This is a genomic window from Pseudomonas sp. gcc21, from assembly GCF_012844345.1.
Lineage (GTDB): Bacteria > Pseudomonadota > Gammaproteobacteria > Pseudomonadales > Pseudomonadaceae > Halopseudomonas.
The window spans coordinates 1949259-2410631 of the sequence record NZ_CP051625.1 but is presented as its reverse complement, the minus strand read 5'-3'; the positions used below and the strand labels follow the sequence as shown (position 1 = coordinate 2410631).

Sequence of the window (461373 nt, the reverse complement as noted above, 5' to 3'; positions counted from 1 at the left end):
AGTTTCTGCTGGAATGCATGACCCACCCCGGCTTTGCTGAACTGGACGAGGAGCTTAAGCAGGCGGTAGCGGACTTCTTGCGAGAGGAGCACAAGTATCGCAAGGAGCGTGAATATCTGAGCGACTTCCGCGGTTCGCCGACCCGGGTATGGAATCGCATGAGTCTGTATCACCGGCTGCTTGAGTATCCGGTGCTGCTGCGCTCCAAGGTCACCGAGCTCGGAGCCGGCACCCGCAAGTTGGTCAAGGCAGCGTCGACCATGTTGATCATGTCGCTGTTCACCTACTTCCTGTTCAATGCGCGGGACGCCAGCGAAAAGCTCTCGCTGACGCTGCTGCTGGGGATCGCACTGGTTTACGCCATCCGCGATCTGTTGCGTGACGATATGATCACCGGGATAACCCGGTGGCTACGCAAGGGCAAGCCACGCTGGAAAATCCGCCTGTTCATGCCCTACACGCGAAAACTATTGGCTCTGCAGAGAGTCTGGCTGGACTACCGCAGGTTGCCTGAATTGCCGCGTCAGATACTCGATCACACCGGAAATTGGGCATCAAACGATGAGCGGCAGATCATCTGTTACCGCTCGGAGCTCAATCTGGACAAGGATGCCCTCGAGCAGGACGAGATTCAGGAGCGGTTGAGCCTGGACTGCGAACAGCTTTGCGAAATGATCCAGACCAGCAAGCACCGCCTGTTTGTGCCCGCTAGCGAGGCAGAACCCTTCGGCTCGATCGAGGCGCATCCGATCGAAAAGCAGCTCGACTACAACCTTCTGGTGGTGCACAGCGAGGCGGGGCAGCCTTTCTCTCAGGCACAACGTTGGCGGTTGCGGCTGGGGCCGAGCGGGATTGTGAAATGCGAAAGTAAGAAGATTAACTGGCCGACGCCCGAGGAGCAGTTTGCCGCGCCCTGGTACCGGCGTTTAGGCAGCGTGTTTCATCGAAAGGATGCGCGGGATTAATTCGCACCGGTCATTGGCAGGGCTATGGGGAACAACGGAGTAGCATGCAGAATCGAGAAAGCTCGCAGGGTGGGCTTTCCAGCGGCGTTCCTGACGAAGATCGGGGAATGTTCGGGAATTGCTATGTGGTGGGCCCAGTAGGACTTGAACCTACGACCAATCGATTATGAGTCGACTGCTCTGACCAACTGAGCTATAGGCCCACTGATAGTGCAACAGCCGGGGAATTATACGGATTGATGTGGCGGGTGGCTATAGCCTGGAGGCATGACTGTTAAATAGCTGTTCCACAACGGAAAACGCCCGGCAAGCCGGGCGTTTTCGTTTACTGCTGTTGCTTACTCGTCGAGGAAGCTGCGCAGATGATCGCTGCGCGTCGGATGACGCAGCTTGCGCAGTGCCTTGGCTTCGATCTGCCGGATCCGCTCGCGGGTGACGTCGAACTGCTTGCCGACTTCTTCCAGCGTGTGATCGGTATTCATATCGATACCGAAGCGCATGCGCAGAACCTTGGCTTCCCGTGCGGTCAGTCCGGAGAGGACGTCGCGGGTCGCTTCCTTCAGGCTCTCGACAGTCGCCGAGTCGATCGGTGATTCCATGGCACCGTCTTCGATGAAGTCGCCCAGATGGGAGTCTTCATCATCGCCGATGGGTGTTTCCATGGAGATCGGCTCTTTGGCGATCTTCAGTACCTTGCGGATCTTGTCCTCAGGCATTTCCATCCGTTCGCCCAGCTCTTCAGGGGTCGGTTCGCGACCCATTTCCTGAAGCATCTGCCGCGAGATGCGGTTCAGCTTGTTGATGGTTTCGATCATGTGCACCGGAATACGGATGGTGCGCGCCTGGTCTGCGATAGACCGGGTGATCGCCTGACGGATCCACCAGGTGGCATAAGTCGAGAACTTGTAACCGCGACGGTATTCGAACTTGTCCACCGCCTTCATCAAACCGATGTTGCCTTCCTGGATCAGGTCGAGGAACTGCAGGCCACGGTTGGTATATTTCTTGGCGATCGAGATAACCAGACGCAGGTTGGCCTCGACCATTTCCTTCTTGGCACGACGGGCGCGGGCTTCACCGATCGACATGCGACGGTTGATGTCCTTCACCTCGGACAGCTTCAGCTCGACTTCTTCTTCCAGCGCAGCGAGTTTCTTCTGCGTACGGATAACGTCAGGCTTGACCGCTTCGAGGGCTTCGGCATAACGCGGGCTGTCCGCCAGCAGGCTGTCGACCCACTGTTCGTTGGTCTCGTTGCCGGGGAAGCTGCGCAGGAAATCTGCACGGGGCATACGCGCATCACGCACGCAAAGCTGCATGATGGCGCGTTCCTGGGCGCGGATCTGATCCTGGGTGCCGCGGACGCGTCGAACCAGTGCTTCGTACTGCTTCGGTACCAGCTTGATCGGCATGAACAGGACGGCAAGGGCTTCCAGCTCTTCGGTTGCTTCCGGGCTGCCACGACCGTGCTTTTTCAGCGCCTTCTTGACCTTGGCCAGCTGGTCGCCGACTGCAGTGAAGCGTTGACGGGCGACTTCCGGATCCGGGCCGCCATCGCCTTCTTCTTCAGTGGTGTCGTCGTCTTCGCTTTCTTCGTCGTCGTCAGACTTGTCGTCGGTCTTGGCCTTGGCTGCCGGTGCGGGCGCTTCGACGGCACCCGTCGCGGACATGCCATCGTCGTCCGGATCGATATAGCCGTTGAAGATGTCGGTCAGACGTCCGCCTTCCTCGACTACGCGATGATAGTCGGCAAGAATGCTGTCGACAGTGCCAGGGAACATCGAAATGGCCGCCATGACTTCGCGGATACCTTCCTCGATGCGCTTGGCAATTTCGATTTCGCCTTCGCGGGTCAGCAGTTCCACCGTCCCCATTTCACGCATGTACATGCGCACCGGGTCGGTAGTTCGGCCTATATCGCTCTCGACAGCGGCCAGCGCAGCGGCGGCCTCTTCGGCGGCGGCTTCGTCGGCGTCATTATCTGCCAGGAGCAGGGCATCGGCATCGGGTGCAGCCTCGAAAACCGTGATCCCCATGTCGTTGATCATGCGAATAATGTCTTCAACCTGCTCCGGATCGGCGATATCCTCCGGTAGGTGGTCGTTGACTTCCGCATAGGTCAAATAACCCTGCTCGCGACCGCGGGCGATGAGTTCTTTGAGACGGGATTGCTGTTGCGCTTTTCCGGACATAACAACCCTTGGATGCCTTGGTGTGCAAAAAAGTAAGCTGCGGATTATACCTTTATTTCAGTCCTCAACGCCACTTGACCACCTGTTTACTTGGCGGTAGACGACGTTTTGTGACTATTTAGAAGGTCTCGTAGCTGCTGTTTTTCCTCGGGTGTGAGCGGCGAAACCGCCGATTTGTCGAGGAGCTTCTGAATCTGGCGATCGGTTTGTCGTGCCAGCAAGTTATTAATGGTGTCAAAAAACTGTTGTTCAAGGTTCACGCTGGGAATATTTAACAACCATTCCTTTTCCGCGAGCTGATTCAGCTCATCTCCCATTGCGGTCCCGTGCCAGCGGGCCAGCAATTGAATTGTAGTCAGCGTTGGATTCTTTTGCAGGGCATCCACCAATGCCACAAGCAAAACAGCTTCATCCTCGTCCTCATTTGCGAACTGGCTGGCCTGATTCACCAGGCCCGCGAGATGCGGATGATGCAATAGCGTTCGCGCTGCGTTTAGCAGCGGATTCTCAACACCCTTTGACTTGGTCGCTGGCGCTGAGCGCTTGCGATAGCTGCCGCGTGGTGATGAATCAGGTATCGGCTGGTCTGCCCATGAGCTTGAGGGCGGCGGCTCGGATTCCTGATGTTCGGCGACCGGTGGCGCTGAAGGCAGCGTGTCCAGATCCATACCGGTTCTGGCTTCCAGGGATTGCCTGAGCAGTCGCCGGAGCAATGTTCCCGGTACCTGCTCGATCAGCGGCAAGGCCAGGCTTGCAAGGTGTGCCTTGCCTTCAAGACTGTCCGGGTTGGCCTGTTCTGCCAGGTGACGGAATAAATAGTCCGTCAAGGTTACCGATTGCTGCGCCATGCGCGCACGGAAGCCGTCCTGGCCTTCGTTGCGTACCAGACTATCCGGATCCTGGCCTTCCGGCAGGAACATGAAACGCACGTGCCGGCCGTCTTCAAGCACCGGCAGGCAGCAGGTCAGGGCGCGCCACGCCGCCTGGCGTCCGGCATTATCACCGTCAAAGCAGAACACCACGCTGTGCACGATGCGGAACAATCGCTTGAGGTGCTCCTCGCTGGTCGCGGTGCCGAGTGTCGCTACAGCATTGGATATTCCATGCTGGGCCAGGGCGATGACGTCCATGTAGCCTTCGACTACCAGAATGTCATCGAGCTGACGGTTCTGCCGGCGGGCCTCATACAGTCCGTATAGTTCGCGACCCTTGTGAAACACCGGCGTTTCAGGCGAGTTCAGGTACTTGGGTTTGTCGTCACCTAGGACCCGGCCGCCGAAACCGATTACCCGTCCGCGGCTGTCGCGAATAGGATAAGTGATGCGATCGCGGAAACGGTCGTAGCGTTTGCCGTTCTCGTTTTCAACGACCAGCCCGGCTTCCATCAGCGCCTTTTCTTCGGTGCTGTCAGTGGCCAGATGCCCCATCAGGTTATTCCAGCCGGGCGGGGCAAAGCCGATGTCGTACAGTTTGGCGATCTGCCCTGACAGCCCGCGCTGCTTTAGATAGGTGACTGCGCGCTGGCGTTGCGAATGCTGGCGCAGCTGCTGCCGGTAAAAAGCTGCGGCCTGATCAAGCAAGGCATAAAGCGGGCTGTCCTGGCGCGGCGCTCGGGGCTCTCGCTGACGTCCGTTGCGCTCTTCGCGCGGTACGTCGACACCCAGATTACGAGCCAGCTCTTCAACCGCCTGGGGAAAGTCCAGGCGTTCGAAGTCCATGATGAAACTGACCGCATTGCCGCCGGCGCCACATCCGAAGCAGTAATAGAACTGCTTGTCTGGGCTTACGCTGAATGAGGGTGATTTTTCATTATGGAACGGGCAGAGCGCTGAATAATTCTTGCCGGTCTTCTTCAGCTTCAGGCGTGAGCCGACGACCTCGACGATATCGGACCGTCCAAGCAAATCGTCTATGAAGCCTTGAGGGATCAACCCGGCCATTCAAGCTTGCCTTGCGAGATTCTGAGTGGCTGCGCTCCGGTCGACGGGGTGGTTAACCGGAGGCAAGACACTATAGCAGGGAACGCAAAAATCCAGCCAACTCCATAGTCTGGATGGCCGGACATGCGTGCTCAGCTTCTAGTGTCAGCCTGTCGAATGATTCGCCTGCCGGCGTACATTCGTTGGGCCTGGGGTCAGGCCCGACAGGTCAAGCGGCTAAACTCAGTACAGACGCTCGCGACGGCGGTGTTCGCGTTGCAACTTCTTGGCGTGACGCTTGACGGCAGCTGCGGCTTTGCGCTTGCGTTCAGTAGTAGGCTTCTCATAGAACTCGCGGCGGCGGACTTCAGCCAGGACGCCAGCTTTTTCGCAGGAGCGCTTGAAACGACGCAGGGCCACGTCGAAGGGTTCGTTCTCTTTTACTTTGACGGCAGGCATTTCGTACCTTTCTAAGAAACTGTGCTGTGAGTGTCATTACAACGCTGTTGGCGGTTGCCTTCAGCGAATGCATTTCAAGGGGACCGGATGTTACCGCCTTCGTTGGGGAAAAGCAAAGGGTGATTGGTGTGTTTCGCATAGGTCGGCCCCTCGGCAATTGGTAAAAACCTGTAGGGTCGCGGGAAGCTTGTATTGTATCGTCAGCCTGTACCAAAATGAGACAGCCGCTGTGTAGGGAAATCATTCAGCGGATCGAACGCAGTTATTGCTAACAATGGAGTGTTCCCATGCGTGTGGGTCTGATTGTCGATTCGGCTTGCGAGCTGCCGTATTCTTTTATCAAGGAAAACAACATCTTCATTCTTCCGGTCACGGTCAAAGTAGACGGTCATACGTTCGTCGATGACCATGATCCGCTGACCACCCGGCGCTTTTATGATAGCGGCGCCATGCAATTGGGTCATCAGGCTACGACCGAAGCCTATACCGTCGACCAGATTTACAATCTGTTCATGGATGAAATCGTCAATCAGTACGACTTCGCCTTCCTCGAAACCATTGCCGAAGACCGCAGCGAGATCTATCAGAACGCTATCGGGGCTATGCACCGGATCATTGCCAGCTACCGTCCCCATCGTCAGGCGGCGGGGCTCAGCGGTAAATTTTCGATGCGCGTAGTGAACAGCAAAACGTTCTTTTCCGGCCAGGGGCTGCTCGCAGCGCATACCGTCCACCTGATCAACCAGGGGACTGGCAAGAATCAGCTGCGCGAGCAGGTCAGCGACTTCACCCAACATATCTATGGCTGCGCCATTCCGCGCGATCTGGAGTACATCCGCCGGCGCGGTCGGCCGCGCGGAGACAAGAGCGTGTCTGCGATCCAGGCGTTTTTGGCCAAACATCTCAAGATCACCCCTTTGCTTTGGGGAGCGGGTTCAGGCGAAGGAGGCGGGGCGGTATTTCGGGGCCGCAGCTTCGAGGCGGCGGTCGAGCGCATGATCGACTACGCCTGTGCACGCATACGGCGCGGGCTCTTGTCTCCCTATGTGGTTTTCAGTGCCGGAATGGAAGAGCATGAAATGTACGAGTTGCCAGGCTTCGACCGGCTGCTCCAGACATGCAAGGAGCATGGCGTCACGCTGCTGGCGTCACCCGCGAACATCACCAGTAACATCTATGTCGGTCCGGGTGGTGCGGGGCTGGCACTCGCTGCCGAGCCACATCGCTTCCAGGATATGCGCTGAGCGAGTCAAGGCTGTTGGGCTGGAAAGACTGGTCTGGGGCGGGCGCGGCGATTATCATGCGCGCCTGATTCTCCTCTGGCTGGGTTGTCTATGCGTGTCCTGGGTATCGAAACCTCCTGCGATGAAACCGGCATTGCGCTGTATGACAGTGAGCGCGGGCTGCTGGCTGACGCTCTGTTCAGCCAGATAGATCTGCACCGCGTATACGGTGGGGTTGTACCGGAACTGGCGTCACGCGACCACGTGAAGCGGCTGGTTCCGCTCATGCGTGAAGTGTTCGAGCGTGCCGGCGTTGCTCATGGCGATGTCGATGGTGTGGCGTACACTGCGGGACCGGGACTGGTCGGTGCTCTGTTGGTGGGCGGCGCCTGCGCCCGCGCGCTGGCCTTCGCCTGGCAAGTGCCCGCTCTGGGCGTGCATCATATGGAAGGCCATCTGCTGGCTCCCATGCTGGAAGACCATCCCCCTGCGTTTCCCTTTGTTGCTCTGCTGGTATCGGGCGGTCATACGCAGCTGGTTCGGGTCGACGGGATTGGCCAGTACCAGTTGTTGGGTGAATCGCTGGATGACGCAGCGGGCGAGGCTTTCGACAAGACTGCCAAGCTCATGGGTTTGCCATACCCCGGCGGGCCGGAGATCGCCCGCATGGCTCAGGCAGGGCAGGCCGGACGCTTCGTGTTTCCCCGCCCGATGACCGATCGGCCGGGTCTGGATTTCAGCTTCAGTGGGCTTAAAACCGCGACCTTGAACGCCTGGCAGAGCAGCGTACGTGAGGGCGATGATTCCGAGCAGACGCGCTGCGATATTGCCCTTGCCTTCGAGCAGGCCGTGGTCGATACCTTGACGATCAAGTGCCGACGCGCGCTGAAAAGCACCGGGTTGAAGCGTCTGGTGATTGCCGGCGGGGTCAGCGCCAATCGCCATCTGCGCGATTCGCTGCAGCACATGGCAGCCGGGCTCAAGGGAGAGCTGTTCTATGCCCGCCCGGCGTTCTGTACGGATAACGGCGCAATGATCGCCTATGCTGGATGGCAGCGCTTGAAGGCAGGGCAGTCTGACCAAGGCGGTATCGAGGCGCGGGCACGGTGGCCGATGGATCAACTGCCACCACTCAACGCTTGAAACGGTTCTCTGTTCCGTTGAGCAATCGGCCAATATTGAGCCGATGACGCAGCAATATCAGACCAACCATCAGACTGACCGGGCCGAGTAATTCCGGGGCATGCCAGGCAAGCCAGGGTAGCATGCCTATGCTGGCGACCAACGAGGCGAGAGATGCCATGCGTTCTACGCTGAAGGTTATCAGCCATAAAGTAGCGGCCAGTAGCGCGGCGGGCCATGAAAGCATGAGCATCACGCCTGCGGCAGCGGCGACGCCTTTGCCGCCGCGAAAGTGATGGTAGATGGGGAGAACGTGGCCGGTAACGGCTGCCAGTCCGACCAGCCCCTGGGCAAACAGCCCGAGCTCCGAGCGAGCTGCCAGCCATACGGCAAAAGCGCCCTTGCCGATATCGCAGATCAGGGTGGCAAAGGCCAGTGGACGGTTTCCCAGGCGCAACATGTTGCTCGCGCCGGGATTGCCTGACCCGATATCACGCGGATCAGGCAGATGGCCCAGCCGGCTGAACAGCACGGCGAAGGACACCGAGCCGAGCAAGTAGGCGGCGACAAGTAGCAGTGGCAGTTCGACGGACATGGCGCTGAGTCATGACGAAAACCAGATTGTAGTCGATAGCGGAGTGATCAGTGGACCAGATATTCATCAACGGCCTGGCCGTGGACGCGGTGATTGGCGTATACGACTGGGAACGCGATATACGTCAACGCCTGATCATTGATCTGGACATTGGCTGGGATATCGCGGCGGCGGCCGCCAATGATGATCTTGACGCCACGCTGAACTACGCCGAGGTAAGCCAGCGTATTACCGACTATGTCTCGACCAGCAGTTTCGGCTTGGTCGAAACGCTCGCGGAACGGTTGGCCAGCTTGATCATGCAGGAGTTCTCGGTCCCCTGGTTGCGCCTGCGCATCAATAAACCGGGCGCTGTGCCGGCGGCAGCTGGCGGCGTGGGTGTGTTGATCGAGCGCGGAACCCGAGCATAATGACCACCGTTCTATTAGGCATCGGCAGCAACCATGATCGCGAACGGCATCTCGCGCGCGGTCTGGATGCGCTTGAGCAGTTGCTGGGGCGACTTGAGCTGTCGCCTGTGTTTGAGAGCGAATCAGTGGGGATGCTGGGACGGCGTTTCTACAATATGGTGGTCGGCACCCAGACGCACCTGCCGCTCGCCGATCTGCAGGCCGCGCTGAAGGCCATTGAAGCCGCTTGTGGTCGCAGGGAAACCAAGGCACCGGGTCGCGTTACACTGGATATCGATATTCTGGTGTATGGCACTCTGACCGGCGTGCATGACGGCATTCTGTTGCCTCGGCGCGAAACTGCGCGTAACGCCTTTGTGTTGTGGCCGCTGGCTTTGCTCGCACCCGATTCGGTCCTGCCCGGGACCGCTCAGCGTTACGCCGAATTATGGGCCGGCTGGCAAGGCGATCAATCGCTCTGGCCAGTACACTTTGAATGGCACGGCCGCGCATTGACTCCGGATGAGTTGATCGAGGCGCACCGGCCTTCCCGTGCGCTTTAAGACTTAGCCTTCGAGCTGTTTATGAATGCCTGCTGGTAGGCAGCCAGTGCCCGGCTGCGCTCGCGTTCCAGTGCTGCGCCCAGTTCGGCTCCCTGTAATCCCTTTTCAAGTAGTGGTTGAATGCTCACCTGGCGCGCGGTGTCGGCTGCTTCATGAAGGTATTCAGCCTGTGGGTAAACCGGCATATCGGGACTGGTCAATGCCGCGGCATCTGCCTCGCCAACCGATAAAAGCTGTTCGAAACGCTCTGGTCTGCGGTAGATATCCACGGACTTGAACAGCTGCGCCAGGGCTTCAGGCGCCAGTGCGGGTCCGTTATGAACTGATGAAAGATGATCGGATGCCAGCAGGGCCAGCTCCTGACAGTCCCGGGGGGCCTTGCAGCGCTGGTTTATCCTTTGGATCAGTGCATGCGCGCTGCTTTCTGCGGGTGAGTCTCGCCCTGCATCAAGCAGCAAACAGGCCCAGCGGCCAGCCAGAGGCATGTCCATTCGGGCTGCGACGCGTAGCCGGTTCAGAAGCCGGCTTCCAAGATTGCCGTGGGATTCTGACAGAGAGCTGTCGAACAGCCGGTTGAGCTCCGGGAATAGCGCTTCTAGCGCGTCGCACTCATACAGAACCTGAACGAACACCTCGGGGGAGGGTTCCATCAGGGCGCGGCTGATCTCTTTCCAGCTGCGCTCGGCGGTCAGGGCTTCGAGCTCGCCGGAAGTCGCCAGCTGTCGCATCAGCTCGCGGGTTTCCTCGGCTACGGTAAACCCCAGGCCCGCGTAGCGTGCAGCGAACCGCGCCACGCGCAGAACGCGCAGAGGATCCTCGGCGAATGCTGGTGAAACGTGACGCAGAAGGCGTGCTTCAAGGTCCTGCTGTCCGCCGTAGGGGTCAATCAGTGTTCCGTCTTCAGCCTGGGCCATGGCGTTGACCGTCAGATCGCGACGGACGAGGTCTTCTTCGATGGTGACGTCAGGGCTGGTATGGAAGGTGAAGCCGCCATATCCGCGGCCGCTCTTGCGCTCGGTTCGGGCAAGCGCATATTCCTCACCGGAGCCAGGCTCGAGGAAGACCGGGAAGTCCTGCCCGACCGGTCGAAAGCCAGCTTCCTGCATCATTTCGGGTGTGGCGCCCACCACAACCCAGTCGCGCTCGGTCACGGGCCGGCCGAGCAATTGGTCACGCACGGCGCCGCCGACCAGATATTTGGTGAAGTGTTTTTTCATGCGCCGACTCTAAGGCATTTTTTGCGGCCAGACCATGCGAACGCTGCCTGTTGGGGTCGAGCGTAGCGCTTGCGCGATTGCCGTCGAGCCCGCGCTCGACAGCCCCAGGGCAAACGCCTGGGGGTGTAGCGCGCCTGCGCTACGCCAAGGGCGAGTTCACCGCCGCTGCGCTCAGATCGGTGGAATGTTCATATCGAATCGAGGAATCCGCTCCTCTTCCCGGGAAGGGCGTGGAGGAATATGTGCCTCGCCAACCACGGTATCGCCATCCAGACTTTGCAGATGGATATCGAAACCCCACAGCCGGTGCAGATGGCGCAGCATTTCATCGGTGGTCTCGCCGAGCGGTTTGCCCTCGTGGCGCTGATGACGAAGGCTCAGTGAGCGGTCCCCGCGCCGGTCTACTTCCCAGACCTGAATATTGGGTTCGCGGTTGCCCAGATTGTATTGCGCCGCGAGATACTCGCGCACCAGCCGATAACCCTGATCGTCATGGATCGCGGCGATTTCCAGGTAATCGCGCTTGTCGTCGTCAACCACCGCAAACAGCTTGAGGTCGCGGATCACCTTCGGCGACAGGAACTGCAGTATGAAGCTCTCGTCCTTGAAGGTGCGCATGGCGAACTTGATGGTTTCCAGCCAGTCGCTGCCCGCAATGTCAGGGAACCAGCGGCGGTCTTCTTCGGTCGGGTTCTCGCAGATGCGGCGGATGTCCTGCATCATGGCAAAGCCCAGGGTGTAGGGGTTGATGCCGCTGTACCAGTTGCTGTCGAAGGGCGGCTGGTAGATGACGCTGGTATGCGATTGCAGGAACTCCATCATGAAGCCATCGGTTACCTTGCCTTCGTCGTACATATGATTGAGCAAGGTGTAGTGCCAGAAGGTGGCCCAGCCTTCATTCATTACCTGGGTCTGGCGCTGGGGGTAAAAGTACTGCGCGATCTTGCGCACGATGCGAATGACTTCACGCTGCCAGGGCTCAAGCAAGGGCGCATTCTTTTCGATGAAATACAACAGGTTTTCCTGGGGCTCGCTGGGGTAGCGGGGCTCCTCGTGCTGCTCGCTGGCGTGGTTCGGACTGACCGGAATGGTTCGCCACAGGTCATTGACCTGCCGCTGCATATGTTCTTCGCGCTCTATCTGGCGACGCCGCTCTTCCTCGGCGGAGATCGGATAGGGCCGCTTGTAACGGTCTACTCCGTAGTTCATCAGGGCGTGGCAGGAATCGAGCAGATCCTCCACCGCATCGATGCCGTGACGCTCCTCGCAGCGGGAAATGTACTGCTTGGCAAAGACCAGATAATCGACGATCGCGCTGGCGTCGGTCCAGGTCTTGAACAGGTAGTTGCCCTTGAAGAAGGAATTATGGCCGTAGCACGCGTGGGCGATGACCAGCGCCTGCATGGTCATGGTGTTTTCTTCCATCAGATAGGCGATACAGGGATCCGAGTTGATCACGATCTCGTAGGCCAGGCCCATCTGCCCGCGGGTGTAGTTTTTCTCGGTATGCAGGAAGTGCTTGCCGTAGGACCAATGGTGATAGCCCAGCGGCATGCCTACCGAGGCGTAGGCATCCATCATCTGCTCGGCGGTAATGACCTCGATCTGATTCGGGTAGGTATCCAGACCGTATACGTCATGGGCGATACGGCCAATCTCTCGATCGTACTCCCGGATCAGGTCGAAGGTCCACTCCGAGCCGGTTGAAATAGGTTGCCGGTTCATGAGGCCATCCTCTTCTGAAACAGATTACGAAATACCGGATAGATATCGCCGGCACCGACAATCTGTTGCTGGGCGAAGCTTTCCGAGAACTTCGCAGCGACCCGCTCATATTCGTACCACAACGCCTGGTGCTCGCGGGGAGTAATTTCGACGTAGCAGTAATACTGCATCGCCGGCATGATCTCGTTAATCAGCAGATCGCGGCAGATGGGAGAGTCGTCGTTCCAGTTGTCGCCGTCGGAGGCCTGGGCGCAATAGATGTTCCATTCATTCGGCGAGTAGCGCTCCTGCACAATCTGCTGCATCAGCCGAAGTGCGCTGGAGACGATGGTGCCGCCGGTTTCCCGGGAGTAGAAAAACTCTTCCTCGTCGACTTCCTTGGCGCTGGTGTGGTGACGAATGAACACCACTTCGATGCGCTCGTAGTTTCGCTGCAGGAACAGGTACAGCAGGATATAGAACCGCTTGGCCAGGTCCTTGGTGGCCTGGGTCATGGAGCCGGAGACGTCCATCAGGCAGAACATCACGGCCTTGGAACTGGGATGCGGTACCTTGGTGATCAGGTTGTAGCGCAGATCGAAGGTATCGAGAAATGGTATGCGCGCTACCCGACGACGCAGCGCCTGAATTTCCTCCTCCAGCGCCTTGATATCGTCGAGATTGTCCGGCTGGGTGAGGCGCAACTGTTCAAGTTCGCGCACTGCCAGGCGTAGCCGGGAACGGCTGCCGCCGCTTAGCGCGATGCGTCTGGCATGGGCCGCCCGCATTGAGCGCACAATGTTGATACGTGACGGGTTCCCTTGTTGGGTGATGCCGGCGCGTACGGTTTTGAAGGTGTCAGTTCCAGCCAGATGGCGCTTGATCAGGTTGGGCAGCGCCAGATCTTCGAACATGAAATCGAGGAATTCTTCCTGGGTGATCTGGAATACGAAGTCGTCTTCGCCCTCACCGCTATTGCTGGCCTGGGAGCCGCCTCCACCGCCGCCACCCTGTGGACGTGCGATCTGGTCGCCAGAGGTGAATTCCCGGTTGCCCGGGTGAACGCGGGTCTGGCGTCCGCCCTGGCCATGATGAAAAATGGGTTCGTCGATATCACGGCCGGGAATACTGATCTGCTCGCCGTGCTCCATATCGGTGATTGAGCGCCGGCCCACCGCCTGTTCAACTGCTTTCTTGATGTGCGCCTTGTAGCGGCGCAGAAAACGTTGACGGTTTACCGTGCTCTTGTTCTTGCCATTCAAGCGTCGGTCGATCACATAGCTCATTCAAGCCCCTCCGGGGGAGGGTCAGCTTCAAGCTGCAAGCGACATACTTGAAGCTGACCGTGCTGCTTCGGTGTTGCCTACGGTCATGCAGACTGCTCGTCGCTTGCAGCTGCAGCCTGTCTCAGGCTATTGCGCTTTGCGCACTCGCAGATACCATTCCGACAACAGTCGAACCTGCTTCTCTGTATAGCCGCGCTCTACCATGCGCGTTACAAAGTCGCTGTGCTTCTTCTGATCCTCCGTCGATGCCTTGGCGTTGAAGCTGATGACAGGCAGCAGGTCTTCGGTGTTGGAGAACATCTTCTTCTCGATAACCACCCGCAGTTTTTCATAGGACAGCCACGACGGGTTCTTGCCGTTGTTGTGCGCCCGGGCTCGCAGCACGAAGTTGACGATCTCGTTTCTGAAATCCTTCGGGTTGCTGATGCCTGCGGGTTTCTCGATCTTCTCCAGTTCTTCGTTCAGGGCAGCGCGGTTGAGAATCTCGCCGGTGTCCGGATCGCGGTATTCCTGATCCTGGATCCAGAAATCGGCGTACATGACGTAGCGATCGAAGATGTTCTGTCCGTATTCGCTGTAGGACTCCAGATAAGCCGTCTGAATTTCCTTGCCGATGAAGTCCACATAGCGCGGTGCCAGGTATTCCTTCAGGAAGCGCAGATAACGCTCGCTGACTTCGTTGGGGAACTGCTCCTGTTCGATCTGCTGTTCAAGCACATATAACAAGTGAACCGGGTTTGCCGCAATTTCACTATGGTCGTAGTTGAACACCCGAGACAGAATCTTGAAGGCAAACCGGGTCGACAGACCGTTCATGCCTTCATCCACGCCCGCTGCATCGCGGTATTCCTGGATCGATTTGGCCTTGGGGTCGGTATCCTTCAGGTTCTCGCCATCGTAGATGCGCATCTTCGAATAGATATTCGAGTTCTCGGGTTCCTTCAGGCGCGACAGTACGGTGAATTGCGCCAGCATGCGTAACGTGTCGGGCGCGCAATGTGCTGTGTCCAGCGAGCTGTTCGCGAGCAGCTTCTGATAGATCTGGATCTCATCACTCACGCGCAGGCAATACGGGACCTTGACGATAAAGATCCGATCGATGAAGGCCTCGTTGTTCTTGTTGTTGCGGAAGGAGTGCCATTCCGATTCGTTGGAGTGCGCCAGCAGCACCCCGTTGAAGGGTATCGCGCCCATGCCCTCGGTGCTGTTGTAGTTACCCTCCTGGGTCGCAGTCAGCAAGGGGTGCAGGACCTTGATGGGCGCCTTGAACATTTCGACGAATTCCATCAGGCCCTGGTTCGCCCGGCACAGCGCGCCGGAGTAGCTGTAGGCGTCCGGATCATTCTGCGGAAATTCTTCCAGCTTGCGGATATCCACCTTGCCCACCAGCGACGAGATATCCTGGTTGTTCTCATCACCGGGTTCGGTTTTCGCCACGGCGACCTGCTGCAGAACCGAGGGGTACAGCTTGACGACTCGGAACTGACTGATATCGCCGTTGAACTCGTGCAGGCGCTTCACTGCCCAGGGCGACATGATGCTGTTGATATAGCGCCGCGGTATGCCGTAGTCCTCCTCCAGAATCGCGCCGTCTTCTTCAGCGCTGAACAGACCGAGCGGCGATTCGAACACCGGCGAATCCTTGATCGCGTAGAAGGGAACCTGCTGGATCAGGGCCTTGAGTTTTTCGGCGAGTGAAGACTTGCCGCCGCCCACCGGGCCCAGCAAGTAAAGGATCTGTTTCCGTTCTTCCAGACCCTGCGCTGCGTGTTTGAAGAACGACACGATATGTTCGATGGCGTCTTCCATACCATGAAAGTCAGCGAAGGCGGGGTAGCGCTTGATCATCTTGTTGGAGAATATTCGCGACAATCGAGGGTCAAGCGAGGTGTCGACAAGCTCAGGTTCGCCTATCGCCATCAGTAGTCGTTCTGCCGCCGAGGCGTACGCCGTGGGATCCGTTTTGCATAGATCGAGGTATTCCTGCAGGGAATATTCTTCCTGCCGGGTAGTCTCGTATCGGTTCTGAAAGTGGCTGAATATGCTCATGGCGCGACCTCGCTGTTGCCTGGATAAGGTCTGTGGCTTCCGGGCAGCTGTCCGCCTGACGCTGTACAGGGCGACGGCATTTCTATACGCATGAATCCCCCCATACCACTTCAAAACGGACATTGGGGATGCTGCAGAATCCGGGTGCCGCGGAGCAGGCTCCGGATCCGGCAGCTCCCTTTTTATCGGAAGCCGGCAGACCGGCCTTCACTTAATAAATTCGCCTTGATTTCAGGATAGTTGCTTTATGGAAGAGTGGCAGGGCAGAAATGAAAAAAAGTTTGAGGCGGGAGTTTTTTGCGGATCAGTCGTCGTCGCGCTCGTACTGCTCGGGGTGATGCCGATGCCACAGCTCAAAGCCTCCGTCGAGGCTATACACCTCAGCGAAGCCGGCGCTGGCCAGGTACGCCGCAGCGGACTGGCTGGAGTTGCCGTGGTAGCAGCAGACCACCAACGGCTTGCTGTGGTCCGTGGCCGCGAGGTACTGCGGCAGATTGGTATTGTCCAGGCGGGTGGCTGAGGGAATATGCCCACTGGCAAAGGATTGCTCGTCGCGGATATCCACCACGTTAGCGCCCCGTTCCAGCAGCCTGGCTGCATCATCCGGACCTATGCGTTTGAAATCAGTCATGTTCTTCTCCGCAGTCACATTCGTGGCGTTCGCCTGTGTTCAGATTCATCAGGGTCATGCTGTTACCCCACACACACCCGCTGTCCAGCCCGTGGATGCCGGTAACATTCACCTTGCCCTCCAGCGCCGCCCAATGTCCAAAGATCAAACGAATATGCGGATCGGGACGTGGGAAGCTGAACCAGGGAGCGAAGCCGGTGGGTGCGCTGCCAATGGCTTCCTTGGATTTGAGCTCCAGGGTACCGTCTGCTTTGCAAAAGCGCATGCGCGTCAGATAGTTGGTGATTACGCGCAAGCGGTCGACGCCTTGCAGATCTGCTGACCAGCGTGCCGGGGTATTGCCGTACATCTGATCCAGGTAGTCCGGCAGTAGCGTGTCGGAGCGCAGCACAGCCTGAACCTCGGCGGCGCGCTCGAGGGTCTCGGCTACTGTCCAGATGGGCGGAATCCCGGCGTGGGTCATCGCGTAATTCAGCGAGTCGTCATAGTAGGCGAGCGGGCGCTGTCGCAGGTTGCCGAGCAGAGTGGCGCGGTCGGCGGCCTTGAGTATCGGCAGAAGCGTGTCGGATTTGCGCAAGCGGCTTGCGTCGCGCGCTGCAGCCAACAGGTGCAGATCATGATTGCCCAGCACCGCAATGCAGGCGTTCCCCAGACCATCCAGAAAACGCAAGGTGTCCAGAGATTGCGGGCCACGGTTGACCAGATCGCCAACCGACCAGAGCGCGTCACGCGACGGATTGAAATCCACTCGTTCGAGGAGACATTTGAGTTGCTTCAGACAACCCTGGATGTCTCCGACTGCGTAGGTAGTCATGCCGAAGCCTTACGTCAATTCAAAGCGTTGGGTTGTGCCAGGCGAAATAGCGGAATCTCGGCGCGGAATTCGTGCTGGTCTTCAGCGCGCATGCCATAACTCCCCTGCATGGTGCCAACCGGGGTCGGTAACAGGCAACCGCTGCTGTACGTATGGCTTGCGCCAGGCTCGAGTACCGGCTGCTCGCCGACTACGCCTGGTCCTTCGACTTCCTGAACCTTGCCGTTACCGTCTGTGATGATCCATTTCCGGTCGATCAGCTGCGCTGTGACGGCGCCTTCGTTACGAATATTGACAGTGTAGGCGAAGGCATAGCGGCTGGCGCTGGGATCGGATTGTTCGCGCAGGTAGCGGGTTTCCACCTTGACGGTGATGGAGTGGGTGGGTGACGCGTTCATGTCAGGTCCTTTTGCTGGCGTGCCAGACGATTGGCCAGCCTGACAAATCCGGCCAGGTCGACCTGCTCGGGTCGGGTTGTCGGATCCAGCCCTTCTTCAGCAATGCTGTCGGCGTCCAGCAGCGGTTTCAGTGTGTTGCGCAGCGTTTTGCGTCGCTGGTTGAAGGCTTCGCGCACCACCAGTTCGAGCAGCTTGGGGTCATCCGCCGGGTGGGGGAGCTGCGCGTGGGGCGTGAGCCGGACGATGGCAGAATCCACCTTGGGCGCGGGGCTGAACGCACCGGGACCCACATCGAACAGGTGCTCGACCTGGCAATGATACTGCACCATGATCCCGAGACGCCCGTAGTGGTTCATGCCGGCACCGGCAGCCAGCCGCTGTACCACTTCCTTCTGCAGCATGAAATGCATATCGGCAATGCAGTCTGACTGACTCAGCAAATGAAACATCAGCGGTGTGGAGATGTTGTAGGGCAGGTTACCGACCACCCGCAGCTTTTCGTTTTCTGTTGTCAGCTGGCTGAAATCGAACTTCAGCGCGTCGCCTTTATGCAGCTGGAACAATGGCTGGTGGCCGAATCGGGCCTGAAGGATCGGATGCAGGTCGTGGTCCAGCTCAACCACATCGAGCCGAGCCCCACTGTCCAGAAGACCTTCCGTCAGTGCGCCCTGGCCCGGGCCGATTTCAACCAGATGCTGACCAGCGCGCGGGGCAATAGCACGCTGAATGCGGTTGATTACGCCCGGATCGTGCAGGAAATTCTGACCAAAGCGCTTGCGCGCCCGGTGTGGTGCGAACTGGCTCATGCTTATCCTCTGGCTTCGATCATGCTGATGGCAGTGTCCAGCGCTACGTGCAGGCTGCCGGGGTCGGCGCGACCTGTACCGGCCAGATCAAGCGCCGTGCCGTGGTCCACCGAGGTGCGGATGATCGGCAGGCCCAGGGTGATATTCACTGCCTGGCCGAATCCCTTGTGCTTGAGCACGGGTAACCCCTGGTCGTGGAACATCGACAGTACGGCATCAGCATGGTCGAGATATTTCGGTGTGAATAGCGTGTCGGCGGGCAACGGGCCCTCGAGCTGGATACCGTCGCGGCGCAGCACTTCAAGCGCAGGAATGATCACGTCGAGTTCTTCCCGGCCTAGATGGCCCCCTTCGCCTGCATGCGGATTGAGCCCGCATACCAGTATCCGTGGCCTGGCGATACCAAACTTGTTGCGCAGATCCGCATCGAGTATGCGGATGACGCGCTCGAGCAGAGGGCCTGTTATCGCATCGGCTACCGCGCGCAGCGGCAGATGGGTGGTCGCTAGCGCGACGCGCAGCCCAGGGCAGGCCAGCATCATGACGACCTGCTCGGTGCCGGTCAGCTGCGCGAAGAACTCGGTATGCCCGGAAAACGCGACGCCAGCTTCATTGATGACGCCCTTGTGCACGGGTGCGGTGACGACCGCGGCAAAGCGACCATCGAGACACCCCTCGCCAGCCTGGCGCAGCGTCTCAAGCACGTGAGCACCGTTGGCCTTGTCCAGTACTCCCGGATGACAGGGAGCACTAAGCGGAACTGACAGCACGCTCAGCTCGCCGGCTGCCTGGGGGCGGGCTGGCTGCGTCGGGTCAAAGGCACTCAGAGTTACCTTCATACCCAGCTGTTGCGCACGTTCTTCCAGCAGTCGGGCATCGGCTATCACCACGCGCTGGTGTGCGCAAGGCTGTGCAGCCAGCATCAGGCATAGATCGGGACCGATGCCGGCTGGTTCACCGGCAGTGATTGCAATGGCGCTAACCGGCACTAGATCTTGATCTCAATGTAGGCTTCGTCGCGAATCTCGAGGAGCCAGGTCTGCAGCTCTTCCTCGAACTTGCGGTTGCGCAGCATGTTTGCAGCCTGTTGCTTTCGCATGTCCTGGGTCATGTCAACGCTGCGCTTGTCGAGCACTTCCAGAATGTGCCAGCCGAACTGGCTCTCGAACGGCCGGGAGACCTGGTTAACCGGCGTGCGGGCCATGACTTCGCCGAATTCCGGCACCATGGCATCGGCTGTCACCCAGTTCAGTGAACCGCCATTGAGTGCTGAGCCGGGGTCTTCCGAGAAGGAACGGGCCAGATTGGCAAAGGATTCGCCGGCCTGGACGCGCTCGTACAAACGCTGAGCCAGTTGCGCGGCCTCGCTTTCAGTACGGATTTCGCTTGGTTTGATCAGGATATGGCGGACGTTGTATTCATCCACCAGCTGGCCTTCACCACCGCGTTGCTCGAGCAGTTTCAGGATATGAAAGCCGCTGGGCGAGCGCAGTGGCTGAGTAATCTCGCCAATGTCCAGCTGGCCGATTGCCTGGGCAAAGGGGCGCGGTAGTTGTGCAGCCTTGCGCCAGCCAAGTTCACCGCCTTCCAACGCGGTATCGCCACCTGAACGGCTGACCGCCAGCGTGGTGAAATCGGCCCCGGCGCGCAATTCGTTATACAGCTCGGTGGCCAGTTCAGCCTTTTCCCGGACTTCCGATTCGCTGGCGGATTCGGATACCGGCAATACGATCATCGCCAAGCGATAGTCCGCCGAGGTCTGGTACTGACCCACTTCGGAGCTCAGGAAGTTGCGCACTTCCTGATCGGAAACCTGGATGCGTTCGGCAACCCGGCGCTGGCGCACCCGGTTGATGATCATCTCGCGCCGGATCTGTTCGCGTGCCTGCTGATAACTGATGCCGTCACGCTCCAGTGCGGCGCGAAACTGCTCCAGGGAAACGCCGTTGCGCTGGGCAAGTTGCTGCATAGTCTGGTTCAGGCTGGCGTCGTCGATTCGGATACCGGCGCGATCACCCATTTGTAGCTGGATGCTTTCGAGAATCAGTCGGTCCAGTACCTGACGCCTCAGCGCGTCTTCAGGCGGCAGCTGCGCATCGCGCTCGTTGAGTTGCTGACGTACCGCACCCATCCGCTCTTCTACCTGGCTGAGCATGACGACATCGTTGTCCACGATGGCCGCTACCCGATCCAGCGGCACTACCTGTGCCGCTGCGCTCGAGCTGAAAAACAAACCGGCACACAGGCCGATTACTGCTGTGTATAGCTTAAAAGGCATTATTTTCACGCTCTCTGTAACCTGGGATTCCTTCCGAGAGAAGGGTTTCTACACGGTTGCCGGTGACACTGCCAAGCCCCTTGAGGACCACTTGCAGGAAGATACCGCGATTGGGTTCGTCGTCGGCGAGCGATTCATACTCGTCGTAATCGACCCAGTAGCGGTTGACGATGCGGAGTTTCCAGCAGCAGCTGTCGTATTCCAGACCGCCCATGGCTTCCAGGGTTCGGTCTTCGACAAAATCGTGCTGCCAGCGGCCAATAACGCTCCATTGTTGACTGAGCGGCCACATGAAAGAAAGGTCAGACTGGTCGATCTTGTTATTCAGGTCGTTTCGATAGGCGCCGGTGCGGGTATCGAAGGTGTTCAGCTCATTACGGAAACGGTAACCGACATTGATCGCCTTGCGTGGCTCGGGCTGATAATTGATCCGCACATCACCGGCGTTGCTGTCGCTGTCGTCCGGGTCCCACAGCAGGTTGCTGCTGAGGCGCCAGTCATCATGCATCTGGTACATGAATTCGGCCGCGTAGGCGGAATTGGAACTGCGGTCACGTGGGTCGAGTTCACCGGTTACGTCGGTCAACTGCACCCGGCGATCATTCAGGTAGAAGATCTGGCCCAGGCTGCCACGCATGCGCTCACGTCCAGCATCGTCAAGGAAACGGCTGGTGGCGCCCAGCGTGACCTGATTGGCGTCGCCAGTGCGGTCACGACCGCTGAAGCGGTCATCGCGATATAGCGAGTTGTAGCTGAAGGTGGTTTCGTTGGTATCGAACAGCGGCTGATCGCTCTGTTCCCTATACGGCGCGTAAACGTAAAAGGCGCGCGGCTCCAGGGTCTGGCGCATGTCGTTGCCGAACCAGCTGGTGTCGCGGTCAAAATACAGGCCGGTATCCAGGCTGCTGACCGGAACGGTAGTGGACGGTGTCCGATCGGCGTTGGCGTAATCGAAGCCGTCGCCCGCACGCTCGTCGAATTCCAGATCGTAGTGGGTCGACTCCAGCCGCGTCTTGGGAATAATGAAGCCCCAGCTGTTGCGTAACGGGTAGCTCAGCGCCGGGCTCACGTTGACGCGATGGCCGTTGGCCCGTTGTAAGCCACTCAGACCCACGTCGGGTTGGCCGATGGCGAAACCGTTTTCGTCACTGACTGTGCCGGTACGCAAATCACGATCAAAATGACTGTACTGAGCGCTGTAGTCCAGTCTCAGGCCGGTTTCACCCAGCCAGTTGCCGCCGTCCAGCTGCAGCTGGGGCAAACGTTCATAAGGGGTTACGGCGGTGACGGTGGACAGCTCATAGCCGTGAACCAGGGCCTGCAGGCGCCATGTGTCACCGGCGTAATTCATCGAGGCGCGCTGGTTCACATAATCATCAGGGCGCGACTCCAGTGCCGAGGACAGATCATGGAAGTAGTAGGGGTCGCTCATATCCGCCGTATCGATCCGGGCGGACAATCTGTCGGTCAGCGACTGGGCATGCAGCAGGTGATACATCCAGCGCTGTTCGCCGAACTCCTTGTCATCCAGGAACGCCGCGTTGAGCTGGCTCTGGCTCACTCGACTCATATGGCGAACCTCGCCCTCGATCAACGCGCCGCGTTTTGACATCAAGCGGGGGTACAGGGTTGCGTCGTAATTCGGGGCCAGGTTGAAGTAATAGGGAATGGTGATTTCGTTGCCGCTGTCGGTGCTACTCGCATAGCTGGGCGCGAGCAGACCGGTCTTGCGGCGGTCATCCAGCGGAAAATTGAAGTAGGGCGTATAGAACACCGGCACATCCTTGACATGCAGCCGCACATGCTTGGCCTCGCCCCAGCCCTCTTCACGATCCAGCTCTATATCCTTGGCGTGCAGCGACCAGGTATTTTCGCCTGGCTCGCACGTAGTGTAGGTGCCATTGGTCATGACGATGACGGCGTCGTCCCGGCGCATTACCTTGTCCCCGGTGCCTCTGGCTGCGGCATCATGAACGACATACTTCACGCGGTTGACGCGCGTCTCGCCCGTATCGACGCGCATCTGTGCTTCGTCGCCGATCATCAATACGCCCTGGTCGCGTAGCCGTACGTTGCCTTCCAGGCGAACCAGATCCTCGGCACGGTCGTAGGTGGCCTCGTTGGACTGTGCCTGCAACCGACCCTGACGCAATACGACGTCGCCTTGCAGAACGCCGATCTGGCTGCTTTGTTCGAAACGGCTCGAATCAGCGGTCGCATGAATCGGCAAGTCCGAGAAAGGGGTTTCATCGTCCCGTCCGGCACGTTCCGGCTCGATATAAGCGCCGCCACAATACGGCGCGATCGCGGCTAGCTGAGCGGCATTAAGTTGCTCACGCGGTACCCAGTCCAGTTCGCTGAAAGGCGTGGGTTGCGGTGGCGGCGGAATGGTTCGGGCTGCGCCCTGCGGTGCAAAGGTCTCGTCGACAGGTCGGGTATCTGCTTTGGCCGGTCTTGGAGGCTCGCTCCGGGCGGGGCGTGGGGGTAGTGTCGCTGGCGTGCTCAGAGGACTGCAATTCCATCCCGAACCGTCAGTGCTGGCGCGACATTCCACTTGATCGTTGGCCAGACTCGTCATGGGCTGGGCCAACAGCAATCCGCTTGCCAGCATCATGGGAAATGAAGAACGAAACGGAGGTATGCGGTAGGCCATTGTAATTATTCCGGGCTTCCAGTCGGTGCGAGCTCGCTCTGCTTGTGCGAGAAGAATGCAACATGCATGCTGCGTTTGCGTAAAGAGATCGTGGATAATAAAGCATTGTGCGGCGCCAGAGCCAGCGCCGTCCGCTCGGGATGGGAATGATGGATTCAAGACAGACGATACTGCATGAATGGTTACCTTCAGCGCTGGAAACAGCCTACCGCGAACAGGGCTGGGGCACTGTTCCGGTAGGCGAAATCACGACCGCGAGCGCCGACGCCAGTTTCCGCCGCTACTTCAGGTGGCGTGATGGCGCGCGTAGCCTGGTGATCATGGATGCGCCTCCGGAGCGGGAGAACTCGACGCCCTTCGTCGAGGTGGCAGGCCTGTTGGCCGAGGCTGGCGTACGCGTACCCTTTATATATGTAGCGGATCTTCAGCAGGGATTCCTGCTTATGGAGGATCTGGGCAGCCACACCTTCCTTGAAAGCATTCAGGCCGGGATCAGTGATGCCGAGCGTCAGCGTCTGTTCAGCGCGGCAATAACAGTGTTGGTCCGCTGGCAAGCGACCAGCCGTCCCGGCGTGCTGCCGGAGTATGACGAGGCGGTACTGAGCCGCGAGCTGGCGCTGTTTCCGGATTGGTACGTCGGCAAGCATATCGGGCGTGCAATGACTGCAGAGGAGTCCGCGGACTGGAATGAAGTCTGCGCTGTTCTGCTTGGCAGCATCCTTAATGAAGCCCGGGTATTTGTGCATCGCGACTACATGCCGCGCAATCTGATGACCGCGGCCGGCGAGCCAGGTGTGCTGGATTTTCAGGACGCGCTCTATGGCCCGGTGAGTTACGACGCGACGAGCCTGTTTGCCGATGCATTCTTCAGCTGGTCGCCCGACGAGCGCGAGGCCTGGCTAGGTGAATACTGGCAACAGGCAAAGGCGGCCGGGGTCCCGGTTCCTGACGACCTGGCGGTATTCCTTGACCAGGCGCGACTCATGGGCGCGCAGCGGCACCTCAAGGTACTGGGCATTTTTGCACGCATTCGCTATCGCGACGGCAAGGCCCGCTATCTTGAAGATGCGCCGCGTTTTGTTCGATATCTGCGTGAGGCCTGCGCCCAGGATGCCCGCCTGGCGCCTTTGGCCCGGTTACTGGACAGTCTGGGACTGCATGCATGAAGGCAATGATTCTGGCCGCCGGGAAAGGCGAGCGGATGCGTCCGCTGACCCTGACGACCCCCAAGCCTCTACTGCCTGTTGCGGGTAAACCCTTGATTCAGTGGCACATTGAAGCGCTGGCCGAAGCCGGAATGCCCCGTCTGGTAATCAATCATGCCTGGCTGGGCGAACAGCTGGAACGACGCTTCGGCAACGGCGATGACTTCGGCGTGCAGATCAGCTGGTCAGCCGAAGGCGAGCCGCTGGAAACCGCAGGCGGTATTCTCCGGGCGTTACCCTTGCTGGGTGAGGCACCGTTCCTGCTGGTAAACGGCGATATCTTCACCGATTTTGACTTCTCCGGCATGCGTTGTGACCGCGATAGCCTGGCGCATCTGGTGCTGGTGGATAACCCGGCGCACAAGGATCAGGGCGACTTTGTTCTGGTTGATGGGCAGATTCGCAATCCGCAGCCCGGCGAAGCCGCGCTGACCTACAGCGGCATAGCGGTACTGCATCCGGCATTGTTTGATGGCCTCAAACCCGGCGCAGCGGCGCTGGCACTGCTACTGCGGCGAGCGGCAGATCAGGGGCGGGTGACCGGACAGCACTTCTCCGGCGTGTGGATCGATGTCGGCACGCCGGAAAGGCTGGCTGAAGCCGACCGGCAGGCACAGGCGCGCTGACCATGCTGTGGCCGGTAACGGTAGCGGGAACATTCCTCGGTGGACTGGCAGGTGGCGCGCCGGGCTGCATTCTTGGCGCGGTGCTGGGGCATGCTCTGGATCGTCATCTTGCCTTGCAAAGCTGGGGCGAGTTACCGCAGCGTCTGAGCCGAGCGGCGGGCCGCCAGCATACCTTCGAGGAGGTGTTGTTCCTCAGTCTGGGCAGGCTCGCGAAGGCGGAAGGTCAGGTCCAGCCTGCCCATCTGCAGCTCGCGCGGGAGATCATGTCGCAGTTTCGCTTGTCCGATGCAGGGCGCGTCCAGGCGATGAAGGCATTCAATCGAGGCAAGGATCCGCGGATCAAGGTGGAGCGGATGATAGGGCGCCTGTGTGAGGTCGAGCCGGCCCGTGCCGCTGATTTGATGGATTGCTGCTGGCGAATGGCGCTCGTCAACGGTTCGCTCGGGGCTGCCTCTGCCGCATTGCTGGACGACTGGGCGCAGCGGGCAGGGCTTAGCCGGCCAGAACAGCAGCGGATGCATCAACGCCACCGGGCCCGCAGTGGTAATGGCAACACAAGGCGCGCGCCGGTCTCTACCCAACACTTGTTAAGCGAGGCGGCAAACGTGCTCGGAGTTGATGCGGCCGCCCGACCTGAAGCAATCAAGCGCGCCTACCGCCGGCTGATCAGCAAACATCACCCTGACAAGCTCACCGGTGCCAGCCAGCAGGAACTGGCCACTGCTGGTGAACGCATACATGCCATTCAGCAAGCCTACGAAAGGCTTAAGCGGCACCGCGGTTTTCGATGAGTGTGACGCTGGCAACCGCAGCAAATGAGAACTGAGCCTGATCCTTGCGGTAAACTATGGCAGTCCCGAATTTACCGCTGAGGTCCTGTCATGCCCGATTACGCGATCGCCCCCTCCATTCTGTCTGCCGATTTCGCCCGCCTGGGCGAGGAAGTCGATCGCGTACTGGCCGACGGGGCGGATATCGTCCACTTCGATGTGATGGACAACCATTACGTACCCAATCTGACCATAGGCCCGATGGTGTGCAGCGCACTGCGCAAATACGGCATAACCGCGCCCATCGATGTGCATCTGATGGTCAAGCCGGTCGACCGCATCATCGGCGATTTTCTCGAAGCCGGTGCCAGCTATATCACCTTTCATCCGGAAGCCAGCGAACACATCGATCGCTCATTGCAACTGATCAAGGAAGGCGGTGCCAAGGCGGGACTGGTATTCAACCCGGCCACGCCTCTGGATAGCCTCAAGTACGTCATGGACAAGGTCGACATGGTGCTGCTGATGAGCGTCAACCCCGGCTTCGGTGGGCAGAAGTTCATTCCTGGCACGCTCGACAAGCTGCGTGAAGCACGTGCGCTGATCGATGCCAGCGGGCGCGAGATCCGTCTGGAAATTGATGGTGGCGTGAATGAAGGGAACATCCGTGAGATCGCCGAAGCCGGTGCAGACACCTTTGTTGCCGGGTCGGCCATCTTCAACAAGCCGGATTACAAGGCTGTGATCGACCAGATGCGCGCCGAGCTGGCCAAGGTCCAGCGCTGAGCATGTCAGCGCTGCGCGAACTCTTCGATGGCAACTTGCCGCGCCTGGTGATGTTCGACCTGGACGGTACGCTGGTCGATTCCGTGCTAGATCTGGCTGCTGCGGTAAACCATATGCTTGGCCAGCTCGGCCGGGCGCCCGCCGGTATCGAGCAGGTCGGCGATTGGGTGGGTAATGGTGCGCCAGTACTGGTGCGTCGGGCGCTGGCGCGGTCGGTGGAGCATGTGGGCGTAGACGATGAAGAGGCCGAGGCGGCACTGCAGATATTCCTTCAGGCCTACGGGGGTGCGCATGCGCTTACAACGGTGTATCCCGGCGTCGCAGAATATCTCGACTGGCTGCAACAGCAGGGCGTAAAAATGGCGGTGGTCACCAACAAGCCACAGCGCTTCGTTGCGCCCTTGCTGGAAGAGATGGGCATTGCGCGGTTCTTCGAGTGGTTGATAGGGGGTGACACCCTGCCGGTCAAAAAGCCTGACCCGACCGCGCTGCTTCACGTCATGCAACTGGCGCGGGTGAAGCCGGAGCACAGCCTGTTCATTGGTGACTCACGCAACGATGTATTGGCGGCACGCGCCGCCGGTGTGCGAATGGTAGCGGTGCCCTATGGGTATAACCACGGGCGCCCCATAGCCGAGGAAAACCCCGATCTGCTGGTTGATTCGCTCGACGCGCTCATATAGCCTAACGGCTTCCAACCTGTACTTCATGGATCAGCCGTGTTTGTCAGCAACCGCATACTGATGAGAATGATGAAGGCGCTCGCCCGCTGGCGTTGGCGTACCTGAAATTGTTCCGCCTGCGTATCACGCGGGCACCGGTTTGTGTCTGACAATTACCCCGCCCTGTGAGGCTGATCATGACCCGCGAAGAATTTCTCCACCTGGCCGGCCAGGATTACAACCGCATACCCGTTGTGCGTGATGTACTGGCTGACCTGGATACCCCGCTTTCAACCTATCTCAAACTTGCCGATGGCCTGTATTCCTATCTGTTGGAATCGGTGCAGGGCGGTGAGAAGTGGGGCCGCTATTCAATCATCGGCTTGCCTGCCCGGACCGTTCTGCGGGTGACCGGTCACCTGTGCCAGGTGCTGGTGGACGGCGTCGAGACCGAGCGCCATGAGTGCGCCGACCCGCTGGCCTTCGTCGAAGCATTCAAAGCGCGCTATCGGGTCGCCGACGTTCCGGGCCTGCCGCGTTTCAATGGCGGGCTGGTCGGTTATTTCGCTTACGACTGTGTGCGCTACGTCGAACCGCGCCTGGCGCATTGCCCGAATCCCGATCCCCTGCAGACGCCGGACATTCTGCTGATGGTGTCCGAAGAAATAGTGGTGTTCGACAATCTGGCCGGCAAACTCCACGCTATCGTCGTGGCCGACCCGGCTCGCCCCGAGGCCTATGAAGAAGCCTGTGCCCGGCTGGAGATCTTGCTCGGCAAGCTGCGCCAGCCGGTAGCGCAGCGCCGGAATCTGAACCTCGACGTACCACTGGATCGCGAGCTGGACTACCGCGCCACCTTTACCAAGGACGACTATCAGCAGGCGGTGGATCGGGTGAAGGAATACATTCTTGCAGGCGATTGCATGCAGGTCGTGCCATCCCAGCGCATGAGCATCAACTTCAAGGCAGAGCCCATCGATCTGTACCGCGCGTTGCGCAGTCAGAACCCGACGCCTTACATGTACTTTTTCAACTTTGACGACTTCCATGTAGTTGGCAGCTCGCCCGAAGTGCTGGTGCGCGTGGAAGACGGTGAAGTCACAGTCCGTCCGATTGCCGGCACCCGGCCACGCGGCGCCACTGAAGAGGCCGATCTGGCGCTGGAGCAGGATCTGCTCTCGGATGACAAGGAGCTCGCCGAGCACCTGATGCTGATCGACCTGGGGCGAAACGATGTAGGCCGTGTGTCGCAGATCGGCAAGGTACAGCTCACCGAGAAAATGGTGATCGAGCGTTACTCCAACGTCATGCATATCGTGTCGAACGTGCGCGGCCAGTTGCTGCCCGAACTCACCGCGATGGATGCGTTGCGCGCCATTTTGCCCGCAGGCACCCTGTCCGGCGCGCCGAAGATTCGCGCAATGGAGATCATTGACGAGCTGGAGCCGGTCAAGCGCGGCGTGTATGGCGGCGCAGTGGGCTACTGGGCGTGGAACGGCAATATGGATACCGCCATTGCTATCCGCACAGCAGTCATCAAGAACGGCGAACTGCATGTGCAGGCCGGGGGCGGTATCGTTGCCGATTCGGTTCCCGAGCTGGAATGGGAAGAAACCATCAACAAGCGCCGCGCCATGTTCAGGGCTGTCGCCCTGGCTGAACAGTCCGCCGAGTGAGGATCAAGACATGCTGCTGATGATCGACAACTACGATTCGTTTACCTACAACGTGGTGCAGTACCTCGGCGAGCTCGGCGCGCAGGTTACTGTTATCCGTAACGATGAGATGACCGTGGAAGCAATCGAAGCGCTCAAGCCCGAGCGCATCGTTGTATCGCCCGGCCCCTGCACGCCGAACGAGGCGGGCGTATCGGTACCGGTACTCAAGCATTTTGCCGGCAAGTTGCCGATCCTGGGCATCTGTCTGGGGCACCAGAGCATCGGCCAGGCGTTCGGCGGCGAAGTCATTCGCGCGCGTCAGGTCATGCACGGTAAGACCAGTCCGGTTTATCACGAAAAGACAGGCGTGTTTGCCGGCCTGGAGAACCCATTGACCGTGACCCGCTATCATTCTCTGGTGGTTAGTCGCGAGCAGCTGCCGGACTGTCTGGAAATTACCGCCTGGACCCAGCATGAAGACGGTTCCATGGACGAGATCATGGGGCTGCGTCACCGCGACTATATGATTGAAGGTGTTCAGTTCCATCCCGAATCGATTCTGACCAACCAGGGCCACGAGCTGCTGGACAACTTCCTCAAACAACAGGGCGGCTTGAGAAACTGACGAGACCCGGCAGATTCTTGGACTGATTGCACACAAGGAGCACCCCATGGACATCAAGGCAGCACTGGCCCGCGTGGTCGACCATATCGATCTGAGCACCGAGGAAATGCAGGCTGTGATGCGCCAGATCATGACCGGGCAGTGCACTGATGCGCAGGTTGGCGGGTTTCTGGTCGCCCTGCGCATGAAAAGCGAAAGCATTGACGAAATCACCGGTGCCGCCATGGTCATGCGGGAGCTGGCCTCCAGCGTTGATATAGCGGGCGAGCGGTTGGTAGACACCTGCGGTACCGGCGGCGACGGAGCGAATATCTTCAACGTGTCCACTGCGGCCGCCTTCGTGGTCGCAGCCGCCGGCGGCAAGGTCGCCAAGCACGGCAACCGTGCGGTGTCTGGCAAAAGCGGCAGCGCCGACCTGCTTGAGGCGGCGGGCGTGAATCTGGATCTGACGCCCCAGCAGGTCGCCCGCTGTGTCGATAGCGTGGGTGTCGGTTTCATGTTCGCGCCGGCACATCACGGTGCAATGAAACACGCAGTAGGGCCGCGCCGCGAACTGGGGCTGCGTACCCTGTTCAATATCCTCGGCCCCATGACTAACCCGGCAAGCGTCCAGCATCAGGTGCTCGGGGTATTCAGCGCCAAATTATGCCGGCCGATGGCTGAAGTGCTCAAACGTCTCGGCAGTAAACATGTGCTGGTCGTGTCGGCCAGGGACGGGCTGGACGAGCTGAGCCTGGCATCGGCCACCCATATCGCCGAGTTGCGTAACGGCGAGATCACCGAATATGACGTAACGCCCGAGGATCTGGGTATCAATAGCCGCAGTCTGATCGGACTGAATGTCGACGGCCCCGAGGCTTCCCTTACATTGATCCGTGATGCACTGGGCAAGCGCCAGACCGAGGCGGGTGAGCGGGCAGCGGATATGATCATTCTGAACGCCGGCGCGGCGCTCTATGCAGCCGATCACGCGTCCACCCTGCAGGAAGGGGTAGAGCTCGCATCGGATGCCCTGTACAGCGGTATGGCGCGGGAGAAACTGGCGGAGCTGGTCGCCTTCACCGAGGTGTTCAGAGAGGAGGCCGCCCAATGAGCCTGCCGACCATTTTGCAGAACATCGTCGCGCGCAAGCATGAGGAAGTAAAAGAACGGCGCGCGCAGACGCCACTCAGCGAGCTGGAACGTTTGAGCGCCGCTGCCGATGCGCCGCGGGGCTTTGCAGATGCGCTTCGTCGTCGCGCGGCTGAGCGTCAGCCGGCAATCATTGCAGAGATCAAGAAGGCCTCTCCGAGCAAAGGTGTCATCCGCGAAAACTTCGTACCGGCAGAGATCGCGTCCAGCTATGAGCAGGGCGGGGCGGCTTGCTTGTCAGTGCTCACTGATATCGACTTTTTCCAGGGGCATGACGATTATCTGCGCCAGGCACGCGCGGCCTGTAGTCTGCCGGTAATCCGCAAGGACTTCATGGTCGACCCTTATCAGGTCGTTGAAGCCCGGGCGATAGGCGCTGATTGCATCCTGTTGATCGTCGCTTCCCTTGAGGACGGCCAGATGGCCGAGCTCGCCAGCGTAGCGGCCGAGCATGGGCTGGATGTACTGGTTGAGGTGCATGATGCCGCCGAACTGGATCGTGCGCTGAAAATTGATTCGCCGCTGATCGGTATCAACAACCGCAACCTGCACACCTTTGATGTCAGCCTGGAAACCACGCTGGACCTCCTTCCGCAGGTGCCGACTGATCGCATGCTCATCACGGAAAGCGGCATCCTCAACCGCGCGGATGTTGAAGTCATGCTCGCCCACGATATTTACGGCTTCCTGATCGGCGAAGCCTTCATGCGCGCTGAGGATCCGGGGACCGAACTCAAGCGGCTGTTCTTCTAGCGGTCAGTCCCGCGTATCGCCGGTCCGACCTGGCGATACGTCATCGGATTCTTCGATAATTCCTACTTACATATTGCGCTTTGACTCCCGACGATTCGATGTGAGAATCCTTTTCATCTCAACGGACGGATCTCTTCATGCGCCTCAAGAATACCGCCAGCCGATACGGTGCGATTGCGATCGCGCTTCACTGGATAGTTGCCCTGAGTGTTATCGGACTGGCCATTCTGGGTTTATGGATGGTCGATCTGACTTACTACAGCCCCTACTACCGCAGCGCGCCGTTCTGGCACAAGAGTATTGGAATCAGCCTGGCGGCTCTGATAGTCGTGCGGCTAGGCTGGCGATTGATGAATCCCCGTCCTGCGCACATACCCGACCACAAACCCTGGGAAAAACGTCTGGCTGCGTTAGTGCATGCATTGCTCTATATCCTGCTGGCGGTCATTGTGATCAGCGGGTTTCTTATCTCCACCGCCAAGGGTCAGGGCGTCAGCGTGTTTGGCTGGTTCGAGATACCTGCAGTGCTGACGGGCTTGCCCGCACAGGCTGACCGTGCCGGCGCGGTACATTATTGGGTGGCAATCAGCGTACTGGTGCTCGCTGGACTGCACGCCCTGGGCGCGCTGAAACATCATTTCATCGATCGGGACGACACGCTGCGCCGCATGCTCGGGATGCAGTCACGTACGCCACGACAAAATCAATGAACGACAGGAGATCCAAATGAAAAAGACTTTTGCAGGCATTGCGTTGGGCGGTCTGCTCGCCTTGTCCGGTTCGCTTCATGCTGCCGATTACGTTATCGATAAGGAAGGCCAGCACGCCTTCATCAACTTCAAGACCGGGCACCTCGGCTTCAGCATGCTCCATGGGCGGTTCAATGATTTTGATGGGACCTTCACCTGGGATCAGGAAAAGCCAGAAGCCAGCAAAGTGAACGTCACCATTGATACCGCCAGTGTCGACACCAACCACGCGGAACGTGACAAGCATCTGCGCAGTGATGATTTCCTGGACACCAGCAAGCATCCGCAGGCGACCTTTGTGTCCACCAATGTCGAGATGACTGGCGATGACACCGCCAAGATCACCGGTGACCTGACCCTGAACGGCGTGACCAAACCGGTCGTGCTGGATGCCCGGTTCATTGGTGAAGGGGAGGATCCATGGGGCGGTTACCGCGCAGGTTTCGAAGGAACCACCACTATCAAGATAAAGGACTTTGACATTTCCATGGACCTCGGCCCGGCGGCGGCTGAAGTAGAGCTGGAAATGAGCATCGAAGGCATCCGTCAGTAAACGACTGATCCCATAAAACGGCGAGCCATCAGCTCGCCGTTTTTGTTTCTGGAACTATCCGTTGCCAACCCGATGAAGCCAAGCGAAACGAATGCTGATAGGATGCAAACAAGAATTGATCGCGTTTAGGGTTTCGGATCCCAAAACCCCAGACGCCGGCCGCAAGGGCCAGATCTGCTCGTCAACCTATACAGGATGCTCTCATGTCGTTTCGTCAAAGCCGTATTTCCACCGGTCTTTCCCGTTGTCTCCTGGTAACAGCCATGATGTGGGGCGTTTCCATCCCGGCATTGGCTGCGGACGACATCAAGGTAACGCACAGCAGTGGCGAAACGCAGGTAGCCACCAATCCGCAGAATGTGGTGGTGCTGGATTGGTCGACACTGGATACGCTGGCGCAGCTTGGCGTGCAGGTGAATGGGATTCCATCGTCAAACCCGCCGGAAATGCTCAAGCAGTACCGTGAAGGTGACTTCGTCAGAGCGGGCACACTCTTCGAGCCGGATTTCGAAGCGCTGAAAAATGCCAAGCCTGATCTGATCATTCTCGGGCGCCGAGCCCAGGGAAAGTTCGACGAAGTATCGAAGTTCGGTACCACCATCGACCTTACGCCGGATCCGAATGACCTGCTCGGCAGCATCGAGCGCAACACCCTGTTGCTGGGCGAGATCTTCGGCAAGCAGGACAAGGCCGCCGAACTGACGGCGAAACTGAAAACATCCGTTGCTGAGCTGAGAAAGCTCACCGCCAACCGCGGCGATGGATTGTTGGTGCTGACCACAGGCGGCCGCATGGCAGCATTCGGGCCGGGCACCCGCTTTGGTCTGATTCATGATGTGTTCGGTGTCGAGGAAGCCGTAAAAGACCTGAAGATTGGTCGTCACGGCCAGTCAGTTTCCTTTGAATTCCTGCTTGAGGCCGACCCGGATTGGTTGTTTGTGATGGACCGTGACGCAGCAATCGGCCGCGAAGGCACCGCCGCTGCAGAGATGATGGACAACGAGCTGGTCGAAGCCACTACGGCTGGCAGCAAGGATCAGATTGTCTACCTCGACCCGGCCAGCTGGTATCTGCTGGATAACAGTGGGATCGGTGTGATGCAGGACAGCGTCGACGAGCTGATCAAGGTATTCTCCGCAACTCGCTAAGGCGTCCGGTGATGTTGCTGCGCCGGGTCAGGCTTCGTCTGCTGAGCCGTGCGCCGCAGTTATTCTGAGGTCCCCGCGTTTTCTCCAGGCAGGAAGCATGACCCACAACCTCTCTTTTGCCACCACAGGGTCGCCTTCACGGGCGACCCTGTGGCTGGTTCTACTGCTCGTGCTGGTCGTTGTACTCGGGCTGTGCAGTCTGAATGTCGGCGCCAGCCGCATGAATCTGCTCAATGTCTTCGGCGCCGATCCGGATGACCGTGTCTCCAAGCTCCTGTTTGTAAGCCGCCTGCCGCGCACGCTTGCGCTGATCCTTGCTGGTGCAGCATTGGCTGTGGCGGGCGCGATTTTGCAGATGATGGCGCGCAACCGCTTGCTCGATACTTCCACCACCGGCCCGATGGAAGCGGCAGCCCTGGGTATGCTGGTGCTGGCCATTCTGCTGCCGGAGGGCCTGCCACTCTGGGCGCGCTTTCTGGTAGTGAGCAGCTTTGCCGCGGGCGGGATTCTGCTGTTTCTGGGTGTGCTGAAACGCATGCCGCTGCGCTCGGCACTGATCGTCCCGCTGGTCGGATTGGTTATCGCTGCAGTGGTCCATACCGGTAGTAGTCTGCTGGCGCACCATTTTGATCTGGCCCAATCGTTGCGCGCCTGGGGCAGCGGAGATTTCTCCGCGGTGTTGCGCGGGCGTTACGAACTGCTATGGATTGCCGCTGCATTGACCATCGCGGCGATGCTGTTGGCGGACCGATTTACCGTGATCGGCATGGGCCGTGATTTTGCCACCAATGTCGGCGTCAATTACACGCGCCTGCTTGCCGCGGGTGTACTGCTGGTATCGCTGATAGTCGGCAGCGTCGTGGTCACCGCAGGCGTCATACCTTTCATTGGCCTGGTAGCGCCGAACCTGGTGCGACTGATTACCGGAGACAATCTGCGGCGGGCCATTCCATTGATCGCCTTGATGGGCGCGGCCGTGTTGCTGAGTGCAGATCTGCTGGGGCGTCTGTTGATTCATCCCTATGAAGTTCCGTCATCGAACATTCTGTCGATCGCCGGCTGCCTGATATTTCTCGTCATTCTGCTGCACGGGAGGTCCCGGTGGGCATAGGACAACAGCGGGATCCTGCTGCGCTTCGCCTGGCGATACTGGCGGGTCTTACCCTGCTGTGTGTGGTGGGCTTCATGACACTGAACGTGCAGAGCGACTGGGCTTTCATTGTCGAATACCGAGGTAGCCGACTGGCGGCCATGCTGCTCGCCGCCTGCGCTATTGGCGTCTCCACCGTGCTGTTCCAGACCATCACTCACAGCCGCCTGCTGACACCGTCGCTGATGGGGTTCGATGTGCTGTACGTGCTGGTGCAGACGCTGGGTATGCTGCTGCTCGGCGGTGAACTGGCACAATGGTCACCCTCGCTGCGCTTCGCCGTGCAGGTGTTGATCATGGTGGCGTTGGCTTTGGTGCTGTTTCGGCTGCTGTTTTCCGGATCGGTGCGCAGTCTGCACCTGATGATCCTGCTCGGTATGCTCGCCGGCATGCTGTTTCGCGAATTATCCGAGTTGGGCGGTCGGGTTCTGGATCCCAGCGAGTTCGGTATCAGTCAGGGCATCGCCCAGGCCAGTTTCGGTCGCATGAATACGGAGTTGCTGGCCGTCGCCGCCGCGGTGCTTGTGCTGGCGTGCCTGTTACTGATGCGCTGGCGTCGCACACTGGATGTGCTGGCGCTGGGGCGGGATATCGCAATCAATCTGGGCATCGCCTTCGAACGCGTCGTACTGGGCGTGATGGCGGTGGTCGCCATACTGGTCTCTGTCGCCACCGTACTGGTCGGGCCGACGCTGTTCTTCGGCTTGCTGATAGCCAATCTGGCCTACTGGTTTACCGGCTCGCAACGCCACCGCTGGACGCTTCCGGCAAGCGTGATGGCCGGTGTGATCTGTCTGGTCGGCGGCCAGTTGCTGCTGGAACATGTTTTTGCCTCAACCTTGCCGCTGGCCTTGGTCATTGAACTGGCCGGCGGGTTGCTGTTCATAGCGCTGCTGATGCGCGGAGTCAGACAATGATCGAAACCCATGCAGTATCCAAACGGTATGGCGACACGCTGGTGGTCGACAACGTTTCTCTGAGTATTCCCCGGGGCGGCTTCACGTCCATCATCGGTCCCAACGGTGCGGGCAAATCGACGCTGCTATCGATGATCAGCCGCCTGACGCCGATGTCGTCCGGCAGCGTCATGGTCGACGGTATGGATGTAACCCGCACGCCCGGAAGCGTGCTGGCACAGAGGCTATCGATCCTGCGTCAGGATAACCAGACGTCTCTACGGCTGACCGTACGCGATCTGGTAGCCTTCGGCCGCTTCCCGCATTCGGGCGGGCGCCTGACCGCCGAGGATCATCGCCATGTCGACGAGGCCATGGCGTATCTGCGGCTGGATGACTACCGCGACCGGCCCATCGACGAGTTATCCGGCGGGCAGCGACAGCGTGCCTATGTCGCGATGGTCATGTGTCAGGACACCGAATACGTGCTGCTCGACGAGCCCCTGAATAACATCGACATGCGCTTCGCCGTGGACATGATGCAGCTGTTGCGCCGGGCTGCGGACGAGAAGGGCAAGACGGTCGTGGTCGTGCTCCACGACATCAACTTTGCCTCCTGCTATTCCGACCACATCATCGCGATGCAGCACGGCAAACCGGCGTATCAGGGGACGCCACAGGACATCATTCGCGATGAGGTATTGCGCGATCTGTATGAAATGGACATCAGCGTGCATGAGGTGGATGGGCAGCGGATCTGTGTTTATTTCCGGATGGGGTGATTCAGCCTGAACTAAACCCAGGACGTGCTGCGGACGCCATCGCGGCGGGTCGCCCCTCCCACAGATTACCAACGCGCCTCTGGTCTCACCTTGTGGGAGGGCGATCGGGACGCCGAACCGTCGTCGCGATTAGGAGAGGATTTCAAGCGGCGGGTCGCCCCTGCCACAAATAATCCAATGCGGCCCAAAATAAATTGTGGGAGGCGCGACCCGCGGCGAAAACAGTTTCCAGACGAGTGGGAGTCACAGGCTAAACGACTGTCTCACCCAGCGCCGCTCGCCCATACGCCTGCGCTTCAGCAATCACCCAATCCCGAAAGGCCAGCAAGGTCGCTGATTCGGCCTTGCGCTCTGGAATCACCAGATAGTAGCCCTTGTCGCTTTCGAAACTGTGGGGGTTGGCGATTACCAGGCGTCGGGTTTCCAGTTCGTTGCGAATCAGGAACGGCGGTATCAGCGCGACGCCCATGCCCAGCATGGCCGCTTGGGCGAGCATGGAGAACAATTCCAGACGGGTGCCGTTGAGGTCGTGTTCGACGCGCATGTCCTGCGAGGCAAACCACTGCCGCCAGGCGTAGGGGCGGGTGCTTTGTTGCAGCAACGGCATGCTCGCCAGGTCATTCGGGCTCAATTCGGCGCGATCGCCAAGCAACGCCGGACTGCACACAGGGACCGGATGCTCCTTCATCAAAAAGTGCGCTTCAGTACCTGACCAGTCACCGTCACCGAAATAGATGGAGGCATCGAATTCGGTATCAGCGAACAGAAAAGGCCGTGTGCGGTTGGTGAAGTTGACCGTCACCTGTGGGTTTGCCTGTATGAACTGACCAAGACGTGGCAGTAACCATTGGGTGCCGAAGGTGGGTACCAACGCCAGTTCCAGCGTAGCCGTGCCCTGATTGCCCATCACCGAAAGGGTGTCACGTTCCACTGCATCCAGGCGGCTGGCCACGCGCCGGCTGTAGGTCTGTCCGGCCTCGGTTAGTTTTACGCCACGCCGGGTCCGACGGAACAGTTGTACGTCCAGAAACGCTTCGAGGTTGGCAATCTGACGACACACGGCGCTCTGCGTAAGCGCGAGCTCTTCGGCGGCCTTGGTGAAGCTTTCGTGGCGGGCCGAGGACTCGAAACAAATCAACGCCTGGGTCGGTGGAATCTTGCGGCGCATCAGGCCTCCAATGTACAGCGGCGAGCTCCGGCCAGAGATGGGTTGAATGCTTCGGAATGCACTTTGATGAACATCAGACGGTCAGCTACCACCACGGCCTGAGGGTTCGGTCAGGTTCGGAGTTCCAAAATAGCACAGATTGCTGAGAAAAACGCGGTTGCTACCCACCGGGACCGCCCCTACCATTCAATGCAAACCGAGGCCCCGCCTCAGTATTTCCAAATACAACGACATACGGAGTTCCCATGGCCCATTCCAAAGCAAGTTTCAACTGGAGCGATCCCCTGTTGCTGGACCAGCAGCTGACCGAAGAAGAGCGCATGGTGCGCGATTCTGCCGCCCAGTACTGCCAGCAGAAGCTGATGCCACGGGTCCTTGAGTCGTTCCGTCATGAGCAGACTGATGCTGCTATCTTCCGTGAAATGGGCGAGCTGGGTCTGCTTGGTGCGACCATCCCCGAGCAGTACGGCGGAAGCGGTCTGAACTATGTCTGCTACGGTCTGATCGCCCGTGAAGTCGAGCGCGTTGATTCCGGTTACCGCTCCATGATGAGCGTCCAGTCCTCGCTGGTGATGGTCCCGATCAACGAGTTCGGTACCGAAGAGCAGAAGCAGAAGTATCTGCCCAAGCTGGCCAGCGGCGAGTTCATCGGTTGTTTTGGTCTGACCGAGCCGAACCACGGTTCTGATCCGGGTTCCATGGTGACTCGCGCGCGCAAGGTAGACGGCGGTTATCGCCTGACCGGTGCGAAGATGTGGATCACCAACAGCCCGATCGCAGACGTGTTCGTTGTCTGGGCCAAGACTGAAGATGACGTGATCCGCGGCTTCATCCTGGAAAAAGGCTGGGAAGGTCTGAGCGCTCCGGCAATCAAGGGCAAGGTGGGTCTGCGTACCTCCATTACTGGCGAGATCGTGATGGAAGACGTGTTCGTACCTGAAGAGAACCTGATGCCTGGCGTAACCGGCCTGCGTGGTCCGTTCACCTGTCTGAACTCTGCACGTTACGGTATCGCCTGGGGCGCACTGGGCGCGGCTGAGTTCTGCTGGCACACCGCTCGTCAGTACACACTCGACCGCATGCAGTTCGGTCGTCCGCTGGCGCAAACCCAGTTGGTACAGAAGAAGCTGGCCGACATGCAGACCGAGATCACCATGGCGCTGCAGGGCTGTCTGCGTCTTGGCCGCATGAAGGATGAAGGCACTGCCGCCGTTGAGATCACCTCGATCATGAAGCGTAACTCCTGTGGCAAGTCCCTGGACATCGCCCGTGTCGCCCGCGACATGCTGGGTGGTAACGGTATTTCCGACGAGTTCGGTGTGATCCGCCACGTGGTCAACCTTGAGGTGGTTAACACCTACGAAGGTACCCACGATGTGCACGCGCTGATCCTGGGTCGCGCACAGACCGGCTTGCAGGCATTCTTCTAAGACTGTCCGGCAAACCAAAACGGGGCTGAAGGTTGATCCTTCAGCCCCGTTCGTTTTTCTGAACCGGGGTTGTGTTGCGCTTCCTGTCAGGGAATCAGCAACACGGGACGGTGACTTGCCCTGGCCACCGCTTCAGCTGTACTGCCGACCAGTAACTCGGTAATGGGCGTGTTCCCGCGCTTGCCGATGATCAGTAGCGCCACATGTTCCTGTTCGGCGAATGACACCAGTTTTTCTGCGGGGGCCCCCATGATTCGCCGGGATTGCACCTTGGGGTAGGTCTCGGCGAAGTATTTCAGTACCGGTTGCACCCGCTCTTCGTCATGATCGTCATCCTCATCGGCTTTTATCCAGACGACAAAGCCATGATCGATCCTGCTCAGCATCTTCTCGAAGCTGCGCTGAGCGTTACGCGAGGAGTCAGAACCGTCGGTCGCCAGCATTAGCGGTGAGTCAGCCACGGCCTGTTCCGCATCGGCAGGAATGACGACTACCGGTACAGTGCTTACGCGGGTCAGATTCAGCACCACATTGCCAAACAGCGCGGCGCGCCCTGCCGAGTGGTTACGGTTCAGTGCGATGATCCCGTCAGCATTGAGCTTGCGCGCGGCTGCCGCCAGTTCCGCAGCAGGGAAGCCATGGCGGACGACATGATCCACCTGCACATCAAGCTCGCTTCGGAGGCGCTTTTCGATTTTCTCCAGATGGTGGGCAATCGCTGCGTCATTGTCTTCCAGTCGCTTGCGATTATGCGTTTCGACTACGTGGGTCAGGCTCAGTCGCTCGACACCGAGCAGTTTGATGATGCCTGGGAGGTGATCGAATATCTTGTCCCATTTCTCCGAGTAATCGACGCTCAGAACGCAGTGCTTAAGCATGGTGTCTCCTTGCGAATCTTGACGGCCTCTTTGCAAATCTGACCCTGCGCCGGCAGCTTAATTCCTCATTTGTCTGGCCCGGACGCGAGCGCGGCGTCAGTCAGGCTCGCTCATTTTCATTCTGTCGTATTGCCCGGTGTAGCGAGTGCGCCGCAATCTTCTGCTACCCATTTCGATACTTCCGTATGCTCAATCCGCACAGGCTCATCGTCTTTGGATGTGGCGGCGTGATTACTCTTGCCCGAGAAGGAGGAGCGCATCTCACGGCTGCTGATCATTTCCAGATCACCACGCATGTCACCGACAAAGCCATGATCGCCTGAGCAGGTACCATGGAAGGCAAGGCGCGACTCTCCGTCCTGTTCGATCTGCAGATCACAGCCGCTCATGCTTTGCTGTGCTTCAGCCAGCAGCGCCTGCGGATTGATCATCAGGGCGGCATCTTCAGCGGTTATGCAGTCGGTGGTGGTGCGCAGGTCTTCTTCTGATTCCAGCGTGGCTTCCATCTGGGCGCGCTGTTCGGGAGGCAGTTGTTCCAGCACGGCTTCCTGCTGTTTGCGGATATCAGCCTGAGCGTCCCTGCCGTTGACCAGCGTAGTTGCGTGACTGCGCCAGAGCCCAGGCTCGGGTTGCGGAATAATGGTTTGAGCTTGCGACATAGCGGCTACCGCTGACAGGCAAGCGCCGATTAGAAGCCGCTGGGGATGATTCATCGACATGTCCTCTGAATAATTGGCTTCGCCAACTATAGATAGAGGGGACAGGGCGGGCAAAAAAGGCGGACAAATCTGCGAACAGACCGACGGTACATTGAGCGCACACAGCAAAAGGCCCGGCATTGCCGGGCCTCGATTTTGCCTTGTCGCTTAACGGCTGAACAGCGCTGGTTTTTCGCGCTGCGGCCGGTTAGAGCGGGGAGCTGTCTCGCGTGGTGCAGCGGCGCTCGGCGGAACGGCGCGGTTACCGTAGGCTTGCAGGCGTCGTTCTTCTGCTACTGCGTCACGGGGTTCGCTGATTCCCGGGCGCGCAGCACGCGGAGCGCTGTTAGAGCGACCACCGCTACGGGGTTTGTCCGAACGCGGCTTGTCAGCGCGTGGCTTATCGCTGTGCCGCGGGCTGCGCGAAGGCTTCTGGGCACCATTCGCTGCCGGACGACCACGACCGCCGCCTGGTGCGCCACGGGGGCGTTCCGGACGATCACTGTTGAGTTCGGCCTGCGCCGGTGGCTCGAAGCCCTGCAGATCGCCCTCGTCGATACGCTGACGGGTCATCCGCTCGATTGCCTTGAGCAGCTTCTCTTCGTCGGGGCTGACCAGGGAAACGGCGCCACCGCTGCGACCGGCACGACCGGTACGACCGATACGGTGCACGTAATCTTCCGACACGTTGGGCAGTTCGAAGTTGATAACGTGTGGCAGCTGGTCGATGTCCAGACCACGCGCGGCGATATCGGTCGCAACCAGAATCCGCAGCTTGTTTGCCTTGAAGTCCGCCAGGGCCTTGGTGCGCGCGCTCTGGCTCTTGTTGCCGTGAATCGCGGCGGCGGGCAGACCGTTCTTGTCCAGATACTCAGCCAGGCGGTTGGCGCCGTGCTTGGTTCGGGTGAACACCAGCACCTGCTCCCACGCGCCCTGAGTAATCAGGTGCGCGACCAGTGCACGTTTGTGGCCCGCGGCGACGCGGTAGACGCTCTGCTGAATACGCTCAACCGTGGTGTTGGGCGGCGTGACTTCGATACGCGCCGGAGTGTTCAGCAGCTTGTTGGCCAGATCGGTGATGTCCTTGGAGAACGTCGCCGAAAACAGTAGCGTCTGGCGGGCAGACGGCAGCTTGGCGATGACTTTCTTCACGTCGTGGACGAAACCCATGTCGAGCATGCGGTCTGCTTCGTCGAGTACAAGGATCTCAACCTTGGACAGATCGACAGCGCGCTGGCCGACCAGATCGAGCAGACGGCCGGGGCAGGCGACAAGCACGTCGAGGCCCGGGGCGATGGCTTTCATCTGCGGGTTTGCGCCCACGCCGCCGAAGACACAGGCGGACTTCATGGGAAGCTCGCCGCCGTAGGTCAGAAAGCTCTGGTGAACCTGCGCCGCGAGTTCACGGGTCGGGGTCAATACCAATACGCGTACCTGCTTGGGCGCACGGCGATAATTGCTGTCGGCCTGGCCGAGGGGAAACAGTTTTTCCAGGACGGGCAGGGCGAAGCCTGCGGTCTTGCCGGTGCCGGTCTGGGCGGCAACCATCAGGTCGCGGCCTTGAAGCACTGCCGGGATGGCTTGTAACTGGACGGGGGTAGGCGTGGTGTAACCGGTGGCCGCTACGGCGCGCACGAGCACGTCGGAAAGACCGAGAGAAGCAAAGGACATTCAGATAACCCTGTGATGGCCGTTTGCGGAGCGAATTGTCCGTGCGGCCGGTGATGAAGGAGCGCGAGTATAACAGACTCGCGCAGGATGCGTTGAGGCACATGCCCGATCAGGCAGATGGTGAAGCCAACGGACGTACAAAATTGAGACCGGCTCCGAATAAATCGGAACCGGTATCGGGGCTCAAATCAGCTGCGTTTCAAATTGCGCCAAACAGCCAGGCTCGGTTCGGCCTGGTTAAGCGTATAGAAGTGCAGCCCGGGCGCGCCGCCGTCGAGCAGGCGTTCACACATGTGCGTAATCACCTCCGTACCGAATGCAGCGATGCTGGCGCTGTCGTCACCGTAAGCTTCCAGCTGCTTGCGTATCCAGCGCGGAATTTCAGCACCGCAGGCGTCGGAAAAGCGCGCCAGTTTGGTGTAGTTGGTGATCGGCATAATGCCCGGAATGATCGGGATATCCACGCCAGCCTTGCGTACGCGCTCAACGAAGTAGAAATAGCAGTCGGCGTTGAAGAAGTACTGCGTGATGGCGCTGTCCGCACCGGCCCTGGCCTTGCGGATGAAGTTCTCCAGGTCGGCCTCGAAGTGCTTCGCCTGCGGATGAGCTTCAGGATAGGCCGCCACCTCGATGGTGAAATGATTACCTGTTTCCTGGCGAATGAACTCCACCAGTTCGTTGGCGTAGCGCAGTTCGCCGGAGGCCCGGCCCATACCGGACGGCAGGTCGCCGCGCAGCGCCACGATGCGCTTGATGCCTGCTTCACGGTACTGGTTGAGCAGGCTGCGCAGGTCTTCCTTGGAGTCGCCGACGCAGGACAAGTGCGGTGCGGTCGGAATTTTCACTTCCTGATCCAGCTGCAACACGGTATTGACCGTGCGATCCCGCGTCGAGCCACCGGCACCATAAGTCACCGAAAAGAACTCGGGTTTCTCTGCTGCCATGACGTGAGCCGCGGCGATAAGCTTTTCATGACCGGCGTCGGTCTTGGTCGGAAAGAATTCGAAGCTCACTGGAGCTCCGTTAATTAACTGAGACATCTGTTCCTGCTCTCCTTTGCTTGGCAGCGTTGCCAGCGGCAAGCAGAGCCGGCATCACGCTCGGTTTGCTTGCCGCTTCAGGCTTGCCGCTAGACGCTGTTTTAATAACGGTAGGAGTCCGGCTTGAACGGTCCTTCCTGGTTCACGCCAATGTAGTCGGCCTGTTCCGGTGTCAGCTGCGTGATGACGCCGCCGAAGCCCTTGACCATCTCCAGTGCCACTTCTTCATCCAGCTTCTTCGGCAGGACCATGACGGTAACGTTCTTGGACTTCTCGACGACTGGCAGGTCGGCAAATTTCTCGTTGAACAGGTGGATCTGGGCCAGTACCTGGTTGGCGAAGGAGCCATCCATGATGCGGCTGGGGTGCCCGGTAGCGTTGCCCAGGTTAACCAGGCGGCCCTCGGCGAGCAGGATCAGGTAGTCATCGTTCGCAGCATCGATAGCGTTGCCGGTGCGGTGAATCTTGTGAACCTGCGGCTTGACCTCTTCCCAGCCCCAGTTCTTGCGCATGAAGGCGGTGTCGATTTCATTATCGAAGTGACCAATGTTACATACCACTGCACGCTTTTTAAGCGCTTTCAGCATGGCAGCGTCGCACACGTTGGCATTGCCTGTAGTGGTCACGATCAGATCGATCTTGCCCAGCAGGTCAGCGTTAACGCAGGTGTCGGTGCCTTCGTTGAGGCCGTTCTTGTAGGGGGAAACGACTTCATAGCCGTCCATACATGCCTGCATGGCACAGATCGGGTCGACTTCGCTGACCTTGACGATCATGCCTTCCTGGCGCAGCGATGCGGCAGAACCCTTGCCCACGTCGCCGTAACCGATGACCAGTGCCTGCTTTCCTGACAGCAGGTGATCGGTGGCGCGCTTGATTGCATCGTTCAGGCTGTGACGGCAACCGTACTTGTTGTCGTTCTTGCTCTTGGTGACGGAATCGTTGACGTTGATCGCCGGGATCTTCAGCGTGCCTTTCCTGAGCATGTCCTGCAGACGGTGCACGCCGGTGGTGGTTTCTTCGGTCACACCGTGTACTTTTTCCAGCACCTGCGGATATTTGTCGTGGAGCAGCTGGGTCAGATCACCGCCGTCGTCCAGCACCATGTTCGCGTCCCATGGCTTGCCGTCCTTGAGGATGGTCTGCTCCAGACACCATTCGTATTCTTCTTCGGTCTCGCCTTTCCAGGCGAAAACCGGAATGCTGGCGGCGGCGATGGCGGCAGCGGCCTGATCCTGCGTGGAGAAAATGTTGCAGGAAGACCAGCGTACTTCGGCGCCCAGCGCTGTGAGCGTCTCGATCAGCACGGCAGTCTGGATAGTCATGTGAATGCAGCCCAGAATCTTTGCGCCCTTGAGAGGCTGCTCGCCGGCATATTTGCGACGCAGCGCCAGCAGTGCGGGCATTTCGGATTCGGCGATGATGATCTCGCGGCGGCCCCAGTCGGCGAGGCTGATATCGGCCACTTTATAGTCGTTGAATTCTTTATCGTTCATTACTGCACTCATGCGTTTACTCCATTCGTGTTCAGCGAATGGGCGCGGTTGTCATTCGAGACACACTCCGAGCCTGACGGCCATCTGACCGCTGCAGCGCCCCTCGGAGGGTCGATAAGGTTGGCCTGGACACCTGTTGCAACAGCGTCGGCTTGGCCTGAATGGCGGGAGCGGTGATACTTGCGCCCGTCATGTAAAAGTCGGAATAAAACGATGCCTGCTGTTCCAATCTTCAAGTTATTCGTACCTGTTGCGCTGTCCCTTGCGCTCATCGGCTGCGCCGAAGAAGTCGATCCTGATTCACCCGAGGGCAAGCGCCAGGCCCTGTTCAAGCAGATGCTCCACCACAGCGAGCCCATGGGCGGCATGTTCAGCGACCGCCTGCCCTATGATGCAGAAGTCTTTGCTGAGCATGCGCGCCAGCTTGATGCCATCGCGGACGCGCCCTGGGAGCACTTCCCTGAACCAGGCGATTCAACCCAGCCGACCGATGCCCTGCCGGAAATCTGGTCCGAACCGCTGGCCTTTTCTCTGCGGGTCGAAGACTTCCAGAACGCCAGCGCCATGCTTGTGGCGGCCGTTGAAGAGGGCGCAGAGGATCCGGAAAAAGTCCGGGACCCGCTGCGCGCCGTACAGCAATCCTGCAAAGCCTGTCACGATGATTTCCGCCGTTAGGCGCTGACCTCGGCGTGCTGCGTTTCGCAGCGCGCCAGTTCCTGTCCTAGAGTCCCGCTTCCGCTTTCAAGGTGTCCGCCAGATCTGTCTTCTCCCAGGGGAAGGCAGTGAAGGTGTCGCCCTTGACTGTCATTTCAAAAGGTGTCCGACCGAAGTGCCCGTAAGCCGCGGTAGCGCGATACATCGGGTGCAACAGGTCCAGCATGCGGGTAATCGCATAGGGGCGCAGATCGAAATGCGCACGGACCAGCTGGATGATCTTGTCGTCGCTGATCTTGCCGGTACCGAAGGTGTTGATCGAGACAGACGTCGGTTGTGCCACGCCGATGGCGTAGGACACCTGAATTTCGCAACGCTCGGCCAGGCCGGCGGCGACGATGTTCTTCGCGACATAGCGGCCGGCGTACGCGGCGCTGCGGTCGACCTTGGACGGATCCTTGCCGGAAAACGCGCCGCCACCGTGGCGAGCCATGCCGCCGTAAGTGTCAACGATGATCTTGCGGCCGGTCAGACCACAATCACCTACCGGGCCGCCAATCACGAACTTGCCGGTCGGGTTGATGTGGTATTGGGTGTCCGCGTGCAGCAGCTCCGCTGGAATCACGTGCTTGACGATGGTTTCCATCACCGCTTCGCGCAGGTCAGCCTGTTCGATTTCGGGATTGTGCTGGGTGGACAGGACGATCGCGTCAATACCCACGACCTTGCCGTTGTCATAGCGGCAGGTGACCTGGGATTTCGCATCGGGGCGCAGCCAGTTCAGCGTGCCGTTCTTACGCACCTCTGCCTGGCGCTCGACCAGACGGTGAGCAAAGGTCACCGGTGCAGGCATCAGCACGTCGGTCTCGTTGCTGGCGTAGCCGAACATCAGACCCTGATCGCCGGCACCCTGGTCTTCAGGCTTCTGGCGGTCGACGCCCTGTGCAATATCGGGTGACTGCTTGCCGATGATATTGATGACACCGCAGGTCTCCGCGTCATAACCGACCTCGGAGGAGGTGTAGCCCACGTCCTTGATCACGCTGCGGACCAGGTCTTCCAGGTCAACCCAGGCGCTGGTGGTGATTTCACCGCCGACGATCGCCACACCGGTCTTGACCATGGTTTCGCACGCCACCCGCGCGTATTTGTCTTCGCTGATGATGGCGTCCAGCACAGCGTCGGAGATCTGATCAGCCAGTTTGTCCGGATGGCCTTCCGAGACGGATTCAGAAGTGAAAATCGAGTAGTCGCTCATGGCGCAGTCCTTGGGTTGACGTTACTGTTCGAAGAATGGGGTTTGGCAAATTGCTGCACCTGAAGCTGGAAGCCGTTGCGCAGACCAATGTACAGATTGGCCCCCGGCTCCAGCCCGGCGTCGGCAGCCCAGCGGTTGAGGTCTTCCTGATCGAAGCCGAACCACAGGTCGCCACAGGTTTCACGCACCCAGCTCTGGTCGTGTCTGCATAGCTCAGTCAATACGAGGCTGCCGCCGGGCTTGAGCAGCGCCGCGAAGCATCGCAGCGCATCGGCTGGCGCAGGCAGGTGGTGCAGAACCATATTGCTGACCAGACAATCAGCCGGCGGCAGTGCTTGGGGTTCCAGCACATCGGCGAGCAGACATTCGACATTATCCAGTCCCGCTTCGGCGCATTGCTGGCGGGCCCGATCGAGCATGGCCGGGGCATTGTCGAGCCCCAGCACGCGTTCGAAGCGGCTCGACAGATCAGGCAGGAAACCACCTTCACCCGGACCCACCTCAATCGCGAGCGCACGGGCTGGCAAATTCAGACTGTCGATCAGGCTGAGCAGAGGTTCGCGATACATACCGAAATGCGCAATCAGGTCCTGCTGCGCCGGGGTGCCGTCAGCAAAGCGGGCGAAGAACTGGCGCGATACTTCAGCGCGTTGTCTGTGTACCGCTGCGATGGCCGCGTCCAGCTGGTTATCCAGCGGCAGTGCGTCGAGCCCGCAGAGAAGCTGCTCATGCACGGCGCGCCACAAGCTGTCTGCCGCGGGCAGGCTGCGTCGGTAGAAGATCGAATTGCCTTCGCGTCGGGTGCTGACCAATCCCGCGCCCGCCAGTACCTTCAGATGATGACTCATGCCGGACTGGCGCATATCGAAAATCTGCGCCAGCTCCAGAACGCCAAACGAGTCGTTGCGCAAAACCCGCAGGATATCCAGGCGCAACACATCGCCGGTTGCCTTGCAAAAGGCGGCCAGGGATTCGGTCGGGCTGTCGGGCGCAGCGAGGCGGGCAATCTGATTCATGGGGCGCAGTGTAGTTGCGCATCGAGGAGACTGCAATTGCTATATCAAAACTTTTTGATATAGGTGTGCGGCGGTGCGCGCGTCGGGCACCGCCGCTGTTTTCGGGGTTTTCGTTGCCGCCACGCGCGGTTTGCGCGAAAATGCGCGGCTCAATTACTGGTCGTGCCGTGCGGCCATCTCTTCGTTATGCAAGCCACAGGAGTTTTCCATGCCCAGCCGTCGTGAACGAGCCAATGCCATTCGTGCCCTCAGCATGGATGCTGTGCAGAAAGCCAACAGCGGCCACCCTGGTGCCCCGATGGGCATGGCGGACATAGCCGAAGTGCTATGGCGCGACTACATGAAACACAATCCGGCCAATCCGGGCTGGGCCGACCGCGACCGCTTCGTGCTGTCCAATGGTCACGGTTCCATGTTGATCTACTCACTGCTGCATCTGACGGGCTATGACCTGTCTATTGATGACCTGAAAGACTTCCGCCAGCTGCATAGCAAGACACCTGGCCACCCGGAGTACGGCTACACCCCCGGCGTTGAGACCACCACCGGCCCGCTGGGGCAAGGGCTGGCCAACGCAGTAGGTTTCGCTCTCGCAGAGAAAATCATGGCAGCGCAGTTCAACCAGCCCGGCCATGCGATTGTTGATCACAATACCTACGTGTTCATGGGCGACGGCTGCCTGATGGAAGGCATCTCCCATGAAGTCTGCTCTCTGGCCGGCACACTCGGACTGAACAAGCTGATCGGTTTCTATGACGATAATGGCATCTCGATCGACGGTGAGGTCCACGGCTGGTTCACCGACGATACACCCAAGCGTTTTGAATCCTACGGTTGGCAGGTCATCCGCAATGTCGACGGCCATGACGCCGAAGAGATTCGCACCGCAATCGAGACGGCGCGCAAGGGCGACAAGCCCACTCTGATCTGCTGCAAAACTATTATCGGCTTTGGCTCACCGAACAAGCAGGGCAAGGAGTCCTCCCATGGCGCTGCGCTGGGTGATGACGAAATCGCGTTGACCCGTGAGAAGCTTGGCTGGAAACATGGGCCCTTCGAAGTGCCCGAAGATATCTACGCAGAGTGGAACGCCCGGGAAGCCGGCGCCAAGGCCGAAGCCGAGTGGGATCAGCGTTTTGCTGCCTACCAGGCGCAATTCCCTGAGCTGGCTGCTGAGTTCGTGCGGCGCATGGCTGGCGAGCTGCCGGCTGATTTCGAGCAGAACGCGTCGGCATTCATCCGCGACGTAGCGACCAAGGGCGAGAACATCGCCAGCCGCAAGGCCAGTCAGAACTGCCTGAACGCTTTTGGTCCGCTGTTGCCTGAACTGCTGGGTGGCTCGGCGGATCTCGCGGGTTCCAATCTCACGCTCTGGAAAGGCGCCAAGCCAGTCGTGAAGGAAGACGCTTCCGGCAACTACATGTACTACGGGGTGCGTGAATTCGGCATGAGCGCGATCATGAACGGCGTCGCTCTGCACGGTGGCCTGGTGCCCTATGGCGCAACCTTCCTGATGTTCATGGAATATGCCCGCAACGCGGTGCGGATGTCCGCGCTGATGAAGACCCGCGTCATATATGTATTCACCCACGACTCCATCGGTCTGGGCGAAGACGGTCCGACGCACCAGCCGGTCGAGCAGCTGACCAGCTTGCGCACCACGCCGAATCTGGATACCTGGCGTCCGGCTGATACAGTCGAATCGGCGGTCGCCTGGAAGTCCGCTGTCCAGCGTAAGGATGGTCCGAGCGCGTTGATTTTCTCGCGTCAGAATCTGCCTTACCACATCCGCGACAACGAGACCGAATCGTCCATCGCCCGCGGTGGCTATATCCTCAAGGGCTGCGAAGGCGAGCCTGAGCTGATCCTGATCGCCACCGGCTCTGAAGTTGGTCTGGCAATGCAGGCGCATGAAGAACTCACCCGCCGCGGTCACAAGATCCGCGTGGTCTCCATGCCCTGTACCAGCGTATTCGATCAGCAGGATGCCGAGTACAAGCAGAAGGTGCTGCCGTTGGAAGTGGGAGCCCGGATTGCCATCGAAGCCGGACATGGCGACTTCTGGTACAAGTACGTGGGTCTGGATGGTCGCGTGATCGGCATCAATACCTTCGGTGAGTCCGCCCCCGCGGCCGCACTGTTCGAGGAGTTCGGCTTCACCGTGGAGAACATTCTGCTGGCGGCCGACGAGCTGCTGGAAGACTGAGCGGGAATGTCCGCTTCTTCGCCTTATCGCATAGCCATCAATGGTTATGGCCGTATTGGTCGCTGCGTTCTGCGTGCATTGCACGAGCGTGGCGACAGCGGCATGCAGATCGTTGCGCTGAACGATCTGGCCGATCAGGCCAGCATCGAATATCTGACGCGTTTCGATTCAACCCATGGCCGGTTCCCCGGCGAGGTGCGCGTCGAAGGGGATTGCCTGCATATCAATGGGCACTGCGCGAAGGTGCTCAGCGCCGCGCGCCCGGAGGATATCGACTGGGCGGCTCTGAACATCGATCTGCTGGTGGAATGTTCAGGTCAGTACACCGAGCGGGCGGATGCCGAGCGCTTTCTGCGCGCAGGCGCACCGCGGGTATTGTTCTCGCAGCCAATGGCGAACGCGGAAGCGGTGGACGCCACGCTGGTCTATGGCGTCAATCATCATCAGTTGAATGGCGACATGCGTCTGGTGTCCAACGCCTCCTGCACCACCAATTGCAGCGTGCCCGTGCTCAAACTGCTCAACGAGCAGGTCGGTCTCGAGTTCGGTTCCATCACTACCATCCACTCCGCCATGAATGATCAGCCGGTCATTGATGCCTATCACCATAATGATCTTCGCCGCACGCGGTCTGCCTTTCAGTCGATGATTCCGGTATCCACCGGCCTGGCGCGGGGTATAGAGCGGCTTTTGCCGGAGCTCACCGGACGCGTGCAAGCCAAGGCTATTCGCGTACCGACCCTTAACGTGTCGGCGCTGGATATGACGCTGCAGATGTCCCGTGATACCAGCACCGACGAGATAAACAGCCTGCTGCGCGGCGCTGCGGCCGGTTCGCTCAAAGGGTTGCTGGATTACACCGAATTTCCGCACGCCAGCTGTGATTTCAACCATGATCCGCACTCGGCGGTTGTCGATGGTAGCCAGACGCGGGTATCGGGTCCGCGCATGGTCAATTTGCTGGTCTGGTTTGATAACGAGTGGGGATTTGCCAATCGGATGCTGGATACCGCCGGCCATTGGCTCGGTAAGGTTGATGCGCCTGCACAGGTCAGGGGAACTTGAGAGGGCTTTGACGGTCCGGATACAGCGACCCGCATAAAGCTGTTTTCACACCCAATCAAGATGCCCATTCAGGGATTGCGGTTTCTCATTTATTCAACAAGGAGCACACATGAGCGTTTTGACCATGAGCGAGCTGGACCTTAAGGACCAGCGTGTATTGATCCGTGAAGACCTCAACGTACCGGTCAAGGATGGTGTTATCAAGAGCGATGCGCGTATCCAGGCAGCTTTGCCGACTATCCGGCTGGCGCTGGAAAAAGGCGCAGCGGTCATGGTCTGCTCACACCTCGGCCGCCCTGAAGAGGGTGTGTTCAGCGAAGAGAACAGTCTGGCGCCCGTCGCTGAATACCTGAGCAAGGCATTGGGCCGTGAGGTCCCGCTGGTGCGTGATTATCTGGCCGGCTGCCAGGTTGAGCCCGGTAATGTAGTGTTGCTGGAAAACGTTCGCTTCAACAAGGGCGAGAAGAAGAACGACGATGAGCTGGCACAGGCGTATGCCGCGCTGTGTGACGTATTCGTGATGGATGCCTTTGGCACCGCTCACCGCGCGCAGGGCTCAACCCATGGCGTAGCCAAGTTCGCTCCGGTGATCTGCGCCGGTCCGCTGTTGTCTGCCGAGCTGGAGGCGTTGGCAAAGGCGCTCCTGGAGCCGGCCCGCCCCATGGTAGCCATCGTTGCTGGCTCCAAGGTATCCACCAAACTCGACGTGCTTACTGCGCTTTCCGACAAGTGTGATCAGCTGATCGTGGGTGGCGGTATTGCCAACACCTTCCTGGCTGCCGCGGGATTCCCGGTAGGCAAATCCCTGTACGAAGCGGATCTGGTTGATACCGCCAAGGCGATTGCTGCCAAGGTGAGCGTGCCATTGCCTGTGGATGTAGTGGTTGCCAAGGCATTTGCTGAAGATGCCGAGGCCGCTATCAAAGCGGTTGAGGACGTGGCCGAGGATGACATGATCCTGGATATCGGTCCAAAGACCGCTGCCCAGTTTGCCGAGCTGCTCAAGTCATCAGGCACTATCTTGTGGAACGGTCCGGTGGGCGTGTTCGAGTTCGATCAGTTTGGCGAAGGCACCCGCGTTCTCGCCAAGGCTATTGCAGAAAGCCCGGCGTTTTCCATTGCCGGCGGCGGTGACACCCTGGCTGCGATCGACAAGTACGATGTAGCCAAACAGATTTCCTATATCTCCACCGGTGGCGGCGCTTTCCTGGAGTTTGTCGAAGGCAAGACCCTGCCTGCTGTGGAAATCCTCGAACAGCGCAAGGCCACGGTCTGATCAATCAGCCGTGCGGCAATGGAGGCGTGCTGCCTTCGTCTTCAGTTGGGCGCAGGCTCGGCAATGCCTGCGGCAACCTTTGCGCCAGTAACTTGCAGCCTGCTGCCCTCTGCGGCAGGCTAGCTACCAGAATTCTGAATATTACTTACCGGAGATAACAGATGGCTCTTATCAGCATGCGTCAGCTGCTCGACCACGCCGCGGAATACGGCTACGGCGTGCCAGCATTCAACGTCAACAACCTGGAACAGATGCGCGCGATCCTGGAAGCGGCAAGCAAGACCGATTCCCCGGTCATCGTTCAGGCGTCGGCCGGTGCGCGTAAATATGCCGGTGCGCCCTTCCTGCGCCACCTGATCCTTGCCGCAATCGAGGAGTTTCCGCATATCCCTGTGTGTATGCACCAGGATCACGGCACCAGCCCGGCCGTTTGCCAGCGCTCGATCCAGCTTGGCTTCTCCTCTGTGATGATGGACGGCTCGTTGGGCGAAGATGGTAAGACGCCTACCGATTACGAATACAACGTCAACGTCACGCGCCACACAGTGGATATGGCCCATTCCTGTGGTGTGTCCGTCGAAGGCGAGCTGGGTTGCCTGGGCAGCCTGGAAACCGGGCAGGCCGGCGAAGAAGACGGCATTGGCGCCGAGGGCATCCTTGATCACGCGCAAATGCTCACCGATCCGGAAGAGGCTGCCGATTTCGTCAACAAGACTCATGTGGATGCGCTGGCTATCGCCATCGGCACCAGCCACGGTGCCTACAAGTTCACCCGCCCGCCGACAGGCGATATTCTGGCGATCGACCGCATCAAGGCGATTCATGCGCGCATTCCCAACACGCACTTGGTAATGCACGGGTCGTCTTCGGTCCCGCAGGAGTGGTTGCAGATCATCAACGAGCATGGCGGCAATATCTCCGAGACTTACGGTGTGCCGGTTGAAGAGATCGTTGAAGGCATCCGTTACGGCGTGCGCAAAGTGAACATTGATACCGATTTGCGTCTGGCATCTACCGGTGCGGTCCGCCGCTTCCTGGCGGAGAACCCCAGCGAGTTTGATCCGCGCAAATATCTGGCGAAGACAGTCGAAGCGATGCGCGATATCTGTATCGATCGCTACGAGGCGTTCGGTACGGCCGGTAATGCATCGAAAATCAAGCCGATCTCGCTGGACGACATGCATCAGCGCTACCTCAGCGGTGAGCTGGATCCGAAGATCAACTAACGCCCTGTAAGGGGGCGCTCCGCTGCCCCCGACACGCTGTGGAGATTGCCATGGATCAGATTGATGACGACAGTCTCGATAACGACGACGATGAAGCTATCGCACGTGCAGGGCTGCGCGAAGCAATCGAGAACCAGCTCGCAGATAACAAGCCCGAAGCGGCTCAGGCGACCTTGAACAAGCTGATGCTGGTTGGCTACAGCCGCGAAGACAGCATTGATCTGATGGCCCATGTGCTGGCGTTTCAGATCGGTGAAATGTTCAACGAAGATAAACCTTTTGATAACGAGGCCTATGAACAGGCCTTGCGGAATCTGCCGGATCTGCCCTGAAGGGTAGGTGCCGTCTGGCGGCGATCTTGCCTGCAGGGACGGCATGACGGTTATAGACAGGAAGGAATGCATGTCACTGATTTCGGTATTGCGGGTCATTCTGTTTTTTATTCTGGCGGTCGTGGTAGCCGTAGTGCTGGCTACCCTTGTGCAGACGCAGTTCAATCTTTATGAATTGCAGAAACTGGGTACGGACATCCTGCCCGCCGATCGTATCGACTCAACCCTCAAGGATTTGGCTAACTTTACGCCTCTGATGGCGGTGATCGTGCTGGCGACGTTTGTCTGCGCTTTGCCTGTGGCCGAAGGTGTGGCTCGCATCCTCAAACCATGGCGCCTGGTGGTGTATTTCCTTGCCGGCGCGGTCGGCCTCTGGGTCGCCTTCCAGGCGGTCAACTGGTACGCACCGCCTCCTGTATTTATTGCAGCAAACCGCGAATTGCCCGGCACGCTCTCCATGATGGCAGCGGTCGGTGTCGGCAGTGCCCTGTTCGGCCGATTGGTGCGCCCGCGCACGCGGCGGGGCCTGCGGGTACTAGGCTAGTGGGAAGATTTCACGGAGAGCGATGCGATGATCAATAAGCACAAGTATCTGCTAGCGGCTGTTGCCGTGGCTGCTTCACTTGGCGCTCACGCTGAGGAATATCAGGTTGAGATTGTTGCACGCAATCTCGAACATCCCTGGTCACTGGCGTTTCTGCCGGATGGCCGCATGCTGGTCACAGAGCGGGCGGGTCGGCTGCGAGTGATCGAGGCTGATGGTTCGCTGCGTGAGGAGCCGGTGGCCGGTGTCCCCGAGGTTTTTGTGCAGAGTCAGGCAGGGTTGTTCGAAGTTGCCCTGGATCCGGAATATGCATCCAACGGGCGATTATTCCTCAGCTATGCCTGCGGCACCGAAGCGGCCAACAACACCTGCCTTGCGAGTGCGACGTTGCAGGACAATAGCCTGGTCGAGGTAAACGAAATCTTTCGCGCCCAGCCGGCCAAGCGCGGGGGCGCACACTACGGCGGCCGTCTCGCCTTCTTGCCTGATAACACTCTGGTGCTGGGACTTGGCGATGCGTTCATCCATCGCGAAGAAGCGCAGAACCCGGCCAATCATCTCGGCTCGACCGTACGTATTAACCGCGATGGGACGGTGCCTGGAAACAACCCCTTCGTGGACGACCCCAACGCTGCGCCAGAGTTGTATACCTTGGGTAATCGCAACGTGCAGGGCATGGTGTACGACACGGCCAACCAGAGGTTGATCAGCCATGAGCATGGTGCCAAGGGTGGTGACGAGATAAACGTACTGCAGCCGGGCAAGAATTACGGCTGGCCGAAGATAACCTACGGTGTTGATTACAGCGGTGCCGTGATCAGCCCCCATACTGAAGGGGAAGGGTTGGAGCAACCGCTACTTCACTGGACTCCGTCCATCGCGCCGGCGGGGATGTCCTTGTATAACGGCGAAATGTTTCCGGAGTGGAACGGGAGCCTGTTAATTTCCGCGCTCGCCGCCAGGCAGGTGCGCCGGGTTGTGCTGAATGGTACCGAGGAGGTGGCTCAGGAACCCCTGTTCATGGAGCTAAACGAGCGTATGCGGGATGTCCAAACAGCACCGGACGGTTCCATTTACCTGCTGACAGATGATCCGGAAGGCAAGGTTCTGCGGATCTTTCGCGATTAACAACGTCAGGGTGCAGCGGCCTCGCAGCACCCTGTTTCCTTACTGTGCCGAGCGTTTTGCTAGCGGAGTCACTGAAGCCTTCAGGGTCAGTTGTCCTGGGTGGGCTTTGATCTGAGCTAGCTCAGCGGTTTGTTCGATCAGCTGGTCTCGCAAGGCCGCCTCGTTTTGCTGCAGCTCTCCAACCAATGCGCGCATCGCGCTCAACGCGGATATCGTAGAGCTCTGGTTCCGCATGTTCTGATGTTTGAGCCGCATGCAAAGCCAACCAAGAATCACAGCGAGTAACAAAAGCCCCACGCTGATCAGCAGAAACGGGTTGCCCAGCTGCATGAATTCAGCCGGCGAAGGATCAGCTATGGAGTCGGCGTTGGCAGCTGCCGGCAGGCAGGGCAGGATCAGTGCAAAAGATATCCAGCTAAGCGGTTTGTTGTTCTCCATAGCGATCCCCTATTCTTCCTTGGCTTGTACTACTTGAGCTGTGCCTTGAACTATATGGGCATTGTGATATCAGTTCAACCGCTGAAAGTCGCCAGATCCTGCAGCCCAAGTGCTTGAACCTGGGGCGGCGCGCCTGCGCTACGCCAGCGTTTCAACGCGACCAGAACCAAGGCGCGCTGATCAATCGCGCGTTGAGTTGTGGTCCCAAGTCAGCTTCCGCGAGGCGACAGGGCTGCGCTGACACGCTGCGAGTACGTCCCTGCAAGCTCGGCGATGACATCCATTTCATCGAACGGTCATCGCAACCCTGTCGTCTCGCTCCGCAGGTTAGATTTGAGTCGCCGGACAGAACCCCCACAATTGATTTCAATCTCTGCGTCATGCCGATGCCGGATCAAGCCTGCCGACTGTCAGGGTGGAGCAGGTGTCGAAAACAGGGATGTTTTCGTCAAGCCCCCAGGGATGGGTTAACGGCGTCCTGCGTAATCCTGGCAGGCGGTGGGCGACTGGCTGGGACCGGCCAGCACGATCGCAGCGGTCAAATCCCCCCTAACCCCCCTTTTGACCAAGGGGGGAATCAGTCTGTGTTCGCTGATGGGGCTGGTGCTCATTCGGGGTTTCTGCGCGCGTATTTATTCAAGCAAATCGCAGCGGATAGTCCTGGCAACACGCTCTAACCCACTAACACCCACGTAACTGCTAGGCTCAATGCGTCACGCATGCTTGTTTAGGAGTTACGAATGAAGGCGATACAGTTGAAAGCCCCCGGTGGTCTTGATCGGTTACAGCTGGTTGAGCTCGATGATCCTGGCCAACCGAGTCGGGGAGAGATTCGCGTGCGGATCCATGCCAGTTCTTTGAATTTTCATGATTATCTTGTGGTAGCAGGCAAGATTCCGAACGATGACAACCGTATTCCCATGGCTGACGCGGCTGGCGTAGTCGAGGCAGTCGGGGAGGGCGTTGAGGAATTCAAAGCCGGGGATAAGGTGATCTCGTGTTTCTTTCCATGGTGGCAGGAAGGCGGGCCGGTTGATGGGTTTTCCAGAGGCGTGCCAGGCGATGGAATGGATGGTTACGCAAGGGAGGTCGCGGTCACACCCGCTAGCTGGTTTACGCCTGCGCCGGAGGGGTACAGCCACAGCGAAGCCGCAACGTTGCCTACCGCAGGACTGACTGCATGGCGGGCGCTAGTGGTTGATGGTGGCATCAAGGCCGGCGACACCGTACTGGTAATGGGTACCGGCGGCGTTTCAATCTGCGCGTTGCAGATGGCTAGAGCGATGGGTGCGCAGGTCGTTGCTACGTCTTCGTCCGAGGAAAAGATGCAGCGGCTCAAAACGATGGGTGCCAGCCACGTGCTCAATTACAGGACCGAGAAAAACTGGGGTGAGCAGGTTCGGGAAATAACTGGCGGACGCGGTGCGGACATCATCGTCGAGATAGGCGGCCCGGGCTCGCTGCCCCAGTCGATCAAGGCCGTACGTGTGGGTGGCCACATTGCGCTTATCGGCGTGTTGACCGGTATGGCCGGTGACGTGCCAACCGCCGAAATGATGTACCGCCAGGCACGCATTCAGGGAATTACTGTTGGCAGCCGGCGTCACCAGCTGGACATGGTCCGCGCGCTAGACGCCATCGAAATACGGCCGGTAATTGATCGTAGCTTTGCGCTGGGTGAAATCGCCGATGCATTCCGTCATCAGGAAAGCGGTAAGCATTTCGGCAAGATCTGCCTCGAGTTCTAAGCAGTGCAGAGCGGTCAGCAAGGCCCGTGAGTAACGTTTCAAAGCGGCCAGATGACCAGCAGCATCGGTACGCTGATTAATACAACCAGGATTTCCAGCGGCAGCCCCAACCGCCAATAGTCTCCGAAACGGAACCCGCCGGGACCCAGGATCAGCGTATTGTTCTGATGCCCTATCGGAGTGATAAAGGCGCAAGATGCGCCAATGGCTACGGCCATCAGCATACTGTCGGGATTTACTTGCAGCTGCTGGGCGATGCTTAGAGAAATCGGGCACATCAATGCTGCGGTCGCGGCATTATTCATGAAATCAGACAGCGTCATGGATATGATCAGTATCAGTGTCAACGCCGCGATAGGGTTGTCCTGTGCGAGATACTCAAGGATGTTCTTGGCCAGCAGATCAGCCGCGCCGGTCGCAGCCATAGCACCAGCCAGCGGAAACAGCGCTCCCAGTAATACGATGATGGGCCAGTCAACGGCGTCGTAGATGCGCTTCAACGGAACCACTTTGGTCAGCATGTAACCGAGTACGCCGGCGGCAAAGGCGATCTCGGCGGACAGGATCCCAAACGCTGCAAGTAGTACAGAGCACATCATGAGAGCGACAGCGGTATATGCCTTGCGGGTGTCGGGGATGAGGATTTCCCGCTGGGCCAGGGGAATGCAGTGGTGCTCGGTGGCGAAGGTGCGCACCGACTCAGGAACGCCCTGCATCAGTAGTACATCGCCTGCCTCCAGCATGGTCGAGCGTAGGCGACGGATCGAGCGGTGGCCCTTCCGCGAAATGGCCAGCAGATTGATGCTGTACCGGCTGCGGATCTGCATGTCGGACGCACTGTGCCCGATCAGAGGTGAGCCGGGATGGATTACCAACTCCCGTAGTACGATCTCATCTGCATGGTGGCGCGGCTTGCTCTCCTCCTCATTCTCCTCCGGCTCGCTCGTCTCTGTGTCGGGATCGTCAGATTTGGCCTGGCTGTGCGCTGTCACCTCCGGCTCGGGCGGAGGTTTGGATTCGGAGGAGGCCTCCATGGCCTGCTCGTCGGGCTCTTCTTCCGGTGCATCCTTGTCCGTGGGTACTGCTTCTTCGAGTTTGAGCCCGAGCCGGGTCAGCGTGGCACCCAGTTCTTCCGGTTCCGCTTCGATGACCAGGATATCCCCGGCCCTGAGCATGCGACCGGGGTAGGGCGCGGTGACGCGGTAATCGTCGCGTACCAGGCCGACGATCTGCGCGTCAAACTCATCCAGACGGGCTTCGATGTCGCGGATGGTGCGCCCGACCGCTTTGGCATCGGCGCTTATCTTTACCTCGGTGAGGTAGGTGCCGGTATCGAAACCTTGTTCGCTGGCTTGAGTGCGAGCAGGGACCAGCCACCGTGCAGCCAGAACGGAAAATATCACCCCACAAAGTGCCACTGTGACGCCAACGGGCGCGAAGTCGAACATGGCGAAGCTGCTATTGCCGGTAGACTCGCGAAACCCGGCAACAATCAGGTTGGGGGGCGTCCCGATCAGCGTGGTCATGCCGCCAAGAATGGTCCCGAAAGCCAGGGGCATGAGGATCTTGCCGGGTGGTATGTTTTGCCGGGCCGCCAACTGAATGGCGATTGGCATAGTCAACGCCATCGCCCCGACATTGTTCATGAAAGCGGAAAGCAGAGCGCCAAGCAGGACAAGGGCACCTTGGCTGACAAGCGGATTTCCCCGTTTAGGCAGAATTCGCTGCGCCATGGCCTCAACCGCGCCGGTGCTTTGCAAGCCATAGCTGAGCACCAGCACCGCCGCGACCGTGATCACAGCCGGATTGCCGAAGCCACTGAAGGCGCCTGCACTGGGTGTCAGCCCAGTAATAACGCATGCCAACAGTGCTGCCAGAGCGACGACGTCGTGTCGCCAGCGTCCCCAGATGAACAGGCAAATAGTGATGCCGAGGATCGCGAAAATCAGCGCCTGATTTGTGGTCACTTATGTCTTCCAGTTGAATTGAGAGTGATCAGAACAGCCGCACCTTGAACCGGCGTCCCTTGATTTTGCCTTCTTCCAGGCGCTCTAGTGCTGTTTTGGCCAGGTCCCAGCGGATGGCTACCAGCGCCTGAAAATCACTGATACTGATTTTGCCGATGGCGTCAGCGGGTAGACCGGCTTCGCCAGTCAGCGCCCCGAGAAGATCCCCCGGGCGCAGCTTATCTTTCCGGCCGCCAGCAACGGCTACCGTGCGCATCGGCGGCAGCAACGGGCGATCCAGTCGTTCCGGGAGCTTGTCCAGTGAATGCCAGGCCAGCGGTTCACTTGCGGTCTTCTCAATGGAGCGGGCACGGCCTTGTTCTGCCGGGGCCACCAGGCTAAGGGCCAGTCCGGACTGACCGGCACGGCCGCTACGGCCGATGCGGTGGGTATGCACTGCCGGATCGGGGGACAACTCGACATTGATGACTGCCGCCACACCTTCAATATCGATACCTCGCGCGGCAACATCCGTCGCAACCAGCACGCTGCAGCTTTGATTGGCGAACAGGGCCAGCACTTGATCCCGCTCACGCTGTTCCATATCGCCGTGCAGAGCCTGGGCACTGACGCCATTGGAAGACAGTATCTGCTGCAACGCTTGGCATTGCTGACGGGTGTGGCAGAAAGCAATGCACGGCTGTGGACGCTCCTGCGCAAGCAGACGTAGCACCGCCTGCAGGCGATCCTCCGGCTGGACTTCGTAGAAGCGTTGGACGATCGGGTTGACCGGACTGGCATCTTCGATGGTGACGGTTGCAGGGTCCCGCATGAAGCGCCCGGCGAGCGCTTCTATTCCTGGCGGGTAGGTTGCAGAAAACAGCAATGTCTGTCGGCGCTGCGGCGTTTTGCTGATGATCTCACTGATCGGTTCGAGAAAGCCCATATCCAGCATGCGGTCGGCTTCATCGAGCACCAGGCAGTTAAGATCCTTCAGGGCCAGTGTGCCACGGTCCAGGTGGTCCTTGATTCGACCCGGTGTGCCTACTATCACATGCGCACCCTGCTCAAGCGACGCGGCCTGCGGGCCGAACGGTGTCCCACCGCACAGGGTGATGATCTTGATGTTGGGCAAGCCGCGCGCTAGCGTGCGCAGCGCAGTAGCAGTCTGGCCTGCCAGCTCACGCGTCGGAGCCAGAACCAGCGCCTGGCAACCAAAGAATGCGGGATTCAGGGGCGTCAGCAGACCGATTCCGAAGGCCGCGGTCTTGCCGCTACCGGTTCGTGATCGTGCAATGAGATCACTGCCGGACAAGATAATCGGCAAAGCCTGTTGCTGAACGGGTGTCATGTGCTCGTAGCCTAGATGGTCGAGCGTCGCGAGCAGGGCAGGGGGAAGAGACAGCGTGGAAAAGGAACTGGAATTCACGGAACAATGACCTGCTGGAAAAGGCAGGTCAGTGTAGCAGACCCCGATGTGGCACACCGAACGAGCTTAGGAAGCCTTTCGATGACTATCGCGCTCGGCCAAGTTGCGTTGATATCCCGCACAGAGGCTATTTCACCAGCTAAACGGGTACGCCAGCCTGGAGCGCGGGTTTTCGGATTTCGCCTTGCCTGACCTTCGCTCGCCAGGTTTCTCAGGGGCTCCTTAGCGCCGAATACGCGACTTACGAAAGCCGCCATGCGTGGGGAAGGAGCCGGTATCGCCAACCAGCCAGAATCGCGTAGCCCGGTAGAACGCTTGCATCGCTGAAACATGATAACCGCGGGCTTTCTGGTAGGCCCATTTCCAACCGTGTCGTGAACTGTCCATAGTAATGTCGCTCTATCAAGGTTAAACCGTCGTTCCATTGACAGTAGTGGTTGCTGAAAGTTTCCATGGATGGCATTTTTGACGCAATAGCGAATGGCCGGTACGTACTCGCGGTGCGAGACATATCTCAATTTTTGATTTTAGTGGTGGACTGTTGTCTTGTTGCGCCCGTCTTCCTTGGAGCGATACAGGGCTTTGTCGGCGCGTTCGATCAACTGGGTATGATTCTCCAGGTCGGGTTCGATACAGGCGACGCCGAGGCTTACGGTAAAGGAGAGCAAGGTGCCCTCGTGGGCGACGCGCAGGCGTTCGATTCCCTGGCGAAGCCGCTCGGCAAACTGGGCAGCACCGTCCAGGCTTGTATCCGGTAGGAGTACCACAAACTCTTCACCGCCATAGCGGCCTGCAAAATCGGTTTCCCGGGCCAGCTCGTGGGTGACCCGGGCGACTTCACGGATAACCTCATCACCGAGCTGGTGGCCATAGGTATCATTGACCGCCTTGAAGTGGTCGATATCAAACATCACCAGACTGACCGGCGATTGGTAGCGCAAATGACGAGCAAACTCGTGCTCCAGGCATTGTTCCCAGTGGCGGCGATTGAGCAGCCCGGTCAGGCCATCGCGCAATGCCAGTTCCTGCAGCTGATTATTGGCCGACTCGAGCTGGCGTTTGTTGACCGCAACATTGGTTACGTCATAGATGATCAGACAGACATGGTCGATCTCGCTGCTGGGGCTACGCAACGGCAGAATGGTCACGTTCTGATACATCTCATCAGCGAGTCCGGTGATCGGTTGGTAACTCTTGAACCGGAACAGGTTGGGCCGTTGTTCCCAGATGGTGAAGGCTCTGGTGCCCAGCATGACGGCTGTTTCCACCTTTCGCATGAACCATTCCTGCTCAATTTCCGCAAACAGGCCGAACAGCGATTGGTGTGAAACGTTCTCCGCGCTCATCCCGGAGTGGTTTTCCATAAAGCTGTTCCACACCTCGATACGGTACTGGCGATCCAGCACTACCACCCCAACATCGATGCTCTGAACGATATCCAGCAGCCAGTGGAGTTCGTCTATATCAAACTGAGCGGGCATTGGCTCGTCCTTGTTCTGAGGGTTACCCATCTATCAGAAAATCCAGCTGTTTCTGAAGGCGCGGAACCGAGTCTTCGGTGAACAGCAGCATCAGATCGAAATGGATATCCAGATCCTCGAGGCCGTAGCTTATTTCCACCGCGAGGGTGCGTTTCCAACGACGCTGATTGATGCGGATGAGCTCCTCGATCGGGCAGTGCTGGCCGAGCACCAGAGGATGGCCTTGGGACAGATTGATGAGGAGCTGTTCGGAAAGGCCGTTTAGACAGGCGCCAATGATAATGCTCGCCAGGTCCAGCAGCATTTCCAGTTTGGCGCTCTCGTCGAGGTGTGTTCTAAGCAGACTGGCGACGCTGTCGATTTCCGCGTCATGGAATATGAGCAGCGCCTCGCCAGCTACGCCTCCGCCGATATAGCCCTGGCAAATGGCAGTAAGACGTTCGCCTCGCTGGGCATCGGCGAGCGCCATGTGCAGCTCGCCGACCTCGAGGATATTGACGTTCGGGATGGGTAGCTTGATGAAGACGCCAAGCACGCGGCCAAGAAGCTCGGCGGCGCGGCCCATTGCCACGTTGGCAACCTCACGAAACGCATCGCGAAAAGGAACGCTAGGCAGGCCGGCCGAATATTTGGGTGACGATTGCCTGGCCGAACACACCGGAATAGTAATATCCAGCATGCTCAGGGCTGCGCTCAATTGGAGCGGATCGGCAGGCTTCTTGATGAACGCTTTTGCACCCAGTGCCTTGGCCCGGCGTATCGCTTCAGCCTGCACGTCACCGGACACCACGATCACGTGGCATTGCAAACCTTCTTGCTGAAGCTGAGCCAGTACGCCGAAACCGTCCAGTTCCGGCATCGTCAGATCCAGCAGAACAATGACTCCGAGTCCGCTGCGAATCGCGGCCAGCCCTTCGAGGCCGTTTGCCGCCTGGGTGATTTGAAACAGGCTATCAGCCGGAAGTGCGCGGATCAGCTGTTTGCGCGCCATAGCGGAGTCGTCGCAGACGAGCAGCGGCAGAGGAGGGCTGCTCACGCGGATCCTGAGAGAAGGTAGGGCTGGGATCTGTGCATTGTTTCATCCATGAGTAGTGCGTGAAGTCAGATGGCCACCATGACTGGTCCATATACTAGCAACCGAAGCACCATAACGCAGCAGTGCATTGCGCTAGTTTTATCTCAGCCATGACGAGAGTGAAACAACCCAAACGCCTCCTCAGACCAATGGCGAAACGACCGTTCCTGACAAGTGCGGGTTGCGGGACGGGCGGGGGCTGGGTACGGTAGTTTGAGACCAACGACAGGGCGCTACAGCTAGTAGGTGAGAGCCAAAGCCTTGTTTGGCTCGTAGACTATGTGAAGACCGCTACAGAGGGGCTGGGTCAGCTATGCTCACCCGAACAGGGTATTGCTGCTGAAGCCCAGGATTACTACTGTGCCCGCTGACCTTCATACGGCCCGACAGGTGTCCAGAGGCAGAATAACAATGAACCGGCTTGACCTGTCCATCGCGAAAAACCCGTTTGATGATGCGTCGTCAGTTGCATCCGCTGGACCCTTGGCATGCAGAATCATGCTGGCAGCGTTGTCCGGTGCACTGCTGTGCATCCCCTGGTTGATACCCCATCTGTACTGGACTGCCTGGCTTGGCTGGGTACCTTTGCTGTTCGCACTGGACGGTACGCGGCTGCCGACGGCGACACTGCTCGGCTGGGTCGCAGGCGCAGTATGCTTCGCCGGCGCCAGTAACTGGATGGTTGAGTTTGCTATCAATCTGAAGGGGCTTTCGTTCCCGCTCAGTCTCGGCCTGGCGGCTATCTTCTGGTTGTACGCAGGGTTGTCGGTGGGCCTCGCCTGTCTGCTTTACCGGTGGCTTGCGCGTGCGCTTCCCGGGTTTGAAGTACTCACCTTCACCTTCAGTATCCTCGCGGTAATGGCATTCTATCCGCTGCTGTTCGAAGCGCGATTTGCCGAGGCGCAAACGCAGTTCCTGCCCGCACTGCAGGGCGTTGACCTGGTCGGTGCGCAGGGAATGGATGCGATCATGCTCATGGTCAGCGCTCTGGTGTTCCATGTACTGCGGCGCGGTCTGGTTCGCAGCGCAGCAAATCGGGCAATCAATATAGGTGCAGCCGTATTGGTGTTTGCCTGGTTCATTTACGGATTCGTCAGTTTGCAGGCATGGGACGAGCGTACTGCCGAATGGGAAACGCGCCGAGTGGGACTGGTGCAGCCCAATGACGCTGTCACGTTGGACCTGCCCAAGCCCGCTCCCGGTTTCAGTCTTGAGTCGCCTGAAGAAATGCAGGCTACCGAGCGGCTGATCAAAGGCGGTGCTACCTGGGTTGCCTGGCCTGAAGCGCGCTATAAAGGCTATTTCGAGAATTACAGCGTTCGGTACGGTTATGCTCAGCGATTAAGCGAGTCCGGTGTTCCGCTGGTTTTCCATGACGTTGAGAATCGCTGGGTAGACGGTGAAAGGCAGAGCTTCAACTCGGTGGCCTTCCTTGGGCAGGACGGCGAGTTGGCTGATACCTACCGCAAGGTTCAACGTATGCCGTTCGGCGAATACTTGCCGGCGTTTTTTTCTCTTCCCGGCCTGAAAACCATAACCAACCTATTTCTGGGCGAGTTCCTTCGTGAGCTCTCTGCCGGGGACAGGCATGCCTATTTCAACATGGGGGGCATGGAGGTAGTGCCGAAAGTATGTTTTGAAACGGCATTTCCTGAATTTGTCGCTGATTCGGTAGGGGCTGAGGGACAGGGCAAGGTGTTGCTTTTTCTTTCACAGGACAACTGGTTCGGCGAGACGACCCAACCGTTCCAGCACCGCGCCATGTCGATCGTTCGCGGAGTGGAAAACCGGGTTCCGATGATCCATCTCATCAACAACGGGCCCTCGGTGGTATCCAGCCCAAACGGTCGTGTCATTGCGGGCTCCCGCGCATTTTCCCGGGCAGAAATGCTGGTCGATATTCCCTTCTCGACCGAGTCCGGAGGTAGCTTTTACAGCCGTCATCCGCATTTCTTTGGCACTCTGGTGTACGTCGCGCTCGGGTTGCTGGTTATCGCAGTGCTGGTGGTCCGGCGCCGAGGTCACACCGCGAGACCGGCGCTGTAGCCGGAAGACCAGGCCCACTGAAAATTGAATCCACCCAGGTGTCCCGTTACGTCCAGCACCTCACCGATAAAAAACAGCCCAGGCTGCTGTTTGGCTTCCATTGTTTTTGAACTGATCGCGTCGGTATCTACCCCGCCAAGGGTTACCTCGGCTGTGCGATAGCCTTCGCTTGCGGAAGGTTTGAGACACCAGCCGTTGAGCTGTTCTCCTATGCGAATCAGTTGTTTGTCGCTGATTTCAGCCAGTGCGGTATCGTCGTGTTCGGGCCACCACTTCTGCTGCAACTCCGCGATCAAACCCTTTGCCAGATGCTGCCCGAGGACTGTGCGCAGGCGGCTTTTACCGCTGGATTGCTTCGATTGCACGAGCCACTGCGGTGCATTGATGCCAGGCAGCAGGTCAATCGAGATGTCATCACCCGGGTACCAGTAGTTGGAAATCTGCAGTACCGCAGGACCGCTGATGCCGCGGTGGGTGAAGAGCATGTTCTCGGTGAATGAATGGCCGTTACAGCGGATAGTGACCTCAACAGCCAGACCGGAGAGGCGCTCGCAGAGCTGCTTCATCGCGTCACTGAACATCAGCGGCACCAGTCCTGCACGGCGTTCGGTCAGAGGAAGATCAAACTGTCGGGCGATCTCATAACCCAGTCCACTGCCGCCGAGTGTGGGGATCGACAGTGCGCCGGTCGCTACAACCAGTGATTCGCAGGCCAGCGTGCGGACGGTGTCAGCCTGCTGCAGACCAAGGCGATAGCGCGATGTGCCGGTGTTGATAGCTTCGATCCGGTTGATTTCGCAGTGCGTCCGGATTTGCACGCCGGCCCACTCGCATTCAGCGACTAGCATAGCGACGATTTCTTTTGCTGAATCCTTGCAGAACAGCTGGCTGTGTTTGCGTTCTTCGTAACTGATGCCATGGCGCTCGACCAGCTCGATGAAGTCCCACTGGGTATAACGCCTGAGCGCTGACTTGCAGAAATGCGGGTTGGCAGAAATGAAATTGTCTGCTTCGACCAGCTGGTTGGTGAAGTTGCAGCGGCCGCCGCCGGACATGAGGATCTTCTTGCCTATCTTGTTGGCTCGCTCGAGAACCAGCACGCGGCGTCCGCGCTGTGCAGCGGTGAAGGCACAGAGCAGTCCGGATGCTCCGGCACCGAGAATGATTACGTCAAAATGCTCGCTTTTGGCCGACACGGGTGAATCCGTCAGAACAGGGCGCAGCAGTGTACCAAACCGGCGCAGCGGGTAGGTGACTGCTAATCGAGGAGGGCAGGTCGGGCGACCCTGACCCGGTTGTTGGTATCGCGGCTCTCGCGGATCAAGGCATCGTCCCCGATACCCGCTGAAGATTTCGCGAGGCGGTCGTACAGCACTACGTTGACTGTGGCGGCGAGATTCATGCATCCGACAGTCGGAACATATACGACGTGATCAGCCCGGTCGATCAATACCTGGCTGAGACTGCCGTCTTCTGGCCCAAACACATAAAGCGCGTGCTCGGGATGGCTGAATGCAGGCAGTGCGGTAGCGCCTTCGACCAGTTCCACGCACACCACGCTGGTGCCCGCCGGCAGATCGTCAAGTACGTCGTTCACGCTGATCAAAGGAATGCGTTGGCTGACGCCCTGGGTATCGGTATGGAAACGTGCCGCCCTTGCATAGCGCATGCCGGTGTAACGGACAGAAGCCACGCGGTAACAACCCGCAGCGCGCATCACGGCTCCGACGTTGGTCGGGCTTTTCGGGTCGATCAGGCCAATGCTGGCGCAAGGTGGGGGCATGTGGAATCGACTATGCTTGGCAATGTAAGGTTTTGCCCGTTAGGGGTATAGTGCGGGCTGGATTCTACCATGGGAATATGATGAAACTCCTTGTTCGCAACCTTGCGCGTAACACCACCGAAGCGGAACTGCGCAATCTGTTTGAGGCACACGGCATCGTAACGGCCTGTGACCTCGTACTTGACCAGCAAACCGGCAAGTCGAAGGGCTTTGGCTTTGTTGAAATGCCCCACCCGTCAGATGCCAAGGCTGCCATCAAGCGATTGAACGGCACGGATGTAGCGGGGAGCCGTATCCGCGTGAAGCTGGATGAATCAACCAGTGCCTGACCAGACCGGTAACGATCCGCTGCACGGTGTAACGCTGAAGCAGGTGCTGACCTCGCTGGTTGATACCTACGGTTGGGAAGAGTTGGGAAACCGCATCCCGATCCGTTGTTTCCAGGTTGATCCCAGCCTGAACTCTAGCCTCAAATTCCTGCGGATGACCCCTTGGGCCCGCCAGAAAGTAGAAGCGTTGTATCTGGCCTCCCAGCGCTGAAGCGTCCCGCTCGGGAAATAACAACGCCGTTATTCCACCTGCTCCGGAATAACGGCTGAATATATATTCATTTCATCTAAACCCCTCTAGAACGGGCGTTTGATCGTCGCGATCTGTTAACTGCGTCACGTTCACTGGTTTCCCCGTTCCGCCACAATGCCTGTCCTATAACAAGATGGTGGGCCTTACATTGAACACCTTTGACAGACCTTTGCAGGTGCTGGATTGCCGGTGGTTATTGGCGCTTTACGCGGTCGTTCCTGTTTCGCTTGCCCTGGTGCTGATAGATAGCCTCGTTCTGGACGGTCGCCTGCTGCGCCAGCATATTCCGGTTGACCCGATGCAGTGGCCGTTCTGGACAGTGATATTCGGGCTGCCGCATATCGTAGCCAGCCTTCTGACAATGGCTGACTCGGAATATATCTCGCATTACAGGCGTAGCCTGTTACTGCCCTTCATGGGGTTTGCAGGGCTGACCAGCCTGGCGATATTCGGGCCGCAGCCGCTGGGCGAGCAATCGATGTTCATCTTTCTGGCGTTCTACACCATTTATCATGTGCTCGCGCAGCAGCTCGGCCTGACGCTGATGATGATGGGTGTGCCACCGTCCGGTGTATTCAAGACCTGGAAATGGTTGTCGATTCTGTGTGGCTTCGTTATTTATGTAACTGTCTACTCAGCCAGTCTGCTCGGCTATGAACTCTTTGCTGGCGTCAGCGCTTTCGAATTCCTGATGGCAATAGCTGGCCTGATGTGCGCAGCTGTGATCGTGCTGGCGTTCAGGTTAACCAGGACTTCGCGTAATCGGATTGGCGTCTGGTATCTGTGGAGTAATGTCGCCATGCTGACTTCCGTATTGCTGATTCATGAGATCGGCTACACGCTGTTTGTAATTCTTATTCCGCGTGTCATCCATGACATCACGGCGTTCATGATCTACATCACCCACGACACCAATCGTAACCGGGCTGCGCCTGTGAACCTGGTCTATCGCCTGACACACTTCAGCAAGCTGCCGCCCATCATCGTGCTGCCCGCCGCTTCAATTGCAATTGCCTACGTATTGACCAGCCTGCAGGATGATTATCGGCTGGCGGTCGTATTTGCTCTGACTATCACGCTGGTGCACTACTACTTCGAAGGGTTCATCTGGCGGGGCGGCAATCCGCACCGCCAGCATATTGAATTCAGGCGTTGATCAATCCAGCGCTGATTTCAGGGCAGGGCGATCCGGCGTGACATCGGTAACCAACGCCTGCACAAAGGATTGTGCTTCAAGCGAATAGTCCCACCGCTCAACCGTGCAGCGGTGCCGACCGGCCGCGTATTCATGCTGGATCAGGTTGACCGAATTGGGCACCTGGCCGCGCGTACGGCTGGACATTGCAGTACCGGCCTGCACAGTCCAGGCCTTGCGGCCTGTTTCGCCCGCTTGACCATAGACCGGCCACACGTACGGAAGATGTATGTGCCCCCCAAGCAACAGGTCCATACCCGCATCGACCCAGGCCGGAATCGCCCGTTCCCGGCCGATCAACAAATTGGCTGTGTCCGATTCTGCGACCGCGCGTACCGGGTGATGCTGCATGACGATACGTAGCTGATCGGGCTTAGCCTGACGCAGCCGCTCGATGACTCGTGCCGTCTGCGAAGCGGACACTTCGCCATCCTTGTGGCGGGATGCGCGGGTGGTGTTGACCCCAAGAATCAGTACATCCGAGTTGGCAAACTCGGGCTCCAGCTGCTTCCCGAATGCGCGCTGGAAATTACCATACGGGTTGATGAAACGCGCGAACAGATTGAACAGCGGGATGTCGTGGTTACCCGGAACGGCGAGTACCGGACATGTGATCTTGTCCAGAAAGCGCTGAGCGGCGTCGAACTGATGACGGCGCGCCCGCTGGGTAATATCGCCGCTCAGTAGCAATACATCGGGCGCACAGGTGTCGATGAACCGATGCAGGGCATCCACTACATGGAGCTGCTCGGTGCCGAAATGCGGATCCGATAGTTGAAGAACGCGGGTCATGGGGTCGCCTCCACGGTCACACGCGGCACCAGTAGCGGAAGCTTATCGTTTGCGACCCGAAACGTCAGTGGTGCAACCATTCGAGTGATTTCACCATCCAGAGCCACTTTTACTTTGCGGCGACCGCGGCCGGGTCGTACCACCATGGAGTCGAATGCAAAGGAAATGACATTTTCCGCGTCGCCCAGTCGGCTTGCCAGGCCGCGTACTAACAGCCAGTAAAGTGACAGAGTGCCCACCGGTCGGGAGCTCATCAGCACGAGCCTGTTGTGTTCTGAAGCCTCTGCTTCCTCGATTCCAATATGTTCCATCTGGAGTCGGTTGTTGCCCACAACAATGGTCGGCGTGCGCAGTGAATGGATAGCGCCTTCGTATTCGAGCTGAACATCAAGTTGTCGGTGCGCATGCGCCAGAGTGGCCAGAGCCGACCAGAGTGCAACCAGGCGGCTGCGGCCATAGCGTCGTTTATAACGCTCGCGGTCCTGCAGCAACCTAGGATACAGCCCCAGGCTCGCATTGATCAGAAACAACTGGTCATTGAGCATCCCAACACTGACCGGGCGCACCCGGGCATCCAGTAGGCACTGCACTGCCGCCTCGGTATCCTGGGGAATGCCATGGCAGCGTCCGAAATAGTTGAATGTCCCCTGCGGGAGGATGCCGAACGGGACGCCAGAGCCCAGCACCACTCGGGCAACCGCATTGAGCGTACCGTCGCCACCAATCGCTACCACTATTCCGTCGTGTTCTCGCGCCTTTGCCAGCGCCTTCTGCGCAGCAGGGCCGAGCTGCGATCCGCTGCTTACTGGTATGAGCTCGTAGCGGCGGCCGGCCGCGGACAGCAGCGCCTCGACGGTTTCACGTATCTGGTCGGCATTGCCCTTGCCTGAGCGGCTGTTCATTACCATGAAAAACGGCTCCTGCCCCGTCAGGGTTGGGCAGGGCGAGGGGCGGATGGGTACGGTGCGCAGGGCTGGGTCGGTCATGCCGATGAGCATAGACCATCTGGCGAAACGACACGGAGATTTTGCCCAGCCAGCACAGACAAAAAGCCGACACGAGGTCGGCTTTCATGCGATGAAACAACGCGTCAGGGCAAGGTGAACAGCACCTTGACCGCGTCAGTCACCGCAGCGCTATCGACGTAGCCGATGGCGTTCGGATCCGCAGCTACCTTGGCGACCACTGCAGCGTCACCCGCTACGCTGGCGGGTGGCTGGCCTTTGCCGGTGAAAATCAGGCCAGACCAGTAGGATTTGAGCTGCGACTCGTTCTTGCTGGTCACCGTGGTGTAGAAGTTTTCCTTCACCGGGTTCCAGCCTTCCTGATCGATGCCGGTCAGCGACTTGTCCTTGCCGAGGAAGATGTTCGCCACTTCCGCCTGCGAGGGATTTTTGGCCGCAGCGGGATGAGCGATAACCGCCACGCCTGCCTGGGCTGAGATTGCGGATACAGCCAAAGCGATGGCCGCCATGGAGCGTGCAAAAATTTTCATTAGACTGCTCCTTAGAATACGAAGTCGAGGCCGATGCTGACGATGTCACCATCGAAGGTGCGGGCAGTGCCAGTAAACAGGCCGGTGAGATATTCTTCTCCAGACTGGATAAATACGCCGCGTCCGCCATCAGAGGTGTCAACGCGCTTGTATTCACCTTTCAGCGTAACGGTGGGGGCCAGGCTGTAGTTCAACCCATAGGTCCAGGAGGATTGCCGACCGGCTCCAGCTTCGTCGAGCTGCGCATAAGTGACGTGCCCGAGAACATCACCGAGCCGGCGCCCGCTCATTACATAGAATGCGTTCTTGGTTGGTGTTAAGCCCTCGACTACTAGCCTTGTCGCCTCGCTCGCGGCCAGCCAGGTGCCGTTGTCATACTGATAGCCAGCGGAGCTGAATTTGCCTTTAACATCGTTGGCGATATCGGCCATTCTATAAATTGCAAGTTCCGGCATTGTCATGTTCAACCCGGCTTCGCTGTAGGCCACCCGGAAAATGCCGTAATTGAACGTCTCCAGCGTGATATTTGCGCCAGCGACCTTTTTGTAGTCCATGTCATACATCTGGTCGTAGGCGAAAAAGTCGCGATTCTCCGCTTGTCCGCCATAGGCTTGCACGCTCACCGAGCCGTAGCTGACCGGAATCGAATAGGTGAAATCGACACCTTCGTAATTGGATATCTGCACCTGATGGTAGATCTCGTCGGGTAGTCGCAACCACGGATAAGTGATTCCGACATCCAGCGTTTCGGAGTACATGTACACCGGGTTGCGCAGGCGACCCGCGCGAAGCGTCAGGCGGTCGGAGCCCTGAAACGAAAGGTAGGCCCATTCCAGATTGGCCTTCCAGGTATCCTGCTCGGCTTTCAGTGTGACCTGTGTGGTGAGATTGAGCCGGTCGGTTAGGCCGTATTGAAACTGCCCGCCGAGCTTGGATAGCTCGTCTCCGCGCCATGAGTCGTTGGTTTGGCCCTGAATACCATAGCTGCGGCCTTCATCCTCACCGCCCAGGTGAGTAAACCCCAGTGTGCCGAAGCCATTCAAGCGGTATTCGCCCTGACTCAGCGCGAAAGCGGGTGACGCGGCGAGGCAGGCTACTGCCAGACCGAGCGCATGTAATCTAAACATTCAGTGTGCTCCTTGAAGCAAATCAGATTTTGAATTGGGCGGTCGCCGCCCGGAGTTCGTCTCCGGTGCTGACGAGCTGCTCGCCCAGTCGGGCCGTGGCATTGGCCCCTTGTGCGGTTGCTTTGGCGTCCTGCTGCAACACTTGCGTTTCTTGTTGGATGGAGCTCGACAGGCCGGTTTGCTCGTGCGTATAGCGGGCAATATCGGCATTCAGCTCGTTGATCTGGTTGACTGCGGTCGCGATGGTAGCGAGCAGTTGCGTTGCTTCTGTGGAACGCTCAATGCTGTCACGGGATTTCTCGCTATTGGCGGTCATCACGTTCAGTACGTTGTTGGCGCTGTTCTGAAGGCGTTGGATGATCTGTTGGATCTCGGCGGTCGAGGTGGCAGTTTTTTGCGCCAGATTGCGCACTTCATCAGCGACAACAGCGAAGCCGCGGCCTTGCTCGCCTGCGCGTGCAGCTTCGATCGCCGCATTCAGAGCGAGCAAGTTGGTCTGTTCGGCAATATTGCGGATAACGGTCAGGACTGAGCCGACCGCCTGGGTTTCTTCCTCCAGCTCAGCCATGGACTTCACCGCGCCGGTGACGCTGGTTCCCAGATCGTTGATGCTTTCTGAAAGCGTATTGATGCGGTCACGGGCTGTAGCGGTTTGACGCGTTGCAGACCCAGCCTGCTCGGATGCCTGTCGAGAACGTCGGGCAACTTCCTGGATGTGGTCGTTCATATTCAGGATGTCGCGGGAGATCGAATCGGTGTGCTGTTGCTGGGATCTGGCGTTCTCTTCCGAGTTTTGTGTTAGCCGATACAGCTCCTTCGATACGTCGCTTAACGGACTGGCGGCTTCGACGATTTTGCGAATCGTGCCTTGTAGTGTGTCGAGGAAGTTGTTGAAAAGGTTGATCATTTCGCCGATTTCATCGTTCGAATCAACATTCACGCGACGCGTCAGATCGCCTTCGCCGCGGGCAATGGCTTTCAGTGAGCCGATTACGCCATGCACGTTGATCATGATGCTGCGGGTAACTGCCCAGGCACCGAAAGCGACCAGCAGCACCAGTACCAGGGACAACGCCATTCCAAGCCGTATAGTGGTGCTGTTGTCTTCACGGGTGACCGAAAGCGTCCGCTGAAAGCCGGAGTACGCTGCCTCGCGAAACCCGTCGCCGAGTTCCTGCGCGGTTGAAAGATCCTTGGCCATCCGGTCCAGGCTGGGCCGCAATTCATCAAAGGAGGCTGTACCGGTGATCAGCGCGCTGGAGGCTTGTGATGCGTTTGTCGCGTAGCGATTGATGGCTTCGGCCCACGCTGTCAGGTCGCGAGCCAGTGAGGGCTCGCCAACCACCAGCTTGGCGATGCGGCTGCGATGGTTTTCGATTTCGCCAATTATCTGGCTCGCGTCGTTCAGCGCGGATAGCTCCCCGGCAGTGACTGCATTGTTATAGATGCCAGGCAACCTTGAAAACTGAAACAGGATCGCATCGGCGGTCTCCAGCGTGGGGTAGCTGACTCTTTCAAGCGCATCCAGCCGGGAATCAATTACAGTCAGCTGCAGGGAGCTATACACGACGTAAGCGATCAGGCCCGCAAGCGCGATCGCGGGAGCGATTGCCAGCTTGTACGTGAGGGAAAAATTCTTGAGCATTTGACTTCCGGTGTCCGCAGCGCGTGCGGATGTTAACAAATGAAGAATGATGCTTAAATGCCACTAGTCGGTTAATTGGCGACTTGAACTTGGCGATGTATGCAGTGGGGTATCGGCGGTCCAGAGCGGCGCATGAGACCGTCCGTCAGGAATGAAAAAGCCGGCACGAGGCCGGCTTTTTCAACAGCTAGGGCAGCTGATCAGGGCAAGGTGAACAGCACCTTGACCGCATCCGTTACCGCAGCGCTATCGACGTAGCCGATGGCGTTCGGATCCGCAGCCACCTTGGCGACCACTGCAGCGTCACCCGCTACGCTGGCGGGTGGCTGACCCTTGCCGGTAAAAATCAGACCGGACCAGTAGGATTTGAGCTGCGACTCGTTCTTGCTGGTCACTGTGGTGTAGAAGTTTTCCTTCACCGGGTTCCAGCCTTCCTGATCGATGCCGGTCAGCGATTTGTCCTTGCCGAGGAAGATATTTGCGACCTGCGCCTGATTGGGTGCGCTTGGCGCGCCCGGATTGACGATCACGGCAACGCCCGCCTGGGCGAAGCCCGCGAGACCCAACAACGTCAGTGCGATGAAGCGATTGAACAGTTTCATTTATCTGCTCCTCAGAAGACGAAGTCGATGCCGACGCTGATGATGTCAGCGTCGAAGTTGCGGCTGGGCGTACCGGCCTGTCCACCCAATAGTTCATACATCGCGTTATCCACGGTCTCCTGGGCTGACTTCACAAATACGCCCTGGTATTCGCCGGACGTTGAGACTCGCTTGTACTCGCTCTTGAGGATGACGTTAGGGCGCAGGCTGTAGTTCAAGCCCGCGGTCCAGGAGCGTTGCCGTCCGTCGCCCTCATCCAGTTGCGCATACGTCAGGTGGGGGAGAAAGTCGCCGAACCGACGACCCGCCATCAGATAAAAGGCGTCTTTTTCCTCCAGGTCTCCGCCTGGATCAAGGTTGGTGACTTCGTTGCTGGTCAGCCATGTCCCGTTGTCATACTGGTAGCCAATCGACAGGAACTTGGCTTTCTGAGCGTCCATTACGTGCGAAACGGCGCTCGGCCCGAAGGGTGTGGCTATAGGTATCGCAATCTTGGCTGTAACGTCGGACTGTTCATATCCAACGCGCAGGGTGCCGTAGTTATTCGTCTCAAGCGTAATCGCGCCGGCCCTAGTATCGTCTGCATCAAGTTCATACACATCGCCCATGATGAAGTTGCGACGGTTTTTCGACTGGCCCGCTGCCACCTGAACGGCGAGCGAGCCATAGCTCAAGGGCAGCGTATATATCGCATCAATCCCTTCGTAGGTCGGGCTCTGGATCTGGAAGTACACTTCATCCGGCAGGCGTAGCCAGGGATAGCTGAACCCCACGTCCAGCGTGTCGGAATACATGTACACCGGCGAACGCATGCGGCCGGCACGCAGAACAAGGCGATCGGTGGTCTGGTGAGATAGGTACAGCCATTCGAGCTTGGCCTTCCACGAATCCTGTTCAGCCTTGGCGATCCCCTGCGCGGTAATAGCCAGTTTGTCGGTTACACCGTAACGGAACTGGGCGCCGAGCTTTGATAGCTCATCACCTCTCCAGGAATCGGTGGTCTGGCCCTGTTTTCCATAGGTGCGACCATCGTCCTCACCGCCCATATAACTGACGCCGAGTGTCCCAAATGCATTGAGTCGGTGCTCGCCCTGTTCCAGCGCAACTGCTGGAGTGGCGGCCAGACACATGGCCGCCAGACCGATGACGCGTGATTTATTCATTTCAGGTAGTGCTCCTTGCGGTGTTATCAAACGCGGAACTGTGCGGTAGCCCCGCGCAGGTTGTCTTCCGTGGAAATCAGCTGTTCGCCGAGGCGTGCAGTGGCTTCCGCTCCTTTCGCCGTGGCCTGCGCATCATGCTGCAGGACCTGGGTTTCTTTCTGGATAGAGCTCGAGAGGCCGGTCTGCTCGTGCGTATAGCGGGCAATGCCGGCGTTCAGCTCGTTGATTTGGTTGACTGCGGTGGCGATAGTCGCCAATAGCTGGGTCGCCTCTGCGGAGCGCTCGATGCTGTCGCGGGATTTCTCGCTGTTGGCAGTCATTACATGGAGCACGGTATTGGCGCTGTTTTGCAGGCGCTGAATGATCTGCTGGATCTCGGCGGTCGATGTCGCGGTTTTTTGTGCCAGGTTGCGTACCTCATCAGCCACCACAGCAAAACCGCGACCCTGCTCGCCCGCCCGAGCAGCTTCGATCGCTGCGTTCAGTGCCAGCAGGTTGGTCTGTTCGGCGATGCTGCGGATCACCGTCAGTACCGAGCCGACAGCCTGGGTTTCTTCCTCCAGCTCAGCCATGGACTGCACGGCACTGGTGACGCTGGTGCCCAGGTCATTGATGCTTTCAGATAATGTCTCGATGCGTTCGCGAGCGGTGGTAGTCTGCTGGGTAGCAGACTCAGCCTGCTCGGATGCCTGCTGCGAGCGGCGCGCCACTTCCTGAATGTTATCGTTCATGTTCAGGATGTCGCGCGTAATGGAATCCGTGTGGCGCTGTTGGGATTTGGCGTTTTCCTCGGAGCCCTGGGTGACCCGATACAGCTCCTTGGATACCTGGCCCAGCGGGGAGGCTGCGTCGACAATCTGACGAATGGTGGACTGCAAGGTGTCGAGAAAATCGTTGAACAGTTTGATCATCAGGCCGATTTCATCGTGAGACTCCACATTGACCCGGCGAGTCAGGTCGCCTTCACCGCGGGCGATGGCCTTCAGCGAGCTGATCACGCCATGCACGTTGCCCATAATGCTGCGGGTGACGGCCCAGGCACCGAGTGCAACCAGGAGCACCAATACGAGCGACAAAATAATACCGAACCGAATGGTCGCGGCGTTCTCTTCACGGGTGCTGGCAAGCGTCTGGAGAAAATCAGCGTAGGCATTCGCGCGGAAATCAGCGCCAAGCTGCGTGGCCTGGGTCAGGTCATTGGCCATACGGTCGAGGCTGGGACGCAAGTCATCGAAGGAAGCGGAGCCGCGAATGAGTGCGCTCGAAGCCTGGGAGGCGTTGGACGCGTAACGGTTGATCGAGTCGCGCCATGCATCCAACTCGCGTTTGCGTTGAGCCTCACCGGCGACTAGCTGGCCGAGTTGTTTTTGGTGCTGTTGAATGTCCGACAACACCTGGTTGGCTTCTTCAATCGCCGACAATTCACCTGCGGTTACGGCACTGTTGAAAATGCCGGGCAACCTGGAAAACTGGAACAGCACGGCGTCCGCGCGTTCGAGTACCGGATAGCTGTTGGTCTCCAGCGCAACCAGACGGGAATCGACCGTGGTGAGTTGTACAGAGGTATAACCGACATATGCCACCAGGCCGAGCAGAGCAAGAGCTGGCACCAGGGCGAGTTTGTAAACGAGCGAGAGATTCTTGAGCATATGACTTCCATTGTCTGCTGCGCTGAATGTAACAAAGCGTTCGTGATATTGGAACGCCACTATCAAAATAAGTGATAGGGCGTTGAAGATCACCTTGAGAGGTTATCGGCGGGGTGCTGGGAAAGATGAGCATATAGCCAGAGGATGCTGGAGTAGTGTTCCGTCACATCACCGGAGCTGGCTATCCTTGCTGCCACGACGGTTGTATCCACCATGACGCTGGTTTTCTTTATCCTGAGCGGCCTGGCAGGCTATGCACAGGCGCACACCGGGTAGCGCTTTGCGCCGGGCTTCGGGGATGGGTTCATCGCATTCTTCGCAATGCGTCAGGCTTTCGCCACGAGGCAATTTACTACGGGCTCGCTGTACCGCTTCATCCACGGTATCGTCGATCTGATCCTGAACTGCGCCGTCCTGTGCCCAACCGGTAGCCATGGGACCTCCAATTGAAAATGCACGCGACCCGACGCCGCGCTCATTCCTCAAGTATGGAATCAATCGGCAGATAGGCAAATCCAGCCACATCAGACCAATCGATTCGGGCACAGCGCGAGCCTTCCAGGACGGGCATTGCCCTGTACCAACCGGTCTTAGCTGCCCACCTCGGCGTTATACAGCTGCTCGTAATACTCGCGGGCCATCCGGTTGGAGTCGAACGCGGGGACCACATCACGCATCCCTTGCTTGGCGATTTCGAGCCATCCCTGCGGGTTGTCGTAATACCGGGCAATGATGTCGTGCTCGAGGATGCGCATCAGATGCTGATAGTCGGCTTCGTCCTGTTCATGTTCGGGCAGCGACGGGTCGGCAACAGGAATGATGAAGCTGTTTTCTCCGTGACGGGCAAACTCTGGAATCCAGCCATCTTTTATCGAGAAGTTTACTGCGCCGTTCATTGCTGCAGTCATACCGCTCGTTCCGGATGCTTCGCGCGGGCGACGCGGGGTATTCAGCCAGACGTCTGCGCCCTGCTTGAGTAGCCGGGACAGCTCTATCTCATAACCGGTCAATACTGCGATTTTCGCTGCTTTATAAGAAAACCGCACCAGCCTGTCGAACATCTCGATAGCGCCGTTATCGGTAGGGAAGGGCTTGCCAGCCCAGATCACCTGCACGGGTCTGTCGCTTCGCTCGATCAGCTGGGTGAAACGGTAAATGTCACGGACCAGAAGATCGGCGCGCTTATAGGCGGCGAAGCGGCGAGCCCAGACCACTGTCAGCGTATCGCGATCAAAGAGCTTACCGGTCTGGTCAGCCACCACCTTGAACAGCTCGTCTTTCATCTGTTTCTTGCGTTCAACCAGACGCGCGTCATCGCCTTCATCCAGCGCCGCGCGCAACGTGCGGTCCTGCCAGAACGTCATGTTCTGGGCATTGGTGATCGCCTTGATCTGGCAGATATTCGGGTTGCTGCCCCACATTTCGTTCGAGACAACACCATGCAAGTGCGAGACGGCGTTGGCCACACGCGAAACACGCAACGCAGCGAGGGTGTGGCTGAACATGTGGCCATCCAGGCCGGTCATGCGGACGACTGTTTCGTGGGACAGGCCGTTGAAATAGCCCATGTCACGCAGGAATGCCGTCTCGTGTTCCTGATTGCCTGCCAGTTCCGGCGTGTGGGTGGTCAGCACGACGCGATTGCGCACCTCGTCGAGATCGCCGAATTGCTCCATCAATTGAAAAGCCATTGGCATCGCATGGGCTTCGTTCATGTGATAAAGATCGGCTCCGCCCAGCGCCTCGACCAGCTTGGCCCCGCCGATACCGAGCACGATGCTTTGTGCTACCCGCGCAGCGTGTTCCCCATCGTAGAGCCGGTGGGTGATGGTCTGCGCGAGGTAGTCATTTTCCGGAATGTCAGTGGTCAGCAGGTAAATCGGCGCGGTGTTGAATATCTCTGGCGCCAGATACAAGGCCTTTACGTAAACTGGGTGGCTGTTGACCGTCACCTTGACGGTGATGCCACTGTCCCGCAGGAAGGGGTAGTACTTGCGCTGCAGCTGCACGCGCAGTGTCTGGTCCTCGTTGCGTTCCTGATCGTAATAACCGAACTTCCATAACATCCCGATACCGATCAGGTTCTGTTTGAGCTCATAGGCGCTGCGCATGTGTGAGCCCGCCAGAAACCCCAGACCGCCCGAATAGATTTTCAGCGGCTGGGCGATCGCAAACTCCATGGAGAAATACGCGACCCGCTTGTTGTACCGCGGGTCGATAGGATAGGGATGACGCCATTGATCATAAGTATTCATGGTCGAATCCAGTTCTCGTCAAATAGGGGCAAGCAGAGGTCGCAGTCGGTTATGGGTGAGTCCATTTGCCCTTGCCGTACTGCTGGAAGGCGGGATGTCTTTAAGTGTCAGGCATGCAAGCAACTTCGGCAAGGCCAAGGCCGCACCGCCTGTCGATCCGTGGACATCAGTCGCCGCGCGGTGGTTGCCGAGGCGTATAGGCAGCGGCGTGTTTTGGAAGCTCATCGTCGATATCCCACCAGCCGGCTTTGGAGGCGACATAAAAGTGCACAGCGGGGCGCGTATCCAGAGGTTCGTCCAATAACCCGGCACGTATCCGAATGGTCCCAGGATCTGCATCGCGCTGGCTGAACAGTGGCGAGCCGCAACGGCTGCAAAAGACCCGTTGCTTGCCGGGTGACGACTCGTATGAGGCCATGAGGTGCGCGCCGCTGACGACATTTACCGCAGAGCGTTGTACCGGGATATTGGTTGCGAAGGGCCCGCCCTGTGCTTTACGACACTGCGAGCAATGGCACACCTGGATCGGTTCCAGCTGGCCTTCGATCTGAATGGTTACCTCGCCACATAGACAGCTGCCTGTTGTCATGAGTACTCCTTGGTCTGCTCTGGGCCCGAGCGCAAAGGCTGCACACTCGGGAATCTTTTGTTCCGGGAATCGTCCACTGCATAACACCAGAAGGAGAAAAGATAATGAAAGCGCGTGACGAAAAGCGAGACCCGGACCGCACCACCGACCAGATCGCCGTGGACGAAGACATCGATGAGGTATCTGTTCCCGAAGATGAACCCATGGGGCCGATCGGCAAGGTGCCTACCGAAGACGAAGCCATAGACCGCGCGGCAGAGGCCGGTTTGACCGAGGCTTCGCAGCCGGGCGAAGGCCCGACCATGGACGACGCGACGCCGGAAACCCTGCTGCCGGATGACGGCTCGCGCTCGCCATTGGAAGCGGGGGACGGCGAGGTGCCTGCCGACCAGGATTTTTCTGTGGTGGACGAAGAGGATATTGGTGCGGGCGACGGGCTGGATGAAGCGGAACTTGGGAGAGTCAAGCCGCTGGACGGCAAACCCTGGGACGGGGAAGAAAAGTAAGTTTGTATTACGAATGAGCAACAGCTGACCCGGCGCACGCGGTGAGTGCGCGGCGTCGGGTACTCTGCAGGTTGGCGATCTCATGAACGAAAGCCTGTTACGTCCCGCGAAGACGGTTCATCTGGCTGCCACGGGTTCCGCTGCGGCTGCCCATCGCTGACATCTGGCATGCTCGTCCAGGTCGCCCCAGGCCTGTTCGATAGGGGCCTCAATGCGTTGTAACAGTTCCTGCGCTTTGCGCTTGTCCTCAGCCGAGCAGGAAATCCGCGCAAAGTTGTTTATGTTCCACTGATCCGGATAGCGCTCGAGGACGTCGTCGATACCTTCCTTCATGACCGCCCAGTTGATGCGCGAGTCCTTGATAAGCCTGTCATCGAACTGTATTTGCGCCGCATGCCAGTACAGTCGCGCATACAAGCCGCTGCCTTCGCTATCCCGGGTGCGTTGCATGGCATCCATGGCGAATTGTTCGATGGCATCCGCGCTGCCGTTCCATTTCGGTGAGTAGTAATCAACCGCGGCGTAATAGATCGGGTAGTAATCAGGGTAGCGAGACAGCGCCTCGTCGAGCATGTCCTCGAATCGCTCGTCCGGCCAGTACTGGCTCTTGGCGACAACTGCCATGGTCACATACCACTGAGGATCACGCGCTGCGATCTGTTTTGACTGCTCCAGCGCCAGGCGGGCGCGCTCGATATGTTCATTGAACGGTTGCCAGTCTTCTTCCTTGACCGACTCTGTCGGACCCGTACCACGATAGCTCCACGCCTGATGAATCAGCATGCTGGCCCGCGCCAGGTGGGCGGTGGGTGATCTCGGGTATTGCTTCAGCCAATCACCGATATAGTCATCCAGATAGGCCCAGTACGCAGGGTCACGAATGGACGGATCGAACATCGAGCGTATGCCTGCGTCCAGCGCACTGAGTTTCCACACCCCGCTGGGTGAGCGCTCCCGGTTCGTACGATATTGCTCGGCAAGCGCTTCAAGATGGGCAAAATCGGCGTTCTGCAAGTCGCGCGTCACGCTGTCATAGATCGCTCTGCGTTCACCCAGCTCGTCTGACAGGGCTGTCACCGGTGCGAGCAAACTGCTGCAGGCGAGGCAAAGGTAGCAAAGCTGCTTATTGATGGCATTCATGAATCCCTCCGGTTCTGACAGATCAGCTTCCGTACTCCGAACGAGCGGAGCCGTCCCGACATTCAATGCAGGCGACGCGATATGGCGACCTCGGTCAGGACTGGCAAGGGTCTGTTGCTGTTCGTCGCGGCGGCGATGAAGCGTACGACAGACCTGGACACTACCGTTGCGCGCTGAATCGGTGCGGATCAGGGCGATCCGCAGCTTGTTGGAATTCGAACGATCCAGGCGGGGCCAATGTGCGGCAACTGCAATGGTGCGCCATCGTGCAGGATGTACCAACCCCACCAGGTGGACCTGTTTCACAGACTTGGAACTTAGGGGATTCCAAAGAGCGAGGCTTAACCCGAGCGTGCAGTCACCGTTACGGATTCGCCTGGCTGCAATACGCACTGGCCGCGAGCATGGAATACCCGTAGGGGCTCGGAGTTGCTGTCCCGAGAGAGCAGATCAACCTGATCGTCATGTAGCGCGACTCGCAATCGCAGGCCCTGGTAGCAAAAATCCAGACTCACCCGGTCGAGGTCAACCGGCACGGAGGGAAGCAGGTGCAGACCGTCCGGCTGTGGTTGAACCCCCAGATAATGCCGCTGCAGCACATCCAGTGAACCAGCCATGGCGCCAAGGTGAACGCCTTCAAGCGTGCCGCGGTTGGGATCATTGGTCAGATCGACGTTCAATGCCTGCATGAAATATTCCCAGGACTCTTCGGGGCGGTGATATGCCAGTGCGCCGGCACAGACTACCTTGGACAGGCTGGATTCATGGGTTATGTGTCGCAGTTGATCCTCCAGAGTACGTTGCAATACAGCCTCGTCCGCGGCATATCCGAGACGCTTCAGCAGCGCCTTCAGAACGGGCGGTGAAAACAGATACAGCAGCATAAGGGTGTCGGCCTGCTTGCTTATCTGATAGCGCTCAGGGGTATCCCCCCGCCCTTCGAGCATCCAGTCCAGACGGGGATGGTTGCCGCTCAGCCACTCTTCGGGCGGCGTGCACAGCTGTTCGAAACCTTCGAACGGGCTTAGCGCGCCCTGGTCCGTGAAATGTAAATACAAGCGCCGGCTGACATCTTCCCAGTGCGCCAGTTCGTCCGCGCCCAGGTCGGTACGCTGGCGTAGTGCGTCGGCCTGCTCGGCCGGCAGGATGTCGAGCAGTTGTAGCCCACACGTCAGGGTCCACACCGCCATGAGATTGGTGTAGCTGTTGTTATCCAGCCCGGGTTCGGCGCTGTCGGGATAGCGATTGTGGTACTCATCGGGGCCGACGACGCCACGGATGCAGAAGCGTCCCCGGCTCTCGTCATAAAGTGCGCGGTTGGCCCAGAAGCGCGCTATCTCCACAATCATCTCGCCGCCGAAACCGGCCAGCATCGGCATATCTCCCGTTGCCAGATAGAGCGTCCACACATCGTAGGCCACCGCGGCGCCGATATGACGCTGCAGGAAGGTGTAGTCCGGCACCCAGTGACCTGATGGTGGATAGCACTGAAAGGGCGGCGTTTCATCCTCACCACTGCGAGCGCTTCGCCAGGGATACATGGCGCCTTGCAGGCCCAGGCGGCGCGCACGTTTGCGGGCTGTATCCAGCCGCCGATAGCGGTAGTCCAGCAACTCCAGCCCAAGCTCCGGGAAATGCGTAGAGATGAAGGGGAAGGCAAAGATCTCGTCCCAGAATACCTGGCCGTAATAGCCTTCATGCCAGCCGCGTGGCGGACAGCCGAGATCACGACCGATCGAGTGCGGCGATACCGTTTGCGCCAGATGATAGGCGTGCAGGCGCAGCGTCAGTTGCGTGCCGGCCTGGGCTGCACGCAGCGGCATGCGCGCCCACAAGCGCCGCCAGGCCTTACGGTGATGCTGCAGCAACAGGTCGAACGGCTCTGCTGGAAGCGCGTCGATAACGAGGTTGCGCGCGCTGCGGGAATCGCCAGGCAAATCGTCATCGACGCGTACCACAACCCGCTTTTCTATCGTGAGCTGCCGAGCGCCGGACAGCTCGATGCTGGCGTGTTGAACCAGCCGCCCCTCGCGCTCGTCGTTGTGCCAGGCAAGCGGCTTGTCACTGCACGTTTTCACCGCCATGGCCAGATGGCGGTCGGGTGTGCACAAGGATGCACTGACGGCAGCAAGTCCGGGTGAATCGCATTGGTATATGACATCGCGCAGCCGCGAACCCTCATAGGCCCGATTACGCGCGATCAGACTATTAGTAACAGCGCCGTCGAGCGTGGCGCGAAGATGCAAGCGCTGCAGAGCCTCCGGTAGCGTCAGTTCCCAGCGCAGCAGTGCCAGTTCCGGCGATGCCATGCTCAGCAGGCGCGTCTCGCGCAGCCGCACGGTTTGACCCTGCAGCTCAAAGCAGATGTCCCGCTGCGCCAGGCCGTTGCGCACATCCAGGCTTTGCCGATACGCGCGCACCTGGTTCGCATCCGCTCCAAACCAGCATTCGCCATCAAGGCTGATGCTCAGACCGAATGGATCAGGCAGATTGACCAGAGCGCCCAGGGTCACTTGTTCGCCGTTGACCTCGCGTGGGGCTTCGTCATACCAGCCTGCGCGATAGAATCCGGCATAGCGCGTCTGCTGCCAGTCATGCGGGGGCAGCAGGGCAGCCGCTTCAGGGGCACTGCTGCGACAGGACAGCAAGCCATTGCCCAGGGCCAGCAAGGCTTCACGGCGGAGCTCATCTTCAGGATCGTAGTGATCGAACTCAACACGCCAGCCGGCGCGAAACACGTCAGACATGCAATACCCTCGCTTCTTGCAGCAGCCTGGCGGCCATCCGGGTGACTTCTTCCCGGCCTGCATAGGCCGGTTGTGATCCGTAATCGGTGACCGCCAGGTTGGCCGAAGCCACGCCCCAGGCAGCTGCGTCCAGCGGGGGTATTCCTTCCAGCAGTGCAATAGAAAACACGCCAGTGAAAGCATCCCCTGCGCCGGTGGAATCAACCGGGTCGATCTTGCCTGGCGGTATGTGGGTCAGCTCGCGGTCGGTTGCCAGAACACAGCCTCCATCGCCCAGTTTGATACACACCAGCTCGACGCCTTCGTCGCGAAATTCCCGGGCGGCGCTGGCGGCGTCGTTGACCGAACTGAGCTCGCGCCCGACCAGACCGCTGGCTTCGCTGATGTTGGGGGTAATGGCGCGCAGCCGGTGAAGTATTGCTGGCTCCACGCGGTCGACAAAGGAAGGATCGAGGATTACAGGGATATCAGAGGCAGCGGCTGTCTGTATGGCGCGCCGCACCACCCAGGCAGGAATTTCGCAATCGACTACCAGGCACGCAGGCTTGTCGGCGTCCCGTATAGCTGTTTCAACCTTCGCTGCCGCCGACTCATCCCAGCAGTCGTTGGCATTGGAGGCGAGGACAATATGCTTTTTGGCATCCGGCGGAACCATGATCATCGACACGCCGGTAGGCTGCCCGGTCACCAAATTCACGCCGTCCAGATCAACCCCTACTGCCGCCAGCGATCCCAGCGCCTGCTGCGCCAGGTCGTCATCCCCGACGCATCCGAGCAGTCGGCTGGTGTGCCCGAAGCGCGTGGCGAGGAATGCAGTGTTGGCGGCTTTCCCGCCCGACAAGCGGCAGAAATCGTGTGCCGGGAGCATGTCATTGCTGCCGATGGCGGCGTTCACGCGCACCTGGAAGTCAGCGTTGATGCTGCCCAGTGAAAGCATTGTGCGGGGTTTCATGTGGGAGTCCTTCGATCAACAAGACTTACCCATGCTGACCGATGCAATGGCAGCGGGTTCAGCCTCGCGGGGTGTCAATCAGAACAGTCGCCATCTGCCAGACTCAGAATTGGCTCATTCGTTTTCGGCCGAAAGGGCCAAACCATGCTTCGATTCAGGACGGTTCGCTCGCGCGCTTCGCTTGCCTGGCTCCTGGTTCGTTTCAGTCCGCCGCAGGGCGGGGCGGGTAAGGATGCGTAAGCTGGCCCGTATTACCGGGCCAGCCAGGCCTCCGCCTCAGCCGTCTCGTTCAGCGCGAAGGCTTTCAGGTTCAGGCCCGGAATCAAGGCACCTTCGACCGTACTCATCTTGCGCACCCAGGTCTGTCCGGCGATGACTGCCATCCGGTCAAACTGTTTGATAAGGCGAAAAAGTTGTGGCAACCGGGACATCTCCACCGCCATTGCGCCCAGCGTCGGAAGTTCGAACTCACCCACTTTCACCAGCATCGCCCCGTCGGTGATGCCGTTAGCCTGCTGAATCATGTCGTCGAGGGCAGCCTTCATGGATGCACTGTCGAGTTTACCGCTGAATACGACATCCAGCCGGTGGTCGTTGACTCGGGTTGTCTGGAACATGGCCGCTCCTTCTAATGCTGCCGTTGAGAGTCGTAGGCGCCCTGGCGCGCGATTAACTGCTGCATTGAGTCTAGTCGATAACCGCAGTTTGAAAAAAAAGTTCCATTTTCTTTGTTGCGAGAGGTTATTCAGGGAAACTCCTGATAGTTGTGCCGGTCGAACGCGATGCAGGGCAAGAGCTCTAGCACGATGTTTCGCGCAAAAGACAAGAACTGGAACGCGCCGTTCCGTAGAACAAAAAATGAGTACTGCGTTCAACTAAACGGTGGTAGTCGTGCACTACTAGGGAATGTCGGAAAGCTCGAGAACGGGAATGAATCTCACTTTTCAGACGATGATAAGGAATGGTTATGACAGAGTTCGCGCCTGTCGATGCTCAGGTGGTTTCGCGCCTGGCGTCTGATATCGAATCAAATGGATATGCTGTTCTTGAAAACTTCTTCGCACCGGAGCAGCTGGAGCTGGCGCGACAATATATAACGTCCGAGACGAACAAGCATAATCAAGAGTATTTCTCGATCCACGGGATCGAGGCGATGGAAGGCAGCCTTATGGCAAGTCTGGGTGCGTCCACCACGTTCCGGAAATTTCTCGCTGATATGTACGAGCAGGTCACCGGCTCCCAGCCCCCAGCTGCCGAGCGTATCTTTCCTGTGATCCGTTGCCTGCAGGGCAAGAGCGGTCTGAAGGAATCCCATTTCTATCATTTCGATGCGACCGCTGTAACAGCGCTTGCGCCGGTGTTCATCCCGACCGAGGGCAAACACTGCGGCGACCTGATCATGTTCCCCAACCTGCGCCCGGTGCGCTCGAATGCCGTGGTGAACATCATCGAGAAAGCGATAATGCATAACACCCTGAGCCAGAAGTTGACGGCCTTCGCGGTGAAGCGCGGTCTGCTCAAGCCAATCACCATCAAGCTGGTCCCTGGCAACCTCTATCTGTTCTGGGGCTATCGCAGCCTGCATTCGAACGATCAGTGCGAACCCGAGAACCTGAGGGCGACCGGCCTGTACCATTTCGGTAATCCGCACCGCGAGAGTTCGCTGGCACGGATCTTTCTCGGCAAGAACAAGCGCAAGGCCAAGCTCGATCATGACGGGCTGCGCCCGCAAGCCTGAGGGTGGACCGCTCCGGTATCAGTCCGTTGCCGGAGTGGGCCGTACCAGAATCTCGTTTACGTCGACATGCGCGGGCTGCGACAGTGCATAGAGTACCGCCCGACCGATATCTTCCGGCAACAGAGCATTGCCTGGCGGCTGGTCAAAGAATGGCGTATCCACCATCCCCGGTTCGATCAGCGTGACGCGGATGCCGCTGCCTCGGATTTCCTCGCGCAAGCCGTAGCCGATCGCTGTAACGGCCCATTTGGTTGCGCTGTACATCGAGCCCGGAATGGTTGCGCGTCCGGCCGCTGAACTGGTCAGCAGCATATGCCCGCGGCTCTGACGCAGGGCGGGCAGACAGCATTGCACAGTCAGGCCGACACCATAGATATTGGTCAGGATCATGTCCTTCCATACCTCCGGGTCGGCCTTGCTGAAACCGCCTGGCTCACCGCCGCGTCCGGCATTGGCAAACACCGCATCCAGCTGACCAAAAGTATCCAGTGTGGCCTGCACCATGCGCTGCTGGTCATCCAGTTGCTGCACATCGCAAGCCACGGTCAGCACCCGTTCCGGCCCGCCCAGCTCGTTTTGCAATGCCTCCAGCTTGTCTTTTGAACGGGCCGCCAGCACCAGCCGATAACCTTTGGCAGCCGCTTCGCGGGCGGTCGCCTCACCTATGCCGGACGAGCCTCCGGTGATCAACAGAACCGGGTCGGTCATGACGCTACCTCCTGAGTGACAGATGATAAAAACTCAGTCTAGCCAATACCGGGGAGGGCGCTTTGGGTCAGGTCTGCTGGGTGGTTTGTGTTGGTTCCGGTTCGGTGCGGGCCTGGAGCACTCTGTCGGCATCGTCGCGCAGCAGTGCGGCCAGATTGCACGCCAGGTCGAGACGTCGCACGATCCAGGGCGACAGGTCGTAACCGAAGGGATCTGTCTGCGGCAGCTCAGTCGGCCAGGTTGTTATTGACGGAGCAGTGGCGGGTGACTGCGGCTCGCGAGCGGTCAACAGGCTTTCGATGATGGCTGACGCACGCTGAAGTGGCTCGCGCGTGGGTTCCTGATCCAGATTGCGCCGCCGCATCAGCATGGTCTTGACCACGGCCAGCTGCGCCAGCAGGTTGTGGCCATGGATCAGCAGGCTTTCCAGCGCTTCAAGTGGAGGTCTGACTGCCCTGGGCTCCGACAGGGAGCGGCGCGTAGCCTGCACCAGCGCCGAGAGACTGTCATAGGCTTCGCGGCGGGCGAGACGCCACTCCAGTTCAGGCTCGTCATCCACCGCCTGCAATTGTCCGAGGCTCAGGGTTGAGCGGGCATGCCGCGCCTGAGCTGCCATGGTACGGGCCACCAACGCAGGTATCTGGTTGCGCTCCCAGGAGGGCAATACGTAGCTGAACGCCCAGGCGATGCCGGTGCCAATCAGCGTGTCGGCCAGGCGTTCGAACACATTGAACGCTGTCGTCATGCCGCCGCTGAGCAGATGCGCCTGAACCAGGCTCAATACCGTGGCAGATACCGCAGTGATCAGATAACGTTTTATTGCAAAGGAGTGCGAAATGGCCTGAGCGATAGGAACGATGACTAGCAGCAACAGGGCTGGCGCCTGGGTCGAGAGGATCGCTGCGGCGAGTACGCAGCCCAGCGCGGTGCCGGCTACCCGACTGTTTCGCCTCTCAAGCGTATGCGCAAGGCTGCCGCGCAATACCACGACCACCGCCAGCAGTATCCAGTAATCGTGCGTAGCCCAGGGCAGCGCCAGTGCAATCAGATAGGCAGTGCCCACCGCCAGGGCGGCTCGAATGGCATGGCGTAGCGGCGGCGCGTCCCAGTGCCAGAGCATGGTGAAGGGTTTCCACGACCACGAGGTCGGGCTGACAAAAAGTTGCCAGGCGGTACGTACGACGGTCAGATCAGGCGCCGTTTCGCCACGCGCCAGGCCGTTCAGGTGTAGCACCTCATCGTTGATATTGCCGATACGGTTGCCGATCGCCCGCGACATCGCGGTCGCCGGAGGCATAGGGCCGGGTGCCATGTCTTCTTCCAGTTCGCCTCCGACCCTGGCTAATTGCGGGCGTTGATCCACAAACCGTCGCGGTTGGCGTCCGGTCAGTAGCGCGTCGGCAACGGCCTCCACTGCTTGCGCCTGTTTCATCAACAGCTCGCGGAGTTGATGAAACACCGGGGCATGGCCGGGCACTGACCGTAGCGTGTCCAGATCCAGTTCGCTGGCGAGGATGTGGTCGCGTATCTCCAGCGAACACAGCAGCATCGCCGCAATCTGTTGGCGGCGCGGCGTGCGGGGTGATTCGAGAATAAGGTCCCGCGCCGCCTGTAGCTGATCAGCCAGCGCAGCCTGTTGCTGCATCAGCTGACCGGGCAGTACGGGTAGAGGGTTCAGCGCATCGGCCGGTACGAAGCGCCGGGCCTGGGTGTGCATCATGGCGCTGAGTGATAGCAGCGCCTCGGCGAGGATCTGCGCGCGATATCGGCTGTTAAGGGCGATGTTGGCCAGCGTCGAATAAGTGATATAGCTGGCCGCACCCAGGGCGAAATACAGGCAGGTCGGCAGCAGCCCGACGCTTTGCGGGTGTGTCGCCACAGCCATCGAGAAGATCATCGAGAACATGATCGAAATGACCAGGGGCAGCCCGCGCTTACCCCAGGCCCCCGCCAGGAACGCGCAGAAGGTCGCGGGCACCAGCAGCAGACCAAGCCACAATGGATCATCCTGCAACGCCTGCATACTGGCGAACAGCGGTAGACCAATCAAAGCGGTGGGTAGAAGAGTCAGGAACTTGCCCCGGCGGGGCGCGGCGTGGTCGGTTGGAATACATACGATCGCCCCGACTGCAGCGACGGAGCCCGCATAAGGACCAATCAGCAGATAAGCGCTTCCGGCAACCAGCATCAGGCCGAAGCCGGCGGAAACGCCAGTCAGTACGTAGGAGCTCAGGAGGGTGCGCAGAATAGCCCTTGAAATTTCCCGGACGGGTGCGATGCGGAGCACGGGTTCGCCTTGTAATGCTGGGTAATGGTGTTCAGTGTAGACGACCGATCGGGCGCTCGGTCGCACGGTGCCGGGACGCCTGAAGCATCTGGCAAGCGAGCCGGGCGGGCCGTCAGGGTGCGCTCAGACAGAGCCTGGCCATCTCGCGCTGAAGATCAGTCTTCCTCGGGTTTCTGCCGACTCTTGGCAGTGTAATCGTTCTCTGCGAATACCTCGGCGAGTATCGCCTGCTCGATGAAACTGCGCTCGCCGGACCGCGCCGGGATACGCACTATCAGATGCAATTCACTCGCGGTAGGAAGTTGTATCGACACGCGTGGGTCAACCGTAGGAACGTCGAGGCCACGGTGCTCGGTCAACCGCTTCATGTGTCGGCGCGCCTTGTCCAGATAGGGCTGACAATGTTTGTCTGCACAGGCACGCAGAGCCTGCTGAGCGTCGCGCCAGTTGTCCTCCCGCTTGAAGGGCACGGTGAACACGTGAATGACGAAATCGTGGGTGTAACTTTCATTGATGACCGGCTCGGAGACGAACAGCGCATTGGGGATGACGGTCATCCGACCGGTTCGCTGGTGCGTGAGGCGTCCCGGCCCTACCTCCAGTATGGTGGTGGCCAGCAGGTTCTGATCGATGACGTCACCGCGGAAATCCTTGATCTGAATTCGGTCGCCAATCTGAAAGGAGCGTGCACCGGATTTCAGCAATGAGCCGGTAAAACACAGGATGAGCTCCTTGGTCGCCACCACGAAGGCCACCGCGATCGCGACGATGGACAGCGCCAGGGTGCGTAGCTCCTCGCCCCAGATCATTACCAATCCCACCAGAAGCAATAGAATCAGGGCGTTGCGGGATTGCACTATCCATTTTCGGCGCAGCTCCGGCGCAGGGACGGCGCGGCGGATGAACCGGGCCGATATGGCGCGCAGAACCAGCGTTGTCACGATCAGGATGCCACTGCTGATCAGCAGGCTGAGAAAACTGTCGGAAACCCTGATACTGGTCAGGTACAGGCCAATCTGCTCGATCATTCAATCTATCTTCGACAAGGTGGGCGGGTGCGGAACCGGGAGAATATCAAATTGCATCAAGCGAGGGGCCAATCAGCGCTTCGAGCTGGGGATATACGCCGGGGCACGCGACGAGATAGGGATTGCCCTCAAGCAGACCCTCGCCCCTGAAAAAGTCGTTGCGCAGACCTCCCGCCTCGCGCACCAGCACCAGACCAGCCAGGCAGTCCCAGCTCTTCAGACGTGTTTCGTAGTACCCGATCAGGCGGCCTGCGGCCACGTAAGCCGTCATCAGCGCGCCTGAGCCATTGCGGTAGAACACACCGCCCTGTTCCAGCAGGCCGGCAAGAAACGGCAGGAAATGTTCCTTGCCTTGCTGATAGAAGGTCCCGACGCCCATCAGCCCTTCGCGCACGTGGCCGGCATCGCTTACCTGCAAGAGAGTATCGTTCACGTAAGCGCCCCGGCCCAGACAGCCATGGAAGAGTTCGTCGTGATTCGGATCGGCGATCGCGCCCAGATAGGGTTCGCCATCGATCATCAGCCCGACCGATACGCACCAGGTATGCAGGCCGTTGAAGAAGCAGGCTGTGCCGTCGATCGGGTCGATCACCCATACGCAGCGGGCATTGAGCGCGGCGGAGCCGCTTTCCTCACCGAGAAAACCGTCCTCGGGATAGGCTGCCTTCAATTCTGCGCGGATGAAATCCTCCAGTTCACGGTCCGCCACGCTGACGACGTTCTGCCTGTCACCTTCTTTGGTATCGATGACCAGGCTGCCTCGTCGTACGTAGTAATCAGCGCCCCGTTGTGCTGCTTGCTGTGCCAGCCGACGCGCGAGGGCATAACGCCCGTCGATATCGAGGCCGCTGGTGTCAGGGGTGGGCAGGGTCGGGTGCATGGCGTGCGTTCCTGAAGCGAATGGAGACGACAAGGGTACTGAAAAACGCCGGCAAATATAACGGAGCGATGGACGATGGTTCGCTGCTTCAGGACGGGTCTGTTGCCGGCGAGTTCTTTCGGGTCCCACGCAGATTCATCAGGAACAGGCCGAACTGTAAAACAATCAGCGCATACGCCTGGGCGTGCCAGCCCCAGGCGATCCATAGCGCGTTACTCAGGATGAAGCACAGAAAGCCCCAGTTGCGCTTTTTGCGGGATTGTGAACCGACCAGGTAAGCCGCGACCAGCGTCGCGAACATGGCTGGCCACTGCAGAGCGTCGATAAATGCATTGATATCCATGGGGAGTCTGACCGGGCGGCAAGCGAGACGTTCCGGTCTGCGCTGCTAACCCCGTGGTGGTTGTTCCTCCGCCTGGTCGTTATTGTCCCGGTGTTCCTCCTTTTTTGCCTGGAGCTTTTTCTTCTCGGTCTTTGGGCCCGTGAGACTGAGTACCTTCCAGTCTTCTTCGGGGCGCAGTGCGCTGTGCTCCGTCATGACTTCTATGCGGCCCTTGGGCGAGATGGCAAACAGCGGAATGATGTCGCTGTGTGCATTGAGCAGGTCCTCGTAGCCGAACGCGGCGGTCAGTCGCGTTTCACGAATCTGCCAATCCTTGCTCAGCAAGCTGGCGAATTTGCTGTAGCTCATGTCCTCGGTGAACAGGGTGTGGCCGCGTTGTTTCGAACCCAGCTGGTGCTTCTCAGCCGTGTCGGTTTGCGAGGCGGCCAGCAGGGTATAGATGTTCCGGTCACCAAATTCCGTGCGGTACCGCATGCCGGCCACCACGTTCATCGCCGGGTCGGGGGAGAGTGCCAGCAGCTTGCCAACACCCACCAGATCCAGATGATGGTCCGCATAGCTGGAGACTGGATTACCGAAAAATGTAGGCAGTCCGGCCATGCGCGCCTCGCGAATATGTTCCCACTGCGAACCGGTAAGCATGACGCGAAACCCCTGTTCTTGCAGGGCCGCGCCAACTGCCCGGGCGACCGGATTGGCACCGACGATCAGAAACCCGCTCGGCGCTGGCTCCGCAACTTTAAGCAGCCTGGCAAGCCCGCGGGAGGTCGCGCTTTGCAGCACCACCGTGCCAATAATGACCACGAATGTCAGCGGTACCAGAATCTCTGCAGCCTCGTGCCCGGCTTCCTCCAGCCTGATGGCGAACAAAGCCGATACCGCCGCGGCAACGATGCCGCGCGGGGCAATCCAGGACAATAACGTCTTCTCACGCCAGTTCAGGGTGGAGCCAATCGAAGACAGCCAGACCGATGCCGGGCGGGCAACAAACTGCATGACCAGCAACAGGATAATTGCCGCCCAGCCCAGCGAGGTGATGTCGTCAAGCGTCAGTCTCGCGGCCAGCAGGATAAACAGGCCGGAAATCAGTACGACACTGAGATTTTCCTTGAAGTGCAGGATGTCATCGATATGCACATCCTTCTTGTTGGCCAGCCACATACCCATGAGCGTAACGGCGAGCAGCCCGGATTCGTGCGCGAAGGTATCCGATACGCTGAACACTGTGGTGACTAGCGCCAGTGTGGCGAGGTTCTTGAGATAATCGGGTACCCAGCCGCGTTGCAGAACCCAGCCCATGAACCAGCCGCCGAGCAGACCCAGTACGGTGCCGATTGCGATGGTCTGAAGAAAGGTGAAAAACCCGTGCGCAAGGCCGGATGCCTGACTTTGCGCCACAATAAACTCGTAAACCACTACCACCAGCAGAGCGCCGATCGGATCGATCAGGATCCCTTCCCAGCGCAGGATATTGGAGATATTGGCGTTGGGACGTACCGTTCGCAGCATCGGTACTATCACCGTGGGGCCAGTAACCACAGTCAGCGCGCCGAACAACACGCTCAGTTCCCAGCCAAGATCGAACAGAAAATGCACGGCCACGGCCACAATCGCCCAGGTCACACCGGCACCGACCACCAATAGGCGGCGCACCACCATCCGCTGCGTTCTTATTTCGTTCAGATCAAGCGTGAGGCTGCCCTCGAACAGGATGACCGCCACCGCCAGGCTGATCAGCGGAAACAGCAGATCGCCGAGCAATTCGTCGGGCGAGACCAGTGAGGCGAAGGGGCCCAGCACGATACCTGCGGCGAGCAGGAACAGGATGGCCGGCAGTTTGACGCGCCAGGCAAACCACTGGCAGGCGAAAGCGATCAGAGCGATAAGCGCGAAGGACAGGGTCGCGTTTGTCAAAGGGTAATCCTTGCTGTTGATGGTTTGATGCTGCCCTTACGCGGGCCGATGCTTTGATAGACCTGTCGAATGCCGATGTACTCCACAGTTTTTCTCTCGGATGGTCAGTTCATCGGCGCGGCCAGGCCACGCGGCGGCTGCCAGAGCTGTCTGGATCAGTAAAACCAGCCGGTTCTGAATGAAACGCCCACGACTAGGAACAACACACTGATGACAGTGACCGGAATGATATGCCAGGCCATGGACACCAGTTTTTCTTCGGTGAGGTGGGGGATGACCCGCAGTCGCGCATCGAGTGCGAAAGCGGCTGTGGTTGCGAGCAACAGCAACTTGATGCCGACCAGCCGGCCGGCGACATCGGCCGGGTCGATCCAGCGTGCGGGATCCGGCACCAGCCGGTAAGCCAGCATCAGCCCGGTGACGATCTGGACGACCAGGGCGGGCAGGCCGATTCGCTCATACGCCGACTCGAAGCGCATCAACTCGGCGGGGCTTCGTTCGCGCAGGACTCTCGGGAGTATCGTGCACGCCAGAATCAGGTGCCCGCCGGTCCAGACTGTTGCGCCGAGAATATGCAGAAGTATCAGAATGCCGTACATATCATCAGAATCCGGGTTGGGAGTGTTTGGGGTGCATAGCCTACATTATCCGCCGCCGGTCGGCCTTGATCTGACCCGGACGTAATCGGGCTGTATCGGCAGCTCGTCGGGCAAGTGGTCTGTTTCAAGGGTTCCAGCTAGTGATATCGATATCCTGATCTAGAGTGGGGGTAGGGAACATACCCTGGTGCAGTCCTCATAGAAGATATCGGATGTCTTGATCATGACGGCCAACAATAACAACATCCAGAGCATCGCCCCGAAAGCGCACGCCTCTGCACGGCTGGTTGTCCTGTCCTCTGGCGCGCTGTTCGGCAATACCATCAGGCACTATCTGCAGGGCGAGGGATACTGCACGCTGATTCATCAACCAGAGCAGCTCCGGCGGTTTCGCTGCGATCTGGTGTTGCTGGATGCCCATGGTTATTCCCGCGACCAGTGCATGACAGTCTTCTCACTGCTGGGTGCGACGCCCCTTGCACTCATCAATACGCACGAACCGTTAGCCAGAGCGCTGTTGCAGCTTCATCCGCACATTCGGGGCGTGTTTTATCCCGGCAGTCACCGCGACAACCTCCTCAAGGGCACCCAGGCGATCCTCAATGGGGGTGACTGGCTGCCCCGTGGTCTGATGCAGCAACTGGTGGATTGCTATCGGAGGATGAATCACTCATCAGCGGCAATCGCTTTGCTCAGCGCGCGCGAGATCGAGGTTCTGGCGCTTGCCGGTCGCGGGCTATCCAATGCCGATATCGCCGACCAGGTCAATCTCAGCGTCCATACGATCAAAAGCCATATTCATCATGCATTGCAAAAACTCGATGCTACCAATCGCGCTCAGGGCGCAGCGCTGGTGCTGGGGCATATCGAAGGCAGCTCGCGATGAAAGTGCTGGGGCTGGTACTGGCTCTGTGTTGCGCCGTGTCTGCGCAGGCCGATGAGGCGGAATTGAGTGGGTTCATCATCGACCACACCATTTCGCGAACCGGCCAGGAGTTCTACCGCTACTTTTCCGAGCGCATCACTGATATTGGCGATCCTGATTTCAACCTGGTGATAAAGGAGCGTCCGTCCGCCCGCTGGGGTGTGCTGATCTGGGTAGAGCAGGACGGGACATTGCTGTACCGGCAGTTCATGCAACCGAGCCTGTCGGACGTACGCGACACTGCTTACGCCGCAGCCGATTTTGTCGTGGATTCAATCAACCGCAGAAAGATCGAAGCCATGTTTACCGATCCTATCGATCTCGCCGAGGACGAACTATGAAGAGCGCACATTCTCTCGTCAGCCTGTCGCTGGCATGCACGTTGGGCATTGCTGTTGCTACCGGGGCAAGCGCAACAGAGCTGGTTTACACGCCAGTCAATCCGTCATTCGGTGGCAGCCCGTTGAACGGCGCCTGGTTGCTCGGCAACGCCCAGGCGCAGAACGATTACAAGGATCCGGATGCGCTGGACCGGTCGTCGCTGGGTGGTGGCTCGGCACTCGATCGTTTTACCAATCAACTGGAAGGGCGGTTGCTGTCCCAGTTGCTGGCAGACGTTAACGACGGCAATGCCGGTTCGCTGACCACGGATGATTTCATCGTCAACATCATCAACGACTCCGGCAACCTGAACATTCACATTACCGATCTGCTCACCGGTGAAGTCTCCGAAATCGAAGTGAACGGCTACGGCGCAAACTGACCTCGGGAGCACCACAGGGATGAAAAACCTACTGTCTTTATGCGTGATCCTGGCTTTGCTGCAGGGCTGTTCTTTGCGAGAATCCATGCCTGCCGAACCGCAGGAGCCCACCCTGACCCCGCGCGCCTCGACCTATCAGGATCTGCTGGATCTACCCAAACCGCGCGGCCGGCTGGTGGCTGCAGTCTACGGTTTTCGTGATCAGACCGGTCAGTACAAACCCAACCCGGCCAGCTCATTCTCCACGGCTGTGACGCAGGGCGCGGCCAGCATGCTGGTTGATGCGATGCAGGCCAGCGGTTGGTTTGTTGTGCTGGAACGCGAGGGCCTGCAGAACGTTCTCAATGAACGCAAGATCATCCGCGCGTCCCAGGCTCAGCCGGACGTGCCGGCCAATATTGCCACCGGACTGCCTTCTTTGCTCGCGGCCAATCTGCTCATGGAAGGCGCGATCGTTGCCTACGAGACCAACGTGCGCAGCGGCGGTCTCGGGGCGCGCTATCTGGGCATCGGGGTATCGCAGGAATATCGGGTTGACCAGGTCACGGTCAATCTTCGGGCAGTGGATGTACGCAGCGGCCAGGTGTTGTCGAACGTGATGACCACCAAGACCATCTACTCGGTGGGTCGCAGCGCGAACGTGTACAAGTTCATTGAATTCAAGGAGTTACTTGAGGCTGAGGCGGGGTATACGACCAACGAGCCAGCGCAGCTGTGCGTGCTTTCGGCGATTGAAGCGGCGGTCGCCCATCTGATCAATCAGGGCATTGAACGCCGGCTATGGCAGACGGCTGTTGCTGACCGTGGGGCGGTTCCGGCAAATGCAGGCGTGGCAGGAAATTGAGGTTGTATGACGGAAAATTCAACCGTTCGATGGATGTGCGATGCAGCCAGCCGGCGCAGGATGGCTGCTCACACCTTGTCTTGGGCATGGCGATGACTTCAATGAAGCGGATTATTGCTCTGGTCCTTTCGCTGTCAGCCAGTGTTGGCACCGCTGGCGTCGTGCTTGCCGATCCGAGCCAGGGTTCACCTGATCTGGCGCCGGCCGAACTCACGTTGGGCCCAGCACCCACCCGGCTTGTTGGCGCAGCCGACCTGGCCGCAGCGCAGAACCGTATCGCAGCTATTCAACAGAATGGGGAAGGGCTGACCGCTCACATCCAGCAGGACGGCGCAGCACTTGAAGCGCGTATTCTGCAAACCGGCTTCGATCACATAGCGACCATCACCCAGCAAGGCTCGAATAGCGACGCGCTGATCATTCAATCCGGTTCACGCAATCAGGCCGACATTACCCAGTTTGGCGCGGCTAACCTTGCGCTGATTGAACAGGCCGGTTCGGACAAGCGCAGCAGTATTGTCCAGCACGGCCAGAGCACCACCGTTCTGGTGCATCAGTACTGAAGCATTCCGTTCGCGCGTTCATTGGATACTTTTGGAGAGTCGTATGGACAAGTTCAGACACCTCATTGCCGCCGCGCTGACGCTGGCTGTCATGCAAGCCCATGCGCAGGATAATCAGGCAATCATTGAGCAGAATGGAGAGGAGCACCAAGCCACTGTTACCCAGAGTGGCAGCGGTAACTATGGTGAGATATCCCAGGTGGGTGGTTGGCTTAATACCGCGACCATTGAACAAACGGGGGACCAGAACCGTGCAATAACGGACCAGGGAGAATGGGGGAACGTTGCCGAAACAATTCAAGAGGGTAACGGCAACGAAGCCATCATTGATCATGGCGGAGGTTTCACTGCTTCAGTCAGCCAGATTGGTGATCTGAATCAGGCTTTCGTTACCCAAAATTATCGCGGCAGTGAGGTTGAGATAGTCCAGCTCGGGGACCAGCATCTCGCGGATATTTATCAGGATGGTTTAGGTCACTACGCCCTGACCCAGCAAGAGGGTGTAAATAATAGCGTCACAATCGAGCAGGGCGAATATTATGCTGACAGTCGGGCAATGGTGGACCAGTCCGGTAACGATCATGTCGCTGCGGTATATCAGCCCACCGGTGGCTACAACGAGGCCGGCATTTATCAGACAGGGTCCATGCACACCGCCGAAATAACTCAGCAGGCGGGAGACCTTCTGTCCGGCGATCACGTCGCGGTGATCCAGCAAGACGGCACCGGCCATGTCGCGCAGGTTTCGCAGAGAGATCCGTGGTTCAGTGGAGGCAACACTGCAAATATCTTTCAGCTTGGTGATGAGCACAGCGCCACCATCACGCAGGAAGGCGAACTCGTGACCACGATAATCAATCAACAGGGATCGCTCAATACGGCCTCAAGCTACCAGTCAGGGCAATCGAACATGGCGTTGATCGGCCAGAACGGGGACCGAAATCTGGCGGAGGTAACTCAAACCGGCTGGGGAGCCGAAGCTACGATCACCCAGGCCGGATCCGATCACCAGGCATTTATAACCCAGAGCATGTCGGGAGGGTTGGCAACCATTACACAGCTCGGCGCTGCCAATCTCGCAACCATTACCCAGCAGTAATTCGCGGAGCCACGTACGGTCGAGAAAAGCTGTTGAAATGGGATGTTTGGTTCAGACGGCCACAATACTCGATAGCCAACAGTGGGGCATTGGCAGCCCCGGCGCATGTAACGCGGCCATTGAATTGGCCGAGATACCGGAACGGCAGGCGACTGCGAAAGTCCCGGCATCTCACCTAGCGTCAGGAGAAATATATGAACGTGTTCAGGCTTGTTCTGGCATCTGCGCTCACGCTGGCTGTCGCCCAAACCCATGCTCAGGATAATCAGGCCCTCATCTACCAGGAAGGTGAAGAGCATGAGGCGATTATCAACCAGAGTGGCACCGCTAATTACGCCGACGTAAAACAACTGCAAGGCTGGAATGACACCGCATCGATTAATCAGGTCGGTGACCAGAACAGGGCAGCTGCGGTTCAGAATGGCGTAGATAACTTCATGGAGAGCCTCCAGACCGGCTCGGCAAACGTAGCCAGCGTCTTGCAGAGTGGCAGCTTGTTTACCGCCTCCATCGGTCAGGAAGGTCATGCAAACGAGGCAGCAATCTCCCAGGGTTTCTTGAATAACAAGGCTCAGGTAGTTCAGCTGGGAGATCAGCAGTTTGCCGAGGTTCGTCAGGAAGGCAGTACCCACGATGCCTTTACCCGACAGCAAGGTGTCGGCAACAGCGTAGTCGTTGAGCAGGGCGGTTATTACGGAGGCAAATGGGCTTTTGTAGAGCAATCAGGCACTGATCACGAGGCCGCGGTGTATCAACCCAGCGGCGGCGACAACAGCGCGACCATCTATCAGTACGGCTCACTGCACAGCGCTGAGATCACCCAGACGCTGGGAGAATTTCTGATGGGCGAAAACGACGCCTTTATCCAGCAGGAGGAGGGCACTGGTAGCACCGGGCGTATAGAGCAGGATTACTCCAAGAACATTGGCGGCATCATCCAGTTCGGAGACGAACATTTCGCATCGATCACCCAGAGTGGAGAATCCCAGACCGTATTGATCTCGCAGGACGGATGGCTGAATGACGGCCTGAGCTCGCAGATGGGCGACGCCAATGACGTTCTGATCGAGCAGAACGGCGAGCGGAACCTCGCGCAAGTCTCTCAGGCTGGTTCGCAGCTGGAAGCGGTTATCAACCAGACCGGAGCAGATCATCAGGCCTTTATAACTCAAGGGTTAGCAGGTAATCAGGCGATCATCACTCAGCTGGGTATGGCCAATCTGGCCACAATCAGTCAGCCGTAAAGCAGGCGACGCTGTTCAGGTACACAGCCGAAGCGAATTTTTAAGGTAATGCCAAATCAGGTTGAAACGTACTCGGGAGAATCTCATGTACAAGCTATCAGGCGCTATCGCTGCCGGACTTATGCTCGCTATTTCTCAGGTGTATGCCCAGGACAATCAAGCGACTATCTATCAGGACGGTGTCAATCACAACGGCACAATTACGCAGGATGGCGATGCCAACGAAGCAGACCTTCAGCAACGCGGGCTCATGGACGCTATCGGAACGATTAGCCAGACCGGCGCTCAGAATTTCGCTGCTATCGATATGACCGGGTACAGTACTGCCGAGACCGTTCAGGAGGGCAGGGGTAACCAGGCGTCGATCAGGCATGAGGGTGACCTGTTCAATAGCACCGTTACCCAGGTGGGCGATCTGAATACTGCGAACGTTGTGCAGAGTTATCGGACCAGCACCGTTGAGGTGGCCCAGACAGGTGAAGGTCACTTCGCTGATATTTACCAGGTGGGCAGGGCTCACTATGCATCTACCCGACAGGAGGGGACGAACAACAGCGTCACTATCGATCAGGGCGAATACTACGTTGGCAAGTGGGCTCTGGTGGACCAGTCGGGCAATGACCATGTCGCTGCGGTATATCAGTCCAGCGGCGGAGATAACCGCGCCACCGTCATGCAGGTTGGCTCATTGCACAGTGCAGAGGTTCACCAGGAAATCTACGGCACACTGGATGGTAACAATGTCGCTATGGTCAGTCAGGCTGGGGTTGATCACACCGCCTGGGTAATGCAGCAACGTGCCAACAATACGGCTGAAATTGATCAGCTGGGCGAGGGGCACAACCTGAGCATTACGCAGCGTGGCGAATTCAACAGCTCGGCAATGACTCAGCAGGGCGCGTTTAATACAGCGGTCAGTTCGCAGATCGGCGACGACAACAGCGTGGTCATAGGCCAGAACGGTGAACGGAATCTCGCTGAAATCTCCCAGACAGGTGCGGGCCTCGAAGCGACTATCAGCCAGTCCGGAATGGACCATCAGGCCTTCATAACCCAAGGACTGTCCGGCGGTCAGGCGACCATCACACAGCTGGGCGCCGCTAATCTGGCAACCATCATGCAGTAGACCGGGCAAGCCGACCTTTTTGGGCTGCGTTCAGGCCTGCTCCGGCGTGATTGGAGGTTAAAGCCTCGTTACGTGGTAGTCGTATGCGCGGTTAGCCAGCCCCGGACATATAACGCGGTCATCCGGTATGGCCAGAGCAGTACCCACTGGCGTAGTGCTAAAGCAGTAGCTGTTGCAGGTTACTCATATCGTCAGGAGAGCTCATGTGTAAATTCAGACTCATTATTGGTGCGGCGCTGACGCTGGCCGTAGCGAACGCTTATGCGCAGGATAATCAGGCGTACATTTTTCAACTGGGCGAGGAGCTGGAGGCTCAGATCACGCAGACCGGAAGTGCTCACTATGCGGAAATCAGGCAAAGCGGATTTTGGGACCAACAAGTCCTGCGTAACGTTGCTTCTATTGATCAGACTGGTGAGTTGAACAGGTCGACAGTGCACCAGCTTGGTTCTGAGCACACCGCGCAAACAATTCAGGACGGTCGCGGAAATGACGCGCTCATTACTGGCGGAGCGTACGGTCAGAGCGGAGGTTTGGCGACCATCACGCAGTCTGGTGATGCGAACCAGGCTTTTGTTGACTCAGGAAGGGAGTCAAGTGAGGTATCCGTTCATCAGGTTGGAGCTCAACATCTTGCCCGTATTTCCCAGAGTTCCGCCAACGCAGGAGTCGTTACGAGACAGGAAGGCATCAGCAATAGCGTGAGTGTGAACCAGAGTGTGGATGAAGGAGGGGCCGGTTGGGTGACTGTGGCGCAGCTCGGAGATGGACACCTGGCAGACGTGATCCAATATAGCTACAGCCAGGGTGCCGTCGTCGATTTCTTACAGGTCGGGTCAGGGCATCATGCAGAAATTCTCCAGTCGGTGTTTTACGAAGCAGAGAGGGGGCTTGCCGTGCTCAGTCAGGATGGCACCGATCATTCAGCGGGTATCACCCAGGAGGGTGGTAACGACGCATTCGTCACTCAGTATGGAGACGGTCATCTAGCCATGGCGGGCCAGCGCGGTGAGTACAACACCATGACTATCAGGCAGAGCGGGTCGACGAACGTGGCCTGGAGCATTCAGGACGCAGATTGGGAGGTGGCGCAGTACAATAGCTCGCTGATCGAGCAGGACGGTGATTTGAACAGAGCCGACCTCACCCAGAGAAGAGCCTCGTACGCCGACGCCGCTATCTACCAGACCGGGTCTAACCATGAAGCGGTGATCATGCAGAGATCACAGGGCAGCCAGGCCATTGTCACCCAACTTGGCGCGTTCAATCTGGCGACCATCAATCAATAATTCATTTGACGCTCTGCTTCGAACAGGGAATTGAAGCGGAGCGTTCGAGCGGCTCGATATCTTCCCGGGCAGCTCTCCCTCCAGCACGTCCGCATGATCATCCTGCTGTTTCAAAAAACCTTCGCAACTGCCACCATGTTTCCACGTGGTTACTAGCCTTCCGGAGCAACTCATGAACACATTACACATCGATATTGTCTCGGATATCGCCTGTCCCTGGTGCGCCATCGGCTATGCACGGCTGGAGCGCGCGATGGCTGGTCTCGAAGGCGAACTGGCGTTCACTGTCGAATGGCATGCTTTTGAACTGAACCCGGATGCTTCCGGTGAAGGCGAGCCGATATTGCAGGCGCTGAGCCGCAAATACGGGCGCAGCGAGAGCGAAATGGAAGCCGCCCAGGCGAACATGGTCAGTATTGCCACCGAGCTGGGGCTGAATTTCGAGAAGATGCAACAGCGCCGCACAGCCAATACCTTCGATGCGCATCGGCTGGTCAAATGGGCCGGTGAGCAGGGCCTGCAAACGCAGATGAAACAGGCATTTTTTGACGCGTATTTCGGTCAAGCCGAGAACGTAAGCGATCGGGATGTTCTGCTGCGCTGCGTGGAGTCTGTTGGTTTGGATAGCGATGCCGCGCAACGGGTGCTCGAGTCGGACCAGTATGCCGAAGCGGTACGTGAGGATGAGGAGCGCTACAGGCAGGCCGGCGTTACAGGTGTACCGGCCTTCATCATCAACGGGCAGTACATGATTGCCGGTGCGCAGGAGCCTGAGACATTGATCACCGCGTTTCGTGAGATTGCATCCGGCAAGCCCAATGTTTGAACTGCAGCCGATCGATCCCGAAGCCTACCGGCGGGAAACGCGCCGTAGCACGCTGACCGTGGCGGTGCTGTTTGCGGTAATCGCCATGGCAACCGCGACGGTATCCGTCGCTCTTTTCGGAGAACCCGGCGGGAACAACTTCATGTGGAATCTTGCGGGTGTGCTTGTTGGACTGTTCATCAGCAGCGTGGTTGTTCGCGGGTTGCTCTGGGATAAGCCGTTCATGGCCTCCGCGCGCTACGGCTGGCAGCTCAAACGCAGCCTGATGCGCGTTACCAATGTGATGCATCAGGTTGAGGCCGGGGTGGCAGCCGACAACCCGGAGGCGATGAAGCTATTGCGTTTCTATCATCAGGGACTGACACAGATGCACGAGCTTGATGGGAATACCAGCGCACTGGCAGAGCTTCGCAGCGAGAAAGAGGCGCATCGCCAGCGCCTCGAAGCACTGGGTATCGTGGATGACCAGCCCCGCCTTGATCCACGTTGGCTGGATGCAATCCAGGGCTACGGCAAGAAGAGCAAATAGGAAATGCGCCCCGTTATGCGGGGCGCCTGGATCTTTACTGAAGGTAATCCCTGAACTGCACAGACACCGAGCGCACCTGACTCGATGGCCAGTTAGGTACGTTGATGCGCTGGACAGCCCCATCGCCGCCCCGTGGCGTCAGCTCAATGGCAATCACGTCATAAGGCGGAGAAGCGGCGGGAATAAACAGATCCACGCTGGTGATAAAGGGAACCGCCGCGAGTGTCGGGTCGGGTATCCCGGGTTCGCTCTGCTGGTCGGCGCCCCGGTCATGCAGAAACAGACTGCTGAGTCGGTCCAGAAGTGGAGCCGTTTCGGCAGTTATCACGTTCGTTCCGTTCACTGTAAGCACATCGTTACCCTCTCCCTGATCGCCCCATAATTCCTTGTCGCGACCGATATTCAGGTTCGTATGCGCTGCACTGCGCGACAGAAGCGCGCCAACCCCGCTTCCCGGCTGAGAGGTATTCAGGCGCACGAAATAGCTGTCCTGCGAGAATCCTTCCCGATAGAAATAGTGGTCGGCATTTTCCACCTCCCGAATCAGGCCGAACTCGTAGGTGGCGTGCTTTTCCCCGCGGATCGGACCCCATGTACCGCTGCTGTCAATCGCGTGCTCATAAACCGGGGTGTCTGCCAGGCGTACGCCGGTTTCCGGATCGACTTCGAATACTCTCAGGGTGGCACCTTCAGCGCCGATGTTTTGCGGAAATATGTTTGCCCGGCCCGCGATCCATACCGCATCGCCCTCTGCTTCAGGGATCTGGTTGGTCGCCGGTTCGCGACCGTTGAAAAAACGGTACATGTGCGAGAAGGAGTCAGCGGAAGTCGCCACTTCTATATGACCGACCGGAGCGTCCGGCTCGGGGTAAATGTTCTCTGCGCCAGTAATCTCCTGTGTCACGTATTGGCCCCACAGCGCCAGCGTCGGGACCTGGCCAGGCGGTGCTTCGGCAGCACGCCCGTCGATGTTCACGTAGTGCGCAACCTTGGCAGCGTGCTGAGGCGACGCAAGATAGAGGGCGCTAACGCCCGTGCCCAGCGAGTGGCCCATCAGGTCGATCTGCTCGGCGCCGGTGGTGCGCAGCAGCTCATCGATCAGAGCGTTAAGCCTGGCGTGGCGCTCCACTACGACGGCCGGCTCAGCGATCCCGGCTGGGTTACTGGTGTCATACTCGAATACAGCCAGATGCGAACGGGGATAACCGTTTGCCATGAAGCGTTGCGCCTGCGATTCGAACTGCGATGCAGAACCGGCGCCGCCGTGGATGAACACCACGGGCCGCAGCGAGGTGTCGACGGGTTTGCCGGCCTGTTTATCGAGCGAATCCTGCAGGTGTGTCCAGGCTTCAAGGGAGGTACGCAGCTCGCGTTGGCCCGCCTGGGCATTCTCCGCGAACACCGCTTCAGCATTCAGTGCCGTCAACAGCCCTTCGGGCCCGGTCATGGCCGCCTCGAAGCTTTCCGTGTCTGCCCAGTCGATCATGGAACCCAAGGTGTTGTTGGCTTCCATGGCGGAAGTTATTTCCGGCGTAATACCGATGCCATTGGCCAGGTCTCCATCCGCATCCAGCGATTGCAGAAAGCGCGATATGTTCAGTACCGCCGGATCACCAGTGTGCTCGGCATCCGCGACAACAGTTTGCGGCGTGACAATCGATTGCCCGGCGGCCGAGCCGAGTTCGATCCCCGCCACCGAGAAAGTGACCGTTTCGCCTTCCTTGTATCTGAACACACCCGCTCCGTCAGTGGTGCCGTTCTGGCTAGGCGTTTCATACCGGATGCCCGCCACCGGGCTGTCGAGAAAAACACCTTCGGATACGTCTTCGGAACCAGGGTCCGGATCAGGATGGTGATCATCGTCCGAGCCAGAACCTGAACTGCATCCGATCAAAGACAGAGAAAAAACAAGTGATAGTGCTGCGCAGCGGACACCCGTGCGCGGGCCATGAGCCTTCATGCCACATCCTCTTTTTGTTGTTGGAAGTGATGTCTGCGCCGGCATTCAGTGATCGACACACAAAAGACAATCGATCAAAGCATAGGACACTTTTTATATCTGTTCCGTGAAGCGGGCTTTAGGCGATCTCCATCGTTCGATGGATGCAGGGGCCGCGCAGGACGTGGAGGATGGGGCGGGAAGCGAACGATTCGCTCAATCAAGCCATCAAAACAGGAGGTAAGGAGATGATCCTTCACCACTTGAATCAGACACGGGTAATGTTCGCCCTGGCAATGGTTGCCGTTTCAGTACAAGCCGATGATTTCAATCAGGCACAAATACATCAGGACGGAGAACAACAGCACGCCAGCGTCTGGCAAACCGGCGCAGGCAACCGTTCGACCACGACCCAGACCGACAGCGTGCTGACCGAGGCTTTTACACGGCAGGACGGCAGCTATAACGAAGCCGATATCACCCAGCGCGGGATAGCGCTCAGCACCACAGTGGATCAGGTTGGACAGCTGAATCAGGTCGACATCTGGCAGTATGAGTCAGCCAGCGATAGCTCGTTGACTGTTTCCCAGGCCGGTAACGAGCATCGTGCGCTCGTTACCCAGATGCACGTTGGACAGACTGCGCTGATCGACCAGGCAGGCAACGGGCATTATGTCGATATGAGCCAGTTTGGCGAAGGGAACGAGGCTACCGTGATCCAGTCAGGCGAAGGTCACAATGCTTTGGTCAGACAGACGGGCATCCAGGAATTTTCGACTGTGTATTCCTATTACGGGTACGTTCGGCTCGAGCAGAGCGGTATCCACCAGGGCGCTTCGCTCAATCTGGGGGGCTGGCGCAATCACATACAGCTGGATCAGAGTGGGCAGGGCAACCACGCCACCCTGCACCAGCATGGCTCGGATCTGATGATTGACGCAGTGCAGCAGGGCCAGGGCAATGAGCTGGAAATGTACGGTTCAAGCTCGGGCAATGACATAACCATCGATCAGAACGGCACCGGCAACTGGATCCAGACATCTCATCCCGGCAGCTTCGAAGGCCATGAAGCCAGTTTGTCAGTCAGCCAGACCGGCGACTCCAACTGGGCGCAGGTCACTCAGGATTCAGCGATGGCTCAGGCCGATGTCGTTCAGTCCGGCTCAGGTAACTTCGCCAGAATCGAGCAGTATTGACTCGGGGCGCCGGTCCAGCTCTGCGCTGACCGGCGCCGCTTAACCAGAACCCGAAAACGGCGGACCACGTTGCCGCGCTTGATGGTCTGCCACTGCAATTGCCGAAACTCTTTTCCGACTTCGCCTGTACGCCGCTGGCCTATCCCCGGTTTGTCGTTAAACTCTATGTAGATGGCGCCTTAGAGCGGTTGCGCCAGGTGTAGAACCTTTAGCGACCGCTGGATGCCGAAACACTTCAACCATCCACTTGATGGTATCGGGAGGCATTAGTGAGCCAGTTCAGCAGCCCCAAATTCGATAACAGCTACGTGCGGTTGCCGGAACGTTTTTATACACGCCAGGCGCCTGAGCCGGTCAAGGCACCGCAACTCATACGCGTCAACGAAGCGTTGGCAGGCCAGCTAGGTATCTCCGCAGACTGGCTGAATTCACCTGAAGGTCTGCAAGTGCTGGCAGGCAATCAGCTGGCGCCGGGCTCGGAACCGATCGCCACCGTGTATGCCGCCCACCAGTTTGGCGGGTGGAATCCCCGATTGGGGGACGGGCGTGCAGTTTTACTGGGCGAAGTGATCGATAAAAAAGGCGGCCGCTTCGACATTCAGCTCAAGGGTTCGGGACGTACGCCTTATTCGCGTGGAGGGGACGGGCGTTCGCCGCTCGGGCCGGTGCTGCGCGAGTACATCGTCAGCGAGGCGATGGCGGCCCTTGGCGTGGCCACTTCACGCAGCCTGGCTGCGGTCACCACCGGTGAAAAGGTTCACCGTGAACGCAGCCTGCCAGGTGCGATATTGACGCGCGTAACCTCGAGCCACATTCGCATCGGCACCTTCCAGTATTTTGCCAGCCGGGACGATCAGGAGGCTGTGCACATACTCGCTGATCATGTGATCAAGCGGCATTACCCTGCCGCAGCCAAGGCCGAGCGCCCTTACGTGGCGCTGTTGCAGGCGGTGATTGCGCGTCAGGCTAACCTGGTAGCTGACTGGCAGCAGCTGGGCTTTATCCACGGTGTGATGAATACGGACAACATGCTGGTCTCAGGCGACACCGTTGACTACGGCCCCTGCGCCTTCATGGATAGCTACCACCCGGACAAGGTGTTCAGTTCCATCGATCAGCACGGCCGCTACGCGTATTCCAATCAGCCCGGAATTGCCCAATGGAATCTCGCCTGGCTCGCGCGCGCTCTGCTGCCATTGCTTGACGAGGATGAAGACGCTGCGGTGCAGGCCGGGCAGCAGGCGATTGACGCTTATGAAAAGCAATATCTGGACGCTTACAACGAACTCATGCGGCGCAAGATCGGGCTGGCACGCACCAATGACAAGAGCATAAACCTGGTGACAGAGCTCTTGCAGGCCATGCACGCGGCGGGTACCGATTACACGCTGACTTTCCGCCGGCTGGCCGAGCTGGCCGGGCCGACGCCGGGGCCTGATCAGGCCAGTATTGCCGGTATTTTCGAACTGCCTGACACGCTGCAGCCATGGCTGGAGAAATGGCGCGCCCAGCTTGAGACGGAGGCGGCTCCAGCGGCTGAACGGCAGCAGCAGATGCTGGCCTTGAACCCCGTGTTCATTCCCCGCAACCATCTGGTCGAGGAGGTCATCCGCGCGGCTACGGACAAGGACGACTTCGAGCCGTTTCACCAGTTGGTCGAGCGGCTTGCGAGCCCCTGCCGCTATGATGAAAAGGACGCCCGCTACGCTATGCCGCCGCGGCCTGAACAGGTGGTTGCGCGTACCTTCTGCGGAACCTGATCGACAAGGAAAGAGTGAATGCTCAAGCCAGCAGGTGGACAGCTGAAGGCCAGGCTGTTCCAGATCATCTTTGAGTCCGATTCGCGTCTGGCCAAGGGATTTGATATCGCTCTGGCCGGGCTGATACTGATCAGCGTCGCGGTGGTACTGCTGGACAGCGTCGCGTCCGTTCATGAGCGGTTCGGCGTGTTGTTCTATCGGCTGGAATGGGTAGTAACCGTCCTCTTCACTATTGAACTGGCCTTACGTATCTATTGCCTGGAGAAACCCTGGCTGTATCTGCGAAGTTTCTACGGCGTGATAGATATGCTGGCAGTACTGCCCACCTGGTTGGCGCTTATCGCACCCGGCGCGCAGACGTTGGTGGTTATCCGTTTGCTGCGCACCCTGCGATTGTTCCGGGTGCTGGAAATGATGTCGCTGGTCGGGCAGGGGCGGTTACTGCTGGACGCACTGGCGCGTAGCCGCGGACAGATAATGCTGTTTCTATTCTCGGTGTTGATGTTGGTAACGATATTTTCGTCGTTGCTGTATCTGATCGAACCGCCTGAAGCCGGGTTCACCAGCATTCCCAGGGCGATCTATTGGGGTGTGGTGACGCTCACCACTGTCGGTTATGGGGATATCGCGCCGGTTACGCCCCTCGGGCAGTTCATTTCAATGATGATCATGCTGACAGGGTATTCGATCATTGCGCTGCCGATCGGCGTGTTTTCCGTGGAGGTAATCAACGCGTTGCGTCAGGAGCGCTATTCGGACGAGGCGTGCCCAGGCTGCGGTCGCAGCGAGCACGAGCGCAATGCGCGCTACTGCAAATACTGCGGCACCTGGCTGAATGAAGAGACCCCGGACCCTAACAGATCCTAGCGAGCCGGGACAGGCAGCTCGACAATACGGGCGGAAACCTCCTCGCCGTCGATCGTCAACTCGGCTATGGCGATGGGCAGTTTGAACCGGCGACGCCCCGCACTGCCGGGATTGACGTACAGCACGCCGTCACGTTCGGTTATCGATGGCTTATGCGAGTGGCCCGAGATAACCACCCGTGCGCCCATGTCGGCATGGTCGATGGCCAGTTCCGCCAGATCATGGATAACAAATATCCCTGTCTCTCCCAGCGTGATATGCGCCGTTTCAGGCAAGCGCTGTCCCCATTCGCTGCGGTCGTTGTTGCCGCGCACGACGGTTACCGGCGCCAGGGCTTGCAGCGACTCGATGATGCTCTCATCCATGATATCGCCGGCATGGATGATATGGTCGCTTCCCCTGAGGAAGGCAACGGCTTCGTCGCGCAGCAGATTATGCGTATCGGCTATCAGTCCGACTCTCAGCATAGGGTGGTCGGACAGGTGCGGCGGAGCCGATGCCCGCCTGCAGCTGTCACGGTACTCAGCTCTGGAGGACGGATTCGCAGCGTCTGGATGCTTCGATCAACCGCTGGCGTGTGCCTTGATCGATCGCGTCCTGGCTGCCCATCTCTTCGAGCTCACTGGTGCTGAACTCGCTGCTGACTTCGCCGGCCGCACATTCGCAGAACGCCTTGGCTTTTGCTGCGCTATGTTCTGCCTGAGCGCCCTCGACGCATTCAGCAACGAAGGGGGCTTTGGCGCCCTCAGGCCATTCGGCGCTCGCGGGCAGGGCGACGGCCAACGGAAACAACAAGGCAATCAGGTGACGGTACTTCATGCGGTACTCCTGTTCGTACGGTGTCAGGCAGGAATGCCTGGTTCTTCATCTGAGGCGGACAAGCGGAGCGAGTTCCCCCAGCCGACAGCCATACTCGCGCCGAAGCTGTCATCATGGCGGCGGTTCTTCAGGAGAGAGGTCGATGGACAACAACGTATCATCCGAAAATACCCGTGGCGTGGCCTTCGGGGTGGCAGCCTATGCCATGTGGGGCTGCTTTCCGTTGTTCTTCGCTCTGTTCGAGGGCGTCCCCGCCTATGAGGTGTTGGTGCATCGGATTCTCTGGTCCTGCGTCTTTCTGATCCTGGTGATCAGTCTGCTGCAGCGTTGGCAGCCGGTCACGGCGGCGCTGGCCAGGCCACGGAGCCTGGGGCGGGTGGCAATCTGTGCAGTACTGATTGCGATCAACTGGGGTTTATACATCTACGCGGTGGAAACCAACCATGTGTTGCAGGCCAGCCTGGGATATTTCCTCACGCCGTTGATCAACGTTGCGCTGGGTGTACTGATACTTCGCGAGCGCATGGCGCGTCTGCAGGTGGCTTCGGTGGTATTGGCCGGGCTCGGTATCATGATTCAGGTGGTGATGCTCGCGAGCGTGCCCTGGATCAGCCTGATTCTGGCAGTATCCTTTGGCTGCTACGGGCTGGTGCGCAAACAGGTTGCCCTGGACGGGCTGTCCGGCCTGTTCGTAGAGACGCTTATTCTGCTGCCGATTGCCTTGCTGGCGCTTGGCTGGTTGACGGCGTCCGGGGTGTCCAACTTCCTGGTGGAAGGCAACACCCTGTTGTTGATCGCTTGCGGAGCAGTGACCGCGGTGCCCTTGCTGGCCTTCGCCGGTGCAGCGCGACGCTTGCGTCTGTCCACTGTGGGCTTTCTGATGTACCTGAATCCGACCCTGCAATTCCTCATCGCGCTGTACATATTCAAAGAGCCGCTGGAGCAGGTTCAGCTGATCAGCTTCATCACGATATGGATCGCACTTGTGTTGTATTCGTGGTCCGCCTGGTGCGAGAGTCGAGCCATCGAACAACACGGCTGAGCTGACATGCAAAGACCTATCACCGGTTATCACCTCGACGAAGAGAACCATTGGGTGGCGGAGCTTTCGTGTGGCCATTTCCAGCATGTCAGGCATAACCCACCCTGGCAGGAGCGCTTCTGGGTGACCACCGAAGCGGGCCGTATCAGTCGATTGGGCTTTCTGCTCAACTGCAAAAAGTGCGAAGTGGGCGCGCCTCCTGACGGTGCGGCCTGATCTCTACTTGGAGGCGCGCTCCGAGGTCGACCTGGTTCCCCTCCGCGATCCGATTTTCGATATGGCGGTTTCGCAGCTTTTTAATGGCACTTTCTTTCCTTTTGAGAATCGGAGGCATAGACATTGTGGAACGAAGTGTTCCACTAGTCAGGTAGTTTGCGATGACATGCCTCGCACCTGAAACACCATCGTTTGATTGATGAAAAGCGACGCCCGTCGGAGCAGGATCGGCTGGTGTCGTCCTTACAAATCGTTGTGGCCAGCAGTCTGGTTCGGGACCACGAACGAACCCGCAACCGAAACACACGTGACTGGAAAATAAAGCTCAGATGACCATTACTCCGCCTTAGAGACCCGCTGGAAATATTGAAATCGCTTCCGTCACCGGCACTGGCCGGTCGGCGCAATTCAATGTTGGGGGTTTTTAGTGCATTTTCGCGGAGATATTAATGGCCTTCGAGCCGTAGCAGTCATTGCAGTGATGCTTTTCCACTTTGGCATAGTGGGTGGGCAGGGCGGCTTCGTCGGCGTAGACGTATTCTTTGTTATATCCGGCTACCTCATGACCGGGATCATCGTCTCCCGGATGGAAAGCAGCCGATTCTCCGTGTGGGAGTTTTATAAGGAACGGGCCAAACGAATCGTTCCGGCGCTGGCATTTCTGTGTCTGTTTCTCGTCATTATTGGCTGGGCGCTATTGCTTCCCTCGGCCTATGAACAACTCGGTAAGCACGTCCTTGGAAGTTTGGGCTTTGTTTCCAATCTGATGTACTGGAAGGAATCGGGGTACTTCGAGCAAGCCTCGCACGACAACTGGTTGCTGCATACCTGGTCGCTCTCGGTCGAGTGGCAGTTCTATCTGATCTATCCGATTGTTATCGTCGCGTTGCGCGAGATGCTGTCGCTGCGCCTCACCCGCTGGGTGCTGATATTGCTGGCGTTGGGCTCTTTTGCCTTGTCGGCATACGCCTCGTCTCGCTGGCCGACCTCGTCCTTCTTTCTGCTTCCTACCCGCATGTGGGAGATGCTGGCGGGTGGGCTGGTGTATCTGTTCCCGCTTGGCTTTGCGCAACGCAGTAGCCGCTTGCTGGAGCTTTCAGGCATATTGCTGATTGGTGCATCGGTGCTGATTTTTACCCCTGCGACCGTCTGGCCGGGCTGGTTGGCGGCTATCCCGGTGATGGGTACGGTGTTGGTTATCTATTCTGCCCGTTATGAGTCAGCGATAACCGGGAACGCTGTCTCGCAGTTCGTGGGGCGGATTTCCTACTCCGTATATCTGTGGCATTGGCCCATTGCTGTCTGGATATATTACTTTGCGCTTGAGGGCGATCCGTTCTGGATCGTTGCGGGCGTGGCCGCCTCGGTGCTGACCGGCTGGCTGTCGTATCGCTACATAGAAAACAGGGCGCGGCGTAAAACTGATTCGCCGGGATTATGGCAGCCTGGAATGGGCGCGGCCGCGGCAGTCATCCTGGCGGCTTCCCTGGCCACCGTGACCCTCGCTGCGCAGGGCTATCCATCCCGAATCAACGATGAATTTCGTGAAGCCACGGCAGAGCTGATTCTGCCGCGCCGATCCAATCGGTGGTGTTTCCACAATGTCGAAACAAGCGGGTCCGGGGAGGTCAATCCAGTCGGTCAGGAGGGACTTGAATGCCTACTCGGTGCTGCGGATGGCCAGTTGCGGGCATTGTTGTTCGGCGACTCCTTTGCCGGACACTACGGCCCCTTCTGGGACGATCTGGGCAAGGAACACGCGATATCGATCAACTCGGTCTCAACCAACTGGTGCTACCCAAGCCTCGCGAGGGACTTTACCGGGGATATGACCGGCCTGAGTTACCGGCAATGTCTGATCAACAGGGAGTACCTGGAAGCTCAAGCCGATAGCTATGACCTGATTATCCTGGCGGGTCAGTGGGGCGCTGTGCAGGAGCACAACCATATGCGCAACGTAGTCAAGGCGATCGATTATCTCGCTGAACGCACCGGGATGGTGGTGGTGATGGCTTCGCCGACTACGTTCGATGTCAGCGTAGCGGACATGTATAAACGCAGCCTGCGGTTCGGTGGTGAATTTGATATCACCCGGTTCCGCAAGACGCGGGATGTGCCTGCCAGAGAGGCTAACAGCCTGCTTGCGGACTATGCCAGCCGGCATGCGAATGTCATGTTCATCGACCGGCATTCGATGTTTCACGTAAAGGGTGTTCGCTCTGACGTGACCGCCGAGAACGTGCCATTCGGGCTTGATCCGTCCGGTCATATCAGCTTGTACGGTTCGCGAATGGCCGCTAAAGCGTTCAGGGAAACCGCCGTCTATCAAGCCTTTCTCCAGAGCATCCAGGCTCTTCCCGGTGGGGACGTTCAGTGAGCGCTCGCGCCAGAGGCCTGCGCGCAACGCAGGACGTGGCCGTTAAAGTATTTCCCGAGTGACATCCAGCACCCGGCCATCCACGGTACGCTGAAGCTTGTCCTCGATTTCACTGCAGATGGACTCGACCTTTTTGGCAGAGGTCGCTGCGACTACAAACGACCATTCGCTGGAATCCAGCCGGTCCAGGTCTGCGCTTTCGCAGACGGCGATTGCCGGGTTGCGGCCAAAGCGTTCGTGTAGCCCGCCCATGCGCTGGCGCTTTTCCTTGAGAGAACCGCAGCCGGGCAGCGATATCCTGAAAGTCAGTACGCCTATATTCATGGAGTGCTCCTGTTCAGCTGAGGCGAATCGGTAGAGCCCTCGCGCCAGTCTTCGGCAACCTGGCTGCCGCGCGCCTCATTGACGGGCAGCACAGTGAAGATAGCCACACCAAACAGCGCCATGCAGAACAGGATGGCATCGGCCAGGCCGAACGCCCACTGCACCAGCCCCAGCCCTAGAATGCCGAACACCGCTGCGAGTTTTGAAGCCGTGCCCCACAGGCCAAAGAATTCGGCGGATTTACCCAGCGGCGTCAGCACGCCTACTAATGCCCGACCCGCTGATTGCGAGGCGCCGAGACTGGTCCCGGCGAGCGCGCCGGCAAACAGGAACACATGCTGGGGCTCCCACGTTACCCCCAACCACGCCCGCAGCAGACCGGTCAGGTGGGGGGTCTGCCAGATCGCCAGAATCGCCACCAGCCACAGTAGCAGCGTCAGAATATAGGTCAGGCGCGCGCCGAGCCGACTCTGCAAGGCGCCGAAGGCAAAGGCGCCCAGTGCGGCGGTAATCTGCACGGTGATAAACATGAACGCACGAATCTCCTCGCTCCAGCCGATCACCTGCGCGCCATAGATGAACGAGAAGGCGATGATGATGTAGATGCCGGCCATCGAGAAGAAGATGGAGATCAGCAGTGAGCGCAAATCCCTGAACTGGTGTATCTCCCGGAAGGTAATGGCCACGCGTTGTATGCCCACACTGACCAGTGACTGGCCGGCCGGCGTCGCGCGTTTATCCCCGCGCTCTTTCAACCAGATGAAAGTGGGGATCGCTGCCACCAGAAAGAAACCGGCGGCAAAAGGGCCTACCCAGCGAATAGTCTCGTAATTTTCAGCCGACACATCGCCCAGGAAAAACAGCGTAAACGCGGTGGCCACCAGGCCGCCGATATATCCGACGCCCCATCCCAGCCCGGAAATCCAGCCCAGCGCCTGGCGTGGACCGAGATCCGGCAAAAAGCTGGCGACGAAGCCTTCTCCCATCGAATAAGCGAAGTTGGACAGGATAATCAGCAGCATGGCCGGCAGGATCCAGCCCGGTTCGACGAAGTACAGCAGTGCAGTGGTCAGCACTGTCAGCAGATAGCTGCCGAACAGAAAGCGTTTGCGGCTGTGCGAATAATCCATGATCGCACCGCATACCGGGTTGGCCACCACAACCATCAGATAGCTGACCGCCAACGCCAGGCTCCAGAGCAGATTACCCATCCGGTAATCCGGCGCATCACCGACGATGATCCGCGTGAACAGGTCGCCGAAAATCACCGTGATGATCAGCAGCGTATAGCCCTGATTGGCGAAATCGAACATAGCCCAGCCGAATATTTCCCGCTTGGGCGCAAGTTCGGTGCGGTTCATGGACACTCCTGGCAAGCAGTTCAGACAAATGGAGTCGCCACATTACCACTCCCCCATGACGCTGCGAATGCACATCGCCATTGGTCGGCAGCGGCGGAATGTGGATAATGCCCGTCACATTTCCTCGCTTGTCCAGCGGACCGGCAAGGATTTCTGCCACGCACTAAGCACGGATGTAGCAAGATGTCTTATAACAAAGCGCGTTTTATCTTGATGGGAATGTTGGCTTCGGCACCTGCCATGGCGGCACAGACTGATGCTGAAGGTTTCGTAGAGGGCAGTACGCTGGATCTGTTCCTGCGCAACGGCTATATCAGCCGCGATTACAAGCAGGGCAATCAGGACAAGGCTGAATGGGGGCAGGGCGCTGTCGCCTCGTTCAGTTCGGGCTTCACCAAGGGTACAGTCGGCTTCGGTGTAGACGCCTTTGGCATGTACGGCGTGCGGTTGGATAGCGGCAATGGTCGCGCGGGTCACCCCGGCATCGACTTCTTCATGGTCGACGATAACGGCGATATCGAGCACGACGTTGCCCATGCCGGCGCTGCGCTCAAGGCGCGTGTTTCCAATACCGTTATCAGCTACGGCGATCAGCGCCCGACATTGCCCGTTCTGAGCCATGACAACTCGCGCCTGTTACCGGAAACCTTCACCGGTACCCTGATCACCTCAGCGGAAATCGAAGGGCTGGTTCTGCATGCCGGGCGCTTTACTGCCGAGTCGCGCAAGAGCGATGAAGGCCGCGACAGCGCAGCGCTGAAGGCTATTGATGTACTCGGCGGTCGCTACCAGTTCAACGAGAATATCAGCGCCTCCCTGTATGCATCCGATGTCGAGGACGTGCTCAAGCGTCAGTACATCAACCTGAACTATGTCCGCCCGCTGGACAATGGCGACTCGCTGACGCTGGATTTCGGTGGCTACCGGACAAATCAGGAGAAGGAGTTCGATCCCACAGAAGGCAAGAACCGCATCTGGAGCCTTGCTGCTACCTACGAAACCGGCCCGCATGATTTTACCCTTGCGTACCAGCGTAGCAGCGGCGATGTCGGCTACAATTATGGGTATTACCAGAATCTCGGTGGCGTGGGTGACGGTGGCACGACTATCTGGCTGGCGAATTCATACTGGTCTGATTTCAACAATGAAGACGAGCGTTCCTGGCAAGTCGCATACGGTCTGGACTTTGCCGAGTACGGTGTTCCGGGTCTGAGCTACAAGGTGGCCTATGTGCGCGGTACCGATATCAATCTGGATGCGGCGGGACGTGGTACTGAGCGTGAGTTCTTCAACCAGTTCCAGTACGTCGTGCAAAGCGGGGCGGCCAAGGACCTGAGTGTGCGCCTGCGCAGTTCGGCGCTGCGAGTATCCAGCAACGCTCAGAACGCAATCAGCGAAGGCAACGAAGTTCGCGTCTTTGTCGATTTCCCGCTGGATATTCTCTGACGTAAGCAGTTCGACGGCTCGCAACGAGCCGTCGACTCATCCCGCCTTTTCTCAGCGACGCTCCCAGACCTCGACATGGTTGCGGCGATCGACGCTATAACCACGCTCACCCGGCAACGCTTTGTCCAGTCCGAAGCGTTGCAGATAAGCCTGCACCTTGCTGCGGTCCGCGTCGCTGGCCCGCTCCAGTACCCGATCCGCTCTGCGCAGTATGTACATCGAGTAGGGCGCAACGCCTGAGGTGATCGGCGCGCCGCGGAAGGTGGTTTCAACCTGTCCCACATGGCGCTGGTGCGCCTTGCTCGCAACGGGCTGGCCGTCTTCCGGCTGAAGCTTTTCTATCAACGCATCCATGCACTCGAACTTGGCGGTCAACTCAGGGAAGATTTCCTCGGCGACATGCTTGAGCAGCGGCTCCAGGGTGGACGGGATAGCATCCTCGGCAATGAATTCACTGCCGTAACCGGGGAAATCCGGCGTATCCAGGCCGGGCGCGGTCATGCGCTCTACCCAGCGGAATACGTTGGGTGAACGGCGCTTCATCAGATCCGACGGCACGGGGTCGCGGCCCAGGTGCGCGAACATCGGACCAATAAGCCCGTAATCCGCCACGCTTGGGCGGCCACCGAACAGGTAGGGATGTTGCGCAAAATGGGCTTCGAGAATATCCAGCAGACCTTCAAAGGAGCGCTCAATCAAGGGAACGGTTTCGGCATTGATACCCAGCGCGGGCAGATAGGATTGCATCCGCGCCATGATTGCTTCGGCCCGCGTGGCATCGCTGCCGGTAGCGAACGCGTGGCGCAGGAAGGATTCCTGTTGTTCGAGGTAGGACCAGCGATAATGCATGGCATGGCGCAGCATGGCCTGATAGCCGTAGTACTGCAGTATGACCGCCAGCACTGACTGTAACGGGCCTTCCGGATAGGCCGGGTAGGGCACGCCCTGGCGCTCGAAGTGATCAATGATGTCCAGGCTGTCCTGGATGATCTCACCGTCCGGTGTCTCCAACACGGGGATGATACTACGCTTGATCGTCGGTAAGATTCTGTCGACGAAATCCGCATGAGCGGGTGGCAGTTCAAGATAGGCGATGCCCTGCGTGCGCAGGTAGCTGCGGGCTATACCGGTATAAAGTGAGTGGGGAAGGCCGTAAAGCACGTTGGCAGCGGGACTGACGGGCATCGATGTCTCCTTGTGAGGTGGGATGGCGCTTCGGCGATTGTGCCAGCTTTGCCGGGCATGGCCTGTAGCCGGGAGCAAACTGGGGTCAGAATGTGAACGGCGTCACATTGTGTCCGCCAGCTTCAGGCCGACGATTCCTGTCAGTATGAGGGCGAGGCTGACAAGCCGCCCGAGCGACATGGGCTCAGCGAAGAGAAACACGCCGAGCAGAGCAGAGCCAATCACACCGATTCCGACCCACACGGCATAGGCGGTGCCCAGCGGCAGGGTTTTCATGGCGACTGACAGCAAACCGAAACTGACAATCATGGCGAGCAGGGTACCGATACTCGGCCACAGCCGGGTGAACCCCTCGGTGTATTTCAATCCCACCGCCCATACAACTTCCAGCAGACCTGCCAGCAGAAGAAGAATCCAGTTCATCGTTTTACCAAACGAACATCGGGGTCGTCCCCAACTCATGGTCGCTGCAACGGGGTCGTCCCCGCTGCAGACTGGTTTGAAAGAATGGTATCAGAACGAGCGGAGGGTCTCTCGGGCCGTCGGGGAAGCCTTCAGCAAACCATGCTCGTCAGAACATGGGTAGCTGAGGTGTGCCTGCTTCTGCTTTAAGTAGCTTTTCCTCGAGCGCTTCGCGCAGAAGCATGGCGATAGGTGCGGCGAGGGCGCGGCGGAGAAAATCGGCATCCTGAGTTTTGCTATGCCAGTAACGGAAAAGGTCTTCCACGGCGGGAGAGGCATCATCCGCAGCGGTCACGTGAAACAGATCACCGGGGCTTATCGTGCCGGGTCGCAGTACACGAGCGTAGGCACCACAGCGCGCCGCGCGGACGAATTGTTTTATGAAAGCCGGATCGCCCACGCGTGCGGCCAATACTGCGCACGGGGTTCTGGGTGCGGTTATTTGCATTATCAACTCCCCGGCCCGCAGGATGTCGCCTACGCGAACCCTCGGCCACCAGTGAGTGATCGTCAGATTCTCGCCGAAAAAGCCCGGCTCCAGGTCGCGCTGTAACTGCTGTTTCCACCAGTCAATGTCGTCCTGGCTGTAGAGATAAACAGCCTGATCGGGTCCGCCGTGAAAGCGTCTGTTGACGATGTTGTCCCCCGGCAATCCATTCTCGTCGATCCGCTGCGGGCCCTGCATGGGCTGTTTGAACAACCCGGTTTGTTTCACTTTTCCGCCTACCTGCAGGCTGCGTAGTTTGCCCACATTAAGGGAGAGAACGCGTGGAGAATAGGGCATGACGAAACCTGATAGTCGGGGAAGTTGAGGCAGCAATTCTATGACGAAGGGTACCGGCTGTAACCAGGTCGGGCATGTGTGGGTACGTGCTCAGCTTAGGATGACGTCCCTGTCATCAGAGTACTCAGCGCAGCACGGGGTTGCCTGACATCAGGATGTCTTCAACCGCCCCGGGCGAAACGGCTCACTGACTAGTCCCCTTTGTGCTCTCCGCATCGAGTTTGTCCTGGGTGCGGGTATCAAAATCGCTGGCATCATGGCGCTCCGGAAGCTGCTCCTCAGGATTGCCCCAGGTGCGGTTCACCATTCGGCCACGTTGCACAGCGGGCCTCTCATCAATAGCCCTGGCCCAGCGCTGCACATGGACGTAAGAATCCGCTTCGAGAAATTCTGCTGCTTCATACACCCGGTTCATGACCAGTGCGCCGTACCACGGCCAGATCGCCATATCAGCGATGCTGTATTCATCCCCGGCGATATACTGCCGCTCCGCCAGCTGGCGATCGAGCACGTCCAGCTGCCGCTTCACTTCCATGGTGTAGCGATTGATCGGGTACTCGTATTTCTCTGGCGCATAGGCGTAAAAATGACCAAAGCCACCGCCCAGCAACGGGCCGGCGCCCATCTGCCAGAACAGCCACGACAGGCATTCCGTCCGCCTGGCCACATCCTCTGGGATGAAGGCGCCGAATTTCTCCGCCAGGTACAGCAGGATCGACCCCGATTCAAACACACGAGTCGGCGGGTTGGTGCTGTTGTCCAGCATGGCCGGAATCTTCGAGTTGGGATTGATGCTGACAAACCCGCTGCTGAACTGGTCGCCTTCGGTGATTCTGATCAGGTGCGCGTCATACTCGGCCCCTTCGTGCCCTGCAGCCAATAGCTCCTCGAGAAGGATCGTTACCTTCATCCCGTTTGGCGTGGCGAGCGAATACAACTGTAGCGGGTGCTTGCCGACGGGAAGTTCCTGATCATGCGTTGGTCCGGCAGTCGGGCGATTGATGTTGGCGAATTTGCCGCCATTCTCCGCATCCCATTTCCAGACCTTGGGCGGTGTGTAGGTTGCGTCTGTCATATGTATGCCTTCTTTTCAGGGTTTGAGAATTGGACCCGGGGTGGGGCCAAGGATATCCAAGCCGGCGACGGAGTGGCCATTGCTACGGCAGCAGAACCTTTGTTTTTCCCCCGTTCCGATGCGCGCAACGCTGCGTGCAAGCGCAAATGATAGTTGGTAGCAAATGAGAATGATTATAATCCGTCTGGACCGGGCCAGCCGGCGATCGGGTTTTTGGCTGGTACTCCCGTTGTGACTACGACGATGACATTCTCAAGGAGCTCTTTTCAAATATGGCTAAATTCAATCGACACCGGCTGGCCTGCAGTGTTGCCGTGGCAGCTACCATGGGGTCGCTGGCGCACGCGCAGGAGGCCATCGAGTTGCAGCCCACCACGGTCGTAAGCGCCGCAGGGTATGAGCAGAACATTGCACATGCGCCCGCGAGTATCTCCGTGATTACCCGGGAGCAGCTGGAAAAGCAGTCCTATACCGATGTCGTTGATGCCATGAAGAATATTCCCGGCGTATATGTCACGGGTGGTGGCAATATGCAGGACGTCAGCATCCGTGGTATGTCCTCCTCTTATACGATGTATCTGGTCGACGGCCGCCCTGTTTCTTCCGGCCGTTCGGTCAATACCAATGGTAGTGATGGCGGCAAGCAGATCGGTTTGCCGCCACTGTCGATGATCGAGCGTATAGAAGTGGTGCGCGGTCCGATGTCGTCACTGTATGGCTCCGAGGCGATGGGTGGCGTGATCAACATCATCACCCGCAAAGGGGGCGATGCCTGGGCCGGTACGGTATCGACCGAATACACGCTTTCACGTAACGATCTTAGTGAAGACGCCTGGCTGGGCAACTTTTATGCAGGGGGTGCGCTGGTACCCGGCCTGTTGGGCGCCAAGATTCATGGCTCACAGTCGGTAACAGAGGAGAGCCGATTTGTGGGGCTGGATGACAGCGCAGCGAGCACGCCCGACGGCAAACGCCGTCAGGCAGGTATCGAGCTTTACCTGACGCCGGATGAACAGAACCGTTTCTCCGCCAGTTACCAGGCTGCGCGGCTGGACGAGACGCACCACCCGGGCAAGAGCATCGCAGCGGACGCGACGGAAAACACCACTGAGTTCGACAAGGACATCTACGTGCTTGCCCACGATGGGATCTACGGAAACCTGCGCACCAATACCTATCTTCAGCACGATGTTTCCGAACGCGTGCAGGACGCTACCAAGAAGGAAGAAGTCAGCACCTTCAACACTCAGGCGAACTATTTTCTTGGCTCGCATGTGCTGACCTTTGGCGCCCAGTACAAGTACGAAGATTTTGTCGATGAATCCAACGGGCTGCTGACCTCTGGCGTGCCCGGTGCAGTCAAGAGTGTGGATCGCTGGCTCGCAGCGTTGTTTGCGGAAGTCGAATGGGGCGTAACTGACGATCTGGCGCTGACAACCGGCCTGCGATACAACGACGACGAGCTGTTTGGCGGCTATCTGTCGCCACGGGTTTACGCGGTGTATCAATCAACTCCCAACCTGACGCTGAAAGGCGGCGTGTCCACCGGTTATAAGCAACCGGGGCTTGCCGATGCGACCGAAGGGTTCGGTCGCGGCACAGGCGGCGGCGGATCGCCCGCGCCTCACCCGCGCGCGCTGATCATTGGTAATCCCGAGTTGGACCCGGAACGCAGCACAAGCTATGAGGTGGGTTTCAATTACGACAATGTCGAGCTGGGCTTCAACACCAGCCTCATGGTCTTTCACACTCAGTACAAGGACAAGATTGCCGAAGACCGTTTATGCGCAACGGATAGTGACGGCTCGAGCGATAACCGCGACAACGTCGCGGCCTGGTCCTGCGGTTTCGCCGGCACCGACTATTACTTTCTGAGCACGCGTACCAACGTCGATGAAGCTGTTATGCAAGGGGTGGAAGTGACCCTGGACTATGCGCTGCGTCCATCGCTCTGGTTGAGCGGCAGCTATACCTACACCGAGTCCGAGCAAAAAACCGGTGAGTTCAAGGGCGATCCGCTGAACAAGCAGCCCGAGCATATGGCAAATGTGTTGCTGGACTGGACTGTCACGCCAAAACTGAACGCCTGGTTGCAGGGGAACTATCGTAGCGAGACGTCAGACTACCTGAGCCGTACCAGCATGTCAGACGGCACGCCGGGATACGGCTTCGTCGATGCCGGTGTAGTGTACAAGGCGACGGATAGCCTGGACGTCAAGGCTGGCCTGTACAACATCGCCAACAAAGAGGTCACCAGCGAGGAGTATGGCGCCGTGCTGGATGGGCGTCGTCTGGTTGTGGGCTTGACCATGGACTTCTGATCATGCTCTAGGCGAAGTGGCGGCTCGGAACATTCGAGCCGCTTGTCGAACCCAGGCAGCAGGTGCTCGCCTCAAGCAAACAGGTTTTTGCCCCGGAAAATCCTTCTCAGCTATCGCGTTAATCCTCTCAATACACGAGCTCCGCTAAGCCATCGACGCGTGTCCACTTGGCAATTTCACAATCGCCCGTACCCCACCTGTTAAATCTGTGAAGGCGTCCCGCTGCAAACGGCATCTTTTCCGGATAATCCAGCGAATGAATATTCAGCTTCCGGCTATATGCATGGAGTTGTTCATTGTCGTTGCCTTGTTGTCGGCTCCAAACAAATAAAGGGTTGAACATATGAAACCGATTTATCCGGTGCTGGCAGTAGGCGCCATATTTCTCGGGACTGCTGTCTGGATGTCGCAATCGGGCGAGGCGCCGCTGGATGGCAAGGTCCCCGAACAGGCTTCTATTTCTACTGACGCAACGTCCGGAATCGATGCGGGACCTTCAGCGCAGCAGCCTTCTGAGCACGTAGAACAGCAGGCTGCGCAAGCAACCAGTGAAACAGCTTCGGTAGACAGCGCTGTAACAGACGCAGATCTGTTGCAGGAGCAGCAGTTGATCGAATTGAACCCGGATTACCCGACCATGGCGATGCGGTTGCATGAAATGACCGCACGTCGCGATGGACAGGCCTTCGACCCGGCCAAGGTGCGGGATGCGCTTGCAGCTTCAGCCGCCTGGGAGCCCAGCGACGACGCAGGCGCAGGGCTGGATCTCACCGAAGAGGAACGCAACGACGGTCGCGAATTCATCGAATTCAAGCGAATGAAGCTTGAAACACTGGTCGCTGGGGACACGCTCGAACTGCCCGTCAGCCAGAGCGGCCAGACCTACCAGGCAGAGATAACCCAGGCCGTTGCCAACAGTGACGGCAGCGTCACCTGGCACGGGAAACTGGTTGATGAGTTGGGCGCCGTGACCGACGAATCCGGCTCGGCGTACGACGTTACCTTTACTTCCGGCCAACGGATGGCCTCAGGCGGCATGTTCACGCCAGAAGGCCATTTCGTCATAGAAGCGGTAGGCGAACAGGGCTGGATTGCCAACGCATCCACGCTATTCAAGTTCGATGAGAACGAGCCGGATTACGTCATTCCGGATGATCTCTGAAACCTCCCTTCTCAACTCACGCTGGAAACCAACACCCATGATCAATCGTCTCGGGCATTACCTCAAATTTGGCGCTACCGCTCTGGTCGTCAGTGGCGCAACCCTCACCGCTCACGCAGCACAAATCGATCTCCTCGTGTTGTATGACGACGCCAGCGCATCCCGGATGCAGGGCGAGCCGGCAGTGGTTCTGAAATCCTGGCAGGATCAGATCAACACCATGTATCGCAACAGTCAGGTTGATCTGCAGCTGCGTATCGTCGGCGTGGAGCGCAATGATTTTGCTTCCAGCGATATGACCCAGGCATTGATGACAGTGGCGCGGTCTGCCTCGGTCGCGCAGATTCGCGACCGTGTCGGCGCGGACTTTGTTACCCAGCTTCATCAGTCCGGCAACTGTGGTGTTGGCTATTTATCCGTTCATCCCAACTACGCTTTCAACGTACTGGGTGCCGGCTGCGGCCCGGCCGCACTGGCTCATGAGCTGGGCCATAATATGGGCCTGAATCACTCGAGAGCGCAGGGTGATACCAGTGGGACGGAATATCGTTACGGTCTCGGTCACGGCGTAAACGGCGCCTTCGGCACGCTGATGACCTACGAATGGTATTACCGGGCCGCCAAGATGTCAGTGTTTTCCAATCCACGTATTCAATGCCGTGGTTACCCCTGTGGTGTAGAAGAAGGCGCGCAGGGCGAGGCTGATGCAGCCAAGGCAATCAACAACGTGAAGACTCGCGTGGCAGATTTCCGTCCTACCAAGGTAGGCGGTCCCGGGCCGAACCCTGGCCCGACAGAGCCGGAAGAGCCTACCAATCCAAACGAGCCGACGGAGCCTACCGATCCAGAGGGCACCGTGCAGAATGGTAATTATCTGATCAAAGTCGCCGCCACTGGTCGCTGCCTGAACGTCAACAATTCCCGCTGGGGTATGAGCGATGTGGTGCAGTGGTCATGCACCCAGGCCCCCAACCAGCAATGGACACTGACGAGTCAGGCCGATGAGTTCGTCAAGCTGGCCAGTACAGGCACGCAGGGCTGTTTGAATGTAGTGGCAAGTAGCCGCCGCGCGGGGGCGAATGTCATTGCTTACAGATGTTCCGAGCGTGAAAGCCAGCAATGGCAGCTCAAGCAAGTTGAAGAGGGCAAGTTTCAGGTGACCGCGCGGCACAGTGGCTTGTGCCTGGATGCCGGCAGCAATGCCAACGGCAGCAGCTTGACTCAGGCAACCTGTAACGGTTCTGACAGTCAGCGGTTCCACTTCAGCAAGATGTAACCCTCAGGCAGACTAGAGCCTCACCATTGGTGGGGCTTTTTTTTGCGTTTTTTTCGCCTAGCAGATTACTATCCCCCGGGCGCAGCCAGCGCGGCAGACGCTGCGCGATCGAAGCGGGATTTACATCCAGGGCTTCTTCATCAATGGCTCGTTAAGGTTCAGTTAAGCAGGGCCTCTTATTCTGTGAACGTCAAAACCAACCACAGGAACTGAACCCATGAAAACACTGACTACTCTGCTCGTTGCCGCTTCTCTGACCCTCGGCGCAAACCTGGCGCTGGCCAAGGATATCGGACCTGATCAAGCGTTGAAACTGCGCGATGCAGGCACCATCCAATCCTTTGAGAAGCTCAATGAGGCAGCACTGGCCAAGCACCCTGGTGCCCAGATCGAGGAGACTGAACTGGATGAAGAAAACGGCCGGTACTTCTATGATGTGGAATTGCGCGATGAAAAAGGTGTGCAATGGGATCTCGAACTCGATGCCAAGACCGGCGAAGTGTTGAAGGACCATCAGGACGACTAATGCGGCTTACTACGCTTTCAATGCTCCCTTTGGCCATGTTGCTTGCCGCCACGCCAGCGGCAAGCCGTGACCTGGATCAGGATGAAGCTTTGCAGTTGCGCCGTGAGGGCGCGATCCTGTCGCTAGAGAGCATCTTGCAGCGCGTTTCGGAGTCCTATCCGGACGCGCGCTTGCTTGAAGCGGAGCTGGAAGAGGATGACGGCGTGTATACCTATGACATCGAACTGATTACGGTCGATGGCGTGGCACGCGAGCTGGAGATCAACGCCCGGGACGGGCGCGTGCTTCAGGATGAAAAAGACTGATGCGGCTGTTATTGGTCGAAGATAACGTGCCGCTGGCCGATGAACTGGTGGCCAGTCTCAGTCGCCAGGGCTATGCCACGGACTGGCTGGCCGACGGCCGTGACGCCGATTATCAGGGCAGCAGCGAACCATACGACCTCATCATTCTCGACCTCGGCTTGCCTGGCAAACCGGGGCTTGAGGTGTTGCGCGACTGGCGCGCGCGTGGTTTGGCAACGCCGGTGTTGATCCTCACCGCGCGGGGTTCATGGGCCGAGCGAATCGATGGCTTGAAGGCTGGCGCGGATGATTATCTGACCAAACCCTTTCATCCCGAAGAGCTGCTGTTACGCATTCAGGGGTTGTTACGGCGAGCACATGGCCTGGCCAATCAGGCTGTTTTACGAGCCGGCGGGCTGGAGCTTGATGAATCGCGCCAGCTGTGCCGCAAGCAGGACCAGGAGATCGAATTGACTGCTGGTGAATTTCGGCTGCTGCGCTACTTCATGCTGCATCCAGGACAACTGCTATCGAAATCGCAGTTGGCTGATCATCTATATGATGGCGAAACCGAGCGCGACTCTAACGTCATCGAAGTGCACATCAACCGCCTGCGCGGCAAGCTTGGGCGTGAGTTATTCGAAACCCGCCGCGGCCAGGGTTACCGGTTTGGCGGCGCCTCTTGAGATCGATACAGCGCAGTCTGAGCCTTGGACTGGTAGCGGTTCTGGTCATTCTGAGTTTGCTGTTGCTGCAAACCAGTCTCTGGTTATTCGAGGCCGGGCTGCGCCGTACCCTGGCGGCTGACCTGCGCGACGAAACCGAGGGGCTGTTGATAGCGCTGATACCAGACGGGGAGGGCGTGCGGCTCGATGCTCAGCGAATCAATCCGCGTTACCAGCGTGCTTTTTCCGGCCATTACTTTCGGATTGATGTGGCTGATCGCACCTGGCGATCACGCTCGTTGTGGGATGCCGATCCCAGCTGGCCAAGCAGTGGCGGACTCAGTGACGAACTTATCGACGGCCCGCAGAATCAGCGATTGATGGCGTATCGCGCGGAATTTCAACGTGACGGCAGGATCATCCATATCAACGTGGCGCAGGATTACACCCCGGTCCTCGACAGCTTTGCCCAGGTGCGGCTGGGCGGCTTTGGTCTGGTGTTGCTGTTTCTGCTGATTCTGGTGCTGCTCCAGCGTTATGCGGTGAAGGCTGCGCTGTGGCCGCTTGAGCAGGCGCGTCAGCAGGTCGCTCAATTGCAGCAGGGCCAGCGACAACAGCTGGAAGTGAGAGCAGCGGTTGAGCTGCAACCGCTGATTGAGCAGATCAACCATTTGCTGTCGCACACTGACAATACCCTGAAGCGATCGCGTCATGCGCTGGGCAACCTCGGCCACGCACTGAAGACGCCCCTTGCGGTGTTAAGCAGCCTGATTCAGCGGGAGGAGCTGTCCGCCCACCCGGCATTACGCAGAAACCTGGAGGAACAACTCAGCCAGATTCAGCATAGGGTTGGTCGTGAGCTGACCCGTGCGCGTCTGGCTGGGGAGGTATTACCCGGCGCGCATTTCGATTGCGCGGCCGAGCTGCCGCCACTGTTGGAAACGTTGCGCATGATTCACCCGCGTGATATCTCGCTGCGCTGGACGGCACCCCCGGCATGTCGTCTGCCCTGGGACCGAGAGGACATGCTGGAGTTACTCGGCAACCTGCTGGATAACGCCTGCAAATGGGCGCGCTCGGCGGTCACGCTGACAATCGTAGAGGAGGCTGACGGTTACCGGATGCTGATCGAAGATGATGGCCCCGGGATCGAACTTGCCGAGCGTGCACGGGTACTGGAGCGGGGAACCCGGTTGGACCAGCACGTCGATGGACAGGGCCTGGGGTTGGGGATCGTGCGCGACATTCTGGCCGCCTGGCATGGCGAACTGTCACTCGGCACTAGCGCACTGGGCGGACTGTCGGTTGATATCCGGCTGCCACGGAGTCAGCCGTTGCTGGGATGAACGGGCGCCAGGCATCTGGAGGACGTATAAAAAATCCCGGCGCAAGGCCGGGATTTTTTGTACTGCGGGAAGCTGATCAGCAGCCGTACTTCGCCTTGAACTCGCGGCGACGACGGTGCAGGACCGGCTCGGTGTAGCCGTTCGGCTGCTTGGTACCCTCGATGCACAGCTCGACGGCCGCCTGGAAGGCAACACTGTCGTCGAAGTCGGGGGCCATCGGCTTATATGCGGGGTCGTTGGCGTTCTGACGATCAACGACGGCAGCCATACGCTTCATGGTTTCCAACACCTGTTCTTCGGTGCAGACGCCATGACGCAGCCAGTTGGCGATATGCTGGCTGGAGATACGCAGAGTAGCGCGGTCTTCCATCAGGCCTACATCGTTGATGTCCGGCACCTTGGAGCAACCGACACCCTGATCGATCCAGCGAACAACGTAACCGAGGATACCCTGGGCGTTGTTGTCCAGTTCCTGCTGAATGTCTTCAGCTGACCAATTGGTATCGGTAGCCAGGGGCAGGGTGAGGATGTCATCGATGGAGGCTGGCGTGCGGCTGGCCAATTCGGCCTGACGCTCGGCGACATTGACCTTGTGGTAGTGCAGAGCATGCAAGGTCGCTGCAGTGGGAGAAGGAACCCATGCGGTATTCGCGCCTGCCATCGGGTGCCCGATCTTCTGTTCGAGCATGGCAGCCATCAGGTCAGGCATGGCCCACATGCCCTTGCCGATCTGTGCACGGCCCTTCAAACCTGTAGCCAGACCGATATCGACGTTGTTGTTCTCGTACGCACCGATCCACTTGGCGGCCTTCATCTCGCCCTTGCGAACCATCGCACCCGCTTCCATGGAAGTGTGAATTTCATCACCGGTGCGGTCGAGGAAACCGGTATTGATGAAGGCAACGCGCTCGCTGGCCGCCTTGATACAGGCTTTCAGGTTCAGCGAGGTGCGACGCTCCTCGTCCATGATGCCGACTTTCAGGGAGTTGCGCTTGAGACCAAGCAGGTCTTCGACGCGGCTGAACAGTTCGGTGGCGAAAGCCACTTCTTCCGGGCCGTGCATTTTCGGTTTAACGATATAGACCGAGCCGGTGCGGGTGTTACGGCGAGAGGTATTGCCGTTGAGGTTGTGGATGGCGATCAGGCTGGTGATCGCGGCGTCCATGATGCCCTCGGGTACTTCATTTCCATCCTTGTCGAGGATGGCATCGTTGGTCATCAGGTGGCCGACGTTACGTACGAACAGCAGGGAGCGGCCGTGCAGCGTCAGGCTTGAGCCGTCGGCAGCGGTGTATTCGCGGTCCGGATTCATGGTGCGGGTAAAGGAGCTGCCGCCCTTGGCCACGTTTTCGGCCAGATCACCTTTCATCAGGCCAAGCCAGTTACGGTAGACCAGAGTCTTGTCTTCCGCATCCACGGCGGCGATCGAGTCTTCGCAGTCCATGATGGTGGTGAGTGCTGCTTCCAGCAGTACGTCCTTCACGCCGGCTGCGTCAGTCTGGCCGACGTTGCTGGTAGGATCGATCTGAATCTCGAAATGCAGACCGTTGTGCTTGCACAGCACCCCTTTGGGGGATTCAGCGTCACCCTGGAAGCCGACAAACTGGGCTGCATCCTTGAGACCGGTCTGACTGCCGTTCTTGAGTTTTACGACCAGCTGACCGTCCTGGACCTGATATTCAATGGCGTCGACGTGGGAACCTTCGGCCAGCGGGGCTGCCTCATCGAGGAACGCGCGGGCGTAGGCAATCACCTTGTTGCCGCGGATTTCGTTGTAACCGGGGCCCTTGGTGGCGCCGTCTTCTTCGGAAATCGCATCGGTACCGTACAGCGCATCGTACAGTGAACCCCAGCGGGCATTCGCCGCGTTCAGAGCGAAGCGGGCGTTGGTAACGGGTACGACCAGCTGCGGGCCAGCCAGGCGGGCAATTTCTTCGTCGACGTTTTCAGTCGTGGCGCTGAAATCTTCAGGTTCAGGTAACAGATAACCGATTTCCTGCAGGAACGCCTTGTAGGCGACCGGGTCGTGCGCTTGACCGGCGCGCTGGTTGTGCCAGGCATCGATCTGGTTCTGGAAATCATCGCGTTTGGCGAGTAGGGCCTTATTGATTGGCGCCAGGTCTGTGATCAGCTTCTCAACCCCAGACCAGAAAGCGTCGGCATCGACACCGGTACCGGGGATGGCCTGCTGATTGACGAAGTCGTGGAGTATTTTGGCAACCTGTAAGCTGCCGACTTGGACGCGTTCAGTCATGGAAAACCCTCACTCTGCAGACAACCTGCGCGAACGCGCAGGACGTGGAATTTGGAGAGGCAGCATGTTACACGATGACAGGTTGCAAATCATGCCCGGCACGTGGAATTCTAAAGCGCTAGCCACAGAGCCCAGGCGTATAATGACGGAATGTTAATGGATCAGGCTTTTCTGGATTTGCTGATTGAGGGCCTGCCGGAGCTCGAGCCGGGACGACCTTCGGATGCGGCTGCGCTGAAATACGCCAATTACTACGGCATTGATTTCAGCCGGCATGTCGAGCAACACCTCGGAAAGGTGCACGCCGATGGGTTTGATCTCGCCGTGCAGTTGTGGCGGCCGTCACAGCCAAAGGGCACGCTGGTCATCCTGCACGGTTACTACGACCATATGGGGCTGTACCGGCACCTGATTCGCTGGGCGCTAGGGCACAAGCTGGCGGTGCTCGCCTTCGACCTGCCGGGTCACGGTCTGTCCAGTGGCGACAGGGCAAGCATTGATTGTTTCCTGCGCTATCAGAAGGCTCTGGATGGCGTGCTGCAAAGTGCAGCGGACTGGAATCTTCCCGGTCCCTGGCATTTTCTCGGGCAAAGCACCGGCGGCGCCATACTGATTGACCGGCTGCTGCACGGCGAGATGCCGACCGAGACGGGGGAAAGTATCCTGATGGCACCCCTGGTCCGGCCTCGCCAGTGGGGCATGTCACAGATGAGTCTGAAATTGCTCGGCGGCTTCATCCAGCAATTGGGTAGACGCTTTACCGACAACTCCAACGATCCTGATTTTCTGGCCTTCATCCGCGAGCGTGATCCGCTTCAGGCGCAGATTCTGCCCGTTGCCTGGGTGCAGGCGCTGGAGAAATGGATTCCCCGCATTGAATCGGCCTCGCCTGCTGCACACCGGCCACTCATCATTCAGGGCCAGGCGGACGGGACTGTCGACTGGCAGCACAATATCAAGGTGCTGCAGGAGAAATTTGATACCCCCGAGCTGCTTTACCTGCCCAAGGCGCGTCATCATCTGGCCAACGAGGGTAAGGCGCTGCGCAAGGAGTATCTGGACTGGTTGAGCGATAAGCTGGGTTATTGAAGAGTCCTTCGCCCACCTTGCTCGGCGTCACTGCTCAAGGGTTCAGTGCATCGCGGACGGCCAGCTCGACCGCCGCATAAAACAGTTTGCCGTGTTCCGATTCGCTCCATTTGATCAGACCCGCCAGCTCGTCATCGCTGAGGTCGCGGTAGACGTGAGCCAGCGTTGCCGGTAGGTTCGGCTGCATCTGGTTGCGCAGATCGTCGCGCCTGCCGGTGACCACGGATTCAGGGATTTGCATCAGCCCGCCCAGAAAGCTGTTGGCGCTGGCGGCTGCGAGACTGGCTAGCGATAGCGAGACCTCCACACCAATATCCAATGCCGGCAGGAGCTCGCTCAGTCGATCGATATGTGCGCGTCGCTCCGGGCTCAGCGCGGGTTCGGGAAAGCCGCGCTGCATGGCAACGATAGAAGCGGGTGAGGTGGCGCGGGTCTCGGCGTTTACTACCTTGCGACCTAGGGCACTGTCGTAGAAGGCAAGCGCCTGGCGCTGATCTTCCTCCTGGAGTGTCAGCGCAAGCCGCGCCAGCGCACGATCATGCATATCCTTCGGGGCGAAACGCAGGTTGCTCTGGTTGACGAGTGATTCATGAATGCGCGCTGGGAGCTGCTTCGCATACCGCTGTTGCGCGGCTTTCAGGGCAAACTGGAAATGTTCCTGGTGTTGGTTCATTCCGGACGCCTGATAGAGCGCGGCGGTTGATCCCGGCGCAGCCTGTGCAGCAAAGCTGTGAAGTACCAGTGTGGTCAGAAGGGTCAGTATCAGAGTGTGCAGTGCAGTCAGGCGCATTGATGCCTCAATAGTCAGAATCGCGAGGAGTAGTGTCCGCTGGCCCGGCTAACTTGTCGAGCTTCACGACGGCTGACGTTGCGTTAAAACGATTAGAAAACATCAACAGATTATGACGTTCAGGCTACAATCAATCCGGTCCCGCTCCGGGATTCTGTCAGCCGGCCGGCTGGTCTGCGGCCTCTTTTGAGTAACACATGAATGCCAGAGTTCCCTCTAGCCGTACCCACCTGCTTTGAGCAAGTGGCCGATGATCTGGCCGCTAAAGGCTGGTCAGTTCAACACGATGTGTTTTCCGAGGAATTGGTCGCCGCACTGGGGCAGGCGTGCCGCCAGATGTGGCACAACGATGCCCTGACACCGGCGGGCATCGGCCAGGGGTCAGATCTGGCGGTAGTGCCTGAAATACGCGGCGATTACACACGTTGGCTGGATGAATGCTCGCCGCGCGCTTGCCAGAGCGAATATCTGCAGATACTTGAACAGCTGCGTGAAACGCTCAATCGCTCGTTGTTCCTGGGTCTGGACAGTTTCGAAACGCATTTTGCGCTCTATCCGCCCGGCGCCGGTTATAGCAAACACCTGGATCGCTTCCAGAACAACCCGCTGCGTATGGTTTCTGTGGTGGCTTATCTTAACCAGAACTGGCAGCCGGGCGACGGTGGTGAGCTACGTCTGCATCTCAAAGAGGGGCTGGTTGATGTAGTCCCGACCGGCGGTACGCTGGTGGTGTTTCTGAGTGATCGCATTCTGCATGAGGTCCTTGAGGCACACAAAGAGCGGGCCAGTCTGGTTGGCTGGTTTCGGCGTCGGCCACTCAATCCGTTGTTGCGCTAGGCCAGATGGAAAAGCTCCTCGTCAGCAGTTGTCTGCTCGGTCAGCCGGTACGCTATGACGGCAGCGCCGGAGGCCCTTTTGGTCTGTTGCAGCGTTGGCAAGCCGAGGGCCGCATCATACCGATCTGTCCGGAGGTCGCTGGCGGATTACCGACCCCACGTCCCCCGGCTGAGATCCCCGGCGGACAGGGTGCAGCCGTGCTGACAGGCCAATTGAAAGTCAGAACGCTGGACGGGGATGACGTGAGCCCCGAGTTTTTACGTGGAGCGCATATCGCGCTGCAGCTGGTGAAACAGCACGGAATCCGGTTTGCCCTACTGAAGGCGCGTAGCCCTTCATGTGGCAATCTCGAGAATTATGACGGTACCTTTAGCGGGACCAAAGTGGCGGGCGAAGGGGTAACGGCGGCGGCGTTGAAGCAAGCGGGCGTTCAGGTATTCAACGAGGACGAGCTGGACAAGCTGGCGCGGCTGATGGACGGATCAAACGGCTGATCAGCCGGTACGACGCCAGGCCGGCTGATGTTTCGGCGCGGCCGCGCCGAAACATCAATGAAGCAGGTTTTATCAGAACAATACGCGGCTGCGAATGGTTCCTTTGACCTGCTGGATCTTCTCCAGCGCCAGATCTGAATAGGCCGCATCAACGTCGATCACGACATAACCAACCTTCTCGTTGGTCTGCAGGAACTGGCCGCAGATGTTGATGCCGTTCTCGGCAAATACCTGGTTGATCTCGCTCATTACGCCGGGCACGTTCTTGTGAATGTGCAACAAGCGATGCATGCCGGGATGCGATGGCAGAGCCACTTCAGGGAAGTTGACCGAGGTGATGGAGGTACCGTTGTCGCTGTAGCGCACCAGCTTCTCGGCTACTTCCAGGCCAATGTTGGCCTGCGCTTCCATGGTTGAACCGCCGATATGTGGTGTCAGCAAACAGTTGTCGAATTCACGCAGCGGTGAGATGAATTCGTCATTGTTGGAGCGCGGCTCGACCGGGAATACGTCGATCGCGGCGCCGTTGAGATGCTTGTCAGCCAGCGCAGCAGCCAGCGCGTCTATCTCAACCACTGTGCCGCGCGCGGCGTTGATCAGGATGCCGCCTTTTTTCATCGCACGGATTTCCTTCTCGCCGATCATCCATTTGGTGGCAGCGGTTTCCGGCACATGCAGGGTCACGATGTCTGCCTCACCAAGCAGATCGGTCAGCGAGGCGATCTGGGTTGCATTACCCAGAGGGAGCTTGGTGACCACGTCATAGAACATAACCTTCATGCCCAGACTTTCAGCCAGGACGGACAGCTGCGTACCAATGGAGCCGTAGCCGACGATGCCGAGCTTCTTGCCGCGAATTTCAAAGGAGTTGTTCGCGCTCTTTAACCAGCCACCACGGTGTGCGGCAGCGTTCTTTTCCGGAATGCCGCGCAGCAGCAAGATGGCTTCGGCGAGAACCAGTTCGGCCACTGAACGGGTATTGGAATAGGGCGCATTGAATACGGCAATGCCGCGCTCACGGGCTGCTTCAAGGTCAACCTGGTTGGTGCCGATGCAAAAGCAGCCGACAGCAATCAACTTGTTGGCGTGATTGAACACATCTTCAGTCAGCTGGGTGCGCGAACGGATGCCAACAAAGTGCGCATCAGAAATCGCTTCCTTGAGCTGCTCATCAGGCAGCGAGCCAGTGTGATAGTCGATGTTGGTGTAACCGGCTGCCTTGAGCGTGTCGACGGCAGTCTGGTGCACACCCTCGAGGAGCAGAAACTTGATCTTGCTTTTGTCCAGCGAGGTGATGGCCATGATGTCAATTTTCCCGTAGTACTGATGAAATGAGCCGGGAGCGCTTTGCGGCTCAGTGGCCGACAGAAGTGTCCTGTGTTGGAAGCCGCGTATGCTAGCATAATCTCCCTTTTTTGATGCCTGTCGCTGCGTGAAATCTATTCCTGCGCAGCATGAATTTCGTTTGAGAGCAGCCATGACCCCTGAAGCCGTGATCGAAACCCTGAAGACCCTGGTCGAGCCTGACAAGGTGCGCGTTGATGCCGAATCCCTGAATAACTGGGGCAAGGACTGGACCAAGCATTTCGAGCCAGCGCCGCTGGCGATTGTGTTTCCCAGAACGATCGACCAGGTGCAGGCGCTGGTGCGTTTTGCCAATGAGCAGAAGCTGGCGCTGGTGCCATCGGGTGGCCGCACCGGGCTGTCTGCGGCTGCGGTAGCGGCCAACGGCGAGATCGTGGTGTCCTTCGATTACATGAGCCAGATCCTCGAATTCAACGAGTTCGATCGGTCTGTGGTGTGCCAGCCGGGCGTGGTTACCGCGCAGCTTCAGCAGTTCGCTGAAGGCAAGGGCCTGTATTATCCGGTTGATTTCGCCTCGGCCGGATCAAGCCAGATCGGCGGCAACATCGGCACCAATGCCGGCGGTATCAAGGTGATCCGCTACGGCATGACGCGCAACTGGGTGGCCGGCCTCAAGGTCGTGACCGGTACCGGCGAGCTGTTGGAACTGAACAAGGACTTGATCAAGAACGCCACGGGTTACGACCTGCGGCAGTTGTTTATCGGGGCCGAAGGCACGCTGGGCTTCGTGGTCGAGGCGACCATGCGCCTGGAGCGCGCGCCGCGCAATCTGACGGCAATGGTGCTGGGTACGCCGGATTTCGATTCGATCATGCCGGTTCTGCATGCCTTTCAGGGCAAACTGGATCTGACCGCGTTCGAGTTTTTCTCCGACAAGGCCATGGCCAAGGTGCTGGGGCGCGGTGATGTGCCGGCGCCCTTTGATACTGAATGCCCTTTTTACGCCCTGCTTGAGTTCGAGGCGATCAGCGAAGACATTGCCACCCAGGCGTTGGAAACCTTCGAGCATTGCGTTGAGCAGGGCTGGGTGCTGGATGGCGTGATGAGCCAGAGCGAGCAGCAGCTGCAGAATCTGTGGAAACTGCGCGAGTTCATTTCCGAAACCATCGCCCACTGGACGCCGTACAAGAATGATATCTCGGTCACTGTTGGGCAAGTGCCTGCCTTTTTGCATGACATCGACAGCATTGTTGGCGAGCACTACCCTGACTTCGAGATCGTCTGGTTCGGTCACATCGGTGACGGCAACCTGCATCTGAACATTCTCAAGCCAGAAGAGTTGTCCAAGGATGAATTTTTCGCTCGCTGCGCTACAGTCAATAAATGGGTTTTCGAGATCGTGCAGAAGTACAACGGCTCGATCTCAGCCGAGCACGGTGTTGGCATGACCAAGCGCGATTATCTGACCTACAGTCGCAGTGAGGCAGAGATTGCGGTGATGAAATCGATCAAGGCGGTATTCGATCCTAACGGCATCATGAATCCAGGCAAGATATTTGCCGTCTGATCCGTCCCGTTTACGGCCTGCCAGCTGCAGGCCGGTATTTTCAGGAATTTCCAATGTCCTATCAGCACTGCTATCTCGACGGAACGCCACTTGACCTGCCGGTAGGCAAGGTGGTGTGCGTCGGTCGCAACTATGCCGAACACGCCCGTGAGCTGAACAACCCGGTCCCGACCGAGCCCCTGCTCTTCATCAAGCCGGCTACTGCCATCGTGCCGTTGGCTAACGATGTCGTTCTTTCTCCGCGGCGTGGGCCAGTCCATTACGAGACCGAAATAGCGCTACTGATCGGCGAAACCCTTAGCGGCGAGGTGACCGAAAGCCAGGCTGAAGCGGCCATCTGCGGCATAGGCCTGGCGCTGGATCTGACTCTGCGCGAGCTGCAGGACCAGCTCAAGGCCAAGTCCCATCCCTGGGAGCGCGCCAAGGCGTTTGACGGGGCCTGTCCGTTGTCCGGCTTCGTTGCTCCTGCGAAGCTGATCCTGACTGACATTCCGCTACAGTTGAAAATCAACGGAGACGTACGGCAGCAGGGCAGCAGCGCCGAGATGATCACCCCGATAGTCACTTTGTTGCGGCAGATCGCCGATGTCTTCACCCTGCAACCCGGCGACGTGGTTATCACGGGCACTCCGGCGGGCGTCGGCGTTCTCAAGCCGGGCGATCGACTGGAGCTGTCGATTCCGGGCGTGCTTGAGCAATCGACTCAGGTAGTCGATTCCCACGACTGAAGCTTTCGGGTCCCGCGTTGCCCGCCTGGCGGATGTCACGCCCTTGTCATCTGTTAATGGTTGTATGGCCGTTTTCCCTGGAGGCTTCGCATTGAAGCGCTTTCTCATCGTCCTGGTTCTGGCAGTTGTCGCTGCGCTTGTCTATTTCCGAATCAACGAACTCGATGTGCTTCTCTGGCAGTCCTGGAAACTCAACCGCCAGCCATTGCCCGAGCGTGCACTGGACCTCGGCCGTTATCGCGTCGATATTGAAGCGGTACCCATTCCCGAGCTGGAAGATGATCTGTCAGCCCTGACCTATAACCACGAAAGCGGCACGCTGTTCGGCGTGCTCAACGGCAGGCCATGGCTGGTTGAGATCAGCCTTGAAGGCGAACTGCTGCGCCAGGTGATAGTGCACGGTGTTGATGACATGGAAGGGTTGGCGCATATCAGTGGCAATCGATTCGTGCTTGCCGAAGAGCGTGAGCACAGATTGATCATCGTCGACCTTCCACCTGATGCCACTGAAATCAATGTCGAAGGCATGCGCAGTCTGACTATCGGCCTGGATCAGGATGGCAATGTGGGTTTCGAGGGTCTGACATGGGACCATATCAAGGGTGAGCTGCTGGTGGTGAAGGAGCGTGACCCGTTGCGCTTGTTGACCGTTCAGGGGTTCGTTGATGCGCTGGAGTCGGGCAGTGTTTCCATTACCGAAATCAAGCGCTCGGATTCTGATCAATTATTCATGGCAGACCTCTCCGCCCTTAGCCTGGATGAAGACAGCGGTCATTTGTTGCTGTTGAGTGACGAGTCGCATATGGCGGTGGAGTACGATCGGGACCGTCAGGCCGTCAGCGTATTGGGCCTGTGGTGGGGTATGAGCGGGCTAAGCGCCACGGTGCCGCAGGCAGAGGGTATTGCTATAGATGCGCAGAAGCGCATCTATATTGTCAGCGAGCCGAATCTTTTCTACCGCTTCGTCCGGGAAGACTGACGGGGCAGGGCTGCGGGGTTGTCAGTCTTTCGTCAGCGTTCTGACGCCTTCGCGGGTGCCCAGCAACAGGACATCGGCAGGGCGCGCGGCAAACAGGCCATTGCACACCACCCCCACGATCGCGTTGAGCTTTTCCTCGAGTCCCCGGGGGTCGACGATCTGCATGTTATGCACGTCGAGTATGACGTTGCCGTTATCGGTGGTTACGCCTTCACGGTAAACCGGATCACCGCCCAGTCTGACGATTTCCCGCGCAACGTGGCTCCGCGCCATGGGGATGACCTCCACAGGTAACGGAAATTCGCCCAGCGTGCTAACCAGCTTGCTTTCGTCGGCAATGCAGACAAAGGTGCGGGCGACGGCGGCAACAATTTTTTCGCGGGTCAATGCTGCGCCGCCGCCTTTGATCAGCTCGAGATGTTTGTTGGCTTCGTCAGCGCCGTCCACGTAGTAATCCAGATTGGCCACATGGTTCAGGTCGTATACCTCGATGCCGTGGCTTTTAAGGCGCTCGGCAGTTGCTTCCGAGCTTGCGACGGCCCCGTCGAAGTAGCTTTTGTGTTTGGCCAGGGCGTCAATGAAATAGTTTGCGGTGGAGCCGGTGCCGACACCGATGACGCTCTTGTCTTCCAGGTTGGGCCTCAGCAAATCCACCGCTGCCTGGGCGACCGCCTGTTTGAGTTCGTCCTGCGTCATACCCTGTTCTCCGAAATCAGCGAATAGGCTGCCGATTATACGGACTCCTGATTGTCGTGGTGTAGCTCCCAGGGCTTCTTTCGCTCTTATCGGGCACGCCGGCTGCACGCCGCTTGCGACCAGCCCTTGTCAGCCCCTAAACTGCCCGATTCCATTTCAACCCTACAAGCTGAAGGTCAATGCTGGAATCCTACGTCAAGAAGATCCTCTGCTCGCGCGTCTACGATGTGGCCGTCGAGACACCTATTCATGCCGCGCCTTTTCTCTCCGAGCGGCTGGGCAACACAGTGTTGCTCAAGCGCGAGGATTTACAGCCGGTTTTTTCCTTCAAGATTCGTGGCGCCTACAACAAGCTTGCACAGCTGACCGATGAACAGCGCGCCTGCGGCGTAGTGACCGCGTCGGCGGGTAATCATGCGCAGGGCCTGGCCCTGGCGGCGCGTCAAATGGGCGTAAAAGCGACCATTGTGATGCCGCGTACTACCCCTGAAATCAAGGTAAAAGCCGTGCGTGCCCGCGGCGCGCGAGTCGTGCTGCACGGGGATGCCTTCGATGAAGCGCTGGCGTATTCGCAGAAGCTGGTCGCTGAAAAGGGGCTGGTGTACATCCATCCGTACGACGATCCTGACACCATTGCCGGCCAGGGCACTGTTGCGATGGAAATCCTGCGTCAGCACCACGGTGATCTGGACGCCATCTTCGTTCCGGTGGGGGGTGGCGGGTTGATCGCCGGCATCGCCGCCTATGTGAAATACCTGCGTCCGGACATCAAGGTGATTGGTGTTGAGCCTGATGAGTCGAATTGCCTGCAAGCCGCGCTTGAGGCGGGCGAGCGGGTGACGCTGAGTCAGGTTGGGCTGTTTGCAGACGGTGTGGCGGTCGCACAGATTGGTGAACACACCTTCGAAGTGTGCCGGCGCTATGTTGACGAGGTCATCACGGTTTCGACCGACGAGATGTGTGCGGCGATAAAGGATATCTACGACGACACACGTTCGATCTGCGAGCCCGCTGGGTGCCTGGGCGTTGCGGGTATCAAGAAGTACGTCGAGCGCGAAGGCTGCACGGGCAAGGTGATGATCGCCATCGATTCCGGTGCCAACGTCAACTTCGACAGGTTACGTCACGTCGCTGAGCGCGCTGAGATCGGTGAGAAGCGGGAAGCGCTGCTGGCGGTGACCATTCCAGAGAAGCCGGGCAGCTTCAAGGCGTTCTGTCAGGCGATCGGCAAGCGCGCTATCACCGAGTTCAATTACCGTTTCCATACGAATGCCGAGGCGCATATCTTCGTCGGTGTGCAGACGCATCCGGAGCATGACCCGCGCGATGCTCTGGTTGCGCGTCTGCAGGAAGACTTTCCCGTACTGGATCTGACTGATAATGAGCTGGCCAAGCTGCATATCCGTCATATGGTCGGCGGGCATGCGGACAAGGTTACCGATGAGGTAGTGTACCGATTCGAATTTCCGGAGCGTCCGGGCGCCTTGTTCAACTTTCTCAACAAGCTGGGCGGCCGCTGGAATATCTCGATGTTCCACTACCGCAACCATGGCGCTGCCTATGGACGCGTGGTGGTAGGCCTGCAGGTGCCGGTGGCTGATCGAGGCAAGGTGCCCGAGGCGCTGGATTCCATCGGCTACGCCTATTGGGACGAAACCGACAATCCGGCGTACAGCTTGTATCTGGGTTGAGGTGCCAGGGCACGGCGTAGCGCAGGTGCGCTACACCCCCAGGCCGCACTGCGCGCTGCCGGGGTTTCCTGGGGTTGGCGTGCGCCTGCGCGCCGACGGGTTTGGTGTTGCTACAGACTTTGGCGTAGCGCAGGCGCACTACACCCCCAGGCGGCACCGCGCGCCGACACGGCGATTCTTCTTGGGTTGAGCAGCGCGATTTAACCTGCCCTGGCCGCGTCTACCAATATCTCCCACTGCTCAGCCGTAACCGGCATCACAGACAGACGGCTTGCGCGTTGCAGTAGAGGTAGTCCTTCAAGTCCGGCTAAAGTCTTGATTTTTTCCAGGCTCAATAACTGCGTAAAGCCTTCCCGGTAACGCACGTCGACGGCCTTCCAAGGCAGTTTCTCCTCGGTAGCTTTGGGGTCGTGGTACGGGTTGCTGGGATCGAGTGCTGCGCGGTCCGGGTAGGGCTCGCTAACGACCTCGCCGATACCTGCCAGACCAGGCGGCTTGCAGCTTGAGTGGTAAAACAGGAACAGGTCGCCGGGCTGCATCTGTGCAATGTGATTGCGCGCCTGGTAGTTGCGCACGCCGTCCCAGGGTGCACGGTCCGCATTTCTCAGGTCGTCGATGGAGAAAGCGTCCGGCTCCGACTTCATCAGCCAATAGTGCATATTTTTTGACGCCAATTTGACATTAGTAAAAAAACACCTTAAATAAGCTGCTGCGCGCGAGTGTGAACGCCTCGCCGCAGGTGCGCGTACAGGTTCGGCGCGTCAGGGATAACAACAACAAGGAGAGTGGTATGCGTCGCAAGCCCGATTGGCTCTGGATCATTGTCATCGTGTTCGGTCTGGGCGTGGTTACAACGGGCTACACGCAGGGCTTCGTTGAGCATACATCCAGGCATGAAGTCATTCGGATGACGCCCTGAACAGCAGAACCTCCTGGTCGCTGACGATACCATCGAGCGGGATATCCCACGAAGCGATCGGCAGCGCTTCCACCTTCTGGCAGTGGTGAGCCAGCCCGAGTAAGCGCGGGCCGGACCATTCAGGGCGCCACGTCCGGTAGGCGAACGTGCGGTCATAGAAACCTCCGCCCATTCCCAGTCTGTTGCCCTGCTCGTCGAATCCCACCAATGGCATCAATACCAGGTCCAGACGCCATGGGCGGGCCTGCAGCCCGCGCTTCACTATCGGTTCGTGGATGCCGAAGCGATTCTTGACCCAGCGCTGGCGCTTCACAATTCTCTGGAAATGCATCCGATCCATTGGCCAGCCAGTGATAACGGGCAGGTAGCATTGTTTGCCGAGGCGTCGGGCATGGGCCATCAGCAGAGCAGGATCGATTTCCCCGTCGTTGGCCAGATAGAAGGCGATGTGCTGGCTGCGAATGAACAGCGGATGTTGAGCAAGCTGGCGGAACAGTTGTTGGCTGGCTTTGCGTTGCTGTGCGGGGGAGAGTTTGCGGCGGGTCTGACGCAAACGGCGACGCAGCGCGCTGCGTGATTCACCGTTCATGGATTGGGTCCCCAGAATGCCGCTGCCGGGTTAGCCCTTGAACCCGACAGTTCAAGGTGGTGGACACGGCGCTGTCGAAGGCTTTCCGTCATGCGGACATGCACACTGACAGCAACGCGTGGCCTCCTTTTACAGGAGTATCGGCTCAGGGACATCTCCGGCTGGCAAACACCCCAGGGATGTCTCGGACTATACACAAGTAACTCCGGAATTTCATACCGTTGATCAGTTCTGGTGGCGGGCGAGGGCCTGATCCAGACGGGCAACGAGGTCAGTAATCTGGCGCTGCTGATCTTCAAATGCGGCGTTCTTGTGGGTCGTACCGGTGAGCATTTCATGGCTGATGTTCAGGGCAGCCATGACCGCAATCCGGTCGACGCCGATGACCTTGCCGCTGTTGCGGATATCGCGCATTTTGGTGTCCAGGTGGCGGGCGGCCAGTTCCAGATTGTTGCGCTCTTCAGGCGGGCAACTTATGCGGTATTCCTTGTCTAGGATGTGCAAAATGACCGTTAGGGGTTCGCTCATGAATCATGCTCCAGGGATTTGAGACGCAATATCATGGCTTCGACCTTGTGACGCGCCAGATCGTTCTTTTCGATCAGCTGCATCCGTTCCTCGCGCCAGTTGCGCTCCTGTGAAAGCAGGTGCTGGTTTTGCTGCTGGAGCCGTTCGCAGACCGCGATCAACTGTGCAACCTTGTCTGTCAGGGTATCGATATCGGGTTCGTCCATTTGCGCCATTCTGCCATCCCGGTTTCGCCAACTATAGAAGGGGCCCGCAGGCGGGTCAAACTGACCGCCGTCGCGATATCAGGGTGCGCGAAAAGCCGTTCGCTGCTGCGCTGCGGCCGCTACTACGTCACCAGACTGGACCCTTTACCTCTTGCGCAGTAGATTACCCTAAGTCAGGTCGGCAGATGACTAATATCCGCTGCCGCTGTGCAAATCTTCCAGTCTTCTGTTTCCCGCGAGGCCCCTTCCTTATGGCTTTGATGCCAGACGTATTCGATTACGACCGCTATGCCCAGTTATTCAGTGACCACGGTGCTGCCGGTAACCCCTCCGAGTTGCATGGCCACCTGATCGGTCGCCTCTCTGCCGGCAGCCGGCTCGATCATGGCGCCTGGCTGAGTGTCGCCACAGAGGTCATTGACGGGACCTCCGCGCCGGGGGAGGCGGGCAAAGTCCTGTTGCTGCAGCTGCATGACGCCAGTCTGGCTCAGCTGTCTGGCAGTGGCTTTGACCTGACCTTGCTGATTCCCGACGACAGCGCGACCATTGATCACCGCACCCGGGCGCTTGGCCAGTGGTGCGAGGGCTTTCTGGGCGGTTTTGGTCTGGTTGAACGCACTCAGGAGCTGAGCGAGGAAGTGGACAGCGTTCTAAAGGACTTCGCGGCTATTGCGCAGGTGCAGACCGACCTTGAAGAGTCCGAAGCCAACGAAGTGGATTTCATGGAAGTCATGGAATACGTGCGCATGGCGGTACTGATGGTCTTCAGTGAATGCCAGCCCGAAGAGCCCCAGGATCAGCCGCCCGCATCCCTGCATTGATAGAGGTACCTATGCGAATCAGCAAATCGGAATATGCCCGCCGCCGCAAGGCATTGATGGAACAGATGGAGCCGAACAGCATTGCCGTGCTGCCGGCAGCCCAGGTGTATATCCGTAACCGTGACGTCGAGCATAACTACCGGCAGGACAGCGATTTTCAGTATCTCACCGGCTTTCCTGAGCCGGAGGCGGTAGCAGTACTCATTCCGGGCCGCGAGCATGGCGAGTATGTGCTGTTCTGCCGGGAGAAGGACAAGGAACGCGAGCTATGGGATGGCTACCGTGCCGGTCAGGAAGACGCGATCAGCGAATATGGCGCTGATGATGCGTTCCCGATCAGCGACGTCGACGACATTCTGCCGGGGCTGATTGAAGGGCGTGAGCGTGTCTATTACGCCATGGGCGCCAATCAGGAATTCGACCTGAGGCTGACCAACTGGATCAAGACCATTCGCAGCAAGGCCCGCCTGGGCGCCCAGCCGCCGAATGAATTCGTCGCGCTTGATCACCTGCTGCACGACATGCGCCTGTACAAGAGCGCGGCCGAGATCAAGGTCATGCAGGCCGCGGCAGATATTTCCGCCCAGGCCCATACGCGTGCCATGCAGAGCTGCGAACCGGGCCAGTATGAATACCAGCTTGAGGCGGAGCTGCAGCATTGTTTCATGCGCAACGGCAGTCGTTCGCCGGCGTATGCGTCAATTGTGGCGGCGGGGCGTAACGCTTGCATTCTGCATTACACCGAAAATACCAGCCAGATCCGCGACGGCGATCTGGTGCTTATCGATGCAGGCTGCGAGCTGGACTGTTACGCCAGCGATATTACCCGCACGTTTCCCGCCAACGGGCGGTTCTCCCCGGAGCAGCGCGCTGTCTACGACATCGTGCTGGCCGCGCAGGCCGCTGCGATTGAAGTGATAGCGCCCGGCAGGCACTGGAACGAGTCGCACGAAGCGACGGTTCGGGTAATCACCGAGGGCTTGCGTGATCTGGGTCTGCTGCAGGGCGAGGTGGATGAACTGATTACCAGCGAAGCCTACCGTCCGTTCTATATGCACCGCGCCGGCCATTGGTTGGGCATGGATGTGCATGACGTCGGCGACTATCGTATCGGCGGTGAGTGGCGCGTTCTTGAACCCGGTATGGTCATGACCGTCGAGCCAGGCATCTATATCGCGCCGGACAACACCAACGTGCCGAAGAAGTGGCGCGGTATAGGTGTGCGGATTGAGGACGATGTCGTGGTCACGCGGGCGGGCTGCGATGTGCTTTCAGCCAGCGTGCCGAAGGATGCCGATGCAATCGAGGCGTTGATGGCCGAGGCGCGTGAAACCAGCGGAGCCGCTGCGTGAGCAAGACCATCAGTATCGTCGGTGGCGGAATGGTCGGTGCCAGCCTGGCGCTGGCACTGCAGGACTGCGCGCGCAAGGCGGGCTGGACGATACGCCTGATCGAGGCGCACCCGCCGAACCGTGAAGGCTTCACTCAACCCAGTTACGACGCCCGCTCTACTGCGCTGTCACAGGGCAGCCGGAAGATTTACGAACGCCTGGGTATCTGGTCGACGCTGGCGCAGCGCGTCGAACCGATCCGCCAGATTCATGTATCGGATCGTGGCAATCCCGGGTCCGCGCGTATCAATGCAGCGCAGGAGCGGGTGCCTGCGCTGGGGTACGTGGTCGAAAACGCCTGGCTGGGCGAGGTACTGATCGGCGCACTGGATCACGATGTGGTGGAGTGGATCGCTCCGGGTCGGGTTGTTCGGGCCATTCCCGCACCCGACGGTTACGGCATCGAAGTGGACTCTCCGACCGGCGAACAGACTCTGCACACTGATTTGCTGGTGATCGCTGATGGCGGGCGTTCGAGTCTGCTTTCGCAGCTTGGAGTGCACCGTGAGGTTTCGCCGTACGGTCAGGTCGCGCTGGTCACCAACGTTACCAGTGCCGAAGGGCATGACGGAGTGGCCTACGAGCGCTTCACCGATTCCGGCCCGCTTGCGCTGTTGCCCATGTCTGAAAGCCGAAGCGCACTGGTATGGACGCTGCCGGAGGATCAGTCGGCCGAGGTTGCATCGTTGCCCGACGACGCCTTTCTGCAGCGTCTGCAGCTCGCTTTCGGTTATCACATGGGCGCACTGGTGAAGGTGGGCGAGCGCAACTGTTATCCGCTCAGTCTGATTGAAGCGGAAGAGCAGGTGCGATCGCATCTGGTGATCCTGGGCAACGCCGCGCACAGCCTGCATCCGATTGCCGGCCAGGGTTTCAATCTGTCGCTGCGCGATACGCTGGCTTTGGCCAACACGTTGATCCGCGCCCAGCAAGAGCGGAAGTCACCGGGCGAGCTTTCCGTGTTGATGCGCTATCTCGAGCGTCAGCGCAGCGATCAGTTGATGACAGTGGCTTTCAGTGACCGCCTGACGCGGCTATTCAGCAACAGGCAGCCGCTACTCGCCGCCGGGCGTAATCTGGGCCTGCTCGGGCTGGATATTCTGCCGCCCGCCAAGCGCCTGTTTGCTCGCCAGGCAATGGGGCTTTGATTCAGCCCGTGATTTCAGCTTTACCACCGGGAGGCGCACATGGCGCAGTTTGATCTGATTATCGTGGGTGCCGGCATGGTTGGCGCCACGCTTGCACGCGCCGTGGCCGACACAGAGCTGAAGGTGGCCCTGGTCGACGCGATGCTGCTTGATGCGCCGGTTCCCTTCCAGCTCACTGCCTCCGGGTACGATCCGCGAGTGAGCGCGCTGAGTGCGGCGTCCGAGCATATCCTTACCAATCTGGGCGTGTGGCAGCGAATACCCGCGTCGGCACGCTGCGCCTATCAGCATATGCATGTGTGGGACGCAGAGGGCACCGGCGAGGTCGGTTTTGATGCGGCGTCGCTTAGTGAGGTGCGGCTCGGCCATATCGTCGAGAACTATCGTATCCAGCAGGCGTTACTCGACAGTCTCGCTGAAACCGAGGTGGCCCTGTACGGCGGTCAGCGCGTGGACGGCCTGGTTCAGGAAGATGACGGCTGGCGCCTGATGCTAGCCAGCGGCGAGCGGCTGTCAGCGTCGTTAGTTGTAGCGGCCGACGGCGCGCGGTCCCAGGTGCGTGAGCTGTATGGATTTGACATGCGCGAATGGGATTATCTGCATGACGCCATCGTGACCACGGTGTGCACCGAAAAACCCCACGATGATACAGCCTGGCAGCGTTTTCTGCCGAGCGGGCCGCTGGCGTTGCTGCCCCTCCCGGATCGTGATGGCGAACACTATTGCTCGATAGTCTGGTCGCTCAAGCCGGCGTTGGCCGCCGACATGATGGGGCTGGATGATGAGGCTTTCAGGCGCGAGCTGGGGGATGCTTTCGAAGGGCGGCTTGGCGAGATTCTGGCGGTTGATCCCAGACGCCGGATTCCCCTGCGCCAGCGTCACGCCAAACGCTATGCCGTTACCGGGCTGGTGCTGATTGGTGACGCGGCACACAGTATTCATCCGCTGGCGGGGCAGGGCGTCAATCTGGGCCTGCTGGACGCCGCCGAGCTCTTTGATGTACTGGTTGCCGCGCTGGAAAGAGGCGAGGACATCGCTTCGCTGCAGGTATTGCAGCGCTACGAACGCAGGCGCATGGGGGCCAATCTCGCCATGATGGCCGCGATGGAAGGCTTCGAGCGTCTGTTTGATGCGGATGCCTTGCCATTGCGCTGGATCCGCAACACCGGGATGCGGCTGCTTGATGGGCAGGAGCTGATCAAGGGTGGGATCATCCGGCGCGCCATGGGATTGAGCGGCGAATTGCCCGCTTTGGCGCAGGATCCACAGTTGCGCGAACAGCGTTGAGTTGTTTATTGCGGCCGTTAACGGAAATCATTATCATCTAGCCTCTGATTCCTAACGAGAGGCTCTCTCATGTCTGCCAAAGGTTCCATTGTTGCCGCAAGTCTCGCGCTGACCGCTTTCACCGGCCTGGCTCAAGCCAAGGAGCTGGTTGTCTACTCCTCCCGCCAAGAGCATTTGATTGAGCCGGCATTCGAGCTGTACACCAAGAACACGGGTGTCGACATCAAGTTCATCACCGATCGCGAAGGCCCGTTGATGGCGCGTTTGCGCGCGGAAGGTGCGAACACGCCGGCAGACATTTTCATGACCGTGGACGCGGGTAATCTGTGGCAGGCCGAGCAGCAAGGTCTGTTTCAGCCGATGGAATCCGAGCTGATCGAAAAGAATATCCCTTCACAATACCGCGCCGAAAGCGGGCAGTGGACGGGTCTTTCGCTGCGCGCCCGTACCATCGCCTATTCAACTGAACGGGTTGATCCGAAGGAGCTGAGCACCTACGAGGCGCTGGCGGATGACAGCTGGAAAGGCCGCATGTGTCTGCGCACTTCCAAGAAGGTATATAACCAGTCACTGGTTGCCACCATGCTTGAGTCGATCGGCGCTGAAAAAACCAGTGACGTCATCAAGGGGTGGGTGGCGAACCTGGCCGCTCCGGTGTTCTCCGACGATACCGCGCTGCTCAAGGCGATCGACGCGGGCCAGTGTGATGTCGGCATCGTCAACAGCTATTACTTCGGCCGCCTGAGCAAGGCAGAACCGGACGTTAAAGTCGCGCTGTTCTGGCCGAACCAGGATGACCGCGGTGTTCACGTGAACATTTCCGGCGCTGGTGTAACCAAGCACGCGGATCAGCCTGAAGAAGCGGTCAAGCTCATTGAATGGCTGACAACCGAAGAAGCGCAACGCGTATTCGTCGATATCAACATGGAGTTTCCTGCCAACGATTCGATCGAGCCGTCCAAGGAAGTAGCCGCCTGGGGTGAGTTCAAGGCGGACAACATCAATGTTGAGGTCGCGGGCCGTCGCCAGCCTGAAGCCATCATGCTGATGGATCGCCTCGGCTGGAACTGATCCGGAGAACCTGAAGCAGGTTTTTGCCGATATACTGCACGCCCGGTCAATTGACCGGGCGTTTTTGTTTCGCACATCTCCTGGAGTGGCTGTGCCCCATCGTTCGCTTACCAATATGCCCCGTTGGCGTCTGATCGCCTATGCTTCCGCCGCACTGGTCATGATGCCCTTGCTGGTTCTGGTGCTCAGCTGGCAGTCGGTTGATCCGGCAATCTGGGGCCACTTGTTGCAGACCCAGATGTTGCGTCTGATCACCAATACGCTGGTGTTGGTGCTGGGAGTCGGTATTGGCGTCGTCGTGCTGGGGGTGAGCCTCGCCTGGCTGACCAGTCTCTGTGATTTTCCCGGCAGGCGCCTGTTCGATTGGGCGCTTATGCTGCCGTTCGCCATTCCAGCTTATGTGCTGGCCTTCGTGAGCGTGGGGTTGTTCGATTTTTCAGGACCCTTCCAGAGCCTGCTGCGGGATTGGTTCGGTAATGATTTCCGCTTGTTCTTCTCCATACGTTCCACCACTGGCGTGGTGCTGGTTCTTACGCTGGTGTTTTACCCCTACGTGTACATGCTCGCGCGTGGCGCCTTTCTGGCGCAGGGCAAAGGGCTTATGGAGGCTTCGCGTATCCTCGGGCATACGCCGTGGCAAGGATTCTGGCGGGTCGCCATCCCCATGGCGCGGCCGGCGATCGGCGCGGGCGCAGCGCTGGCAATCATGGAGACCCTGGCGGATTTTGGCGCTGTGTCGGTGTTCAACTATGACACCTTCACCACGGCAATCTACAAGACCTGGTATGGCTTCTTCAGTCTGCAGTCAGCCACTCAGCTGGCGAGCCTGTTGTTGCTCTTTGTGTTCATGGCGTTGTTTCTCGAACGTCGGGCGCAGGGCAGCAGGCGCTTTCCCGGCGTCGACCGGCCAAGGCAGGGCGCGCTGTATCACCTCACGGGGTATCGAGCCTGGCTGGCGACCGGTTTTTGTCTGGTGGTGCTGGCGCTGGCATTCGTGATTCCGGTTGGCCAACTCATTTACTGGCTGGTGAATAGCGGCATTCATGATCTGAACAGCCGCTATTGGGGTGTGATTCGCAATACCTTGATGCTGGGGGCAATGGCGGCGGCGATGACCGTCACGCTGGCCACGCTGGTTGTGCTGGCCAGGCGCTTGCAACCGATACGAAGGGTGCGCAGTGCTGTCGCGTTGGCTAATCTCGGCTATGCATTGCCGGGCTCGGTATTGGCTGTCGGGATCATGTTTGCGTTCAGTTTTCTTGATAACAAGCTGGTCATTCCGGTCAGTCGTGCGCTGGGAGTGGAGAATCCATCCCAGCTGCTGCTCGGTAGCGTGTTTGCTCTACTGCTGGCCTACCTGATTCGCTTCATGGCCGTTGCGCATGGTCCGCTGGATACCTCGCTGGCGCGGATTCGTCCGTCGCTGCCGGAGGCGGCACAGAGCCTGGGGCAGACCGGTTGGGCGGTATTCTGGCGTGTCTATCTGCCGCTCCTTCTGCCTGGCGCTTTGAGTGCAGCGCTGCTGGTATTCGTTGATGTGCTCAAGGAAATGCCCGCTACGCTGCTGATGCGGCCGTTCGGCTGGGATACGCTGGCGGTACGGATCTATGGCCTCACCGCTGAAGGAGACTGGCAGCGCGCCTCGCTTCCGGCGCTTACACTTGTCCTGGCCGGCTTGTTGCCGGTGATCGTGCTGATACGTCGGTCCGGTCGTCGATAAACGGGTCTCCGCCACGCTGTTGACCGGCGGTGCCGGTCAAGGGCTGCACAGGATGCCCGATTGTGGCTACAATCGCCCCCACTGAACCACCCTTGATTTAAGGAAGACTGAATGGGCTCGCGCACTCCCCTGTATGATCAGCATGTCGCCGCCGGTGCCAAGATGGTCGACTTTGGTGGCTGGGATATGCCGTTGCACTATGGCTCCCAGATCGAAGAACACCATTACGTCCGCCGCGACGTGGGTATGTTCGATGTCTCGCACATGACCGTGGTTGATGTGACCGGGACCGAGGCCAAGGGCTACCTTCAGTATCTTCTGGCCAATGATGTCGGTCGCTTGTCGTTGGCGGGCAAGGCGCTTTATACCGCCATGCTGAACGAGCAGGGCGGCGTCATTGATGACCTGATTGTCTACCTCATGCAGGACGGCTATCGCCTGGTCGTCAACGCAGCAACACGCGAGAAAGACCTTGCCTGGATGCACAGCCAGGCCGAGGAATTTGCGGTCACTCTGAGCGAGCGTTCAGATCTGGCCATGCTTGCCGTCCAGGGCCCGCGGGCCCGTGAAGTGGCAGCCAGCGTGGTCAGCGACACCCGCGGCGCACTGATCAACGACATCAAACCCTTTCAGGGGCTGGTTGACGGCGACTGGTTTATCGCCCGCACCGGTTACACCGGCGAAGACGGCCTCGAGATCGTATTGCCCGCAGAGCAGATTGCCGAGTTATGGGACGCCCTGATAGCCGCGGGCAGCAAACCCTGCGGTCTGGGCGCGCGTGACACGCTGCGTCTGGAGGCCGGGCTCAATCTCTATGGCTCCGATATGGACGAGAGCGTGTCACCGCTGGCCGCCAACATGGCCTGGACGGTTGCCTGGGAACCTGCCGAGCGCGAGTTTATCGGCCGTGAAGCGCTGGAAGCTCAGCGCGACGCCGGCGATTTGCCAAAGCTGGTTGGTCTGGTGTTATCCGAGCGTGCCGTGTTGCGTAGCCATCAGAAGGTGATTGTGGATGGCATTGGTGAAGGTGAGATTACCAGTGGCAGCTTCTCCCCTACGCTGGGCGTGTCGATTGCTCTGGCTCGCGTGCCGCGTGCCACCGGCGAGCATGCGAAGGTCGAAATCCGTGGCAAGCAGCTTGCTGTACGGGTGATCAAGCCGGGCTTCGTACGTAACGGCAAGCCATTATTCGAATAAGTTTCACTTCTCTTGAGGACAGTCCGATGAGCAATATCCCTGCCGAACTGCGTTACGCTGCAAGCCACGAATGGTCCCGCCTGGAAGAAGACGGCACCATTACAGTCGGTATTACCGATCATGCTCAGGATCTGCTGGGTGATGTGGTCTTTGTCGAACTGCCTGAAGTTGGCCGCACGGTGACCGCTGGCGAAGAGTGCGCAGTGGTTGAATCAGTAAAGGCTGCGTCGGACATCTACGCGCCTGTCAGCGGCGAAATCATCGCTTTCAACGAAGCGCTCGGCGACACACCGGAACTGGTCAATAGCGAGCCATACGCTGGCGCCTGGTTCTTCAAGATCAAGCCGACCGATGCCAGTGAACTGGATAAATTGATGGACGCTGAGGCGTACGGCGCTTCTATCTGAAGAATGTGATGCGGCCAGACCGGTAACGGGCACCACGAGGAGGTTCCGCTTATCGGCTGGCTGCGTTGGGTAGCGCGTCCGCTAGCGGGCCTGATTGACTGGCAGGCCGCTCAGCAAGATTTCAGTCTTCAGCAGATCCAACTCGGCGACGCGCTCCAGATGCTTGAGCGATGTTACCGGTGAAAGCGCAGGCCCTCTGCTACCCATCCCGTTTCCCGTGCGTAGCCCCACCTGATGCACGACCGTTTCCTATCTTCAACAGGTAACCCCATGAGCAATGCACTAAGCCTTACCGATCTGGAACAGACAGACGACTTCATCCGCCGTCATATTGGCCCCGATGCGGCTGAACAGCAGGCGATGTTGGAGACGCTGGGCGTCGCGTCACTGGACGAGCTGATTAGCCAGACGGTACCTGGAAGCATCTTGCGGAAAGAGCCGTTGGATATGGCTGGGCCGCGTAGCGAGGCCGAAGTGCTGACCTACCTGAAAGGCGTGGCCAGCCGCAACGAGGTGTTCACCTCGTGCATCGGGATGGGATATCACGGGACGCTGCTGCCCAATGTGATCCTGCGCAACGTGCTGGAAAATCCCGGCTGGTACACAGCCTACACACCCTATCAGCCAGAGATCGCGCAGGGACGACTGGAAGCGCTGCTGAACTTCCAGCAGCTGACGATAGATCTGACCGGTATGGAGCTGGCCAGTGCCTCCCTGCTGGATGAGGCCACCGCCGCGGCCGAAGCCATGGCGCTGGCCAAGCGGGTTGCCAAGAACAAAAGCAACCTGTTCTTCGTTGATCATGACTGTCACCCGCAGGTCATCTCGGTGGTGCGTACGCGTGCGGAAGCGTTCGGCTTTGACCTGGCAGTGGATGATGTCGCCAATCTTGACCAGTACGAAGTGTTCGGTGCGCTGTTCCAGTACCCCAATACCTGGGGCGAGATCAATGACCTTAAGCCGCTGATTGATGCCGTGCACGCCCAGAAGGCGCTTGCCTGCGTTTCAGCGGACCTGCTCAGTCTGGTATTGCTGACGCCTCCCGGCGAGCTCGGGGCTGACGTGGTATTCGGCTCCGCCCAGCGTTTCGGCGTGCCCATGGGATATGGCGGACCGCACGCAGCGTTCTTTGCCACGCGTGACAGCTTCAAGCGCGCAATGCCGGGCCGGATTATCGGCGTATCGGTCGATACTCGCGGCAACCGGGCGCTGCGTATGGCACTACAGACACGCGAGCAGCACATCCGCCGCGAGAAGGCCAACTCCAATATCTGTACAGCACAGGTATTACTGGCCAATATCGCCAGCTTTTATGCGGTGTACCACGGTCCTCAAGGGCTCAAAACCATCGCCGAACGGGTTCAGCGCCTCACTGGCATTCTTGCGGCCGGTCTGGAAGCCAAAGGCATCCAACGCGCCAATAGGTGTTTCTTCGACACCCTGACGCTCAAGGTTCCGGGTAAGGCCAGGGAAATTGTCGAGCGTGCTCGCCAGGCACGGATCAATCTGCGCATGATCGACGCCGATTCGCTGGGCGTCAGCCTGGACGAGTCCAGCACACGGCAGACGGTGGAAAATCTGCTGGCGGTCTTCGTCAGCGACGGCAAGGCTATCGATATCGCCGCGCTGGATGCCCAGGTTATCGGCAGCGATATGGGCATTCCGGCGGGTTTGCGCAGGCAGTCTGCGTTTCTTACCCATCCGGTGTTCAACAGCTACCATTCCGAAACGGAAATGCTGCGCTACATCAAGTCGCTGGAGAACAAGGATCTGGCGCTGAATCATTCAATGATCCCGCTGGGTTCATGCACCATGAAGCTCAACGCCACGGCCGAGATGATCCCCATCACCTGGCCCGAGTTTGCCCAGTTGCATCCCTTCGCACCGCTTGCGCAAGCCGAAGGTTATCGTGTGATGATCGACGAGCTGGAGGAAATGCTGCGCGCCATCACCGGTTTCGATGCAATCAGCATGCAGCCGAACTCCGGTGCGCAGGGTGAATACGCGGGCCTGCTGGCGATCCGCAAGTTCCATGAAGCCAAGGGCGAGGGGCACCGCAATATCTGCCTGATTCCCACATCCGCACACGGTACCAACCCCGCCTCGGCCATGATGGCCAGCATGCGCGTGGTACTGGTCGCCTGCGATGATCAGGGCAACGTCAATATCGAAGACCTGCGGCAGAAGGCTGCGGACAACGCAGAGAATCTGTCCTGCCTGATGATTACCTATCCGTCGACGCATGGCGTGTACGAAGAAGGCATCGGCGAGATTTGCCGGATCATCCATGAGCATGGCGGTCAGGTGTACATGGACGGCGCCAACCTGAACGCCCAGGTTGGTCTGACGCGTCCAGCCGATATCGGTGCGGACGTGTCGCACATGAACCTGCACAAGACATTCTGCATTCCCCACGGCGGCGGCGGACCGGGCATGGGGCCCATTGGCGTCAAGGCGCATCTGGCACCCTATGTGGCGAATCATCCCGTTGTCCCGCTGGAAGGTCCCGATCCGAGCAACGGTGCAGTCAGTGCCGCGCCCTGGGGCAGCGCGAGCATACTGCCGATCAGCTGGACCTATATTGCTTTGATGGGCGCACAGGGTTTGCGCAGCGCAACCCAGACGGCGATTCTCAACGCCAACTATCTGGCCAAGCGCCTGGGCGAAGCCTATCCGGTGCTTTATAGCGGCCGTAACGGACGCGTTGCGCATGAATGCATCATCGATATTCGACCGCTCAAGGCGGCTTCCGGCATTACCGAGGAAGATGTGGCCAAGCGTTTGATGGATTTTGGTTTTCACGCGCCGACCATGTCCTTCCCGGTCGCCGGCACGCTGATGATCGAGCCGACCGAAAGCGAGTCCAAAGCCGAGCTGGATCGCTTTATCGACGCGATGCTGACTATCCGCAGCGAAATCAGCCGCGTCGAGAAAGGTGAATGGAGCGCCGAGGATAATCCCCTGCATAATGCACCCCACACCCTGGCGGATATCACCGGCAAATGGGAGCGCAGTTACTCCACCGAGCAGGCAGTGTTCCCGCGACCCTGGGTCGCTGCCAACAAGTTCTGGCCAAGCGTCAACCGTATCGACAACGTGTATGGGGACCGCAACCTGTTCTGCGCCTGTCCGCCGATCGAAGCCTACGAAGACTGACGCAGCATCGCTCGGAGCGCTGGCCTGCGAACGGCGAGCGCCTGGTCGAAAACAGAACCGGCGCTAACCAGGGCCTGACGTAAAACGGGGCCTTGCGCGCCCCCGGGCGCAAGCCTGTATCTCAACCGCAACCACTGCGGCCATCGTCTGGCATGGTATTGTGGTGCCTGTTTTCTCCACGCATGTATCGAGTTCAGCACATATGATCGAAACGCCGCCGGATACCACCCCGACCGAATTCGAAGGCGTATACGCCGCCCTGGCTGAGGGTAAGCGCAAGCGATTGCGCCGGCTGTTGCGTGACATTGCTGCAGACCGCATAGCGAGCTTGCTGGAAGCGTTGCCCGCAGAAGACCGTCTGAGTGTCTGGCAGCAGATACCTGAAGCACGTGAAGCCGAGGTTCTCGGATACCTTGATCCCCGGCAGGCGTTGGAGCTCCAGCGCGATGCGGATACCGAGGTTCTGGAAGAGCTGCTGCGTCAGGACAGGATCGAGCCCATGCAGGTCGGTCGGCTGCGCGAAGCGCTCGAGGCGGGCAAGTTCAAGCGCGTCATCCGGGTATTTCGTGACATTCACCCGGCCGAGGCGGCAGGGCTGCTTGAGGCGCTGCCGCCGCCAGAGCGAAGCACTGTCTGGGAATTGCTCGACAGCGAACGTGCTGGGCGCATTCTGGTTCAGCTGCACGATGAAGTCCGCGCCAAGCTGGCCCTGGAGATGGGTGAGGATGAGCTGATTGCAGCGGTGCGCAAGCTCGATCTGGATGATCTGGTCGATCTGATCCAGGCGTTGCCGCCCGGGCGCGGCCGGCGCCTGCTGTTGTCCATGGACGAGCGCAAGCGCAAGCAGCTGGCGTCGATGCTGTCCTATCCGGAGGAATCGGCCGGTGGTCTGATGAATATCGACCATATCGCCGTGCGTGCTGACGTCAAGATCAGCTCCATCCAGCGCTATTTGCGTCTGCTTGAAGATCTGCCGGATCACACCGACAAACTCATGGTGGTCGATCGCAACAATCATTATCTCGGTGTACTGCGCCTGAGCCGTCTGGTAACCAGCGCTCCCGATGCGCAGGTGCAGGAAGTCATGGACGAGGATTTCGAAGCGCTTAACGTGCAGATGTCGAGTCAGGAGGTTGCTCGCAAGTTCGAGGACCTGGACATGCTCTCGGTGGCAGTTGTAGATGAGCATGGCGCGCTGCTCGGCCGCATTACGGTGGACGATGTGATGGACATCATCCGCGAGCATTCAGAGCGGGCCTTGATGAACATGGCGGGCTTGAACGATGAGGCGGACATGTTCGCGCCCGTGCTCACCAGTATGCGGCGGCGATCGGTATGGCTGGCTGTCAATCTGGTGGCTGCGTTCCTTGCTGCTTCGGTGATCGGGCGGTTCCAGGGCACGATCGAGCAGATAGTGGCCCTGGCGGTGCTGATGCCCATTGTTGCGAGCATGGGCGGTATCGCAGGTAGCCAGACGCTGACCCTGGTTATTCGTGGGTTGGCGCTTGGTCAGATCGAAGTGGGCAACGTCAAGGTGCTGCTCGGCAAGGAAATAGGCATCGGCTTGCTCAACGGCATCATATGGGCCGTTGTGGTGGCGGGGCTGGCGTATTTCTGGTTCGGTAGCATCCAGATCGGCGCTATTATCGGTGCGGCCATTATGTTGAACCTGTTGTGTGCAGCGGTGGCAGGGCTGTCGATTCCGCTGATCCTGCGTCGCTTCGGCATTGACCCGGCCCTCGCCGGGGGCGTGATGCTCATGACGGTGACCGATGTAGTGGGTTTCTTTGCCTTTCTTGGCCTCGCGACGCTGTTGCTTCTTTAACTGGTCGCTGGTTCGATCATGCGTCGGGCCTCCTGTAAGATCCGCAGATCTTTAATCGGAGGCGCTCATGTCTGACTTTCCCGCGTTGAACGATGATCTGCTGCTGCAGCCCGATACCGGGCGGCTCGGCGCACCCCTGTCGAGCGGCTCCTCGCCGCGCATTCTGCTGTTGTACGGCTCCAACCGCGAGCGCTCATTCAGTCGTCTGCTGGTGCTTGAAGCCGAGCGTCTGTTGCAGCGCCTCGGCGCCGAAACCCGGGTGTTCGATCCCGCCGGATTGCCCTTGCCGGACGACGCGCCTGAAGACCACCCCAAGGTGAAAGAGCTGCGCGAGCTGATGCAGTGGTCCGAGGGACAGGTCTGGTGCTCACCCGAACGGCACGGCGCGATGACGGCCGTATTCAAGGCCCAGATCGACTGGGTGCCGCTGGCCCTTGGCGCGGTGCGGCCAACGCAGGGCAAAACCCTGGCTGTCATGCAGGTCAGTGGTGGGTCTCAATCCTTCAACGCGGTCAACCAGATGCGCGTGCTCGGGCGCTGGATGCGCATGGTCGTCATCCCCAACCAATCCTCGGTGCCCAAGGCCTTTCTCGAGTTTGACGAGGCCGGGCGCATGATGCCGTCCGCCTATTATGACCGGGTGGTAGACGTAATGGAGGAGCTGATGAAGTTCACCCTGTTGCTGCGTGACAAGAGCGACTACCTGGTCGATCGCTATTCCGAGCGCAAGGAGTCGGCCGAAGAACTTTCCCGACGGGTAAATCAGCGCGAAATCTAGGAACGTCCATACTTGCCCAATACCTGCTTGCTGGCGGGCCGAATGCTATTTATCAGGGGGCAAGTATGACCATCAAGCTAGGCATAAACGGTTTCGGCCGTATCGGCAAACTGGCGGTTCGTGTTGCATGGGACTGGCCTGATGTTGAGTTCGTGCAGATCAACGATCCGTCCGGTGACGCTGCGACCCACGCTCATCTACTCAATTTTGATTCCATACATGGCCGCTGGCAGCATGAAGCCACAGCGCAGGACGCGGCTCTGGCTATCGGTGGCAGGGAAGTAAGGCTGACGGCCAACCGTGCGATTGCAGACACCGACTGGTCCGGCTGCGATGTGGTGATCGAATCCAGCGGTGTGAACAAGAAGATGTCAGCGTTACAGGGCTACCTGGATCAGGGCGTCAAGCGCGTCGTCGTCAGCGCGCCGGTGAAGGATGAAGGCGCTCTGAACATCGTCCTGGGGGTAAATGAGCACCTGTTCGATCCCGCGCAGCATCGTGTTGTGAGTGCAGCGTCCTGCACCACCAATTGCCTGGCGCCGGTGGTCAAGGTACTGCATGAACAGCTGGGTATACGCCACGGCTCGATCACCACCATTCACGGGCCGACCAATAGCCAGGGTGTGCTCGACAAGCCGCACAAGGACATACGCCGGGCGCGTGCGGCCGGCTTGAGCCTGATACCGACGAGTACCGGGTCGGCGGCGGCCATCGCTGAGATATTTCCCGAGCTGAAGGGCAAGCTTAACGGTCAGGCCGTACGTGTTCCTATCGCCAACGCTTCGCTTACCGACTGTGTGTTCGAGATGGAAAGGCCAACCACCGCCGAGCAGGTGAATGCCTGGTTCAAGGAGGCTGCCACGGGTGCCTTGCAGGGGATTCTCGGTTATGAAGAGCGCCCGCTGGTCTCCATTGACTACCGGACCGATCCGCGCTCCTCGATAGTCGATGCGCTGTCGACCATGGTGATCAACGGCACCCAGGTGAAAGTCTATGCCTGGTACGACAACGAGTGGGGCTACGCCAACCGCACCATGGAGCTGGCACGGTTGGTCGGCAGCGCGGTTTAGCTGGCCTGGTGCTGCCTGGCCAAGGGTGAGGGCAGGATGCTCATGCCGCGGGCTGGCTCGTAGTCGCTGGGTTCGATCGTTGCAGCCGATAGGCGCTGGCCAGCCCGATCATTGCGACCAGCATGCCAGCCAGTCCGATCATGGGCAGTGAGAACGTCTGGGTGACCTGCGCGCCGAGCGCTGCGCCAGCGCCCTGGCCCAGAAACATCATCGAGCCGTTGAGCGCCATCACCACCTGCCTGGCCTCAGGCGCGGCATCCATCAGCTGCGCCTGAACCAGCGGGCTCAGAGTGAACAGCGCGCACGAGCCCAACAACACTGCCGATCCCATGCCGAGCCAGCTGAACAGACCGAGGCCGGTCAGCCACAGCATCGAGCAGAAATAGAGCAGCTGGGTCAGCGCGATAATTACGAAGATGAACGTGAGTAACTGGCCGGCGCGATCCGGCGATGCGAATCGGCCAGCTATGCTGATGCCGAGTATCGCCCCGACGCCCACCAGCATTTGTGACAGGGCCACCTTGTCGGTGCTGCCGATGATCGTCTGCATCACTGGTGCGATATAGGGAATCACACAGAAGGTTGCGCTGAACGCGGTCAGTGTCATCAACAGCAGCCGGCGAACCGAGGGCTGCCAGCCCTTTAGCAGTAGCGCCCAACCGGTGTGATCCTGGCTGACGATGCGCGGCAGGGTCAACCGGATGGCTACCGCAGACGTAAAGCATAGCGCCGCTGCGAGCAGGAAGGTCGAGCGCCAGCCAAAGTGTCCGCCAATGAGACTTCCGGCTGGCATGCCGAACAGAAACGCGATGACCATGCCGCCCATGACTGTCGCTAACGCGGAAGCGCGCCTCTCCGGCGGAAACAGGCTGGCCACGACTGCCGGCACCACGGGAATGACCAGAGTAGCCGCCAGCCCGGCAAGGATACGCAGGCCGATCAATTGGCTGAAGGTTCCAGCCAGCGAGGCGAGCAGGTTGATGCACCCAAGTACGGTCAAAGCCGTCCAGAGGAGGCGTCGTCGCTCCAGCTGGCCGGTTCGCAGGGCGATGAAGGGGGCGGTGATGGCATAGGTCAAGGCGTAGGCTGCGGCCAGATAACCGCCAGTAGCCGCACTGATGCCGAAATCAGCCGCCAGTTCTATCAGCAACCCGGCGAACACGAAAGTCTGGGTGCCTATAGCACAGGTGGCTGTAGTGAGTGCGAGAAGATTACGGTTCAATACGGTTGCCTCAACATTGGAAGCCAACATCAATCGAGCTTCGAGAATACTGCAAGGCTCCAGCACCCGGCGCATGTGGCGAGGTATTCAGCCCATCTATCCAGGCAACCGGCAAAGCTGTGCACTGCTCGGCGAATAACCGGATAAGTCGGAACTTTCTCGACAGCGCCACTTCGAAATGTTTCATTGCCGGTCCGGCACGTTATTGTTCAAGGAGACATCCATGACCTGCTCATCGCCTTCCATGGTTGTTACCGGCAGATGGGTCCCTGCATTCTTCATCAGCCTGGTGTTATCACTTTATCTGTTGGTCCCGGGCTCCGCGCAGGCGGAGGAAGCGGCAATGCGCGGCAAGGTCGCGGTCATTACCGGCTCAAGTCATGGACTGGGACGTGAACTCGCGCTGCTTGGAGCCAAGGAAGGTATGCGTCTGGTGCTGGTCGACATGCGCCCGGCGCCGTCCGAGCAGCTGGCCGAGCAGATTCGTTCCCAGGGTGGCGAAGCCGTGGTAGTGGACGTCGACCTGGCAGATCCGGAACAGCGCCCCCGGGTGATCGAGGCGGCGATGGAGCATTACGGACGCATAGACTATCTGTTCAATAATGCCGGCTATTCCTATCTCGCGACGCTTGAGCAAATGGACATCGGTCAGGCCAAGCACATGTTTGAAGTCAATTATTGGGCGTACGCAGACCTCACCCAGCGGGTGATTCCGATCATGCGCGAGCAGGGCGGCGGGACCATTCTCAATGTGTCTTCGATCCTGGGCATGCGCGCTGCGCCCTCAGGGCTTGGTCACTACTCGGGCAGCAAACACGCCATTCACGGACTGTTCCAGAGCGTTGCAGTGGAACTCAAGGAAGACAACATCAAGGTGTTTGTCGCCGCGCCCGGCGGCATGCGTACCCGGATCAGCGAGCATTCGGTCGGGCCGCTGGTGTCGAAGGAAGATCGCGCCGCGGATTGGGAAGACCCGGCTATCCCGGCCCGCGATATCTTCGAGATGATCAAGGGCGACGACGTCATCTTCAACCCCGGCTACATTGGCCGATAACGGGATCGCCTGGCCATCGCGTTGCGCCTGGCAGCTCTGCATGTGGCACTTACATGGCATTCGGCAGTCTGAGGGTGACCAAGACCAACAGAAAAAGGGGGACACATGTCCAACGAAGGCTACCACGAGCCCATAGCAGAGCTGACCGACAAGACACGCGATATGCATCGTGCGCTGGTATCGCTGATGGAAGAACTCGAAGCCGTCGACTGGTACAACCAGCGAATGGACGCCTGCAAGGACGACGAGCTCCGCGGGTTACTGGAACACAACCGGGATGAGGAGAAGGAGCACGCGGCGATGGTGCTCGAATGGATCCGTCGGCGGGATCCCGCGTTTGATGAGCAGCTGCGCAAGTACCTGTTCAAGAGTGACGCCTCGCTCGAGCACGATTGAGCAGGCGCCGGCCCGGTACTCAGAGGTCGGTCAGCTCGACCATCAGATCATCCGCCAGATTTTCGAGGTCGTTGCGCAGTGCTGCCAGGTCTGTCTGGGGATACACGCCCAAACGGGCCTCGGCCTTGAACAGCACGTCTGCACTCATGGGGGCAGGCGTGCACTCGGTGATCAGTTCCTCGACATTGACGCCATGGCGCGCCAGTACGCCCGACACTTCATGGACGATCCCTGGTCGGTCGTTACCCACCAGATTCAATTTCAAACCTTGCTGTTCGGGCTGCTCAGCCTGTCCGCTGATAGCCACCTGAACATTGATGCCCAGACTGGTCAGGCCTTCCAGGTCGATGCGCAGGGGTTCAACCTTGTCCTCGGCAATATCCACCAGCAGAATCCCGGCGAACTGACCGGCCATGCGCGACATGCGGCTCTCCAGCCAGTTGCCTCCGTGCTGGTTGATGGTCTGCGCGACGCTTTCCACCAGACCGGGTTTGTCGGCGGATATAACTGTCAGTACGAGTGGCGTGTTCATGGTCGGGCTCCTATTGAGGTACATATTGTAGGTAGCGGTTGGGCGTTGGGCACCCCGGTGCCGGGCCGGCCAGCGTGTGCTCAGCATAATCGCACCGGCCGGGATATTCGAGACGCTGGATGCTGGCTTGTTCCTTCAGATTGCCTGGAGCGCTGGCAACAGCCTCGCACACATCTCCGGACAATTGCAGGCCTGCCATCTGTATAATGCGGCCCCGACAGAATGTTCTGCCGATCCATCACCCAGGAGTCCGCAATGAATCTCCCCAATCTGCGTCTGAAATCCAACAGTGATCGCCGTATAAAAGGCGGACACCTCTGGGTGTTCAGTAATGAGGTAGATACAGCCCAGACTCCGCTCACGGTGCTCGAGTCGGGGCAGGAAGTTCGGATTGAAACCAGCACGGGCAAGTTCCTGGGCCTGGCTACCGTCAGCCCGAATAATCTGATCTGTGCCCGCCTGCACAGCCGTGACGCCAGCGCGCCGCTGGAAAAGTCCTTGCTGGTGCATCGGCTCAAGATCGCGCTGAGCCTGCGTGAAAAACTCTTCGACAAGCCGTTCTATCGTCTGGTGTATGGCGACTCTGACCTTTTGCCTGGTCTGGTTGTTGACCGGTTCGCCGACTATCTCGTGGTGCAGATTGCTACGCCAGGCATGGAGCGGGTGCGCGAAGCCATCATTGAGGCGTTGGTTCAGGTGTTCAAACCGGCCGGTATCCTGTTCAAGAACGACGGCGCTGCACGCGCTGCCGAAGGCCTGCCATCAGTGGTCGAGGCAGTGCACGGCGAGGTGCCGGAGCGAGTGGCGCTGGAGGAGAATGGCGTTCAATTCGAAGCGCCGGTCTGGACCGGGCAGAAAACTGGTTGGTTCTATGATCACCGTATGAATCGCGCTCGTTTGCAGCCCTATGTTGCCGGTAAGCGCGTGCTGGATCTGTACAGTTATATCGGGGGTTGGGGCGTGCAGGCAGCTGCGTTTGGTGCCAGCGAAGTCATGTGCGTTGACAGTTCGGCACCGGCGCTGGATCTGGTCGAGCACAACGCTTCGCTGAATGGCGTGGCGGACAGGATGGCCGTGGTTGAAGGTGACGTTATGGACGCGCTGCGTGAGCTGAAATCAGGCGGTGAAAAATTCGACGTAGTGATTGCTGATCCGCCGGCCTTCATCAAGAAGCGCAAGGATATCCGTAATGGCGAAGCGGCTTATCGCCGGTTGAACGAGCAGGCCATGCGCCTGCTGAACAAGGACGGTATTCTGGTTTCGGCATCCTGCTCCATGCATCTCGCCGAAGACCGGCTGCGTGACACCTTGCTCGCCGGTAGCCGCCATCTGGATCGGCATTTGATCATCGCTGAGCGCGGCTTTCAGGGGCCGGACCATCCACTGCATCCGGCCATTCCTGAAACGGGCTACATCAAGGCGTTTTTCTGCCGGGTTCTACCGGTCTGATTTAGCGCTAAAGGAGGGTGCCGGGTTTTTTGTGGGACGGGCGCCCCCGCCGCGATGGCATCCGCAGGACGCCCTGTTTGGTTCAGACATTAAAACAACTGGCCTGACGGCCAGATCGCCGTGAGGTCACGTCTCCCACAAAATAGTCTCGTGCTGCGCTTGACCTACTGCGGGAGAGGCGATCGGAACGCCGAACCGCCGCCGCGATGGCGTCGGCTTTGGCTTCCTGCGTCGCTCTAACTCCTGCATTCATGCAATCGTCCGCAGGACGCTCTAGGTTTCCGACAATAACAACGCTCAGTCACGCAGACTGATTATCTCCCAGCCCTTGTCCTCAGCATGCGCCCGCAGTTTCTCGTCCGGATCAACCGCCACGGGGCGATCCACCATGCTCAGCAGCGGCAGGTCGTTATACGAGTCGCTGTAAAAGCACGCCCCGTCCAGGCTCTGATCATTTTCACCCAACCAGCGCTCCAGACGGGTCACTTTGCCTTCGCGGAAACAGGGTATATCGGTGGTTTTGCCGGTGTAACGTCCGTCGACGCGCTCGCATTCGGTGGCTAGCAGTATGTCGATGCCGAGCCTGGCAGCGATCGGGCCGGTGACGAAGCGGTTAGTGGCCGTGATGATCATCAGCGTATCGCCCGCCTGACGATGCTGCTCGATCAGCTCGATGGCCTTCGGCAACATGATCGGATCAATCACTTCCTTCATGAACTGTTGGTGCCAGGTGTCCAGCTGCTCCTCGGGGTGTTCTGCGAGCATCTGCAGGCAGAAATTCAGATACACCTCTATATCCAGCCGTCCGGCAAGGTAATCATTGAAGAACTGATCGTTGCGCTCCTGATACACAGCGGCATCAACAATGTTCTGAGCGACAACGAACTGACCCCAGGCGTGATCGCTGTCTCCACCGAGCAGCGTGTTGTCGAGGTCGAAAATGGCCAGTGGCACGGGGCACTCCTGTAAGGTTGGGATGAAGGCCACAAGGATAATCCAGGTGCACGGCAAATGCTTGAGCTGCAGACCATTTATGCAATTGCTGCGCTGCGCGTCTTTGTGGAACAATGCGGTGACACCCGATAAAGGATCAAGGCTGTGATTGACCCCGATGGTTTCCGTCCAAACGTAGGCATTATCCTGACCAATGGGTTGGGCCAGGTGCTATGGGCGCGGAGAATCGGTCAGGACGCGTGGCAGTTTCCCCAGGGCGGGATTCAGCGTAACGAGAGTCCGGAACAGGCCCTTTATCGTGAGCTGCACGAGGAGGTCGGGCTGATGCCCGAGGATGTTGAAATCCTTGCCTGTACCCGCGGTTGGCTGCGCTACCGCTTGCCACAGCGGCTCATTCGCAATCATTCCCAGCCCATATGCGTTGGTCAGAAACAGAAATGGTTCCTGTTGCGGCTCAAGACCGACGAGGCGCGCGTGTGCATGACAAAGACGCCCAAGCCTGAATTCGACGGTTGGCGCTGGGTCAGCTACTGGTATCCGTTAGGTCAGGTAGTGGCCTTCAAGCGGGATGTCTACCGCCGCGCCATGAAAGAACTGGCGCCGCGCTTGCCGACTGGTGAGCTTACGGAATGTTGAGCATGCTGACCACGCTGCGGCGAATCGTTCAGGAGGTCAACTCGGCAAAAGACTTGTCGACAGCCCTGAACATCATCGTTGCGCAGGTCCGCGAAACCATGGGCACTGAAGTGTGCTCGGTCTACCTATTCGAGCCGGGTTCCGGACGATACGTCCTGATGGCTACCAAAGGCCTCAATCAGGACGCTGTGGGGCGGGTCAGTCTGGCCAGCAATGAAGGTCTGGTTGGTCACGTGGGTAACCGCGAAGAACCGGTCAACCTCGAAGACGCCGCCGCCCATCCCAAATACCGCTATTTTGCCGAAACCGGCGAAGAACGTTTTGCCTCCTTTCTGGGTGTCCCCATTCTGCATCACCGCCGGGTGATGGGTGTGCTGGTGGTGCAACAGAAGGAGCGCCGCCAGTTTGACGAGAGTGAAGAATCCTTCCTGGTCACCATGAGCGCCCAGCTCGCAGGGGTGATTGCCCATGCTGAAGCGACCGGTTCGATCCGTGGTCTCGGGTGGGGTGGCGAAGCCGTTCAGGATACTCGTTTCGTCGCGGTACCCGGCGCGCCCGGCGTGGCCATCGGTCAGGCTGTGGTGGTGTTGCCGCCGGCCGATCTCGGTTCGGTTCCGGACAAGCCCGTTGCCGATCTGGATGCAGAGCTGGCATTGCTGCAGCGCGCCCTCGAGGCGGTGCGCCAGGATATGCAGACGTTATCACGCAGATTGTCGTCACAATTGCGTCCTGAAGAGCTGGCGCTGTTCGACGTATATCAGATGATGCTCGACGACTCCGCTTTGGGTAGCGAAATCTCTGCCGGCATTCGCAGCGGTCAATGGGCTCAGGGCGCGCTGCGCGATGTGGTGAACGCGCACGTCAATCGCTTCGAGATGATGGACGATCCCTACCTGCGCGAGCGCGCTTCGGACGTCAAGGATCTGGGGCGGCGAATTCTTGCATACCTGCAGGAAGCGGGTAAGCGGGAATTGGTTTTTCCCGAGAACACCATTCTGGTCAGTGAAGAACTGTCTCCGGTCATGCTCGGCGAGGTGCCGAAGGAAAAACTGGTCGGCCTGGTCTCCGTACTCGGCTCGGGTAGCTCGCACGTTGCGATCCTTGCGCGTGCCATGGGCATACCCACGGTGATGGGCGCAGTAGACCTGCCCTATACGCGGGTTGACGGCATGGAGCTGATCGTCGACGGCAACCATGGTGAGGTCTATTCCAATCCGTCCCCGGAGCTGCGTCGCCATTACTACGATCTGGTGCGTGAAGAACGGGAGTTGATACAGGGTCTCGAGAAGCTCAACGAGGCGCCCTGCGTCACCCTCGACGGGCATCGCATGCCATTGTGGGTGAATACCGGTCTGCTCGCCGATGTGGCCAGGTCGCTTGATCGCGGCGCGGAAGGGGTAGGGTTGTATCGCACTGAAGTGCCCTTCATGATTCAGGATCGCTTCCCCAGCGAGAAAGAGCAGCAGGCCACCTATCGCGGGCAGCTGGAAGCCTTTCACCCGTTGCCCGTGACCATGCGCAGCCTGGACATTGGCGGCGACAAGGCGCTGACGTATTTTCCGATCAAGGAAGACAATCCCTTCCTTGGCTGGCGCGGTATCCGGGTGACGCTCGACCATCCCGAAATCTTCCTGGTTCAGACGCGCGCCATGCTCAAGGCCAGCGAAGGGTTGAATAACCTGCGCATCATGTTGCCGATGATCAGCAGCGTGTATGAGGTTGAGGAAGCGCTACACCTGATTCATCGCGCCTACAGCGAAGTCTGCGATGAAGGGGTCAAGGTGCATATGCCCCCAGTCGGCGTAATGATCGAAGTACCCGCAGCGGTATATCAGGCGCGTGAACTGGTACAGATGGTCGACTTCCTGTCGGTGGGCACCAATGACCTGACGCAATATCTGTTGGCGGTGGATCGCAATAATCCGCGGGTCGCCGATCTGTACCATTCGCTGCATCCCGCTGTGCTGCAGGCGCTGGTCAAGATTGCATCAGCCTGTCGCATCGCCGGCAAGCCAATGAGTGTGTGCGGCGAGATGGCGGGTGATCCGGCTGCGGCGGTTTTGTTGATGGCGATGGGCTGCGATGTGCTGTCGATGAATGCCACCAATCTGCCCAAGGTCAAGTGGTTGCTGCGCCAGATCCGCCTCAGTGACGCCAAGGCGTTACTCGACGAGGTTATCGAACTGGATAACCCCTATCTGGTTCAGAGCACTCTGCACCTGGCGCTACGTAACATGGGTTTGGGCAAGGTACTCACCCAGACACGCTGAGCCGGTTTGCGTCACCATGTCCAGGTTGACTCGCCAAGCCTGGCGCCCATAGGCCCGAACCGCCGTTCCCTGAATTCAATCCCACCGTCCTGATTGATACGCAAGAGTGTGCTGGCACGGGTGCCGTAGGTGTCGCCGATAATAAACGCGGCAGACAGGGCGCGCTCCCAGTCAGGGTCGATACCGGTGTGGGGCAGTTGGTCGTCGGGATATCGCTGGCTGTCTGCCAAGAGCGCTAGCAGTTGTTCGGCATCTGCGTTGGCAGGAGTGCTGGCGAGTCGCGAGCGTAGGGCTTCGAGCTTCGGCCAGGCTGAATCGAGCGAATCATTGGATAAGCCGTAAACGCCCGGTTGCAACGAAGTGGAACGGCGTTCGCGGCTGTTGATGTGCCAGAGCTGGTCACGGTCGCCGACCAGTAAATTGAACCCGGCGTAGTCATCCAGATGCTCTTTTATCCGGGCGAGAAACGCCTCGGGCGGCTGATCGCAAGCAAGGTAGCGGCTCACCAGTTCGCCGCGTGATCGCGGCCCCTGACGCGCGCCCGGGGCACGGATATTGGTAAGCGCAGCAAAACGTCCTGAGCGGGTAACCCCCATCCAGGTTCCGCCGGCTTCGAGGTCCTTGCCGGCGAGCAGATCTGGTTGCCCTTCATCATCCCAAAAGCTGGCGGCGCGGGCGGGGCGGGCATGGAATTCGTCACGGTTGGCTAGCATTACTAACGGCTGCCCGGCGGTTTGCCAGGCAAAAGCAATCAGGCACATAGATCATCTCCAATGGTCCCCGGAGTGTAGCGCGGCTAACGCGGGGAGGGGAAACGCGGTGGTTTTCAAGTACACTAACCGGCTTGTGAGCGGTGCCCGGCGGCGCGGCTTTTTTGAAGATCAGGAGCGGTAAACCTTGGAATTTCTGATTTATCTCATTCTGGGCGGCTTTGCCGGCACGCTGGCGGGATTGTTTGGTGTCGGTGGCGGCATGATCATCGTGCCGGTTCTGGTCTACAGTTTTACCGTCCAGGGCTTTTCACCCGAGGTGCTTACTCACATGGCGGTCGGTACGTCCCTGGCGACTATCGCTTTCACCTCGATCAATGCCATTCGTGCTCATCACCTGAAGGGCGCGGTGCGCTGGCCCTTGTTCGTCTGGATGGCGGTGGGAATCGTATTCGGTACGATTCTGGGCGCTTTTACCGCTGCGCTGCTTGAAGGCCCCCTGCTGCAGAAAATCATCGGTGTGTTCGCCATTACGATCGCCATTCAGATGATTTTTGATATCAAGCCGAAGGCGGGTATGGATGTGCCTGGCAAGCCTGGTCTGACTGCGGCTGGCGGTGTGATTGGTTGGGCCTCGGCAATCTTTGGTATTGGCGGTGGTTCGCTGACGGTGCCTTTTCTGGTCTGGCGCAGCGTGCCTATGCAACAGGCCGTAGCTACGTCATCTGCCTGCGGACTACCCATTGCTGTGGCCGGCGCTATCAGTTTCATATGGACTGGCTGGAGCGCCGAGCCACTGCCCGACTGGTCGGTGGGATTCGTGTATTTGCCGGCGTTGGTAGGGATCGCCGCGACCAGCATGCTGTTCGCCGGCTTCGGTGCCCGGCTCGCCCATAAGCTGTCCCAGCGGTTGCTGAAGCGCCTGTTCGCGCTGCTGCTGGTGTGTGTCGGCATCAATTTTTTAATCTAGGGATATCCAATGCTGACTTACCCGCAAATCGATCCGGTCGCTCTATCTATCGGTCCGTTACAGATCCATTGGTATGGCCTGATGTATCTGGTCGGTATCGGTGGAGCCTGGTGGCTGGCTGGCCGCCGCCTCGACAGCTTTGCCCCTGACTGGTCGCGTGAGAAGCTTTCCGATCTGGTGTTCTGGGTTGCGCTGGGAGTAATTGCCGGCGGCCGGCTGGGCTATATCCTGTTCTACGATCTGGCTGCCTATATCCAGGATCCGACACTCATGGTGCAGATCTGGAAGGGAGGCATGTCGTTCCACGGTGGTCTGATAGGCGTACTGCTGGCGGTCTGGTGGTTCGGCCGGCGCAATAACAAGCGCTTCTTCGAGCTGATGGATTTCATCGCACCGCTGGTGCCCATCGGGCTCGGAGCAGGGCGCATCGGCAACTTCATCAACGCCGAGCTCTGGGGCAGAGCCTCCGACGTACCCTGGGCAATGGTATTCCCGACCGACCCGCTGCAACTGGCGCGGCATCCGTCGCAGCTGTATCAGTTTGCGCTGGAAGGGGTGGCGCTGTTCGCCATCCTGTGGATCTATTCGCGCAAACCCCGTCCGACCATGGCGGTGAGCGGACTCTTTGGCGTTTGCTATGGCGCGTTCCGCTTCATCGTGGAATTCTTCCGTGAGCCGGACGCGCATCTGGGTTATCTCGCCTTCGGCTGGCTGACCATGGGGCAGCTGTTATGTATTCCAATGATCGTTATCGGCGCAGCAATGATGTGGTGGGCCTACAGCAAAGGGGATGTGAAGCATGAAACAGTATCTTGACCTGATGCGCCTGGTCCGCGAGCAGGGGACCTTCAAGAGCGACCGTACCGGGACCGGCACCTACAGTGTGTTCGGCCATCAGATGCGCTTTGATCTGGCTGAAGGTTTTCCGCTGGTCACCACCAAGAAGTGCCATCTGAAGTCCATCATCCACGAGCTGCTGTGGTTTCTGCAGGGCGACACCAACATCGCCTACCTGAAGCAAAACGGCGTCTCCATCTGGGATGACTGGGCTGATGAAAACGGCGACCTGGGCCCGGTGTATGGATATCAGTGGCGTTCCTGGCCATCCCCGAACGGCGGCTCGATTGATCAGATCAGCAAGCTGCTGGAGATGATCCGCAGCAACCCCGATTCGCGGCGTTTGATTGTTTCAGCCTGGAACCCGGCGCTGGTCGACGATATGGCGCTTCCGCCCTGTCACGCGCTGTTCCAATTCTATGTGGCTGACGGCAAGCTGAGTTGCCAGCTGTACCAGCGCTCGGCGGATATCTTCCTTGGCGTGCCTTTCAATATCGCCAGCTACGCCTTGCTGACGCTGATGATTGCCCAGGTATGCCAGCTTGAGCCGGGTGAGTTCATCTGGACCGGCGGCGATTGCCACCTGTATGCCAACCATATCGAACAGACTGATCTGCAACTGACCCGCGATCCCTTCCCGCTTCCGCGGATGGTCCTGAATCCTGAGGTCACCGATCTGTTCGCCTTCAAGTTTGAAGACTTCAGTCTGCAGAACTACGAAGCGCATCCGCATATCAAGGCGCCGGTGGCCGTATGACAGGCAGCGTGCGCGTTGCCATGATCGCGGCAATGGGACTGAACCGGGTGATCGGACGCGACAATCAGCTGCCCTGGCATCTGCCGGAAGATCTCAAGTATTTCCGCAGCATGACCTGGGGCAAGCCGATCGTCATGGGCCGCAAAACCTTCGATTCCCTGGGGCGGGCTCTGCCGGGCCGCACCAATATCGTCGTTACGGCCCAGCCGGACCTGGAATTACCGGGAGCCAAGGTTGTGGGCTCACTGGATGAAGCTCTGACTGCGGCCAACAATCAGGCTGAGCTCGACGGCGTTGATGAAATCATGATCATTGGCGGCGCGAACATCTACCAGCAGATGCTCGGCCAGACCGATCGCATCTACCTGACCTTGGTTGAAGCAGAGCCTGCCGGGGATGCGTGGTTTCCTGAGCTGCCTGAAGGGCAATGGAAGCTGGTCGAAGAGAGAGCCGTAGCGGCGGGGGAGGATTATCCGGCGCACCGTTATCAGGTGCTGGATTGGGTCTGAAGCAGATTCGAGAAGTATCCAGGGCGGTTACCCGCCCCGGAATAGGCCGAAGCATTCTAAAAACGTAGCGAGCGAAGGCCAGGCAAGGCGGAATCGAGCGAAAGAGCGCACCGGGCTGGCGTACCAGTTTACGAGTGTAAATGAGCATCTTGAACGAGATTCCAACGCAGCATGGCCGAGCGCAGTAGTTTTTAACTATTCCTCCAGCATTGCCTTGTTGCGCACCGCACCTTTGTCAGCACTGGTAGCCAGCAACGCATAGGCTTTCAGCGCTGTGCTGACCTTGCGCGGGCGGATCTCGACCGGCTTCCAGCCTTTCTTGTCCTGTTCAGCGCGGCGCTGCGCCAGCTCCTCATCGCTGATCAGCAGGTTGATGCTGCGGTTCGGGATGTCGATAAGGATCTTGTCACCATTTTGCACCAGGCCAATCGCGCCGCCGGCAGCAGCTTCCGGAGAAGCGTGGCCGATGGACAGGCCAGAGGTGCCGCCGGAGAAGCGTCCGTCGGTCAGCAGTGCACAGTCCGCGCCCAAGCCCTTGGATTTCAGATAGCTGGTCGGGTAGAGCATTTCCTGCATGCCGGGGCCGCCCTTGGGGCCTTCGTAACGAATGATGACCACGTCGCGCGGCTTAACTTCATCGGCAAGAATGCCTTTGACTGCCGAATCCTGGCTCTCGTAGATGCGTGCGTTGCCTTCGAACACGTGGATGGATTCGTCCACACCAGCAGTTTTGACCACACAGCCATCCACTGCGATGTTGCCGTACAGCACGGCCAGGCCGCCTTCGCTGGAGTAAGCGTGCTCGACGCTGCGGATACAGCCATTGGCACGGTCGTCATCCAGTGAGTCCCAGCGGGTCGACTGGCTGAACGCAGTTTGTGTGGGGATGCCTGCGGGGCCGGCGCGGAAGAAGGTGAGAACTTCTTCATCGTCGGTCTGGGTGATATCCCACTTGGCGATAGCCTCTTCCATACTTGGGCTGTGCACAGTAGTGGCGTCGGTGTGCAGCAGTCCGCCACGAGCCAGTGAACCCAGAATGCTGAAGATGCCACCGGCACGGTGCACGTCTTCCATGTGATATTTCTGAATGTTCGGCGCAACCTTGCACAGCTGCGGCACACGGCGTGAGAGCGCGTCGATCGCACGCAGATCGAAATCGATTTCGGCTTCCTGAGCGGCGGCAAGCAGGTGAAGGATGGTATTGGTGGAACCGCCCATGGCGATATCCAGCGTCATGGCATTCTCGAACGCACGCACGTTGGCGATGTTGCGCGGCAGTACGCTGTCGTCACCTTCGGCGTAATAACGGCGACACAGATCGACAATGGTGCGACCCGCCTGCAGGAACAACTGTTCGCGGTCGCTGTGCGTTGCCAGCAGCGAACCGTTGCCGGGCAGAGCGAGGCCGAGGGCTTCGGTCAGGCAGTTCATGGAGTTGGCGGTGAACATGCCGGAGCAGGAGCCGCAGGTCGGGCAGGCGCTGCGCTCGTATTCGGCGACTTTTTCATCGCTGGCACTATCGTCCGCAGCAATCACCATGGCATCGACCAGATCCAGACCGTGGCTGGCGAGCTTGGTCTTGCCGGCTTCCATCGGGCCGCCGGAAACAAATACAACCGGGATGTTCAGGCGCAGCGCGGCCATCAGCATGCCGGGGGTGATCTTGTCGCAGTTGGAGATGCAGACAATGGCGTCAGCACAGTGCGCATTGACCATATACTCCACCGAATCGGCGATGATCTCGCGCGATGGCAGCGAATAAAGCATGCCGTCATGGCCCATGGCGATACCGTCGTCCACTGCGATGGTATTGAATTCCTTCGCCACGCCGCCGGCCCGCTCGATTTCCCGTGCCACCAGTTGGCCCATGTCCTTCAGGTGCACGTGTCCCGGCACAAACTGGGTGAAGGAGTTGGCGACGGCGATAATGGGTTTCTTGAAATCCTCATCCTTCATGCCAGTCGCGCGCCACAGTGCGCGGGCACCGGCCATGTTACGGCCAAAGGTGGATGTTTTCGAGCGGTAATCAGGCATGACGGTTATCTCGTTGTGCGTTGCGAAGCGATGGGCAAGCATACCAAATCGGCCGCGTGCGGGCAGCAGCGGCGCGTCTGGCGGTTGGTGAAGTAGAGAACGGCGCGCTTAGATCGCCTTCTCGAACACCTTGGAATTGCGCTGATAGTTGTACAAGGACGCGCGCTTGGCAGGCAGACGTTCGACGCTGCTGGGGATAAACCCGCGCTCGCGGAACCAGTGGGCGGTGCGCGTCGTGAGTACAAACAAGGTGTCGAGCTTGAGCGCACGCGCCTGTGACTCGATATGTTCCAGCAGCTGATCGCCCCGTCCGCCGTGACGGTAATTGGGGTCAATCGCCACGCAGGCAAGCTCGGCTGCGCTGGAATCCTCGAGTGGATACAGCGCCGCGCAGCCGATGATCATGCCGTCGCGTTCAATCAACGTGAACTGGCTTATCTCGGTCTCAAGCACCTCACGGGAGCGCCGCACCAGAATCCCGGCTTCCTCGAGCGGGCGGAGCAATTCCAGCAAGCCGGCCACGTCTTCCACCGTTGCGGTCCGGATCTGCTCGAAATTCTCCTGGGTGACCAGGGTGCCGCCGCCGTCGCGAGTGAACAACTCGGTCAGCAGCGCGCCGTCTTCGGCAAAACTGATGATGTGGCTACGACGCAGGCCGTTATTGCAGGCTTTGCACGCAGCTGTCAGCAAGGAACCGGGCAGGCTGTTGCCAAGTGTATTGAGCATGGGCATGGCGCGGGTAGGTTTCAGCTCACGCAGCAGCGTTCCTTCTGCATCTAGGATCCCTGCATCCGGTCCGAACAGAATCAGTTTGTCCGCATCCAAAGCGCTGGCCGCACTGGTGGCGACGTCTTCACAGGCCAGATTGAACACTTCGCCCGTGGGCGAATAACCGATGGGTGACAGCAGCACGATCGAGTTCTCGTCCAGGTGTGCGCTGATGGCCTTGCGGTCGATGCGCCGCACTTCGCCGGTATGGTGAAAGTCGACGCCGTCGACAACACCTATGGGCTTGGCCGTTACGAAATTACCGCTGACTACCCGCAGGCGCGAACCCTGACCTGAAGCCGTGCACAACCGGGCTTCGATCGCAATGCGCAGGCTGCCGACAGCGTCCATGACGCAGGCCAGCGTGTCGCTGTCGGTGATGCGCAGATCCCGGTGGTAGCGTGAGTCGATGCCGCGCGCAGCCTGCCGCTCTTCAATCTGTGGACGCGAACCGTGCACCAGCACCAGCCGCACGCCCAGGCTGTTGAGCAGCATGATGTCATGCATGATGTTGGTAAAGTTCGGGTGCGCGAGGGCTTCGCCCGGCAGCAGCATGACGAAGACGCGGTCCCGATGGGTATTGATATAGGGCGTCGAATGGCGGAACCAGTTGACGTAATCGTGCATGCGGAGATCTTCCGTGCAAAAGCAGCAGTTTAGGGACATTCCGCGATGCGCTTCAAGGGCTGTGTGCTGCCCTGGGTCCCTTGCCGTTTTATCGCCGCCGCGACGCAGCTCCTTTGGTGCAGTTCAGGCTCCGGTCGCGCGAGGCTATGCCAAACGGATGTAACAAGGGCAAGATAGTCTCAACAGAGCCATTGAAGAGAGGTCAACGTGAGCCAGAATCCCGCCCCGATTGTTGTTAACTCGGCTGAAGAAGCAGTCGATCGCCTGGCGACGCTGTATGAACAAGCTACCTCTGCCCTGAGTCAGGCACTCAAACATTACCTGAAGGACCGTACGCTACCGAGCGAGCCGCAGAGCCAGCTGTTTCGGTATCCTGAGCTGCGCCTGACCTATGATGCCCAAGGCGAAGCCGCCACCAGCGTCCGTGCGTACGCGAAGGTGCAGGTGCCCGGTACGTACAGCGTGACGGTCACCCATCCGCGTGCTTTCAGAAAGTATCTGCTGGAGCAGTTAGGTCCCTTGATGCGGGACTACACCGTCAAGGTTGAGGTTGGCGTCAGCGACCAGAATATCCCTTACCCCTACGTGGTGGATCAGGGCAATGAACTCGCCGGGTCGGGCGTTACCGCGCGTGAGCTGGCGCGGTATTTCCCCAGTACTGACCTGTCGGCTGTCAGCGACAGCAACGCCGATGGACTGCACGACTGGGAAAATACCGATCAGCTGCCGTTGGCATTGTTCGATGCATCGCGGGTGGATTTTTCCTTGCGGCGACTGGTGCACTACACCGGCAGTGACTGGAAACATGTTCAGCCGTGGATCCTGCTGACCAACTATCACCGGTACGTCGACCAGTTTATTCGCCACGGTCTGGACATGCTCGCCAGCGATTCACGGTTTTTGCGCCTGGTCATGCCGGGCAACGTGGTGATAGAGCGCGGTATGGATGAAGGGGAAGTAGCTGCGCTGGTGGAAGGGGTCGTGTGGCACCGTTACCAGATGCCGGCCTACCACCTGATCGCCGGTGACGGGCATGGCATTACCCTGGTGAACATCGGTGTGGGCCCGTCCAATGCCAAGAACATTACCGATCACCTGGCAGTCCTGCGGCCGCATTGCTGGCTGATGATCGGCCACTGCGGCGGCTTGCGTCAGTCGCAGAATATCGGTGATTACGTGCTGGCCCATGCCTATATGCGCCGCGATGGTATCCTCGATCGTGTTCTGCCACCGCACATCCCGCTGCCTGCGCTCGCAGAAATCCAGATGGCGCTGCAGGAAGCTGCCGCGCAGATCACCGGTGACCGGGGCGATGATCTGAAACGCCGCCTGCGCACCGGCACGGTGCTCACCTATGACGACCGGAACTGGGAGCTGCGCTGGGCTCAGGAGCGCCCGTTGATCAACCAGGCGCGGGCCATCGCGGTGGATATGGAAAGCGGCACCATCGCCGCCCAGGGTTATCGTCTGCGTGTGCCCTATGGGACCTTGTTATGCGTATCGGATAAACCGTTACATAGCGAGATCAAGCTGCCGGGTGCAGCGGGAGCCTTCTATGAGCGAGCAGTCACTCAGCATCTGCATATCGGTATTGCAGCGCTGGATCTACTGCGCAACCAGCTCAACTCACTGCACTCGCGGAAATTGCGCAGCTTTGATGAGCCGCCGTTCAGGTGAGGCTACGTGCCCATGCAGGCTCCAGCGTTAGCTGAACCTCAGAGCGTCTTGCAGACGCTATCGCGGCGGGTCGCCCCTCCCACTTAGGACAGTGTGTACTCAGAGCTCTTCAGTGGGAGGCGTCGGGCCGGGGGGCGCCTCCCACAAGATAGTTTCGTGTTGCACTTGACCAACTGTGGGAGGGGCGACCCGCCGCGATCGGCGGCCGCAGGACGCCCCAGGGTTTAATTGACACATCATCAGCCGCTGAGACAAAACCGCTCTATCAGCTGACGCAATATCTTCACGGTCGGGTCGATCCTATCCATTGCGAGAAATTCGTCCGGTTGGTGCGCCTGGTCGATATCTCCGGGGCCGAGGATGAGCGTTTGCATACCGAGCTGGTTGAGGTATGGCCCTTCTGTCGCGAAAGCGACGCTGCCGGCGCTGTATCCGGTGAGCTGTTCACAGGCCTGAACCAGCGGAGCGTTAGCGGCGGTGTCCAGCGGGGGTACGCCTGGGAACAATGGCAAATAGTCGATACTGATCTGCTGCTCGGCTGCGATGATCTTCAGGCGAGCATGTATCTCGGCACGCAACGCATCGGGATCCATGCCGGGCAGGGGGCGGATGTCGAATTCCAGTGCACAGGTACCGCAGATCCGGTTCGGGTTGTCTCCGCCGTGGATGCAGCCGAGATTCATGGTAGGCACCGGCACGCTGAACAGCGGATTCTGCCAGCGGCGTTGCCAGTCGGTCCTCAACGAAATCAGTTCGCCAATGACACTGTGCATGGCCTCCAGGGCATTGCGACCGAGTGACGGATCAGACGAGTGGCCAGCCTGACCGCTAATCTCCACGCGCTCCATGAGGATGCCTTTGTGTACCCGGATCGGCTTCAGGCCAGTGGGTTCCCCAATCACTGCATGGCGAGCATGGTGCAGGCTGCTGGCAACCAACGCCCGGGCGCCGGTCATTGAACTCTCCTCATCAGCTGTCGCCAGTATGATCAGCGGCTGGTGAAACGAGCGGTCCCGATAGTCTTTCACCGCTTCGATGATAAGCGGGAAAAAGCCCTTCATATCGCAGCTGCCCAGCCCGTACCAGCGGCCATCAGCTTCGGTCAGGGCGAAGGGATCATATTTCCAGCGTTCCGGGTTGCATGGCACGGTGTCCGTATGGCCGGCCAATACCAGGCCGCCTGGGCCGCTGCCGAGTATGGCCACCAGATTGGCCTTGCCAGGCTGGCCTTCTATAGCCTGTATATTGCACGAGAAGCCCAGCTCTTCCAGCCAACTTGCCAGAAGGTTGATCACCTCCATGTTGGACTGGTCATGCTCCGGCTGGGTGCAGCTTATGGACGGGGCTTTGAGCAGCGCTTCGAATTGCGCCCTGAGAGAGGGTAGGCCCATGTTTGGCTCCTGGCGTGTGGTGTCGTTACGTCGCGGGTGCGTCGTCCAGTCAACGTCCTGGGGTGGGACGGCGAACATATGATGCGCGAGAAACGACAACACACCCTGGTGACGTAAGCTGAATGGTCAGGTTACGTCACCAGGCGCGGCGAGTCAGCCGAATATGCCAGTAAGAATGAAGAAGAACAGGATCGACAGCGCGGCGCCAGCGGGCAGGGTTACCAGCCAGGAACTGAAGATACGGCCGATAACGTGCAGATTCAGCGCGCCGATACCCCGCGCCATACCTACACCAAGAACTGCGCCGACCAGCGTGTGGGTGGTGGACACCGGCAAGCCAATGGTGGAAGCACCAACTACCGTAGCGGCAGTCGCCAGCTCTGCAGCGAAGCCGCGACTTGGCGTCAGTTCCGTGATGTGCTTGCCGATGGTCGCGATGACACGGTACCCGTAGGTAGCCAGACCCACCACGATACCCGCCGCACCCAGCAGCAGAATCCAGCCGGGCACCAGAGTGGTTTCGCCCATCTCGCCGCCGCTCTGCAGTACGCCGACAATCGCAGCGAGGGGGCCGACCGCATTGGCCACGTCATTCGAGCCGTGGGCAAAGGCCATGGAACAGGCGGTAAAGATCATCAGCACCGCGAAAACCTTCTCAACGCTGGCGAAATAGAAGGTCTTGTCGGCTTCAGGGTCGATCTGGATGCGGGACAGCAGAATCAGACCCAGGCCAGTGATCAGCAGCCCGATCAGGGTGGCCAGGCCGAGCGCCTGCCAGCCGGAGATATCCAGACCGACGTGCTTGAGTCCCTTGGTCACCGTCATCAGGGTAACCAGGAAGCCGACCGCAAACATATAGAAGGGGACGTAGCGCTTGGCGTTGAGGAAGGGTTCTTCGGTGTTCAGGATCAGCTTGTGCACGCTGAGGAAGATACTGAAAGCGATCACGCCGGACAGCAGTGGCGAAATGACCCAGCTTGAAACAATGGGGACAACGCCTCCCCAGTTTACGGCATCAACCGAGACGCCCACCGCGCCGAAGCCAATCACCGCGCCGATAATCGAGTGGGTGGTTGAAACCGGCCAACCCCGGGTCGACGCGATGAACAGCCATGAACCTGCAGCGAGGAGTGCGGCCAGCATGCCGAATACCATCTGTTCGGGGCTGATCATGCTGGAATCGAGGATGCCGCTTCTTACCGTCTGGGTAACTTCTCCACCCGCCAGATAGGCGCCGAGAAATTCGAATACGATGGCGATCATGATCGCCTGCTTGATAGTCAGCGCGCGGGAGCCAACTGACGTTCCCATGGCGTTGGCGACATCGTTGGCGCCGACGCCCCATGCCATGAAGAAACCGAAAAGGCAGGCAAGGATCAGCAGCACGGTGCCGTATTCTGCGATGAGGGTCATAATCAAATGCTCTGTTGGTATGCGTGTAAGGGCTGGCCTTCAGCGGAAGCTGCCGTTTCGTTGTGCAGAAACGGCAACGTCCCTAGCGGGCCATCAATAATTCCAGGCGGTTTCCAACACGTTGTGCCCGGTCTGCCACGTCACCAATCCATTCGATGATCTTGTACAGAAACATTACGTCCACTGGAGGAAGATCCTTTTCCAGCTGATACAGCTCTGCGCGCAACTTGATCTGCAAGTTGTCGGTTTCGTGCTCGATACGGTCGAGTTCATCAATCAGCTTTTCAACCAGCGTTACTTCGCGGCCGGAGAAGCCTGTTTCCAGCAATTCGTCGAGCTCGTTCATGGCTCGCAAAGCCTGCGCTGCTGCGTCTACTGAACGACCGACAAAAGTCTTGAAACCGGCTTGCAACGGCCCTGGAATGGTCATCTTGCGGCCCAGCATGAGGCCGGCGATATCCTTGGCGCGGTTGGCTACTTTGTCCTGTACACTCAGCAGTTCCAGCAGGTCCGAACGCGGCACGGGCAGAAACAGACTCTTGGGCAGGTGCACGCGGACATCTTTTTTCAGCTTGTCTGCGGCGCGCTCCAGCTCAGCGATTTCCTGCTGAATACGTTCGGCTTCGGTCCAGTTATCGGCGATAACGGCATCGATGAAGTCGTTCAGCTTCGCTGCGCACTCATGAGCCTTGGCAATATGCAGTTGCATGGGGCCGATAGGCGAGCGACCGAACAGGCTTAGAAAAGGATTGTTGGGCATGAAGGCTCCAAGGCTTTTTAAGGCCGCAAATTATAGATGTTGATCCCCGCCACGTCACCCAAACGGTATTAACGTCGCGTCCGGCGAAACTATACAGAGAATTACAATGGTCAAAGAGACAGAAATCAAACTCCGTGTAACGCCCAAAACACTGGCGGCACTGCGCGAACACCCGCTGTTGGCCGAGCGGTTATCCGGCGAATGGCATTCCGGTCTCCTGCATAACCAATACTATGACACCGCTACGCGGGATCTTGTCGCAGCCAGGGTTGCGCTGCGGCTGCGGCGCGATGGTGATCAATATATACAGACCCTGAAAAGCCGTGGTCAGAGCGTTGCCGGCTTGTCTGAACGCAACGAGTGGGACTGGCCGCTGAGCCAGGATCATCTGGATCTCTCGTTGCTGGATGACAGTTGCTGGCCCCAGGCGCTGGCCGATCTCGATCTGAGCCAGCTGCAGCCGTTGTTCACCACTGATTTCCAGCGCACACGAGCGATTATCAAGTGGGAACGCGAAGGCGAGCCGGTTGAAGTGGAAGTGGCGCTGGACGAAGGCAGGGTCATCGCCGGCGAGCATGAAGAGCCGATCTGTGAACTCGAACTGGAGGTGCGCCAGGGGCCGGCCGTCGCCGTGCTTGAACTGGCGGCACGCCTCGCCGCCGACCTGCCGTTGATGCCCTGTGATATCAGCAAGGCGGAACGCGGTTATCGGCTGTTCGATCCGGCCAGTTATGCACTCAAGCCCGCCTTTGTTCAATGGAGTGCCGAGTCCACGGTGGACGAGGTCATTGCCGGCGCTGGCTGGCAGTTGCTGGGCCACACCCAGCGCCTGGCCGAACAGTATCGCCACACCGGGCAATGGAAACTGTTCCGCGATCTGACAACCCATCTCGGTGTGTTGCGCGCCTATTTTGGCGTGTTCGATCTGGCCCTGCCGCGCTCCGCCGGGCAGTCCTTTGTGCAGCCGCTTGATCAGCTGATCGGCGCGTTTCGTCCGCTGGCGCTGGCAGGCTGGGCCGATGACGAAGAGAGCCAGGCAGCGCGCGACAAAGCGCCTGCATTGTTTGACGAGGTGATTCAGGACCGCGCCTGGGGTGAGTTGTTCATATCGCTGGCGTTGTGGCTGCACCAATCCGGCTGGAGACAGGCACGCCCGCCACGGGGCGACAAGATCGGCGCGCTGGCAGTGCCGCGCTGGTTGCTTGCCGCGGTGGCCAAGGAGATACAGAGTCTGGTCGTGCCCCACCACAATGAACCGGATTCGGCGGTCAGCGAATGGATGGACCAACAGCCGCGGCTGGGCCGCTTGTATTTCCTGCTGTCCGGTTTCCGTCAGTTGCTGGATGTACCCGAAGCTGATCGTCTGTTCGGCGAGCTGAACAAGTTGCAGGCTTTGCTTGAGCAGTATCCGCTGGTTGATGCGGAACAGCGACCGGCCCTGCTGGCGGCGCTGCGCAATCAGGGTCAACGTCTACGGCGGCTGGATGCCTGGAGAGTGCTCAATAACTAAGAGCCGAAGCCGGAAAGGGAGAAAGGGATGCTGCATCTGAAGGAGCTGGTTACCGTGGAAAGCGACCGCTTGCTGGATCTGACCGACCTGCTCAAGGCGCTGGTGGGGCAGGGCCGAATGGACCTCGATACGGCCGAGCAGGTGAGCACGCTGCGCCGTGCGGCGGTCGGCGAGACGCAAGCGCTGCATCCGCTGGAATTCATTGCCACACAGAATCTGGACGATCTCTCCCGGCCGGGCAAGACACTTGATCTGGAGAGCCTCAGCCGCTGGCTTGCGGCCGAGGCGGGCCAGCCGTTCTATCGCATCGACCCGTTGAAGATCAACGTTGCCGAGGTCACGCCGCTGATGTCGTTCGCCTTTGCGCAGAGGCACAGGATCCTCGCGGTTGAAGTCAACGAACGCCAGGTCACCATTGCCAGCGCCCAGCCATGGGTAACCAGCTGGGAAGCCAATCTTAACCATGTGCTGAAGCGGGAAATCCTGCGCGTGGTCGCCAGTCCGGCGGACATCCAACGTTATTCACTCGAGTTTTACCGGCTGGCACGCTCGGTCAGCGGGGCCAACAACAGCGAGCAGAAGAACACCAGCATCGGCAATTTCGAACAGCTGCTGAATCTTGGCAACATGAGTCAGGAGCCGGACGCCAACGATGCCCACGTAGTCAATATCGTCGACTGGCTGTTTCAATACGCCTTCGAGCAGCGCGCCAGTGATATCCACATTGAGCCACGCCGTGAAACCGGTAGCGTCAGGTTGCGTATCGACGGTGTGCTGCATACGGTTTACAGCTTCCCGCTGCAGGTGGCGGTGGCGGTGGTCAGCCGGCTGAAAACACTCGGTCGGATGAACGTCGCCGAGAAGCGCAAGCCGCAGGACGGCCGGGTAAAGACCAAATCGCCGCAGGGTAACGAGGTGGAGTTGCGGCTTTCTACCCTGCCAACCGCCTTTGGCGAAAAGATGGTGATGCGGATTTTCGATCCGGACGTGCTGCTGCGTAGCTTCGATCAGCTGGGGTTTTCCGGCGAGGACAAACGCCGTTGGCAGCACATGGTTGGCCAACCCAATGGCATCGTGCTGGTGACCGGCCCAACCGGCTCCGGCAAGACAACAACGCTGTACACCACCCTGAAGAAGCTGGCGACCCCGGAAGTAAACGTCTGCACGGTGGAAGATCCGATCGAGATGGTCGAGGAAAGCTTCAACCAGATGCAGGTCCAGCACAACATCGATCTCAATTTCGCCAGCGCGGTGCGCGCCCTGATGCGCCAGGATCCGGACATCATCATGATCGGCGAGATTCGGGACCTGGAAACCGCTGAAATGGCGATCCAGGCAGCGCTGACAGGTCACCTGGTGTTATCCACCCTGCATACCAACGATGCCCCCAGCTCGGTCAGCCGCTTGATTGAACTCGGCGTGCCGGCTTATCTGATCAAGGCAACGGTGCTGGGGGTCATGGCCCAGCGTCTGGTGCGCACCCTGTGTCCGCACTGCAAGGTTCACACGCAGGTGGATGAAGCTGCCTGGCGCGAACTGACCCGTCCGTGGAATGCGCCGCTGCCGGCTAATGCCCATGGCCCTGTAGGTTGCCCGGAGTGTCGGGAAACCGGCTATCGAGGCCGTGCCGGCGTGTATGAACTGATGCCATTGAGTGACAGCCTCAAGCCGCTGGTGCAGTCGGATATCGATCTCCACGCGTTGCGTCGCCAGGCCTACAAGGAAGGCATGCACAGCCTGCGACTCTCAGGTGCGCAGAAAGTCGGCGCCGGGTTGACGACAATCGAGGAAGTGCTTCGCGTGACGCCTACCAGCCAGCAGAGCTGAACGATGAGCGCTGGCAATCTGCGGAGTCATCGCGGACGGCTTGCCAGCCTCGCTTGCGGCCGCCCCTTATCCATCCCTAGAATGCCGGCGTTTGCCGCTAACGAGTTCGTATCATGAATTACCGCCACAGTTACCACGCCGGCAATCACGCTGACATCTTCAAGCACGCCGTACTGTTGCGCATGGCGACGCTGATGCAGCGCAAGGACACGCCGTATTGCTACCTCGACAGTCATGCCGGCACGGCAATGTATGATCTGGAAGGGGAGGCGGCCGGCAAAACCGGCGAATACCGTGACGGTATTGCCCGTCTGTGGGACAGGGATGACCTGCCGGCTATGTTTGCCGCACTGCGCAGCGCTGTCGCCGCGCACAACCCGGATGCGGCCCTGCGCTATTACCCTGGTTCACCCCAGCTGATCGCCGACTCGCTGCGCGAGCAGGACCGCATGATTCTCAGCGAACTGCATCCTGAAGACGCGGCCACTTTGCGCGAGCACTTCAGTCATGACGCGCGCATCGCGGTGCACCAGCGCGATGGGTACGAACTGGCCAAAGCCTTTCTGCCGGTCGCCGAAAAACGCGCCCTGTGGTTACTGGATCCGCCCTTTGAAAAGGAAAACGAGCTGGCGCGCTGTCTGGTGTCGATGCAAACCGCGATACAGCGCATGCGGCAGACCGTCATTGCGCTCTGGTATCCGATCAAGGACCAGCGTCTGTTACGCGACTTCTACCGCCAGGTGGCTGACTCCGGGCTGCCCAAGGTGCTACGCGTGGAGCTGAATGTGCGTCCGGCTGATAACCAGCTCGGACTGAACGGTTCGGGCCTGATGTTAGTAAACCCACCCTGGCCGCTGTGGGAGGAGCTGGACACCGCCTTGCCATGGCTGGCGAAGGTCCTGGCGCAATCCGGCGATGGCGAATGTCGGATGGATTGGCTGGTGGGTGAACCCTAAGCCCGCGCCCGGACTGGCGCGGGCTTAGCCGGTCAGTCTTCCAGCTTGAACGTCAAGCCGGCATGCTCGGTCAGCCGTTTGATGAGCCGCTCGCCCATGGCTGGGGCAGTGGTCCAGATACCCCCGGCAGTATCGGTTGCATCGCGTACCAGACAGACCGCGCTCTCGGCGATCATGCGTGATGTCGAGCCGTATCCCGGGTCTCGCTTGCCGGAAACGCTGGCTTTGATGGTTTTGCCGTCATCCGACTCACCGATGAACAGGATGTCGTAATAGCCGTTCTCTCGCTCCTGCGCAGTCGGTCCTTCACCCGGCTTCGGAGCCTCGTCGCTGGAAAGCGAACGGTCCGACGCCACCGCCTCGGCAATGGCTTTGCCCTGCTCGCCGGGGCCGGTCAATAGCATCTCGTCATAGACAAAATGCTCGCCGTAGGCGTGGCCAAGCAGCGAGTTGGAGCGATGAACATTACGCGTATTGATCGCTGCCATGATGAAGGGCGCAGCCCAGCTATCCAGGCTCGCATCATACTCAGGCTTACTCGCCGGCGGTTGCTCGGGCCCGGTGAAGCCCGGCGCAAGCGCAAAGTGATTGCTGAGCAGCTGATATATCTCCGGATTGGCCTTGGCCGCCGCCATGGTTGCTTTAAGGCTGGCTGCGGTTCCTCCGGAGAAGGTGCCTTTCATTTTTCTGACCCGGCCCTTGACCCTCGATACTGGCCCACCGAACCGCTCGTTCGCGGCCTGTTGCAGGTAGTACACTCCCAGATCGAAAGGGATCGAATCAAAACCGCAGGAGAACACGATGCGTGCACCGCTGGCCTTGGCCGCGTCGGCATGTGCGTCGATCATCTGGCGCATCCACGCGGGTTCGCCGCACAGGTCTACATAATCGGTCCCGCTCTCAGCGCACGCGGCCACCAGTTCCGAGCCATACAGCTGATAAGGTCCGACGGTGGTCAGCACCACGCGCGTTCGCTCGACCATCGCGTAAAGGCTGGCCGGATCACTGGCATCAGCGACGACCAGAGGCGTCTCAGCAGGAGCGCCGATCTCGTCGCGCACCGCTGCCAGTTTTTCCGCATTACGACCCGCCATCGCCCAGCGTAACGTCTTGTCATCGGCATATTCCCGCGCCAGGTATTCGGCTACCAGGCGGCCTGTATAGCCCGTCGCTCCATAAACAACTATGTCGAATTCCGGTGTTTTTCGCATTTCCGGCTACCCTGTCAGATACGGTTGATGTCGGCAGCTGTCTGCCGTGTCGAGCCATCAGTCTGGCACAGACTGGTATCCCATGGCGCGCCTGCTGTGCAGTGCCGTTGCGTCCTTGGTGCTTCACGGCGGGGCAACGGCGGGGGCTCAAGCGCAACTCATTTGTCTGATCGGGGGAACATTGGCGAGCCGGGGGTGGTCAAGAACTCTGTGAAACATCACTTAGCTGATTCGATTTAGGAGCATGCACATGGTAGCTGCGAATTTGGATAAAGCCGCTGAATCGGTAAAGAAAGCCGTGAACAGCGAAGAAAGTTCGAAGGAAATCGATTCTGGTAAGGACGCGGTCATGGCCGCTTTCGACAAACTGATGGAGGCCAAATCGCATTTCCTGCACGCGGCGGAAACGTCTGGCCTGGACCTCAAGAACGGAGCATCGAGCCAATTTATGAAAGGCAGAGAACAAGCACAAGCGCAGATCCAGCAGTACACCGGCCAAGCCACTAGCTTTATCCGGGAAAAGCCACTTACCTCACTCGGCATCGCCTTTGCTGCCGGTTTCGTTGTCTCCAAGCTTTGCACTAAATCGAAATGAGTGAGATCCCGGATCAGTCCAGGCCGGGCGAAGGTGAGACGGCGACAGGTGAGGCGGATCTGCAGACGGAACTGAAAGCACTGGCTGAATGGGCCAAGCATGCTGCCCTGACCGGTAAGGATCTGGGTAAGCTGGCTTTCACGGAAATCCGCCTGACCATGTCCGAGAGCGGGAGAATTGCAGTTCTCGCTCTGGCCATGTTGCCCCTCGCACTGCTGGCCTGGATAGGTGTATCGGTCCTGCTCGGTTGGTGGGCTTACGTGCCTAGCGAGTCGGTAACTCTGGGGTTGGTGGCGTTCCTTGCAGTGCAGATCATTCCGATGCTGATTATGCTGATGATGATCAAGAGCTCCAGCAAGAATCTCGGGTTGAAGACGACCAAGCAGCATATCCACGCGTTCAGACAAGGAATCAAAGATGGCGCGCAAAGACCTGATCAATGAGGTCAAGCAAATCAACGAGCAGCTCAAACTCGAAAGGGGATTGCTGAAGCTCGAAGGGATGCAGCGAATGGCGTTTCTCAGACGCCAGTCACCGCTCTGGATTCTTGGCGGCGGGTTGGCAGTCGGATTGTTAGCGGGCTTGTCCAGCGGTGCCGGGCGTAAGAGCCTGTTGGCGTTCAGCATTGAAGGTTTGCGATTGTGGCGCATCGCGACAATGTGGATGCCCTCATCCTCGTCAGCGCTGGAAGGCGATGCATGACCGACGAGAACGGCAGGGAGCCGTTCGCTGACCATCGCGCACCAGCCCCTATTGATCCCGAAGCCCAGCTAGACCCTATAGCAATCCCAGTGTCCCAGCCCGCAACGGTTTCCCCGACCGTCTGGCTGCTGGGACTTGCTGCTGTCTACACGCTTTATTTCGCCAAGACGCTGCTGATGCCCATAGTGGTAGCGATGCTGTTTTCGCTATTGCTGGGCCCGTTGGTTACCGGACTCAAACGCATTTACGTTCCGCGGACGGTGTCTGCGGTCGTTATCATGGCGGTGCTGCTTGGCCCCTTCACCCTGCTTGTCATGCAGCTGACCGAGCCAGCCCAGAAATGGGCAAAGCAGTTGCCTGATCTGTCTGAACAGCTCACCGAGCGGCTGGATGAATTCACCGAAAGCCTGCAATCCGAACGCAGGCGCGCTCCGGCTGCGCCTGCACCTCAGCCAGCGCAGGTCGAAGAGGAGGAGGAACGGGGTTTCCGGCTGTTCGGCTGGTTTCGTGGAGACAAGGAAGAGGAGCCCGAGCCGGAGCCGCCACCCGTGGTGGTCGAGCCGCCGTTGAAAGAGGAAGACCAGGTCAGCGCGCGCATACGGCAGGGTGGAATGGAAGCGGTGATTTCCGTGTTGAGTGCGACCCCGCTGGTACTTGCCCAGCTGGTGACCAGCGTGATTCTGATCCTGTTTCTGCTGATCTTCGGGCCCAACCTGTTCGCCGCCTTCGTTGACGTTTTCCCGCATGCTCGTGATAAGCGCATGACCATCATGCTGGTGCGTGAGATCCAGCGCGAGCTGTCGCGCTACATCCTGACAGTCAGCATCATCAATACCTGCCTGGGCCTGGTGACGGGCGGCGCCTTGTGGCTGTATGGCGTTGAGGACGCGATGCTCTGGGGCGCGCTCGTAGCATTGGCCAACTTCGCGCCCTACGTGGGTCCGATCCTGGCGATGATCATTCTGGCGATCGCCGGGCTGGTGCAGTACGGGCCAGAGCTGGCAGCGCTGATGCCGGTGTTGATCTTCTTCTGCATCAATCTGGTCGAGGCGCAGTTTGTGACGCCGATCATGCTCGGCCGCAATATGCGACTCAACCCGCTGGTGGTGATGGTCTGGCTGATTCTTTGGGGCTGGATGTGGGGCGCGGTGGGCGTGCTATTGGCAGTCCCCCTGCTGGTATGCCTGAAGCTCGCCGCCGCACGTATGAATATCCTGCCGGACTGGGTGCGGGTGATCGAAACCCGGGCTTGATCAACCCGGCGCGGCAAGCGCGCCTCAGGCTGGCTCCGGGGCGCGGCTGACCAGAGCCAGCGCCGAGATAATCAGCAGACCTCCCAGCAGCATGCGAATGGTCGGCTCCTCACCGAACAGATACCAGGCAAACAGAATCCCGTAGACGGGCTCGAGCGCGAAGAACAGGGACGCAACACGTGCCTTGAGTACTGTCAGGCTGGCGACGAACAATCCGTGCGCCAGCCCTGTGCAGAACAGCCCGAGCAGCGCCAGCCATAGCCAGTCAAGCGCATCGACCTGGACCAAGGCAACGCCGCTGAAGGGTAGCAGGCAGGCAAATATCACGATGTTTTGCCAGAAAGCCACCTGCACAGCATGCAGATGGCCGCTGGTCAGACGATTGCCAACGGATACCGCTGCGAAGCAGAAACCCGACAGGATCGCCCATAGCAGACCGGTCGTGGCGCCGTGGCTAAGGTTAAAAGCCGGGGCGACCAAGACCAGGCCAATACAGATCAGGCCGACCTTGAGCAGGTCGCGGGGGCTGGGCTGTTCGCGCCAGAAAATCATTTCGAGAATGACCACGAAGGCTGGAAAGCTGGCGAACCCCAGGGTGCCGATGCCCACGCCGGCAATCTTCACCGCATGGAAAAAGGTCAGCCAGTGCACGCCGAGAAAAAAGCCGCACATCGCCAGTTGCAGGAATCGCTGCCGTGTTACGCCACGCAGGATCGGGCGAGTAAATAGACGGGCAAACAAGAACAAGGCTGCCACCGCAAACAGCGCACGGCCGAGTACGATCACCACCGGGCCGGCCTGGATCAGCTTGCCGAATATCCCGGTCAAGCCGAACATCAACGCAGCCACATGCATGCTCAACAGGGCGCGGCTATGGGTCATCGGCATCATGCGAAGAATGCGCTTGGGAGGACAGCCTCACTCATCATCGTTTGTTGGAAAGCGATAGCTTTCGCTGCCGTCTGATCGTCGAATGATTCGACCGCCGCGCAGATCCCGATAAACCGAGGCGCGCATGATCATCATCGAGGTCACCGGCGCGGTTAGCAGCAGGAAGGCCGAAATCAGCAGTTCATGCAGTACCGGCCGTGTTTCCAGACCGCTGAAATAGAGCATGGAAGCAAGCAGGAAGCAGCCGGTACCGAGCGTGATAGTGATGGCAGGGCCGTGAATACGCTGATAGAAACTGGGCAGTCGCAACAGGCCAAGGGCACCGATCAGAATGATCAGGCTGCCCAGCAGCAGTAGCAGCGCGAAGGGAATGGCCAGCCAGAGCGGGAGATCGACATGAACGACGCTCATTCGATGATCTCCCCCCGGGTGAGAAACTTGGCCAGCGCAATCGAGGAAACAAAACCGGTCAACGCGATCAGCAGCGCCATCTCGAAATAGACGTCATTGGCAAAGCGAATGCCCATCACCAGCGCCAGGATCATGCCGCACATCCACAGCGTATCCAGCGCCAGCACACGGTCCTGGGCGCTTGGACCGAGCAACAGTCGGATGGCGCAGAACAGCATGGCCAGCATGGTACAGCCCTGGGCAAAGAGAATGGTCAGGGTCAGCAATGTCGTCATGGATCACCCTGTTCGAAGATTTCGATGAGTGGTTGTTCGTAGCGGGTCTTGATCATATCCACCCACCAGCTGGCATCGTGCAGGTCGAATACATGCAGCGCCAGGTCGTTGCTGTCCGGCATGATCTCCACCCAGACGGTCCCCGGGGTCGAATTGATGATGCATGACAGAACCGCCAGCCCGTATGGATCGCGCAGATCCAGCGGAATGCGGATGAATTGTGAATTCAGGCGCTCGTGCCGAGTGAACAGAATGATTCGGCTGACGTTGAAACTCGAACGGATGATTTCCTTCAACGACCAGCCGGCCAGCCGCAGCATCACCATCGGCTTTTTCACCACAACGGTGAATGGCCGCAGCGGGCGCGACAGGATGGGCGCGGCAATAGCCAATAGCACGCCAATCAGCAGCTGCCCCGGGGAGATGCTCTGGTTCAGCAGCAACCACATGATCAACAATGCCGCCGAGAGAATCGGCGACGGCAGCCAGCGACTCATTCGCTGCCCTCCGAATTGACGACACCGGGCACCGTTGGCGCGGAGAGCACCCGCTGCGTGTAATCGGCAGGGTAATGCAGGCCGATCGAAACGCGGTCCAGATAGCTACGCAGCGGTCCGGCCTGAACGGTGAGCAGGATACAGAGAAACAGCAGGCCACCCACTGCGCCAGCCTCGGTCACTTGCAAGCGTGGCGGGGTGGATTCGGTTGCCCAGAAGGTACGTACGCCATAGCGCATCAGCGAAATGATCGCCGCCAGCCCGGAAACAATGATCAGCGCCATCAGCAGCCAGGCCGCCAGATTACCGGTGTCTGCAGTCAGCGCGGACAGACCGTAGGGGTTGAGCATGGCATGGAACAGGCTGAACTTGGCGATAAAGCCGGACAGCGGTGGCAGGCCCGCTATGATCAGCGCGCAGGCAAAGAATGACAGACCGAGAAACGCCATCGCCGCCGGTATAGGGACACCAGCCGAGTCGGCTTCCTCGGGCGCATCGCCTATGGCAAAGGCTTCCATGGTCAGGGCCAGCATGGCGGCGCTGGGTTTGCGGATACGGTCGATCAGTTCGATGAGCATGACCAGCGCCGCGACCGCCAGTGTCGAACTGAGCAGGTAGAACAATGCAGCGCTGATCACGTTGGGCTGGCCGTAGCCGATCGCGGCAAGCAGGGTGCCGGAGGATATGATCGCGCTGTAGCCTGCCATGCGGCCCAGTTCCTGGCTCGCCAGTAGTCCGATGCTGCCAAATGCGATGGTTACCACGCCGATAGCCAGCAGGGCGTTGGCCCCCAGCGCACTGGCTACGCCCGCATGATCGGCAAAGACCAGAAGCCATAACCTGAGCAGAACATAGACGCCGACCTTAGTCATCAGCACCAGCAGGGCAGCAACGGGGGGTGACGCCGCCGAGTAGGTGGTCGGCAGCCAGAATCCCAGCGGCCATACCGCGCTTTTGGTAAGGAAGGCCACGGCGAGAATGGCTGCGCCGGTCTCCAGTAATAATCTGTCAGTTGGCGTCAGCCCGGTAAGCTGCGTCGCCAGGTCAGCCATGTTCAATGTGCCGGCCGCAGCGTAGATCAGCGCCACGCCGATCAGAAAGAACAGGGAAGATACCAGGTTGATCACGATGTACTGCATGCCTGCGCGCACCCGTGCGGCATTGAAGCCGTGCAGCACCAGGCCGTAGGACGCGGCCAGCATGATCTCGAAGAACACGAAGAGGTTGAACAGGTCCCCGGTCAGGAAGGCACCGTTGATACCCATGAGCAGGAACTGGAACAACGAATGAAAATGTACGCCCGTGCGGCTCCAGCGGGCATAGGCATAGAGCAGTGAGGCCAGCGCTATGATCGCCGTCAACAGCAGCATCATCGCGGCCAGACGGTCGGCCATCAGCGCGATACCGAAGGGCGTAGCCCAGTTGGCCGCAAGGTAAACGCCGATGTCTCGCGGCCAGTGCTCGGTGTCAGTCAGATAGACCAGCGCCACCGCGTTGGCCAGCAGCGCCAGGCAGCTGATCAGGTTGATGGAGAACTTCAGCTGATGGCGGCGCTGGTTGATGATAACCAGCGCGGCAGCAGCCAAGAGCGGTATGAGTATGGGCGTCAGCAACAGCTGGTCCAGCCAGTGGCTGCTCATACGTCCGGCTCCCGGCCTTCGACATGGTCCGTACCGGTCATGCCGCGTGACGCCAGCAATACCACCAGATACAAGGCGGTCGTAGCGAAGCCGATAACGATGGCCGTGAGCACCAGTGCCTGGGGCACGGGATCGGCATAGAGCGCGGGATCAATTGGGCCTTCTTCCAAAGTGAGCGGAGGAAGGTTGATCGATAACCGGCCCATGATGAAGATGAACAGGTTCACCGCGTAGCTCAGCAGCAGCAACCCGGTTATGACCTGAAAGGTGCGCGGGCGCAGGATCAGCCAGACACCCGAACCGAACAGTACGCCGATGGCGATGGCGATGACGACTTCCATCAGAGGATCTCCTTGCTGGCCGGCGCGGCTGGCACCGACGCTCCGACAGGTACCCGGTGGCTGCGCACCGACTGGTGGGCAAGGGCGATAAGGATCAGCATGGTGCTGCCCACAACTACGCAAAAAACGCCCAGGTCGAAGAGAAATGCACTGGGTACGTGCACCTCGCCAAATACCGGCAGGACAAGGTGCGCCGTGTGGCTGGTCAGGAAGGGGTAACCGAGCAGCCAGGCGCCCAGGCCCGTAGCTGCGGTGATGGCGAGCCCGCTAGCAATCCAGCGGTGTGGCTGCAGACGCAGGTTGGCTTCGACCCAGGCGGTGCCAGCCAGCATGTACTGGATGATAATGGCGACGGAAAGGATCAGCCCCGCGACGAAGCCGCCACCCGGCAGGTTATGCCCGCGCATGAAGAAGTAGGCGGCCACCACGCCGAAGATGGGCAGTAACAGCCGCAGGTATACGCTTGGCACCATCAGATAGCCGCTGTTGGCCTGTTGCGCCGGGGTCTGGCGGGTCGCAGGATCGATACTGTTGGCCTGCTGCGCCGGGATCGGAATACTTTCGGGCGCGGGACGGAATCGACGCAGTAGTGCATAGACGGTGAGTGCCACGATACTCAGTACGGCCAGCTCACCGAAAGTATCGAAGCCGCGGAAATCGACCAGCAGCACGTTCACTACATTGCTGCCGCCGCCTTCGCTGAGTGCGCGCTCAAGGAAGAAATCGCCTATTTTGCTGCCAGTCGGATGCAACAACACCAGATAGCTGAGCGCAGCCATACCCGTGCCGGCGACCACCGCCAGGATAAAATCCCGGGTGCGTCTGGCGCGTGCCAGCCGGTTGACCCGGGCTTCGGTTTCGCGGTTCAGAATACGCGGCGGCAGCCAGCGCAAGCCCAGCAGGATCAGCACGGTTGTGACGGTCTCGACCATCAACTGGGTCAGCGCCAGATCAGGGGCGGACAGCCACAGGAAGGTGATGCTGACCACTATGCCCGTACCGCCGATCAGCATCAGTGCAGCCAGACGATGATATTTAGCCTGCCAGGCCGCGGCGAGTGCGCAGGCACAGCCCACAGTCCACAAGGCAGCGAAGGGCAGGTTGAGCGTCTCGGGTGGTCTCAGAATCCAGCCATGCGGCACTACCCAACTGACGATCAGCGTTACCGATACGCCGGCCAGTATCATCAGAAGAAGCTGCGGCTGTAATCGACGGGTGCCGAGCAGCTTCTCGAGTCGCGCCGCGAGGGCCATCAGTTCGAGCATGGTGCTTTCATAGGCCTGCTTGCCGTTGAAGCGGTGCAGAAATGGCACGCGGTCACGCTGGGTCAGGCCAAAGCGGGACCGCAGCAGCGCGTAGAGCAGCACGCCGCCGACCAGCGCGATCAGGCTCATCAGCAACGGCCTATTCAGGCCATGCCAGACGGCCAGGCTGTACGTGGGCGTGCGCACGCCCAGGACCGCTTCGACAGCGTTATGCAGCAGCGGCCCGATGGTTAATGCAGGCATGACGCCGACGATCAGACAGGACAACACCAGCAATTCGACAGGAACGCGCATCCAGCGTGGCGGTTCATGGGGCGTACTGGGCAGATCGGTGGCGGTTTGGCCGAAGAATACGTAGATGAAACGCAACGAGTAGGCGACACCAAAGATGCCCATGGCGATGGCAACCAGCGACATCCACCAGTTGTTATCCGAACCCACCTGAATTGCTTCGGCGAAGAACATTTCCTTGGAAATGAAACCGTTGAGCAAGGGCACCCCGGCCATGGCTGCGCTGGCGACGATGGCCAGCGTGGCGGTATGCGGCATGGGACGGTAAAGCCCGCGTAACCGGCGCATGTCGCGGGTGCCGCATTCATGGTCGATGATGCCGACCGCCATGAAAAGCGATGCCTTGAAGGTGGCGTGGTTAACGGTGTGGAAGATCGCCGCGACCATCGCCAACGGCGTGCCGATACCCAGCAGGGCGGTGATAAGACCCAGATGACTGATCGTTGAATACGCCAGTAATCCTTTGAGGTCATGCTGGAAAATGGCGATGAAAGCGCCGATCAGCCTGGTGCAGATGCCGGCACCGCCAATGACCCATTCCCACTCCGGCGTGCCCGCCAGGACCGGCCAGAGCCGCATCAGCAGAAAGATGCCGGCCTTGACCATGGTTGCCGAATGCAGAAAGGCCGAAACAGGGGTGGGCGCTGCCATGGCGTGCGGCAGCCAGAAATGAAAGGGAAACTGCGCGCTCTTGGTCAGTGCGCCGAGGGCGATCAATACCAGCGTGGTCAGATACAGCGGATGGTTGCGGATGGTGTTACCGGAGGCGAGTACCACGTCGAGATTGTAGCTGCCGACAATATGTCCGAGCACCAGCACCCCGGCAAGCAGGCACAGGCCGCCGGTTGCGGTAACCGTGAAGGCCATGCGCGCGCCGCGCCGGGCATCGGCCCGGTGGTGCCAGTAACCGATCAGCAGGAACGAAATCAGGCTGGTCAGCTCCCAGAACATGACCAGCTGGATCAGGTTTCCGGACAGCACAATGCCGAGCATCGCGCCCATGAAAGCCAGCAGGAACGCGAAGAAGCGCGGAACAGGGTCCTTTGGCGACATGTAGTAGCGCGCATACAGCACTACCAGCAGGAATATGCCGAGTATCAGCAAGCTGAACAGCCAGGCCAGCCCGTCCATGCGCAGGATGAAATTGAGATCCTGCCCGGGTAACCATTCAGCGGTGAAGCGCACCACCTCGCCATTACCAATAGCCGGCAACAGCGACAGAGTGATGCCGAACCCGATGAGGCCTACCAGGCCAGCCAGCCACGCCTCGCTATTGCGTGCGTTAGCGGGTAGAAATGCCGCGACGACACTGCCAAGGAAGGGTGCGAGGATGAGGATCAGTAACAGCATGGCTACTCAGGAAGAAAGGTTCAGTGCCGTATCTGGCAATCGGCAACATGCCGGGCCTTGCATAGTGCGCGAGCGGTGCGCTGGCCGTATGGCCACATCAGGCGATCGAAATTACCATTTCACCCGGAAAATGCGCAACGTGTTGATCTTCCGGGTATTCCTGAAGCCATGCGAAATGACCGGTCAGGTTACGAGCGAGGCGGCATGCACACACCCGTTCCGCCAATACCGCAGTACCCGCCCGGATTTTTATCAAGATATTGCTGGTGGTAGCTTTCGGCGTAGTAAAAGCGCTGAGCCGGGACAATCTCGGTGGTGATGTCGGGACGGCCAGCTGCGGCCAATGCCTGGGAGAACAGTTCGCGACTGGCTTCGGCAGCTTCGCGCTGAGCCTCGTCAGTCAGATAGATGCCTGAGCGGTACTGCGTGCCTGCATCATTGCCCTGGCGCATACCCTGGGTCGGATCATGCCCTTCCCAGAACACCTTGAGCAAATCATCGAGGCTGACCCGTTGCGGGTCAAACACCACCAGTACTACCTCGTTGTGTCCGGTCATGCCGGAACACACCTCTTCGTACGTCGGGTTGGGCGTCACGCCGCCGGCATAGCCTGCCGCCGTGGTGAACACGCCGTCCATCTTCCAGAACAGCCGCTCGACACCCCAGAAACAACCCATGCCGAAAATGATCTGCTGCATGCCTTCAGGGAAGGGCGGCTTGATCGGCGTACCAAGAACGGTATGCGTCTCGCTCGTCGGGATGGGTGTATCGCGGCCGGGTAGTGCTTCCTCGGCAGTGGGTAAGCGCATTTTATGTTCGGGAATGCTGCGGAAGAACATGGGCAGGCTCCTGCTGAGGATTGAACAAGGACGATCGCGACATGATCACGCCGGACCGGGGCAGTGTCCAGCGCAAAGCGCCGGACCTGGAGATCAGCCTAACACCTGAGCCAGTAGCTCGGCGGGTGCATTGCCCATGGCTACGAAATGACCGTTAAGCAAGGACGCCTGCGTCGGGTAGGCAAAGCGCTGGCCATCCAGCCCAATCACTTGCCCGCCGGCACCTTCGACCACCGCTTGTGCAGCCGCGGTGTCCCACTGGCTGGTAGGTGCCAGGCGCGGATACAGATCGGCCTGACCTTCGGCAACCAGACAGAATTTCAGGGAGCTGCCGATGCTGACCTGCTCTATCTGCTGCAGCGTTTTGATGCGCGCCAGCATGGCTTCCTGTTCCGGGCTCGAATGGCGACGGCTGGCGACCACCACGAGTGGCGTGGCGGCGGGCCGGCAATGGATGGGTTCGGCGGGTTCGTTGCCTAGCTGGCGCCACGCGCCAAGGTCTCGTCCGCCCCAGTAGAGCGTGTTGCGTGCCGGCGCGCCAACGATGCCGAGCACGACCTGGCCGTTTTCGATCAGGGCAATGTTGATGGTGAATTCGTCAGTGCCGGCGATGAATTCCTTGGTTCCGTCCAGCGGATCAACCAGCCAGAAGCGCTGCCAGCCCATTCGCTCGGCCAAAGGTACGTCGGCGTCTTCTTCAGACAGCACGGGAATGTCGGGGGTCAGCGCATGTAGGCCGGCGACTATCATATGGTGCGCAGCCAGATCGGCGGCAGTCACCGGCGAGTCATCCGGTTTGTCAGTCACTTCAGGATTGTGCCGCCACCATTCGAGCGTGCGATCGCCAGCCCGACGGGTGAGAGCGCAGAGTTCGTCAAGACGTGTCGGGAGGTTCATCGTTTCAGCTCGCCGCGCTGTTCAAGCAGATCGCGGACCAGATACAACCCGGCCAGCGCGCGGCCTTCGCTGAAGTTTTCCATTGCCGTCAGCTCCGATAGAGCATAGAGGTCGACCCAGTCGACCCGTATCGGCTCGGGTTCGTCGCCGGGCAGGCGTTTCTCATAGAGATCGCGCGCCAGCACTACGGCAATCTGCTGGCTCATGTAGCCTGGAGACAGCGAAAGGTGAGTAAGCAGCTCGAGGCGCTCGGCGCCGAAGCCGGCTTCCTCCATGAGCTCGCGATTGGCCGCATCGAGAACGTCTTCGCCCGGCTCGACCAGTCCTTTCGGTACCGATAGCTGGTAGCTGTCGAGGCCGCCGCAGTATTCCTCGATCAGCAGCGCGGTGCGGTCGTCTTTCAATGCAATGATCATTACCGCACCGTAGCCCTGTCCCTTGTTGATCAGGCGCTCATAGGTGCGTTCCGCGCCGTTACTGAAGCGCAGCTGGACCTGCTCCACGGTAAACAGCCGGCTCTTGGCAACGATCCGGGCGTCGAGTGTCTCGGGCTTCTGCAGCATGGGTGCTCCGTGGTGGACTGATCAAGGCTTGGGTATCATAGCGGCACATGCCGCAAAGCCCAACCGCCGATGCTTAACTGGAACGAGATCGATACCGTCCTGCTGGATATGGATGGAACCCTGCTGGACCTGCACTTTGACAACCACTTCTGGGTGGAATATCTGCCGCGTCGCTATGCCGAACATCACGGTCAGCCGGTGGAGTGGGGCAAGGCAGAAATTTACCCACTGATGGCCGAGAAACAAGGCCAGCTCGATTGGTATTGCCTGGATTTCTGGACGCGTGAACTGGGCGTGCCAATCGTCGAGCTCAAGCGGGAGATAGCGCATCTGATCCGTTTGCGTACGGATGCCGAACACTTCCTCAAGACGCTGCAAAAGAATGGTCGGCAGGTGATACTCATCACCAATGCGCACCGCGATTCGCTGTCGTTGAAGATGGAGCGTGTCGAGCTGATGACCTATTTCCAGCGGTTGATCAGTTCCCACGATTTCGGCTACCCCAAGGAGGCTCAAGCTTTCTGGCACGCCTTGCAGGACGAAGTGCCCTTCGATCCGCAACGCACCCTTTTCATCGATGACAGCCTGAATATACTGCGTTCGGCCCGCGAATACGGTGTGGCGCAGCTGCTCGCGGTGCGCCAGCCGGACAGCCGCGGGGCGTTGCGTGATACCGAAGAATTCGACGCTGTCGATGACTATTCGGCCCTCACCGAGGCGCTTGAACCCCGCAGACCCTAGGGGAACAGGGTTTCACTGCATGGGTCAAAACCTCACCTGTTCCGAGTGAGGTTCCCATGCACCATGAGACAGGCAGTACACCTTCACCGAATCGTTCGCTGCTGTACGCGTTGCCCATTGGCGTAGGCGTGATGGCTGCGGTAGACGAAATCATCTTCCACCAGATCCTGCAGTGGCATCACTTCTATGATCTGGCTACTCCGACTATAGGCATCATCACCGACGGATTGCTGCACGCCGCCGAGCTGATCGCCATGGTGGCGGGGCTGTTTCTGATCGTCGGACTGGCGCGGCGGGGTGGGTTGTTTAAGCGCTGGGCCTGGGCTGGTTTCTTTCTGGGCGCGGGCGGCTTTCAGCTATTCGATGGCATTGTCAGCCACAAGGTGCTGCGTATCCACCAGATCCGCTACAGCGTGGACCCCTTGATGTACGACATCGTCTGGAATGCGGTCGGGTTGATACTGCTCGCCGTAGGTTTCTGGTTCTATCGGCAGGCAAGCCGCCAGCAGAACGCCGGCCGGCCGACAGGTTATTGAACGTGTTTGCCTGGTTCGCTTCGGGCTTGGTCATCATCGCCGGCCTTGCCTACCTGGGCGCTGCGATGTGGCAGTGGCGAGCAGGGCACATTTGGAGCCTGTGGCGTGTTGCCGCCTGGCTGGCCGGATGTATGTTGTTGGTTCAGGCGTTGACGCCGGGCGCCATGCTCCTGGCGCACCATGATTTTCGCTGGCATATGGCGCAGCATCTGGTGATCGGGATGCTAGCGCCGCTGGCATTGGTGTTAGCGGCCCCGGTTACGCTATTGCTGCGCTCATTGCCGGTCAAGGCTGCGCGAATGCTGACGGCTCTGATGCGTAGCGGCTATGTCAGATTCGTTTCACACCCATTGATTGCGCTGCTTCTGAACGTCGGTGCGATGTGGTTGCTGTACCTCACGCCGCTTTATCTGGCTTCCCTCGAATCAGCCTGGCTGCATGCATTGGTACACGTCCATTTTCTATTGGCAGGGTATCTGTTTTGCTGGTCAGTGCTCGCCGGGCCGGACCAGGCCGCGCATAGCGCAAGCTTCAGGTGCCGGATCGCCGCGCTGTTTCTTTCTATCGCGGCGCATTCGGTGCTGGCCAAGCTGATGTACGGTTATCTATGGCCACGCAACGTGCCGCACGACCCGGACCAGATCAGGGCGGCGGCGCAGTTGATGTACTACGGAGGTGATTTTGCCGAGGTGCTATTGCTTGTCGCCTTGTTCACCATGACCTTCAGCAAGCACGGCAGCGCGCAGCAGTTGGATGCGCGGGCTAATGCCTAGATCAGCCCTTGCCCTTGGTGCGGGTCTGATTAGGCCGGCCGTTTTTCTCGATATATTCAATGATCAGACCGGCGACGTCCTTGCCGGTGGTGGCTTCGATGCCCTCCAGCCCGGGGGAGGAGTTCACTTCCATGACAACCGGGCCGTGATTTGAACGGAGAATATCCACACCCGCCACATTCAAGCCCATCACCTTGGCCGCACGCACGGCAGTCATGCGTTCTTCAGGTGTGATCTTGATCAGGCTGGCGCTGCCGCCGCGATGCAGGTTGGAGCGAAACTCGCCGGGCTTGGCCTGACGCTTCATCGAAGCGATCACCTTGTCACCCACGACCAGGCAACGAATGTCCGCGCCACCGGCCTCGCGAATATATTCCTGCACCATGATATTGGCCTTGAGCCCCATGAAGGCTTCCAGTACGGACTCGGCAGCCTGCTCGGTTTCGCACATGACCACACCGATTCCCTGGGTGCCTTCCAGCAGCTTGATGACCAGCGGCGCGCCGCCCACCATGCTGATGAGGTCGGGAATATCATCAGGAGAATGCGCGAAACCGGTCACCGGCAGGCCCACGCCCTTGCGCGCCAATAGCTGCAGGGATCGCAGCTTATCCCGTGAGCGGCTGATCGCTACGGACTCATTGAGCGGAAACACCCCCATCATTTCAAACTGCCGCAGCACCGCCGCACCGTAGAAGGTGATCGATGCACCGATGCGTGGAATGATCGCGTCAAAGGGTTCGAGCTCCTCACCCTTGTAGTGGATCGAAGGCTTGTGGCTGGTGATGTTCATATACGCGCGCAGCGTATCAATTACCCTGACCTCATGGCCGCGCTCGCGACCAGCCTCGACCAGGCGACGGGTGGAATACAGGTTGGGGTTGCGCGAGAGTACCGCGATTTTCATGTTTGTCAGTTCAGCCTTCAGATAATTTGGATGTTTGGGGTTTGTCCTGTACGAAGCGTACCCCTGGGTTGATGACCAGTTGACCGTCAAGCATCGCCCGACAACCGATCAGCACCCGATAACGCATTTCCTTGCGGCAAGTCAGGGTGAATTCCACTAACCAGGTCCTGTCGCCCAATACCATGGGTGTGCGAATGACGCAGCGCTCCTGCATATGACCGTTGGAACTCTTGATTCGTTTGGTATCGATCAGAGGTGCTTCGCAGGCCTGCTTGCGTGGCTTGTGCAGACTGCCGGCATGCGCATTGAAGCGTACCCAGGGCTGGCCGTCGCGCTCGAAGCGCTCGATGTCACTGGCGTGCAATGCCGAGGTTTTTGCGCCGCTGTCGACCTTGGCGATCAACTGATTGATGCCCAGCTCCGGCAGGCCGATCCATTCACGTAGACCTATAACGGTGAGGTGATCAAAGGTTTTCAATCGCGCTACCTCGTTTTACGGCCCGGATGGGGCGCATCATGGGGCAACTCAGGCATTACCACAAGACTGTTAAACTGACGTCTATCTAAATTTTTCGACAGCTGCAATCGAGGTCTGAAGGCATGCAGGACACTGACAAGGTTCGTCTGGATAAATGGCTTTGGGCCGCCCGTTTCTTCAAGACGCGCGCACTGGCCAAAGCGGCAATTGAAGGCGGCAAGGTGCAGGCCCAGGGCGAACGCTGCAAGCCCAGTAAAGAGCCGCGCGTTGGCGACATCTATCAAGTGCGCCAGGGTTTCGATACCCGCACCGTGGTGGTGCGTCAGTTAAGCGGGCAGCGGCGCGGTGCACCCGAGGCGCAACTGTTATATGAAGAAACGCCGGAGAGTATCGAGAAACGCGAAACAGCAGCAGCGCAGCGCAAAGCGATGGGCGCGGGTGGTCTGATCAGCGAGCATCGCCCGACCAAGAAACAGCGCCGTCAGATCCATAACTTTCGCGACGAGCGCAATGCATCCGCAGACGACTGATTGGTATACTTCGCTGTTTTGAAAGGGCCGAAAATCATGCAGCTTCAGGACGTTTCCCAGCGTTTCATATTTGAGCAGGCGGACGTGCGCGGCGAGCTGGTATCGCTAGACCAGAGCTATCGCGAGATTCTCGCGAAACATTCCTACCCGGAATCCGTCAAATCCTTACTCGGCGAGCTGCTGGCCGCTGCGGTATTGCTGTCAAGTACCCTGAAATTTGAAGGGCTGCTGGTGCTTCAGGCGCGGTCTTCCGGCCCGCTCTCGACGCTGATGGTCGAGTGTTCGAGCAATCAGGAAGTGCGCGGCATTGCCCGGTATGCTGACTCGCTGGAAGGCGAACAGCTGGCCGAACTGATGCCGGAAGGCATTCTGGCCATCACTATCGACCCGGATAACGGCCAACGCTACCAGGGCGTGGTATCGCTGCAAGGCACTACGCTGGCCGAAGCGCTGAACGGCTACTTTGAAAGCTCCGAGCAACTGGCGACCCGGTTTCGTCTGCTGGCCGACGGGCGTATCGCCCGCGGCTTCATGCTCCAGGCATTGCCAGTCGACCGACAGACCGATCCGGATGAGCGTCGCGAGACCTGGACGCACCTGAACGTACTGGCAGATACCCTGAAGCCGGAAGAGCTGATGGCGCTGGATAACCAGACGCTGCTGCATCGTTTGTATCATCAGGAAGAGGTGCGTCTTTTTGACGCACTCCCAGTGGTTTTCAAATGCAGCTGTTCAGCGGAACGATCCGGCAAAGCGCTTGTCAGTTTGGGTCGTGAGGACGCATTGGCATTGCTTGAGGAGCGGGGCGGGGAGGTCACTGTGGATTGCCAGTTCTGCAATACCCGGTACCGCTACGACCGCCAGGCGCTCGACGCTTTGTTCGAGGCAGCCGAAGAGCATGCAAAGGGTCTTCACTGAAGCATGATCGGTCCCGATGATGTTAAACGCATCGCGTTATGGATGTTGTCTATACATTGTCAGGACCAAATGGCGCGCGGATGTCTTTTTTTTGGCATAATGGCGCGCCTGCGCGGTGGGCCAGCGCAAAAAACCACTGGGAAACATTGGAAACCATCGAGCACCGGTCAGGCAGGGCGAAGCGCTAAGCTTCAACGCATCATGACCGAGCATAGTAGTTTTTCAGCGGTTCCCTAGCATTAATTAACCAGATATCCCCCACGTGCTGAGACCGGTCCTATCGGTCTTCATGGAGATTTCGGTCAAAGCCGAAGAGGACGACGTTAGATGACGCAAGCTACCAACACTGTTTATACCGACCTGAGCATCGCCCACCTGATTGAACTGGCGATCCAGCGCAACGAGGGGCATCTGGCTGACAACGGCTCGCTGGTAGTCGAGACCGGCGCTCGCACCGGCCGTTCACCGATGGATCGATTCATTGTTGACGAGCCAAGCACCAGCAGCGCTATCGCCTGGGGCCCGATCAACCGTCCGTTCCCTGCCGACAAGTTCGATCCGCTGTGGGATCGCGTCGCTGGCTATCTGGCGGAGCGTACCAGCTTCGTTTCGCACGTACATGTTGGTTCCGATCCGGAACACTACTTGCCGGTTGTCATGACCACCGAGACCGCTTGGCACAACGTTTTTGGTCGCACACTGTTCATTAACGCGCCGCGCCACAATCCATCCGACAAGCCGGAATGGCAGATCATGAATGCTCCGCATTTTGTCTGTGATCCCGAGCGTGACGGTACCAACAGCGATGGTTGCGTCATCATCAACTTTGCTCAGCGCAAGGTCCTGCTGGCCGGGATGCAATACGCCGGCGAGATGAAGAAGGCGATGTTCTCCGTGCAGAACTTCCTGTTGCCGGCCAAGGATGTGCTGCCCATGCATTGCGCTGCCAACGTTGGCGACGATGGCGACACCACGCTGTTCTTCGGCTTGTCCGGTACCGGGAAGACCACCCTGTCCGCCGACGAGTCGCGCAACCTGATCGGTGACGATGAGCATGGTTGGGCCGAAGGCAGCGTGTTCAATATCGAAGGCGGCTGCTATGCCAAGTGTATTGACCTGTCACAAAAGAACGAGCCGGTTATCTGGAATGCCATCAAGTTCGGCTCTATCGTCGAGAACGTTGTTATCGATCCGGAAACCCGCGTCGCTGATTACAGCGATGTTAGCCTGACTCAGAACACCCGCGCTGCCTATCCGCTGGAGCACGTCGAGAAGCGTGTGATCGAGAACCGCGCTGGTGAGCCGAATGCGATCATCTTCCTGACCTGTGACCTGACCGGCGTGTTGCCACCGGTTTCGATCCTGAATAACGAGCAGGCGGCCTACCACTTCCTGTCCGGTTACACCGCGCTGGTCGGTTCCACTGAAATGGGTTCGGGTAGCGGCATCAAATCTACCTTCTCCACCTGCTTCGGCGCGCCGTTCTTCCCGCGTCCTGCCGGCGAGTACGCTGAGCTGCTGATCAAGCGCATCAATGCCTTTGGTAGCAAGGTCTATCTGGTCAACACCGGCTGGACCGGCGGCCCCTACGGCGAAGGTCAGCGTTTCAGCATCCCGACCACCCGGGCCATCATCGCTGCCGTGCAGTCCGGCGCTCTGATCGGCACCGAGACCGAGCACGTGCCGGTTATCAATCTGGATGTGCCGAAGTCGGTTCCGGGCGTGGACAGCAAGCTTCTGAACCCGCGCAACACCTGGGCCGATCCGGCCAAGTATGATGCGGCTGCTCAGGAACTGGCGAAACTGTTCATCGAGAACTTCAAGAAGTTCGAGGTCTCGCAAGAGATCGTTCAGGCCGGTCCGCAGCTGTAATCCAGGCTTGACAATGCGGTAAACAGAACCCGCCTATCGGCGGGTTCTGTGTTTCGAAGGGCGCTCTGCAGATAAGGCATCAAAAGCTTCAAATAAAGGGTTGACACCCCCGCGCTGACCGGTAAAATGGCGCGCCTCAGCAGGGGATATGTGACGCAAGTCATTGCTTCTACTGAGGGTTTGAAGAAGTAAAGTTGTACAGGTAATTCCGCGATAGCTCAGTTGGTAGAGCAAATGACTGTTAATCATTGGGTCCCAGGTTCGAGTCCTGGTCGCGGAGCCATCTGGCAATATATCGGGGTATAGCGCAGTCTGGTAGCGCGCCTGCTTTGGGAGCAGGATGTCGGGAGTTCGAATCCCCCTACCCCGACCATTTTTTTGAGCATGGGTCGTTAGCTCAGTTGGTAGAGCAGTTGGCTTTTAACCAATTGGTCGTAGGTTCGAATCCTACACGACCCACCACTCATCTCTTCCGCAATGCCCAGTATCGTTCTGATACGCCTTTGTTCTTGTTTCAGATTCTTCTCTCTACGGTTCACTCACTCCGAACAGCTTTCCACCGGCCGTGCTTGCCTGATGGTTTTTGCTGTGTCTATGGTAGGGCTCGTTCAAGCCTGACCGGGACCATCCAATGACCTATACGCTGACGCCTGTCCGCGCCGCCGAGCTGATCTGCATGACGCTAGGGCATGTGCAGCGGGAATACCCGCATTCAGAAGGGGTGCGGCTCAATTCCGACGCTGACCTCGCCGCGCCTCGCTGTAATCATCCGGTGTTTTTTGGCAGCTATGATTGGCACTCCTGTGTACACAGCTATTGGCTGTTGGCGCGGTTGCTGGCCAGCTTTCCTCATCTCGACGAAGCACCCCGGGTGGTTGCGCTGTTTGATCAGCAGCTCACCGCGGAGAACATCGAGCGAGAGCTTGACTGGTTTCGTGCGCCGGGCAGGGGAGGGTTTGAACGGCCCTACGGCTGGGCCTGGCTGCTACGCCTACATGAGGCTCTGCTGCAGCTCCGCCATCCTCGTGCTGAGCTCTGGGCGCGAACCCTTCAGCCCCTGGCAGATCATCTGTCCGACAGCTTTATCAATTATCTGCCCAAGCTTGGTTTCCCGGTGCGCACCGGCACGCACAGCAATACCGCCTTTGCTTTGGTGTTCGCCCATGACTACGCGCTGCGAACGAACAACGGCGCCTTGCACGACGCCGTGACGCGCCGTGCTGAAGCCTTTTATCTGAACGATGCGCAGTATCACGGTTGGGAGCCAGGTGGCGAAGACTTCCTCTCGCCGGGTTGGCAGGAAGCATTGTTAATGCAGAAAGTGCTCGGTCGCGGGGATTTTCTGGAGTGGTTTGGCGGATTTCTGCCGGAGCTGGCAGAGGGTAGCCCCGCAGCCCTGTTCCGGCCGGTTGAGCCGGCGGACCGTACCGATGGTCGCCTTGCGCATCTCGACGGGCTCAATCTGAGCCGCGCCTGGTGCTTGCGGGAGCTTGGTTTGGGGCTGGATGAGTTTGACTCGCGCCGGGCGGTGCTGATGTCGAATGCAGAACGCCATCTGCAGGCGGGCAGCACCCACCTGCGAGACGACTACATGGGCGAGCACTGGCTTGCCAGCTTTCTGCTGTTGGCGCTCGGCTACTAGGCTCTATTGCATGAATTCATGCTGCCGCGTTGCCACGGCAACATTTCCCAGCCGTCTCAGTGCAGCTTGAGCCGGGGCTCGGTGCTGCGTCCAATGCGATCGCTGAGCATCAGCATCATGGTCCGGGGCAGCCCGTAGAGCGCCATCTGGTGCATACGGTATAGCGAAACATAAAACATCCGCGCCAGTTTGCCCTCGAGCATGACGCTGCCCGTGAGATTGCCCATCAGATTGCCCACCGCACTGAAGGTCGACAAGGAGATAAGCGAGCCGTAATCGCGGTAGGTGTATTCATCCAGGGGCTTGCCATCTAGCAGGCGGCGGAAATTCTTCGCCAGCAGGGTTGCTTGCTGGTGCGCTGCCTGTGCGCGCGGGGGCACGAATTTGCCTTCCTCCCCGGTCGGGCAGGAGGCGCAATCGCCGAATGCAAAAATACGCGGGTCGTCCGGTATCTGCAGCGTACGGGTGACTGAGAGCTGATTGATTCGATTGGTTTCCAGTCCCAGCTCGGTGAGAAACTTCGGCGCCCGGATCCCCGCCGCCCAGACCTTGAGGGAAGCCGGAATGGTCTCGCCGTTTTCCAGCAGCAAACTGTCGGCCCTGACCTCTTTTACCGGCGAACCGGTATGCAGTTTGACGCCGAGCTCTCGGAGGGTCTGGGTTACCGGTGTGCTGATACGCTCAGGCAATGCGGGCAGCACGCGAGGTCCGGCTTCGACCAGGTTGATGTTGAGATCTTCCGGCCGGATGCGGTCCAGTCCATAGGCCTGAAGCATCCGGGCAGCGTGATGCAGCTCAGCAGCCAGCTCGACCCCGGTTGCGCCCGCGCCGATGATCGCCACGTTGATCTGCTCCGAGGGGGCATCGTTCTGGCTCGCCTGGGCCTTCATATACTGGTTGAGCAGCAACCGATGAAAGCGTTCGGCCTGCAAACGCGTATCCAGAAACAGACAATGCTCCGCAGCGCCCTGGGTGTTGAAATCGTTGGTGGTGCTGCCGACGGAAATTACCAGATAGTCATAATCCAGGCGGCGTTCCGGGATCAGCTCATCGCCATGCTCATCCTCGAGCGGCGCGAGGATAACCTGGCGCTGCTCACGGTCGAGACCGGACATGCAGCCAAGCTGGAACTCAAAATGATTCCACTTGGCCTGGGCGACGTAGTTGAGCTCGTCTTCCGTCGAGTTCAAGGATCCGGCGGCCACTTCATGGAGTAACGGCTTCCAGATATGGGTCATATTGGCATCGGCCAGGGTGACCCGGGCTCGCTTGCGTTTCCCCAGGGTGCGGCCGAGACGGGTGGCCAGTTCAAGGCCCCCGGCGCCGCCTCCTATGATCACTATTCGAGGAGGAGCGGTGTGTAGTTCTGATTGCGACATGGACGAGACTCTTGCAATTAAGGAATCGTTCGTCAGTCGTCATGTCCTTAGATGTGGACAAGCGCTGCCAGGAAGCGCGCGATCAAGCCGAGGCCGATTACCGAGCCGACTATTACGGCCAGCAGTAACCAGACTCTGAAGGGCTTGCGTTTTACCTGGTGAATCGGGGAGGCAAGGTATTCATCGACCCGTTTCTGGTCTTCAGGATATAAGCGGCTTGGCATGGCATGACCTTTTTGTGGTGTGCGCAATTCGATGTTGCGCGCTCAGGCTTGACTGACTATGCCCGCATTCTATTATGCGGGTGCGAAGAATGCATCTTGCATGGTTTGAACATGCTCCGGTTCACGTTTGCCTGTCCAGTCGGCCCATCGAGCTGCCACCGTTAGCGCAACGCTGTCGCGACAGCGCCGTCGCGTTGTTTCCGAACGCTTCACCGAAGGGGTACCTATGCTCGCAGCAAGCCTGCTTACGGGTTTTCAATCAATCGTCAGTTTGCTCATCTTTGGCGGTGTGCTGCTTTGGGGGCTCGCCCGCGCTCCCTGGGTTGAGCTGGCTGCTGATGCGCGCCGTCAGCATTTGCTCTACGGCAGCGTGTTCCTGTTGTGTGTGCTGTGGTTGATGCGCCGCGAGTTTGATAGCGGGCTGACCTTTCATTTCATCGGCATGACGGCCGTTACGCTGCTGCTGGACTGGCCGCTGGCGATCGTTGCCGGCACGCTGGCACAGGTAGCCATGGTTCTCCTCGGCATGGATGACGCAGCAGCCTTCGGCGCCAATGGGCTAGTACGTATTCTCGGTCCGGTCGCGGTGACGATACTCATCAGTCAGGCGCTTGAGCGTACTCAGCCCACCAATCTGTTCCTGTATATATTCGTCAGTGGGTTTTTCGCCGCCAGCTTTGCCGCGGTGGCGGCCGTATTGTTGGGTATGGGCATGCTGGGCTGGTCCGGCGCGCTGTCGCCCCCAGACACACTCGTTGAGTTTCTGGGCTACATGCTGCTGGTGATGTTTCCGGAGGCGTTCATCAACGGGATGATTATTTCGGGCCTGGTGGTGTTCTGCCCCGAGTGGGTGGAAACCTTCAACGCAGACCGTTATTTCCAGGAGCCTCACGATAAACCTTGAGCCGGATCAATGGTTGAAGGCCGCTGATGTGGTGCAATCGATTCCCGTCAAGACGTTTGAGAGGACCGCGCATGTCTGTCTACACACTGGCTAGAAATATCATGCAAGACGCGAGCGAACAGGCCAGAACGGCCGGATATAGCGAGCAGGATCTGGCGCGAGCGCTGATGAGCGAAGTGATCGCCGTGTATAAGCGTGAGCGCAGCGATCAGGACATCGCACATGAGTTGAATTTCCTCGCCGAGAATCTCGACGAGGATGCTGAATACGCCTTCATGAGACCCTGAGTTAGCGCAGCAACACTTCGATGGTGCCGTCAGCGCTGACTGTGACGTCCGCCTGACCGCTCTCCACGGACGGAGCTGACATTTCCTGGTCTGCTGCCATCGCCATGGTCCGGGCACGGTACAAGCCCGGGGGCTGCGACATCTGCGAATTCAGGTTCAGATGCACCACCTTGTAACCGCTGCCACCCAGGCCACGGGTCGCCAGATCAGCGCGTGCCTTGAATGCCTCGATGGCTTCCTGCATCAATTCGTCTTCGGTAGCGCGGCGGGTTACCGGTGACAGACTGAACTGCATGCTGCCAAGGTTCAGGTTTTCCATCAGTTTGCCGGTCAGATCAGTGAGTACCGCGAAGTCGCTGCCCTCCAGCACAATTTCACCGCGCTCGCGCCAGGCAACGATGTTTTCACGTTCCTTGTCGTATACCGGCTGGCTGCTGCGGTTGCCACTGGAGACCTTGACGCCTCGCGTCTGTTTGGCGATATCCAGGCCGCGGTTCAGGCGTGTGGTGATGTTTTCGGCAAGCATCGACGGATCCTTGTCCTGCTCTTCGGCGAAAAAGGTCACACGCAGGGTATCGTGGCTGACTGACTGCTGCACTTCAGCGCGCAGGGCAACCTGGTTGTAACGTTGTTCGTATTGGTCGGCCAGGGCAGGTGCCGAGGCGCAGGCAAGCCCAAGCAGGACGGCAGCGAAAAGTGGGTGGGACATGGTGTTCTCCTTGAAAGTGCGGTGCTGACATTGCTCAACCAAGCGGGTTCGCTAAGCGAGCGAAAAGGGTATCCTGCCGATGTTAAAGCTATATGGAAGCCAGCGCCTATCAAACTTTGCCCGGGCATCGGGGAAAGACCACCAGCTGAGCCCAACACTGGAGCACTAGACACCATGCAGCGGTTTTTCGTGAGTCCCAATACGCTTGCGCTGTCTCCGACTCGCCAGAACCTCTGGCGTCTGATTCTGATTCGATTGCTGGTCTGGGTTGCGCAGTCCCTGTCTGTCCTGGGCGCCTATCTGAGCGGCTGGTTTCCTCTGCCCTGGCTGCCGCTGTTGATGACGCTGGGTATATCGGCGCTGGTCTCTGTGCTTACGGTATTGCGGCTGAGTCGCGGCTGGCCGGTGACCGAGCCGGAGTATGGCCTGCAGCTGCTGTTCGATATGCTGGTGCACAGTGTGCTGCTGTACTATTCAGGCGGCCCCACCAACCCCTTCGTTTCCTATTATCTGGTTCCTCTGACTATCGCCGCCGCGACCTTGCCCTGGTTCTATACCGTGGTGCTGGCCTGCGTGGCGATTACCGCCTATAGCGTGCTGCTTGTCTGGTACAAACCGCTGGATGCGTTCGAGCTGCCGGTCGTCAGCTATATGATCAATCTGCATGTGATAGGGATGTGGCTCAACTTCGCCATGAGCGCAGCGTTGATCAGTTTCTTTGTGGTGCGCATGGCAGCCGCGCTGCGTCAGCACGCTGACCGCCTGGCTGAGCGCCGCGAACAGGGGCTTAGGGATGCACAGCTGCTGGGTATCGCCAGTGTGGCAGCCGGGGCGGCACATGAGCTTTCGACCCCGTTGTCGACCATGAGCGTGCTGCTCAAGGACATGCGCGCCGACTACGCCGCTGATCCGCAAATGCAGGAGGACCTGACATTGCTGCAGCAGCAGGTCGCCCAGTGCAAGGAAAGCCTGCAGCACATGGTGCGTACTGCGGAGGACGATCGGCTCAAGCCGCGCCGACGGGAGCGTGCGGATGCCTGGTTGAATACGGTGCTTGCACGCTGGCATCTGATGCGCCCCGAGGCAAGCTGGCAATGGAAGCCATTGCCGGGGGGCGAGGTACCCTGGATTCAGACCGGTCCGGAACTCGGCCAGGCCCTGCTCAATTTGCTGAACAATGCTGCTGATGCCTGTCCTGACAATATTCAGGTCGAACTGATCTGGGACGCAGACTGGCTTCGGTTGCGCATACGCGATTACGGGCCCGGGGTGCCGCTGCACATAGCGGAACAGTTGGGTACGGCCTTTCTGACAACCAAGGGCAAGAAAGGCTTCGGGCTGGGTCTGTTTCTGAGTCAGGCCGCGGTTGAGCGCCTTGGCGGCAGCGTTAGGCTTTATAATCAGGACGGAGGCGGCACCCTCACCGAGGTGACTCTGCCAACCGCAACGGAGGTGGACCTATGACTGACGAGACTACCGAAGAGCAGCCACTGCTGTTGCTCGTTGATGACGACCCGACTTTTACCCGGGTGCTCGCCCGGGCGCTGGAACGCAGGGGATTGCGCGTTGAGACAGCAGGCGGGGCAGAGGAAGCCATGCAGCTGGCGAAAAAGGAACGCCCCGATTTCGCTGTTCTGGATCTCAAAATGGAAGGCGAGTCGGGTCTGGTGTTGATGCCGCGTCTGCTCGAGCTATACCCCGATCTGAAGGTGGTGATACTCACCGGATATTCAAGCATCGCTACCGCAGTGGAAGCAATCAAGCGTGGGGCCTGCAACTATCTGTGCAAGCCAGCCGATGCTGATGACGTCCTGACCGCCTTGCTGTCTGATCAGGCCGACCCGGATACTCTGGTGCCTGACCATCCAATGTCCGTCGATCGCTTGCAGTGGGAGCACATCCAGCGCGTGCTGGCGGAACACGAGGGCAATATTTCCGCTACCGCTCGAGCCCTTGGCATGCACCGGCGGACCTTGCAGCGCAAGTTGCAAAAACGCCCGGTACGTCGCTGACGCCCGGGCGCTTGTTGGTCGGTTGCTGCCGTTGCAGCAACCGCTGAGCTCTTCTTAACTGTTCTGACGAATCCCGCAGATGATCCACGGCTGGTTCTCACCGGCCGCTCGTTCCAGACGCCAGCTCTCATCGAACCAGGTGCCCTGATCTTCAGGCGTGTCGCGGTCCAGACCGGTAAAGCCGACCGTAGCGATCGCGCGTCCGTCGATTTCATCAATACCTTCAAGGCGAACCTGCAGCTGCTCGACAAAACCGTTCTGCGTTGGCGGATTATCGTTGCGGGTAGCCAGCAGTTCCTGAAGTAACGGCGCATCAACGTATTCAGCCATGCCTTCTACATCATTGTCGCGCCAGTGGCGCTGCAAGGTGAAGAAGTGTTCCTCGGCGCCGCGCAGGAAGCGTTCGCTGTCAAACCAGGCAGGAGTGTGTACCGGTGCTGTGCTTGATGCTACCGAAGCAGGCGCCGTCGGTGCGGGGCGCAGCGGTTCAACCGGAGACTCCCGGAAGTGGCCGCCACCGGCCGGTTGCGGCTGTGGTTGACTGGCCTGGCGCCGCGCAAACAGCTTGAACAACATGAAGGCGATCAGACCGACAATAAGGATGTCCAGCAGCTGAATGCCCTGGAAACCGTCACCGAAGAACATCGAGGCGAGCAAGCCGCCCGCGGCGATACCGGCCAGCGGACCCAGCCAGCGACTGGCGCCGGACGCAGCGCCGGGCTGCTGTTGGTTACGCGGCGCGGCCTTTTGTTCCTGTGACTGTTGCTGCTGGCGCTGAGCCGGTTGGCTCTTGTGCGCCGGGGCTGAACCAAAGGCTTTGCCACCGCCAAACCGGCGAGCTTCGGCATCCGGAACGGTCAATCCGACCATGAGGAAGACAGTAAAGAAAGGTATCAACCAGCGCATGTGTGTTACTCCCATTTGATCAGCGGAAATAGTGCCAAACACTATTGGTCACTGACCAGCTTTAATGTGTATCGTTGTGTCAATCTCACATGATACGGGAGCCTCTGGAACGCGTTGTAAGTGACTGGGCAAAATGCAGCCTGCTGCTCCGGTAAAGCCGTCACGCGCAGTCTTTTTGCCGGGAAGAATCTGTCAGGGGCAGTCGCTATCCAGGGCTTCAGGCGAGGGCAGCATGTTTACAAGAATGCATTCGGAAAACGTTCAGGCACTGCATCTATTTGCTGATCAGGCGAGCGGCCTCGAGGCCGTTATCGCCATTCACAGCACACGACTGGGGCCGGCGCTGGGTGGCTGTCGGTACCAGCCCTATGCCGCTATCGATTCCGCCGTGGCGGATGCAGTTCGTCTGGCTCGCGGTATGAGCTACAAAGCTGCCCTGGCCGGGCTGGAGCAGGGCGGGGGCAAGGCGGTGATCATTCGCAAGCCGCACGTGGACAATCGTGCCGCGCTCTTCGAGGCCTTTGGGCGCTGCATCGAATCCCTGCGGGGCGGTTACATCACAGCGGTGGATAGCGGCACCAGCAACGAGGATATGGACTGTATTGCGCGTGAAACCCGCTTCGTAACCAGCACTACCCAGGCCGGTGACCCTGCGCCCCATACTGCGCTTGGCGTGCTCGCTGGTATCCGGTCAGCCGCGCGGGAACGTTTGGGTCAGTCTTCTCTGAACGGTGTGCGAGTCATGGTGCAGGGGCTGGGCAATGTCGGTTATGCCCTCGCGCAATTGCTGGTTGCTGAAGGGGTGGAAGTGCTCGCCGCCGATATCGACCCGGGCAAGGTACGTTTGGCCGTTGATGAGCTGGGCGTATTCCCGGTCGCCCTGGATGCCGTGTATGAATCACCCTGCGATGTTTTCTCACCCTGTGGCCTGGGCGGTGTTCTCAACGCTGACGCCATAGGGCAGCTGCGCTGCGCCGCCGTGGCAGGTTCGGCCAATAACCAGCTGGTCGATGCCGATGCTGCAGACCTGCTGGATGCTCGCGGCATACTCTATGCGCCGGATTACGTTATCAACGCTGGTGGGTTGCTGTACGTAGCGCTGACCTACAAGGGCGAGCCGGCAAGCAATATAGCCGGACGCATCGACAACATCGGCAGCCGGCTGGATAGCATTTTCGGGCAGAGCGTGGCCGAAGGGCGATCCCCGGCGACCATTGCTGACCGCCAGGCGGAAGAAATCCTTTATTCCTAGTGCGGCGTGCTCGGGAGGGGCACGTTGGTCGCAGTCAAAGTGCAATGCTGCCGGTGCGAAATACGAACCGGCTTGCAGCGGGACACCAGCGGGCCCCGTTCTAGCCCTTGTTCAGTCTGAAACGCTTACGCAGCTGCGCGTCGAGTATCGATGTTGGCAGCCAGCGCTTCAGGCTCACCATCTTTCGACTGTTGGCACCGATCAGTGCTTCTTCGGGGCGTAGCGGATTCTTGATGTAGTCCATCAGCTCAACAGCAAAGTCACGGGCCGGTGTGGAGTCGCCTTTCTGCGAAGCCATGGCGCGAGCCTGAACGCCTTTTTCCCAGGGTTTGAACCAGGAATTGTCATCGATAGTGATAGCGGCAGTCGCGTTGTTGCCGAAGTCCGATGCAATGGAACCCGGTTTGACTGTCAGCACCTGTATACCGAAGGGTGTCAGCTCAAGACGCAGTGCGTCGGACAGGGCATGCAGCGCAGCCTTCGAGGCGCAGTACACGCCGGAGAAAGGCGTGGTGGTGACGCCGGAAACACTGCCGATATTCACAATCAGACCTTCGCTTGCCCGGAGCAGGTCGGCCGTAGCGCGGACCAGTTGAAGCGGCGCAAACACATTGGTGTCGAATTGCTTGAGAAGCGTCTCGCGGTCAGCGTCCAGCACCGGCCCCATGGCACCGTAACCGGCGTTATTGACCAGAACATCCAGCCGGCCGGCTTCTTTATGCAGGCGTTCGGCACAGGCAGCGAGCTGTTCGGCATTGTTGACATCCAGCTCTACCGCGACCGCGCCCCGTTCGACCAGCGCGGACAGGCTGTCCGGTTTGCGCGCGGTGGCCCAGACCTGGTAGCCCTCGTCGAGCATTACCTGCGCCAGAGCCTGGCCAATGCCGGATGAGCAACCGGTGATCAATGCTACGGGTTTGTTCATGCTGCGATCCTGATTGTTGTTTGTTATTGAAATTCGGCGTGGACGTTGTCCGTGCGATAGTCCAGGTCAGGCGCCCGATAACCGGTACGTAGACGCGGCACTCGGTAACAGCCTGTCCAGTCACCGTCGGCCGGAATTAACTGCTCAACGCGGTAAGTAGCGGCGGTGGTGCTGGTATCTACCAGATTGGTGTTGTATCCAGGCTGTGCGGCCTGCAGCCGCCAGCTGAGACGGGTGATGGTGCGCGCGCTGTTGTTGCTGATATCGACGCGCAGGGGTTTACCGAATTCGCAGGCGTCTGGCGAATACGTCACGCTGATATCCAGTTGGTCCACCCGACGACTATCCAGCCATTGCATGGTCGCAACGATCGCACCGAGCAGCAGCGCCAGGGCAACGATCACCAGGCTCGCGGGGACCATGGGCCGCGGAAAGCGTACCAGCAGGATCAACCAGGCCAGTAGCAGGACAATGCCCAATGCCATGTACAGCTCCTTGTGTTGGATGGTTGGTCAGTCGTGCAAATGACTCTAACAGACCTGGGGCTCTGTGGATGACCAGCCGAATAATTCACAACTGTTATCGAGGCAGGCCTGAGCCAGATCTTCGGTTGCTTCGCCGCGCAGTTTGGCTAGCTGGCGACAGATTTCCGGTAGGAACTCTGGGCTGTTGCGCTGGTATGCCTGGAAGCTGGGAGCCATGTCCGGCGCATCCGTTTCCAGCACCAGACTCGATATCGGTAGCTCAGCAAGGGTTCGACGCAGGCGTTTGGCTTGGGGCCAGGTCGCTGCGCCACCGAGACCGAGCTTGAATCCCAGTTTGATATATTCTCTGGCTTCTTCGCGACTCCCCGCAAAGGCATGCACGATGCCTGTTCGTTTCAGACGAAAGCGTTTGAGCGTGGCAATCATCGGTGCGTGAGCGCGGCGGACATGCAGTAGGGCAGGCAGATCAAAGTCACTGGCGAGCTGCAGCTGCGCCTCGAGCAGTATCTGCTGCCGCTCACGGTCCAGATCAGGAAGGAAATAATCGAGACCGATTTCGCCTACCGCGCAGCACTGCGGGTGACCAACAAGGGCAGCGAGGCGCTGCTGAAGCGCATCGATATCCTCGTCACGATGTTCCTCGAGAAAGATCGGGTGCAGGCCGAAGGCGCCATACAGTGCACGATCCGACAGCACCAGTTGCCAGAGTCGATCCCAGTTTGATCGGGTAATACCCATGATCAGAATGCGCTCGACTCCGACGGACTTCGCATTCCGTATAACTTTCTCGCGATCCGCGTCAAAATCCGGACAGTCAATGTGAGTGTGGGTATCGATATAACGCATAATTGACATATTCAGAGAGTAGGTTGCTAAATAGCATGGCACATTTCGCCAAGGGTTATGACCTGGCGGGCCAGCTGCTCGCTTTCGGTGCGGCATCAGGCTGATGCCACGTTTCAGTGCGCTGTGCGAATAAAACGGTTAATCAGCTAACCCACAAACCTAGATAATTCAAATGCATAGAGCGATGGTTCGCTTTTTGCTTGGGCGGTTATGTCCCGATTGGGTAGTCCCGCCCAGAGTGTGGTCCATGGAATGGACGCTGCCGCATGTTTGATTTATCGGACCGGAATTCTCGCTAGGCAACAGTGGCCAGGAGACGGTTTTCTGTCAGTAGCAGATCGCAAACGGAGTGTGATAGGCATGATCTTCAAAGCAAATCGGGTACGTTCAAGGGACGGCATCTTGCTGGCGTTAATCTGTCTGATGACGATAGCCTACGGCATGCAAGCGCGTCATGAGCTACCTGCACGGGGAAACGTAACGACTTCCTCGAACTTGCGCTTGTGCTATGAAAGACCCCAGTTGGCTCACAATGATGCGCAGCAGGTCTCAACGTCCGGGCATTCCGATTCGGTCCGTCGATGCGGCGAGTTGGCCCGGTTCCAAGCCTTTGACAGCAAAACGCCGGCTGTCGCCGTGACCCAGGCGCAACGCATCCCCGAGAGTGATTGCCTGGCAGGTCGTCGGTCGAACAGGGGTAGCGTGCGCCAATCAGCCTTTACGCGTGCGAGTTGTGAGAACGCGCTGAGCGGCGCGCTAACGCAGCAGGCAGAACGGTACTGGTTTTGATAAAGGTTTGGTTGAAGCGATAGAGCGACCCGTTTTGCCGGGCCGCTCGATAACATCAGATCAATGGGTTTCCCGCGTTGCGCGGAAACGTATATCTGGCCACCGCTCTTCGGTCAGGTTCAGGTTGACGCGGGTGGGCGCCAGATAAGTAAGATGCCCGCCGCCGTCGATGGCCAGATTCTCCATGGCCTTGTTCCGAAATTCCTCGAGTTTCTTCTTGTCGTCTGATTCGATCCAGCGCGCTGACCAGACGTTGATCGGCTCGTAGATGCATTCCACCTTGTATTCTTCCTTGAGACGGCTGGCGACCACGTCGAACTGCAGAATCCCCACAGCGCCCAGGATGATGTCGTTGCTGCGCTCGGGGAAGAACACCTGCGTTGCACCTTCCTCGGCCAGCTCCTGCAGGCCCTGGCGCAACTGTTTGGACTTGAGCGGGTCCTTCAGGCGAACGCGGCGGAACAGCTCTGGCGCGAAGTGCGGAATGCCGGTGAAACCGATCTTCTCGCCCTGGGTAAAGGTGTCGCCGATCTGAATGGTGCCATGATTGTGCAGCCCGATGATGTCTCCTGCCCAGGCTTCGTCCAGATGTTCGCGCTCTGAGGCGAAGAAGGTCAGCGCATCGGCCATGCGCATATCCTTGCCGGTACGCACGTGGTGCATTTTCATGCCCTTGTCGTAGCGCCCGGAGCAGATACGCATGAAGGCAATACGGTCGCGGTGTTTGGGATCCATGTTTGCCTGGATCTTGAATACGAAGCCGGTGAATGTCTCTTCGGCCGGTTCCACGGTCCGTTCGTGAGCGGGGCGGGGTAAGGGTGCCGGTGCCCAGCGGACGATGGCATCAAGCACTTGCTCTACGCCGAAGTTACCCAGAGCGGTGCCGAAGAAAACCGGGGTCATCTCGCCGCGCAGGAAAGCTTCATGATCGAATTCGTGACAAGCGCCTTGGACCAGCTCCAGCTCGTCGACAAAATCGTCATACAGATCACCAAGGTGTGAACGGGCCTCATCCGAGTCGAGCTTGTGGATGATGCGCGCCTCGGTGCGCTCATGGCCGTGGCCAGGCTCGTAAACAATGATGTGATCCTGAGCCAGGTTGTACACACCCTTGAATTCCCGATAGCAACCGATCGGCCAGGTGATGGGCGCAGCCTTGATGTTCAGTACCGATTCGATTTCATCCAGTAGCTCGATGGGGTCGCGGATATCACGGTCCATCTTGTTGATGAAGCTGACGATGGGTGTATCCCGAAGGCGGCAGACATCCATCAGTGCAATAGTGCGCGGCTCAACGCCTTTACCGCCGTCCAGCACCATTAATGCCGAATCCACAGCCGTAAGTGTGCGATAGGTGTCTTCGGAGAAGTCTTCGTGACCGGGGGTATCCAGTAGATTGACCATGCAATCGCGGTAGGGGAACTGCATCACCGACGTCGTAACAGAAATGCCCCGCTGTTTCTCCATCGCCATCCAGTCGGACGTGGCGTGACGATCAGATTTGCGCGCCTTGACCGTACCCGCCACGCTAATCGCCTGGCCCATCAGCAGCAGTCGTTCGGTAATGGTGGTTTTACCCGCATCCGGGTGCGAAATGATCGCAAAGGTGCGGCGTTTACCGACCTCGCGCTGTGTAGCGGTGTTTGTCATCTGTTAAATCTTCTGGTGTGCGGGCGATAGGGCCAACCAAGTGGAAATCTGAAAATGGGGTTGGGTACGCGCAGGGGATAACCTGGCCGGCATTTTCGTTGATTTCGCGTCATGACTCAATGCATGGCTGCACCCGGCCCGATACGTACCGAAAAGATCCGCTGATTTTGCAGGAACGCGGGCCTCGGCGTGACGGCAGCCGCAGGACGCCTGGGGTTTCGGTTATAAGAACTAAAAGGACTGGCCTGGCGGCCAGGTCGCCGTAGCGGTTCGGCGCTCCGATCACGTTGCCCACAATGGATTGCGGTGGCGTGCTAAGCGTCGATTTCGTTGGCGGCAGGCGGCGCCAGTACTAGCTGATCGAGCATTACATGCCGGCCGAAGTGAAACCCCTGGGCATAGTCCACGCCGATAGAGGACACCGCTTCCAGTATTGCGGCATCGGCTACGTATTCGGCGATGACCTTTTTGCCAAGGAAGTGGCCCATCTCGGTGATCGAGCGCACGAGCGCAAAATCGACCGGGTCGTCGGCGATATTGATGACAAAGGAGCCGTCGATCTTGATGAAATCTACAGGCAGGCGTTTCAGGTACGAGAATGACGATTGTCCCACGCCAAAGTCATCCAGGGAGAACCGGCAACCAATACCGCGCATTTCGGTGATGAAGTCCGAAGCGTCTTCCAGGTTGGCTATGGCGGTGGTTTCGGTGATCTCGAAGATCAACTTGTCCCGCGGGACGGGATAACGGATCAAGGCGTCAAACAGGAAGTCAGTGAAGGTCTCGTCATTCAGCGAGTGGCCGGAGAGGTTGATCGAGAAACCGCCTATGTACTCCAGCCCAGGGAGGTGCTCGGTCATCCAGCCAAATACGGCTTCTATTACCCAGCGATCAACTGCTGCCATTCGGTTGAATTCCTCGGCAGCAGTGATGAATTCGCCCGGTGGTAGATGATTGCCTGCATCATCAACAACGGTCAGCAGGATCTCGTAGTGCGGTAACACGGAACTGTGAATCGGGCTTATCGCCTGACAGCGGATTTTCAACGAGTTTTCATCAAGGGCGCGGTTGATTCGGGTGACCCAGTTCATCACCTCGTCGCGCTCCTCAAGTCGAGCGTCGCCTGGATGGACCACTTGGATCTTCCGGCGGCCGGCCTTTTTGCTCATCTCGGCGGCGACCTCAACGGTTCTCAGCAATTCCATAACCCGGTCGTTGGTATGGTCGAAACCGAGCAACGCCATCGCAGTATTGATCACAAAGCTATGACCGCCTTCCTCGAAACGGGTGCCTTCGATTTCGGCCTTGATCGCTGAAGCCAGCTGAAAGCCTTCGACCTCCGCATCGAGTGGCACCACAACGCCGAATTCCGCCGCGCCGATTCGGCCGACGATGGCGTCGTCCCCAGCCAGATTCTCCAGGCTCCGGGCAAGTTCTTGCAGCAGACGGTCACCCGCTTCGTAGCCGCAGGTGTTGTTGACCAGCTTGAACTGGAGAATGTCGATAAAGATAAGGGTGTGGCGTTGCCGGCGTTCCTTGGCATTGGCCACACTCTGCGCGATACATTGAGAAAATTCCCGGCGGGTACACAGGCCGGTAAGCTGGTCGTGAGACGCCTCAAACGCCAGTTTCTCGTAAATCTTCTGGACCAGCGTATCCAGACCCTGCTCAACGGCAGGCAGCGCGGCATGCTCTAGCGCAGTAAGTGAGCGATGCCGTAGCTTGTGAGCCATCTCCTGCAGCGATAGCTCAGAGACTTTCTTGCCCTGTTGGCTGGCCAGGATGAACTGGCTGAAATCATCTGCCACCCAGGCAAGCTGGTACAGTACAGGAGATTGCGGCGGTGCCAGACATTCCAGCCACTGCCCCTTGCGCAGCCCCTTGGCGCGCTTTATCCAGCGCTGGGCAGTCGCATCGTTGTCGCTCGGCTCCTCGACAGGTTCGATTGTGCTGCGATACACCGCGGAGGGGAATTCATTGCCGTTCAGTAAGCTCTCGATATTGTCGAGCAACTGCTCGTGTCGGCCTTCGGCATCGTGAACTTTGGCCAGACCCTTGCCGATCAGCCTGAGCAGCGCATCGATGCGGATCAGATTGCCGGACGCTTCCTGGGAATCAGGAAGCGTCCGGGCGACCAGCTGATCGACAATCGCCAGCGTCAGGTCCCAGGAACGGCTGTCATCGCCCTGTCTGAACAGGCACAGCATCATCAGGCCTTTCCAGCCATGTTCGAGTAGCTCAAACACCGGAGCGGGGACCGGACGGGACCCGAATCGACGCACAAGCTCGCGATCAATCAACTGTTGGGCTTTGCGAATTCGTTGCTGACCATCAGCCGCTTCCGCAAGACGGCGCAGGTTACGTTCGACGAGTCGCTTTTCCTTGGCGACGAGCTGGTCAAGGATAAGCAGCGAGCGGGTGAAGCCTTCATCATCACTGCTTTCGAGAATCGTGGTGATCGCGTTGATTACCGCCGCCTTGTTGTACGCGGCGTGTGTGCTGCTCTGATCTGACAACAGGGCTATATGGTTGACCGCCTGGCGCGCCGGATGGAAGTCGGCGGTGAACAGGCTCTGATCCTTGAGCATCACCCGCAGGACGGGTACTTCCAGTTTGCGTACCTCATCGCGCAGATCATCCGCGACCTGGTCACTCTGCACGATGTTGTCGAACAGGTTTTCGATCATGTCTGCGGAGTCTTCTTCAAACTCCGACAGTTGCACCCCCGGGTCGCTGGCCTCGAGCAGTTGCTTGAGTGCGCCAGGTTTAGACAGATCGGCGTGCTGTGCGAGCAGCTGTTGCTGCATCTGCTGCAGAGCTGAAAGCGTTGCGCGACTCGGGAGGGGGGGCTCGGATGGCTCCTCGGGCAGCGTCAGACGCCCGGCTGTGCCGCTGTTCAGGCGCTTGTGGGCGGACCACAGGCGCGTGGCGGTATTGAAAGCGCTCGGTGTCGCTTTTGCGCTGCCAGGTGTTGTGTTCGCGGATTCGGCCTGCGCGGGCGTCTGCGCTTTTTCAGTGGACGGGGCCGGGGACGTGATATCTGCCGGGGCCGGTGGGGGTTGCTGATGCCTGCTCGCATCGTTGGCCTTGCGCTCGCGTATGGCCTGTTCAGTCAGATACTGCTCAACATCGATATCAGGAAGTACCCCAGCCTCGATGAACAGCTGGTTCAGACCGCGGTAGAGCGGGGCCAGATTACTCAGCAGCACATCGTAAAGTACCTTGAAGGCAACAACCTGAACCTTGCCGGTGAGACGCCAATCGCGTGTGACTTCGGCAAAGCCGTAACACAGCGCACTGGGCGAATAGGGATTATAGCAATGCGACCCGTCAGGTGAGCCGAATGCAGCGTCCAGCCGCAGCTGCAGCTCCAGCAATTGTTCCCGCAGGATAATTTCGGCCTTGGAGATGGCCTTGCGAATGACCAGCCAATCCTCGAATTCGTTCTTCTCGACCAGCGACAACCCGGCGCGCTCATTGCGTGGTTTTCGAGCTTGCCATGCCTCAATGAACCGGCCGTCAGCCGCTTCGGCTGCGTCTGCGCTGATCTTTGCCGACAGGTCGGGCACAAGATGCATCTGCTGCGTGCGGATGATGCCAAGCGTATCGAAGAAAGGTTGCTGAGCCGTCTGGCTGCGTTGTCGGTCGGCTTCGGTAATCAGCGCGTCTTTGAGAGCGCCGGTGAATTCGGGAAAAGAGCGGTTGAAAAAGGCAGTGACGTGATGGTTGGTCTTTTTGATCAGCTGCGCCTTGCTGAGCGGATCAAGCGCCTGCTGCCTCGGCGCGATGATATTCATGACCGGCGCGGATTGCTCAACGGCAAACAGCCTTGCTGCGCGCTGAATATTGAGGACGAAGCGCGGGTCCGGCTGTACCAGCTGCAAGCCGATGCCCTGGCGGCTGACGTGGGCCACGCTCACGTCCACAGTAATGTTCTTGCCGTCCAGCTGATAGACGACCGTGGCGCGCTTGTTGACCTTCAAGGATTCACGCAGGCGGCCCAGTTGACCGGCGCCAGTCAGTATCACCAACATGCCACCCTGGCTGAAATCGCTGATCACACAATCAAATTCGCCCTGGTCGCTGAGCACAAGCGTGCCAGCAATCGAAGCTGATTGACGGGTGAATTTACGTTTTTCCGCCGTCACGATTTCCCCGGTTGGCTGTCCTGTTCCTGCACGATCCATTCTAGTGCATAGAGATCGGGTGCATAGGTACGATAATTCAGCGGTCCGGCCAAAGCCAGCCGTATGCAGTTTTCCTGTGAATAAGGCCTCGGCGCTTTACGCTAGGCTATCGGCGGATCATACGCTAACTGCCTCGGGCGCTAAATGATCGTAACCGGAACCGCTCCGCCAATAGCCTATTGCTCGGGGCGCTTGTTCAACGAAAGCGGCATGACGTGGCGCGACCGCCGGTTCGCTCGCTGGGGAATGCAGGGCGAATACCATGGTCTACCCTGAATAGCGATCCAATGGCCGGGGATAGCGCGTTTGCCCGGCTCTGGCCGGAGCGAGACGATCCGCAGGGAGATTTTCGGGACGGGTATTGACCCCGTGTTCGCAAGGTTCTATGGTTCGCCGCGAACGTTGAGGCTGGCACGATCCATACGGCTCAAGTACTGACGACGAGACAGCAAGACCGCGGTTTGCGGGCTTATTGCTTTCGGCGCACGCCTTGGGAAGTAGGCGAACCAAAGTGGGGATACTGATCAGACGTTCGCACCCCCGGGTTGTGTGTTGGCTACGCGTTCAGAGCCGCTTCCGTCGGAAGGCGCCGCTCTCGTTTTACCGAGAGTCAGGCCGTCTGTCTGCCCTGCATCTGATCATCCATGTCCTCACCCGCCCCGAAACTGAATTCGTAGCTTTGGAGCCATGCCATGTCCATCAAACTTGAAGACTACTTCGACAAAGAAACCTTTGACCGCATAAAGCAACGTGCCGACCAGCACGAAACGCCGTTCCTGGTTGTTGACCTGAAAACCATCGATCGCGCCTATGACGAACTGGTCGAGGGCTTTCCTTTCGGCAAGATCTACTACGCGGTCAAGGCCAACCCGTCGAACGAAGTGCTGGATCTGCTGAAGAATAAGGGTTCCAACTTCGATATCGCCTCCATCTACGAGCTGGAGAAGGTGATGGCGCTGGGCGTCAAGCCGGAGCAGATCAGCTTTGGCAACACCATCAAGAAGTCCCGGCATATCCGCGCTTTCTATGAAAAGGGCGTACGCCTCTATGCCACCGACTCCGAAGCTGACCTGCGCAACATCGCCAAGGCTGCGCCGGGCTCCAAGGTCTATGTTCGCATTCTGACAGAGGGCTCGACCACCGCCGACTGGCCGCTTTCACGCAAGTTTGGCTGTCAGACCGACATGGCCATGGACCTGCTGGTGCTGGCCCGCGAGCTGGGTTTGGAGCCCTATGGTATTTCCTTCCATGTAGGCTCTCAGCAGCGCGATATTGGTGCCTGGGATGCTGCCATTGGCAAGGTGAAGGTGATCTTCGAACGTCTGAAGGAAGAGGACGGCATCGTTCTGAAGATGATCAACATGGGGGGTGGATTCCCGGCCAATTACATCACCAAGACCAATACGCTTCAGGTCTACGCCGAAGAAATCACCCGGTTCCTGCACGAGGACTTCGGCGACGAACTGCCCGAAATCATTCTCGAGCCGGGCCGCTCGTTGATTGCCAATGCGGGTATTCTGGTCAGCGAAGTGGTGCTGGTGTCGCGCAAGTCGCACACCGCGCTGGAACGCTGGGTGTACACCGATGTGGGCAAGTTCTCCGGCTTGATCGAAACCATGGACGAGTCAATCAAGTTCCCGATCTGGACGGATAAGAAGGGCGAACTGGAAGAGGCGGTGATTGCCGGCCCAACCTGCGACAGTGCGGACATCATGTACGAGAACTACAAGTACGGCCTGCCGCTGAACCTCGCCATTGGCGACCGCATGTACTGGCTGTCTACCGGTGCTTACACCACCAGCTATAGCGCCATCGAGTTCAACGGCTTCCCGCCGCTGGAAGCGTTTTACGTTTGAAAGCAGCGACAAGCGGCGAGCTTAAAGCTGCAAGCTGACCGAGTTGACTTGAACAAAAAAGCCCGCACTGACGCAGTGCGGGCTTTTTTCATAATCGCTTGCCGCTTAAAGCTTCCAGCTGCCGTCAGGCGAACTTCTGAATATTCGCCATCAGCTCCCGTAGCGCTTCGATGTTGTCCTTCGGATGAACCGCATTCTCGAAGCTGCACAGCTGCTCGAAATTGGCTGCGACATCTTCCGGGCTGTAACCCTCGTCCGGATTGAAGCCGATACCCAGTGAACGCTCCCAACGCACCTTGCCCATCCAGCCGCCGCCGACTTCGAACAGGCTTCCGGTTTCCTTGCACGCTTCCGAGCACAGATAGGCCACCAACGGGCTGACCAGTTCAGGCTTGAGTTTCTCGAACGCGCCGGGCGGGAACAGGCCTTCGGTCATGCGCGTGCCGCCAGTCGGAGCGATGGCGTTAACAAAGATGTTGTTCTTGCGGCCTTCGATAGCCAGTGTGCGGGTCAGGCCGTACAGGCCCAGCTTGGCCATGCCGTAGTTGGCCTGACCGAAGTTGCCGTAGATGCCGGACGTGGACGCAGTGAAAATGATCCGCCCGAAGTTGCTGTCCTTCATATATGGCCAGGCCGCGTGGGTGACCTTGTACGCACCCTCGACGTGAACCCTGTAGACCAGATCCCAGTCGGCGTCGGTCATCTTGGCAAAGCTCTTGTCGCGCAGGATGCCAGCGTTATTCACCACCACGTCGACACGACCGAAATTATCCATCGCACACTGCACGATCTTGTCGCCATCGATTACGTTGTCCGGATTCGCTACCGCAGTGCCGCCCGCTGCCTTGATCTCTTCAACTACCTTCAACGCCGCTTCGCTGTTGGCGCCTTCGCCCTGGGTACTGCCACCCAGATCATTGACCACCACTTTGGCGCCATGCCTGGCAAACAGCAGCGCGTGGGCACGACCAATACCGCCGCCTGCGCCAGTTACGATGACGACCTTGTCGTCAAAACGGATATCGCTCATGAAAATGCTCCTATCTAAACGGGCGTTGGAAAAAGGATTGCCAGTGTTAAACACTTGTTTCAATTCGCCAAGGGGCAGGGGGAACGTGAATAGCCAGGCATAAGCCGCCAAATATGGTCGGCCATGGGCATTGTGCCGGATGTCCCGCCTAGCCGCTGCAATACGCGAATCTATCGGAAGCGCATCACAAAACGCAGGTTGCGCGAAAACTTACATCTGAAAACCAATCCAATACTACTGCCGCCTATGCCGCGCACCAGAGCGGCCGCGCCTGTCTGCGTCTATAAGCTAACGGTCCGAGACAATAAGAATGAAACGACTATTACTGTCAGTACTTGCTGGTTGCCTGCTGGTGTTCGCGGGCCTCGCCGCATGGGTCCATGCGGGGCCGCCTTCCGAAGTGTCCGTCATGTACCTTGGTGTTGAGCGCAGGCTGGCCGAGCTTGAGGCAAGCACAGTCGATATTCCCGACTACCGGGTGGCCTACCTTGAAGGCGGCACGGGAGCGCCTTTGCTACTGATACACGGTATGGGCGCCAACAAGGACGAATGGAACAGGGTTGCTGCCCACCTGACGCCGGAACATCGAGTCATCGCCATAGACCTGCCGGGGTTTGGTGACAGTGACAAGCCTGCCAATGGCCGGTATTCCACCCCTGATCAGGTACGCTACCTCAACGACTTCATCGAGGGCCTGGGGCTGGAAAAGGTCCATCTGGGCGGTAGCTCCATGGGCGGTCGCATTGCTGCTGCCTATGCGGCGCAGTACCCCGACAGGGTTGAAAGCCTATGGTTGCTGACGCCGTCGGGCGTGGCGAGTGCCCAGCCCAGCGAAGTGATAAAGCGCCTGCAGCGCGGCGAGCAGTTGCCACTGGTGGTAAGCAGTCGCGAAGAGCTGGACGAATCACTCAAGCTGACCACAGAACAATCGCCTTACTATCCCGATCCGGTTAAAGATTCCTTTGCGCAAAGCGCCGCCGAAAACTACGAGCTTCACAGCCGGATCATGGCAGAACTCAATCAGGAGGCGGCAACGCAGCCGCTCGAACGCATCGTCGATGAATTGTCAGTTCCCACCCGCATCGTATGGGGCGAGAAGGACAAGCTATTCCATCCTTCATCCGCCGAAGTACTGCGCGAGCTTATCGAAAACAGTTCTGTATTTCTTATCCCCGACACAGGCCACCTGCCGATGATGGAAGCGCCGGCCGAAGTGGCTGACGATTACCGGCAGTTTCGGGCTTCGCTTGGGGAACGTTCTTAGCGAGCGACGTAAAGAAAGGTGCTGGTGCACAGGGGCTTGGGCAGGAAGACATCAGGCCAGGTGAGAGCGATATTCAATTTTCGTGATAGCGACCTGGGCGCGGAACAGTCCAGCGCTTTTCTGAGCGTAGCCGAAACCGCTTGAGCTGCCGCTGCATACGTTACGCCGGTATCACCCTGGGAATGCACCACCATAATGGGTGACTGATCAAAGCCTACGCGTGCCGCACAATGTCCGCCGAATGACCCTCCCTGCACAGCAGGCAGGTGTGATTACCCCATCGCGCTGTAGTTGGCTTCTGCCATGCGCTTCCCTGCCAGAACAAGAGGAAGCCCCATGCACTCCCTGTCTTTGCTCTCCCGTCGCCTGCTTGGTTGCAGTCTGATTATCTGCCTGCCCCACGCCTATGCCTTCAACCCGGCTCCCGATCCGGGGCCTGGTCCTGCCCCTGACCCTGATCCGGCACCGGAGGTCCAGGCCTGCCTGAGCGCGCCCATAGGCTTCGCTGCGCAAGGCGGCGGTACCACCGGCGGTGCCGGTGGCTCGGTTGTTACCGTTCGCAATGGGCGTGAACTGTCCAGCGCGCTTGATGAGCACGCAGCGGCCTGGCAAAAAAACAGGAATCACCGCACTGTGATCCGCATCGATGGCACCATCAATGCGGGTAACTCATCCGTGACGCGGTTCGATATCAAGGACACCGCCAACCTGTCGCTGATTGGCACGGGTCGCGGGGTCCTGGACGGTCGCGGTATTCTTATTCGCGGGTCCAGCAATATCATCGTCCGCAACCTGACCATCCGCTATGTGCGCGACGGCAGCGGCGATGGTATCGATATCGACGGTACCCGGCCGGTACGTAATGTCTGGATCGATCACAACACATTCCATAACCGGCTGGATGTGGACAAGGATTATTACGACGGGCTGGTAGATGGCAAGCTGGATGTCAGCAATATTACCCTCAGCTACAACGTATTCCGCGACAGCCATAAAACATCGCTGTGGGGCCACACCGACAATGACAATGGCAACACCGACCGCCGCGTTACGTTTGCCTTCAACCAGTTCAGCAATACTGCCTCGCGCACACCTCTGTTGCGTTTTGGCCAGACCCATATCTATAACAACTATTTCAATAAGGTTAGCGATTCAGGTATCAACACGCGCATGGGCAACCGGGTGCGTATCGAGAACAACGTGTTCGAGAACAGCAAGAACCCGATTGTCTCCTGCTTCAGTAGAGAGCTCGGTTTTTGGGATGCACGCGATAATCAGCTGAATAATGTTTCGTGGTACAACTCCTCGGATTGCGCTGTGGCCGGCTCCGGCAATACGGCAACGATCAGCTATAACCCGCCGTACAACACTACGTTGCTCCCCTCCTCAGAAGTGAAGGCGCATGTGCAATCCAATGCCGGGGCGGGGCGTTGCGCGCTGTGAACCCGACTTCAACTCAAGTCGCCGGGTCTGCTTGTGCAAATTGTTGACGTCCAGCTTTGGTAGGCGCGACGTGGCGCTGCAGTTGTCGTCAACGGCCAGCAGCGCCAGGCGAATCTGCTCCCGTTGGCCGGCCTCGACGCTGATGCGCAGTGGTTGGACATCTGCGGCGCCGGACGTTGCCGGCGCTGCAGAGCCACCCGTGCTGGTGCTACTCAGAAACTTTCATCCGCGCCCGGTTTGTGCAGGGATTTCTAACAAGCCGCAGCGCACCAATGCTGAAGCTCCCTGACAAATGGTTGAGTGAAATCAATTGGGGTCAGATGAGAATGGCACAGGCCACCTGCCCATGATGGAAGCGCCGGCCGAAGTGGCTGACGATTACGGGCAGTTTCGGGCTTCGCTTGGGGAGGATTCTTAGCGCGGCAACAGAATGGCCGACTATGACGCTGCAACGCGGCTTGGACAGTAAGGTCGTCATCCATCAAGCAAAGGATTGCTCGCTCAATCCCGCCTCCAAGGCACGGACAGCCTGCATTTCTCTGCAAATTACTGTTACGTTATACTTCCGTTGTCACCGGAGAGGATAGGGCGGTAGCGTGCTGAATAAACCTCAGTCCAGCGAAGTTTGGAGATGCCGTCCATGCCGCCACCTGTTCGTTTCCGCATAGCTAGAGGTTCTGAAAAACTCAAGTCAGGCGGATACGAGGTGGGCCGGCCAATGGTAGTAGGTCATTGTTTATAATGGAGAAAAAGATTTAGGGTTCGTTGCGAATATTTGGGGTGAATTATTGGTTGTGGATTAATACTGTATGCGGTCTCATCACTGTTAAGGTTCACCGCAAGATGGTGCTAAAACCTCGAAGCCACTCATTACCTTAAGAGAGCCCGATCAAATTAATATGAAGAAAATAATTTGCATTTCCCTACTCGCTGCATGCATAGCATTGGCATCCTGTGCACGCCACCCACTTGTCACCGCTACAGTACTGGAAGCCCCTTCATCAACTGAAGTAGAAACGGCCAGTATGGGTGAAACCGTTTACAATCATTACACTTGTCCATGCAGTGAAGTTTATATAGCAAATAAATCAATAGCTATTGACGGGCTGCCAAGCATAATGGCCGGATCTTTGTGGGTAGCAAAACATAGAAATGCTGAGACAGGTGAAAAATATCTTATTAGCGAGAGTTACCATAACCAACTGGCTGTAATTTTAAAAAACGAAACAATAGCTCCTTCACGTGCCATAGCTCAATTCGGTGGAATGAAAAAATATAGAATATGGCCGTTACAGTCAAACTCCGATTCAAAGGCCATTACATTTAAAGAATACCTGCCTAGCCAAAACTGGTGGCGCTTACAATATATCGGTCTGGATAAAGACGACAAAAATATACTTCGTTTTACTATTGAGACAAGAATTCAGAGCGAGATAGTTGGGCAAATTGAATACACCCACAATCTCAAGAATGGTGATGAGTTTGTTGTAAAAGGGGTGCGATTCAAAGTTTTACAAGCGCGAAACGATAGCACTTTAACTTATCAGGTGCTACAGCCCTAGCCATAGGTTTAAGCCGTTCGCTCCGATCAATGGAGGGCTAGAGCTCTCTCAGCTCCGTGAACAAAGCTGAGTTGGTTGATTCGCAGCTGGCGGCCGCGCTAACTAGCGCCCCTATTCTTCCTTGGCGGCGTATTTGTCTTTCATCAGATAAGCATAGGCAGTATTAAAGGCAACCTCCTGATAGACCTTGAGGTCAGTATCGGCGTAGTCAATCTGTATCGGGTTGCGCTTCAATGATTCCTTGATATCGGTCGTGGACATGATTATCACGTCCAGCTCGCTGATGAGTTCGATGGCCGCTTCCAGCTTGAAGCCGACCGCACCGCCAGCAAATTTGCCCTTCATCGGTCGCTGCCGGACAACCACCCGGTCCACTTGATAATCCTGCATCAGCTTGGCAAAGGTCTGCTGAAAATAGCGCAGCTCGCGCGTGCTGTTGATGTCCGTCAACGTTAGCCGCCGGGAGCGAAAATCGGGCAGCTCAAAAATTTCGTCTGTCAATGACAACAAGCATACGTTTACATCATTGCTGCTGATTTCAACACCACACACTTTCATAAGGCACCCGGCTTGGCTAGATCCGCGCATTGTAGCGCAAAATTCCTGCGCGATACGGCTGTTGCAGCCAAATTGACTCTCGACGCCACGTGACGGCGCTGCGAGCCTTGCTGCGGTCCTTGAGCGCTAGTTCTTTACTGTCTAAGATGGTCAGCTTTATTCCAGCTCAGGATCACCGCATGAACGATACTAAATCGCTACCTCCGTTGCCGGATAGGCTGTCGAGTAATCCCCGTAGTCCGCATTATGTGGAAGCAATCTTCCAACATGACATTGGTATTCTGTTGAACGGAAAAGAGCGTACCAATGTCGAGGAATATTGCATCAGCGAAGGCTGGATAAAAATCCCTTCTCCTAAAGGATTGGACCGTCGCGGCCAGCCACTACTGATCACGTTAAAAGGCACGGTTGAAGCCTTTTATAGCTGAACCAAATGTACAGCGTTAGACTGAACTTCGGTATGAAAACTATAAGTGACGTCAACAATAATAATTTTCAAGCCGCTTACGCTATGCATTGATTTAAATAGGTGGCGCCGTGATGGATATACTGGCAATGGCCGGTATCGACGAGAGCGAAAAGTGGCCCGGGCACCTTTACCATGACCATCGAATACAGAATCAACGCCCCCCTATCCACAGACCAATTTATTGATCTGCTGATACGGTCCACGCTGGGAGAGCGACGGCCTGTCCAGGATCGTCAGTGCATGGAGGGCATGATTGCAAACAGCAACTTGATCGTCAGTGCCTGGGAGGGAGAAACGCTCGTAGGCATTGCTCGGTCGCTAACTGATTTCCATTATGCCTGCTACCTGTCTGATCTTGCTGTTTGTCAGTCTTATCAGAGTAGGGGAGTGGGGCGGCAATTGCAGATCATCACGCAGTCTCAGCTTGGTCCGCGGTGTAAGCTCATTCTGATCGCGGCTCCTGCTGCAGACACCTATTACGAGTACATCGGCTTTACCAAAAATTCGCGCTGCTGGGTGTTGGAGCGCGGTACATCGATCCGTGGCCAATCAGCGCATTGAAGGAGAGTTTTCAGTGACTTGCGTTCAAGGGCGCCGTCGCAAAGCCCGGCGTGATCTTCTCAAGGAGTGAGTATGAAGTATCTGATAATGCTGCCGTTACTTGTCCTGGTCGGGTGTGCAGCCGCTCCAGAAGCTCCCGTTCCGGAGGCTGTGTTTTCAGATCCGCCCCATTTGTGGTCAGGTCAGAAGATGATTGACCACTCCCCTGAAGTCTGTGCGCGCAAAGGTGTCGAGATTCTGGAGTCGCTGCTGTTTGTCGGCGTGGTAAAGAACGGCAGTTATGTCTATGGCACGCTATTGACTAATCGTGCTGCGATAAAGTGCATCGCCAATGGGCCAACCACCTTCGTCTATGCTGCCGTGGCTGGGCCGGATGTAAAGCAGGTGGAACGGCTACGTAACGAGATTGTCTGGCGGCTGTGATTTTTGCTCGTGGTGAGACGAATAATTGGTTGCCTGGTTTGGAGGCGAATATTCACCAGCCAAGCATCCGTCTGTGATAATTCTTGGCGTTTGTCCCAACCTCTATGCCGAGAGAGCCGTAATGAACGCAGATGTGGCACGCTCATTAACACCAGCGCCGGCGCGAAAGCCAGGTCCATTGACTCCGAAAGCACTGGATCGCGAGCTTCCCGGCATTTTGGACGGTATCTCACTTATTGCCGGCGGTGCGAATGTCATCCTGCAGTTGGCGCGGCCCGGGGTAGGCTATGGCGTACTGGAAAGCCGTGTAGAGAGCGGCCAGATATTCCGGCGTCCTCTCAAGCGAACGCGCACGACACTGACTTACCTCGCCGTAGCCCTGGCCGGCACGGACCGAGAAAAACAGGCCTACCGGCGAGCGATTGATGAAGTGCATGCGCAGGTGTATTCGACGGCGCGCTCACCCGTGCAATACAGCGCTTTTGATCATGACCTGCAGTTATGGGTGACGGCTTGCCTTTACTGGGGGTTCGCTGACACCTGGCGTCAGTTGCGCGGCGAGCCCGATCCGGTCTCCGCGAGCGTCTTCTATCAGCGTGCCGCTGCATTGGGGACCACGCTCCAGGTTTCACCAGAGCGTTGGCCGACTGACCTTGCAGCTTTTCAGAGCTATTGGCAGCGAGAGCTCGCGCGCCTTCAAATTGATCCTCCTGTACGCGCCTATCTGACCGACATCGCTGAGCTGAAATTTCTGCCGCGGATAGTCAGCTTCACCCTGGGGCCGCTGAATCGTTTCATCACTGCAGGCTTTCTACCGCCGCAGGTGCGTGAGCAAATGCACTTTGTTTGGGGAGCTAAACAGCAGAGAAAGTTCGGGCGACTCATAGCCGCTTGTGCTTTGGTGAACCGTCGCCTGCCCAGGATAATTCGCCAGCTGCCCTTCCTTGTTGTGTTGTGGGATTTCCGCCGACGCTTGCGTCGCGGGGTTCCGTTGGTATGACACTCGGCGCTATCAGACGGGCTTGTCATGGGGCGTGCTCGTTTTGGAATCAAGGGGGCGTTTGAACAGGGCCAGGGCCGCGCGCGCAACGAACCGGTAATCCGGCCAGGTGGGCATAAATCCCGCTGCTATAATCAATTAACAATTTAGGCAGCCAGGTTGCGAGAATGTTATGGCGGAGGTGAATGATGACCCCAAGTCTTATTCGAACCGAAGAACAAATCCAGCAGCCTTCTTTCGTGGGTTTTTGCGCGAGCCGAGCCAGGTAGGCTCGGTTATACCCAGCTCACGATTCCTGGAACAGCGAATCGTGGATGCATCCAGCCTTGCTACGGCCAAAAGAGTGGTTGAGCTTGGGCCCGGCACCGGCGGTACGACGCGGACCTTTCTCCGGCACCTTGCTCAGGATGCGCAGCTGCTTTCTATCGAGCTGAGCCCGTACTTCCATGAGCTCCTTGGCGAGATTGCGGACCCGCGCTTCACGAATCACCTGGGCAAAGCCGAGGATCTGGCCGCGATTCTGGCAATGCACGGTATGGAACAACCAGACGTGGTTATCTCCGGCATTCCTTTTTCGAAGATTCCCAAGGCTATTGGTACTCGCGTAGCGCGGGCGGTGAGAGATAGCCTGGCTGATAACGGGCGTTTCATTGCGTATCAGTTCCGCCGGGATGTAGCCTGGATTACAGACCCGATCATGGGCGAGCCCGCCAGTTGTTCCCTGGAGCTGCTGAATATTCCGCCGATGCGGGTCTACAGCTGGTTCAAGACTGCACGTGGCTGAGTCGATAACGACAACGGATGTCCAGGGCGTTCGGCACGCCATAAGACCGCATGATTGGTCTTTCAGGAGGCTTCCCTGAACGTCGGGATCTATATCTACGATAACGCTGAGGTTCTGGACTTCTCCGGCCCCTTTGAGGTGTTCTCAACGGCCACCCGGTGTTCCGGAATCGCGGACCTGTTCCAGGTGTTTCTACTGGCGGAGGAAACGAAGCCTGTCATCGCCCGCGGTGGGTTTAGCGTCAACCCGCACCATGCGCTGCACCGGCATCCTGAACTCGATGTGCTGATTGTGGTCGGGGGCGTGCATGGCGAACAACTGACCAAGCCCGCCGTGCTCCAGTGGGTCGCAGAGCAGGCGGCTCACGCACACATTGTCGCTTCTGTATGCACCGGCGCTTTCATTCTCGCCGAGGCTGGATTGCTGTCAGGCCTGGACGTCACCACCCACTGGGAGGACGTTGCCGAACTCGCTGGGAGATATCCTGCCCTCAAGGTTGTAGACGCAAGGCGCTGGGTCGATACGGGCAAATATGTGACGTCCGGTGGTATCAGTGCGGGCATCGATATGAGCCTGCATCTGGTATCCAGGCTGGGCGGTATGTCACTGGCCGAACAGACCGCCCGGCAAATGGCGTTTGATTGGCGAAGGGGGTGATTGGCGCTGCGTTTCCTTCCAGTGGGCTTGCCAGGAGCCCGGGGCACAGCTGACACGATTGTTGCTGAGCCGCTGCTTTAGCCCGTTACAGGTCGGAGGACCGGGCTGGGCAACGCGGCGACCATGGCGCTGCCTGTGTCGCCCGTTACAGGTCGCTTCACCTGTCAAACCCTTGATGCATATCAACCTCTTATCTCCCTCTAAAGAGTAAGGTTAATCCGTCGATAACTATCATGTTGGCACTAGTCCGTGCATGCCCGGTTGGGCGTCCGGTTCCCATGTGAATCATCGCCGGAGTTGATCATGTTCAAGGCGTTTCGCAATCTTGGCTTTCGCTGGAAGTTGACCCTTCCGTTAGGTGTGTTGGTGGCGTTGTTTTGCACGCTGGGAATTGTGTCGTTCATGGCGGTGAACGATCTCTCCGGACGTCTGCAATTGTTTTCATCTGAGTTGCTTCCGCAGGCTACCACTCTGCTTGAAGCAGACCGTGACATGTATCAGGCGCTGGTGGCCGAGCGGACGATGGTGCAACTTGCCGGCAATGGCAGCCAGCCTGATTTGCGGATCGAGCACCGCGACAACATGCAACAGACCTTCGATCGCGTTAAGGGTTTTGCCAGTACGACCGGGTCGTCACAGGCAAAAGCGTTAGCAGACACGTTTTTCCACACCTTCGATGTCTGGAGGCGTAGTAGTGATGAGGTTGTTTCCCTGGCGCTCAGTGGGTCCTATGTGGACAACGAGCGGGCACATGAGCTGAGCTACGGCACCTCGTATGAGCACTTCAGTGCTGCTCGTGCGCTCATCGACCAGATGAGCCAGGAGGTCGATGCGCAGTCTGCGGCAGAGGTCACTGCAGCCGAAGCGGCCGTTGTACGCGACACTGGCATCTTCACATCAGTCGCTTTGGGTGGGCTTGTGGTGTGCGCGCTGCTCATTACTTTCCTGCCGGGCCTCATTCTCAAACCGTTGTTGGCAATCCTCGCGCGTATCCGCGATATCGCCGGCGGGGAGGGTGACCTGACCAAGCGGGTCGAAGTCACCTCTACAGATGAGATTGGTCAACTGGGCAAGAGCGTAAACCTGTTTCTCGAACAGCTGCAGTCCCTGATCCAACAAGTAAGCGATTCCACCATGCAAGTCGCATCGGCTTCCCAGCAAATGAGTACTATCGCGGTGACTCAGCAACAAATGGTGGGCGAGCAGTACATGGCAATCGATCAGGTCAGCACAGCCGCTACCGAGATGAGCGCCGCGATTCACGAAGTGTCCGGCAATGCCCAGAATACGGCGGAGGCTGCTCGTCAGGCTGAGGAGCAAGGTCGTGTTGCGTCGGATCTGGTCGGACAGACCATGAATGCTTTGCGTAACCTCGCTAACGATGTCTCAGAAGCGGCCGGGGTGATAAATCGCCTTGAGCAGGACAGCGACAGCATTGGAGGTGTATTGAGCGTTATTCAGGCAATCGCCGAGCAGACCAATCTGCTGGCCTTGAATGCTGCGATCGAGGCAGCGCGAGCTGGCGAGCAGGGACGGGGGTTTGCGGTGGTGGCCGATGAAGTGCGCGCATTGGCCGGTCGGACACAGGCATCAACTCAGGACATTCGCAGGATGATAGAAAGTCTGCAATCCGGCAGTGCTCAGGCAGTGAGCGTAATGCAGCGTAGTTCCGCAATCGCGGCCGAAAGTGTTGAGCAGGCTGCCGGTGCAGAGCGTGCCCTTGAGGATACGGCCCAATCAGTGCTGCGTATCAGCGACATGGCAGCGCAGATTGCCGCAGCCTGCGAAGAACAAAGCCAGACCACCGAGGAAATTGCCCGCAATATCAATGGCATCCGAGATGCGTCGAACCAGGCCGCCCAGAACGCCGAAGAAAGCCGCGGCGCGAGCGATTCTCTGGCGCGTCAGGCAGCGCGATTGCAGCAACAGGTAGAACGCTTCAGAATCTGAGCCGCTGGTAGGTGAACGGTTCTTATGGCTCGCTTCCAGGATTACTCCCGTCGATCTGTCTTTTCGCGAACCAGTAGTGGCGGCCGGTGGCGCTAGCGGCCACCCCATAGGCGCAATGGTCTGTACTGTCATAGCGCAACGTCGAGGCTACGGCTATTCATCGACAGCGAAGGCGTCCACTGGCTTGTCGAAGGAAATGAACAGAACGCAATTTTCTTCTGACTGGCAGGTTGCCGTGTGGGCGTGCTCCGGTGGGCCATATGCGTAGGTGCCGGACTCCATCACTACGGGTTGCTGATGATCGTATTCCACCATCATTCTGCCGGACAGCAGAACCATGCGTTCGGCCGACGTATGCCAATGATGGGGTGCGGTGGTGCCGCTACGCAGACGGAAGAGCACATCAGTGTTCTCCTTTTCGGGATCGCCCTGCAGTACGGCGAGGGCACACGAGTCCGGCATAAAGGCGGGACAGGGGCTCCATTCAATATCACCGCTTGCATAATCCCGGGTGAATGCCTGCTCGTTTCCGGCTACAGACCAGCTGCTTGCCACGAGCAATGCACTGTAGAGTACTGTCCGGGCCAATAGCCTGCCTGTATTACTGTCGGTTCTTTGCGGTGATGGTTTCATGGTGTCCTACCTCTTTATTATTAGACCCCCATATTGGTCGAATGATTTCGCAAAGAAACTGGGAGATTCTCCGACGCAAGCCGCATCAGCGGCTAAAAAAGCGATGACAGCCGCATAGGCCAGGCACGAACGCTTCGGAATCTTCTGATGCACCGGAGGAAACGAAAGGAGAAGAACCGCTATGGAGTTGCTGATTTATCTGCTACTGGACGCGCTGGTCGGTGGGTTGTTCCTATGGCTTGCAGCCAGAATCACCTCAGTCGATCTGTCCTTCCGCGAGACGGTGATGGCGGCGGGTGCTGCAGCGCTAGCATCCTTGGTCCCGGGCATCGGCTGGGTGCTGTCTCTGGTTGTCCTGTTTGTTCTGCTTAAGAAATTCAGCCAGGCGGATATCTGGCCAGACATTCTCTTGATGGTCATCATCAGCAGGTTGGTCGCGTTTGTGACCTTGCTAGCGCTTTTTGGATTGTGAGCCTGACGGCCACCGGATCTCAGTCGCGCAAAGACCATGAGGGAGACTGAATGGCTGGGCAGACCAGCCATTCAGTCCGTACGGCATTACACCAGTTCGATCGCCACCGCAGTCGCTTCGCCGCCACCGATGCATAGCGAGGCAACACCGCGCTTGCCGCCGGTTTTCTGCAGTGCGTTGATCAGCGTAACGATCAGGCGCGAGCCGGTTGAACCGACCGGGTGACCCTGGGCACAGGCGCCGCCATAAATGTTGACCTTGGCGTGATCGAGATTGTGTTCACGCATCGCCAGCATGGTGACCATGGCGAAGGCTTCGTTGATCTCAAACAGGTCAACATCATCCTTGGTCCAGCCAGTCTTGTTGAACAGGTTGCTCATGGCGCCGATCGGGGCCAGGGTGAACTCGCTCGGATCCTGACTCTGGGTCGCATGGCCGACAACGCGGGCCAGAGGCTTCAGGCCACGGCGTTCGGCTTCGGCGGCAGTCATCATGACCAGCGCGCTGGCGCCGTCGGAAATCGAGCTGGCATTGGCGGCCGTGACCGTACCGTCCTTGCTGAACGCGGGGCGCAGGCTCGGGATTTTCTCGATGTTGGCGTTGTGTGGTTGCTCGTCGTCTTTGACAACCACGTCGCCCTTGCGGGTCTTGACGGTGACCGGAACGATTTCGCTGTCCAGCGAACCGTTCTCGATCGCCGCTTTGGCACGCTTGAGCGATTCAATAGCATAGGCGTCCATGTCTTCGCGGCTCAGGCCGTTCTTGTCAGCGGTTTCCTGAGCGAATGAGCCCATCAGCCGACCGGTGCGGGCATCTTCCAGGCCATCGAAGAACATGTGGTCCTTGATCTCGCCGTGCCCCATGCGCAGCCCGCTGCGGGCTTTCTCGATGATGTAGGGCGCGTTGGACATGCTTTCCATGCCGCCGACAACCATGACCTCGTTGGTGCCAGCCTTGAGCGCGTCGTGGGCGAGCATCACGGCCTTCATGCCGGAGCCGCAGAGTTTATTGATGGTGGTGCAGCCGGTGGAGGCGGGCAGGCCGGCATTCAGACTTGCCTGACGAGCCGGGCCCTGTTTCAGGCCGGCGGGCAACACGCAGCCCATGATGACTTCCTGTACGTCCGCCGGCTGGATACCCGCACGTGCAACCGCCTCACGAATGGTCAATGCGCCGAGATCAACTGCCGAGACGCTGGACAGACTGCCCTGGAAACCGCCCATGGGTGTACGGACGCCACTGACAATAACAATGCTGTTATCAGACATGCTCTACTCCTGAAGTGAGACCGACTCGGTTATTCAGCCGGGAACGGGCAGCGATTATACGCGTTTTTCGCAGGTTCATACTTTGGAACGATAGGTAACCCGCTTCGTCGTTGGCTATAGTCGGACTCCGGTAAACGGTTATATTTGCCTGAACCTAACAATCTAAAAGAAAAAGCAGGTCACTCCATGTTGAACACTCGTGTCATCAAGCCAACCGATAATGCCCATTCCACACCTCTGCTGATCAAGAATCTGCTGCTGTCGGGCCGTCGATATGAACGTAGCCAGGAAATTGTCTACCGGGACATCAGCCGGTATGACTACGCCACCTTCAACGAACGAATCTGCCGTCTGGCCAGCGCTCTGACCAGCGCAGGCGTCAAGCCGGGCGATACCGTGGCGGTAATGGATTGGGACAGTCACCGTTATCTCGAATGCATGTTCGCCGTACCCATGATCGGTGCGGTCCTGCACACAGTGAATATCCGCCTCTCGCCCGAGCAGATTCTGTACACCATGAATCACGCCGAAGACATCTTCGTGCTGGTGAACAGTGATTTTCTGCCTATTTACCAGGCCATTGAAGGCGGCCTTACAACGGTAGAGAAGACCATTCTGCTGACCGACGGCGATACCAGGACCGCCGAAATGGCCGGCTTCGTAGGTGAGTACGAAGAGCTGTTGGCTGCCGCAGAGCCGACCTACGAGTTTGCTGACTTTGATGAAAACTCCGTCGCCACGACCTTCTATACGACGGGCACCACAGGTAATCCCAAGGGCGTTTATTTCACGCACCGCCAACTGGTTCTGCACACTCTGACCCAGGCGGGCACCATGGGCGGGCTCGACAGCGTGCGTCTGTTCGGCAACCGCGACGTGTATATGCCCATCACGCCGATGTTCCACGTACATGCCTGGGGTATTCCGTATACCGCCACCTTGCTCGGCGTGAAACAGGTCTATCCCGGTCGCTACGAGCCTGATCTGCTATGCCAGTTGATCAAGAATGAGAAAGTTACCTTCTCCCATTGCGTGCCGACCATTTTGCAGATGGTGCTGAATGCCGAGTGCGCCAGGGACATGCGCTTCGATGGTATGAAGGTCATCATCGGCGGCAGTGCGTTGAACCATGGCTTGTACCAGGCAGCGACTGCCAAAGGCATGACGCTGTCAGCAGCTTATGGCATGTCCGAAACCTGTCCGCTCATTTCAGCAGGCTATATCAACCTGGAACTGGAAGCCGGAACGCAGGAAGAACGCGAAACCTTCCGCTGTAAAGCTGGCGTACCGGTGCCTCTGGTGGACGCGCGCCTCATGGACAGCGAGGGCAATTTCCTGCCACTCGATGGCAAAACCCAGGGCGAGCTGGTTCTGCGCGCGCCGTGGCTGACGCAGGGTTACTTCCGCGAGCCGGAAAAGAGTGCCGAGCTGTGGCAGCACGGGTGGATGCACACGGGGGATGTTGCAACCATCGATGAAATGGGCTTTATCGAAATCCGCGACCGCATCAAGGATGTGATCAAGACCGGTGGTGAGTGGATTTCCTCACTTGAGCTTGAAGACCTCATCAGCCTGAGTCCTGCGGTGAAGGAGGTGGCTGTAGTAGGGGTACCGGATCCGCAGTGGGACGAGCGACCTTTTGCATTGATTGTGGCTGCCGAGGGCCAAGAGATGAACGCCCGCGTGCTGCGCGATCATCTGAAGACCTATGTTGATGAAGGACGCATCAACAAGTGGGCGGTGCCATCACAGATCGCAACTGTTACCGAAATACCCAAAACCAGCGTAGGCAAGCTCGACAAAAAACGTATCCGCGTTGAAATCGCCGAATGGCAGGAAAGCCAGGCGCCGTTCCTCTCTACCATCTGAGCCCCGTACGGCGGGCCGCACAATGATGTCGGCCCGCTGCTACTCCCGTCTGCAGGCTTGCGTGGATCGCCTGGCAATCATGTTATGAGACAGCCTGTCAATCTGTACCAAATTCATACTTTGGATTGATCCCCGGTCTCGGCGACTTGTTTATAGTTCGCCGCTGTATCCGTTTCGTGCTGCGCGTTTGTTGCGCGCCGACTGTGCCATCGTCAACACCTCAGGGCCTCCCTGACTCCGCTAGCAGAGAATTCATGATGAAACCTACGCTTCTCAAGACCGCTGCCCTGGCTGTTGCCATTGCCGCGGGCAGTGTCCATGCAGCCACCGAGCAACAGATCGCTGAACTGGGCAAGAGCCTGACACCGATTGGTGCGGAGAAGGCCGGTAACGCGGCCGGCACCATTCCCGAGTGGAATGGCGGTTTGGCAACTGATGCCGGTGAGCTGAAGGACGGCTTCCTGACCAACCCCTACGCCGGTGATCAGCCGCAGTTCGTCATCACGGCTGACAACTACGAGCAATACGCCGAGCAACTGGCACCGGGTCAGATAGCCATGTTCAAGCGCTATCCGGAAACCTATCGCATGCCGGTTTACGAGACCCAGCGTAGCGTCGGCTTGTCGGATGAGATCTATCAGGCCGCCCGGCACAATGCTGCCAATTCGCAGCTGGTCAAGGATGGCAATGCGGTTACCGGCTACAAGCTGGCGCATGCTTTCCCGATTCCGTCCAATGGCCTGGAAGTCATCTGGAACCACATCACCCGCCTGCGCGGCCATTCCTTTGAGCGTGTTGTTACCCAGGCGACCCCTCAGGTCAACGGTTCTTTCGGTATCGTCCGTTTTGTTGAGCAATACGCACTACCCGAAGCGTTGAGCGATTACGACGCCGAGAGCATGGGCAACATCCTTTATTACTTCAAACAGCAGGTCACCGATCCGAGCCGTCTGGCCGGTAACGTATTGCTGGTGCACGAGACCGTCGATCAGGTCGAGACGCCGCGTATGGCGTGGATCTACAACGCCGGCCAGCGCCGTGTACGTCGTGCGCCGCAGGTGTCCTATGACGGTCCGGGTACCGCTGCCGACGGCATGCGCACCTCGGACAATCTGGATATGTTCAACGGCGCCCCCGATCGTTACGACTGGGAGCTGGTAGGCAAGCGTGAGCTGTTCATCCCATACAACAGCTTCAACCTGGGCTCGCCCGAGCACAAATACGACGACATCATCCAGGCCGGCCACATCAATCAGGACCTGACCCGCTACGAGCTGCATCGGGTATGGGAAGTGGTTGCGACCGTGAAGTCTGATCAACGCCACATCTATGCCAAGCGTCACGTTTTCATCGACGAGGACTCCTGGCAGGCTGCGCACATCGATCACTACGATTCCCGCGGTACCCTGTGGCGCGTAGCGGAAGCCCACGCTCTGCATCGCTACAAGGATCAGGTGCCTGGATACGCTCTCGAGTCGCTTTATGACCTGGTAGCCGGCCGCTATCTGGTAATGGGCATGAACAACGAAGAAAGCCGCGATTACGATTACAGCTATCGCGCCACCTCACGGGAATTCACCCCGACAGCGCTGCGCCAGTCCGGCGTACGCTGATCCGCTCTGACCTGGCGGCTGATTGAGGCTGCCAGGTTTTTTCCTTTGCGCCGGTTCCCGGTAGCGATACAAACCGCATGACCCGACGACCGTGCAACCGATACACTTGTTGCCATGGTTTCGACGATTCCCCTGCACCCCGGCAAGATCTACCGGCCTCCGTTACCAGCCGACCACTTGCCTCGCCCCGAGCTTATTGCGTTACTCAATCAGGCCGCTTCGCGTCGCCTGGTGATGATCTGTGCCCCAGCCGGCTTCGGCAAGAGCACGCTGGCGATTGAGTTATGTGAGAGCCTGGCAGCCTCGCGTCGCTCGGTCTGGATCTCCCTCGATCAACACGACGCTCTGGCAGGCCAGCTGCTTCGCAGTCTGATAGCCGGGCTACGCACCCTCCATCCTCAACTGGGCGAGCCTGAACTGGCCTTGTTGGAGGAAAGTCACAGTGAGCAACCGCTGGCACTGGAACAGCTGACTCTGTCGGTGCTGGACACCTTGAATCAGCTCCATCCCGCCGAGCAGTCTGTCCTGCTGGTGCTGGACGATTATCATCTCGCCCAGAACCCCCGGTGCGACCGGCTTTGCGCGTTGCTGTTAGAGCGTTTACCCGCGTCGTTTCAGCTGTTGCTGACCAGCCGGCAGCGGCCGGACTGGCACTTGGCACGTCTGCGTATCGCCGGCAAGTTGCTCGAAATCGGTGAGGCGCAGCTGCGTCTGAACGAAGATGCAGCCACAGCTTTCCTGAGCCGTGCGGGCCTGGTGACGAATGATTCGGAATGGTCCCGGCAGATGGTCGAGCGAAACGAGGGCTGGATCGCCGGCCTGCGCCTGGCGACGGTCGCCGCGGAACAGGCCACTGCTGCCGGATATGCCCGTAACCTGCCAGTGATGCCCGGGCCGCTGATTGGAGAATATCTGCTCGAGGAGGTTCTTCAATCGCTACCGCTGCGGGTAAGGCATTTTCTGTTGGCGATTGCCTGGTTGGACCGGTTCTCGGCGCCACTGTGTGACCGTGTCAGGGAGGCTAGCGATAGCCACGAGATCATCGAATACCTGTTACAGCACAAGGTCTTCCTGGTGCCACTGGATCAGACGGGCGACTGGCACCGGTTCCATCATCTTTTCTCGGAGTTTCTGCTCGACCAGGTCGTCAGGACTGACCTGCAGCAGCGGCAGCTGGTGCATGCACGCGCGTGCCAGTGGTTCAAGGAACAAGGCCGGATAAGTGAAGCCGTCGAGCACGCGTTAGCCGCTGAAATGCCGGAACAGGCAGCGGGTCTGGTCCACTCGCTGCCCCTCGATCGACTGCTGGCGGCGCAGCCGGTGGCCATGCTTCTGCGCTGGAAAGCCGAATTGCCAGCAGCATTGCAGGGCAGTTCGGCGCAGCTGGTTCTGGTCCATGCCTGGACACTGGCACTCGCATGTCAGCTGGAGGATGCACAGGACATGCTGAGCCGCTTGCAACGTTTCATGCCGCAGCCGAACGCCGTCAACCAGACGACGCTGATAGGGCAGGCACTTGTTTTGAAAAGCTACCTGGCACGCGCGTCAGGACAGATTTCCGAGGCTATCGAACTGGCCAACCAGGGGCTGACATGCCTCGCGGGTCTGGATGCGGGAAGTCGGCTTATGGCGATGCTAACCCTGGCGGAAAGCGAGTTAAGCCAGCACCGGATGGAACAGGCCCGAAGCTGGGCCAGAAGCGCCATTGAACTGGCTCAGCGAATGGGCGATCCGCTATTCGAGGCCCAGGTGGCGCTATTGCGCGCACGGCTGTTGCAGGCGCGCGGCAAGGTGGAGCGGGCCAGACAGGTAATAACAGCGCAGCGCACCGACCTCGCCAAACGCCCCTTGCGCCCGGATGAGTCGTCAATCCACGGCCGACTTTTGCTGTATGAAGCCTATCTGCTCAGCCTGCAGGGCGAGCGCGACGCCGCCGGTGAATTGCTGCGTGAGGGAATATCCGAGGCGCGGCGACACCGGGATATTTTTGTATTGGTGGGCTTTTGCCTGCAGGCGGTGCTGCAAGCGCAGGTCGACAGAGCAGTAACCGACGCCTTCGAAACGTTGGGCGAGGCTGAGCGGCTGATGCACCAGTGGGATGTCCCGCCGGTTTATTATCTGGGCTGGATTACCGCCATCAAGTGCGACTTGTGGATCAGTACGGGGCGTCAGGAGCTGGCAGAACAGTGGTTGCCGCGCTTGCACCAGACCTATTGCGCCGACGCGTCGGCTGCGCCACCGCCAGTATTTCACGCTCTGCCGGTTCTGGTAGGACTGGTACAGGCGCGCCTGTACTGGGTTCAGCAAAAGCCGGCGGCCTGTGAAGCGCAACTGCAAACTTTGCTGGTCGAAGCGCGTCGAGATGGCGAGTGTCTGCAGGAGCTGAACGTTCTGGTCTATCTGGCATGGCTGCAGTTCGAGAGCGGCAGTGCAGGGCAGGCCGAGCATACCTTGCGTCGGGCGCTGGCTCTGGCAAAAGATGACCAGCTGACAGGCTGTTTTTCCCCGTTGGTGCGTGGCGCGCCGTCCGGGCTTGTGGAGGCGTTGCGCCGAGCGCACGACTCAGCGCTGCGTGAGGCATTGTGCGCCCAGCTTCCCGTCACAGAGGCCGCCGCGGACGTGTCGGTTTCCGTTGCGATGAAAGAACCCCTCAGCGCCAGAGAGCTGGAAGTGCTGCGCTGCATCGCGCAGGGCTATTCCAACCAGCAAATCAGTGAAACTTTGTTTATTTCGCTGCATACGGTCAAAAGCCACGCCCGCCGCATTAACAGTAAGCTGGGCGTGGCGCGACGTACCCAGGCAGTGGCACAGGCGAAAACGATCGGGCTGTTGGCCTGAAATCCCCGAACCGCTGAGATCTGCGCGCGTGGTTAAAAGGCATTTCATGTATGCTTTTTATTCCATTTGATTGTGCGGAGCTGCGAGCCATGCCAAGCCTGAATCGCCAGATCATTATCGCTGCCTGTCTGGGTGTACTCATTGGCTGGTTGCTGAGCGGCGTGCCTGATGACGCAGGTATAAGGGAAGGCGTGTTATACGCCAGCACGCTGGCCGGCAGCGTGTTTATCGGTCTGCTGAAAATGATTCTGGTGCCGTTGATCTTCACCTCGATCGTGGTCGGGGTCGCCAGTCTCAGGGCGCATCATCAGGTGCATCGAGTCTGGGTCACTACACTGGTGTATTTCGTCTCGACCCTGGCATTGGCAATGCTCGTGGCATTGGTCGCGGCGAATATCTTCAAGCCGGGTGCGGGGCTATCGTTATCGCTATTCGCCGAGGCGATGGAGAACTTCGAAGCACGGCAGTTGACCATCTCAGAATTCTTCCTGCACTTCTTCACCAACCTGTTTCAGAATCCGTTCACCGCGTTCTCCAACGGTAGCATTCTCGCTGTGGTGGTGTTCGCGCTGTTTCTGGGCATCGCCCTGGTATCGGGTGGGGAGCGCTACGCGAACATCCTGCAGGTAATGGAAGAGTTTCTGGATCTGATGCTGCGCATCGTCGGCTGGATTATGCGGCTGGCGCCAATCGGAATCATGGCGTTGCTGATTCGCCTAGTGGCGGAGCAGGATGTTTCGCTACTGGTTACCATGCTCGGCTTTATCGTGCTGGTATTCGCCACAACCCTTTTTCACGGTGCGGTGGTTTTGCCGGCGATTCTCTACGCAGTGGCACGCAGGTCACCACTGTGGCTCTGGCGCGGGGCGCGTGAAGCGCTCATTACCGCCTTCGCCACCAGTTCAAGCGCCGCAGCGTTACCTATTTCCATGCGTTGCGCGGAGCATAATCTGGATGTACGGCAGAGCGTTGCCGGCTTCGTGTTGCCGCTCGGCGCAACCATGAATATGGACGGTACCGCCCTCTATGAGGCGGCGGCTGCGCTTTTTGTAGCCAACCTGGTCGGCATAGAGCTGAGCTTTGCGCAACAGATGGTAGTGTTCTTCACCGCCATGATCGCATCGACCGGAGCGCCGGGTATTCCCAGCGCAGGTATGGTGACCATGGTGATGGTGTTGCAGGCGGTGGGACTGCCAGCCGAAGCAATCGCCATCCTGCTGCCGATTGATCGCTTGCTGGATACCGTGCGCACGGCTGTGAACGTCGAGGGCGATATTGTAGGCAGTGTAGTCGTGCAGACTGTGACGGATCGGGCTGAGGCGCGGGTAACGGGTTGAGCTTTGAAAGCGAAACCCTGAATCCCCCCTAACCCCCCTTTTTCAAAGTGGGGGACTGGTATTGCAAACCGGCTAGATAGTCGTCAACTGATAGCGATTTATGTCGATGATAATGCCAGCCGCTGCTCGGACTGATCCCTGGAGAACAAAGTAGCCGCTACTCGGACCAGTCCCCCACTTTGAAAAAGGGGGGTTAGGGGGGATTCGCTTTTATGGTGATGATTTCAACCGCGAAGCTCAAGCCTCTGCTCAAGCTCAACAAATATCACATTCAAGACATCCTCCAGTTCAACCAGCACCTGGCGATTATCAAAGCGAATAACCTTCAAGCCCAACGCCTCAAGCTGCGCAGTACGGTGCCGATCCCTCACTACTTCGGCAGGCTCGAAATGCTGATCACCATCCAGCTCGACAACCAGCTTCGCCGCCGCGCAATAGAAATCGACGATATACCCAGTCAGCGGTTTCTGCCGGTAGAACTGTACGCCCAGCACCTGCTTACGACGCAGCCTTGTCCAGAGCAATTGCTCGGCATCGGTCATGCTACGGCGCAGCGCTCGCGCTCGTGATTTGAGTTCTTTCTTGTATGGCAGCATTGGTTCGTCCCTGACGTCGACAGAGAAACCCTAGCGTTATCGCCTGCCCCCAATCCAGCCACAGATACCAAAGCTGTGAAATGCGTGTTGAATCCCATAGCCGTTGCGGCCATCCTTGCTGGCTTGTGTAATTGTCATAGGACCCGCTCATGCAAGCCCCCAGCACCGCCCTGATTCGCGAAACCTTTCCCGTCGGCCCGTTGCAGTGCAACTGCACCATCATCGGCGACCCGGTAACCGGTAAAGCGATTGTGGTTGATCCCGGCGGCAATCATCAGACGATCCTTGATCGCCTGGAGGCGTTGGGGCTGAAGGTGGTCAGCATCATTCATACCCACGCGCACCTGGACCATTTTCTCGCATCGGGCGAGATGAAGAAGGCCACCGGCGCGACCTTGCATCTGCACAAGGAAGACCAGTTCCTCTGGGATAACCTCGAGATGCAATGCAACATGTTCGGCATACCTTATACGCCCGTCCCGGCGCCGGACCAGTGGCTCCAGGATGACGAGGAGCTCGCCTGTGGCTGCGGGGTGGCGATGCATACGCCGGGGCATACGCCTGGTTCGATGAGCTTCTGGTTTCCCGGGGATAAACTGCTGATTGCCGGCGACACGCTGTTCCGTGGCGGGATTGGCCGTACCGATTTGTGGGGTGGCGATTCGAAAGCCATCGAGCAATCCATACGCAGCCGCTTGTATACTCTCGATGAGGAAGCCGTCGTGGTAACCGGTCATGGCCCGGATACGCGGATCGGCGATGAAATGCGGGCTAATCCATTCGTTCGCGCATAATGACGCAGCGGTTTTACTCGTTCTTTACGTTATGCATACACTGCAGCAGTTTTAGCGATGTATTCTCCTGCATAACTCGTGTCACTACGTTCAAGGAAACATTATGAAGATTAAAGGTTTGATGGTTGCCGGTCTGTGTTCAGTGGTACTGGCGGGCTGTACCTCCAACCCTTATACGGGTGAGCGCCAGGCGGGCAAATCCTCGATCTATGGTCTCGGCGGCGCGGCTGCTGGCGCTGTTATCGGGGCTGCGACATCCAGCAAGAAGGATCGCGGCAAGGGCGCGCTGATCGGGGCAACGGTCGGCGGCGCAGCGGGCGCGGGCTATGGTTATTACGTAGACCAGCAGGAAGCTCGCTTGCGTCAGGAGCTGCAGGGTTCGGGCGTTCAAGTGATCCGTGAGGGCAACAACCTGCAGTTGGTCATGCCGGGTAACATCACTTTCGCCAGCAGCTCTTCGGATATTTCCAGCAGCTTCTACCCGACGCTGAATGCACTGGTACGGGTGTTCAAGGAATTTGACCGCAACGGTATCGATATCGTTGGCCATACCGACAGCACCGGCTCGATGGATCTGAACATGCGTCTGTCACGTGAGCGCGCCACCAGCGTTGCGTCCTACCTGACAGGCCAGGGCATTGCCGGTCCGCGCATCAGCAGCAGCGGCGTTGGCCCGAGCCAGCCGATCGCGAGCAACGACAGCCAGTCAGGTCGTGCTCAGAACCGCCGCGTTGAAATCAACCTACGTCCGCTTTAATCCGCTAGGCCGGGTTGACCTTAATGGTCGATCCGGCACGCTTGATCCCTTCTGAGCGCTAGCGTTCTGCGCCGGGGTATTCCCGGTGCAGCTTATCGAGTAGCGCATCCTTGTCCTGCCACAATCCGTTGATCCATCCCTGGAAATGTTCCCGGAACTGCTGGTCGTTCTGATAATCCTGACCGAGAAACTCCGCAGGGATCGGCCGTAGCTCGCAGCGCATGACGACCTTGCGAATCCGACCACTGAGCAGATCCCAGAAAGTCGGGCTGCCGTCAGGGTAGTGAATGGTGATGTCCACCAGCGACCGCAATTGCTGGCCCATCGCATCCAGCACGAATGCCACGCCGCCGGATTTCGGGCGAAGCAGGTGACGGTAGGGCGAGTTCTGCTGGGCATGCTTGGCAGGGGTCAGGCGCGTGCCTTCGAGGAAGTTGAACACGGCCACCGGCGTCGTCTTGAATTTTTCACAGGCGCGGCGCGTGGTGGCGACGTCCTGGCCGGCTTTTTCCGGATACTTGTCCAGATAGGCTTTGGTGTAGCGCTTCATGAACGGAAAATCCAGCGCCCACCAGCAGATGCCTATGACCGGTACCCAGATCAGCTCCTGTTTGAGGAAGAACTTGAGCATGGGCATGCGCCGGTTCAGGTTGTGTTGCAGCACGAGAATGTCGACCCAGCTCTGGTGGTTGCTGGTCACCAGATACCAGCCGTCGTAATCCAGCTGATCGAGGCCGCTGTTATCCCATTCGATACTGCCAGTCAGGCGCATCCAGCCGCTATTGCACAGAATCCAGAATTCGGCGATGCGGATCAGGATGCGCGTGCACAGCGTTTGCAGGGGCTTGTAGGGCAACAATTTGATCAGGGCCAGGGGGAACAACACGCTGAAGCACAGCAGGGTGTTGATGATCAGCAGGAGGGTGGCAATGATGCCGCGTAGAGGCGCGGGCAAAAATTTCAGCATTCTGGTTGCTCAATAAATGACCCGGCGTCGGGCGCCGGGTTTTGGTCCGTTTTCATTTATTGCAGCCGTATTAAAACAGCTGCAGATCCTGGGTTACGTATTGTTCTCGGCCTGGATAGCGGTAAGGGCGATGGTGAAGACGATGTCGTCCACCAGAGCCCCGCGGGACAGATCGTTGACCGGCTTGCGCAGGCCCTGCAGCATCGGGCCAACGCTGATGACGTTGGCGCTGCGCTGTACAGCCTTATACGTAGTGTTACCAGTATTCAGATCCGGGAAGATGAATACAGTGGCCTTGCCGGCCACCGGGCTATCCGGGGCTTTTTGCAGGCCGACGCTGGCGATGGCCGCGGCATCATATTGCAGAGGGCCATCGATCAGCAAACCGGGCTCCCGCTCACGGGCGATCGCTGTGGCCTCGCGAACCTTCTCCACATCAAGCCCGGTTCCGGATTCACCGGTCGAGTAGCTGATCATCGCAACGCGTGCCGGGATGCCGAAGGCTTCAGCCGACCGGGCGCTCTGGATAGCAATTTCCGCCAGCTCGGTTGCATTAGGATCGGGATTCACCGCGCAGTCGCCATAGACCAGCACTTGCTCGGGCAACAGCATGAAGAATACCGAGGACACCAGGTTGTAACCGGGGGCCGTCTTGATCAGCTGGAACGCGGGGCGAATCGTGTTGGCGGTGGTATGGATGGCACCCGATACCAGACCATCGACTTCGTCCAATGCGAGCATCATAGTGCCCAGCACCACATTATCTTCAAGTTGCTGCAGTGCCATGGGTGCGTTCAGCCCACGTCCCTGGCGTAGCTCGACCATGGGCTCGACATACCGCTCGCGGATGACATCCGGGTCGAGGATCTGCAGCCCCTCAGGCAGCGTGATGTGCTGGGCGCGGGCAACCGCCTCAACGGCCTCGGGTTTGGCCAGCAGAATGCACTGCGCGATTCCGCGGCGTTGACAGATGGCAGCAGCCTGGACGGTGCGGGGTTCGTCGCCCTCCGGCAGCACGATGCGCTTGCCTGCCTGCTGCGCCCGGCGCACCAGCTCATAACGAAATGCCGGCGGCGACATGCGTATTTCGCGCGGCGTTCCGCAGCGTTGCTGCAACCAGGCCTGATCGATATGCGAGGCGGCAAAATCGGTGACCATCTCGGCGCGCTCCAGGTCATCGACGGGTATTTCACGGTTCATGCGATCCAGCAGGGACGCGGTGGCAAAGCTGCCGGTCGGAACCGTGATGATCGGCAGACCATTATCCAGCGCTGGCTGACACAGTTGCATGACGCGCGGATCAGGGGTGATATCGCCCGTGAGCAGCAGTCCGGCCAGCGGTGTGCCGGACAGGGACGCCAGGCTGCTGGCAATGATGATGTCATCACGGTCGCCGGGAACCACCAGCAAGGTGCCTGGCCGGAACAGATCGATAGTGTTGGGCACGGTCCGGGCGCAGAGGATGATGTTCATGACCCGGCGGGTCTGCATGTCGCCAGGGTGCAGGGTGCCGGCACGGAGCAACGCAGCCACATCAGCGGTGCGTGGCGCATTGAGCTCATCCTTCCACGGGATACAGCCGATCAGGCGAAAGTCGCCGGTATCCAGCGCGCTGGACTGCTTTTTCAGTGCCTGCGAGAAATCCTTTAGCGTGCGCTTCAGTTCGGTCCGGTCGGCGGGAATATCATCCCCCGCGTCCAGGCCCTGCACCTTGTTGACGATGACGCCGATAACCTTCGGGTCCTGGGGGCCGCCGAAGGTGTGGGCATGTAACTCGATGCGGTTTGCCAGATTGGCCATGTTGTCGTCGTCGGGCGCGGAGACGAGGATCACGTCCGCATCCAGGCTTTTTGCCAGATGATTATTGATGCGCGCGGCATAACTGGCCTGGCGGGTTGGGACCATGCCTTCCACTACCACGACGTCTGCATCGATTGCCGCCTGCTGGTAGCGGCTGATGATATCTTCCAGGACGCCGTTCAGGTCACCGCCAGCCAGACGATGTTCTACGTCCTGCAGTTCAAGTGAGGCCGGCGGCTTCAGGCCCAGCGTACGGGAAATGAGCTCACTCGAACGTTCCGGGCCTTCGTCGCCCGGGTGCGGCTGGGCGATCGGCTTGAGAAAGTGCACACGCAAACCTGTGCGTTCAAGGGCGCGGATCAGACCAAGGCTTATGGAGGTGAGGCCTACGCCGAAGCCTGTAGGCGCTATAAAGAAAGTATGCATGGTGTTCCTGTTTCAATGGGTGGGTGCGGAATCCAGCAGGGAAAGGCTTTCCTCTCCGATCTGACGTTCTTCGTCAGTGGGTATCACCAGAATAGCCGGTGAGTTCGGCGTCTGAATGGTGCCGGCCTGGCCGCGCGCTAGGCTGTCGTTGCGCTGCGTATCGATCCGCAGGCCGAAAATGCCAAGGTGGCTGACAGTAAGCTCACGCACCAGAGCCGAGTTTTCGCCGATGCCCCCGGTAAATACCAAACCGTCCAGACGCGGCAGCGCGACGGCCAGCCCGGCCAGCGAGCGGGCCAGTCGATAGCAGAACACGTCAATCGCCAGTTCAGCGCCGGCATGCCCGTCGGCGCGCGCATCCACCAGCTGGCGCATGTCGTTGGACAGCCCGGAGAGACCGAGCAGGCCGCTTTCTCTGTTCAGCAGTTTTTCGATCCGGGGAAAATCCCAACCCAGGGTGCGCATCAGATGGAAATGCAGGTTAGGGTCGACATCGCCACTGCGAGTGCCCATTACCAGCCCCTCCAGTGGCGTCAGTCCCATGCTGGTATCCAGACTATTGCCATCCAGTACGGCGCAGGATGAGCAGCCGTTGCCGAGGTGCGCGGTCAGCCAGGCGCCTTCGCCGGGCTGACGTCCGGTTAACAGGCTCGCCTGATTGGTCACATAATGATGACTGGTCCCATGAAAGCCGTAGCGCCGCACACTGTGCCGGGTATAAAGCTCTTCCGGGAGGGCGTAACGGTAGGCGTGCGGCGGCATGCTCTGGTGAAACGCCGTGTCGAAAACGACAATATGTGGTGTCTCGGTGAACACCTTCATTGCCGCTTCGATACCCATGAGATTAGCCGGGTTATGCAGCGGGGCGAGCGGAGCACTGTCGCGGATGGCGCTGATCACCTTCTCGTCAACAACCTGCGCGCTGGTGAAATGTTCACCTCCATGAACGACGCGGTGGCCCACCGCGCTCAACGGTTGGTCGGCATACTCGTCGATCAGCGGCAAGAGGCTGGCCATTGCTGTGCTGTGTTCTCCATCGGCCAGGTTGATCTTCTGTTTATTGTCGCCGGCCTGCCAATTCAAGGTGGCGTTATCCGAATAGAGCCTTTCAGCCAGACCACTTAACAGGGGTTTATCGATACCCTCGCGGCGCAGGGCAAACTTGATGGAGGAGCTACCGCAATTGATCACCAGAACCAGCCGACTAGACATGTACATTCCGTTTCGCTGAGAAGTGTACGACCGATATTAGCGGGTTTTGGCCGGGCGTTGGGCATCTGCGGCCACTCGTCCCATGTGTCGGTCAAATCGTGCGTTTCGAGCTCAAGATGCGTAGACTAGCGGGCTTATTGAAAACGACAGGGGCCGAATTATGCAGATTGCTGCCAAAAAAGCTGTATCGATTGACTACACTTTGACCAACGACGCAGGTGAAGTTCTCGATTCATCCGCTGGCGGTACTCCGCTGGTTTACCTGCACGGCGCGGGTAACATTATCCCTGGTCTTGAGCAGGCGCTCGAAGGCAAGCAGGAAGGCGACCAGGTTAACGTTACCGTTGAGCCGGAAAATGCATACGGTGAGTTCAGCCCGGAGCTGGTTGCAGTCCTCGGCCGTAACATGTTCGAAGGTGTGGATGAGCTGGAAGTCGGTATGCAGTTCCATGCGTCCGGTCCTGACGGCGGGATGCAGATCGTCACTATCACCGGTGTCGAAGGCGATGAAGTCACTGTAGACGGTAACCACCCTCTGGCAGGCCAGCGCCTGACCTTCGACGTCAAGGTTGTCGGCATTCGCGACGCCAGCGATGAAGAAATGGAACATGGCCACGTGCACGGCGAAGGTGGCGTGGAGCACTAAGCTCAAGCTGCCATTGTCCTCCAGGACCGCACATTGAAGCCTCCGTATAACGGGGGCTTTTTTGTGGATGGCCGTTTGTGCTTGTGAGGTTTCGCGATAGCACGCTATCAATTCGAGTGATTAAGCAGCGCAGTGCTATCAGAGGGAAATGACCGGTCGTATAGTGGCGCCCATGAACAGTATTCAGGATAAACGCGCACGGATTCTCGAAGCTGGCACCACCGTCATGCTGCGCAAGGGCTATAGCGGCACGGGTGTGCAGGAAATTACCCAGGGCGCCGGCGTGCCCAAGGGCTCTTTCTATCACTACTTCGAAAGCAAGGAAGATTTTGCGGTCCAGGCTCTGCATTTCTACTATTTGCCGCGGCTGGAGCGCTTTGCCCGTGCGCTGGAGGAAAGCGCCGTCTCCCCGCGGGAGCGTATTCTGCGCTTCTATCGCGATCTGGTAGGGCACTTTGCCAACCAGAGCGAGCCCTCCAGCCAATGTTTTATCGGCAGCCTGTGCCATGAGATGGCTGACCAGAGCCAGCCTATCGGGTGTGCCGCCAGTGCTGTGTTCAAGCGATCCAGCGAGCTGCTGGCAGGCTGTCTGGAAAAAGCGCGAGACGCCGGCGAGCTGGCTGCCGATCAGGATCCGGCTGCTCTGGCAGGATTCATCGGGGCGGCCTGGGAGGGCGCACTGCTGCGCATGAAGCTGGATCGCCAGGTAGCGCCGCTGCGCGCCTTTATCGATCAGCTGGAAAGACTGCTGCGCCCCTGATAGCTATTAAATAGACACGAGACGACCGGTCATACGCGTCGCGTATTTCCACACTTCGATAATCGCCAGGAGTAACCAATGGCTGCTGATATTCAACCTTTGTTTCAACCGTTCACCATGGGGCCCTTGACGCTGAAAAACCGTATCGTCATGCCTCCGATGACTCGCAATTTTTCACCGGGCGGTATGCCGACTGACGCGGTTGCCGATTACTACCGACGTCGTGCCGAAGCTGGCGTGGGGCTGATCATCACTGAGGGCACCACGGTTAATCATCCGGCAGCGTCTGGCGCTGGCGATATCCCTTGGTTTCACGGCGAGGCGCTGGCCGGCTGGAAGAAGGTGGTCGAGGCTGTGCATGCTGCCGGCGGCAAGATCGCTCCGCAGCTATGGCATCTGGGTAACGCGCGCCGGTTGGGCAGTGAGCCTAATCCGACCGTGCCAGCCTATGGCCCGATGGAAAAGATAAGCAAAGGCGTCAAAGTCGTTCACGGCATGACCAAGGAAGACATCCAGGATGTAGTGAGCGCTTTTGCCCAGGCTGCTCGCGATGCCAAGGAGCTCGGGTTCGATGCCATCGAGCTGCATGGCGCCCACGGGTATCTGATTGATCAATTCTTCTGGGAAGGTAGCAACCAGCGCACTGACGAGTACGGCGGAAGCATGGAAAACCGTGGTCGTTTCGCGGTGGAGATTGTCAGCGCAGTGCGTGAAGCGGTAGGGCCGGATTACCCGATTATCTTCCGTTTCTCGCAGTGGAAACAGCAAGACTACACAGCGCGGCTGGCGCCTACCCCTGAGTTGCTGGAGGCCTTCCTCACGCCGCTGGTTGAGGCGGGCGTGGATATCTTCCATTGTTCGCAGCGTCGTTTCTGGGAGCCCGAGTTCGAAGGCTCCGATCTGAACCTCGCAGGCTGGACCCGGAAAATAACCGGCAAGCCATGCATCACCGTCGGCAGCATCGGGCTGGACGGCGAGTTCATTCAGTTCATGGTGGACACGGACAAGGTGGTGCAAACCGCCAATATCGACGGCTTGCTTGAGCGTCTGGGTAATGACGAGTTCGATCTGGTTGCGGTGGGCAGGGCGCTGATCGTCGATCCCCAATGGGCTGCCAAGGTGCAGGAAGGACGGTTCGACGAGATTCTTCCGTTTAGCCGTGAAGCGCTGAACAGGCTGGTCTGATCCGGAGAAGCCGGTGCCCGCACGAAGCGGGGCACCGGCATTCATATCACGGCAGCCCGTTCATGGGCCGTTCGCGTACCCATAGCAGCGTCGATCCCGCCACAGCCGTTGGCATCACCAGCAGGTTGATCAGCGGAATCAGCATGCCGAAGTACACTGGCAAACCAAAGCCAAGCGACAGCGCTCTGCGGCCCTTCATCCAGCGCAGCATATCGATGAAGCTGACTTTGTCGTTGTCCGCCTGATAATCCACGTATTGCACCGCCATCATCCACACGCCGAACGTCAGCAACAAAGGCGACGCGATGAGATTCACCACCGGAACCAGCGTCAGCAATAGCAAAGCTATCAGGCGTGGCAGGTAGTAACCGATCTTGCGCAGTTCGCGCCCGATGCTACGCGGGACCGTCATCAGAATATCGGCGTAGCTTGTGGGCGGACTGACCAGGCCGCGTTCCTGCTCGGCGACCTTCTCCGCGAGAAATCCGTAAAAGGGCGAGGCGATCAGGTTGGCGACCAGACTGAAACTGAAAAACAGAACCAGTAGAACCACCAAAGCAAAGAGCGGCCAGAGTAGCCACTCGACGAAGCTGAGCCACTCCGGCAGCGTGGGTACGAGCCGGTCCATCCAGATATTGAACTGCCTGATGCCCCAGCTGATCACAGCGATGAAGAGCGCCAGATTCAGCAATAGGGGAATCACGATAAAACGTCGCAACCCCGGCTGACGTATGGTTCGCCAGCCTTCCTTGAAGTATTCGGGGCCCCGTAGCGGCGCCGGTGTGTTGGCCATGGGTGGCTTTCCTTGAACAAGTGAGCGGTTACGTCAATGTACGAACCAGCTTATAGGCGTAAACTATCCGCTTCATTGAGGCTATGAAATATCCCACATGCCTGTCGGTAAACTAGGATGTGTCGATCCGTTTTCCGCCGAGGCGCACAAGGAGTTTGCATCATGAGTGTTTTGGTCAATCGTCCCGCTCCGGATTTTATCGCACCGGCTGTACTGGCTGATGGCGCGATCGTTGAGGACTTCGATTCTGCCTCATTGCGCGGCAAATATGCGGTGGTGTTCTTCTGGCCGCTGGATTTTACCTTCGTATGTCCTTCGGAGATCATCGCGCACAACAACCGCATCGACAAATTCCGCGCACTAGATGTCGAGGTGATTGGCGTGTCGGTTGATTCGCAGTACACCCATTACGCCTGGCGCAATACGCCAGTCGAGAAGGGCGGTATCGGGCCTGTAGAGTTCACCATGGTCGCGGACGTAAAGCACGAGATCACCCGTGCCTATGGTATCGAGCACGACGACGGCGTTGCGCTGCGCGCTTCATTCCTGATTGACCGTAACGGCATCGTGCAGCACCAGGTGGTGAACAATCTGGCGCTCGGCCGCGAAGTGGATGAAATGATCCGGGTCATCGAGGCGCTGCAGTTCACCGAAGAGCATGGTGAGGTGTGCCCGGCCGGCTGGCGTAAAGGCCAAAAGGGCATGAAGGCCGACGCAGAAGGTGTTGCGTCTTATCTTGCAGAGAACGCCAGCCAGCTTTGAGTTTTGCGGGCGGTCAGCTGGGCTTACTCCTTCGCCAGGCTACCGCTCCTTTTAAATTTCGCACACCGCAGCTGCGGTGCTTAGGAGGCATTGATGTCTGAAGTTCGTCACTCCCGACTGATTATTCTGGGCTCCGGTCCGGCCGGTTACAGTGCGGCGGTCTACGCTGCACGGGCCAATCTCAAACCCTTGCTGATCACTGGTATGCAAATGGGTGGTCAGCTGACTACCACCACCGAGGTCGATAACTGGCCGGGTGATGTGGAGGGTCTGCAGGGGCCGGATCTGATGGAGCGGATGCGCAAGCACGCAGAGCGGTTCGAGACCGAAATCCAGTTCGACCATATCAATAAGGTCGATCTGTCGAATCGTCCGTTTACCCTATGGGGTGATAGCGGTGCTTACACCTGCGACGCGCTGATCATTGCGACAGGCGCCTCTGCTCGCTATTTGGGGCTGCCATCTGAAGAGGCCTTCATGGGCAAGGGTGTTTCGGCCTGCGCCACCTGTGATGGCTTTTTCTATCGCAACCAGAATGTGGCGGTTATCGGCGGTGGTAACACCGCGGTGGAAGAGGCGCTGTACCTGGCCAACATCGCGAAGAAGGTCACCGTTGTGCATCGTCGCGAGATCTTCCGGGCCGAAAAGATTCTGGTCGATAAGCTGCTGGCCCGCGTAGCCGAAGGCAAGATCGAGCTGCGCCTGAACGCAACCCTGGATGAAGTGCTGGGCGATCAAAGCGGCGTAACCGGCATGCGCATTGCGCATAACGAAGGCGGCACTGAGGACATCGCCCTGAGCGGTGTTTTCATCGCCATCGGTCACACACCGAATACCGGCCTGTTCGAAGGTCAGCTGGACATGAAAGACGGCTACCTGAAGATCAAGAGCGGCACGGAAGGCAACGCCACCGCAACCAACATTCCGGGCGTGTTCGCCGCGGGCGACGTAGCCGATCACGTATACCGTCAGGCGATCACCTCAGCCGGTGCCGGGTGTATGGCTGCGCTGGACGCTGAGAAGTTTCTCGACGAGCAATAAGAGGCAGAAGCAGGACGCTTTATCTCTGGCTTCTACCCCTGTGCGGCGGATCATGCTGAATCCATCAATGATCTGCCGCGTCCCTTCAGCATGGCGTCTTTAACAAGGGCTGCCGGACGCAGAAAGGCTGTTCATGCGTGCCTGGCGGCGGCGGAAGTCGCTGGGGCTGTAGCCCGTCCAGCGGCGAAAGGCCCGGGTGAAACTACTTGGATCCTGAAAGCCCAGCTCGTAGGCAATACGCGTTAGCGAACTGGCTGAATCGGCAAGCAGTCTCAGCGCAGCATCCCGGCGTACCTCGTCGAGCAAGCGTTCATAGCTGGTGCCATGCTGACCCAGCAAGCGGCGCAAATGGCGGGTGCTGATACCCATCGGCTCTGCGATGTATTCTTCTCCTAATACCCCCCGGCTCATGCCCTGATGAATCGCATGCCGGACTTTCTCCACTATGTCATTGATCGGCCCACGGGCCAGCACGCCGTGCAACACGCCGGTCATACCGTGCAGCAGGCCTGGGCTGGATTCGGGAATGCTCAGATCGAGCCACTGACGGGGAATTTTCACCCACCAGGTATCGGCAGCAACACATTCCACCGACCAGGGAAGTTCGGGAGGAGCGCCGTTCAGCCCTGAAACGCCGATCAGGATCTCTGGCGATTCGATACCTCCGCGCCGCGCGCAGCGTAACAACAATCGCCCCATGACGTTGACCAGAGCGGCCATGTGCTGAGGATGCGGGCGCCCCCGGGGGTGCAACATGAGTCGGGCATCGTCGCCGGTAACCCGCAGTTCCAACGCAGCCTGCGTGCTCACAAGAGGGAAGAAGCGCACGAGATTGTTTACCGCTGCACTCATGTTCAGACTCGCGGAAACGGTCAGGCCGATCATCTGCAGTGACAATGGCAGGTCCCCTTCAGCGCAATGCGAGCTGAGACCCAGCCAGTCGTCCCCACTGAGCGACTGGGCTTCCTGCCACAGCAGGTTGCTGGTCGTCTGATCCATGATTTCCCGCCCGTCCAGCCGGCGAATCAGCCGCTCGGCCAGTGGTGAATCCTGGAACCTCAGCCCCCGGGCAGACAGACTTTGAGTGATTACCCGGCTCCAACCAGACCACTCCCGGGGCGTCTCCGACATTTCAGTCAGTTTGAAATTTCGCATGGTGTTCATTTCCTGACGGCGCCGTACAACGCTTCCCGGCTGTTTTTAATCAGAGTACTCTGTGTTACAGAGTTTTGAAACAGCGATACAGACCCTGCGTGTGGTCGGTGTCCGGACATGCCCTTAATTAGTGTCCCAATGAGCCGGGATCATGAATCGACTCCTATGCACACTAGCCTGCACCTGCCGGGTGCAGGACTCGCTAGTCATCAATGGAGCAGATACATGAGAACAAAAATACCGGCGTGGGCGGCACGCAGCTTGCCGATCGCCATTGCCCTGGCTGCAACCAGTGGCCATATTCAGGCCGTTAGCTGGCAATTCGGGGAACTGGACGCACAGATTGATTCCCAGATGTCCCTGGGTGCCAGCTGGTCCATGAGTAATCCGGACAGACGTTTCATCCATACCGACACGATGGTCGATGGTCGCCCCATGAATGGCCAGGCCACTGCTGGCACATCCGATGACGGTCGCCTGAACTTCAAGCGCAACGATGTGTTCTCGCAGATCTTCAAGGGCACCCATGATCTGGAATTGCGCTATGGCAACTCGGGTGGCTTCTTCCGCGGTATGTACTGGTATGACTTCGAGACCAAGGATGGCAGCCAGCACTTCTATGATATCGATGACTCGGGACGGCATCCCCTGCAGAAGGGCTCGGGTGTAACCCTGCTCGATGCCTTCGTTTATCACAATTATGCACTTGGCAATCTGCCGGGCAATATCCGCCTGGGGCGTCAGGTGGTCAGTTGGGGGGAAGGCTTGTTCGTGGGCAACTCGGTCAACGCCATCAACCCGCTGGACGTGGCCGCCTTCCGCCGACCGGGCTCGGAGGTCAAGGAAGCTCTGATCCCGGTGGAAATGCTCTACCTGTCGCAATCATTGAATGACAGCCTGACGGTGGAAGCTTTCTATCAACTTAAGTGGGCACCGACGATAACGGATAACTGCGGCACCTTCTTTGGTTCCGACCCCATCGCCAGGGGATGTCATGATCGGCTGATCGTCGCGGGCATGGACCGTCCCCAGGGCGAGGTATTACCCATCCCCGGTAACGTCTACATCGCCCGCGCGCGCAAGGACGATGAGGCCAGGGATGAAGGCCAGTTCGGCGTAGCGCTACGCTGGTTTGCTCCCGAACTGAATGACACCGAGTTCGGCCTGTATGCCATGAACTATCACATGCGCACGCCCAGCTTCTCGGGTGTGGCGGGCAACTTCCTGGCGACGTCCGATCCGGCTGAACTGGTGCCGGGTCTGGATGGTACTGTCGGGGCAGGCGGGTACTTTCTGGAGTACCCAGAGGACGTACGTCTATATGGCGTGAGTTTTCAGACCAATATCGCCGGCATGCCGGTATCCGGTGAATTCAGCTACCGACCCAACCTGCCGATGCAGATCGCTGGGAGCGACGTCAGCCGCACCATTCTGCAACTGGGCGTAGACAATACCCATCGTGGTTTGGTTGGTCTGCCCACCGGCAGCTACATCCGTGGTTATGAGCGCAAGGAGTTTTTCCAGGCCCAATTGTCTGCCGTCAAAACCATTGACCGGATACTGGGCGCCAGCCGTCTGGCGCTTGCTGGCGAAGTGGCCTACAACCATATCGGCGGTTTGGGCAGTAGTAATGGCGAGACCAAGTTCGGACGCGATTCGCTGTTCGGCCAGAGCCCCTTCGCTGATGGCACCTGTTCGTCTTTGGGCAGTTCGCCCAAAGCGGCCAGCTGGTGCGAAAACGACGGTTACATGACGAGCAATTCCTGGGGTTATCGGCTACGCGCCGGGCTTGAATACAGCAACGTGATTGCTGGCATCAACCTCAGTCCGAACCTGGCCTTCGCGCATGACGTCGAGGGCTATAGCCCCAATTTCACCGAGAACGCCAAATCAGTAAGCGTTGGCCTGAACGCTGATTACGCGAACAAGTACAACGCCAGCCTCAGCTACACCAATTTCTTTGATGGGAAGTACAACACGCTGGTTGACCGCGACTTCGCGTCCCTCAGCTTCAGTGTCAGTTTCTAATCCGGCGTAGGAGATACAAATGCATATGCAAAGAATAATAATCGGCGCCTGCGGCGTGACATTGAGCCTGGTAGCAAGCGCTGTGAGCGCACAGAACCTGTCCCAATCAGAGATCGATCAGCTGGGTGCGAGCCTGACGCCCATTGGTGCCGAGAAAGCGGGTAACGCAGCGGGCACCATACCCGAATGGACTGGCGGCCTGCCGACCAATGCAGGGCAGAGCCTTGAGGATCATTTCCTGGGAAATCCGTTCAAGGATGAGGCTCCTGAGTTTGTTATAACCGCTCAGAATTACCAGGAATATCGGGACAATCTGACACCAGGTCAGGTTGCCCTGTTCGAGCGTTATCCGGATACCTTCCGGATGCCGGTATATCAGACCCGTCGAACCGTGGGCTTTCCGCAAGGGGTCTATGACCAAGTCAAACGTACCGCCGGGCAGGCCAGACTGGTGAATGGCGGTGACGGCGTAGAGAACGTGGAACCGGGCGCATCATTCATCTTCCCGATACCCAAATCGGGCGCGGAGGTTGTGTGGAATCACATGACCCGTCATCGGCTCAACGTGCACCGCTGGTATATGCAGGCGATGCCGCAAACAAACGGCTCCTACACGCTGATCAAGATGGAAGAGGAGGTCGGTTATCCGAATCTGATGCCAGACGTGGATACGGCAAACATGCCGAACAACCTGCTGTTCTTCAAACAACGCGTGAACGCGCCTGCCCGGCTCGCCGGCAACGTGCTGCTGGTACATGACACGCTGGACCAGTTGAAGGAGCCGCGCATGGCCTGGGTGTATAACTCGGGGCAACGCCGGGTGCGACGGGCACCGCAGGTTGCCTACGATGGCCCGGGCACCGCCTCCGACGGGATGCGTACCTCCGACAACTTCTCCATGTATAACGGTGCGCCGGATCGTTACAAGTGGAAGCTCATCGGCAAGAAGGAGATTTTTCTTCCGTATAACGCCGGCAAGCTATCCGAACCGGGCTTGAAATATGCTGATGTGTTGAAAGCAGGTCACGTGAATCCGGAACACACGCGGTTCGAGTTGCACCGGGTGTGGGAAGTGCAGGGCGATGTGAAGCAGGGGCAGCGCCATATCTATTCCCGCCGTAATTTCTTTGTCGATGAAGACTCATGGCAGATCGGCCTGGCTGACCATTACGACGGTCGCGGCACTCTGTGGCGAGTCGGGGAGGGGCATATCGGCTTCAACTACAAACACCAGATCCCGGGATACGCATTGGAGACGTTATATGACCTGTTGGCGGGGCGCTACATCGCGCTGGGCATGTACACCGAGGAGGTGTCAGCACCGCAATATGGCGGTACGCCCCCAAGCTATAACCAGTTCACTCCGGCTGCGTTGAGGGCTGCGGGGGTGCGTTGAGGCAAGAGCAGGAAAATGTGGCTCCGAGGGTTGGGGTGTCTGCAAGGGCACCCCTTTTTTGTTGTAGCTCTGATCAATAGGCTACAGCTGCACGGGTACACTATCGGGACCGGCGTCATGACGCCAACGACAATTTATTGTTCGACAGGGCACGATATCTGGTGATCTGCAATCGGTTGATATGCAGCTTCTTTGAGGAACAAGCTGGCTACCGGCGCAATGCCGCGGAGGATTGAAGCCGGGTCGATGTTCAACAATACGGGTGCTTCGCCGGCCAGGGTAAGGGTCCATTCCTGTCCCTGCCAGACCCAGATTGTGCCCTCTGACTTCAACGGGTCGGGCAAACGAACATCGAAAACCGAAAGAGCGGGGCGGTCAGTGTGGCCGGCCAGCTTGAAAAGCGCTTCGTACAGTGTCCAAGCCTGATAAAAGGCGAGCTGCAGACTGCCAGCTTCATGAATGGTCTTTCGTACATGGGGCTCGGGAAGGCTTTCGATCAGGCCTTCAAGGCGGAGGGCGTGCCGGGGAGTGAAGCATTCGAGATCGATTCCCCATGGGCCGTCGGACAACCCGGCGATCACCATTCCCCGCTTATGCGTGATGCCTGCGAACCAGCCAGAGGGAAGACAGGGATGAGTCGGTGGGCCGCTACCGCGTGGGCTCCAGTCGGCTTCAGGGCAGATGTAGCCTTGAGCCGCCGCCAACTGGCTGAGCAGTCGGCGCGCCTCGCGGGAGCATGCCGCTCCACCGCTGGCAGCAGGCAACTCGGAGACTGCGAGTAATACCTGCTGCCTGGCCATACTATTTGGCGAGGGTAACCACGTCACCGCGCAGTGCGACGCCCGCCATGATAGCGCCGGCGTGGCATTCATACTCGGTACGCGATTTCATGGGCTGCTGTTTGTAAAAGCTTTCAATATTGACCACCGCATTCCCGCCTTCGGCTTTTACGCGATCCTGCAGGGCGATAAGCGCGGACAGCATGACCCATTGGCAGGCTTGCTGATCGGATTTGCCGAAGGCATTGGTCTTCTTGTTGGTCACGAAGTTACCGTGACGTTTGAGCACTTTGCCGTGCGGGGCGTCGGCAAAGACGAACTTGACCGAAGGGTCGAGCTTGGCCTTGGCATCGGCACTCGCCATCAGATCCTGGACAGACAGCATGTGGGTGGTGTCCCGGGCTTCGGCAACGCCAGCAAACATGAGACCGGAGAGCACGAATGCCAGTGGCATGATTCCTTTACGCATGGTTTTTCCTTGTGGTTGTAATAATCAGTTCCAACGTTCCAATACCAGTGACGTATTGATGCCGCCAAAGGCAAAGTTGTTGCTTATGACATATTGGCAATCGATTTTCCTGGATTGGCCTGTGATGTAGTCCAGTTGGGCGCAGGCCGGATCGACTTCATCCAGATTGGCGCAGGCGTGAAACCGGCCATCGCGCGCCATCTCGATCGCTGCCCAGGCTTCCAGCGCCCCGCAGGCGCCCAGCGTATGACCGGTGAAGCTCTTCATCGCACTGATGGGCGTCTTGTCCCCGAACACAGCATGGGTGGCGTGGCTTTCGGCGATGTCGCCCAGATTGGTCGCAGTGCCGTGGGCACTGATATATCCGATCTGGTCTCCAGGGACCTGCGCGTCAGCCAAAGCCATGCGGATCGCCTGCTCCATCATCAATGAATCCGGTTGTGTGACATGACGGCCGTCGCTGTTGGTGCCAAAACCAAGCACTTCGGCATAAATGTGAGCGCCGCGTGCGAGGGCATGTTCGAGGTCTTCGAGTATAAGGGTCCCAGCGCCTTCGCCGACGACGAGCCCGTCACGTTTCGCATCGAACGGCCGCGGCGACGTATGGGGCGCATCATTGCGTGTGCTGGTCGCGAACAGCGTATCGAATACCGCTGCTTCTGACGCAGACAGTTCCTCACACCCGCCGGCGACCATGGCTTTCTGACGTCCGAAGCGGATGGCTTCATACGCGTAGCCGATCCCTTGACTGCCTGAGGTGCAGGCGCTGGAGGTGGTATGAATCCGCCCGCGAATACCGAAGTACACACCGATATTCACCGCAGCGGTATGCGCCATCATGCGGATGTAGGAGTTGGCGTTGAGCCCGTCAGTGGACTTGTTGAGCAGCATGTTGCCGAAGTCCGCTACCGCGTCTGGCTCACCTGCGGAGGAGCCGTAGGAGATACCCAGATCGCCACTGGTAAGTAATGGGTCGTCGATCAGGCCCGCGTCGGTCAGGGCGAGCTCGGTGGCCCGTGTGGCCATCTGGGCACCACGGCCCATGCTACGCAGCACGCGGCGATTATAGTGTCGGGGCAGTACGAAGTTTTCGACCGGCGCGCCCAGGCGTGTGTTGAGCCCTTCGTATTCATCCCAGTCCGGCATGTGTCGCACACCGGTTTCCATGCGTTCGAGCCTGTCGCGGATGCTCGCCCAGTCATGACCTATTGGCGAAAAGCCGGCCATGCCGGTGATAACAACGCGACGGCCCAGACCATCCTTACGTTGAGCTGATTCCATCAGCACATTCCTCCGTTTACTGCAAAGACCTGCCGCGTGATATATCCCGCATCCTTGGAGCACAGGAACGCCACGGTCGCAGCCACTTCTTCACTGGTGCCGATCCGCTGCATCGGGATCGCCTGCAGCGCGGCTTCGAGCACGTGCTCGTCGACCATCTCGGTGTCGATCAGGCCCGGGGCCACGCAATTGACGGTGATCTTGCGCTTTGCCAGCTCTACGGCCAGGGCCTTGGCCGCGCCGATCAGTCCAGCCTTGGCAGCACTGTAGTTGACCTGACCCCGGTTGCCCATCAGACCCGATACCGATGACATGATGACGATACGACCCGGTTTGCGTCGCCGGATCATGGGCATCGAAAGCGGTTTCAGTACGTTGTAGAAACCGTCCAGGTTGGTGTGAATCACGCTGTCCCAGTTGTCATCGGTCAGCGCCGGAAAGGCGGCGTCGGCTGTGATGCCGGCGTTGCACACCACGCCGTAATAGGCGCCGTGCGTTTCGACATCCGTCTCCAGCGCGAGCCGGGCTGCCTCGCGGTCGGCGACATCGAACTGAAGTATGCGGGCACTGCGGCCGAGTGCTTCGATTTCACTGGCAACTGCCTGCGCAGCGTCGGCCCGGTTTCGGCAGTGCAGCACGATATCGAAACCGTCCCGTGCCAGGCGAAGTGCAATAGCGCGGCCGATGCCACGGCTCGAGCCGGTTACCAGTACGGTATCGGTCATGGTGATTCTCCGTTTTGCATGGCAGCCAGCGCCTCATCCGAGTCGGGCTGAAAGACGTTGAGCGTGGCTGTAGCAATGATCTGATTATGGATATCCAGTAACTGGCCACGGAAAGCGCCCAGCCCGTTCTCGGCGCGAAAATCCAGAAATACCTCAACGGTAACCGGTTCGTCGAAGGCAAAGGATGAAACTGAAGAATGATAACGCCGCGTGCCTAGAAGGAATCCGACCGCGGGTTGTGCGCCGCCGGTTACCCGCTGAACGCCTGCCCACGCGGCAACCGCCTGGGCGAGCCATTCCAGGCCTACCCAGCCCGGTATGCCTGTGTCGCTGGCAAACAGATCATCGGGATCAGGTATTACCTCGGCACGCAGGTGCTCGTCACCGACATCCAGCAATCGGTCGAGCAGACACATGCGCCGCTGATGTGGCACGAAGGGCGCAATATCGCAGGGTAGCGTCAGGTGACTACGGCTGGTTTCAAGCATCCTGGCGCTCCAGTAACAGGGCGACATTATTGCCGCCAAAGGCGAATGAATTGCTCAGCGCGCGGGTGCCCTGGAAGTCTACAGCCTCAGCGTATCCAAGAGGCGGCAGGTCGGGGTCGGTATTTCCATCGCTGACGTGCGGTGGCAGGCGCCCGGTGTTCAGTGCAAGCCAGCAGAACGCGGCTTCCAACGCGCCGCAGGCGCCGAGGGTGTGTCCGGTAAGGGCTTTGGTCGAACTGCACGGAAGCTGTGAGCCGAATACTTGATTAACGGCCAGGGCTTCCATGCTGTCGTTCTGGCGGGTGGCGGTACCGTGCAGGTTCACATAATGCAGATCTGACGCCTCGTAACCGCTCATCTGCAACGCTGCCTGCATCGCGGCAATGGCGCCCGCGCCTTCAGGGTGCGGGGCAGAAATATGGTGGGCGTCGCTGCTTTCACCATAACCGACCAGCTGGGTTCCACCGGGCTCACGGGTCACCAGAAACAGGGCCGCAGCCTCACCGAGATTGATACCGCCGCGGTTGCTTGAGAAAGGCTGGCAGCACTCATCGCTCAGGGCTTCCAGAGAACCGAAACCGTTCACCGTCAGGCCGCAGAGGCTATCGGCTCCTCCCGCAATCACGGCATCACACAGCCCCGCGGCGAGCATGCGATAGGCACTGGTCAGCGCTAATGCGCTTGAAGTGCACGCTGTCGACAGGGTGTGAGACGGACCATCCAGTTTCAGTTGTTCGGAAATGAAGTCCGAGGGTGCGCCGATCTCCTGCCGCTGATAGTGAAAATCCTCGGGCCACTCGCCGTCTTCACTGGCCGCCAATGCCAGTTCGGTCTCGCCGATCCCCGATGTGCTGGTGCCCAGGACGACGCCTATACAGGCGTCCGGCTTGCGGGCGCGGAACGCGTCGATCTCCGGCTGAAGCTGTTCGAGGACCGCTGCCAATAACTGGTTATTGCGCGAGCGATGTCTAGCCGGCCAGGCACTGCTATCTGGCAGTGCGACATTGACTGTGCCCAACGGCACCGGGCGGCCAGGTGTGAAACGGTCGCTGACTGACAACCCACGGAGTCCTGAGAACAGCGCAGCCGAGATCGTCTGCAGATCGTCGCCCAATGAGCAGACCAGAGCCGGGCGTGACAGCCGACAGGGTGGTGAAACATTCATGGGATGGGGCATAACGACTTTTCCTGGGTGGCGTCCGGCTCGAGGGGCGCGCGATACAGCCGGTATCCGGCCTGCACGTCGTCGACGATATGGCAGTTGTCACCGTCGCTTACGGTCGCCATCAACTGCTTCCTGTAATAAATTCTATGGCCGCCTTCGTGCTGCTGTACAGCCCAGTGTGAACCCGCAAATGCCTGTTCAAGCTCATCCGCTGGCCACAGGCTCCAGGCGATTCGCTCCGCCAGCCATTGTGCGGAAAATGGCGGTTCGAATGCTGCTCCCGGCAAAAAGCGAGCACCGGCGCTGTCCTGCTCCAATATCAGCAGACGCTGGCCCTGTGGGCTGAGTAACGCCAGCCGCAGAGAAGTCTGATTATGGCGAATCAGCGCGAGCAACTCGCGCCATTCGCCGTTGTGCTCGAATACCAGACGCTGGGCCTGTGGTGCCCTCGCCGGTAGCGTCGCAAGGTCCGGAATAGGCGCCGGGCGGGGCGAGATGGCGCAGCCGCCAAGCCAAACGCAGAACAGCAGCCCGGCCAGACCACCCCGAACCAATTCAAGCATCCGGTTCACTGAGTGACCAGCTCATCGCTGACCGAGTCGGTCGAACACGCTTCTGCCAGGCTATTCAACCGACGGCGGCTGGCTGATACGAAGGGGTTGCTTTGATCCCAGGCGTAACCGGCGAGCACAGAGCTGATCATCGAACGAATGCGCGGCGACTGGTGCTGATTGAAGATGATCTTCGGCAGGCGACCGTCATACCAGGCTTCGACGAACTCCCGGAAGGTCGCTACACCACGGCGCAGCGGCTGCTCGAACTCCATATCCCAGTCAATGGTTTCGCCCGCCAGCTGACGCTTGACCAGCGGGGCTGCGCGCACAGCTGAATCCAGTGCCACTGTTACGCCCGATGAGAACACCGGATCAAGAAATTCACCAGCGTTGCCGAGCAGAGCAAATCCCGGCCCATGCAAGCGCTTCACATCCGCGGAGTAACCTTCCAGCCGGTTGGTGTCGCGCACCTGAGTGGCGTTTCGCAGATACTCAGCCAGCGTCGGTTCCTGATTCAGGAAATGCCAGAGGCGCGTGGTATCGTCATCACCGGCTGCCTGCAACGTTTCCCTGTCACCGACTACGCCGACGGAGGAACGTCCATCACTGAAGGGGATCAGCCAGTACCAGACACCGGGGTGCGTAGGGTGTACGCCGATGAGGATCTTTTCACGGTCATGCTCTGGATGGTCAATGTGATCCTCGATATGCATGAACAGCGCGCAACGTGATTCAAGTGTGGAGGCCTTGGACAGATTGGCCAGGCGTGACAGCACTCGGCCATAACCACTCGCATCAAGGATGAAGCGCGCGCGCAGGATGCGGCGCTCGCCGTCCTTGGTGCGCAAGGTCAGGCTCGGGCGATCGGCATCAGGAGTGAAGTCCTCCACCAGGGTCTCGTACTGAACCTGGGCGCCGGCGTCGCGTGCGCCTTCGATGAGTCGATGGTCAAAGTCTGCACGGGGTACCTGCCAGGTCGTCCCCGGGCCCTCGCTGAACTTGTCGCGAAAATCGATGGCGGTGTTGATACCGCGCCAGGTAAATGCAGCGCCATTCTTGATTTGAAATCCGCCAGCCAGCGCTGCATCGAGCAGGCCGCAGGTTTCGAGGTGGACCATGCACTGCGGCAACAGGCTTTCGCCGATTGAAAATCGCGGGAACTGGGTGCGCTCGATAACCTGCACGCGCAGCCCGTTTCTAGCGAGCCAGGCAGCCGCCGCAGCGCCGGAGGGCCCCGCGCCAATGATCGCTACATCGGTTTCCTCTGTTTGTATGGAGGGACTATTCGGGTTGCGCTTTTCCATGCGGTTCCTTGCCTGATGCTGAAGAAGTGTCAGTGAGTGTGAGGTTGCCGGCCTGTGCGAAGGGGACCAGCAGCCATGTAGTTCCCAGGCCGACCAGGCAGGTCGTTCCCAGGTGTGCCAGCGCCGGCGTGGCGCTGAACGACAGTAATCCGAAGGCGAGCAGGCTGGATGCGCAAGACAGCGTTATGCCCAGCCATGAGGCGGGATCCTGAGCATGCTCAATGCTGAATATTCCTGCGTCCAGGCCTATGCCCAGCACCAGCAGCAGCCCCAACAGGTGAAACAGCGTCAGGCCGGTATCGCTCAGGGCCAGTACCGCCAGGCAGACGACCATGGCACCGAGCGGTGGCAACAGTACGCGCCATGCGGACATTCCGTACCGCCAGCCGAATATCAATGCAAGCCCTGCGATGGCGACGCCAAGCCAGAGCGCGATGCTGTTGCGTATTTCGCCGAGCACCTGCCCAAGCTGTGCGACCCGGTCGTGATAGTGCACATCTTCAGCCTGTGACAGCCTTTGCAGCGCATGGCGGCCAACTTCATCCACGTTGCCCAGGAGTACGATCGAGGCGGCCTTTTCATCAGGCTCATCCAACCACAGCAGCTCGTCAGCGCGCCCCAGAGAAGTGGCAAACCAGTCGCCCGCGACAAAGGCTCGCGAGCCGGGCTCGATGTGGCGGGGCAATACATGTGCGGGTAGGCCTGCGCGCTCTGCTAGCAGTCCTACCGCGGAGCTGTATAAGGCTTCGACGCGCTGCAGGTTTTGCTGCTGGCGCTCGGCCGAGGGTACGGCCTGAGCCAGGTGGCGAAACTGTGCCAGATGGCCTTTCTCCGCCAGATCAACCAGGGCAGGATGCAGCTGCTCCAGCCGTGTCAGCAAGGCATCCCCATTGTCCGCTTCGACAATCAGGTAGTGACTGCCGCCGGGGCGTTGCATCAATCTCTGCACTTGCTGCTGCTCGGCAATCAGGTCGGCAGGTGACGGGTTGAGTTCGCGCAGGTCATTGCTGACCTCCAGGCGGAACAGGATGAGCAAAATACCCATGATCATCACGCTTGCCAGAGCGATCCACGACAAACGTGCTCCTGCTGACAAACGAAGCAGACCAAGCTGCGCCGCGATCCGCGAAGTCGCCGGATGCTGACGCACCGGAATAAGCGGCAACCACAAGCGCACTGTCAGCCAGGCGCCGATCAGTCCCAATGCCGCGAAGGTTGCCATTTGCCGCAGTCCGGGAAAGGGCGTGGCCAGCTGAATAAGGTAAGCCGCCAGGCTGGATATCAATCCAAGCAGCAGCGCGGGCCAGATCTGCGTCAGCGGCCGGTCCGGAGCGAGGTGTCGGGCGGATTGCAGGTGCAGCGCATAGTCGACGGCGATGCCTATCAAGCTGGCGCCGAACGCGAGCGTCAGCAGATTCAGTGAGCCGAAGATGAGCCAGCTGATCGGTAGTGCAACCAGCAGGCCACAGGCAACCGGCAACATGAGGCTCAATAGAGTTTGCGCGTTGCGAAACACAATCCAGAGCATCCCCAGGATGCCGAGCAACGAGCCGATGCCGATGGTGGATACCTCCTGACGAGCTTGTTGCGCACCGGCTGCAGCATGGAACACCAGTCCGGCGCGCAGGACGCGGGCGTCAGGGTGGGCGGACTGAAAATCTTCAAGCGCCTCGCTCAGCGACGCTTGCAATGCCATGTCATAGGCGCTGCCGCTCAGCGTGCCGGTAATCAGCAACCAGCGCTCTTCTGAATCGCCAACCACCGGGAACTCGCCGTCCAGGCGCCAGTGCGTGCCCAGTTGCTGTTGAATCCAGGCGTCCTGCAGGCCGAAGGGGTCCCGGCGCAGATCAGGATCGAGTCCGGGGCTGAACAGGCGGGACAAGGCTCGGTCCACCCACGCCTGTGTATCGGCTGCGACGAGCGAGTCAGCAAGTAACCGATAACGGAAATCCGCCAGTTCGCGGTCCGGACGGCTGCGCAGCCTGTGTTCGCCTTGCTGCAATACCTGCCTGTCCAGCAACGCTGACTGCAGTGCCTGGGCCAGCCCGCGCGCGTCTGGTCCATTCACCAGCAGCACGAAGTCATTGGCTGCGCCGTCGGCAAGGCGCTGTTCAGCGCGTATCACCAGGGCGGATTGCGGTGTATCAGGGAGCAGGCTGACGATCCGCGTATCCCAGCGGGGGCAATTGCTTAGCTGCCAGCCAAGGAGTGCGGCACAAACCAGCAGTGCCAACCCCCAAAGCCAGGCAGCTGCCCTGGCGCGCTTATCGCAGCCGACCGTGTTCATCAGGGCGTGACCGGCGTAGGGCAGGGACTAGGGGTGAGATGAATATCCATGCGATCGCCATCACTAAAGGCGACAGCTATGTGTTCCAGCTCGGCTGCGCCCTCGACAACCAGGTCGGTAAGCTGGGCAGCGACCTGCTTGTTCCGGGGCGTCAGTTGGGCGCGCCAGGCTTCCGGGGTTCCGCTCAGCTGTGTGGAGAAATACTGATCCAGGCTCTGCCAGTCGCCCGCGAGCAGGCCATTGAATATGGGCAGCATGGCCTGATAACCAAGCGGCAGATCGGAGTTGTTCTCCGACAGTACGACGTCGCTCTGCACCGGGTGCAGCGTACGCCAGATCAGGCCGTTGGCCTGGCGCTCGAAGGTGCCGCGGCTATTGAGATGCATATCGAAATCGGCAAGCCAGCGGGACTGCTCGAACTCGCCGCATTCAGGCGCATTGCTGCGCAGATGCTCGAGCAATTCTGGCCTGGATGCTTCTGCATGTGCCTGCGGACTGGTCAGAGCCAGCGTGAGCAGCGTCGCGGCAAGCGCCGGGCGAATCATCACTGCTTCGCCTGCCAGCTAAGCAGCTTGTCGACCAACAGCTGCGGTGAGGCCAGGCACATCTCGCGGCTAGCCACATCCACCGCGACCTGAATGCTCCACGCGCGGGTCAGACGCTGTCGGCTCGCGGCGTCACGAATGGTGTAATCGACTTTCAGTCGGTGCTCCCATTCGGTAAGGCGTGCTTCGATGGCAATGCGCTGCGTGAAGCGCATCGGCTGGGCATAGCGCAAGCGCATATCGATTACCGGCCAGGCAAAACCGGATTCGCGCATCTGCATGTAGTTGTAGTCGATCTGGTCCAGCAGCTCGCACCGCGCAATCTCCAGATAGCGCACGTAGTGGCCGTGCCAGACGATCTCCATCATGTCGACGTCGTGGAAAGGGATGATCATCTCGACTTCGACTGACGGCAGCGGGCGATCATCCGGCGTCATACAACCTCCAATGGCGGGTGCGTATCAGTTCGCAGAGCAGGCGCAGGTCGGTTTCCAGTGCCCGATCTTCTCCGAGCGGTGCAATATGCTCGCGGCACTCGGCGACAAAGGCCTGCAACTGTTCTGGCGGTGCTTCGGCATCCGGTCTGGCGGCGCGCAGTTGCAGCGCCTGACAGGATGCGTGCAGCGCGGCGGCGGCCACCTGCTCAACCAGCGTCAGCACCCGTAGTGCATCACGGGCTGCGATAGTCCCCATGCTGACCTTGTCCTGGTTGTGGCATTCGGTGGAGCGGGAAAACACGCTGGCCGGCATGGTCAGCTTGAGCGCCTCGGCGGTCCAGGCGGACGCGCCAATCTGTACAGCCTTGTAACCGTGATTGAGCGGCGCGCGCTCAGGGGTAGCGCCGCTCAGGTTGCTGGGTAGCCCGTGACTGAAGCGCGTGTCGACCAGTTGCGCCAGTTGACGATCGAGCAAGTCGGCAAGGTTGGCGGCGGCCTGTTTAAGGCTGTCCATGACGAAGGCGACATGACCGCCATAGAAATGACCGCCGTGCATGATCTTGCCGTTCTCGGCATCGATCAGCGGATTGTCATTGGCACTGTTCAGCTCGGTTTCGAGAAACTGACGCCAGAAGGGCAGGGCGTCTTCTACCACGCCGATCACATGGGGTGCGCAACGGGTGGAGTAGCGGTCCTGCAGGCGGGGCGAATTGCGCGGCGTGCTCGGCACATGCAAATCTTCGCGCAGGCGGTCTGCCACGCGGTTCTGACCGGGGTGCGGCTTGGCGGCGAACAGGTCGGCGTCGAAATGGTAAGGGTTGCCATCCAGTGCATAGACCGCCAGTCCGGTAATGCGTGAGGCCAGCTGTGCCAGGTAGACGCAGCGGCTGAAGGCAAAGACACTCAATGCAGTCATGACTGCGGTGCCGTTCATCAAGGCCAGTCCTTCCTTTGGCCGCAGGCGATAGGGCGTCAGTCCCAGCTCGTCAAATACCTCGGCAGTCGGCCGGCGCTCGCCTTGGTAGAACACCTCGCGTTCGCCACACAGCACTGCTGCGAGGTAGGACAAGGGCGTCAGATCGCCGCTCGCGCCAACCGAGCCTTCCTCGGGGATGACCGGCATCACGTCGTGTTCCAGCAACCAGGCCAGCCGTTCGAGCAGTTCTACCGTGACGCCGGAATAGCCACGGCACAGGGACACCAGTCGCACCAGCACCACTGCGCGGGCAGCTTCAACCGGCAATACCTGGCCCAGACCACAGCCGTGGAAAGTGAACAGCTGATGAGGCAGGGTTTCGAGATCCTCAGCCGCTACTGCCCGGGTGCAGGAATCGCCGTAGCCTGTAGTGACGCCATAGATCACGCCGTCTTCGGCGAGCAGGCGTTCGAGGAACGCATTACCCCGAGCGATGCGCTCGCGGAACGTGGAGTCGCTGGACAATATTGCCGTGCGCCGTCCTTCGGCAACCGCCAATACCTCTTCCAGAGTGACCGGGGATCCGTCGAGCACCAGCGGAGCGTCGGCGGTGCGGGTTGTTGGCACTTCAAACATTATTGTCATGCGTGTTTCCAGTATGGCCAAGCCAGAAAGGGTAGAAATTGAACCACTGCAGGGGATGGCGCTGCACGCGCATCGCAAGCTGATCGGCGAAGCGTTGCATCGACCGGCTGATCCAGGCTTCGCGCTCCTTGCGGGGCAGCTCGGTTACATCATCGAAGAGTTCGAAATCGATGTGAAAGCCATTGCCGTCGCGGACGCAGGAGAGGGTGTAGACCGGGCAACGCAACAGCATCGCCAGTAGAAACGGGCCTTCGGGGAAGGCGGCCTGTTCACCCAGAAAAGGGATGTGGCGCAGCCGGGCTCCGGTGACCGGAATGCGGTCAGCGGCGATGACGACGAAGCCGCCGCGTTGCACACGTTCGGCCAGCTCCTGTGCGGTGGCCGGACCGATTTCGGTGACTTCAAGCACGTTGGGTCTTGGCTGACCGGTGACGCGCTCCAGCAGCGCATTGAATTTGCCGGCGTTACGCGTGTGCATCATGACCGTCATATCCAGTTCCGGATGATGCTTGGCCAGCGCGTTGGCGATATCCAGATTGCCGTGGTGGGCGATCAATACAATGCCGCCGCGCCCGCCGCGAATGGCTTCGCCAAACCGTCGAAAGCCTTCGCCGCGCAAACGATCCTCGCCAATGGAGTCACTCCATGCCGCGACCTTGTCCATCAATGCATCCCCAAACTGAAGGAAATGCCGATAGCTTTGCCAAAGCAGGGCCAGGGGACGCCATTGCAGTCCTGCATCCAGGCGACACAGGTACTCGGCGGAGGCGTTTCGGGCAGTGCGGTGGGTAAGGAAATACCAGAGGATTACCGGCCTCAGGACCAACAGGAACGGCCAGCGGCCCAGGTTGCGCTGAATGAACACCATCGTCTGCATACCGGTCAGCGTGCCGCGCTCACCGATGCGGGCCCAGTGACTCATCGTGCCAGGCTCATGCGGTGTCGCCGGAAACGGCTTAACAACAGGCGGGGAAAGCGCATCAACATGCCGAAGAACAGCCGTGCATGCATGGCTGATATCTGCACATTATCGCGCAGCATCCGGAAATGGCTGACCCCATCGGCGGGGTAATGCACGCGCACCGGAAGATTGCACAGCTCGCCGCCAGCCCAGTACCAGCGCACCAGAATTTCAGTATCAAAGGCCATGCGGTCCCCGCATGGATGACGGCGCAGCAAGGCATTCACCTGGCGTAACGGATACAGCCGGGCGCCACACATGGAATCTTTGATCTCCAGCGACAGCGTATTGATCCAGACCCAGATGTGGGTGGCGTAGCGGCCATAGAAGCGAACCCGGGATACCGTCTCGTCATATCGCGGGTAGCCGATTGCCAAAGCCTGGGGCGCCTGTACGGATGCCTCGAGGAAGGCGGGCAGGTCGGCAACGGCATGTTGCCCATCTGCATCGATCTGCAGGGCATGGGTAAAGCCCAGCTGCTCTGCATGTTGCAGCCCAGCCCGCACCGCCGCGCCTTTTCCCTGATTGTGCGGTAATCGCAGTAGATGGTGACCCTGCGCCGCCAGACCGTCCAACACCTGCGCGCACCGTGATTCGCAGCCGTCGTCTACCAGCAGGACCGGAAGCGCCAGGTGCGCGATGGAGGCGCATACGTCGGCGATGCTGTCAGGGTGGTTGTAAACCGGTATGAGAATACAGACGCGCAGATCAGTCATGGCGCGCCTCGCGGGTTGCCGGGGCGCTGTTGAAGCTGACGCGGCCATTGGCGTGCTTGCCCTTGTGGGAGTGGAACGCGAAGGCAAAGCCATTGTCGCGCCGGGTCAGATCGAGACGAAGGCGCATGCCGGGGCGCAGCGGTTGCTGGAATTTCAATTGCTCGCATCCGGCAAAGTCTCCGAATGGCCCGAAACAGCGCTCCGCCTGCTGGATAGCCCATTGCACGATGACCACCCCCGGCACGATCGGAAACACGTCAAAATGCCCGTCGAGGAAAACCAGGCGTTCTGGTACCTCAAGAACGAGTGAGCAGGCGCGTTCATCCGCCTGCTCCGTTCCGAGCCAGCGCGGTTTGCGGTCATCCAGAAGGTCTTCAAAAAGACGTTCAATAAGCCCACGGTCCAGCTTGCCCTGCGCGTTACAGGGCAGAGACTCGACGAATCGCCAGTAGCGGGGGATGGTGACCTGCTCGATATGCTCGCCCAAGATCCCGCGCAACTGGCGGGTCAGCTCGTGACGCTGCGGATGCTCGACTGGAATGCTGCTTGACCCAAGCACAACAATGCAGCCGAGGCGGCCATCATCGCGCCCGAGTTCAACGCAGCGGGCAGACTTTACGCTGGGGTGTCCCGCAAGCACCTGCTCAATGCGATCCAGGGATACGCGCTTGCCGCCGATCTTGACCAGGCGGTCGTCCCGGCCGAGCAAATGGAATTGTTCTGGCGTGCCGCTCACCCGATCCGGCTGTTGCCACCAGGCGTGCGGGTCAGCGAGAAAGGGGGAGCGCAACGCCAGGCGTTCGCTGTCAAAGGACAGCTCGACATCAGGCAGTGCGCTCCAGGCGTCACTGACAGCCTGTCGGCGCCGTGCGATGCCGCCGGTTTCGGTGCTGCCATAGATCTCGATAACCGGCGCGCCCAACACGCTTTCGGCGCGTGCGGCGTGGGGCTGTGCGAGCGGTGCGCCCGACGAAAATACGCGCTGCAAGCGTGGCAAGGTGGCCCATGCGATGTGTTCGGGGATGCGTGCCAATTGCGGCGGCGAGCTGACCATGACCGGCGCGAGGCCGGATTGGCCGGCCTCGGCGATTCGTTCGGCTAGCCGCTCTGGATAATGACAGTCCTCGCCGCAAAAGGGCACGCCTGAGCACAGCGGATGCAACACGGCCGCCAGTAATCCGTAGATGTGCTGGTGACTCACCTGCGCTATCACGCAGCTACTCTCGTCCAAAGGCCACAACTGGCTATGCACGGCAAGCTCTCCATCCAGTTGCGCGAAATTCTTGGAGAATTCGACCGGTTGGCCTGTGGAGCCGGAAGTATAGAGCGCCAGAGCAGGCGTAGCGGGCGTAATAGTGACTGCAGTGAGTGATAGACCGCACGGCGCGCCCGGGGCGTCCGGCCGTAACGGAATCTGTCCGTCTGTTGTATCGGCAAGGCCTGCGAGCGTGCCAGGGCGGTCGTCGGCCGGCAGTACTGCGATTCGACCGGTTTCCCAGAGTGCGAGCAGGGCGCTGGTGAATTCCAGGGGGTTGGTATGACACAGAATCCAGCGTCCGCCCGGTCGCCCATCAAGCCATCCGCGCCAGGCATCGACCCGTTCAGTCAAGCGTGCGGAATCAACCCAGTGTGCAGGTAAGCCAGAAGGAGACGCTGTGTGGCTGCGCCAGGGCAGCTGACAAAGAGGTGTGAAGCTCACGCGACGGCCCTCCGCACATGTCGACGGCACACCCACTCTCCAGCGAACATCAGACCCATCAGGCAGTAGCTGATAAAACCGTTGTATAGCGTCCAGGTAGTAAGGTCGGCATAGAGCGCTGTCCAGGCGGAAATACCGCCGTTTGCGACGAAAAAGAAGCACCAGGCCCATGTCACCCGGCGTGTATACACCACTCCTTCCTCGGGCAGGTCGGGTTCGCGCAGGCGGGCCAGGCGTTCAATGACGGGCATGCCATGGATCAGGCTACCGGCAAAAACAATCAACATGATGAGGCTGATAGCGACCGGATAAGCGCGCATACCCAGCTCTGCATGGCCCAGCACGCCAAGGCTGATCAGTACCAGGGCAGCGATGATTGCCAGAGTTCTGGCCTGCGGCAGCCGCCAGGCGAGCAGGGCAGCACCGACGATCAGTAATGGCCAACTGCCCAGCTGCCCATGCAGGCTCAGCACCAGCACCGGCCACAGTAACATCGCCAACGCACCCAGTATGGAAGTGAAACTCGACTTCACGGTCTAACGCTGCATCAGGCGGTCGACTGCGTCGACGACATCCTGCACGGTGCGCACCGATTTGAAGTCCTCCGGATCGATACGCCGACCGGTGAAGCGTTTCAATTCAACCACCATATCAACTGCATCGATGCTATCGATATCCAGGTCTTCATACAGTCGCGCTTCAGGGGTGATGTTGTCTGGATCAACATCGAACAGCTCGACCAGCGTCTTGCTCAGGTAATCGAATACATCAGTGTTCTTGGCAGGCGAATCAGTGGGCACGGCGGGCCTCCACGAGAGCGGTCAGCGCGTTAAGGCTGGCAAAGTGACTGCGGGTTTCCTCTGCTTCTGCGTCCAGCTTGATGCCGTAGCGCTTTTGCAGTGCCAGGCCCAGCTCAAGAGCGTCGATAGAGTCCAGTCCCAGCCCTTCGCCGAACAAGGCTGCCTCCGGCTCTATGTCGTCCGGAGTGATGTCCTCAAGCTCCAGCGTGTCGATAATCATCTGCTTGATTTCCAGCGACAGGTCTTGTGTCTCGGTCATGGGAAAACTGCTCCAGCTCTTTATTGAAATAATCGGTCAGCCAGGCAGTTAGTGCTCTGGCGCGGTGTCTGACAGGTTGGTTCGAATCATGGGGTATCGGCACATCGGATAATACCTGCAGCTCCATACATATTCTGCGCGGCGGGATGCGGTACCAGGGTTCGCCCTTGGTCAAGGTCGTTGGATTGCAGCGAATCAACACAGGTGTAATGGCTGTGCCTGTATGCAGGGCGATGTTGGCGCCGCCGCGGCGGAAGCTGATGGGCTCGGAAGGCCTTGTGCGCGTTCCTTCAGGAAAGAGGATCAACGAGTTGCCCGCTGCGAGGCTGGCTTTAGCCGCTTCCAGCACCGCCTCCGGGTCGCTGTTGGTTATATAACCTGCGGCCTTGATCGGGCCGCGGGTGAATGGGTTATTCGCCAGCTGACCGTTAACGATGCAGTTGGCATTAGGGGTATTGGCGATCAGATAGATCACATCGATCAGCGAGGGGTGATTGGCGAGAATCAGCAGGCCAGGACGCTTAAGCCGCTCTCCATTACCGATGCGGGATTCGGCCACGCCAACCAGACGCATCAATGCGATAAAACCCTTGAATGCCTGGCGGATGAGTCGGCGAGTAAGGTGCTGACGGCGTGTGTCGTCACGTACGAGAATCAGCAAGAGCGGTGCGATTACCACACCAATGATCAGACCGCCGATTCCGAAGACGCTGAAACAGATAGCAGTGCCAAAGCCGCGGCGCCATTGATTCAGTGTCATGCGTGCTCCAGAAACCAGCGTTGTCGTGCGGTCAGGGAGGCAACATCCCGGCTAAGCCAGTCGATAACCTGCAGAGGCGTCGGTCGCTGTGCAGAGCTGGCCGGCTCGCTCAGCAGGCGTTGCCCTGTACCAGCCGTCAGCCGAAGGGCGACCACGCAGGGGCAGGGCGGGAACTCGGTGTGCGATCGCAAAGACTGGGGAATCTCACCCTCTGAAAAAAGGGCGATCACAGCCTGTTTGCCCGTGGCCAGATAACCCGTCGCTTCGGCAATCAGCGCCTCGAACTCGTTGCCGCAGGCACCAAGCGCCTGGGTCGGTCCGCGATGCTGGCGCGCGATGGAGTACACACCGAGCACGGCATTGTGCACAGACATTGAGAAACTGCTTGGAGAAACCGGATCGCCAGCCTCCAGCGCACCCAACATTGTCAGAGAGCTTGAGACGTCGCCGTGGCGAGAAGCATGTATGACGGGAACCCCGGAGCCATCATCCAGCACACTCGCTGAATCACACACGGCACGGCCGGTCGCGCTGAGCCGACGACGCAGCATTCGGGGCAGCATCGACTCGCCCTGGCGCTCTGCAACGGCATGGCCTGGCCGGATCGAAAACTCCGAGTCGGCCGTCCAGGCCACCCAGTCTTCGATGTAAACGGGACACTTCATCCGTGAATCGCTGTGTTGATGGCGGAAAAGCGCAATCTTAGTCGTTATGAAATGTTACGGCCAGACGCGTCGGGGATTAAAAACCGTGAATCAGACGCATGGCGATTTCGGACGTTGAAATCCCAGCAAAGAAAGATAGTCGGGCTCAAAAGACTGGAGGAGCGAAATATGCAGGGAGGGGAGACAGGCGAGCCGCCGGGAAAGCATAAACTCGTCTTATGTAACCATTCGCCATTGCGAATGGTGCCTCGAGGGAGAATCGAACTCCCACTCTGTCACCAGAAACGGATTTTGAATCCGCCGCGTCTACCAATTCCGCCATCGAGGCTTTGCGTATCAAGCTAGCCGGCGCGGAGTATACGAACCGGAAGAGGGGAAGGTCAATGGTCTGGGGCGAGTATTTCCGCTAATATATGCGCCCTTTTCTTCCCACCGGAATCACTCCAGCATGCGCGTCAGCGATTTTCATTTTGACCTGCCGGACAGTCTGATTGCTCATCATCCATTGGCCGAGCGGCGGGGCAGTCGTCTGTTGTACCTGGATGGACCGTCCGGGGAGCTGCAGCATAAGCACTTTGTTGATTTGCTGGAGTTTTTGCACCCCGGGGATCTGATGGTGTTCAACAATACGCGGGTTATCCCGGCGCGGCTGTTTGGCCGTAAGGAAACCGGGGGGCAGTTGGAAATCCTCATTGAGCGGGTGCTGGATTCGCACCGCGTGCTGGCCCATGTGCGCGCCAGTAAATCACCCAAGCCGGGCAGCAGGATCCTGTTGGATGGCGATGCCCAGGCTGAAATGCTCGGCCGACATGATGCGTTGTTCGAACTGGCATTCAATGAGCCGGTGCTGCCGCTGCTGGAGCGCATCGGGCATATGCCGCTGCCACCTTATATAGATAGGCCGGATGAAACAGCGGACCGCGAGCGCTACCAGACTGTTTATGCACAGCGTGAGGGAGCGGTCGCGGCTCCAACTGCGGGCCTGCATTTCGACAATCAGCTGCTTGAGGCCATAGCCGAGAAAGGCGTTGAAACAGCGCAGGTGACGCTCCACGTAGGCGCGGGCACTTTTCAGCCGGTGAGAGTAGAGCGCATCGAAGAGCATAATATGCACAGCGAGTGGCTGGAAGTCGGCCAGGCGGTGGTCGATGCCGTTAAAGCCTGCAAGGCGCGTGGCGGGCGCGTCGTCGCGGTGGGTACAACCAGCGTTCGATCGCTGGAAACCGCCGCGCAGGACGGGGAGCTCAAGCCCTTCAGCGGCGACACCGATATCTTCATCTACCCTGGCAAACCCTTTCATGTGGTTGATGCGCTGGTAACCAATTTTCACTTGCCGGAATCGACGCTGCTGATGCTGGTGTCGGCATTTGCCGGCTACCCGCAGACCATGGCGGCTTATCGCGCCGCTGTTGCAGAGCGCTACCGTTTCTTCAGTTATGGTGATGCCATGTTCATCACCCGCAACCCGGCCGCTACCGGACCCGAGGATATTCAATGAGTCATATGCAGTTTGAATTGCTGGCTACTGATGGCAAGGCCCGTCGCGGCCGGCTGACTTTTCCGCGGGGCGTGGTGGAAACCCCAGCCTTCATGCCGGTGGGTACATACGGCACGGTTAAAGGCATGTTGCCGCGCGACGTCGAAGCAATCGGCGCGCACATCATCCTCGGCAACACCTTTCATCTCTGGTTGCGACCCGGCACCGAGGTCATCAAGAAGCACGGCGATCTGCATGATTTCATGCAATGGGAAGGGCCGATCCTGACTGACTCGGGCGGGTTCCAGGTGTTCAGCTTGGGCGCCATGCGCAAGATCAAGGAAGAGGGCGTGTATTTCTCGTCCCCGGTGGACGGTGCCAAGGTTTTCATGGGGCCGGAAGAGTCCATGCAGGTCCAGCGCGATCTCGGCTCCGATATCGTGATGATCTTTGATGAATGCACGCCTTACCCCGCTGACGGGGAGGTAGCGCGCCGGTCGATGGAGCTTTCGCTGCGCTGGGCCAAGCGTTCCAAGGCAGCCCATGAAGGTAACCCCTCAGCGCTGTTCGGGATTGTGCAGGGCGGCATGCATGAAGAGCTTCGCATGCGATCGCTCGATGGGCTGGAGCAGATCGGTTTCGACGGCCTGGCGATTGGCGGGCTGTCGGTTGGCGAGCCCAAGTCTGAAATGATCCGGGTGCTGGATTTTCTCCCGCCGAAAATGCCTGCGGACAAGCCGCGCTATCTGATGGGCGTAGGCAAGCCGGAGGATCTGGTTGAGGGTGTGCGTCGCGGGGTCGATATGTTCGACTGCGTGATGCCCACCCGCAACGCCCGTAATGGTCACCTGTTCACCGATAGCGGCGTGATCAAGATCCGCAACGCGGTGCATCGCCACGATGATTCGCCACTGGATCCAGGCTGTGATTGCTACACCTGCCAGCACTTCACACGGGCCTATTTACATCATCTCGACAAGTGCGGCGAAATGCTCGGCAGCATGCTTAATACCATCCATAACCTGCGGCACTATCAACGTGTTATGGCCGGTTTGCGCGGTGCCATTCAACAGGGTACATTGTCCCGCTTCGTGGAAGATTTCTACGCTCGGCTAGGCCTGCCGGTACCTCCTCTTGAGGCTTGAAAAGCGCCAGGGAGGCCCCATTAAACTTTTCTTGCGCGTTCATAACAGGAGCTACACATGAGTTTTTTTATCCCCGCTGCCATGGCCCAGACTGCTGACGGAGCCGCTCCGATGGGTGGCGGTTTCGAGTGGGTTTTTCTGCTCGGTTTTCTGGTCATCTTCTATCTGATGATCTGGCGCCCGCAGGCCAAACGTGCCAAGGAACACAAGAATCTAATCGGCGGCCTCAGCGTTGGTGATGAAGTGGTCACCGGTGGTGGCATCCTGGGCAAGGTGCGCAAGGTGACAGACGAGTTCATCGTTCTTGAAGTGGGCGATGGTCACGAGCTCAAATTCCAGAAGGGCGCTGTAGTCGCTGCATTGCCGAAGGGCACGCTGAAAGCCATCTGATTCGTCAATAATCATCTGTCCGGGCGCCTCAATTGGCGCCCGGATCGTTAGCGGGCCCTCACATGCTCAATCGTTACCCTCTCTGGAAATACCTGCTGATCCTTGTGGTCCTCGGGCTTGGGGCAGTTTACGCCTTGCCCAACCTCTACCCGGACGATCCGGCGATACAGATTTCCGGCGCAAGCTCTACTCAAACTATCAGTGACAACGATCTCTCGCGCATCGAATCGGCGCTGGAGCAGGCTGGTATTGCGACCAAGGGCGTCGAAGTTGCAGACAACGGCAGTTCGGGCCTGGTTCGTCTGGTCAATCGCGGCCAGCAATTGCCGGCACAGGATGTGGTCAAGCGTACCCTGGGTGGCGACTACGTGGTTGCCCAGAACCTGGCGCCGACAACCCCCCAGTGGTTGATGAATATCGGTGCTGGTCCCATGACGCTCGGTCTGGACCTGTCTGGCGGTGTGCATTTCCTGCTTGAAGTCGACATGGAAAAGGCAATTGAAAACCGCCTGAATGTCTACGAGAGTGAAGTGCGCAGTTTGCTTCGCGGTGAGCGCGTGCGTTATCGCAGCCTGCCGAATCAGGGCAATATGCTGCAGTTCGGCTTCAATGATGACGAAGAGCTTGACCAGGCGCGCCGGATCGTTTCTCGCCAGTTCACCCAGTTTCAGATCACCACCGGCACGCGTCAGAACCTTCAGGTTCTGCAGCTGACCCTGACCGATGCGGAGCTGTCGGAGATTCGTGATTACGCTGTCAGCCAGAACCTGACGACAGTGCGTAATCGGGTCAATGAGCTGGGCGTCGCTGAGCCGCTGGTTCAACGCCAGGGTGCCAATCGCATTGTGGTTGAGCTGCCTGGTGTGCAGGATACGGCCGAGGCCAAGCGGATTCTCGGCAAGACGGCCAATCTTGAGTTCCGTCTGGCAGCAGAGCCGAACGCGCCGCGCGCCACGGTGGAAAGCTTCGATTTCCGTCAGGAAGGGCGTCCGCCTGCGGATATTGAACGCAGCATCATCCTTACCGGTGATCAGGTCACCGACGCGCAGTCGAATTTCGATGAGAACGGCCGGCCGCAGGTGAATATCCGCCTGGATGGGCATGGCGGTGAGCTGATGACCCGTGCCACGCGCAATAATATCGGTCGCGGCATGGCGGTACTCTTCATCGAACAACGCCAGATCAGTCGCCAGGTGCAGCAGGAAGTCGACGGCGAAATGCAGACGGTCGAAGTCCCGGCTTTCGTTGAAGAAAAATCCATCATCAGTCTGGCGACCATTCAGAGCACGCTCGGTAATCAATTCCGTATCACCGGTCTGGATTCCCCGGCTGAAGCCTCCGAACTGGCGTTGCTGCTACGCGCTGGTGGTCTGGCGGCACCGATGCATTTTGTCGAAGAGCGGACTATCGGGCCGAGCCTGGGCGCAGAAAACATCGCCAAGGGTATTTCAGCCACTCAGGTCGGTTTCGTTCTGGTGCTGATTTTCATGCTGGTGTTGTACAAGGCGTTTGGCCTGGTCGCCGGGGTTGCGCTGACCTTCAACCTGGTCTTGTTGCTGGCGCTGATGTCGCTGCTGGGTGCGACACTGACGTTACCGGGTATCGCCGGTATCGTGCTGACGCTGGGTATGGCGGTGGATGCCAACGTGCTTATCTATTCCAGGATCAAGGAAGAGGTCGCTGCTGGTATGTCTCCGCAGCGTGCCTTGCATGAAGGCTATGACAAGGCATTCTCGGCGATTATCGACGGTAACCTGACTACCTTGCTGGTGGGCGTGATTCTGTTCGCTATGGGTTCGGGCCCGATCAAGGGCTTCGCGGTAACGCTGTCGCTCGGGATCCTGACATCGATGTTCACCGCCATCATGGTGACGCGAGCCATGGTCAATCTGTCCGTCGGCGGACGTGACATCAAGAAGCTGTGGCTGTGAGGGCTCATCATGTTGACTAACAAAACCATCAATTTCATGGGCCTGCGCAAGTTCTTCTTTGCTGTGGCAGTGATCCTGATGATCGGCTCTATCGCCAGTCTGGCGGTCAAGCAGCTCAATCTGGGGTTGGACTTCACTGGCGGAGCGCTGATTGAGCTGAATTACGCTGAGCCGGCCGATCTTGAGGCCGTCCGCGGGATGCTTGGGGAGGCTGGCTGGGATGATGCCGTTGTGCAGAACTTCGGCTCATCCAGCGATGTGCTGATCCGACTTGCCAGCGAAAACCCTGATCTGGGGGCAGAGATCGCACGCCTGATTCAGGCGGAAGAAGGCGGCGACGTCACGATCAAGCGCGTCGAGTTTATCGGTCCGCAGGTAGGTGAAGAGCTGCGCGACAAAGGTGGCCTGGGTATGTTGCTGGCCATGGGCGGCATCCTGCTGTACGTCTCACTTCGGTTTCAGATGAAGTTCGCGGTGTCGGCCATCGTGGCATTGGTGCACGACGTTATCTTCACGCTTGGCGTATTCTCGTTCTTTGGGCTGTCCTTCGATCTGACTGTTCTCGCCGCACTGCTGGCGGTGATCGGTTATTCGTTGAACGACACCATCGTGGTATTTGACCGGGTTCGGGAAAATCTGCGATTGATGCGCAAGACAGAGCTGGAAGAGGTGATCAATATCTCCACTACCCAGACTCTGGCGCGAACCTTGGCCACTTCGGCATCGACCTTACTGGTACTGTTCGCGCTTTACTTTTTCGGCGGTGAGAACCTGCAGGGCTTTGCGCTGGCGCTAATTGTCGGCGTTGGTGTGGGTACTTACTCGTCGATCTACGTATCCAACGGCCTGTTGATGACAATGAACCTGACCCGCGAGGACTTGATTCCGCCGCAGCTAGAGGAGGCAGCGGTGGACGACCGTCCCTGATCGGTTTTCAGGCGACATAAAAAAACCCGGCTCTGCAAAGAGCCGGGTTTTTTGTGCGTTACCGCTAATTGTGCAAACTCAGCGCTTCATTGCGGGCGTCAGGTGCGGCTGGATAGCGGTGAGCACCGCCTTGAAGCACTTGGGATTGCCGGCCACGACATGGCCTTTCTCGAGATACAGGTGGTTGCCGGTGAAATCACTGACCAGGCCGCCGGCTTCCTGAATCAACAGGCTGCCTGCAGCCATGTCCCATTCCGCCAGACCAAACTCCCAGAACGCGTCGTAGCGCCCTGCGGCGACATACGCCAGATCCAGGCTGGCAGCACCGGCACGACGGATGCCGGACGTCTGGCCTACCAGGCTGCGGAACATGCCCAGATAATTGTCCAGCGCTTCCAGCTGGTTTTCCTTGAACGGAAAGCCGGTTCCCAGTAACGCGCCTTCCAGGCTCTTGCGTGCACTGACCCGCAGACGCTTGCCATTCAGTGCGGCACCCCGACCGCGGCTCGCCGTGAACTCTTCCTGGCGGACCGGATCCAGTACGACGGCGTGTTCGATACGACCTTTGATGCGGCAAGCAATGCTGACAGCAAAGTGGGGCACGCCGCGTACAAAGTTGGTTGTACCGTCCAGAGGGTCAATGATCCACACCACGTCGGCGCCTTCGCCCCGGCCGGGCTGGAAGCCGGACTCTTCGGCATGGATGCCGTGATCCGGATAGGCTTTGCGCAGGTGATAGATGATGGTCTGTTCCGCAGCTCGATCGACTTCGGTGACGTAGTCATGCGCCTCTTTTTCGTTGACGGTCAGAACATCAAGACGTTCTATGGAGCGGTAAATCTGTTCTCCAGCGCTGCGCGCGGCGCGCAGAGCGATGTTCAACATGGGCTGCATACGGATATCTCTTCAGAAGGAGCTGGAAAAGCGGCGAATTGTATCAGATTTGTTGGCGTTTAGTTGCCGCCGCGACAAACGCGACAGTCCGGATGCGAATGAACAACATAGTCATGGCGTTCAGGCTTTTGTACCATGCACGCCTTATTTTTCTCAGTGTGTTCCGGGAGTGTCCAGTGTTCGACAGAGTGCGCGTGGTCTTGGTCAATACCAGTCATCCCGGCAATATCGGTGGTGCAGCGCGGGCCATGAAGAATATGGGACTGACCCGTCTGGTGCTGGTGAACCCGGAGCGCTATCCCGATCCGAATGCCCAGGCCAGAGCGTCCGGTGCAGACGATGTGCTGGCTGATGCACGGATTGTCGCTACGCTGGAAGAGGCCATCGCCGACTGTACGCTGGTGATGGGCACCAGTGCCCGCGATCGGCGGATTCCCTGGCCGGTGGTTGATCCACGTGAGGCTGCCACGAAAGTGCTTGATCAACTGGATGATCAGGACGGCGCGGAGATTGCGCTGGTCTTCGGCCGGGAAGACTCGGGCCTGACCAGCGAAGAGCTGCAGCGTTGCCAGTTTCATGTGCACATTCCGTCCAATCCCGAGTTCAGTTCATTGAATCTGGGCGCGGCGGTGCAGGTGTTGGTTTATGAATTGCGCATGGCGCTCCTGCAACGTCAGGGTCAGCCAACTAAAATGCATAAACTGGAAACTACCAACCGGCAGAATGAGATCCCGGCTACTGCCGAAGATCTTGAGCGCTATTTCGCTCACCTGGAGCAGGTGCTGGTGGAGATCGGATTTCTTGATCTGGCAAAGCCCCGCCAGTTAATGCCGCGTTTGCGTCGCCTGTATGGCAGGGTCCAGATTAACCAGGTGGAAATGAATATATTGCGCGGTATCCTGACTGAAACCCAGAAAGCCATCGGCGTGCAGGCGTCCGGTGAGCGGAGACGTTAATCCATGTTCAAGCGCATGAAAGAAGACATCGCCAGCGTGTTTCACCGGGACCCAGCGGCCCGTAATACGCTTGAGGTGCTGTTCTGCTACCCGGGGCTGCACGCCATCTGGCTGCATCGGCTGGCGAATGCCCTGTGGGTTCGTGACGCCCGGCTACTCGCGCGGATGGTTTCAAACTTTGCACGCTGGGCGACGGGCGTCGAGATCCATCCCGGTGCCAGGCTGGGCAGGCGCTTCTTCATCGATCACGGCATGGGTGTGGTGATTGGTGAAACGGCCGAGATCGGCGATGACGTAACCCTGTATCAGGGCGTCACGCTGGGCGGAACCAGCTGGAACAAAGGCAAGCGCCACCCTACGCTGGAAGACGGTGTGGTGGTTGGGGCCGGTGCGAAAGTGCTTGGTCCCTTTACCGTAGGTGCGGGTGCGAAGATCGGCTCTAACGCTGTCGTGACCAAAGCGGTGCCTGCCGGTGCTACAGCGGTGGGTATTCCCGGGCGTATTATCCTTAAGGATCCGGCGGCGGCGGCCGACGACAAGAGCGCCAAGCGGCAGGCCATGGCAGAAAAGCTTGGCTTCGACGCTTATGGGGTGACCAGCGACATGCCAGACCCGGTTGCCAAGGCAATCGGTCAGATGCTGGATCACATGCAGGCGGTAGATGGACGGATCGAAGGCATGTGCGAAGCGCTCAAGGCGCTGGGTAGTGATTACTGCGCCAAGGATCTGCCGCACTTGAACGAAGAAGATTTTGAGGCGCTCAAGGATGATGCTTCGTCCGAAGATGATGCCGTTGCTGCCGAGCCGGCCACGCAACAGGTGAGGCGCTGAGATTGTTATGAAACTCCCGATTTATCTCGATTACGCGGCCACTACACCCGTTGATCCGCGCGTGGCGGAAAAGATGATGGGCTGTCTGACCATGGACGGCAATTTCGCCAACCCGGCATCACGCTCGCACATCTATGGCTGGCAGGCCGAGGAAGCGGTTGAGCTCGGGCGTCGGCAGGTGGCTGACCTGGTTGGTGCCGATCCGCGCGAGATCGTCTGGACCTCCGGCGCCACTGAATCCAATAACCTGGCCATCAAGGGCGTCGCGCACGCGCTGCGCGATCGCGGTAACCATATTGTTACGTCACGCATCGAGCACAAGGCAGTACTCGATAGTTGCAAGCAGCTGGAGCGCGAAGGCTTCGAAGTCAGCTATCTCGAGCCCGGTGCCGAGGGTGTCATCCCGGTCGAGACGCTCGAGGAAGCGATTCGCAGTGACACCGTGCTCATCACGCTGATGCACGTAAACAATGAAATCGGCACGATCAACGATATAGCGGCGCTTGGCGCTGTGGCGCGTGAGCGTGGTGTGCTGTTCCATGTTGATGCGGCGCAGTCGACCGGTAAGCTGCCGATCGATCTCAAGGCGCTGCCGGTCGACCTGATGTCATTCAGTGCGCACAAGACGTACGGCCCCAAAGGCGTTGGCGCGCTGTTTGTGCGTCGCTCGCTCGGTGTACGCCCCGATGCGATCATTCATGGCGGTGGTCATGAGCGGGGCATGCGCTCCGGTACGCTGCCGACCCACCAGATAGTCGGGATGGGGGAAGCCTTCGCTATCGCTGGTGCTGAGATGAACGCTGAATGCGAGCGTATCAGCAGCCTGCGCGATAGCCTGATGCAGGGTCTGAGCGGGTTGTCGGGTGTGCATCTCAATGGCAGTGCCGAGCAGCGTATCCCGCATAACCTCAATCTCGCATTCGACGCTGTGGACGGCGAGCTCCTCTTGCTCTCCTTGCGCGATCTGGCGCTGTCCACCGGTTCTGCCTGCACCTCGGCCACGGTGGAGCCTTCCTACGTGCTGCGCGGTATTGGTTTGCCTGACGCGTTGGCGCACAGCTCCATTCGCTTGTCTCTGGGTCGCTTCACCAGCGCCGAGGATGTTCAGCGCGCGGCTGCGGTGCTGTGTGATGTGGTCGGGCGCCTACGTCAGGCTGGCTGATCAGGCGCGGGCTTTTATTTCCGGATAAGACCCGCGCCGCTGTTGTTACGTATTTCCATCCAACCTGCGTATAATCCGCGGGTTAACAAATCCTTGTAATCCACTATCCTCAACTTATCTATCTGGAGAGTTTCATGGCCGTTGAACGCACCCTGTCCATTATCAAGCCCGATGCCGTTGCCAAGAATGTCATTGGCCAGATCATCAGCCGCTTCGAGCAGGCCAATCTGAGCGTTGTTGCTGCAAAAATGGTACAGCTGTCGCAGGCCGACGCTGAAGGCTTCTACGCTGAACACAAAGAGCGTCCTTTCTTCAAGGACCTGGTTGGTTTCATGACTTCTGGTCCGGTTGTTGTCCAGGTTCTGGAAGGCGAAGGCGCAGTCCTGAAAAACCGCGAGCTGATGGGCGCTACCAATCCGAAGGAAGCTGACGCAGGCACCATCCGCGCTGACTTCGCTGAGTCCATCGACGCAAACGCTGTACACGGGTCTGATTCCACTACCTCCGCGGCACGTGAAATCGGCTATTTCTTTGCTGAAACCGAGCTGTGCGCGCGCACTCGCTGACCAGTAATTTTTCATACCAAAGTGATGTGAACGCCATGACTGATACAAACGGCAAAATCAATCTGCTGGGTCTGACCCAGCCGAAAATGGAAGCCTTCTTCGAGCAGCTCGGGGAAAAGCGTTTTCGTGCCGGTCAAATCATGAAGTGGATCCATCACTGCGGTGTGGACAGCTTTGATGATATGACCAATATCAGCAAGGCCCTGCGTGAAAAGCTCAGGGCTGTCGCTGAAATTCGCGGCCCGGAAGTGGTCAGCGAAGATATTTCCAAGGATGGCACGCGCAAGTGGGTTGTGCGCGTGGCGTCTGGTAGTTGTGTTGAAACGGTGTACATCCCGCAGAACGGACGCGGCACTTTATGTGTTTCGTCCCAGGCTGGTTGTGCGCTGGACTGCAGTTTCTGCTCGACAGGCAAGCAGGGTTTCAACAGCGACTTGAGCGTGGCCGAAATCATTGGCCAGGTGTGGGTGGCGAATAAGTCATTCGGCAGCGTTCCGGCCACGGCGGATCGGGCCATTACCAACGTCGTCATGATGGGCATGGGCGAGCCCCTGCTTAATTTCGACAACGTTGTGGACGCCATGACGCTGATGATGGATGACCTCGGCTATGGCATTTCCAAACGCAAGGTAACGCTGTCTACCTCGGGTGTGGTACCGATGATCGACAAGCTGGCGACGGTGACTGACGTCGCGCTGGCACTGTCATTACACGCCCCGAATGACGAACTGCGCAACCAGCTGGTGCCTCTGAACAAGAAGTACCCGCTGAAGATGTTGCTCGAATCATGCAACAACTACATGAAGCGGCTCGGTGAAAAACGCGTTCTGACGATTGAGTACACGCTGCTCAAGGATGTCAACGACCAGCCCGAGCACGCTGAGCAGATGATCGAGTTGCTGCGGAACACGCCGTGCAAGATCAACCTGATCCCGTTCAATCCGTTTCCGCACTCCGGTTACGAGCGGCCAAGCAACAACGTGATTCGCAGGTTTCAGGATATCTTGCACAAGGCGGGTCATAACGTGACGGTGCGATTGACCCGGGGCGAAGATATCGATGCAGCCTGCGGGCAGCTGGTTGGCCAGGTGGCCGATAAGACGCGCCGCAGTGCCCGCTATATTGCGGTTCGACAGCTCGCCGCTGACGAGCAGATAGAGTCGCAACCATCTGTCGCTAGTCGTTAATAACGGCAAGGTAATTTTATGATCAAGCCTGTAGTCGCAATATGGATATTGAGTCTGGCGTTGACTGGCTGTGTGACAACCGGAGAGTCGTCACGCAAGCCGTCCGATCCGAAAGCGGCGCGCGATGCTTATATACAGCTCGGCCTGGGTTATATGCAGCAGGGCGAAACCGACAGGGCCAAGGCGCCTTTGAGCGAAGCGCTGAAATTGGACGCTAATTCGGCTTCGGCCCACACTGCGCTAGCGCTGGTTTATCAGCAGGAGGGCGAATACCCGTCGGCGGAAAAGCATTTCCGTTCAGCGCTACGTATTGAAGGGAACAATCCACGCATTCTGAATAATTACGGTGCCTTTCTGCTAAGCCAGGAGCGGTATGAAGAGGCGCTCGAGCATTTCCAGAAAGCCTCCACCGATACGCTTTACAGCGAGCGCTCCAGAGTATTCGAGAATCTCGGGATGACGCATCGGATGATGGGGAATACCGAGCAGGCAAAAGCCAGTTTCGAAAGGGCGTTGCGGCTTAATAGTCGACAGCCTCAGTCGATGCTGGAATTGGCCAGGCTGGAATTTCAGGAGCAGAACTTCGTTCCTGCCTGGGAATATTATCGACGTTTCGAGCAGTTGTCGGGGCAGAACGCATCCAGCCTCTGGTTGGGCGTTCAGCTGGCGCGCCGGTTTGGCGACCACAATCGTGCCGCGAGTTATGCCCTGCAGTTGCGTCGTTTGTATCCCTCAAGCGCAGAGGCCAGAGCGCTCAAGGAGTCTGAATCTTCATGAGTTCGCGCGAGATTGATACTTCGGGTAACCAGTATTCGCAGGGAGCCGTGGACGCCGGGGCAGTGTTGCGCGACGCCCGTTTGCGCCATGGCTTGAGTGAAGACGAAGTGGCGAGGAGCCTCCGGCTGTCGCCGAAAATTCTCGAATATATCGAAACAGGGCAGTTCGAGCGGCTGCCGGGCGAGACGTTCGGTCGAGGTTATATCCGCGCTTACGCGCGTCTGATGAATCTGGACGCAGATCCGCTGGTGCTTGAGTATGACCGGCAGATGGGGGTCAAGGAGCGTGCGCACGCGGTGCACGGTATCGACAAGACAGATCGTTATACGGCGGGGCGCAGTAACAGGATGTGGTTGAGCCGTGGCGCGCTGATCATCTTTCTGGTGATAGCCGGTGCGGTATTCCTTTGGTGGTACGAGAACCGCGAAGCTGAGCAGGCCGCTGTATCGCAGTTGGACGAGCGTCTGTTCGACGAAGTGCTGGTCGACTCACTGCCATCACCGGTGCCATTGCCAGGCATGCGGCATGCAGCAGGTCAGGACATTACAGTGGTCGAGCCTCTTGCCCCTGGCTTGCTGCAGGTGGCTGCGGTCGAGGCAGAAGCCGTCGCCGAGAGTCGGCAGGCCCAGGACGCATCCGTTGAGTCGGCCGAATCGGCAGGCGAACCGGCCGCGGTTGCCGGGTCGACGAGTCAGGCAGAGCCGGCCGAGGCCGCTTCTGACGCGGCCTCGGCCGGTCGGGCAGCCAATGGATTGCACATGCGATTCAACGATACCTGCTGGGTACAGGTCAGTAGCGCGGAAGGCAAGGCACTACATACCCAACTCATGCAGGCGGAGCAGTCGCTCGATATCGATCATGAAGGGCCGTTGCAGGTCGTCATTGGCGCCATCGAAGCCGTATCCGCCATCGAATATCAGGGCACCAGGCTGGATACCGCAGCGTACAAACCAGCAGGTGTCGTCCGGCTCAAGCTGGGCCAGTAGGAGTTAAAACCAATGCACCAGGAATCACCTATCAAACGCAGAGTCTCGCGACAGATTCGCGTGGGCTCGGTACTGGTTGGCGGTGATGCGCCTATATCAGTACAAAGCATGACCAACACCGAAACCTGTGACGTGGCCGCGACCGTCGACCAGATTCGCCGCCTAGAAGCGGTCGGCGCCGACATCGTCAGGGTCTCGGTGCCAAGCATGGAGGCGGCTGAGGCGTTCGGTCAGATCCGCAAGCAGGTCTCGATTCCGCTGGTCGCCGATATTCACTTCGATTACAAGATCGCTCTGAAGGTCGCTGACCTGGGCGTGGACTGTCTTCGCATCAATCCAGGCAACATCGGTCGCGAAGACCGGGTCCGCGCTGTCGTCGATGCGGCGCGCCATAACGGCATTCCGATTCGGATCGGCGTCAATGCCGGGTCGCTGGAAAAGGATCTGCAGAAAAAATATGGCGAACCCACGCCGGCGGCGCTGGTTGAATCGGCGCTGCGCAACGTGGAATTTCTCGACAAGCTGGATTTCCAGGACTTCAAGGTCAGCGTCAAGGCATCGGATGTGTTCATGGCCGTCGGCGCTTACCGCCTGCTTGCACAGCAGATTGAACAACCATTGCACCTGGGAATCACCGAAGCCGGTGGATTGCGCTCGGGCACAGTGAAATCCGCTGTGGGCTTGGGAATGCTGCTCGCCGAGGGGATTGGCGACACTATCCGCATTTCGCTGGCGGCGGATCCGGTCGAAGAAATCAAGGTCGGATTCGATATTCTGAAGTCGTTGCGGTTACGCTCGCGTGGCATCAACTTCATTGCATGTCCGAGCTGTTCGCGCCAGAACTTCGACGTGGTGAAAACCATGAATGAGCTGGAAGCGCGTCTCGATGATGTGCTGGTCCCGCTGGACGTCGCGGTGATCGGCTGTGTCGTCAACGGTCCGGGTGAGGCCCGCGAGGCCGATATCGGTCTGACCGGAGGCTCGCCGAACAATCTGGTATATGTCGATGGCTCGCCCAGCGAGAAGCTGGTCAACGAGGGCCTGGTTGACCGTCTGGAATCGCTGATTCGCGATAAGATTGCCGCTAAACAAGCACTGGATGCCAATACCATCATCCGCGGCTGATTAAGGAAATATGCTTTGAAGACCCTGCAAGCCGTGCGCGGCATGAATGACATCCTGCCCGCCGATAGCGCCCTGTGGCAATATTTCGAACGCACCGTGGCGGACCTGCTCGCAGGCTACGGTTACCAGCAGATCCGTCTGCCGATAGTGGAGCCGACCGAACTGTTCAAACGCTCCATCGGCGAAGTCACCGACATCGTCGAAAAGGAAATGTACACCTTCGCCGATCGCAACGGTGATTCTCTTACCCTGCGTCCGGAAGGCACTGCCGGCTGCGTTCGGGCTATGCTCGAACACGGCTTGCTGGGTGGGGGTGTCAGTCACAAGGTATGGTATAGCGGGCCGATGTTCCGTCATGAACGTCCGCAAAAGGGCCGCTATCGCCAGTTCCAACAGATCGGTGTCGAGACGTTCAACCTCAGCGGGCCAGACATTGATGCTGAGCTGATCATCCTCAGTTGGCGGCTATGGCAGAAACTCGGTCTGGCGGAGGCGGTAACGCTTGAGCTGAACAGTCTCGGCAGTTCGGAAGACAGGGCGCGTTACCGTCAGGCGCTGGTTGAATATCTGCAGGCCTGCTTTGAACAGCTGGACGAGGATAGTCAGCGCCGGCTCGAAACCAACCCGCTACGGGTGCTGGATAGCAAAAACCCGGATACCCAGGCGTTGCTGGTCGATGCGCCGAAACTCGCCGATTATCTGAATGACGAAGCGCGGCAGCATTTTGAAGGGCTACGGGCATTGCTCGACAGCGCCGGCGTGCCCTATGTCATCAATCCGCGGTTGGTCCGTGGACTGGATTATTACGGGCTCACGGTTTTTGAATGGGTGACCGATAAGCTCGGTGCGCAGGGCACAGTCTGTGCTGGCGGCCGGTATGACGGTCTGGTTGAACAGTTGGGCGGTAAACCCGCGCCTGCCGTGGGCTTTGCCATGGGTATGGAGCGGCTGTTGCTGCTCATCGAAACTTTGGGCAAGATCCCCGACGAGCTGTCCCGCCAGGTTGACGTCTACATGGTCATGCTCGGCGAATCCGCCGCAACCGCAGGCTTCCGACTTGCCGAACAGCTACGGGATGCCTTGCCGGGCCTGCGGCTTGTAGTGCATTGTGGCGGCGGCAGTTTCAAGAGCCAGTTCAAGAAGGCGGATAAGTCTGGTGCCCTGTATGCCCTTATTCTGGGTGAGGACGAAACCGCGGCGCAGCAGATCGGGCTCAAGCCATTGCGCGATCGCAGCGAGCAGGAAAATATTGCCTGGCAGGACCTGCCGGCACGACTCAAACAACTGTTGTGAGCAGTACGGCAGCGCAAATAATTCGGGAAGGAGCGTAGGGTGGCTTACCAGACAGAAGAAGAACAGGTAGAGAAGATCAAGGAATTGTGGCAACGGCATGGTATGCCGCTGCTCACCGGCGCGATGCTTGCCCTGGCGGGCGTATTCGGCTGGAACGCCTGGACCGATTATCGCGAAACTCAGGCAGCGAATGCCTCTGCGTTGTACCAGACGATGCTCGAATCGGTGCTGGGTCAGGAAGAGACCACTGTCGAGGGGCGAACCCGTGCAGCAGAGCTGGCGCAGCAGTTGCGCGATGAGTATCCAGGTTCGCGTTATTCCCGCTACGCAGGTTTGATGCAGGCGCGGCTTGCGGTCGAGGCAGAGGACTTCGCTACGGCTGAGCGTTTGCTGAACGAAGTCGTCGAAAATGCTGATGATGAAGCGCTGAAAGAAATCGCCAAACAACGTCTGGCGCGGGTGCTGGCCCAGCAGGAGCGGGCGGAGGAAGCGCTCGCATTATTCGACTCGGAAGTGTCCGGGCCATTGCTGGCCGGACGCGAAGAAATACGCGGCGACTTGCTGCTGGGCCTTGGCCGTACCGAAGAAGCCCGTGAAGCTTATCAGTCCGCGCTCCGTGCAATACCTGATCGGCAGGCCCGTCCGCAGTTACAGCTGAAAATCGACGATCTGGCGGAGGAAGCCTAGTGAAGCAGATGTCCCGATACCTTGCCATTGGCGTGGCAGCCATCATGGTTGCTGGCTGCGGTAGTTCCAGCAAGAAAGAGCTGCCGCCGGCGGAGCTGGAAAAATTTACCGCCGAGGTTGAGCTGGAGCGGAGCTGGAAGCGCAATATCGGCGTGGGTCAGGGTGATCTGTACAACAATCTCAAGCCGACGCTGGATGGCCTGGCACTGTATGCCGCCGACGCCAAGGGCCGTGTCATTGCCATGGACCGGGACGATGGCTCGGTACGCTGGCAGACCAAGCTGGATGAACGCACCTCTGGTGCGGTTGGCGCCGGTGGCGGTCGCGTATTCGTCGGTACGCTGGATGGCGAAGTGATCGTTCTCGATGAAGAGGATGGCAGTGAGTTGTGGCGTGCGGAAGTGAGCAGCGAAGTGCTCGCGCCGCCGCAAACCAATGGCGACGTGGTCGTGGTACAGACGCAGGATGACAACATTGTCGCGCTGGACATCTCTGATGGCGATCGCCGCTGGCTGTACGAATCGAGTCTGCCAGTCCTGACCGTGCGTGGGCATGCCACGCCAGTCGTCAGCTTGCAGCAGGTCTATGCGGGCCTCGCCAGCGGCAAGGTCGTGTCGCTGGCAGCCGAAAATGGCGTGCCGATCTGGGAGCAGCGTATAGCGCAGCCCCAGGGCCGTTCGGAATTGGAACGCATGGTCGATATAGACGGCGATCTGCTGCTGGATGACCGGACACTGTACGTTGCAGCGTTCCAGGGCAATCTGGCTGCGTTGAATGTTGAAACGGGCGAGCCGCTGTGGCAGCAGCCTGCTTCCAGCTACGGCGGCCCGGGTGTTGGCTTCGGCAGTGTCTATCTCAGTCACTCCGATGGAGCCGTCGAAGCATTTGATGCCAACCGTCCGCGTACGTTGTGGCGCAACGAGGATCTGCTGCGCCGGAAGCTGACTGCGCCGGTTGCTTTCAGTAGCTACGTGGCGGTCGCCGACTACGAAGGTTATGTGCACCTGCTGGCCCAGACAGATGGTCGGCTGGTCGGCCGCATACGGGTTGACCGTAAAGGTGTACGCGTTGCGCCGATTGCCCAGGGCGACACGTTGTACGTCTATGGCAACAGCGGTGATCTGGTCGCGCTCAAACTGCGCTGATCACGAAAAAGGTTATACTTTCCCGGCCGTTGCCCATTAGGGGGCAGCGGCCGTTTTGTTTTTGTCGGCACGCCAGGCGTGCGCGGAGTAATCATGGTTCCTGTAATCGCCCTGGTGGGCCGTCCCAACGTGGGCAAGTCCACGCTGTTCAACCGTCTGACCAAAAGTCGTGACGCTATCGTAGCTGATATGGCCGGGCTTACCCGGGACCGCCAGTATGGCGAGGCTGTCTGGCAGGGCAAGAAGTTCATCGTGGTCGATACTGGTGGTATCAGTGGCGACGAGCAGGGTATCGATACCGTCATGGCCGGGCAGTCGCTGCTGGCGATTGAAGAAGCCGATGCAGTGCTGTTTCTGGTAGACGCGCAAGCGGGGCGTACCGCCGCTGACGAGATGATCGCAGAGCACCTGCGCAAGCGCGACAAGCACACCTTTCTGATCGCCAACAAGCTGGACGGCGCGCAACAGGACTCCATTGTTGGCGAGTTCTCATCCCTGGGTCTGGGCGCGCCTCTGCCAATTGCTGCGGCGCATGGGCGCAATATCAATCCCATGCTTGAGGCAGTGCTCGGCAGCGAAGGGGTTGTCAGTGCTGAAGTCGATGCGGACGGAGAGGCCCTGGCACCCCGCGTGATCAAGCCGATAGGCACCAAGATCGCCATCATCGGGCGACCTAACGTTGGTAAGTCGACGCTGGTCAACCGCATGCTGGGTGAGGACCGGGTCGTCGTATTCGACCAGGCGGGCACCACGCGCGACACCATTTATATCCCCTACGAGCGTCACGACAAGCCCTATACGCTGATCGATACAGCGGGGGTGCGTCGTCGCGGCAAGGTATTCGAGGCAGTCGAGAAGTTCTCGGTCATCAAGGCACTGCAAGCCATCGAAGACGCCAACGTGGTGATTTTCGTGGTCGATGCCCGCGAAGGCATTGTCGATCAGGACCTGCATCTGCTCGGTTTCGTACTTGAGGCAGGGCGTGCACTCGTTGTCGCGGTGAACAAGTGGGACGGCATGGATGAGAGCGAGAAGGACTACGTCAAGATCGAGCTGCAGCGTCGGCTGATTTTCACGCAGTTCGCTGATCTGCACTTCATCTCGGCCTTGCATGGCAGCGGCGTAGGCTTGCTGTACAAGTCGGTGGACAAGGCATACGAAAGTGCCATGACCAAGATCCCGACCAAGCGCATGACTGAGATTCTGGAAGCCGCCGTGGCGGAGCATCAGCCGCCGCTGGTCAATGGTCGCCGGATCAAGCTGCGTTACGCGCACCTGGGTGGCTCGAATCCGCCGATTATCGTTATCCATGGCAACCAGGTCGACGCCGTTCCGCGCTCCTACACCCGTTATCTGGAAAACACCTTCCGCAAGGTCCTGAAGCTTGCGGGTACGCCGATACGGGTGGAGTACAAGGGCGGCGACAATCCCTTTGCCGATCGCAAGAACGCCTTGAGTGAGCGGCAGGTGAACAAGAAGCGCCGTCTGATGAGCCACCACAAGAAAGCCGAGAAAAAGCGCAAGGACAAGCGCTGATGAACAGGGCCGGCGCCGCAATGGCCGCCGGCCCGTTTTGCTGCTGCTACGATAGTCCGTCACCGTCCCGACCCGGGCGGGATCACCCGTTCGACAGACTTACCCGGTAAGCGTTAACCCGTAGTCAGTCCCGGAGCACATAGGACAGGATCTCGACCACCTGATCAGTAGTCGTGGCCCAGGCCATGGCGGCGGCGTCGACTTCCTTGAGCGGGTGGATGATGTCCTCTGCGTGCAAGGTGACGTAGGGCTTGTCCAGCGCGGCGCAGTACCCTGCGTCAAAGGCTGCGTTCCATTGCTTGTATTTGTCCCCGAAGCGGACGATCACCAGATCGCTTTGCTCGATAAGCGTCTTGGTACGGATGGCATTGATCTTGGCCGACTTGTGATCCCGCCAGAAGCTATCTTCCTCGCTGCCAAGATGATCTCCGGCGGCATCGCTGGCTTCATGGTCGGTGACGGCTGAGGTGAATTCAATGTCCAGCCCTTTGGCTTTGGCGCCGTGTTTGATCTCGTCCCGCCAGTCGGTATGGATCTCTCCGGATAGATAGACAATAAAACGCATGTGATCTCCTGCTGTATCGAACGCCAGCCCTTGAGGGTTAGCGTTATGAAAGGGTGGGGCGGACGGCTTTGCGTTCGCGCGGCCGCCCAGTGGGATCAGGCAGCCCGCGCTTCGGGTTGGCGCTTGGCACGGTTCAGCGCGCTGAGCAGAGCGCGGAAACTCGCGGTGGTCAGGTTTTCGTCAATGCCGACGCCGTGCAGAGGTCTGCCATTGTTCAGGCGGATCTCTATATAAGCAGCGGCCTTGGCATTGGTGCCTGAACCGATGGCGTGCTCGTGGTAGTCCATGATTTCGACCTTATCCGGCAGGCCGGCTACCAATGCTTCCAGGGGGCCTTTGCCCAGGCCGCGCCAGTGTTGTGTTTCCCCCTCGTTGAGGATTTCCACATCTACTGTGCTGGTGCCGTTCTCCTCTTGCAGGCGGTGACGGATCAATGCATAGGGCGTGCTGGCTTGCAGGTATTCCTGATCAAGCAACTGGTAGATCTGCTCGGCAGTCATTTCCAGTCCGAGGCGATCGGTTTCCCGCTGCACAACCTGACTGAATTCGATCTGCATGCGACGGGGCAGGCTGATGCCGTACTCCTGTTCGAGCAGATAGGTAATACCGCCCTTGCCTGACTGGCTGTTGACGCGGATGACCGCTTCATAACTGCGGCCGATATCCGCCGGATCGATGGGCAGGTAAGGGACTTCCCAAATACCGTCCGGATCCTGCTGGGCGAAGCCCTTGCGGATGGCGTCCTGATGCGAGCCTGAAAAGGCCGTATGGACCAGATCTCCGACATAGGGATGGCGCGGATGAACAGGCAGCTGGTTGCATTCTTCAACTACCTTGCGCACGGCGTCGATGTCCGAGAAGTCCAGTCTGGGATTAACACCCTGGGTGTACATGTTCAGAGCGACGGTCACCAGATCCACGTTGCCAGTACGCTCGCCGTTGCCGAATAGACAGCCTTCAACGCGATCCGCCCCTGCCATCAGGCCAAGCTCGGTAGCGGCGACGCCTGTGCCGCGATCATTATGCGTATGCAGACTGATCAGTACGCTGTCACGCCGATTGATATGGCGCCCGAACCATTCGATCTGGTCCGCATAGATATTCGGCGTTGCCGCTTCGATGGTGGCAGGAAGATTGAGGATCAGTTTGTTGTCAGGGGTGGGCTGAAAGACTTCAATCACGGCGTTGCATACCTCCACCGCGAAATCGGTTTCGGTGGAGCTGAACACTTCCGGCGAGTACTCGAAGCGCCAGTCAGTCTCGGGGCGCTCGGCAGCCAGCCGGGAAATGATCTGCGCAGCGTTGACTGCAATGTCTATTACACCGGCCTTGTCCTGGTTGAAGACAATACGGCGGAAGCTGGGCGCAGTCGCGTTGTAATAGTGAATGATTGCGCGTTTGGCATCCTTGACCGAATCAAAGGTGCGCTGAATCAGATCTTCCCGCGCTTGGGTCAAAACCTGAATAGTCACGTCATCCGGAATATGGCCGCCTTCGATGAGTTCGCGCACGAAGTCAAAATCGGTCTGTGAGGCTGACGGAAATCCGACTTCGATCTCCTTGATGCCCACCTGCACCAGCGTCTTGAAAAAACGCATTTTCTTCTCGGCGTCCATCGGCTCGATAAGCGATTGGTTGCCGTCGCGCAGATCGGAGCTCAACCAGATAGGCGCTTCGCTGATGGTGCGTGATGGCCACTGACGGTCCGGGATGTCCAGGGTCGGGAAAGCATGGTAGCGGCTGGATGGGTTATCAATCATTGGCATCTTGTGAATCCTGTACGGGTTGGCCTTTTGGGCCTGAAAAATAAGAAGGCAGCGCTGGGTAAGTCCGGATGTCAGGCACGCAGTCGTGCGCTGACCAGACGAAGGCAGGCGAATTGACGCAAAGTGAAGCGGACGGCTGATGTGTGCATGGAAGGAACACTACCGAGAGGGATGATATATGGCAAGCTACTCCTGAATAACGCTGGATTAATGCGCTTGCCAATTAATCGCCGCAATAATGTTCCAAAAAATGGCATTCATTGTTATGAGCATGGCGCAGGTCAAGAAGCCCGGGCGTGACGCCCAGGCCGGGAGGATCAGGTGCCCAGAGACGTTACTCCGGGTTCAGACTCAGCGTTTGATGCGCCGGGCAGGCGCATATCACGCAGATCGCGAAGGTCCATGCCGCTGGGGTGCTGATACACGCGTAAGCCAAACTCCGGCAATATCGCGAACAGGTGGTCGAAGATATCCGACTGGATGCCTTCGTATACACCCCAGGAAACGGTGTTGGTAAAGCAGTAAATCTCCAGCGGCAAACCATCGGCCGTTGGGTTCATCTGCCGCACCATCAACGTCATGTGCTGGTGAATGCCGGGATGGCTGCGCAAGTAACGCTCCACATAAGCCCGGAAGGTTCCGATGTTGGTGATCCGGCGGGTATTGACCGGCTCCTTCCCCTGCTCGAGCAGTTCCTTGTTCCAGGCCTCGATCTCCAGCTGTTTCTCGTCGAGATACTCTCTCAGTAAGCGGAAACGCCGCAGGTGACTGGTTTCGTCGCCGTCGAGAAAATGCACACTCTGCTGGTCCAGCATGATGCTGCGCTTGATGCGCCGGCCGCCACTTTCCTGCATGCCACGCCAGTTCTTGAATGGCTCAGAGATCAGGCGTTTGGTCGGGATGGTGGTGATCGTCTTGTCCCAGTTCTGCACTTTGACGGTATGCAGCGCAATATCGATTACATCACCGTCGGCGCTCAGTGCGGGCATCTCGATCCAGTCACCGACGCGCAGAATATCGTTTGAGCTGATTTGTACGCTGGCGACCAACGAGAGCAAGGTGTCCTGGAAAATCAACATGAGAACCGCCGCCATCGCCCCCAGACCTGACAACAGGATGAGCGGTGAGCGGTCGATCAGGGTGGCGATCATCAGAATGGTCGCCAGCGCATAGATCACGATATTGACGATCTGCACGTAACCTTTAATTGGCTTGAGATGCGCCTTGGGTCGTCGCTCGTAAATTGTGTTGATCAGGGTCAGCGTGTTGGTAATGGCCAGTGCGATGGTGAGAATGATGAACGCACTGCACACGTTACGCACCACGATGACGACTACTTCCGGCATGCCCGGAACCAGTCCGATCCCGATAGACAGGATGATGGCCGGCACAACGTTGGCGAGGCGCGAGATAACATGTGACTGGCGCACCTCGGAGGTACCCCCGCCCAGGGGTGTTGCCCTGATCAGGCGCAGAAGACCGCGAATCAGGACCTTTTTGACGAGCCAATTGGCCAGCCAGGCGGCCAGGACAAGCAAGCCCACCGCAATGAGTGTGTACAGGTAGGGGTAGTGTTCAAGCCATTCCTGGGCATCGTTATAAAGATCGTTCATGGTGCTCTCGTTAGGTTCCGTGACAAGGATGATACTCGGTAGCTTGCAGACTCAGGGGGTGAACGAGCCGATGAATATTGCCGGGTCCACGCGGACATTGTTCAAGCTGACATTCCAGTGAAGGTGAGGGCCGGTGGCGCGCCCGGTCGCGCCAACCTTGCCGAGTTTTGCGCCACGCTCCAGTTCGTCCCCGACTTGCACGTCAACGGCTGACAGGTGGCAGACCATGCTTATCAGCCCCTGACCGTGATCAACGAAGACGGTTTTACCGTTGAAGAAATAATCGCCAACCAATATGACTCTTCCCGCTGCTGGCGTTTGGATCGGCGTGCCGGCGGACGCTGCGAAATCGAGGCCCGAGTGCGGGTTGCGTTCTTCTCCATTGAAGAAACGACGCAGGCCGAACGCGCTGGATAGTCGCCCATCAACCGGCCGGTCAAACAGAAGATTGCTCGGTTGCCGTGGGCTGAAGGTCTGGTAGGCGCTGGTCTGTTCCGACAGCTCCCGCTGGATGCGCTTGAGGCGCGCGGCATCGGGTGTCACCTGTTGTTGATTCTTGAGTGTGATGTGCTGGGATTCGTACTCTCTGGGCTTGACGCTGAACGGCACGCGCGTGCCATCAGCCAGGACGATATGCTCGGTTCCGGGCGAAGTGTTCAGCGGGATCCCGGCAATTGCGATCCAGCGGGTGCCGTCCTCCCGTACGATCAGCAGTGGATTGTCGCGATAGCGGGCGCGCGGCGCCTGCGGTTGTTCCGGTAGTCCGATGACGGCTACGCCACCGGGCACGGGTTTGTTAAGCAGCCGGGTCAGGAAACCTTCCGCCAGGGCGGAAAGGCTCAGGCTGCTTAATAAGCACAGGAAAAACAGTTTGCGGATCATGTTCAGTCTAATAGCGGAAGTGTGTGGGGCTCGGAAGAGTTCGATTCGACCCGAAGCGCAAGACGCCCGTCGCTGAGGCGGGCTTCAAGACGCTGCCCGGGCCGTGCATCAGTATGGCTGCGTACCGCGCGGCCCTGCTGGTCGAGCAGGATACTGTATCCGCGGCCAAGCGTGGCCAGGGGGCTGACCAGATGCAAGGTCTGACCAAGATTGCCGAGTCGCTGACGATGGGTCTCGAGCGACTGGTGCATCGCCCGCGGCAAGCGTTGGTCCAGATGCGCCAATTGCTGACGCAGTAATTCAATGGTCTGGCCTGGATGCTGCGCCTGTAGCCGCCCTTGCAGGCGCTCGAATCGTTGCGTGAAACGTAATTGCTGCTGCATCTGGGCACGCCGCAGCCGTAACTCCAGGTCGTCCAGCTTTTGCGCTTGCTGTGAGAGCCGTTCGCCAGGATGGCGCAATCGCTTGCGCAGGCTATCCAGGGCCGCCTGCTCGCGACCCAGGTGGGCGCGCATGCATTGGCGTAGCTGGCGTTGGACGCGTTCAAGCTGTGACAGCATCGCCTGTTGATCCGGGCTCAGCAATTCGGCTGCGGCAGAGGGGGTCGGGGCTCGCACGTCGGCAACAAAATCGCTGATGGACACATCGGTCTCGTGTCCGACAGCGCAGACGGTCGGCGTAACGCACGCATGCAACGCACGGGCAACGGCCTCCTCATTGAACGGCCAGAGATCTTCCAGTGAGCCACCGCCGCGGGCCATGATCAGCGCGTCAAAGCCGCTGCGGTCCGCCAGCTGAAGAGCCTTGACGATCTGTGGTGCGGCGTCGCGGCCCTGAACGGGTGTAGGTACGACTACCAGCTCCACGAAGGGCGCACGGCGACCGAACACGCTGATGATGTCGCGCACCGCCGCGCCACTCGGCGAGGTAATGACGCCGATGCGCCGAGGGTGAGTCGGTAACGTCCGTTTGCTGGCGGCATCGAATAAACCTTCGGCCTGCAGTTTGGCCTTGAGCGCCTCGAATGCCTGGCGCAATGCCCCGTCCCCGGCTGGCTCGATGCTATCGAGGATCAATTGATAATCGCCACGCCCTTCATACAGGCTTACCCGGCCGCGGGCGCGGATCAGCAACCCGTCACGCAGGTCCAGGCGAACCCGTGCGGCGTGTTGGCGAAACAGCGCGCAGCGCACCTGAGCCTTGCTGTCCTTCAGGGTGAAGTACATGTGGCCGGAGGAGGGACGCGACAGATTGGACAGTTCACCTTCGACCCAGATACGCGGAAATACCTCCTCGAGCAGGCTGCGCGCGCGCGCGTTAAGCTGGCTGACGGTAAGGATTTCGCGCTCGGTATTCAGGCGTTGGAATATGGCATTGTCATTCATCGGTGCATCTTAACGCGGAACGCGGCGGGGGGTTAGGGTCTGGTGCCGTCTGGCCAAGGCTGCGAGTCACCAGACAAGTGTGCAATATTAAATTGTCCGCCTGCGTGATTCCAATTGAGTGCCTTCGACCTGATAGGTATAATGACGCGCTTCCATTTTTCCCGCTCGGGAGCCTCCGTTATGCTGCGAATAAGCCAAGAAGCCCTTACCTTCGACGATGTTCTGTTGGTGCCAGGTTACTCTGAAGTACTGCCCAATGATGTCAGCCTCAAGACCCGGCTTACCCGGCGTATCGAACTGAATATTCCGCTGCTGTCTGCTGCCATGGATACCGTAACCGAAGCCCGGTTGGCGATCGCCATGGCTCAGGAAGGAGGCATGGGGATCATCCACAAGAACATGACGATTGATCAGCAGGCTGCTGAAGTCCGCAAGGTCAAGAAGTACGAATCTGGCGTGGTCAAGGATCCGATTACCATCGATGCCAGCGCCACCGTTGGCGATCTGATTGAACTGACGCGCCAACACACCTTCTCCGGCGTACCGGTGCTGTCCAATGGCGGTCTGGTGGGCATTGTCACCGCCCGTGACGTGCGCTTTGAAACCCGTATGGATGCGCTGATCAGCGATGTCATGACGCCCAAGGACAAACTGGTGACGGTGAAGGAGGGCGTCAGCGCCGCCGAGGTCCGCGAACTGCTACATCGCCACCGGATCGAGAAAGTGCTGATTGTCGATGACGCTTTCCATCTCAAGGGCATGATGACCGTCAAGGATATCGAGAAAGCCCGCGCCTATCCCAATGCGGCCAAGGACGACCAGGGTCGCCTGCTGGTGGGTGCCGCTGTCGGCACCGGTCAGGAAACCGCTGACCGCGTAACGGCGCTGGTCGCTGCTGGCGTCGATGTGGTGGTGGTCGATACGGCTCACGGCCACTCCAAGGGCGTGATCGACCGCGTTCGCTGGGTCAAGCAGAACTTCCCGGAGATCCAGGTGATCGGCGGCAACATCGCTACCGGCGCAGCTGCATTGGCGCTGGCTGAAGCGGGCGCTGATGCAGTCAAGGTGGGCATTGGTCCCGGTTCCATCTGCACGACCCGTATCGTGGCCGGCGTCGGTGTGCCGCAAATCTCGGCCATTGCCGACGTGGCTGCAGCCTTGAAGGATACCGACATCCCCTTGATTGCCGACGGCGGTATCCGCTTTTCAGGCGACCTGTCCAAGGCTATCGCCGCCGGTGCATCGGTAGTGATGATGGGCTCGATGTTTGCGGGTACCGAAGAGGCACCAGGCGAAATCGAGCTGTTCCAGGGCCGCTCATACAAAGCCTATCGGGGGATGGGTTCGATGGGCGCCATGGCGCAGAGCCAGGGATCATCCGACCGCTACTTCCAGGATTCCAGTGCCGGCGCAGAGAAACTGGTTCCCGAGGGGATCGAAGGTCGCGTTCCGTACAAGGGTTCACTTGGCGCCATCATCCATCAGCTGATGGGCGGGCTGCGTGCGTCCATGGGCTACACTGGCAGCGCCTCGATCCAGGAGATGCGCAGCAAGCCGGAGTTTGTCCGGATCACCGGAGCAGGCATGAGCGAATCCCACGTGCACGACGTGCAGATTACCAAGGAAGCGCCCAATTACCGGGTGAGTTGATTGGACTGAACGTGCCAACGCTCAGCGCTGCGGCAGGCTCGCTTGAGTTTCCAGCAAATATAAGGTGCCGGAAGCGGGCGGCGGGATGCGAAGTCACTTCGCCGTCCCGCTACCGGCTTCCGGCTTTTAGCTACACGCTCTTTCCGAAGGAAAGCACATGATTCACGATATTCACGCGCACCGGATCCTGATCCTCGATTTCGGCTCCCAGTACACTCAATTGATCGCCCGTCGCGTACGCGAGATCGGTGTCTACTGCGAAATTCGCGCATGGGATATGGACGAAGCGGATATTCGTGCTTACGCCCCCAAAGGCATCATCCTGGCTGGCGGACCGGAGTCCGTGCCGAACGAGGGTTCACCGCGTGCGCCGGAAGTGGTGTATGAACTGGGCGTGCCAGTGCTGGGCATCTGCTATGGCATGCAGACCATGGCAGCGCAGCTCGGTGGTAGCGTCAAGGGTTCAGACAAGCAGGAATTCGGCTATGCGCGCGTTGATATCGTTGGCAAGAGCGCGCTGCTGGACGGCATAGAAGATCACGTTGACGCTGATGGCATGTTCGGACTGGACGTGTGGATGAGTCATGGCGACAAGGTCATGGACCTGCCTGAGGGCTTTCATATCATCGCCAGCACGCCCAGTTGTCCGATCGCGGCTATGGGCGATGAGAGCCGCCACTTCTACGGGGTGCAGTTTCATCCTGAAGTAACCCATACCAAGCAGGGCTTGCGCCTGATGTCGCGCTTCCTGCTGGAGCTGTGCGGCTGTGAAGCGCTCTGGACGCCCTCCAATATTGTCGAGGACGCCATTGCGACAGTGCGCGAGCAGGTCGGTGACGCCAAGGTGCTGCTGGGCCTTTCCGGCGGCGTGGATTCCTCTGTCGTTGCTGCCTTGTTGCATCAGGCTATCGGTGATCAGCTCACCTGCGTATTCGTCGATAACGGTCTGTTGCGCCTGCATGAGGGCGATCAGGTCATGGCCATGTTCGCCGAGAACATGGGCGTGAAAGTAATTCGCGTAGACGCCGAGGATATGTTCCTGTCCAGGCTACTGGGCGTTACCGACCCGGAAGAGAAGCGCAAGATCATTGGCCGCAGCTTCATCGAAGTATTCGATCAGGAAGCGACCAAGCTGGAAGGCATCCGCTTCCTGGCCCAGGGCACTATCTACCCGGACGTGATCGAGTCGGCGGGAGCCAAGACCGGCAAGGCTCACGTAATCAAATCCCACCACAACGTGGGCGGTCTCCCGGATGACATGGCGTTCGATCTGGTTGAGCCGCTACGTGAGCTGTTCAAGGATGAAGTGCGCAAGATCGGCCTCGAGCTCGGGCTGCCCTACGATATGGTCTACCGTCATCCGTTCCCCGGCCCGGGCCTGGGTGTACGGATTCTTGCGGAAGTGCGTAAAGAATACGCGGAGATTCTGCGGCGCGCCGATCACATCTTCATCGAAGAACTGCGCCGGGCTGACCTCTACCATAAGACCAGCCAGGCGTTCGCGGTCTTTCTGCCAGTGCGCTCGGTCGGCGTGGTCGGGGATGGTCGTCGTTACGAATGGGTAATCGCGCTGCGCGCGGTGGAAACCATCGATTTCATGACGGCGCGCTGGGCGCATCTGCCCTACGAGTTCCTTGAACTGGTATCCAACCGCATCATCAACGAAATCAGCGGTATATCGCGGGTGACCTACGATATTTCCAGCAAGCCGCCGGCCACTATCGAGTGGGAGTGAGTTGCAGCAGCGGGGCGCTCCGGTACCCCGTCTTTGCCCCCGAAGGGGATAGTGGAACTACCAGCGAGTAAACCGATGAACAGCAGCGAAAAGATCTATTCCGGCAAGACAAAAGACCTGTACGCCCTGGCGAATGACAACATCCTTCTCGTCTTCAAGGACGACGTCACCGGTAGTGAGGATGGCGTCATCGAACCGGGTGCCAACACCGTCATCGGTCAGGTTGAAGGCAAGGGCCGAAAGTCTCTCGCCATGACCGAGCATTTCTTCAAGTGTCTCCATGCCGCTGGCATCCCTACCCATCTGGTGCGTCTCGACCTCGAGCAGGCCAGCATGGAAGTCCGTCGCGCCGAGCCCCTGGGCAAGGATATCAGCGGCAAGGGCGGCCTCGAATTCATCTGCCGCACCCGGCCTTGGGGCAGCTTCCAGCGCCGTTACCAAAATTACATCGGTGAAACTACGAGTACGCTCGACTACCTCGTCGAGATCACCATCAAGGACGACGAACGCGGTGATCCGCTCATCAACGACGACACCATCGTTGCCCTCGGCCTCCTTAGCCAACAGCATCTCGATCAGGCCAAGGATCTCACCCGTCAGGTGTGCCGTATTGTCGAGTCAGACCTGACCGACAAGGGACTCAGTCTGATCGACATGAAGATCGAAATCGGCTTCGTCGATGGCGAGGTCGTGGTCATCGACGAGGTCTCGGCAGATGCGATGCGGGTCATGGACGGCGAAGGCAAAGTGCTGGAACACGGGACGCTGTACGAACAGCTGATTTGCTAGGGTGCTGGGGCACAGCTAACAGCATCAACTCCACGAAGCCCGTAGTTCATGACTGCGGGCTTTACTTCGTATGGGGCAAGAGGGCGGTCGACAAGGCTCTCCAACCGCAGTCCATCAATAGTTTCACCGTGCGAGATACGATAAGCTTTCATTATTGCTATTCAAAATTAGCAGTTAGCCTGTGATCCTCCTATGGGCTGCTGATAACCATTGTTCACAATTTAATTTTGTGCAATATAGTTCGCTTTTTTCGATGCTTGAATTGCCGATTTGATGTGGTAGATCGTTACCCGCTCCAGGCGTCGCGTCAAAGTGGCTGCTCGGCTTATCGCTGTTTCTAGCGCTTTTAAGAGTAAATATTTGGGATGGTATTGTTATGGTATTGCTTGGGTGTTTATTTTTAATACACTGATTTTTAAGGTAAAATTTTATCTGCTGATAATCGAGTGGGAGTGACTTACCGCTTGGCATGCCCAGAGCCGAGTTCATAGACAATTCATAGCGTAGCGAAAAGCCCGCACATTTGCGGGTTTTTCATTTTTCGTCTGTCGGAGGCCCGCGCTGGTAACCTCATACACGGAAACATCATCGGAAAAACTTTGTAGGAGCCAATCATATGAGCACTATCCGCGCCGCTATCGTCGGCTACGGCAACCTGGGCAAGTCCGTGGAAAAAATTATCGGGCTGCAGCCGGATATGGAGCTGGTGGGCATCTTCTCCCGCCGCACCGAGTTGGACACCGAGACCCCGGTTTTTCCGATCGACGAGATCGCTAATTACGCCGATCGGGTGGACGTGCTCTTCCTCTGTTTGGGCAGCGCCACGGATATCCCCGAGCTCGCGCCGCAGTACGCGAAGTTCGCCAACACCGTGGATACCTATGATAACCACCGCGACGTTCCGCGCCACCGTCAGGTGATGGATGAAGCAGCCAGGAAGGCCGGCAATGTTGCGCTGGTGTCCACCGGTTGGGACCCGGGCATGTTCTCCCTGAATCGGACTTTGGCCGAGGCCATCCTGCCGAACGCTCAGCAGCACAGCTTTTGGGGGCCGGGTTTGTCGCAGGGGCATTCCGATGCGGTGCGCCGTGTCGCGGGTGTGAAAAAGGGTGTGCAGTATACGCTGCCCTCCGGAGCGGCGCTGGAGCTGGCCCGCAAGGGCGAGGCGGGAGATTTGAGTGGTAAGCAGGCGCATGTGCGCCAGTGCTGGATAGTCGCGGATGAGGCCGATCAGCAGCGCATCGAGAACGACATCCGCACCATGCCGGACTACTTCGTCGGCTACCAGACCGAGGTCCACTTCATTGATGAAGAGACCTTCGACCGTGAGCACACCGGCATGCCGCATGGCGGCCATGTGGTCACCACCGGCGACACCGGCGGTTTTAGTCACACTATCGAGTACATCCTGAAGCTGGACCGCAATCCGGACTTCACCGCCGCTGTCCAGGTGGCCTACGGCCGTGCGGCACACCGTTTGAAAGCTGCCGGTCAGAGCGGTGCCTTTACAGTGCTGGAAGTCGCTCCTTACCTGATATCACCTACCCCGCTGGACGAGCTAATCGCGCGCGACGTCTAGGCGGAACTGATCAGTGGGTTGCACAGCATTAGCGACGCCGAGGCCGCGCGGCTGGCGATCACCCAACAAATGTCTTTTGCCGACATGTTCGCCTCGCGTTTACGTCAGGCGCTTGACGTGTCGCAAGAGCGGGAAATCGGTGTGGTCAGTTTCTTCTCGTTTGCCAGCGGCTTTCTAACTGGAAAGTATCGTGGCCGGGAAGATATACAGGGCAATGCCCGTCCCGCCCAGACGGCGTTGGCCTGGATGCTGATCCGTCCCGGCGTTACGGCCCCCATCGAGGTCCATGCGACAGCACGCCATGGAGATTGACTATTCGTAATCGAGTGGCAGTGAGTCGTTTTTTTGAGGTTGGCAGGCTGTGACGCGGTCGATGCTCGCGCCCCGCTTTCTTTTGATATTAATTTGCTGACTACGTCGCATTTCGCAAGGTAAGTCTGAACCATTTTTGTAGGGGGTGGGCCTGAGCTTCTGATTGGCCCTCCGCTACAGGGATGTATCTATGCAATACCGAGCTGAAATCGACGGTTTAAGAGCGCTAGCTGTCATCCCAGTCATCCTTTTTCACGCCGGATTTTCCGTCATCAGTGGCGGTTTTATCGGTGTAGATATCTTTTTCGTCATCAGCGGTTATCTAATCACCTCAATCTTGATCAGCGAACTGGCGAATGCAAGGTTCAGTCTGGCTGATTTTTACCTGAGGCGAGCCAGAAGGATATTGCCTGTCCTGTTTCTAGTGGTCGCTGTATCTGTTCCTTTCAGCTACATGTTATTGATGCCCAGGGATTTTGACGATTTTGCGCAAAGCGTGGGGGCTGTCTCGATCTTTTCCTCGAACATACTGTTCTGGATGGAGAGTGGATACTTCGACACATCTGCTGAATTGAAGCCGCTTCTTCACACCTGGAGTCTGGCAGTTGAGGAGCAGTTTTATATTTTCTTCCCCTTGTTTCTTATGGCCTCCTGGCGCTGGGGTAAAAAGTTCGTTATAGCTTCCATCGTGTTAATTGCTGTTATCAGTCTTGCCGTCGCGCACTGGGGCGCCTATAACAAACCCACGGCGACCTACTATCTGCTGCCAACCCGAGCCTGGGAGTTATTGATGGGCTCGCTGGTTGCTTTCTACCTGAGAGACAAAAAGCCTGCCTTCTCAAGAAATACCGCCGAAATCATGAGCCTGTCGGGCTTCGGGCTCATAATGTTTTCTTTCTTTGCGTACGACAGTTCCACACCCTTTCCTTCGCTTTATGCGCTTGTCCCTATCGTTGGGGTGTGCTTGCTGATTGTGTTTACGGTAGAAGGATCCCTGGTCTATAAGCTGCTCGCCAGTCGGCTTATGGTGGGGATTGGGTTGATAAGCTATAGCGCCTATTTATGGCACCAACCGGTGCTCGCATTAGCAAAATATACTCTGCTCGACAACTACACATACATGACAATGGTGGTTCTGTGCCTTGTGGTACTGGTCATCTCCTATCTTAGCTGGCGGTTTGTGGAGGCGCCTTTTCGCAGTGGTAAGTTGTCCGAGAAGCGTTTTGTCTTCCCCGTCAGTGGTATCGGCCTGGCTTCTTTCGTGTTGTTAGGGTTTGGTATCGATAACCGGGCCTTTTTTGATAATAAGATGGTGGGCGACGATGTCGAATACATCAGTTATCTGGAATACAACGAATCCGACGACTGGCTTGGCGGGGCAAGAGTCGGGAAATGTTTCCTGACTACGAAGGAGGATAATTTTGCCTTCTTTAATGCCGACGAATGTTTGGATATATCAGATAAGAAAGCCGATATTCTTCTATTTGGCGACTCTCATGCTGCACATCTCAACAGCGCATTGCTGCATCTTTATCCCAATACGAATGTTTTACAGGCGACGTCATCCGGTTGCCTTCCCCTGCTGCCATTGACGGGGGAAAAGCGCTGCGTTGATCTGAATGACTATGTTTTCAATACGTTTCTTCCTGAAGGAGAAAAGCTGGATGTGATTATTCTGTCGGGCCGTTGGCAGCTATCTGATTCAGAAAGGCTGGAATTCACCTTGCCTTACTTGAATCAATTCGCCGATAAAATCTTCATAATCGGACCCACTGTTGAATATAGTAAAGACCTGCCAACATTGTTGGTGCAGGCATCTCTCTATGGGGCTGAGCCCGAGATGCTGGAACATTTCAGAAACGACGACCGATTCTCGGTGGACGGCGAGTTGAAAAAAGCTGTGAATAAAGACCGGGCGGAATACTTGAGCGTGATCGACACGCTCTGTTCTGAGGGCAAACAATGCCAGAGCGTGACGGCAGAAAATGTCCCGATCGCGTTTGATTACGGTCATTTTACCTTTGACGGGGCCGTTCACTCTTTGGGGCTCATGGGGCCGATGGTTGCGTATATCAACGACCTGTGAGACTGCTCGGCGGCAGAGCTACCTGTCCTGCGTCTGCAGGACGCACAAGGTCCACGGCAGTAATGCTGCGATAAGCTTCTCGCTGGCTTGACCGTAGGCGGCGACCACGCCGGGCAGCTGTTCGTCCTTCAGCGGATGCCGGGTAACGAATGTCCGGTCCGAGAGCACCCGCAGCGTGCCAGCCTCCACCAGGCGCGCGTCGAGCTCGATAACGACTTCCGCGCCGTCAGCGTATACGACCTGAAAGCGGCGCAGATTGCTGCTCAGGTGAACATCGGCATGCAGTCCGTGCTCATCGGTACTCACCGTGGCGATACCGCCGTGTTGATTGAATGACTGGGCGATGTATTCACGCAGCAGGGCTGGGGAGGGATCGGACCAGCGCGCGCCTTTGTAGGTTTTCAGCTCATGCCCGTCAGGGTTGACCAGGATACGCGGGCCGGCCAGAGTGAAGCCGGTCAGCGGCGTGTTGATCCGCAGTGACACGGGTATCGCTTCACCAGAGCCTGCAGTCTGCATTGGCGGTGCCGGAAACTGATATACCGTCATGGGTTCGGATTCAGGTAGCACGGTGCAGGCGCTGAGCCACAGCAGGCCGCCGATCAATGTACTGGTGCCAAGCAGGCGAGACAGCATGTTCACGGTTCGAACTCCTCAAGCGAGTCGCGCCCCAGAATGAAGCGGGTCGGGTTGTCTTCGAGTCGACGGGTAATGTTGCGCAGGGACGACAAGCTGCCGCGTAGCTCGCTGATGGCCGGTTCCAGCTGGCCGAGCCCGCGCATGCCATTCGCAAACGCCTCGCTATTCTCGGTCAGCATGTTCTCCAGCACCGCGCTGGTACGTGCTATCGAGTTCAATGCCTGGTCGGCGCCATCGAGGGTTCTGCTGCCTTGTTCGGTGAGTAGCGTGTTGGCATTGCTCATTAGCTGGTCGGTCTGCTCGAGGGTTCGGGTTGCCTGGGCGCTGACCTTGGTCAGCTCGGCCAGCAGGTACTCAAGGTCCTCGCCCTGACCGGCAATCACGCCGGTGGCGCGCTCAATTGAAGCGAGTGTATTGCCGATGCGCTCGACGTTCTCTTCGGAGAGGATGTCGCGGGCGCTGGCGACGAGTTGGTTGATATTGGTCATCAGGTCTTCGCCGTTGGTCAGCAATGTCGATATTGGCGAGGGCGACGCGACGATCACGGGTGTTTCGCCACTTGGCGCGCGCAATGGCGGGCTCTGCGGTGTGCCCTGGCTGAGTTCAATGACAGAGGTGCCAGTGATGCCGGTGAGCTGCAGGCGCGCCTGGGTGTTCTGCTTGATCGGAACGTCCGGTTCGATACGGATATTGGCAAGCACTCTGCGTGGGTCTTCCGGATCCAGCCGCAACCGGGTGATGTCTCCGATGCGGATGCCGCTGTATTGCACCGCGCCGCCGGTGGACAGCCCGGTAACCGTTTCGTTGAAAACAACGATGTATTCCTTGTAAGCCCGACTGGAGCTGGCGTTGCTCAGCCAGATAGCGAAGATTATGGCTGCCGCCGCGGCAAGCAGGGTGAAGAGGCCGATCAGTACATGATGCGCGCGGGTTTCCATCAATCTTGCTCCAGTTGCCGGGACAGGCTGGCAGCGTTTGCCGCAGACCGACCGCGAGGGCCATGAAAGTAATCCTGAATCCAGGGGTTGTCGGTGGCGGCCACGCGCTCCAGGCAATCAGCTACCAACACGCGCCGTTCTGACAGTACTGCGACCCGATCGCATATCGCATACAGCGTGTCCAGGTCGTGGGTGACCAGGAATACACTAAGGCCCATCGCATCGCGCAGTGTCTTGATCAGCTGATCAAAGGCAGCAGCGCCGATCGGGTCGAGCCCTGCAGTGGGCTCGTCCAGGAACAGAATGTCCGGATCCAGCGCCAGGGCCCGCGCGAGCGCAGCGCGCTTGATCATGCCGCCTGATAATTCTGACGGATATTTACTGCCTGCGTTCGGCGGCAAGCCAGCCAGAGCGAGTTTCATGCATGCCAGATGTTCGGCATCGTTCCGGCTCAGGCCAGCGTGTTCAATCAGTGGCACGGCCACATTTTCGCTGACGGTCAGGGATGAGAAGAGTGCACCGCGCTGGAATAGCACGCCGAAACGCCGCTCCATATGCGAACGTTGCTTTGCATCGAGCCGGGTAAGATCTTGGCCGAACACTTTGACGCTGCCTGCGTCTGGCGGCTTGAGCCCGATGATCGAGCGTAATAGCACTGACTTGCCGGTGCCTGAGCCGCCAATCACGCCGATGATCTCGCCGCGGTGAATATCCAAATCGAGATTCTCATGAATAACCTGGCTACCGAACCGGTTAACCAGGCCGCGTACTTCTACCAGCGGTGTGTTCTGTTCCTGACTCACCAGCCCATCTCCATATAGAAAAGGGCAGCCATGGCGTCTACCAGAATGACAACGAAAATGCATTGCACCACCGCCGACGTCGTATGTTCGCCGACTGACTCCGCGCTACCGCTGACCTTGAACCCTTCAAGGCAGCCGATGATTGCAATGAGGAAGGCAAACACCGGTGCCTTGGCCATGCCAAGCAGAAAGTGTTGCATGTCAACGTTCTGCTGCAGGAGGCCGATGAACATGGTGGGCGATATATCCAGTGCCAGGGCGCACACCATGCCACCGCCGAACAGGCCGGACAGGATCGCGATAAAAGTGAGCGCTGGCATGGCAATCAATAAGGCCAATACGCGCGGTATTACCAGTAGGTCGAGCGGGTTCAAGCCCAGAGCGCGAATGGCATCAATTTCCTCGTTTGCCTTCATTGAGCCAATTTGGGCGGTAAAGGCGCTGGCCGTGCGACCAGCCATAAGAATGGCCGTCAACAGGACGCCGAACTCACGTAAAAAGGAAAACGCAACCAGGTCGACGGTGAATATGCTCGCCCCGAACTCCGCCAGTACGGTGGCACCAAGAAAGGCGATCACTGCGCCCACCATAAAACTCAGCAGGGCGACTATCGGTACGGCGTTGAGTGCTGTTTGTTCTATCTGAGCGACAACGGCGGTAACTCGCCAGTTGCCAGGTCGTAAAAGGTTGCGTGCCAGACCGGCAAGCGTCAGGCCGATAAAGCCGAGCAGAGATACCAGATGCTCCCAGAACAGAAGCATGCTCTTGCCCACTTGCGCGAGCATATCGCCCAGCGCATTTCCGTCTGCCCGAGGTGCGCTTTCCGGAGCGAGGCTGCGCGCAATGCGCCGTAGCAGGATGCGGCGTTCTTCCGGCATGTCCGGCTGTTGCTCGGCAGCGGTTTCGAGTAATTCGCTACCGAGCAACTCAGCCAATAACTGGCCGCCGGCTGTATCGAGGTCGCCGAGGCCGCCAAGGTCGGCTTGCATCAAGGCTGTCTTGGCGCCGCCACGGCCTTCAATTAACCGACGTAGTTGTGAATAGTGCGGCAGGGTCCAGTCGCCGGTGATGACCAGGTGCAGCGGGTCACCGGGACTGTGGGACAGGAAAGGGTTTTCGGGGAGCGCCGACATGCCAGGATTCCCGAAGTGAGCCCTGCACTAAGTGTGCAGGGGCGGCCTTTAGCGCTTGTGCTTGACGCCGTATTCTTCCGACAGCGTGCCGGGGCTATCTTCCAGTTTCGGGGCGTAGTCGCGTGGGGGCTCGAAGCTGTCGAACACCGGGTCCAGGCGTTCGCGTCTGCTGCTATGGATTGGATCGGAATCGTCCTCCAGTGCAGCGAGCAAGCGCTGGCGTGTCATCTCGTCAGGAGCCAGTTCGACTGCGCCCTGCGTCAGATGCGCTTGCATCTCCTGATGGCTGCGATTCAGTTTCGACACCAGGCTCGCCGTGGTATTGAAATGACTGGCGACTTCCTGCTGGTACTCCTCGAACCGCAGCTGCAGGCCTTCAAGCTGGGCTTGCGTGCCGGTTCCGCCGCCACCGCCGACGCGTTTGGTCAGGCGCGCAATGACGACGCCGATCACTATGCCCAGCGCCAGGGAAATCAGTACTGCAATCCAGAGGTTTTCGTTTGGTTCCACCTTGGTTCCTCATCAAGTCGATCACTGCATGGGGTTACGGTAACGGCATTTCGGGTACAAGGCTAGGGTCTGTTGATCTTTAGTGATGCGCGCGCCTGCGCCCGCGAGGCACGTCCATGGGTCAGGTTTGCGCAGCGTCTGGTCGCACCCTGACGGCGCGTCTGACATGTATGTGAATCAGGACAGCTGTTAGTCTTGTGAGCATCCGACGCCATTTGATCAATAACAGTCACGGGAGTGGGCCATGAGCCGAGTAGCAGAACACGTCCAGCTAATAGAAGGGCCGGCTGGCCTGCTTGAAATGCTGGTCACTAAAGTCGAAGGTGCGGATTCGGTAGCTGTGATCTGTCATCCGCACCCCTTGCATGGCGGAACGATGCAGAACAAGGTGGTGCACACGTTGATGCGCGCGGCGCGGGATCAGGGCGCAAGCACCATTCGATTCAATTTCCGGGGTGTGGGTAAAAGCGCTGGTGCGCACGCCGATGGTATAGGCGAGATCGAGGATTGTCTGGCGGTTATTGGCTGGGCCCGAGCCAATCTCGGCGCAGATAAGCTATGGCTGATGGGATTCTCTTTTGGCGGCTACGTGGCTGCTGCGGCCGCGAGTCAGCTGGTTAGCTGGCCGGATCGCCTGGTGCTGGTTGCGCCTTCTGTCGAAAAGTTGCCTTTTGATGAATTGATGCCGCTGGCAGGGCCCGCGGTTGTCATGATGGGTGAGGCGGACGACGTGGTGGCCTCGGCTGCTGTATTCGAGCTGCTGGAAGGTAAGTCAGGCGTAGCCATGGAGCGCTTTGCGGACACAGGCCACTTCTTTCATGGTCGGCTGGTTGAGCTCAAGGACGCAGTGGAGCAGTACTTGCGCCAGATTGCCAACTCCGGATCTGACGGTTAGAGTATCGGCCCTCCCGTATTCCAGTGGACCCAGCATGACGCCTCTTTCACGCTATCAGGCGGACCTTCAGCGTCCGGACTTCTTTCACGATCCTGCCCAGGAAAATGCCGTACGCCATTTGCAGCGGTTGTATGACGAACTGGTGGCGAAGGAATCAGCAAAGCCGGGTCTGATCGGCAAGCTGCTGGGCAAGAAGCCGGAGCCGGTGAAGGGGTTATATTTCTGGGGCGGGGTAGGGCGCGGCAAGACGTACCTGGTAGATACCTTTTTTGATGCGCTACCCTTCGAGCGCAAAATGCGCACGCATTTCCATCGTTTCATGCAGCGCGTTCATCATGAGCTGGATAAGCTCAAGGGTGAGAAGAACCCCCTTTCGCTGATTGCCAAGCGCTTCGCCGACGAAGCGCGGGTGATCTGTTTCGATGAGTTTTTCGTTTCGGATATCACTGATGCAATGATCCTCGGGACGCTAATGGAGGAGCTGTTCCACAACGGCGTAACGCTGGTGGCGACCTCTAATATCGTGCCTGACGGCCTGTACAAGAATGGTTTGCAGCGTGCCCGCTTTCTGCCTGCCATTGCTTTGCTGAACAGCCACACCGAAGTAGTCAACGTCGACAGTGGCGTTGATTACCGGTTGCGCGCCCTGGAACAGGCTGAGCTCTACCACTGTCCTCTTGATGAGGAGGCTGAAGCCAGCCTGCGGCGCAGTTTCGAGAGTCTGGTACCCGAGTTGGCTGACGTCGTCGAAGGGGAAACCCTGACGGTTATCAACCGCCCCGTGCAGTCGGTCCGGGTGGGCGATGATGTGGGTTGGTTCGAGTTTCGGGAACTGTGTGATGGCCCGCGGAGCCAGAACGATTACATCGAGCTCGCGAAGATCTTTCACGCAGTGCTGATCGCCAATGTCGAGCAGATGGATGTGTCCAAGAACGATATGGCGCGGCGCTTCATCAATATGGTCGACGAGTTTTACGACCGCAATGTGAAGCTGATCATCTCCGCAGAAGTCGAGCTGAAGGACCTCTATACCGGCGGCCGGCTCGAGTTCGAATTCCAGCGCACCCTCAGTCGGCTGCTGGAAATGCAGTCCCATGAGTTTCTGTCGCGGCCGCACAAGCCATGACGCAAGAGGCCGCCCGAAAGGCGGCCTTTTTCGTTGTGCCGTTGTCAGCGTCTAGGGCGCAGGGTTGGGTTGACTCCGGTGTATGGCAGCTATGGCCTCGAGGATGGCATCGGACAGGCCCATGTTGATGCTGCTCAGGTTGCGATTGAGCTGATCCATATTGGTGGCGCCGATGATATTGCTGGTCACAAAAGGTTGGCGTGTCACAAAGGCCAGGGCCATCTGCGCCGGGTCCATTCCATGGTCGCGGGCGAGCTGCACATAGCGTGCGCAGGCGTGCTGCGCTTCCGGATTGGTGTAACGAGTGAAGCGGCTGAACTGGGTGAGTCGCGCCTTTTCCGGTCGCAGGCCGTTGAGGTATTTGCCCGTCAATGTGCCGAATGCCAGTGGAGAATAGGCCAGCAAGCCGGTCTGCTCGCGCATCGATATTTCCGCGAGGCCGACCTCATAGCTGCGATTGAGCAGATTGTAGGGGTTCTGGATCGATACGATACGCGGCCAGCCGCGGCTTTCTGCCAGATGCAGGAATCGGCTGACGCCCCAGGGCGTCTCGTTCGACAGCCCGATGTGACGAATCTTGCCGGCCCGGACCATCTCGTCGAGCACCTCAAGCGTATCTTCGATCGGGGTCAGCTGTTCATCGATGTCGTGCCGGTAGCCGAGATTGCCAAACATGTTGGTGCTGCGATCCGGCCAGTGAAGTTGGTACAGGTCGATGAAATCGGTATGCAGGCGCTGCAGGCTGCCGTCCAGTGCGGCGGTAATATGCTGACGGGTGAAGCGTGTCTGGCCATCACGAATGTGGCGCATGTCCCGGTTCGGGCCGGCAATCTTGCTGGCAACTACCCATTTGTCGCGACCGCCACGCTCGCGGAAGTAGTTACCGATGATGGTTTCGGTTGCCGTGTAGGTTTCTCCGCGCGGCGGAACGGGATACATCTCGGCGGTGTCGATGAAATTCACGCCGGCATCGCGGGCGCGGTCGATCTGTGCGAACGCTTCAGTCTGGGTGTTCTGCTCACCCCAGGTCATGGTGCCTAGGCATAGCGCACTGACTTTGAGCTGGCTGCGGCCGAGAGGGCGGTATTGCATGGGGAAACTCCTGCTGCTGGCGAAAGCCTTTATTAGTACCATGGCTGGAAATAAAGGTTGAAATTTTTGCCTCTCTTGGCATAATGCCCGCCACTTTCGACAGGATGCCTAGCCTGTCGTGGTTTACAGCGCAGATGCCACCAGACCCACAGAGCCCCCACTGAGTGTCTGTCTAGGCTTTGTTGTCTTGTAAAAACACATTTCATTCTGTAAGATTCGCCCTCTGTTTATTAGAGTGGCCTCTGAGGCTAGGATTAATGAAAACCTTTAGCGCCAAACCGGAAACCGTCAAACGTGATTGGTACGTAGTAGATGCCAGTGGTCTCACCCTGGGTCGTCTGGCTACTGAAATCGCTACACGTCTGCGCGGCAAGCACAAGCCCGAATACACCCCACACGTCGATACCGGTGATTACATCGTTGTCGTTAATGCCGAAAAGGTGCATGTGACCGGTAATAAGGCTCAGGACAAGATCTACTACAGCCACTCCGGTTTTCCGGGCGGCATCAAGTCAATCAACTTTGAAAAGCTCATCAATCGTGCTCCAGAGCGCGTGATCGAGTCTGCCGTAAAAGGCATGTTGCCGAAAAACCCCTTGGGTCGTGCAATGTACCGCAAGATGAAAGTGTACAAAGGTGCAGCTCATCCGCATGCGGCTCAGCAGCCTCAAGAACTCAAGATTTAAGGGAACTGATTATGTCGGCAACACAAAACTACGGTACCGGCCGTCGTAAGACTGCCACTGCTCGGGTCTTTCTGCGTCCGGGTAACGGAAATATCTCCATCAACAGCCGCAGCATCGAGAACTTCTTCGGTCGCGAGACTGCACGTATGGTCGTTCGTCAGCCCCTCGAGCTGACTAACAGCACCGAGAAGTTTGACGTATACGTCACCGTCAAGGGTGGTGGTACTACTGGTCAGGCCGGTGCTATCCGTCACGGTATCACTCGTGCATTGATGGAATATGATGAGACTCTGCGCAGTGAACTGCGCAAGGCTGGTTACGTTACTCGCGATGCCCGTGAGGTTGAGCGTAAGAAAGTCGGTCTGCGTAAAGCGCGTAAGCGTCCGCAATACTCCAAGCGTTAATTTCCGCGCTTGCGTCAACAGCGCCCGGTTTCCCCAAAGGATGCCGGGCGTTGTCGTATCTGCGACATGGTGTCACGCGCCCTGGTCGCTCCGCTGGAAACCCCGAATGACGCGCTCTGGCAGAGGCTTGCGGGCTAGAGGTGGTATGGATATCTCCTTGTCAAAAAAGGGCTTTTTCATTACCATCTGTTTCATTTTGTGCAAGCAGTACAAAAAAACTTCAAAGCCTTGTAAAAAGGCCTGTTTAGCTGATGGGAGACGACTGGATGAGTAATGACGGCGTTAATAACGGCCGGCGTCGCTTCCTGGTGGCAGCCACGAGTGTTGTAGGTGCCGCCGGTGTAGTGGGGGTAGCAGTTCCCTTTATAGGGTCCTGGTTCCCGAGCGCCCGAGCCAAGGCGGCTGGTGCGCCGGTGAAGGTTAATATCAGCAAGCTGGAGCCCGGTCAGCAGATTGTCGCTGAATGGCGTGGTCAGCCTGTATTCGTATCCCGCCGAACGCCTGAGGCGCTGGCTATTCTGGAAGAAAATACCGGGGTACTTGCGGATCCGCAGTCCGAGGCATCTGATCAGCCCGATTACGTTGACCCGGCAACGCGCTCGATCAAGCCTGACGTGCTGGTAGTAATGGGGATCTGTACGCATCTCGGTTGCTCGCCATTGTTCCGCCCGGAAGTCGCTTCGGCGGATATGGGGTCGGAGTGGAAGGGTGGCTATTTCTGCCCCTGCCACAGCTCCCGCTATGACATGTCCGGTCGGGTACATCGGGGCCAGCCGGCTCCCCTGAACCTTCCGGTTCCACCCCATTCCTATGAGTCCGATGACATTCTGGTGGTCGGCGTGGATCAGGAGACAGCCTGATGAGCAAGCTGCTTAACTGGGTCAACGAACGTATGGCCGTCACTCAGGTTTGGGAAGACCACCTGAGCAAGTATTACGCACCGAAAAACTTCAACTTCCTGTACTTCTTCGGATCCCTGGCCCTGCTGGTGCTGGTCAATCAGATCATCACTGGTATCTGGCTGACCATGAGCTACGAGCCTTCGGCAGCGGGCGCCTTCGCATCTGTCGAATACATCATGCGTGATGTGGATTACGGCTGGCTGCTGCGCTATCTGCACTCGACTGGCGCGTCCGCATTCTTCGTGGTGGTCTACCTGCACATGCTACGCGGGATCATGTATGGCTCCTACCAGAAGCCCCGTGAGCTGGTATGGCTGTTCGGTATGCTGATCTATCTGGTGCTGATGGGTGAAGCCTTCATGGGCTATCTGCTGCCCTGGGGTCAGATGTCCTATTGGGGTGCCCAGGTAATCATCTCCCTGTTCGGTGCTATCCCGTTCATTGGTCCGGATCTGGCGCAGTGGGTGCGTGGGGATTACCTGATCTCCGGTATTACGCTGAACCGCTTCTTCGCACTGCATGTTATTGCACTACCGATCGTGTTGTTGGGTCTGGTCGTCTTGCACATCATTGCGCTACATGAAGTGGGCTCGAACAACCCGCTGGGTATCGACATCAAGAAGAGCAAGGACGAAGCCGGCAAGCCGCTGGATGGCATTCCGTTCCACCCTTACTACACCGTGAAGGATATCGTGGGTGTGGTGGTGTTCCTGTTCGTGTTCTGCACCGTGGTCTTCTTCTTCCCTGAGATGGGCGGTTACTTCCTTGAGCATCCTAACTTTGAAGTGGCCAACCAGTTGAAGACGCCTGACCACATCGCTCCGGTCTGGTACTTCACACCGTTCTACGCGATTCTCCGCGCTGTACCTGCAATCGGCGGCTCCGCATTCCCGGGTGTACTGGCGATGGGTGCTTCTATCGCTGTGCTGTTCGTGCTGCCCTGGCTGGACCGTAGTCCGGTACGCTCGATCCGTTACAAGGGCTGGATGAGCAAGCTTTGGCTGGCTATCTTCTGCATCGTGTTCGTGGTGCTGGGCATTCTGGGTGCGATCCCGGGTAACGATACCCGGACGCTGATTTCGCAGATCTGTACAGTCCTGTATTTCGCCTTCTTCATACTCATGCCGTTCTATACCCGCATGGAGAAGACCAAGGCCGTTCCGGAGAGGATTCCTGGCTAATGAAAAATCGACTAATTGCCCTGTTATTTGCCCTGATGCCCTGTGTTGCGCTCGGCGCTGCCAGCGGATACGAGCTGGACGAGGCCAATATTGACCTGACCGACAAGGCTTCTCTGCAGGATGGTGCGCGTACCTTCGTTAACTACTGCATGGGTTGCCACTCTGCTCAGTTTCAGCGCTATGAGCGTGTCGCTACTGATCTGGGTATCCCTGAAGAGCTGATGATGGAGAACATGGTCTTCACTGGTGCTCTGATCGGTGACCACATGAAGAACGGCATGCGTCCTGAAGATTCCAAGGTCTGGTTCGGTGCTGCACCGCCGGATCTGACCATGGTTTCCCGTGTGCGCGGTGAGGATTGGTTGTACACCTACATGCGTACTTTCTATAACGATCCTTCGCGGCCGCTGGGCTCCAACAATATGGTTTTCCCGAACGTAGGGATGCCGAATGTTCTTGCGGAGCTTCAGGGTGATCAGGTAATCGGCTGTAAAGCGATGCCGGTCATGGAAGATGGCAAGCCCATGCGCGATACGCTAACGGGTGAAACCGTTCAGGAAGAGCAGTGCGATGTGCTGACTGTGGTGCCGGGCACTGGCACGCAGACCGAAGAGGAGTTTGACGAGACTGTTCGCAATCTGGTCGCTTTCCTGGCTTACTCGGCTGACCCGATCAAGCTCGAGCGCCATCGTATCGGCATCTACGTGCTGCTGTACCTGGCCTTCCTGTTCATCTTTGCTTACCTGCTGAAACGCGAGTACTGGAAAGACGTTCACTGATCCGCAGCTTTAACTGGATCAATTGCGCGCGCCCTTAGGGGCGCGCGCCTGTTTCTGGGGTATAATGCCCGCCTAATTGATAGCGGCCGGGGTATCCCTGGTTTGCGCGGCCGTGGCAACGCATGCATGCTGCTACCGCAACGCGCTAAGGATGAGGGTTGATATATGGGTGTTACCGCCAGCAAACGTTCGTCGATGGCTTTTTTCTCAGATCCACGGGACCATTATTGTCACCGCGTGCGCATTGTTTTGGCAGAGAAAGGGGTTACCGTCGATGTGATTAACGTCGAGTCAGGCGATCATCCGCAGGAGCTTATCGAAAACAATCCCTACAACACCGTTCCGACCTTGCTTGACCGTGATCTGGTGCTTTACGAGCCCAACATCATGATGGAGTATCTGGACGAGCGTTTCCCGCATCCGCCACTGTTACCCGTCTATCCGGTGGCACGCGCCAACACGCGCTTGCTGATGTACCGCGTGCAGCGCGACTGGTGCAATCTGGTGGACGTGATAGTAGACCCACGGACGCCGGCTGCGGCTGCGGCGAAAGCACGCAAGGAGTTGCGTGAGAGTCTGACCGGCGTTGCTCCGGTATTCGCTGAAATGTCTTTTTTCATGAGCGATGAATTCAGTCTTGTGGATTGCTGTATAGCGCCGATTCTGTGGCGTCTTCCCATGCTGGGGATCGAGCTGCCCAAACAGGCCAAGCCCTTGCAGGACTACATGGATCGCATTTTCCAGCGTGACGGCTTTATCGGAAGCCTCTCGTCCGCTGAAAAGGATATGCAGTAGCCATTCACCTTAATTTCAGGAGGCATGCATGGCTCAGATGAGCTCAAGCCGGCCCTATCTGGTACGTGCGCTATACGAGTGGATTCTCGACAATCAGTGCACCCCTTATCTTCTGGTCAATGCGGAATATCCGGACACGGTAGTGCCCGATAGTTTCGTTGAAGGCGGGCAGATCGTTCTTAATGTCTCGCCCAGTGCGATCCGGCATCTCGAGATGGATAACGACAAGATCAGTTTTGACGGCCGTTTCGGCGGCCGCCCGCAGCAGGTGTGGCTGCCGGCTCAGGCCATTATGGCTATCTATGCGCGCGAGAACGGCCAGGGCATGGTCTTCGAAATAGAACCGGTCACACCGCCACCTGAAGACGACAAGGATGGTACTGACGACGCCAGAACGGAAGCCAAGCCGTCCGGGCGGCCGTCGTTGAAGGTTGTCAAATAGAAGGATTTATCGAAGCCGACCGGGCTTTGGGGAAGGAAGATTGGGCCGGCTTTCTGAGGCCGGCCAAGACTTATCAGTCGATATACTCAAACAGTTTCACGATCCGCTGAACTCCGCCTACCTGCTGTACTGCCTGCACCGCCAGATCGGCTTCGCTGCGTCTGACCAGACCCATCAAGTAGACTACCCCTGCTTCCGTGACCACCTTGATACGGCGGCCGGGTATGTTGCTGTCCGCTAGCAGTCGGCTCTTGGCACTGGTGGTAATCAGGGCGTCGTTGTTGCGCGCCAGTAATGACAGTTTCGGGCCTACCGTAATTTCGTTGTGCACCACCTTGACGCGCTGCACCTCGCTCGCCACCCGCGCTGCAGTTTTGCGCAGCTCTTCATTCGGTGTCTGGCCGACAATCAGTACAACGCCGTTGAAGCTGGTCACCTCGATGCGTGAGTCGCGCTCCAGTGCAACGTCAGCCTTGGCGATGTTAACGCTCGTGCGGGTCTCGATCAGTTGATCGTCAATGGTGCTGCCGAGCGTTCGGGTACCATGATCGCCTTGCATTGGCGTATCCCGGGTGGCCGTCAGCACGCCGCTGCACCCGGTCAGGGTGGCCACGACCATCAAAACGCAGATCCCTTTGAGCATCATTCTTCGCTCCCGAATAGCTGGCGATCAATCAGATCGCAGAGGCAGTGGATGGCCAGCAGGTGTACTTCCTGAATACGGGCGGTAGAGCGCGCCGGCACCCGGATCTCGACATCTTCCGGTAGCAGCAGAGAGGCCATGGCGCCGCCGTCCCGGCCGGTCAGGGCAACTACCAGCATATCGCGATCATGTGCCGCCTGGATGGCCTGAAGCACGTTGCCGGAATTGCCGCTGGTGGAGATAGCCAGCAAGACGTCGCCTGGCTGTCCGAGGGCGCGGATCTGCTTGGAAAAGATTTCTTCGTAGCTGTAGTCGTTGGCAATGGAGGTGACAGTAGAGCTGTCTGTAGTAAGTGCGATCGCCGGCAGGCTGGGGCGCTCACGCTCGAAGCGGTTAAGCAGCTCCGAGGAAAAGTGTTGTGCGTCCCCGGCCGAGCCGCCGTTGCCACAGGAAAGTAACTTGCCTTCGTTCAGCAGGCTGTTAACCATTACCTGGCTCGCCTGCTCTATGCTTGGTCCCAGAGCTTCCATGGCCCGGGTCTTGGTTTCGATACTGTCTGTAAACAGTTGCCTGATGCGGTGCTGCATATCCATAGGAAGGAACTCGTTAGCAAGTAAAAGCTTCGCGGATCCATTGATAGGACGCCGGATCCGCAGGACTGCCATCGGCGGCAATGACATCGAAGCGACAAGGCTGGTCGGCCAGTTGAGGGTGGGTCAGTAGAAAATGCTGAGCCGCAGCAATAACGCGCTTCTGCTTGCGCCGGTCAACCGTCTCTACCGCGCTGCCCCACTGGCCTGTGCGCCTGAAGCGTACTTCAACGAATACTACTGTATCTGCGTCGCGCATGACCAGATCCAGCTCACCCAGCTTGCATCGGTAATTGCGCGCCAGCAGTCGCATTCCTGCTCTAAGAAGAAGCTGTTCTGCAAGACGCTCGGCCTGATTGCCAAGGATTTGCTTGGCGGTCAGGCGGATCATGGCGCGCTGATGACCTCGTCAACCGGAACGATGCGTCCTTCATGGATTACGCCCCAGCCCAGGCTGCGATGCACGCGGCCGTCCGGGCCTAGCGTCAGACGACCGGTTGCGCCTTCGATGCTGGCTTCTTCGTAGCGCTGAAGTTGCGGCAGGCGGCTGAATAGCCTTTGGGCGTCGGCGCCCATTGCGTACAGGCGGCCCATTGCGCCGGTTGCCTGCGGCCAGCTGCGGCTGACAGAATCATACAAGGCATCCGACCGGGTCAGCAGCCAAGGGATTTCTGCTACCAGCATGCCATCGAGATCAGCGTTATCCGCCGCATCCACGCCTAGTTGATACGCATGGGAGGTGGCGTAAACGGGGAGGTCGGCCGCGTATTGAAAGGCCAGCGTCGGCTTGATCTGTCGGGCCTGTTGTGGCGTGGCGGCAAGAAACAGCGCGTGCAGATCCTGGCGCGGGGTTGGCTGCACGACGACCTTGTTGCCTAGGGTGCTCTGGATGCGGGAGCCGCGTTGTTCGCTCTCGCGGATATTCAGCAGGTCGGCGATCTGTCGTGAAATGGTTGCGGGTTCATTGATTGCTTCGCGGCCAACCAATCGTCCGCCCAGTGCTTCCCATTCCGCCTGAAAAGCCTCGAAGGAGCGTTGCCCCCAATCAGTCTGGGCAATCAATGCGGCCATGTTCCTGTGACCGTCGTCCCAGGCGCGCCGTGCAGCGGAGCGGGCTTCGTCCTCCGGGGCCAGGCCGAACTGGAACAACGTTTGATCGGAGCTGATCGAGCTGTCTGTATAGTTAAGCGCGAGGGTTGGCAAGGGGAGTTCTGGCATACCCGCCAGACGGCTCACCTGATCACGCTCCAGCGGGCCGATTACCCATTGCACACCCTCGGCCTGGGCATCGCGATAGAAGGCCATGAGGTCGGCGTAGGCAGTACTGTCATACAGGCTGATTTGTGGCTGCTCCAGGCCTTGGCTATGGGCCTGGTATTGCGAGGCCATGAAGCCGTCCCGAAGGGCTTGAGCCGCGGCTGCCAACGGACCTTCGAAAGGCAGGAACAGAGCAATGTGGGTAGGACGGTTTGCATGCAGCTCGAGCAGCTGGGCGACTGAGTCAGGCATCAGCTTGGCTGCCGGATGGTCGGAAAAGGTTTCCTTCCACTTGTTGACGCCCTGGACCTGCAGATCCAGATTGTTTTGTTCGCGACTAATCAGGGCCAGCTGCACCCAGCCAGCGAATTCGCCTGTGGCCTCGCCGGCCGCCTTGTGCAGATCTTCCAGCGGGGCGCGATTGAGATCTTCCCAGATCGCCTGGTGATTCGCTTCGCGCTCGCCCAGTGGGAGCATGCCGTCAATGAATGTGCGCTCACGGGCGGCGCTGAGCGGGTCGCCAGTAGCCTGAAAGGCCTCTGCACGCAGTTGCTGGATGGCCAGCTGGTCCTCGATAGGTTGAGTCTCGAGATGGATCATCGAGGGGTGCCTTAATGCGAGCAAAGCCGCTTCCGGCTGCTCCAGCGCCAGCGCGCTACGCGCCTGGAGTTCGGCGAAGCGTAATTGCTGGTCCGGCGGCAGTTCACTTTGCGGAATCCTGCTGAGGATGCTGCGCACCCGCTCAGGCTGATTGGTGCTCCATGCGGCCTGTGCCGCGTACAAGCGCAGCAGGTACGCCTCGGCGCCCGAATAACGCTCGGCATCCTCAAGGATTTCTTCAACGCTTGCGTCCGGTGTGCGTGGCAGATCAGACAATTGAGAGGGCGGTGGGGTTGCGCAGCCCCCAAGCATTACGGCAATGGCCAGGGCTGTAAGCGACAGGCGATTCATGCGGGGCATCAGGCAATCCTTACACGGTGAGCCTCGCTGACAAGGCTCCGTAACTGTGAGGCAGTCATTGTAACCAAGGGGCGGGGTGACCGCCATGCGCTTCGCGGGAACCTGCTCACGTCCTGTACAATGCCGGTTCCAGTCCCGTCTTCAGGTAATGATATGTCCGCCAGCGCCGGAACCCTGTACATTGTCGCAACGCCGATTGGCAATCTGCAGGACCTTACGCCTAGAGCATTGGAGGTGCTGCGTACTGTGCAGCTGATCGCCGCTGAAGACACCCGGCACAGCGCCCGGTTGCTGCAGCATTTTGGGGTAACCACCCCGACTACCGCCTGCCACGACCACAATGAGCGCGATAAAAGTCAGCGCTTGATCGAGCGGATGTGTGCGGGTGAAGACATGGCGCTCATTTCAGACGCGGGGACGCCGTTGATTTCCGACCCTGGCTACCATCTTGTGCGTCAGGCGCGCGAAGCCGGTATTCGAGTGTGCCCGGTTCCAGGCGCTTGCGCGTTGATCGCAGCTCTCAGTGCAGCCGGTTTGCCCTCGGACAGATTCGCCTTCGAAGGATTTTTGCCAGCCAAATCCCATGGGCGGCGGGCCCGTATCCAGGCGCTGGCGGCCGAGCCCCGCACCTGGATGGTTTACGAGGCGCCGCATCGGCTGCTCGAGTGCCTTGAGGATATGCTGGCTCTGCTCGGGCCTGAACGGCATGTAGTGCTTGCCCGGGAGCTGACCAAAACCTTTGAGACAATCAAGGGCGCGCCGCTTGCCGAGTTGGTTGGTTGGGTACGTAGTGACTCCGATCAGCAGCGCGGCGAATGTGTGCTGGTGGTCGAAGGCATGCCGGCGCTGCCGGAAGGAGACGGGCTGGACCCGGAGGCTGAACGTGTGCTGGATATTCTGCTGACCGAGTTGCCGGTGAAGCAGGCGTCGTCCCTTGCTGCTCAGTTGACCGGCGTGAAGAAAAACCGCCTGTATCAGATCGCGCTGGAAAAAACCGGCAAGGCATGAGTCGCGTTCGTGCTGCCGGCTAATTGGTCCGTCTTTCGGAAACGCTCATTATAGAGCGTTGCAAAGAGTGCTTGCTCATCCTGAGGAAGCTCGCTAACCTTGCGTCCAAGAGTTGGCTGGACAGTCGCCGTACCGCTTGCGGTAGGGAGGAAAGTCCGGGCTCCATAGGGCAGAGTGCCAGGTAACACCTGGGGGGCGCGAGCCTACGGAAAGTGCAGCAGAAAATATACCGCCTAAGCGCGCAAGCGCCGGTAAGGTTGAAATGGTGCGGTAAGAGCGCACCGCACAGCTGGTAACAGTCTGTGGCTAGGTAAACCCCGCTCGGAGCAAGACCAAATAGGAACCCGTTGGTGCGGCCCGCACTGGGTTCGGGTAGGTTGCTAGAGGCAGTCAGTGATGGCTGTCGTAGAGGAATGACTGTCCTCGACAGAACCCGGCTTACAGGCCAACTCTTATTTTTTCCCCGCCTATCGCATTCTCTTTTCTGATCAAAAAATAATCCCTGGTAATAGTTCACATTAAGTTCCAGTCATATCTGCTTGAGACGTCAATATTTTGTCTGGCGCTCACGTCCCCGTATACCACAGTATTGCCCCGCTTTTTTGCTAACCCTTCGTCATTAAAGGCGTTTCAGTGAAATGCTCACTTGACGGTCTATTGGCGCATTCCTATAGTGTGCCGAAGTGGTGTGATGTGGACGAAAGTGGGATTTTTTGGCAGGGATAGCCATTCAGTGGGGGTAGCAGGAGCGTGTTTCGAGGAACGAGTGCCATCAATCTGGACGCTAAAGGGCGCCTCGCCATGCCGGCTCGGTATCGCGATCGGCTGCTTGAGTCCTGCGGTGGCCACTTGATAGCGACGATTGCCCTCGAAGAGCGTTGCCTGTGGATCTATCCGCTGCAGGAATGGGAACTAGTAGAACAGCAGTTAAAGAAGGCCCCCAATATGAACCCTGCAGTAAAACGGCTGAACCGGTTGTTGATTGGTAACGCTAACGAGATCGAGCTGGACGGTAACGGCCGTTTCGTGGTGCCGCCATTACTGCGCGAGCACGCCGGTCTCGATAAGAAAGTCATGCTGGTAGGTCAGCTGAACAAATTCGAATTGTGGAGCGAGGACGAGTGGAACGCGACGACCGAAGCCTATCTTGAGGTGCAGGATGCTGGCGAATTGCCGGTTGAACTGCAGTCGTTGAGCCTATGAGTCAGTCTCCCGTGTTCCAGCATATAAGTGTCCTGCTTGACGAAGCGCTCAAGGGCCTGGCGGTGCAGCCGGACGGCTTGTACGTGGACGGCACATTTGGCCGAGGAGGGCATAGTAGAGCCATTCTATCCAGACTTTCCAAAGTCGGACGGCTCATCGGTTTTGATAAGGACCCGGAGGCAATTCGGGTCGGAACTCAACTGGCGGCCGATGACGGCCGCTTTGTCGTTGTACGCCGCAGCTTTGCCGATATGGCTGAAGAGCTGCGGCAGCTTGGTTTGCACGGCCAGGTCAACGGTGTGTTACTGGATCTGGGTGTGTCCTCGCCCCAGCTCGATGATGCCGAGCGCGGCTTCAGTTTTCTGAATGATGGCCCGCTGGATATGCGCATGGATCCCGCTCAGGGACAAAGCGCAGCTGAGTGGATCAACAGCGCAGAAGAAGCGGATATCGCCACTGTTCTGAAGGAATACGGCGAAGAGCGTTTCGCCCGGCGGATGGCGCGCGCCATCGTCATGCGCCGCGCCGAGCAACCCTTTACTCGCACTGCCGATCTGGCGGAAGTCATCAAGGAAGCCAATCCTGCCTGGGAGAAACACAAGCACCCGGCGACACGCGCTTTCCAGGGTATCCGTATTTTCATCAACCGCGAGCTGGAGGACCTGGCTGACGGGCTCAAGGCTGCGCTTGATGTGTTGGCGCCAGGCGGCCGCCTGGTGGTGATCAGCTTCCACTCGCTGGAAGATCGTCTGGTCAAGCAGTTCATGCGCCGCGAGGCCAAGGGTGCGCCCATTCCCCGCGGGCTGCCCATACGTGAAATCGATATCCCGGTCAGCATCAACCTGATCGGCAAAGCCATCAAACCTTCGGCTGAGGAAGTCGCGGGTAATCCACGTGCGCGCAGTGCCATGCTGCGAATCGCGGAGAAACGCTGATGGCTGAGCAGATGACCTTTCAGGAGCGCACCGGTCTGCCACGTAGCAGTGGCTGGTTGATGGTGGTCGGTCTGCTGATTCTGGTCAGTGCGCTGGCGGTGCCCTATAGCGCCCATTGGAGCCGCACTCTGCTGAATGAGCTCGACGCCGAGATGAAGCAGCGCGAAAAGGCACAGGCCGATTGGGGCCGCCTGGTTCTTGAGCAAAGCACCTGGACGGCCCATCACCGTGTGGAAAGCATCGCCCGCAGCAAGCTCGACATGCGCGTGCCGTCTGCGGTCGAAGTGGTACTGGTGAAGCCATGATCAGGATCAAGCCCAATGGCAGTCTGCACCCGTGGCGATTCCGGATCGTCATCGGTGCGTTGGGCGTCTGTTGCGCGGTCATCAGCTGGCAGATCGTGCAGCTGCACGTGCTGGACGGTGGGTTTCTCCGCAATCAGGGCGACAAGCGCAGCCTGCGTCACGTACCCATCACCGCGCACCGCGGGCAGATAACTGATCGCAATGGCGAGCCGCTGGCCGTCAGCACGCCGGTTCTGACTATCTGGGCCAATCCGACGCAACTCATTTCTCAGCAACAGCGCTGGCCTGAACTGGCCCAGGCGCTGGGGACTGACCTGGCCACCTTCAGCGAGCGTCTGAAGGCCAACGCCGAACGCGAGTTTATCTATCTGCGCCGCCGAATGACGCCACAGGATGGCGCTGCGGTTGTCGACCTGAAGATTCCCGGCGTTTACAGCCAGGAAGAATACCGCCGCTTCTATCCTGCCGGTGATGTCACCTCTCACCTGGTCGGCTTTACCAACGTCGATGAGCACGGTCAGGAGGGTCTCGAGCTTGCCTATAACGAATGGCTGCAAGGTGTTCCGGGCAGCCGTCAGGTATTGCAGGACCGTCGTGGCCGCCTGATCAAGGACGTGCAGGTGGTCAAGAATGCCCGTCCCGGCAACGATCTCGCCTTGTCCATCGACCTGCGCCTGCAGTACCTGGCTCACCGGGAGCTGCGCAAGGGACTGAAGGAGTTCGATGCCAAGGGCGGTTCTCTGGTGATGATTGACGTGCGTACGGGTGAAGTGCTGGCGATGGTCAATCACCCCAGTTACAACCCCAACAATCGCGCCAACCTCAAGCCCGAAATGATGCGTAACCGCGCACTGATCGATGTGTTCGAACCGGGTTCGACCATGAAGCCGTTTTCCATGAGCGCTGCCCTGGCTACGGGGCGCTGGAAAACTACAGATGAGGTGGACGTTTATCCCGGTACCTTGAGGATTGGCCGATACACCATCCGCGATGTCTCCCGCGCACCGGGCGGCAAGCTTGATCTGGCCGGCATCCTGCTTAAATCAAGTAACGTCGGCATGAGCAAGATTGCGTTCGATGTTGGCGGGCCGGCCATCCGTGAGGTCTTGCAGGGCGTCGGGCTTGGCGAGTATTCCGGTCTCGGCTTTCCGGGTGAGCAGGTCGGCAACCTGCCCAGCTACCGCGAGTGGGGCCAGGCCGAAACCGCAACGCTTTCGTATGGCTACGGCTTGTCGTTGACCACTGTTCAGCTGGCGCAAGCGTATGCCGTGCTGGCCAATGATGGCCGCAAGGTTCCGCTGTCGCTGCTGCGCGTCAAGGATGCTCCGGCGGGTGAACAGGTCATTTCCGAGGACGTGGCCAAGGCGGTTCAGGAAATGTTGCAGGAGGTTATCGAAGGCCAGGGCGGAACGCATCGCGCATTGGTCCCCGGATATCATGTCTCCGGTAAGAGTGGTACCGCGCGCAAAGCCAGTCATACCAGCAAGGGTTACAAAGAAGACTCGTACCGGTCCCTGTTTGCCGGCTTCGCGCCGAGCACCGATCCGCGGATCGCCATCGCTATCGTCGTCGACGAGCCGAGCAAGGGCGGCTATTACGGCGGGCTGGTCGCGGCGCCGATCTTCAGTGATCTGATGGCCGGTGCATTGCGGCTGATGAATATTGCTCCGGATAACATGCCGGAGTTGCAGCAGGTGGAAATCCCTCCGACCAAGGGAGGGTTCCGCGGATGATCACTCTGCGCCAGTTGTTTCCGGATTGGTTAGGCCAGGATGTCAGCGTCACAGGCCTTGCGCTGGATAGTCGGCAAGTCAAGAGCGGCTACCTGTTTCTGGCTGTTCCCGGCCTGAAAGTGGATGGCCGGGATTACATCGATCAGGCCATCGAAGCGGGTGCAGTAGCGGTTGCATATGACGCTACCGATGATCGTCATTATGAAGGCGCCGTGCCAATGCTGGCTGTGCCGCAGTTGGCTGAGCAGATTTCCGCGATCGCCGGCCGCTTCTATGGTGAGCCGTCCGCCGCTCTAACGCTGGTGGGCATCACCGGAACCAACGGCAAAACGTCGGTTAGTCAGATGCTGGCACAGGCATTGAACGAACTGGATACCCCTTGCGGTGTGATCGGCACCTTGGGTAGTGGCATGCCGGGTGCGTTGACTGACCATGGTATGACTACGCCGGATGCGGTGAATGTTCAGGGTCAGCTCGCGCGCTTGCGTGACGCCGGGGCCGCAGCGGTGTGTATGGAAGTGTCCTCCCACGCGCTGGACCAGGGCCGGGTCGCCGCGCTGGCTTTTGATGTCGCTGTGTTTACCAACCTGACCCGCGATCATCTTGACTATCACGGCGACATGATCAGCTATGAAGCCGCCAAGGCGCGCCTGTTTGATGCTGGCGGGTGCCACGCGGTGATCAACCTCGATGATCCTGCAGGTCGTCGGCTAATGGAGCGCTGTCCGCCGCGCGAAGGCACCGCGCGGCTGCTTGGTTTCAGTCTGATGGATGCGACTGCGCCGCTGCATTGCAGCGACGTGCGCTATGACGCTGCGGGCATCCACGCGCTACTGCATTTTGAAGACGAGCAATCGTCGCTGCATAGCGAGCTGCTCGGCGAGTTCAATCTCAGCAATCTGCTGGCCGTGACGGGCAGTCTGTTGGTGCTCGGTTTCAGCCTGCATCAAGCAGTAGAGCGTGCTGCCGGATTGCGTGCTCCAGCAGGCAGAATGCAGCGCCTGGGCGGTGGTTCGCGTCCTCTGGTCGTGGTCGATTACGCCCACACGCCCGACGCATTGGAAAAGGCGTTGATTGCGCTGCGTGCCCACGTCAGCGGACGTTTGACGTGTATTTTCGGCTGCGGTGGCAATCGGGACGCGGGCAAGCGTCCGCTGATGGGCCAAATCGCCGAACGCTATGCCGACCGCGTGGTGGTGACAGACGACAACCCCCGCAATGAACCCTCAGCAAGCATCATCGGGCAGATCTGCCAGGGTCTCGGCAAGCCGCAAAACATCACAGTCCTTGCCAATCGTGCCGAGGCGATCGCGCACACCATCAGTCGCGCGCACCACGAGGACGTCATTCTTTTGGCCGGCAAGGGCCACGAAACCTATCAGGAGATAAACGGCGTGCGCCACGCTTTCAGTGATATTGAACAGGCAGAACGTGCCTTGCAGCAGTGGGAGGCGAGCCATGCTTGAAGCCATGCGCCTGTCCGATCTGGTCAGCCCTCTCGCTGCAACGTTGAAGGGCGTTGACGCCGAGTTTGACAGCGTTGCCTTTGATAGCCGCGCGATCCAGCCGGGTGGCTTGTTCGTCGCGCTTGCCGGAACGCGCACCAATGGACACGATCACCTGGCCGACGCTCGCGCACGTGGCGCAACCTGCGCGATGGTCGAGTATCTCGTTGAAGATCCGCTCCCGCAGCTGCTGGTGCATGACAGCCTGCGCGCGCTGGGGCAGTTGGCCGGCCTTGCCCGGGCAGCCTACAGCGGTCCGTTGGTTGCAATTACCGGCTCCAGCGGCAAGACAACCGTAAAAGAAATGGTCGCTGCGATTCTGCGACCGCTTGGCCCGGTGCTGGCAACCCAGGGCAACCTGAATAATGAAATCGGTGTTCCCATGACGTTGCTCGGCCTGAGCAATGAGCACCGCTATGCCGTGATCGAGATGGGCGCTGCTGCTCGTGGCGATATCGCGTACAGCATGGAAATCGCCAAGCCAACGGTTAGCGTGTTGACCAATGCAGGCAATGCCCATGTCGGGCGCTTCGGCAGTCTGGACAATATCGCCAAGGCCAAGGGCGAGATTTTCAGCTGCCTCAGCACCAAGGGTAAGGCCGTTATCAACCTGGATAGCCCTTGGTTTGAGAGCTGGTACCAGCTGCTGGGCAAGCGCAAAAGCTACGTGTTCAGCCTCAAGAACCCGACAGCTGAGGTGCGCGCGGAGTCAATCAAGCTTGATGAGCGGGGCTGCCCGGGCTTCAGGCTGGTCACGCCTAAAGGCGAAGTCAGCGTCCAGTTGAATCTGCTCGGTGAGCACAACGTTGCCAATGCGCTGGCCGCCACGGGTGCCGCCCTGGCGCTGGATGTTGAACTTGAGTACATCCGCAGCGGATTGGCCAGTGTGCAACCGATGTCGGGTCGCGCTGCCAGCCGGAAAGGGTTTGCTGGATCCATTGTCATCGACGATAGCTATAACGCCAGCCCGGCTTCGGTAAAGGCTGCGATTGATCTGCTCGCCTGTTTCGATGGCCGCCGCATTCTGGTGCTGGGTGATATGGCGGAGCTCGGTGAGTGGGAAAGCGATTCCCATCAGGAAGTAGGTGAGCACGCTCGTCAACAGGGTATCGAGGCGCTGTACGCCGTGGGCCGCCTGTCGGCTCTGGCGGCTGACCGGTTTGGTGAAGGCGCGTTTGTTTTCGCGAGCAAAAAAGAACTGATCGAAGCGCTGAAAGCGCAGCTTGGCCCGGATGTTCGCGTCCTGGTCAAGGGGTCGCGCAGCGCAGGAATGGAGGAGGTGGTAGCAGGTCTGGTCGCCACTCTGGATGACGATAACGACAGGAAGGTCGGCTAATGCTGCTTTTACTTGCCCAATACCTGCAGCAATTTCATACCGGTTTCTCGGTATTTCAGTACCTGTCACTGCGGGCGATTCTGGGCGTGCTTACCGCGCTCGGTCTCGCGCTGTTTGTTGGTCCGTGGATGATCCGTTCACTGAGCTTCCGGCAGATTGGTCAGTCCGTACGTAATGATGGCCCGCAGTCGCACCTGTCCAAGGCCGGCACGCCGACCATGGGCGGCGCATTGATATTGATCGCTATCGCAATCGCCACGTTATTATGGGCAGATCTGCGCAACATCTATGTGTGGGTTGTCCTTGGCGTCACACTGTCGTTTGGTGCGATCGGTTGGGTGGATGATTACCGCAAGGTCGTGGAGAAGAACTCCCGCGGCCTGCCGTCGCGCTGGAAGTATTTCTGGCAGTCAGTGTTCGGTCTGGTTGCCGCAGTGATTCTTTATCTGACCGCAAAGACGCCGATCGAAACGACGTTGATCGTGCCGTTCTTCAAGCATGTCGAGTTCCAGCTGGGACTCGGCTTCATCGTTTTGACCTATTTCGTAATCGTCGGCTCGAGCAACGCGGTCAACCTGACCGACGGGCTTGATGGTCTGGCAATCATGCCGACGGTGATGGTCGGCGGTGCGCTGGGCATTTTCGCTTATCTCTCCGGCAACGTTCGTTTCGCTGAATACCTGCTGATTCCGCATGTGCCCGGCGCTGGCGAACTGGTCATATTCTGCGGTGCGCTGATTGGCGCCGGACTCGGATTTCTCTGGTTTAACACTTATCCCGCCCAGGTATTTATGGGCGATGTGGGCGCGCTGGCTCTCGGTGCCGCACTGGGCGTGATCGCCGTGATCGTTCGCCAGGAAATCGTACTGTTCATCATGGGCGGCATTTTCGTCGTCGAAACGCTTTCGGTCATTGTGCAGGTCGCTTCATTCAAGCTGACCGGTAGACGGGTGTTTCGCATGGCGCCCATTCACCACCATTTCGAATTGAAGGGTTGGCCCGAACCCCGGGTCATTGTGCGTTTCTGGATCATCACCGTCGTGCTGGTGCTGATCGGACTGGCCACCCTGAAGCTGCGCTGAGGAAGAAACTGTGTCATTGATAACCACGGACAAGAAACGGATCATCGTCGGGCTCGGCAGCACCGGGCTCTCGGTCGCCCGTTTTCTGGCCGGCCGTGGGATGCCATTCGGCGTGGCGGATACCCGTCAACATCCGCCGGGCCTGGATCAGCTGAAGCGTTTTGCGCCGATGGCGGATCTCTATCTCGGTGAGCTGGATGCGGACGTGCTGTGCTCGGCTGCGGAGTTGGTTGTCAGCCCGGGTATAGCGCTGTCGACGCCGGCGTTGCAGCAGGCGCGCGAGGCTGGCGTCAAGTTGGTGGGCGATATTGAATTATTCGCCCGCGAGGCGAAGGCGCCGATCATTGCGATCACCGGCTCGAACGCCAAAAGCACAGTGACCACCCTGGTTGGTGAGATGGCGCGCGCCGCCGGGATCCGCGTGGCAGTCGGCGGCAACCTCGGCAAGCCTGCGCTGGACTTGCTTGACCAACACGCTGGTCTTTATGTGATCGAGCTATCAAGCTTTCAGCTGGAAACTACCGAGCGGCTCAATGCCGAAGTGGCAACGGTCCTCAACGTCAGCGAAGACCATATGGACCGCTATGCCAACCTGGCTGCTTATCATCAGGCCAAACACCGGATTTTCAGCGGCGCGCGTCAGGTAGTCATCAACCGCGACGACCTGCTTTCCCGGCCGCTGGTGGCTGATCAATTACCGCAATGGACCTTTGGCCTGTCACGCCCCGATTTCAAAGGCTTCGGTTTGATCGAAGAGGGCGGCGAAACCTGGCTCGCCTTCGAATTCAAGGCACTGATGCCGGTTGCCGAGCTAAAGATCCGCGGCGCGCATAATCAGTCGAACGCGCTGGCCGCGCTGGCGCTGGGTCATGCTGCCGGGCTGCCGTTCCCGGCCATGCTGGATGCGCTGCGTAGTTTCACCGGTTTGCCGCATCGGTGTCAGTGGGTCGGCAAACATGCTGACGTTGATTATTACGATGATTCCAAGGCTACCAACGTGGGAGCCGCGCTCGCTGCGATCGAGGGTTTCGGTGCGGACCTGCAAGGTAAACAGGTGTTGATTGCGGGCGGCGACGGCAAGGGTGCCGATTTCACACCGCTACGCGAGCCAGTCAGCCGATATTGTCGGGCCGCCGTATTGCTGGGCCGCGATGCAGCTGAGCTGGTTCAGGCGCTGGGCAACGTCGTACCAGTCATCCGCGTTGATTCGATCGAGCAGGCCGTAACAGCCGCCGCCGACGTGGCACAGCCGGGTGATGCGGTCCTGTTGTCGCCAGCCTGCGCCAGCCTGGATATGTTCAAGAACTTCGAAGAGCGCGGACGCTTGTTCGCCGAAGCGGTAGGGAGGCTGACACATGATCTTGACTGATGTGTTACAGCGTTCCGCCGCACCGCTCCTGGGTGAGCGGCGTTTCGATATGGATATGCCGCTTTTGGTAGCCGCGCTGTGCCTGTTGGGCCTGGGTGTGGTGATGGTCACCTCGTCATCGATGGAAGTCGCCGCCGGTCAGCTGGGTAACCCGTTGTTCTACATGATCCGCCAGCTGATCTATCTGGCGATCGCTATCGGCGCGCTGGTCGTCGTGCTGTCGATTCCGGTGAATCTTTGGCAGCAGTTCCGCTTTCCACTGTTGTTCGTCGGCTTCGGCTTGCTGATTGCGGTGTTGATTCCCGGTATCGGTCGTGAGGTTAACGGCAGCTGGCGCTGGATTGCGGTCGGCCCGATCAATATTCAGCCCTCCGAGCTGGCGAAGCTGTTTGCAGTGGTATTTCTGGCCGGGTATCTGGTGCAGCGCCAGAAAGAGGTCAAGGAGAAGTGGTTTGGGTTCATCAAGCCATTCATGGTGCTTGGCCCCATGGCCTGGCTGCTGGTCATCGAGCCGGACTTCGGTGCGACCGTTGTCCTGATGGGTGCTGCAACTGGCATGCTGTTCCTGGGAGGGGTGGGCTTGTTCCGCTTCACGCTGCTGTTTGGTGCTCTTGGCGCGCTTGGCGGGCTCCTGGTGTTATTTGAACCCTATCGTCTGCAGCGTCTGACGGGCTTTCTGGACCCCTGGACCGATCCGTTCGGCACCGGCTACCAGCTTACTCAGGCATTGATCGCTTTTGGCCGCGGCAGTTGGTTCGGCACCGGTCTGGGCAATAGTGTGCAGAAGCAGTTCTATCTGCCCGAAGCACACACCGATTTCGTTTTCGCCGTGCTGGCCGAAGAGATGGGCCTTATCGGTGCGCTGGCCGCTTTTGGCCTGTTGATATTCGTGGCGGTCCGTAGCCTTTATATCGGTTTGTGGGCTGAGCGCGCGGGTCGGCTGTTCTCCGCTTATCTGGCCTACGGCCTGGCCATCATGTGGTGCGGCCAGATCCTGATCAATGTGGGCGTGAACGTAGGCCTGCTTCCGACCAAGGGCTTGACGCTTCCGTTTCTGAGTTATGGCGGCAGCTCGCTTGTCGTGTGCTGTATCTGCCTGGGCTTGTTGCTGCGGATCGACTGGGAGCGCCGTCAGGCGTTACGGGAGGCCGGCAATGAAAAATAGCGTTCTGGTCATGGCTGGCGGCACCGGAGGACATGTGTTCCCTGCGCTGGCCTGCGCGCGTTTACTGCGCGACAAGGGCTATGACGTGCACTGGCTGGGCACGCGGCGCGGGATTGAAAGTGAGCTGGTGCCGGCGGCGGATTTCCCGATCCATTACATCGACATTCAGGGGCTGCGCGGCAAGAGCAAAGCCGATCTTTTGAAAGCGCCCCTGAGTCTGACTCGCGCACTGCGTCAATCATTACAAGTGATTCGTACGGTCCAGCCGGCCTTCGTACTGGGCGCCGGTGGCTATGTGACCGGTCCCGGTGGATTGGCAGCCTGGATGAAGCGGATTCCTGTGATCATTCACGAGCAGAACGCGGTAGTCGGTACAGCCAACCGGCTGTTGGCGACCATCGCGGCCCGCCGCTGCGAAGGCTTTCCGGGCAGCTTTGCGAACGACAGCAAGCGTCGCAGCACCGGTAACCCCGTGCGGGAAGAAATCTTTCAGGTACCGGCTATGAGCTGGGACGGCCAGCGTCGTCCACGCCTGCTGGTACTTGGCGGCAGTCTTGGCGCGTTGCCGCTCAACCGCATGCTGCCCGAAGCGATGGGCGCGGTGGATGCATCCAAGCGTCCGGAAATCTGGCACCAGTGCGGCAAGCTGCATATTGAGCTGACCAGCGAGACATACAAGAGCGCGGGCGTCGAGGCGAAGGTCGAGCCATTCATCGCTGACATGGCTGCAGCCTATGCCTGGGCTGACCTGGTGGTATGCCGCTCCGGCGCGCTCACCGTATGTGAACTCGCAGCAGCAGGGCGCCCGTCATTATTGGTGCCCTTGCCCCACGCGATTGACGACCATCAGAGCGCAAACGCGCGTTTCCTGGCCGACCATGGCGCGGCCGAGCTGCTGCCCCAGGCCACGCTGACCAAAGAACTACTGGCGGAACGAATGGAATACCTCTTTACCCATCCGGAGATTTTGCAACAGATGGCAGACAACGCTCGCAAGCAGGCCGCACCCAATGCAACCGCAGACGTGATCAACGCCTGCCTGGAGGTCGCCCGTGGTGAATAAGCCCCGTTCCGCTGCGACCTTCGCGCTGCCAGAGATGCGCCGCATCCGCCGTATTCACTTTGTCGGTATCGGCGGGGCGGGTATGTGTGGCATCGCCGAGGTATTACTCAATCTTGGGTATATGGTTTCCGGTTCGGATCTGAAGCGTTCCGCCGTCACCCAGCGCCTGGAAAGCTTTGGTGCCCGGGTTGATATCGGCCATCGTCCGGAAAATGTCCAGCAAGCTGATGTGCTGGTGGTGTCCAGTGCGATCAATAAGCAGAACCCGGAAGTCGCGGCTGCATTCGAGCGGCGCATTCCGGTTGTGCCACGCGCAGAGATGCTCGCTGAGCTGATGCGCTACCGGCATGGCATCGCAGTGGCGGGAACACATGGCAAGACCACCACCACCAGCCTGATCGCCTCGGTCCTGGCGGCTGAAGGGTTAAGCCCTACCTTCGTTATTGGTGGCAAGCTGACCAGTGCGGGCACCAATGCACAATTGGGTGAGAGCCGTTACCTGGTTGCCGAGGCAGACGAGAGCGACGCCTCCTTCCTGCATCTGCAGCCGATGGTTGCCATCGTCACCAATATCGACGCCGATCATATGGCGACCTACGAAGGTGACTTCAACCGGCTCAAGCGCACCTTCGTTGATTTTCTGCACAACCTGCCGTTTTACGGACTGGCTGTGCTGTGTATCGATGATCCGGTCGTGCGCGAGATCCTTCCGCAAATCAACCGTCAGGTCATTACCTACGGGCAGTCCAGCGACGCCGATGTACGCGCCGTGGATATTCATCAGAAGGGCATGTCGACATTCTTTACCGTGCAGCGCGACGGCCACGAAGACCTGAAACTTTGGGTCAACATGCCGGGCGTTCATAACGTGCTGAATGCGCTTGCGACCATTGCAGTGGCCACCGATGAAGGCGTCAGCGATGCCGCCATTGTCAAGGGTCTGACTGGGTTCGAAGGCGTAGGGCGCCGCTTCCAAGTATATGGCGATTACGCGCTGGACGGCGGCGAAGTAATGCTGGTTGACGATTACGGCCACCATCCCCGCGAAGTGGGCGCAGTGATCAAGGCCGTACGTGCCGGCTGGCCCGAGCGGCGCCTGGTGATGATTTATCAGCCGCACCGTTATAGCCGCACGCGTGACCTGTATGAGGACTTCGTACAGGTTCTGGGCGAGACCAACGCCTTGCTGCTGATGGAGGTCTACCCGGCAGGAGAAGAGCCGGTGCCGGGCGCGGACAGCAAACAGTTGTGCCGCAGCATCCGTCAGCGTGGTCAGATCGATCCTATCTATGTAGAGCGTGATGCTGACGTCATGCCCCTGCTGAAAGCCGTGCTGAAGCCCGGCGATATTCTCTTGACCCAGGGCGCTGGCGACATTGCCGGACTGGCGCCGCAGTTAGCCGACGCGCTGACACGCTTGAGCGCTCAGGGAGGGCAGGTCTGATGATTGAACCGACCCGGTTTGGCAAGGTCGCAGTCCTCTACGGCGGTACATCCGCCGAGCGTAAGGTATCGCTGAAGTCCGGCGCTGCGGTGCTGGATGCATTGCGCAGTGCAGGCGTCGACGTCTATGGCATTGATGCGGGTGCGGATCTCGCCGAACAGCTTATTATCAACCGTCCGGACCGGGTTTTCATCGCCCTTCATGGTCGTGGCGGTGAAGACGGTAGCCTTCAGGGGCTGCTTGAAAGCCTGAAAATTCCTTATACCGGCAGCGGCGTTATGGCTTCCGCATTGGGTATGGACAAGCTGCGTACCAAACTGATCTGGCGCAGCCTTGGGCTGTCCACGCCGGAGCACGCCTTGCTAAGCGAGCGCTCGGACTGCCCACCAATCATCGATACGCTGGGTACACCGCTGATCGTCAAGCCGGTCCATGAGGGCTCGAGCATAGGTATGGCCAAGGTCAACAATCTGGCCGAACTCGAACAGGCCTGTGAGGACGCCCGCGCCTACGACGACCAGACGCTGGTCGAGCAGTGGATCACGGGGGCCGAATTCACCGTCGCGATTCTGGATGACCGTGCGTTGCCGGCGATCCGCTTGAGCACCCCGCATACCTTTTACGATTACGACGCCAAGTATCTGGCTAACGACACTCAATATCAGTGTCCGTGCGGCTTGCCCGCTGACAAGGAAGCCGAACTGGCAGAGCTGTGTTTGAAGGCATTCCATGCCGTTGGTTGCAGGGGCTGGGGCCGCGTAGATGTGATGCAGGACGAGGCGGGGCGTTTCTACCTGCTTGAAGTGAACACTGTGCCCGGTATGACCGACCACAGCCTGGTGCCCATGGCGGCTGCGGCCGCCGGGATGACATTCACCGATCTGGTGCTGGCGATTCTTGCCGGCGCCGGGTATTGAGGGCCGGACCATGTTGGGGTTGATGGTGCGTGATCAGCGTACGAGCAAGTCTCTGGTGCGACGTCAGTCCCCGGCTCGTGGTGCTGTGCGCGTCGTGACGCCCGCACCACGCAAGTGGTCTCGGCCGAACCTGCGTTGGCCCCGGCTGACCGGAATGGGCGATCGCCTGCAGCAACTGATGTGGCCGGTGCTGTTGCTGGTTCTCGCAGGCGGCCTTTACGCGCTTGGTACCCAGCTGATGCCTCAAGCGGATCGGCCGATCAGTGTGATCAACGTCGAAGGGGATCTGCAATACATCGACCGCGAGGCGGTGCAGCAGGTTATCCAGCCCTATCTGGACGAGAGTTTTCTCGGCATCGATATCGACGGGCTGAGTGCCGAGCTCAACGCCATGTCCTGGGTGTCCGGAGCGTCGGTAAAACGGGTTTGGCCTGACCGTCTGGTAGTCAATCTGGACGAGCAATTGCCGGTCGCGCGGTGGGGCGATACCGCCCTGCTGAATAACGCCGGCGAGGCCTTCTCGCCTGAACATATCGACCGCTTCGACGAATTGCCGCGTCTGACCGGGCCGGAGCGCGCCAAGCGGCGGGTGATGCAGAACTATCAGCAGTTCAACCGACTGCTACGGCCTTACGGCCACGGTGTAGCTGAGCTGGAACTGCGCGAGCGCGGTAGCTGGTTCCTGACCACCCAGGACGGGATCCAGATATTGCTAGGACGCGATGACGTCGTAGAAAAAATGAAGCGATTCCTGACCATCGACCAGCTCGTGTTGTCAGAGCGGCGGGATCAGATAGCGCGGGTTGATTTGCGTTACAGCAACAGCATGGCAGTAGCCTGGCACGAGCCGGCTGCTCAAGATGAAACGGGAGAGTAACCGAAAGATTATGGCTAGCAAGCAGGGTACCAGGATGATAGTCGGGCTCGATATTGGCACCTCCAAGGTGGTCGCGCTTGTGGGTGAGATTGGCTCTGACGGCGAACTCGAAATCGTCGGCATCGGCTCTCATCCCTCCCGAGGCCTGAAAAAAGGCGTAGTGGTCAATATCGAATCCACCGTGCAGTCAATCCAGCGCGCTATTGAAGAAGCGGAGCTGATGGCTGGCTGCCAGATTCATTCGGTGTTTGCAGGGCTGGCTGGCAATCATATTCGCAGCCTCAACTCTCACGGCATCGTCGCCATTCGTGATCGGGAAGTGGTCAAGGCAGACATAGAACGCGTTCTCGACGCGGGGCAGGCGGTTGCGATCCCGGCTGACCAGAAGGTGCTGCATATCCTCCCGCAGGAATACGTGATCGATAACCAGGAAGGCGTGCGCGAGCCATTGGGAATGTCGGGCGTGCGTCTGGAAGCCAAGGTACACCTGGTGACGTGCGCGCTCAACGCAGTGCAGAACATCGAGAAGTGCATCCGCCGCTGCGGGCTTGAGGTCGAGGACGTGATTCTCGAGCAACTCGCCTCCAGCTACGCCGTACTCACCGAGGACGAAAAAGAGCTGGGCGTGTGCATGGTCGACATCGGTGGCGGTACCACGGATATCGCCATCTTCACCGAAGGCGCGATCCGGCACACCGCGGTAATTCCGATCGCCGGTGATCAGGTCACCAACGATATCGCCATGGCACTGCGTACGCCTACGCAGTACGCCGAAGAAATCAAGATCCGTTACGCGTGCGCGCTGGCCAAACTGGCCGGCCCGGAAGAAACCATCAAGGTTCCGAGCGTCGGCGAACGTCCGCCCCGCGACCTCTCGCGCCAGGCGCTGGCCGAAGTGGTTGAGCCGCGCTACGACGAATTGTTCACCCTGATCCAGGCTGAACTGCGTCGCTCAGGATACGAAGACATGGTCCCCGCCGGCATCGTACTGACCGGCGGAACCGCAAAAATGGAAGGCGCCGTGGAATTGGCAGAAGAGATATTCCACATGCCGGTACGCCTCGGCGTACCACAGGAATTCAAGGGACTGACTGATGTGGTGCGTAACCCCATTTATTCAACAGGGGTCGGCTTGTTGCACTACGGCATCAAGCACCACGAGCAAGGTAGCAGTAGCCCGGAGCAGGGCAAAACATCGCCGTTGGGACGCATGAAGAAGTGGTTCCAGGGCAATTTTTAAACAGACCCGCTAAAGCGGGCCGAAATAACGAAACGAGTTAAAACTCAGGAGATGGAACCATGTTTGAATTAATTGATAACGTTCCTCAAAACGCAGTTATAAAAGTAGTTGGTGTCGGTGGCGGCGGCGGTAATGCGCTCCAGCATATGGTCATCAACAACGTCGAAGGCGTGGATTTCATCTGCGCCAACACCGATGCTCAGGCGCTGAAGAACATCAGCGCACGCACGGTTCTGCAGCTTGGCTCTGAAGTCACCAAGGGCCTGGGCGCTGGTGCCAACCCGTTGATCGGTCGTGAAGCGGCCATTGAAGACCGCGAGCGCATTGCTGAGGTACTGCAAGGCTCGGATATGGTCTTCATCACCGCAGGCATGGGCGGCGGTACCGGTACGGGTGCTGCGCCGATTGTTGCCGAAGTCGCTCGCGAAATGGGCATCTTGACCGTTGCCGTAGTAACCAAGCCGTTCCCGTTTGAAGGCCGTAAGCGTATGCAGATTGCCGAGGAAGGCATCCGCGAGCTGAGCCTGCATGTGGACTCGTTGATCACCATCCCCAACGAAAAGCTGCTGACGGTTCTGGGTAAGGACGCCAGCCTGTTGGCTGCCTTCAGCAAGGCCAACGACGTGCTGCTCGGCGCGGTCCAGGGCATCGCCGATCTGATCATGCGTCCAGGTATGATCAACGTCGACTTTGCTGACGTGAAGACAGTCATGAGCGAGATGGGCATGGCCATGATGGGTACCGGTCATGCAAGCGGCCCGAACCGTGCGCGCGAAGCGGCTGAAGCGGCTATCCGCAGTCCGTTGCTGGAAGACGTGAACCTGATGGGCGCTCGCGGCATTCTGGTCAATATTACGGCCGGTCCGGATCTGTCGCTGGGCGAGTTCTCTGAAGTAGGTAGCACCGTCGAGGAGTTTGCCTCGGAGACTGCTACAGTGGTTGTAGGCACCGTTATTGATCCTGAGCTGCGTGACGAGCTGCGAGTGACTGTTGTGGCCACGGGTCTGGGTCCGCGCATCGAGAAGCCGGTCAAGGTCGTCGACAATACGCCCGCGACACGCCATCGTCATACCGAAGGCTCCGCGCCCAACTATAATGAACTGGACCGTCCTACCGTCATGCGTAATCCGAGTGTAGGCGGCAATGCTGCGGCCGCGCGCCTGAGCCAGCCGGCCGAAGATCTGGATTACCTGGATATTCCGGCGTTCTTGCGCAGGCAGGCTGACTGAGAGATAGACTCTGTCAATCACTCGTATAGGTCTGATCAGTATTCAACAAAGGCGTGTTTTGCTATGATGCACGCCGACTTGTTGAAAACTATTCGCAACTAAGCGGAACCCGTACATGATTAAACAACGCACACTGAAGAACATCATCCGGGCCACTGGTGTTGGTCTGCATTCGGGTGAGAAGGTGTATCTCACGCTGAAACCCGCGCCAGTAGATACCGGAATTGTGTTCTGCCGAGTGGATCTTGACCCAGTGGTACAGATTCCGGCGCGTGCCGAGTTCGTAGGTGAGACGACCATGTCCACCACCCTGATAAAGGATGGTGCCAAGGTCGACACTGTCGAGCACCTGTTATCCGCCATGGCGGGCCTGGGAATCGATAACGCCTACGTTGAACTCAGCGCACCAGAGGTGCCGATCATGGACGGCAGCGCCGGCCCCTTCGTATTCCTGATTCAGTCTGCAGGAATCGAGGAGCAAGATGCTGCCAAGCAGTTCATCCGCATTAAACGTGAAGTAACGGTTGAGGAAGACGGCAAGACAGCTACCTTTGTGCCTTTTGAAGGTTTCAAAGTGGCTTTCGGAATCGACTTCGATCATCCGGTATTTCGTGGTCGCAGCCAGTTTGCCAGCGTGGATTTCTCCAGCACTTCCTTTGTAAAGGAAGTCAGTCGAGCACGGACCTTCGGGTTCATGCGCGACATTGAATACCTGCGTTCGCAAAACCTGGCGTTGGGTGGCAGCGTGGATAACGCCATCGTGGTGGATGAATACCGTGTGTTGAATGAAGACGGCCTGCGCTATGAGGACGAGTTCGTAAAACACAAGATACTGGACGCCATCGGTGATCTGTATCTGCTGGGCAAGAGTCTGGTTGGTGAGTTCCGTGGTTTCAAATCTGGACATGCTCTGAATAACAAGCTGCTTCGTTCTCTGCTTGCTACCAAGGATGCGTGGGAAATAGTTACTTTCGAAGACGCCGGCACAGCGCCCATCTCCTTTATGCGCCCGGCGGCTGCGGTCTAAACCGTTTCGTTTCGTTTCTGCGGCCACCTCGGGTGGCCGTTTTTTTTGGTGAACTAAAGGCGTGCTGCCTGTTCAGACAGGACGAGCAGAGTCGTCAGTCGTCTTCGTGATGTTTTGCCAGGCGCTCAAGCGCGGCCCTGAGTGATGTGTCTTCAATCTGCATGGCCGTTTCGCGCAGGCTGGTTGCCGCTACTCTTGAGTGTCTCATTTTGCGAACTGGTGGTGCTTTTTTGATCAGTGGCGGTTGAACTTTACAATGTATTTTCGTTAAGGTTGCAAACTCTGTGTACGCCTGCAATTGGCGTATCAGCCGTTTTTGCTGGTAGCGCATCCGGGTCGCCCAATGGCTGTCCGTGACCACCAGCCGCAGTACACCATCGCGCAAGGATGCAACACGGCAATGCTCACGTGCAGCCGGTTCCATGACTGTTTCCAGCAGTATCTGCAGGCGCTCAACTGCTCGAGCCTTTGCGAAAAGGCCCTTCAGCGTCGAATGGGTGCGTATCAAGTCACCAGGTTGGCGAGCATCCAGCGGAGTAAAAGCCATGAGAAAGTGCGAACCGGAGTTATTGAGCAACCGGCATCCTATCAGAATGACGAAGCCAGTTGTCTGGGGATCATGACGTGAACATCATTATACTTACTGACCGCCACGGCTCCGCCAGGGCCCTTACTTTAAGTACGCCCTGGGTAATTCTTGCAGCGGTAATCATCCTCGCAATGCCCGCCGCCGCTGCCGTCCTGACCTGGCAAGCGCTGGATTCCAGAGCCACCCTGTCCAATCAAGTGGTCGACTATGACCAGCTGTGGCATGACACGCTGCAGGAATACCAGGCCGACGCCTCTTCCGAAGAATCTCAAGCCCAGCTGGAACGCATGACTCAGCAGCTCGGCCGGTTGCAAACACGACTCACCCGCCTGGATGCGCTCGGCGAACGTCTGACCGAGCTGGTCGATATGTCCGATGGGGAATTCGATTTCAATACTGACCCTGGTATGGGTGGTCCGGAATTGCGCAAGGACAGTATGCGCTATGAGGGCCCGGAGGTTCAGTCGGTGATCGACCAGTTGGCGGAACGTATTGATAATCGCACCCAGCAGTTGCGGCTGCTTGAGGAACTGGTGCTCAACCGTCAGACCGATGCCAACGCGCTCCTTGATTATCTCCCTGTGAAGGAAGGCTATATCTCATCAGGTTTCGGACGACGCACCGACCCCATCAGTGGGCGTATGTCTCACCATTCAGGACTTGATTTTGCCGCCCCCCGTGGCACACCGATTCATGCGATCGGGGCTGGTGTGGTTACCTTTTCCGGGCGAAAGGGCGCCTATGGCAATATGGTCGAGATTACGCATGGTAGCGGTCTGAAAAGTCGTTACGCCCACGCGCACAAACTAGAAGTGGCAAAAGGTGATCTGGTCAAGAAAGGCGAAGTTATCGCCCAGGTCGGCTCGACTGGACGCTCGACTGGCCCGCACCTGCATCTTGAGATCTTCAGCAATGGCCGGGCCGTTAACCCGGCCCGTCATATTGCTCTGAAATAATTCAGCCTGCCTTCGTTTCCCGTCTCTGGTCCCGCACGTTCAAGGTGCGGGTCCTTATCTGAGCGCTAAAAGTCTGCGCTCCTTCCGTTACCGGTTTGTTCGTCATGGTAGGCTGCGTTGCGACGTGTCAGTTGCCTGCAGGGCACAGCCCCGGGTTGATTTTCGTGCGGTTTATTGTCTCGTCGGATTCAGAGTAGAATGCCAGATCCCCGGCAAGGGCCAGGTCGGATTGATCTGGACCCGCCAACCATCAAACGGATATCGAAGTCGACTATGTTTGCGCCTTTATTGAAGAAACTGTTTGGAAGCAAGAACGAGCGTGAGCTGAAGCGTATGAACAGGATTGTCAGCGCTATCAATGCTCTCGAAGAAAACCTGAACTCGCTAAGCGATGAACAGTTGAAGGCCAAAACAGGCGAATTCAAGGAGCGGGTGGCCAAGGGCGAAACCCTCGACCAGATATTGCCGGAAGCTTTCGCTCTCGTACGTGAAGCCAGTAAACGCGTCATGGGTATGCGCCATTTTGACGTCCAGTTGATTGGTGGCGTGGTCCTGCATGAAGGCAAGATCGCAGAGATGAAGACCGGGGAAGGTAAGACCCTTGTTTCGACCCTACCGGCTTATCTCAATGCCCTCTCAGGCAAGGGCGTACACGTTGTCACCGTAAACGACTATCTGGCGCGCCGGGATGCAAATTCGATGCGTCCGCTTCACGAGTTTCTCGGATTGACCGTGGGTGTGGTGGTTCCTTTCCAGGCTCCGATGGAGAAACGCCAAGCCTATCAGTGCGATATCACCTACGGCACCAACAACGAATTTGGTTTCGATTACCTGCGCGACAACATGGCGTTCCGGCTGGAAGACAAGGCCCAGCGCGAGCTGAACTTCGCTATTGTCGATGAGGTGGATTCAATCCTTATCGACGAGGCGCGGACGCCGTTGATCATTTCCGGACCGGCCGAAGACAGTTCTCAGATGTACACGGCGATCAATAAATTGATCCCCATGCTCAAGCGAGGCTACCCGGCGGAAGAAGGCCAGGAAGAAGTCGAGGGTCATTTTTACATCGACGAAAAAACCCGCCAGGTCGAGTTGAATGAAGGTGGCCACCAGTATGTCGAAGAGCTGCTGGTAAGAGAAGGTCTGCTGCCGGAGGGCGACAGCCTGTATGCGGCACAGAATCTTGGGCTGCTGCAGCACGTGCATTCTGCACTGCGGGCGCACACCCTCTTCCATCGCAATGTTGAGTACATCGTCCAGAATGACCAGGTATTGCTGGTCGATGAGCACACCGGCCGCACCATGCCTGGCCGCCGTCTCTCCGAGGGGCTCCATCAGGCCATCGAGGCTAAAGAAGGACTCAAGATTCAGGCTGAGAGCCAGACTTTGGCTTCTACCACCTTCCAGAACTACTTCCGTTTGTACAGCAAGTTGTCCGGTATGACCGGTACGGCCGATACCGAAGCGTTTGAATTCCGCCAGATCTATAACCTGGACGTGGTCGTTATTCCGACTAACAAGCCAATGATCCGCAAGGATTACAACGATCTGGTCTACCTGACCATAGAAGAAAAGTTTGCTGCGATTGCTGCCGACATCAAGGGTTGCAGGGAAAGCGGCCGGCCGGTGCTGGTGGGTACCGCGACCATCGATTCCTCGGAAGTCGTGTCCCAGCTGTTAAACAAGGAAGGCATCGAACACAAGGTACTCAACGCCAAATACCACGAGAAAGAAGCCGAGATCATCGCCCAGGCCGGTCGCCCGGGCGCTGTCACTATTGCGACCAACATGGCTGGCCGCGGTACGGACATTATTCTGGGTGGTAGCTGGGAAGCTGAAATTGCCAGCCTCGAGGACCCGTCACCGGAGAAGGTCGCACAGATCAAGGCTGATTGGCAGGAGCGTCACCAGCAGGTGCTGGATGCAGGCGGTCTGCATATTATTGCCTGCGAACGCCACGAATCACGCCGGATCGATAACCAGCTGCGCGGTCGTTCCGGTCGTCAGGGCGACCCGGGCTCCAGCCGCTTTTATCTGTCTCTGGAAGACAATCTCATGCGGATCTTCGCCTCTGACCGGGTGAAGAACTTCATGAAGGCGCTGGGTATGGAGAAGGGCGAGGCGATCGAGCATCGCATGGTGTCCAACGCGATCGAAAAGGCTCAGCGCAAGGTTGAAGGCCGCAACTTCGACATTCGTAAGCAGTTGCTGGAATACGATGACGTCGCCAACGAGCAACGTAAGGTTATCTACGGTCAGCGCAACTCGATTCTCGCTGCCGATAACGTCGAAGAGACCATCACCGCAATTCGTGAAGACGTAGTTGCTTCGGCGGTTAGCCAGTTCATCCCGCCGCAAAGCCTGCCTGAACAGTGGGATGTGGCGGGCCTGGAGCAGCACCTGGAAAACGAATTTGCGCTCAAGCTTCCGATACAGCAATGGCTGGACGATGACGACCGCTTGCATGAAGACGGCCTGCGTCAGCGCATTCTTGAAGAGCTGGTAAAAGCCTATAAAGAAAAAGAAGAAATGACCGGCGCCGAGGCTCTGCGTACGTTCGAGAAACAAATGCTGCTGCGTGTCCTGGATGATCTGTGGAAAGAACATCTGGCGACTATGGACCACCTGCGACAGGGGATTCATTTACGCGGCTACGCCCAGAAGAATCCCAAGCAGGAATACAAGCGCGAAGCCTTCAACATGTTTGAGGAGATGCTGGAGTCGATCAAGCACGACACGATCCGCATCCTGAGTCATGTTCAGGTTCGCCGCGAAGATCCGGCGGAAGAAGAAGCGCGCCAGCGCCGCCAGGCTGAAGAAATGGCCAAGCGGATGCAATTCAAGCATGAGGAAGTCGCTCCGGTGGGCGAGGGAAGTGATCAGGAAGAGCAGGGTGCTCCTGTGCCGACTGGTGCCCCTGTCACCCGTGAAGGCCCGAAGGTCGGCCGCAACGACCCTTGTCCGTGCGGCTCTGGCAAGAAGTACAAGCACTGCCACGGCCAGATCTGAATCCATCCGTCTAATAGGCCGCGGTCCTTGGGAAGGTAGAACTCCAAGGGCAGCGGTAGGACTCGACCACAGAGGTTCTCGACAAGCACTCCCGGCCAGAATGAAGCCAAACGATGGAAGGTCGAGTTCCATCTCGACCAGCAGTGTACCCGCGAGCACCCAGGCCGGGATGGAACCCGGCCCTCCATCGAACGTGCAATCTCAACGTAACTCCCACAAGCAAGACCCCAGCGCAAAGCAGCCTCAGAAAACCCACCGAGCGTGCACTAACAAGCGACAATCAATCTCACGCTCTAGGCGTCACAGCCCGCCCAGCTGTATCATTCCCGCTTTGAATCCCAATTGGAGATAACCCCATGGCAGTCGGACTCGGCCCGCTTCCAACCCTTCATCCCGTCCCTGGTTTTCGTCTTGGCATCGCCTCGGCAGGTATCAAGAAGCCGGGCCGCAAGGATGTCGTAATCATGGAAGCGGCAGAGGGCTCAGCCATTGCCGGGGTATTTACCACCAACGCTTTCTGCGCGGCGCCGGTTACCTTGGCCAAACAGCATATGCAGGCCGCCCCGCGCTATCTGCTGGTCAATACCGGCAATGCCAATGCCGGGACAGGCAAACCAGGTATGCAGGCCGCACAGCAGACGTGCGAGGCTCTGGCTGGACTCGCGAAGGTGTCTCCGGAGCAGGTCCTTCCCTTCAGCACAGGTGTGATCGGCGAGCTGTTACCGGCAGAGAAAATTATCAATGCTTTGCCCGCAGCGCTGGCTGATCTGAGCCCTGAAAACTGGGCTGCAGCCGCCACGGGCATCATGACCACCGACACCCTGCCCAAGGGTGCCAGTCGGCAGGTAAAGATTGGTGAGCAAACCGTCACCATCACCGGTATGTCCAAGGGCGCGGGGATGATCAAGCCCAACATGGCCACCATGCTGGCCTACGTCGCCACTGACGCGAAGGTAGCGCAACCGGTGTTGCAGAGCCTGTTGCGGGAAGCCGCTGATCTCTCATTCAATCGCATCACCATTGATGGCGATACGTCGACCAATGATTGCTGCATGCTGATCGCCACCGGTCAAGCCGACATGGCGCCAATTAGCGAGACCTCCGGTGCGGAGTACCAGGTGCTGGCTGAAGCAGTAAAAGCCATTATGCTCGAACTGGCACAGGCTATCGTCCGTGATGGCGAGGGTGCCACCAAGTTCGTTACGGTGCAGGTGAATGGCGGTGCGAACCGGAATGAGTGCCTGGATGTGGGATACGCGGTAGCGCATTCTCCGTTGATCAAGACCGCGCTGTTCGCTTCGGACCCGAACTGGGGACGTATTCTGGCCGCCGTAGGCCGCGCAGGCGTGCCGGACCTGGACGTGGAACAGATCGACGTCTATCTCGATGATATCTGCATTACACGCAACGGCGGGAGAGCGGAAGAGTATCGCGAAGAGCAGGGCGCAAAGGTGATGGCTCAGGCGGAAATCACCATCCGTATCGAGCTGGGCCGGGGAGACTTCAACGAAACGCTCTGGACGACTGACCTCTCGCATGAATACGTACGCATCAACGCTGAATACCGCACCTGACCCCGTCTCCGGACCAGGCGAGGCCCTTATGTGAGGGCCTCGTTGTCTTGTCAGCCAGAGCAATATTGAGCATCGATTACTTCGCGCTCCAGCCGTACCCGTCCGATGCGATTGATGATCAGCTTCCTGCCTTGCGTCTCGGCTTTGCGGGGACAGAACCTGAATGTTCCCGCTTGAAAGCCGCCGTTGAGCAATACTGATTCACCATGCGGGTTGTACCGCACATAGCTGGCGACATTGTTGTTGGCATGAACGAAAGCGACGTCAGCGGGTATGTCTTCGCGTAGCAGCGTCTCGCCCGCCTCGTACAGCCCGTTGTTGTTACGATCAAGGAAAATCCGCCAGCCCGCGTTCCAATCCGCATCGATTGGCGACACCGTGACCGGACGGTTGCGGCGTACCGCTTCAGTGCGGGTATAGTTGAGGCCCCGCACCAGACCATTGACGCCGTCATCCATTCGCTGACTGTCGATGACAGTACCAAACGCAGGCACCCCGATCGCCAGCATGATGCCGAGAATGGCCAGCGCCACCATCAGCTCCAGTAATGTGAATCCGTGTGACCGCATGGCCTGTCCTCCTTGACGTAAGCGGGCTACTGCCATATGCCCGGAATGAACCTGAACGGTTCGACATGGGAATTGTAGGACAGTGATCCGTTATAGGTCCGTCCGTCGCCTGAATTTGCGCGCAGGTTCACGTTGGGAGCAGGCATTGGTATTGGTAGTCGGACTCAAGCAAGCCCCTTTGCAACGCCTTTATCAGTCGTGGATGATGACGGTGGTGGTGACCGCAGGCCGCATAATGATCAAAACCCGAAGAGTTGGCACATGAACATCAAGGTCCACAAAAAATCCTCGAAACAGACAAAAAAAGACAACCGGTCGCCCGAAGCCCTGTTCGAAAAGGCGTGGGAGCGAGTGATTAGTCAGCAAAAAAAGAATGCCAAGCTACGAGAGGAAATGAAGGCCTTCTCGCAGCGTGTCAGCGAGGCCATTCAGGATCAGGAAAAAGCCTACGTCGATACGCTGTACCAAACCTGCGAGCATCTTCTGGTTTTTTATGGCCGCAAATCCTTGACGCAATGGCAACGGCAAGTACTGATGGATTGGATCGCAGACTGTATGTCTACCATCCACAACAATCCCTTTGCTGGCGATATTGATATGGCCCCGCTGCTTCAACAGGTGGAGGCCATGCTGGAAAAAATGCATCCGGGGATAACGTCGGAATTGTCAGAGGCAATGGATTCTGCTGACGCTGGCAACTACCAGGAACCATCCGATGCAGCAGATGATGAGCGTATGGACGACATGTTCGAGGACCTTTTCGCCGAGTTTGAGCAGGAAGCTGCCTTTGGCGAGCAGGACTCATTTGAATTTGCGCGTCAGCAAGCCTTTGAAAAAGAGCGGCAAGCTACAGAGCAGGCGATGAACAAGCTAATGAAGGGCTCGTCCATCAACAAGCTGTTTCGTAAGGTGGCCCGCGTGCTTCATCCTGATCTTGAGCAGGATGAGGACGCCCGTGCTGAAAAGAACCGCTTGATGAGCGAGCTGGTCGAGGCACGAGACAGCAAGGACCTCGTCAGGCTATTCGCCTTGTACACAGAGCATGTCGGAAAGTCACCGCTGGAGGATCTGGGCGGCGACCTAGCCGGGGCAACCGAGCTGCTACAAAATCAATACGAGTTCCTGCGCGTCGAACAGGAAGACATTCTCTATGAGGATCCCTTTGCGGGTGCGTTGTATGAGCGATTTCATAGGAAGACGGATAAGGCGACGTGGAGCAACATAGAGGCTCACCTCTCTGATCTAAAACGAAACATTACGAATCTCCGGCTGTTCCGCGAACAGGCAACGAGCCTGAACAAGCTCAAGCCCTATCTTGAGGCGCGGCTGGAATATATGCAGGATTACAGCTTCGAATTTGAGTGAGAAATTCGCCGGGAGCCAGCCAATGCATGTGCCGCAATTACCCCCCCACGTTTTCTATCGCCGCGTGGTCTTCGACGTGACTGCGTCCGAGTGCCAGGTAGCGATGGAGGATGAGCACCATTATTTTGTTCTCAACCTGGAGCATGACGGCGAACGGATAACCTCGGTTAACAGCATCGCCCGGCGCACGCCCTGGACCATTTGCCCCCAGGCTGCGACGAAGCTGCAGGAGTTCGTAGGCCGGCCGCTGCGTCAACGCATCGCCGTCAACCTTGCGGACATTGATGGCAAGCAGCAATGCACTCACCAGTATGATCTGTTGATGGTTGCGCTATCCCAGGCGCTCCGGCCCGGGCGGCGAGAATATGTAGCTAAAGTAGTCGGCGCCATGCATGAATATCGGCATGCCGAACTCTGGCTTGATGGCGAGAAGTTACTCGACTGGCGCCTGCGCGGTACCGTGATCGACAGTAATGACCAGTTCGATCAGCGTGATCTACGCAATATCATGCCTTGGGCAGAAGTGCATCTGGATGACCAAACCCTGGAAGCCCTCTATGTGCAGCGGCGCGCCGTGATGGTTGCGGCAAGCAAGGGCATTGATCTGGACCAGATTCGGGATGCTGGTCAGGTATTGAAGGCGCGTTCCGGGGCGTGTTTTGTCTTCCAGCCTGAGCGGGCTGACAGTGCAGTGCGAGTAATTGGCAGTACCCGCGACGATGTGCAGCATGCAGGCAACTTGTTGGTAGGGTGGGGCGAACCGTCAACAGAGACGTGACGCCGGGAGGTTCGAGCGTCAGCTCGTACCAGAACCAGCAAACAACTCGCAGCCACAAGTCATCCATCAAGCCGGCAAGATCCGCGACGGTTCCAGGGATGACCGTATCCGGAAATCAAATTTGTAATGTCGAATATTCAATGCATAATGTCGGTCAATACCATTTTTGTATTGGATATATGACATATGAGCGTCGAAGAGCTCGGGAAAACCATCCATCAGTTGCGTAAAGAGCGAGGCCTCACCCAGGCTGAACTGGCAGCCCAGGTGGGTATCAGCCGGGCAACGGTATCGGGTATCGAGAACAATACGATAGTAGAACTCGGCGTACGCAAGTATGAGAGGTTGCTTAATGCGCTCGGGCATACCCTGGCGGTTAAAGAACAAAGCGGCCGCCCCACTCTGGATGAGCTGAAGGAGTGGGGTTTTGATGACTGAGCCAATTGATGCAGACAAAAACGCGAGCAGTGTCAGGCTGGCGGTGCGCGTTTCTGACGTAGCGGTCGGCAATCTGGAATCAATATCCAGCCGTGGCAAGCGGCGAGAACACCTGTTCGGGTATGAGCCGGCGATTTCGGAGCGCTTAGCTGTCTCGCTGAATATGCCTGTCCGGGCTCGGCCCTATTCATATGAAGGCATTCACCCCATCTTCGACATGAACATGCCAGAAGGCCATCTACGCATGGCGCTCATGAACATGTTTCGCAAAGCCGTGGCCAGCTTTGACGCGCTGCAACTGCTGAGCGTGATTGGGCCATATCAGCTGGGTCGCATTACCCTTGGCCAACAGCAGCGCAGGCCTATGCCTGGTACCTCGATCCAGGAGTTGCTGGTGCATGATGGCGCACAGGATTTATTCGACGATCTTTTATCTACCTATGCCGCTTATTCTGGTGTGTCCGGTGTGCAACCCAAAGTATTGGTGCGCGATGATGCGGGCGGGGACGTAACCCGCCTGACCCATCGCGGTGCGACGCACATCGTCAAGGCTTGGCAAGCCAACCAATATCCCGAACTGGCGACCAATGAATACTTCTGTCTGCGCGCAGCCACATATGCAGGACTCAATGTCGCCAGGCATGAGCTGAGCTCAGGCGGCAAGTTTCTAATAATCGAGCGTTTCGATGTGGCTGAAGGGGGTTACTTGGGCTTTGAGGACTTCTGCGTGCTCAGTGGCAAGGTAACCGACGAAAAGTATGACTCAAGCTACGAAGCCTGCGCGCGGATCATCAACGCCTACCTGCCCGTAGAGCGCAGAGCCCGAGCGCTGCAAGAGTTATTTGTGAGTGTTGCGCTTACCACAGCGATACAGAACGGCGACGCTCACCTGAAAAACTATGGACTGCTTTACGACCATACAGGTATTGATGCTGACATCCGCCTGGCGCCGGCGTTTGATCTCATTACCACCACCGCCTATCTGCCCAAAGACCATATGGCTTTGATGTTGGCCGGCTCGAAGAACTGGCCAAAGCACAAGCTGCTTTACAACTTCGGCAGAATTTCCTGCGGGTTGGGTGAAACGCAGGTCGCGCAGCTGCTTGAACAGGTAGCCGATGGAATCAGTAAAGCCGCCATCGAACTGCGCCAGCATATAAGTGAAGTCGATTGCTTCACCGATATTGGGACCAAAATGCTCAATGCTTGGGATAGAGGGACCATGCGAAGCTTGCTGAGCGATAAGCGGAGATGGGTGAGCGTAGCGAACGGATAACCTCGTCGAGAGAACTGCTGCACCCGCCGGCTTTGGAGGGCGAGCACCAGCTCGTATCAAGGCTGCCCCGACCACTCTGCAGCCGGGTCAAATGAATCATCAAGTTGGTGGACCCCAAGGGGTAACGCAAAAAATGTTCATCTGACCCCAATATTTTTCCGTATCAAGGCTGCCCCGACCACTCTGCAGCCGGGACAAATGAATCATCAAGTTGGCGGATCCCAAGGGGCAACGCAAAAATGTTCATCTGACCCCAATATTTTCGCGGAAATTGATGGTAAGCAACAGTGCACGCACCAGTACGACCTGCTCATGGTCGCGCTGTCACAGGCGCTGCGGCCGGGACGACGTGAATATGTGGCAAAGGTAATCGGCGCCATGTACGAGTATCGTCATGCACAGCTATGGCTCAACGATGAGCAACTGCTCGACTGGCGCCTGCGCGGCACCAGGATCGACAGCGACGATGCGTTCAACGGAAAAGACCTGCGCAGCATATTCCCATGGGCAGAAGAAGCACTCGACGACAAGACGCTTGAAGCGCTATACGTTCAACGACGGGCAGTAATGGTCGCAGCCAGCAAGGGAATCGATCTCGACCAGATCCGGGATGCGGGCCAGGTATTGAAGGCGCGGTCCGGGGCTTGTTTTGTATTTCAGCCTGAGCGGGCTGCAAGTGCGGTGCGGATGATTGGTAGCACGCGGGATGATGTGCACGGGCCGGGGGATTTGTTGGTGGGGTGGGGCTGAGGTAATTGAAAATTGAATCACGAGGGCGCGACGGGGAGCTTACGACAATAGCCGGCGTGACGTAATGCCGTGGGACGGTTTCGAGCTTGGCCCGTATCGCAACCATCCCATTGGCGAATGTAATACCTATTATTTCCAGCAATCTTCTGCGTCCTTGGATCCGCTGACGCCTTTTTCACCTAGTCCATTCAACGTCAGGTTTCCACAATCGGTATCACCGAATGACTGCGTGGCCGTGAGGGCAAAGCCCCCATCAGTGCCATCACCGGCCACGCTTACTCCAAGAGAGTATTTGCCGGTTTCGGATTTCTTTGAAGTCTCGCCATATAGCTTGGTAAGCGTATCCGCGTAACCGCTGTTTTGGGCGCGATACCGTTCCTGCCGAGCGGCTGCTGCGGTCAAGAACGCTTGCCCTTCTGCCCGGTTACCGCGAAGTACATATTCCCGATAACTAGGCAGCGCAATGGATGCCAGGATGCCGATAATGGCTACAACAATCATAACCTCGATCAACGTAAAGCCGCGGATAGCGCTTGGTTTGATTGACCTCATTCTTCAGTCTCCAAGGGGATAGCCTGCCAGCTTTGCCGACCTTGCAGTTCGGGTGACGTGGCGAAACCTACAGAAGTTTCGGTATCAATCACACTTCCGTCCCGGGTCAGGGTGATAGGCGAATCGGATTCATAACTCGAAGGTGCTTTACCTTGGTCGCTGTCTTTGCTGTCAAACGAGCCATCCTGGCTGAAATCAAAGGTTGGGTGCTTGGTGCGTGCTCCTGTATGCGCATTGATGCCATATGCCCAATAAGCTGCGCCATCCGCGCATGGATCCTCATTGGGCGTAATAGTCCCGAATAGAAGTGTATTGCCGCGAGCGACCATTCTATCGACCATCATTTCGCCTTTTTTGCTGTCGACCTCCAAATCGACATACCACCCCCATTTAAGGACCTTATTCTTGTTAGACTCTTCTGCGGGAGTAGTACCGTTTACATACCATTGGACGGGATTGTCAGAAATATAGCGGACGGTGCGTTCGACATTAACCTCGCCGGTGAAAGTGGTGCTGCTTTGCGCTTCTATTGTTTGCTGCTGAAGGTTGCTACGGGTGAGCGAGCCTGCATCAGAACTGACAGTGGGCTGTGCTTTTGTTAGGCGATCCCAGACACCGTAAATGCTGTGGGCTTTGGTGGTGTCCGGAGCTGCGTCAGAGTTCTCGAAGTACTTCCCGGTACCGAACATGACGATATAGCCCCGTCGAGTCGGATGGCGAACAAGAGAGGGCGGGGAAGTTATCGCCTGAACACGGGTTTGGTTTTCTTCGATTGGATAGGTCGCACGGTATAGCGGGGTACTGCCGTAGGAGATTTTATAGTGAGCATCGGTAAAGGAAGCTTGTTCAGTCTTGCTGAATGGGTCTGCAACCTCTTTCTCAGCTGGAACTGGCACTACCAAGTCGAAGCGCCAGAGGTTTCCCAAGAGGTCTCCTGCATAAGCGTAGTCGACGATGCCATCCCCGTTGTTATCTGCGCCGCGAACGCTAGATAAGCCGTTAGCGCTATTCTCGTTGCCACCGCTATCGACAATCAGTTCCTTGATGAGGGTGCCGTCTTTGATATTTATAATCAGTAGAGACGCCGCATCCTTCTCGCTGTCATACCCATTTCCTTGAAGGACTGCCCATTGCCCCCCATGGAGGCGTACGATTTCCGGTTCAGGGAAGGAATAACCGAGATTTGCGAACCCGTCTGACTCGTTTGTAACTTCCCATAGCAGTTTGATGCCGCTGCCATCTTCGCCGGGGTTAGTAATGTCTAGAGCAAAAAGCGATTTACCGCCCGCTCCAAGAGTGCCGACCAGTACGGTATGCCAAGCGCTGTCAAAATAAACGTCCCGGACCGTAGGTGTGCCGTCCACAAAAAATCGGTGCGCTCCGCCCTTGTATGTCTGGCCAGTGAGTTTTGGCATGTGCTTAAGCACCGCAGAGGGCACAAAAGCGAACACTTCGTTTCCATTATCAGCAGAAAACGCATGGAGCATGCCGTCGTTTGCGCCGACGTACACAAGCTCGGGTCTAGCTTTGTTGTTCTCGAAAAAAGTCAGATATTCGCCAGCGTCACCGTCTATTTTATCGGCAATATAGGGCAAATATGAGGGCGCTCCTACCACGACTGGAGTGGAGTTTATGATATCTCCCAGAACGGAACTACGGACTCGGAAATTAGTGGAACTGCTACCCTCGGCATCGCGGGCTCCGCGTAGGTAACGAACTCGGTTGGAACCCTTATTATCGGTAACCACTCCGGAGGCATCTGGATTCATATCGAAAATCGATTGCACCTCATCGCCCAGGTTGTCGTAAGAAAAGTCTCTGAGACCGCTGTCCGCATCCCCCCCAGCGATTTTAACATTCCGGTTTTCGGAGCTCGTCAGTAGGCTCTTGGCAGACCATATTAGTTCGCGCTTCGAGCCGCCGTTAGGCAGACGTTTGATGTCATAACGCTTGACATCACCTGACCAGTCTTCACTGTTATATTCTGGAAAGAAAGCACGGTTTAGGATGGTCAGATTGTAAGGATCATCCGGGTCGTCAGCGCTTACGGAGGTGGTGGAGCCTGCGGCTGCGGCAGTCGAAGTGCGCTCGGCGATCCTATTGAGGATGTCTTTGAAGGATTGCACCAAGGTTTCAGGGCTGTCGGCGCTGAAGAACTCGCCGCGTGAGTTTATTGCCGCGTGCCAAAGATCATATACTTTACCGTTATTCGACGAGACACTAGGCCAATCTTCGCTTCCACTTGCGATATTTTTATAGCCTGAACTGTCAAAAGTTCCTTTGCCCGTTTCCCATTCTAAGTTGGTCTCAACTAATGAGGTTGTTAGTCCAAGGCCGACAGTAAAGTTGACCATGTTTTGCCATGTGGCGGGGTTGTTTCTGGGATCCCAGTATTCGGTGTCTTGGTTAGTGCTTTTATATTTAGTAAATGGTTTTACGTTGTTATCAATCGAGTGGAGATCTGTAGCCCAATAATGCATTGCCAAATCAGCGAGCGTGTCGTCATCGTCGCTTTCATAAGGAGCTTTCGGAGAATAGCTGGTTCCGTCGGGAGTGTTCCATGATTTATCGTCATGCTTATATGGGGAAGGGTCGGAGGGTGTGCTGCCGTTCCAGATACCATCTGCCATCATTACGTGATAGGCGGGTCGACAAGAATACTTTCCGCTATTTCCCGATCCAATTTCGTTCTGCCAAGCTTTGTCGCTGGTGAGAAATACGCCAGCGCGCTTCATTGCTCTGCGAAGGGGGGTGCTGCCGTTAAAAGAGCTATTGTCTTTCATCCATTTAAAAAAATCTGTTTTGTGATCGCTACTGTAAACCGAAAAGTTTGTGCTGAGAGGGCTGTTACTTTGATTGATGCGCTGCCAACTGAATCGTACGGATGAAGGCAATTCGTAAAACGCTAAATGGGCTGCGCTCAGCGTGGCCAGACCGCGGGTTCGGTAAAATGAATACCAGTTAGCGAAATTTTGTTTTTCATCGCTAGTGTCTGGTTCTTCTTTCCTATAGCACCTATCGTCGTGTTTGACCCCGGAGCAGTTATTCAGTGATTCGTCGTATACATAGTAATATGCTTTTGCTCCTTTATCGCGATCATTGAATCCTGAGTTGATTGGATGCTTCGCCCATTTAGTCCCACCGCTCCAATCATTGTTCCAAACCGGCATGTAGTTATTAGAAAGATTAGTTTTATTATATCCGGTAAATCCGTTCCATGGGGCCGACGTAAAAGAGGTGCTATAGCTGGAGCCATCTGCCTTTTTTGGAATGATATAATCAACATCAGGGTTGTAATAAATCGGATTAAAGTCTGACGATTTAGCTCTGCGAGTGCCGCGACATCCGTTAGAGTCGTCGGGGCAAACTGTAACTCCATTGACTTTGAAGTTTTTATCACTTAAGCCGTCTGGGGCGTAAGCGAACTCCATGCTTCCAGAATCATCAAGCGTGAATATTAGGTTCGGCGCTACCGAGTCTACCAGCATGAGCGGGCTTTGGCTGATATCCAGGTTTGAGGCATGAGAGCCTGCAGCGTGAAAGCATAGAGCGAAAACACCTGCGCTATAAAAAGTTCTGCCCGTATTAGTTAAAATGTTCATGGTTGGCCGTCCTGGCTTAGTTATAGACACGCGAAACGGTTGAACGAAGGCGTACCTCGCCGTAGTCGCTGCTTGCGCGACTATTTATCTCATAACGGAAGATGCCGATGCCCATTGCCATGTTTCCATATTCGGGGTTTTCGTTTTCACCTTGGGCTGCGCCACCAGGAGTGGGAATGGCGTACCAGCTGATATCCTCGCTGAAATCCGTGACGTCATCCGGTGCATAGGCCTTTACCGGGTCGTTCTCATCGAAGCTTTGGGTATATTGAGGAGCTTGGTTGAGGACACAGACATCCACGAATTTCGTACCGCAGCTATTGGTGGCGTTCACCGGGCGGAGAGCAGCTTCGAAACTATATTTTCCAGGTATTTTTACCAGGGTGCCGATCGTCCTGTACTCACCGTCTTTCAGGCCGGCTTCCGAGGCATTGAATAGCTGCTTCTGGTCAATCAGGTTTCCGGTGATACGCGATTCAAGAGAAACTTCTCTCATGTTCGTAATCGCCAAGGTCGTCAGAATCAAAAGGAAAACGAGCGCGATAAGCAATGTCGCACCGCGCTGGTTTTTATGGGCGGCGTGGTTTGAGGTGGAGTTATTCATCGTGAGAGGTTCCTGAGCGCAAGGGTGCTTTCAGTCGTAAGATAAAGAGCGCGATCGGGAGTTGTAGCATTCGACTCTCCATACCACTTACTGCGCCAGGCCTGATAGGCAGTGCTGGAGTTGGCGTCAGCTAGATTCTGGGATCGGCTTTTTAACAATGCTGCGTAGCGAACTGAGCGTATGCGGTCTGTAGCCGCCGGAGCTGTTTTGAACTCCTGGGTTTCCCGTGCGGTATCGTCGCTGGTGCCGAATAGCAATTTTATGTCAACAAGGTTGTCGACTAGCGGCACGCCGTTACATCGCAAAGAATTGTCGAGAATTTGGATCTCAGTAATAACCGGGGAGACGTTGACGTCGTAGGGCTCGTTGCCGCCGGTCAAAGTAGTACCATCACAAGATCTAGTTGTTTTAAGGTTGGGCTGATAGCGAAGGCACAACAGTTGATTTTCGCCATCAAACGTAATGACTTCTCCTGCCTTGAAGGTACAGTTATCAGTGCTGGCCGCACGAAACACATTCTCGTAGCTGTCATCGGGACGGCTCCTGTAACCAGTCCTGTAGAGTTCTTCTTCAAACAGCATTAGTGTGTAGCGCGCGTTTTCGATGTTATCCGATTGTCCTTGCTGGAATACGTAGTTACGTTTGTTGTCTATGTACAACTGCGTGATTCCCAGGATCAGTAGCGTGCTCAGTAAAAGCGCGACCATCAGTTCGATCAGGGACAAACCCTGTTGGCGGATGTTCAAAGGGCTAGTTTTTTTCATATCTGGCTCCTGAACGTGTAGGTGCACAGTGTGTCATCTAGACTTTCTGCGGCTGCGTCCAGGCAACCTTCGCCAGCAGCGCTCCACGCCAATCGGATTTCAATCGCAGCGCCATCATCGTCGCATGTGCCGGGAGTGGTTGAGGTGCATGCGACGAACGCGTCGGATGCTTGGTCTGCATCGGGTAAAAGCATCCGAACCCTGGATGCCCAGCATGCTACCTGCGTTTCGAGCAATGCATCGTCGATTACAAGACAGTTATCTGTAGCGCCAGCGGGGAGCGAGTCGAACAGTGGGGAGTCAGCTGCGTTGGGCTGAAGGCTACTAGGAGTGGAACGTATTATTTCCATCAGCTCGTTGGCGAGCATTACCGCATGAGTACGCTCGACAGAGTCCTGCGTGTATTGGATCGCTTTACCTTGCATCGCGACCATGCCGAGAATGCCAATGGCCGTTAGAAGAACGGTGACCAAAACTTCCAGCAGGCTGAAACCACTACATTTCATGCTTCTCATATGGAACAGCTCCCTAGTGCGCTACCGTCCGGCTTCTTTCCTTTATGATGCAGCTTGGTGGCGCCGCTGGCTGAGACTGTAAGCAGCCGGCCCGTAGCGGCTTTGTTGTCGCTACAAAATATCGCGCGGAAGCTTGGTGTGCTGGCTGTACCGTTGGGGTGGTAGCTGAGCGTAGTCGCAGTGGTAGCGAAGACGACATTGCCGAGGCTCAAAACAGAGCTGCGCAGCGGCTGCCCGTTTGCGGAAACTGTGATCTCGGCTGTGCCAGTATCAATCGCGACTGTGGAAGTAACCTTACGGATCACTGCTTCGCTGCGGGCATACTGAAGAAGAGAGTTGAGTTCTTCGGCTTGTGACTCGGCACGGTTGTCGCTTATTAGTATGCCGAAGCTGGGAACCGCTATGGTTGCAATGATGGCGACTAGCGCCACTACAACCATCAGTTCTATTAACGTGAATCCCTTAATACGAAACATACTTTGGCCTCCTTGCAGTGGTTGGACTATATGCGGTCAGTTTCACAAGGTCTCGTCTGGCGCGATGACCGGTCATTTTTAAGGAACGAAAAGGAACCACGAAAGGAGTTTGCCATCGTCGAGAACCGGCCTTAGCCGCAACCCTGATCCCTAATCATTCACCTCGCCAATCGACGCTAACCCCATTGGCACTATCGCCCCCGCTTGTTTAGTCTCAAACCATTACAAAACAAGCCTGAGTGCTTAGGTCATGAACACAACAAAAATACTGGGGGTGACTTTGGCTATTGTCCTTTCGTCCGCGCAGGTTCCCGCCGTTGAGCTGCCTGATCCTGAGTCGGTGCGTACCGATCGATTGCAGTTGATGGAGGGGTTTCCGCCGCCGGCGGAGAAGCAGATTACTCACGCCGGTTTCATGCGGCCCTATCCCAACCCGCGGTGGAGTTTTCATCATGCGCGCGAGCTGTTTCCGTCGCGGAGGGTGGCGCGTGCTAATGAGGGCGTGTACGTTTTGCCGCGCCTTGAGGGCCGGGAACAGCAGATCGCTGATCTGACTTTCGCAGGTCCTGACGGCAAGCCAATGAGCTTCGCCCAATATCTGGATTCAACCTATGTCGATGGCGTGCTGATCATGCAGCACGGCAAGGTGCTGTTCGAGCAGTATCAGGCCGGCGTGCCGCAGGATGAGCCGCATATTCTCTGGTCGGTGACCAAATCGGTGGTAGGCCTGCTGGCTACGCAGCTGATTGAAGAAGGGAAGCTGGATCCGCAGGCATTGGTTACCGATTACCTTCCGGAGCTGGAGCCAAGCGGCTGGAAGGGCGCTACGGTTCAGCAGGTGCTGAACATGACGGCGGACATTAATTACAGCGAGATCTACGCTGATCGCACGTCTGATGTCGCCAAGTATTCACGCGCTGCTGGGATGAGTCCGCAACCTCATGACTACACCGGTGCCAAAGACCTGTACAGCTATCTGCCGACCATTGGGGCAGGTGTAGATGAGCACGGCACGGCCTTTCGCTATCGCACTACGCATACTGAAACCCTGGGTTGGATTCTTAGACGCGTTACCGGTCTGTCCACGGCTGCGCTGATCGAGCAGCGCATCTGGAGCAAGCTGGGTGCGGAGCAGGACGGTTACATGCTGCTCGATTCCAAGGGGACAGAGTGGGCGGGCGCTGGCTTCAACGTCACGCTACGTGACCTGGCCCGCTTCGCGGAGATGGTGCGCCTGAACGGAGAATTCAACGGGCAGCAAGTGGTCAGCCCCGCGGTGATACAGACGATCCGCAAAGGCGGCGACCGCGAAGCATTCAAGGCCGCAGGGCGGGACTTCCAGCCCGGCTATTCCTATCGCAACCAGTGGTGGATCAGCCATAACGACGATGGTGCGTTCGAGGCGCTGGGTGTGCATGGCCAGATGATTCACATTAACCCTGCAGTCGGTATGGTCATGGTGCGGTTGTCTTCGCACCCGGTCGCAACCAGTGCGGAAACGATGCCCGCCACCATTGCCGCAATGGAAGCGCTGGCGGACTTGTTGCGCCCAAACCCAGACTGATTTCCACTGCAATGATCGACGCTCGGAAGGTTTCTCTCCGAGCTTCGGTTGTTTCCCCTTCGGCTCTACGCAGTAATAGCTCGTGATCCCGCGTTCAGACGTCGCACGAGGTCAAGCGGGATGAATTCTCTCCACCTCAGAAATTCAAGCTGATCGGAACGGCCCGGTTGTGCCGCTCCGGTAAAATCAAGCGGTCACGATTCGCCCCAGGTGCTTCGCCAACCCACCAAATGCACAACGACCCTTTGGCCCCTTCCGTTGTCACAACCCTAACAACGCTCAAGAACGGTCCAGGTTGATCAGGGTTGCTGCGGCTTCGAGTGAGTGCCGGCGTGTCCCGATTGTTGATCGTGTTTCCTCTACCCAATCGGAGCTTATGTATGCGTTCGAGTTTTTTTTGCGAACACAAGCTACGAATTCGCCGGTCCGGCGCTCGCGGTTTCACCTTGATGGAACTGCTGATCGTCATTGTGATTGTCGGCATTCTCGCGTCCATCGCGCTGCCTTCATACCAGGGCTATATAAAGAAGAGCCGTGCCAAGACCGCGGCGGCCGATCTGGTTTCATTAGCGGCGGTGGTAGAAGGCCGTTTTCAGCGCTCGCTTGCCTATCCAACGACCAATATCACCGGCACCGCTGCGCTCAAATCGGCTTTCGGACAATGGAGCCCCGCCCAGGCCGAGCATTTTTCCCACGCCTTTGTCGCAGGCACTCCCTATCGGTTGACCGCAACAGGTAGCGGCCCGATGCAGGGCTGTGCGTTGAGTCTGGATGCGGAAAACCAGCGGACGGCTACGTCCGAATGCGGGTTCACCTCGTGGTAGTGCAAACACGTTCCCACGAGGCCGGCGTCACCTTGATTGAGTTGGGAGTGGTACTTCTGATTATCGGGTTGCTGGCACTGGCCGCTTCGCCCCTCACATCCTCCTGGACGACCAACTCCGATCTGCACACCGCCGCGGGTCAGCTTAATCAGGGCTACAGCCACGCTAAGGCAGCGGCCCTGCGTAACGCGGCGGGCGCGGTGGGCGATCAGCCGGCGGCGCGCATAGCCTTTGAGCCTGCGGCAAGGGAGTTGAAAGTGTGCACAACCCCGAGCGGTCCCTGCGATAACGCATTGTGGCGGGCCACGTTGCCATCTGGCGTGGCGTTGAGCCTGACGGGGGCGAGCTTTCCTGTTGAGCTGAACAATCGCGGACAACCCGTTGCGCCGTTTACGGCAAGTCTGTCGAAGGGAGGTGAGACTGATGTTCACTCATTCCACTAATTCAGCATGTTCACTGGGCGGATCACGCCAGCGTGGTGTTTCGCTTATCGAAGCCTTGATCAGCATTTTGCTGGTCGCAATAACCGGGCTGGGGCTGGCGTTTGTTACGACGCAGGGGCTTTCGACGCAACGCTATGCCACGACGCAGAACCAGGTACTGCTGGGCCTGCGAGAGGCGCTGCTTACAGAACCTGACGTCGAATCGTTCGACGTGGCGGGTGGCACGGTCGGTTTCAATCGCGAGCCAGAAACGCTGCAGCTGCAAGTGCGCATCGGAAACATCGAGAAGTCCGTCACCGTGCAGACCGATACGCTGGTTGTGACTGACGATCCTGCTGGTCTGATCGGCGGTGACGGCAGCTTCCGGCTCGGGTACTGAGCGTATGGTCGCCAGCTCGCGCAAACATCAGCAGGGCGTGTCGCTTATCAGCCTGATGATCGGGTTGCTGATCTCGCTTATCGCGGTAATGGGTATGATGGCGCTGTACCGTACGGTGGTGCACACCACAGCGGAGTCAGGCAGTTACGCCCGCATGAGCGGTGACCGGTCGGCGGCGGTGCTGACCGCGCACGTGCATCTGCAGGAGGCCGGGTTCGGTATAGATGAAGCTAGTCTGGGAGCTGACCTCGCATTCTGTTCTGCCAACCTGGCGCAGGGTCAGCTGACCGTCGGCAGCTGCTCCACCGGCCGACGGGGAAAATTGCTGTTATGGCGAACGCAGACGTCTGGTGAACGGTGCGCGGGTCTGTACATAACGCCCGCAGGTGACCTCCAGTATCTGCAACCCAGGCCCTGTGCAGGTGCAGAGTTGTCAGGCAGCTGGCAGGAGCAGGATCGCGCCAGACTTTATACCAAAAGCCTCGACGGGGCGGTTTTCGAATCGATGGAAGTGATCGAAGAGCGCTGCCAGGCGCTGGGTGTGGCGGGCGCCGGATCGCTGAAGGTCAATCTCATCGCACATCATCCGGTGGCAGAAGCGTACGACGCTGCCAATCCCGACACTTTTCTGCCGATTAATAGCAGTAGTTGTCTGATCAACTTCCAGTGAGGCCAGGATGAGTTTTCCGTTTTCGGCCAAGAACCAACAGGGCATCGCGACCATACTCACGGTCGTTCTGCTTGGTTTGTCGCTTGCCTCCGCTACGCTTGTCGGCGTTTCACATTTACGCTCCAGCCAAGAGCTGAGTACCAGCCTGCACGCGCAAACCATGGCGCAAAAACGCGCCTGGCTGGCGGCTGACGCCTTTGGTGAGTATCTGGAACAGGTCATACAAACCCACGGTGACTGGCAGGCCTTTGACGAGGCGGCGCGGACGCAGCCGGGTTCGCTGAGCATGGCCGGGCTGGATGATATTGCATTGCGGCTCGCCGGCTATGAAGAGACTTCGCCATCTGCCCGCTCTTTGACGCTGCACATAACCGCCACCGCTGCGCAGGGCTCCCGAGCCGCCGCAACTACCACGCTTGAAACGGTGTATCAGATCACGCCGCCAGGGTTAACCGAAGGGGAGGGGCCGCAACCGGATCGTCGGGTAATTCAGTTCCGGGACGGCCTCAATATTAGCGGTGATCTGCGCGTGCTGACGCTTCCCGGTGAGCGTTACCAGATTACAGTGGATGGCGACGTCAATCTGGGTGGGTTGTCCGCCGGCGGGATCGATGCGATCCGCTCAACCCGGTCGATACGTTTCGTCGGGGGCTCCTCGACTGATTTTCTGGAAATGCATGCCAATTGTGATGTGCAGGTGAGCAATGGCAGCTTCACCGTGGAGAATGTCAAAGCGACACGCAATGCCTGTCTGGCGAACACCATCAACAGCCAGTCGATCATTGCAAATGGCTCGGTCGAGGTGACCGGCGGTGTGCACGGCGATATCCGAGCGCTGGCCAACACGCCGACCGGGGTGGCCCAGTGCGCGACCGGCGCTGCGCAGCTGTGCTCGATTCCGTCGTCCTTTGGGGTACGCACGTATCCGTCACCGCGCATCGCGAACATCTATTCGAAAAATCATGTTGAGTTCAACAGCAGTGTCAGTGTGGGGCGTGTCCAGGCGGAGGGTGATCTGCTCATAAACAAATGCTCCCCGGAGTGGAGCACGGCCACCTATGGCGGCAGTTTTACCAATAACTCGTCCTGCAGGCGCTCGGCTACCAAAACCAGTCAGCCCGTGCTGCTGGATCCTGTGCCGCCCGTGGAAGTGGAGCCAGAAACGTTCGATGCCAACAGGCTGCGTGATATCGCCAATTACATCTATTCAATAAGAAACGGGGAGGTACGAGTCGAGATTCAGGGCGTTGACGGTATCCGGGACTCAGCCGAGGAGCTGAACCCGTTGGACGTGCGCCGGAACGGTTATTACTTTCGTAGCGCCAATATTATCGATCCCGCTAACCCGGGCTGGACCAGCCGTACCGTGGCCGGTTACGCCTGTATCAATAACAACGCACCGTCGCGCCGGGACGAGACGGATAGCCATTGCGTTGCGCGGTTAGGCCACTCGCATAACAACACCACTCCATTACCTCAGTTCAGCCGCAATAATGTCTGGAGTTTCAACGGCGATAGCCATGCCCCGGGCATTGTATTGGTAGATGGAGATATGGAGATCGGGAGTGGGACCTATACCAATACGTTCATCGCGACAGGCAACCTTCATGTCAACACTGCAGGCGGGGCAGTCTTCGCGCCGAATTATGCCGGTCGTGATGGCGTCACTGTGGAGGGGCATACGGCCCTGGGCGTGTGCAACAACCCTGTCTATGCGTTTCGACCAACCGAGTTTTGCGAAGATGGCGGTTACGACCATCGCGCATACGGTGCTATCGGTAACTTTGCCCTGCTCGCGGGGAGTTGCCCGTCTGGCAGCCAGGGCGGTTGCGCCAGCAGTTTATATTCCGGCGGCGATATACGTGTTGAGAAAGCGGTATTTGGCGCGACCAAAGCGGGCAATCTGTTCAGTAGTTCCGGGAATGCCAGGTTGTACGGGTATGTATCTTCGCTGGCCCAGCGCAATAACGGGACGACCATAAACATGATGGGGGCCAGCACGACCATCAACTTGCAGGTCCCGGTCGAACTGCAGCAGCGATATGATCCTGCTGGCGGTACCGTTATCAACGAAGTTGGCGGCACGAGCGGAGCGCCCGGCGAAGCGACGCCGGGCGCTGTGGAGTTGCGCTGGGGGCGCTATCTGTAAGGCTGACTGAATACAGGGCGGGTGAGACCAACGCAGCCTGCGCGCGCTGGCCTCACCTGACGTGTTATTGCGCTGTCACGCGCCAGACGGTATTCGACAGATCATCTGCAACAATCAGCGCGCCACGTGGATCGACGGTTACACCAACAGGCCGACCACGGGTTGTGCCGTCCTCATCGCGGAAACCCGTAACAAAGTCGACAGGCTCGCCTGAAGGGCTGCCATTGCTGAACGGTACGAATATCACCTTGTAGCCGACCGGGTTCTTCCGATTCCAGCTACCGTGCTCGCCAATGAAGACGCCTTCCGCAAAGTCCGCGCCCATGACGTCTGATGAGAAGTCCAGGCCAAGCGCGGCCACATGCGAGCCCAGGCTGTAATCGGGCGTAATGGTTTCGGCGACCTTGTCCGGATCCTGCGGGCGTACCCGCGGGTCGACATTCTGGCCCCAGTAGCTATAGGGCCAACCGTAGAACCCGCCCTCCTGCACGGAGGTAAGGTAGTCCGGCACGAGGTCCGGCCCGAGCTCATCGCGCTCGTTCACCACTGCCCAGAGTTGACCGGTTCCAGGTTGAATAGCAAGCGCGGTGGGGTTGCGCAAACCCGTGGCGTAGGGCTTGTAAGCGCCCGTTTCGGTGTTGATTTCCCAAACCATAGCCCGATCCACCTCAGCCTCCATGCCGCGTTCGGTGATATTGCTATTGGAGCCTATGCCGACGTACACAAAGCGTCCGTCGGGGCTGATGGTCATTGCCTTCGTCCAGTGATGATTGATCTCGGAGGGCAGGTCGACAATTTTCTCTGGCTCGCCGTTGGCCCTGGTCTGGCCTTCCTCATAATCGAAGCGCACCAGCGCGTCCTGGTTGGCGACATACAGATTGCCGTCGTGGAAGGCGAGCCCATAGGGAGCGTTGAGATCATCCGCGAAGACGCCCTGTTCTTCGTACGTACCATCGCCATTGCTGTCACGCAGCAATGTCAGCCGGTTTCCGCTTTCAACAGAGGTGTTGCCTTTGGCCTTTATGTAGCCGGCGATCACGTCTTTTGGCTTGAGCTTTGGAGCATTACCCCCACGGCCTTCGGCCACCAGAATATCGCCGTTGGGAAGTACCAGCGTCTGTCGAGGAATCTTCAGCTCCGTGGCAATGGCCGTTACGGTGAATCCATCGGGGACGATGGGTTGTTTATCGCCCCATTGTTCCGGTTCGGCAATTTCCATACTCGGCAACAGGCCGCGCTGGGGTTCGGGCAGTTCGGGATCGGGGCCATGCAGTTTCGCTGATTCCTGTTGTTCACCGCCACAGGCGCCCAGCATCATCGCCAGCAAGCTCAACGATAGCGTTTTCGAATATTTCATTCTGCTGCTCCCGAGCGAAGGTGGGTAAGGCCAAGCCAGGTGGCGGCACAGGCGAGCAAGGTGACGATAACCGTGAGCACAAGGCCGGTGGGCATGACCGCCCAGGCATCCTTGGCATGCTGAAGCGCGTCGATAAAGCCCAGGATCCAGGTCGCGATCAGAAGGACGAGATACAGGATGTATTTTCCGCGCTGGGCGCCGGCGCGAAATACGCCAATGATCGCGCATAATATTGCCAAACCGTTGAATACCAGGCCGCCAGCGAGCAGCCACGAGGCGAAGTTGCTCCATTGAATCTGGTAGGTGTTGTAATAGGCAACGTCACTCAACAGCGCGCCAAGAAAGAGCGGAATGGTGCCGGCGAGTAGGGTGGCATGTAACGGGTGAATAGTTCGATGCGGGTAATGGCGGTCGACAGTCGCGGTCACGGCGGGTTCCTCATTGCTGATCCAGTAATGCCTTGAGCGAATGCGCTCATAAACATTGCTAAGTTATGCGTGCAAGGGCCTCGTACTGCCGGAGTATAGTTCACCCCGGCCCGCTGGCCAGCGGATGTACTGATCTAGAGCGGTGACGCAGGGTCCGGAACAGGAAGGGTTGGCAGGGAGTAGAAAGGCACCGCTGCTATGCTGGGCATGTTCGCCCTGCATAGCGATGCTGACACTGTTCAGATTCCAGTCTGATGCTGATAGCCGCTTTCGGTGCCGTTTCGGATACAACCGCCGGCCTACTCGGTCATCTGGTTGGATTGATCCCGAACCTCATCACAGGTCTTTTTCTGCTCTGCTTCGGACAGACCTTCCCATCGTGCTTCTGCTTCTTTCATACCCGCCGCATACGCTTGCTCGAAGCTATCTCCGTCCATGCCATTTTGTGCGAGGGTCTGCTTCTGCTGCGACTTGAGTTCGTTGAGCTGATCTTCTGAATAACCGCCGCATTTTGAAGCCGTCAAATGCATGGCACCGCCAAACTTGGCGAGTTGCGTTTCAGAGTCGTCCATCGGGGCCTTGTCCTGAGCTTGGCTGATATTCACGGCGCAGGCCAATGCAAGGCCGGACAGGAAGACAGGGCTGGAGAAAAATTTTGTTTTGAAGATCGACATAGGCGTTCCTATTGTTGCGGGAGGCAGTGAGCAAAGTTGTTGGACCATGTTGCCAGGGGTTTTGCTCACCCTGGAGATTGGATAAATGTAAGCGTAGCCAAGGCGAGGGAGCTGCAACAATGGCGTGCGATGTGATATCAAAATGATATATCCTTTGGCCCGGAAGAGACTGAAACGGATTTCCTCTGGTCCTGCTGCAGCCAATGAAGGCTTAATGTTGCTGAGACTTGCGATAGATTCGCGCTTCGGAAACCCCTTTCTGATCTTCTCAACTACTCGATCTCGCTCAGGCGCCATGTCTAATCATGGCTGGTGCCTTTGCGTCTATTACTCGTGGTACAAGGAAGGTAGATGAAACAAATCAAGAAGTGGCCTCTGGCAATCGCGATCTCTTCGGCACTTGTGTTGTCGGCATGTGGCGGCGGCGGCGGTGGCGGCAGTGATGATACTGGTGGCACTGGTGGTGCAGGCACTGCACAGCCGCAGAGCACAATCAATGGTACTGCCGCTAAAGGTATCGTCAAAGGCGGACTGGTAAAGGCCTATCTGGTGGGAGCAAATGGTAAAGGTGACCTTATCGCTGAGGCCGAAACCAAGAGCGATGGCACCTATAGCCTGAAACTGCCTTCCAGCTATAGCGGCCAAGCTCTACTGCTCGAGATCTCGGCAAAAAATGGCACTCTTATCCGCTGCGACATAGCTATTTGCGTACCCAAGTCGGACAGTACCGAGGCTGTGACCTTCGGTACAGATTTCTCCGCGCCAGCCAACTTCAAGCTGCTTGCCATCTCTCCAGGTGTTACCACCGATACAGTGCAGATCAGCGCTACGCCATTGACCAGCATCGCCGCTGACCTGGCACTCGCCACGTTGCAGAGCTCTCCTTCCGCGGACCCGAAACAAGTCGCTCTTAGTTCCAACACGCGCGTTGCGAACCGGTTCAATCTGCAAAGCGATCTGACAGCGTTGAAGGTTGTTGATCTGACCGACGCCAGAGCTGTAGCCGCTGCTGATAGCGCGCAGGCTGGTTACAACCTGGTCTCCGCAGCGGTCGCGAGCGTTCCAGGCAAATCCATGCTGGAAGCATTCGCAGGCTTCGCCGCTCAATACAGTAAGGATGGGGTAGCGGACGCTGCTTCAAGCGCTGGCGGACCCAGCATCGAGAGTATTCTGGAGCAGGCTGTACAAATTACCGCCCAGATCGAGGCACAAGCTGCGAAGCAAAAAGTTGATCTCCCGGCTTTATCATCGGTCAAAAGCAACCTTGAAGCAGGAAAGGCGGATGCGGCGCTTGGTTCGACCACTCCATCTAAGGGGGCCGCGCCTGCCGATCTTGGTTTGGAGGGGCTTCCTGCCACTAAAGCTTTTGTGCAACAGGTTCGCGATTTGGCGAACCTCGCAGTGCTGGAGGAGAACCTCCAAGGCTTTCGGGAAGAGGTGGAGCTGGTAGCTCAATTGAACGCGCCTGAAGCTAAAGCCTCGACTAAAGCAGTTAGCGCCGCTTTGCGCGCAATCGCTCAAGCCCTTGAAGAGAACCAAAACGGTAGCGACGCGAACAGTTTTGAGTACGATGGACTGACCGTGCAGCGTGTTTCCGCCAACTACTTTGTTCGTCAGACTGTAGACACTGCTATTTCAGAAGAAGGGCAGCTACGCACAATTCCGGTATATTTGGATCTGGCCGCCAAAGTTAACTACTCTGATGAGATTGTAGAAGAAGGTCTCGAAGAGCCTGATTATTTCGATCCTCATTATGACTCAGCTGAAGGAAGTTGGACTCAAGCCGGTACTGCGGAAGCTGACATATCACTGGAAGGCTCGGTTGCTACAGATCAGGTCACGATCAACATAAAAACTGGGTCGCTACTTAAAGGTAGCCTTGTTGTCGATAATAGCTCGGACTGGAAAAGCACATATTACGGTAATGACTATGATAAAGAGCGGTATGAAATTACCGACTTGAAAACTCTTCTCGACGTAAAAATGGTTGTTAGCGGCGAGCATTATGTCAGTTTCGATGGTAAGCTGGAGCTAGATATAAACAATCTAAAATTTATGTCTGAGTACACCGATGGGAATGACTATGACGAATCAAATTCGGAACTATCGGTAGGGCATGCCGGTCTGGTAATATCGGGACAGCTTAAAAGCGAACAAAACTACCTTGAAGCTTCTGCCTCTCTCAATGCGGCTGATCTGGCAGGTACGTGTATAGAAAACGAATATTACAGCGGGCAACTTAAGGATATAAGCGACTGCGATGCGTCCGATTCTGGTGTTATTAGCTTAACTGTATCCTATGCTATGCATTTGCACGGTATGAACTATCCAATAAAAGTGACCGCAAACGCCAAAAACAACGGACTGGAAAGTATCATCGGATCTGCATCATTAAACTATGAGGATGGCCAGCGATTCGACTTGGTATACAACGGCAAGCAAGGCGATTTGCAGTCGGCGACCTTGACCAACCACAACAACGTCACGCTAACGCTGACTGAAGCGAAGCAGGATGGCGATAAAACCCTGACCGGCAACATCACCTGGCAAGGCAAGCAATACGCTACCTTGGATGATAAAACTGGCGCTGTGATTATTACTTATAATGACGGTGAGTTCGAAAGCCTGTAATAACGGCTCTGAACTTTATGAAGGGGGAGCCTGGCTTCCCCTTTTTTCATTATTCGAGCTCTCCCCTCAAAATACATGTGTCAGGATTCCACTGTGCAGCACTTATCTCGCATCATCTGCCTCGCCGCGGCTTCAACCTGTATTCAGTTCGCGCCAGTTTACGCGGATTCTCGATTTCAAACGTACGCAAGCATAGACAGTAAAACCTATAGTGAAATAGCTCCAATCAAACAGATGGTTGATGGGCTGGAAGGTAAACCTATCGATTCAGGCGACTTTGCGTTCACACATAACCAGCTGGAAGTGGGGCAAATTTGGAACGGCTTCGAACTAGCTTTTTTTTGGCGCTACGATTATTACCTGCAGTTCGATGAAAACACGGCCGACATCCTTTATCAGGACGCCAACGACCTCCCAGTGAAGAAAGGGCGTCGATATGATGTACATCTGCGTGCTAATCATCTGCGCTCAAGCGGTGTAGGAATTGGCTACCGTTACGAATTCTCACCATCCCTGAGCGCTCGAGTCAGATTGAATTATCTCACCGCTTCGGAGATGCAGGATGGCGTCCTTAGCGGCTATGTGGATACGCAAGCCGGTGGCTATAGCGGAAAACTCGATTTGGATTACGGTTATTCCGAAGACCTTTTATTGGACAGGCCGACTGAATCTGTCAAAGGACGCGGTTTTGCCGCGGATTTCGATATCGATTGGCACATCACCGAACACTTGAGCACCTACATACGCGGGCGTGATGTCTATTCGCGCATTCGCTGGAAAAACCTGACCTACACGGAAGCTTCAGCCGCTACTGATCGTGCGAGTTACCGTCCCGATGGATCGCTCACGTTTCGCCCTGCTGTGAAGGGAATAAATGGTTACCGCAATCACACCCAGGAGCTCCCGAGCCGATATACGCTTGGCGCACTGTATAGGCTGAATCCGAACTGGAGTTTAGAGAGCGCTGTTTTTGCATACGACGACCATCTCTTTCCCTCTGTGGCAGTAAACTGGCACCTGCGTCACGCTACGGTGCAATACAGTTATGATTTTCAGTCCGAATCAGCTGGCGTCGGGCTGAAAAGCAGGTATTTCGAATTCATGCTGGCTTCAGACGATACAGATTGGGAAAAAGCCAAGGCTCTGGTTCTTCAGCTAACGGCTCGCTTGGAATACTAAAGCATTCGATGGCTGCTCCAGAGCACGTGCTGGAGTAGCCTGGGCTTGTCAAACCTGCTTTCTCACATGCTATCCGATATCAGCTATTCTCCTTTCTGAATGCTAAGTCGTTGCATTAAGCACACGAAGCAATCAGATTACTACCAGCCGTCTCGGCGATATCGGAGAAAAAAAGATATGAGTTTTGTTCAAGAGTTTAAAGCCTTCGCGATGCGCGGCAACGTTATTGATATGGCCGTGGGTATCATCATTGGTGCTGCGTTCGGCAAGGTGGTGTCATCCTTCGTGGATAATATCGTCATGCCGCCGTTGGGGATGCTGATAGGTGGGGTGGATTTCAGTGATCTGGCTATCGTCTTGCGGGAGGCGCAGGGTGATCTTGCTGCGGTCACGATAGGCTATGGTGCCTTCATTCAAAGCGTTGTGGATTTTCTGATCATCGCTGCAGCGATTTTCGTCGCGATCAAGGTGATGAATAGTCTGAAGCGCAAGGAAGAAGAAGTACCCGATGCCCCGCCTGCACCCAGCACTGAAGAACTTCTGCTGACGGATATCCGAGATCTTTTGCAGCGCCAGGTCAATAAGCCCTGATAGCGAAGGCTTGAGCCTGGCTCCAGTGGACAACGCCGGCTCAAGCCACGAGAAAAGGGCGTCGACGTCGCCCTTTCTAACTATTATCAGACCAGACAGCATATTCATTCCCGTTAGGGTCTGCGAAATGAAATCGCTTGCCTCCTGGGAAGTCGAATATGTCCTGGAGAATCACCCCACCACAGTGTTTTACCTTTCGAACAGAATCCGCAAGGTCAGTGCTGTTAAGCACCACCAGCACACTTCCATTCTCGGTAGTGGCTATTTTATCTGACCTGAAAAACCCGCCGTCCAATCCGGCATTTTCAACCGCGATGTAATCAGGTCCGTAATCGATGAATGTCCATCCGAATGCCGAACGGAAAAAACTCTTGGTCACTGCAAGGTCGCGTGAGGGCAGTTCAACATAGTCGATTTTTCCGGTCTCTTTCATGGCTTCCTCTATCGTTTCGTTGGTTCGGCTCTCTAGTGTAGCTGCGGTCAGCTAAGTCAGCGGTGCGCTATCGCTTTGGTTCGGTCGAGGGCGGACGAAGTGAGTCGGCTGATAATTCTTCAGTCAGTAATGGCACTTTGCACCAAGGCGAAACCCTGGTGCACCATTTAAACGCAACGGCGAGGTCGGTCGACTGGACGTCGAGATGGTTTTACTGATGTAACTAATTGATAGTCAAGCGTTTTTATAGATTGGCAAGCTTAATGCTAAGTACTCCATACCAACTTCTTCTTCTTCGCAAATTGGATTTAGCAAACATGGAGTACTACCGCATGATGAAAAAACTTGCCGTTGTCGTTGCCGCTACCAGCGCGATTGGTTTTGCCAGCGTTTCCCAGGCTGAAGCCTTTGATACTGCACTCGGCGAACTCGATGTAAGCATGACTGCTACGCTTGCCAGCGATTACATATGGCGGGGCCAGTCCCAAACTGATGGTGCTGGCGCCGTTCAGGGCAGTCTGGATATCGCCCATGAAAGCGGTCTGTACATTGGCGCCTGGGCATCCAACATTGACGGCTCGGAGGATGGCTTCGATGGTGCGAGTATTGAAATAGACTATTACGTCGGTTACGGCGGTGACATCACCGATAACGTTAGTTACGACATCCAGTGGGCCACTTATACCTATCCGGGAAACAGTTCCTGGGACGTCGATGAAGTCATTGGCAGCCTCGGATTTTACGGCTTCAACGCAGGTGTGAAGTATGCGTACGATCTCGACCCGGAGCCGCTTTATTATTTCCTTGATTACGGGTTCAGTCTCCCCTATGACCTCGGCCTTGGTTTGCACTATGGTTACGCAGACGCCAACGACAGTGACGCCGATAATTACAGCGACTGGGCAGTAAGTCTCGGCAAGCAGGTACTGGGTCTTGATCTGGCTCTGATGTACTCCAACACCGATATTGATGGCGGTTGCGATGGTAACTGCGATTCAAACGTAACGTTCGCGGTATCCAAGACCCTCTGATTCGCGGGCGTCTGACACGCCTGAAATTCATCGACTGCATTTACGCCGGCTTCGCTCTCGAGCCGGCGTCTTTTTTTGCTCCGAACGCGCCGAAGCGCATGTGCCGTATAGGAAAGCGCGCTGCTATCATCCTTCGGTGTCTTCCTGTGAGTGCGAACCGATGAAAAGCTGGATATTCCTGACCGTTGCAATTGTTGCCGAAGTAATCGGGACCACGGCACTGAAAGCGAGCGCCGGGTTCAGCAAGCCCTGGCCATCAGTGCTGGTTGTAGTCGGTTACGGCATTGCTTTTTACCTATTAGCGCTGACGCTGCGCACAATCCCGGTGGGCATTGCCTACGCCGTCTGGTCGGGCGCGGGCATAGTGCTTATTACGGCGGTCGCCTGGTTGTTGTTTGGCCAGAAATTGGACCCGCCAGCGCTTGTTGGCATGGGCTTGATCATCGCCGGTGTGATTGTGTTGAACGTGTTCTCCAAGGCGGTGGTGTAATCCGCAAATGAACCGGCTCCCAAAAGGCTATCGGCCCGAGGTGGGATGACGCAGGTAGTTTGGTTGTAGCTTGGCTTTGCGATATGTTTGCAGCGCAATGACTGCGAGTTATCAATAAGGAAAATCATGAAACGGATTTCAATAGTGCTGGCGTGTCTGTTGTCTGGCACGGTCGCAGCGGATCAGCTCAAGGCTTTTGACTTCGAGATTCCTCCGCAGTCTGCGCAAGCCAAGGCAGGTCCTGTCAGCTGTGCATTTGAGGATCTGGAGCTGCCTGCCGATCTGTTGGTGTATGCAGCGGGAGCCTATGCGGGGCGGGCGCTTGATTTTCAGATTGACCAGAGCGGGCACGCAGCGACCCGGTTTGATGTTGCGGTGAACAGCCCGTCGCGCCCGGTTGCGCTGATCCTCGGCGCGTATGAGCCGACCGTCTGGAATCTAGGTTGGACGCAGGGTACCGAGATCGTCGCGGTACTGGTATCAGGCTACCACCGGCAGGCTATTGCAGGGCTCGCCAGCACTGTTCCGGTATTTAACAGCAGCTATCACAACCGTGGCCCCTGCGGTTACGTTTATATCGGCAAGGGCCGGAACACCGCGCTTAACCCGCTTTCCCGGAAGTTGTTTGGCGCACCGGTGGATCTCGTCTATCCCGGCGATAAGTCGGGCGCTATCGTTATTGGTGAACCGCTCGAGCAGGGAACTGCTCTGGTTACGTCCGCTGAGGTTTCGCCGTCGAGCTTCAGGGATGCAGATGCGCCTTTGGCGGGGCAGCCCGGTATTGATAGTGCAATCACCAAGGGTGTGCTTCGGCCCGCGACGACGGCAGATGTCAATGCCTGGGTTGACGCAGTTGTTGCCAATTCGCCGGCGCTGGATGTTCCCCCTGTCGCCGGCGAAGGCATCCCCAGGCCCGCGGCACCAGGCCTGCACAAGGCGTATGTTGTGCTCAAGCAGTTCACCTATCCGGCCGGCTTGTTCGGTGCCCATTCCGCGGTCTTTCTCGTCCCGCAAGGTGTCCCGTTACCCGAAGGCGATCCGGGCCACTCCGCTGTGTATGACTTCAATGCGTTGCAATGCCGAGGGGCGAGATGTTGAGCTTATAGGGGCAGCGCGCCAGGCATGTGCCGCCGCATGCCCAACGGGATGCGGCGTAGCGTTGGTTTCGCTTATCGTTGTGTCAACTTCTCGATCAAGCTAACGAAGCGGTCCATGTAGCTTTTCAGGAACTGATGGCTGTCTTCGCCGATCTCGCCGTTATCAGTAATCAGACCGGGGCGGAATTGCAGATAGGCTTCGCCTCCCAATACCACCGAGCCGAGAATGCCCATGATCTGGCGCAGATGCTGCTGCGCCAGTGCGGTGCCCATTGCGCCTGGTGATGCGCCAGTGATGGCAACGGGTTTATCAAACCAGACGTTCTTGTCCATTGGCTTGGAACCCCAGTCAATCGCGTTCTTCAACACCGCCGGGAGTGATCTGTTGTGTTCCGGCGTGACAATCAACACGGCATCGGCTGCACGGATCTCGTCGGTAAACCGGTTCACGCTGGCTGGGCGCTCGCCTTCCAGGTCGAGGTTGTATAACGGCAGATCATCAATCTGCGGATAGCTGACCGCAACGTTGCCTGGCAGCAGTTTGACCATCGCCTGGGCTAGCTGACGGTTGGTTGATTCGCGGCGGTTACTGCCCACGATCACAGCCAGATGGTAAGTACTCATAAATATGCATCTCCTATTGTCGGTTGGATTCTGCTGACGGAACTGAATAAGACTGTGGAAATTATCGGGCAGCTAATCCGATATAAAAAGGGCGATATTTACGACGTAATTATCGAAAAGATGGATGTGTTTGCTGCGCTCCGGCTCGGATTTTGCGCCGTGGCGCCGGTCACTATGTTCACCGGGCTAGAGACGGTACCACTCCCTGGGTTCCCTCCGCGCTCTGCTGGCGGCTTCCTGCATGCGGGCTAAACTGAGCTGGTCCGATCATTGCAAAGGTGGGCGTCGTTCTTCACACAATCTGAACATCCGGAGTTAGTTGAAATGAAAATCCAAGCCGCAGTCACCCATGCTCAGGGCGATGAGTTCGCCATCGAAGAGGTATCGCTTTCCGCACCCAAATCGAATGAAGTGCTGATCAAGGTGATTGCCACTGGCGTGTGCCATACCGACGCGGTAGCCCGTGATCTGGGCATCTCCCCGTACCCCATCGTGTTGGGGCATGAAGGTTCCGGTATCGTTGAGCAAGTTGGAGACAGCGTGACAAGCCTAGCCGCGGGCGATCATGTTGTGATGTCCTTTGCGCATTGTGGTCAGTGCGAGAACTGCCTGACGGGCCACCCGACCGTGTGCTCGCGGTTTAACGAGCTGAACTTTGGAGGGCGTATGGACGATTGCACCTGCCGGCTACATCAGGGCGACACCGAGCTCGCTACCTTCTTCGGGCAATCGTCTTTCGGCACGCATGTCGTTGCGCATGAGCGCAATGTGGTGAAAGTCGACAAGGAAGTGGATCTGGCCCTGCTGGGGCCCCTGGGCTGTGGCATTCAGACCGGTGCCGGTACGGTGCTCAATCGCCTGAAACCTGAGTTCGGCACCTCCATCGCGATATACGGCTGCGGCGCGGTGGGTTTGAGCGCGATCATGGCGGCGAAGATCGCAGGCTGCCAGCAGATTTTCGCAATCGACGTGCACGATAGCCGCTTGGAGCTGGCAAAGGAGCTAGGCGCTACCCATGCGCTGAATGGCAAGCAGGTGGATGTGGTCAAGGAAATCAAGGAAATCACTGGCGGCGGAACGCATTACGCGGTGGAAAGCACCGGCGTGCCACCGGTCGTGCGCCAGAGCCTGCATGCGTTACGGCCGCTGGGCACCGTTGCCATCGTGGGTGTCACGCCTGAAATGAACATTGATGTGCATAACGACGTGATGGCCGAAGGCAAGAGCATGATCGGCGTGATCGAGGGTGACTCAGTGCCGCGAGTGTTTATTCCCAAGCTGGTTGAGTTTTACAAGGCCGGGAAGTTTCCATTCGACAAGCTGGTCCGGTTCTACAACTTCGATCAAATCAATCAAGCCTTTGAAGACTCCGCTAATGGCGTGGCGGTCAAGCCGATACTTAAGTTGGCTTGAGGCGTCCCACAAGAACGGCGTAAACGCCGGATTTCCCAAATGGGAGGCGCGATCGGAACGCCGAACCGCCGCGGCGATCTGGCCGACAGGCCAGCTTGAACCAAACCCGGGGCGTCCTGCGGCCGCCGATCGCGGCGGGTCGCCCCTCCTACAGTTGGAGCGCTGGGTCTGTGATATAGCCTGAGCGCTGCCACGGCACATAACCCGTGGGAGTGTCGCCCTCGGCACGACGCTGGCCGACAGGCCAGCTTGTAGCAGGACTCAAATCAAATCCCCGCGTCGCCCAGCGTCCAGCCCGCTATTTCCCCTTCAACCGATAATTCACCTGTGCCCGACTCATGCCGATCAGTTGCGCGGCCGCGGTGACGTTGCCTGCGGTGCGTTTCATTGCTTGCGTCACCAGTAGCTGTTCGATCTCTTCGATGGACGTCTGGAGCTGTCCATCGGATCCGCTGAGAAACGCATTCAGCTGCTCAATCACCGGATGCAGCGCGCGCTGCTTGGGGTGCGTTTGGTCATTGAGGTCAGAATAGGGGAGCGGAGGAATAGTCAGTCTGCCCTCGGCGGTCAGGCCCAGAAGCGCGGGCTGATCTGTGAGATCGCCGTTGAGCGCGATATGATGCAGGTCCATCGCTTCGCCGTCCTCACAGCTGATGACGCCCCGCTCGATGAGGTTCTGCAGTTCTCGGATATTGCCTGGGAAAGGGTGGGTGAGCAGGGTATTCACCAGCTTGCTGGTAAAGCCGATCACGTTGCGCTCGTGACGCTGACAATAACGCCGCAGGAAGTGCTCCATCAGCTGCGGGATATCGTCGCGCCGGTCACGCAGGCTGGGTATCTGGATCGGATATACGTTCAGCCGGTAGAACAGATCCTCCCGGAATCGCCCGGCATTCACTTCATCGCGCAGCTGCACATTCGCGGCTGCGACCAGCCGTACATTCACTCGGATAGGCTTGTCTCCTCCAACGCGCTCGATCTCGCCTTCCTGCAGTGCGCGCAGGATCTTGCCCTGGGCATCCAGGCTCAACGAGGGGATCTCATCGAGAAATAGCGTGCCGCCGTTGGCGCGTTCAAAACGGCCGGACCGTGTGCGGTCCGCGCCGGTATAGGCGCCACGTTCCGCGCCGAACAGCTCGGCTTCAACCAGGTGTTCAGGCAACGATGCACAGTTCAGGGTGACCAGTGGGCCCTGGCTTCGGGGGCTGTGGTGATGCAGATACTGTGCGAACAGCTCCTTGCCCACCCCGGATTCGCCGGTAAGCAGCACCGTGGCCTGGGTGGGCGCGACACGTTGCAGCATCTTCTGCGCCGAGACGAAAGCCGCGGACGATCCGATCATGGTCTGGGCGTTCGTCTGCGCTTCCGATGTGCCGCTTTTCCGTGGTTCAGGCATGCCATGCACGATATGGCTGAAGAAAACATCTGTCTCGGGGTCGGAGGCATCACGCTCCATATCCGTCCACTGCTCGGCCGGCTTGCCGATGATGCGGCAGGCGGCGTGACCGTTTGCCCGGCATTCGACTTCTCTGAAAACCACCATTCGCCCCAGCAGGGCGGATGCATAACCGCTGGCAAAACCGGTCTGCATCCAGCACGCGCATTCGCTGCCTGGGCCGTGGTGGGTGAGATGCTCCTGAGCTTCCATGGAGTTGTGCCAGAACATCTCGGCGTAGAACTTCCCCGCGCTGCTGTCGATCTCGAAGCGAATCGGCTCCACATTCACCATGCCTTCCAGCATGTTCAGCCGCGGGCCGGCGGCGAACAGGCTGTCGTGGTCGCCTTCAGGCCATTGCGTGGCGACCTGTTCGGCGAGACGGGCGCCGGCGTGCCAGCCTGTGCGTGTGTAGATGCCTCTGGCTTTCTCCAGCCCGAGGCCATGAACAAGTTCTCTGCGGATCTGACCGAAGGCCGCGCCCTGCATAAGCATGTAGCGCCGTCCGAACAGCCAGATATTCCCTTGTCTGGGGGCGAAGGCAACGGTTTCAGCCAGTTGCCGGGCGCTGGGAAAGCCGGTACCGAACTGGCTGGACGAGTCGACCAGAAGATTTCTGCGGTTCGCCAGCAGTCGCTGGATCACCGCGTCTTCGGCGTACTCGGACTCGCCTGGCGGGGTCAATTTCATTGAATGAGATGCCTGGGGTGTGAAAGTTTGAGCACAGAATTATGCATCTTTGATGAAATTTATCCACTGAGCGGCCTGGGCTGGCCTGGATATTGAGGTCCATGAAATGGCCCTGCGGCGGATCGTCGCCTATTCTCCAAGTGGCATAAAACTTGAAATAGCTTGCCAATCCCCTTTGTTGACGCGCAGGTCTTTTCGACCTGTTCAGCCGTATTTCAGGGGCTCAGAACAGAGAGAGACTTTCATGACCAGCAAGCCTGCCTACCAGAAACTCGAACTACAGCCCATCGCCGGAACATGGCGCGAAGGACGGTCCGGGAGAAACCTGAATGTCACCGACCCATACACCGGCAAAACCCTGCTCAGCCTGCCGATGGCCACCCGCGACGACCTTGATGAGGCCTATCGCGCAGCGCAGAAGGCGCAAGTTGAATGGGCTGCAATGGGACCTACAACTCGGGGCCAGATCATGCGCCGGGCCGTCGAGATCTTTGATGAGCGCAAGGATGAGATTGTCAGCTGGCTGATCCGCGAAGCGGGTAGTACTCGCATCAAGGCCGAGATCGAGTGGGGCTCCGCGCGCGCTATAACGCTGGAGTCCGCGAGTCTGCCTGGCCGGGTTCATGGCCGGATTCTGCCCTCCGATGTGCCCGGCAAGGAAAGTCGTGTTTACCGCGCACCGCTTGGCGTGGTGGGGGTTATCAGTCCGTGGAATTTCCCGCTGCACCTGAGCGCCCGTTCGGTCTCGCCGGCGCTGGCGCTGGGTAATGCGGTGGTTATCAAGCCCGCCAGTGACACCCCGATCACCGGCGGGCTGCTGCTGGCGCATATCTTCGAGGAAGCCGGTTTGCCCCCTGGCGTGCTGAGCGTCGTAGTCGGCGCGGGTTCCGAGATCGGTGACGCCTTCGTCGAGCACCCGGTGCCGTCATTCATTTCCTTCACAGGCTCGACGCCGGTGGGCCGCAACATCGGTCGTATCGCCAGCGGTGGTGAACACCTCAAGCACGTTGCGCTGGAGTTGGGTGGCAACAGTCCCTTTGTGGTGCTGGCCGATGCCGACATAGATGCCGCAGTGAACGCCGCCGTCGTCGGCAAATTCCTGCACCAGGGCCAGATCTGCATGGCGATCAACCGCATCATTGTCGAGGCACCGCTGGTTGAAGAGTTCACCCGTCGCTACGTCGAGCGCGTCAAGTCGCTGAGCTACGGCGATCCGTCGAAGCCTGAAACAGTAGTCGGCCCGGTGATTAATGCCAAGCAACTGGACGGCCTCAAGACCAAGATCGCAACAGCGTTGGAAGAGGGCGCGACGCAGCTGGTCGGCAGCGAAGCGCAGGGCAACGTCCTGCCTCCCCATGTATTCGGCAACGTGACGCCGGATATGGAAATCGCCCGTGAAGAGATCTTCGGCCCTCTGGTCGGTATTCAGAGCGCCCGGGACGCCGATCACGCGCTCGAGCTGGCGAATAGCAGCGAGTACGGGCTCTCCAGTGCGGTGTTTACCCAGGACATATCCCGCGGCGTGCAGTTCGCGCAGGGCATCCGCGCGGGCATGACTCACGTAAACGATATGCCGGTGAACGACGAACCCAACGCGCCCTTTGGTGGCGAGAAGAATTCAGGGCTCGGACGTTTCAACGGTGATTGGGCGATCGAAGAGTTCACGACTGATCACTGGATCACCGTTCAACACTCGCCGCGCCGCTACCCCTTCTAGCCTAAGACCTGGCCCACCCAGGCGCAGGCTGAGAGATCGCAGCAATACAACATGAACATTGAATTTGGAGCATGAAATGTCATTTCCATTGAGCGGCGCGGCTGCGAAACGGATATTTGTCGCCGGAGTGGTATTCCCCTGTGCCGTGCTGGCCAGTGCGGCTCAAGCCCAGCAGGCGAGCCAGTGGGAGAGCGGCGAGCATCTGTACGAGAGGGTATGTGGCCATTGCCATAAACCCGAAGTAGGCGTGGGGCCGGTTCTTGAGGGTCGCGGACTGCCGGCAGTCTATCTCCAGGCGATTGTGCGCAACGGCTTCAATGCCATGCCCGCGTTCCCTGCGTCCTACATCGACGACGAATCCATCGCCAAGGTTGCTGAATACCTGTCGACGCTCCCTGCGCCGGCAGTTCAGCAGTGAGGAGCCTGTCATGAGCGTAAACCGTCGTTTTGTATTGAAAGGCATGGCGCTTGGCAGCGCCGCTGCTCTGACGCTGGGTGGTCCGGCTCAGGCCTTTGCCGGTCGTGCCGCTGCGCCCGTCGGCAGTGCGATCGCGATGCCGGCGTTGGTCCTGGTAAATGGCGGTGCAGCTGAAGCGGATTTCCTGCACGGTGCCGGGACCGCGCTTGGCTCGCAGATGCATGTTCAGCGAGTCGGAAGCGACCTTGCTTTCATAATGGATTTTGAACGCCAGCTTCGTAGTGCTCAGCCGATGCGGGTGATCGGGCTGCTGGATGATGCCTCTGCTGCGCTGGTTGTCGATGTGGCGCGCAGTGCAGGTGCGCGTATCCAGTGGTTGGGCCAGCACACCGCCGAAGACGGGCACTCGCGTCATCGCTTGCTGAATACCGATATAGCCGAAGGGTGTTCACGTCAGCTCGGGCGTCAGCTGCATGCATGTGGCGGGAGCTTCAGTGTCAGCGAGGAACGGCAGAACAGCGCCGCGCTGCCACGCCATTTAGCCGCCACGTCGCGCAAAGGCAACCAGTCCGGACAGTGGGCGAGCAGTGTTGGATACCTGCTGGCTTCGCTGGGCACGCGACAGTTCTCATCCCCGCGCGCGCCTGCTGCAAGCATGCCTGTCACCGGTAGCTACGTTTCTTTTTCGATCGAGGCCTGAAGGAGTCTGATCAATGTCTGAACAAAACAATGCTGTATTGCCCAAAGGGGTAGTGCAGGAGGAATTCAACAAGGCCGTCGAGAAGTTCCGCGCGCTGCTGGGCGAAGAAAACGTGCTGGTAAAGGCCGAGCAGCTGGTGCCCTATAACAAGATCATGATGCCGGTGGAAAATGCAGCGCATGCACCCTCGGCCGCGCTGACGGCAACCACCGTCGAGCAGATTCAGGGCGTGATGAAAATCTGTAACGAGCACAGCATACCGATCTGGACCATCTCTACAGGCCGCAACTTCGGCTACGGTTCAGCAGCCCCGGTTGCCCGTGGGCAGGTCATCCTTGATCTGAAAAAGATGAACAAGATCATCAATATCGACCCGGAAATGTGTACCGCGCTGGTTGAACCGGGCGTGACCTACGGGCAGCTGTACGAGTACATACAGAAAAACGACCTGCCGGTAATGTTGTCGTTCTCCGCGCCCTCGGCGATTGCCGGCCCTGTGGGCAATACCATGGACCGTGGCGTGGGTTACACCCCTTATGGTGAGCACTTCATGATGCAGTGCGGCATGGAAGTAGTCCTCGCCAATGGCGACGTCTATCGCACCGGTATGGGTGGCGTTGAGGGCAGTAATACCTGGCAGATCTTCAAATGGGGATACGGGCCGACGCTGGATGGCATGTTCACCCAGGCCAACTATGGGATCACCACCAAGATGGGCTTCTGGCTGATGCCCAAGCCGCCGGTCTTCAAGCCCTTCGAAGTCATCTTCGACAAGGAAGAGGACATCGTAGAAATCGTCGACATTCTGCGTCCGCTGCGCATGTCCGGCACTATCCCCAATTCGGTGGTGATCGCTAACGTCTTGTGGGAAGCCGGCAGCGCGCACCTGACCCGTGCGCAGTACACCACTGAACCGGGTCATACACCCGATGACGTGCTGCAGAAGATGCAGGACGATACCGGCATGGGTGCCTGGAACCTTTACGCTGCGCTATACGGCACCCAGGAACAGGTTGATGTGGACTGGAAGATCGTCACTGACGCGTTCAAGAAACTCGGCAAGGGGCGTATCGTGACCCAGGAAGAGGCCGGCGACACCCAGCCCTTCAAATACCGCGCAGAGCTGATGTCCGGTGTGCCGAATCTTCAGGAGTTTGGCCTGTACAACTGGCGCGGTGGCGGCGGCTCTATGTGGTTCGCACCCGTCAGTGAGGCGCGCGGCAGTGAGTGCAGAAAACAGGCTGCCATGGCCAAGGAGATTCTGCACAAGCACGGTCTAGACTATGTCGCGGAGTTCATCGTCGCGCCACGTGATATGCACCACGTCATCGACGTGCTGTACGACCGCACCAACGAGGAAGAGACCAAGCGCGCGGACGCCTGCTTCAACGAGCTGCTGGATGAGTTCGAGAAGGAAGGCTATGCGGTGTATCGCGTGAATACGCGTTTCCAGGAGCGTGTTGCGCGCAGCTACGGTCCTGTGAAGCGGGACGTGGAGCACGCCATCAAGCGCGCCCTGGATCCGAATAATATTCTCGCGCCGGGCCGCTCGGGTATCGATCTGGATACCTACAAGAAGGCCTGATCTTTGGATCAGTGCAGTAGTGAAAAAGGCAGCCTCAGGGCTGCCTTTTTCGTACGTCTTGCCAACGGGAGACCTAACGTCGTTCCAGCAGCACGCCTGATTCCATATGGTGTGTATAAGGAAACTGATCGAACAATGCACTGCGGGTAATGCGGTGCGTTGCGTTCAGTTCTTCCAGGTTGGCGGCGAGGGTCTCGGGGTTGCATGAGATATACAGGATGCGCTTATAACCCTTCACCAGTTCCAGCGTGGCAGGATCAAGACCGGCACGCGGCGGGTCGACGAATACCGTCCCAAAGTTGAAGTCGTTCAGTTCGATGCCGCGCAGACGGCGAAATTCGCGTACGCCGGTCAGCGCCTCGGTGACCTCTTCACTGGCCAGACGCACCAGGGTTACGTTCTCGACTCCGTTGGCTTCCATGTTAGCCACAGCCGAATGCACCGAACGCTTGGCCAGTTCCGTCGCCATGACCCGGCGGAAGCAGGTAGACAGCGGAAGGGTGAAGTTACCGTTGCCGCAATAGAGTTCAAGCAGGTCGTCATCGTTCTGGCCAGCGGCTTCAACGGCCCAGCTCAACATGTGCTGATTTACCTGGCCGTTGGGCTGGGTGAAGCCGCCCTCAACCTGCTGATAGCGCCAGGTGCGGCCGGCTACGCTGAGCGCTTCCTGCACGTAGTCGCGCTGCAAAACGCGCTTGCGCCCGCGGCTGCGTCCGATCAGCAGAATCCCGAGCTCTTCAGCAAGCCGCTGTGCTGACACATCCCATTGCTCATCGATGGGCCGGTGATAGCAAAGGGTGATCAGTGCTTCGTTGGTGAGCGTGGTGAGGAACTCGACCTGGAAGAGTTTCTTGCCAAGCACCGGGTCGGCCGTGCAGGCTTCCAGCAGCGGGCCCATCAATTCATTGATCCGTTTGCTGGCGATCGGCAGCTGGTCAATCAGGATCGGTCTACGGTTGTCACCCTGCTCGAACATGGCGTAGTGCGGAACGCCACTTTCATACCACAGGCGAAACTCTGCACGCAGCCGGAAATGCTCCAGCGGAGAGGTGAACACCTGGGGTTCAGGTGCCGCGAAAGGCGCGAGCAGGTCAACCAGGCGCTGACGCTTGGCGGCGAGCTGCTCGTCGTAATTGGCCGGATCAAATTGCAGGCCCATCAGCTGAACAACGCGAGTTTGATGACGAACAGACCGGCCAGTGCATACAGGCTGAGATTCAGATCCCGATGCCGTCCGGCTAGCAGTTTGATCGCGACCCAGGCGATAAAGCCGAGGGCGATACCGTTGGCGATGGAGAAGGTCAGCGGCATCACCAGAGCGGTGATCACGACTGGCGCGGCTTCGGTCAGATCTTCCCAGTCAACCTGTACCAGGCCGCCAGTCATCAATACAGCGACAAAGAGCAAAGCCGGTGCGGTTGCAAAAGCTGGAACGGCACCTGCCAAGGGCGAAAAGAACAGGCAGAGCAGGAACAGCAGAGCGACAACGCAGGCCGTCATACCGGTACGGCCGCCAACCGCCGTCCCGGCTGTTGATTCGACATAGCTGGTAGTGGTTGATGTACCGAGCACCGAGCCGGCCATGGTGGCCGTGCTGTCCGCCATCAGTGCGCGGCCGAGGCGCGGCAGGTTACCCTTTTCGTCAACCAGCCCGGCGCGTTGCGCCACGCCGATAAGCGTTCCCGATGTATCGAACAGATCCACAAACAGAAAGGCAAAAATGACGCTGACCAGGCCGATATCCAGCGCGCCGCGCAGATCCAGTTCCATGAACGTAGGCGCCAGGCTGGGTGGTGCTGACATCAAGCCGCTGGTTTCGGAAAGTCCGGAGAGCAGACTGATGCCGGTTATGAACAAGATTCCGATCATTACCGCGCCGGTGACCTTGCGGTAGGACAGTGCAACGATGATTGCGAAGCCCAGTGCAGCCAATAGTGGCGCTGGCTGGCCAAGATCGCCAAGCGTGACGAGCGTAGCCGGATGGTCAACCACGAAGCCTGCATTTTTCAGCGCGATCAATGCCAGAAATAGCCCGATACCGGCTGCGATCGCTGAACGTAGCGGCATTGGAATGCTGTTGATGATCCATTCACGGACCTTGAAGATGCTCAGCAGGAAGAACAGAAAGCCGGAGATAAATACCGCGCCAAGCGCGACCTGCCAGCTGTAGCCCATGGAGCCAACGACGGTATAGCTGAAGAATGCGTTCAGCCCCATGCCCGGTGCGAGCGCAATCGGGTAGTTGGCCCAGAGACCCATGATCAGCGAGCCAATCGCTGCGGCCAGACAGGTCGCCACGAAGGCGGCGCCCGGATCAATACCGGCGTCGGCCATCATCATCGGGTTGACGAAGACGATGTACGCCATGGTCAGGAAGGTGGTTACGCCGGCGAGGATTTCAGTGCGAACCGTGGTGCCGTGGGCTTTGAGGTGGAACAGCTTTTCCAGCATGGGATGTCTCGGTTAGGTGGGGCCGAAAACGCGGCATTTTATCCTAGTTGGATGCGATACAGAAACAAAACGGCCGGTTGAGCAGCCTGGCTGTCTGGATTTCGGGTGCTGCACGGTGATTCCTGCGCTTCACCGGCGGGTGAATTCGAATGCGGATTATGTCAGGCTTTACGGCTAATCAACCGGCGGAGACAGCCATGAGCAACGAAATCAATACCGACGAACAGCGTGTCAGCTATGGCATAGGCCGCCAGATGGGCGATCAACTGGTATCCAGCGGCATCCCGGATCTGGATATCAATCTGGTGCTCGCCGGCCTGCGTGACGCGTTCAATCAGCAGCCCAGCCCGGTCGATGAAGAGACCATGCAGACTGCGTTCCAGGGTTTACAGCAAAAGATGGCTGTCGTGGCAGAAGAGGCGGCTCGCGCCGCTGGTCAGGCCGGGGCGGATTATCTGCAGCAGAACGCACAACGGGAAGGCGTCGTCACGCTGCCTTCCGGTCTGCAATATGAGGTCATCAACGAAGGCACTGGTGCTACGCCGGATGCCAGCTCAACAGTGCAGACGCATTACGAAGGCACCTTGATCAGTGGTGAAGTCTTCGACAGCTCCTACAAGCGTGGTCAGCCAGCCGAATTCCCGGTAGGTGGTGTCATTGCAGGGTGGACCGAGGCGCTGCAGCTGATGAAAGAAGGGGCGAAGTGGCGCTTGTACATTCCTTCCGAGCTGGCGTACGGCGCGCGCGCTGCGGGCAGCATTCCGCCGCACAGCACGCTGGTGTTTGATATTGAACTGTTGAAGGTGCTCTGAGGGATGTGGCGGGGATGATGATGCGGTGGTTGAACCGCGCTGAATCCCCTCTAGCCCCCTTTTTTTCAAAGAGGGGGCTGTCCGTGCAGCGGTGATTCGTATGAGTGTCTGACGGATCAGTATGCTGTGCGGAGACGGGGCGAGGCTTAGTACTTCCGGTCAACGGCGAAGCGTGCAAGTTGCTCCAGAGCGTCCTTGAATTCGGATTCAGGCAGGACTTGCAGCAGCTCGACAGCTTCTTCGCTCATCTTGCGGGCCAGCTTTTCCGTATATTCAAGCGCGCCGCTTGCGCGTACTGCTGCTTGAATCGCTTCGATTTCGTCCGCACCGCCTTTTTGAATCGCTTTTCTGACCAGCTGCGCCTGCGCTTCGGTGCCTTCGCGCATGGTGTAGATCAGGGGGAGGGTGGGCTTCCCTTCGGCCAGATCATCGCCCACGTTCTTGCCCATGGCTTCCGCGTCTCCGCTGTAGTCCAGCAAATCATCGATCAACTGGAAAGCGATACCCAGAGCGTCTCCATAGCGACGCAGGGCTTCTGTCTGTGCGGCGGATGCGCCGGCGAGCATGGCGCCGGTATGGGATGAGGCCTCGAACAGCATTGCAGTCTTGCTGCGAATGACCTTCATATAGGTTGCTTCGTCGGTGTTGGCGTCGCGCACCTTGGTCAGTTGTAATACTTCGCCTTCGGCAACCACATTAGTAGCGTTGGCCAATACCCGCATGATTTCCATATCGCCCATCTCGACCATGAGCTCGAAGGCGCGGGTAAACAGGAAGTCACCGACCAGAACGCTCGGCGCATTGCCCCAAAGCGCATTCGCAGTAGAGCGGCCACGTCGCAGATCGGAGGTATCAACAACGTCGTCATGCAGCAGCGTGGCGGTATGCAGAAACTCAATGATGGTAGCCAGGCTATGCTGGCGGGGATCTTTCATGCCGCAGGCGCGCGCCGACAACAGGACTACCAGGGGCCGCAGGCGCTTGCCACCGGCGCTGATGATATAGCTGCCGATCTTTTCCACCAGCGGGACACGTGACTGCAACTGACGCATTATCAGTTGATTGACGGCTTCAAAATCTTCCGTGACCGCAGTGTAAAAAGGCAGGGTTGTCATTGACTGCACGCTTTGTGGTGTGTTGCGCGGCATGCTAGGCGGCAGGCTTTGTGCTGTCAAGAAAAGCGGCTGGGAATGGGGGTTCTGGCGTCACCCGTTGCGTTTGAAAATGCGTAACAAACACGGCAGGATGTGCGACGAGCTCCTTTTGGCGAGCAGCTTTTATAGTTGCGTCATGGATGTGCCGATGGATGTTGGATTCGAGGCAAAGCCTGTGCATGCGTGACTGCTATTACCGGCGTCTTCTCCAGGTAAGGTAAAGCTTGCCCGCAGCGTCGCATTTGCGTAGAATCCCCGCCCCTGAAAACCCGATTTACAGCATCCCTGTTTTGACAATGGCAAGGTCGGGCCCGATAGGCGGGTTCACTTGCAGCCATGCCGGCCACTAACGATTATACCCAAGCGCCGGGTGAGCAGGATTACGGAGAAAGCAACATGTACGCAGTGATTGTTACCGGTGGCAAGCAGTACAAAGTCGCCGAAGGTGAATACCTCAGAGTCGAAAAGCTGGAAGGCGAAACCGGTGCAACTATCGAGTTCGACCGCGTATTGCTGGTAGGTAACGGTGACGACGTCAAGATTGGTGCGCCGGTTGTTGATGGTGCCAAGGTGACTGCCGAGATCAACTCCCACGGTCGTGGCGATAAGGTCCGCATCATCAAGTTCCGCCGTCGTAAGCATCACATGAAGCGTCAGGGCCACCGTCAGTGGTTCACCGAAATCAAAATTACCGGCATCTCTGCCTAAGCCCATAGAGGAGATAGTTACCCATGGCACACAAAAAAGCAGGCGGTTCCACGCGCAATGGTCGCGATTCAGAATCCAAACGCCTTGGCGTTAAAATGTACGGCGGTCAGTCCATCATTCCTGGCAATATCATTGTTCGCCAGCGTGGCACTGAATTCCATCCCGGCAAGAACGTCGGCATGGGCAAGGATCACACCCTGTTTGCTAAAGCGGCTGGCGTGATCAAGTTCGAAGTGAAGGGCAAATTCGGTCGTCGCTACGTGAATGTCGTAGAAGCCTGATATAGCTCTGGTTCGAAAAAGCCCTGTCTTGCGACGGGGCTTTTTTGTTTGTAGCTTGATTCCTTAATTCCACCCATCCCGTCAGGGAGGGAGCAAGATGAAATTTGTTGATGAGGTATCCATCACGGTCAAGGCCGGGGATGGGGGTAATGGTTGCATGAGCTTCCGCCGGGAAAAATTCATTCCCAAGGGCGGGCCTGACGGTGGTGATGGTGGGGATGGCGGTTCGATCTATCTAGAGGTCGCGGACAACTGCAACACTCTGGTCGATTATCGCTATACCCGCCGCTTCAATGCCAAGCGCGGCGAGAACGGCCGGGGGAGCGATTGTACCGGTGCCAAGGGTGAGGACATGGTTCTCCCCGTGCCGATCGGTACCACGGTCATCGATGCCGGCACCCAGGAAATCATTGGTGATCTGACCGAGCCCGGCCAGCGGCTGCTGGTGGCGCAGGGTGGTTTTCACGGGCTGGGCAACACGCGTTACAAATCCAGTGTGAATCGTGCTCCGCGCCAGACCAGTCAGGGCAGTCTCGGTGAGCAGCGTGATCTCAAGCTTGAGCTCAAGGTGCTGGCTGACGTGGGCTTGCTCGGTTTGCCTAATGCGGGCAAGAGTACACTGATTCGGGCTGTCTCTGCAGCAAAGCCAAAGGTCGCGGATTATCCCTTCACCACCATGGTGCCAAACCTGGGTGTGGTGGATGTTGGCCGTATGCGCAGTTTCGTAATCGCTGACATCCCGGGCGTTATTGCCGGAGCGGCGGAAGGTGCGGGCCTGGGTACGCGTTTCCTCAAGCATCTGTCGCGTACCCGGCTGTTGTTGCATCTGGTTGATATGGCGCCTATGGATCAGAGTGATCCGGTTGAAGCCGTGGAGACAATCATCCATGAGCTTGGTAAGTTCAGTCCTTCGCTGACGCTACGCGAGCGGTGGCTGGTGTTGAACAAGGCTGACCAGCTTCTGGAAGACGAGCAGCAGGCAATTCTTGATGATGTTGTCGAGCGTCTGGAGTGGGAAGGTCCGGTGTTCGTGATTTCCGCTGCGGAGCGTCAGGGTACTGAAGAGCTGGCCAAAGCCGTCATGAACTGGCTGGATGAGCGGACGCGTCGCCTGGAAGACGACGAGGAATATGTCGCAGAGATGGCCGAGCTGGACAAGGCGATCGAAGAGGAAGCGCGCGCTCATATTCAGTCCCTTGACGACCGGCGTGCTCTGCGCAAGCAGGGTCTCAAGGCGCGTGAGGATGAAGATGACGACGATGATGATGAAGACGACGAGGACGGGGCGGAAATCATCTACGTGCGTTAATTTGGAAGCTGCTTCGGCAGCTTCTTCTCTGTTCACAACGGAAAAAGCAGCATGCGACAGAAGGTAGCCGACGCGCGACGTTGGGTGGTCAAGATTGGAAGTGCCTTGTTGACTGGCGATGGTCGAGGTCTCGACCAGAACGCCATGGCGGTCTGGGTCGATCAGCTGGTCGCCTTGCGCAAGAATGGGGCGGAGCTGGTGCTGGTGTCCTCGGGCGCAGTAGCGGCAGGTATGAGCCGTCTGGGCTGGACTGAGCGGCCGCGTACAATCCACCAAATGCAGGCTGCGGCGGCAATTGGTCAGATGGGGTTGGTGCAGGCATGGGAGTCGAGCTTTCAGGCGCACGGTCTGTCGACCGCTCAGGTGCTGCTGACGCATGATGACTTGTCGGATCGCAAGCGCTATCTCAACGCCCGTAGCACGTTGCGCGCCCTGCTGGATCTGGGCGTAATTCCTGTGATCAACGAAAACGACACCGTTGTCACCGACGAAATCCGTTTCGGTGACAACGACACGCTTGGCGCCCTGGTGACCAATCTGGTTGAGGCGGATCTGCTGGTCATTCTGACTGATCGCGACGGGCTTTTTACTGCTGATCCGAGCGCGGATCCCAGTGCTCAGCTGATCGCAGAGGCGATGGCCGATGATCCCAAGCTGGACGCCATGGCAGGTGGCAGTGCTGGCGCGCTCGGGCGTGGCGGCATGCAGACCAAGTTGCGTGCTGCGCGGCTGGCAGCGCGCTCCGGTGCCGGTACCGTTATCGTGGGCGGGCGCATTGAACGTGTAATAGAGCGTCTGCAGGCGGGTGAGGAGCTGGGTACTCTGCTGCGTCCGGAAAAAGGCATGCTGGCTGCGCGTAAGCAGTGGTTAGCCGGGCATCTTCAGACCCGTGGCCGTCTATTGATCGACGAGGGCGCGGTTGCTGCGCTGACGTCGGGGCGGCGGAGTTTGCTGCCGGTGGGTGTTATGGCGGTAGAGGGTAACTTCCGTCGGGGTGAGATGGTGGTATGCGTCGGGCCGGATGGCCGCGAGGTCGCCCGAGGGTTGGTCAATTACAGTTCTCAGGATGCTGCCAGGATCATTGGTCAGTGCACGGACTCGGTGCAGCAGCTTCTCGGTTATATCGACGAGCCTGAATTGGTCCATCGGGATAACCTGGTGCTGGTATAGGCGGGCATACCAAGGGTAAGCCGCATTAGCTTTGGGTCGCGTTGCGGTTTATCCGGCATTGCATAAGATTCTGAAGTAACCAGGCGTCCATAAAAAAACCGGCTCAGTGAGCCGGTTTTTTCGTCAACAAGTAACGCTGATCAAGCGGCCGTAGCCATTGCCTTGATGTGTGCGTTCAGGCGGCTCTTGTGGCGAGCGGCCTTGTTCTTGTTGATGATGCCCTTGTCAGCCATGCGGTCAATAACCGGGACAGCTGCAGTGTAGGCGCTTTGTGCTTTCTCAAGATCCTTGGCGTCAATTGCCTTGACGACGTTCTTGATGTAAGTACGGACCATGGAGCGCAGGCTTGCATTGTGAGTGCGGCGCTTCTCGGCCTGCTTGGCGCGTTTCTTGGCTTGAGGTGAGTTGGCCACCGTCGTGCTCCTCAGAAAATCTGGATGAATAAGGTATAAATAAGGCCGCGTACTATGCCGCTGCCCTACTGGATTGTCAAGACCCGCCAGGCGCTCTGAGGTGCCAGATCGGGAAGTCGCGCATTGTACATCCAGTACGCAACGAATGTCAGGTTTTGTTCGCTCGCATGGCGGCCGTTCGAACGCTATGATCGCGCTTTTATTCGGCGCCGCGCTCCATGACAGATACCACTCCACCAGTCGCTCCCGTTCCCAAGGCCCCTAGTTTGCTGCGTTCGGGCATGGTCGTCAGCATCATGACCATGTTGTCGCGGGTGCTGGGGATGGTGCGCGACGTGGTCGTTGCGGCGTATTTTGGTTCTCAGTCAGAAGCTGACGCTTTCTTTATCGCCTTCAAAATTCCCAACTTCATGCGCCGCTTGTTCGCTGAAGGGGCATTTAACCAGGCGTTCGTTCCGGTTCTTTCTGAATACCGCTCCAGGCGCAGTCTTGCTGAAGTGAAGCAGCTGGTTGATCGCGTGGCCGGGACGCTGGGGATCACGTTGGTGGCTATCACGGCTGTGGGAGTGGCGGGTGCGCCATTGTTGATTACCCTGTTTGCGCCGGGCTTTCATGACGACGCAGAAAAGCTGGGGCTCGCAGCGGATATGCTGCGCATCACCTTTCCTTACCTGCTCTTGATCTCGATGACAGCGTTGTGTGGCTCGATTCTGAACAGCTACGGACGCTTTGCGGTGCCGGCCTTTACTCCGGTGCTGCTGAACCTGAGCATGATCAGCGCAACGCTATTCCTGACGCCATATTTTGATCAACCGATCATGGCGTTGGCGTGGGGCGTGTTTATTGCTGGCGTGGCGCAGCTCTTGTTTCAGCTGCCTTTTCTGGCGCAGATACGGCTCCTTCCAGTACCAAAGCCGAACCGCAAGGATGAAGGCGTAAAGCGCATCATGACGCTGATGCTGCCGGCCTTGTTCGGCGTATCGGTCAGCCAGATAAACCTTTTATTGGATACGGTGCTGGCATCCTTCCTCGAGACCGGCAGTATCTCCTGGCTGTATTACGCGGATCGGCTGTCTGAGCTGCCGCTGGGTGCCTTCGGTATAGCTATCGGTACGGTCATTCTTCCGGCCTTGTCTCGCCAGCATGCCGGAGACGATCCCAAGGCGTTTGCTAAAACACTGGATTGGGCGGTCCGCATGGTGCTGCTTGTCGGTGTGCCGGCTGCGCTGGCGCTTTTGCTACTCGCCGAGCCACTGATCGCCACGTTGTTTCATTACGGTGCGATGACCGAGCGGGACGTAGTCCAGGCCGCTGCAGCCCTGCGTGCCTATGCGCTGGGTGTCATGACCTTCATGCTGATCAAGGTGCTGGCTCCCGGTTTCTTCGCGCGTCAGGATATGAAAACGCCGGTGAAGATTGCAGTCACCTGCATGGTTTTCAACATGGGCTTCAACCTGATCCTCATCTGGCCGCTCGCGCATGTGGGTCTGGCCCTGGCTACCTCTTTGTCAGCGCTGTTGAACGCGGGACTGCTCTGGTGGGGGCTGCGTAAGGCCGGCATTTTCCAGGCGCAGCCGGGCTGGATGGCTTTCAGTATTCGCCTGGTTTTGGCCTGCATCGCCATGGCTGCCGTTGTGCTGTGGCTGGTCCCGGATGTGGAGCAGTGGTTCGCCTGGGAGTGGCAGCAGAAAGCATTGGAGATGGCTGTTCTGGTTGTTGCCGGGATCGTTGCGTTCGTCGTCATGCTTGTGGCGACGGGTATGCGCATGCGGCATTTGCGGCAGTAAGCTCGTGTGAGAACCTGATCCGCGGACCAATTTGCAGGAGGGCGATCGGAACGCCGAACCGCCGCCGTGATGGCGTCGGCTTTGGCTTCCTGCGTCGCTCTAACTCCTGCATCCATGCAGTCGTCCGCAGGACGCCCTGGTTAGGGTAGGGTTATGCAAACTTGATCTGAAATCCCTTATTGCCGGCCTATTCGGCGCTTTCAATCGCTGGTCTTACGGCCAGATCGCCGTGACGGTTCGGCGCTCCGATCGCGCCTCCTGCTCAAGAATCCGAAGGTTGCACCGTCCATCGTAGGAAGGTCGCCCTCGGCCTGACGGCGTCTGCAGGACGCCCCGCGGTTTGGGTCGGGTTGTGAGCACTGCCTTGAAGGCTCTCGTAGCCGCAGAAATATAGCGCGCTATGGAGGGTCGAGCTCCGCCTCGACCAGAAGAGTTGGCTGATACCTCGCTGGCCGGGATGGAACCCGGCCCTCCATACGCCGTTGATTCCCCTGCCGTCGCCAATGACGCAAACCCGTGTAAGCCTGTATACTTTCCGGCTTTGATCTCTCTACCAATCAACGAGCATTATGGAACTGGTCCGCGGCCTACATAACCTGCGGCCCCGACATCGGGGTTGCGTGGTAACAATCGGTAACTTCGATGGTGTGCACGCCGGGCATCAGGCCATTCTCGAGCGCTTGCGCGCGCATTCGGAGCGGGTTGGTCTGCCCGGATGTGTGGTGATATTCGAGCCACAGCCGCGTGAGTATTTCGCGCCTCAGGCTGCGCCGCCCCGTCTTACCCGTCTGCGTGACAAGCTCGCTCTGTTCGAAGAGCAGGGCATCGATCGCGTACTCTGCCTCGCTTTCAATCGACGCTTGCGTGAACTCAGCGCCGAAGAGTTTGTGCAGCAGGTATTGGTTGACGGACTAGGTGTAAGGCATCTGGAGGTGGGTGACGATTTTCGCTTCGGCTGCGACCGTTCCGGCGATTTCGCCTTCCTGCAGGAAAGCGGCAAACGACACGGCTTTTCCGTCGAGTCCACCAATACCGTTGCCGAAAGCGGCGAGCGAATCAGTAGCACCCGGTTGCGCCAGGTACTCGAAGAAGGTGACTTCCAGTTGGCCGAGCGCTTGCTGGGCCGCCCGTTCAGCATTACCGGTCGTGTTCTGCATGGCCAGAAGCTCGGTCGCCAGCTCGGCTCGCCTACCGCCAATGTCCAGCTCAAGCGCCTGCGCGCGCCGCTGAACGGTGTCTACCGCGTGAGTATGGAGCTCGACGGCACGATTCAGAAAGGGGTCGCCAATATCGGCACCCGTCCCACGGTAGAAGGCGATGGCCAGCCGCATCTTGAGGTTCACCTGTTTGATTTCGATGGTGATCTCTATGGCCGCCGCGTGACTGTGGTGTTTCATGAAAAATTGCGTGATGAACAGCGATTCGAATCGCTGGAAGCCTTGAAATTGGCAATCCAGGCTGATCTTGCCGCCGCCCGGGCCCAATGGGGCCTTTGATGAACCAAGTGTGGATTAAATGACTGATTATAAAGCGACGCTGAACCTGCCCCAGACGGCATTTCCAATGAAGGCTGGCTTGCCCGTGCGCGAGCCGGAAACCCTTGAGCGCCTGAACAGCATTGACCTCTACCAGAAGATTCGTGAGATCAGCCAGGGTCGTCCGCAGTTCGTGCTGCACGATGGCCCGCCCTATGCCAACGGCAGCATCCATATTGGCCACGCGGTCAATAAGATCATCAAGGACATGATCGTCCGGTCCAAGACGCTGTCCGGCTTCGATGCGCCCTACGTGCCTGGCTGGGACTGTCATGGTCTGCCGATCGAGCACAAGGTGGAAATCACCTACGGCAAGAATCAGCCTGCGGACAAAACCCGCGAGCGCAGCCGTGAATATGCGGCCAAGCAGATCGAAGGGCAGAAGGCTGACTTCGTTCGCCTGGGTGTGCTGGGTGAGTGGAAAAGTCCCTACAAGACCATGGAATTCCCCAACGAAGCCGGACAGATCCGCGCGCTGGCGAAGATGGTTGAAGGTGGTTTTGTATTCAAGGGTCTGAAGCCTGTGAACTGGTGCTTCGACTGTGGCTCGGCACTCGCCGAAGCTGAGGTCGAGTATCAGGACAAGCAGTCCGACGCCATCGATGTCGCCTTTGTAGTGGAAGACGCCGACAAGCTAGCCGCCGCCTTCGGTCAGGCTACGTTGAGCAAGCCGGCCAGCATCGTCATCTGGACCACCACCCCCTGGACCATTCCGGCCAACCAGGCGCTGAACGTCCACCCCGACTTCATCTATGCGCTGGTTGATACCGGCGACAAATTGCTGGTGCTGGCAGAAGAACTGGTTGAGTCCTGCCTGCAGCGCTACGAACTGCAGGGCGAAATCATTGCCCGCTGCGAAGGCACTGCGCTGGAGAATATCCGCTTCCGTCATCCGCTATACGAGCGGTTCTCGCCGGTCTATCTGGCGGAGTACGTTGAAACGGGATCCGGTACGGGTATCGTGCATTCCGCTCCTGCCTACGGCGAGGACGACTTCCGGACCTGCAAGCATTACGGCATGGAAAACGATGACATTCTCAGCCCGGTGCAGAGTCATGGCGTCTATGTAGCCGATCTGCCGTACTTCGGCGGTCAGTTCATCTGGAAGGCTAACCCGGCCATCGTCGAAAAGCTGCGCGAAGAAGGCGCATTGCTCAAGCACGAATCCATCCAGCACAGTTATATGCACTGCTGGCGCCACAAGACGCCGCTGATCTATCGCGCAACCGCTCAGTGGTTCGTCGGCATGGACAAGGTCGTCAGCGACGGCAGCTCCCTGCGCCGCCGCGCCCTGGATGCGATTGAGCAGACCCAGTTTGTCCCGGCCTGGGGGCAGGCGCGTCTGCACGGCATGATTGCCGGGCGTCCGGACTGGTGTATCTCGCGGCAGCGCAACTGGGGCGTGCCGATCCCGTTCTTCCTGCACAAGGAAAGCGGCGAACTGCATCCGCGTACCGTTGAGCTGATGGAAGAGGTGGCCAAGCGTGTCGAGCAGGCAGGCATCGAAGCCTGGTTCAGCCTCGACGCTGCCGAGCTGCTAGGCGATGAGGCGGAACAGTACGAGAAGATCAACGACACCATGGACGTCTGGTTCGATTCCGGTACCACGCATTGGCACGTGATGCGCGGATCGCACCCCATGGGTCACGAGCAAGGCCCGCGTGCCGACCTGTATCTTGAAGGGTCGGATCAACATCGTGGCTGGTTCCACTCTTCCTTGCTGACTGGTTGCGCCATCGACGGCCAGGCTCCCTACAAAGGCTTGCTGACGCACGGCTTTGTTGTCGACGAGAACGGTCGCAAGATGTCCAAATCGCTGGGCAATGTGGTCGCACCGCAGGAGGTCAACGACAGCCTGGGCGCTGATATTCTGCGTCTGTGGGTGTCCTCGACGGACTATTCCGGTGAGATGGCGGTCTCCAAGCAGATCCTTCAGCGTAGCGCCGATGCCTACCGCCGAATTCGCAACACCGCGCGCTTCCTGCTCTCCAACCTGAACGGGTTCGATCCCAAGGAACATTTGCTCGTGCCGGAGCAAATGCTGGATCTGGACCGCTGGGCGGTCGATCGCGCGCTGCTCTTGCAGCAGGAAATTGTCGAGGCCTACGACACCTACAAGTTCTGGAACGTCTACCAGAAAGTGCACAACTTCTGCGTTCAGGAGTTGGGCGGTTTCTATCTGGATATCATCAAGGACCGTCAATACACCACAGGCGCCGACAGTACAGCGCGTCGGTCCTGTCAGACGGCGATGTATCACATTGCAGAGGCGTTGGTCCGCTGGATCGCACCCATCCTGTCCTTCACTGCTGAAGAACTATGGCAGTACCTGCCGGGTGAGCGTAACGAGTCAGTGATGCTCAACACCTGGTATGAAGGGCTGAGCGAAATGCCTGCCGACGTGTCTCTGGACCGAGCGTTCTGGGAGCAGGTCATGGAGGTCAAGGTCGCCGTTAACAAGGAAATGGAGACTCAGCGTAACGCCAAGGTGATTGGTGGCAACCTGCAGGCCGAAGTAACCTTGTTCGCTGATGACGCGCTGCATACCAGTCTGGCGAAGTTGGGCGACGAGCTGCGCTTCGTACTCATCACCTCACGCGCCGATCTGGCGCCGCTGTCCGAGGCAGGCGACACTGCTGTCCAGACCGAGCTGCCAGGCCTGAAACTGAGTCTGGTCAAGTCGGGGCATGGCAAGTGCGCCCGCTGCTGGCACTTCCTCGCTGACGTCGGCAAGCATGCAGCTCACCCTGAAATCTGTGGCCGCTGCGTAAGCAACATCGAAGGGCCGGGCGAGGTGCGCGAGCATGCCTGATTGGCGGCGCAGTGGGCTGGTATGGCTCTGGTTGGCAGTAGTAGTAATAGCGCTCGATCTGCTGACAAAGTGGATCGTCGCTGGCCGACTAATTCCGTACCAGAAAGTGCATCTGATCGAGAATTTCTTCGCGATCACGCTGGCCTTTAACACCGGCGCCGCCTTCAGCTTTCTGGCTGACGGCGGTGGTTGGCAGCGCTGGTTTTTTATAGCCATCGCAGTGGGCGTGAGCGTTATGCTGCTGGTCTGGCTGGCGCGCCTCCCGAAAGAAAAGGCCATCGAGTCGGTGGCGCTGGTACTGGTGCTAGGCGGAGCGCTCGGCAACCTCTACGACCGAATCGTCCACGGACACGTCGTCGATTTCATACTGGTCCACTGGCATGACAGCTGGTATTTTCCGGCTTTCAATGTTGCTGACAGTGCGATTACAGTAGGTGCTGCGTTGTTGATATTTGATATGTTCAGGACCGAGAAAAAGTCTGACTGAACCGTAATCGCCGCGACTCGGGCGTGCCATCGGTTCATCAGACAAAACACCGGACCAGCTAATGAGCACGGAACCAACTCCCCCCTTTGAAAAAGGGGGGCAGGGGGGGATTCCAGCGGACCCCAAGGCCCACACCGAACCCCGCCACACCACCAAGAGACACAACCATGACCGACATCCGCATCAGCCAAGACACTGAAGTCACGCTACATTTCACCCTCAAGCTACCGAGCGGCGAAGTGGTTGACTCAACAGTCGACAAATCCCCCGCTACGTTCAAAGTCGGCGATGGCAGCCTGTTGCCGGGATTCGAGCAGAGCTTGTTCGGGCTCAAGGCAGGCGATAAGCGCTCCTTTGAGATCGAAGCGGAGCGTGGATTCGGACCGGGCAACCCGCTCAACATCCAGACCGTGCCCCGCGGCCAGTTTGATGAAATGGAGCTTGAGCCGGGCCTGCTGGTGATCTTCCAGGACGCTGCCGGGGGTGAATTGCCAGGTGTGGTGAAAACGGTCAACGAGACCACAGTCGACGTGGATTTCAATCACCCGCTCGCAGGCAAGACCATCACGTTTGATGTCGAAATCATTGAAGTAAAACCCGCGTAACCTGTACGCATTCATTACGTCGAGGCTCCCATGCAGATCAAACTGGCTAATCCCCGCGGCTTTTGTGCCGGCGTTGACCGCGCCATCGAGATCGTCAATCGCGCTTTGGAAGTCTTCGGGCCGCCGATCTACGTGCGTCATGAAGTGGTGCACAACAAGTTCGTGGTGGAGGATCTCCGTAACCGCGGCGCGATCTTCGTCGAAGAGCTGGATCAGGTCCCCGACGATGTAATCGTTATATTCAGCGCCCACGGCGTATCGCAGGCGGTACGTCAGGAGGCCGACAAACGCGGCCTGAAAGTGTTTGACGCGACCTGTCCGCTGGTCACCAAGGTTCATCTTGAGGTCAGCAAATACAGCCGGGACGGCCGTGAATGCATCCTTATCGGGCATGCCGGGCATCCCGAGGTCGAAGGCACCATGGGGCAGTACGATACCAGCAAGGGTGGGGCGATTTATCTGGTCGAGGATGAAACCGACGTCGCCGAGCTGGACGTGCGTGATCCGTCAAAACTGGCATTCGTTACCCAGACAACCCTCTCCATGGATGACACCGCCAAGGTTATCGACGCCTTGCGCGCGCGGTTCCCGGCGATCGATGGTCCGCGCAAGGACGATATCTGCTATGCCACGCAGAATCGTCAGGACGCAGTTAAGCAACTCGCCGCCGAGTCTGATCTGGTGCTGGTAGTCGGCAGCCCGAACAGCTCCAACTCCAACCGTTTGCGTGAACTGTCAGAGCGCATGGGTACCCCGGCTCATCTGATAGATGGCGCGGAGGAGATCCGTGCCGAATGGTTGGAGAATGTTAAGCGCATCGGCATTACGGCGGGTGCGTCAGCGCCGGATATTCTGGTACGCCAGGTGATCGATCACCTGCATGCGCTGGGTGCGACGGATGCGCAGGAGCTAGAGGGCCGGCCGGAGAATGTTGTGTTCAGCATGCCCAAGGAATTGCGGGTGGTGGAGGTTCAGTAGGGGGAGTGTTGGGCTATCTGGATTTTGAGATGACGGCGAAACCTTGAATCCCCCTAGCCCCCTTTGTCAAAGGGGGGACTTGTCTGTGTCCTTCTGCTTGCTTGATGAACTTGGCGAGCTTCGATGCCACGGGCGAGTTCTACGTTTGACTTGTAAACACATCTTGGGTCGCTATATGCGCCAACTACTAGGCTGCACAGTCCAATTCCCCCTTTGACAAAGGGGGCTAGGGGGATTTGCTTTTCAGCTAGGCAACTCCCATATCCCGCGAATACCCGCAACACCCTGACCGCCCACTTCAAACGTTCGCTCCAGATCCGCTGCGCCCAGCCCCCCGAGCAAATACACCGGCATATTCACCTGCGCGATCAACTCAGCAGCACGATCCCAGCCAAGCGGCTTCGCATCAGGGTGCGTTTGCGTAGGCAGTACCGGAGAAAGGGTAACGAAATCAACCCCGACCCGAGACGCCATTTCCAGTTCTTCGGTGTTGTGACAGGACGCTGCCAGCCAACCATTGAATTCGGCGTGGTCTCGACCTGCCACCGCCATATCACGTAATTGCGAGGCAGTGAGGTGCCAGCCGGCGTTGGTGACTGATGGCGGCAGATTCCCTTTGAGCATGATCGTAAAGTCGGCCCCGAAGCGCTCCAGGACCGTCTCCGCCCACATCCTATATTCACCGGGCGCAAGATGTGTCTGCCGAAGCTGAATCAGCCGGATACCACGCTGACGCGCGTTCTCCAACCCCTCGATCAAGGTTTCCAGGTTGGCCACATCAGGCGTCACCAGATACAGCTCCGGCAGCTGTGCAGCGGCAACGATGGGAACATTGGCCTCTGGAAAGGGATACTGATCGAGCTCAGCCGCATCCACCCAACGCACAGGCTGACCCTCTGCACCGTGTGCTTCTCCTGCAAAAGCGGTTACCCGCCACACATCGAGTCTCACCGACTTGTCAGAATAGTCATGACGGATATCCAGCAGCGGGCGTGCTTGGGTTACCTCGATTCCGAGCTCTTCACGCAGCTCGCGGCGCAGGCCATCGAAGCGTGTTTCGCCGTCTTCCAACTTACCTCCGGGAAACTCCCACAAGCCGCCCTGATGCGCATGGTCGGGTCGTCTGGCTATAAGAATTTTGCCGGAGGCGTTGCAGATGACCGCAGCCATCACGTGAATACGGCGCATTAATGGCGCTTCCTTAGACTAATCCCGCTCAGGGAAATCCTCTGAGAACAAATCCTGTTCGAGCTCGTTACCGGGAATGGCGTGTTCCTCCGAGGCCCAGGCGCCGAGGTCGATCAATCGGCAGCGATGCGAGCAGAAAGGGCGATCGGGAAAGCTGTCATCCCAGGTTACGGGTGCTTTGCAGGTGGGGCATTCTACGGTCAGGGTCATGAGCTGGCTCCTTCGGCGATTGCCAGGTAGCGTTGATGGAGCGCGTCCACTTGCGCGTGCAGGGCGGCCAGGTCCTTGTCATTGGTGATCACATCATCGGCATGCAGCAACCGATCATCGCGCCTCGCCTGCGCCTGCATGATGGCTTTGATCTGTTCTTCTGATACTTGATCGCGCTGCCGGGTGCGGGCGATCTGTATCTCTTCGGGCACATCCACAACCAACACCCGTTGCGTCATCCGGTACTGGCCGGATTCTACCAGCAGCGGTGAGACCAGCAAGGCGTAAGGCGAGGTAGCAGAGGCGAGGTCGCTGATGATTTCGTCGCGAATCAGAGGGTGTAGCAATTGCTCGAGCCACATACGCTGCTCGGGGGCTTTGAATACCTCTTCACGCAGCGCAGCGCGGTTGAGGAAGCCGCCCTCTAGCAACATATGCTGACCGAACCGGTCCACGATCTGGCTTAATGCGGGGCGGCCGGGCTCTACGACGACGCGGGACTTAACGTCCGCGTCCACAATGTGAATACCATGAGCCAGCGCGAAGCGGTCGGCGGCGGCGCTTTTGCCGCTGCCGATGCCGCCGGTCAATCCAATGATCATTCTATAATCCGGCGAATCTGAGATAGGTGCCGGTAATTGTGTCACCCCAGATCAAGGCAATCCACCCGGCAATCGCCAGATAGGGCCCGAAGGGCAGGGGGGTCGCGTTGGAATCGCCGCGGGATTTCAGGATGATGATGCCGAGGATTGCGCCCACCAGAGAAGAAAGCAGAATGGTGAGCGGCAGAACTTGCCAGCCACCCCAGGCGCCGAGCATGGCCAGCAGCTTGAAGTCGCCGTAACCCATGCCTTCCTTGCCGGTAACCAGTTTGAACAGCCAGTACACCGACCACAGGCTCAGGTAGCCGAACACGGCACCCCACAGAGCGGTGCTGAGGTCGGTATAGACACCGAAGCTGTTAACGATAAGCCCCAGCCATAACAGCGGCAGAACGATTACATCAGGCAACAACTGGGTGTCGGCATCGATCAGGCTCAGGGCAATCAAGCCCCATGTCAGGAAAATCAGGCCAGCCGCGGCCCAGCCGAAGCCAAGCTGCCAGGCAACGACCATTGATAGGACCGCGGTCAGCAGCTCAACCAGCGGATAGCGCGGGCTGATCCGGGTCTTGCACTGTGCGCAGCGGCCGCGCAGGAATACATAGCTCACCACTGGCACGTTTTGCCAGGCTTTGATTTCGGTCTGGCAATGGGGGCAGTGGGAATGGGGTAGAACGAGATTATAAGTGGGCTCAGCGGGGTGTTCCGTCTCAGGCTCGAGAATTTCCCGTGCCTGAATACGCCAGTCCCGCTCCATCATCCGGGGCAGGCGATGTATCACAACGTTGAGAAAACTGCCGATCACCAAACCCAGCAGTCCCGCGAGCAAAACAAAGGCCAGCACGTGGCTGGCCAGGTAATCGATAAGAGTCATGTTTTAGACAACAGAGCCCAGCTGGAAGATTGGCAGGTACATGGCGATGATCAGACCGCCGACCAGAACGCCGAGAACACTCATGATCAGAGGCTCAAGCAGCGTGGTCAGGTTGTCGACCTTGTTATCCACCTCGGCCTCGTAATAGTCCGCGACCTTCTCAAGCATGCCGTCGAGGTTACCGGATTCTTCACCGATGCCAGCCATTTGCACAGCGAGCGAAGGGAACACGTTGGTAGTACGCATGGAGAAGTTCAGCTGTGAACCGGCTGACACATCTTCTTTTACCTTCATCACTGCGTTGCGGAACACTACGTTCCCCACCGCACCACCGACCGAATCGAGCGCATCCACAAGCGGTACACCGGCGGCGAAGGTGGTTGAGAGGGTGCGGGCGTAACGGGCCACTGCTGCCTCGTAGATGATCTTCCCGACGATCGGGGCTTTGAGTAATGCCCGGTCCTGCGCGTCCCGGAACTTGAGCGATCGTCGGTTAACCTGGGTGTATGCATAGCCCAGAGCAATAAGCCCTATCAGGATGATGAACCACCAGTCCTGCAGCCATTCTGACAAGCCGATAACGAAGAGGGTAAAGGCCGGCAGCTCGGCGCCGAAGCTGGAGAACACTTCCTTGAATTGTGGAACCACCTTCAACAGCAGGATAGCCGTTACCACGATGGCAACGACAACCACCGCGATTGGATAGGTCATGGCCTTCTTGATCTTGGCCTTGAGTGCTTCGGTCTTTTCCTTATAGGTCGCGATCCGATCCAGCAGCGATTCCAGCCGGCCTGACTGCTCACCGGACTCAACCAGGTTACAGAACAGGTCGTCGAAATATTTGGGATGCTGACGCAGGGAGTCCGCCAACGTATTACCGGCAGCTACATCTGTCTTGATGGTCGTAACAAGCTTCGCAACGCTGGGATTTTCAGAGCCCTCGGCGATAATCTCGAAGGCCTGCACAATCGGTACGCCGGACTCCATCATGGTCGCCAGCTGACGTGTAAAAAAAGCGATATCAAGCGGCTTGATCGCTTTGCTACGTTTGCCGAACAAAGTGGAGGATTTGTTGATCTTGGTAACGAGAATGCCCTGCTTGCGCAGCTGGGCCTTGATCAAGGCCGGGTTCGAACCCTGAATTTCGCCGGAAATCTTGGTGCCCTTGCGATCCTTTCCCTCCCATTTGAAGGGGTAGATCTTGGGTTCTTTTACCTTCTTCTTCGCCGGGGCCGGCTTCCTTTTTAGCGCTGCTGCTTGCTGAGCCATGACTTAATCCTTTGTCACTCGGTTAACTTCCGCCAGACTGGTAACGCCCTGTTCTGCTTTCATCAGGGCCGACTGGCGCAAGCTTCTGAAACCTTCCTGTTGGGCTACGTCTGAAATCTGAATAGAGTTGCCGTCTTCCATGATGATACGTTGCATGGCTGGCGTAATCTTAACTACCTCATAAATACCAACACGCCCTTTATAACCGTCTTTACAGTTTTCGCAACCCACCGGCCCGTAAATAGTCAACCCTGCATCAATTTTTTCAGGGCTGAAGCCTTCCTCAATGAGCGTCTCGCGAGGCACTTCAAAGGGCGCCTTGCATGACTTGCACAGCCGCCGAGCCAGACGCTGGGCGATGATCAGATTAACGGATGTGGCGATGTTGAACGAGGGCACGCCCATATTGCGCAAACGCGTCAAAGTCTCAGCTGCGCTGTTGGTGTGTAGCGTGGACAGTACCATGTGACCGGTCTGCGCCGCCTTGATCGCGATTTCGGCCGTTTCAAGGTCACGGATCTCCCCGACCATGATGATGTCCGGATCCTGACGCAAAAACGCGCGCAGCGCCTTGGCAAAATCCAGCCCCTGCTTGGGGTTCACGTTGACCTGGTTGATACCCTCAAGGTTGATCTCGACAGGATCTTCCGCGGTGGAGATGTTGCGCTCCATGGTGTTGAGAATATTCAGGCCGGTGTACAGCGATACCGTCTTGCCCGAGCCGGTCGGGCCCGTTACCAGAATCATGCCCTGGGGTCTGGCCAGCGCGGTGAGGTACATTTCCTTCTGGTCTTCTTCATACCCCAGCGCATCAATACCCATCTTGGCGCTTTCGGCGTCAAGAATACGCAGAACCACCTTCTCGCCCCAGAGCGTGGGCAGGGTGTTAACCCGGAAGTCGATGGACTTGTTGCGTGAAATCTTCATCTTGATACGGCCATCCTGCGGCTTGCGCCGTTCGGCCATATCCATAGATGACATCACCTTCAAGCGTGCCGCAATGCGCACGCCCAGCTGCACTGGAGGTTTCGCGACCTCGTGCAGAATGCCGTCAGTACGGAAGCGTACGCGATAAAGTTTTTCATAGGGCTCGAAGTGCAAGTCCGATGAGCCCATGCGTACCGCGTCCAGCAGCATCTTGTTGACGAAGCGCACGATGGGCGCGTCGTCAGCCTCGCCGCCGCTGGTCGTGGGCTTGTCATCATCGTTGACTGACTCGACGTCCAGATCATCCAACGCCGAATCATCCATATCCCCAAGCCCGCCAGTCGGGCTTTCAAGATACTTCTCGATCGCAGCCTGCAGCTTGTCGTCCTCAACCATGACCGCATCGGTCATCAAGCCGGTGTTGAACTGGATATCGCTCAACGCCTGCTGGTTTGTCGGATCGGACATGGCCAGGAACAGGCGCGAGCCACGCTTATAAAGAGGCAGCACGCAGTGCTGGCGAATCAGCTTCTCGCTGACCAGATCCTGCGGCTGATGGTCTTTGTCCAGCACCGCAAGATCAAAAAACGGGTAGCCGAATTCCTCGGCGCAGACCATGGCCAGGTCGCGTGCATTGCCCAGCTTGTTCTGCACCAGATAGGTAATGAGGGGAATCTTGTCTAGCGTGGCCTGTTTGCTGGCCTTACTGGCAACGGTTGCGTCCAGCAACTGATCCTGAACGATCCTTCGTGCCAGACCAGAGAGCGCGGGGGTATCCATAGGCGACTATTGGTCTCGGAGCTGTGTTGGCTGTATAGCGTGTTATCGGCTGACTATATTACAGGTTTAGAGCTGTGGACACCGTTGGGGGATGAAAAGCGGCTGGGTGGCGTGCGGGATGGGGTGACGTTAATTGTCAGGTTTGGTCGGAATTTGGAATTTAGATGGATGGATGGGGCTGATTTGGTGATTTGGTGCCTACAGCTGAAGAAGTCAGTGATTCGTTGTCAGGCGCGCAGGATGTGGCTTGGTTGGCATTTTGAGCGGTGATTGTCGCTTCGTGAAGGCGGTACGGCCGGGTTGGCACGCTGGGTGCTTGGTGTGTGTCAGCCCAAGGGCTAAATCACATAATGGAGTTATACGATGAAAGCTCAAATGCAGAAAGGTTTTACACTTATCGAACTGATGATCGTGGTTGCGATTATTGGTATTTTGGCGGCTATTGCTTTGCCGGCTTATCAGGATTATACAAAGCGGGCGAAAGTAACCGAGGGTCTTAGTTTGGCCGCTTCAGCGAAAGTGGCTGTGGCAGAAAATGCTGCAAACGGTGTGGCTTATGACAGCGGTTGGACGAAACCTGCAGCGACAGACAACGTCACAGATATGACGATTGGTGACAATGGCGAAATTACTATCAGTTATGGCGCATCCATTGCTGCTACAGGTGGCAACACCCTCGTTCTTTATCCGTTCACAGGCGGTACTACTACAGCTTCGCTGCCAGCTGACACTGCGATTTATACCCCGCCTGCAGATGCGATCCAGTGGCAGTGCTTGGCAAGTGGTGCTACGGCAAAAGTTTCAGGAGCGACAACCGGTACTCTAGATGCGAAACTGGCTCCTTCCAACTGTCGGTAATTTTTCTATGGACTGATTGGGGTCAGATGAGCATTTATTTCTGCTGATTTGTTCGGCCTCTGCAGTACGACAACCCCGGTTCGCCGGGGTTTGTTGTTTCTGAAGAATGGATTTGGCCGCGAGCTAATTGGGGTCAGATGAGAATGGCACTAAGTTAAGCTGCTTTTGCACGATAGCGGTAACGATGGGGGACCTCGGTCATTTCATGTCTGTGCGTCGTCAATAAGCCATATGGCTTTGGCCTTCGTTTCACGCATCGGGGCTCGTGTCGTCCGGGTCGTTCTATCTGGAGATTTCCAATAATCGCCTCATACAGCGCAGCCATCAACCGACGCCTTTCTTTGCTGCCTACATCCTGCCGACTCAGAGCTGGCTCCCATTGTCTAAGGGCTTGCACGCTCGCCTTGAAACTGATTTGACGTCTAGCGAGATTCGCTGACTCGCCGGCAGTGTTCATCAGCAGCCTGATCGCGTTGTAAACAATGAGATACATCAGAATTTCTTTCATAACCATGTCGGGTGTTTTGCAACGAAGAACGTCCATACCCATGGTCGTTTTGATGTCACGGAAGAACAGCTCGACATCCCAGCGCTGCTGATACAGATCAGCCAGTGCTTTGGCGCTATAGGCACTAGAGTCCAACAGAGTTGTCGCGGTCAGGTCTTGCCTTTTGCCCTCAGTTTGACTGCTTGATCCAGCCACGCTCCAATCTCTACAAAAATCCCCGCTTCGTGTGGGGATTTTTGTTTGGAGAAATCGGGGGCAGGGTGAACATCTCGAACGCGGCCCCACGCGTTCACGAACCTCAATGTGTCGCTAGACATCTGATCGAGCCTGGGCGTAGGCGTGGGGTTGCGTCCCAAGACTACATATATTTATCCGTGCACGAGGTTTAATCGAACTCAGTATACTGCGGTAGCTCATCGGTTATTTCGAACCACGGCGCTTTGTTACCTACAAAAATGTGCCGTTGCGGCCGGACGTGGGGATCGGTATCCAGTGTGCCCAGCGGGAACCCGTAGACCTCCGGTTTGGCGTCGAACTTCGTATATAGGCTGGAGCTGCACACTGAACAGAACCCTTTATGTTCGCCGGGGGAGGATTCGTAAAACCTGATCAGCTCTTCACCCTGTACCGTTTTCCAATCTGCGGAACGGATTCTTGCGCTGGTTCTGAAGGCCGCCGCATGCAGCTTGCGGCACATTGAGCAGTGGCAGTTGTACACATCCGTCAGCGCTCCCTGAATCTCATATTGCACACCTCGGCAGAGACAGCTTCCAGATAGTTTCATGGGGCGCACCTTTCACGTAGCGAGAAGAGTGCCTCAAGCTTAGCCCAAGGATCCTCTTTGGTTGCAACTATGGCCGGGGAATCAATTGGGGTCAGATGAACATTAATCTCGTCACGAATTAACTCTGTCGGCGAGTCCGAACGCGGCCCGAGACGCTCACCAACCCCAGGTTATCGCTACGAGTGGATAGAGCCTCGGTGTTGATGGGGCAAATGAACATTAACTGCTCTGCCAGACCGAATAAGTTGCCTAAGGGGACGCTCCCTATGGCCGGCTCCGAACCTTTGCTTTCACGGTCACGGTTGCTTAACCGGTCGCCCAACTTTCCCACGTCCAGCCAACTTGCCGGTCAGCAGCTCGATCTGGTCCCGAAATCGATCATTACCCAGAGCCAGCCCGCTGCATGTTGATTGGTTGATATTCTCGATAAGTTCGGCCGGCAGCTGTTCCCTGAACAGGGCACGGTAGGCCGTTTGTCGACTCTCAGCTGTCGGGCCCAATTTACGGTAAAGATCATGTGGAATAACCAATGTTGACGGCTTGCCATGCGCATTGCTGCGATAGCTGCTCCAGCGATACCCGGCGGGAGCGGTGACCATGCATGCCCGCTCTCACAGGATTCATCTCTATATAGCGCTGACAGGTTAACAAGTAGGCCTCGGAGTCGACTAGGCAGGAGCGATAGCGACCTTCCCATAGTGTGCCGGTGCGGCGATAACGCCAGTTGAAATAGCGCACGTAGCGGCGACCGAGGGCCTGCATCAACTGGGAAACGCTGTTGAAGTCGACTGGCGTTGCGAGCACATGAATATGGTTGGTCATGAATACCCAGGCATGAACGGCAACACCATACTCGGCAGCATAATCGGGCAGCCATTGATCGAAAAAATACATGTCTTCATCGTCACCGAAACACACCTGGCGGTTGTTTCCACGTTGAATGATGTGCTGGGCGATACCTGGGTAAGAGAGGCGCTGGCGTCGTGCCATAAGTACGTCCGTGTAACTGCAATCAGTTCTCTATTATCCTCGATGATGGCAGGTAACGACGGGTGCCGTGTCGCATCCGGTCGAGTCGGGGTTGCGATGCTAACCGTTGGGTGCGGCTGAAAAGCTGAGCTGGGGTTTATTGGGGGCAGATGAACATATGTCTCGCTGAAATCTACATTTCCGCCCGTTTTCGATCTCAGATCCGAAGGTTAGCAGTGCTTAACAACTCGGAGCCTGGAAGGCTTTGTTCGTGCGGTGAATACAGGCTCTATTCACTGCATAATCTGCGGCGAATACATTGACCTTTCACCGCACCCTCCATATGATCAGTGCCATGGAAACCTCAGCATCTCGCTACATCTGGCAGCAGCCAGACTTTCCGCTCTGGCGCTATGACGCAGGCTCTTTAGCTATCCTCCTTGCGAACGTCAGTCGGGCCCAGGGCCTTTTGCATGGGCGTCTTGCCGACGTAGGCATGAACCTGCGCGATCAGGCCAGTCTGGTCGCCCTGACTGATGATGTAGTCAAAACCAGTGAAATCGAGGGCGAGCACCTAGATGCCGCTTCTGTCCGCTCATCCATCGCGAAACGTCTTGGTGTAGACATCGGTGCCCTTGCGCCAGCAGATAGACATGTCGAAGGGGTCGTAGAGATGATTCTGGACGCCACCAATCACTGCTTTGCGCAGGTTACGCCCGATAGATTGTTTGCCTGGCATGCAGCGCTATTCCCGACCGGTTATTCCGGCATGTCGAAACTAAAGGTAGGGGGCTATCGAGACGATTCTGCGGGTCCGATGCAGGTTGTCTCTGGCCCCTATGGGCGTCAGAAGGTTCATTTTGAGGCTCCCCCAGCACATACCCTGCACAGGCATATGGCAAGACTACTTGAATGGGTGAATGAGCCAGGCAACGAGCCTGACCTGATCAGGGCAGGTCTTGCCCATCTCTGGTTGGTTACCCTGCATCCTTTTGATGATGGTAACGGCCGTATCGCCAGGGCGCTGGGTGACCTCCTGCTCGCCCGCGCTGACGGTAGCCCGCAACGTTTCTATAGCTTATCTGCGCAAATCCAGCGTGAGCGTAATGGCTATCACGACATCCTTGAGCGCACACAAAAAGGATCGATGGACGTCACGCCATGGCTTGCCTGGTTTCTTGAGGCGCTAGGTGGGGCGGTGGCTGAGGCTCACGACACTCTCGGCAGGGTATTGGCCAAGGCGCGCTTCTGGCAGCACTGGGCAGGCACAGCCTTCAACGAACGGCAAACCAAGGTGCTCAATAAACTTCTGGATGGGTTCGATGGCAAACTCACCAACAAAAAATGGGCTGCGATTGCCAAATGTTCAAGCGATACCGCGCTTCGCGACATCAATGATCTGCTCGCCAGGGGAGTGCTGATCAAGGCCGAGGGGGGAGGGCGCAGTACCAGCTATTTGCTGGGCTTTTTTGACTAGATGGCACCGACTGGTGACTCAATAATAGTCACCAGCCTCCTGTCTTGCCTTTTGGGTTCGTGAGCGAAGACGAGAAAAAGGGATTAATTGGGGTCAGATTAATTGGGGTCAGATGAACATTAATCTCTGACAGGTTAACAAGTAAGCCTCGGAGTCGACAAGGCAGGAGCGATACCGACCTTCCCATAGTGTGCCGGTGCGGCGATAGCGGCGGTTGAAATAACGCACGTAGCGGCGGCCGAGGGCCTGCATCAACAGGGAAACGCTGTTGAAGTCGACTGGCGTTGCGAGGACATGAATATGGTTGGTCATGAATACCCAGGCATGAACGGCAACACCATACTCGGCAGCATAATCGGTCAGCCATTGAGCGAAAATATACATGTCTTCATCGTCACCGAAACACACCTGACGGTTGTTTCCACGTTGAATGACGTGCTGGGCGATACCTGGGTAAGAGAGGCGCTGGCGTCGTGCCATAAGTACGTCCGTGTAGCTGCAATCAGTCCTCGATTATGCTCGATGATGGCCAGTAACGGCGGGAGCCGTGTCGCATCCGGTCGAATAGGGGTTGCGATGTGAGCCGTTGGGTGCGGCTGAAGAGTTGGGCTTGGCGCATGGTCGGGGCGGAAACCGGTTCGGTCAGGACGTCCGGCGTTTGAGTTGGGCATGCTTGGGCAACTGGTATTGCTCAGTCTTCATCAAGAGACTGGGCAATAACCGCTGCGAAAGCGCTGAAATCGGCCAGATGACGTGAGGCGATGGCATGGACTATTGCCCAGTCAAGGTCATCATAGTTATGCACGGCAATATTTCTAAACCCTACCGACTTCTTCATCCGGTCCGCGAGCTGACGGTCCAGCACTTTTGCATCGGCCATCCGGTCAAAGGTTTCTCCCATGGTATTGGGAGGCGGTTGGTCCAGGCTGGATAGCATGTGAGCGCCCAGATCGACACACATCTGAACGGCTCTGCTCAGATTCAAGACGATTACGTCCTGCAGATCCAAGTCGCCTAGAAGATCCGCTAGGTTCGCCGGACACTTTTCATTGACGCGGTTCAGGCATCGGTATAACGAATCGAGCTTTCGCTCGATAACTAGCTTGTCCATGATTGTCTGCGCTCCGCGAGCATTCTGCGCACGTAAGGCAGAAAATCTTCGCTATCGAATATGTGGCGCCGCATTAGCTCGGCGTGCAGTGTATCGTCGCCTTTCAAGCGGATCCCGTGCTGTAGAATCTGCCCCAGAAGCGGTTCTCCAGTTTTACGCAGATCGATCAAGTCTACTGGCCGACCGGTCGCTATGGCGATTTCTTCAACCAGGGAGATTTTGGCTTCTACAGTCAAAGGTGAATAGGTTTGCACCGCTATATCCGCGTCGCTGGTTGCTGTTGCGCTGCCTGCGGCCATTGATCCAAAAAGATAGGCCAGCTGGATCTCTGGATGCTCGGCTAATACGCTTTGGATCTTCTCCAGCGACATATTTGGCTATCCTCAGTCGGTTGAGTTCTGAGTGTATACGACCTGGGGGTGTAGTGCGCCTGCGCTCCGCCGGCGGTTGCGCCTACATCTACCCTGCCGGTGGGTCCGCAACCTAGGGCGGCGCTATCAATCCCTTGCCGTATACCAACCCGTCACGCAGCCATGCTGGCCGAAGGTGACGATCTGGTCTCCGGAAGGGTTCCAGTATTCCCATTCGTCGCCACCGGGGTAGTTATGCCGAACTTTGGTCGGCTCGCCCCAGATGCGCTTCACCTCGGCTTCCTTCATACCAGGCTTGATGATCTGCTTGATCTGGAAGGTGCGAATGTCAGAGCTGCTGTAATTGACGCAGCCATTGGTTTGGGCCACGGCTACCGGTGCAGTCAGGCCGCCACCCGCAAAGGCCAGGACCGAGATAACGCGTAACGCCTTAAATAGCCTGCGCATGGTTCCCTCCATTGTTAACGAGGAAACCATAGCCCACTGGATGGCAATGAGCCAGGTCAGACTAGCGTTGTCGTTTTCAACGCCGGGGCCGTAAATGTGCCTCAAGGCTTAACCGCCACCTTCAACACCCCATCCCGCTGATTCCCGAACAAATCATAAGCCTCAACAATATCCTCTAGCCTGTACTCATGGGTAACCAGCGGCCCGAGATCCAGCCGGCTGGATTCCAGAACGTTCATCAGGCGTCGCATGCGTTCCTTGCCGCCGGGGCAGAGGGCGGTGTTTATTTTGTGGTCGCCGAGACCTGCGGCGAAGGCGCCTAGGGGGATGACGAGGTCTTTGGAGTAGACGCCTAGGCTGGAGAGGGTGCCGCCGGGTTTGAGGACTTGCAGTGATTGCGCGAAGGTTTGTTGGGTGCCGAGGGCTTCGATGGAGGCATCTGCGCCGCGGCCGCCGGTGAGTTTCATCACTTCTTCCACTACATCGCAGTTACGGTAATCCAGCGTGATGTCGGCGCCCATCTGGCGGGCGATACCCAGGCGATGGTCATTACCATCGACGGCGATGATGGTGGTAGCCCCCAGCAGTCGGGCGCCGGCGGTGGCGCAGAGGCCGATGGGGCCCTGTGCAAAAACGACGACGGTATCACCGATGCGGATATTGGCGTTTTCCGCACCTTTGAATCCGGTGGACATGATGTCAGGACACATTAGCACCTGCTCATCGGTCAGGCCGTCAGGGATGGGCGCGAGGTTCGCTTGAGCGTCCGGCACCAGCACGTATTCGGCCTGGGTGCCATCGATCATGTTGCCGAAGCGCCAGCCGGCCGTGGCCTTGTAGCCGTGGCAGCCACACTTGCCTTCGGCGGTGAGGTAACTGCCGTCCTGTGAAGCAAGGCCATCCTGCGCAGCGTAGGAGTTGAAGTTCGGGCAGATGGCGCCGGCGATTACACGCTGACCTTCCTTGTAGCCCTGCACCGCGCTGCCGAGTTTTTCGATCACGCCGACGGGTTCGTGACCGATGGTCAGGCCTTTGGCGACTGGGTATTCGCCCTTGAGGATGTGGATGTCAGTGCCACAAATGGTGGTGGTTGTTATGCGCACCAGCGCGTCGTTGGGGCCGACGTCGGGGATGGGTTTGTCCGCCAGTTCGATTCGTCCGGGCTCGATGAAAATCGCCGCCTTCATCATCTCGGCCATGGAAAGTGCCTCCAGGTAGTGGGGCAAATCATCAGGTGATGATCTGCTTGATCCACTTCAGCCTAGTTCACTCTCGCCGTCTCTGACCTGACCTAGGTCAGGAATCGAATCAACGCCGGGCGAAGCGCTCCACCAGTTCCGCTTGAGCTTTGGCCGTATCAGCCAGCTCATCGCTGAGATCGGCGCTGCGGTTGGATTGGGTGGATGTGATGTCCGATAGCTCGGCAATGCTGGTGATGTTCCGGCTGATTTCTTCGGCGACGGCGCTCTGCTCTTCCGCTGCGCTGGCGATCTGTCCGGCCATTTCGTTCACGCGCTCGATTGCCGCGCGGATGCCTTCGAGTGCTTCGTCGACTTCAACTACCCGGGCGCTACCGATTTCGGCCTGCTCGTGTCCGGCCTGCATGGTATCGACGGTGCGTTTGGCGGCTGATTGCAGATTGCCGATAAGGGTATGGATCTGGCCGGTGGAGGCGGCGGTGCGGCTGGCGAGGGCGCGCACTTCGTCTGCTACGACGGCGAAGCCGCGACCCTGTTCTCCGGCCCGGGCGGCTTCAATCGCAGCATTCAGGGCGAGCAGGTTGGTCTGTTCTGCAATGCTCTGGATAACATCGACGACCCCACCGATTTCACGGGCATCTTCGGACAGGCGGTTAGCAACACTGCTGGCCGAGCGCACGGACTCAGAAAGCAATTCGATTGCTTCACGCGCCTGACCGGCAACCTGTTTGCCGCGCTCGGCCAGTGTGCTGGCCTCGGATGTCGCATCCGCGGCGCGGTGTACGTTACTGGTGACTTCCTGGGTTGCGGCCGCCATTTCATTTACAGCGGTGGCCACCATGTCGGTCTCCTGACGCTGGCGCGCCAGTCCCTGATTGCTGCCATGGGCCAGGTGGCTCGCTTCGCCGGCCTGGGCCTGCAGATTATTAGCGCTGTCGAGTATCCGCGCCAGGCAGGTACGCAGCCGTGCCTGTTGGCTATGGATGGCCATTTCCAGTTGGCTGAGCACGCCGTGATTAGGCGTATACATCTGTGCCAGCAGCGGGTCGGTTATTGCATTGTCAGCCGTATCGATCACGCGTTGCAGCGTGTTATCGCTTACCCGTTTGGATGCGTAACCGGCCAGAAGCCCCAGCACACAACCGGACGCAATGCCCCAGCCTCCGAAGCTCATTGTCAGTCCGCCGGTTACGCCAGCCATGGCCACCGCCAGGACAGTGGGCTGCAACAGACCTGACCAATCGAACGCCACGCCCTTGCGGCCCTTGTTCAATCGGGCATAAATCGCTTCTGCACGGCGGATCTGATCCGGGGTGGCGTTGATACGGACCGACTCGTACCCGGCGACCTTGCCGTTCTCCCAGAAAGGTGTCACGAACGCATCGACCCAGTAATGATCGCCATTCTTGCAACGGTTCTTGACGATCCCCATCCAGCTGCGACCTGCTTTCAGGTCGTGCCACATTTGCTCGAACACGGCGGCTGGGGTATCCGGGTGGCGCACCAGATTGTGCGGACTGCCCAGCAGCTCTTCCCGCGGGAAGCCGCTGACCTCAATAAAAGCCTTGTTGCAGTAGGTGATCTTCCCGCTGAGGTCGGTTGTGGAAATCAGGCGTTGATCGGGACTGAAGCTGTGTTGGCGCTGTGTGACGGGTTGGTTATTGCGCATGTCGATCCTGAGGAGGGGCGGGCAGAGTCGGTTGTATCGACCGGGGCAGCGTTTTCTTGAATGTTTTCCACTGGTTAGCAAGTTGCGCCGGTTTAAAAGAAACGAAACAGGATCATCACCGCTCCGTCATCTGCGGGTGTTCCACTCATGGTCCCGACAAGAATCCCAAGAGGACCTGATGATGACTACTGATACGACTGTTACCAGCCGCCGCAACCTGTTGAAGGGCGGTATGGCGCTGGCTGCTGCTGTTCCCTTCGTGACCACTCTGCAAGCCTTCTCCACGCGTCAGGCGCATGCGGCCAACCCGTTGCCACGCATGGCTGGGCCCTACGGCAGGCTGAAACCTGTCAAGGACATGACCACCGGGCTGGAGCTTCTGCAGTTGCCTGATGGTTTCCATTACAAAACATTTTCCTGGACCGGTGATCTGATGATCGACGGGCAGCCGGTGCCGGGTTCACACGATGGCATGGGTGTGGTGGGCGTCAACAAGGGTCGCGGCGGACGTGAGATTGTGCTCATCCGTAACCACGAGGTCGGCAGCAGCTCGCGTGGCATTGGGGCTCCAGCGGTTTACGATTCGGTTGCGCTGGACAACGGCCAGCAGCCGGGCGGCGGTAACACCACTATCCGTTTCCCGGTCGGAATCGGCAGGGAGGTGACTACCGAGCCGAGCCTGGGCGGCACGCTGGTCAATTGCGCAGGCGGTGTAACGCCCTGGGGCACATGGTTAAGCTGTGAGGAAACAACCAGCGACCTCACGGCGTCCGGCGGGCGCAAGCATGGCTATGTGTTCGAAGTGCGCCAGAAGGCCGATGAAACCACTGGTCAGCCGATTGTGCAGATGGGCCGCTTCAGGCACGAAGCTGTCTGCGTTGATCCGCGCACCAGCATCGTCTATCAGACTGAAGATCAGCGGAACGTCGCAGGTTATTACCGCTTCATCCCGGATAACACCAGCCAGCGTGCGGGCGCGCTGGAAGACGGGGGCCGGCTGCAGGCGGCGAAAGTCAAAGGTGTAGACGGCGCCATGTTGCTGGCACCCAAGCTCGGTGATGAGTATGAGCTGGAATGGGTGGACATTGCAGACCCGGACGCAGCTCCGCAGGGCAGCGCCAGTGGCCCGTACTCCCAGGCCAAGGCCGCGGGCGGGCTGACCATGAGTCGCGGCGAAGGCATCTGGTATCACCAGGGCAAGGCGTACATCGTAGATACCAGCGCCGGACGCGACAGCCAGGGGCGTGAAGGGCAGGGCGAAGGCTGCGTGTGGATGCACGACCTCAAGACCGACCGCATCCGCTGCATCTTCGCCTCGAATGATTCGATCATCGCCAATAATCCGGACAACATTACCGTCAGCCCGCGCGGCGGCGTATTGCTGTGTGAAGACGGCGGTGGAGTGCTGGACGACTATGGATTCGGCGAGCGCCTGGTCGGCCTGACAAGCCGGGGCGAGTCGTACATTTTTGCCAAGAACAACATCGTCTTCAATGATGTAGAGGCTGCTTCGGCTGGCAAAAATGTGCCGGGTGGTGACTACCGCAACCGGGAATTTGCCGGCGCGTGTTTCGATCCCAGCGGGCATTTTCTGTTTGTTAACGTGCAGACGCCGGGTATCACTTTTGCGATCTGGGGACCCTGGAAGCGCGGTTCGCTGTAAGAGCTGAGTGTTGAGTACGCCCGCCTTTCTGGCGGGCGTTTTTGTTGGTGGCGTGCCGCCATCCTGTCACGATTGGCTTCACCCGTTCGGGTGAAATCACCCTGGTTACGTTGAACATTGAGAACCGGCTTCTAGACTCCCTCGGGTGCTCGTCGTCCACGCCTGGACGAAGACGCATCAACTCCTAGAAAAATAATCGTAGTCGGAGCCGTAATGAACAACAAAAATATATCGAAGTCGTTCCTCTCCATGCTTGCAGCTGGAGCGCTGCTATTTTCCGCATCTGCCATGGCTGGCAACCCGACCGTTCCACCTGAAGATGTCACCGATGAATATCAGCGCGGGCCAGACCCGACTGAAAGCATGTTGGAAGCACGCAACGGGCCTTTTTCGGTTCGCACCTCCCGCGTTTCCGGGCTGGTGAGCGGCTTCGGTGGCGGCACCATCCACTATCCCACGGGTACCACCGGCACCATGGCGGCCATCGTCGTAATTCCGGGGTTTGTCTCGGCTGAGTCATCCATCGAGTGGTGGGGGCCGAAGCTGGCTTCGCACGGCTTCGTGGTGATGACCATCGATACCAACACCGGTTTTGATCAGCCGCCGAGCCGCGCGCGCCAGATCAACAACGCGCTGGATTATCTGGTGGATGAGACCAACACCTCGCGCAGTCCCATTAACGGCATGATCGACATCAACCGTCTGGGTGTTGTGGGTTGGTCCATGGGCGGTGGTGGCACGCTGCGTGTGGCGTCGGAAGGGCGCATCAGCGCCGCTATTCCGTTGGCGCCGTGGGATACAACCCGCTTCAGTGACGTTCAGGCACCTACACTTATATTTGCCTGTGAATCAGACGTTATCGCGCCGGTGCGTCAGCATGCTGATCGCTTTTATGAGCAGTTGCCGAGCGGGCTGTCGAAAGCCTTTGTCGAGTTGAATAACGGCACCCACTATTGCGGTAACGGTGACAATCGCTTCAACGATCAGCTGAGCCGTCTGGGTGTGTCCTGGATGAAGCTGCATCTGGACAAGGACCAGCGTTACCTCCAGTTCGTCTGCGGCCCTGACCACGAGCGTGACCGCAATATCGATGAGTTCCGCAGTACCTGTCCGTAAGCTAGCGGTTTGAGACTGTGGCCCCCTAAGGGGGCCGCAGTTTTGTGCGCGGCGGCTACCGGGCGCTGCGTTTCCGGGTGCCATCCCGGTTCCAGAAAATGCCAGCGAGCTGCATCGACCTCAATAATCCCTGACTCATTTGATATAGGCGCTGTCTCTGAAAAGCGGCCATGCTGGGTCGCTAGTAGCTTGTTGATATCAATTATATTGGGCTTTGAAATCAAAGGCTTACAGCGCGTGATGAGGGTCACGCTTTGGTTTAACCCATACGGGTGGAATTGCCCTTGAGCCATTGACCCCCGAATTTAGCGTCCTAGACTCCGTCGGTGTTCGCTGTCCTGCAGGACAAATGGCAGCGGCAGAATCACGATAAACACGCGAAGCAAACGGAGTCGCAATGAACAACAATAAAATGTCAAAGTCGTTCCTCTCGATGCTTGCAGCTGGAGCGCTGCTGTTTTCTGCATCTGCCATGGCAGGCAACCCGACACCCCCGCCCGTAGGCGATACCGATCAGTACCAGCGTGGACCTGATCCGACCGAAAGCATGCTGGAAGCGCGCAACGGTCCCTACTCGGTACGTACTTCCCGGGTATCCGGGCTGGTTAGCGGATTTGGTGGCGGCACCATTCACTATCCCACCGGTACCACCGGCACCATGGCGGCCATCGTCGTGATTCCGGGGTTTGTATCGGCTGAGTCATCGATCGAGTGGTGGGGGCCGAAGCTGGCTTCCCACGGTTTCGTGGTGATGACCATCGATACCAATACCGGTTTTGATCAGCCGCCGAGCCGTGCACGCCAGATCAACAACGCGCTGGATTATCTCGTGGATGAGAACAACACCTCGCGCAGCCCCATCAACGGCATGATCGACATCAATCGCCTCGGTGTTGTCGGCTGGTCCATGGGCGGTGGCGGTACCCTGCGCGTAGCAGAGGAAGGGCGCATCAGTGCCGCTATTCCGTTGGCTCCCTGGGATACCAAGAGCTTCCGCAATGTCCAGGCACCCACGCTGATTTTTGCCTGTGAGGCGGACGTGATCGCCCCGGTGCGTCAGCACGCCGACCGCTTCTACGGGCAGCTGCCTAGCGGGTTGTCCAAGGCCTTTGTGGAGCTGAATAATGGCTCCCATTACTGCGGCAACGGTGGTAACAGCTACAACGACCAGTTGAGCCGTCTGGGTGTGTCCTGGATGAAGCTGCACCTGGACAAGGATCAGCGCTATGCGAAGTTCATCTGTGGGCCTGACCACGAGCGTGATCGCAACATTGATGAGTTCCGCAGTAACTGCTCCTGATCATCGCTGATGTGTGAGAACGCCGGCCCGGTAATACGGGCCGGCGTTTTTTTGTTCCTGTTAATCAGTTCTGGTTAGTCGCTGAGGTGATGCCGTCTCGGATGAAGCGTCGCTCGCCAGCCCGGACAAGCCGCTCGACAGGGAGCCCATGATCGCCTCGAGTACCGGTAGTCGAAAACTCCGCCGTCGTACCTCGTGACAGCTAAGCTTTCTCTGGGTACATCCCCAACCAGACAGGAGTTAACGCCATGCGCCGTACGCTGATTTTTCTAGCAGCTGCCGTATTTTCCATTCCGGTGTTAGCCATGCATTGTCCGAAGGACATGGCCGAGATCGACGCGATGCTCGAGAGCAACCCGCCGAGCGATAGCGAGGTTCGCGAGCGCGTTGCGGAATTGCGCGCCGAGGGCGAGGCGCTGCATAACGCGGGTGATCATGAAGCGGCGGTTGAAGCTCTAGGCGAGGCCCTGGAGCTGCTTGAAACCGCAAGCTAGAGCGAGCCAGGAGCTGGCTCGGTTGTTTGGTGTCGGGCCAATCCCTGCTTTTTATTATCTGAATGAACCGATTATCAGTTGGGTAGCTGGCCGTTTGCCGCTGCGCCCTGATGTCGCTGCGTCGCGAATGGCGGGAAGCCTCTGTCTGAACGCTGTCGAAATGATGTTATCTCTGCGTTTCTGCGTTCGCGTCTTGTCGTCCGGCTAATTATTTGACGCATGGTCAAAAAAACGTCGAGAGCGTCATCGGCGAGATTTTTCAAGCTGAAAAGTTCCTTGAATTCAATGAATTAACCCGTTTGTGACTGGTCAGTCAGAATAGCCAAAACGACAAAATGTCTCGCTTACGGCTCCCCTATAATGCGGCAATTCGGCGCAACACTATTGCAATTACCCGCCTATATGCTTGATTGAATACAGAGCGCACGCATCTCTTTGACACCAAATCAGGATGTGTCTCGTCACATCCATTTATCAGGACGAGGAACCGTTCATGAAGCAACTCACCCCCATGGATTCGCATTTCTTTTATTTCGAAACACCCAACCAGCCGATGATGATAGGAAGCCTCTGGCTTTGCGATCAGAGCAGTGCGCCGGGCGGTTTGGTAAGACATAAGGATATTCTTCAATACGTATCTGACCGTTTGAACACCACCTCGTATTTCCGCCGCAGGCTGGAGCAGGCACCTTTCCAGCTGGACGATCCCTACTGGCTCCAGGATGAGAACTTCGATCTGGAATATCACGTGAGGCATGTTGGCTTGCCCCAGCCGGGGGACTGGCGCCAGCTCTGCATCTTCACGGCACGGACCATGTCACGCAGCGTCGACATGGAACGCGCGCCATGGGAGATCTACATAATTGAAGGGGTGAATAATGTAGAAGGCGTACCGGAGGGCAGTTTTGCCGTATTGATCCGTTTTCACCATGCCTATGTAGACGGCAAGTCAAGCTTCGAGCTGAGCACGGCCATGATGGAAAGTACCGCGGCTCACGAATATGGTCGCCGCGACAGGGTAGAGATAGCCGAGCGCGCGCCGACCCGGCTGGAAATGTGGGCCCGCACCACGCCCCGAATGCTGTCCCAGTCTTATCGTACCTTCAAAGCCAGTCTGTTATTCGGGCGTAAAAGTGCCGAGCTTGCCTGGCGCCTGCGCGACGAAGAACATCTGGAAAAACTTCGGGCACCGATGAGTATCTTCAATGCAGCGATCACACCGCACCGCAGTTACGGCGGCTATGAGTGGAGTATCGCTGAGCTCAAGCGGATGCGGTTGCTGCATCAGGGCGCCAGCCTGAACGATGTGATTATTGCCATTATTGCCGGCGGCATGCGTCGCTACATGCAGGCGCACGACTGCTTGCCGGACAAGGCGTCGCTGGTATCCATGTGTCCGGTGTCCATTCGTCCCGAAGAAGCGCGCCATGATGGCGGTAACCTGGTGTCGGCGATGTACATCCCTATTGGCACTGATATAGAGGACCCATTGGAGCGGTTGGTCGCAGTGCGCGAGCGGACCCGCAAAGGGATACCGCTGGCCAAGGAAGTACTCTGCGACCTGAGCAATGCGGCGGGTGAAATGATTCCGCCCTATGTGCGTGCTCTGGCAGGCTGGGTGGAAAACAAGACGCGCATCGCGAGCAAAATTCCACTATTCAATACCGTGATCACAAACGTACCCGGATTACCGGGCATGGAGCCCAAATATTTCGCAGGTGCGACTATCCGCTCAGTATTTCCGCTCGTTCCGGTGTCAGATGGTATGGCGATCAGTCACGGTATCACGGGCATATATGGCTCATTGAATGTCGGCGTGCTGGCTGACCGCAAGGTCGTTCCGGATATGGATAAATACATCGCCTGTATTGATGAGTCCACCCGCGAGTATATGAGCTTGCTGAAGCAGCTTGAGCAGCCTTCGGTAGAGCAGCTGGTCCAGGCTGAGCTGGTCGAGCCTATTGCAGTCGAAGCGATCATCGAGACGGTTGAACAAGCCGCGCCGGTAACCAACGAGGCAATAGCGGAGGCAAGCGAACAAGCCGCGGAGATTGAAATGGAAGCGGGTGCCGGGGCGGTTGCAGAGCCGGATAAGGCGGCTGCGGCTGGTCAGCCCGAAAAGTCAAAGCGAGAAAAGATCGCCGCCTCTGCTGCGAGGCAGCGACGCAAGCGAGACGCCATCAAGCCGGCCGCCGAAAGGCCTAACGCCGGCGTTTGATACCCGCCCCGTATTAAGGGGTGATCCTAGTGCGAGGTGCCAATGAAAATATTACAGCGAACCCGATCCAGGCAGTTGTTGAAGGAAATGGAAACGGCTAGCAGCTATCGGCAGTGGTCCGAGCTGGCAGCCCGATACGACGAAGACAACGGTCTGGATGAGTGGAAGCGCGACGATGTCTGTGAGAGCTACGATTATCAGGCGATTCGTTATCGTCTGGAGATAATCAAGGATCTACGTGCGCGCAAGGAGTACCAGAAACTGCTATTTACCCTGAATGAGGGCATTCACGGTAACTATGGCGGCATGGGCAAACCTTCGCTGTACAACAAGGCCAAGTTTGGCACCAAGCACCTGATCACCCATTACATCAATGAAATGTGCGGTGCATTGAGGGATCTGAACGAGGTTGATGACTCGATAATTCCCCTCGAAGAGAGACAGGACTTTTTTGTCCGAGCAAGCCACTGCTACGGCCGCTCAGCCTTGATGCTGAGCGGCGGGGCAGTGCTTGGTTACTTCCATGCAGGGGTGCTCAAGGCGCTGTTTGACGAATCGCTGCTTCCGGAAATTATCTCCGGTAGCAGCGCTGGCTCGATTCTCGCCGCCGCTGCCTGCTGCCATACCGATGACGAACTGAACCATCGACTGAGTCTGGATAACCTGCATGACGATGCCGACGAAACCGAAGCCATACGGCCGAACCTTCTCGGTGCGTTGCGCAAGCCAAATGTAGACGCGGATAATCTGCGTGAGTACCTGGCCAAGATTCTGCCAGATCTGACCTTTCAGGAAGCATTCGAACTCACCGGTCGCAAGCTCAACATAACGGTGACCGGTTTATCCACGCGGCAAGCGCCGCGACTGCTGAATGCAATCACCTCGCCCAACGTGCTGATTCGCACTGCTGTTCAAGCCTCCTGCGCGATTTATGGCATTTACCCGCCGGTCACGCTGATGTGCCGCAATTCTGCCGGCAAGACCGTGCCTTATCTGCCAGGGGACAAGTGGATAGACGGCTCATTTGCTGATGATCTACCAGCCAAGCGGCTGGCGCGCCTGTACGGCGTCAATCACTTCATTTCCAGCATGACCAACCCTGCCGCGTTGGCCATCACGCCGGACCCTGACGCGGCCCCGAGTCTGTTGCGCAATGTGATGAATTATCAGGCAAGTTTCATCAAGCATTCGACGGCCGAAGCCCTGCGCTTCACGCGGGACAATATCCGCATCAAGTCGCCGGTGCTTAGTCTGATGCAGCATTTGACCTATGGCGTGCTGGCGCAGGAATACACTGCCGATATCAATATTTTCCTGCGTAACCGGTGGGATCATCCTTTGCGACTGTTGGCTCCGCCTTCCCGTGAAGCCATGCATCGCCTGATATATGAAGGAGAGCGTTCCACCTGGGAAAAGATTGAAATGGTGCGCAACTGTACGGCAGTCAGTCGTACCCTGGACGCGATTCTGCATTCGCGTGGTTGGGAGAAGTAAAGGTCCCGGTTTGTGTGTCGCAGTCAGGGTTTCTTAATCCTGGCTGCCACAGCACAATGTCGCTTTGCTCTGGCAGCGGATAAAACCATGACCGAACAGATCTTACCCTTACAGGGACGACGCATCGCCCTGCCTGAAAGCCGCGAGCTTAACCTGTTTGCGGATATGTTGATCAAGCGTGGCGCAGACGTGCTGCGTTGCCCCCTTGTTTCCATTCACGACGCGCCGGATCAGGCGCCCGTGCTCGACTGGATCCGCACCTTTGTAGTCCAGCCGCCCGAAGACCTGATTCTGCTCACCGGTGAAGGATTGCGGCGCCTGGTATCCGCCGCCGAGCGAGCCGGCGGCTCATTGAAGGATGAGTTCGTTACCGCGCTGGCGCAGGTTCGCACCGTTACCCGTGGCCCCAAGCCTGGTGCGGCGTTGCGCAAGATTGGCCTGAAAGCTGATGTGGTCGCTGTTGAACCAACCACCGACGGTGTTATCGCTACGCTTAAAGCCGAGAACCTGCAGGGAAGGCGTATTGCCGTTCAGTTGTACGGCACTGAGCCCAACCTGCCATTGATGGACTTCCTGCGCGAGGCGGGAGCCATTACCAGCAGCGTTTCGCCCTACGTGTATGCCGACGATATCGAAAACGAACAGGTCGAACATCTTATAGATGCCCTGATTGGCCGCGAGGTAGACGCCATCGCCTTTACCAGTGCGACCCAGGTCCGCCGGTTGTTTCAGGTTGCGCGGCGGCATGTAGGCGAGGCGGGGCTGCTGGACGCGCTGGCCAACGTCGTGGTGGCTTCGGTTGGTCCGGTGGTCAGCGAGGAGCTGGAGCAGCGCAAGGTGCGCGTTGATCTGATGCCCGAGAGCAGTTTCTTCATGAAGCCTCTGGTGCGCGAACTGGTCAAGGTGATGGGCGCCGGGCCGGATGTGTCGCTGGCCTGATTAGCGTTCAGTTGGCGCGTGCCGGAATCCGTTGATTGCTCTTGTCAGGCCCCGGCTGCGCGGCAACAATGCCGGGAACAACTATGCTCCGCTCAAGGACGTTCAATGACCGATACACCCGTACCCCTTCGCCTCACGCCTGAACAACTTACCGTCCCCATTGATCTGGAAAGCCTCGGTTTCGTTACCACTGATGATCTTGAACCTTTTCGCGGCATCCTCGGCCAGGAACGGGCGGTCGAGGCCTTGCAGTTCGGGGTGGCAATGCACCGCCCGGGCTATAACGTGTTTGTAATGGGTGAGCCGGGTACCGGGCGTTTTTCCTACGTAATGCGCTACGTGCAGGCCGAGGCCAAGCGCCAGGTAACGCCCAACGACTGCGTCTTCGTCAACAATTTCGACGAGCCGCGTGAGCCGTGGGTGGTGAGCCTACCGCCTGGGACCGCAGGGGAGCTGATCAGTGATATTGAAAAGCTGATCGATAACCTGCTGGCGACCTTTCCTGCTGTATTCGAGCATCCTGCGTTTCAGCAGAAAAAGAGCGCCATCGATCGCGGTTTCAATCAGCGCTACGACCGCGCCATTGATTCGGTCGAGCGGCAGGCACTGGACAAGAATGTTGCCATCTACCGTGATGCGCAGAATATTGCCTTCACGCCAATGAAGGATGGCAAGGCGCTGGACGAGGCCGAGTTTGCCCAGCTGCCGGACGATGTGCGCGAGCAGTTTCACACCGATATCGCAGCACTGGAGGAAATACTCAACGAGGCGTTGTCCAGCTTGCCGCAATGGAAGCGTGAATCCAGCAACCAGCTGCGTGAGCTTAACGACCAGACCATTACCGACGCGATCCAGCCCTTGTTTGAACCGCTTGTTGAGCGCTATGCCGGCAATCAGGCGGTTTGTGACTATCTGCAGGCCATGCGGCAGAACCTGCTGAAGACAGTAATCGATCAGCTGGTAGAGGAACGGGGCCTGGAAGTGCGTCCGGATGCCTATAAAAAACTGCTCCTGATCGAGCAGTATTGCCCAAGCCTGATTGTCGGGCACTGCGACACGGGCGGCGCACCGGTGGTGCATGAACCCCATCCTTCCTATGACAACCTTTTCGGCCGCATCGAGTATAGCTCTGAGCAGGGCGCGCTGGTGACCAGTTATCGGCATATTCGTCCCGGCGCGTTACACCGGGCCAATGGCGGCTATCTGGTATTGGAGGCGGAAAAGCTGTTAAGCGAGCCCTTTGTCTGGGAAGCGCTCAAGCGCGCCCTGCACGCCCGCCAGTTGAAGACCGAGTCGCCCTGGGCAGACATGGGGCGCTTGACCACCGTGACGCTGAATCCCCAGGTAATCCCCCTGGCGGTCAAGCTGGTGCTGATCGGCTCGCGTCAGGTGTATTACGCCCTGCAGGAGCTGGATCCGGACTTCCAGGAAATGTTCAGGGTGTTGGTGGATTTTGATGAAGACCTGCCGCGCACGCCGGAAAGCATTGAGGGCATGGCCCAGCTACTCAAGACGCGCACGTCGGAGGAAGGCCTGGCGCCATTGACCGCTGCCGCGGTGGCTCGCGTACTGACTTACAGCGCGCGTTTGGCAGAGCATCAGCGGCGCCTGTCGGCGCGCATCAGCGATATCTTCCAGCTGGTCGCTGAGGCCGATTTCATTCGCCAGCTGGCGGACGATGCCTTGATCGATACCGCGCATATCGAACGGGCACTGCGGGCCAAGGAAGGCCGTACCGGGCGCGTCAGCGCACGTATTCGTGAAGACATGGTGTCCGGGGTGATTCTTATCGACACCGATGGTGCAGCGGTCGGCAAATGCAACGGCCTGACGGTGCTGGAAGTAGGCGATTCAGTGTTTGGTGTCCCGGCGCGCATCAGCGCAACGGTCTACCCGGGCGGCAATGGCATTGTGGATATCGAGCGTGAGGTGAGCCTGGGGCAGCCCATTCATTCCAAGGGCGTTATGATCCTGACCGGATATCTGGGCAGCCGTTTCGCTCAGAACTTCCCGTTGGAGATTTCCGCCAGTATCGCGCTGGAACAGTCCTATGGATATGTGGACGGGGACAGTGCCTCGCTTGGTGAGGTGTGCGCACTGCTCTCCGGCTTGTCCCGCACACCTTTGAAGCAATGCTTTGCCATCACAGGTTCGATCAATCAGTTTGGCGAGGTGCAGGCTGTAGGAGGGGTCAACGAGAAGATTGAGGGTTTCTTCCGGTTGTGCCATGCCCGCGGGCTCACGGGGGAGCAGGGCGCAATCATTCCGCGTTCCAACGTGCCCAATCTGATGCTTGATGAGACTGTTCTCGAGGCGGTCAGGGCAGGGCAGTTCTCGGTATATGCGGTAAGCCATGTGGATGAAGCGATGGCGCTGCTTGCTGGTCGCGACGTGGGTGTCAGCGATGAGAAGGGAGATTTCCCCGAGGGCACGGTCAACGGCCTCGTTGTGGCGCGCCTGCAGGAGATTGCCGAGCGCGAACAGGAGAGCACCGAGCGTGCTGTAGAGGCTTTGGTTGCCGAAGCGTCCGACAAGAACTGATCAGTCTCTGATCAATGCAAGTCAGGCCATGTACGGTCTGGCTTGCACCACTCTTTCCCATTCTTGCTCACAGACTTATCCACAGTTTTTGTGCATGGTCTTTCCGGCTATCAGTTCTCAAAATTCCTGTCAATCACCCGTCCTGTAATCTGTATACAATCGCTGCCAAATAAAGTTCCCGCTAGTTTGGTGATTGTTTTCTCAGTCTCCATAGTCAGTTCCTTTGATGTGCGGGCGTTGAACTGCTCTGTTGCTTTGACATTGATATAACCAATTGAAAATTAAGCATATTATTCGCAATGCCAAAATTCCGTCTGGTTACAGCAAAACGCGCTTATGTTTCACATTTTTCTGACGCTGTGCGGGTTTATAGGCCACAAACCCTCGATTCGGCTGTTTTCAACAGCCGAAATCTGCATAGTGATCGCTTTTTGATCGATTTTGGTAAAGGCTGCAGAAATGGGGCTTTGGAGCAGTTGGTACAGCTCTGCCCACAGAGTTATCCACAATATTTGTGGACATGATTCGGCGGCTCTTGATTGCACGAAACGGGGGATAGATCGAGACATCAAAGGTTTAGTTATATCTGGATTGGGGGCATTGCAGCGAGCACTAATCGCGCTATCGGATTGTCGTTAGTTTGCCTGGAGTGTCGAGTTCCATCTCGACGAGCAGTATTACCGGCGAGCGCTATGGCCGGGATGGAACCCGGCCCTCCATGGAGCGTGCAATCATCAAGGCCGATTCGATTGTTTTCTGGAGTGTTGAGTTCCATCTCGACAAACGGCGTTACCGGCGAGCGCTTGGCCGGGATGGAACCCGGCCCTGCATAAAGCGAGCGACCATGAAATCAGCTCCATCTCGATCAGCGGCGTTACCGGTGAGTGCTTTGCCGGGGTGAGCCTTCGCTCCTGCGTCAGTTCGAGGCCCGCAGGACCACGAACTTCGAGGTGGCAGAGATCTGCTCGACGCTGTCAAACCAGCGCTTGAGCTTCACGTGATAACCAAGATGCCGGTTACCCACGATGATCAGTGCGCCACCTGGCGTAAGCGCGCGGCTAGCCTGCTCGAACATCCGCAACGCTATTTCGTCACCGACAACCTGTTGTTGATGGAAGGGCGGATTGCACAGGATAAGTTCCGCGCTGCCGTCTGGCGTATCGACCAGCCCGTCGGCCACCTGGAAGGCTGCTGAGCGGTCGGGGGCCCCGGCCTCCATGTTGATGCGTGCAGAGGCGACCGCTGCATGGGATTCGTCAATGAACGTAAGCGACGCCTGTGGGTTGCGCAGCGCGGCCATGATGCCGACAGCGCCGTTGCCGCAGCCCAGGTCAATGATCCGCACCGACCCCAGGTCCGAAGGAATACAGGAAAGCAGGGCGCGAGTGCCGATGTCGATCCGCTCACGGGCGAACACACCCGGTAGATTGGTCAGTTGCACGCCGGTTTCCGGTAGCTCGTAGGTCGTGGCGAGCCTGGGTATGTCCGGATTCAGCTCAGCGTCAAACCGGGCGGTCAGCAGGCGGGCTTTTTTCCACGCCAATGACGCCTGGTAGGGGCCGACATATTTCGCCAGCAGATCGCCGGCGCTGTGCGGCAGATGCTTGATCATCGCACCGGCGATGACTTCGGCGCCTGATGCCAGATGTGGCCGCAAACGAATCAGTTGATCTTCCATCAGGGCCAGGCTCTTGGGGATACGCAGGAGCACACGGTGGTAAGGCCCATCGAGTTCGCTCTGGCTATCAATGATCCTTACCGCATCCGGCGGCAGCTGATTGGCGAGCAGGTTGTTGTGAATCGCCACGCTGGTCAGGTGCGAATCAGTGAAACTGTGCGGGGTGCTGGCGGCCAGCGCACAGCTCAATGCACCGAAATTGTCGTTGATTACCAGTGGCGCAGAGGCAGTGCCCGGGTTTTGCGCCAATGCCTGCAGTAAATACTGATCCGCCGCATCGAAGGCTTGCAGAGTGGGGTTACTGGTGGGCGGGTAGCGTTCGAGCTGGAGCGTGCCGAAAGGCGTTTCACAGGATTGCATGGGTAACCGGATGATCGCGGAAGGACACGCATTATAGCTCAGCGACTCTGGCTGTTCATCGTGGCTTTGCCAGAGCCGCCCGGGTTGCAAGGCAATCGGCGTGATTTCAGATGAAACGGCAACAGCGCCGGCTCGGTAGAGCTTATTGTTCTGGCAGGCGCGTCTGGGTTGATCCCGTCAGCACAATTTGGTTTCCAGCGTCTCGCATAGTGTCTTGAGGACAGCGATGCGGGCGTAGCGTTTGTCTTCTGATGGGATCAGATGCCAGGGCGCATAGTCGGTGCTGGTCTGCTCCACCATGTCATTCACGGCTTGTTCGTAGGCGGGCCATTGTTTGCGATTGCGCCAGTCTTCATCTGTCAGCTTGTATCGCTTGAGCGGCGACTGATCCCTGGCCTCGAAGCGCTTGAGCTGCTCTTCGGCGGTGATGGCCAGCCAGAATTTAATCACGATGATATTGGCGTCCTGCAGCTGCTGCTCAAAGTCGTTTATCTCGGCATAAGCGCGTTGCCAGGCCTCGGGCTCGGCGAAGCCCTCAACCCGCTCAACCAAGACCCGGCCGTAGTAGCTGCGATCAAAAATGGTAATCGAACCAGGCGCTGGCAGTCGGCGCCAGAAGCGCCACAGATAGGGGCGGCTGCGTTCTTCGTCAGTGGGTGCGCTGGTGCCAAAAACACGGAACCGTCGCGGATCCAGACATTGGGTAATACGCCGAATCGTGCCGCCCTTGCCGGCAGCGTCAGTTCCTTCAAATACCAGTAGCAGGGCGTGCCGGGCGAACCCGGGATGCTGCACCAGTTGCCTCAGTCTGGCCTGTTGTTGCTCAAGTTCATCCCTGTAGACAGGCTTTTCGAGTTTCGCGGAATAATCCAGCTGACGCAGATGCTGGGTGGTGGAAGGGTGATATTCAACCGGCGTATCGCCTTTCGGCGCTTGCTGCATGGCCTTTAATACGATCTGGCCGATGAAGATGTCGCGATAGTTCGGGTCATAGCTCCGCACGCGTATCCAGGGCGCCTCGGCTGTTGAGGTAAGCTGGCTCATCAGCTCAGCGCCGGCGCGTACCCGCTCATAATCCGCTGCGCTGAAATCGCCCCACTCACGCATAGCAACGGTCTCTTCAAACAATTCCGGTGCAGGCGGTGCCCGGTTCGGTTCGTCAGGCGTCAGATGCAGCCACAACTTGATGATCGCAACGCCTTCGTTGATCAGTAGCTGCTCGAAGCGCACGATCTCTTCCATGTCTCTGGCGAACTGCTCTTCTGTCAGCTTGCCGCTGCTGAGTAGCATCAATGGCTGGTGATACCAGGATCCAAGATAAAACCCGATCTGCCCTGCCGGCGGCAAGCTGCGCCAGTAGCGCCATAAGCGTGGCATTCGCCGTTCCAGTCCCTCAGGCAAACTGAACGCGCGGGTATCGAGGAAGCGGTTATCGAGGCGCTCATAAAAGGCGTAAATGGCCTCGGCCTTGCCTGCGAAATCGTTGCCGCTGATCAGCACCAATACCGGTCCGCGACCGGATTTGCGCAACGCGTATTGGGCTTCGAGTAACGCTTCGGTGAGTGCTGCGTTCTGCTCTTTAAAGGATTTCTTGTCAATTGTGTATTCAGTCATGAGCCTTTCCCGTTGCGCCGAACTGTTTGTCGGTTGCGGCGTGACAGAGTGTAGTTTGCTTGCTGCGAGTTCCCTGGCCGGGTAATTCAGCACGACTGGCCATACAATAGGCCTTTTGGCCGGTGCCGAGCAGTTCGACCGGCGTTCGCGGTGCAGGGTTCATGAGAGGGCAAGATGGCGAAGAACAAGCGGATCTACGGCTGCACGGAATGTGGTGCGACATTCAGCAAATGGGCGGGGCAGTGTGGTGAGTGCCAGGCCTGGAACACTTTGGTTGAGACCGTGGTCGATACCACGCCCACCGGCGGCAGTGCCGGACGCACCTCGAACTGGGCCGGAGAGCTGGCGCAGGTCAAAACCCTTGCAGAAGTTTCCACTGAGGAGATGCCTCGGCAACCAAGCGGCTCGTCCGAGCTGGATCGTGTGCTCGGCGGTGGGCTGGTGGCCGGATCGGTCGTGTTGATCGGCGGTGATCCCGGCATCGGCAAATCCACTATCTTGCTGCAGACCCTATGCCGTCTGGCCCAGACCATGCCAGCGCTGTACGTGACCGGTGAAGAATCGCAGCAACAGGTGGCTATGCGCGCGCGGCGTCTGGCGTTACCTGAAGACAAGTTGATGGTGATGACCGAGACCTGTATCGAAAGCATCGTCGCCACCGCACGCCGCGAAAAGCCAAAGGTGATGGTGGTCGATTCGATCCAGACGATATTCACCGAACAGCTGCAGTCCGCTCCCGGTGGCGTTGCCCAGGTACGGGAAAGTGCTGCGTTGCTGGTGCGTTATGCCAAGCAGAGTGGCACGGCGATCTTTCTGGTCGGGCACGTGACCAAGGAGGGATCGCTGGCAGGCCCGCGCGTGCTGGAGCACATGGTCGACACTGTGCTCTATTTCGAAGGTGAATCGGATGGGCGGCTGCGTATGCTGCGGGCGGTCAAGAACCGTTTCGGTGCTGTAAACGAGCTGGGTGTTTTCGCCATGACCGATAAAGGTCTGAAGGAAGTATCCAACCCTTCGGCGATCTTCCTGTCGCGTTATGACGCGCCAATTCCCGGTAGCGTCGTCATGTCTACATGGGAAGGCTCGCGGCCCATGCTGGTCGAGGTGCAAGCGCTAGTGGATACCAGTCATCTGGGTAATCCACGCCGGGTAACCCTGGGGCTTGATCAGAATCGCCTGGCAATGCTGTTGGCCGTTTTGCACCGGCACGGTGGCGTGCCGACTTATGATCAGGATGTTTTCGTCAACGTCGTTGGCGGTGTGAAGGTGCTGGAAACAGCATCGGATCTGGCATTACTGGCCGCGGTCATGTCGAGCCTGCGTAACCGGCCTCTGCCGATGGATTTGATGGTGTTCGGTGAGCTTGGCTTGTCCGGGGAGATCCGGCCGGTGCCCAGTGGTCAGGAGCGTTTGAAAGAAGCGGCCAAGCATGGCTTCGCCAAGGCCATTGTGCCAAAGGCCAATGCACCGAAGGAGTCGCCGGAGGGGATGGAAGTGATTGCCGTGACGCGCCTGGATCAGGCGCTGGATGCGATCTTCGACTAAAAGCTACTGCGCTCGGCCATGCTGCGTTGAAATCGCTCTCACAAAAGGTCGGAGACCGTTGAACGCCCGAATGGGCGGCCCCGAAGGGGCGAGCGCAGCGAGTAACATGCTCATTTACAACACGTAAATTCCGCTCTTTCGTTTGATTTCGCCTTGCCTAGCCTTCGCTCGTTACGCTTTTAGAGATTCCTTAATTCAAAGCAATGCTGCGAGCTCGCGATCGAGCAGGTCGGCATCGCCGAGATTGAGGGCAAGCAGGCGTCTCAGGTGGCTGACGGAGTCCAGGTCGATATGTTCGCAGCGGAAGCCGAGCAGAGCGTCTTCGGCATGAATCAAACAGACTTCCATGTTTATCTGACTGCCTTCGCCGAGATCGATGGTCGCGACGAAGGGCTCAGCATTGCGACTGGATTCCCAGTCAGCGGGCTGCGTAACCAGTAAGCCGCGAAGGGAAAGATCCACAAGCTGAACGGAAGTGCTCCAGTCGTCCTGTTGCAGTCGGGTAGCTGCGTCAAACCTGACCCGAGTAAAACGACGCCGGTCATCGCTCATGGAATGCCTCCTGTGGCCTGCGCGACAGCAGGCCTATTACAGATCTCATACCACTATAGCGTCTTTGTTTGAACTCAGACCACGCCCTGGGCCAGCATTGCGTCGGCTACCTTGACGAAGCCGGCAATGTTCGCGCCTTTTACGTAATCGATGTAGCCATCCGCTTCGGTGCCGTATTCTTCACAGGCCCTGTGGATGCACTCCATGATGTTCTTTAGCTTGCTGTCGACTTCTTCGCAGCTCCAGTTGGTACGGATAGCATTCTGCGACATTTCCAGACCGCTTACCGCAACGCCGCCGGCATTGGCTGCTTTGCCCGGTGCGAACAGAATGCGCGCCTGCTGGAACACGTCGATTGCCTCCAGCGTGCTGGGCATGTTGGCGCCCTCACTGATGCAGAAACAACCATTCTTGACCAGCTCGGCCGCAGCGGCACCGTCAAGCTCGTTCTGGGTAGCGCAGGGCAGGGCGATGTCGCATGCCAGCTGCCAGGGCTTTTGCTTGGCCAGGAACTCGGCACCGGTTGCGGCTGCGAAATCCACCAGGCGACCGCGGCGCTCGTTCTTAAGGGTCATTAGCGCGTCCCACTGGGTCTGGGTCATGCCATCGGCGAAATACAGCGTACCGCCCGAATCAGACACGGAAATCACTTTGCCGCCCAGCTCCATGACTTTCTGCGCAGCGTATTGCGCGACGTTGCCTGAGCCGGAGATCGCGACCCGCTTGCCTTCGAAGGAATCACCCTTGCGCTTGAGCATTTCGTCGGCGAAGTAGACACAGCCGTAGCCAGTTGCTTCGGGGCGAATCAGGCTGCCGCCGTAGCTCATGCCTTTGCCGGTCAGAACCGATGTGAACTCGTTGCGGATGCGCTTGTACTGGCCATAGAGATAGCCGATCTCCCGCGCACCAACGCCGATGTCGCCGGCCGGGATGTCCAGATTCTCACCAACGTGACGCGCCAGTTCGGTCATGAAAGACTGGCAGAAGCGCATGACTTCGCCGTCGGTCTTGCCCTTGGGGTCGAAGTCGGAGCCGCCTTTACCACCGCCCATGGGCAGGGTGGTCAATGCATTCTTGAAGACCTGTTCAAAAGCCAGAAACTTCAGGACACCCAGGTTGACCGAAGGGTGAAAACGCAGGCCGCCCTTGTACGGGCCGATAGCGCTGCTCATCTGAACGCGGTAGCCGCGGTTCACGTGTACCTGTCCACGGTCATCTACCCACGGCACGCGGAAGATAATCACGCGCTCGGGCTCGATGAGCCGTTCGATGATGCCGCTGTTCAGGTATTTCGGGTTGGCTTCCAGAAACGGCCAAAGAGTGGACAGTACTTCTTCAGCAGCCTGGTGGAATTCAGGTTGACCCGGATCACGCAGCTTGAGATGTGCCAGACAGGAGGCAAGAGTATCGGTCATGGGGAGAGTCACTTTTAGGCAAGTTTTTGACGAATTGGCGCAACTCTACCAGAACCGCTAAGGTGCAGAAAACCAGACTTACAAAAAATAATGCTATTTTTTGGGGCGCGCCGGGAACCTTGCGATGCGGGGCCGTGACAAAAACAGGTGGGACGACTGTTCCGTTCATGCCCTGAAATAGTGCATGGATGGAGCGGGAAGCCATGGCTGGCTTCCCGAAGTATTTCCCGTCAGCTCAGGCTCAGGCGAGCTTTTTGTAGCGGACGCGGTGAGGCTGAGCGGCGGACTCGCCGAGCCGCTTTTTGCGATCAGCTTCGTAGTCGGTGTAGTTACCTTCGAAGAAGACTACCTGCGAGTCATCTTCATAGGCAAGGATGTGGGTGGCAATGCGGTCAAGGAACCAGCGATCGTGGGAAATCACGATAGCCGAGCCGGGGAAATCCAGCAGCGCCTCCTCCAGTGCTCGCAGCGTTTCAACGTCCAGGTCGTTGGACGGTTCGTCCAGCAGCAGTACGTTGGCCCCCTGTTTCAGCGTCATCGCCATGTGCAGACGCCCACGCTCACCACCTGACAGATCTTTGACGAACTTCTGCTGGTCAGCACCTTTGAAATTGAAGCGACCCACATAGCCGCGCGATGGCATTTCGTGATTGCCGACCTTGATGATGTCGAATCCATCAGAAATCTGTTCCCACACGGTCTTGTTGCCGTCGAGGTCTTCGCGGCTCTGGTCAACACTGGCGATCTGCACGGTGTCGCCGATGTCGATGCTGCCCGAGTCGGGCTGTTCCTTGCCGGTGATCATGCGGAACAGTGTGGACTTGCCCGCGCCGTTGCCGCCAATGACGCCGACAATGGCGCCCTTGGGTACGCTGAACGAGAGGTTGTCGATAAGTACCCGCTCGCCATAGCTCTTGCTGACATTGTTCAGCTCGATGACCTTGTCGCCCAGACGGGGACCGACCGGGATAAAGATCTCGTTGGTCTCGCTGCGCTTCTGGAATTCCTGCGACTGCATCTCTTCAAAGCGCTGCAAGCGAGCCTTGGATTTGGATTGCCGGCCTTTCGGTCCCTGGCGTACCCACTCCAGCTCGGCCTTCATTGCCTTGGCGTGGGAGGATTCCTGCTTCGCCTCCTGCGCCAGACGTGCAGCCTTGGATTCAAGCCACTGCGAATAGTTGCCTTCGAACGGGATTCCGTGGCCGCGGTCAAGCTCGAGAATCCAGCCGGCGACGTTGTCGAGGAAATAGCGGTCGTGGGTAATCGCAACCACGGTGCCGGAGAAGTCGTGCAGGAACTGTTCGAGCCAGGCGACGGAATCCGCATCCAGATGGTTGGTCGGCTCGTCGAGCAGCAGCATGTCGGGAGCGGACAGCAATAACCGGCACAGTGCCACGCGGCGCTTTTCACCGCCTGACAGGTGTTCGATCTGAGCGTCCCACGGAGGCAGGCGCAGGGCATCAGCGGCCACTTCCAGCTGGCGCTCGAGGTTGTGTCCGTCAGCGGCCTGAAGGATCGCTTCGAGCTTGGCCTGCTCGGCTGCCAGGGCGTCGAAGTCTGCATCAGGTTCGGCGTAGGCGGCGTAAACGGCATCGAGGCGGGTCTGGGCTTCTTTTATCTCGCCGACCGCTTCCTCCACGATGTCACGAACAGTCTTGCTCGGGTCAAGTTCTGGCTCCTGTGGCAGATAACCTATCTTGATGCCGGGCATCGGCCGAGCTTCACCATCGATTTCGGTGTCAACTCCGGCCATAATCCGTAGCAGTGTGGACTTGCCTGAACCATTCAGGCCCAGCACGCCAATCTTGGCGCCGGGAAAAAACGACAGGGAAATGTCCTTGAGAATTTGGCGCTTCGGGGGAACAACCTTGCTCACCCGATGCATGCTATACACATATTGAGCCATGGATACGTAACCTGTTGACTAAAGAACGAGCTGGATTGTCCGCAGGCGGACAAATTGCAGGCAAGGCTAGCCCAACTGGTCGAGGAGGGCAAACCTCCTCCACGTGCTGGATGCAGCCCTGCATTTGTCAGCGAACGAAGCAGTGGGGCAATCTTGATTAATCGATCAGAAACGGCAGATGTCGAGACCAAACCCGCCCAGGCGTCGTTCTCCGCTCGGCCGACGGCCGGGCTGTTGCTGGTCATTCTGGCAGCGGTACTGCTTGCGGCTTTGATGGTCTGGCAGGCCTGGCATGACTTCACGCTGGTGCGTGATCAGCATGAGATTCAGATAGAAGAAAGCGTGTGGCTGACCGCCGAACAGGTCGGCCGCAATCTGGAGCTGAAATCCCAGGCTATCGAGCAATTGCTCGCCACCCGGCAGCACGATGAGACTGCAGCACCGATACAGCTGATAAGTGCGCTGGAAGAAGTCATGCGCGTCGATCTCGACGAGGCGGATAAGGTTCATCCCGATCAACCCTGGATGCGTGAGGTGCACCGACTCGCTCTGAGTCAGCAAACCTACACGGTTGCGGCTGACCCGGCCAGCGGCCTGTTGCACTGGATCGTCGCCAGTCGTAACCCCGGCGAATACTGGGTGTTACTGGTCGGCGAACAAGCCATCGCCGAGCTGGTTTCTGCGTATCCGTCGCGGGGTTACACCTGGCTTTTGGAGGATACAGAAAGCGTGCGGGTGCTGGCGCGGCAGCGGGCTGACCACCTGATTTTTCTGGAAAACGCGCAGATGACACCGGAAGAGCGCGAGAGGGTGTATGTGAGCGCGCCGGTGGAGGGCACCCTCTGGCAGGTTCGTGGCCTGGTCGATGAAGGCTACTACCGACAGCAGCTCGGTCAGCTGATTCGTGCCAAAGCGTTGGTCGTCGCGGCGTTCACGGCTGTCCTGCTGCTGATTCTCTGGGTGCTGTCGCAGATGCAGCGGACCAACCGCAGCCTGGAAGCATTCAACGCGGAGTCCTATCAGATCCTTCAGGAGGCCGAGCGACGTTATCGGGATATCTTCCAGAATGTTGATATGGCGCTGGTGCAGCTTGATCTCACCGGACTGCTGAGCTTTATCGAGCAGCAACAGCTGACCGGTACGCAGGCATTGGACACCTGGCTGAACGACAATCCGCAGCGCCACGACGAGCTGATCGGGCAGGTCCGGGTGATCGATGCCAACCAGAACATGCTGGATCTGCTGGAAATCGACTCGGTCGGCGACCTGCAGCGGGCAGTGGGCCGCAACGGCAAGCAGAAGATCGAGCGTAGCGGCTTCCGCTATGGACTGGTCGCCGCGCTGGCGAACCGGCAGACACGCTTCGAGCTGGAAACACCTTTGCGGTCAGTTGGCGGCATTCTGCGCTACGTCTGGGTCGTGATGCGGCTGCCGCAACACAGCGATGAGCTGAACGCCGTTACCGTGAGTATCGCCGACATCACCGAGCGCAGGCGTATTGAAACGACTATGTCCGAGCGGGAGGATTTCTGGGCCGGTGTGGTCAAGGCAGTGCCTGATATCGTCTATATAAAGGATGTCCAGCATAACCAGGTGGTGTTTGCGAACCGCTCCCTTGCCCGGTCACTCGGCTATAGCAGGGAGGAAGAGGCTGCGTTCCCGGGTGATCCACAGCAGGCGTTGTTGCATCCGGATGATGTCGAATACATGCATATCAACCGTAACCTGCAACAAGTGCTGCCGGATGAGAAAATCCTCGACTGGCGTATACGCTGGCGCCGCCGCGATGGCGGCTGGAACTGGTTCGCCCTGCGGGTAAAGGTGATGTCGCGGTTGCCTGACGGGCGCGTGCACCAGGTGATCGGGACGGTCAAGGACGTGACCAGTCAAACGGGCGTCACCGAGAGCCTGAAAACCAGCGAGCAGCGCTACCGGCTACTGGCGGAAAACATCAGTGACGTTATCTGGTCTACAGACATGGATTTCCGGCTGGATTACGTCAGCCCTTCGGTAATCGGTGTGTTGGGCTTCACGCCGGAATTCATCATCGATAACGGATTTGAAGAGGTTGTCGCGGGCAACCGTTTCACCCAGTTCATCGCAGCACTGGTACGCGAGATCAGGCCACAGCTGGCGGACCCTGCGGTCGCAGAGCGGTTACGCCACGAAGGTTTCAGTCGCCACACCAGTTTCGATTGCATCAAGGCGGATGGGCATACCTGCCCGGTTGAGCTGCGGGTATCGCTGATGTGGAGTCCACATGGCCGCTTCCTCGGATTGCTAGGCATTGCCCGCGATATTACCGAGCAGCGGCGCACGGAGAACCGCCTGCGCATGGCCGCGACGGTGTTTGAGAATACCACCGGCGCGATTGTGGTTACCGACCCGGCTGGCTATATCGTACAGATCAATGAAAACTTCAGCCGTATCACTGGCTACGTGTCCGACGAGGTGCTTGACCAGTTACCGTGGCTGTTGGCTTCAAACCATCACAAGGCTGCGTTTTATCAGCAGCTCAGGGCGGAGCTTCGCGAGAACGGCCGATGGGAAGGCGAGATCTGGCAGAAACGTAAAGGCGGCGAGGAATATCCTACCTGGGCGGGTATCAGTGCGGTGCTTGATAGCGACGGCGACCTGGTCAGCTATATCGCGTTCTTCGTGGACATCAGCGAGCGCAAGGCGAGCGAAGCACGTATCGAAAGCCTGGCGTACTTTGATTCCCTGACCGGCCTGCCCAATCGCACCCTGTTCCAGGATCGGCTTGCCAGCGCGTTACAGGTAGCCGAACGGCGTAAAGAGTGGGTGGCTGTACTGTTTCTTGATCTCGACCGCTTCAAGCCGATCAATGACACGCTGGGACATGCAGCCGGCGATACCATGTTGAAAGAGGTGGGTCGGCGGCTGCGCTCGTGCATTCGTGAGAGCGATACCGTAGCGCGTATGGGCGGTGATGAGTTCACCATGCTGCTGATTGGTCTGCAGACACGCGATGCCGCGCTCAAGGCGGGCATTCATGTAGCTGAAAAAGTGCTTCAGGCGCTGGCTCCGGGCTTTCTTCTGCAGGAGAAGGAGTTTTTCATCAGTGCCAGTATCGGCATTGCGCTGTACCCGCAGGACGGCGTCGAAACGACGGTATTGCTGAAGAATGCGGACACGGCCATGTACCACGCCAAGGAAATGGGCAAGGATACTTTCCGCTTCTACCAGGCTGAGATGAATGCCCGCGCGGCTGAACGGCTGAATCTGGAGAACGACCTGCGCCGCGCTTTGCATAACGATGAGTTCACCTTGCATTATCAGCCGCAGTTCAGTTGCTCGGACCGCCATCTCACCGGCGCTGAGGCCTTGCTGCGCTGGACGCATCCGGAGCTTGGGGATGTGTCGCCAGCAGTGTTCATTCCTATTGCCGAGGAGATCGGCCTGGTCAAGGCACTGGGCGATTGGGTGCTGGACCGCGCGTGCCGGCAAATGGCCGAGTGGCACGACACAGGTCATCTGCTGCCGCGTCTGGCGATCAACCTGTCCGCGCGGCAATTCAGTGCAGGGCGTCTGGCGGAACAGGTGACTGAGGTGGTCAGTCGGTATCGACTCGAGCCTGGCTGTATAGAGCTGGAGCTGACCGAAAGTATTCTGTTGCAGGATGTCGAAGACACCATGCGCACCTTGGCTACCCTCAAGCAACTTGGCGTGCAGATTGCGATAGATGATTTCGGTACGGGCTACTCTTCGCTCAAGTACCTCAAGGATTTTCCCATCGATACGCTGAAGATTGATCGCAGCTTTATCCATGCCATGTATGAGGGCAGCCGCGACGCGTCATTGGTGCAGGCTATCGTTGCGATGGGCCGTAGCCTGAAGCTGAGAGTGATTGCTGAAGGCGTCGAAGGCCCGGAGCAGTTTTCATTGCTGCGCAATTTCGATTGTGATGAGGCGCAGGGCTTCCATCTGGGTCGTCCGGTACCGGCTGATGCCTTGCTGGAAATCTGGTTGCAGGGCAGGTGAAATCCTTTCGCGAAGCGGCTGAGCGCTTTTCATGTGCCAGCTCGCCCGCGTTGAGGTAAAATGCCGCCTCTTTTCGAACGACCTAGCGGGGGCCGTCATAATGTTTAGCCGTTCCAACGATATTGCCAACTTCGATGCCGAACTCTGGGAAGCCATGCAGCAGGAGGCTCAGCGTCAGGAAGAGCATATCGAGCTGATCGCATCCGAGAACTACACCAGTCCGGCAGTCATGCAGGCGCAGGGTTCTGTCCTGACCAACAAATACGCCGAAGGCTATCCGGGCAAGCGGTACTACGGTGGTTGCGAGTATGTAGATGTCGCGGAACAGCTAGCCATTGATCGGGCCAAGCAGCTGTTTGGCGCTGATTATGCGAACGTCCAGCCGCATGCCGGCTCACAGGCCAACAGTGCAGTATTCCAGGCGCTACTGACGCCCGGTGACACAGTGCTGGGCATGAGCCTCGCGCACGGTGGCCACCTGACGCATGGTGCCAGCGTGAACTTCTCCGGCAAGCATTACAACGCGGTGCAGTACGGTATCAACACTGATACTGGCCTGATTGACTACGACGAGCTGGAAGCGCTGGCCGTCGAGCACAAGCCGAAGATGATCATCGCCGGTTTCTCGGCGTATTCGCAGATCCTCGATTTCCCCCGTTTCCGCGAAATCGCCGACAAGGTGGGTGCGTACCTGTTCGTCGACATGGCCCACGTAGCGGGTCTGGTAGCTGCCGGCGTGTACCCGAACCCTGTCCCTTACGCCGACGTGGTGACCACTACCACGCACAAAACGCTGCGCGGCCCGCGCGGTGGTCTGATTCTGGCCCGCTCCAACGAGGCGCTGGAGAAGAAGCTCAACTCCGCCGTGTTCCCCGGCGGGCAGGGCGGCCCCTTGATGCATGTGATCGCCGCCAAGGCAATCTGCTTCAAGGAAGCAATGAGCGATGAGTTCAAAGCCTACCAGCAGCAGGTAGTAAAAAATGCCCAGGCCATGGCGGAAGTCTTTATCGAACGCGGGTTCGATGTGATTTCCGGCGGCACCAAGAACCACCTGTTCCTGTTGTCTCTGATCAAGCAGGACATCACCGGTAAGGATGCGGACGCTGCGCTTGGCCGTGCGTTCATCACCGTCAACAAGAATGCCGTCCCGAATGATCCGCGCTCGCCTTTCGTCACCTCGGGTCTGCGTATCGGTACACCGGCAGTCACCACGCGTGGCTTCAAGGAAGATGATTGCCGCCAGCTGGCTGGCTGGATCAGCGATATCCTCGATGCCATGGGCGATGAGTCGGTAATCGATCGGGTACGTGAGCAAGTCAAAGACATCTGCAAGCGCCTGCCGGTATATACCGACTGAGTTGCAGAGCAGCTGTAAACAAAACCCCTGCCGGCCAGTCCCGCCAGGGGTTTTTTGTGCGTGACGATCAATGCGTTCGTTGTCATCATGGCATTTAGCTATACACGATGCGCAGAGAGAATCTCATGAAAGGAATGATCGGCAGTGTGGCGATGCTTCTGTTGTGCTGGGTAGGCAATCTGAGCGCAGAGCAGGGGGCGAGGCCGCCTCAAACGGCCTCGAAGCCTGTGGTGGATGTCGCCTTGATGGATTTTCCGGGTTATTCGGAGCTCAATGCCGAAGGTGAGATTGTGGGGAAAACGGTACGGCTCGTAACGCGATTGCTGGAGCAGGCGGAGTATCCGTACCGCATGCGCATCCTGCCGGCGGCGCGCATCTGGCGAGGCCTTGAAGACGGCAGTGTCGATCTCTGGCCTGGAACCGTCACGCGGCCGGGCTGGGAATCGTTCACCCTGCAAACTGAGCGCCCGCTCGGGCTGATCGGCATCAATCTCTACTACCGTCCCGGTGAGCCCGCGCCTGCCTGGCCGGAAGGGCTGCGCGGCAAACAGCTCATTCTGATGATGAACCATATCTACACTCCGCAACTGCTGGCTACTGTCCAGGATCCTTCGCTGGGGGTAGGGCTTCATCGCAGTAGCTCGCACGTCGGATCGGTGAAAATGCTGCTGCGAGGGCGCGGGGATTATCTGCTGCATTACCGGTCCCAGGTGGAGCCAGTGATAGCCGATATGGGTCTGGCTTCGCTGCCATCGCTGCAGATCATCCAGGTCCCCATGCGATTCGTTATCTCGCAACACTCAGGCTTTGCCGAGCAGCTCAGATCCGATCTCGACCGCGCTTATGATGAGCTGGCGAAGCAGGGTGTCGAGCTTAACGTAACGCAGCAGCAACCGGACGAATAAGCCAAGGATGCACCTAAGGCTGCCCCGGCAGGGGATTGCCGAACAACTCGATATAGCGTTCGCCAAGCCTGGTTGACCCGACGTGATTCAGATGGTGTTCGTCCCGGTACAGAGGGACGCCGTCCAGCACGGTTTCGCAACGGTGATCGCCGCAGATGGCTTTTTTCGGATCGATCCAGATCACGTCTGGAAACCGGTGTTCTACTGCTTGCTTGAAGTGATCGAAGCTGGTCTGCCTCTGACGGACCTGCGCTGCATCTATCGAGCAATCGTCCATGTCCTTCAGCAGGCATTCGGCATACGAGCTGGATGGAAGCTCCGGAACGTCTTCCAGCATGATCACTCGGTGGCCCTGAGCGTCCAGCCAGGCCACGGTATCCAGAAAATACCCCTGGAACGATTCATCTTGCAGGTAGGAATTCCACCAGCCATTGACGAATACTGTCATGGGTCGTCTTTGCAGGTAGTCGGCCAGTGCGCTGTTGCGCTGGGTCTTTTCCGGGTCGGCGAAGGCATTGATGGAATGTTCCGGAATCACAAAGGGCGTAGAGGCGCCTGTCACCACCAGCAGAGCGTGCCGGTTTCCAGCAAGCTGCTCGACAAAACCCAGCAAGGCGAGGGCGTGCGAATCGCCGATCAGAATGGCGTCGGGCTCGCCATTTATGGGCTCACGGCCGACTATGCAGGCCTCGCTTGTATCGAAATCAGCCGGATCGCCCTTGAAGCATGGCTTGTACAGGTCCCCGGCGTTGTTTTGCGCGATTATGTTATACAGCTCGCGCCGCTCTTCCGGAATGCGGAAGCTCAGGTCGTCAGCGAGGCGGATAGTCGTCTGGATAGCCCAGACAACGAGCATTGGTACGAATACGAAGAGCGTGAAGGATTTTCTGAAGCTCCACGGACGGTGGCGGTAGCGATTCTCCACATAACGGAAGCTCAGCCACGACAGCAATAGCACAGCGGCCATCAGCAGCAAGCGATTGCTCCAGGTCAGCTCGATCAGCTGATAATGCATCAGCGCCACCGGTGGCCAATGCCACAGATACAGGGAATAGGATATTCCGCCCAGGAAAACCATGGCTGGCAGGCTCAGTAGTCGGGCAGTCAGGGTGCCGCTCTGGTGCAAACCGGCGTAGATCACCAGCGCCGTGCCCAGGGTCGGCCACAAGGCGTTATACCCCGGGAAATGATCCTGCGAAGTGAGAAGGAAGGCCGCGGCACAGATCATGGCGACGCCGAGCGCAGCGACTATTTCGGCACTGCGACGCCTCAGGCTTGGCAACTGGTGACCAAACAGGGCCACACCGGTGCCGAGCATGAATTCGAACAGGCGAGCGGGCAGCAAATAGAACGCCGCAGACGGATAGGCGGCGGCGAGATACACCGACAGCCCAAGTGCGGCGATCAGCGCCATACAGAAGGGCCAAAGACCGCTGCGATTCCTGCCAAAACAGTAGGCCAGATACAGGACGGGCGGCCAGATCAGATAGAACTGTTCCTCTACTGCCAAGGACCAGGTGTGCAGCAGCGACAGAGAGCGGGTTTCCGGAGCGAAGTACTGAGTCAGCTCGTGGAAATAGTAGAGGTTGCTCAGCCCTGCCAGGGATCCAAGCCAGCTCTTTGCGAAAATGTAATAGGCGTCGCCGATGTAATAGGGCGAGATCATTACAAAGGTAACGGTGGATACCAGCAGGAACAGCGGCAGCAGCCGGCGAATACGGCGGGCATAGAAATCGCTGAACCGGAACGAGCCTTTCTCCAGGGCGCGTTGCAACAGCTGGGTGATGACAAAGCCGGAGATGACGAAGAACACGTCCACGCCGATGAAGCCGCCAGCGATCCCCGGGACCTGATAGTGATAAAGAATGACCAGAATTACAGCGAGCGCACGTAGCCCTTCGATGTCGGCGCGGTAAGTCGGGGTGGTCTTCAAGAAGAACTTCCAAGATAATCGCAAAGCGCGGAATTATAGGGGCTGCTGGAATAATCAGAAAGATAGATTATGTAGCCCCGAATTACGGTCGCTTCAGAATCGAAATGGACTTTTTCAAGCCAACGGATGGTTATATGTCTACAGAACACTTCAAGGTGTATTTCAACGGTCGTCTGGTAGAGGGGCTGGGCGAAGATCAATTGCGGTCGAATCTGCATAAGGCGGGTTTCCGACCCGAGCAGGTCGAATCACTGCTGGCCGGCAAGCCGGCGACCATCAAGCGCGGTCTCGATAGCCAGCAAGCGCTGGTTTATCAACGCCGGCTGGAAGCGGCCGGCCTGCTGGTGGACATCCACCCCGAAGCCCCTGTTGGCGAAAGCGCTCCGGCTGAACCGACTATTCAGCCTGAGCCTGAGCCTGAGCTGTCACTGGTATCGATCGAAGAGCCGGTTATCGAGCGCCCGGGCTACGATGGGCCGGTCAATCGTGAGCCGCCGGTGCCGGAGCTCAAGCCCGCTACCCCGCGGCGCAGCGAGCCGGTGGTCTTTACCGGTCAGGGAAGCGAATTTTTCGGCATCTGGATCGTCAACCTGTTCTTGATGGTATTGACCCTGGGCTTCTACGCCCCTTGGGCCAAGGTGCGCACCCTTCAATATTTCTATGGCAACACCCATGTTGACGGCAACAGCTTTCAGTATCTCGCCGATCCGTGGGTGATCTTTCGTGGACGGTTGATTGCGTTGGTTGCGGTAATCGTCTGGTTTGTGATTTCCGAGCTGTCGCTGATTGGCTCCTTGATTCTGCCCTTGTTGTTGCTTCCGGCGCTGCCCTGGGTGGTGATGCGCTCATTGCAATTTCATGCGGTCAATAGCGCGTATCGCAATATCCGTTTCGACTTCAAGGGCAGCTACGGCGGAGCCTGCATGGCCTTGCTGGTATGGCCGTTCGTTGCGCTGTTAACGCTCATGCTCGCCGCGCCTTTCAGCCTGTTCAAGTCCCACAGCTATGTCGTGAACAACAGCCTGTTTGGCACCATGCCGTTCCGCCTGAAGTTGCGGGGCACCGATTACTACGTTTTCTTCCTGCGCGTTATCGCAGTCGGCGTGGGCTGTGCGGTGTTGGCAGCCGTGCTCGGCAAGCTGGCGCACCCAATGCTCGCCATCCCGGTCGGGATGATTGGCTATCTGGCATTGTTCGGTTACTTCATGGCCGGCCTGACCAATATGGTGATGAATGCCACTGTGCTCGGTATGCACGGCTTCGAGTCACAGCTGGGTAAGCGTCGGATGGTCTGGATATTCCTCACCAACAGTTTGTTAATCATGCTCACACTCGGGTTCTACACGCCCTGGGCCAAGGTGCGCATGGCTGCGTATCGTGCCAGTTGCACGACGGTCGAGATTCACGGCGATCTGGATGGCTTCATCGCTGGCGAAGAGCGACGCGCCAGCGCGATAGGACAGGAAGTTGGGGAGGCTTTCGATGTCGGCATCTCCATCGTCTGACAGTGAGCTTGCCGGTATTTATCTTGACGGGCGGACCAGCAAGCCTCGCCCGGCAAGCGTCAGGTTGGAAAACAGCCAGTTGCACCTTCGCTTCGAGGACGGCGATTACCTGTTTGACAGCAACGATCTCCGGCTAGGAACCCGGGTCGGCAATGCGGGTTATTACCTGCATTTGCCGCGTGGAGCTGTATTCGAGACGACCAATCAGACGGCGCTGACGGAGCTGGCTAATGCGGCGGGTATCAAGGGCTCACAAGGGTGGTTGCAGCGTCTAGAGGCGAGCTACCGACTGATCGCCGTTAGTGCTCTGGTTGTGATCCTCTGTGTTGCCGGCAGCCTGATGTACGGCGTGCCCTGGTTGTCGCGTCAGATCGCTGAACGGGTACCTGTTGCGCTGGAGAATCGCCTGGGTGCCGAGTCTCTGGCTGCGCTGGATGGCATGTGGCTGGCACCCAGCGAGCTGGCGCCCGAGAAACAGCAGCAAGTGCGGGACGCGTTTGCGCCCTATCTGGCGCGGCTGGCTGAAAGTCATCCTGAGCACAACCTTCAGCTGCTCTTGCGTTCAAGCGATGACCTGGGTGCGAACGCGCTGGCACTGCCTGGCGGCACCATGATATTCACCGATGATCTGATTCGCCTGGCCGAGGATGATTGCGAGCTGATTTCAATCATGGCGCACGAGGCGGGCCATGTTGTTCATCGCGATACGATGCGCGGCATTGTGCAGAGTTCGCTGGCGCTGTGGTTGGTCATGTCGATTACGGGCGACCTGTCCGCTGCGTCGGATCTGACCACCAGCGTGCCGGCCGTGCTGGCGAATCTGGGCTATTCACGAAAGATGGAAGTGGAAGCGGACAGCTTTGCATTGGAGTTCATGCTGGCTAACCAGCTGTCGCCGGCCTGCTTTGCCAACATCATGCAGCGACTGGACGGCAAGTCGTCGGAGGAAGACGGCCAGTCAGACGGGTTGTCAGGATTCCTTTCAACCCATCCGCCAACGCCGGAACGTATCAAGCGCTTTCTGGATCAGACCGCCGCTGTTGAAGGCTGACGCAACTGCAATACGTTCAGGGTCCGGTCGCGAACGCGCTTGAGCAGCTCGGCGTCTTCAACCAGTGATTGCCCGTAGGAGGGAACCAGTTCCTTCATGCGGGCTTGCCACTCCGGACTTTGCAGACGATCACCGAAGCAGCGGTGCAACACGTCGATCATGGCCTGAACGGCAGTTGATGCGCCCGGCGATGCGCCCAGCAGAGCGGCCAGCGTACCGTCCTTCGCAGCCACTATTTCCGTACCGAATTCCAGCTTGCCGTGACCTTTGGCGTCCTTCTTGATGATCTGTACACGCATACCGGCGTTCTGCAGTCGCCAGTCATCTTCGCGCGCGAGCGGGAAGAAGTTGCGCAGCGATTCTACCCGGTCCTTGTGGGACTGGAATGATTCGGCGATCAGGTAACGGGTCAGATCCATATTATCGCGGCCCACAGCCATCATCGGTGCGACGTTATAAGGCTTGACCGAGGAGAACAGGTCGAACACCGAACCTTTCTTCAGGAACTTGGTGGTGAACCCGGCAAAAGGCCCGAACAGCAGTGCAGGTTGGCCGTTGATGATGCGCGTGTCCAAGTGCGGAACGGACATCGGCGGCGCGCCAACCGGAGCCTTGCCATAGACCTTGGAGTGATGGCGCTGCACGATTTCCGGCTTGGTGCAGACCAGCCACTGGCCGCTGACCGGGAAGCCGCCGTAACCCTGGCTTTCATCAATATGGGATTTCTGCAGCAGGGGCAGGGAGCCGCCGCCAGCACCGAGGAAAACGAATTTGGCGTTGATGGTGAGTTCTTCGCCGGTTTTTTCGTCTTCGACGTCAACGCGCCAGTGTCCGCGCTTGCTTTTGCGCAGGGCGTTGACCGAATGATTCAGCCGCAGCTCGAATCCAGATTGCTCGCGAAGGTGGGCGATCATGCTACGGGTCAGCGAGCCGAAATCAACGTCCGCACCGTATTCGACCCGGGTGCCCGCGACTTTTTCGTCTGGCTTGCGCTGTTCCATCACCAGCGGCATCCAGCTTGCCAGCTGCTCGGGTGATTCGCTGAACTGCATATCCTTGAATAGATGATGGGCGCTAAGCAATTGCTGGCGCTTGCGAAGGAAAGCTACGTCTTTCTCGCCCCAGACGAAGCTCTGGTGTGCGGTCGGGTTGATGAACTTGCGCGGCGCCGGGAGAATCCCCTGTTCGACCAGATGCGACCAGAATTGCAGGGTCACTTCGAAGGACGCGTTGATATTCAGCGCCCGGTCAATGGTTATGTTGCCGTCCGGTCCTTCGGGCGTATAGTTCAGCTCACAATAACCGGCGTGACCGGTCCCTGCGTTATTCCAGCCATCCGTGCTTTCGTGAGCAACGTGGTCCAGGCGTTCGACCAGGGTAATGGTCATATCCGGGTCCAGCTGTTTGAGCAACATTCCTAGCGTAGCGCTCATGACACCACCACCGACCAGCAATACATCTACGTTTTTTGCTGTCATTAACATGTCGCCTCTTACCTTGAAAATCCGCGCCAATGATACCGGTTTATCACCGTCGGTGACATACGAAATGCCTTGACACGCGACCAAGGTAGGGGCGGTTGGCGCTTGATCTTGAGCATGGTTTGCGTGGCATCGGTGGTTTATGCTGCGCTCCTTTGCGGCGGGAGTCAGCCTGCCGGTTTACGACGGGGACAATACGATGCGGGACGTGCTAATCGTCGGCGGTGGGGTAATGGGGTGCTTGTCAGCATTGAATCTGGTCAACGCGGGCATGTCGGTCACCTTGATCGAGCGTGGCCGCACCGGCCGTGAGGCGTCCTGGGCAGGTGGCGGTATCGTTTCTCCTCTGTACCCGTGGCGCTACAGCGAAGCGATCAGCGCATTGGCGCAGTGGTCCCAGCACTATTATCCCGAGCTTGGCAGGATGCTGGCTGCCGAAACCGGCATCGACCCCGAAGTGACGCCCTGCGGCCTCATGTGGCTGGACCACGAGGAGCAGGAACAGGCTTTAGCCTGGGCTGCCCGACATCGAAGTCCGTTGCAGCAAAGGGATGCAGCTTTCGTCTATGAGCGCGTTCCGCAACTCGCTTCAGGCTTTCGGGGCGCGCTGTGGCATGAGGGGCTGGCTAACGTGCGCAATCCCCGATTGATGGCTGCGCTGAAGGCCTGGTTGACGCAACAGCCTGCGTTCACACTGTTGGAGAATACCGAAGTAAGCGGATTGCTGGAGGAGAACGGCCGTGTTAACGGCGTTCGTCATGCAGCGGGGGAGAACAGAGCCGGTGCGGTAGTGGTCGCAGCGGGCGCCTGGACTGGCGATTGGTTGGGTGACATCGGTCTGGATCTGCCGGTTGCGCCGGTCAAGGGCGAAATGCTGCTGTACAAGCGTGAGCCGGGTTGGCTGTCGACGATGGTGTTGTATCAGGGGCGCTATGCGATCCCTCGACGCGACGGGCATATTCTGGTTGGCAGCACGCTGGAGCATGTCGGGTACGACAAGCAGGCAACTGACCAGGCTTTCTCATCATTGCGCGACTCTGCGATCCGCATGCTGCCTGAGCTGGCTGATGAACAGCCGGTAGGGCATTGGGCGGGGCTGCGCCCGGGTTCACCTGAGGGCGTGCCCTTCATTGGCCAAGTGCCGGAGCGTCAGGGTTTATGGATCAATGCCGGGCATTATCGCAACGGCCTGGTGCTGGCCCCGGCATCCTGCCGGTTGCTCGCAGACCTGATGACCGGCGCCCGGCCGGCAATCAATCCGTCTCCTTACGCACTGGAAGGGCGGCTCAGCGCGGCGAGCTGAGGGTCAATCGTCGAGGCCGAGCTTTTTCAGGCGATAGCGCAAGGAGCGAAAGGTCAGGCCAAGGCGTTTCGCCGCAGCGGTCTTGTTCCAGCGGGTTTCCTCGAGCGCCTGCATGATGGCCTGGCGCTCGATGTCATCGAGGAAATCCTCAAGCGAATCGATCTGGTTCAGTGCCGGCTGCTGTTCGGATGGCGTATTCGGGATGCCGGACAAATGGATGTCGCCCACATCGATGACGTCGTCGTCACATAACGTGAAAGCGCGCTCAAGGATGTTCTCCAGTTCCCGGACGTTTCCCGGAAAACGATAATTGCAAAGCATCTCCTTACACGCGTCAGTCAGCGTCGGGACGGGCATGTCGGCTCGTGTTGCCAGCCCGGCCAGGGCGTGTTCGGCAAGCTGCGGGATGTCATCACGTCGTTCGCGCAGCGGGGGCACGCTGAGCTCAATGACATTGATGCGGTAAAACAGATCCTGCCGGAATCGGCCCTCGGCTACCTCTGCTGCCAGATCCTTGTGCGTTGCGCAGAGCAGGCGAACGTCTACCGGCTCTTCCTGCTGGGTGCCTACCGGGCGAATGGCTTTTTCCTGTATGGCCCGGAGCAGCTTCACCTGCATGGCGATCGGCAAATCGGCGACTTCATCCAGAAACAGCGTGCCGCCTCTAGCCGCCTGGAACAGGCCGGGCTTGTCTGCGACGGCGCCGCTGAAGCTGCCTTTGCGATGACCGAAAAACTCGCTTTCCATCAGCTCCGACGGAATGGCGCCGCAGTTCACTGGCACAAAGGGTTGCGAAGCGCGCGGCCCCAATGCGTGGATGCGCCGCGCTACCAGCTCCTTGCCGCTGCCTGATTCGCCACTGATATACAGCGGCGCCTGGCTGCGCGCGAGTTTGGCAATTTGCTTGCGAAGCTTTTGAATAGGTGCAGATGAACCCAGGATCGGGTCGGCGGGCGCATCACTCGCGGCGCGTGCTTGCGGCTCCCGCAGACGCAGGGCGCTGGTGACCAGGTCGCGCAGGCGTTTGAGGTCGACTGGCTTGGTGAGGAAATCAAAGGCGCCGGCTTTGAGGGCTGTAATGGCGGTGTCGAGACTGCCATAAGCGGTAATCATGGCGACTGGCGTATCCGGCGCATGCTGCTGGATATAACGCACCACAGACAGGCCGTCGCCGTCGGGTAACCGCATGTCGGTAAGACACAGGTCAAAGCTGTGTTCGGCCAGCAGTTCCAGCGCCTGGCTCAGCGTTGCCGCGCATCGGGTCCGCACCTCCATCCGCTTGAGCGTCATGTCGAGCAGCTCGAGAATGTCGGGCTCATCGTCAATGATCAGTACCAGCGGATTGTTCATGCCGTCCATGCGCTCCATGCGTTGTGGTTTGAAGATATCTGACGTCCGGTCATCATATCAGCCGTTTCGGATGTGCGAAGGTAATACGCATACAGCTTCCCCGTGGCTCGAGTCGTTCATATTCCAGTCTGGCCTGATTGCTCTCGCAGAGTTCACGCGAGATATACAGCCCCAGGCCGGTACCCGACACCTCTGTCGTATAAAAAGGCTCGAATACGTGTTGTACATGTTCGTCGTCAATGCCGGGACCGTGATCGATCACCTCCAGCACGGGCAGCTCGGTATCACGGTTCTGATATAGCTTGAGCCAGATGGTACGCGTCGTCCCAGCGTTCCCGCTGTAGCGCAGGGCGTTCTGGCAAAGATTGTTGAGCACCTGATTGAGCTGATTCGGATCAATCCGAGTAAGCAACTCCTCTTCCGCTGCTTCGAGCTCCACCGTATCGGTCGCCAGCGTGACATGTTTGAAGTCTTCCAGGAACTGCTCGGTCCAGAGCCGCAGGTCCACCAGCTGTGGCTCGCTGGGGCGACGACGGGATAACTCCAGAACTGTTTCGATGACCTTGTTCATGCGCTTGGAATGCTGCTGGATGATTTCGCTCAGGCGTTGGTCCTGTTCGTTGATCTGGCTCGATTCGCGCAGCAGTTGTGCGGCGTGGCTGATGGCCCCCAGCGGGTTGCGTATTTCGTGGGCGATGCTAGCGGTCAGGCGACCCAGGGAAGCCAATTTGAGCTGCTGGGCTTGCTGGGCTACCTGGGTATTGTCATCCAGAAAAACCAGCACGGTATCGTCGCTTTCCTGGGCAAGCGGTTTGAAATTGGCCATGATTTCCACACCGCCGCGGTGGTTGCGAAAGGGCAGGGTGCGGATCGACGGGTAGTTGCGCCATTGTTGGAGTCGCTGGGCCAGATCAGGAGCCAGTTGTTCAAGCTCCATTTCACGAATGATCGGCTTGCCCAGCATCTGTGCGGACGCCTCGTTCGCCTGAAGCACTTTCTGCTGGGGGCCGACCACGATGATGCCGGTACGCATGCGCTGGATGATCAGCTGATTGAGCTTCTCCAGCGAGGCGAGGCTCACTGCCTGTTGCTGGGCCAGTGACTCGGATTGCCGCAACTGGCGGCTGAGTCGCTGCACAAACAATGCGACGGCAAAAAAGATGCACCCCAGTACGCCGACCTGCAGATAACTCTGACTGGCAGCCGGGTGCGACAGGCTGAGGAAGAACGTCAGGTAGATCACTACCAGGCTGGCGAGCGAAGCGAGCAACAAGCCGATGCGGCCGTGCAGCAGGATGTTGCCGGTGGCCACGGGAATGATCAACAAGTTGCCGAAACCGCTGCTTACGCCGCCTGCGGCATAGAACAGAATGCCGAGCATGAAGATGTCGAGCACCGCCAGAACGAAGAGATATCCTTCGCGGCGCCCTTCATGCAGCATCAGGGCGATCAGTACGTTGACGAACAGATAGACCCAGCTGGCGGTCTCGTAGAGGCTCGGGTTATCCAGGTCCAGAAGCCCGTCACGCAGCGCAGCATTGGTAAGGATCGCCAGACAGAAGCCCAGAATCACGCGGTAGATGTTATAGATCCGCAGGATCCAGGGCCGTTGCGACTCGGGCATCATGATGTCTGTTCCATAACCTTCAGTCGAACCAGCGTGGCGCGCAGAAAAGCCTAGCCATTATGGTCGGCTTCGAGGTGGTTTTTGCTGCAGTACCAACGGTCTCCCTCGTGCAGTGCTTGAGTTTCGGGCAGATACACCTTGCACCGGGAACAGCGCACCATAAGAGTAGGGGTGTCAGGTGCGGCGGAAGATTTCGCCTTGTTTGACTGCTGTGCTTTGAATCGCCGCCAGAATGTCAGGGCGACGTATACCAATACCAGCAGGATAATAAATTTGATCAGCCCCATTCCCGGTCCTGTCAGTGGAATAATGAGCCGCCAGTGTATCCCAAGCGGCCAGCAGACCATAGGTTGCTGCGGCTTTGAACCGGCTGATGTGCAAGGCGAGGAGCTGTCTGGATGTTATATCGACAGGCTGAAAGTTGCCGTTCGAGGGATGGGCGTGAGAGGTGAGCGAACCGGCGCGCCTGATGCAGGCGCGCCGTTGACAATCAGTCGAACAGGCCGAAGGTAATGCGGCTCCAGATGGAACGCTGTTCTTCCTGTTGTGCTACCGGGGCGCGGATATCACGGGGCAGCGAGGCAAGGGCTTCCTGATACTGACGCTGCATTTCGCGCTCGGCCTGGGTGGTTCCGCTCTGGGACGGCGGCGTGAGCAGCTTGTCGAGAACGCCAACGGTGGCCGATTCGATAAAGCCGGAATCCGGCTCCGCGGGTTGGACGTGGTGAACGAACTCACCATCTTCCAGGCTCGGGTGCTCGGGGTAATTGGTCTGCAAGGTAACCAGCGCTTTATCTGCCAGCTCGGTCAGTGCCAGGCGGCGATAGGCTTCTACCATGATCGCCAGAC

At 58.3% G+C, this 461373-nt stretch carries 425 protein-coding genes, 5 tRNA genes, 2 other RNA genes, 4 pseudogenes and 1 riboswitch (2 of these 437 running past the window's edge); of the genes and pseudogenes, 242 read left to right on the top strand and 194 right to left on the bottom strand.

Translation table 11 applies throughout. The features are described from left to right. Positions 1-965 carry the 3' portion of a hypothetical protein gene (locus HG264_RS11145; RefSeq protein WP_169407720.1) on the top strand. The gene continues 463 nt to the left of window position 1, outside the view, so the window shows 965 of its 1428 coding nt (coding positions 464-1428); its start codon lies beyond the left edge, outside the window; the stop codon is at positions 963-965. 126 nt (positions 966-1091) lie between these two features. Here the strand turns inward: HG264_RS11145 and HG264_RS11140 are convergent. From HG264_RS11140 to rpsU, 4 genes are all read right to left on the bottom strand, one after another. Beyond that, positions 1092-1168, bottom strand: a tRNA-Ile gene (locus HG264_RS11140). A gap of 135 nt (positions 1169-1303) precedes the next feature. Next, entirely contained in the window at positions 1304-3157 is a 1854-nt protein-coding gene (gene rpoD / locus HG264_RS11135) for an RNA polymerase sigma factor RpoD (RefSeq protein WP_169407719.1), read from the bottom strand. An 86-nt stretch (positions 3158-3243) separates the two neighbouring features. Then, positions 3244-5097, bottom strand: a complete 1854-nt coding sequence (gene dnaG, locus HG264_RS11130) for a DNA primase (protein ID WP_169407718.1) — start codon at positions 5095-5097, stop codon at positions 3244-3246. Between the two features lie 222 nt (positions 5098-5319). After that, positions 5320-5535 (bottom strand): 30S ribosomal protein S21, encoded by a 216-nt coding sequence (gene rpsU, locus HG264_RS11125; RefSeq protein WP_150300184.1) that lies wholly within the window; start codon positions 5533-5535, stop codon positions 5320-5322. A gap of 287 nt (positions 5536-5822) precedes the next feature. On the opposite strand from rpsU, the gene HG264_RS11120 reads away from it, so the two are divergent. Beyond that, the gene (locus HG264_RS11120; protein ID WP_169407717.1) at positions 5823-6779 is read left to right on the top strand and encodes a DegV family protein; all 957 of its coding nucleotides are present in this window, start codon (positions 5823-5825) and stop codon (positions 6777-6779) included. Between the two features lie 90 nt (positions 6780-6869). After that, a complete protein-coding gene (tsaD, locus tag HG264_RS11115; RefSeq protein WP_169407716.1) occupies positions 6870-7901 on the top strand; it encodes a tRNA (adenosine(37)-N6)-threonylcarbamoyltransferase complex transferase subunit TsaD in 1032 nt (343 codons plus the stop codon). Here tsaD and plsY read toward each other — a convergent pair. After that, positions 7891-8475, bottom strand: coding sequence for a glycerol-3-phosphate 1-O-acyltransferase PlsY (gene plsY / locus HG264_RS11110; RefSeq protein ID WP_169407715.1), 585 nt, complete (start codon positions 8473-8475; stop codon positions 7891-7893). The two genes, tsaD and plsY, sit on opposite strands and share 11 nt — an antisense overlap. A 50-nt stretch (positions 8476-8525) precedes the next feature. Here plsY and folB point away from each other — a divergent pair, with 50 nt between their 5' ends. Together folB and folK are read left to right on the top strand one after the other, a co-directional pair. Continuing rightward, positions 8526-8885 (top strand): dihydroneopterin aldolase, encoded by a 360-nt coding sequence (gene folB / locus HG264_RS11105; protein ID WP_169407714.1) that lies wholly within the window; start codon positions 8526-8528, stop codon positions 8883-8885. Then, entirely contained in the window at positions 8885-9427 is a 543-nt protein-coding gene (gene folK / locus HG264_RS11100; protein ID WP_169407713.1) for a 2-amino-4-hydroxy-6-hydroxymethyldihydropteridine diphosphokinase, read from the top strand. The genes folB and folK overlap by 1 nt, the downstream gene beginning before the upstream one ends. On the opposite strand, the gene HG264_RS11095 is transcribed toward folK, so the two are convergent. The 11 genes from HG264_RS11095 to HG264_RS11045 form a co-directional block, all read right to left on the bottom strand. Further along, positions 9424-10644 carry a multifunctional CCA addition/repair protein gene (locus tag HG264_RS11095; protein WP_169407712.1) on the bottom strand — a complete coding sequence of 407 codons (1221 nt, stop codon included), beginning with the start codon at positions 10642-10644 and terminating at the stop codon, positions 9424-9426. The genes folK and HG264_RS11095 overlap by 4 nt on opposite strands. A 171-nt stretch (positions 10645-10815) precedes the next feature. Further along, entirely contained in the window at positions 10816-12369 is a 1554-nt protein-coding gene (locus tag HG264_RS11090; protein WP_169407711.1) for a SpoVR family protein, read from the bottom strand. Next, positions 12366-13634 carry a YeaH/YhbH family protein gene (locus tag HG264_RS11085; RefSeq protein WP_169407710.1) on the bottom strand — a complete coding sequence of 423 codons (1269 nt, stop codon included), beginning with the start codon at positions 13632-13634 and terminating at the stop codon, positions 12366-12368. Before HG264_RS11085 ends, HG264_RS11090 begins: the two co-directional genes overlap by 4 nt. A 126-nt stretch (positions 13635-13760) precedes the next feature. Further along, a complete protein-coding gene (locus HG264_RS11080; RefSeq protein WP_169407709.1) occupies positions 13761-15683 on the bottom strand; it encodes a PrkA family serine protein kinase in 1923 nt (640 codons plus the stop codon). 304 nt (positions 15684-15987) lie between these two features. Further along, on the bottom strand, positions 15988-16314 hold the full coding sequence (glpE, locus tag HG264_RS11075; RefSeq protein ID WP_169407708.1) for a thiosulfate sulfurtransferase GlpE: 327 nt from the start codon (positions 16312-16314) through the stop codon (positions 15988-15990). Continuing rightward, on the bottom strand, positions 16307-17128 hold the full coding sequence (locus HG264_RS11070; protein ID WP_169407707.1) for a symmetrical bis(5'-nucleosyl)-tetraphosphatase: 822 nt from the start codon (positions 17126-17128) through the stop codon (positions 16307-16309). Before HG264_RS11070 ends, glpE begins: the two co-directional genes overlap by 8 nt. A 14-nt stretch (positions 17129-17142) precedes the next feature. After that, on the bottom strand, positions 17143-17526 hold the full coding sequence (gene apaG / locus HG264_RS11065) for a Co2+/Mg2+ efflux protein ApaG (protein WP_169407706.1): 384 nt from the start codon (positions 17524-17526) through the stop codon (positions 17143-17145). Continuing rightward, entirely contained in the window at positions 17523-18332 is an 810-nt protein-coding gene (gene rsmA / locus HG264_RS11060) for a 16S rRNA (adenine(1518)-N(6)/adenine(1519)-N(6))-dimethyltransferase RsmA (RefSeq protein ID WP_169407705.1), read from the bottom strand. The genes apaG and rsmA overlap by 4 nt, the downstream gene beginning before the upstream one ends. Before the next feature lie 2 nt (positions 18333-18334). Then, positions 18335-19321 (bottom strand): 4-hydroxythreonine-4-phosphate dehydrogenase PdxA, encoded by a 987-nt coding sequence (pdxA, locus tag HG264_RS11055; RefSeq protein ID WP_169407704.1) that lies wholly within the window; start codon positions 19319-19321, stop codon positions 18335-18337. After that, a complete protein-coding gene (locus tag HG264_RS11050; protein WP_169407703.1) occupies positions 19321-20610 on the bottom strand; it encodes a peptidylprolyl isomerase in 1290 nt (429 codons plus the stop codon). Before HG264_RS11050 ends, pdxA begins: the two co-directional genes overlap by 1 nt. Beyond that, complete coding sequence (locus tag HG264_RS11045; RefSeq protein ID WP_169407702.1) at positions 20600-23263, bottom strand: LPS-assembly protein LptD; 2664 nt, start codon at positions 23261-23263, stop codon at positions 20600-20602. The genes HG264_RS11050 and HG264_RS11045 overlap by 11 nt, the downstream gene beginning before the upstream one ends. 140 nt (positions 23264-23403) lie before the next feature. On the opposite strand from HG264_RS11045, the gene HG264_RS11040 reads away from it, so the two are divergent. The 15 genes and pseudogenes from HG264_RS11040 to HG264_RS10970 all read left to right on the top strand — a co-directional run bounded on the left by HG264_RS11040 (position 23404) and on the right by HG264_RS10970 (position 36757). Continuing rightward, the gene (locus HG264_RS11040; RefSeq protein WP_372240236.1) at positions 23404-24429 is read left to right on the top strand and encodes an aminoglycoside phosphotransferase family protein; all 1026 of its coding nucleotides are present in this window, start codon (positions 23404-23406) and stop codon (positions 24427-24429) included. Then, positions 24426-25094, top strand: coding sequence for an N-acetylmuramate alpha-1-phosphate uridylyltransferase MurU (gene murU, locus HG264_RS11035; protein ID WP_169407700.1), 669 nt, complete (start codon positions 24426-24428; stop codon positions 25092-25094). Before HG264_RS11040 ends, murU begins: the two co-directional genes overlap by 4 nt. A gap of 2 nt (positions 25095-25096) precedes the next feature. After that, positions 25097-25885: a co-chaperone DjlA gene (gene djlA / locus HG264_RS11030; RefSeq protein ID WP_169407699.1), complete on the top strand. Its 789-nt coding sequence runs from the start codon at positions 25097-25099 to the stop codon at positions 25883-25885. A gap of 90 nt (positions 25886-25975) precedes the next feature. After that, complete coding sequence (gene rpe, locus HG264_RS11025) at positions 25976-26650, top strand: ribulose-phosphate 3-epimerase (protein WP_169407698.1); 675 nt, start codon at positions 25976-25978, stop codon at positions 26648-26650. A 2-nt stretch (positions 26651-26652) separates the two neighbouring features. After that, positions 26653-27438 (top strand): annotated as a pseudogene (locus tag HG264_RS11020) (phosphoglycolate phosphatase). A gap of 71 nt (positions 27439-27509) precedes the next feature. Further along, on the top strand, positions 27510-28988 hold the full coding sequence (trpE, locus tag HG264_RS11015; protein WP_169407697.1) for an anthranilate synthase component I: 1479 nt from the start codon (positions 27510-27512) through the stop codon (positions 28986-28988). A 10-nt stretch (positions 28989-28998) separates the two neighbouring features. Further along, the gene (locus HG264_RS11010; protein WP_169407696.1) at positions 28999-29595 is read left to right on the top strand and encodes an aminodeoxychorismate/anthranilate synthase component II; all 597 of its coding nucleotides are present in this window, start codon (positions 28999-29001) and stop codon (positions 29593-29595) included. Between the two features lie 46 nt (positions 29596-29641). After that, positions 29642-30688 carry an anthranilate phosphoribosyltransferase gene (gene trpD / locus HG264_RS11005; RefSeq protein WP_169407695.1) on the top strand — a complete coding sequence of 349 codons (1047 nt, stop codon included), beginning with the start codon at positions 29642-29644 and terminating at the stop codon, positions 30686-30688. Continuing rightward, positions 30685-31479 carry an indole-3-glycerol phosphate synthase TrpC gene (gene trpC / locus HG264_RS11000; RefSeq protein WP_169407694.1) on the top strand — a complete coding sequence of 265 codons (795 nt, stop codon included), beginning with the start codon at positions 30685-30687 and terminating at the stop codon, positions 31477-31479. The genes trpD and trpC overlap by 4 nt, the downstream gene beginning before the upstream one ends. Positions 31480-31616: 137 nt before the next feature. Further along, complete coding sequence (locus HG264_RS10995; protein WP_169407693.1) at positions 31617-32189, top strand: cytochrome b; 573 nt, start codon at positions 31617-31619, stop codon at positions 32187-32189. 16 nt (positions 32190-32205) lie between these two features. Beyond that, a complete protein-coding gene (locus HG264_RS10990; protein WP_169407692.1) occupies positions 32206-32781 on the top strand; it encodes a YceI family protein in 576 nt (191 codons plus the stop codon). Between the two features lie 203 nt (positions 32782-32984). After that, positions 32985-33929, top strand: a complete 945-nt coding sequence (locus HG264_RS10985; protein ID WP_169407691.1) for a siderophore ABC transporter substrate-binding protein — start codon at positions 32985-32987, stop codon at positions 33927-33929. Positions 33930-34026: 97 nt separating this feature from the next. After that, the gene (locus tag HG264_RS10980; RefSeq protein WP_169407690.1) at positions 34027-35040 is read left to right on the top strand and encodes an iron chelate uptake ABC transporter family permease subunit; all 1014 of its coding nucleotides are present in this window, start codon (positions 34027-34029) and stop codon (positions 35038-35040) included. Continuing rightward, the gene (locus HG264_RS10975) at positions 35031-35996 is read left to right on the top strand and encodes an iron chelate uptake ABC transporter family permease subunit (RefSeq protein WP_218572980.1); all 966 of its coding nucleotides are present in this window, start codon (positions 35031-35033) and stop codon (positions 35994-35996) included. The genes HG264_RS10980 and HG264_RS10975 overlap by 10 nt, the downstream gene beginning before the upstream one ends. Next, a complete protein-coding gene (locus tag HG264_RS10970) occupies positions 35993-36757 on the top strand; it encodes an ABC transporter ATP-binding protein (protein ID WP_169407689.1) in 765 nt (254 codons plus the stop codon). The genes HG264_RS10975 and HG264_RS10970 overlap by 4 nt, the downstream gene beginning before the upstream one ends. Positions 36758-37007: 250 nt before the next feature. On the opposite strand, the gene HG264_RS10965 is transcribed toward HG264_RS10970, so the two are convergent. Beyond that, positions 37008-37925 carry a LysR family transcriptional regulator gene (locus tag HG264_RS10965; protein WP_169407688.1) on the bottom strand — a complete coding sequence of 306 codons (918 nt, stop codon included), beginning with the start codon at positions 37923-37925 and terminating at the stop codon, positions 37008-37010. Positions 37926-38170: 245 nt separating this feature from the next. On the opposite strand from HG264_RS10965, the gene HG264_RS10960 reads away from it, so the two are divergent. Further along, entirely contained in the window at positions 38171-39355 is a 1185-nt protein-coding gene (locus tag HG264_RS10960; protein WP_169407687.1) for an acyl-CoA dehydrogenase, read from the top strand. 86 nt (positions 39356-39441) lie between these two features. On the opposite strand, the gene HG264_RS10955 is transcribed toward HG264_RS10960, so the two are convergent. From HG264_RS10955 to ahcY, 5 genes and pseudogenes are all read right to left on the bottom strand, one after another. Then, positions 39442-40233, bottom strand: coding sequence for a universal stress protein (locus HG264_RS10955; RefSeq protein ID WP_169407686.1), 792 nt, complete (start codon positions 40231-40233; stop codon positions 39442-39444). A 116-nt stretch (positions 40234-40349) separates the two neighbouring features. Continuing rightward, positions 40350-40892: a DUF3617 family protein gene (locus HG264_RS10950; protein WP_169407685.1), complete on the bottom strand. Its 543-nt coding sequence runs from the start codon at positions 40890-40892 to the stop codon at positions 40350-40352. 570 nt (positions 40893-41462) lie between these two features. Beyond that, positions 41463-42602: pseudogene (locus HG264_RS10945) on the bottom strand (DEAD/DEAH box helicase); the annotation flags it as partial. Positions 42603-42790: 188 nt separating this feature from the next. After that, on the bottom strand, positions 42791-43642 hold the full coding sequence (gene metF, locus HG264_RS10940) for a methylenetetrahydrofolate reductase [NAD(P)H] (RefSeq protein ID WP_169407683.1): 852 nt from the start codon (positions 43640-43642) through the stop codon (positions 42791-42793). Between the two features lie 101 nt (positions 43643-43743). After that, the gene (ahcY, locus tag HG264_RS10935; protein ID WP_169407682.1) at positions 43744-45150 is read right to left on the bottom strand and encodes an adenosylhomocysteinase; all 1407 of its coding nucleotides are present in this window, start codon (positions 45148-45150) and stop codon (positions 43744-43746) included. Between the two features lie 21 nt (positions 45151-45171). Further along, a riboswitch (S-adenosyl-L-homocysteine riboswitch) is annotated at positions 45172-45249 on the bottom strand. Between the two features lie 102 nt (positions 45250-45351). Here ahcY and HG264_RS10930 point away from each other — a divergent pair. After that, a complete protein-coding gene (locus HG264_RS10930) occupies positions 45352-45813 on the top strand; it encodes a cytochrome c (protein ID WP_169407681.1) in 462 nt (153 codons plus the stop codon). A 46-nt stretch (positions 45814-45859) separates the two neighbouring features. Here the strand turns inward: HG264_RS10930 and metK are convergent, their stop codons facing one another. Further along, complete coding sequence (gene metK / locus HG264_RS10925) at positions 45860-47050, bottom strand: methionine adenosyltransferase (protein WP_169407680.1); 1191 nt, start codon at positions 47048-47050, stop codon at positions 45860-45862. Continuing rightward, positions 47047-48066, bottom strand: a complete 1020-nt coding sequence (locus HG264_RS10920; protein ID WP_169407679.1) for a metalloregulator ArsR/SmtB family transcription factor — start codon at positions 48064-48066, stop codon at positions 47047-47049. The genes metK and HG264_RS10920 overlap by 4 nt, the downstream gene beginning before the upstream one ends. Positions 48067-48274: 208 nt before the next feature. On the opposite strand from HG264_RS10920, the gene tkt reads away from it, so the two are divergent. The 7 genes from tkt (at position 48275) to HG264_RS10885 (ending at position 55843) form a co-directional block, all read left to right on the top strand. Next, the gene (gene tkt, locus HG264_RS10915) at positions 48275-50272 is read left to right on the top strand and encodes a transketolase (protein WP_169407678.1); all 1998 of its coding nucleotides are present in this window, start codon (positions 48275-48277) and stop codon (positions 50270-50272) included. Positions 50273-50278: 6 nt separating this feature from the next. Next, positions 50279-51337, top strand: a complete 1059-nt coding sequence (gene epd / locus HG264_RS10910) for an erythrose-4-phosphate dehydrogenase (protein ID WP_169407677.1) — start codon at positions 50279-50281, stop codon at positions 51335-51337. A gap of 109 nt (positions 51338-51446) precedes the next feature. Continuing rightward, entirely contained in the window at positions 51447-52613 is a 1167-nt protein-coding gene (locus HG264_RS10905; RefSeq protein WP_169407676.1) for a phosphoglycerate kinase, read from the top strand. Positions 52614-52774: 161 nt separating this feature from the next. Beyond that, positions 52775-53839, top strand: a complete 1065-nt coding sequence (gene fba, locus HG264_RS10900; RefSeq protein ID WP_169407675.1) for a class II fructose-bisphosphate aldolase — start codon at positions 52775-52777, stop codon at positions 53837-53839. A 50-nt stretch (positions 53840-53889) separates the two neighbouring features. Beyond that, positions 53890-54171, top strand: coding sequence for a hypothetical protein (locus tag HG264_RS10895; protein ID WP_169407674.1), 282 nt, complete (start codon positions 53890-53892; stop codon positions 54169-54171). 70 nt (positions 54172-54241) lie between these two features. Further along, entirely contained in the window at positions 54242-54715 is a 474-nt protein-coding gene (locus HG264_RS10890) for a hypothetical protein (RefSeq protein ID WP_169407673.1), read from the top strand. A 27-nt stretch (positions 54716-54742) separates the two neighbouring features. Beyond that, complete coding sequence (locus HG264_RS10885) at positions 54743-55843, top strand: PQQ-dependent sugar dehydrogenase (RefSeq protein WP_169407672.1); 1101 nt, start codon at positions 54743-54745, stop codon at positions 55841-55843. A gap of 39 nt (positions 55844-55882) precedes the next feature. On the opposite strand, the gene HG264_RS10880 is transcribed toward HG264_RS10885, so the two are convergent. After that, the gene (locus HG264_RS10880; RefSeq protein ID WP_169407671.1) at positions 55883-56281 is read right to left on the bottom strand and encodes a hypothetical protein; all 399 of its coding nucleotides are present in this window, start codon (positions 56279-56281) and stop codon (positions 55883-55885) included. A 740-nt stretch (positions 56282-57021) separates the two neighbouring features. Between HG264_RS10880 and HG264_RS10875 the strand changes: the two genes are divergently transcribed. Continuing rightward, entirely contained in the window at positions 57022-58029 is a 1008-nt protein-coding gene (locus HG264_RS10875) for an NAD(P)-dependent alcohol dehydrogenase (protein ID WP_169407670.1), read from the top strand. Between the two features lie 38 nt (positions 58030-58067). Here HG264_RS10875 and HG264_RS10870 read toward each other — a convergent pair whose 3' ends face one another. The 4 genes from HG264_RS10870 to HG264_RS10855 all read right to left on the bottom strand — a co-directional run bounded on the left by HG264_RS10870 (position 58068) and on the right by HG264_RS10855 (position 63921). Continuing rightward, entirely contained in the window at positions 58068-59996 is a 1929-nt protein-coding gene (locus tag HG264_RS10870) for an SLC13 family permease (protein WP_169407669.1), read from the bottom strand. Positions 59997-60024: 28 nt separating this feature from the next. Beyond that, on the bottom strand, positions 60025-61404 hold the full coding sequence (gene dbpA / locus HG264_RS10865) for an ATP-dependent RNA helicase DbpA (RefSeq protein WP_169407668.1): 1380 nt from the start codon (positions 61402-61404) through the stop codon (positions 60025-60027). A gap of 527 nt (positions 61405-61931) precedes the next feature. Continuing rightward, positions 61932-62885 (bottom strand): diguanylate cyclase, encoded by a 954-nt coding sequence (locus HG264_RS10860; protein WP_169407667.1) that lies wholly within the window; start codon positions 62883-62885, stop codon positions 61932-61934. Between the two features lie 22 nt (positions 62886-62907). Next, on the bottom strand, positions 62908-63921 hold the full coding sequence (locus tag HG264_RS10855) for a response regulator (RefSeq protein ID WP_256663661.1): 1014 nt from the start codon (positions 63919-63921) through the stop codon (positions 62908-62910). Positions 63922-64458: 537 nt separating this feature from the next. Here HG264_RS10855 and lnt point away from each other — a divergent pair. Beyond that, positions 64459-66006, top strand: a complete 1548-nt coding sequence (lnt, locus tag HG264_RS10850) for an apolipoprotein N-acyltransferase (RefSeq protein WP_169407666.1) — start codon at positions 64459-64461, stop codon at positions 66004-66006. Here lnt and HG264_RS10845 read toward each other — a convergent pair. Both HG264_RS10845 and HG264_RS10840 read right to left on the bottom strand, forming a co-directional pair. After that, a complete protein-coding gene (locus tag HG264_RS10845) occupies positions 65982-67202 on the bottom strand; it encodes an NAD(P)/FAD-dependent oxidoreductase (protein ID WP_169407665.1) in 1221 nt (406 codons plus the stop codon). The two genes, lnt and HG264_RS10845, sit on opposite strands and share 25 nt — an antisense overlap. Before the next feature lie 62 nt (positions 67203-67264). Beyond that, the gene (locus HG264_RS10840; protein ID WP_169407664.1) at positions 67265-67789 is read right to left on the bottom strand and encodes an RNA methyltransferase; all 525 of its coding nucleotides are present in this window, start codon (positions 67787-67789) and stop codon (positions 67265-67267) included. A 77-nt stretch (positions 67790-67866) separates the two neighbouring features. On the opposite strand from HG264_RS10840, the gene HG264_RS10835 reads away from it, so the two are divergent. The 3 genes from HG264_RS10835 (at position 67867) to HG264_RS10825 (ending at position 69527) form a co-directional block, all read left to right on the top strand. Further along, the gene (locus HG264_RS10835; RefSeq protein WP_372240163.1) at positions 67867-68118 is read left to right on the top strand and encodes an RNA recognition motif domain-containing protein; all 252 of its coding nucleotides are present in this window, start codon (positions 67867-67869) and stop codon (positions 68116-68118) included. After that, on the top strand, positions 68099-68329 hold the full coding sequence (locus HG264_RS10830) for a VF530 family DNA-binding protein (RefSeq protein ID WP_169407662.1): 231 nt from the start codon (positions 68099-68101) through the stop codon (positions 68327-68329). Before HG264_RS10835 ends, HG264_RS10830 begins: the two co-directional genes overlap by 20 nt. 190 nt (positions 68330-68519) lie before the next feature. Next, positions 68520-69527 (top strand): hypothetical protein, encoded by a 1008-nt coding sequence (locus HG264_RS10825; RefSeq protein WP_169407661.1) that lies wholly within the window; start codon positions 68520-68522, stop codon positions 69525-69527. Here the strand turns inward: HG264_RS10825 and HG264_RS10820 are convergent, their stop codons facing one another. From HG264_RS10820 to HG264_RS10770, 11 genes are all read right to left on the bottom strand, one after another. Further along, the gene (locus HG264_RS10820) at positions 69528-70358 is read right to left on the bottom strand and encodes a metallophosphoesterase (RefSeq protein WP_169407660.1); all 831 of its coding nucleotides are present in this window, start codon (positions 70356-70358) and stop codon (positions 69528-69530) included. Then, positions 70355-71266, bottom strand: coding sequence for a diacylglycerol kinase family protein (locus tag HG264_RS10815; protein WP_218572979.1), 912 nt, complete (start codon positions 71264-71266; stop codon positions 70355-70357). Before HG264_RS10815 ends, HG264_RS10820 begins: the two co-directional genes overlap by 4 nt. Positions 71267-71448: 182 nt before the next feature. Beyond that, positions 71449-71853 carry a phosphate ABC transporter substrate-binding protein gene (locus HG264_RS10810; RefSeq protein WP_169407659.1) on the bottom strand — a complete coding sequence of 135 codons (405 nt, stop codon included), beginning with the start codon at positions 71851-71853 and terminating at the stop codon, positions 71449-71451. Between the two features lie 11 nt (positions 71854-71864). Next, the gene (locus tag HG264_RS10805; protein WP_169407658.1) at positions 71865-72980 is read right to left on the bottom strand and encodes a porin; all 1116 of its coding nucleotides are present in this window, start codon (positions 72978-72980) and stop codon (positions 71865-71867) included. Between the two features lie 22 nt (positions 72981-73002). Then, positions 73003-74625, bottom strand: a complete 1623-nt coding sequence (locus tag HG264_RS10800; RefSeq protein ID WP_169407657.1) for a methyl-accepting chemotaxis protein — start codon at positions 74623-74625, stop codon at positions 73003-73005. A gap of 200 nt (positions 74626-74825) precedes the next feature. Then, a complete protein-coding gene (locus HG264_RS10795) occupies positions 74826-75227 on the bottom strand; it encodes a phosphate ABC transporter substrate-binding protein (protein WP_169407656.1) in 402 nt (133 codons plus the stop codon). Positions 75228-75238: 11 nt separating this feature from the next. Beyond that, on the bottom strand, positions 75239-76390 hold the full coding sequence (locus HG264_RS10790; protein WP_169407655.1) for a porin: 1152 nt from the start codon (positions 76388-76390) through the stop codon (positions 75239-75241). Between the two features lie 26 nt (positions 76391-76416). Then, positions 76417-78039, bottom strand: a complete 1623-nt coding sequence (locus HG264_RS10785; RefSeq protein WP_169407654.1) for a methyl-accepting chemotaxis protein — start codon at positions 78037-78039, stop codon at positions 76417-76419. 168 nt (positions 78040-78207) lie between these two features. After that, on the bottom strand, positions 78208-78474 hold the full coding sequence (locus tag HG264_RS10780) for a DksA/TraR family C4-type zinc finger protein (protein ID WP_169407653.1): 267 nt from the start codon (positions 78472-78474) through the stop codon (positions 78208-78210). 155 nt (positions 78475-78629) lie between these two features. After that, entirely contained in the window at positions 78630-80294 is a 1665-nt protein-coding gene (glgP, locus tag HG264_RS10775; protein ID WP_169407652.1) for an alpha-glucan family phosphorylase, read from the bottom strand. Positions 80295-80460: 166 nt separating this feature from the next. Continuing rightward, entirely contained in the window at positions 80461-80883 is a 423-nt protein-coding gene (locus HG264_RS10770) for a GFA family protein (RefSeq protein ID WP_169407651.1), read from the bottom strand. Between the two features lie 104 nt (positions 80884-80987). Between HG264_RS10770 and HG264_RS10765 the strand changes: the two genes are divergently transcribed. Continuing rightward, a complete protein-coding gene (locus HG264_RS10765; RefSeq protein WP_169407650.1) occupies positions 80988-81389 on the top strand; it encodes a serine kinase/phosphatase in 402 nt (133 codons plus the stop codon). Between the two features lie 117 nt (positions 81390-81506). Here the strand turns inward: HG264_RS10765 and HG264_RS10760 are convergent, their stop codons facing one another. The 4 genes from HG264_RS10760 to HG264_RS10745 all read right to left on the bottom strand — a co-directional run bounded on the left by HG264_RS10760 (position 81507) and on the right by HG264_RS10745 (position 86845). Further along, a complete protein-coding gene (locus HG264_RS10760) occupies positions 81507-82529 on the bottom strand; it encodes a DUF4034 domain-containing protein (protein ID WP_169407649.1) in 1023 nt (340 codons plus the stop codon). Positions 82530-82870: 341 nt separating this feature from the next. Further along, positions 82871-85276, bottom strand: coding sequence for a glycoside hydrolase family 65 protein (locus tag HG264_RS10755; RefSeq protein WP_169407648.1), 2406 nt, complete (start codon positions 85274-85276; stop codon positions 82871-82873). Beyond that, positions 85269-86228, bottom strand: coding sequence for a PfkB family carbohydrate kinase (locus tag HG264_RS10750; RefSeq protein WP_169407647.1), 960 nt, complete (start codon positions 86226-86228; stop codon positions 85269-85271). The genes HG264_RS10755 and HG264_RS10750 overlap by 8 nt, the downstream gene beginning before the upstream one ends. 251 nt (positions 86229-86479) lie before the next feature. After that, positions 86480-86845: an STAS/SEC14 domain-containing protein gene (locus HG264_RS10745; RefSeq protein ID WP_169407646.1), complete on the bottom strand. Its 366-nt coding sequence runs from the start codon at positions 86843-86845 to the stop codon at positions 86480-86482. A 350-nt stretch (positions 86846-87195) separates the two neighbouring features. Between HG264_RS10745 and HG264_RS10740 the strand changes: the two genes are divergently transcribed. Continuing rightward, positions 87196-87966, top strand: coding sequence for a hypothetical protein (locus HG264_RS10740; RefSeq protein ID WP_169407645.1), 771 nt, complete (start codon positions 87196-87198; stop codon positions 87964-87966). 18 nt (positions 87967-87984) lie between these two features. Here the strand turns inward: HG264_RS10740 and HG264_RS10735 are convergent, their stop codons facing one another. The 7 genes from HG264_RS10735 to HG264_RS10705 all read right to left on the bottom strand — a co-directional run bounded on the left by HG264_RS10735 (position 87985) and on the right by HG264_RS10705 (position 95725). Then, positions 87985-88674, bottom strand: a complete 690-nt coding sequence (locus HG264_RS10735) for an SDR family oxidoreductase (protein WP_169407644.1) — start codon at positions 88672-88674, stop codon at positions 87985-87987. Between the two features lie 67 nt (positions 88675-88741). Then, a complete protein-coding gene (locus tag HG264_RS10730; protein WP_218572978.1) occupies positions 88742-90961 on the bottom strand; it encodes an FUSC family membrane protein in 2220 nt (739 codons plus the stop codon). Between the two features lie 155 nt (positions 90962-91116). Next, complete coding sequence (locus tag HG264_RS10725; protein ID WP_169407643.1) at positions 91117-91989, bottom strand: mechanosensitive ion channel domain-containing protein; 873 nt, start codon at positions 91987-91989, stop codon at positions 91117-91119. A gap of 46 nt (positions 91990-92035) precedes the next feature. Next, entirely contained in the window at positions 92036-92869 is an 834-nt protein-coding gene (locus HG264_RS10720; RefSeq protein ID WP_169407642.1) for an inositol monophosphatase, read from the bottom strand. A gap of 88 nt (positions 92870-92957) precedes the next feature. Further along, positions 92958-93212 (bottom strand): hypothetical protein, encoded by a 255-nt coding sequence (locus HG264_RS10715; RefSeq protein WP_178102809.1) that lies wholly within the window; start codon positions 93210-93212, stop codon positions 92958-92960. Positions 93213-93257: 45 nt separating this feature from the next. Then, positions 93258-95126 carry a sodium:proton antiporter gene (locus HG264_RS10710; protein WP_169407641.1) on the bottom strand — a complete coding sequence of 623 codons (1869 nt, stop codon included), beginning with the start codon at positions 95124-95126 and terminating at the stop codon, positions 93258-93260. Between the two features lie 155 nt (positions 95127-95281). Next, entirely contained in the window at positions 95282-95725 is a 444-nt protein-coding gene (locus tag HG264_RS10705; protein ID WP_169407640.1) for a CopD family protein, read from the bottom strand. Between the two features lie 223 nt (positions 95726-95948). Between HG264_RS10705 and HG264_RS10700 the strand changes: the two genes are divergently transcribed. The 11 genes from HG264_RS10700 to HG264_RS10650 all read left to right on the top strand — a co-directional run bounded on the left by HG264_RS10700 (position 95949) and on the right by HG264_RS10650 (position 104933). Continuing rightward, positions 95949-96611, top strand: coding sequence for a helix-turn-helix transcriptional regulator (locus HG264_RS10700; RefSeq protein ID WP_169407639.1), 663 nt, complete (start codon positions 95949-95951; stop codon positions 96609-96611). Continuing rightward, on the top strand, positions 96608-96991 hold the full coding sequence (locus HG264_RS10695) for a CsgE family curli-type amyloid fiber assembly protein (RefSeq protein WP_169407638.1): 384 nt from the start codon (positions 96608-96610) through the stop codon (positions 96989-96991). Before HG264_RS10700 ends, HG264_RS10695 begins: the two co-directional genes overlap by 4 nt. Continuing rightward, positions 96988-97413, top strand: coding sequence for a curli assembly protein CsgF (locus HG264_RS10690; RefSeq protein WP_169407637.1), 426 nt, complete (start codon positions 96988-96990; stop codon positions 97411-97413). Before HG264_RS10695 ends, HG264_RS10690 begins: the two co-directional genes overlap by 4 nt. Positions 97414-97432: 19 nt before the next feature. Then, complete coding sequence (locus HG264_RS10685; protein ID WP_169407636.1) at positions 97433-98257, top strand: CsgG/HfaB family protein; 825 nt, start codon at positions 97433-97435, stop codon at positions 98255-98257. Between the two features lie 101 nt (positions 98258-98358). Continuing rightward, entirely contained in the window at positions 98359-98820 is a 462-nt protein-coding gene (locus HG264_RS10680) for a hypothetical protein (protein ID WP_169407635.1), read from the top strand. Continuing rightward, a complete protein-coding gene (locus HG264_RS10675; RefSeq protein WP_169407634.1) occupies positions 98774-99919 on the top strand; it encodes a hypothetical protein in 1146 nt (381 codons plus the stop codon). The genes HG264_RS10680 and HG264_RS10675 overlap by 47 nt, the downstream gene beginning before the upstream one ends. A 194-nt stretch (positions 99920-100113) precedes the next feature. Next, positions 100114-101163, top strand: coding sequence for a hypothetical protein (locus HG264_RS10670; protein WP_169407633.1), 1050 nt, complete (start codon positions 100114-100116; stop codon positions 101161-101163). A gap of 85 nt (positions 101164-101248) precedes the next feature. Then, positions 101249-102289 carry a hypothetical protein gene (locus HG264_RS10665; RefSeq protein WP_169407632.1) on the top strand — a complete coding sequence of 347 codons (1041 nt, stop codon included), beginning with the start codon at positions 101249-101251 and terminating at the stop codon, positions 102287-102289. Positions 102290-102492: 203 nt separating this feature from the next. Continuing rightward, positions 102493-103578, top strand: coding sequence for a hypothetical protein (locus HG264_RS10660; protein WP_169407631.1), 1086 nt, complete (start codon positions 102493-102495; stop codon positions 103576-103578). A gap of 172 nt (positions 103579-103750) precedes the next feature. Continuing rightward, positions 103751-104404, top strand: a complete 654-nt coding sequence (locus HG264_RS10655) for a DsbA family oxidoreductase (RefSeq protein WP_169407630.1) — start codon at positions 103751-103753, stop codon at positions 104402-104404. Next, positions 104397-104933 (top strand): DUF3087 domain-containing protein, encoded by a 537-nt coding sequence (locus HG264_RS10650; protein ID WP_169407629.1) that lies wholly within the window; start codon positions 104397-104399, stop codon positions 104931-104933. Before HG264_RS10655 ends, HG264_RS10650 begins: the two co-directional genes overlap by 8 nt. 34 nt (positions 104934-104967) lie before the next feature. On the opposite strand, the gene HG264_RS10645 is transcribed toward HG264_RS10650, so the two are convergent. Then, positions 104968-106893 (bottom strand): alpha/beta fold hydrolase, encoded by a 1926-nt coding sequence (locus HG264_RS10645; protein ID WP_169407628.1) that lies wholly within the window; start codon positions 106891-106893, stop codon positions 104968-104970. Positions 106894-107120: 227 nt separating this feature from the next. Here HG264_RS10645 and HG264_RS10640 point away from each other — a divergent pair, with 227 nt between their 5' ends. The 3 genes from HG264_RS10640 (at position 107121) to HG264_RS10630 (ending at position 110695) form a co-directional block, all read left to right on the top strand. Then, positions 107121-108068 carry a hypothetical protein gene (locus tag HG264_RS10640; protein WP_169407627.1) on the top strand — a complete coding sequence of 316 codons (948 nt, stop codon included), beginning with the start codon at positions 107121-107123 and terminating at the stop codon, positions 108066-108068. 269 nt (positions 108069-108337) lie between these two features. Further along, a complete protein-coding gene (locus HG264_RS10635) occupies positions 108338-109828 on the top strand; it encodes a YdiU family protein (RefSeq protein ID WP_169407626.1) in 1491 nt (496 codons plus the stop codon). 18 nt (positions 109829-109846) lie between these two features. After that, complete coding sequence (locus tag HG264_RS10630; protein ID WP_169407625.1) at positions 109847-110695, top strand: ion transporter; 849 nt, start codon at positions 109847-109849, stop codon at positions 110693-110695. Here HG264_RS10630 and HG264_RS10625 read toward each other — a convergent pair. Beyond that, a complete protein-coding gene (locus HG264_RS10625; RefSeq protein WP_218573062.1) occupies positions 110692-111159 on the bottom strand; it encodes a metallophosphoesterase family protein in 468 nt (155 codons plus the stop codon). The genes HG264_RS10630 and HG264_RS10625 overlap by 4 nt on opposite strands. 58 nt (positions 111160-111217) lie before the next feature. Continuing rightward, a complete protein-coding gene (locus HG264_RS10620; protein ID WP_169407623.1) occupies positions 111218-111514 on the bottom strand; it encodes a hypothetical protein in 297 nt (98 codons plus the stop codon). 142 nt (positions 111515-111656) lie between these two features. Here HG264_RS10620 and rarD point away from each other — a divergent pair, with 142 nt between their 5' ends. From rarD to HG264_RS10605, 3 genes are all read left to right on the top strand, one after another. Then, complete coding sequence (rarD, locus tag HG264_RS10615; protein ID WP_169407622.1) at positions 111657-112556, top strand: EamA family transporter RarD; 900 nt, start codon at positions 111657-111659, stop codon at positions 112554-112556. A gap of 6 nt (positions 112557-112562) precedes the next feature. Further along, positions 112563-112772: a DUF3565 domain-containing protein gene (locus HG264_RS10610; protein ID WP_169407621.1), complete on the top strand. Its 210-nt coding sequence runs from the start codon at positions 112563-112565 to the stop codon at positions 112770-112772. A 427-nt stretch (positions 112773-113199) separates the two neighbouring features. Further along, entirely contained in the window at positions 113200-115149 is a 1950-nt protein-coding gene (locus tag HG264_RS10605) for an acyltransferase family protein (RefSeq protein WP_256663660.1), read from the top strand. A gap of 42 nt (positions 115150-115191) precedes the next feature. Here the strand turns inward: HG264_RS10605 and HG264_RS10600 are convergent, their stop codons facing one another. Both HG264_RS10600 and HG264_RS10595 read right to left on the bottom strand, forming a co-directional pair. Next, positions 115192-115473: a DUF503 domain-containing protein gene (locus HG264_RS10600; protein ID WP_169407619.1), complete on the bottom strand. Its 282-nt coding sequence runs from the start codon at positions 115471-115473 to the stop codon at positions 115192-115194. Next, the gene (locus HG264_RS10595) at positions 115470-116834 is read right to left on the bottom strand and encodes an MFS transporter (RefSeq protein WP_169407618.1); all 1365 of its coding nucleotides are present in this window, start codon (positions 116832-116834) and stop codon (positions 115470-115472) included. The genes HG264_RS10600 and HG264_RS10595 overlap by 4 nt, the downstream gene beginning before the upstream one ends. 183 nt (positions 116835-117017) lie before the next feature. On the opposite strand from HG264_RS10595, the gene HG264_RS10590 reads away from it, so the two are divergent. Further along, positions 117018-118280, top strand: a complete 1263-nt coding sequence (locus HG264_RS10590; protein ID WP_169407617.1) for an OprD family porin — start codon at positions 117018-117020, stop codon at positions 118278-118280. Between the two features lie 51 nt (positions 118281-118331). Here HG264_RS10590 and HG264_RS10585 read toward each other — a convergent pair whose 3' ends face one another. From HG264_RS10585 to yghU, 4 genes are all read right to left on the bottom strand, one after another. Further along, positions 118332-119465 carry a glutathione S-transferase family protein gene (locus tag HG264_RS10585; protein WP_169407616.1) on the bottom strand — a complete coding sequence of 378 codons (1134 nt, stop codon included), beginning with the start codon at positions 119463-119465 and terminating at the stop codon, positions 118332-118334. Between the two features lie 102 nt (positions 119466-119567). After that, positions 119568-119888 carry a quaternary ammonium compound efflux SMR transporter SugE gene (sugE, locus tag HG264_RS10580; RefSeq protein WP_169407615.1) on the bottom strand — a complete coding sequence of 107 codons (321 nt, stop codon included), beginning with the start codon at positions 119886-119888 and terminating at the stop codon, positions 119568-119570. 148 nt (positions 119889-120036) lie between these two features. Continuing rightward, positions 120037-120711 carry an MOSC domain-containing protein gene (locus tag HG264_RS10575; protein ID WP_169407614.1) on the bottom strand — a complete coding sequence of 225 codons (675 nt, stop codon included), beginning with the start codon at positions 120709-120711 and terminating at the stop codon, positions 120037-120039. A gap of 184 nt (positions 120712-120895) precedes the next feature. Next, complete coding sequence (gene yghU / locus HG264_RS10570; protein ID WP_169407613.1) at positions 120896-121786, bottom strand: glutathione-dependent disulfide-bond oxidoreductase; 891 nt, start codon at positions 121784-121786, stop codon at positions 120896-120898. A gap of 272 nt (positions 121787-122058) precedes the next feature. Here yghU and HG264_RS10565 point away from each other — a divergent pair, with 272 nt between their 5' ends. From HG264_RS10565 to HG264_RS10535, 7 genes are all read left to right on the top strand, one after another. Next, complete coding sequence (locus HG264_RS10565; protein WP_169407612.1) at positions 122059-124107, top strand: TonB-dependent receptor domain-containing protein; 2049 nt, start codon at positions 122059-122061, stop codon at positions 124105-124107. A gap of 343 nt (positions 124108-124450) precedes the next feature. After that, positions 124451-125269, top strand: a complete 819-nt coding sequence (locus HG264_RS10560; RefSeq protein WP_169407611.1) for a hypothetical protein — start codon at positions 124451-124453, stop codon at positions 125267-125269. A gap of 37 nt (positions 125270-125306) precedes the next feature. Then, entirely contained in the window at positions 125307-126545 is a 1239-nt protein-coding gene (locus HG264_RS10555; RefSeq protein ID WP_169407610.1) for an RICIN domain-containing protein, read from the top strand. Positions 126546-126762: 217 nt separating this feature from the next. Then, positions 126763-127071 (top strand): PepSY domain-containing protein, encoded by a 309-nt coding sequence (locus HG264_RS10550; protein WP_169407609.1) that lies wholly within the window; start codon positions 126763-126765, stop codon positions 127069-127071. Continuing rightward, positions 127071-127376: a PepSY domain-containing protein gene (locus HG264_RS10545; RefSeq protein ID WP_256663659.1), complete on the top strand. Its 306-nt coding sequence runs from the start codon at positions 127071-127073 to the stop codon at positions 127374-127376. The genes HG264_RS10550 and HG264_RS10545 overlap by 1 nt, the downstream gene beginning before the upstream one ends. Then, on the top strand, positions 127376-128041 hold the full coding sequence (locus HG264_RS10540; protein ID WP_169407608.1) for a response regulator transcription factor: 666 nt from the start codon (positions 127376-127378) through the stop codon (positions 128039-128041). Before HG264_RS10545 ends, HG264_RS10540 begins: the two co-directional genes overlap by 1 nt. Further along, positions 128038-129366, top strand: a complete 1329-nt coding sequence (locus tag HG264_RS10535) for a sensor histidine kinase (protein WP_169407607.1) — start codon at positions 128038-128040, stop codon at positions 129364-129366. Before HG264_RS10540 ends, HG264_RS10535 begins: the two co-directional genes overlap by 4 nt. Positions 129367-129442: 76 nt before the next feature. On the opposite strand, the gene HG264_RS10530 is transcribed toward HG264_RS10535, so the two are convergent. Further along, positions 129443-131620 (bottom strand): malate synthase G, encoded by a 2178-nt coding sequence (locus tag HG264_RS10530; protein WP_169407606.1) that lies wholly within the window; start codon positions 131618-131620, stop codon positions 129443-129445. A 156-nt stretch (positions 131621-131776) separates the two neighbouring features. Here HG264_RS10530 and HG264_RS10525 point away from each other — a divergent pair, with 156 nt between their 5' ends. After that, positions 131777-132709, top strand: a complete 933-nt coding sequence (locus tag HG264_RS10525; protein ID WP_169407605.1) for an alpha/beta hydrolase — start codon at positions 131777-131779, stop codon at positions 132707-132709. A 34-nt stretch (positions 132710-132743) separates the two neighbouring features. On the opposite strand, the gene HG264_RS10520 is transcribed toward HG264_RS10525, so the two are convergent. After that, positions 132744-133499 carry a DUF2059 domain-containing protein gene (locus tag HG264_RS10520; protein WP_169407604.1) on the bottom strand — a complete coding sequence of 252 codons (756 nt, stop codon included), beginning with the start codon at positions 133497-133499 and terminating at the stop codon, positions 132744-132746. Between the two features lie 201 nt (positions 133500-133700). On the opposite strand from HG264_RS10520, the gene HG264_RS10515 reads away from it, so the two are divergent. Beyond that, positions 133701-134336, top strand: coding sequence for a 2OG-Fe(II) oxygenase (locus tag HG264_RS10515; protein ID WP_169407603.1), 636 nt, complete (start codon positions 133701-133703; stop codon positions 134334-134336). Between the two features lie 5 nt (positions 134337-134341). Further along, positions 134342-134830, top strand: coding sequence for a DUF523 domain-containing protein (locus HG264_RS10510; RefSeq protein ID WP_169407602.1), 489 nt, complete (start codon positions 134342-134344; stop codon positions 134828-134830). A 72-nt stretch (positions 134831-134902) separates the two neighbouring features. Here the strand turns inward: HG264_RS10510 and serA are convergent, their stop codons facing one another. Then, positions 134903-136132 (bottom strand): phosphoglycerate dehydrogenase, encoded by a 1230-nt coding sequence (serA, locus tag HG264_RS10505; protein ID WP_169407601.1) that lies wholly within the window; start codon positions 136130-136132, stop codon positions 134903-134905. Between the two features lie 175 nt (positions 136133-136307). Here serA and HG264_RS10500 point away from each other — a divergent pair, with 175 nt between their 5' ends. The 3 genes from HG264_RS10500 to HG264_RS10490 all read left to right on the top strand — a co-directional run bounded on the left by HG264_RS10500 (position 136308) and on the right by HG264_RS10490 (position 139409). Then, complete coding sequence (locus tag HG264_RS10500; protein ID WP_169407600.1) at positions 136308-137702, top strand: FAD-binding oxidoreductase; 1395 nt, start codon at positions 136308-136310, stop codon at positions 137700-137702. 53 nt (positions 137703-137755) lie between these two features. Next, positions 137756-138430: a fumarylacetoacetate hydrolase family protein gene (locus tag HG264_RS10495; RefSeq protein ID WP_169407599.1), complete on the top strand. Its 675-nt coding sequence runs from the start codon at positions 137756-137758 to the stop codon at positions 138428-138430. A 91-nt stretch (positions 138431-138521) separates the two neighbouring features. After that, positions 138522-139409, top strand: coding sequence for an SdiA-regulated domain-containing protein (locus tag HG264_RS10490; protein ID WP_169407598.1), 888 nt, complete (start codon positions 138522-138524; stop codon positions 139407-139409). Between the two features lie 21 nt (positions 139410-139430). Here the strand turns inward: HG264_RS10490 and rpiA are convergent, their stop codons facing one another. Then, positions 139431-140105 carry a ribose-5-phosphate isomerase RpiA gene (gene rpiA / locus HG264_RS10485; RefSeq protein WP_169407597.1) on the bottom strand — a complete coding sequence of 225 codons (675 nt, stop codon included), beginning with the start codon at positions 140103-140105 and terminating at the stop codon, positions 139431-139433. Between the two features lie 179 nt (positions 140106-140284). On the opposite strand from rpiA, the gene ilvA reads away from it, so the two are divergent. Then, the gene (gene ilvA, locus HG264_RS10480; protein ID WP_169407596.1) at positions 140285-141796 is read left to right on the top strand and encodes a threonine ammonia-lyase, biosynthetic; all 1512 of its coding nucleotides are present in this window, start codon (positions 140285-140287) and stop codon (positions 141794-141796) included. A 200-nt stretch (positions 141797-141996) separates the two neighbouring features. Here the strand turns inward: ilvA and HG264_RS10475 are convergent, their stop codons facing one another. Then, positions 141997-142455 carry an EVE domain-containing protein gene (locus HG264_RS10475; RefSeq protein WP_169407595.1) on the bottom strand — a complete coding sequence of 153 codons (459 nt, stop codon included), beginning with the start codon at positions 142453-142455 and terminating at the stop codon, positions 141997-141999. A gap of 131 nt (positions 142456-142586) precedes the next feature. Here HG264_RS10475 and HG264_RS18615 point away from each other — a divergent pair, with 131 nt between their 5' ends. Further along, on the top strand, positions 142587-142715 hold the full coding sequence (locus HG264_RS18615; RefSeq protein ID WP_256663658.1) for a hypothetical protein: 129 nt from the start codon (positions 142587-142589) through the stop codon (positions 142713-142715). Here the strand turns inward: HG264_RS18615 and HG264_RS10470 are convergent. The 4 genes from HG264_RS10470 to HG264_RS10455 form a co-directional block, all read right to left on the bottom strand. After that, entirely contained in the window at positions 142696-143304 is a 609-nt protein-coding gene (locus HG264_RS10470; protein WP_169407594.1) for a 5-formyltetrahydrofolate cyclo-ligase, read from the bottom strand. The genes HG264_RS18615 and HG264_RS10470 overlap by 20 nt on opposite strands. A 4-nt stretch (positions 143305-143308) precedes the next feature. Continuing rightward, positions 143309-143487, bottom strand: a non-coding RNA gene (ssrS, locus tag HG264_RS10465) — 6S RNA. A gap of 42 nt (positions 143488-143529) precedes the next feature. After that, a complete protein-coding gene (locus HG264_RS10460) occupies positions 143530-143832 on the bottom strand; it encodes a cell division protein ZapA (protein WP_150300313.1) in 303 nt (100 codons plus the stop codon). Further along, a complete protein-coding gene (locus HG264_RS10455; RefSeq protein WP_150300314.1) occupies positions 143829-144038 on the bottom strand; it encodes a TIGR02449 family protein in 210 nt (69 codons plus the stop codon). Before HG264_RS10455 ends, HG264_RS10460 begins: the two co-directional genes overlap by 4 nt. 251 nt (positions 144039-144289) lie before the next feature. On the opposite strand from HG264_RS10455, the gene HG264_RS10450 reads away from it, so the two are divergent. The 8 genes from HG264_RS10450 to gcvH all read left to right on the top strand — a co-directional run bounded on the left by HG264_RS10450 (position 144290) and on the right by gcvH (position 153080). Then, complete coding sequence (locus tag HG264_RS10450) at positions 144290-144859, top strand: UPF0149 family protein (RefSeq protein WP_218572977.1); 570 nt, start codon at positions 144290-144292, stop codon at positions 144857-144859. An 11-nt stretch (positions 144860-144870) separates the two neighbouring features. After that, positions 144871-146211: a Xaa-Pro aminopeptidase gene (gene pepP / locus HG264_RS10445; protein ID WP_169407593.1), complete on the top strand. Its 1341-nt coding sequence runs from the start codon at positions 144871-144873 to the stop codon at positions 146209-146211. Further along, entirely contained in the window at positions 146208-147398 is a 1191-nt protein-coding gene (gene ubiH, locus HG264_RS10440; RefSeq protein WP_169407592.1) for a 2-octaprenyl-6-methoxyphenyl hydroxylase, read from the top strand. Before pepP ends, ubiH begins: the two co-directional genes overlap by 4 nt. A 39-nt stretch (positions 147399-147437) precedes the next feature. Beyond that, the gene (locus tag HG264_RS10435; protein ID WP_169407591.1) at positions 147438-148685 is read left to right on the top strand and encodes an FAD-dependent monooxygenase; all 1248 of its coding nucleotides are present in this window, start codon (positions 147438-147440) and stop codon (positions 148683-148685) included. 69 nt (positions 148686-148754) lie between these two features. Continuing rightward, on the top strand, positions 148755-149756 hold the full coding sequence (locus tag HG264_RS10430) for an extracellular solute-binding protein (protein WP_169407590.1): 1002 nt from the start codon (positions 148755-148757) through the stop codon (positions 149754-149756). A gap of 115 nt (positions 149757-149871) precedes the next feature. Beyond that, the gene (locus tag HG264_RS10425) at positions 149872-151476 is read left to right on the top strand and encodes an iron ABC transporter permease (protein WP_169409096.1); all 1605 of its coding nucleotides are present in this window, start codon (positions 149872-149874) and stop codon (positions 151474-151476) included. A gap of 111 nt (positions 151477-151587) precedes the next feature. Further along, positions 151588-152673 carry a glycine cleavage system aminomethyltransferase GcvT gene (gene gcvT / locus HG264_RS10420; protein WP_169407589.1) on the top strand — a complete coding sequence of 362 codons (1086 nt, stop codon included), beginning with the start codon at positions 151588-151590 and terminating at the stop codon, positions 152671-152673. A 26-nt stretch (positions 152674-152699) separates the two neighbouring features. Continuing rightward, positions 152700-153080, top strand: coding sequence for a glycine cleavage system protein GcvH (gcvH, locus tag HG264_RS10415; RefSeq protein ID WP_169407588.1), 381 nt, complete (start codon positions 152700-152702; stop codon positions 153078-153080). 81 nt (positions 153081-153161) lie between these two features. Here gcvH and HG264_RS18610 read toward each other — a convergent pair whose 3' ends face one another. Further along, a complete protein-coding gene (locus HG264_RS18610) occupies positions 153162-153287 on the bottom strand; it encodes a hypothetical protein (RefSeq protein WP_256663657.1) in 126 nt (41 codons plus the stop codon). Positions 153288-153350: 63 nt separating this feature from the next. On the opposite strand from HG264_RS18610, the gene gcvP reads away from it, so the two are divergent. From gcvP to HG264_RS10395, 4 genes are all read left to right on the top strand, one after another. Continuing rightward, positions 153351-156236 carry an aminomethyl-transferring glycine dehydrogenase gene (gcvP, locus tag HG264_RS10410; RefSeq protein ID WP_169407587.1) on the top strand — a complete coding sequence of 962 codons (2886 nt, stop codon included), beginning with the start codon at positions 153351-153353 and terminating at the stop codon, positions 156234-156236. Between the two features lie 202 nt (positions 156237-156438). Next, on the top strand, positions 156439-158061 hold the full coding sequence (mgtE, locus tag HG264_RS10405) for a magnesium transporter (protein ID WP_169407586.1): 1623 nt from the start codon (positions 156439-156441) through the stop codon (positions 158059-158061). A gap of 67 nt (positions 158062-158128) precedes the next feature. Further along, positions 158129-158839 carry an arsenical resistance protein ArsH gene (gene arsH / locus HG264_RS10400; protein ID WP_169407585.1) on the top strand — a complete coding sequence of 237 codons (711 nt, stop codon included), beginning with the start codon at positions 158129-158131 and terminating at the stop codon, positions 158837-158839. Between the two features lie 65 nt (positions 158840-158904). Further along, positions 158905-159909 carry an ArsJ-associated glyceraldehyde-3-phosphate dehydrogenase gene (locus tag HG264_RS10395; RefSeq protein ID WP_169407584.1) on the top strand — a complete coding sequence of 335 codons (1005 nt, stop codon included), beginning with the start codon at positions 158905-158907 and terminating at the stop codon, positions 159907-159909. A gap of 40 nt (positions 159910-159949) precedes the next feature. On the opposite strand, the gene HG264_RS10390 is transcribed toward HG264_RS10395, so the two are convergent. Beyond that, on the bottom strand, positions 159950-161161 hold the full coding sequence (locus tag HG264_RS10390; protein ID WP_169407583.1) for an MFS transporter: 1212 nt from the start codon (positions 161159-161161) through the stop codon (positions 159950-159952). A gap of 193 nt (positions 161162-161354) precedes the next feature. On the opposite strand from HG264_RS10390, the gene HG264_RS10385 reads away from it, so the two are divergent. Beyond that, the gene (locus tag HG264_RS10385; RefSeq protein WP_218572976.1) at positions 161355-162185 is read left to right on the top strand and encodes an SDR family oxidoreductase; all 831 of its coding nucleotides are present in this window, start codon (positions 161355-161357) and stop codon (positions 162183-162185) included. Positions 162186-162290: 105 nt separating this feature from the next. Then, complete coding sequence (locus HG264_RS10380) at positions 162291-162581, top strand: encapsulin-associated ferritin-like protein (RefSeq protein WP_150300325.1); 291 nt, start codon at positions 162291-162293, stop codon at positions 162579-162581. A 19-nt stretch (positions 162582-162600) separates the two neighbouring features. Here the strand turns inward: HG264_RS10380 and HG264_RS10375 are convergent, their stop codons facing one another. Next, a complete protein-coding gene (locus HG264_RS10375; protein WP_169407582.1) occupies positions 162601-163113 on the bottom strand; it encodes a glycine cleavage system protein R in 513 nt (170 codons plus the stop codon). A gap of 255 nt (positions 163114-163368) precedes the next feature. Between HG264_RS10375 and HG264_RS10370 the strand changes: the two genes are divergently transcribed. Further along, positions 163369-164562 carry a class I SAM-dependent rRNA methyltransferase gene (locus HG264_RS10370; RefSeq protein ID WP_169407581.1) on the top strand — a complete coding sequence of 398 codons (1194 nt, stop codon included), beginning with the start codon at positions 163369-163371 and terminating at the stop codon, positions 164560-164562. Positions 164563-164859: 297 nt separating this feature from the next. On the opposite strand, the gene HG264_RS10365 is transcribed toward HG264_RS10370, so the two are convergent. Next, positions 164860-165516, bottom strand: coding sequence for an HAD family phosphatase (locus HG264_RS10365; protein WP_169407580.1), 657 nt, complete (start codon positions 165514-165516; stop codon positions 164860-164862). A gap of 144 nt (positions 165517-165660) precedes the next feature. On the opposite strand from HG264_RS10365, the gene HG264_RS10360 reads away from it, so the two are divergent. Both HG264_RS10360 and ptsP read left to right on the top strand, forming a co-directional pair. Beyond that, positions 165661-166152: an RNA pyrophosphohydrolase gene (locus tag HG264_RS10360; RefSeq protein ID WP_169407579.1), complete on the top strand. Its 492-nt coding sequence runs from the start codon at positions 165661-165663 to the stop codon at positions 166150-166152. 2 nt (positions 166153-166154) lie between these two features. After that, positions 166155-168422, top strand: a complete 2268-nt coding sequence (ptsP, locus tag HG264_RS10355; RefSeq protein ID WP_169407578.1) for a phosphoenolpyruvate--protein phosphotransferase — start codon at positions 166155-166157, stop codon at positions 168420-168422. A gap of 11 nt (positions 168423-168433) precedes the next feature. Here the strand turns inward: ptsP and HG264_RS10350 are convergent, their stop codons facing one another. Beyond that, positions 168434-169183 (bottom strand): NRDE family protein, encoded by a 750-nt coding sequence (locus tag HG264_RS10350; protein WP_169407577.1) that lies wholly within the window; start codon positions 169181-169183, stop codon positions 168434-168436. A 136-nt stretch (positions 169184-169319) separates the two neighbouring features. Here HG264_RS10350 and HG264_RS10345 point away from each other — a divergent pair, with 136 nt between their 5' ends. From HG264_RS10345 to HG264_RS10330, 4 genes are read left to right on the top strand one after another with little or no spacing between them, the layout of a single operon-like run. Continuing rightward, positions 169320-170102 (top strand): sulfite exporter TauE/SafE family protein, encoded by a 783-nt coding sequence (locus tag HG264_RS10345; RefSeq protein ID WP_169407576.1) that lies wholly within the window; start codon positions 169320-169322, stop codon positions 170100-170102. A gap of 9 nt (positions 170103-170111) precedes the next feature. Beyond that, on the top strand, positions 170112-170918 hold the full coding sequence (gene lgt / locus HG264_RS10340) for a prolipoprotein diacylglyceryl transferase (protein WP_169407575.1): 807 nt from the start codon (positions 170112-170114) through the stop codon (positions 170916-170918). Continuing rightward, positions 170902-171696 carry a thymidylate synthase gene (locus HG264_RS10335; RefSeq protein ID WP_169407574.1) on the top strand — a complete coding sequence of 265 codons (795 nt, stop codon included), beginning with the start codon at positions 170902-170904 and terminating at the stop codon, positions 171694-171696. Before lgt ends, HG264_RS10335 begins: the two co-directional genes overlap by 17 nt. Beyond that, positions 171693-172205, top strand: a complete 513-nt coding sequence (locus HG264_RS10330) for a dihydrofolate reductase (RefSeq protein WP_169407573.1) — start codon at positions 171693-171695, stop codon at positions 172203-172205. Before HG264_RS10335 ends, HG264_RS10330 begins: the two co-directional genes overlap by 4 nt. Before the next feature lie 195 nt (positions 172206-172400). Here HG264_RS10330 and ilvD read toward each other — a convergent pair whose 3' ends face one another. After that, positions 172401-174239 (bottom strand): dihydroxy-acid dehydratase, encoded by a 1839-nt coding sequence (gene ilvD, locus HG264_RS10325; RefSeq protein ID WP_169407572.1) that lies wholly within the window; start codon positions 174237-174239, stop codon positions 172401-172403. 108 nt (positions 174240-174347) lie between these two features. Continuing rightward, entirely contained in the window at positions 174348-175634 is a 1287-nt protein-coding gene (gene argA, locus HG264_RS10320) for an amino-acid N-acetyltransferase (RefSeq protein ID WP_169407571.1), read from the bottom strand. Positions 175635-175841: 207 nt separating this feature from the next. On the opposite strand from argA, the gene amn reads away from it, so the two are divergent. Beyond that, complete coding sequence (amn, locus tag HG264_RS10315) at positions 175842-177311, top strand: AMP nucleosidase (RefSeq protein WP_169407570.1); 1470 nt, start codon at positions 175842-175844, stop codon at positions 177309-177311. A 239-nt stretch (positions 177312-177550) separates the two neighbouring features. On the opposite strand, the gene argE is transcribed toward amn, so the two are convergent. From argE to HG264_RS10300, 3 genes are all read right to left on the bottom strand, one after another. After that, positions 177551-178702 carry an acetylornithine deacetylase gene (gene argE / locus HG264_RS10310; RefSeq protein ID WP_169407569.1) on the bottom strand — a complete coding sequence of 384 codons (1152 nt, stop codon included), beginning with the start codon at positions 178700-178702 and terminating at the stop codon, positions 177551-177553. Between the two features lie 153 nt (positions 178703-178855). After that, complete coding sequence (locus tag HG264_RS10305) at positions 178856-180115, bottom strand: inorganic phosphate transporter (protein ID WP_169407568.1); 1260 nt, start codon at positions 180113-180115, stop codon at positions 178856-178858. Between the two features lie 82 nt (positions 180116-180197). After that, complete coding sequence (locus HG264_RS10300) at positions 180198-180875, bottom strand: TIGR00153 family protein (protein WP_169407567.1); 678 nt, start codon at positions 180873-180875, stop codon at positions 180198-180200. Positions 180876-180981: 106 nt separating this feature from the next. Between HG264_RS10300 and HG264_RS10295 the strand changes: the two genes are divergently transcribed. The 3 genes from HG264_RS10295 to HG264_RS10285 all read left to right on the top strand — a co-directional run bounded on the left by HG264_RS10295 (position 180982) and on the right by HG264_RS10285 (position 185168). Then, complete coding sequence (locus tag HG264_RS10295) at positions 180982-182385, top strand: inorganic triphosphatase (protein WP_169407566.1); 1404 nt, start codon at positions 180982-180984, stop codon at positions 182383-182385. 27 nt (positions 182386-182412) lie between these two features. Continuing rightward, positions 182413-184212: a GspE/PulE family protein gene (locus tag HG264_RS10290; protein WP_169407565.1), complete on the top strand. Its 1800-nt coding sequence runs from the start codon at positions 182413-182415 to the stop codon at positions 184210-184212. A gap of 113 nt (positions 184213-184325) precedes the next feature. Beyond that, the gene (locus HG264_RS10285; RefSeq protein WP_169407564.1) at positions 184326-185168 is read left to right on the top strand and encodes a 23S rRNA (adenine(2030)-N(6))-methyltransferase RlmJ; all 843 of its coding nucleotides are present in this window, start codon (positions 184326-184328) and stop codon (positions 185166-185168) included. A 32-nt stretch (positions 185169-185200) separates the two neighbouring features. On the opposite strand, the gene HG264_RS10280 is transcribed toward HG264_RS10285, so the two are convergent. Further along, complete coding sequence (locus HG264_RS10280) at positions 185201-186379, bottom strand: trans-acting enoyl reductase family protein (protein WP_169407563.1); 1179 nt, start codon at positions 186377-186379, stop codon at positions 185201-185203. Between the two features lie 250 nt (positions 186380-186629). On the opposite strand from HG264_RS10280, the gene HG264_RS10275 reads away from it, so the two are divergent. From HG264_RS10275 to HG264_RS10260, 4 genes are read left to right on the top strand one after another with little or no spacing between them, the layout of a single operon-like run. Continuing rightward, the gene (locus HG264_RS10275; protein WP_169407562.1) at positions 186630-186974 is read left to right on the top strand and encodes a hypothetical protein; all 345 of its coding nucleotides are present in this window, start codon (positions 186630-186632) and stop codon (positions 186972-186974) included. Then, a complete protein-coding gene (locus HG264_RS10270) occupies positions 186971-187417 on the top strand; it encodes a hypothetical protein (protein WP_169407561.1) in 447 nt (148 codons plus the stop codon). The genes HG264_RS10275 and HG264_RS10270 overlap by 4 nt, the downstream gene beginning before the upstream one ends. After that, complete coding sequence (locus HG264_RS10265) at positions 187392-187676, top strand: hypothetical protein (RefSeq protein WP_169407560.1); 285 nt, start codon at positions 187392-187394, stop codon at positions 187674-187676. The genes HG264_RS10270 and HG264_RS10265 overlap by 26 nt, the downstream gene beginning before the upstream one ends. Then, complete coding sequence (locus tag HG264_RS10260) at positions 187673-188929, top strand: AI-2E family transporter (RefSeq protein ID WP_169407559.1); 1257 nt, start codon at positions 187673-187675, stop codon at positions 188927-188929. Before HG264_RS10265 ends, HG264_RS10260 begins: the two co-directional genes overlap by 4 nt. Before the next feature lie 24 nt (positions 188930-188953). Here HG264_RS10260 and HG264_RS10255 read toward each other — a convergent pair whose 3' ends face one another. The 10 genes from HG264_RS10255 to nudE form a co-directional block, all read right to left on the bottom strand. Continuing rightward, on the bottom strand, positions 188954-189811 hold the full coding sequence (locus tag HG264_RS10255) for a DMT family transporter (protein WP_169409094.1): 858 nt from the start codon (positions 189809-189811) through the stop codon (positions 188954-188956). A 36-nt stretch (positions 189812-189847) separates the two neighbouring features. Continuing rightward, positions 189848-190231 (bottom strand): monovalent cation/H(+) antiporter subunit G, encoded by a 384-nt coding sequence (gene mnhG, locus HG264_RS10250; RefSeq protein WP_169407558.1) that lies wholly within the window; start codon positions 190229-190231, stop codon positions 189848-189850. Next, positions 190228-190506, bottom strand: coding sequence for a K+/H+ antiporter subunit F (locus HG264_RS10245; RefSeq protein WP_150299373.1), 279 nt, complete (start codon positions 190504-190506; stop codon positions 190228-190230). Before HG264_RS10245 ends, mnhG begins: the two co-directional genes overlap by 4 nt. Continuing rightward, positions 190503-191003: a Na+/H+ antiporter subunit E gene (locus HG264_RS10240; protein WP_169407557.1), complete on the bottom strand. Its 501-nt coding sequence runs from the start codon at positions 191001-191003 to the stop codon at positions 190503-190505. The genes HG264_RS10245 and HG264_RS10240 overlap by 4 nt, the downstream gene beginning before the upstream one ends. Further along, positions 191000-192643, bottom strand: coding sequence for a monovalent cation/H+ antiporter subunit D (locus HG264_RS10235; RefSeq protein WP_169407556.1), 1644 nt, complete (start codon positions 192641-192643; stop codon positions 191000-191002). Before HG264_RS10235 ends, HG264_RS10240 begins: the two co-directional genes overlap by 4 nt. Continuing rightward, positions 192640-192984, bottom strand: a complete 345-nt coding sequence (locus tag HG264_RS10230) for a Na+/H+ antiporter subunit C (RefSeq protein WP_150299376.1) — start codon at positions 192982-192984, stop codon at positions 192640-192642. The genes HG264_RS10235 and HG264_RS10230 overlap by 4 nt, the downstream gene beginning before the upstream one ends. Then, complete coding sequence (locus HG264_RS10225) at positions 192984-195890, bottom strand: monovalent cation/H+ antiporter subunit A (protein WP_169407555.1); 2907 nt, start codon at positions 195888-195890, stop codon at positions 192984-192986. Before HG264_RS10225 ends, HG264_RS10230 begins: the two co-directional genes overlap by 1 nt. A 188-nt stretch (positions 195891-196078) precedes the next feature. Further along, positions 196079-196729 (bottom strand): peptide-methionine (S)-S-oxide reductase MsrA, encoded by a 651-nt coding sequence (gene msrA, locus HG264_RS10220; protein ID WP_169407554.1) that lies wholly within the window; start codon positions 196727-196729, stop codon positions 196079-196081. 93 nt (positions 196730-196822) lie between these two features. Continuing rightward, positions 196823-197626 carry a 3'(2'),5'-bisphosphate nucleotidase CysQ gene (cysQ, locus tag HG264_RS10215; RefSeq protein ID WP_169407553.1) on the bottom strand — a complete coding sequence of 268 codons (804 nt, stop codon included), beginning with the start codon at positions 197624-197626 and terminating at the stop codon, positions 196823-196825. Then, entirely contained in the window at positions 197623-198189 is a 567-nt protein-coding gene (gene nudE, locus HG264_RS10210) for an ADP compounds hydrolase NudE (protein WP_169407552.1), read from the bottom strand. Before nudE ends, cysQ begins: the two co-directional genes overlap by 4 nt. Before the next feature lie 69 nt (positions 198190-198258). Between nudE and yrfG the strand changes: the two genes are divergently transcribed. Genes yrfG through HG264_RS10195 form a run of 3 tightly spaced genes read left to right on the top strand, consistent with a single transcriptional unit; the run spans position 198259 to position 200239 of the window. Further along, entirely contained in the window at positions 198259-198930 is a 672-nt protein-coding gene (yrfG, locus tag HG264_RS10205; protein ID WP_169407551.1) for a GMP/IMP nucleotidase, read from the top strand. A gap of 56 nt (positions 198931-198986) precedes the next feature. Further along, positions 198987-199466 carry a DUF2243 domain-containing protein gene (locus tag HG264_RS10200; protein WP_169407550.1) on the top strand — a complete coding sequence of 160 codons (480 nt, stop codon included), beginning with the start codon at positions 198987-198989 and terminating at the stop codon, positions 199464-199466. Positions 199467-199468: 2 nt separating this feature from the next. Further along, positions 199469-200239, top strand: a complete 771-nt coding sequence (locus HG264_RS10195; protein ID WP_218572975.1) for a cytochrome c oxidase assembly protein — start codon at positions 199469-199471, stop codon at positions 200237-200239. A 1-nt stretch (position 200240) separates the two neighbouring features. Here the strand turns inward: HG264_RS10195 and rimK are convergent, their stop codons facing one another. Both rimK and HG264_RS10185 read right to left on the bottom strand, forming a co-directional pair. Continuing rightward, the gene (rimK, locus tag HG264_RS10190; protein ID WP_169407549.1) at positions 200241-201146 is read right to left on the bottom strand and encodes a 30S ribosomal protein S6--L-glutamate ligase; all 906 of its coding nucleotides are present in this window, start codon (positions 201144-201146) and stop codon (positions 200241-200243) included. Between the two features lie 10 nt (positions 201147-201156). Continuing rightward, the gene (locus HG264_RS10185; RefSeq protein ID WP_169407548.1) at positions 201157-201624 is read right to left on the bottom strand and encodes an ATP-dependent zinc protease; all 468 of its coding nucleotides are present in this window, start codon (positions 201622-201624) and stop codon (positions 201157-201159) included. Between the two features lie 122 nt (positions 201625-201746). Between HG264_RS10185 and HG264_RS10180 the strand changes: the two genes are divergently transcribed. The 7 genes from HG264_RS10180 (at position 201747) to HG264_RS10150 (ending at position 206586) form a co-directional block, all read left to right on the top strand. Further along, positions 201747-202154: an RNA-binding S4 domain-containing protein gene (locus tag HG264_RS10180; RefSeq protein WP_169407547.1), complete on the top strand. Its 408-nt coding sequence runs from the start codon at positions 201747-201749 to the stop codon at positions 202152-202154. Positions 202155-202190: 36 nt separating this feature from the next. Continuing rightward, complete coding sequence (gene hslO / locus HG264_RS10175; RefSeq protein ID WP_169407546.1) at positions 202191-203072, top strand: Hsp33 family molecular chaperone HslO; 882 nt, start codon at positions 202191-202193, stop codon at positions 203070-203072. 327 nt (positions 203073-203399) lie between these two features. Next, positions 203400-204944: a phosphoenolpyruvate carboxykinase gene (locus tag HG264_RS10170; RefSeq protein WP_169407545.1), complete on the top strand. Its 1545-nt coding sequence runs from the start codon at positions 203400-203402 to the stop codon at positions 204942-204944. A 207-nt stretch (positions 204945-205151) separates the two neighbouring features. Beyond that, positions 205152-205227 (top strand) — tRNA-Asn (locus HG264_RS10165). 13 nt (positions 205228-205240) lie between these two features. Further along, positions 205241-205317, top strand: a tRNA-Pro gene (locus HG264_RS10160). Positions 205318-205330: 13 nt separating this feature from the next. Further along, positions 205331-205406, top strand: a tRNA-Lys gene (locus HG264_RS10155). A gap of 169 nt (positions 205407-205575) precedes the next feature. Then, positions 205576-206586 carry a DUF2891 domain-containing protein gene (locus tag HG264_RS10150; protein WP_169407544.1) on the top strand — a complete coding sequence of 337 codons (1011 nt, stop codon included), beginning with the start codon at positions 205576-205578 and terminating at the stop codon, positions 206584-206586. Positions 206587-206642: 56 nt separating this feature from the next. On the opposite strand, the gene HG264_RS10145 is transcribed toward HG264_RS10150, so the two are convergent. Further along, complete coding sequence (locus HG264_RS10145) at positions 206643-207965, bottom strand: NAD(P)/FAD-dependent oxidoreductase (protein ID WP_169407543.1); 1323 nt, start codon at positions 207963-207965, stop codon at positions 206643-206645. Positions 207966-208012: 47 nt separating this feature from the next. Continuing rightward, positions 208013-208189, bottom strand: a complete 177-nt coding sequence (locus HG264_RS10140) for a DUF3094 family protein (RefSeq protein WP_169407542.1) — start codon at positions 208187-208189, stop codon at positions 208013-208015. Between the two features lie 226 nt (positions 208190-208415). Between HG264_RS10140 and HG264_RS10135 the strand changes: the two genes are divergently transcribed. After that, positions 208416-209093 (top strand): energy-coupling factor ABC transporter permease, encoded by a 678-nt coding sequence (locus HG264_RS10135; RefSeq protein ID WP_169407541.1) that lies wholly within the window; start codon positions 208416-208418, stop codon positions 209091-209093. 71 nt (positions 209094-209164) lie between these two features. Further along, positions 209165-209380: a hypothetical protein gene (locus HG264_RS10130; RefSeq protein WP_169407540.1), complete on the top strand. Its 216-nt coding sequence runs from the start codon at positions 209165-209167 to the stop codon at positions 209378-209380. Position 209381: 1 nt separating this feature from the next. Here HG264_RS10130 and HG264_RS10125 read toward each other — a convergent pair whose 3' ends face one another. Then, positions 209382-210089 carry an SIMPL domain-containing protein gene (locus HG264_RS10125; protein ID WP_169407539.1) on the bottom strand — a complete coding sequence of 236 codons (708 nt, stop codon included), beginning with the start codon at positions 210087-210089 and terminating at the stop codon, positions 209382-209384. 189 nt (positions 210090-210278) lie between these two features. Between HG264_RS10125 and HG264_RS10120 the strand changes: the two genes are divergently transcribed. Both HG264_RS10120 and HG264_RS10115 read left to right on the top strand, forming a co-directional pair. Next, on the top strand, positions 210279-211553 hold the full coding sequence (locus HG264_RS10120) for an ATP-binding protein (protein ID WP_372240235.1): 1275 nt from the start codon (positions 210279-210281) through the stop codon (positions 211551-211553). After that, positions 211550-212101, top strand: a complete 552-nt coding sequence (locus HG264_RS10115) for a response regulator transcription factor (protein ID WP_169407537.1) — start codon at positions 211550-211552, stop codon at positions 212099-212101. Before HG264_RS10120 ends, HG264_RS10115 begins: the two co-directional genes overlap by 4 nt. Positions 212102-212155: 54 nt before the next feature. On the opposite strand, the gene HG264_RS10110 is transcribed toward HG264_RS10115, so the two are convergent. After that, positions 212156-213007 carry a Tim44 domain-containing protein gene (locus HG264_RS10110; RefSeq protein WP_169407536.1) on the bottom strand — a complete coding sequence of 284 codons (852 nt, stop codon included), beginning with the start codon at positions 213005-213007 and terminating at the stop codon, positions 212156-212158. Between the two features lie 232 nt (positions 213008-213239). On the opposite strand from HG264_RS10110, the gene HG264_RS10105 reads away from it, so the two are divergent. Further along, entirely contained in the window at positions 213240-214259 is a 1020-nt protein-coding gene (locus tag HG264_RS10105; protein ID WP_169407535.1) for a Glu/Leu/Phe/Val dehydrogenase, read from the top strand. Between the two features lie 100 nt (positions 214260-214359). Here the strand turns inward: HG264_RS10105 and HG264_RS10100 are convergent, their stop codons facing one another. From HG264_RS10100 to HG264_RS10080, 5 genes are all read right to left on the bottom strand, one after another. After that, on the bottom strand, positions 214360-215184 hold the full coding sequence (locus tag HG264_RS10100) for an SDR family oxidoreductase (RefSeq protein ID WP_169407534.1): 825 nt from the start codon (positions 215182-215184) through the stop codon (positions 214360-214362). A gap of 23 nt (positions 215185-215207) precedes the next feature. Further along, the gene (locus HG264_RS10095; RefSeq protein ID WP_169407533.1) at positions 215208-215669 is read right to left on the bottom strand and encodes a multidrug transporter; all 462 of its coding nucleotides are present in this window, start codon (positions 215667-215669) and stop codon (positions 215208-215210) included. A 45-nt stretch (positions 215670-215714) separates the two neighbouring features. After that, positions 215715-216515, bottom strand: coding sequence for a TatD family hydrolase (locus tag HG264_RS10090; RefSeq protein ID WP_169407532.1), 801 nt, complete (start codon positions 216513-216515; stop codon positions 215715-215717). Between the two features lie 849 nt (positions 216516-217364). After that, on the bottom strand, positions 217365-218954 hold the full coding sequence (locus HG264_RS10085) for a peptide chain release factor 3 (protein WP_169407531.1): 1590 nt from the start codon (positions 218952-218954) through the stop codon (positions 217365-217367). Between the two features lie 314 nt (positions 218955-219268). Further along, the gene (locus HG264_RS10080; protein ID WP_169407530.1) at positions 219269-223102 is read right to left on the bottom strand and encodes a DUF1631 family protein; all 3834 of its coding nucleotides are present in this window, start codon (positions 223100-223102) and stop codon (positions 219269-219271) included. Between the two features lie 731 nt (positions 223103-223833). Between HG264_RS10080 and HG264_RS10075 the strand changes: the two genes are divergently transcribed. Further along, positions 223834-224997, top strand: a complete 1164-nt coding sequence (locus tag HG264_RS10075; RefSeq protein ID WP_169407529.1) for a type III PLP-dependent enzyme — start codon at positions 223834-223836, stop codon at positions 224995-224997. 124 nt (positions 224998-225121) lie between these two features. Here the strand turns inward: HG264_RS10075 and HG264_RS10070 are convergent, their stop codons facing one another. Further along, the gene (locus tag HG264_RS10070) at positions 225122-226027 is read right to left on the bottom strand and encodes an SDR family oxidoreductase (protein ID WP_169407528.1); all 906 of its coding nucleotides are present in this window, start codon (positions 226025-226027) and stop codon (positions 225122-225124) included. 310 nt (positions 226028-226337) lie between these two features. On the opposite strand from HG264_RS10070, the gene HG264_RS10065 reads away from it, so the two are divergent. The 3 genes from HG264_RS10065 (at position 226338) to HG264_RS10055 (ending at position 230296) form a co-directional block, all read left to right on the top strand. Beyond that, positions 226338-227291, top strand: a complete 954-nt coding sequence (locus HG264_RS10065) for an alpha/beta fold hydrolase (RefSeq protein WP_169407527.1) — start codon at positions 226338-226340, stop codon at positions 227289-227291. 336 nt (positions 227292-227627) lie between these two features. Continuing rightward, positions 227628-228734, top strand: coding sequence for a polysaccharide lyase family 1 protein (locus HG264_RS10060; protein ID WP_169407526.1), 1107 nt, complete (start codon positions 227628-227630; stop codon positions 228732-228734). An 899-nt stretch (positions 228735-229633) separates the two neighbouring features. After that, entirely contained in the window at positions 229634-230296 is a 663-nt protein-coding gene (locus HG264_RS10055) for a hypothetical protein (protein ID WP_169407525.1), read from the top strand. A gap of 111 nt (positions 230297-230407) precedes the next feature. Here the strand turns inward: HG264_RS10055 and HG264_RS10050 are convergent, their stop codons facing one another. Next, the gene (locus HG264_RS10050; protein ID WP_169409092.1) at positions 230408-230854 is read right to left on the bottom strand and encodes a DUF3010 family protein; all 447 of its coding nucleotides are present in this window, start codon (positions 230852-230854) and stop codon (positions 230408-230410) included. 179 nt (positions 230855-231033) lie between these two features. Between HG264_RS10050 and HG264_RS10045 the strand changes: the two genes are divergently transcribed. The 8 genes and pseudogenes from HG264_RS10045 to HG264_RS18815 all read left to right on the top strand — a co-directional run. After that, the gene (locus HG264_RS10045; protein WP_169407524.1) at positions 231034-231282 is read left to right on the top strand and encodes a DUF3297 family protein; all 249 of its coding nucleotides are present in this window, start codon (positions 231034-231036) and stop codon (positions 231280-231282) included. A 173-nt stretch (positions 231283-231455) separates the two neighbouring features. Then, positions 231456-231884 (top strand): GNAT family N-acetyltransferase, encoded by a 429-nt coding sequence (locus HG264_RS10040; protein ID WP_169407523.1) that lies wholly within the window; start codon positions 231456-231458, stop codon positions 231882-231884. 72 nt (positions 231885-231956) lie between these two features. Continuing rightward, complete coding sequence (locus HG264_RS10035; protein WP_169407522.1) at positions 231957-232307, top strand: hypothetical protein; 351 nt, start codon at positions 231957-231959, stop codon at positions 232305-232307. A gap of 178 nt (positions 232308-232485) precedes the next feature. Next, complete coding sequence (locus HG264_RS10030) at positions 232486-233307, top strand: oxygenase MpaB family protein (protein ID WP_218572973.1); 822 nt, start codon at positions 232486-232488, stop codon at positions 233305-233307. Between the two features lie 310 nt (positions 233308-233617). After that, the gene (locus HG264_RS10025; RefSeq protein ID WP_218572972.1) at positions 233618-234091 is read left to right on the top strand and encodes a hypothetical protein; all 474 of its coding nucleotides are present in this window, start codon (positions 233618-233620) and stop codon (positions 234089-234091) included. A gap of 54 nt (positions 234092-234145) precedes the next feature. Then, on the top strand, positions 234146-234748 hold the full coding sequence (locus HG264_RS10020) for a DJ-1/PfpI family protein (protein WP_372240161.1): 603 nt from the start codon (positions 234146-234148) through the stop codon (positions 234746-234748). Positions 234749-235051: 303 nt separating this feature from the next. After that, a pseudogene (locus HG264_RS18820) lies at positions 235052-235840 on the top strand (HAMP domain-containing protein); the annotation flags it as partial. A gap of 318 nt (positions 235841-236158) precedes the next feature. After that, positions 236159-236698, top strand: a pseudogene (locus HG264_RS18815) (methyl-accepting chemotaxis protein); the annotation flags it as partial. Positions 236699-236851: 153 nt separating this feature from the next. Here HG264_RS18815 and HG264_RS10010 read toward each other — a convergent pair. After that, entirely contained in the window at positions 236852-237331 is a 480-nt protein-coding gene (locus tag HG264_RS10010; protein WP_169407518.1) for a cupin domain-containing protein, read from the bottom strand. Between the two features lie 181 nt (positions 237332-237512). Between HG264_RS10010 and HG264_RS10005 the strand changes: the two genes are divergently transcribed. After that, positions 237513-237803, top strand: a complete 291-nt coding sequence (locus tag HG264_RS10005; protein ID WP_169407517.1) for a hypothetical protein — start codon at positions 237513-237515, stop codon at positions 237801-237803. A gap of 86 nt (positions 237804-237889) precedes the next feature. Here HG264_RS10005 and HG264_RS10000 read toward each other — a convergent pair whose 3' ends face one another. Beyond that, positions 237890-239071, bottom strand: a complete 1182-nt coding sequence (locus HG264_RS10000) for an acetyl-CoA C-acyltransferase (RefSeq protein ID WP_169407516.1) — start codon at positions 239069-239071, stop codon at positions 237890-237892. A 186-nt stretch (positions 239072-239257) separates the two neighbouring features. Between HG264_RS10000 and HG264_RS09995 the strand changes: the two genes are divergently transcribed. The 4 genes from HG264_RS09995 to HG264_RS09980 all read left to right on the top strand — a co-directional run bounded on the left by HG264_RS09995 (position 239258) and on the right by HG264_RS09980 (position 246728). Beyond that, entirely contained in the window at positions 239258-240940 is a 1683-nt protein-coding gene (locus HG264_RS09995; RefSeq protein WP_169407515.1) for a fatty acid--CoA ligase, read from the top strand. Positions 240941-241197: 257 nt separating this feature from the next. Next, complete coding sequence (locus HG264_RS09990) at positions 241198-242553, top strand: DUF1329 domain-containing protein (protein WP_169409090.1); 1356 nt, start codon at positions 241198-241200, stop codon at positions 242551-242553. 114 nt (positions 242554-242667) lie between these two features. Beyond that, entirely contained in the window at positions 242668-245391 is a 2724-nt protein-coding gene (locus HG264_RS09985; protein ID WP_169407514.1) for a LuxR C-terminal-related transcriptional regulator, read from the top strand. 89 nt (positions 245392-245480) lie between these two features. Next, positions 245481-246728 (top strand): dicarboxylate/amino acid:cation symporter, encoded by a 1248-nt coding sequence (locus HG264_RS09980; protein WP_169407513.1) that lies wholly within the window; start codon positions 245481-245483, stop codon positions 246726-246728. A gap of 224 nt (positions 246729-246952) precedes the next feature. Here HG264_RS09980 and HG264_RS09975 read toward each other — a convergent pair whose 3' ends face one another. Continuing rightward, positions 246953-247324 carry an endonuclease domain-containing protein gene (locus tag HG264_RS09975; protein ID WP_169407512.1) on the bottom strand — a complete coding sequence of 124 codons (372 nt, stop codon included), beginning with the start codon at positions 247322-247324 and terminating at the stop codon, positions 246953-246955. Between the two features lie 149 nt (positions 247325-247473). Between HG264_RS09975 and HG264_RS09970 the strand changes: the two genes are divergently transcribed. Continuing rightward, complete coding sequence (locus HG264_RS09970) at positions 247474-248118, top strand: MBL fold metallo-hydrolase (protein ID WP_169407511.1); 645 nt, start codon at positions 247474-247476, stop codon at positions 248116-248118. Positions 248119-248221: 103 nt separating this feature from the next. Next, positions 248222-248875, top strand: coding sequence for an OmpA family protein (locus HG264_RS09965; protein WP_169407510.1), 654 nt, complete (start codon positions 248222-248224; stop codon positions 248873-248875). A 58-nt stretch (positions 248876-248933) separates the two neighbouring features. Here the strand turns inward: HG264_RS09965 and HG264_RS09960 are convergent, their stop codons facing one another. The 3 genes from HG264_RS09960 to HG264_RS09950 form a co-directional block, all read right to left on the bottom strand. Further along, positions 248934-249842 (bottom strand): acyltransferase, encoded by a 909-nt coding sequence (locus HG264_RS09960; protein WP_169407509.1) that lies wholly within the window; start codon positions 249840-249842, stop codon positions 248934-248936. 93 nt (positions 249843-249935) lie between these two features. After that, complete coding sequence (gene pta, locus HG264_RS09955; protein ID WP_169407508.1) at positions 249936-252068, bottom strand: phosphate acetyltransferase; 2133 nt, start codon at positions 252066-252068, stop codon at positions 249936-249938. Between the two features lie 12 nt (positions 252069-252080). Further along, positions 252081-253280 carry an acetate kinase gene (locus tag HG264_RS09950; RefSeq protein ID WP_169407507.1) on the bottom strand — a complete coding sequence of 400 codons (1200 nt, stop codon included), beginning with the start codon at positions 253278-253280 and terminating at the stop codon, positions 252081-252083. Positions 253281-253440: 160 nt separating this feature from the next. Between HG264_RS09950 and HG264_RS09945 the strand changes: the two genes are divergently transcribed. From HG264_RS09945 to HG264_RS09935, 3 genes are all read left to right on the top strand, one after another. Next, positions 253441-253926 (top strand): peptidylprolyl isomerase, encoded by a 486-nt coding sequence (locus tag HG264_RS09945; protein WP_169407506.1) that lies wholly within the window; start codon positions 253441-253443, stop codon positions 253924-253926. Between the two features lie 172 nt (positions 253927-254098). Then, positions 254099-254686: a TetR/AcrR family transcriptional regulator gene (locus HG264_RS09940; protein ID WP_169407505.1), complete on the top strand. Its 588-nt coding sequence runs from the start codon at positions 254099-254101 to the stop codon at positions 254684-254686. 78 nt (positions 254687-254764) lie between these two features. Beyond that, on the top strand, positions 254765-255871 hold the full coding sequence (locus HG264_RS09935) for an NADH:flavin oxidoreductase (RefSeq protein WP_169407504.1): 1107 nt from the start codon (positions 254765-254767) through the stop codon (positions 255869-255871). Positions 255872-255917: 46 nt separating this feature from the next. On the opposite strand, the gene cysZ is transcribed toward HG264_RS09935, so the two are convergent. Further along, the gene (gene cysZ, locus HG264_RS09930) at positions 255918-256664 is read right to left on the bottom strand and encodes a sulfate transporter CysZ (RefSeq protein ID WP_169407503.1); all 747 of its coding nucleotides are present in this window, start codon (positions 256662-256664) and stop codon (positions 255918-255920) included. Between the two features lie 162 nt (positions 256665-256826). Between cysZ and HG264_RS09925 the strand changes: the two genes are divergently transcribed. Both HG264_RS09925 and trxB read left to right on the top strand, forming a co-directional pair. Further along, positions 256827-257426 (top strand): peroxiredoxin, encoded by a 600-nt coding sequence (locus HG264_RS09925; RefSeq protein WP_169407502.1) that lies wholly within the window; start codon positions 256827-256829, stop codon positions 257424-257426. A 93-nt stretch (positions 257427-257519) separates the two neighbouring features. Continuing rightward, on the top strand, positions 257520-258467 hold the full coding sequence (trxB, locus tag HG264_RS09920; protein ID WP_169407501.1) for a thioredoxin-disulfide reductase: 948 nt from the start codon (positions 257520-257522) through the stop codon (positions 258465-258467). 99 nt (positions 258468-258566) lie between these two features. Here the strand turns inward: trxB and HG264_RS09915 are convergent, their stop codons facing one another. Next, positions 258567-259622, bottom strand: coding sequence for an AraC family transcriptional regulator (locus tag HG264_RS09915; RefSeq protein ID WP_169407500.1), 1056 nt, complete (start codon positions 259620-259622; stop codon positions 258567-258569). 225 nt (positions 259623-259847) lie between these two features. On the opposite strand from HG264_RS09915, the gene HG264_RS09910 reads away from it, so the two are divergent. After that, positions 259848-261650: a DUF1302 domain-containing protein gene (locus tag HG264_RS09910; RefSeq protein WP_169407499.1), complete on the top strand. Its 1803-nt coding sequence runs from the start codon at positions 259848-259850 to the stop codon at positions 261648-261650. A gap of 19 nt (positions 261651-261669) precedes the next feature. Further along, entirely contained in the window at positions 261670-263046 is a 1377-nt protein-coding gene (locus HG264_RS09905) for a DUF1329 domain-containing protein (RefSeq protein ID WP_372240160.1), read from the top strand. Positions 263047-263180: 134 nt separating this feature from the next. On the opposite strand, the gene HG264_RS09900 is transcribed toward HG264_RS09905, so the two are convergent. The 21 genes from HG264_RS09900 to HG264_RS09800 form a co-directional block, all read right to left on the bottom strand. Continuing rightward, complete coding sequence (locus HG264_RS09900) at positions 263181-263846, bottom strand: 4'-phosphopantetheinyl transferase superfamily protein (protein ID WP_169407497.1); 666 nt, start codon at positions 263844-263846, stop codon at positions 263181-263183. Between the two features lies 1 nt (position 263847). Continuing rightward, positions 263848-264294, bottom strand: a complete 447-nt coding sequence (locus HG264_RS09895; protein WP_218572971.1) for an excinuclease — start codon at positions 264292-264294, stop codon at positions 263848-263850. A gap of 24 nt (positions 264295-264318) precedes the next feature. Further along, positions 264319-265575: a beta-ketoacyl-ACP synthase gene (locus tag HG264_RS09890; RefSeq protein WP_169407496.1), complete on the bottom strand. Its 1257-nt coding sequence runs from the start codon at positions 265573-265575 to the stop codon at positions 264319-264321. Continuing rightward, complete coding sequence (gene fabG, locus HG264_RS09885; RefSeq protein WP_169407495.1) at positions 265575-266300, bottom strand: 3-oxoacyl-ACP reductase FabG; 726 nt, start codon at positions 266298-266300, stop codon at positions 265575-265577. The genes HG264_RS09890 and fabG overlap by 1 nt, the downstream gene beginning before the upstream one ends. Next, on the bottom strand, positions 266297-266788 hold the full coding sequence (locus tag HG264_RS09880; protein ID WP_169407494.1) for a hypothetical protein: 492 nt from the start codon (positions 266786-266788) through the stop codon (positions 266297-266299). Before HG264_RS09880 ends, fabG begins: the two co-directional genes overlap by 4 nt. Next, positions 266781-267965: a beta-ketoacyl-ACP synthase gene (locus HG264_RS09875; protein ID WP_256663656.1), complete on the bottom strand. Its 1185-nt coding sequence runs from the start codon at positions 267963-267965 to the stop codon at positions 266781-266783. The genes HG264_RS09880 and HG264_RS09875 overlap by 8 nt, the downstream gene beginning before the upstream one ends. Next, on the bottom strand, positions 267950-268516 hold the full coding sequence (locus HG264_RS09870) for a DUF3261 domain-containing protein (protein WP_169407493.1): 567 nt from the start codon (positions 268514-268516) through the stop codon (positions 267950-267952). The genes HG264_RS09875 and HG264_RS09870 overlap by 16 nt, the downstream gene beginning before the upstream one ends. 5 nt (positions 268517-268521) lie before the next feature. Next, a complete protein-coding gene (locus tag HG264_RS09865) occupies positions 268522-269811 on the bottom strand; it encodes an NAD(P)/FAD-dependent oxidoreductase (protein ID WP_178102808.1) in 1290 nt (429 codons plus the stop codon). Further along, positions 269789-272098 (bottom strand): MMPL family transporter, encoded by a 2310-nt coding sequence (locus tag HG264_RS09860; RefSeq protein WP_178102807.1) that lies wholly within the window; start codon positions 272096-272098, stop codon positions 269789-269791. Before HG264_RS09860 ends, HG264_RS09865 begins: the two co-directional genes overlap by 23 nt. Further along, positions 272098-272643, bottom strand: coding sequence for a LolA-related protein (locus HG264_RS09855; RefSeq protein WP_169407492.1), 546 nt, complete (start codon positions 272641-272643; stop codon positions 272098-272100). Before HG264_RS09855 ends, HG264_RS09860 begins: the two co-directional genes overlap by 1 nt. After that, positions 272643-273080, bottom strand: a complete 438-nt coding sequence (locus HG264_RS09850) for a thioesterase family protein (RefSeq protein WP_169407491.1) — start codon at positions 273078-273080, stop codon at positions 272643-272645. The genes HG264_RS09855 and HG264_RS09850 overlap by 1 nt, the downstream gene beginning before the upstream one ends. Further along, positions 273067-274632, bottom strand: coding sequence for a histidine ammonia-lyase (gene hutH / locus HG264_RS09845; RefSeq protein ID WP_218573061.1), 1566 nt, complete (start codon positions 274630-274632; stop codon positions 273067-273069). The genes HG264_RS09850 and hutH overlap by 14 nt, the downstream gene beginning before the upstream one ends. Beyond that, positions 274625-275563 carry a glycosyl transferase gene (locus HG264_RS09840; RefSeq protein ID WP_169407489.1) on the bottom strand — a complete coding sequence of 313 codons (939 nt, stop codon included), beginning with the start codon at positions 275561-275563 and terminating at the stop codon, positions 274625-274627. The genes hutH and HG264_RS09840 overlap by 8 nt, the downstream gene beginning before the upstream one ends. After that, positions 275560-276318 (bottom strand): glycosyltransferase family 2 protein, encoded by a 759-nt coding sequence (locus HG264_RS09835; protein ID WP_169407488.1) that lies wholly within the window; start codon positions 276316-276318, stop codon positions 275560-275562. Before HG264_RS09835 ends, HG264_RS09840 begins: the two co-directional genes overlap by 4 nt. After that, positions 276311-278017: an AMP-binding protein gene (locus HG264_RS09830; protein ID WP_169407487.1), complete on the bottom strand. Its 1707-nt coding sequence runs from the start codon at positions 278015-278017 to the stop codon at positions 276311-276313. Before HG264_RS09830 ends, HG264_RS09835 begins: the two co-directional genes overlap by 8 nt. Further along, positions 278014-278550, bottom strand: coding sequence for a hypothetical protein (locus HG264_RS09825; RefSeq protein WP_218572970.1), 537 nt, complete (start codon positions 278548-278550; stop codon positions 278014-278016). Before HG264_RS09825 ends, HG264_RS09830 begins: the two co-directional genes overlap by 4 nt. 3 nt (positions 278551-278553) lie before the next feature. After that, positions 278554-278817 carry an acyl carrier protein gene (locus HG264_RS09820; protein WP_169407486.1) on the bottom strand — a complete coding sequence of 88 codons (264 nt, stop codon included), beginning with the start codon at positions 278815-278817 and terminating at the stop codon, positions 278554-278556. Further along, a complete protein-coding gene (locus HG264_RS09815; RefSeq protein WP_169407485.1) occupies positions 278807-279076 on the bottom strand; it encodes a phosphopantetheine-binding protein in 270 nt (89 codons plus the stop codon). The genes HG264_RS09820 and HG264_RS09815 overlap by 11 nt, the downstream gene beginning before the upstream one ends. Beyond that, positions 279012-279836: a 1-acyl-sn-glycerol-3-phosphate acyltransferase gene (locus tag HG264_RS09810; RefSeq protein WP_169407484.1), complete on the bottom strand. Its 825-nt coding sequence runs from the start codon at positions 279834-279836 to the stop codon at positions 279012-279014. Before HG264_RS09810 ends, HG264_RS09815 begins: the two co-directional genes overlap by 65 nt. After that, the gene (locus HG264_RS09805; protein ID WP_169407483.1) at positions 279833-280501 is read right to left on the bottom strand and encodes a beta-ketoacyl synthase chain length factor; all 669 of its coding nucleotides are present in this window, start codon (positions 280499-280501) and stop codon (positions 279833-279835) included. The genes HG264_RS09810 and HG264_RS09805 overlap by 4 nt, the downstream gene beginning before the upstream one ends. Positions 280502-280742: 241 nt before the next feature. Beyond that, positions 280743-280829, bottom strand: a tRNA-Leu gene (locus HG264_RS09800). A 120-nt stretch (positions 280830-280949) separates the two neighbouring features. Here HG264_RS09800 and queA point away from each other — a divergent pair. The 5 genes from queA to secF all read left to right on the top strand — a co-directional run bounded on the left by queA (position 280950) and on the right by secF (position 286371). Beyond that, complete coding sequence (gene queA / locus HG264_RS09795) at positions 280950-281999, top strand: tRNA preQ1(34) S-adenosylmethionine ribosyltransferase-isomerase QueA (protein ID WP_169407482.1); 1050 nt, start codon at positions 280950-280952, stop codon at positions 281997-281999. Between the two features lie 5 nt (positions 282000-282004). After that, positions 282005-283123, top strand: coding sequence for a tRNA guanosine(34) transglycosylase Tgt (tgt, locus tag HG264_RS09790; protein WP_169409085.1), 1119 nt, complete (start codon positions 282005-282007; stop codon positions 283121-283123). 57 nt (positions 283124-283180) lie between these two features. Then, positions 283181-283513, top strand: a complete 333-nt coding sequence (gene yajC / locus HG264_RS09785; RefSeq protein ID WP_150299437.1) for a preprotein translocase subunit YajC — start codon at positions 283181-283183, stop codon at positions 283511-283513. A 62-nt stretch (positions 283514-283575) separates the two neighbouring features. Beyond that, entirely contained in the window at positions 283576-285444 is a 1869-nt protein-coding gene (gene secD, locus HG264_RS09780) for a protein translocase subunit SecD (protein WP_169407481.1), read from the top strand. Positions 285445-285453: 9 nt separating this feature from the next. Continuing rightward, complete coding sequence (gene secF, locus HG264_RS09775) at positions 285454-286371, top strand: protein translocase subunit SecF (RefSeq protein ID WP_169407480.1); 918 nt, start codon at positions 285454-285456, stop codon at positions 286369-286371. A 78-nt stretch (positions 286372-286449) separates the two neighbouring features. Here the strand turns inward: secF and suhB are convergent, their stop codons facing one another. Continuing rightward, positions 286450-287265, bottom strand: a complete 816-nt coding sequence (gene suhB, locus HG264_RS09770; RefSeq protein ID WP_169407479.1) for an inositol-phosphate phosphatase — start codon at positions 287263-287265, stop codon at positions 286450-286452. A 176-nt stretch (positions 287266-287441) separates the two neighbouring features. Between suhB and trmJ the strand changes: the two genes are divergently transcribed. The 12 genes from trmJ to der all read left to right on the top strand — a co-directional run bounded on the left by trmJ (position 287442) and on the right by der (position 299516). After that, a complete protein-coding gene (gene trmJ, locus HG264_RS09765; protein ID WP_256663854.1) occupies positions 287442-288221 on the top strand; it encodes a tRNA (cytosine(32)/uridine(32)-2'-O)-methyltransferase TrmJ in 780 nt (259 codons plus the stop codon). A 3-nt stretch (positions 288222-288224) separates the two neighbouring features. Then, a complete protein-coding gene (gene cysE / locus HG264_RS09760) occupies positions 288225-289052 on the top strand; it encodes a serine O-acetyltransferase (RefSeq protein ID WP_169407477.1) in 828 nt (275 codons plus the stop codon). 7 nt (positions 289053-289059) lie between these two features. Further along, positions 289060-290214, top strand: coding sequence for an IscS subfamily cysteine desulfurase (locus HG264_RS09755; protein WP_169407476.1), 1155 nt, complete (start codon positions 289060-289062; stop codon positions 290212-290214). Positions 290215-290348: 134 nt separating this feature from the next. Continuing rightward, on the top strand, positions 290349-290780 hold the full coding sequence (gene ndk / locus HG264_RS09750; protein WP_169407475.1) for a nucleoside-diphosphate kinase: 432 nt from the start codon (positions 290349-290351) through the stop codon (positions 290778-290780). Between the two features lie 35 nt (positions 290781-290815). After that, the gene (rlmN, locus tag HG264_RS09745; protein ID WP_169407474.1) at positions 290816-291967 is read left to right on the top strand and encodes a 23S rRNA (adenine(2503)-C(2))-methyltransferase RlmN; all 1152 of its coding nucleotides are present in this window, start codon (positions 290816-290818) and stop codon (positions 291965-291967) included. Between the two features lie 18 nt (positions 291968-291985). Next, positions 291986-292744, top strand: coding sequence for a type IV pilus biogenesis/stability protein PilW (pilW, locus tag HG264_RS09740; RefSeq protein WP_169407473.1), 759 nt, complete (start codon positions 291986-291988; stop codon positions 292742-292744). Then, a complete protein-coding gene (locus HG264_RS09735; protein ID WP_169407472.1) occupies positions 292741-293730 on the top strand; it encodes a RodZ domain-containing protein in 990 nt (329 codons plus the stop codon). The genes pilW and HG264_RS09735 overlap by 4 nt, the downstream gene beginning before the upstream one ends. A gap of 12 nt (positions 293731-293742) precedes the next feature. Beyond that, positions 293743-294855, top strand: coding sequence for a flavodoxin-dependent (E)-4-hydroxy-3-methylbut-2-enyl-diphosphate synthase (gene ispG, locus HG264_RS09730; protein ID WP_169407471.1), 1113 nt, complete (start codon positions 293743-293745; stop codon positions 294853-294855). A 15-nt stretch (positions 294856-294870) separates the two neighbouring features. Beyond that, positions 294871-296148 (top strand): histidine--tRNA ligase, encoded by a 1278-nt coding sequence (gene hisS, locus HG264_RS09725; protein ID WP_256663655.1) that lies wholly within the window; start codon positions 294871-294873, stop codon positions 296146-296148. A gap of 39 nt (positions 296149-296187) precedes the next feature. Continuing rightward, positions 296188-296835, top strand: a complete 648-nt coding sequence (locus tag HG264_RS09720; RefSeq protein WP_169407470.1) for a tetratricopeptide repeat protein — start codon at positions 296188-296190, stop codon at positions 296833-296835. A gap of 8 nt (positions 296836-296843) precedes the next feature. Continuing rightward, complete coding sequence (gene bamB / locus HG264_RS09715; RefSeq protein ID WP_169409083.1) at positions 296844-297980, top strand: outer membrane protein assembly factor BamB; 1137 nt, start codon at positions 296844-296846, stop codon at positions 297978-297980. A 93-nt stretch (positions 297981-298073) separates the two neighbouring features. Next, a complete protein-coding gene (gene der / locus HG264_RS09710) occupies positions 298074-299516 on the top strand; it encodes a ribosome biogenesis GTPase Der (RefSeq protein ID WP_169407469.1) in 1443 nt (480 codons plus the stop codon). A 124-nt stretch (positions 299517-299640) separates the two neighbouring features. Here der and HG264_RS09705 read toward each other — a convergent pair whose 3' ends face one another. The 5 genes from HG264_RS09705 to xseA form a co-directional block, all read right to left on the bottom strand. After that, the gene (locus HG264_RS09705) at positions 299641-300081 is read right to left on the bottom strand and encodes a YtoQ family protein (RefSeq protein ID WP_169407468.1); all 441 of its coding nucleotides are present in this window, start codon (positions 300079-300081) and stop codon (positions 299641-299643) included. Positions 300082-300176: 95 nt separating this feature from the next. Continuing rightward, a complete protein-coding gene (gene leuA, locus HG264_RS09700; RefSeq protein ID WP_169407467.1) occupies positions 300177-301847 on the bottom strand; it encodes a 2-isopropylmalate synthase in 1671 nt (556 codons plus the stop codon). A 317-nt stretch (positions 301848-302164) separates the two neighbouring features. Continuing rightward, the gene (locus HG264_RS09695; protein WP_169407466.1) at positions 302165-303460 is read right to left on the bottom strand and encodes a mechanosensitive ion channel family protein; all 1296 of its coding nucleotides are present in this window, start codon (positions 303458-303460) and stop codon (positions 302165-302167) included. Between the two features lie 51 nt (positions 303461-303511). Beyond that, the gene (locus tag HG264_RS09690; protein ID WP_372240234.1) at positions 303512-304339 is read right to left on the bottom strand and encodes a peptidoglycan DD-metalloendopeptidase family protein; all 828 of its coding nucleotides are present in this window, start codon (positions 304337-304339) and stop codon (positions 303512-303514) included. A gap of 5 nt (positions 304340-304344) precedes the next feature. Further along, positions 304345-305727 (bottom strand): exodeoxyribonuclease VII large subunit, encoded by a 1383-nt coding sequence (gene xseA / locus HG264_RS09685; RefSeq protein WP_169407464.1) that lies wholly within the window; start codon positions 305725-305727, stop codon positions 304345-304347. A gap of 180 nt (positions 305728-305907) precedes the next feature. Here xseA and guaB point away from each other — a divergent pair, with 180 nt between their 5' ends. The 6 genes from guaB (at position 305908) to HG264_RS09655 (ending at position 313878) form a co-directional block, all read left to right on the top strand. Beyond that, positions 305908-307377: an IMP dehydrogenase gene (gene guaB, locus HG264_RS09680; RefSeq protein WP_169407463.1), complete on the top strand. Its 1470-nt coding sequence runs from the start codon at positions 305908-305910 to the stop codon at positions 307375-307377. A gap of 157 nt (positions 307378-307534) precedes the next feature. Next, positions 307535-309112: a glutamine-hydrolyzing GMP synthase gene (gene guaA, locus HG264_RS09675; protein WP_169407462.1), complete on the top strand. Its 1578-nt coding sequence runs from the start codon at positions 307535-307537 to the stop codon at positions 309110-309112. 75 nt (positions 309113-309187) lie between these two features. Next, the gene (locus HG264_RS09670) at positions 309188-309901 is read left to right on the top strand and encodes a phosphoribosylaminoimidazolesuccinocarboxamide synthase (RefSeq protein ID WP_169407461.1); all 714 of its coding nucleotides are present in this window, start codon (positions 309188-309190) and stop codon (positions 309899-309901) included. Between the two features lie 616 nt (positions 309902-310517). Further along, positions 310518-311480, top strand: a complete 963-nt coding sequence (locus HG264_RS09665; protein ID WP_169407460.1) for a diaminopimelate dehydrogenase — start codon at positions 310518-310520, stop codon at positions 311478-311480. Positions 311481-311498: 18 nt separating this feature from the next. Then, positions 311499-311792 (top strand): hypothetical protein, encoded by a 294-nt coding sequence (locus tag HG264_RS09660; protein ID WP_169407459.1) that lies wholly within the window; start codon positions 311499-311501, stop codon positions 311790-311792. 190 nt (positions 311793-311982) lie between these two features. Beyond that, a complete protein-coding gene (locus HG264_RS09655; RefSeq protein ID WP_169407458.1) occupies positions 311983-313878 on the top strand; it encodes an acyltransferase family protein in 1896 nt (631 codons plus the stop codon). 18 nt (positions 313879-313896) lie between these two features. Here the strand turns inward: HG264_RS09655 and HG264_RS09650 are convergent, their stop codons facing one another. Genes HG264_RS09650 through HG264_RS09630 form a run of 5 tightly spaced genes read right to left on the bottom strand, consistent with a single transcriptional unit; the run spans position 313897 to position 317901 of the window. Next, a complete protein-coding gene (locus tag HG264_RS09650; protein WP_256663853.1) occupies positions 313897-314514 on the bottom strand; it encodes an ABC-type transport auxiliary lipoprotein family protein in 618 nt (205 codons plus the stop codon). Positions 314515-314516: 2 nt separating this feature from the next. Then, positions 314517-315455 carry an MlaD family protein gene (locus HG264_RS09645; protein ID WP_169407456.1) on the bottom strand — a complete coding sequence of 313 codons (939 nt, stop codon included), beginning with the start codon at positions 315453-315455 and terminating at the stop codon, positions 314517-314519. Further along, entirely contained in the window at positions 315455-316258 is an 804-nt protein-coding gene (locus tag HG264_RS09640) for an ABC transporter ATP-binding protein (protein WP_256663654.1), read from the bottom strand. The genes HG264_RS09645 and HG264_RS09640 overlap by 1 nt, the downstream gene beginning before the upstream one ends. Further along, positions 316255-317391 (bottom strand): ABC transporter permease, encoded by a 1137-nt coding sequence (locus tag HG264_RS09635; RefSeq protein WP_169407454.1) that lies wholly within the window; start codon positions 317389-317391, stop codon positions 316255-316257. The genes HG264_RS09640 and HG264_RS09635 overlap by 4 nt, the downstream gene beginning before the upstream one ends. Before the next feature lie 48 nt (positions 317392-317439). Beyond that, positions 317440-317901 carry a YhcB family protein gene (locus HG264_RS09630; protein ID WP_169407453.1) on the bottom strand — a complete coding sequence of 154 codons (462 nt, stop codon included), beginning with the start codon at positions 317899-317901 and terminating at the stop codon, positions 317440-317442. Between the two features lie 244 nt (positions 317902-318145). Here HG264_RS09630 and HG264_RS09625 point away from each other — a divergent pair, with 244 nt between their 5' ends. Together HG264_RS09625 and zapE are read left to right on the top strand one after the other, a co-directional pair. Next, the gene (locus tag HG264_RS09625; RefSeq protein ID WP_169407452.1) at positions 318146-318796 is read left to right on the top strand and encodes an alpha/beta hydrolase; all 651 of its coding nucleotides are present in this window, start codon (positions 318146-318148) and stop codon (positions 318794-318796) included. A gap of 34 nt (positions 318797-318830) precedes the next feature. Then, positions 318831-319922: a cell division protein ZapE gene (zapE, locus tag HG264_RS09620; protein WP_169407451.1), complete on the top strand. Its 1092-nt coding sequence runs from the start codon at positions 318831-318833 to the stop codon at positions 319920-319922. Positions 319923-319973: 51 nt separating this feature from the next. Here the strand turns inward: zapE and HG264_RS09615 are convergent, their stop codons facing one another. Next, on the bottom strand, positions 319974-321014 hold the full coding sequence (locus HG264_RS09615; protein WP_169407450.1) for an NADP(H)-dependent aldo-keto reductase: 1041 nt from the start codon (positions 321012-321014) through the stop codon (positions 319974-319976). Between the two features lie 257 nt (positions 321015-321271). On the opposite strand from HG264_RS09615, the gene rplM reads away from it, so the two are divergent. The 7 genes from rplM to HG264_RS09580 all read left to right on the top strand — a co-directional run bounded on the left by rplM (position 321272) and on the right by HG264_RS09580 (position 326203). Beyond that, positions 321272-321700 (top strand): 50S ribosomal protein L13, encoded by a 429-nt coding sequence (rplM, locus tag HG264_RS09610; protein ID WP_169407449.1) that lies wholly within the window; start codon positions 321272-321274, stop codon positions 321698-321700. Between the two features lie 11 nt (positions 321701-321711). Next, a complete protein-coding gene (gene rpsI / locus HG264_RS09605; protein WP_169407448.1) occupies positions 321712-322104 on the top strand; it encodes a 30S ribosomal protein S9 in 393 nt (130 codons plus the stop codon). 266 nt (positions 322105-322370) lie between these two features. After that, positions 322371-322964 carry a ubiquinol-cytochrome c reductase iron-sulfur subunit gene (gene petA, locus HG264_RS09600; protein WP_169407447.1) on the top strand — a complete coding sequence of 198 codons (594 nt, stop codon included), beginning with the start codon at positions 322371-322373 and terminating at the stop codon, positions 322962-322964. After that, positions 322964-324187 carry a cytochrome bc complex cytochrome b subunit gene (locus tag HG264_RS09595; RefSeq protein ID WP_169407446.1) on the top strand — a complete coding sequence of 408 codons (1224 nt, stop codon included), beginning with the start codon at positions 322964-322966 and terminating at the stop codon, positions 324185-324187. Before petA ends, HG264_RS09595 begins: the two co-directional genes overlap by 1 nt. Beyond that, a complete protein-coding gene (locus tag HG264_RS09590; RefSeq protein WP_169407445.1) occupies positions 324187-324966 on the top strand; it encodes a cytochrome c1 in 780 nt (259 codons plus the stop codon). The genes HG264_RS09595 and HG264_RS09590 overlap by 1 nt, the downstream gene beginning before the upstream one ends. 165 nt (positions 324967-325131) lie before the next feature. Continuing rightward, the gene (locus HG264_RS09585) at positions 325132-325761 is read left to right on the top strand and encodes a glutathione S-transferase N-terminal domain-containing protein (RefSeq protein WP_169407444.1); all 630 of its coding nucleotides are present in this window, start codon (positions 325132-325134) and stop codon (positions 325759-325761) included. Between the two features lie 37 nt (positions 325762-325798). After that, positions 325799-326203: a ClpXP protease specificity-enhancing factor gene (locus HG264_RS09580; RefSeq protein WP_169409082.1), complete on the top strand. Its 405-nt coding sequence runs from the start codon at positions 325799-325801 to the stop codon at positions 326201-326203. A 73-nt stretch (positions 326204-326276) separates the two neighbouring features. On the opposite strand, the gene HG264_RS09575 is transcribed toward HG264_RS09580, so the two are convergent. The 4 genes from HG264_RS09575 to HG264_RS09560 are packed head-to-tail and all read right to left on the bottom strand — an operon-like array spanning position 326277 to position 329653. Continuing rightward, positions 326277-326846 (bottom strand): BON domain-containing protein, encoded by a 570-nt coding sequence (locus tag HG264_RS09575; RefSeq protein WP_169409081.1) that lies wholly within the window; start codon positions 326844-326846, stop codon positions 326277-326279. Then, entirely contained in the window at positions 326846-327439 is a 594-nt protein-coding gene (locus HG264_RS09570) for a phosphoheptose isomerase (RefSeq protein WP_150299471.1), read from the bottom strand. Before HG264_RS09570 ends, HG264_RS09575 begins: the two co-directional genes overlap by 1 nt. 13 nt (positions 327440-327452) lie before the next feature. Continuing rightward, the gene (locus HG264_RS09565; protein ID WP_169407443.1) at positions 327453-327827 is read right to left on the bottom strand and encodes a YraN family protein; all 375 of its coding nucleotides are present in this window, start codon (positions 327825-327827) and stop codon (positions 327453-327455) included. Next, positions 327824-329653 carry a penicillin-binding protein activator gene (locus HG264_RS09560; RefSeq protein WP_169407442.1) on the bottom strand — a complete coding sequence of 610 codons (1830 nt, stop codon included), beginning with the start codon at positions 329651-329653 and terminating at the stop codon, positions 327824-327826. Before HG264_RS09560 ends, HG264_RS09565 begins: the two co-directional genes overlap by 4 nt. A gap of 153 nt (positions 329654-329806) precedes the next feature. Here HG264_RS09560 and rsmI point away from each other — a divergent pair, with 153 nt between their 5' ends. The 18 genes from rsmI (at position 329807) to lpxC (ending at position 349091) form a co-directional block, all read left to right on the top strand. Then, a complete protein-coding gene (rsmI, locus tag HG264_RS09555) occupies positions 329807-330661 on the top strand; it encodes a 16S rRNA (cytidine(1402)-2'-O)-methyltransferase (protein ID WP_169407441.1) in 855 nt (284 codons plus the stop codon). A 108-nt stretch (positions 330662-330769) separates the two neighbouring features. Then, positions 330770-331118, top strand: an RNA gene (gene rnpB / locus HG264_RS09550) — RNase P RNA component class A. A 293-nt stretch (positions 331119-331411) separates the two neighbouring features. Further along, positions 331412-331864 carry a division/cell wall cluster transcriptional repressor MraZ gene (gene mraZ, locus HG264_RS09545; protein ID WP_150299475.1) on the top strand — a complete coding sequence of 151 codons (453 nt, stop codon included), beginning with the start codon at positions 331412-331414 and terminating at the stop codon, positions 331862-331864. After that, the gene (rsmH, locus tag HG264_RS09540) at positions 331861-332799 is read left to right on the top strand and encodes a 16S rRNA (cytosine(1402)-N(4))-methyltransferase RsmH (protein WP_169407440.1); all 939 of its coding nucleotides are present in this window, start codon (positions 331861-331863) and stop codon (positions 332797-332799) included. The genes mraZ and rsmH overlap by 4 nt, the downstream gene beginning before the upstream one ends. Then, entirely contained in the window at positions 332799-333104 is a 306-nt protein-coding gene (ftsL, locus tag HG264_RS09535; protein ID WP_372240159.1) for a cell division protein FtsL, read from the top strand. Before rsmH ends, ftsL begins: the two co-directional genes overlap by 1 nt. Beyond that, on the top strand, positions 333101-334837 hold the full coding sequence (locus HG264_RS09530) for a penicillin-binding protein 2 (RefSeq protein ID WP_169407439.1): 1737 nt from the start codon (positions 333101-333103) through the stop codon (positions 334835-334837). The genes ftsL and HG264_RS09530 overlap by 4 nt, the downstream gene beginning before the upstream one ends. After that, positions 334834-336303, top strand: coding sequence for a UDP-N-acetylmuramoyl-L-alanyl-D-glutamate--2,6-diaminopimelate ligase (locus HG264_RS09525; protein ID WP_169407438.1), 1470 nt, complete (start codon positions 334834-334836; stop codon positions 336301-336303). The genes HG264_RS09530 and HG264_RS09525 overlap by 4 nt, the downstream gene beginning before the upstream one ends. Further along, on the top strand, positions 336296-337678 hold the full coding sequence (gene murF / locus HG264_RS09520; RefSeq protein WP_169407437.1) for a UDP-N-acetylmuramoyl-tripeptide--D-alanyl-D-alanine ligase: 1383 nt from the start codon (positions 336296-336298) through the stop codon (positions 337676-337678). The genes HG264_RS09525 and murF overlap by 8 nt, the downstream gene beginning before the upstream one ends. Then, the gene (gene mraY / locus HG264_RS09515) at positions 337678-338760 is read left to right on the top strand and encodes a phospho-N-acetylmuramoyl-pentapeptide-transferase (protein WP_169407436.1); all 1083 of its coding nucleotides are present in this window, start codon (positions 337678-337680) and stop codon (positions 338758-338760) included. Before murF ends, mraY begins: the two co-directional genes overlap by 1 nt. Before the next feature lie 10 nt (positions 338761-338770). Then, positions 338771-340129, top strand: coding sequence for a UDP-N-acetylmuramoyl-L-alanine--D-glutamate ligase (murD, locus tag HG264_RS09510; protein WP_169407435.1), 1359 nt, complete (start codon positions 338771-338773; stop codon positions 340127-340129). Next, a complete protein-coding gene (gene ftsW, locus HG264_RS09505) occupies positions 340116-341294 on the top strand; it encodes a putative lipid II flippase FtsW (RefSeq protein WP_169407434.1) in 1179 nt (392 codons plus the stop codon). Before murD ends, ftsW begins: the two co-directional genes overlap by 14 nt. Beyond that, complete coding sequence (gene murG, locus HG264_RS09500; RefSeq protein WP_169407433.1) at positions 341284-342357, top strand: undecaprenyldiphospho-muramoylpentapeptide beta-N-acetylglucosaminyltransferase; 1074 nt, start codon at positions 341284-341286, stop codon at positions 342355-342357. The genes ftsW and murG overlap by 11 nt, the downstream gene beginning before the upstream one ends. A gap of 34 nt (positions 342358-342391) precedes the next feature. Further along, entirely contained in the window at positions 342392-343801 is a 1410-nt protein-coding gene (gene murC, locus HG264_RS09495) for a UDP-N-acetylmuramate--L-alanine ligase (RefSeq protein WP_169409079.1), read from the top strand. After that, positions 343801-344718, top strand: coding sequence for a D-alanine--D-alanine ligase (locus HG264_RS09490; RefSeq protein ID WP_169407432.1), 918 nt, complete (start codon positions 343801-343803; stop codon positions 344716-344718). Before murC ends, HG264_RS09490 begins: the two co-directional genes overlap by 1 nt. A gap of 10 nt (positions 344719-344728) precedes the next feature. Further along, positions 344729-345595: a cell division protein FtsQ/DivIB gene (locus tag HG264_RS09485; RefSeq protein WP_169407431.1), complete on the top strand. Its 867-nt coding sequence runs from the start codon at positions 344729-344731 to the stop codon at positions 345593-345595. 10 nt (positions 345596-345605) lie between these two features. Further along, complete coding sequence (gene ftsA, locus HG264_RS09480) at positions 345606-346835, top strand: cell division protein FtsA (RefSeq protein WP_169407430.1); 1230 nt, start codon at positions 345606-345608, stop codon at positions 346833-346835. A gap of 59 nt (positions 346836-346894) precedes the next feature. Then, positions 346895-348064 (top strand): cell division protein FtsZ, encoded by a 1170-nt coding sequence (ftsZ, locus tag HG264_RS09475; protein WP_169407429.1) that lies wholly within the window; start codon positions 346895-346897, stop codon positions 348062-348064. Positions 348065-348179: 115 nt separating this feature from the next. Beyond that, positions 348180-349091 (top strand): UDP-3-O-acyl-N-acetylglucosamine deacetylase, encoded by a 912-nt coding sequence (gene lpxC, locus HG264_RS09470; RefSeq protein ID WP_150299487.1) that lies wholly within the window; start codon positions 348180-348182, stop codon positions 349089-349091. 94 nt (positions 349092-349185) lie between these two features. Here lpxC and HG264_RS09465 read toward each other — a convergent pair whose 3' ends face one another. Next, complete coding sequence (locus HG264_RS09465) at positions 349186-349638, bottom strand: DUF721 domain-containing protein (protein WP_169409078.1); 453 nt, start codon at positions 349636-349638, stop codon at positions 349186-349188. A gap of 77 nt (positions 349639-349715) precedes the next feature. On the opposite strand from HG264_RS09465, the gene HG264_RS09460 reads away from it, so the two are divergent. The 3 genes from HG264_RS09460 (at position 349716) to argJ (ending at position 355219) form a co-directional block, all read left to right on the top strand. Further along, positions 349716-350636: a M23 family metallopeptidase gene (locus HG264_RS09460; protein ID WP_169407428.1), complete on the top strand. Its 921-nt coding sequence runs from the start codon at positions 349716-349718 to the stop codon at positions 350634-350636. 273 nt (positions 350637-350909) lie between these two features. Beyond that, positions 350910-353645, top strand: a complete 2736-nt coding sequence (gene secA, locus HG264_RS09455; protein ID WP_169407427.1) for a preprotein translocase subunit SecA — start codon at positions 350910-350912, stop codon at positions 353643-353645. Positions 353646-354001: 356 nt separating this feature from the next. After that, positions 354002-355219, top strand: coding sequence for a bifunctional glutamate N-acetyltransferase/amino-acid acetyltransferase ArgJ (gene argJ, locus HG264_RS09450; protein WP_169407426.1), 1218 nt, complete (start codon positions 354002-354004; stop codon positions 355217-355219). Between the two features lie 50 nt (positions 355220-355269). Here the strand turns inward: argJ and HG264_RS09445 are convergent, their stop codons facing one another. Continuing rightward, on the bottom strand, positions 355270-355788 hold the full coding sequence (locus HG264_RS09445; protein ID WP_169407425.1) for a GspH/FimT family pseudopilin: 519 nt from the start codon (positions 355786-355788) through the stop codon (positions 355270-355272). Between the two features lie 261 nt (positions 355789-356049). Here HG264_RS09445 and HG264_RS09440 point away from each other — a divergent pair, with 261 nt between their 5' ends. The 5 genes from HG264_RS09440 to HG264_RS09420 all read left to right on the top strand — a co-directional run bounded on the left by HG264_RS09440 (position 356050) and on the right by HG264_RS09420 (position 360395). Next, on the top strand, positions 356050-357153 hold the full coding sequence (locus tag HG264_RS09440) for a hypothetical protein (protein WP_169407424.1): 1104 nt from the start codon (positions 356050-356052) through the stop codon (positions 357151-357153). Further along, positions 357146-357931: a DUF2889 domain-containing protein gene (locus HG264_RS09435; protein WP_218572969.1), complete on the top strand. Its 786-nt coding sequence runs from the start codon at positions 357146-357148 to the stop codon at positions 357929-357931. The genes HG264_RS09440 and HG264_RS09435 overlap by 8 nt, the downstream gene beginning before the upstream one ends. Positions 357932-358117: 186 nt before the next feature. Further along, positions 358118-358369 carry a helix-turn-helix domain-containing protein gene (locus HG264_RS09430; protein ID WP_169407422.1) on the top strand — a complete coding sequence of 84 codons (252 nt, stop codon included), beginning with the start codon at positions 358118-358120 and terminating at the stop codon, positions 358367-358369. Then, positions 358362-359645, top strand: coding sequence for a type II toxin-antitoxin system HipA family toxin (locus tag HG264_RS09425; protein ID WP_169407421.1), 1284 nt, complete (start codon positions 358362-358364; stop codon positions 359643-359645). The genes HG264_RS09430 and HG264_RS09425 overlap by 8 nt, the downstream gene beginning before the upstream one ends. Positions 359646-359843: 198 nt before the next feature. After that, a complete protein-coding gene (locus HG264_RS09420) occupies positions 359844-360395 on the top strand; it encodes a hypothetical protein (RefSeq protein ID WP_169407420.1) in 552 nt (183 codons plus the stop codon). Between the two features lie 129 nt (positions 360396-360524). Here the strand turns inward: HG264_RS09420 and HG264_RS09415 are convergent, their stop codons facing one another. Genes HG264_RS09415 through HG264_RS09390 form a run of 6 tightly spaced genes read right to left on the bottom strand, consistent with a single transcriptional unit; the run spans position 360525 to position 366908 of the window. Next, on the bottom strand, positions 360525-360896 hold the full coding sequence (locus HG264_RS09415; protein ID WP_372240158.1) for a type IV pilin protein: 372 nt from the start codon (positions 360894-360896) through the stop codon (positions 360525-360527). 47 nt (positions 360897-360943) lie between these two features. Further along, positions 360944-364549, bottom strand: a complete 3606-nt coding sequence (locus HG264_RS09410; protein WP_169407418.1) for a pilus assembly protein — start codon at positions 364547-364549, stop codon at positions 360944-360946. 16 nt (positions 364550-364565) lie between these two features. Then, a complete protein-coding gene (locus HG264_RS09405) occupies positions 364566-365153 on the bottom strand; it encodes a PilX N-terminal domain-containing pilus assembly protein (protein ID WP_169407417.1) in 588 nt (195 codons plus the stop codon). Beyond that, positions 365150-365917: a PilW family protein gene (locus HG264_RS09400; RefSeq protein WP_169407416.1), complete on the bottom strand. Its 768-nt coding sequence runs from the start codon at positions 365915-365917 to the stop codon at positions 365150-365152. Before HG264_RS09400 ends, HG264_RS09405 begins: the two co-directional genes overlap by 4 nt. After that, positions 365914-366432, bottom strand: a complete 519-nt coding sequence (gene pilV, locus HG264_RS09395) for a type IV pilus modification protein PilV (RefSeq protein WP_256663652.1) — start codon at positions 366430-366432, stop codon at positions 365914-365916. Before pilV ends, HG264_RS09400 begins: the two co-directional genes overlap by 4 nt. Next, the gene (locus HG264_RS09390; RefSeq protein ID WP_169407415.1) at positions 366429-366908 is read right to left on the bottom strand and encodes a GspH/FimT family pseudopilin; all 480 of its coding nucleotides are present in this window, start codon (positions 366906-366908) and stop codon (positions 366429-366431) included. The genes pilV and HG264_RS09390 overlap by 4 nt, the downstream gene beginning before the upstream one ends. A gap of 250 nt (positions 366909-367158) precedes the next feature. Between HG264_RS09390 and HG264_RS09385 the strand changes: the two genes are divergently transcribed. The 6 genes from HG264_RS09385 to HG264_RS09360 all read left to right on the top strand — a co-directional run bounded on the left by HG264_RS09385 (position 367159) and on the right by HG264_RS09360 (position 372937). Further along, the gene (locus HG264_RS09385) at positions 367159-368472 is read left to right on the top strand and encodes a serine hydrolase (RefSeq protein WP_169407414.1); all 1314 of its coding nucleotides are present in this window, start codon (positions 367159-367161) and stop codon (positions 368470-368472) included. 380 nt (positions 368473-368852) lie between these two features. After that, on the top strand, positions 368853-369296 hold the full coding sequence (locus HG264_RS09380; RefSeq protein ID WP_169407413.1) for a type IV pilin protein: 444 nt from the start codon (positions 368853-368855) through the stop codon (positions 369294-369296). A 47-nt stretch (positions 369297-369343) separates the two neighbouring features. Next, positions 369344-369739, top strand: a complete 396-nt coding sequence (locus HG264_RS09375; protein ID WP_169407412.1) for a hypothetical protein — start codon at positions 369344-369346, stop codon at positions 369737-369739. Continuing rightward, entirely contained in the window at positions 369720-370118 is a 399-nt protein-coding gene (locus tag HG264_RS09370; RefSeq protein ID WP_169407411.1) for a prepilin-type N-terminal cleavage/methylation domain-containing protein, read from the top strand. The genes HG264_RS09375 and HG264_RS09370 overlap by 20 nt, the downstream gene beginning before the upstream one ends. Beyond that, positions 370090-370788 carry a PilW family protein gene (locus HG264_RS09365; RefSeq protein ID WP_169407410.1) on the top strand — a complete coding sequence of 233 codons (699 nt, stop codon included), beginning with the start codon at positions 370090-370092 and terminating at the stop codon, positions 370786-370788. Before HG264_RS09370 ends, HG264_RS09365 begins: the two co-directional genes overlap by 29 nt. Positions 370789-370795: 7 nt before the next feature. Then, positions 370796-372937, top strand: coding sequence for a hypothetical protein (locus tag HG264_RS09360; RefSeq protein WP_169407409.1), 2142 nt, complete (start codon positions 370796-370798; stop codon positions 372935-372937). A 64-nt stretch (positions 372938-373001) separates the two neighbouring features. On the opposite strand, the gene HG264_RS09355 is transcribed toward HG264_RS09360, so the two are convergent. From HG264_RS09355 to HG264_RS09345, 3 genes are all read right to left on the bottom strand, one after another. Next, on the bottom strand, positions 373002-374294 hold the full coding sequence (locus HG264_RS09355) for a sorbosone dehydrogenase family protein (protein ID WP_169407408.1): 1293 nt from the start codon (positions 374292-374294) through the stop codon (positions 373002-373004). Continuing rightward, positions 374291-374722, bottom strand: a complete 432-nt coding sequence (locus HG264_RS09350; RefSeq protein WP_169407407.1) for a DUF2231 domain-containing protein — start codon at positions 374720-374722, stop codon at positions 374291-374293. Before HG264_RS09350 ends, HG264_RS09355 begins: the two co-directional genes overlap by 4 nt. A 299-nt stretch (positions 374723-375021) precedes the next feature. Then, positions 375022-375396, bottom strand: a complete 375-nt coding sequence (locus HG264_RS09345; RefSeq protein WP_169407406.1) for a hypothetical protein — start codon at positions 375394-375396, stop codon at positions 375022-375024. Between the two features lie 351 nt (positions 375397-375747). On the opposite strand from HG264_RS09345, the gene HG264_RS09340 reads away from it, so the two are divergent. The 3 genes from HG264_RS09340 to mscL all read left to right on the top strand — a co-directional run bounded on the left by HG264_RS09340 (position 375748) and on the right by mscL (position 379797). Next, a complete protein-coding gene (locus HG264_RS09340) occupies positions 375748-378027 on the top strand; it encodes a hypothetical protein (protein ID WP_169407405.1) in 2280 nt (759 codons plus the stop codon). A 93-nt stretch (positions 378028-378120) separates the two neighbouring features. Further along, positions 378121-379206 (top strand): hypothetical protein, encoded by a 1086-nt coding sequence (locus tag HG264_RS09335; protein WP_169407404.1) that lies wholly within the window; start codon positions 378121-378123, stop codon positions 379204-379206. A 177-nt stretch (positions 379207-379383) separates the two neighbouring features. Then, entirely contained in the window at positions 379384-379797 is a 414-nt protein-coding gene (mscL, locus tag HG264_RS09330) for a large-conductance mechanosensitive channel protein MscL (RefSeq protein ID WP_169407403.1), read from the top strand. A 76-nt stretch (positions 379798-379873) separates the two neighbouring features. Here the strand turns inward: mscL and HG264_RS09325 are convergent, their stop codons facing one another. Further along, the gene (locus tag HG264_RS09325) at positions 379874-380230 is read right to left on the bottom strand and encodes a VOC family protein (RefSeq protein ID WP_169407402.1); all 357 of its coding nucleotides are present in this window, start codon (positions 380228-380230) and stop codon (positions 379874-379876) included. A 332-nt stretch (positions 380231-380562) separates the two neighbouring features. Here HG264_RS09325 and HG264_RS09320 point away from each other — a divergent pair, with 332 nt between their 5' ends. From HG264_RS09320 to HG264_RS09310, 3 genes are all read left to right on the top strand, one after another. Next, positions 380563-381261 (top strand): TorF family putative porin, encoded by a 699-nt coding sequence (locus HG264_RS09320; RefSeq protein ID WP_169407401.1) that lies wholly within the window; start codon positions 380563-380565, stop codon positions 381259-381261. A gap of 160 nt (positions 381262-381421) precedes the next feature. After that, positions 381422-381751, top strand: coding sequence for a multidrug efflux SMR transporter (locus HG264_RS09315; protein ID WP_169407400.1), 330 nt, complete (start codon positions 381422-381424; stop codon positions 381749-381751). 126 nt (positions 381752-381877) lie between these two features. Next, positions 381878-382849 (top strand): hypothetical protein, encoded by a 972-nt coding sequence (locus HG264_RS09310; RefSeq protein ID WP_169407399.1) that lies wholly within the window; start codon positions 381878-381880, stop codon positions 382847-382849. A 71-nt stretch (positions 382850-382920) separates the two neighbouring features. Here HG264_RS09310 and HG264_RS09305 read toward each other — a convergent pair whose 3' ends face one another. Further along, entirely contained in the window at positions 382921-383472 is a 552-nt protein-coding gene (locus tag HG264_RS09305) for an NADPH-dependent FMN reductase (RefSeq protein ID WP_169407398.1), read from the bottom strand. 324 nt (positions 383473-383796) lie between these two features. On the opposite strand from HG264_RS09305, the gene HG264_RS09300 reads away from it, so the two are divergent. After that, complete coding sequence (locus HG264_RS09300; protein ID WP_169407397.1) at positions 383797-384885, top strand: NAD(P)-dependent alcohol dehydrogenase; 1089 nt, start codon at positions 383797-383799, stop codon at positions 384883-384885. 298 nt (positions 384886-385183) lie between these two features. Here the strand turns inward: HG264_RS09300 and HG264_RS09295 are convergent, their stop codons facing one another. Then, positions 385184-387010: a sigma-54-dependent Fis family transcriptional regulator gene (locus HG264_RS09295; RefSeq protein WP_169407396.1), complete on the bottom strand. Its 1827-nt coding sequence runs from the start codon at positions 387008-387010 to the stop codon at positions 385184-385186. Positions 387011-387254: 244 nt separating this feature from the next. On the opposite strand from HG264_RS09295, the gene pchA reads away from it, so the two are divergent. The 4 genes from pchA (at position 387255) to HG264_RS09275 (ending at position 391430) form a co-directional block, all read left to right on the top strand. Then, on the top strand, positions 387255-388727 hold the full coding sequence (gene pchA, locus HG264_RS09290; RefSeq protein WP_169407395.1) for a 4-hydroxybenzaldehyde dehydrogenase: 1473 nt from the start codon (positions 387255-387257) through the stop codon (positions 388725-388727). A gap of 76 nt (positions 388728-388803) precedes the next feature. Beyond that, positions 388804-389145 carry a cytochrome c gene (locus HG264_RS09285; protein WP_169407394.1) on the top strand — a complete coding sequence of 114 codons (342 nt, stop codon included), beginning with the start codon at positions 388804-388806 and terminating at the stop codon, positions 389143-389145. Positions 389146-389155: 10 nt separating this feature from the next. Continuing rightward, positions 389156-389845 carry a hypothetical protein gene (locus tag HG264_RS09280; RefSeq protein WP_169407393.1) on the top strand — a complete coding sequence of 230 codons (690 nt, stop codon included), beginning with the start codon at positions 389156-389158 and terminating at the stop codon, positions 389843-389845. 13 nt (positions 389846-389858) lie between these two features. Then, a complete protein-coding gene (locus HG264_RS09275) occupies positions 389859-391430 on the top strand; it encodes an FAD-binding oxidoreductase (protein ID WP_169407392.1) in 1572 nt (523 codons plus the stop codon). A gap of 73 nt (positions 391431-391503) precedes the next feature. On the opposite strand, the gene trmA is transcribed toward HG264_RS09275, so the two are convergent. After that, entirely contained in the window at positions 391504-392589 is a 1086-nt protein-coding gene (gene trmA, locus HG264_RS09270; RefSeq protein WP_169407391.1) for a tRNA (uridine(54)-C5)-methyltransferase TrmA, read from the bottom strand. Further along, entirely contained in the window at positions 392589-393881 is a 1293-nt protein-coding gene (locus tag HG264_RS09265; RefSeq protein WP_169407390.1) for an NCS2 family permease, read from the bottom strand. Before HG264_RS09265 ends, trmA begins: the two co-directional genes overlap by 1 nt. A 197-nt stretch (positions 393882-394078) precedes the next feature. Between HG264_RS09265 and HG264_RS09260 the strand changes: the two genes are divergently transcribed. Beyond that, positions 394079-394693, top strand: a complete 615-nt coding sequence (locus HG264_RS09260; protein WP_169407389.1) for an FKBP-type peptidyl-prolyl cis-trans isomerase — start codon at positions 394079-394081, stop codon at positions 394691-394693. Positions 394694-394839: 146 nt separating this feature from the next. Here the strand turns inward: HG264_RS09260 and HG264_RS09255 are convergent, their stop codons facing one another. Then, complete coding sequence (locus HG264_RS09255) at positions 394840-395808, bottom strand: polyprenyl synthetase family protein (protein WP_169407388.1); 969 nt, start codon at positions 395806-395808, stop codon at positions 394840-394842. A gap of 435 nt (positions 395809-396243) precedes the next feature. Between HG264_RS09255 and rplU the strand changes: the two genes are divergently transcribed. The 4 genes from rplU (at position 396244) to proB (ending at position 399315) form a co-directional block, all read left to right on the top strand. Next, complete coding sequence (rplU, locus tag HG264_RS09250; protein ID WP_169407387.1) at positions 396244-396555, top strand: 50S ribosomal protein L21; 312 nt, start codon at positions 396244-396246, stop codon at positions 396553-396555. A gap of 23 nt (positions 396556-396578) precedes the next feature. Next, a complete protein-coding gene (rpmA, locus tag HG264_RS09245; RefSeq protein ID WP_096345154.1) occupies positions 396579-396836 on the top strand; it encodes a 50S ribosomal protein L27 in 258 nt (85 codons plus the stop codon). Positions 396837-396933: 97 nt separating this feature from the next. Beyond that, entirely contained in the window at positions 396934-398145 is a 1212-nt protein-coding gene (cgtA, locus tag HG264_RS09240; protein ID WP_169407386.1) for an Obg family GTPase CgtA, read from the top strand. Between the two features lie 51 nt (positions 398146-398196). Further along, positions 398197-399315 carry a glutamate 5-kinase gene (proB, locus tag HG264_RS09235; RefSeq protein WP_169407385.1) on the top strand — a complete coding sequence of 373 codons (1119 nt, stop codon included), beginning with the start codon at positions 398197-398199 and terminating at the stop codon, positions 399313-399315. 140 nt (positions 399316-399455) lie between these two features. On the opposite strand, the gene rpsT is transcribed toward proB, so the two are convergent. Then, positions 399456-399728 (bottom strand): 30S ribosomal protein S20, encoded by a 273-nt coding sequence (gene rpsT, locus HG264_RS09230; protein WP_150299518.1) that lies wholly within the window; start codon positions 399726-399728, stop codon positions 399456-399458. A gap of 218 nt (positions 399729-399946) precedes the next feature. Here rpsT and murJ point away from each other — a divergent pair, with 218 nt between their 5' ends. The 6 genes from murJ to ispH all read left to right on the top strand — a co-directional run bounded on the left by murJ (position 399947) and on the right by ispH (position 407932). Beyond that, complete coding sequence (gene murJ / locus HG264_RS09225) at positions 399947-401515, top strand: murein biosynthesis integral membrane protein MurJ (RefSeq protein WP_169407384.1); 1569 nt, start codon at positions 399947-399949, stop codon at positions 401513-401515. Between the two features lie 569 nt (positions 401516-402084). Next, positions 402085-403011 carry a bifunctional riboflavin kinase/FAD synthetase gene (ribF, locus tag HG264_RS09220; protein ID WP_169407383.1) on the top strand — a complete coding sequence of 309 codons (927 nt, stop codon included), beginning with the start codon at positions 402085-402087 and terminating at the stop codon, positions 403009-403011. Between the two features lie 19 nt (positions 403012-403030). Beyond that, on the top strand, positions 403031-405862 hold the full coding sequence (ileS, locus tag HG264_RS09215) for an isoleucine--tRNA ligase (RefSeq protein WP_169407382.1): 2832 nt from the start codon (positions 403031-403033) through the stop codon (positions 405860-405862). Further along, positions 405855-406349, top strand: a complete 495-nt coding sequence (lspA, locus tag HG264_RS09210; RefSeq protein WP_169407381.1) for a signal peptidase II — start codon at positions 405855-405857, stop codon at positions 406347-406349. Before ileS ends, lspA begins: the two co-directional genes overlap by 8 nt. A 167-nt stretch (positions 406350-406516) precedes the next feature. Beyond that, positions 406517-406954 (top strand): FKBP-type peptidyl-prolyl cis-trans isomerase, encoded by a 438-nt coding sequence (fkpB, locus tag HG264_RS09205; protein WP_169407380.1) that lies wholly within the window; start codon positions 406517-406519, stop codon positions 406952-406954. Positions 406955-406984: 30 nt separating this feature from the next. Next, the gene (gene ispH, locus HG264_RS09200; protein ID WP_169407379.1) at positions 406985-407932 is read left to right on the top strand and encodes a 4-hydroxy-3-methylbut-2-enyl diphosphate reductase; all 948 of its coding nucleotides are present in this window, start codon (positions 406985-406987) and stop codon (positions 407930-407932) included. A gap of 243 nt (positions 407933-408175) precedes the next feature. Here ispH and HG264_RS09195 read toward each other — a convergent pair whose 3' ends face one another. From HG264_RS09195 to pilB, 6 genes are read right to left on the bottom strand one after another with little or no spacing between them, the layout of a single operon-like run. Beyond that, a complete protein-coding gene (locus tag HG264_RS09195) occupies positions 408176-409120 on the bottom strand; it encodes a Nudix family hydrolase (protein ID WP_169407378.1) in 945 nt (314 codons plus the stop codon). Between the two features lie 18 nt (positions 409121-409138). After that, entirely contained in the window at positions 409139-409330 is a 192-nt protein-coding gene (gene yacG, locus HG264_RS09190; protein ID WP_150303146.1) for a DNA gyrase inhibitor YacG, read from the bottom strand. After that, positions 409327-409932 carry a dephospho-CoA kinase gene (gene coaE, locus HG264_RS09185; RefSeq protein ID WP_169407377.1) on the bottom strand — a complete coding sequence of 202 codons (606 nt, stop codon included), beginning with the start codon at positions 409930-409932 and terminating at the stop codon, positions 409327-409329. Before coaE ends, yacG begins: the two co-directional genes overlap by 4 nt. Position 409933: 1 nt before the next feature. Continuing rightward, positions 409934-410806, bottom strand: coding sequence for an A24 family peptidase (locus HG264_RS09180; RefSeq protein ID WP_169407376.1), 873 nt, complete (start codon positions 410804-410806; stop codon positions 409934-409936). A gap of 3 nt (positions 410807-410809) precedes the next feature. After that, positions 410810-412075 carry a type II secretion system F family protein gene (locus HG264_RS09175; protein ID WP_169407375.1) on the bottom strand — a complete coding sequence of 422 codons (1266 nt, stop codon included), beginning with the start codon at positions 412073-412075 and terminating at the stop codon, positions 410810-410812. 3 nt (positions 412076-412078) lie between these two features. Then, a complete protein-coding gene (pilB, locus tag HG264_RS09170) occupies positions 412079-413782 on the bottom strand; it encodes a type IV-A pilus assembly ATPase PilB (protein ID WP_169407374.1) in 1704 nt (567 codons plus the stop codon). 363 nt (positions 413783-414145) lie between these two features. Here pilB and HG264_RS09165 point away from each other — a divergent pair, with 363 nt between their 5' ends. After that, positions 414146-414640, top strand: a complete 495-nt coding sequence (locus HG264_RS09165; protein ID WP_169407373.1) for a pilin — start codon at positions 414146-414148, stop codon at positions 414638-414640. A 154-nt stretch (positions 414641-414794) separates the two neighbouring features. Here the strand turns inward: HG264_RS09165 and HG264_RS09160 are convergent, their stop codons facing one another. The 3 genes from HG264_RS09160 to HG264_RS09150 form a co-directional block, all read right to left on the bottom strand. Further along, positions 414795-415343 carry a transposase gene (locus tag HG264_RS09160; RefSeq protein ID WP_169407372.1) on the bottom strand — a complete coding sequence of 183 codons (549 nt, stop codon included), beginning with the start codon at positions 415341-415343 and terminating at the stop codon, positions 414795-414797. A gap of 190 nt (positions 415344-415533) precedes the next feature. Further along, the gene (locus tag HG264_RS09155) at positions 415534-415932 is read right to left on the bottom strand and encodes a GFA family protein (RefSeq protein WP_169407371.1); all 399 of its coding nucleotides are present in this window, start codon (positions 415930-415932) and stop codon (positions 415534-415536) included. Positions 415933-416445: 513 nt separating this feature from the next. Continuing rightward, positions 416446-416922, bottom strand: coding sequence for a transposase (locus HG264_RS09150; protein ID WP_256663651.1), 477 nt, complete (start codon positions 416920-416922; stop codon positions 416446-416448). 334 nt (positions 416923-417256) lie between these two features. On the opposite strand from HG264_RS09150, the gene HG264_RS09145 reads away from it, so the two are divergent. Further along, positions 417257-418378, top strand: a complete 1122-nt coding sequence (locus tag HG264_RS09145) for a Fic family protein (protein WP_169407370.1) — start codon at positions 417257-417259, stop codon at positions 418376-418378. 108 nt (positions 418379-418486) lie between these two features. On the opposite strand, the gene HG264_RS09140 is transcribed toward HG264_RS09145, so the two are convergent. The 6 genes from HG264_RS09140 to HG264_RS09115 form a co-directional block, all read right to left on the bottom strand. After that, entirely contained in the window at positions 418487-418858 is a 372-nt protein-coding gene (locus HG264_RS09140; RefSeq protein WP_169407369.1) for a transposase, read from the bottom strand. Between the two features lie 211 nt (positions 418859-419069). After that, positions 419070-419489, bottom strand: a complete 420-nt coding sequence (locus HG264_RS09135; RefSeq protein ID WP_169407368.1) for a DUF86 domain-containing protein — start codon at positions 419487-419489, stop codon at positions 419070-419072. Then, entirely contained in the window at positions 419477-419860 is a 384-nt protein-coding gene (locus tag HG264_RS09130) for a nucleotidyltransferase domain-containing protein (protein WP_169407367.1), read from the bottom strand. The genes HG264_RS09135 and HG264_RS09130 overlap by 13 nt, the downstream gene beginning before the upstream one ends. Before the next feature lie 126 nt (positions 419861-419986). Then, positions 419987-420307, bottom strand: coding sequence for a hypothetical protein (locus HG264_RS09125; RefSeq protein ID WP_169407366.1), 321 nt, complete (start codon positions 420305-420307; stop codon positions 419987-419989). Positions 420308-420408: 101 nt separating this feature from the next. Next, positions 420409-421506: an NAD(P)-dependent alcohol dehydrogenase gene (locus HG264_RS09120; protein ID WP_169407365.1), complete on the bottom strand. Its 1098-nt coding sequence runs from the start codon at positions 421504-421506 to the stop codon at positions 420409-420411. Between the two features lie 109 nt (positions 421507-421615). Further along, positions 421616-423175: a PAS domain-containing methyl-accepting chemotaxis protein gene (locus HG264_RS09115; protein WP_169407364.1), complete on the bottom strand. Its 1560-nt coding sequence runs from the start codon at positions 423173-423175 to the stop codon at positions 421616-421618. 178 nt (positions 423176-423353) lie between these two features. On the opposite strand from HG264_RS09115, the gene HG264_RS09110 reads away from it, so the two are divergent. The 8 genes from HG264_RS09110 to HG264_RS09075 all read left to right on the top strand — a co-directional run bounded on the left by HG264_RS09110 (position 423354) and on the right by HG264_RS09075 (position 434940). Next, complete coding sequence (locus HG264_RS09110) at positions 423354-424838, top strand: PhoX family phosphatase (RefSeq protein ID WP_256663838.1); 1485 nt, start codon at positions 423354-423356, stop codon at positions 424836-424838. Positions 424839-425051: 213 nt separating this feature from the next. Then, positions 425052-425954 (top strand): dienelactone hydrolase family protein, encoded by a 903-nt coding sequence (locus tag HG264_RS09105; RefSeq protein WP_169407363.1) that lies wholly within the window; start codon positions 425052-425054, stop codon positions 425952-425954. A 397-nt stretch (positions 425955-426351) separates the two neighbouring features. Then, the gene (locus HG264_RS09100) at positions 426352-427254 is read left to right on the top strand and encodes a dienelactone hydrolase family protein (protein ID WP_169407362.1); all 903 of its coding nucleotides are present in this window, start codon (positions 426352-426354) and stop codon (positions 427252-427254) included. A gap of 248 nt (positions 427255-427502) precedes the next feature. Beyond that, positions 427503-427748, top strand: a complete 246-nt coding sequence (locus HG264_RS09095) for a hypothetical protein (protein WP_169407361.1) — start codon at positions 427503-427505, stop codon at positions 427746-427748. A 493-nt stretch (positions 427749-428241) separates the two neighbouring features. Next, positions 428242-429966, top strand: a complete 1725-nt coding sequence (locus tag HG264_RS09090; RefSeq protein ID WP_169407360.1) for a wax ester/triacylglycerol synthase family O-acyltransferase — start codon at positions 428242-428244, stop codon at positions 429964-429966. A gap of 42 nt (positions 429967-430008) precedes the next feature. After that, positions 430009-431460: a DUF3336 domain-containing protein gene (locus HG264_RS09085; RefSeq protein WP_169407359.1), complete on the top strand. Its 1452-nt coding sequence runs from the start codon at positions 430009-430011 to the stop codon at positions 431458-431460. 87 nt (positions 431461-431547) lie between these two features. After that, positions 431548-432399 (top strand): uroporphyrinogen-III synthase, encoded by an 852-nt coding sequence (locus tag HG264_RS09080; RefSeq protein WP_169407358.1) that lies wholly within the window; start codon positions 431548-431550, stop codon positions 432397-432399. Positions 432400-432504: 105 nt separating this feature from the next. Beyond that, entirely contained in the window at positions 432505-434940 is a 2436-nt protein-coding gene (locus HG264_RS09075) for a Lon protease family protein (RefSeq protein ID WP_169407357.1), read from the top strand. A 916-nt stretch (positions 434941-435856) separates the two neighbouring features. Here HG264_RS09075 and HG264_RS09070 read toward each other — a convergent pair. After that, on the bottom strand, positions 435857-436978 hold the full coding sequence (locus HG264_RS09070; RefSeq protein WP_169407356.1) for a methyltransferase: 1122 nt from the start codon (positions 436976-436978) through the stop codon (positions 435857-435859). A 177-nt stretch (positions 436979-437155) separates the two neighbouring features. Then, entirely contained in the window at positions 437156-438592 is a 1437-nt protein-coding gene (pap, locus tag HG264_RS09065) for a polyphosphate:AMP phosphotransferase (protein WP_169407355.1), read from the bottom strand. Positions 438593-438766: 174 nt separating this feature from the next. On the opposite strand from pap, the gene radA reads away from it, so the two are divergent. Then, complete coding sequence (gene radA / locus HG264_RS09060) at positions 438767-440137, top strand: DNA repair protein RadA (protein WP_169407354.1); 1371 nt, start codon at positions 438767-438769, stop codon at positions 440135-440137. 195 nt (positions 440138-440332) lie between these two features. Here the strand turns inward: radA and HG264_RS09055 are convergent, their stop codons facing one another. From HG264_RS09055 to ettA, 3 genes are all read right to left on the bottom strand, one after another. After that, positions 440333-440689 (bottom strand): PilZ domain-containing protein, encoded by a 357-nt coding sequence (locus tag HG264_RS09055; RefSeq protein ID WP_169407353.1) that lies wholly within the window; start codon positions 440687-440689, stop codon positions 440333-440335. Positions 440690-440763: 74 nt separating this feature from the next. Beyond that, positions 440764-442104, bottom strand: coding sequence for an NADP-specific glutamate dehydrogenase (gene gdhA / locus HG264_RS09050; protein WP_169407352.1), 1341 nt, complete (start codon positions 442102-442104; stop codon positions 440764-440766). Positions 442105-442345: 241 nt separating this feature from the next. Then, positions 442346-444010: an energy-dependent translational throttle protein EttA gene (ettA, locus tag HG264_RS09045; protein WP_169407351.1), complete on the bottom strand. Its 1665-nt coding sequence runs from the start codon at positions 444008-444010 to the stop codon at positions 442346-442348. A 153-nt stretch (positions 444011-444163) separates the two neighbouring features. On the opposite strand from ettA, the gene HG264_RS09040 reads away from it, so the two are divergent. The 3 genes from HG264_RS09040 to HG264_RS09030 all read left to right on the top strand — a co-directional run bounded on the left by HG264_RS09040 (position 444164) and on the right by HG264_RS09030 (position 450274). Next, entirely contained in the window at positions 444164-448012 is a 3849-nt protein-coding gene (locus HG264_RS09040) for an EAL domain-containing protein (RefSeq protein WP_169407350.1), read from the top strand. Between the two features lie 100 nt (positions 448013-448112). Continuing rightward, positions 448113-449369 (top strand): serine hydroxymethyltransferase, encoded by a 1257-nt coding sequence (glyA, locus tag HG264_RS09035; protein ID WP_169407349.1) that lies wholly within the window; start codon positions 448113-448115, stop codon positions 449367-449369. A gap of 125 nt (positions 449370-449494) precedes the next feature. Next, entirely contained in the window at positions 449495-450274 is a 780-nt protein-coding gene (locus tag HG264_RS09030; protein ID WP_169407348.1) for an ABC transporter substrate-binding protein, read from the top strand. A 13-nt stretch (positions 450275-450287) separates the two neighbouring features. Here HG264_RS09030 and HG264_RS09025 read toward each other — a convergent pair whose 3' ends face one another. After that, complete coding sequence (locus tag HG264_RS09025) at positions 450288-452207, bottom strand: acyltransferase family protein (protein ID WP_169407347.1); 1920 nt, start codon at positions 452205-452207, stop codon at positions 450288-450290. A 134-nt stretch (positions 452208-452341) separates the two neighbouring features. Here HG264_RS09025 and HG264_RS09020 point away from each other — a divergent pair, with 134 nt between their 5' ends. Continuing rightward, positions 452342-453712 carry a YjgN family protein gene (locus HG264_RS09020; protein ID WP_169407346.1) on the top strand — a complete coding sequence of 457 codons (1371 nt, stop codon included), beginning with the start codon at positions 452342-452344 and terminating at the stop codon, positions 453710-453712. Then, the gene (locus tag HG264_RS09015) at positions 453690-454763 is read left to right on the top strand and encodes a M48 family metallopeptidase (RefSeq protein ID WP_169407345.1); all 1074 of its coding nucleotides are present in this window, start codon (positions 453690-453692) and stop codon (positions 454761-454763) included. The genes HG264_RS09020 and HG264_RS09015 overlap by 23 nt, the downstream gene beginning before the upstream one ends. Here HG264_RS09015 and mqo read toward each other — a convergent pair. Then, on the bottom strand, positions 454739-456241 hold the full coding sequence (gene mqo / locus HG264_RS09010) for a malate dehydrogenase (quinone) (protein WP_169407344.1): 1503 nt from the start codon (positions 456239-456241) through the stop codon (positions 454739-454741). The genes HG264_RS09015 and mqo overlap by 25 nt on opposite strands. A 202-nt stretch (positions 456242-456443) precedes the next feature. Here mqo and HG264_RS09005 point away from each other — a divergent pair, with 202 nt between their 5' ends. Beyond that, complete coding sequence (locus HG264_RS09005) at positions 456444-457547, top strand: FAD-binding oxidoreductase (protein WP_169409075.1); 1104 nt, start codon at positions 456444-456446, stop codon at positions 457545-457547. 3 nt (positions 457548-457550) lie between these two features. Here the strand turns inward: HG264_RS09005 and HG264_RS09000 are convergent, their stop codons facing one another. The 4 genes from HG264_RS09000 to HG264_RS08985 all read right to left on the bottom strand — a co-directional run. Next, on the bottom strand, positions 457551-458897 hold the full coding sequence (locus HG264_RS09000) for a sigma-54 dependent transcriptional regulator (protein ID WP_169407343.1): 1347 nt from the start codon (positions 458895-458897) through the stop codon (positions 457551-457553). A 52-nt stretch (positions 458898-458949) separates the two neighbouring features. After that, positions 458950-460524 carry a PAS domain-containing sensor histidine kinase gene (locus HG264_RS08995; RefSeq protein WP_169407342.1) on the bottom strand — a complete coding sequence of 525 codons (1575 nt, stop codon included), beginning with the start codon at positions 460522-460524 and terminating at the stop codon, positions 458950-458952. A 50-nt stretch (positions 460525-460574) separates the two neighbouring features. After that, entirely contained in the window at positions 460575-460811 is a 237-nt protein-coding gene (locus HG264_RS08990; RefSeq protein WP_169407341.1) for a PP0621 family protein, read from the bottom strand. A gap of 203 nt (positions 460812-461014) precedes the next feature. Next, on the bottom strand, positions 461015-461373 hold the final stretch of the coding sequence (locus HG264_RS08985) for an outer membrane protein assembly factor BamD (protein ID WP_169407340.1). The gene runs 637 nt beyond the window's last position; the window shows 359 of its 996 coding nt (coding positions 638-996); the start codon falls outside the window, past its right edge; its stop codon occupies positions 461015-461017.

What these genes read in the sequence shown, in the direction of transcription:
- HG264_RS10265 (WP_169407560.1), top strand. Translation starts at nt 187,392, where the DNA reads ATGGCGCGCAAAGACCTGATCAATGAGGTCAAGCAAATCAACGAGCAG.
- HG264_RS10395 (WP_169407584.1), top strand. Translation starts at nt 158,905, where the DNA reads ATGACCATCAAGCTAGGCATAAACGGTTTCGGCCGTATCGGCAAACTG.
- HG264_RS09130 (WP_169407367.1), bottom strand. Translation starts at nt 419,860, where the DNA reads ATGTCGCTGGAGAAGATCCAAAGCGTATTAGCCGAGCATCCAGAGATC.
- HG264_RS09980 (WP_169407513.1), top strand. Translation starts at nt 245,481, where the DNA reads ATGCCAAGCCTGAATCGCCAGATCATTATCGCTGCCTGTCTGGGTGTA.
- yajC (WP_150299437.1), top strand. Translation starts at nt 283,181, where the DNA reads ATGAGTTTTTTTATCCCCGCTGCCATGGCCCAGACTGCTGACGGAGCC.
- HG264_RS09300 (WP_169407397.1), top strand. Translation starts at nt 383,797, where the DNA reads ATGAAAATCCAAGCCGCAGTCACCCATGCTCAGGGCGATGAGTTCGCC.
- HG264_RS10285 (WP_169407564.1), top strand. Translation starts at nt 184,326, where the DNA reads ATGAATTACCGCCACAGTTACCACGCCGGCAATCACGCTGACATCTTC.
- HG264_RS09380 (WP_169407413.1), top strand. Translation starts at nt 368,853, where the DNA reads ATGCGTTCGAGTTTTTTTTGCGAACACAAGCTACGAATTCGCCGGTCC.
- HG264_RS09015 (WP_169407345.1), top strand. Translation starts at nt 453,690, where the DNA reads ATGTCGGCATCTCCATCGTCTGACAGTGAGCTTGCCGGTATTTATCTT.
- HG264_RS10290 (WP_169407565.1), top strand. Translation starts at nt 182,413, where the DNA reads ATGCTGCATCTGAAGGAGCTGGTTACCGTGGAAAGCGACCGCTTGCTG.
- HG264_RS09560 (WP_169407442.1), bottom strand. Translation starts at nt 329,653, where the DNA reads ATGCCCCGCATGAATCGCCTGTCGCTTACAGCCCTGGCCATTGCCGTA.
- HG264_RS10705 (WP_169407640.1), bottom strand. Translation starts at nt 95,725, where the DNA reads ATGTACGGCATTCTGATACTTCTGCATATTCTCGGCGCAACAGTCTGG.
- rpoD (WP_169407719.1), bottom strand. Translation starts at nt 3,157, where the DNA reads ATGTCCGGAAAAGCGCAACAGCAATCCCGTCTCAAAGAACTCATCGCC.
- HG264_RS09755 (WP_169407476.1), top strand. Translation starts at nt 289,060, where the DNA reads ATGAAACTCCCGATTTATCTCGATTACGCGGCCACTACACCCGTTGAT.
- HG264_RS10595 (WP_169407618.1), bottom strand. Translation starts at nt 116,834, where the DNA reads ATGAACCGCACCGAACTTGCGCCCAAGCGGGAAATATTCGGCTGGGCT.
- HG264_RS10520 (WP_169407604.1), bottom strand. Translation starts at nt 133,499, where the DNA reads ATGCGCCTGACTGCACTGCACACTCTGATACTGACCCTTCTGACCACA.
- HG264_RS10430 (WP_169407590.1), top strand. Translation starts at nt 148,755, where the DNA reads ATGTCTGCCAAAGGTTCCATTGTTGCCGCAAGTCTCGCGCTGACCGCT.
- HG264_RS10695 (WP_169407638.1), top strand. Translation starts at nt 96,608, where the DNA reads ATGAAAGTGCTGGGGCTGGTACTGGCTCTGTGTTGCGCCGTGTCTGCG.
- HG264_RS09155 (WP_169407371.1), bottom strand. Translation starts at nt 415,932, where the DNA reads ATGAAACTATCTGGAAGCTGTCTCTGCCGAGGTGTGCAATATGAGATT.
- HG264_RS10090 (WP_169407532.1), bottom strand. Translation starts at nt 216,515, where the DNA reads ATGCGTTATATCGATACCCACACTCACATTGACTGTCCGGATTTTGAC.
- HG264_RS10525 (WP_169407605.1), top strand. Translation starts at nt 131,777, where the DNA reads ATGGATCAGGCTTTTCTGGATTTGCTGATTGAGGGCCTGCCGGAGCTC.
- HG264_RS10235 (WP_169407556.1), bottom strand. Translation starts at nt 192,643, where the DNA reads ATGAGCAGCCACTGGCTGGACCAGCTGTTGCTGACGCCCATACTCATA.
- zapE (WP_169407451.1), top strand. Translation starts at nt 318,831, where the DNA reads ATGACGCCTCTTTCACGCTATCAGGCGGACCTTCAGCGTCCGGACTTC.
- HG264_RS10390 (WP_169407583.1), bottom strand. Translation starts at nt 161,161, where the DNA reads ATGTTGGCTTCCAATGTTGAGGCAACCGTATTGAACCGTAATCTTCTC.
- HG264_RS09070 (WP_169407356.1), bottom strand. Translation starts at nt 436,978, where the DNA reads ATGCAATCCTGTGAAACGCCTTTCGGCACGCTCCAGCTCGAACGCTAC.
- HG264_RS10055 (WP_169407525.1), top strand. Translation starts at nt 229,634, where the DNA reads ATGAAGAAAATAATTTGCATTTCCCTACTCGCTGCATGCATAGCATTG.
- HG264_RS09120 (WP_169407365.1), bottom strand. Translation starts at nt 421,506, where the DNA reads ATGGCCGAGATGATGAAGGCGGCGATTTTCATCGAGCCCGGACGAATC.
- HG264_RS09430 (WP_169407422.1), top strand. Translation starts at nt 358,118, where the DNA reads ATGAGCGTCGAAGAGCTCGGGAAAACCATCCATCAGTTGCGTAAAGAG.
- HG264_RS09865 (WP_178102808.1), bottom strand. Translation starts at nt 269,811, where the DNA reads ATGGAAAAGCGCAACCCGAATAGTCCCTCCATACAAACAGAGGAAACC.
- HG264_RS10555 (WP_169407610.1), top strand. Translation starts at nt 125,307, where the DNA reads ATGATCAATCGTCTCGGGCATTACCTCAAATTTGGCGCTACCGCTCTG.
- trmA (WP_169407391.1), bottom strand. Translation starts at nt 392,589, where the DNA reads ATGGGCCTGCAATTTGATCCGGCCAATTACGACGAGCAGCTCGCCGCC.
- HG264_RS10295 (WP_169407566.1), top strand. Translation starts at nt 180,982, where the DNA reads ATGGTCAAAGAGACAGAAATCAAACTCCGTGTAACGCCCAAAACACTG.
- HG264_RS10950 (WP_169407685.1), bottom strand. Translation starts at nt 40,892, where the DNA reads ATGTCGCAAGCTCAAACCATTATTCCGCAACCCGAGCCTGGGCTCTGG.
- petA (WP_169407447.1), top strand. Translation starts at nt 322,371, where the DNA reads ATGAGTAATGACGGCGTTAATAACGGCCGGCGTCGCTTCCTGGTGGCA.
- pchA (WP_169407395.1), top strand. Translation starts at nt 387,255, where the DNA reads ATGACCAGCAAGCCTGCCTACCAGAAACTCGAACTACAGCCCATCGCC.
- HG264_RS10475 (WP_169407595.1), bottom strand. Translation starts at nt 142,455, where the DNA reads ATGCACTATTGGCTGATGAAGTCGGAGCCGGACGCTTTCTCCATCGAC.
- HG264_RS11085 (WP_169407710.1), bottom strand. Translation starts at nt 13,634, where the DNA reads ATGAGCTATGTGATCGACCGACGCTTGAATGGCAAGAACAAGAGCACG.
- HG264_RS09565 (WP_169407443.1), bottom strand. Translation starts at nt 327,827, where the DNA reads ATGATCCGCCTGACCGCCAAGCAAATCCTTGGCAATCAGGCCGAGCGT.
- lgt (WP_169407575.1), top strand. Translation starts at nt 170,112, where the DNA reads ATGCTGACTTACCCGCAAATCGATCCGGTCGCTCTATCTATCGGTCCG.
- HG264_RS09100 (WP_169407362.1), top strand. Translation starts at nt 426,352, where the DNA reads ATGAACAACAATAAAATGTCAAAGTCGTTCCTCTCGATGCTTGCAGCT.
- fba (WP_169407675.1), top strand. Translation starts at nt 52,775, where the DNA reads ATGGCTCTTATCAGCATGCGTCAGCTGCTCGACCACGCCGCGGAATAC.
- HG264_RS09670 (WP_169407461.1), top strand. Translation starts at nt 309,188, where the DNA reads ATGAACAGCAGCGAAAAGATCTATTCCGGCAAGACAAAAGACCTGTAC.
- murU (WP_169407700.1), top strand. Translation starts at nt 24,426, where the DNA reads ATGAAGGCAATGATTCTGGCCGCCGGGAAAGGCGAGCGGATGCGTCCG.
- HG264_RS09285 (WP_169407394.1), top strand. Translation starts at nt 388,804, where the DNA reads ATGTCATTTCCATTGAGCGGCGCGGCTGCGAAACGGATATTTGTCGCC.
- HG264_RS09530 (WP_169407439.1), top strand. Translation starts at nt 333,101, where the DNA reads ATGATCAGGATCAAGCCCAATGGCAGTCTGCACCCGTGGCGATTCCGG.
- HG264_RS10005 (WP_169407517.1), top strand. Translation starts at nt 237,513, where the DNA reads ATGGAGTTGCTGATTTATCTGCTACTGGACGCGCTGGTCGGTGGGTTG.
- HG264_RS10630 (WP_169407625.1), top strand. Translation starts at nt 109,847, where the DNA reads ATGCTCAAGCCAGCAGGTGGACAGCTGAAGGCCAGGCTGTTCCAGATC.
- HG264_RS10960 (WP_169407687.1), top strand. Translation starts at nt 38,171, where the DNA reads ATGGCCCATTCCAAAGCAAGTTTCAACTGGAGCGATCCCCTGTTGCTG.
- HG264_RS10565 (WP_169407612.1), top strand. Translation starts at nt 122,059, where the DNA reads ATGGCTAAATTCAATCGACACCGGCTGGCCTGCAGTGTTGCCGTGGCA.
- HG264_RS09585 (WP_169407444.1), top strand. Translation starts at nt 325,132, where the DNA reads ATGGGTGTTACCGCCAGCAAACGTTCGTCGATGGCTTTTTTCTCAGAT.
- HG264_RS09875 (WP_256663656.1), bottom strand. Translation starts at nt 267,965, where the DNA reads ATGCCCCATCCCATGAATGTTTCACCACCCTGTCGGCTGTCACGCCCG.
- HG264_RS09195 (WP_169407378.1), bottom strand. Translation starts at nt 409,120, where the DNA reads ATGCGCCGTATTCACGTGATGGCTGCGGTCATCTGCAACGCCTCCGGC.
- lpxC (WP_150299487.1), top strand. Translation starts at nt 348,180, where the DNA reads ATGATTAAACAACGCACACTGAAGAACATCATCCGGGCCACTGGTGTT.
- trpD (WP_169407695.1), top strand. Translation starts at nt 29,642, where the DNA reads ATGGACATCAAGGCAGCACTGGCCCGCGTGGTCGACCATATCGATCTG.
- HG264_RS09915 (WP_169407500.1), bottom strand. Translation starts at nt 259,622, where the DNA reads ATGCGAAATTTCAAACTGACTGAAATGTCGGAGACGCCCCGGGAGTGG.
- HG264_RS10105 (WP_169407535.1), top strand. Translation starts at nt 213,240, where the DNA reads ATGTTTACAAGAATGCATTCGGAAAACGTTCAGGCACTGCATCTATTT.
- HG264_RS10610 (WP_169407621.1), top strand. Translation starts at nt 112,563, where the DNA reads ATGCAAAGACCTATCACCGGTTATCACCTCGACGAAGAGAACCATTGG.
- murJ (WP_169407384.1), top strand. Translation starts at nt 399,947, where the DNA reads ATGACAGATACCACTCCACCAGTCGCTCCCGTTCCCAAGGCCCCTAGT.
- HG264_RS09645 (WP_169407456.1), bottom strand. Translation starts at nt 315,455, where the DNA reads ATGGAAACCCGCGCGCATCATGTACTGATCGGCCTCTTCACCCTGCTT.
- HG264_RS10240 (WP_169407557.1), bottom strand. Translation starts at nt 191,003, where the DNA reads ATGAGTCGCTGGCTGCCGTCGCCGATTCTCTCGGCGGCATTGTTGATC.
- HG264_RS10545 (WP_256663659.1), top strand. Translation starts at nt 127,071, where the DNA reads ATGCGGCTTACTACGCTTTCAATGCTCCCTTTGGCCATGTTGCTTGCC.
- HG264_RS10875 (WP_169407670.1), top strand. Translation starts at nt 57,022, where the DNA reads ATGAAGGCGATACAGTTGAAAGCCCCCGGTGGTCTTGATCGGTTACAG.
- HG264_RS09410 (WP_169407418.1), bottom strand. Translation starts at nt 364,549, where the DNA reads ATGAACATTTTAACTAATACGGGCAGAACTTTTTATAGCGCAGGTGTT.
- HG264_RS10980 (WP_169407690.1), top strand. Translation starts at nt 34,027, where the DNA reads ATGACCCACAACCTCTCTTTTGCCACCACAGGGTCGCCTTCACGGGCG.
- HG264_RS09110 (WP_256663838.1), top strand. Translation starts at nt 423,354, where the DNA reads ATGATGACTACTGATACGACTGTTACCAGCCGCCGCAACCTGTTGAAG.
- HG264_RS11080 (WP_169407709.1), bottom strand. Translation starts at nt 15,683, where the DNA reads ATGAGCATATTCAGCCACTTTCAGAACCGATACGAGACTACCCGGCAG.
- HG264_RS09275 (WP_169407392.1), top strand. Translation starts at nt 389,859, where the DNA reads ATGTCTGAACAAAACAATGCTGTATTGCCCAAAGGGGTAGTGCAGGAG.
- ispH (WP_169407379.1), top strand. Translation starts at nt 406,985, where the DNA reads ATGCAGATCAAACTGGCTAATCCCCGCGGCTTTTGTGCCGGCGTTGAC.
- HG264_RS09310 (WP_169407399.1), top strand. Translation starts at nt 381,878, where the DNA reads ATGAAACGGATTTCAATAGTGCTGGCGTGTCTGTTGTCTGGCACGGTC.
- HG264_RS09150 (WP_256663651.1), bottom strand. Translation starts at nt 416,922, where the DNA reads ATGGCACGACGCCAGCGCCTCTCTTACCCAGGTATCGCCCAGCACATC.
- HG264_RS10100 (WP_169407534.1), bottom strand. Translation starts at nt 215,184, where the DNA reads ATGAACAAACCCGTAGCATTGATCACCGGTTGCTCATCCGGCATTGGC.
- metK (WP_169407680.1), bottom strand. Translation starts at nt 47,050, where the DNA reads ATGAGCGACTACTCGATTTTCACTTCTGAATCCGTCTCGGAAGGCCAT.
- HG264_RS09990 (WP_169409090.1), top strand. Translation starts at nt 241,198, where the DNA reads ATGAAACCTACGCTTCTCAAGACCGCTGCCCTGGCTGTTGCCATTGCC.
- trpC (WP_169407694.1), top strand. Translation starts at nt 30,685, where the DNA reads ATGAGCCTGCCGACCATTTTGCAGAACATCGTCGCGCGCAAGCATGAG.
- tsaD (WP_169407716.1), top strand. Translation starts at nt 6,870, where the DNA reads ATGCGTGTCCTGGGTATCGAAACCTCCTGCGATGAAACCGGCATTGCG.
- HG264_RS10640 (WP_169407627.1), top strand. Translation starts at nt 107,121, where the DNA reads ATGATCCTTCACCACTTGAATCAGACACGGGTAATGTTCGCCCTGGCA.
- HG264_RS10665 (WP_169407632.1), top strand. Translation starts at nt 101,249, where the DNA reads ATGTACAAGCTATCAGGCGCTATCGCTGCCGGACTTATGCTCGCTATT.
- HG264_RS10765 (WP_169407650.1), top strand. Translation starts at nt 80,988, where the DNA reads ATGAAAGCGCGTGACGAAAAGCGAGACCCGGACCGCACCACCGACCAG.
- HG264_RS10820 (WP_169407660.1), bottom strand. Translation starts at nt 70,358, where the DNA reads ATGACCCGCGTTCTTCAACTATCGGATCCGCATTTCGGCACCGAGCAG.
- HG264_RS10685 (WP_169407636.1), top strand. Translation starts at nt 97,433, where the DNA reads ATGAAAAACCTACTGTCTTTATGCGTGATCCTGGCTTTGCTGCAGGGC.
- HG264_RS10510 (WP_169407602.1), top strand. Translation starts at nt 134,342, where the DNA reads ATGGAAAAGCTCCTCGTCAGCAGTTGTCTGCTCGGTCAGCCGGTACGC.
- HG264_RS10145 (WP_169407543.1), bottom strand. Translation starts at nt 207,965, where the DNA reads ATGTCGCAATCAGAACTACACACCGCTCCTCCTCGAATAGTGATCATA.
- HG264_RS09940 (WP_169407505.1), top strand. Translation starts at nt 254,099, where the DNA reads ATGAACAGTATTCAGGATAAACGCGCACGGATTCTCGAAGCTGGCACC.
- HG264_RS10280 (WP_169407563.1), bottom strand. Translation starts at nt 186,379, where the DNA reads ATGCGAAAAACACCGGAATTCGACATAGTTGTTTATGGAGCGACGGGC.
- secF (WP_169407480.1), top strand. Translation starts at nt 285,454, where the DNA reads ATGTTGACTAACAAAACCATCAATTTCATGGGCCTGCGCAAGTTCTTC.
- HG264_RS10995 (WP_169407693.1), top strand. Translation starts at nt 31,617, where the DNA reads ATGCGCCTCAAGAATACCGCCAGCCGATACGGTGCGATTGCGATCGCG.
- HG264_RS11095 (WP_169407712.1), bottom strand. Translation starts at nt 10,644, where the DNA reads ATGAAAAAACACTTCACCAAATATCTGGTCGGCGGCGCCGTGCGTGAC.
- HG264_RS09405 (WP_169407417.1), bottom strand. Translation starts at nt 365,153, where the DNA reads ATGAATAACTCCACCTCAAACCACGCCGCCCATAAAAACCAGCGCGGT.
- HG264_RS09020 (WP_169407346.1), top strand. Translation starts at nt 452,342, where the DNA reads ATGTCTACAGAACACTTCAAGGTGTATTTCAACGGTCGTCTGGTAGAG.
- ispG (WP_169407471.1), top strand. Translation starts at nt 293,743, where the DNA reads ATGCACCAGGAATCACCTATCAAACGCAGAGTCTCGCGACAGATTCGC.
- HG264_RS09525 (WP_169407438.1), top strand. Translation starts at nt 334,834, where the DNA reads ATGATCACTCTGCGCCAGTTGTTTCCGGATTGGTTAGGCCAGGATGTC.
- HG264_RS08995 (WP_169407342.1), bottom strand. Translation starts at nt 460,524, where the DNA reads ATGATGCCCGAGTCGCAACGGCCCTGGATCCTGCGGATCTATAACATC.
- HG264_RS09735 (WP_169407472.1), top strand. Translation starts at nt 292,741, where the DNA reads ATGAGTTCGCGCGAGATTGATACTTCGGGTAACCAGTATTCGCAGGGA.
- HG264_RS10375 (WP_169407582.1), bottom strand. Translation starts at nt 163,113, where the DNA reads ATGAACACGCCACTCGTACTGACAGTTATATCCGCCGACAAACCCGGT.
- HG264_RS10225 (WP_169407555.1), bottom strand. Translation starts at nt 195,890, where the DNA reads ATGCTGTTACTGATCCTCATCCTCGCACCCTTCCTTGGCAGTGTCGTC.
- HG264_RS18615 (WP_256663658.1), top strand. Translation starts at nt 142,587, where the DNA reads ATGCGTCGCAAGCCCGATTGGCTCTGGATCATTGTCATCGTGTTCGGT.
- gcvH (WP_169407588.1), top strand. Translation starts at nt 152,700, where the DNA reads ATGAGCAATATCCCTGCCGAACTGCGTTACGCTGCAAGCCACGAATGG.
- HG264_RS09650 (WP_256663853.1), bottom strand. Translation starts at nt 314,514, where the DNA reads ATGCTGTCTCGCCTGCTTGGCACCAGTACATTGATCGGCGGCCTGCTG.
- HG264_RS10985 (WP_169407691.1), top strand. Translation starts at nt 32,985, where the DNA reads ATGTCGTTTCGTCAAAGCCGTATTTCCACCGGTCTTTCCCGTTGTCTC.
- HG264_RS09835 (WP_169407488.1), bottom strand. Translation starts at nt 276,318, where the DNA reads ATGACTGATCTGCGCGTCTGTATTCTCATACCGGTTTACAACCACCCT.
- HG264_RS09985 (WP_169407514.1), top strand. Translation starts at nt 242,668, where the DNA reads ATGGTTTCGACGATTCCCCTGCACCCCGGCAAGATCTACCGGCCTCCG.
- lspA (WP_169407381.1), top strand. Translation starts at nt 405,855, where the DNA reads ATGCCTGATTGGCGGCGCAGTGGGCTGGTATGGCTCTGGTTGGCAGTA.
- HG264_RS10645 (WP_169407628.1), bottom strand. Translation starts at nt 106,893, where the DNA reads ATGAAGGCTCATGGCCCGCGCACGGGTGTCCGCTGCGCAGCACTATCA.
- murC (WP_169409079.1), top strand. Translation starts at nt 342,392, where the DNA reads ATGCGCCGCATCCGCCGTATTCACTTTGTCGGTATCGGCGGGGCGGGT.
- pilB (WP_169407374.1), bottom strand. Translation starts at nt 413,782, where the DNA reads ATGGATACCCCCGCGCTCTCTGGTCTGGCACGAAGGATCGTTCAGGAT.
- HG264_RS09970 (WP_169407511.1), top strand. Translation starts at nt 247,474, where the DNA reads ATGCAAGCCCCCAGCACCGCCCTGATTCGCGAAACCTTTCCCGTCGGC.
- gdhA (WP_169407352.1), bottom strand. Translation starts at nt 442,104, where the DNA reads ATGACCGATACTCTTGCCTCCTGTCTGGCACATCTCAAGCTGCGTGAT.
- HG264_RS09975 (WP_169407512.1), bottom strand. Translation starts at nt 247,324, where the DNA reads ATGCTGCCATACAAGAAAGAACTCAAATCACGAGCGCGAGCGCTGCGC.
- metF (WP_169407683.1), bottom strand. Translation starts at nt 43,642, where the DNA reads ATGTCTCAGTTAATTAACGGAGCTCCAGTGAGCTTCGAATTCTTTCCG.
- HG264_RS10590 (WP_169407617.1), top strand. Translation starts at nt 117,018, where the DNA reads ATGTCTTATAACAAAGCGCGTTTTATCTTGATGGGAATGTTGGCTTCG.
- HG264_RS10720 (WP_169407642.1), bottom strand. Translation starts at nt 92,869, where the DNA reads ATGCACCCGACCCTGCCCACCCCTGACACCAGCGGCCTCGATATCGAC.
- HG264_RS10140 (WP_169407542.1), bottom strand. Translation starts at nt 208,189, where the DNA reads ATGCCAAGCCGCTTATATCCTGAAGACCAGAAACGGGTCGATGAATAC.
- HG264_RS09900 (WP_169407497.1), bottom strand. Translation starts at nt 263,846, where the DNA reads ATGGCCAGGCAGCAGGTATTACTCGCAGTCTCCGAGTTGCCTGCTGCC.
- HG264_RS10830 (WP_169407662.1), top strand. Translation starts at nt 68,099, where the DNA reads ATGAATCAACCAGTGCCTGACCAGACCGGTAACGATCCGCTGCACGGT.
- HG264_RS10150 (WP_169407544.1), top strand. Translation starts at nt 205,576, where the DNA reads ATGACCTATACGCTGACGCCTGTCCGCGCCGCCGAGCTGATCTGCATG.
- HG264_RS10890 (WP_169407673.1), top strand. Translation starts at nt 54,242, where the DNA reads ATGTCACTGATTTCGGTATTGCGGGTCATTCTGTTTTTTATTCTGGCG.
- HG264_RS10075 (WP_169407529.1), top strand. Translation starts at nt 223,834, where the DNA reads ATGTCCATCAAACTTGAAGACTACTTCGACAAAGAAACCTTTGACCGC.
- HG264_RS10770 (WP_169407651.1), bottom strand. Translation starts at nt 80,883, where the DNA reads ATGACAACAGGCAGCTGTCTATGTGGCGAGGTAACCATTCAGATCGAA.
- mnhG (WP_169407558.1), bottom strand. Translation starts at nt 190,231, where the DNA reads ATGAGCGTCGTTCATGTCGATCTCCCGCTCTGGCTGGCCATTCCCTTC.
- cgtA (WP_169407386.1), top strand. Translation starts at nt 396,934, where the DNA reads ATGAAATTTGTTGATGAGGTATCCATCACGGTCAAGGCCGGGGATGGG.
- HG264_RS09705 (WP_169407468.1), bottom strand. Translation starts at nt 300,081, where the DNA reads ATGCGTTTTATTGTCTATCTATCCGGAGAGATCCATACCGACTGGCGG.
- HG264_RS10670 (WP_169407633.1), top strand. Translation starts at nt 100,114, where the DNA reads ATGAACGTGTTCAGGCTTGTTCTGGCATCTGCGCTCACGCTGGCTGTC.
- rpsI (WP_169407448.1), top strand. Translation starts at nt 321,712, where the DNA reads ATGTCGGCAACACAAAACTACGGTACCGGCCGTCGTAAGACTGCCACT.
- rsmH (WP_169407440.1), top strand. Translation starts at nt 331,861, where the DNA reads ATGAGTCAGTCTCCCGTGTTCCAGCATATAAGTGTCCTGCTTGACGAA.
- HG264_RS09590 (WP_169407445.1), top strand. Translation starts at nt 324,187, where the DNA reads ATGAAAAATCGACTAATTGCCCTGTTATTTGCCCTGATGCCCTGTGTT.
- rpmA (WP_096345154.1), top strand. Translation starts at nt 396,579, where the DNA reads ATGGCACACAAAAAAGCAGGCGGTTCCACGCGCAATGGTCGCGATTCA.
- HG264_RS09855 (WP_169407492.1), bottom strand. Translation starts at nt 272,643, where the DNA reads ATGATTCGCCCGGCGCTTGCCGCGACGCTGCTCACGCTGGCTCTGACC.
- rpiA (WP_169407597.1), bottom strand. Translation starts at nt 140,105, where the DNA reads ATGACGCAGGACGAACTCAAACAGGCGGTCGCCCAGGCAGCGGTGGAT.
- leuA (WP_169407467.1), bottom strand. Translation starts at nt 301,847, where the DNA reads ATGCCAATGATTGATAACCCATCCAGCCGCTACCATGCTTTCCCGACC.
- HG264_RS10230 (WP_150299376.1), bottom strand. Translation starts at nt 192,984, where the DNA reads ATGGAAGTCGTCATCGCCATCGCCATCGGCGTACTGTTCGGTTCGGGT.
- argE (WP_169407569.1), bottom strand. Translation starts at nt 178,702, where the DNA reads ATGGGCCTACCCTCTCTCAGGGCGCAATTCGAAGCGCTGCTCAAAGCC.
- guaB (WP_169407463.1), top strand. Translation starts at nt 305,908, where the DNA reads ATGCTGCGAATAAGCCAAGAAGCCCTTACCTTCGACGATGTTCTGTTG.
- HG264_RS10260 (WP_169407559.1), top strand. Translation starts at nt 187,673, where the DNA reads ATGACCGACGAGAACGGCAGGGAGCCGTTCGCTGACCATCGCGCACCA.
- HG264_RS09125 (WP_169407366.1), bottom strand. Translation starts at nt 420,307, where the DNA reads ATGCGCAGGCTATTTAAGGCGTTACGCGTTATCTCGGTCCTGGCCTTT.
- HG264_RS10550 (WP_169407609.1), top strand. Translation starts at nt 126,763, where the DNA reads ATGAAAACACTGACTACTCTGCTCGTTGCCGCTTCTCTGACCCTCGGC.
- HG264_RS10585 (WP_169407616.1), bottom strand. Translation starts at nt 119,465, where the DNA reads ATGCCCGTCAGTCCCGCTGCCAACGTGCTTTACGGCCTTCCCCACTCA.
- ftsL (WP_372240159.1), top strand. Translation starts at nt 332,799, where the DNA reads ATGGCTGAGCAGATGACCTTTCAGGAGCGCACCGGTCTGCCACGTAGC.
- HG264_RS09175 (WP_169407375.1), bottom strand. Translation starts at nt 412,075, where the DNA reads ATGGCTCAGCAAGCAGCAGCGCTAAAAAGGAAGCCGGCCCCGGCGAAG.
- ndk (WP_169407475.1), top strand. Translation starts at nt 290,349, where the DNA reads ATGGCCGTTGAACGCACCCTGTCCATTATCAAGCCCGATGCCGTTGCC.
- HG264_RS10790 (WP_169407655.1), bottom strand. Translation starts at nt 76,390, where the DNA reads ATGAATAAATCACGCGTCATCGGTCTGGCGGCCATGTGTCTGGCCGCC.
- HG264_RS09255 (WP_169407388.1), bottom strand. Translation starts at nt 395,808, where the DNA reads ATGACAACCCTGCCTTTTTACACTGCGGTCACGGAAGATTTTGAAGCC.
- HG264_RS10750 (WP_169407647.1), bottom strand. Translation starts at nt 86,228, where the DNA reads ATGAAACCCCGCACAATGCTTTCACTGGGCAGCATCAACGCTGACTTC.
- HG264_RS11120 (WP_169407717.1), top strand. Translation starts at nt 5,823, where the DNA reads ATGCGTGTGGGTCTGATTGTCGATTCGGCTTGCGAGCTGCCGTATTCT.
- hslO (WP_169407546.1), top strand. Translation starts at nt 202,191, where the DNA reads ATGCAGCTTCAGGACGTTTCCCAGCGTTTCATATTTGAGCAGGCGGAC.
- HG264_RS09635 (WP_169407454.1), bottom strand. Translation starts at nt 317,391, where the DNA reads ATGTCGGCGCTCCCCGAAAACCCTTTCCTGTCCCACAGTCCCGGTGAC.
- HG264_RS09570 (WP_150299471.1), bottom strand. Translation starts at nt 327,439, where the DNA reads ATGGATATGCAGCACCGCATCAGGCAACTGTTTACAGACAGTATCGAA.
- gcvT (WP_169407589.1), top strand. Translation starts at nt 151,588, where the DNA reads ATGGGCTCGCGCACTCCCCTGTATGATCAGCATGTCGCCGCCGGTGCC.
- HG264_RS09695 (WP_169407466.1), bottom strand. Translation starts at nt 303,460, where the DNA reads ATGAACGATCTTTATAACGATGCCCAGGAATGGCTTGAACACTACCCC.
- HG264_RS10745 (WP_169407646.1), bottom strand. Translation starts at nt 86,845, where the DNA reads ATGTTCCAGACAACCCGAGTCAACGACCACCGGCTGGATGTCGTATTC.
- HG264_RS09415 (WP_372240158.1), bottom strand. Translation starts at nt 360,896, where the DNA reads ATGATTGTTGTAGCCATTATCGGCATCCTGGCATCCATTGCGCTGCCT.
- HG264_RS09850 (WP_169407491.1), bottom strand. Translation starts at nt 273,080, where the DNA reads ATGACGCCGGATGATCGCCCGCTGCCGTCAGTCGAAGTCGAGATGATC.
- HG264_RS11040 (WP_372240236.1), top strand. Translation starts at nt 23,404, where the DNA reads ATGGGAATGATGGATTCAAGACAGACGATACTGCATGAATGGTTACCT.
- mscL (WP_169407403.1), top strand. Translation starts at nt 379,384, where the DNA reads ATGAGTTTTGTTCAAGAGTTTAAAGCCTTCGCGATGCGCGGCAACGTT.
- HG264_RS10070 (WP_169407528.1), bottom strand. Translation starts at nt 226,027, where the DNA reads ATGAGCGATATCCGTTTTGACGACAAGGTCGTCATCGTAACTGGCGCA.
- argA (WP_169407571.1), bottom strand. Translation starts at nt 175,634, where the DNA reads ATGCACGATTACGTCAACTGGTTCCGCCATTCGACGCCCTATATCAAT.
- HG264_RS10620 (WP_169407623.1), bottom strand. Translation starts at nt 111,514, where the DNA reads ATGAAGTACCGTCACCTGATTGCCTTGTTGTTTCCGTTGGCCGTCGCC.
- HG264_RS09355 (WP_169407408.1), bottom strand. Translation starts at nt 374,294, where the DNA reads ATGAAATATTCGAAAACGCTATCGTTGAGCTTGCTGGCGATGATGCTG.
- HG264_RS10965 (WP_169407688.1), bottom strand. Translation starts at nt 37,925, where the DNA reads ATGCGCCGCAAGATTCCACCGACCCAGGCGTTGATTTGTTTCGAGTCC.
- fkpB (WP_169407380.1), top strand. Translation starts at nt 406,517, where the DNA reads ATGACCGACATCCGCATCAGCCAAGACACTGAAGTCACGCTACATTTC.
- serA (WP_169407601.1), bottom strand. Translation starts at nt 136,132, where the DNA reads ATGGCCATCACCTCGCTGGACAAAAGCAAGATCAAGTTTCTGCTCCTC.
- HG264_RS09810 (WP_169407484.1), bottom strand. Translation starts at nt 279,836, where the DNA reads ATGACACTGAATCAATGGCGCCGCGGCTTTGGCACTGCTATCTGTTTC.
- HG264_RS10050 (WP_169409092.1), bottom strand. Translation starts at nt 230,854, where the DNA reads ATGAAAGTGTGTGGTGTTGAAATCAGCAGCAATGATGTAAACGTATGC.
- HG264_RS11045 (WP_169407702.1), bottom strand. Translation starts at nt 23,263, where the DNA reads ATGGCCTACCGCATACCTCCGTTTCGTTCTTCATTTCCCATGATGCTG.
- ahcY (WP_169407682.1), bottom strand. Translation starts at nt 45,150, where the DNA reads ATGAGTGCAGTAATGAACGATAAAGAATTCAACGACTATAAAGTGGCC.
- HG264_RS10740 (WP_169407645.1), top strand. Translation starts at nt 87,196, where the DNA reads ATGACAGAGTTCGCGCCTGTCGATGCTCAGGTGGTTTCGCGCCTGGCG.
- HG264_RS09935 (WP_169407504.1), top strand. Translation starts at nt 254,765, where the DNA reads ATGGCTGCTGATATTCAACCTTTGTTTCAACCGTTCACCATGGGGCCC.
- HG264_RS09490 (WP_169407432.1), top strand. Translation starts at nt 343,801, where the DNA reads ATGATTGAACCGACCCGGTTTGGCAAGGTCGCAGTCCTCTACGGCGGT.
- HG264_RS10095 (WP_169407533.1), bottom strand. Translation starts at nt 215,669, where the DNA reads ATGGCATTGGGCATTGTCCTGCTACTGGCCTGGTTGATCCTGCTGGTA.
- tgt (WP_169409085.1), top strand. Translation starts at nt 282,005, where the DNA reads ATGCAGTTTGAATTGCTGGCTACTGATGGCAAGGCCCGTCGCGGCCGG.
- yacG (WP_150303146.1), bottom strand. Translation starts at nt 409,330, where the DNA reads ATGACCCTGACCGTAGAATGCCCCACCTGCAAAGCACCCGTAACCTGG.
- glgP (WP_169407652.1), bottom strand. Translation starts at nt 80,294, where the DNA reads ATGAATACTTATGATCAATGGCGTCATCCCTATCCTATCGACCCGCGG.
- pta (WP_169407508.1), bottom strand. Translation starts at nt 252,068, where the DNA reads ATGCATACTTTCTTTATAGCGCCTACAGGCTTCGGCGTAGGCCTCACC.
- HG264_RS10690 (WP_169407637.1), top strand. Translation starts at nt 96,988, where the DNA reads ATGAAGAGCGCACATTCTCTCGTCAGCCTGTCGCTGGCATGCACGTTG.
- HG264_RS10125 (WP_169407539.1), bottom strand. Translation starts at nt 210,089, where the DNA reads ATGTCCCACCCACTTTTCGCTGCCGTCCTGCTTGGGCTTGCCTGCGCC.
- HG264_RS10785 (WP_169407654.1), bottom strand. Translation starts at nt 78,039, where the DNA reads ATGCTCAAGAATCTCTCGCTCGTTTACAAACTCGCCCTGGTGCCAGCT.
- HG264_RS09890 (WP_169407496.1), bottom strand. Translation starts at nt 265,575, where the DNA reads ATGGAATCAGCTCAACGTAAGGATGGTCTGGGCCGTCGCGTTGTTATC.
- HG264_RS10435 (WP_169407591.1), top strand. Translation starts at nt 147,438, where the DNA reads ATGGCGCAGTTTGATCTGATTATCGTGGGTGCCGGCATGGTTGGCGCC.
- glpE (WP_169407708.1), bottom strand. Translation starts at nt 16,314, where the DNA reads ATGACTGATTTCAAACGCATAGGTCCGGATGATGCAGCCAGGCTGCTG.
- ribF (WP_169407383.1), top strand. Translation starts at nt 402,085, where the DNA reads ATGGAACTGGTCCGCGGCCTACATAACCTGCGGCCCCGACATCGGGGT.
- queA (WP_169407482.1), top strand. Translation starts at nt 280,950, where the DNA reads ATGCGCGTCAGCGATTTTCATTTTGACCTGCCGGACAGTCTGATTGCT.
- HG264_RS10115 (WP_169407537.1), top strand. Translation starts at nt 211,550, where the DNA reads ATGACTGACGAGACTACCGAAGAGCAGCCACTGCTGTTGCTCGTTGAT.
- HG264_RS09140 (WP_169407369.1), bottom strand. Translation starts at nt 418,858, where the DNA reads ATGGCACGACGCCAGCGCCTCTCTTACCCAGGTATCGCCCAGCACGTC.
- HG264_RS09280 (WP_169407393.1), top strand. Translation starts at nt 389,156, where the DNA reads ATGAGCGTAAACCGTCGTTTTGTATTGAAAGGCATGGCGCTTGGCAGC.
- HG264_RS09895 (WP_218572971.1), bottom strand. Translation starts at nt 264,294, where the DNA reads ATGCGTAAAGGAATCATGCCACTGGCATTCGTGCTCTCCGGTCTCATG.
- HG264_RS10275 (WP_169407562.1), top strand. Translation starts at nt 186,630, where the DNA reads ATGGTAGCTGCGAATTTGGATAAAGCCGCTGAATCGGTAAAGAAAGCC.
- HG264_RS10385 (WP_218572976.1), top strand. Translation starts at nt 161,355, where the DNA reads ATGACCTGCTCATCGCCTTCCATGGTTGTTACCGGCAGATGGGTCCCT.
- argJ (WP_169407426.1), top strand. Translation starts at nt 354,002, where the DNA reads ATGGCAGTCGGACTCGGCCCGCTTCCAACCCTTCATCCCGTCCCTGGT.
- rplU (WP_169407387.1), top strand. Translation starts at nt 396,244, where the DNA reads ATGTACGCAGTGATTGTTACCGGTGGCAAGCAGTACAAAGTCGCCGAA.
- HG264_RS11050 (WP_169407703.1), bottom strand. Translation starts at nt 20,610, where the DNA reads ATGCCTTTTAAGCTATACACAGCAGTAATCGGCCTGTGTGCCGGTTTG.
- HG264_RS10300 (WP_169407567.1), bottom strand. Translation starts at nt 180,875, where the DNA reads ATGCCCAACAATCCTTTTCTAAGCCTGTTCGGTCGCTCGCCTATCGGC.
- glyA (WP_169407349.1), top strand. Translation starts at nt 448,113, where the DNA reads ATGTTTAGCCGTTCCAACGATATTGCCAACTTCGATGCCGAACTCTGG.
- HG264_RS09320 (WP_169407401.1), top strand. Translation starts at nt 380,563, where the DNA reads ATGATGAAAAAACTTGCCGTTGTCGTTGCCGCTACCAGCGCGATTGGT.
- HG264_RS10060 (WP_169407526.1), top strand. Translation starts at nt 227,628, where the DNA reads ATGCACTCCCTGTCTTTGCTCTCCCGTCGCCTGCTTGGTTGCAGTCTG.
- HG264_RS09625 (WP_169407452.1), top strand. Translation starts at nt 318,146, where the DNA reads ATGAGCCGAGTAGCAGAACACGTCCAGCTAATAGAAGGGCCGGCTGGC.
- HG264_RS09115 (WP_169407364.1), bottom strand. Translation starts at nt 423,175, where the DNA reads ATGCGCAATAACCAACCCGTCACACAGCGCCAACACAGCTTCAGTCCC.
- HG264_RS09345 (WP_169407406.1), bottom strand. Translation starts at nt 375,396, where the DNA reads ATGTCGATCTTCAAAACAAAATTTTTCTCCAGCCCTGTCTTCCTGTCC.
- HG264_RS10920 (WP_169407679.1), bottom strand. Translation starts at nt 48,066, where the DNA reads ATGAATCAGATTGCCCGCCTCGCTGCGCCCGACAGCCCGACCGAATCC.
- bamB (WP_169409083.1), top strand. Translation starts at nt 296,844, where the DNA reads ATGTCCCGATACCTTGCCATTGGCGTGGCAGCCATCATGGTTGCTGGC.
- HG264_RS10350 (WP_169407577.1), bottom strand. Translation starts at nt 169,183, where the DNA reads ATGTGCCTGATTGCTTTTGCCTGGCAAACCGCCGGGCAGCCGTTAGTA.
- HG264_RS10805 (WP_169407658.1), bottom strand. Translation starts at nt 72,980, where the DNA reads ATGTTTAGATTACATGCGCTCGGTCTGGCAGTAGCCTGCCTCGCCGCG.
- HG264_RS09945 (WP_169407506.1), top strand. Translation starts at nt 253,441, where the DNA reads ATGCAGATTGCTGCCAAAAAAGCTGTATCGATTGACTACACTTTGACC.
- mqo (WP_169407344.1), bottom strand. Translation starts at nt 456,241, where the DNA reads ATGACAGCAAAAAACGTAGATGTATTGCTGGTCGGTGGTGGTGTCATG.
- HG264_RS10835 (WP_372240163.1), top strand. Translation starts at nt 67,867, where the DNA reads ATGATGAAACTCCTTGTTCGCAACCTTGCGCGTAACACCACCGAAGCG.
- HG264_RS10810 (WP_169407659.1), bottom strand. Translation starts at nt 71,853, where the DNA reads ATGAAAATTTTTGCACGCTCCATGGCGGCCATCGCTTTGGCTGTATCC.
- HG264_RS10500 (WP_169407600.1), top strand. Translation starts at nt 136,308, where the DNA reads ATGACCCCTGAAGCCGTGATCGAAACCCTGAAGACCCTGGTCGAGCCT.
- nudE (WP_169407552.1), bottom strand. Translation starts at nt 198,189, where the DNA reads ATGCTGCAGAAGCCCGAGACACTCGACGCCCGGATCGTTGCCAAGAGC.
- HG264_RS10860 (WP_169407667.1), bottom strand. Translation starts at nt 62,885, where the DNA reads ATGCCCGCTCAGTTTGATATAGACGAACTCCACTGGCTGCTGGATATC.
- HG264_RS09265 (WP_169407390.1), bottom strand. Translation starts at nt 393,881, where the DNA reads ATGCTGGAAAAGCTGTTCCACCTCAAAGCCCACGGCACCACGGTTCGC.
- HG264_RS09145 (WP_169407370.1), top strand. Translation starts at nt 417,257, where the DNA reads ATGGAAACCTCAGCATCTCGCTACATCTGGCAGCAGCCAGACTTTCCG.
- pilW (WP_169407473.1), top strand. Translation starts at nt 291,986, where the DNA reads ATGATCAAGCCTGTAGTCGCAATATGGATATTGAGTCTGGCGTTGACT.
- HG264_RS09965 (WP_169407510.1), top strand. Translation starts at nt 248,222, where the DNA reads ATGAAGATTAAAGGTTTGATGGTTGCCGGTCTGTGTTCAGTGGTACTG.
- HG264_RS10460 (WP_150300313.1), bottom strand. Translation starts at nt 143,832, where the DNA reads ATGAGCGAACCCCTAACGGTCATTTTGCACATCCTAGACAAGGAATAC.
- HG264_RS09295 (WP_169407396.1), bottom strand. Translation starts at nt 387,010, where the DNA reads ATGAAATTGACCCCGCCAGGCGAGTCCGAGTACGCCGAAGACGCGGTG.
- HG264_RS10000 (WP_169407516.1), bottom strand. Translation starts at nt 239,071, where the DNA reads ATGTCTGATAACAGCATTGTTATTGTCAGTGGCGTCCGTACACCCATG.
- secD (WP_169407481.1), top strand. Translation starts at nt 283,576, where the DNA reads ATGCTCAATCGTTACCCTCTCTGGAAATACCTGCTGATCCTTGTGGTC.
- HG264_RS10600 (WP_169407619.1), bottom strand. Translation starts at nt 115,473, where the DNA reads ATGAATATAGGCGTACTGACTTTCAGGATATCGCTGCCCGGCTGCGGT.
- arsH (WP_169407585.1), top strand. Translation starts at nt 158,129, where the DNA reads ATGTCTGACTTTCCCGCGTTGAACGATGATCTGCTGCTGCAGCCCGAT.
- sugE (WP_169407615.1), bottom strand. Translation starts at nt 119,888, where the DNA reads ATGAACTGGATTCTTCTTCTGCTGGCAGGTCTGCTGGAAGTTGTATGG.
- djlA (WP_169407699.1), top strand. Translation starts at nt 25,097, where the DNA reads ATGCTGTGGCCGGTAACGGTAGCGGGAACATTCCTCGGTGGACTGGCA.
- HG264_RS10135 (WP_169407541.1), top strand. Translation starts at nt 208,416, where the DNA reads ATGCTCGCAGCAAGCCTGCTTACGGGTTTTCAATCAATCGTCAGTTTG.
- HG264_RS10010 (WP_169407518.1), bottom strand. Translation starts at nt 237,331, where the DNA reads ATGAAACCATCACCGCAAAGAACCGACAGTAATACAGGCAGGCTATTG.
- tkt (WP_169407678.1), top strand. Translation starts at nt 48,275, where the DNA reads ATGCCCAGCCGTCGTGAACGAGCCAATGCCATTCGTGCCCTCAGCATG.
- msrA (WP_169407554.1), bottom strand. Translation starts at nt 196,729, where the DNA reads ATGTTCTTCCGCAGCATTCCCGAACATAAAATGCGCTTACCCACTGCC.
- HG264_RS10425 (WP_169409096.1), top strand. Translation starts at nt 149,872, where the DNA reads ATGCCCCGTTGGCGTCTGATCGCCTATGCTTCCGCCGCACTGGTCATG.
- HG264_RS10660 (WP_169407631.1), top strand. Translation starts at nt 102,493, where the DNA reads ATGTGTAAATTCAGACTCATTATTGGTGCGGCGCTGACGCTGGCCGTA.
- HG264_RS10780 (WP_169407653.1), bottom strand. Translation starts at nt 78,474, where the DNA reads ATGGCTACCGGTTGGGCACAGGACGGCGCAGTTCAGGATCAGATCGAC.
- HG264_RS11010 (WP_169407696.1), top strand. Translation starts at nt 28,999, where the DNA reads ATGCTGCTGATGATCGACAACTACGATTCGTTTACCTACAACGTGGTG.
- ptsP (WP_169407578.1), top strand. Translation starts at nt 166,155, where the DNA reads ATGCTGACCACGCTGCGGCGAATCGTTCAGGAGGTCAACTCGGCAAAA.
- HG264_RS10380 (WP_150300325.1), top strand. Translation starts at nt 162,291, where the DNA reads ATGTCCAACGAAGGCTACCACGAGCCCATAGCAGAGCTGACCGACAAG.
- HG264_RS09305 (WP_169407398.1), bottom strand. Translation starts at nt 383,472, where the DNA reads ATGAGTACTTACCATCTGGCTGTGATCGTGGGCAGTAACCGCCGCGAA.
- HG264_RS09030 (WP_169407348.1), top strand. Translation starts at nt 449,495, where the DNA reads ATGAAAGGAATGATCGGCAGTGTGGCGATGCTTCTGTTGTGCTGGGTA.
- HG264_RS09370 (WP_169407411.1), top strand. Translation starts at nt 369,720, where the DNA reads ATGTTCACTCATTCCACTAATTCAGCATGTTCACTGGGCGGATCACGC.
- pilV (WP_256663652.1), bottom strand. Translation starts at nt 366,432, where the DNA reads ATGAGAAGCATGAAATGTAGTGGTTTCAGCCTGCTGGAAGTTTTGGTC.
- HG264_RS09485 (WP_169407431.1), top strand. Translation starts at nt 344,729, where the DNA reads ATGTTGGGGTTGATGGTGCGTGATCAGCGTACGAGCAAGTCTCTGGTG.
- HG264_RS10800 (WP_169407657.1), bottom strand. Translation starts at nt 74,625, where the DNA reads ATGCTCAAGAATTTTTCCCTCACGTACAAGCTGGCAATCGCTCCCGCG.
- proB (WP_169407385.1), top strand. Translation starts at nt 398,197, where the DNA reads ATGCGACAGAAGGTAGCCGACGCGCGACGTTGGGTGGTCAAGATTGGA.
- epd (WP_169407677.1), top strand. Translation starts at nt 50,279, where the DNA reads ATGTCCGCTTCTTCGCCTTATCGCATAGCCATCAATGGTTATGGCCGT.
- HG264_RS09180 (WP_169407376.1), bottom strand. Translation starts at nt 410,806, where the DNA reads ATGACTCTTATCGATTACCTGGCCAGCCACGTGCTGGCCTTTGTTTTG.
- pepP (WP_169407593.1), top strand. Translation starts at nt 144,871, where the DNA reads ATGCGAATCAGCAAATCGGAATATGCCCGCCGCCGCAAGGCATTGATG.
- HG264_RS09440 (WP_169407424.1), top strand. Translation starts at nt 356,050, where the DNA reads ATGAACATCAAGGTCCACAAAAAATCCTCGAAACAGACAAAAAAAGAC.
- HG264_RS09860 (WP_178102807.1), bottom strand. Translation starts at nt 272,098, where the DNA reads ATGAACACGGTCGGCTGCGATAAGCGCGCCAGGGCAGCTGCCTGGCTT.
- HG264_RS10895 (WP_169407674.1), top strand. Translation starts at nt 53,890, where the DNA reads ATGGATCAGATTGATGACGACAGTCTCGATAACGACGACGATGAAGCT.
- mraY (WP_169407436.1), top strand. Translation starts at nt 337,678, where the DNA reads ATGCTGCTTTTACTTGCCCAATACCTGCAGCAATTTCATACCGGTTTC.
- ettA (WP_169407351.1), bottom strand. Translation starts at nt 444,010, where the DNA reads ATGGCTCAATATGTGTATAGCATGCATCGGGTGAGCAAGGTTGTTCCC.
- HG264_RS10085 (WP_169407531.1), bottom strand. Translation starts at nt 218,954, where the DNA reads ATGACAAACACCGCTACACAGCGCGAGGTCGGTAAACGCCGCACCTTT.
- secA (WP_169407427.1), top strand. Translation starts at nt 350,910, where the DNA reads ATGTTTGCGCCTTTATTGAAGAAACTGTTTGGAAGCAAGAACGAGCGT.
- guaA (WP_169407462.1), top strand. Translation starts at nt 307,535, where the DNA reads ATGATTCACGATATTCACGCGCACCGGATCCTGATCCTCGATTTCGGC.
- HG264_RS10110 (WP_169407536.1), bottom strand. Translation starts at nt 213,007, where the DNA reads ATGCGCTGGTTGATACCTTTCTTTACTGTCTTCCTCATGGTCGGATTG.
- HG264_RS09615 (WP_169407450.1), bottom strand. Translation starts at nt 321,014, where the DNA reads ATGCAATACCGCCCTCTCGGCCGCAGCCAGCTCAAAGTCAGTGCGCTA.
- cysE (WP_169407477.1), top strand. Translation starts at nt 288,225, where the DNA reads ATGTTCAAGCGCATGAAAGAAGACATCGCCAGCGTGTTTCACCGGGAC.
- plsY (WP_169407715.1), bottom strand. Translation starts at nt 8,475, where the DNA reads ATGTCCGTCGAACTGCCACTGCTACTTGTCGCCGCCTACTTGCTCGGC.
- HG264_RS10735 (WP_169407644.1), bottom strand. Translation starts at nt 88,674, where the DNA reads ATGACCGACCCGGTTCTGTTGATCACCGGAGGCTCGTCCGGCATAGGT.
- HG264_RS09655 (WP_169407458.1), top strand. Translation starts at nt 311,983, where the DNA reads ATGCAATACCGAGCTGAAATCGACGGTTTAAGAGCGCTAGCTGTCATC.
- HG264_RS09925 (WP_169407502.1), top strand. Translation starts at nt 256,827, where the DNA reads ATGAGTGTTTTGGTCAATCGTCCCGCTCCGGATTTTATCGCACCGGCT.
- yghU (WP_169407613.1), bottom strand. Translation starts at nt 121,786, where the DNA reads ATGACAGACGCAACCTACACACCGCCCAAGGTCTGGAAATGGGATGCG.
- HG264_RS10725 (WP_169407643.1), bottom strand. Translation starts at nt 91,989, where the DNA reads ATGATCGAGCAGATTGGCCTGTACCTGACCAGTATCAGGGTTTCCGAC.
- HG264_RS09420 (WP_169407420.1), top strand. Translation starts at nt 359,844, where the DNA reads ATGAATCATCAAGTTGGCGGATCCCAAGGGGCAACGCAAAAATGTTCA.
- HG264_RS09905 (WP_372240160.1), top strand. Translation starts at nt 261,670, where the DNA reads ATGCATATGCAAAGAATAATAATCGGCGCCTGCGGCGTGACATTGAGC.
- HG264_RS10130 (WP_169407540.1), top strand. Translation starts at nt 209,165, where the DNA reads ATGTCTGTCTACACACTGGCTAGAAATATCATGCAAGACGCGAGCGAA.
- HG264_RS09960 (WP_169407509.1), bottom strand. Translation starts at nt 249,842, where the DNA reads ATGCTGAAATTTTTGCCCGCGCCTCTACGCGGCATCATTGCCACCCTC.
- lnt (WP_169407666.1), top strand. Translation starts at nt 64,459, where the DNA reads ATGCTGGCAGCGTTGTCCGGTGCACTGCTGTGCATCCCCTGGTTGATA.
- xseA (WP_169407464.1), bottom strand. Translation starts at nt 305,727, where the DNA reads ATGAATGACAATGCCATATTCCAACGCCTGAATACCGAGCGCGAAATC.
- HG264_RS09385 (WP_169407414.1), top strand. Translation starts at nt 367,159, where the DNA reads ATGAACACAACAAAAATACTGGGGGTGACTTTGGCTATTGTCCTTTCG.
- HG264_RS09425 (WP_169407421.1), top strand. Translation starts at nt 358,362, where the DNA reads ATGACTGAGCCAATTGATGCAGACAAAAACGCGAGCAGTGTCAGGCTG.
- HG264_RS09870 (WP_169407493.1), bottom strand. Translation starts at nt 268,516, where the DNA reads ATGCTTGAATTGGTTCGGGGTGGTCTGGCCGGGCTGCTGTTCTGCGTT.
- HG264_RS09580 (WP_169409082.1), top strand. Translation starts at nt 325,799, where the DNA reads ATGAGCTCAAGCCGGCCCTATCTGGTACGTGCGCTATACGAGTGGATT.
- HG264_RS09595 (WP_169407446.1), top strand. Translation starts at nt 322,964, where the DNA reads ATGAGCAAGCTGCTTAACTGGGTCAACGAACGTATGGCCGTCACTCAG.
- HG264_RS10515 (WP_169407603.1), top strand. Translation starts at nt 133,701, where the DNA reads ATGCCAGAGTTCCCTCTAGCCGTACCCACCTGCTTTGAGCAAGTGGCC.
- ftsA (WP_169407430.1), top strand. Translation starts at nt 345,606, where the DNA reads ATGGCTAGCAAGCAGGGTACCAGGATGATAGTCGGGCTCGATATTGGC.
- rimK (WP_169407549.1), bottom strand. Translation starts at nt 201,146, where the DNA reads ATGAAAATCGCGGTACTCTCGCGCAACCCCAACCTGTATTCCACCCGT.
- HG264_RS10905 (WP_169407676.1), top strand. Translation starts at nt 51,447, where the DNA reads ATGAGCGTTTTGACCATGAGCGAGCTGGACCTTAAGGACCAGCGTGTA.
- HG264_RS10180 (WP_169407547.1), top strand. Translation starts at nt 201,747, where the DNA reads ATGCAGGACACTGACAAGGTTCGTCTGGATAAATGGCTTTGGGCCGCC.
- HG264_RS10955 (WP_169407686.1), bottom strand. Translation starts at nt 40,233, where the DNA reads ATGCTTAAGCACTGCGTTCTGAGCGTCGATTACTCGGAGAAATGGGAC.
- trxB (WP_169407501.1), top strand. Translation starts at nt 257,520, where the DNA reads ATGTCTGAAGTTCGTCACTCCCGACTGATTATTCTGGGCTCCGGTCCG.
- HG264_RS09005 (WP_169409075.1), top strand. Translation starts at nt 456,444, where the DNA reads ATGCGGGACGTGCTAATCGTCGGCGGTGGGGTAATGGGGTGCTTGTCA.
- HG264_RS09080 (WP_169407358.1), top strand. Translation starts at nt 431,548, where the DNA reads ATGACCGAACAGATCTTACCCTTACAGGGACGACGCATCGCCCTGCCT.
- HG264_RS10575 (WP_169407614.1), bottom strand. Translation starts at nt 120,711, where the DNA reads ATGCCCTATTCTCCACGCGTTCTCTCCCTTAATGTGGGCAAACTACGC.
- HG264_RS09105 (WP_169407363.1), top strand. Translation starts at nt 425,052, where the DNA reads ATGAACAACAAAAATATATCGAAGTCGTTCCTCTCCATGCTTGCAGCT.
- HG264_RS09055 (WP_169407353.1), bottom strand. Translation starts at nt 440,689, where the DNA reads ATGAGCGATGACCGGCGTCGTTTTACTCGGGTCAGGTTTGACGCAGCT.
- HG264_RS09815 (WP_169407485.1), bottom strand. Translation starts at nt 279,076, where the DNA reads ATGACCGAGACACAAGACCTGTCGCTGGAAATCAAGCAGATGATTATC.
- murF (WP_169407437.1), top strand. Translation starts at nt 336,296, where the DNA reads ATGCTTGAAGCCATGCGCCTGTCCGATCTGGTCAGCCCTCTCGCTGCA.
- HG264_RS10760 (WP_169407649.1), bottom strand. Translation starts at nt 82,529, where the DNA reads ATGAATGCCATCAATAAGCAGCTTTGCTACCTTTGCCTCGCCTGCAGC.
- HG264_RS10035 (WP_169407522.1), top strand. Translation starts at nt 231,957, where the DNA reads ATGAAGTATCTGATAATGCTGCCGTTACTTGTCCTGGTCGGGTGTGCA.
- murG (WP_169407433.1), top strand. Translation starts at nt 341,284, where the DNA reads ATGAAAAATAGCGTTCTGGTCATGGCTGGCGGCACCGGAGGACATGTG.
- HG264_RS09995 (WP_169407515.1), top strand. Translation starts at nt 239,258, where the DNA reads ATGTTGAACACTCGTGTCATCAAGCCAACCGATAATGCCCATTCCACA.
- HG264_RS09445 (WP_169407425.1), bottom strand. Translation starts at nt 355,788, where the DNA reads ATGCGGTCACACGGATTCACATTACTGGAGCTGATGGTGGCGCTGGCC.
- rarD (WP_169407622.1), top strand. Translation starts at nt 111,657, where the DNA reads ATGGACAACAACGTATCATCCGAAAATACCCGTGGCGTGGCCTTCGGG.
- HG264_RS10930 (WP_169407681.1), top strand. Translation starts at nt 45,352, where the DNA reads ATGCCTGCTGTTCCAATCTTCAAGTTATTCGTACCTGTTGCGCTGTCC.
- HG264_RS09840 (WP_169407489.1), bottom strand. Translation starts at nt 275,563, where the DNA reads ATGAGTCACTGGGCCCGCATCGGTGAGCGCGGCACGCTGACCGGTATG.
- folK (WP_169407713.1), top strand. Translation starts at nt 8,885, where the DNA reads ATGACCACCGTTCTATTAGGCATCGGCAGCAACCATGATCGCGAACGG.
- HG264_RS10470 (WP_169407594.1), bottom strand. Translation starts at nt 143,304, where the DNA reads ATGAACGGTGAATCACGCAGCGCGCTGCGTCGCCGTTTGCGTCAGACC.
- der (WP_169407469.1), top strand. Translation starts at nt 298,074, where the DNA reads ATGGTTCCTGTAATCGCCCTGGTGGGCCGTCCCAACGTGGGCAAGTCC.
- HG264_RS09465 (WP_169409078.1), bottom strand. Translation starts at nt 349,638, where the DNA reads ATGGCTTTTACTCCGCTGGATGCTCGCCAACCTGGTGACTTGATACGC.
- HG264_RS09665 (WP_169407460.1), top strand. Translation starts at nt 310,518, where the DNA reads ATGAGCACTATCCGCGCCGCTATCGTCGGCTACGGCAACCTGGGCAAG.
- HG264_RS11070 (WP_169407707.1), bottom strand. Translation starts at nt 17,128, where the DNA reads ATGACTACCTACGCAGTCGGAGACATCCAGGGTTGTCTGAAGCAACTC.
- ftsW (WP_169407434.1), top strand. Translation starts at nt 340,116, where the DNA reads ATGATCTTGACTGATGTGTTACAGCGTTCCGCCGCACCGCTCCTGGGT.
- HG264_RS10455 (WP_150300314.1), bottom strand. Translation starts at nt 144,038, where the DNA reads ATGGACGAACCCGATATCGATACCCTGACAGACAAGGTTGCACAGTTG.
- cysQ (WP_169407553.1), bottom strand. Translation starts at nt 197,626, where the DNA reads ATGAACCTCCCGACACGTCTTGACGAACTCTGCGCTCTCACCCGTCGG.
- HG264_RS10040 (WP_169407523.1), top strand. Translation starts at nt 231,456, where the DNA reads ATGACCATCGAATACAGAATCAACGCCCCCCTATCCACAGACCAATTT.
- rplM (WP_169407449.1), top strand. Translation starts at nt 321,272, where the DNA reads ATGAAAACCTTTAGCGCCAAACCGGAAACCGTCAAACGTGATTGGTAC.
- mgtE (WP_169407586.1), top strand. Translation starts at nt 156,439, where the DNA reads ATGATCGAAACGCCGCCGGATACCACCCCGACCGAATTCGAAGGCGTA.
- rsmI (WP_169407441.1), top strand. Translation starts at nt 329,807, where the DNA reads ATGTCCGCCAGCGCCGGAACCCTGTACATTGTCGCAACGCCGATTGGC.
- HG264_RS09340 (WP_169407405.1), top strand. Translation starts at nt 375,748, where the DNA reads ATGAAACAAATCAAGAAGTGGCCTCTGGCAATCGCGATCTCTTCGGCA.
- HG264_RS09260 (WP_169407389.1), top strand. Translation starts at nt 394,079, where the DNA reads ATGAGCAACGAAATCAATACCGACGAACAGCGTGTCAGCTATGGCATA.
- suhB (WP_169407479.1), bottom strand. Translation starts at nt 287,265, where the DNA reads ATGCAGCCCATGTTGAACATCGCTCTGCGCGCCGCGCGCAGCGCTGGA.
- HG264_RS09575 (WP_169409081.1), bottom strand. Translation starts at nt 326,846, where the DNA reads ATGCTCAAAGGGATCTGCGTTTTGATGGTCGTGGCCACCCTGACCGGG.
- rpe (WP_169407698.1), top strand. Translation starts at nt 25,976, where the DNA reads ATGCCCGATTACGCGATCGCCCCCTCCATTCTGTCTGCCGATTTCGCC.
- HG264_RS09400 (WP_169407416.1), bottom strand. Translation starts at nt 365,917, where the DNA reads ATGAAAAAAACTAGCCCTTTGAACATCCGCCAACAGGGTTTGTCCCTG.
- HG264_RS09165 (WP_169407373.1), top strand. Translation starts at nt 414,146, where the DNA reads ATGAAAGCTCAAATGCAGAAAGGTTTTACACTTATCGAACTGATGATC.
- HG264_RS10880 (WP_169407671.1), bottom strand. Translation starts at nt 56,281, where the DNA reads ATGGAGAACAACAAACCGCTTAGCTGGATATCTTTTGCACTGATCCTG.
- HG264_RS10450 (WP_218572977.1), top strand. Translation starts at nt 144,290, where the DNA reads ATGGCTTTGATGCCAGACGTATTCGATTACGACCGCTATGCCCAGTTA.
- HG264_RS10840 (WP_169407664.1), bottom strand. Translation starts at nt 67,789, where the DNA reads ATGCCCCCACCTTGCGCCAGCATTGGCCTGATCGACCCGAAAAGCCCG.
- HG264_RS11090 (WP_169407711.1), bottom strand. Translation starts at nt 12,369, where the DNA reads ATGAACCGGCAACCTATTTCAACCGGCTCGGAGTGGACCTTCGACCTG.
- rsmA (WP_169407705.1), bottom strand. Translation starts at nt 18,332, where the DNA reads ATGAGCCAGTTCGCACCACACCGGGCGCGCAAGCGCTTTGGTCAGAAT.
- hutH (WP_218573061.1), bottom strand. Translation starts at nt 274,632, where the DNA reads ATGTTTGAAGTGCCAACAACCCGCACCGCCGACGCTCCGCTGGTGCTC.
- HG264_RS09095 (WP_169407361.1), top strand. Translation starts at nt 427,503, where the DNA reads ATGCGCCGTACGCTGATTTTTCTAGCAGCTGCCGTATTTTCCATTCCG.
- ileS (WP_169407382.1), top strand. Translation starts at nt 403,031, where the DNA reads ATGACTGATTATAAAGCGACGCTGAACCTGCCCCAGACGGCATTTCCA.
- HG264_RS09075 (WP_169407357.1), top strand. Translation starts at nt 432,505, where the DNA reads ATGACCGATACACCCGTACCCCTTCGCCTCACGCCTGAACAACTTACC.
- HG264_RS10305 (WP_169407568.1), bottom strand. Translation starts at nt 180,115, where the DNA reads ATGACCCTCATCGCAGAATACGGCACCGTGCTGCTGATCCTTGCCTGC.
- HG264_RS10245 (WP_150299373.1), bottom strand. Translation starts at nt 190,506, where the DNA reads ATGACGACATTGCTGACCCTGACCATTCTCTTTGCCCAGGGCTGTACC.
- HG264_RS10200 (WP_169407550.1), top strand. Translation starts at nt 198,987, where the DNA reads ATGCACCATGAGACAGGCAGTACACCTTCACCGAATCGTTCGCTGCTG.
- HG264_RS09390 (WP_169407415.1), bottom strand. Translation starts at nt 366,908, where the DNA reads ATGTTTCGTATTAAGGGATTCACGTTAATAGAACTGATGGTTGTAGTG.
- rlmN (WP_169407474.1), top strand. Translation starts at nt 290,816, where the DNA reads ATGACTGATACAAACGGCAAAATCAATCTGCTGGGTCTGACCCAGCCG.
- rpsU (WP_150300184.1), bottom strand. Translation starts at nt 5,535, where the DNA reads ATGCCTGCCGTCAAAGTAAAAGAGAACGAACCCTTCGACGTGGCCCTG.
- HG264_RS10560 (WP_169407611.1), top strand. Translation starts at nt 124,451, where the DNA reads ATGAAACCGATTTATCCGGTGCTGGCAGTAGGCGCCATATTTCTCGGG.
- HG264_RS10335 (WP_169407574.1), top strand. Translation starts at nt 170,902, where the DNA reads ATGAAACAGTATCTTGACCTGATGCGCCTGGTCCGCGAGCAGGGGACC.
- HG264_RS10270 (WP_169407561.1), top strand. Translation starts at nt 186,971, where the DNA reads ATGAGTGAGATCCCGGATCAGTCCAGGCCGGGCGAAGGTGAGACGGCG.
- pap (WP_169407355.1), bottom strand. Translation starts at nt 438,592, where the DNA reads ATGACTGAATACACAATTGACAAGAAATCCTTTAAAGAGCAGAACGCA.
- yrfG (WP_169407551.1), top strand. Translation starts at nt 198,259, where the DNA reads ATGCTTAACTGGAACGAGATCGATACCGTCCTGCTGGATATGGATGGA.
- coaE (WP_169407377.1), bottom strand. Translation starts at nt 409,932, where the DNA reads ATGATCATTGGATTGACCGGCGGCATCGGCAGCGGCAAAAGCGCCGCC.
- HG264_RS10990 (WP_169407692.1), top strand. Translation starts at nt 32,206, where the DNA reads ATGAAAAAGACTTTTGCAGGCATTGCGTTGGGCGGTCTGCTCGCCTTG.
- fabG (WP_169407495.1), bottom strand. Translation starts at nt 266,300, where the DNA reads ATGACCGATACCGTACTGGTAACCGGCTCGAGCCGTGGCATCGGCCGC.
- HG264_RS10755 (WP_169407648.1), bottom strand. Translation starts at nt 85,276, where the DNA reads ATGTCTGACGTGTTTCGCGCCGGCTGGCGTGTTGAGTTCGATCACTAC.
- HG264_RS10330 (WP_169407573.1), top strand. Translation starts at nt 171,693, where the DNA reads ATGACAGGCAGCGTGCGCGTTGCCATGATCGCGGCAATGGGACTGAAC.
- ilvD (WP_169407572.1), bottom strand. Translation starts at nt 174,239, where the DNA reads ATGCCTGATTACCGCTCGAAAACATCCACCTTTGGCCGTAACATGGCC.
- HG264_RS10700 (WP_169407639.1), top strand. Translation starts at nt 95,949, where the DNA reads ATGACGGCCAACAATAACAACATCCAGAGCATCGCCCCGAAAGCGCAC.
- HG264_RS18610 (WP_256663657.1), bottom strand. Translation starts at nt 153,287, where the DNA reads ATGGGTAGCAGAGGGCCTGCGCTTTCACCGGTAACATCGCTCAAGCAT.
- HG264_RS10970 (WP_169407689.1), top strand. Translation starts at nt 35,993, where the DNA reads ATGATCGAAACCCATGCAGTATCCAAACGGTATGGCGACACGCTGGTG.
- HG264_RS10815 (WP_218572979.1), bottom strand. Translation starts at nt 71,266, where the DNA reads ATGGTAATGAACAGCCGCTCAGGCAAGGGCAATGCCGACCAGATACGT.
- HG264_RS09000 (WP_169407343.1), bottom strand. Translation starts at nt 458,897, where the DNA reads ATGAACAATCCGCTGGTACTGATCATTGACGATGAGCCCGACATTCTC.
- HG264_RS10255 (WP_169409094.1), bottom strand. Translation starts at nt 189,811, where the DNA reads ATGACCCATAGCCGCGCCCTGTTGAGCATGCATGTGGCTGCGTTGATG.
- HG264_RS10885 (WP_169407672.1), top strand. Translation starts at nt 54,743, where the DNA reads ATGATCAATAAGCACAAGTATCTGCTAGCGGCTGTTGCCGTGGCTGCT.
- HG264_RS09805 (WP_169407483.1), bottom strand. Translation starts at nt 280,501, where the DNA reads ATGAAGTGTCCCGTTTACATCGAAGACTGGGTGGCCTGGACGGCCGAC.
- HG264_RS09325 (WP_169407402.1), bottom strand. Translation starts at nt 380,230, where the DNA reads ATGAAAGAGACCGGAAAAATCGACTATGTTGAACTGCCCTCACGCGAC.
- HG264_RS10495 (WP_169407599.1), top strand. Translation starts at nt 137,756, where the DNA reads ATGTCCTATCAGCACTGCTATCTCGACGGAACGCCACTTGACCTGCCG.
- HG264_RS09910 (WP_169407499.1), top strand. Translation starts at nt 259,848, where the DNA reads ATGAGAACAAAAATACCGGCGTGGGCGGCACGCAGCTTGCCGATCGCC.
- HG264_RS10045 (WP_169407524.1), top strand. Translation starts at nt 231,034, where the DNA reads ATGAACGATACTAAATCGCTACCTCCGTTGCCGGATAGGCTGTCGAGT.
- HG264_RS09135 (WP_169407368.1), bottom strand. Translation starts at nt 419,489, where the DNA reads ATGGACAAGCTAGTTATCGAGCGAAAGCTCGATTCGTTATACCGATGC.
- radA (WP_169407354.1), top strand. Translation starts at nt 438,767, where the DNA reads ATGGCGAAGAACAAGCGGATCTACGGCTGCACGGAATGTGGTGCGACA.
- ilvA (WP_169407596.1), top strand. Translation starts at nt 140,285, where the DNA reads ATGCTGGAATCCTACGTCAAGAAGATCCTCTGCTCGCGCGTCTACGAT.
- HG264_RS10370 (WP_169407581.1), top strand. Translation starts at nt 163,369, where the DNA reads ATGAATCTCCCCAATCTGCGTCTGAAATCCAACAGTGATCGCCGTATA.
- HG264_RS09360 (WP_169407409.1), top strand. Translation starts at nt 370,796, where the DNA reads ATGAGTTTTCCGTTTTCGGCCAAGAACCAACAGGGCATCGCGACCATA.
- cysZ (WP_169407503.1), bottom strand. Translation starts at nt 256,664, where the DNA reads ATGGCCAACACACCGGCGCCGCTACGGGGCCCCGAATACTTCAAGGAA.
- HG264_RS09085 (WP_169407359.1), top strand. Translation starts at nt 430,009, where the DNA reads ATGAAAATATTACAGCGAACCCGATCCAGGCAGTTGTTGAAGGAAATG.
- ftsZ (WP_169407429.1), top strand. Translation starts at nt 346,895, where the DNA reads ATGTTTGAATTAATTGATAACGTTCCTCAAAACGCAGTTATAAAAGTA.
- HG264_RS09315 (WP_169407400.1), top strand. Translation starts at nt 381,422, where the DNA reads ATGAAAAGCTGGATATTCCTGACCGTTGCAATTGTTGCCGAAGTAATC.
- apaG (WP_169407706.1), bottom strand. Translation starts at nt 17,526, where the DNA reads ATGAACGCGTCACCCACCCACTCCATCACCGTCAAGGTGGAAACCCGC.
- HG264_RS09950 (WP_169407507.1), bottom strand. Translation starts at nt 253,280, where the DNA reads ATGTCTAGTCGGCTGGTTCTGGTGATCAATTGCGGTAGCTCCTCCATC.
- trpE (WP_169407697.1), top strand. Translation starts at nt 27,510, where the DNA reads ATGACCCGCGAAGAATTTCTCCACCTGGCCGGCCAGGATTACAACCGC.
- HG264_RS10065 (WP_169407527.1), top strand. Translation starts at nt 226,338, where the DNA reads ATGAAACGACTATTACTGTCAGTACTTGCTGGTTGCCTGCTGGTGTTC.
- HG264_RS08990 (WP_169407341.1), bottom strand. Translation starts at nt 460,811, where the DNA reads ATGGGGCTGATCAAATTTATTATCCTGCTGGTATTGGTATACGTCGCC.
- HG264_RS10795 (WP_169407656.1), bottom strand. Translation starts at nt 75,227, where the DNA reads ATGAAACTGTTCAATCGCTTCATCGCACTGACGTTGTTGGGTCTCGCG.
- dnaG (WP_169407718.1), bottom strand. Translation starts at nt 5,097, where the DNA reads ATGGCCGGGTTGATCCCTCAAGGCTTCATAGACGATTTGCTTGGACGG.
- HG264_RS10715 (WP_178102809.1), bottom strand. Translation starts at nt 93,212, where the DNA reads ATGGATATCAATGCATTTATCGACGCTCTGCAGTGGCCAGCCATGTTC.
- HG264_RS10540 (WP_169407608.1), top strand. Translation starts at nt 127,376, where the DNA reads ATGCGGCTGTTATTGGTCGAAGATAACGTGCCGCTGGCCGATGAACTG.
- HG264_RS10170 (WP_169407545.1), top strand. Translation starts at nt 203,400, where the DNA reads ATGACGCAAGCTACCAACACTGTTTATACCGACCTGAGCATCGCCCAC.
- HG264_RS10650 (WP_169407629.1), top strand. Translation starts at nt 104,397, where the DNA reads ATGTTTGAACTGCAGCCGATCGATCCCGAAGCCTACCGGCGGGAAACG.
- gcvP (WP_169407587.1), top strand. Translation starts at nt 153,351, where the DNA reads ATGAGCAATGCACTAAGCCTTACCGATCTGGAACAGACAGACGACTTC.
- HG264_RS10655 (WP_169407630.1), top strand. Translation starts at nt 103,751, where the DNA reads ATGAACACATTACACATCGATATTGTCTCGGATATCGCCTGTCCCTGG.
- HG264_RS10530 (WP_169407606.1), bottom strand. Translation starts at nt 131,620, where the DNA reads ATGACTGAACGCGTCCAAGTCGGCAGCTTACAGGTTGCCAAAATACTC.
- HG264_RS09880 (WP_169407494.1), bottom strand. Translation starts at nt 266,788, where the DNA reads ATGCTTGAAACCAGCCGTAGTCACCTGACGCTACCCTGCGATATTGCG.
- HG264_RS10680 (WP_169407635.1), top strand. Translation starts at nt 98,359, where the DNA reads ATGAAGCGGATTATTGCTCTGGTCCTTTCGCTGTCAGCCAGTGTTGGC.
- HG264_RS09090 (WP_169407360.1), top strand. Translation starts at nt 428,242, where the DNA reads ATGAAGCAACTCACCCCCATGGATTCGCATTTCTTTTATTTCGAAACA.